Origin of the sequence: Streptococcus equinus, assembly GCF_049393805.1 — a bacterium.
Classification (GTDB): Bacteria; Bacillota; Bacilli; order Lactobacillales; family Streptococcaceae; genus Streptococcus; species Streptococcus equinus.
Genome location: NZ_CP185763.1, coordinates 346029 through 807401 on the forward strand (window position 1 = coordinate 346029; position 461373 = coordinate 807401).

452 protein-coding genes, 1 tRNA gene, 5 pseudogenes and 2 riboswitches (2 of these 460 running past the window's edge) are annotated in these 461373 nt (G+C 37.3%); of the genes and pseudogenes, 120 read left to right on the top strand and 338 right to left on the bottom strand.

Annotation, left to right across the window (positions count from 1 at the left end; genetic code table 11):
* From sufB to ACN0NP_RS01670, 4 genes are all read right to left on the bottom strand, one after another.
* Window positions 1–818 carry the 5' portion of a Fe-S cluster assembly protein SufB gene (gene sufB / locus ACN0NP_RS01655; protein WP_423217433.1) on the bottom strand. Its footprint begins 568 nt before the window's first position, so 818 of the gene's 1386 nt are visible here — the first part of the coding sequence; it begins with the start codon at window positions 816–818; the stop codon falls past the left edge of the window.
* A gap of 82 nt (window positions 819–900) precedes the next feature.
* Complete coding sequence (locus tag ACN0NP_RS01660; RefSeq protein WP_004232579.1) at window positions 901–1344, bottom strand: flavodoxin; 444 nt, start codon at window positions 1342–1344, stop codon at window positions 901–903.
* A gap of 41 nt (window positions 1345–1385) precedes the next feature.
* Window positions 1386–2405 carry an adenosine deaminase gene (add, locus tag ACN0NP_RS01665; RefSeq protein WP_027968547.1) on the bottom strand — a complete coding sequence of 340 codons (1020 nt, stop codon included), beginning with the start codon at window positions 2403–2405 and terminating at the stop codon, window positions 1386–1388.
* Between the two features lie 127 nt (window positions 2406–2532).
* On the bottom strand, window positions 2533–3684 hold the full coding sequence (locus ACN0NP_RS01670) for an iron-containing alcohol dehydrogenase (protein WP_423217434.1): 1152 nt from the start codon (window positions 3682–3684) through the stop codon (window positions 2533–2535).
* A gap of 164 nt (window positions 3685–3848) precedes the next feature.
* Here ACN0NP_RS01670 and ACN0NP_RS01675 point away from each other — a divergent pair, with 164 nt between their 5' ends.
* Together ACN0NP_RS01675 and ACN0NP_RS01680 are read left to right on the top strand one after the other, a co-directional pair.
* A complete protein-coding gene (locus tag ACN0NP_RS01675) occupies window positions 3849–4784 on the top strand; it encodes a DHH family phosphoesterase (RefSeq protein WP_024343792.1) in 936 nt (311 codons plus the stop codon).
* Window positions 4785–4947: 163 nt separating this feature from the next.
* Complete coding sequence (locus ACN0NP_RS01680) at window positions 4948–5193, top strand: type B 50S ribosomal protein L31 (protein ID WP_021142736.1); 246 nt, start codon at window positions 4948–4950, stop codon at window positions 5191–5193.
* A gap of 101 nt (window positions 5194–5294) precedes the next feature.
* Here ACN0NP_RS01680 and ACN0NP_RS01685 read toward each other — a convergent pair whose 3' ends face one another.
* Together ACN0NP_RS01685 and ACN0NP_RS01690 are read right to left on the bottom strand one after the other, a co-directional pair.
* Window positions 5295–6452: a tyrosine-type recombinase/integrase gene (locus tag ACN0NP_RS01685; protein ID WP_423214856.1), complete on the bottom strand. Its 1158-nt coding sequence runs from the start codon at window positions 6450–6452 to the stop codon at window positions 5295–5297.
* A gap of 53 nt (window positions 6453–6505) precedes the next feature.
* Entirely contained in the window at window positions 6506–7099 is a 594-nt protein-coding gene (locus ACN0NP_RS01690; RefSeq protein ID WP_423217435.1) for a helix-turn-helix domain-containing protein, read from the bottom strand.
* 131 nt (window positions 7100–7230) lie between these two features.
* Here ACN0NP_RS01690 and ACN0NP_RS01695 point away from each other — a divergent pair, with 131 nt between their 5' ends.
* The 5 genes from ACN0NP_RS01695 to ACN0NP_RS01715 all read left to right on the top strand — a co-directional run bounded on the left by ACN0NP_RS01695 (window position 7231) and on the right by ACN0NP_RS01715 (window position 11475).
* Window positions 7231–7509, top strand: a complete 279-nt coding sequence (locus ACN0NP_RS01695) for a hypothetical protein (protein ID WP_009853864.1) — start codon at window positions 7231–7233, stop codon at window positions 7507–7509.
* Between the two features lie 351 nt (window positions 7510–7860).
* Window positions 7861–8712, top strand: a complete 852-nt coding sequence (locus ACN0NP_RS01700) for a replication initiation protein (protein ID WP_423217436.1) — start codon at window positions 7861–7863, stop codon at window positions 8710–8712.
* Window positions 8713–8770: 58 nt separating this feature from the next.
* Window positions 8771–9187 carry a hypothetical protein gene (locus tag ACN0NP_RS01705; protein ID WP_423214859.1) on the top strand — a complete coding sequence of 139 codons (417 nt, stop codon included), beginning with the start codon at window positions 8771–8773 and terminating at the stop codon, window positions 9185–9187.
* 316 nt (window positions 9188–9503) lie between these two features.
* The gene (mobV, locus tag ACN0NP_RS01710; protein WP_423217437.1) at window positions 9504–10760 is read left to right on the top strand and encodes a MobV family relaxase; all 1257 of its coding nucleotides are present in this window, start codon (window positions 9504–9506) and stop codon (window positions 10758–10760) included.
* Window positions 10761–10932: 172 nt separating this feature from the next.
* Entirely contained in the window at window positions 10933–11475 is a 543-nt protein-coding gene (locus tag ACN0NP_RS01715) for a hypothetical protein (RefSeq protein WP_423217438.1), read from the top strand.
* 253 nt (window positions 11476–11728) lie between these two features.
* Here ACN0NP_RS01715 and ACN0NP_RS01720 read toward each other — a convergent pair whose 3' ends face one another.
* Window positions 11729–12766: a hypothetical protein gene (locus tag ACN0NP_RS01720; protein ID WP_423217439.1), complete on the bottom strand. Its 1038-nt coding sequence runs from the start codon at window positions 12764–12766 to the stop codon at window positions 11729–11731.
* Window positions 12767–12797: 31 nt separating this feature from the next.
* Here ACN0NP_RS01720 and ACN0NP_RS01725 point away from each other — a divergent pair, with 31 nt between their 5' ends.
* A complete protein-coding gene (locus ACN0NP_RS01725) occupies window positions 12798–13952 on the top strand; it encodes a DNA cytosine methyltransferase (protein ID WP_423217440.1) in 1155 nt (384 codons plus the stop codon).
* Between the two features lie 371 nt (window positions 13953–14323).
* Here the strand turns inward: ACN0NP_RS01725 and ACN0NP_RS01730 are convergent, their stop codons facing one another.
* The 8 genes from ACN0NP_RS01730 to ACN0NP_RS01765 all read right to left on the bottom strand — a co-directional run bounded on the left by ACN0NP_RS01730 (window position 14324) and on the right by ACN0NP_RS01765 (window position 22456).
* A complete protein-coding gene (locus tag ACN0NP_RS01730) occupies window positions 14324–15049 on the bottom strand; it encodes a glucosaminidase domain-containing protein (protein WP_021142737.1) in 726 nt (241 codons plus the stop codon).
* Between the two features lie 129 nt (window positions 15050–15178).
* Entirely contained in the window at window positions 15179–16690 is a 1512-nt protein-coding gene (locus tag ACN0NP_RS01735) for a zinc ABC transporter substrate-binding protein AdcA (RefSeq protein ID WP_423217441.1), read from the bottom strand.
* Window positions 16691–16819: 129 nt separating this feature from the next.
* Window positions 16820–18217 carry a C69 family dipeptidase gene (locus tag ACN0NP_RS01740; protein ID WP_423217442.1) on the bottom strand — a complete coding sequence of 466 codons (1398 nt, stop codon included), beginning with the start codon at window positions 18215–18217 and terminating at the stop codon, window positions 16820–16822.
* An 18-nt stretch (window positions 18218–18235) separates the two neighbouring features.
* Complete coding sequence (gene whiA / locus ACN0NP_RS01745) at window positions 18236–19147, bottom strand: DNA-binding protein WhiA (protein WP_024343788.1); 912 nt, start codon at window positions 19145–19147, stop codon at window positions 18236–18238.
* Entirely contained in the window at window positions 19144–20121 is a 978-nt protein-coding gene (locus ACN0NP_RS01750; RefSeq protein WP_039691725.1) for a YvcK family protein, read from the bottom strand. The genes whiA and ACN0NP_RS01750 overlap by 4 nt, the downstream gene beginning before the upstream one ends.
* Complete coding sequence (gene rapZ, locus ACN0NP_RS01755) at window positions 20118–21008, bottom strand: RNase adapter RapZ (RefSeq protein WP_021142742.1); 891 nt, start codon at window positions 21006–21008, stop codon at window positions 20118–20120. Before rapZ ends, ACN0NP_RS01750 begins: the two co-directional genes overlap by 4 nt.
* Window positions 21001–21771 (bottom strand): DUF1003 domain-containing protein, encoded by a 771-nt coding sequence (locus tag ACN0NP_RS01760; RefSeq protein WP_423217443.1) that lies wholly within the window; start codon window positions 21769–21771, stop codon window positions 21001–21003. Before ACN0NP_RS01760 ends, rapZ begins: the two co-directional genes overlap by 8 nt.
* Before the next feature lie 73 nt (window positions 21772–21844).
* The gene (locus ACN0NP_RS01765) at window positions 21845–22456 is read right to left on the bottom strand and encodes a TetR/AcrR family transcriptional regulator (protein ID WP_074479487.1); all 612 of its coding nucleotides are present in this window, start codon (window positions 22454–22456) and stop codon (window positions 21845–21847) included.
* A gap of 291 nt (window positions 22457–22747) precedes the next feature.
* On the opposite strand from ACN0NP_RS01765, the pseudogene ACN0NP_RS01770 reads away from it, so the two are divergent.
* Window positions 22748–27128, top strand: a pseudogene (locus ACN0NP_RS01770) (acyl-CoA dehydratase activase-related protein).
* Window positions 27129–27192: 64 nt separating this feature from the next.
* Here ACN0NP_RS01770 and ACN0NP_RS01775 read toward each other — a convergent pair.
* Window positions 27193–27573, bottom strand: a complete 381-nt coding sequence (locus ACN0NP_RS01775; RefSeq protein WP_004232636.1) for a RidA family protein — start codon at window positions 27571–27573, stop codon at window positions 27193–27195.
* A gap of 156 nt (window positions 27574–27729) precedes the next feature.
* Window positions 27730–27773, top strand: a riboswitch (PreQ1 riboswitch).
* 104 nt (window positions 27774–27877) lie between these two features.
* Here ACN0NP_RS01775 and ACN0NP_RS01780 point away from each other — a divergent pair.
* Window positions 27878–28861, top strand: a complete 984-nt coding sequence (locus tag ACN0NP_RS01780; protein ID WP_423217444.1) for a nucleoside hydrolase — start codon at window positions 27878–27880, stop codon at window positions 28859–28861.
* Window positions 28862–28864: 3 nt separating this feature from the next.
* Window positions 28865–29428: a LytS/YhcK type 5TM receptor domain-containing protein gene (locus ACN0NP_RS01785; RefSeq protein WP_024343785.1), complete on the top strand. Its 564-nt coding sequence runs from the start codon at window positions 28865–28867 to the stop codon at window positions 29426–29428.
* Window positions 29429–29464: 36 nt separating this feature from the next.
* On the opposite strand, the gene ACN0NP_RS01790 is transcribed toward ACN0NP_RS01785, so the two are convergent.
* The 6 genes from ACN0NP_RS01790 to ACN0NP_RS01815 all read right to left on the bottom strand — a co-directional run bounded on the left by ACN0NP_RS01790 (window position 29465) and on the right by ACN0NP_RS01815 (window position 35865).
* Complete coding sequence (locus tag ACN0NP_RS01790) at window positions 29465–29749, bottom strand: hypothetical protein (RefSeq protein WP_033153048.1); 285 nt, start codon at window positions 29747–29749, stop codon at window positions 29465–29467.
* Between the two features lie 143 nt (window positions 29750–29892).
* On the bottom strand, window positions 29893–31239 hold the full coding sequence (gene asnS / locus ACN0NP_RS01795) for an asparagine--tRNA ligase (RefSeq protein ID WP_004232648.1): 1347 nt from the start codon (window positions 31237–31239) through the stop codon (window positions 29893–29895).
* Window positions 31240–31257: 18 nt separating this feature from the next.
* A complete protein-coding gene (locus tag ACN0NP_RS01800; RefSeq protein WP_423217445.1) occupies window positions 31258–31701 on the bottom strand; it encodes a protease inhibitor I42 family protein in 444 nt (147 codons plus the stop codon).
* Window position 31702: 1 nt separating this feature from the next.
* Window positions 31703–32884 carry a pyridoxal phosphate-dependent aminotransferase gene (locus ACN0NP_RS01805; protein WP_021142752.1) on the bottom strand — a complete coding sequence of 394 codons (1182 nt, stop codon included), beginning with the start codon at window positions 32882–32884 and terminating at the stop codon, window positions 31703–31705.
* A complete protein-coding gene (locus ACN0NP_RS01810; RefSeq protein ID WP_021142753.1) occupies window positions 32881–33351 on the bottom strand; it encodes a DUF5590 domain-containing protein in 471 nt (156 codons plus the stop codon). Before ACN0NP_RS01810 ends, ACN0NP_RS01805 begins: the two co-directional genes overlap by 4 nt.
* 30 nt (window positions 33352–33381) lie before the next feature.
* On the bottom strand, window positions 33382–35865 hold the full coding sequence (locus ACN0NP_RS01815; RefSeq protein WP_423217446.1) for a bifunctional DnaQ family exonuclease/ATP-dependent helicase: 2484 nt from the start codon (window positions 35863–35865) through the stop codon (window positions 33382–33384).
* 125 nt (window positions 35866–35990) lie between these two features.
* Between ACN0NP_RS01815 and ACN0NP_RS01820 the strand changes: the two genes are divergently transcribed.
* Window positions 35991–36632 (top strand): MBL fold metallo-hydrolase, encoded by a 642-nt coding sequence (locus ACN0NP_RS01820; RefSeq protein ID WP_074566591.1) that lies wholly within the window; start codon window positions 35991–35993, stop codon window positions 36630–36632.
* Window positions 36629–37345, top strand: coding sequence for an alpha/beta hydrolase (locus tag ACN0NP_RS01825; protein ID WP_423217447.1), 717 nt, complete (start codon window positions 36629–36631; stop codon window positions 37343–37345). The genes ACN0NP_RS01820 and ACN0NP_RS01825 overlap by 4 nt, the downstream gene beginning before the upstream one ends.
* Window positions 37346–37380: 35 nt before the next feature.
* On the opposite strand, the gene ftsX is transcribed toward ACN0NP_RS01825, so the two are convergent.
* The 7 genes from ftsX to ACN0NP_RS01860 all read right to left on the bottom strand — a co-directional run bounded on the left by ftsX (window position 37381) and on the right by ACN0NP_RS01860 (window position 45471).
* Window positions 37381–38310 carry a permease-like cell division protein FtsX gene (gene ftsX, locus ACN0NP_RS01830; RefSeq protein WP_074629375.1) on the bottom strand — a complete coding sequence of 310 codons (930 nt, stop codon included), beginning with the start codon at window positions 38308–38310 and terminating at the stop codon, window positions 37381–37383.
* Window positions 38303–38995: a cell division ATP-binding protein FtsE gene (gene ftsE, locus ACN0NP_RS01835; protein ID WP_004232666.1), complete on the bottom strand. Its 693-nt coding sequence runs from the start codon at window positions 38993–38995 to the stop codon at window positions 38303–38305. The genes ftsX and ftsE overlap by 8 nt, the downstream gene beginning before the upstream one ends.
* Window positions 38996–39042: 47 nt before the next feature.
* A protein-coding gene (gene prfB / locus ACN0NP_RS01840) for a peptide chain release factor 2 (RefSeq protein WP_099046262.1) occupies window positions 39043–40138 on the bottom strand; the annotation gives its coding sequence in 2 pieces (ribosomal slippage) (window positions 39043–40065 and window positions 40067–40138; 1095 coding nt in all).
* 344 nt (window positions 40139–40482) lie between these two features.
* Window positions 40483–41130, bottom strand: a complete 648-nt coding sequence (locus ACN0NP_RS01845; protein WP_423214871.1) for an HAD family hydrolase — start codon at window positions 41128–41130, stop codon at window positions 40483–40485.
* A 97-nt stretch (window positions 41131–41227) separates the two neighbouring features.
* Window positions 41228–43909: a cation-translocating P-type ATPase gene (locus ACN0NP_RS01850; RefSeq protein WP_423217448.1), complete on the bottom strand. Its 2682-nt coding sequence runs from the start codon at window positions 43907–43909 to the stop codon at window positions 41228–41230.
* A 225-nt stretch (window positions 43910–44134) separates the two neighbouring features.
* Entirely contained in the window at window positions 44135–44521 is a 387-nt protein-coding gene (locus tag ACN0NP_RS01855; protein ID WP_004232675.1) for a DUF1934 domain-containing protein, read from the bottom strand.
* Between the two features lie 71 nt (window positions 44522–44592).
* Window positions 44593–45471, bottom strand: coding sequence for a TSUP family transporter (locus tag ACN0NP_RS01860; protein WP_423217449.1), 879 nt, complete (start codon window positions 45469–45471; stop codon window positions 44593–44595).
* A gap of 96 nt (window positions 45472–45567) precedes the next feature.
* On the opposite strand from ACN0NP_RS01860, the gene ACN0NP_RS01865 reads away from it, so the two are divergent.
* From ACN0NP_RS01865 to ACN0NP_RS01880, 4 genes are all read left to right on the top strand, one after another.
* Window positions 45568–46869, top strand: coding sequence for an HD domain-containing protein (locus tag ACN0NP_RS01865; protein ID WP_423217450.1), 1302 nt, complete (start codon window positions 45568–45570; stop codon window positions 46867–46869).
* Between the two features lie 166 nt (window positions 46870–47035).
* Window positions 47036–47845 carry a sugar-phosphatase gene (yidA, locus tag ACN0NP_RS01870; protein ID WP_024343775.1) on the top strand — a complete coding sequence of 270 codons (810 nt, stop codon included), beginning with the start codon at window positions 47036–47038 and terminating at the stop codon, window positions 47843–47845.
* Window positions 47845–49059, top strand: coding sequence for an aminoacyltransferase (locus ACN0NP_RS01875; protein ID WP_033153064.1), 1215 nt, complete (start codon window positions 47845–47847; stop codon window positions 49057–49059). The genes yidA and ACN0NP_RS01875 overlap by 1 nt, the downstream gene beginning before the upstream one ends.
* Window positions 49059–50294, top strand: coding sequence for an aminoacyltransferase (locus ACN0NP_RS01880; RefSeq protein WP_423217451.1), 1236 nt, complete (start codon window positions 49059–49061; stop codon window positions 50292–50294). Before ACN0NP_RS01875 ends, ACN0NP_RS01880 begins: the two co-directional genes overlap by 1 nt.
* Before the next feature lie 93 nt (window positions 50295–50387).
* Here the strand turns inward: ACN0NP_RS01880 and tpiA are convergent, their stop codons facing one another.
* The 4 genes from tpiA to ppc all read right to left on the bottom strand — a co-directional run bounded on the left by tpiA (window position 50388) and on the right by ppc (window position 57059).
* Window positions 50388–51146, bottom strand: coding sequence for a triose-phosphate isomerase (gene tpiA, locus ACN0NP_RS01885; RefSeq protein WP_009854602.1), 759 nt, complete (start codon window positions 51144–51146; stop codon window positions 50388–50390).
* 191 nt (window positions 51147–51337) lie between these two features.
* The gene (gene tuf, locus ACN0NP_RS01890; protein WP_021142772.1) at window positions 51338–52534 is read right to left on the bottom strand and encodes an elongation factor Tu; all 1197 of its coding nucleotides are present in this window, start codon (window positions 52532–52534) and stop codon (window positions 51338–51340) included.
* A 229-nt stretch (window positions 52535–52763) separates the two neighbouring features.
* Window positions 52764–54047, bottom strand: a complete 1284-nt coding sequence (ftsW, locus tag ACN0NP_RS01895; protein WP_024343772.1) for a cell division peptidoglycan polymerase FtsW — start codon at window positions 54045–54047, stop codon at window positions 52764–52766.
* 189 nt (window positions 54048–54236) lie between these two features.
* Window positions 54237–57059 carry a phosphoenolpyruvate carboxylase gene (gene ppc / locus ACN0NP_RS01900; RefSeq protein ID WP_074566605.1) on the bottom strand — a complete coding sequence of 941 codons (2823 nt, stop codon included), beginning with the start codon at window positions 57057–57059 and terminating at the stop codon, window positions 54237–54239.
* A 297-nt stretch (window positions 57060–57356) separates the two neighbouring features.
* Here ppc and pepF point away from each other — a divergent pair, with 297 nt between their 5' ends.
* The 6 genes from pepF to ACN0NP_RS01930 all read left to right on the top strand — a co-directional run bounded on the left by pepF (window position 57357) and on the right by ACN0NP_RS01930 (window position 62897).
* Window positions 57357–59156: an oligoendopeptidase F gene (pepF, locus tag ACN0NP_RS01905; RefSeq protein WP_423217452.1), complete on the top strand. Its 1800-nt coding sequence runs from the start codon at window positions 57357–57359 to the stop codon at window positions 59154–59156.
* Complete coding sequence (locus ACN0NP_RS01910) at window positions 59149–59634, top strand: glutathione peroxidase (RefSeq protein WP_423217453.1); 486 nt, start codon at window positions 59149–59151, stop codon at window positions 59632–59634. Before pepF ends, ACN0NP_RS01910 begins: the two co-directional genes overlap by 8 nt.
* Before the next feature lie 132 nt (window positions 59635–59766).
* Window positions 59767–60624: a glycoside hydrolase family 25 protein gene (locus ACN0NP_RS01915; RefSeq protein WP_021142780.1), complete on the top strand. Its 858-nt coding sequence runs from the start codon at window positions 59767–59769 to the stop codon at window positions 60622–60624.
* A 171-nt stretch (window positions 60625–60795) separates the two neighbouring features.
* Window positions 60796–61689, top strand: a complete 894-nt coding sequence (locus ACN0NP_RS01920; RefSeq protein WP_423217454.1) for an N-acetylmuramoyl-L-alanine amidase — start codon at window positions 60796–60798, stop codon at window positions 61687–61689.
* A gap of 78 nt (window positions 61690–61767) precedes the next feature.
* Window positions 61768–62253 carry an aminoacyl-tRNA deacylase gene (locus tag ACN0NP_RS01925; RefSeq protein ID WP_004232705.1) on the top strand — a complete coding sequence of 162 codons (486 nt, stop codon included), beginning with the start codon at window positions 61768–61770 and terminating at the stop codon, window positions 62251–62253.
* A 20-nt stretch (window positions 62254–62273) separates the two neighbouring features.
* A complete protein-coding gene (locus ACN0NP_RS01930) occupies window positions 62274–62897 on the top strand; it encodes a histidine phosphatase family protein (RefSeq protein ID WP_021142782.1) in 624 nt (207 codons plus the stop codon).
* A gap of 45 nt (window positions 62898–62942) precedes the next feature.
* Here the strand turns inward: ACN0NP_RS01930 and ACN0NP_RS01935 are convergent, their stop codons facing one another.
* A complete protein-coding gene (locus ACN0NP_RS01935; RefSeq protein ID WP_024343766.1) occupies window positions 62943–63845 on the bottom strand; it encodes an HAD family hydrolase in 903 nt (300 codons plus the stop codon).
* A gap of 190 nt (window positions 63846–64035) precedes the next feature.
* Between ACN0NP_RS01935 and lysS the strand changes: the two genes are divergently transcribed.
* Window positions 64036–65526 (top strand): lysine--tRNA ligase, encoded by a 1491-nt coding sequence (gene lysS, locus ACN0NP_RS01940; protein ID WP_021142785.1) that lies wholly within the window; start codon window positions 64036–64038, stop codon window positions 65524–65526.
* A 250-nt stretch (window positions 65527–65776) separates the two neighbouring features.
* Here lysS and ACN0NP_RS01945 read toward each other — a convergent pair whose 3' ends face one another.
* Both ACN0NP_RS01945 and ACN0NP_RS01950 read right to left on the bottom strand, forming a co-directional pair.
* Complete coding sequence (locus ACN0NP_RS01945; RefSeq protein ID WP_423217455.1) at window positions 65777–67696, bottom strand: ATP-dependent nuclease; 1920 nt, start codon at window positions 67694–67696, stop codon at window positions 65777–65779.
* Between the two features lie 300 nt (window positions 67697–67996).
* Window positions 67997–69767, bottom strand: a pseudogene (locus ACN0NP_RS01950) (MFS transporter).
* 139 nt (window positions 69768–69906) lie between these two features.
* Here ACN0NP_RS01950 and ACN0NP_RS01955 point away from each other — a divergent pair.
* Together ACN0NP_RS01955 and ACN0NP_RS01960 are read left to right on the top strand one after the other, a co-directional pair.
* Window positions 69907–70446, top strand: coding sequence for a TetR/AcrR family transcriptional regulator (locus ACN0NP_RS01955; RefSeq protein WP_423217456.1), 540 nt, complete (start codon window positions 69907–69909; stop codon window positions 70444–70446).
* A gap of 142 nt (window positions 70447–70588) precedes the next feature.
* On the top strand, window positions 70589–71782 hold the full coding sequence (locus tag ACN0NP_RS01960; RefSeq protein ID WP_423217457.1) for an MFS transporter: 1194 nt from the start codon (window positions 70589–70591) through the stop codon (window positions 71780–71782).
* A 66-nt stretch (window positions 71783–71848) separates the two neighbouring features.
* Here the strand turns inward: ACN0NP_RS01960 and ACN0NP_RS01965 are convergent, their stop codons facing one another.
* Both ACN0NP_RS01965 and ACN0NP_RS01970 read right to left on the bottom strand, forming a co-directional pair.
* Complete coding sequence (locus tag ACN0NP_RS01965) at window positions 71849–72601, bottom strand: HAD family hydrolase (RefSeq protein WP_423217458.1); 753 nt, start codon at window positions 72599–72601, stop codon at window positions 71849–71851.
* Between the two features lie 118 nt (window positions 72602–72719).
* A complete protein-coding gene (locus ACN0NP_RS01970; RefSeq protein ID WP_004232736.1) occupies window positions 72720–72932 on the bottom strand; it encodes a YdbC family protein in 213 nt (70 codons plus the stop codon).
* A 111-nt stretch (window positions 72933–73043) separates the two neighbouring features.
* Between ACN0NP_RS01970 and ACN0NP_RS01975 the strand changes: the two genes are divergently transcribed.
* The gene (locus ACN0NP_RS01975) at window positions 73044–73373 is read left to right on the top strand and encodes a hypothetical protein (RefSeq protein WP_033153713.1); all 330 of its coding nucleotides are present in this window, start codon (window positions 73044–73046) and stop codon (window positions 73371–73373) included.
* 56 nt (window positions 73374–73429) lie between these two features.
* Here ACN0NP_RS01975 and ACN0NP_RS01980 read toward each other — a convergent pair whose 3' ends face one another.
* Both ACN0NP_RS01980 and ACN0NP_RS01985 read right to left on the bottom strand, forming a co-directional pair.
* On the bottom strand, window positions 73430–74719 hold the full coding sequence (locus ACN0NP_RS01980) for a peptidase U32 family protein (RefSeq protein ID WP_004232739.1): 1290 nt from the start codon (window positions 74717–74719) through the stop codon (window positions 73430–73432).
* A gap of 130 nt (window positions 74720–74849) precedes the next feature.
* Window positions 74850–75776, bottom strand: coding sequence for a peptidase U32 family protein (locus ACN0NP_RS01985; RefSeq protein WP_021142821.1), 927 nt, complete (start codon window positions 75774–75776; stop codon window positions 74850–74852).
* A gap of 272 nt (window positions 75777–76048) precedes the next feature.
* Between ACN0NP_RS01985 and ACN0NP_RS01990 the strand changes: the two genes are divergently transcribed.
* Entirely contained in the window at window positions 76049–76333 is a 285-nt protein-coding gene (locus tag ACN0NP_RS01990) for a DUF3270 domain-containing protein (protein ID WP_021142822.1), read from the top strand.
* Window positions 76334–76396: 63 nt separating this feature from the next.
* Here the strand turns inward: ACN0NP_RS01990 and ACN0NP_RS01995 are convergent, their stop codons facing one another.
* The 7 genes from ACN0NP_RS01995 to ACN0NP_RS02025 form a co-directional block, all read right to left on the bottom strand.
* Entirely contained in the window at window positions 76397–76867 is a 471-nt protein-coding gene (locus tag ACN0NP_RS01995) for a YtxH domain-containing protein (RefSeq protein WP_074668761.1), read from the bottom strand.
* The gene (locus ACN0NP_RS02000; RefSeq protein ID WP_039691679.1) at window positions 76860–77279 is read right to left on the bottom strand and encodes a DUF948 domain-containing protein; all 420 of its coding nucleotides are present in this window, start codon (window positions 77277–77279) and stop codon (window positions 76860–76862) included. The genes ACN0NP_RS01995 and ACN0NP_RS02000 overlap by 8 nt, the downstream gene beginning before the upstream one ends.
* Before the next feature lie 21 nt (window positions 77280–77300).
* A complete protein-coding gene (lgt, locus tag ACN0NP_RS02005) occupies window positions 77301–78083 on the bottom strand; it encodes a prolipoprotein diacylglyceryl transferase (protein WP_074533600.1) in 783 nt (260 codons plus the stop codon).
* Window positions 78076–79011 carry an HPr(Ser) kinase/phosphatase gene (hprK, locus tag ACN0NP_RS02010; RefSeq protein WP_021142826.1) on the bottom strand — a complete coding sequence of 312 codons (936 nt, stop codon included), beginning with the start codon at window positions 79009–79011 and terminating at the stop codon, window positions 78076–78078. Before hprK ends, lgt begins: the two co-directional genes overlap by 8 nt.
* Window positions 79012–79323: 312 nt before the next feature.
* Window positions 79324–79605: a PspC domain-containing protein gene (locus ACN0NP_RS02015; RefSeq protein WP_021142827.1), complete on the bottom strand. Its 282-nt coding sequence runs from the start codon at window positions 79603–79605 to the stop codon at window positions 79324–79326.
* Between the two features lie 96 nt (window positions 79606–79701).
* Window positions 79702–80139: a SprT family protein gene (locus ACN0NP_RS02020; protein WP_423217459.1), complete on the bottom strand. Its 438-nt coding sequence runs from the start codon at window positions 80137–80139 to the stop codon at window positions 79702–79704.
* A complete protein-coding gene (locus tag ACN0NP_RS02025; protein WP_423217460.1) occupies window positions 80126–82258 on the bottom strand; it encodes a Tex family protein in 2133 nt (710 codons plus the stop codon). Before ACN0NP_RS02025 ends, ACN0NP_RS02020 begins: the two co-directional genes overlap by 14 nt.
* A 186-nt stretch (window positions 82259–82444) precedes the next feature.
* Between ACN0NP_RS02025 and ACN0NP_RS02030 the strand changes: the two genes are divergently transcribed.
* From ACN0NP_RS02030 to ACN0NP_RS02040, 3 genes are read left to right on the top strand one after another with little or no spacing between them, the layout of a single operon-like run.
* The gene (locus ACN0NP_RS02030) at window positions 82445–82579 is read left to right on the top strand and encodes an SPJ_0845 family protein (protein WP_004232760.1); all 135 of its coding nucleotides are present in this window, start codon (window positions 82445–82447) and stop codon (window positions 82577–82579) included.
* A gap of 5 nt (window positions 82580–82584) precedes the next feature.
* Complete coding sequence (locus ACN0NP_RS02035; RefSeq protein WP_024343740.1) at window positions 82585–83490, top strand: permease; 906 nt, start codon at window positions 82585–82587, stop codon at window positions 83488–83490.
* A complete protein-coding gene (locus tag ACN0NP_RS02040) occupies window positions 83487–84299 on the top strand; it encodes a TIGR03943 family putative permease subunit (protein WP_423214012.1) in 813 nt (270 codons plus the stop codon). Before ACN0NP_RS02035 ends, ACN0NP_RS02040 begins: the two co-directional genes overlap by 4 nt.
* 33 nt (window positions 84300–84332) lie before the next feature.
* Here ACN0NP_RS02040 and ACN0NP_RS02045 read toward each other — a convergent pair whose 3' ends face one another.
* The 4 genes from ACN0NP_RS02045 to ACN0NP_RS02060 are packed head-to-tail and all read right to left on the bottom strand — an operon-like array spanning window position 84333 to window position 87487.
* Window positions 84333–84500: a cytochrome O ubiquinol oxidase gene (locus ACN0NP_RS02045; protein ID WP_423217461.1), complete on the bottom strand. Its 168-nt coding sequence runs from the start codon at window positions 84498–84500 to the stop codon at window positions 84333–84335.
* 5 nt (window positions 84501–84505) lie between these two features.
* Window positions 84506–85828, bottom strand: coding sequence for a signal recognition particle-docking protein FtsY (gene ftsY / locus ACN0NP_RS02050; protein ID WP_423217462.1), 1323 nt, complete (start codon window positions 85826–85828; stop codon window positions 84506–84508).
* 40 nt (window positions 85829–85868) lie between these two features.
* Window positions 85869–86690 (bottom strand): Cof-type HAD-IIB family hydrolase, encoded by an 822-nt coding sequence (locus tag ACN0NP_RS02055; RefSeq protein ID WP_021142837.1) that lies wholly within the window; start codon window positions 86688–86690, stop codon window positions 85869–85871.
* Window positions 86690–87487 (bottom strand): Cof-type HAD-IIB family hydrolase, encoded by a 798-nt coding sequence (locus ACN0NP_RS02060; RefSeq protein ID WP_074639433.1) that lies wholly within the window; start codon window positions 87485–87487, stop codon window positions 86690–86692. The genes ACN0NP_RS02055 and ACN0NP_RS02060 overlap by 1 nt, the downstream gene beginning before the upstream one ends.
* Window positions 87488–87662: 175 nt before the next feature.
* Between ACN0NP_RS02060 and ACN0NP_RS02065 the strand changes: the two genes are divergently transcribed.
* Complete coding sequence (locus ACN0NP_RS02065; RefSeq protein ID WP_423217463.1) at window positions 87663–88472, top strand: DUF6287 domain-containing protein; 810 nt, start codon at window positions 87663–87665, stop codon at window positions 88470–88472.
* Between the two features lie 40 nt (window positions 88473–88512).
* On the opposite strand, the gene smc is transcribed toward ACN0NP_RS02065, so the two are convergent.
* From smc to yycF, 5 genes are all read right to left on the bottom strand, one after another.
* Window positions 88513–92052 (bottom strand): chromosome segregation protein SMC, encoded by a 3540-nt coding sequence (gene smc, locus ACN0NP_RS02070; protein ID WP_423217464.1) that lies wholly within the window; start codon window positions 92050–92052, stop codon window positions 88513–88515.
* Window positions 92053–92198: 146 nt separating this feature from the next.
* Entirely contained in the window at window positions 92199–92885 is a 687-nt protein-coding gene (rnc, locus tag ACN0NP_RS02075; RefSeq protein WP_021142842.1) for a ribonuclease III, read from the bottom strand.
* A gap of 210 nt (window positions 92886–93095) precedes the next feature.
* Complete coding sequence (locus ACN0NP_RS02080; RefSeq protein WP_021142843.1) at window positions 93096–93905, bottom strand: MBL fold metallo-hydrolase; 810 nt, start codon at window positions 93903–93905, stop codon at window positions 93096–93098.
* On the bottom strand, window positions 93906–95258 hold the full coding sequence (vicK, locus tag ACN0NP_RS02085) for a cell wall metabolism sensor histidine kinase VicK (protein WP_024343735.1): 1353 nt from the start codon (window positions 95256–95258) through the stop codon (window positions 93906–93908). It lies immediately after the preceding gene.
* On the bottom strand, window positions 95251–95961 hold the full coding sequence (gene yycF, locus ACN0NP_RS02090; RefSeq protein ID WP_021142846.1) for a response regulator YycF: 711 nt from the start codon (window positions 95959–95961) through the stop codon (window positions 95251–95253). Before yycF ends, vicK begins: the two co-directional genes overlap by 8 nt.
* 307 nt (window positions 95962–96268) lie before the next feature.
* Between yycF and ACN0NP_RS02095 the strand changes: the two genes are divergently transcribed.
* From ACN0NP_RS02095 to ACN0NP_RS02110, 4 genes are read left to right on the top strand one after another with little or no spacing between them, the layout of a single operon-like run.
* Entirely contained in the window at window positions 96269–97033 is a 765-nt protein-coding gene (locus ACN0NP_RS02095) for an amino acid ABC transporter ATP-binding protein (RefSeq protein WP_024343734.1), read from the top strand.
* A 4-nt stretch (window positions 97034–97037) separates the two neighbouring features.
* On the top strand, window positions 97038–97847 hold the full coding sequence (locus ACN0NP_RS02100) for a transporter substrate-binding domain-containing protein (protein ID WP_423217465.1): 810 nt from the start codon (window positions 97038–97040) through the stop codon (window positions 97845–97847).
* 15 nt (window positions 97848–97862) lie between these two features.
* Window positions 97863–98567: an amino acid ABC transporter permease gene (locus ACN0NP_RS02105; protein WP_039698014.1), complete on the top strand. Its 705-nt coding sequence runs from the start codon at window positions 97863–97865 to the stop codon at window positions 98565–98567.
* A gap of 9 nt (window positions 98568–98576) precedes the next feature.
* Complete coding sequence (locus tag ACN0NP_RS02110; RefSeq protein WP_004232801.1) at window positions 98577–99224, top strand: amino acid ABC transporter permease; 648 nt, start codon at window positions 98577–98579, stop codon at window positions 99222–99224.
* A gap of 31 nt (window positions 99225–99255) precedes the next feature.
* On the opposite strand, the gene ACN0NP_RS02115 is transcribed toward ACN0NP_RS02110, so the two are convergent.
* The 5 genes from ACN0NP_RS02115 to ACN0NP_RS02135 all read right to left on the bottom strand — a co-directional run bounded on the left by ACN0NP_RS02115 (window position 99256) and on the right by ACN0NP_RS02135 (window position 103687).
* Entirely contained in the window at window positions 99256–99864 is a 609-nt protein-coding gene (locus tag ACN0NP_RS02115; protein ID WP_021142851.1) for a TVP38/TMEM64 family protein, read from the bottom strand.
* Window positions 99865–100081: 217 nt separating this feature from the next.
* Window positions 100082–100378: a hypothetical protein gene (locus ACN0NP_RS02120; RefSeq protein WP_074668750.1), complete on the bottom strand. Its 297-nt coding sequence runs from the start codon at window positions 100376–100378 to the stop codon at window positions 100082–100084.
* A gap of 181 nt (window positions 100379–100559) precedes the next feature.
* Window positions 100560–102050, bottom strand: coding sequence for a sensor histidine kinase (locus tag ACN0NP_RS02125; RefSeq protein ID WP_423217466.1), 1491 nt, complete (start codon window positions 102048–102050; stop codon window positions 100560–100562).
* On the bottom strand, window positions 102022–102717 hold the full coding sequence (locus ACN0NP_RS02130) for a response regulator transcription factor (RefSeq protein WP_074479895.1): 696 nt from the start codon (window positions 102715–102717) through the stop codon (window positions 102022–102024). The genes ACN0NP_RS02125 and ACN0NP_RS02130 overlap by 29 nt, the downstream gene beginning before the upstream one ends.
* Window positions 102718–102805: 88 nt before the next feature.
* Entirely contained in the window at window positions 102806–103687 is an 882-nt protein-coding gene (locus ACN0NP_RS02135; RefSeq protein ID WP_423217467.1) for a DUF3114 domain-containing protein, read from the bottom strand.
* 81 nt (window positions 103688–103768) lie between these two features.
* Here ACN0NP_RS02135 and ACN0NP_RS02140 point away from each other — a divergent pair, with 81 nt between their 5' ends.
* Window positions 103769–104287, top strand: a complete 519-nt coding sequence (locus ACN0NP_RS02140; RefSeq protein ID WP_021142857.1) for a TetR/AcrR family transcriptional regulator — start codon at window positions 103769–103771, stop codon at window positions 104285–104287.
* Window positions 104288–104401: 114 nt separating this feature from the next.
* Entirely contained in the window at window positions 104402–106171 is a 1770-nt protein-coding gene (locus ACN0NP_RS02145) for an oleate hydratase (RefSeq protein WP_423217666.1), read from the top strand.
* A 64-nt stretch (window positions 106172–106235) separates the two neighbouring features.
* On the opposite strand, the gene ACN0NP_RS02150 is transcribed toward ACN0NP_RS02145, so the two are convergent.
* The 6 genes from ACN0NP_RS02150 to ccpA all read right to left on the bottom strand — a co-directional run bounded on the left by ACN0NP_RS02150 (window position 106236) and on the right by ccpA (window position 116655).
* Entirely contained in the window at window positions 106236–108134 is a 1899-nt protein-coding gene (locus tag ACN0NP_RS02150; RefSeq protein WP_423217468.1) for a right-handed parallel beta-helix repeat-containing protein, read from the bottom strand.
* 124 nt (window positions 108135–108258) lie between these two features.
* Window positions 108259–110793 carry an RICIN domain-containing protein gene (locus ACN0NP_RS02155; protein ID WP_423217469.1) on the bottom strand — a complete coding sequence of 845 codons (2535 nt, stop codon included), beginning with the start codon at window positions 110791–110793 and terminating at the stop codon, window positions 108259–108261.
* A gap of 143 nt (window positions 110794–110936) precedes the next feature.
* The gene (gene thrS / locus ACN0NP_RS02160) at window positions 110937–112883 is read right to left on the bottom strand and encodes a threonine--tRNA ligase (protein WP_024343725.1); all 1947 of its coding nucleotides are present in this window, start codon (window positions 112881–112883) and stop codon (window positions 110937–110939) included.
* A gap of 350 nt (window positions 112884–113233) precedes the next feature.
* A complete protein-coding gene (locus tag ACN0NP_RS02165; RefSeq protein WP_033153123.1) occupies window positions 113234–114568 on the bottom strand; it encodes a glycosyltransferase family 4 protein in 1335 nt (444 codons plus the stop codon).
* A gap of 1 nt (window position 114569) precedes the next feature.
* Window positions 114570–115568 (bottom strand): glycosyltransferase family 4 protein, encoded by a 999-nt coding sequence (locus ACN0NP_RS02170; RefSeq protein ID WP_045797679.1) that lies wholly within the window; start codon window positions 115566–115568, stop codon window positions 114570–114572.
* An 82-nt stretch (window positions 115569–115650) separates the two neighbouring features.
* A complete protein-coding gene (gene ccpA, locus ACN0NP_RS02175) occupies window positions 115651–116655 on the bottom strand; it encodes a catabolite control protein A (protein ID WP_021142864.1) in 1005 nt (334 codons plus the stop codon).
* A 340-nt stretch (window positions 116656–116995) separates the two neighbouring features.
* Between ccpA and ACN0NP_RS02180 the strand changes: the two genes are divergently transcribed.
* Window positions 116996–118081, top strand: coding sequence for a M24 family metallopeptidase (locus tag ACN0NP_RS02180; protein ID WP_024343723.1), 1086 nt, complete (start codon window positions 116996–116998; stop codon window positions 118079–118081).
* Between the two features lie 34 nt (window positions 118082–118115).
* Here ACN0NP_RS02180 and ACN0NP_RS02185 read toward each other — a convergent pair whose 3' ends face one another.
* Window positions 118116–118442 (bottom strand): DMT family transporter, encoded by a 327-nt coding sequence (locus ACN0NP_RS02185; protein ID WP_243602712.1) that lies wholly within the window; start codon window positions 118440–118442, stop codon window positions 118116–118118.
* Between the two features lie 127 nt (window positions 118443–118569).
* On the opposite strand from ACN0NP_RS02185, the gene ACN0NP_RS02190 reads away from it, so the two are divergent.
* Window positions 118570–119064, top strand: a complete 495-nt coding sequence (locus ACN0NP_RS02190; protein WP_021142868.1) for an NAD(+) diphosphatase — start codon at window positions 118570–118572, stop codon at window positions 119062–119064.
* 16 nt (window positions 119065–119080) lie between these two features.
* Here ACN0NP_RS02190 and ACN0NP_RS02195 read toward each other — a convergent pair whose 3' ends face one another.
* Window positions 119081–119971, bottom strand: coding sequence for a LysR family transcriptional regulator (locus ACN0NP_RS02195; protein ID WP_423217470.1), 891 nt, complete (start codon window positions 119969–119971; stop codon window positions 119081–119083).
* Window positions 119972–120147: 176 nt separating this feature from the next.
* Between ACN0NP_RS02195 and ACN0NP_RS02200 the strand changes: the two genes are divergently transcribed.
* The 5 genes from ACN0NP_RS02200 (at window position 120148) to ACN0NP_RS02220 (ending at window position 123313) form a co-directional block, all read left to right on the top strand.
* Entirely contained in the window at window positions 120148–120876 is a 729-nt protein-coding gene (locus tag ACN0NP_RS02200) for a DUF554 domain-containing protein (RefSeq protein ID WP_004232843.1), read from the top strand.
* A gap of 181 nt (window positions 120877–121057) precedes the next feature.
* Entirely contained in the window at window positions 121058–121492 is a 435-nt protein-coding gene (locus tag ACN0NP_RS02205) for a MarR family winged helix-turn-helix transcriptional regulator (RefSeq protein ID WP_420543442.1), read from the top strand.
* 97 nt (window positions 121493–121589) lie between these two features.
* Window positions 121590–122027 (top strand): MarR family winged helix-turn-helix transcriptional regulator, encoded by a 438-nt coding sequence (locus tag ACN0NP_RS02210; protein WP_142349767.1) that lies wholly within the window; start codon window positions 121590–121592, stop codon window positions 122025–122027.
* A gap of 62 nt (window positions 122028–122089) precedes the next feature.
* Window positions 122090–122545 (top strand): MarR family winged helix-turn-helix transcriptional regulator, encoded by a 456-nt coding sequence (locus ACN0NP_RS02215; RefSeq protein ID WP_423217471.1) that lies wholly within the window; start codon window positions 122090–122092, stop codon window positions 122543–122545.
* Between the two features lie 90 nt (window positions 122546–122635).
* Window positions 122636–123313 carry an NAD(P)H-dependent oxidoreductase gene (locus ACN0NP_RS02220; protein WP_423217472.1) on the top strand — a complete coding sequence of 226 codons (678 nt, stop codon included), beginning with the start codon at window positions 122636–122638 and terminating at the stop codon, window positions 123311–123313.
* Window positions 123314–123363: 50 nt separating this feature from the next.
* Here the strand turns inward: ACN0NP_RS02220 and ACN0NP_RS02225 are convergent, their stop codons facing one another.
* Window positions 123364–124710, bottom strand: coding sequence for a dihydrolipoyl dehydrogenase family protein (locus ACN0NP_RS02225; RefSeq protein WP_423217473.1), 1347 nt, complete (start codon window positions 124708–124710; stop codon window positions 123364–123366).
* An 11-nt stretch (window positions 124711–124721) separates the two neighbouring features.
* Window positions 124722–125168: a ferritin-like domain-containing protein gene (locus ACN0NP_RS02230; protein ID WP_074629334.1), complete on the bottom strand. Its 447-nt coding sequence runs from the start codon at window positions 125166–125168 to the stop codon at window positions 124722–124724.
* 132 nt (window positions 125169–125300) lie between these two features.
* Here ACN0NP_RS02230 and ACN0NP_RS02235 point away from each other — a divergent pair, with 132 nt between their 5' ends.
* Entirely contained in the window at window positions 125301–125741 is a 441-nt protein-coding gene (locus ACN0NP_RS02235) for a MarR family winged helix-turn-helix transcriptional regulator (RefSeq protein WP_423217474.1), read from the top strand.
* A 39-nt stretch (window positions 125742–125780) separates the two neighbouring features.
* On the opposite strand, the gene smpB is transcribed toward ACN0NP_RS02235, so the two are convergent.
* From smpB to rplK, 22 genes are all read right to left on the bottom strand, one after another.
* On the bottom strand, window positions 125781–126248 hold the full coding sequence (smpB, locus tag ACN0NP_RS02240; RefSeq protein WP_027968471.1) for an SsrA-binding protein SmpB: 468 nt from the start codon (window positions 126246–126248) through the stop codon (window positions 125781–125783).
* Window positions 126249–126291: 43 nt separating this feature from the next.
* Entirely contained in the window at window positions 126292–128637 is a 2346-nt protein-coding gene (gene rnr / locus ACN0NP_RS02245; RefSeq protein ID WP_423217475.1) for a ribonuclease R, read from the bottom strand.
* Between the two features lie 233 nt (window positions 128638–128870).
* Complete coding sequence (gene secG / locus ACN0NP_RS02250) at window positions 128871–129107, bottom strand: preprotein translocase subunit SecG (protein WP_004232859.1); 237 nt, start codon at window positions 129105–129107, stop codon at window positions 128871–128873.
* A 117-nt stretch (window positions 129108–129224) separates the two neighbouring features.
* Window positions 129225–129371 (bottom strand): 50S ribosomal protein L33, encoded by a 147-nt coding sequence (gene rpmG, locus ACN0NP_RS02255; protein WP_074450694.1) that lies wholly within the window; start codon window positions 129369–129371, stop codon window positions 129225–129227.
* Complete coding sequence (locus ACN0NP_RS02260; protein WP_033153717.1) at window positions 129368–130489, bottom strand: multidrug efflux MFS transporter; 1122 nt, start codon at window positions 130487–130489, stop codon at window positions 129368–129370. Before ACN0NP_RS02260 ends, rpmG begins: the two co-directional genes overlap by 4 nt.
* A 215-nt stretch (window positions 130490–130704) precedes the next feature.
* Window positions 130705–131292, bottom strand: coding sequence for a dephospho-CoA kinase (gene coaE, locus ACN0NP_RS02265; protein WP_049805833.1), 588 nt, complete (start codon window positions 131290–131292; stop codon window positions 130705–130707).
* Window positions 131289–132110 (bottom strand): DNA-formamidopyrimidine glycosylase, encoded by an 822-nt coding sequence (mutM, locus tag ACN0NP_RS02270; RefSeq protein ID WP_423217476.1) that lies wholly within the window; start codon window positions 132108–132110, stop codon window positions 131289–131291. Before mutM ends, coaE begins: the two co-directional genes overlap by 4 nt.
* 374 nt (window positions 132111–132484) lie before the next feature.
* The gene (gene era, locus ACN0NP_RS02275) at window positions 132485–133381 is read right to left on the bottom strand and encodes a GTPase Era (protein ID WP_024343708.1); all 897 of its coding nucleotides are present in this window, start codon (window positions 133379–133381) and stop codon (window positions 132485–132487) included.
* A gap of 56 nt (window positions 133382–133437) precedes the next feature.
* The gene (locus tag ACN0NP_RS02280; RefSeq protein ID WP_004232870.1) at window positions 133438–133848 is read right to left on the bottom strand and encodes a diacylglycerol kinase family protein; all 411 of its coding nucleotides are present in this window, start codon (window positions 133846–133848) and stop codon (window positions 133438–133440) included.
* Window positions 133829–134326 carry an rRNA maturation RNase YbeY gene (gene ybeY, locus ACN0NP_RS02285; protein ID WP_021142888.1) on the bottom strand — a complete coding sequence of 166 codons (498 nt, stop codon included), beginning with the start codon at window positions 134324–134326 and terminating at the stop codon, window positions 133829–133831. The genes ACN0NP_RS02280 and ybeY overlap by 20 nt, the downstream gene beginning before the upstream one ends.
* A 159-nt stretch (window positions 134327–134485) precedes the next feature.
* Window positions 134486–136714 (bottom strand): starch-binding protein, encoded by a 2229-nt coding sequence (locus tag ACN0NP_RS02290; protein WP_243602718.1) that lies wholly within the window; start codon window positions 136712–136714, stop codon window positions 134486–134488.
* A gap of 293 nt (window positions 136715–137007) precedes the next feature.
* A complete protein-coding gene (locus ACN0NP_RS02295; RefSeq protein ID WP_423217477.1) occupies window positions 137008–137538 on the bottom strand; it encodes a GNAT family N-acetyltransferase in 531 nt (176 codons plus the stop codon).
* Between the two features lie 57 nt (window positions 137539–137595).
* Window positions 137596–137811: a hypothetical protein gene (locus tag ACN0NP_RS02300; protein WP_423217478.1), complete on the bottom strand. Its 216-nt coding sequence runs from the start codon at window positions 137809–137811 to the stop codon at window positions 137596–137598.
* Between the two features lie 171 nt (window positions 137812–137982).
* A complete protein-coding gene (locus ACN0NP_RS02305; protein ID WP_423217479.1) occupies window positions 137983–138201 on the bottom strand; it encodes a hypothetical protein in 219 nt (72 codons plus the stop codon).
* A gap of 166 nt (window positions 138202–138367) precedes the next feature.
* Entirely contained in the window at window positions 138368–139435 is a 1068-nt protein-coding gene (locus ACN0NP_RS02310; RefSeq protein WP_423217480.1) for a PhoH family protein, read from the bottom strand.
* 105 nt (window positions 139436–139540) lie between these two features.
* The gene (locus ACN0NP_RS02315; RefSeq protein ID WP_024343704.1) at window positions 139541–139756 is read right to left on the bottom strand and encodes a YozE family protein; all 216 of its coding nucleotides are present in this window, start codon (window positions 139754–139756) and stop codon (window positions 139541–139543) included.
* The gene (msrA, locus tag ACN0NP_RS02320) at window positions 139753–140262 is read right to left on the bottom strand and encodes a peptide-methionine (S)-S-oxide reductase MsrA (RefSeq protein WP_027968463.1); all 510 of its coding nucleotides are present in this window, start codon (window positions 140260–140262) and stop codon (window positions 139753–139755) included. The genes ACN0NP_RS02315 and msrA overlap by 4 nt, the downstream gene beginning before the upstream one ends.
* Window positions 140263–140421: 159 nt before the next feature.
* Window positions 140422–141288 (bottom strand): CvfB family protein, encoded by an 867-nt coding sequence (locus tag ACN0NP_RS02325; RefSeq protein ID WP_074450698.1) that lies wholly within the window; start codon window positions 141286–141288, stop codon window positions 140422–140424.
* Between the two features lie 53 nt (window positions 141289–141341).
* Complete coding sequence (gene frr, locus ACN0NP_RS02330; protein ID WP_004232884.1) at window positions 141342–141899, bottom strand: ribosome recycling factor; 558 nt, start codon at window positions 141897–141899, stop codon at window positions 141342–141344.
* Between the two features lie 52 nt (window positions 141900–141951).
* Window positions 141952–142689, bottom strand: coding sequence for a UMP kinase (gene pyrH, locus ACN0NP_RS02335; protein ID WP_004232885.1), 738 nt, complete (start codon window positions 142687–142689; stop codon window positions 141952–141954).
* 203 nt (window positions 142690–142892) lie between these two features.
* Window positions 142893–143582 carry a 50S ribosomal protein L1 gene (rplA, locus tag ACN0NP_RS02340; RefSeq protein ID WP_004232886.1) on the bottom strand — a complete coding sequence of 230 codons (690 nt, stop codon included), beginning with the start codon at window positions 143580–143582 and terminating at the stop codon, window positions 142893–142895.
* Between the two features lie 155 nt (window positions 143583–143737).
* A complete protein-coding gene (gene rplK, locus ACN0NP_RS02345; protein ID WP_004232887.1) occupies window positions 143738–144163 on the bottom strand; it encodes a 50S ribosomal protein L11 in 426 nt (141 codons plus the stop codon).
* A gap of 278 nt (window positions 144164–144441) precedes the next feature.
* Between rplK and ACN0NP_RS02350 the strand changes: the two genes are divergently transcribed.
* Window positions 144442–144795 carry a DUF3397 domain-containing protein gene (locus ACN0NP_RS02350; RefSeq protein ID WP_027968461.1) on the top strand — a complete coding sequence of 118 codons (354 nt, stop codon included), beginning with the start codon at window positions 144442–144444 and terminating at the stop codon, window positions 144793–144795.
* Between the two features lie 33 nt (window positions 144796–144828).
* Here the strand turns inward: ACN0NP_RS02350 and ACN0NP_RS02355 are convergent, their stop codons facing one another.
* The gene (locus tag ACN0NP_RS02355) at window positions 144829–147231 is read right to left on the bottom strand and encodes a DNA translocase FtsK (RefSeq protein WP_423217481.1); all 2403 of its coding nucleotides are present in this window, start codon (window positions 147229–147231) and stop codon (window positions 144829–144831) included.
* A 102-nt stretch (window positions 147232–147333) separates the two neighbouring features.
* On the opposite strand from ACN0NP_RS02355, the gene ACN0NP_RS02360 reads away from it, so the two are divergent.
* Both ACN0NP_RS02360 and ACN0NP_RS02365 read left to right on the top strand, forming a co-directional pair.
* The gene (locus ACN0NP_RS02360; protein WP_423217482.1) at window positions 147334–148137 is read left to right on the top strand and encodes a peptidylprolyl isomerase; all 804 of its coding nucleotides are present in this window, start codon (window positions 147334–147336) and stop codon (window positions 148135–148137) included.
* A gap of 123 nt (window positions 148138–148260) precedes the next feature.
* Entirely contained in the window at window positions 148261–148914 is a 654-nt protein-coding gene (locus ACN0NP_RS02365) for a metal-dependent transcriptional regulator (protein ID WP_027968458.1), read from the top strand.
* Window positions 148915–148951: 37 nt separating this feature from the next.
* Here the strand turns inward: ACN0NP_RS02365 and ACN0NP_RS02370 are convergent, their stop codons facing one another.
* The 15 genes from ACN0NP_RS02370 to ACN0NP_RS02440 form a co-directional block, all read right to left on the bottom strand.
* Entirely contained in the window at window positions 148952–149644 is a 693-nt protein-coding gene (locus ACN0NP_RS02370; RefSeq protein ID WP_423217483.1) for a 5'-methylthioadenosine/adenosylhomocysteine nucleosidase, read from the bottom strand.
* Window positions 149645–149707: 63 nt separating this feature from the next.
* On the bottom strand, window positions 149708–150034 hold the full coding sequence (gene macP / locus ACN0NP_RS02375) for a cell wall synthase accessory phosphoprotein MacP (RefSeq protein WP_423217484.1): 327 nt from the start codon (window positions 150032–150034) through the stop codon (window positions 149708–149710).
* A gap of 1 nt (window position 150035) precedes the next feature.
* Window positions 150036–150584 carry an NUDIX domain-containing protein gene (locus ACN0NP_RS02380; protein ID WP_074566781.1) on the bottom strand — a complete coding sequence of 183 codons (549 nt, stop codon included), beginning with the start codon at window positions 150582–150584 and terminating at the stop codon, window positions 150036–150038.
* Between the two features lie 183 nt (window positions 150585–150767).
* Window positions 150768–152153, bottom strand: coding sequence for a bifunctional UDP-N-acetylglucosamine diphosphorylase/glucosamine-1-phosphate N-acetyltransferase GlmU (gene glmU, locus ACN0NP_RS02385; RefSeq protein ID WP_074566782.1), 1386 nt, complete (start codon window positions 152151–152153; stop codon window positions 150768–150770).
* A 128-nt stretch (window positions 152154–152281) separates the two neighbouring features.
* Window positions 152282–153244: a Gfo/Idh/MocA family protein gene (locus ACN0NP_RS02390; RefSeq protein WP_423217485.1), complete on the bottom strand. Its 963-nt coding sequence runs from the start codon at window positions 153242–153244 to the stop codon at window positions 152282–152284.
* 82 nt (window positions 153245–153326) lie between these two features.
* The gene (locus ACN0NP_RS02395) at window positions 153327–153770 is read right to left on the bottom strand and encodes an ASCH domain-containing protein (RefSeq protein WP_423217486.1); all 444 of its coding nucleotides are present in this window, start codon (window positions 153768–153770) and stop codon (window positions 153327–153329) included.
* A 101-nt stretch (window positions 153771–153871) separates the two neighbouring features.
* Window positions 153872–154570 (bottom strand): 3-oxoacyl-ACP reductase, encoded by a 699-nt coding sequence (locus tag ACN0NP_RS02400; protein WP_074639460.1) that lies wholly within the window; start codon window positions 154568–154570, stop codon window positions 153872–153874.
* The gene (locus ACN0NP_RS02405) at window positions 154563–154799 is read right to left on the bottom strand and encodes a DUF2829 domain-containing protein (RefSeq protein ID WP_004232906.1); all 237 of its coding nucleotides are present in this window, start codon (window positions 154797–154799) and stop codon (window positions 154563–154565) included. Before ACN0NP_RS02405 ends, ACN0NP_RS02400 begins: the two co-directional genes overlap by 8 nt.
* A 71-nt stretch (window positions 154800–154870) precedes the next feature.
* Window positions 154871–155704, bottom strand: a complete 834-nt coding sequence (locus ACN0NP_RS02410; protein WP_423217487.1) for a hypothetical protein — start codon at window positions 155702–155704, stop codon at window positions 154871–154873.
* A complete protein-coding gene (locus ACN0NP_RS02415) occupies window positions 155688–156026 on the bottom strand; it encodes a PadR family transcriptional regulator (protein WP_074566787.1) in 339 nt (112 codons plus the stop codon). The genes ACN0NP_RS02410 and ACN0NP_RS02415 overlap by 17 nt, the downstream gene beginning before the upstream one ends.
* A 590-nt stretch (window positions 156027–156616) precedes the next feature.
* Window positions 156617–157849, bottom strand: a complete 1233-nt coding sequence (locus tag ACN0NP_RS02420) for an aminoacyltransferase (RefSeq protein WP_423217488.1) — start codon at window positions 157847–157849, stop codon at window positions 156617–156619.
* Between the two features lie 202 nt (window positions 157850–158051).
* Window positions 158052–160052, bottom strand: a complete 2001-nt coding sequence (metG, locus tag ACN0NP_RS02425) for a methionine--tRNA ligase (protein WP_024343690.1) — start codon at window positions 160050–160052, stop codon at window positions 158052–158054.
* A gap of 150 nt (window positions 160053–160202) precedes the next feature.
* Window positions 160203–161864 carry a hypothetical protein gene (locus ACN0NP_RS02430; RefSeq protein WP_423217489.1) on the bottom strand — a complete coding sequence of 554 codons (1662 nt, stop codon included), beginning with the start codon at window positions 161862–161864 and terminating at the stop codon, window positions 160203–160205.
* Between the two features lie 79 nt (window positions 161865–161943).
* The gene (locus ACN0NP_RS02435; protein ID WP_423217490.1) at window positions 161944–162582 is read right to left on the bottom strand and encodes an SdpI family protein; all 639 of its coding nucleotides are present in this window, start codon (window positions 162580–162582) and stop codon (window positions 161944–161946) included.
* Window positions 162569–162850 carry an autorepressor SdpR family transcription factor gene (locus ACN0NP_RS02440; protein ID WP_423217491.1) on the bottom strand — a complete coding sequence of 94 codons (282 nt, stop codon included), beginning with the start codon at window positions 162848–162850 and terminating at the stop codon, window positions 162569–162571. Before ACN0NP_RS02440 ends, ACN0NP_RS02435 begins: the two co-directional genes overlap by 14 nt.
* 181 nt (window positions 162851–163031) lie before the next feature.
* Between ACN0NP_RS02440 and ACN0NP_RS02445 the strand changes: the two genes are divergently transcribed.
* Window positions 163032–163859 (top strand): exodeoxyribonuclease III, encoded by an 828-nt coding sequence (locus ACN0NP_RS02445; protein WP_423217492.1) that lies wholly within the window; start codon window positions 163032–163034, stop codon window positions 163857–163859.
* A 40-nt stretch (window positions 163860–163899) separates the two neighbouring features.
* On the opposite strand, the gene ACN0NP_RS02450 is transcribed toward ACN0NP_RS02445, so the two are convergent.
* From ACN0NP_RS02450 to serC, 3 genes are all read right to left on the bottom strand, one after another.
* On the bottom strand, window positions 163900–164256 hold the full coding sequence (locus ACN0NP_RS02450) for an arsenate reductase family protein (RefSeq protein ID WP_021142922.1): 357 nt from the start codon (window positions 164254–164256) through the stop codon (window positions 163900–163902).
* Between the two features lie 87 nt (window positions 164257–164343).
* On the bottom strand, window positions 164344–165522 hold the full coding sequence (locus ACN0NP_RS02455) for a 3-phosphoglycerate dehydrogenase family protein (RefSeq protein WP_423217493.1): 1179 nt from the start codon (window positions 165520–165522) through the stop codon (window positions 164344–164346).
* Between the two features lie 95 nt (window positions 165523–165617).
* Window positions 165618–166709, bottom strand: a complete 1092-nt coding sequence (gene serC, locus ACN0NP_RS02460; protein ID WP_024343683.1) for a 3-phosphoserine/phosphohydroxythreonine transaminase — start codon at window positions 166707–166709, stop codon at window positions 165618–165620.
* A gap of 135 nt (window positions 166710–166844) precedes the next feature.
* On the opposite strand from serC, the gene ACN0NP_RS02465 reads away from it, so the two are divergent.
* On the top strand, window positions 166845–167474 hold the full coding sequence (locus ACN0NP_RS02465; protein ID WP_423217494.1) for a copper homeostasis protein CutC: 630 nt from the start codon (window positions 166845–166847) through the stop codon (window positions 167472–167474).
* 113 nt (window positions 167475–167587) lie between these two features.
* Here ACN0NP_RS02465 and ACN0NP_RS02470 read toward each other — a convergent pair whose 3' ends face one another.
* From ACN0NP_RS02470 to ACN0NP_RS02550, 17 genes are all read right to left on the bottom strand, one after another.
* Window positions 167588–167929: a P-II family nitrogen regulator gene (locus tag ACN0NP_RS02470; RefSeq protein WP_024343682.1), complete on the bottom strand. Its 342-nt coding sequence runs from the start codon at window positions 167927–167929 to the stop codon at window positions 167588–167590.
* A 31-nt stretch (window positions 167930–167960) separates the two neighbouring features.
* Window positions 167961–169196 (bottom strand): ammonium transporter, encoded by a 1236-nt coding sequence (locus tag ACN0NP_RS02475; protein WP_021142928.1) that lies wholly within the window; start codon window positions 169194–169196, stop codon window positions 167961–167963.
* 321 nt (window positions 169197–169517) lie between these two features.
* Window positions 169518–170381, bottom strand: a complete 864-nt coding sequence (rsmI, locus tag ACN0NP_RS02480; protein ID WP_423217667.1) for a 16S rRNA (cytidine(1402)-2'-O)-methyltransferase — start codon at window positions 170379–170381, stop codon at window positions 169518–169520.
* Window positions 170382–170393: 12 nt separating this feature from the next.
* Entirely contained in the window at window positions 170394–170714 is a 321-nt protein-coding gene (yabA, locus tag ACN0NP_RS02485) for a DNA replication initiation control protein YabA (protein WP_004232930.1), read from the bottom strand.
* On the bottom strand, window positions 170707–171507 hold the full coding sequence (locus ACN0NP_RS02490; RefSeq protein WP_423217495.1) for a PSP1 domain-containing protein: 801 nt from the start codon (window positions 171505–171507) through the stop codon (window positions 170707–170709). Before ACN0NP_RS02490 ends, yabA begins: the two co-directional genes overlap by 8 nt.
* Window positions 171504–172379 carry a DNA polymerase III subunit delta' gene (locus ACN0NP_RS02495; RefSeq protein WP_423217496.1) on the bottom strand — a complete coding sequence of 292 codons (876 nt, stop codon included), beginning with the start codon at window positions 172377–172379 and terminating at the stop codon, window positions 171504–171506. Before ACN0NP_RS02495 ends, ACN0NP_RS02490 begins: the two co-directional genes overlap by 4 nt.
* A 13-nt stretch (window positions 172380–172392) precedes the next feature.
* Window positions 172393–173025 carry a dTMP kinase gene (tmk, locus tag ACN0NP_RS02500; protein ID WP_039697976.1) on the bottom strand — a complete coding sequence of 211 codons (633 nt, stop codon included), beginning with the start codon at window positions 173023–173025 and terminating at the stop codon, window positions 172393–172395.
* 89 nt (window positions 173026–173114) lie between these two features.
* Window positions 173115–173774: a CBS domain-containing protein gene (locus tag ACN0NP_RS02505; protein ID WP_423217497.1), complete on the bottom strand. Its 660-nt coding sequence runs from the start codon at window positions 173772–173774 to the stop codon at window positions 173115–173117.
* Between the two features lie 107 nt (window positions 173775–173881).
* Window positions 173882–174592, bottom strand: coding sequence for an ABC transporter ATP-binding protein (locus ACN0NP_RS02510; RefSeq protein WP_024343676.1), 711 nt, complete (start codon window positions 174590–174592; stop codon window positions 173882–173884).
* Complete coding sequence (locus ACN0NP_RS02515) at window positions 174592–175356, bottom strand: ABC transporter ATP-binding protein (RefSeq protein ID WP_021142936.1); 765 nt, start codon at window positions 175354–175356, stop codon at window positions 174592–174594. Before ACN0NP_RS02515 ends, ACN0NP_RS02510 begins: the two co-directional genes overlap by 1 nt.
* Window positions 175356–176309: a branched-chain amino acid ABC transporter permease gene (locus ACN0NP_RS02520; protein ID WP_021142937.1), complete on the bottom strand. Its 954-nt coding sequence runs from the start codon at window positions 176307–176309 to the stop codon at window positions 175356–175358. Before ACN0NP_RS02520 ends, ACN0NP_RS02515 begins: the two co-directional genes overlap by 1 nt.
* A 3-nt stretch (window positions 176310–176312) precedes the next feature.
* The gene (locus ACN0NP_RS02525) at window positions 176313–177197 is read right to left on the bottom strand and encodes a branched-chain amino acid ABC transporter permease (protein WP_021142938.1); all 885 of its coding nucleotides are present in this window, start codon (window positions 177195–177197) and stop codon (window positions 176313–176315) included.
* Window positions 177198–177253: 56 nt separating this feature from the next.
* The gene (locus ACN0NP_RS02530) at window positions 177254–178432 is read right to left on the bottom strand and encodes an ABC transporter substrate-binding protein (RefSeq protein WP_423217498.1); all 1179 of its coding nucleotides are present in this window, start codon (window positions 178430–178432) and stop codon (window positions 177254–177256) included.
* Between the two features lie 96 nt (window positions 178433–178528).
* On the bottom strand, window positions 178529–178780 hold the full coding sequence (locus ACN0NP_RS02535; RefSeq protein WP_021142941.1) for a DUF2129 domain-containing protein: 252 nt from the start codon (window positions 178778–178780) through the stop codon (window positions 178529–178531).
* Window positions 178773–179210 (bottom strand): YlbF family regulator, encoded by a 438-nt coding sequence (locus ACN0NP_RS02540; RefSeq protein WP_004232950.1) that lies wholly within the window; start codon window positions 179208–179210, stop codon window positions 178773–178775. Before ACN0NP_RS02540 ends, ACN0NP_RS02535 begins: the two co-directional genes overlap by 8 nt.
* 105 nt (window positions 179211–179315) lie before the next feature.
* Complete coding sequence (locus ACN0NP_RS02545; protein ID WP_021142943.1) at window positions 179316–179906, bottom strand: ATP-dependent Clp protease proteolytic subunit; 591 nt, start codon at window positions 179904–179906, stop codon at window positions 179316–179318.
* 76 nt (window positions 179907–179982) lie between these two features.
* Entirely contained in the window at window positions 179983–180876 is an 894-nt protein-coding gene (locus ACN0NP_RS02550) for a DMT family transporter (protein ID WP_423217499.1), read from the bottom strand.
* 113 nt (window positions 180877–180989) lie between these two features.
* Here ACN0NP_RS02550 and ACN0NP_RS02555 point away from each other — a divergent pair, with 113 nt between their 5' ends.
* Window positions 180990–181859: a LysR family transcriptional regulator gene (locus ACN0NP_RS02555; RefSeq protein WP_074628405.1), complete on the top strand. Its 870-nt coding sequence runs from the start codon at window positions 180990–180992 to the stop codon at window positions 181857–181859.
* Between the two features lie 63 nt (window positions 181860–181922).
* Here the strand turns inward: ACN0NP_RS02555 and upp are convergent, their stop codons facing one another.
* The 4 genes from upp to ACN0NP_RS02575 form a co-directional block, all read right to left on the bottom strand.
* Window positions 181923–182552, bottom strand: coding sequence for a uracil phosphoribosyltransferase (gene upp / locus ACN0NP_RS02560; RefSeq protein WP_021142946.1), 630 nt, complete (start codon window positions 182550–182552; stop codon window positions 181923–181925).
* 160 nt (window positions 182553–182712) lie between these two features.
* Window positions 182713–183879: a MalY/PatB family protein gene (locus tag ACN0NP_RS02565; RefSeq protein WP_423217500.1), complete on the bottom strand. Its 1167-nt coding sequence runs from the start codon at window positions 183877–183879 to the stop codon at window positions 182713–182715.
* Window position 183880: 1 nt separating this feature from the next.
* Window positions 183881–184975, bottom strand: coding sequence for a cystathionine gamma-synthase (locus tag ACN0NP_RS02570; protein ID WP_423217501.1), 1095 nt, complete (start codon window positions 184973–184975; stop codon window positions 183881–183883).
* Between the two features lie 361 nt (window positions 184976–185336).
* A complete protein-coding gene (locus ACN0NP_RS02575) occupies window positions 185337–186971 on the bottom strand; it encodes a putative polysaccharide biosynthesis protein (RefSeq protein ID WP_074629301.1) in 1635 nt (544 codons plus the stop codon).
* A 95-nt stretch (window positions 186972–187066) separates the two neighbouring features.
* Here ACN0NP_RS02575 and ACN0NP_RS02580 point away from each other — a divergent pair, with 95 nt between their 5' ends.
* The 5 genes from ACN0NP_RS02580 to ACN0NP_RS02600 all read left to right on the top strand — a co-directional run bounded on the left by ACN0NP_RS02580 (window position 187067) and on the right by ACN0NP_RS02600 (window position 192479).
* The gene (locus ACN0NP_RS02580) at window positions 187067–188518 is read left to right on the top strand and encodes a UDP-N-acetylmuramoyl-L-alanyl-D-glutamate--L-lysine ligase (RefSeq protein WP_423217502.1); all 1452 of its coding nucleotides are present in this window, start codon (window positions 187067–187069) and stop codon (window positions 188516–188518) included.
* Between the two features lie 174 nt (window positions 188519–188692).
* Complete coding sequence (locus ACN0NP_RS02585) at window positions 188693–189475, top strand: ABC transporter ATP-binding protein (protein ID WP_423217503.1); 783 nt, start codon at window positions 188693–188695, stop codon at window positions 189473–189475.
* A 24-nt stretch (window positions 189476–189499) separates the two neighbouring features.
* On the top strand, window positions 189500–190432 hold the full coding sequence (locus ACN0NP_RS02590; protein WP_039697966.1) for an ABC transporter substrate-binding protein: 933 nt from the start codon (window positions 189500–189502) through the stop codon (window positions 190430–190432).
* Window positions 190433–190461: 29 nt separating this feature from the next.
* Window positions 190462–191481 carry a FecCD family ABC transporter permease gene (locus ACN0NP_RS02595; RefSeq protein ID WP_021142958.1) on the top strand — a complete coding sequence of 340 codons (1020 nt, stop codon included), beginning with the start codon at window positions 190462–190464 and terminating at the stop codon, window positions 191479–191481.
* Window positions 191478–192479, top strand: coding sequence for a FecCD family ABC transporter permease (locus tag ACN0NP_RS02600; RefSeq protein ID WP_423217504.1), 1002 nt, complete (start codon window positions 191478–191480; stop codon window positions 192477–192479). The genes ACN0NP_RS02595 and ACN0NP_RS02600 overlap by 4 nt, the downstream gene beginning before the upstream one ends.
* Before the next feature lie 177 nt (window positions 192480–192656).
* Here ACN0NP_RS02600 and ACN0NP_RS02605 read toward each other — a convergent pair whose 3' ends face one another.
* Complete coding sequence (locus ACN0NP_RS02605; RefSeq protein WP_423217505.1) at window positions 192657–193313, bottom strand: DUF1803 domain-containing protein; 657 nt, start codon at window positions 193311–193313, stop codon at window positions 192657–192659.
* Window positions 193306–193821, bottom strand: coding sequence for a YiiX/YebB-like N1pC/P60 family cysteine hydrolase (locus ACN0NP_RS02610; RefSeq protein WP_423217506.1), 516 nt, complete (start codon window positions 193819–193821; stop codon window positions 193306–193308). Before ACN0NP_RS02610 ends, ACN0NP_RS02605 begins: the two co-directional genes overlap by 8 nt.
* A 100-nt stretch (window positions 193822–193921) precedes the next feature.
* Between ACN0NP_RS02610 and yaaA the strand changes: the two genes are divergently transcribed.
* Window positions 193922–194653 carry a peroxide stress protein YaaA gene (gene yaaA / locus ACN0NP_RS02615; RefSeq protein WP_423217507.1) on the top strand — a complete coding sequence of 244 codons (732 nt, stop codon included), beginning with the start codon at window positions 193922–193924 and terminating at the stop codon, window positions 194651–194653.
* Between the two features lie 38 nt (window positions 194654–194691).
* On the opposite strand, the gene ACN0NP_RS02620 is transcribed toward yaaA, so the two are convergent.
* The 7 genes from ACN0NP_RS02620 to ACN0NP_RS02650 all read right to left on the bottom strand — a co-directional run bounded on the left by ACN0NP_RS02620 (window position 194692) and on the right by ACN0NP_RS02650 (window position 202973).
* Window positions 194692–195639 (bottom strand): DUF6287 domain-containing protein, encoded by a 948-nt coding sequence (locus ACN0NP_RS02620; protein ID WP_423217508.1) that lies wholly within the window; start codon window positions 195637–195639, stop codon window positions 194692–194694.
* An 18-nt stretch (window positions 195640–195657) separates the two neighbouring features.
* Window positions 195658–196836 (bottom strand): DUF6287 domain-containing protein, encoded by a 1179-nt coding sequence (locus ACN0NP_RS02625; RefSeq protein ID WP_423217509.1) that lies wholly within the window; start codon window positions 196834–196836, stop codon window positions 195658–195660.
* A gap of 89 nt (window positions 196837–196925) precedes the next feature.
* Window positions 196926–197858 (bottom strand): manganese-dependent inorganic pyrophosphatase, encoded by a 933-nt coding sequence (locus ACN0NP_RS02630; protein WP_033153184.1) that lies wholly within the window; start codon window positions 197856–197858, stop codon window positions 196926–196928.
* 153 nt (window positions 197859–198011) lie between these two features.
* Window positions 198012–198629 (bottom strand): hypothetical protein, encoded by a 618-nt coding sequence (locus ACN0NP_RS02635; protein ID WP_033153185.1) that lies wholly within the window; start codon window positions 198627–198629, stop codon window positions 198012–198014.
* A 60-nt stretch (window positions 198630–198689) separates the two neighbouring features.
* Window positions 198690–199478, bottom strand: a complete 789-nt coding sequence (gene pflA / locus ACN0NP_RS02640; protein ID WP_423217510.1) for a pyruvate formate-lyase-activating protein — start codon at window positions 199476–199478, stop codon at window positions 198690–198692.
* A 74-nt stretch (window positions 199479–199552) separates the two neighbouring features.
* Complete coding sequence (locus ACN0NP_RS02645; protein ID WP_021142968.1) at window positions 199553–200884, bottom strand: hemolysin family protein; 1332 nt, start codon at window positions 200882–200884, stop codon at window positions 199553–199555.
* Window positions 200885–201056: 172 nt separating this feature from the next.
* Window positions 201057–202973 (bottom strand): glycoside-pentoside-hexuronide (GPH):cation symporter, encoded by a 1917-nt coding sequence (locus tag ACN0NP_RS02650; protein WP_423217511.1) that lies wholly within the window; start codon window positions 202971–202973, stop codon window positions 201057–201059.
* 191 nt (window positions 202974–203164) lie between these two features.
* Here ACN0NP_RS02650 and ACN0NP_RS02655 point away from each other — a divergent pair, with 191 nt between their 5' ends.
* Complete coding sequence (locus ACN0NP_RS02655; RefSeq protein ID WP_039691547.1) at window positions 203165–203947, top strand: ABC transporter ATP-binding protein; 783 nt, start codon at window positions 203165–203167, stop codon at window positions 203945–203947.
* A 42-nt stretch (window positions 203948–203989) separates the two neighbouring features.
* Here the strand turns inward: ACN0NP_RS02655 and ACN0NP_RS02660 are convergent, their stop codons facing one another.
* The 6 genes from ACN0NP_RS02660 to ACN0NP_RS02685 all read right to left on the bottom strand — a co-directional run bounded on the left by ACN0NP_RS02660 (window position 203990) and on the right by ACN0NP_RS02685 (window position 209960).
* Window positions 203990–204538, bottom strand: coding sequence for a tRNA (mnm(5)s(2)U34)-methyltransferase (locus ACN0NP_RS02660; protein WP_004232983.1), 549 nt, complete (start codon window positions 204536–204538; stop codon window positions 203990–203992).
* Window positions 204535–205470: a TIGR01212 family radical SAM protein gene (locus tag ACN0NP_RS02665; protein ID WP_423217512.1), complete on the bottom strand. Its 936-nt coding sequence runs from the start codon at window positions 205468–205470 to the stop codon at window positions 204535–204537. The genes ACN0NP_RS02660 and ACN0NP_RS02665 overlap by 4 nt, the downstream gene beginning before the upstream one ends.
* 82 nt (window positions 205471–205552) lie before the next feature.
* Window positions 205553–206209 carry a phosphatase PAP2 family protein gene (locus ACN0NP_RS02670; RefSeq protein ID WP_423217513.1) on the bottom strand — a complete coding sequence of 219 codons (657 nt, stop codon included), beginning with the start codon at window positions 206207–206209 and terminating at the stop codon, window positions 205553–205555.
* A gap of 128 nt (window positions 206210–206337) precedes the next feature.
* The gene (locus tag ACN0NP_RS02675) at window positions 206338–206895 is read right to left on the bottom strand and encodes an ECF transporter S component (protein ID WP_423217668.1); all 558 of its coding nucleotides are present in this window, start codon (window positions 206893–206895) and stop codon (window positions 206338–206340) included.
* A gap of 87 nt (window positions 206896–206982) precedes the next feature.
* A riboswitch (FMN riboswitch) is annotated at window positions 206983–207157 on the bottom strand.
* 117 nt (window positions 207158–207274) lie between these two features.
* Window positions 207275–207820: a tRNA (cytidine(34)-2'-O)-methyltransferase gene (locus ACN0NP_RS02680; RefSeq protein ID WP_021142977.1), complete on the bottom strand. Its 546-nt coding sequence runs from the start codon at window positions 207818–207820 to the stop codon at window positions 207275–207277.
* Between the two features lie 292 nt (window positions 207821–208112).
* Entirely contained in the window at window positions 208113–209960 is a 1848-nt protein-coding gene (locus ACN0NP_RS02685; RefSeq protein WP_024343646.1) for an APC family permease, read from the bottom strand.
* A gap of 203 nt (window positions 209961–210163) precedes the next feature.
* Between ACN0NP_RS02685 and trkA the strand changes: the two genes are divergently transcribed.
* Both trkA and ACN0NP_RS02695 read left to right on the top strand, forming a co-directional pair.
* Window positions 210164–211513, top strand: coding sequence for a Trk system potassium transporter TrkA (gene trkA, locus ACN0NP_RS02690; protein ID WP_021142979.1), 1350 nt, complete (start codon window positions 210164–210166; stop codon window positions 211511–211513).
* A gap of 3 nt (window positions 211514–211516) precedes the next feature.
* Window positions 211517–212956: a TrkH family potassium uptake protein gene (locus tag ACN0NP_RS02695; RefSeq protein WP_021142980.1), complete on the top strand. Its 1440-nt coding sequence runs from the start codon at window positions 211517–211519 to the stop codon at window positions 212954–212956.
* Between the two features lie 20 nt (window positions 212957–212976).
* On the opposite strand, the gene yidD is transcribed toward ACN0NP_RS02695, so the two are convergent.
* The 18 genes and pseudogenes from yidD to ACN0NP_RS02785 all read right to left on the bottom strand — a co-directional run bounded on the left by yidD (window position 212977) and on the right by ACN0NP_RS02785 (window position 225998).
* The gene (yidD, locus tag ACN0NP_RS02700) at window positions 212977–213237 is read right to left on the bottom strand and encodes a membrane protein insertion efficiency factor YidD (protein WP_024343645.1); all 261 of its coding nucleotides are present in this window, start codon (window positions 213235–213237) and stop codon (window positions 212977–212979) included.
* Window positions 213237–213962, bottom strand: a complete 726-nt coding sequence (locus tag ACN0NP_RS02705; RefSeq protein ID WP_045798527.1) for a pseudouridine synthase — start codon at window positions 213960–213962, stop codon at window positions 213237–213239. The genes yidD and ACN0NP_RS02705 overlap by 1 nt, the downstream gene beginning before the upstream one ends.
* A 30-nt stretch (window positions 213963–213992) precedes the next feature.
* Window positions 213993–214589 (bottom strand): SMC-Scp complex subunit ScpB, encoded by a 597-nt coding sequence (gene scpB, locus ACN0NP_RS02710; protein ID WP_074629288.1) that lies wholly within the window; start codon window positions 214587–214589, stop codon window positions 213993–213995.
* A gap of 48 nt (window positions 214590–214637) precedes the next feature.
* Window positions 214638–215342 carry a segregation/condensation protein A gene (locus ACN0NP_RS02715; protein ID WP_021142985.1) on the bottom strand — a complete coding sequence of 235 codons (705 nt, stop codon included), beginning with the start codon at window positions 215340–215342 and terminating at the stop codon, window positions 214638–214640.
* Entirely contained in the window at window positions 215342–216082 is a 741-nt protein-coding gene (xerD, locus tag ACN0NP_RS02720) for a site-specific tyrosine recombinase XerD (protein ID WP_274657125.1), read from the bottom strand. The genes ACN0NP_RS02715 and xerD overlap by 1 nt, the downstream gene beginning before the upstream one ends.
* Complete coding sequence (cbpB, locus tag ACN0NP_RS02725) at window positions 216075–216542, bottom strand: cyclic-di-AMP-binding protein CbpB (RefSeq protein ID WP_021142987.1); 468 nt, start codon at window positions 216540–216542, stop codon at window positions 216075–216077. Before cbpB ends, xerD begins: the two co-directional genes overlap by 8 nt.
* Complete coding sequence (locus ACN0NP_RS02730; protein WP_033153195.1) at window positions 216539–217060, bottom strand: metallophosphoesterase; 522 nt, start codon at window positions 217058–217060, stop codon at window positions 216539–216541. The genes cbpB and ACN0NP_RS02730 overlap by 4 nt, the downstream gene beginning before the upstream one ends.
* Window positions 217042–218058 (bottom strand): nucleoside-triphosphate diphosphatase, encoded by a 1017-nt coding sequence (locus tag ACN0NP_RS02735; protein WP_045798525.1) that lies wholly within the window; start codon window positions 218056–218058, stop codon window positions 217042–217044. The genes ACN0NP_RS02730 and ACN0NP_RS02735 overlap by 19 nt, the downstream gene beginning before the upstream one ends.
* A gap of 17 nt (window positions 218059–218075) precedes the next feature.
* Window positions 218076–218885 carry a glutamate racemase gene (racE, locus tag ACN0NP_RS02740; RefSeq protein ID WP_027968415.1) on the bottom strand — a complete coding sequence of 270 codons (810 nt, stop codon included), beginning with the start codon at window positions 218883–218885 and terminating at the stop codon, window positions 218076–218078.
* Window positions 218886–219074: 189 nt separating this feature from the next.
* A complete protein-coding gene (locus ACN0NP_RS02745) occupies window positions 219075–219317 on the bottom strand; it encodes a YneF family protein (protein WP_006532899.1) in 243 nt (80 codons plus the stop codon).
* Between the two features lie 114 nt (window positions 219318–219431).
* On the bottom strand, window positions 219432–219728 hold the full coding sequence (locus tag ACN0NP_RS02750) for a DUF4176 domain-containing protein (protein WP_074450743.1): 297 nt from the start codon (window positions 219726–219728) through the stop codon (window positions 219432–219434).
* Between the two features lie 16 nt (window positions 219729–219744).
* The gene (locus ACN0NP_RS02755; RefSeq protein ID WP_074626262.1) at window positions 219745–220380 is read right to left on the bottom strand and encodes a hypothetical protein; all 636 of its coding nucleotides are present in this window, start codon (window positions 220378–220380) and stop codon (window positions 219745–219747) included.
* A 3-nt stretch (window positions 220381–220383) separates the two neighbouring features.
* Entirely contained in the window at window positions 220384–221028 is a 645-nt protein-coding gene (locus tag ACN0NP_RS02760; RefSeq protein WP_423217514.1) for a DUF443 family protein, read from the bottom strand.
* A gap of 14 nt (window positions 221029–221042) precedes the next feature.
* Window positions 221043–222293: pseudogene (locus ACN0NP_RS02765) on the bottom strand (T7SS effector LXG polymorphic toxin); the annotation flags it as partial.
* 276 nt (window positions 222294–222569) lie between these two features.
* Complete coding sequence (locus tag ACN0NP_RS02770; protein ID WP_423217515.1) at window positions 222570–223814, bottom strand: diaminopimelate decarboxylase; 1245 nt, start codon at window positions 223812–223814, stop codon at window positions 222570–222572.
* 117 nt (window positions 223815–223931) lie between these two features.
* Window positions 223932–224624: a Bax inhibitor-1/YccA family protein gene (locus ACN0NP_RS02775; protein ID WP_423217516.1), complete on the bottom strand. Its 693-nt coding sequence runs from the start codon at window positions 224622–224624 to the stop codon at window positions 223932–223934.
* A 28-nt stretch (window positions 224625–224652) separates the two neighbouring features.
* The gene (locus ACN0NP_RS02780) at window positions 224653–225156 is read right to left on the bottom strand and encodes an HD domain-containing protein (RefSeq protein WP_021142994.1); all 504 of its coding nucleotides are present in this window, start codon (window positions 225154–225156) and stop codon (window positions 224653–224655) included.
* A gap of 101 nt (window positions 225157–225257) precedes the next feature.
* Window positions 225258–225998, bottom strand: coding sequence for a TrmH family RNA methyltransferase (locus tag ACN0NP_RS02785; RefSeq protein ID WP_024343635.1), 741 nt, complete (start codon window positions 225996–225998; stop codon window positions 225258–225260).
* A gap of 42 nt (window positions 225999–226040) precedes the next feature.
* On the opposite strand from ACN0NP_RS02785, the gene ACN0NP_RS02790 reads away from it, so the two are divergent.
* Window positions 226041–226319, top strand: a complete 279-nt coding sequence (locus ACN0NP_RS02790; RefSeq protein WP_004233026.1) for an acylphosphatase — start codon at window positions 226041–226043, stop codon at window positions 226317–226319.
* Window positions 226320–226399: 80 nt separating this feature from the next.
* Window positions 226400–227317 (top strand): membrane protein insertase YidC, encoded by a 918-nt coding sequence (gene yidC / locus ACN0NP_RS02795; RefSeq protein ID WP_021142996.1) that lies wholly within the window; start codon window positions 226400–226402, stop codon window positions 227315–227317.
* A gap of 91 nt (window positions 227318–227408) precedes the next feature.
* On the opposite strand, the gene greA is transcribed toward yidC, so the two are convergent.
* The 15 genes from greA to ACN0NP_RS02870 form a co-directional block, all read right to left on the bottom strand.
* Window positions 227409–227891 carry a transcription elongation factor GreA gene (greA, locus tag ACN0NP_RS02800; protein WP_024343634.1) on the bottom strand — a complete coding sequence of 161 codons (483 nt, stop codon included), beginning with the start codon at window positions 227889–227891 and terminating at the stop codon, window positions 227409–227411.
* 83 nt (window positions 227892–227974) lie between these two features.
* Window positions 227975–229669 (bottom strand): endolytic transglycosylase MltG, encoded by a 1695-nt coding sequence (gene mltG, locus ACN0NP_RS02805; RefSeq protein WP_027968411.1) that lies wholly within the window; start codon window positions 229667–229669, stop codon window positions 227975–227977.
* Window positions 229670–229775: 106 nt separating this feature from the next.
* Window positions 229776–230267 carry a GNAT family N-acetyltransferase gene (locus tag ACN0NP_RS02810; RefSeq protein ID WP_423217517.1) on the bottom strand — a complete coding sequence of 164 codons (492 nt, stop codon included), beginning with the start codon at window positions 230265–230267 and terminating at the stop codon, window positions 229776–229778.
* 53 nt (window positions 230268–230320) lie between these two features.
* Entirely contained in the window at window positions 230321–231652 is a 1332-nt protein-coding gene (gene murC, locus ACN0NP_RS02815) for a UDP-N-acetylmuramate--L-alanine ligase (protein WP_423217518.1), read from the bottom strand.
* Window positions 231653–231687: 35 nt separating this feature from the next.
* On the bottom strand, window positions 231688–232269 hold the full coding sequence (locus ACN0NP_RS02820) for a hypothetical protein (protein WP_423217519.1): 582 nt from the start codon (window positions 232267–232269) through the stop codon (window positions 231688–231690).
* A gap of 243 nt (window positions 232270–232512) precedes the next feature.
* On the bottom strand, window positions 232513–235611 hold the full coding sequence (locus ACN0NP_RS02825) for a DEAD/DEAH box helicase (RefSeq protein ID WP_423217520.1): 3099 nt from the start codon (window positions 235609–235611) through the stop codon (window positions 232513–232515).
* Window positions 235612–235740: 129 nt separating this feature from the next.
* On the bottom strand, window positions 235741–237051 hold the full coding sequence (gene der, locus ACN0NP_RS02830) for a ribosome biogenesis GTPase Der (protein WP_021143005.1): 1311 nt from the start codon (window positions 237049–237051) through the stop codon (window positions 235741–235743).
* A gap of 134 nt (window positions 237052–237185) precedes the next feature.
* Window positions 237186–238088, bottom strand: a complete 903-nt coding sequence (gene dnaI, locus ACN0NP_RS02835) for a primosomal protein DnaI (RefSeq protein WP_024343628.1) — start codon at window positions 238086–238088, stop codon at window positions 237186–237188.
* Between the two features lie 10 nt (window positions 238089–238098).
* Complete coding sequence (locus tag ACN0NP_RS02840) at window positions 238099–239250, bottom strand: helicase loader (protein WP_423217521.1); 1152 nt, start codon at window positions 239248–239250, stop codon at window positions 238099–238101.
* Window positions 239237–239731: a transcriptional regulator NrdR gene (gene nrdR, locus ACN0NP_RS02845; protein ID WP_004233042.1), complete on the bottom strand. Its 495-nt coding sequence runs from the start codon at window positions 239729–239731 to the stop codon at window positions 239237–239239. Before nrdR ends, ACN0NP_RS02840 begins: the two co-directional genes overlap by 14 nt.
* Window positions 239732–239889: 158 nt before the next feature.
* Window positions 239890–241272: an ATP-binding protein gene (locus ACN0NP_RS02850; RefSeq protein WP_423217522.1), complete on the bottom strand. Its 1383-nt coding sequence runs from the start codon at window positions 241270–241272 to the stop codon at window positions 239890–239892.
* Between the two features lie 104 nt (window positions 241273–241376).
* Window positions 241377–242069 (bottom strand): response regulator transcription factor, encoded by a 693-nt coding sequence (locus tag ACN0NP_RS02855; RefSeq protein WP_021143010.1) that lies wholly within the window; start codon window positions 242067–242069, stop codon window positions 241377–241379.
* Window positions 242070–242308: 239 nt separating this feature from the next.
* Entirely contained in the window at window positions 242309–242842 is a 534-nt protein-coding gene (locus ACN0NP_RS02860) for a YceD family protein (protein ID WP_033153209.1), read from the bottom strand.
* Between the two features lie 148 nt (window positions 242843–242990).
* On the bottom strand, window positions 242991–243890 hold the full coding sequence (htpX, locus tag ACN0NP_RS02865) for a zinc metalloprotease HtpX (RefSeq protein WP_024343624.1): 900 nt from the start codon (window positions 243888–243890) through the stop codon (window positions 242991–242993).
* 116 nt (window positions 243891–244006) lie between these two features.
* On the bottom strand, window positions 244007–244558 hold the full coding sequence (locus ACN0NP_RS02870; protein ID WP_021143013.1) for a LemA family protein: 552 nt from the start codon (window positions 244556–244558) through the stop codon (window positions 244007–244009).
* Between the two features lie 294 nt (window positions 244559–244852).
* Between ACN0NP_RS02870 and rsmG the strand changes: the two genes are divergently transcribed.
* The 3 genes from rsmG (at window position 244853) to ktrA (ending at window position 247687) form a co-directional block, all read left to right on the top strand.
* On the top strand, window positions 244853–245566 hold the full coding sequence (gene rsmG, locus ACN0NP_RS02875) for a 16S rRNA (guanine(527)-N(7))-methyltransferase RsmG (protein ID WP_039691523.1): 714 nt from the start codon (window positions 244853–244855) through the stop codon (window positions 245564–245566).
* Between the two features lie 65 nt (window positions 245567–245631).
* A complete protein-coding gene (locus tag ACN0NP_RS02880; RefSeq protein ID WP_074480237.1) occupies window positions 245632–247005 on the top strand; it encodes a TrkH family potassium uptake protein in 1374 nt (457 codons plus the stop codon).
* 10 nt (window positions 247006–247015) lie between these two features.
* Complete coding sequence (ktrA, locus tag ACN0NP_RS02885; RefSeq protein WP_024343620.1) at window positions 247016–247687, top strand: potassium uptake transporter gating subunit KtrA; 672 nt, start codon at window positions 247016–247018, stop codon at window positions 247685–247687.
* A gap of 28 nt (window positions 247688–247715) precedes the next feature.
* On the opposite strand, the gene ACN0NP_RS02890 is transcribed toward ktrA, so the two are convergent.
* From ACN0NP_RS02890 to sstT, 4 genes are all read right to left on the bottom strand, one after another.
* The gene (locus tag ACN0NP_RS02890) at window positions 247716–248546 is read right to left on the bottom strand and encodes an energy-coupling factor transporter transmembrane component T family protein (RefSeq protein WP_039697934.1); all 831 of its coding nucleotides are present in this window, start codon (window positions 248544–248546) and stop codon (window positions 247716–247718) included.
* Window positions 248539–250215 (bottom strand): ABC transporter ATP-binding protein, encoded by a 1677-nt coding sequence (locus ACN0NP_RS02895; RefSeq protein WP_423217523.1) that lies wholly within the window; start codon window positions 250213–250215, stop codon window positions 248539–248541. Before ACN0NP_RS02895 ends, ACN0NP_RS02890 begins: the two co-directional genes overlap by 8 nt.
* Before the next feature lie 121 nt (window positions 250216–250336).
* Window positions 250337–250885 carry an ECF-type riboflavin transporter substrate-binding protein gene (locus ACN0NP_RS02900; protein ID WP_423217524.1) on the bottom strand — a complete coding sequence of 183 codons (549 nt, stop codon included), beginning with the start codon at window positions 250883–250885 and terminating at the stop codon, window positions 250337–250339.
* A 199-nt stretch (window positions 250886–251084) separates the two neighbouring features.
* The gene (gene sstT / locus ACN0NP_RS02905) at window positions 251085–252308 is read right to left on the bottom strand and encodes a serine/threonine transporter SstT (RefSeq protein WP_134775584.1); all 1224 of its coding nucleotides are present in this window, start codon (window positions 252306–252308) and stop codon (window positions 251085–251087) included.
* 319 nt (window positions 252309–252627) lie between these two features.
* Here sstT and brnQ point away from each other — a divergent pair, with 319 nt between their 5' ends.
* The gene (brnQ, locus tag ACN0NP_RS02910; protein WP_074566840.1) at window positions 252628–254001 is read left to right on the top strand and encodes a branched-chain amino acid transport system II carrier protein; all 1374 of its coding nucleotides are present in this window, start codon (window positions 252628–252630) and stop codon (window positions 253999–254001) included.
* 47 nt (window positions 254002–254048) lie between these two features.
* Here the strand turns inward: brnQ and ACN0NP_RS02915 are convergent, their stop codons facing one another.
* Window positions 254049–254678, bottom strand: a complete 630-nt coding sequence (locus ACN0NP_RS02915; RefSeq protein WP_423217525.1) for an NAD(P)-dependent oxidoreductase — start codon at window positions 254676–254678, stop codon at window positions 254049–254051.
* Between the two features lie 176 nt (window positions 254679–254854).
* On the opposite strand from ACN0NP_RS02915, the gene ACN0NP_RS02920 reads away from it, so the two are divergent.
* The gene (locus ACN0NP_RS02920) at window positions 254855–255301 is read left to right on the top strand and encodes an Rrf2 family transcriptional regulator (protein ID WP_094140132.1); all 447 of its coding nucleotides are present in this window, start codon (window positions 254855–254857) and stop codon (window positions 255299–255301) included.
* A 37-nt stretch (window positions 255302–255338) separates the two neighbouring features.
* On the opposite strand, the gene ACN0NP_RS02925 is transcribed toward ACN0NP_RS02920, so the two are convergent.
* The 29 genes from ACN0NP_RS02925 to ACN0NP_RS03065 form a co-directional block, all read right to left on the bottom strand.
* Window positions 255339–256031: a methionine ABC transporter permease gene (locus ACN0NP_RS02925; protein WP_004233068.1), complete on the bottom strand. Its 693-nt coding sequence runs from the start codon at window positions 256029–256031 to the stop codon at window positions 255339–255341.
* Complete coding sequence (locus ACN0NP_RS02930) at window positions 256032–257096, bottom strand: methionine ABC transporter ATP-binding protein (protein ID WP_021143024.1); 1065 nt, start codon at window positions 257094–257096, stop codon at window positions 256032–256034.
* 185 nt (window positions 257097–257281) lie between these two features.
* On the bottom strand, window positions 257282–258166 hold the full coding sequence (locus ACN0NP_RS02935; RefSeq protein ID WP_243602771.1) for a MetQ/NlpA family ABC transporter substrate-binding protein: 885 nt from the start codon (window positions 258164–258166) through the stop codon (window positions 257282–257284).
* A 109-nt stretch (window positions 258167–258275) separates the two neighbouring features.
* Window positions 258276–259115, bottom strand: a complete 840-nt coding sequence (locus ACN0NP_RS02940; RefSeq protein WP_074533529.1) for an amino acid ABC transporter substrate-binding protein — start codon at window positions 259113–259115, stop codon at window positions 258276–258278.
* Between the two features lie 105 nt (window positions 259116–259220).
* Entirely contained in the window at window positions 259221–260366 is a 1146-nt protein-coding gene (locus ACN0NP_RS02945) for an amidohydrolase (protein ID WP_287968718.1), read from the bottom strand.
* Window positions 260363–261160 (bottom strand): transporter substrate-binding domain-containing protein, encoded by a 798-nt coding sequence (locus tag ACN0NP_RS02950; RefSeq protein ID WP_287181020.1) that lies wholly within the window; start codon window positions 261158–261160, stop codon window positions 260363–260365. The genes ACN0NP_RS02945 and ACN0NP_RS02950 overlap by 4 nt, the downstream gene beginning before the upstream one ends.
* A 24-nt stretch (window positions 261161–261184) precedes the next feature.
* On the bottom strand, window positions 261185–261871 hold the full coding sequence (locus ACN0NP_RS02955; protein ID WP_303189537.1) for a gamma-glutamyl-gamma-aminobutyrate hydrolase family protein: 687 nt from the start codon (window positions 261869–261871) through the stop codon (window positions 261185–261187).
* A 152-nt stretch (window positions 261872–262023) separates the two neighbouring features.
* Entirely contained in the window at window positions 262024–262740 is a 717-nt protein-coding gene (locus tag ACN0NP_RS02960) for a YebC/PmpR family DNA-binding transcriptional regulator (protein WP_024343611.1), read from the bottom strand.
* A 185-nt stretch (window positions 262741–262925) separates the two neighbouring features.
* Window positions 262926–264650 carry a DUF262 domain-containing protein gene (locus ACN0NP_RS02965; protein ID WP_423217526.1) on the bottom strand — a complete coding sequence of 575 codons (1725 nt, stop codon included), beginning with the start codon at window positions 264648–264650 and terminating at the stop codon, window positions 262926–262928.
* A 145-nt stretch (window positions 264651–264795) separates the two neighbouring features.
* Entirely contained in the window at window positions 264796–265890 is a 1095-nt protein-coding gene (locus ACN0NP_RS02970; RefSeq protein WP_423217527.1) for a nucleotidyltransferase, read from the bottom strand.
* Between the two features lie 27 nt (window positions 265891–265917).
* A complete protein-coding gene (locus ACN0NP_RS02975; RefSeq protein ID WP_423217528.1) occupies window positions 265918–266655 on the bottom strand; it encodes a class I SAM-dependent DNA methyltransferase in 738 nt (245 codons plus the stop codon).
* A gap of 55 nt (window positions 266656–266710) precedes the next feature.
* Entirely contained in the window at window positions 266711–267064 is a 354-nt protein-coding gene (rsfS, locus tag ACN0NP_RS02980) for a ribosome silencing factor (RefSeq protein ID WP_013852201.1), read from the bottom strand.
* Window positions 267061–267579: a cysteine hydrolase family protein gene (locus ACN0NP_RS02985; protein WP_423217529.1), complete on the bottom strand. Its 519-nt coding sequence runs from the start codon at window positions 267577–267579 to the stop codon at window positions 267061–267063. The genes rsfS and ACN0NP_RS02985 overlap by 4 nt, the downstream gene beginning before the upstream one ends.
* The gene (gene yqeK, locus ACN0NP_RS02990; RefSeq protein WP_039696357.1) at window positions 267576–268175 is read right to left on the bottom strand and encodes a bis(5'-nucleosyl)-tetraphosphatase (symmetrical) YqeK; all 600 of its coding nucleotides are present in this window, start codon (window positions 268173–268175) and stop codon (window positions 267576–267578) included. Before yqeK ends, ACN0NP_RS02985 begins: the two co-directional genes overlap by 4 nt.
* Window positions 268165–268803, bottom strand: coding sequence for a nicotinate-nucleotide adenylyltransferase (locus ACN0NP_RS02995; protein WP_006532948.1), 639 nt, complete (start codon window positions 268801–268803; stop codon window positions 268165–268167). Before ACN0NP_RS02995 ends, yqeK begins: the two co-directional genes overlap by 11 nt.
* Before the next feature lie 66 nt (window positions 268804–268869).
* On the bottom strand, window positions 268870–269184 hold the full coding sequence (yhbY, locus tag ACN0NP_RS03000; protein WP_039696356.1) for a ribosome assembly RNA-binding protein YhbY: 315 nt from the start codon (window positions 269182–269184) through the stop codon (window positions 268870–268872).
* A 114-nt stretch (window positions 269185–269298) separates the two neighbouring features.
* Window positions 269299–270417 carry a ribosome biogenesis GTPase YqeH gene (yqeH, locus tag ACN0NP_RS03005; protein ID WP_423217530.1) on the bottom strand — a complete coding sequence of 373 codons (1119 nt, stop codon included), beginning with the start codon at window positions 270415–270417 and terminating at the stop codon, window positions 269299–269301.
* Entirely contained in the window at window positions 270417–270944 is a 528-nt protein-coding gene (locus ACN0NP_RS03010; protein ID WP_033153249.1) for a YqeG family HAD IIIA-type phosphatase, read from the bottom strand. Before ACN0NP_RS03010 ends, yqeH begins: the two co-directional genes overlap by 1 nt.
* A gap of 105 nt (window positions 270945–271049) precedes the next feature.
* A complete protein-coding gene (locus tag ACN0NP_RS03015; protein WP_423217531.1) occupies window positions 271050–271670 on the bottom strand; it encodes a DUF4230 domain-containing protein in 621 nt (206 codons plus the stop codon).
* Between the two features lie 262 nt (window positions 271671–271932).
* A complete protein-coding gene (locus tag ACN0NP_RS03020) occupies window positions 271933–273321 on the bottom strand; it encodes a DHA2 family efflux MFS transporter permease subunit (RefSeq protein ID WP_423217532.1) in 1389 nt (462 codons plus the stop codon).
* Window positions 273322–273330: 9 nt separating this feature from the next.
* A complete protein-coding gene (locus ACN0NP_RS03025; protein WP_024343600.1) occupies window positions 273331–273747 on the bottom strand; it encodes a MarR family winged helix-turn-helix transcriptional regulator in 417 nt (138 codons plus the stop codon).
* A 138-nt stretch (window positions 273748–273885) separates the two neighbouring features.
* Complete coding sequence (locus tag ACN0NP_RS03030; RefSeq protein ID WP_423217533.1) at window positions 273886–274794, bottom strand: DMT family transporter; 909 nt, start codon at window positions 274792–274794, stop codon at window positions 273886–273888.
* A 171-nt stretch (window positions 274795–274965) separates the two neighbouring features.
* Window positions 274966–275877, bottom strand: a complete 912-nt coding sequence (locus ACN0NP_RS03035) for a DMT family transporter (RefSeq protein ID WP_045798495.1) — start codon at window positions 275875–275877, stop codon at window positions 274966–274968.
* A gap of 173 nt (window positions 275878–276050) precedes the next feature.
* Window positions 276051–277493 (bottom strand): Asp-tRNA(Asn)/Glu-tRNA(Gln) amidotransferase subunit GatB, encoded by a 1443-nt coding sequence (gene gatB, locus ACN0NP_RS03040; protein ID WP_021143052.1) that lies wholly within the window; start codon window positions 277491–277493, stop codon window positions 276051–276053.
* A complete protein-coding gene (gene gatA, locus ACN0NP_RS03045) occupies window positions 277493–278959 on the bottom strand; it encodes an Asp-tRNA(Asn)/Glu-tRNA(Gln) amidotransferase subunit GatA (RefSeq protein ID WP_024343597.1) in 1467 nt (488 codons plus the stop codon). Before gatA ends, gatB begins: the two co-directional genes overlap by 1 nt.
* Window positions 278959–279261, bottom strand: coding sequence for an Asp-tRNA(Asn)/Glu-tRNA(Gln) amidotransferase subunit GatC (gene gatC / locus ACN0NP_RS03050; RefSeq protein ID WP_004233135.1), 303 nt, complete (start codon window positions 279259–279261; stop codon window positions 278959–278961). Before gatC ends, gatA begins: the two co-directional genes overlap by 1 nt.
* Before the next feature lie 285 nt (window positions 279262–279546).
* Window positions 279547–280332, bottom strand: coding sequence for a GTP-sensing pleiotropic transcriptional regulator CodY (gene codY / locus ACN0NP_RS03055; protein WP_021143055.1), 786 nt, complete (start codon window positions 280330–280332; stop codon window positions 279547–279549).
* Between the two features lie 204 nt (window positions 280333–280536).
* Window positions 280537–281751, bottom strand: coding sequence for a pyridoxal phosphate-dependent aminotransferase (locus ACN0NP_RS03060; RefSeq protein WP_045798493.1), 1215 nt, complete (start codon window positions 281749–281751; stop codon window positions 280537–280539).
* 36 nt (window positions 281752–281787) lie between these two features.
* Window positions 281788–283530 carry a glycerophosphoryl diester phosphodiesterase membrane domain-containing protein gene (locus ACN0NP_RS03065; RefSeq protein WP_423217534.1) on the bottom strand — a complete coding sequence of 581 codons (1743 nt, stop codon included), beginning with the start codon at window positions 283528–283530 and terminating at the stop codon, window positions 281788–281790.
* Between the two features lie 329 nt (window positions 283531–283859).
* On the opposite strand from ACN0NP_RS03065, the gene ACN0NP_RS03070 reads away from it, so the two are divergent.
* Window positions 283860–284312: a universal stress protein gene (locus tag ACN0NP_RS03070; RefSeq protein ID WP_021143058.1), complete on the top strand. Its 453-nt coding sequence runs from the start codon at window positions 283860–283862 to the stop codon at window positions 284310–284312.
* Window positions 284313–284394: 82 nt separating this feature from the next.
* On the opposite strand, the gene ACN0NP_RS03075 is transcribed toward ACN0NP_RS03070, so the two are convergent.
* Window positions 284395–285798 carry a Cof-type HAD-IIB family hydrolase gene (locus ACN0NP_RS03075; RefSeq protein WP_423217535.1) on the bottom strand — a complete coding sequence of 468 codons (1404 nt, stop codon included), beginning with the start codon at window positions 285796–285798 and terminating at the stop codon, window positions 284395–284397.
* Window positions 285799–285868: 70 nt separating this feature from the next.
* Between ACN0NP_RS03075 and ACN0NP_RS03080 the strand changes: the two genes are divergently transcribed.
* A complete protein-coding gene (locus ACN0NP_RS03080; protein WP_423217536.1) occupies window positions 285869–286831 on the top strand; it encodes an asparaginase in 963 nt (320 codons plus the stop codon).
* 65 nt (window positions 286832–286896) lie between these two features.
* Here ACN0NP_RS03080 and ACN0NP_RS03085 read toward each other — a convergent pair whose 3' ends face one another.
* The 13 genes from ACN0NP_RS03085 to ACN0NP_RS03145 form a co-directional block, all read right to left on the bottom strand.
* Entirely contained in the window at window positions 286897–287400 is a 504-nt protein-coding gene (locus ACN0NP_RS03085) for a DUF2975 domain-containing protein (protein ID WP_024343593.1), read from the bottom strand.
* Between the two features lie 202 nt (window positions 287401–287602).
* Window positions 287603–287812, bottom strand: coding sequence for a helix-turn-helix domain-containing protein (locus tag ACN0NP_RS03090; protein WP_021143062.1), 210 nt, complete (start codon window positions 287810–287812; stop codon window positions 287603–287605).
* An 11-nt stretch (window positions 287813–287823) separates the two neighbouring features.
* The gene (locus ACN0NP_RS03095) at window positions 287824–288039 is read right to left on the bottom strand and encodes a hypothetical protein (RefSeq protein WP_004233156.1); all 216 of its coding nucleotides are present in this window, start codon (window positions 288037–288039) and stop codon (window positions 287824–287826) included.
* A 16-nt stretch (window positions 288040–288055) separates the two neighbouring features.
* Entirely contained in the window at window positions 288056–288559 is a 504-nt protein-coding gene (locus ACN0NP_RS03100) for a DUF2975 domain-containing protein (RefSeq protein ID WP_423217537.1), read from the bottom strand.
* A 53-nt stretch (window positions 288560–288612) separates the two neighbouring features.
* On the bottom strand, window positions 288613–289080 hold the full coding sequence (locus ACN0NP_RS03105) for a hypothetical protein (protein WP_423214982.1): 468 nt from the start codon (window positions 289078–289080) through the stop codon (window positions 288613–288615).
* A 490-nt stretch (window positions 289081–289570) separates the two neighbouring features.
* The gene (gene recG / locus ACN0NP_RS03110; protein ID WP_423217538.1) at window positions 289571–291586 is read right to left on the bottom strand and encodes an ATP-dependent DNA helicase RecG; all 2016 of its coding nucleotides are present in this window, start codon (window positions 291584–291586) and stop codon (window positions 289571–289573) included.
* Window positions 291587–291676: 90 nt separating this feature from the next.
* Window positions 291677–292783, bottom strand: coding sequence for an alanine racemase (gene alr / locus ACN0NP_RS03115; protein ID WP_021143068.1), 1107 nt, complete (start codon window positions 292781–292783; stop codon window positions 291677–291679).
* 73 nt (window positions 292784–292856) lie between these two features.
* Window positions 292857–293210, bottom strand: a complete 354-nt coding sequence (gene acpS, locus ACN0NP_RS03120; protein WP_021143069.1) for a holo-ACP synthase — start codon at window positions 293208–293210, stop codon at window positions 292857–292859.
* Window positions 293211–293328: 118 nt separating this feature from the next.
* A complete protein-coding gene (locus ACN0NP_RS03125; RefSeq protein ID WP_423217539.1) occupies window positions 293329–294384 on the bottom strand; it encodes a 3-deoxy-7-phosphoheptulonate synthase in 1056 nt (351 codons plus the stop codon).
* Between the two features lie 2 nt (window positions 294385–294386).
* Complete coding sequence (locus ACN0NP_RS03130) at window positions 294387–295418, bottom strand: 3-deoxy-7-phosphoheptulonate synthase (protein ID WP_021143072.1); 1032 nt, start codon at window positions 295416–295418, stop codon at window positions 294387–294389.
* A 91-nt stretch (window positions 295419–295509) separates the two neighbouring features.
* Window positions 295510–298032 carry a preprotein translocase subunit SecA gene (gene secA / locus ACN0NP_RS03135; RefSeq protein WP_024343586.1) on the bottom strand — a complete coding sequence of 841 codons (2523 nt, stop codon included), beginning with the start codon at window positions 298030–298032 and terminating at the stop codon, window positions 295510–295512.
* Window positions 298033–298329: 297 nt separating this feature from the next.
* Window positions 298330–299211 carry a fructokinase ScrK gene (gene scrK / locus ACN0NP_RS03140; protein ID WP_126438092.1) on the bottom strand — a complete coding sequence of 294 codons (882 nt, stop codon included), beginning with the start codon at window positions 299209–299211 and terminating at the stop codon, window positions 298330–298332.
* Window positions 299212–299365: 154 nt separating this feature from the next.
* On the bottom strand, window positions 299366–301324 hold the full coding sequence (locus ACN0NP_RS03145; protein WP_134775608.1) for a sucrose-specific PTS transporter subunit IIBC: 1959 nt from the start codon (window positions 301322–301324) through the stop codon (window positions 299366–299368).
* A 197-nt stretch (window positions 301325–301521) separates the two neighbouring features.
* On the opposite strand from ACN0NP_RS03145, the gene ACN0NP_RS03150 reads away from it, so the two are divergent.
* Together ACN0NP_RS03150 and ACN0NP_RS03155 are read left to right on the top strand one after the other, a co-directional pair.
* Window positions 301522–302961: a sucrose-6-phosphate hydrolase gene (locus ACN0NP_RS03150; protein ID WP_423217540.1), complete on the top strand. Its 1440-nt coding sequence runs from the start codon at window positions 301522–301524 to the stop codon at window positions 302959–302961.
* A gap of 1 nt (window position 302962) precedes the next feature.
* A complete protein-coding gene (locus ACN0NP_RS03155; RefSeq protein WP_021143077.1) occupies window positions 302963–303925 on the top strand; it encodes a LacI family DNA-binding transcriptional regulator in 963 nt (320 codons plus the stop codon).
* Window positions 303926–304011: 86 nt separating this feature from the next.
* On the opposite strand, the gene nusB is transcribed toward ACN0NP_RS03155, so the two are convergent.
* The 3 genes from nusB to efp form a co-directional block, all read right to left on the bottom strand.
* Window positions 304012–304440 carry a transcription antitermination factor NusB gene (gene nusB, locus ACN0NP_RS03160; protein ID WP_021143078.1) on the bottom strand — a complete coding sequence of 143 codons (429 nt, stop codon included), beginning with the start codon at window positions 304438–304440 and terminating at the stop codon, window positions 304012–304014.
* Window positions 304433–304822 (bottom strand): Asp23/Gls24 family envelope stress response protein, encoded by a 390-nt coding sequence (locus tag ACN0NP_RS03165; RefSeq protein WP_021143079.1) that lies wholly within the window; start codon window positions 304820–304822, stop codon window positions 304433–304435. Before ACN0NP_RS03165 ends, nusB begins: the two co-directional genes overlap by 8 nt.
* A 78-nt stretch (window positions 304823–304900) precedes the next feature.
* Window positions 304901–305461: an elongation factor P gene (gene efp / locus ACN0NP_RS03170; protein ID WP_021143080.1), complete on the bottom strand. Its 561-nt coding sequence runs from the start codon at window positions 305459–305461 to the stop codon at window positions 304901–304903.
* Window positions 305462–305782: 321 nt separating this feature from the next.
* Between efp and ACN0NP_RS03175 the strand changes: the two genes are divergently transcribed.
* Window positions 305783–305959, top strand: coding sequence for a hypothetical protein (locus ACN0NP_RS03175; RefSeq protein WP_423217541.1), 177 nt, complete (start codon window positions 305783–305785; stop codon window positions 305957–305959).
* A gap of 38 nt (window positions 305960–305997) precedes the next feature.
* Here ACN0NP_RS03175 and ACN0NP_RS03180 read toward each other — a convergent pair whose 3' ends face one another.
* The 4 genes from ACN0NP_RS03180 to uvrA all read right to left on the bottom strand — a co-directional run bounded on the left by ACN0NP_RS03180 (window position 305998) and on the right by uvrA (window position 311873).
* Window positions 305998–306462 (bottom strand): deoxycytidylate deaminase, encoded by a 465-nt coding sequence (locus ACN0NP_RS03180; protein WP_021143082.1) that lies wholly within the window; start codon window positions 306460–306462, stop codon window positions 305998–306000.
* 30 nt (window positions 306463–306492) lie between these two features.
* Window positions 306493–307554 (bottom strand): M24 family metallopeptidase, encoded by a 1062-nt coding sequence (locus ACN0NP_RS03185; protein WP_423217542.1) that lies wholly within the window; start codon window positions 307552–307554, stop codon window positions 306493–306495.
* Window positions 307555–307687: 133 nt separating this feature from the next.
* On the bottom strand, window positions 307688–308944 hold the full coding sequence (locus ACN0NP_RS03190; protein WP_423217543.1) for an MATE family efflux transporter: 1257 nt from the start codon (window positions 308942–308944) through the stop codon (window positions 307688–307690).
* Window positions 308945–309047: 103 nt separating this feature from the next.
* Window positions 309048–311873, bottom strand: coding sequence for an excinuclease ABC subunit UvrA (gene uvrA, locus ACN0NP_RS03195; RefSeq protein ID WP_243602798.1), 2826 nt, complete (start codon window positions 311871–311873; stop codon window positions 309048–309050).
* A 286-nt stretch (window positions 311874–312159) separates the two neighbouring features.
* On the opposite strand from uvrA, the gene ACN0NP_RS03200 reads away from it, so the two are divergent.
* Entirely contained in the window at window positions 312160–313104 is a 945-nt protein-coding gene (locus ACN0NP_RS03200) for a magnesium transporter CorA family protein (protein ID WP_423217544.1), read from the top strand.
* 323 nt (window positions 313105–313427) lie between these two features.
* Window positions 313428–314084, top strand: coding sequence for a DUF1129 domain-containing protein (locus ACN0NP_RS03205; protein ID WP_039697890.1), 657 nt, complete (start codon window positions 313428–313430; stop codon window positions 314082–314084).
* Between the two features lie 39 nt (window positions 314085–314123).
* Here the strand turns inward: ACN0NP_RS03205 and ACN0NP_RS03210 are convergent, their stop codons facing one another.
* The 6 genes from ACN0NP_RS03210 to rpsF form a co-directional block, all read right to left on the bottom strand.
* Entirely contained in the window at window positions 314124–314558 is a 435-nt protein-coding gene (locus tag ACN0NP_RS03210; RefSeq protein ID WP_423217545.1) for a hypothetical protein, read from the bottom strand.
* Window positions 314542–314766, bottom strand: coding sequence for a helix-turn-helix domain-containing protein (locus tag ACN0NP_RS03215; RefSeq protein WP_027968381.1), 225 nt, complete (start codon window positions 314764–314766; stop codon window positions 314542–314544). Before ACN0NP_RS03215 ends, ACN0NP_RS03210 begins: the two co-directional genes overlap by 17 nt.
* 1 nt (window position 314767) lies before the next feature.
* Window positions 314768–315292: a DUF2975 domain-containing protein gene (locus tag ACN0NP_RS03220; RefSeq protein ID WP_423217546.1), complete on the bottom strand. Its 525-nt coding sequence runs from the start codon at window positions 315290–315292 to the stop codon at window positions 314768–314770.
* A 147-nt stretch (window positions 315293–315439) separates the two neighbouring features.
* On the bottom strand, window positions 315440–315679 hold the full coding sequence (gene rpsR / locus ACN0NP_RS03225; protein ID WP_000068664.1) for a 30S ribosomal protein S18: 240 nt from the start codon (window positions 315677–315679) through the stop codon (window positions 315440–315442).
* A 59-nt stretch (window positions 315680–315738) separates the two neighbouring features.
* Window positions 315739–316245, bottom strand: coding sequence for a single-stranded DNA-binding protein (locus tag ACN0NP_RS03230; RefSeq protein ID WP_024343575.1), 507 nt, complete (start codon window positions 316243–316245; stop codon window positions 315739–315741).
* Window positions 316246–316256: 11 nt separating this feature from the next.
* On the bottom strand, window positions 316257–316547 hold the full coding sequence (gene rpsF, locus ACN0NP_RS03235) for a 30S ribosomal protein S6 (RefSeq protein ID WP_004233201.1): 291 nt from the start codon (window positions 316545–316547) through the stop codon (window positions 316257–316259).
* A gap of 472 nt (window positions 316548–317019) precedes the next feature.
* On the opposite strand from rpsF, the gene ACN0NP_RS03240 reads away from it, so the two are divergent.
* The 15 genes and pseudogenes from ACN0NP_RS03240 (at window position 317020) to ACN0NP_RS03310 (ending at window position 331012) form a co-directional block, all read left to right on the top strand.
* The gene (locus ACN0NP_RS03240) at window positions 317020–317334 is read left to right on the top strand and encodes a YdcP family protein (protein WP_000420682.1); all 315 of its coding nucleotides are present in this window, start codon (window positions 317020–317022) and stop codon (window positions 317332–317334) included.
* A gap of 15 nt (window positions 317335–317349) precedes the next feature.
* The gene (locus ACN0NP_RS03245; protein ID WP_000985015.1) at window positions 317350–317736 is read left to right on the top strand and encodes a YdcP family protein; all 387 of its coding nucleotides are present in this window, start codon (window positions 317350–317352) and stop codon (window positions 317734–317736) included.
* Between the two features lie 28 nt (window positions 317737–317764).
* Complete coding sequence (locus ACN0NP_RS03250; protein WP_000813488.1) at window positions 317765–319150, top strand: FtsK/SpoIIIE domain-containing protein; 1386 nt, start codon at window positions 317765–317767, stop codon at window positions 319148–319150.
* Between the two features lie 2 nt (window positions 319151–319152).
* Window positions 319153–319305, top strand: coding sequence for a hypothetical protein (locus ACN0NP_RS03255; protein WP_000879507.1), 153 nt, complete (start codon window positions 319153–319155; stop codon window positions 319303–319305).
* 22 nt (window positions 319306–319327) lie between these two features.
* Entirely contained in the window at window positions 319328–320533 is a 1206-nt protein-coding gene (mobT, locus tag ACN0NP_RS03260) for a MobT family relaxase (protein WP_000398284.1), read from the top strand.
* Between the two features lie 42 nt (window positions 320534–320575).
* Entirely contained in the window at window positions 320576–320797 is a 222-nt protein-coding gene (locus tag ACN0NP_RS03265) for a hypothetical protein (protein WP_001009056.1), read from the top strand.
* 116 nt (window positions 320798–320913) lie between these two features.
* Window positions 320914–321411 (top strand): antirestriction protein ArdA, encoded by a 498-nt coding sequence (locus tag ACN0NP_RS03270; protein ID WP_000342539.1) that lies wholly within the window; start codon window positions 320914–320916, stop codon window positions 321409–321411.
* An 88-nt stretch (window positions 321412–321499) separates the two neighbouring features.
* Window positions 321500–321892 (top strand): conjugal transfer protein, encoded by a 393-nt coding sequence (locus tag ACN0NP_RS03275; protein ID WP_000723888.1) that lies wholly within the window; start codon window positions 321500–321502, stop codon window positions 321890–321892.
* On the top strand, window positions 321876–324323 hold the full coding sequence (locus tag ACN0NP_RS03280; RefSeq protein ID WP_000331160.1) for an ATP-binding protein: 2448 nt from the start codon (window positions 321876–321878) through the stop codon (window positions 324321–324323). Before ACN0NP_RS03275 ends, ACN0NP_RS03280 begins: the two co-directional genes overlap by 17 nt.
* 2 nt (window positions 324324–324325) lie before the next feature.
* Entirely contained in the window at window positions 324326–326503 is a 2178-nt protein-coding gene (locus ACN0NP_RS03285) for a CD3337/EF1877 family mobilome membrane protein (protein ID WP_423217547.1), read from the top strand.
* Window positions 326500–327501 carry a lysozyme family protein gene (locus tag ACN0NP_RS03290; RefSeq protein WP_002324551.1) on the top strand — a complete coding sequence of 334 codons (1002 nt, stop codon included), beginning with the start codon at window positions 326500–326502 and terminating at the stop codon, window positions 327499–327501. The genes ACN0NP_RS03285 and ACN0NP_RS03290 overlap by 4 nt, the downstream gene beginning before the upstream one ends.
* Window positions 327498–328430 carry a conjugal transfer protein gene (locus tag ACN0NP_RS03295; protein ID WP_423217548.1) on the top strand — a complete coding sequence of 311 codons (933 nt, stop codon included), beginning with the start codon at window positions 327498–327500 and terminating at the stop codon, window positions 328428–328430. Before ACN0NP_RS03290 ends, ACN0NP_RS03295 begins: the two co-directional genes overlap by 4 nt.
* Before the next feature lie 313 nt (window positions 328431–328743).
* A pseudogene (locus tag ACN0NP_RS03300) lies at window positions 328744–328791 on the top strand (hypothetical protein); the annotation flags it as partial.
* 15 nt (window positions 328792–328806) lie between these two features.
* Window positions 328807–330726: a tetracycline resistance ribosomal protection protein Tet(M) gene (gene tet(M), locus ACN0NP_RS03305; RefSeq protein WP_157339351.1), complete on the top strand. Its 1920-nt coding sequence runs from the start codon at window positions 328807–328809 to the stop codon at window positions 330724–330726.
* A gap of 118 nt (window positions 330727–330844) precedes the next feature.
* Complete coding sequence (locus tag ACN0NP_RS03310) at window positions 330845–331012, top strand: cysteine-rich KTR domain-containing protein (RefSeq protein WP_000336323.1); 168 nt, start codon at window positions 330845–330847, stop codon at window positions 331010–331012.
* Window positions 331013–331071: 59 nt separating this feature from the next.
* Here ACN0NP_RS03310 and ACN0NP_RS03315 read toward each other — a convergent pair whose 3' ends face one another.
* On the bottom strand, window positions 331072–331425 hold the full coding sequence (locus ACN0NP_RS03315; protein ID WP_001227347.1) for a helix-turn-helix transcriptional regulator: 354 nt from the start codon (window positions 331423–331425) through the stop codon (window positions 331072–331074).
* A 504-nt stretch (window positions 331426–331929) separates the two neighbouring features.
* Between ACN0NP_RS03315 and ACN0NP_RS03320 the strand changes: the two genes are divergently transcribed.
* Both ACN0NP_RS03320 and ACN0NP_RS03325 read left to right on the top strand, forming a co-directional pair.
* Window positions 331930–332352 carry a sigma-70 family RNA polymerase sigma factor gene (locus ACN0NP_RS03320; RefSeq protein ID WP_000804885.1) on the top strand — a complete coding sequence of 141 codons (423 nt, stop codon included), beginning with the start codon at window positions 331930–331932 and terminating at the stop codon, window positions 332350–332352.
* Complete coding sequence (locus ACN0NP_RS03325; protein WP_000857133.1) at window positions 332349–332579, top strand: helix-turn-helix domain-containing protein; 231 nt, start codon at window positions 332349–332351, stop codon at window positions 332577–332579. Before ACN0NP_RS03320 ends, ACN0NP_RS03325 begins: the two co-directional genes overlap by 4 nt.
* Window positions 332580–332804: 225 nt before the next feature.
* On the opposite strand, the gene ACN0NP_RS03330 is transcribed toward ACN0NP_RS03325, so the two are convergent.
* Window positions 332805–333056: a hypothetical protein gene (locus tag ACN0NP_RS03330; protein WP_001845478.1), complete on the bottom strand. Its 252-nt coding sequence runs from the start codon at window positions 333054–333056 to the stop codon at window positions 332805–332807.
* Between ACN0NP_RS03330 and ACN0NP_RS03335 the strand changes: the two genes are divergently transcribed.
* Both ACN0NP_RS03335 and ACN0NP_RS03340 read left to right on the top strand, forming a co-directional pair.
* On the top strand, window positions 333040–333243 hold the full coding sequence (locus ACN0NP_RS03335) for an excisionase (RefSeq protein ID WP_000814511.1): 204 nt from the start codon (window positions 333040–333042) through the stop codon (window positions 333241–333243). The two genes, ACN0NP_RS03330 and ACN0NP_RS03335, sit on opposite strands and share 17 nt — an antisense overlap.
* An 81-nt stretch (window positions 333244–333324) precedes the next feature.
* Entirely contained in the window at window positions 333325–334542 is a 1218-nt protein-coding gene (locus tag ACN0NP_RS03340; protein WP_001291561.1) for a tyrosine-type recombinase/integrase, read from the top strand.
* Window positions 334543–334793: 251 nt separating this feature from the next.
* On the opposite strand, the gene ACN0NP_RS03345 is transcribed toward ACN0NP_RS03340, so the two are convergent.
* The 7 genes from ACN0NP_RS03345 to ACN0NP_RS03375 form a co-directional block, all read right to left on the bottom strand.
* Window positions 334794–334958, bottom strand: a complete 165-nt coding sequence (locus tag ACN0NP_RS03345; protein WP_021143095.1) for a hypothetical protein — start codon at window positions 334956–334958, stop codon at window positions 334794–334796.
* A gap of 174 nt (window positions 334959–335132) precedes the next feature.
* Window positions 335133–336071 carry a class C sortase gene (locus ACN0NP_RS03350; protein ID WP_074450785.1) on the bottom strand — a complete coding sequence of 313 codons (939 nt, stop codon included), beginning with the start codon at window positions 336069–336071 and terminating at the stop codon, window positions 335133–335135.
* Window positions 336072–336167: 96 nt separating this feature from the next.
* A complete protein-coding gene (locus ACN0NP_RS03355) occupies window positions 336168–336611 on the bottom strand; it encodes a SpaA isopeptide-forming pilin-related protein (protein ID WP_423217549.1) in 444 nt (147 codons plus the stop codon).
* Window positions 336559–337566: an isopeptide-forming domain-containing fimbrial protein gene (locus ACN0NP_RS03360; RefSeq protein ID WP_423217550.1), complete on the bottom strand. Its 1008-nt coding sequence runs from the start codon at window positions 337564–337566 to the stop codon at window positions 336559–336561. Before ACN0NP_RS03360 ends, ACN0NP_RS03355 begins: the two co-directional genes overlap by 53 nt.
* 71 nt (window positions 337567–337637) lie before the next feature.
* Entirely contained in the window at window positions 337638–342563 is a 4926-nt protein-coding gene (locus tag ACN0NP_RS03365) for an InlB B-repeat-containing protein (protein ID WP_423217551.1), read from the bottom strand.
* A gap of 55 nt (window positions 342564–342618) precedes the next feature.
* On the bottom strand, window positions 342619–343203 hold the full coding sequence (gene lepB, locus ACN0NP_RS03370; RefSeq protein WP_074567314.1) for a signal peptidase I: 585 nt from the start codon (window positions 343201–343203) through the stop codon (window positions 342619–342621).
* Complete coding sequence (locus ACN0NP_RS03375) at window positions 343190–343459, bottom strand: hypothetical protein (RefSeq protein ID WP_021143101.1); 270 nt, start codon at window positions 343457–343459, stop codon at window positions 343190–343192. Before ACN0NP_RS03375 ends, lepB (ACN0NP_RS03370) begins: the two co-directional genes overlap by 14 nt.
* A gap of 1169 nt (window positions 343460–344628) precedes the next feature.
* Between ACN0NP_RS03375 and mutY the strand changes: the two genes are divergently transcribed.
* Window positions 344629–345774, top strand: a complete 1146-nt coding sequence (gene mutY, locus ACN0NP_RS03380; RefSeq protein ID WP_423217552.1) for an A/G-specific adenine glycosylase — start codon at window positions 344629–344631, stop codon at window positions 345772–345774.
* Window positions 345775–345821: 47 nt separating this feature from the next.
* Here the strand turns inward: mutY and ACN0NP_RS03385 are convergent, their stop codons facing one another.
* The 4 genes from ACN0NP_RS03385 to ACN0NP_RS03400 are packed head-to-tail and all read right to left on the bottom strand — an operon-like array spanning window position 345822 to window position 350827.
* The gene (locus ACN0NP_RS03385; protein ID WP_423217553.1) at window positions 345822–346418 is read right to left on the bottom strand and encodes a response regulator transcription factor; all 597 of its coding nucleotides are present in this window, start codon (window positions 346416–346418) and stop codon (window positions 345822–345824) included.
* A complete protein-coding gene (locus ACN0NP_RS03390) occupies window positions 346399–348003 on the bottom strand; it encodes a sensor histidine kinase (RefSeq protein WP_423217554.1) in 1605 nt (534 codons plus the stop codon). Before ACN0NP_RS03390 ends, ACN0NP_RS03385 begins: the two co-directional genes overlap by 20 nt.
* Window positions 348004–348055: 52 nt before the next feature.
* Complete coding sequence (locus ACN0NP_RS03395; protein ID WP_423217669.1) at window positions 348056–350077, bottom strand: FtsX-like permease family protein; 2022 nt, start codon at window positions 350075–350077, stop codon at window positions 348056–348058.
* A gap of 15 nt (window positions 350078–350092) precedes the next feature.
* On the bottom strand, window positions 350093–350827 hold the full coding sequence (locus ACN0NP_RS03400; RefSeq protein ID WP_423217555.1) for an ABC transporter ATP-binding protein: 735 nt from the start codon (window positions 350825–350827) through the stop codon (window positions 350093–350095).
* 576 nt (window positions 350828–351403) lie between these two features.
* Here ACN0NP_RS03400 and ACN0NP_RS03405 point away from each other — a divergent pair.
* Both ACN0NP_RS03405 and ACN0NP_RS03410 read left to right on the top strand, forming a co-directional pair.
* Window positions 351404–352003: an NADPH-dependent FMN reductase gene (locus ACN0NP_RS03405; RefSeq protein WP_423217556.1), complete on the top strand. Its 600-nt coding sequence runs from the start codon at window positions 351404–351406 to the stop codon at window positions 352001–352003.
* A gap of 11 nt (window positions 352004–352014) precedes the next feature.
* Complete coding sequence (locus ACN0NP_RS03410) at window positions 352015–354429, top strand: flavocytochrome c (RefSeq protein ID WP_423217557.1); 2415 nt, start codon at window positions 352015–352017, stop codon at window positions 354427–354429.
* 347 nt (window positions 354430–354776) lie between these two features.
* Here the strand turns inward: ACN0NP_RS03410 and ACN0NP_RS03415 are convergent, their stop codons facing one another.
* From ACN0NP_RS03415 to trxA, 8 genes are all read right to left on the bottom strand, one after another.
* Window positions 354777–355205, bottom strand: coding sequence for a YjdF family protein (locus ACN0NP_RS03415; protein WP_423217558.1), 429 nt, complete (start codon window positions 355203–355205; stop codon window positions 354777–354779).
* 147 nt (window positions 355206–355352) lie between these two features.
* The gene (locus ACN0NP_RS03420; RefSeq protein ID WP_423217559.1) at window positions 355353–355733 is read right to left on the bottom strand and encodes a hypothetical protein; all 381 of its coding nucleotides are present in this window, start codon (window positions 355731–355733) and stop codon (window positions 355353–355355) included.
* 69 nt (window positions 355734–355802) lie between these two features.
* Window positions 355803–356438, bottom strand: coding sequence for a DUF421 domain-containing protein (locus ACN0NP_RS03425; protein ID WP_423217560.1), 636 nt, complete (start codon window positions 356436–356438; stop codon window positions 355803–355805).
* A 3-nt stretch (window positions 356439–356441) separates the two neighbouring features.
* Window positions 356442–356891, bottom strand: a complete 450-nt coding sequence (locus ACN0NP_RS03430) for a DUF3290 domain-containing protein (RefSeq protein ID WP_074567311.1) — start codon at window positions 356889–356891, stop codon at window positions 356442–356444.
* Between the two features lie 112 nt (window positions 356892–357003).
* A complete protein-coding gene (locus ACN0NP_RS03435) occupies window positions 357004–357411 on the bottom strand; it encodes a hypothetical protein (RefSeq protein WP_423217561.1) in 408 nt (135 codons plus the stop codon).
* A 12-nt stretch (window positions 357412–357423) separates the two neighbouring features.
* Entirely contained in the window at window positions 357424–357834 is a 411-nt protein-coding gene (locus tag ACN0NP_RS03440) for a hypothetical protein (RefSeq protein WP_074450793.1), read from the bottom strand.
* Window positions 357835–358300: 466 nt separating this feature from the next.
* Window positions 358301–359344, bottom strand: coding sequence for an alcohol dehydrogenase catalytic domain-containing protein (locus ACN0NP_RS03445; RefSeq protein ID WP_278487676.1), 1044 nt, complete (start codon window positions 359342–359344; stop codon window positions 358301–358303).
* Between the two features lie 286 nt (window positions 359345–359630).
* Window positions 359631–359945, bottom strand: coding sequence for a thioredoxin (gene trxA / locus ACN0NP_RS03450; RefSeq protein ID WP_021143117.1), 315 nt, complete (start codon window positions 359943–359945; stop codon window positions 359631–359633).
* Window positions 359946–360186: 241 nt separating this feature from the next.
* Between trxA and ACN0NP_RS03455 the strand changes: the two genes are divergently transcribed.
* Window positions 360187–360684 carry a phosphatase PAP2 family protein gene (locus ACN0NP_RS03455; RefSeq protein WP_045798465.1) on the top strand — a complete coding sequence of 166 codons (498 nt, stop codon included), beginning with the start codon at window positions 360187–360189 and terminating at the stop codon, window positions 360682–360684.
* A 69-nt stretch (window positions 360685–360753) separates the two neighbouring features.
* On the opposite strand, the gene nadC is transcribed toward ACN0NP_RS03455, so the two are convergent.
* Window positions 360754–361614, bottom strand: a complete 861-nt coding sequence (nadC, locus tag ACN0NP_RS03460) for a carboxylating nicotinate-nucleotide diphosphorylase (protein ID WP_045798591.1) — start codon at window positions 361612–361614, stop codon at window positions 360754–360756.
* 28 nt (window positions 361615–361642) lie between these two features.
* Window positions 361643–362947 carry an L-aspartate oxidase gene (locus ACN0NP_RS03465; RefSeq protein ID WP_423217562.1) on the bottom strand — a complete coding sequence of 435 codons (1305 nt, stop codon included), beginning with the start codon at window positions 362945–362947 and terminating at the stop codon, window positions 361643–361645.
* A gap of 253 nt (window positions 362948–363200) precedes the next feature.
* On the opposite strand from ACN0NP_RS03465, the gene nadA reads away from it, so the two are divergent.
* Window positions 363201–364121 carry a quinolinate synthase NadA gene (nadA, locus tag ACN0NP_RS03470; protein WP_027968363.1) on the top strand — a complete coding sequence of 307 codons (921 nt, stop codon included), beginning with the start codon at window positions 363201–363203 and terminating at the stop codon, window positions 364119–364121.
* 74 nt (window positions 364122–364195) lie between these two features.
* On the opposite strand, the gene ACN0NP_RS03475 is transcribed toward nadA, so the two are convergent.
* The 4 genes from ACN0NP_RS03475 to ACN0NP_RS03490 form a co-directional block, all read right to left on the bottom strand.
* The gene (locus tag ACN0NP_RS03475) at window positions 364196–364495 is read right to left on the bottom strand and encodes a bacteriocin immunity protein (RefSeq protein ID WP_231997654.1); all 300 of its coding nucleotides are present in this window, start codon (window positions 364493–364495) and stop codon (window positions 364196–364198) included.
* Between the two features lie 256 nt (window positions 364496–364751).
* Window positions 364752–367088, bottom strand: coding sequence for an endonuclease MutS2 (locus ACN0NP_RS03480; protein WP_024343554.1), 2337 nt, complete (start codon window positions 367086–367088; stop codon window positions 364752–364754).
* A gap of 108 nt (window positions 367089–367196) precedes the next feature.
* Window positions 367197–367745: a CvpA family protein gene (locus tag ACN0NP_RS03485; protein ID WP_423214999.1), complete on the bottom strand. Its 549-nt coding sequence runs from the start codon at window positions 367743–367745 to the stop codon at window positions 367197–367199.
* Between the two features lie 5 nt (window positions 367746–367750).
* The gene (locus tag ACN0NP_RS03490; RefSeq protein WP_004233227.1) at window positions 367751–368059 is read right to left on the bottom strand and encodes a hypothetical protein; all 309 of its coding nucleotides are present in this window, start codon (window positions 368057–368059) and stop codon (window positions 367751–367753) included.
* 120 nt (window positions 368060–368179) lie between these two features.
* Here ACN0NP_RS03490 and rnhC point away from each other — a divergent pair, with 120 nt between their 5' ends.
* The 4 genes and pseudogenes from rnhC to ACN0NP_RS03510 all read left to right on the top strand — a co-directional run bounded on the left by rnhC (window position 368180) and on the right by ACN0NP_RS03510 (window position 372998).
* Window positions 368180–369079 (top strand): ribonuclease HIII, encoded by a 900-nt coding sequence (gene rnhC / locus ACN0NP_RS03495; RefSeq protein ID WP_423217563.1) that lies wholly within the window; start codon window positions 368180–368182, stop codon window positions 369077–369079.
* A gap of 15 nt (window positions 369080–369094) precedes the next feature.
* Window positions 369095–369688, top strand: a complete 594-nt coding sequence (gene lepB / locus ACN0NP_RS03500) for a signal peptidase I (protein WP_033153332.1) — start codon at window positions 369095–369097, stop codon at window positions 369686–369688.
* 111 nt (window positions 369689–369799) lie between these two features.
* Window positions 369800–372004, top strand: a pseudogene (locus tag ACN0NP_RS03505) (ATP-dependent RecD-like DNA helicase); the annotation flags it as partial.
* Between the two features lie 499 nt (window positions 372005–372503).
* The gene (locus ACN0NP_RS03510; protein ID WP_027968357.1) at window positions 372504–372998 is read left to right on the top strand and encodes a hypothetical protein; all 495 of its coding nucleotides are present in this window, start codon (window positions 372504–372506) and stop codon (window positions 372996–372998) included.
* A 49-nt stretch (window positions 372999–373047) separates the two neighbouring features.
* On the opposite strand, the gene dinB is transcribed toward ACN0NP_RS03510, so the two are convergent.
* Window positions 373048–374145 carry a DNA polymerase IV gene (dinB, locus tag ACN0NP_RS03515; protein ID WP_423217670.1) on the bottom strand — a complete coding sequence of 366 codons (1098 nt, stop codon included), beginning with the start codon at window positions 374143–374145 and terminating at the stop codon, window positions 373048–373050.
* Between the two features lie 222 nt (window positions 374146–374367).
* Here dinB and pflB point away from each other — a divergent pair, with 222 nt between their 5' ends.
* Together pflB and ACN0NP_RS03525 are read left to right on the top strand one after the other, a co-directional pair.
* A complete protein-coding gene (pflB, locus tag ACN0NP_RS03520; RefSeq protein WP_021143135.1) occupies window positions 374368–376692 on the top strand; it encodes a formate C-acetyltransferase in 2325 nt (774 codons plus the stop codon).
* 60 nt (window positions 376693–376752) lie between these two features.
* Window positions 376753–377190, top strand: a complete 438-nt coding sequence (locus ACN0NP_RS03525; RefSeq protein ID WP_423217564.1) for a GNAT family N-acetyltransferase — start codon at window positions 376753–376755, stop codon at window positions 377188–377190.
* Window positions 377191–377278: 88 nt separating this feature from the next.
* On the opposite strand, the gene ACN0NP_RS03530 is transcribed toward ACN0NP_RS03525, so the two are convergent.
* The 4 genes from ACN0NP_RS03530 to gla all read right to left on the bottom strand — a co-directional run bounded on the left by ACN0NP_RS03530 (window position 377279) and on the right by gla (window position 380670).
* Window positions 377279–377893, bottom strand: coding sequence for a DUF1269 domain-containing protein (locus tag ACN0NP_RS03530; protein ID WP_021143137.1), 615 nt, complete (start codon window positions 377891–377893; stop codon window positions 377279–377281).
* A gap of 96 nt (window positions 377894–377989) precedes the next feature.
* Window positions 377990–378910, bottom strand: coding sequence for a serine hydrolase domain-containing protein (locus ACN0NP_RS03535; protein WP_423217565.1), 921 nt, complete (start codon window positions 378908–378910; stop codon window positions 377990–377992).
* A complete protein-coding gene (locus tag ACN0NP_RS03540; RefSeq protein WP_074630116.1) occupies window positions 378907–379653 on the bottom strand; it encodes a CppA N-terminal domain-containing protein in 747 nt (248 codons plus the stop codon). Before ACN0NP_RS03540 ends, ACN0NP_RS03535 begins: the two co-directional genes overlap by 4 nt.
* Before the next feature lie 171 nt (window positions 379654–379824).
* Window positions 379825–380670 carry an aquaglyceroporin Gla gene (gla, locus tag ACN0NP_RS03545; RefSeq protein WP_024343545.1) on the bottom strand — a complete coding sequence of 282 codons (846 nt, stop codon included), beginning with the start codon at window positions 380668–380670 and terminating at the stop codon, window positions 379825–379827.
* 119 nt (window positions 380671–380789) lie between these two features.
* Here gla and ACN0NP_RS03550 point away from each other — a divergent pair, with 119 nt between their 5' ends.
* Window positions 380790–383072, top strand: a complete 2283-nt coding sequence (locus ACN0NP_RS03550) for a Xaa-Pro dipeptidyl-peptidase (protein ID WP_423217566.1) — start codon at window positions 380790–380792, stop codon at window positions 383070–383072.
* Between the two features lie 36 nt (window positions 383073–383108).
* On the opposite strand, the gene ACN0NP_RS03555 is transcribed toward ACN0NP_RS03550, so the two are convergent.
* Genes ACN0NP_RS03555 through ACN0NP_RS03585 form a run of 7 tightly spaced genes read right to left on the bottom strand, consistent with a single transcriptional unit; the run spans window position 383109 to window position 389435 of the window.
* On the bottom strand, window positions 383109–384761 hold the full coding sequence (locus ACN0NP_RS03555; RefSeq protein ID WP_423217567.1) for an ATP-binding protein: 1653 nt from the start codon (window positions 384759–384761) through the stop codon (window positions 383109–383111).
* Complete coding sequence (locus ACN0NP_RS03560) at window positions 384754–385431, bottom strand: response regulator transcription factor (RefSeq protein WP_423217568.1); 678 nt, start codon at window positions 385429–385431, stop codon at window positions 384754–384756. Before ACN0NP_RS03560 ends, ACN0NP_RS03555 begins: the two co-directional genes overlap by 8 nt.
* Window positions 385428–386081, bottom strand: a complete 654-nt coding sequence (gene phoU / locus ACN0NP_RS03565) for a phosphate signaling complex protein PhoU (RefSeq protein ID WP_423217569.1) — start codon at window positions 386079–386081, stop codon at window positions 385428–385430. Before phoU ends, ACN0NP_RS03560 begins: the two co-directional genes overlap by 4 nt.
* Window positions 386078–386827, bottom strand: coding sequence for a phosphate ABC transporter ATP-binding protein PstB (pstB, locus tag ACN0NP_RS03570; RefSeq protein ID WP_033153357.1), 750 nt, complete (start codon window positions 386825–386827; stop codon window positions 386078–386080). The genes phoU and pstB overlap by 4 nt, the downstream gene beginning before the upstream one ends.
* Window positions 386820–387698: a phosphate ABC transporter permease PstA gene (gene pstA / locus ACN0NP_RS03575; protein WP_423217570.1), complete on the bottom strand. Its 879-nt coding sequence runs from the start codon at window positions 387696–387698 to the stop codon at window positions 386820–386822. Before pstA ends, pstB begins: the two co-directional genes overlap by 8 nt.
* 1 nt (window position 387699) lies before the next feature.
* Window positions 387700–388545 (bottom strand): phosphate ABC transporter permease subunit PstC, encoded by an 846-nt coding sequence (gene pstC, locus ACN0NP_RS03580; RefSeq protein WP_074567297.1) that lies wholly within the window; start codon window positions 388543–388545, stop codon window positions 387700–387702.
* An 8-nt stretch (window positions 388546–388553) separates the two neighbouring features.
* Window positions 388554–389435 carry a substrate-binding domain-containing protein gene (locus ACN0NP_RS03585; RefSeq protein WP_243602827.1) on the bottom strand — a complete coding sequence of 294 codons (882 nt, stop codon included), beginning with the start codon at window positions 389433–389435 and terminating at the stop codon, window positions 388554–388556.
* Between the two features lie 236 nt (window positions 389436–389671).
* Between ACN0NP_RS03585 and ACN0NP_RS03590 the strand changes: the two genes are divergently transcribed.
* Window positions 389672–389971, top strand: coding sequence for a YbaB/EbfC family nucleoid-associated protein (locus ACN0NP_RS03590; protein ID WP_024343543.1), 300 nt, complete (start codon window positions 389672–389674; stop codon window positions 389969–389971).
* Window positions 389972–390012: 41 nt separating this feature from the next.
* Here ACN0NP_RS03590 and ACN0NP_RS03595 read toward each other — a convergent pair whose 3' ends face one another.
* The 3 genes from ACN0NP_RS03595 to ACN0NP_RS03605 all read right to left on the bottom strand — a co-directional run bounded on the left by ACN0NP_RS03595 (window position 390013) and on the right by ACN0NP_RS03605 (window position 392048).
* Window positions 390013–390735 (bottom strand): MerR family transcriptional regulator, encoded by a 723-nt coding sequence (locus tag ACN0NP_RS03595; protein WP_423217571.1) that lies wholly within the window; start codon window positions 390733–390735, stop codon window positions 390013–390015.
* Between the two features lie 102 nt (window positions 390736–390837).
* Window positions 390838–391425 carry a 3'-5' exonuclease gene (locus ACN0NP_RS03600; RefSeq protein WP_021143148.1) on the bottom strand — a complete coding sequence of 196 codons (588 nt, stop codon included), beginning with the start codon at window positions 391423–391425 and terminating at the stop codon, window positions 390838–390840.
* Between the two features lie 74 nt (window positions 391426–391499).
* A complete protein-coding gene (locus ACN0NP_RS03605; protein ID WP_004233265.1) occupies window positions 391500–392048 on the bottom strand; it encodes a DUF536 domain-containing protein in 549 nt (182 codons plus the stop codon).
* Between the two features lie 196 nt (window positions 392049–392244).
* On the opposite strand from ACN0NP_RS03605, the gene ACN0NP_RS03610 reads away from it, so the two are divergent.
* On the top strand, window positions 392245–393417 hold the full coding sequence (locus ACN0NP_RS03610; RefSeq protein ID WP_423217572.1) for an NAD(P)/FAD-dependent oxidoreductase: 1173 nt from the start codon (window positions 392245–392247) through the stop codon (window positions 393415–393417).
* Window positions 393418–393548: 131 nt separating this feature from the next.
* Window positions 393549–393818, top strand: a complete 270-nt coding sequence (rpsN, locus tag ACN0NP_RS03615; protein WP_024343539.1) for a 30S ribosomal protein S14 — start codon at window positions 393549–393551, stop codon at window positions 393816–393818.
* Between the two features lie 53 nt (window positions 393819–393871).
* On the opposite strand, the gene ACN0NP_RS03620 is transcribed toward rpsN, so the two are convergent.
* On the bottom strand, window positions 393872–394354 hold the full coding sequence (locus tag ACN0NP_RS03620) for a GNAT family N-acetyltransferase (RefSeq protein ID WP_423217573.1): 483 nt from the start codon (window positions 394352–394354) through the stop codon (window positions 393872–393874).
* 102 nt (window positions 394355–394456) lie between these two features.
* Between ACN0NP_RS03620 and ACN0NP_RS03625 the strand changes: the two genes are divergently transcribed.
* Window positions 394457–394858, top strand: a complete 402-nt coding sequence (locus ACN0NP_RS03625; protein WP_423217574.1) for a MarR family winged helix-turn-helix transcriptional regulator — start codon at window positions 394457–394459, stop codon at window positions 394856–394858.
* A gap of 61 nt (window positions 394859–394919) precedes the next feature.
* On the opposite strand, the gene tsaD is transcribed toward ACN0NP_RS03625, so the two are convergent.
* From tsaD to tsaB, 3 genes are read right to left on the bottom strand one after another with little or no spacing between them, the layout of a single operon-like run.
* A complete protein-coding gene (tsaD, locus tag ACN0NP_RS03630) occupies window positions 394920–395930 on the bottom strand; it encodes a tRNA (adenosine(37)-N6)-threonylcarbamoyltransferase complex transferase subunit TsaD (RefSeq protein ID WP_004233268.1) in 1011 nt (336 codons plus the stop codon).
* Between the two features lie 14 nt (window positions 395931–395944).
* On the bottom strand, window positions 395945–396361 hold the full coding sequence (gene rimI, locus ACN0NP_RS03635; protein WP_423217575.1) for a ribosomal protein S18-alanine N-acetyltransferase: 417 nt from the start codon (window positions 396359–396361) through the stop codon (window positions 395945–395947).
* Window position 396362: 1 nt separating this feature from the next.
* Window positions 396363–397052: a tRNA (adenosine(37)-N6)-threonylcarbamoyltransferase complex dimerization subunit type 1 TsaB gene (tsaB, locus tag ACN0NP_RS03640; protein WP_423217671.1), complete on the bottom strand. Its 690-nt coding sequence runs from the start codon at window positions 397050–397052 to the stop codon at window positions 396363–396365.
* Window positions 397053–397236: 184 nt separating this feature from the next.
* On the opposite strand from tsaB, the gene ACN0NP_RS03645 reads away from it, so the two are divergent.
* Together ACN0NP_RS03645 and rnjA are read left to right on the top strand one after the other, a co-directional pair.
* On the top strand, window positions 397237–397467 hold the full coding sequence (locus ACN0NP_RS03645) for a DNA-dependent RNA polymerase subunit epsilon (RefSeq protein ID WP_004233272.1): 231 nt from the start codon (window positions 397237–397239) through the stop codon (window positions 397465–397467).
* Between the two features lies 1 nt (window position 397468).
* Window positions 397469–399151 (top strand): ribonuclease J1, encoded by a 1683-nt coding sequence (gene rnjA / locus ACN0NP_RS03650; protein ID WP_004233273.1) that lies wholly within the window; start codon window positions 397469–397471, stop codon window positions 399149–399151.
* Between the two features lie 122 nt (window positions 399152–399273).
* Here the strand turns inward: rnjA and ACN0NP_RS03655 are convergent, their stop codons facing one another.
* The 17 genes from ACN0NP_RS03655 to rsgA all read right to left on the bottom strand — a co-directional run bounded on the left by ACN0NP_RS03655 (window position 399274) and on the right by rsgA (window position 420113).
* Window positions 399274–399936 carry a CHAP domain-containing protein gene (locus ACN0NP_RS03655; RefSeq protein ID WP_423217576.1) on the bottom strand — a complete coding sequence of 221 codons (663 nt, stop codon included), beginning with the start codon at window positions 399934–399936 and terminating at the stop codon, window positions 399274–399276.
* 132 nt (window positions 399937–400068) lie between these two features.
* The gene (locus ACN0NP_RS03660) at window positions 400069–401508 is read right to left on the bottom strand and encodes a glutamate synthase subunit beta (protein WP_024343532.1); all 1440 of its coding nucleotides are present in this window, start codon (window positions 401506–401508) and stop codon (window positions 400069–400071) included.
* A 1-nt stretch (window position 401509) separates the two neighbouring features.
* A complete protein-coding gene (gene gltB / locus ACN0NP_RS03665; RefSeq protein WP_423217577.1) occupies window positions 401510–406027 on the bottom strand; it encodes a glutamate synthase large subunit in 4518 nt (1505 codons plus the stop codon).
* A 176-nt stretch (window positions 406028–406203) separates the two neighbouring features.
* Window positions 406204–407550: a type I glutamate--ammonia ligase gene (gene glnA, locus ACN0NP_RS03670; RefSeq protein WP_027968347.1), complete on the bottom strand. Its 1347-nt coding sequence runs from the start codon at window positions 407548–407550 to the stop codon at window positions 406204–406206.
* Between the two features lie 48 nt (window positions 407551–407598).
* Window positions 407599–407970, bottom strand: coding sequence for a MerR family transcriptional regulator (locus ACN0NP_RS03675; RefSeq protein ID WP_021143161.1), 372 nt, complete (start codon window positions 407968–407970; stop codon window positions 407599–407601).
* A 95-nt stretch (window positions 407971–408065) separates the two neighbouring features.
* Window positions 408066–408596, bottom strand: a complete 531-nt coding sequence (locus ACN0NP_RS03680; RefSeq protein WP_074450812.1) for an FUSC family protein — start codon at window positions 408594–408596, stop codon at window positions 408066–408068.
* A 138-nt stretch (window positions 408597–408734) separates the two neighbouring features.
* On the bottom strand, window positions 408735–409931 hold the full coding sequence (locus ACN0NP_RS03685; RefSeq protein WP_033153373.1) for a phosphoglycerate kinase: 1197 nt from the start codon (window positions 409929–409931) through the stop codon (window positions 408735–408737).
* Window positions 409932–410108: 177 nt separating this feature from the next.
* Window positions 410109–411122, bottom strand: a complete 1014-nt coding sequence (gene gap, locus ACN0NP_RS03690; RefSeq protein WP_021143165.1) for a type I glyceraldehyde-3-phosphate dehydrogenase — start codon at window positions 411120–411122, stop codon at window positions 410109–410111.
* Between the two features lie 208 nt (window positions 411123–411330).
* Window positions 411331–413409 (bottom strand): elongation factor G, encoded by a 2079-nt coding sequence (fusA, locus tag ACN0NP_RS03695; protein WP_021143166.1) that lies wholly within the window; start codon window positions 413407–413409, stop codon window positions 411331–411333.
* A gap of 198 nt (window positions 413410–413607) precedes the next feature.
* Window positions 413608–414078: a 30S ribosomal protein S7 gene (rpsG, locus tag ACN0NP_RS03700; protein WP_004233289.1), complete on the bottom strand. Its 471-nt coding sequence runs from the start codon at window positions 414076–414078 to the stop codon at window positions 413608–413610.
* A 21-nt stretch (window positions 414079–414099) separates the two neighbouring features.
* On the bottom strand, window positions 414100–414513 hold the full coding sequence (gene rpsL, locus ACN0NP_RS03705) for a 30S ribosomal protein S12 (protein WP_003066537.1): 414 nt from the start codon (window positions 414511–414513) through the stop codon (window positions 414100–414102).
* 254 nt (window positions 414514–414767) lie between these two features.
* Window positions 414768–415583: a pur operon repressor gene (gene purR, locus ACN0NP_RS03710; RefSeq protein ID WP_021143167.1), complete on the bottom strand. Its 816-nt coding sequence runs from the start codon at window positions 415581–415583 to the stop codon at window positions 414768–414770.
* A gap of 155 nt (window positions 415584–415738) precedes the next feature.
* Window positions 415739–416680 (bottom strand): 3'-5' exoribonuclease YhaM family protein, encoded by a 942-nt coding sequence (locus ACN0NP_RS03715; RefSeq protein ID WP_024343528.1) that lies wholly within the window; start codon window positions 416678–416680, stop codon window positions 415739–415741.
* Complete coding sequence (rmuC, locus tag ACN0NP_RS03720; protein WP_371851905.1) at window positions 416670–417884, bottom strand: DNA recombination protein RmuC; 1215 nt, start codon at window positions 417882–417884, stop codon at window positions 416670–416672. Before rmuC ends, ACN0NP_RS03715 begins: the two co-directional genes overlap by 11 nt.
* 62 nt (window positions 417885–417946) lie before the next feature.
* On the bottom strand, window positions 417947–418579 hold the full coding sequence (locus ACN0NP_RS03725; protein ID WP_024343527.1) for a thiamine diphosphokinase: 633 nt from the start codon (window positions 418577–418579) through the stop codon (window positions 417947–417949).
* A complete protein-coding gene (rpe, locus tag ACN0NP_RS03730) occupies window positions 418572–419234 on the bottom strand; it encodes a ribulose-phosphate 3-epimerase (RefSeq protein ID WP_423217578.1) in 663 nt (220 codons plus the stop codon). The genes ACN0NP_RS03725 and rpe overlap by 8 nt, the downstream gene beginning before the upstream one ends.
* Window positions 419235–419240: 6 nt before the next feature.
* Window positions 419241–420113 carry a ribosome small subunit-dependent GTPase A gene (gene rsgA, locus ACN0NP_RS03735; RefSeq protein WP_006531894.1) on the bottom strand — a complete coding sequence of 291 codons (873 nt, stop codon included), beginning with the start codon at window positions 420111–420113 and terminating at the stop codon, window positions 419241–419243.
* Window positions 420114–420300: 187 nt separating this feature from the next.
* Between rsgA and ACN0NP_RS03740 the strand changes: the two genes are divergently transcribed.
* Window positions 420301–420389 (top strand) — tRNA-Ser (locus ACN0NP_RS03740).
* A 41-nt stretch (window positions 420390–420430) separates the two neighbouring features.
* On the opposite strand, the gene ACN0NP_RS03745 is transcribed toward ACN0NP_RS03740, so the two are convergent.
* The 7 genes from ACN0NP_RS03745 to ACN0NP_RS03775 form a co-directional block, all read right to left on the bottom strand.
* A complete protein-coding gene (locus ACN0NP_RS03745; protein ID WP_423217579.1) occupies window positions 420431–421165 on the bottom strand; it encodes a LytR/AlgR family response regulator transcription factor in 735 nt (244 codons plus the stop codon).
* A gap of 660 nt (window positions 421166–421825) precedes the next feature.
* The gene (locus ACN0NP_RS03750; protein ID WP_423217580.1) at window positions 421826–423208 is read right to left on the bottom strand and encodes a sensor histidine kinase; all 1383 of its coding nucleotides are present in this window, start codon (window positions 423206–423208) and stop codon (window positions 421826–421828) included.
* Complete coding sequence (locus ACN0NP_RS03755; protein ID WP_423217581.1) at window positions 423205–424194, bottom strand: sensor histidine kinase; 990 nt, start codon at window positions 424192–424194, stop codon at window positions 423205–423207. The genes ACN0NP_RS03750 and ACN0NP_RS03755 overlap by 4 nt, the downstream gene beginning before the upstream one ends.
* A gap of 540 nt (window positions 424195–424734) precedes the next feature.
* Window positions 424735–425028, bottom strand: coding sequence for a bacteriocin immunity protein (locus ACN0NP_RS03760; RefSeq protein WP_411049593.1), 294 nt, complete (start codon window positions 425026–425028; stop codon window positions 424735–424737).
* Between the two features lie 27 nt (window positions 425029–425055).
* Window positions 425056–425361 (bottom strand): bacteriocin immunity protein, encoded by a 306-nt coding sequence (locus ACN0NP_RS03765; RefSeq protein ID WP_074626912.1) that lies wholly within the window; start codon window positions 425359–425361, stop codon window positions 425056–425058.
* 12 nt (window positions 425362–425373) lie between these two features.
* Window positions 425374–425523: a bacteriocin gene (locus tag ACN0NP_RS03770; RefSeq protein ID WP_423217582.1), complete on the bottom strand. Its 150-nt coding sequence runs from the start codon at window positions 425521–425523 to the stop codon at window positions 425374–425376.
* Between the two features lie 240 nt (window positions 425524–425763).
* The gene (locus ACN0NP_RS03775) at window positions 425764–427083 is read right to left on the bottom strand and encodes a sensor histidine kinase (protein WP_423217583.1); all 1320 of its coding nucleotides are present in this window, start codon (window positions 427081–427083) and stop codon (window positions 425764–425766) included.
* Window positions 427084–427396: 313 nt separating this feature from the next.
* Between ACN0NP_RS03775 and ACN0NP_RS03780 the strand changes: the two genes are divergently transcribed.
* Window positions 427397–427540, top strand: coding sequence for a hypothetical protein (locus ACN0NP_RS03780; RefSeq protein WP_423217584.1), 144 nt, complete (start codon window positions 427397–427399; stop codon window positions 427538–427540).
* Between the two features lie 19 nt (window positions 427541–427559).
* Here ACN0NP_RS03780 and ACN0NP_RS03785 read toward each other — a convergent pair whose 3' ends face one another.
* From ACN0NP_RS03785 to ACN0NP_RS03805, 5 genes are all read right to left on the bottom strand, one after another.
* Complete coding sequence (locus ACN0NP_RS03785; protein WP_423217585.1) at window positions 427560–428882, bottom strand: sensor histidine kinase; 1323 nt, start codon at window positions 428880–428882, stop codon at window positions 427560–427562.
* 4 nt (window positions 428883–428886) lie between these two features.
* The gene (locus ACN0NP_RS03790; protein WP_423217586.1) at window positions 428887–429618 is read right to left on the bottom strand and encodes a response regulator transcription factor; all 732 of its coding nucleotides are present in this window, start codon (window positions 429616–429618) and stop codon (window positions 428887–428889) included.
* Between the two features lie 353 nt (window positions 429619–429971).
* Window positions 429972–430586, bottom strand: coding sequence for a thioredoxin fold domain-containing protein (locus ACN0NP_RS03795; protein WP_423217587.1), 615 nt, complete (start codon window positions 430584–430586; stop codon window positions 429972–429974).
* A gap of 189 nt (window positions 430587–430775) precedes the next feature.
* A complete protein-coding gene (locus tag ACN0NP_RS03800) occupies window positions 430776–431087 on the bottom strand; it encodes a hypothetical protein (RefSeq protein ID WP_061408660.1) in 312 nt (103 codons plus the stop codon).
* Between the two features lie 65 nt (window positions 431088–431152).
* Entirely contained in the window at window positions 431153–431386 is a 234-nt protein-coding gene (locus ACN0NP_RS03805) for a ComC/BlpC family leader-containing pheromone/bacteriocin (protein ID WP_061408663.1), read from the bottom strand.
* Window positions 431387–431621: 235 nt separating this feature from the next.
* Here ACN0NP_RS03805 and ACN0NP_RS03810 point away from each other — a divergent pair, with 235 nt between their 5' ends.
* Window positions 431622–433769 (top strand): peptide cleavage/export ABC transporter, encoded by a 2148-nt coding sequence (locus ACN0NP_RS03810; protein WP_423217588.1) that lies wholly within the window; start codon window positions 431622–431624, stop codon window positions 433767–433769.
* Between the two features lie 9 nt (window positions 433770–433778).
* Window positions 433779–435158, top strand: a complete 1380-nt coding sequence (locus ACN0NP_RS03815) for a bacteriocin secretion accessory protein (RefSeq protein WP_423217589.1) — start codon at window positions 433779–433781, stop codon at window positions 435156–435158.
* 474 nt (window positions 435159–435632) lie between these two features.
* On the opposite strand, the gene ACN0NP_RS03820 is transcribed toward ACN0NP_RS03815, so the two are convergent.
* The 7 genes from ACN0NP_RS03820 to ACN0NP_RS03850 all read right to left on the bottom strand — a co-directional run bounded on the left by ACN0NP_RS03820 (window position 435633) and on the right by ACN0NP_RS03850 (window position 440382).
* The gene (locus tag ACN0NP_RS03820) at window positions 435633–436307 is read right to left on the bottom strand and encodes a lysostaphin resistance A-like protein (protein WP_423217590.1); all 675 of its coding nucleotides are present in this window, start codon (window positions 436305–436307) and stop codon (window positions 435633–435635) included.
* A 32-nt stretch (window positions 436308–436339) separates the two neighbouring features.
* Complete coding sequence (locus ACN0NP_RS03825; protein ID WP_423217591.1) at window positions 436340–437032, bottom strand: CPBP family intramembrane glutamic endopeptidase; 693 nt, start codon at window positions 437030–437032, stop codon at window positions 436340–436342.
* The gene (locus ACN0NP_RS03830) at window positions 437026–437208 is read right to left on the bottom strand and encodes a bacteriocin (protein WP_423217592.1); all 183 of its coding nucleotides are present in this window, start codon (window positions 437206–437208) and stop codon (window positions 437026–437028) included. Before ACN0NP_RS03830 ends, ACN0NP_RS03825 begins: the two co-directional genes overlap by 7 nt.
* Before the next feature lie 359 nt (window positions 437209–437567).
* Window positions 437568–438440, bottom strand: coding sequence for a 16S rRNA (adenine(1518)-N(6)/adenine(1519)-N(6))-dimethyltransferase RsmA (gene rsmA, locus ACN0NP_RS03835; protein ID WP_021143191.1), 873 nt, complete (start codon window positions 438438–438440; stop codon window positions 437568–437570).
* An 88-nt stretch (window positions 438441–438528) separates the two neighbouring features.
* Entirely contained in the window at window positions 438529–439053 is a 525-nt protein-coding gene (locus ACN0NP_RS03840; RefSeq protein ID WP_423217593.1) for a DUF1697 domain-containing protein, read from the bottom strand.
* Window positions 439050–439619, bottom strand: a complete 570-nt coding sequence (gene rnmV / locus ACN0NP_RS03845; protein WP_205396819.1) for a ribonuclease M5 — start codon at window positions 439617–439619, stop codon at window positions 439050–439052. Before rnmV ends, ACN0NP_RS03840 begins: the two co-directional genes overlap by 4 nt.
* A complete protein-coding gene (locus ACN0NP_RS03850) occupies window positions 439612–440382 on the bottom strand; it encodes a TatD family hydrolase (protein ID WP_423217594.1) in 771 nt (256 codons plus the stop codon). The genes rnmV and ACN0NP_RS03850 overlap by 8 nt, the downstream gene beginning before the upstream one ends.
* Window positions 440383–440558: 176 nt before the next feature.
* Between ACN0NP_RS03850 and ACN0NP_RS03855 the strand changes: the two genes are divergently transcribed.
* Together ACN0NP_RS03855 and ACN0NP_RS03860 are read left to right on the top strand one after the other, a co-directional pair.
* On the top strand, window positions 440559–442112 hold the full coding sequence (locus ACN0NP_RS03855; RefSeq protein WP_234791868.1) for an ATP-binding cassette domain-containing protein: 1554 nt from the start codon (window positions 440559–440561) through the stop codon (window positions 442110–442112).
* A 139-nt stretch (window positions 442113–442251) separates the two neighbouring features.
* Complete coding sequence (locus ACN0NP_RS03860) at window positions 442252–443457, top strand: L-lactate MFS transporter (protein ID WP_423217595.1); 1206 nt, start codon at window positions 442252–442254, stop codon at window positions 443455–443457.
* 123 nt (window positions 443458–443580) lie between these two features.
* Here the strand turns inward: ACN0NP_RS03860 and ACN0NP_RS03865 are convergent, their stop codons facing one another.
* Window positions 443581–444852, bottom strand: coding sequence for a 2-hydroxycarboxylate transporter family protein (locus ACN0NP_RS03865; RefSeq protein WP_423217596.1), 1272 nt, complete (start codon window positions 444850–444852; stop codon window positions 443581–443583).
* 21 nt (window positions 444853–444873) lie between these two features.
* A complete protein-coding gene (locus ACN0NP_RS03870; RefSeq protein ID WP_004233312.1) occupies window positions 444874–446496 on the bottom strand; it encodes a malolactic enzyme in 1623 nt (540 codons plus the stop codon).
* 158 nt (window positions 446497–446654) lie between these two features.
* Between ACN0NP_RS03870 and ACN0NP_RS03875 the strand changes: the two genes are divergently transcribed.
* Window positions 446655–447536, top strand: a complete 882-nt coding sequence (locus ACN0NP_RS03875; protein ID WP_134775657.1) for a LysR family transcriptional regulator — start codon at window positions 446655–446657, stop codon at window positions 447534–447536.
* 43 nt (window positions 447537–447579) lie between these two features.
* Here ACN0NP_RS03875 and dltD read toward each other — a convergent pair whose 3' ends face one another.
* From dltD to ACN0NP_RS03935, 12 genes are all read right to left on the bottom strand, one after another.
* Window positions 447580–448845, bottom strand: a complete 1266-nt coding sequence (gene dltD, locus ACN0NP_RS03880) for a D-alanyl-lipoteichoic acid biosynthesis protein DltD (RefSeq protein ID WP_074629835.1) — start codon at window positions 448843–448845, stop codon at window positions 447580–447582.
* Window positions 448838–449077 (bottom strand): D-alanine--poly(phosphoribitol) ligase subunit DltC, encoded by a 240-nt coding sequence (gene dltC, locus ACN0NP_RS03885; RefSeq protein ID WP_021143198.1) that lies wholly within the window; start codon window positions 449075–449077, stop codon window positions 448838–448840. The genes dltD and dltC overlap by 8 nt, the downstream gene beginning before the upstream one ends.
* A gap of 30 nt (window positions 449078–449107) precedes the next feature.
* The gene (gene dltB, locus ACN0NP_RS03890) at window positions 449108–450370 is read right to left on the bottom strand and encodes a D-alanyl-lipoteichoic acid biosynthesis protein DltB (RefSeq protein WP_423217597.1); all 1263 of its coding nucleotides are present in this window, start codon (window positions 450368–450370) and stop codon (window positions 449108–449110) included.
* Entirely contained in the window at window positions 450367–451902 is a 1536-nt protein-coding gene (gene dltA, locus ACN0NP_RS03895) for a D-alanine--poly(phosphoribitol) ligase subunit DltA (protein ID WP_423217598.1), read from the bottom strand. Before dltA ends, dltB begins: the two co-directional genes overlap by 4 nt.
* 15 nt (window positions 451903–451917) lie before the next feature.
* The gene (locus ACN0NP_RS03900; RefSeq protein WP_021143201.1) at window positions 451918–452040 is read right to left on the bottom strand and encodes a teichoic acid D-Ala incorporation-associated protein DltX; all 123 of its coding nucleotides are present in this window, start codon (window positions 452038–452040) and stop codon (window positions 451918–451920) included.
* Between the two features lie 263 nt (window positions 452041–452303).
* Window positions 452304–453098, bottom strand: a complete 795-nt coding sequence (locus ACN0NP_RS03905) for an AraC family transcriptional regulator (protein WP_243602855.1) — start codon at window positions 453096–453098, stop codon at window positions 452304–452306.
* A gap of 105 nt (window positions 453099–453203) precedes the next feature.
* Window positions 453204–453785 (bottom strand): beta-glucanase, encoded by a 582-nt coding sequence (gene bglS, locus ACN0NP_RS03910; protein ID WP_423217599.1) that lies wholly within the window; start codon window positions 453783–453785, stop codon window positions 453204–453206.
* 78 nt (window positions 453786–453863) lie between these two features.
* Window positions 453864–454124, bottom strand: coding sequence for an LPXTG cell wall anchor domain-containing protein (locus ACN0NP_RS03915; protein WP_423217600.1), 261 nt, complete (start codon window positions 454122–454124; stop codon window positions 453864–453866).
* A 93-nt stretch (window positions 454125–454217) separates the two neighbouring features.
* Window positions 454218–455162, bottom strand: a complete 945-nt coding sequence (locus ACN0NP_RS03920) for a family 16 glycosylhydrolase (protein ID WP_423217601.1) — start codon at window positions 455160–455162, stop codon at window positions 454218–454220.
* Between the two features lie 23 nt (window positions 455163–455185).
* Window positions 455186–456031, bottom strand: a complete 846-nt coding sequence (locus ACN0NP_RS03925; RefSeq protein WP_021143207.1) for a carbohydrate ABC transporter permease — start codon at window positions 456029–456031, stop codon at window positions 455186–455188.
* On the bottom strand, window positions 456031–456975 hold the full coding sequence (locus tag ACN0NP_RS03930) for a carbohydrate ABC transporter permease (protein WP_423217602.1): 945 nt from the start codon (window positions 456973–456975) through the stop codon (window positions 456031–456033). Before ACN0NP_RS03930 ends, ACN0NP_RS03925 begins: the two co-directional genes overlap by 1 nt.
* Window positions 456976–457131: 156 nt before the next feature.
* The gene (locus ACN0NP_RS03935; protein ID WP_024344375.1) at window positions 457132–458499 is read right to left on the bottom strand and encodes an ABC transporter substrate-binding protein; all 1368 of its coding nucleotides are present in this window, start codon (window positions 458497–458499) and stop codon (window positions 457132–457134) included.
* A 378-nt stretch (window positions 458500–458877) separates the two neighbouring features.
* On the opposite strand from ACN0NP_RS03935, the gene ACN0NP_RS03940 reads away from it, so the two are divergent.
* Window positions 458878–461373 carry the 5' portion of a GH36-type glycosyl hydrolase domain-containing protein gene (locus ACN0NP_RS03940; protein ID WP_423217603.1) on the top strand. The gene runs 204 nt beyond the window's last position, so only the first 2496 of its 2700 coding nucleotides appear in the window; its start codon is at window positions 458878–458880; its stop codon lies off the right edge, out of view.

Sequence of the window (461373 nt, forward strand, 5' to 3'; positions counted from 1 at the left end):
CTACCACGTTCTGTTACAAGATTGTAGACATTATCTGACCAGTTCTGCATAGTTGTATAACGAAAACTTGCATCACGTTTAACAACAATTTCAACAGTGGCAGCATGCAAACTATTTGTCGAATAATTTGGCGCTGTACAACCTTCGATGTATTGAATTGAAGCACCTTCATCAACAATAATCAAACTGCGTTCAAACTGTCCAGCATTTTCACCGTTAATTCGGAAATATGTCTGAACGGGAATATCACATTGAACACCCTTTGGAACATAGATAAAGGTTCCACCTGACCAAACCGCACCATTTAGCGCAGCAAATTTGTGCTCGCTATTTGAAACAATTTTTCCAAAATACTTCTTAAATAGTTCAGGATATTCTTGAAGAGCTGTATCGGTATCTGTGAAAATAATGCCTTGCTTTTGAAATTCTTCTTTCATATTATGGTAGACAACTTCAGATTCGTATTGTGCCACGGCACCTGATAGATAGTCTCGCTCTGCTTGCGGGATACCAAGTCTCTCAAAAGTTTCCTTGATTTTATCAGGGACATCATCCCAATCATTAACTTTTTTATCAGCTAATTTTTGAAAATAAATCACATCATCAAAGTCAATTCCAGATAAATCTGGTCCAAAATCAGGCATGGGAAGTTTATAAAACAATTCCAAACTTTTTAGCCGATACTCAAGCATCCATTCTGGCTCATGCTTGTAAGCAGATATGTTTCGAACGATTTCTTCTGTCAGCCCTTTTCCGGTTGAATAAGTTGGCGTCACATCATCGTGAAAGCCATAATCGTATTCTCTATTTTTTGCCATACGGCACCTCACTTATATTTAATTCTTTATGAAGGAGAAGAGAAAAAAAGAGATTGGAGCGCACTCCAACCTCAGGTTACTATTAGTTTACTTTTTCAGAAATAGTTTCTGCGAAAGCTTCTAGATTTGCAATGTCTTCTTCTTCAGCTGACAAATCAACTTTGACTGAATCAGCACCTTTTGTAGCGCCTGTCAATGCAAATTGAGCTTCAAATTCATCAACTGCTTTACAGAAGTAATCATAGAAAGTGTCACCAGAACCGACAACACCAAAAATTTTATCTGACAAATCAACATCTGCCAAATCTTCGTAGAAATCAACGATTTCGTCTGGTAATTCACCGTCTCCGTAAGTGTATGATGCAACGATTGCAACATCAGCATCTTCAAAATCAGCTGCGTCAACAGTTGTACATTCGTCTACTTCAACAGTGTGTCCGAGTTCTTCAAATTTATTTCCGACGATGTCAGCAATTTCTTCAGTATTTCCTGTCATGCTGGCATAGACAATTTTAACTAAAGCCATAGTTTCCTCCAAACATAAATTACCATTATTGTAGCATATTTTTACAAAAATGTTTTATATAAATCGTCAATTTTCGATAATAAATCAGCTTTTTGACCTTCACTTGTGAAAGATGCATGAATGGCATTTTTATTAAAGGTTAGAAAATCAGCTGCATCTACTCCAAAATGTTTAACAAATAGTCCGTATTCTTTTGTCAGATTTGTATCAGAAACTGTTCGATTGTCTGTATTAATTGTAATTTTAGCACCAGCATTTTTCAAAGCAAGAAACGGAAATTCATCGATTGATTTTGCTGCTTTTGTCTGCAAATTACTTGTCAAACAAAGCTCAGCCGTTACATTATTCTCAACAAATTGTTTGATTAATTCCGGTTGATTATAAATAGCTGTGCTATGCCCCAAACGTTTGATATCAAGGGCAATTGAGTCTGCAATGTAGTGAGCGCAGCCACATTCTCCAGCGTGGAAAGTCATCGGAAGACCAAGTTCTTGAGTGTAGCGAATGAGTTTTTCCAATTCTGCTGGTGGAAAATCAAGTTCATTTCCTGCAAAATCAAAACCAACCAACCCTTTTTTGGCTAACGGTACAACATGGTCAAAGATATCTCGAGTAACACTTGCAGGTGATTGTTTCATCCCACAGACAAGCACTTTAGCAACAATGCCAAAATCATTTTCTGCTTGCTCAAGACCAGACAAAACAGCTTCGACGGTCTCTGAAGCTTTTAGACCTTCGTCCATTGAAAACTCAGGCGCAAAACGAATTTCAGTGTAAATCACATTTTCCTGCGCAGCTTGTCTAGCCACATCGTAAGCCGCTAAGTGTAAAGCCTTCTTTGTCTGTAAAAGCGGACGAATAAAATCAAATGCCTTAAGGTAATCCATCAAAGATTCTGCCTCAGCAGGTGCCACGACAAGCTTTTTCAGTTCATCATCAGATTCAGGAACAGCAATGTCTGCCATATCTGCTAATTGACGAATTGTCTCCAATGAAATTGAACCATCCAAGTGACAATGTAATTCTGTCTTTGCCAAGTCTTTTAACGTTGTTGTATCCAAGTTAGCCTCCTCTAATTAAATTTTTTAGGTACTATCTTAACACATTCTTTTTGTTTTGCAAAGAAATTTTTCTCAAAAAAATAAGTCACTGAAAATTTTCAGTGACTTACGTTAAACTCTTGCTCCATTAAAACAATTGTTTGTAAAGTTCGATTGTTTCTTCAAGTGTTGGCATAAATGGATTACCTGGTGCACAGGCATCAAGTAAAGCGTTTTTAGAAAGAAATTCGAAGTCGAATTCTTCTTCCTTAATACCAAGCTCAGTCAATTTCTTAGGAATACCAACTGTTGCTGACAATTTTTCAATTTCTGCAATAGCGTAAACAGCACATTCTTGGTCACTTTTATCTTCTGTATGAAGTCCTAGTCCTTTAGCCACATCTCGGAAAGCTGCTGGAACGTGTTTGGTATTTTCACGTTCGACGATTGGCAAAATCATAGCACAGCAGACACCGTGTGGCAAATGGTAAACCGCACCGAGTTGGTGAGCCATCGCATGCACATAACCTAGTCCTGCATTATTAAACGCCATACCACCTAAGAAAATAGCATTAACCATAGCTTCACGCGCTTCCAAATCTTCACCATTTTCAACAGCTCGTGGCAAAAATTCTTTGATTAGCTCAATTGCTCCAATTGAAAGTTTTTTCGTTGCACCGTAAGCACCTGGTGTCACTAAAGCTTCGATTGCGTGAGTCAAAGCATCCATACCAGTTGCCGCTGTTAATGATTTTGGCATTGAAACCATAAGTTCTGGGTCATTAACTGACATCAAGGCTAAGCTATTTTTATCAACCATAACCATTTTAACTTTGCGTTCTTCATCTGTGATGACGTAGTTGATTGTAATTTCAGCTGATGTTCCTGCAGTCGTGTTAATGGCTACAACAGGAAGACCTTTTTTAGATGATTTGTTGACACCTTCGTAGTCTTGTGGACGACCACCATTTGTTGCCAAAATTGAAATACAACTAGCAGCATCTTGTGGTGAACCACCTCCAAGTGAGATGATAAAGTCACAAGCATTTTCTTTCAAAGCAGCTAGACCTTCTTCGACATTTTTAACTGTTGGATTTGGATCAACATCGCTATAAACAACATAATCAATATTTTCTGCATCAAGTGGTGCAGTTACTTTAGGTAAAATATCACTTCCAGCAATAAAATGGTCTGTTACCAAAAGAGCCTTTTTGTAGCCTAATTCTTTAATATGACTTCCGATTTCTTTAACCACTCCGCGACCAATAAGGTTTTGAGATGGAACATAAAATACTGACATGAGCATAGCCTCCTTATGATTTTTTGTTTTTTAGAAAACGTTTACATTTTAATTTTAGCATTTTTAAAATAAAAATAAAGTAATAAACTTATTTTACAAACTTTCTACAGTTTTTCTTTTTCATGCTATAATAAAATAAATCTCAACTTGTAAAGGAACAAACTATGAATACATTTGAAGAAATTTTAGAAAAGATAAAAGCTTACGATACCATTATCATTCACCGTCACCAACGTCCTGATCCAGATGCTCTAGGTAGCCAAGCCGGTTTGCGTGAACTCATCAAGCATAATTTCCCAACTAAAAAAGTTTTAGCAACTGGTTTTGATGAGCCAACTCTTGCATGGATTACAACAATGGATGAGGTCTCTGACAGCGACTATGATGGGGCTTTGGTCATTGTCACTGACACAGCAAACACTCCGCGCATCGACGATGAGCGCTACACAAAGGGCGATTGCCTCATTAAGATTGACCACCACCCTAACGAAGATGTTTATGGTGACCTCTTGTACGTCAATACGAACGCCTCAAGTGCCAGCGAAATCATCTCTGACTTTGCTTTCTCTACTGGCTTAGCCCTTTCTAGCGAAGCTGCCCGCTTGCTCTACTCAGGTATTGTCGGAGATACTGGGCGTTTCCTTTACCCAGCCACAAGCAGTAAAACCTTCATGATTGCAAGTAAACTTCGCGAATACGACTTCGATTTTTCTAGTCTTGCTCGCCAAATGGATTCTATTTCATTTAAAATTGCTAAACTTCAAGGCTTTGTTTACGATAATTTAGAAGTTGATGACAATGGGGCTGCGCGTGTTATCTTGACGCAAGAAACAATGAAAAAATACAATGTCACAGAAGCTGAAACATCTGCTATCGTTGGTGCCCCAGGTCGTATTGATTGTGTCCAATCATGGGCAATCTTTGTCGAACAAGCAAACGGGAACTATCGTGTCCGCTTGCGCAGTAAAACAAAAGTCATCAACGAAATTGCCAAACGTCATGACGGCGGAGGCCACCCTCTTGCCAGCGGAGCCAATTCTTACAGCTTAGAAGAAAACGAACAAATCTACCAAGAAATCAAAGATTTGCTAGCTGAGTAAAAACACGATTGAACCTTACCAGACTAGACTTTATAACAATTACATTTCAATTCAATTATTTTGCACAAAAGTCTTGTCAAAAATTGGTTTATTTGATAAACTAAAGAAGTTAAAATAACTATGGTGCGGAAAAGCGCCATGGCAGAAAGGAAATCTTTTAACAATGAAACAAAATATCCACCCAGAATACCGTCCAGTAGTATTCATGGACACAACTACTGGTTACAAATTCCTTAGCGGTTCTACAAAAGCTTCTGACGAAACTGTAGAATTTGAAGGCGCTACTTACCCACTTGTACGTGTGGAAATCTCATCAGATTCTCACCCATTCTACACTGGTCGCCAAAAATTCACTCAAGCAGATGGTCGTGTGGATCGCTTCAACAAAAAATACGGTTTCACAAAATAATAAACCGCATTTGTCAATTATCGTTGATTTCAAGCCTTTTTCGAGAATTCGGAATTGGCTTTTTTTATTTTTAGTACCGTTTTTGGTACCGTTTTGGAAAATTAGTCAGCCGAATTTTTGAGGTATTCAGCAAACTTTTTGATTGTTCTTTCTCCTCCAGCTTCGGTTACATGACTATAGGTATCTAGTGTCATTTGACTACTTGCATGCCCTAACCGTCTAGCAGCATTTACTGGATCTACACCAATCTCAATCATCAATGTTGCATGAGTATGTCTAAAACCATGTGGCGATATTTTCTTTAGATTATGTTTATCAATAATACGTTTTAGGTTATAATTTATATAATCTTGATACAATGGTTGTATTTTTCCGTCTCTATCAACAAACGTAAATATGTAATCATTATCAATTAATGGGGTAACTGAAAGTTGCCCTTTTTCTTTTTTACTACGTACTTTCCACTCTCTCAAGATAGAAATAGTCTCATCATCTAAAGGGATTTGTCGTACAGAGAACCTATTTTTCGTCTTTTTCTCAACAGCTTTTCCTCTAATTCGCCCTAAATTTTTGTTGACAGATAGTATTTGTTTATCAAAATCAATATCAGACCATCTCAAAGAATAAAGCTCACCCTTCCTTAAACCGCTATAAGCTAGCAATCTAAATAAAGCATAATCTTTGTAGGACTCTTCTGCTTTTACAATAGCTAAAAACTCATGTAACTCGTCAACGTTAAAGAAATTATCTGATTGTTTATGTTCCCGTTTTGGTAAAGTTATATCTCTCATAGGATTCTCAGTAATCAACTTCATCTTAACAGCAAAATTGAAAACTTGATTAGCATAAGACTTTACTTGCTTAATATTTCTAAACGTTTTTCCCTTTTCTGTAATAAACTCCTGGCATTGCCAAGGAGTTATTTTTGAAATTTTAAAATTTCCTAGCGTTGGTAAGATGTGTAACCGGAACATATCATCAGTACGGACGCTTGTCGTCCTCTCTACAGTATCTTGATATGTTTTGAACCATTCTTCAAAAACTTCCTCAAAAGTCCTCTCAGAAGCTTTTAAAAGCTCTGTGAGCTCTCCTGTTAGTTTTTTATGATAAATTATTGCTTCATGTTCTTTGGCTTCTCTACGCGTCTTAAAACCACTTTTAAAATAATCATGACGTTTCCCGTCAATAACTCGGTAAATTCTAACTTTGTAAAGATAGCCTGTTTTAGACTTTTTAGCCTTGTACTTAATAATAGACATGTAATTTCTCCGTTTCTAAGGTTTCGGAGCTTATAAAACAATGAAATTACATATTAGTCTTTCTTTGCTTTCTGCACGGCTTTATACTCTTCGGACTTTTCCCACTCTTCCCAAACATAATGATAAGGTGAGTTTTTATCACCACTCTTATTTAGCAGATATGGAAATATTGTTTCTGACTGTTCTTTTAAAAAGTGCTTATAGGCTTTCACAATAATTGGGTGATAGCCCTTTTCTTTTATCAAAAAATCAATATGACTTTCTAAAATTCCTGTTCCACTAATATCAGCAAGTAAACCGGCAACATCATCTTTAAAAGGGGTCAAATCATCAATTTTTTTACTTGTAACAGAACCGTCTTTTAAAAACTTAATAAATGATTTAACAAAACTATCCTCACTAGGATTTTTTAAGACTGGGTTATCATCCAAGCCAAGTAAATAAGGAACAGATACACCAAAGTAGTCAGCAAGTATTTGGGCATTTTTCTTTTTAGGTGTTGAATAACCATTTTCATAGTTTGAAATAGTTGATAATCCGATACCCGTCTCTGCAGATAATTTCTTCATTGTCTTTCCAAATTGTTTTCGTAATTCATTCACTCTATTATCCAATAAAACACCTCCGCTTGGGCTATATTTTATCATATATACACCATTTTTACAAAAAAATTGTAAAAGCAATTGATTTTACAAATATTTTGTAATATAATAACCGTGAATTACAAAATATTTGTAATTTGGTTCGGAGCTTATAAAACAATGAAAGGAAAAACAAGATGTCTGAAGAATTCATTTTACAATTACCTAAGCGAAAAGAAAAAGAGCTACTGGCTCGCTACGATAACATGCTACAAACCGCCATTGAAAAAGCCCTTGAAGACAAGGAACTTTATAAACCATTGGTTCGTATGTCTGGTTTAAGTCGTTGGCTAGATGTTTCAACGACTACTATTGCAAAATGGCAAAAAGAAGGTATGCCTTATATGGTTATTGACGGAGTAACTTTATACGACAAACGTAAAGTTGCTCAATGGTTACAACAATTTGAAAGATAAAATTATGATAATCGATAATATTTTGCAAAGTCATCTCCTAAAATCACAGATTTTTTGAGCTCTAAATTTCATGAAAACAGTTATGAAAATATTATGAAAATGGAATTTTGAAGTCAAATTTTTGAAGGGTCCGAAAATTTTATAACAGGGCGCCCTCTAACAGCCCGCTATGTGCACATCTGATGTGCATCCACTACACCCGTTTTTTGGCAAGTTTGGCTGGAGAAAAATGAAAATGGTTCGACGAAGTCGGCTCGGGGTTGCTCCCCCGAGAATGTCATTTTACGTAAGCCTTTGCGCAGACAAAAAAATCGGCGCCGATAGGCGACCGTCAAAGAAAGGAGTTCTTTTTTGGATATAAAAGTCAGCTTGGATAATATTACAATGACAGCTTATGTTAAAACAAATAGGCTTCATTTGCTAAAAAAATTGGTTGAAAACCACGTTGCAATCATTGTGACTACTGCTATGACTGATTTATTTAATGCTTCTACCAAGGCTGAAGGCCATGTTATCCTCAAAATAGATTATGACAAAAGAAAAGGACAGGCCTTTCACGCTCGTCCATTTCGCTTGGAGTTCAACCCTAATAAACTCCGTCCAATTGATAAAAAAATCATTGAGACCATTATACCATGCCTTGAGGATATTTCAATATCACGTGCCGACTTAGCATTTGATTTATTTGAGGTAGATTGTAGCGAATTTATTTTAGAGAAAAAAGGCAGACCAACTGCAACAAAAGAATTTAGATCTAATCTAGGAAAACTTGAAACAAAGTATCTTGGTGCTTCTCGCTCAGAAAAACAAATTAGGCTATATAATAAAAAAATTGAGCAACTAGAAAATGGAACCCCCGCAGAAAAAGAATTTGCAAAACATTTTTCCCACTGGTGGCGTTTAGAATTTCAACTTCGCAATCGTTCTGTTGAAGAAATATTTGACATTATTAATACGATTATTTTTAAACCCTTTGATTTTACTGATTTACCAGTTGAAACACAGATTTATCTTGTGGCTTATACTCGTGATAAAAATGTATGGAAAAAACTACATAGGAATACCAGAACCAAATACAAAAAAATTCTTGAAAGTTATAAAACGTCCGAAATAGACTATTTAGAACTCTTGAAAGAATTACTTAAACATGAACGTCCGAGACTTGAAAAAGAATTAGCTTATTTTGGTGGTCGAGCACCCTAAAATACTTTCAACCAAAAGGTTGAAAATACATTAATACCAATACTTTGAGAGGTTAAAAATGAGAATAAAAGACTATGCAGAGAGTCAAGGAGTAACTACTCAATCCGTATATAAGAAGATACGGTCGCCTAAATATAAAAACAGATTAAATGGTCATTTATACAGAGACAACCAAAAGGTTGAAAACCTTGATTTAATAGGCATTAAGATACTAGAAGATTATGCTTTTGAAAATGATGTCATAAAATTAGAGCATGAATTAAATAAACTCAAGAAAACAAATAAAGAAGAAAAACAAGACATGCAAATTAGGATAGATAAGTTAGCTAATAAATTAACTTCATCACTTGAAAATCGTAATAACCTTATTCAAGAAAGATACGATTTACTAGATTACATTAGGAGTTTAGAACGACAGAGGATTATCTTACTTATTGTTATCATTACGATAGTACTTAGCTTCACTCTTTTTTAAAGGAAATTGTCGGACAATGCGAATCCGTCCGACCTTTGGCACTGACTAAGTGCCTTACTCGCTTCGGCGAGTATAGTCGGAACTTCTCTTGTGGCTCGAGAGTTGTTCCGATGTCGCTACTATTTTTGGAGCGACCAGCCGTCTGCAAGACCCTTCGGAGAACGCACTTTTACGAAGTAAAGCGTAGTGCGTTACACTTTACATGGAAGTAGTGCCGATCTCTTAAGAGGAAACTAATTGTATGGTTGCTTATTCGTGGTGGCAATTTCCGCCACCACCTCGGCGACCTTTTGAGCCGAGAAAGGAGCTTTGAAATATGAGTTATATTGTAGCTAGAATGGAAAAATACAAATCTAGTCAATTAAGTGGTATTTATAATCATAATGAACGTGTTTTTAAAAATCACTCTAACAAAGATATAGATCCAAGTCGTTCTCACCTTAACTATGAACTAACCAATCGCAATAAAAATCAAACTTACCATAAACAAATAAAGGAGCATATTAATGAAAATCGCATATCTAGTCGTGGAATTCGCAAAGATGCTGTACTATGTAACGAATGGGTTATTACATCAGATAAAACATTTTTTGAGTCGCTAGACCAAGAACAAACTAAAGAATTCTTTGAGAGTGCTAAAAACTACTTTGCTGAAAAATATGGAGAAGCTAACATTGCCTATGCTAGTGTACATCTTGATGAAAGTACACCACACATGCATTTGGGAATTGTGCCAATGAAAGATGGTAAATTAAGCTCCAAAGCACTTTTTGGGAACCGAGAAAAATTAAGGGAAATTCAAGATGAACTACCCAAATACCTTAATAAACAGGGGTACCATTTACAACGAGGTGAGGCAGATAGTAAGAAAAAGCATCTAAAAACGGAAGAATTTAAAGAAAAACAAAAAATACTAAAAATGGCTGACAAAGCCATTGATAAGAAAAACAGCGAAATTGGCAATGCTAAAAGTCAATTAAATAAGCTACAAAATGATATCGATAATAAAAAACAAGCTCTTTCAGAACTTGAAAACAAAGAATGGGAAACTGTCGGAACCATTGAAAAATACGAAAAAGAAATCAAGGAACTTTCAGATTTAAAAATAGACTTAACTGAACTTGATAACTTTAACATTGATAATCTACAAAAAAATAATCTAATCAAACGAACATTTGACGGTAGGTTGAAAATGGAAAAAGTGACATTTGAAAAACTTTATCATACTGCAAAGAAAAATATGTTAGACAACTCTAAATTAAAACATAAATTAACTAAACTTCAGTCAGAGAACAATCAATTATCAAGAAGTTTATTGTCTTATCGTAATACAAGTGATGAGAATTTAATATTAAAACAGGAAAATAGGCAGTTAAAAAACAAAATTGAAAATCTAGATAATCAAATAACCTTATTAAACAAAAAGATGACTATTTGGAGAGAGAAAGCAAAAGAATTTATGCCAAAGCCCGTTTTTCAAAACACACTTTCACTTGTCAATAGCTTAAGTCCAATAGGATTAGCCAAAACAGTTATTAGACAAGTTAAAAATCTTGTCGATAAAAATAGTTAGTATCACTTTTATGCCGTGAAAGCTACTTGATAGCAAGCTATGCGATTTAGACTAAATTTGACGAGTTGTCAGACTGAAGAGCTGACAACCGACAAATTAGATAAAAATAGCATAGGTTACTTGCTGACAAGTAGATCATGGAATAAATTTTAAAAATCAAGGAGCAAATAAAATGACAAATAAAAAAGCTTTTTATTACTTTCATCACGACTTATCAAAAAAGGATAAAGGTGGCATTGATCCAATATACACTGGAAAAAATCTCTTATTTTTATTATGGTGGACTTTTATTCACACAGATTATGATAATTATGTTGATATTGAACCAGGTGTTCAGGATGATATCAATAAGTCTGTTAGGGAAACAAAAGAATTTAAAGTTTTTTATGAAAGTGAATTACAGCTTCGTTGCATAAAACAGGAACTAAAAAATTATAATATCCATTTTGCTTACGCTACTGATAAAGAATTAGAAAGATATAATGCACAATTTGGATACGAAACATCTGAAGAGCATAAAGGAAAAATGCTAATTGGAATTGCACCTACGGATGAAGAAAACTATGTCCGAGGTTATTTGAAATTCATTGAAGATCTTTCAGATGATGATACTCGTTTTGGAATATATCGCAGACTCATTAAATCTGAAAAGACCATGCTTCCAATTGAGCGAATTAATTATATAAAAAAATTGACTAAAAAGAATTTAAAATGATATATTGGTAATGAGCTAAGACTGAGTTTGTGTCGGTGACGACTCATTCAAAGAGTGCTCCTTGTGAGTACTAGGTAGAGGTGCTGCCTCCTGCCCTTGCTCAGGTAAATCCCCGATTGGGTTCTTAGCTCCTTAAAAAGGCTCCTTTTTCAAGGGGCCTTTTTTATCATATAACCAAAAAATATTTATAAACTCTTACATTCTAAACTTTATGACGCGGTAATTGACGCGCCATAAAACTTGTGATAGAATACTATTGTAAGTCAAATATGGATGTAACATTCAATTGTGATAGCTCATTTTTGAACTCTTTACCTATCCAATTATCAACAACTAATTGATAATCTGATAGGAAATCCTCTTTGGGTAATATTCCCCAACATTCATATGCTACTTTTTTAAATTCATCATTAGCATTTTCTAAAATATTTTGAATTGAATTAATATGATTGAGAAAGTTTTGGAGCGTTTGTGGAATTTTAACTCCATTTTTATTTATTTTTCCACCTGCCGAAAATACATCTCGAAGACTTTTTGAGTAGATATAGTATTTATCTATCAGATAATTTGTACACCTTGTATAATCATTTCTTTTTCTAAGAACATCTGTAGGAAATAATACAAGTAATTCTGTTATTAATTCTTTTTTTCTATCATTGGATAAATCTGAGAAATTAGTTACCTTAACTGATTCAACCTCCGAAGAAGTATACCATTTTACACCGTCAGCTTTTTCTCTCAAAATTCTTTGAGCGAAGGTAGCTTTTGACTCATTTGACATTTTTCTAAATTCATCATATTCCAATAAAGAATTAAAAACACTATCCTGCGAATCCATATTAATAATAAATCTAGGGCTGTGGGTTACCGAAATGCTACTTGTTACTTCCCAATACTTTTTATATTTGATTTCATATTGAAATACGAATTGTTTAGTTGATGGATCTTTTTTTCGACTTGCAAACATCAAATAAATATCGGAGTAATTATCTTCAGAAATACTTTCAAAAATGGAGTTCCCTGGAATTGCCCATAGTCCCCTTTGAGAGCTTTTTAATTCAAGTCCAAATTTTATTCCGTTTATAACAATGTCTACATCTGGAAAATGATGTCCGCTTATTAGATTGATAGTTACACCGCTAAATTTCTTTTCAATATCGGGAATAATAAACTCGATTAATTTTTCAAATCCATTATCATTCCCTTTGCTTTTGAAATAAATTTCTTTCCAAGTATTAGATTCAATATAATTCTTTATTGAATTTAACACTTCTTCAATTGTTACATTCATAATACTCACCTCGTTTTGAAAGGAATAGAATATGTCAAAAACTTATTACCATAATAATTTAAAAACAATCAATGCTAACAATGTTTCGACAATAAGCAAAAAAAAATTAAACGTACTTAGCCTATTCTCAGGAGCTGGAGGGATGGATTTAGGTTTCCGAGGAAACTTTGATTATTTAGGAACACATTACGAAGAAAACCCATTCTCTCTAGTGTTTTCAAATGATATTTTCAAGCAAGCTGCAGATGTTTATGAGGATAATTTTCATCACAAAGTTGAACGAAGAAGTATTTCAGAGCTTGAGTTAAAAGATATAGATGAGGACATTGAAAAAAATACCAAACAGCCAATTTCTGACATAAATATCGATGTTGTTCTGGGTGGCTTCCCTTGCCAAACCTTTAGTTATGCAGGTAAACGTGGAGGATTAAGTGACCCAAGAGGACAGTTATACTTACAAATGATTCGTGTCATCAAGCATTATAAACCAAAGATGTTTGTTGCAGAGAATGTTGATGGAATTCGTAATTCTCGAAAAAACATAGAAGGAGAAAATGTTAATCGTTCAGCCCTTGACACAATACTAGAGGATTTTGACAAGGCCGGCTACAACGTACAATATAATGTATTAAATTCTGCAGATTACGGTGTTCCTCAAACAAGAAGGAGGGTAATCATAATGGGAATTAGAAAAGACCTAGGAGATATAAATAATCAGTACTACCCTGCTAAATTATTTGATGAAACTGGTGAAACTACTGGAAACAAATGGAGAACTGCCAAAGAAGGGATTGATGATCTTTGGAACAAAATAAATACTCCAACAATCTATAACCATACTTCACGTGATATTTCAAAAGCAAAATTTTACCCAGGGAAAAAAACTCAAGGTAATAACAAAATTGATGCTAATCGACCTTCCCCAACTATTCGAGCAGAGCACCATGGAAATATAGAAGCTCACTATCGTTCTTTAGAAGGTTTTGAACCCGATGATATGAGAGGTTGGAGACGATTAAGTGTCAGAGAATGTGCTAGGCTACAATCTTTTCCAGATGACTTTATTTTTACTACTAGTGCATCAGCAGCCTATAAAGCAATTGGAAATGCTGTTCCTCCTGTAATGGCATGGAATATTGCAAGAAGTGTATACTATTCACTCCAACAGCTAGAAAAAGTTAAGTAAGTTTATCAACATTATAACATAAAAAGGAATTTCAAATTTTGAGATTCCTTTTTAATATAGTATTTTTATAAAATAAAAAACGCTCAACATAATTGAGTGAAATTTCATTGTTTTATAAGCTCCGAAACTTAATATTTTTGGTACCTTTTTGGTACCGTACACGTTTATAAATACTTAATATATATATAAATTTTTAAAATTAAAATCCGTTAAAGCCTTATTTTAAAAGGTATTTGCTAATATCATATATAATGTTTGGAAAATACGGTTTCACAAAATAATAAACCGCATTTTACTACAGAAAAAACCAACTCTATTAAGAGCTGGTTTTTTTGTTATATAAAAGACGTTAACTTGAAAGCTAACGTCTTTTAACTAATATATGCTATCCACGCTTCATCTTCTGCTAAGATGTCTTTGCTTGTATACGAACCGCGGTACTTATTCCAAACATGATTCGGGTCAGTTGTCTGTTCACTATTTGTCTGATTCTCTTCTTCAACAACGACAGGGTCATCATATGTTGTTAAACCGTACTGCTCAATTAGTGCATTTAATTTATCAGCATATGCTGTATCTGTTGCATATCGACCTGTGAGTGCTGCTGTTGCATCCTGATAAGATGTGGTATTTGATTTCCAGGTATCTGCATAAAGGTCCCAACTTAACAAATTAGCATAATCATTAAGCGAATCTGACAAGCTATTATAGGAACGAAAATCTTGGTCAACCTCGTAAGTGTAGCCACTACCATCATCTTCCCATGTCTGCATGGTCACTGAATTGCCATTGTAAGCTCCCTTAATACCAAAAAAATTATAATAAGGTTGCTGACTAAGTGCGGATTGACCACTATTTGATTCTAAAACAGCTTGTGCAATCATCACTGAAGCATAAAGATTTCGTTCTTGACCAATTTGTCGAGCTGTTTCACCAATACTTGCGATAAAATCTGCCGTTGCAGTTGGCGAAACCTCACCAGACTCAGCAATCACTGCGTGAGCAGCGTGACGAAATGTGAGATTAATCCCAAGAGTAATGCAAGTAACTAAGGTCGAACAAGCTAAAAAGAATTTCGTAACTTGTTTTTCTTTCACGTGGCCTCCTAAAATGTAAGTGCTATCTTGTTTCAATTATAACAAAGATTTCAAGGACTGACAACGTACAAAAACTCATCTCCATACAATCAAAAAAGGTCTGAATCAGATGATTCAAACCTTTTTATCTTAATGAGCAACAAGGTCTTGAGCAATTTCTTGACCTGATTTGCTTGCTGGGAAGTAAGTTGGCCAGTTATCCATTTCCTTTAGAATAGCTTTTTGGCTAGTGCTTCCCCAGAATAAGTGGAAATGCTCTGCTTTTGTTGATGAAATGTTGTGATCACTAAATTGAATGTACTTAAAGTCACCAGCATTATCATCTTTTGCTTCAAATAAGTAACGAACACCACGATTTCCTTTTTCGTATTTCAAAATTTTGTAACCTACATATTTGTAAGTGTACTTGTGTTCTTCACCGTTTTGAACGAATGTAACAGTGTTTTTCTTACCGTCAATAATGATTTTTTCAACATCAGTCTTGTAACCAGTTGTGTAATAATCTTTGACTTCTTGGGCTGTTTGTTCACCTTTTGAGGCATCTGCCTTGTATTCCCAAACCTCATCAAGCGTACCATCAAGCAGATATGGGTAAACAGATTGCCATGTTCCTGACCAATCTGTTAGTTTACGGTCAGTGACGTCTTTATCTTTAAAATAACCGTGTTGAACAGTTTTGGTATCATCTGTTTCAGCCTTGATTTCTTTACCTTTAACGTCTGTTGTCAATCGCAAAGCTTTTAAGTTATCTTTCATCACAGTGAAGTAATCTTCACCTGCTTTGATTTCTTTTGTCGTCAAACTTTCAAGCGGATTTAGCACAGCAGTTTTAACTCCAGCTTCGTCTGCTAAAGTTGCTGCAACTTTGCTTGAAGCATTTTCTTCAAAGTAAATGTATTTGATGTCGTATTTTTTGACATATTTTGTAAGGCTTGCTAGACGTTTGGCTGAAGGTTCAGATTCAGCTGATACACCAGTAATTGGAATTTGGTTCAAACCGTAATCAAGTGCTAAGTATCCAAAAGCAGCGTGCTGAGTAACAAAACTTTTTTGCTTAGCATTTGATAAAGCATCTGAATACTTTTTATCTAAATCATTAAGCTTTTCAATGTAAGCTGCACTGTTAGTTTTAAAAGTTGCAGCTTTATCAGGATATTTTGCCACAAAAGCATCACGGATATTTTCAACCAATGTGACAGCACGCTTTGGTGATAACCAGACGTGTGGGTCATACTCATGGCTATGCCCTTCATGACCTTCTTCCCCTTCTTCAGCAGTGCCAGCCATCAAAAGCATATCACCAGTAGATTTGACAACAGTCAAATCATCAGAATTAATTGATTTTTGAACTTTTTTAACCCATGTTTCCATGCTATCATCCATATAAACAAACATGTCAGCATCAGAAATCGTTGCGACATTTTTTGTAGATGGTTCAAAATCATGCGGCTCAGTTCCTGCTTTAATCAGCATCGACACATCGGCTGAATCTCCTGTGACAGCTTTGGTGAACTCATAGACAGGATAAAAAGTTGTCACAACTTTAATCTTGTCATCTGCTGCAACTTGCTTGATATGGCTAACTTGCCATGCAAACAAAAGCGCAAGTAAATTTATGAACAAAAGAAATTTCTTCTTCATGATGGCTCCTTTTCTTAACTAGTTAAGTTAATAGTTTACCAGTAAAGTATATCTGAACTTTTAGTTTTTTGCAAGCATTTTTTGCTTAAAAAATAAAAATCCCTTGAAAAACTTCAAGGGATTGAACGATTAATCGCTTACTGAGAAACGGTTTGTCATGAGATTGCTTGCATCAAAGAGAACTTTATTCAAAAGTTTTTGAGTTTCTTCTTGGATGTAATCACTCATAGCTTGGTTTTCAGCATCGAAATCGACGCTTTCACCATTTGCTAAAGCACAATCAACACGTTTGATGCGTGCATGTCCTGCTGCCATTGTTTTTTCAACATAGGCTTCAATATCACCTTCGTGTTGGTGGAAATGTGGATCAGCAATAGCAGCAATCAAGCGGTTTGCCCAGTAGAACGAATCTGTTGAAACATTTTCGCCAGTATTTGCAAAATATTCTGGTGTTGTAGAAATTTGAGTAAAGAATGGCACCATTGTTCCAAAAGGCATTGAGCCATATGCCAACCATTGGATACCTGTTGTATCGTGTGGTTGGTCTGGACGCAATTGAAGAATAGCTGTTTGGCTTGTGCGGTTGATACCGATTGTACGGAAGGTACGTTGGCTAACAGCATCACCTTCTGGTCCATATGGATCAAATTCAGTGTCTTGATAATGATTGCTCAAGACATATTTCACATCTTCGACAGTAATTTTGCGATATGGTTTTTGTGCCCATGGGATAAAGAAACTGCGTGGATCTTGTTTGATTTCTGGATTCAAGAAACGTTGCATTGCCCAAGCACGTGGAGTGTTGTAATGACGGTCTTTATCACGTTGACTACCAAAGGCATAACGAGGATTGAAATGTTCATTTGAATAAGTCAAATCCAAGTTATTATCATCGATAAAGTCACGCAAATCATTTGAACACATGTAGTCATCTGGGTTGTTAAATTCAAAGTGGTCAATTCCAAGTTGGTTAGGATTTGTCACGTAGCAATCATCTGGCACACGGCGAGCAATCCAGTGGTGACCACCGATTGTTTCCAACCACCAAATTTCATCAACGTCTGAAATAGCAACACCATTTGATTCATAAGTACCGTATTCTTCGAGAATCGCACCAAGACGTTTTACACCTTCACGCGCTGTACGGACATATGGAAGCACCAATGTCAACATATCTTCTTCACCGATACCAGATTCAACGAGCGGATCAGCACCCAAAACACGCGCATTTGTTGTGATTGTTTCTGTTTCACTCATCGCAACATTAGCTTCGTTGATACCTGCTTCACCCCAAATACCATCTTTACGCAAAGCATCAGGCACTGAAGTGTAGCGCATTGGATTATCTGGCAAATCGATTTCAAATGAAGATAAAACTGATTTATAATGACGTGGTTGATCTTCTGGATTAACCACGATAAATTGTTTCGGTGTAAAATCACCACTTTGTGAATCTTCTGTACGGGCAATCATTGTTGAACCGTCATAAGACGCTTTTTTGCCGACGAGAATTGTAGTACATGACATAGCAAATATTCCTTCTTTCTATAATTCATTTGCGATTTTATTGATTTTGCGAAGTCGGTGGTTAACGCCACTCTTCGTTAGGGTGCCCTCCAAGTGGTCAGCAATCTGCTGGATTGAGTAGTCTGGGTTCTCAACACGGATTTTTGCAACTTGCTGAAGCTCGATTGGAAGTGTTTCAAGACCAACAGTATCCATAATTTTGATGATGTTGTTGATTGTCTTCATGCTGGCTGTTACTGTCTTTGCGATATTAGCAGTCTCAGCATTATTAGCACGATTGACATCATTACGTGTCTCGCGCATAATCTTGACTTCCTCAAAAATCTCTTTACATTCCATGGCACCGATGACAATCAAGAAATCCATGATATCCTCAGCTTTTTGAAGATAGGTCACTGCACCATTTTTATGCTCAATAACCTTGGCATCAAGGATAAATTTTCGCATCAAGTTAGCCAAATCTTCGGCGTGGTCTTGATAAACAGAAAAAATCTCTAGTTGATATTTCCCTGATTCAGGGTCACGAATAGTTCCCGTTGCAAGAAAGGCTCCGCGCAAATAAGCACGTCCCTTGTCGTCATCATCTAAAATCGTTGGGGTAATCCCCATCTCAATACCAAAGAACGAGTCTGCCAACTGCAAGTCTGTCAAAATTTCTCTGACATTTTCAGCAACAAAAACGTTATAAACACGATTCTTACGGAGATTTGTCTTTTGGTGATATTTGATTTCAGGCTGAACATGATAAATGGTTTCAATCAACTCGTAAATATGACGAGCAACTTTGGCATTTTCGGTTGTGATAGACAAGGTCAAGCCTGAAGAAGTTAATCCCAAGCTTCCTGACATTTTGATAATCGCTGACAACTCGCTCTTATCAAATCGCGATAAATTCAACAATTCTTCTTTAACTTTTACTGTAAAACTCATCGCGTCTTAATCCTCACAAGGTCCATTAATTCTTGAACGACATAGTCGCCATTGTGAAAAGCTCCGCCATTTTCCAAACGAAGAAAATCTGATGAAATCACGCGCTTAACTTGCTTACGAAGCCCCGCAAAATCATGCTCAACTTGAACCAAATATTCGTCAAATTTATTGTGATCCATGTAATCTTGCGGCACTTTTTCGATGTTGACAAGAACGGTATCAATCACGTTTTCACCAAGATGTCGATTAAGCACTTCAACGTGATTAGCATCTGTGAAGTGTTCAGTTTCGCCGTACTGTGTCATGATGTTACAAACATAAGCAACCTCAGCATCCGTTTCAATCAAGGCTTGCTTGATTTCTGGAATCACTAGGTTTGGCAAAATAGATGTAAATAATGACCCAGGTCCAAGCACAATCATGTCACTATTCATAATAGCATTGACAACTTTACGACTGGCGGTTGGCTCTTCATTGTTATAAGTATTAGTAACGTAGACATGGTCAATCATGCCTTTGTAATCAGCAATATGACTTTCTCCTGCCACCTCATGACCATCTTTAAAAACAGCATGCAGTGTTAGCGGATTTTCACTGGCTGGATAAATCTTTCCTGTTACGTGGAAAAACTTTGTCAAAATCTGCATGGCATTGTAGGTAGAGCCTTCCATTTCAGCAATTCCTGAAATGATTAGATTTCCAAGTGGATGCCCTGCAAGTAGCCCATCGCCTTCAGCAAAACGATACTGAAAAACTTTTTCGTAAAACTTAGGCATGTCACTCATGGCTACTAAAACATTTCGAAGGTCTCCTGGCGGCGTCATCTGCGTTACCGAACGCAACGCCCCAGAGCTTCCGCCATCATCAGCAACCGTTACAATGGCTGTAATATCGACTTCTTCATGCCTTAAACTATTTAAAATAACAGGAATTCCTGTTCCTCCACCGATAACGGTAATTCTAGGTTTTCTCATGAACGGTTCACAGTCTCCTTGCGACGATTTTTATCACGGTGAGTTTCATTAACCACCCAATCCGCTTTAAGGTCTTCAGCCAAGCGGTGAGCAAAAGCTACGCTTCGGTGCTGACCACCTGTACAACCAACAGCAATCGTTAAAACAGATTTTCCTTCTTTTTTATAGCCAGGCAAAATTGGTTTAATCAATCCTGTCAAATGTTGGTAGAAATCTTCTGATTCTTCATGGTTCATAACATAGTCGTACACATCTTTTTCAAGACCTGTTTGATTACGAAGCTCAGGTTTGTAATATGGATTTGGCAAGAAACGCACATCAAACACCAAGTCAGCATCAAGTGGCAAACCATATTTAAAACCAAAACTCATAACCTCAATACGGAAAGATACTTGATTTTCATCACTTGAGAATTGTTCAGAAATAGTTTTACGCAATTGGCGTGGTGTCAATTCTGTCGTATCAACAACATTCTGACTCAAGTTTTTCAAAGGTGCCAAGAGTTCACGTTCTAACTTGATACCATCCAAAATACGACCATCAGCAGCTAATGGATGACTACGACGTGTTTCTTTGTAACGTGCCACCAATTCGCCATCTGTTGCATCCAAGAATAAAATCTTGAAATCAATTTTCGGATTTGAATCAATTTTATCAAGGACTGAATTAATTTCATTGAAAAAGAGACGACTGCGCATGTCAACAACAAGAGCAACACGATTATTGTCACTTGTTTTCTCAACTAATTCAATAAATTTTGGCACTAACGTTGGCGGCATATTATCAATAGTAAAATAGCCTAAATCTTCAAAGGATTGAATAGCGACTGTTTTACCAGCACCACTCATTCCTGTCACAATAACCAAATTAATTTCTTTATCAGACATTTTCTTCGCTCCCTCTCATTTTTTCAATTTGACCCATCAAACGAGCCTGCTCTTCTTGCATACTGACCAGCTGTTTTGTTAGAGAAGCAAGCATTTCCGTTTGTAATTTTTGAATTTCCAATAAATCTGATTGATCTTGCTGAACCAAGTGATCGAGCTTGGTGTGCAGTAATCGAATTCCTTCTTCTGAGACCTTATTAACATTGTAATCATTCTTTGCTTGCAAGCGATCATAATCCGATGCACGATTTTGACTCATCATAATCAGTGGCGCTTGAATCGCTGCTAGCGTTGATAAAGCAAGGTTCAATAAAATAAATGGGTACTTATCAAAAGCAATGCCAAAAGGTTTTATGACATTTAAAGCCATCCAAGCTCCCATAAAACAAATAAAGGTAATAATGAACGTCCATGAACCACCAAAACGTGCGACATCATCAGCGATTCGTTGTCCAAATGTAATCTTTCGATCCAATTGATCTTGAACATCCAGTGCCGTGTATCCTTGATGCTTAGCCGCATCACACACTGCCTCACGAACACAATCATTTTTTCGATTAGCCTTATCAATAATCTCTTCTAGAAAAAGAAGGCGAAAGTAAGTCAGATTCTTGTTGCTGATAAAAGCATCCTTTCCCAAATCAGGGTACTGTCGCTTAACAATCTCTTGTAATCTGATATCCAATGAATACAAGAAAGATCCCTCTTCAATGGGATAATAGCAATTATCAATACAATCTTGAAACAGCTTTTTTTGACTCATACAATCCTTCTTTCTGTCTGTTACATTATATCAAAAATAAAACAAAAAAGCTGATTTCTCAGCCCTTTTTCCACTAATCTTCTCGATCAATAATAACTCCCATAACAGTCAAATGACCATTACTAATCAACGTCAAAACTAAACGTGCTAGTTCTTTTGCAGGCATCGAAAAATCTGATTTTATCCACCAGAATAAGGTTCCTGAAAAGATACTTGTCAAATAAGCCACAATAAATTCTGTTGGAACTTGTTCACCAGATTCTGTGACATTTAATTTTTCTAATAAATGGTCATATTTTTCGTGCATCAAACGCCCGAAATTTTCTTGCATGACTTCTTGAGAAATACTCCTTAAGACAATTTTCGCGATTGCCGAATTTCTCTCCAAACCATGATAAAATTCTGTCAAAAGTTTTTCAGCTCTTTTAACCTTGACTCTCTCACCAGTTGCAATCTGAGCTGCATCAATCATGTCGGACATTTGCTGCAAAACTTGTTTTTGAATACCTTGTTGAAGGTCATCTTTATCAGCATAGTGAGCATAAAAGGTGGCACGATTAATCATAGCCTCATCAGCAATATCTTGTACAGTGATTTTCTCATAAGGCTTCTCACTAAGCAATTTAGCAAATGCATCAAAAATTAATTTTTCAGTTCTCAAATAGCGAATATCAGTAAATTTCACAGCGACACCTCCCGAGATAAACAACAGATTGTCGGGAATGTGTTGCTTAAACAACACAACGCCCAAAATTAGCGATTGCAATTGACAATGAGTGTTTTATAATACTATTATAACAAACACTCTGTTGAATAAGCAACAACTTGTTGTGGCATTAACACTGTGTTAGATATCGTAAGAAAGGATTGAAATAGTGTTAAAGAACAGCCGACGTAACTATATTATTCGTTGCTAGATAATATCATTTTTTAGGAATAATATTATCTATCACTTTCTAACACTTTTGGTATTTTTATGTATAAAGCAGGTATAGATGTCGGATCGACAACCGTCAAAGTTGTCATTTTCGACGAGAATTATCAGTTGTTATTTTCACGCTATGAACGTCACTTCTCAGACGTCAAAACAGCTACCATAAAAGTTTTAAACGAAGCTATCTCAGAAATTGGTGACCACAAGGTCAGTATTGCCATAACTGGTTCTGGGGGAATGGGCTTAGCAGACGTTGCTAAAATTCCATTTGTCCAAGAAGTTATCGCAGCCACTACTACCGTTGAAAAATTCATCCCACAAACTGATGTCGTCATTGAACTTGGTGGTGAAGATGCCAAGATGACTTTCTTTGGTGACACACTTGAACAACGTATGAACGGGACATGTGCCGGTGGTACAGGTGCCTTCATCGACCAAATGGCTGGGCTTTTGAAAACCGATGCCAACGGCGTCAACGAATTAGCCAAAGGCTATGAAACCATCTATCCAATTGCCAGCCGTTGTGGTGTTTTTGCCAAAACTGATGTTCAACCTTTGATTAACGAAGGTGCTAGAAAAGAAGATATTGCTGCTTCTATTTTCCAAGCCGTTGTCAACCAAACGATTGCGGGGTTAGCTTCTGGACGTAAAATCACTGGAAATATTGCCTTTCTTGGTGGACCGCTCTTCTTCATGAGTGAACTACGTCAACGTTTCATTGAAACACTTGATATCAAACCAGAAAATGTGATTTTCCCTGAAAATCCTCAACTCTTTGTGGCAATGGGAGCTGCTCTTGATGAAAATCAAGTTCAGATTACTTTGTCTGAAATCATTCAAAATCTGGAAACTAACACATCAACATCTCTTGTTCCTAAAAACACACTCGATGTTCTTTTCAAAGACCAAGCAGAACTTGATGCTTGGCGTGCTCGTCACAATGAAGCAAGTGTTGAATACAAAGACATTGCTTTTGCTTCAGGTCCACTTTTTCTCGGAATCGACGCTGGTTCAACAACTTCAAAAGTCGTTCTAACTGACCCTGATGGCGCTATTTTATTCCAACATTATGGCAATAACCAAGGACAACCTCTTGAAAATGTCATTTCAATCTTAAAAGAACTTTACCACCAACTCCCTCAAAATGCCTTTATCGCCCGTTCTTGCGTGACAGGTTACGGTGAAAATCTGATAAAAGCTGCGCTGCACGTTGATTACGGTGAAGTTGAAACCGTTGCTCACTTTAAAGCTGCCAACTACTTCAACCCAGGTGTTGATTTTATCCTTGATATTGGTGGTCAAGATATGAAAGCCATGAGTGTCCGCGATGGTGCTTTATCAAGTATCCAGCTAAACGAAGCTTGTTCTTCAGGCTGTGGCTCATTTATTGAAACATTTGCTAAATCCCTTAAATATGATGTCAAAGATTTTGCCAAAGTCGCACTTCTTGCCAAACACCCCGTTGACCTTGGTTCACGATGCACTGTTTTCATGAACTCAAAAGTTAAACAAGTTCAAAAAGAAGGTGCAACTGTTGCTGATATCTCTGCAGGCTTATCATATTCTGTCATCAAAAATGCACTTTACAAAGTTATCAAACTTAAACGTCCTGAAGATTTAGGTGAAAAAATCGTCGTTCAAGGTGGTACATTCTACAACGAAGCTGTACTTCGTGCCTTTGAACTCGTTAGTGAACGCGAAGTCGTTCGTCCAAGTATCGCTGGGCTAATGGGAGCATATGGATGTGCTATCATCGCGCAAGAAAAATATAATGACGAAATTACTGCAACTGAACCCACAGTAGAACTTGCCACTTCAGTAAAAGGAGGATTGCATGCCTGAGACATTACTTGAAAAAAATCGCACACACTCTAGTTTGATGGGGCTTGAAGAACTCGATCAATTTACCACTCAAAAAGAATTCACACGTTGTGGGATGTGTGAAAATAACTGTGCGTTAACCGTAACAATCTTTAACGACGGTTCAAAATTCGTCACTGGTAACCGTTGTGAACGCGGTGCTGAAAAAGTCACTAAAATTAAATTTGACCGTTCAAATAAAAAAGAAAATCTCGTTGATTACAAATATAAAAAGCTCTTTAAATTCAAAGCTCTTTCAAAACGAGATGCTGTACATGGTGTCATCGGTGTTCCTCGTGTGCTTAACATGTATGAAAATTACCCTCTCTGGCACACTATTTTAACCGACCTTAGTTTTCGTGTTCAAATTTCTCCAAAATCTGACAAACGCTTATTTGAAAAAGGAATTGAAACAATTCCTAGTGATACTGTCTGCTATCCTGCAAAAATGGTTCACGGTCACATTCAAAGCTTAATCGACCGTAAAGTTGATGCCATTTTCTATCCAAGTGTCATTTACGAACAAATTGAAAACAGCAAAGCACCTAATCACTACAACTGTCCAATCGTTCAAAGCTATCCAGAAGTTATCGAAAAAAATATGGACCCAATCCGCAACGGTGAAGTCAAGTATTTCCATCCATTTGTCAACCTTGCTGACCACGAATCTGTTGTGAAATCACTTGCTAAAAGCTTTAGTAGCTACGATGACATTACTGTTGATGATATTAAAAAAGCTGTCGAACACGGCTATCAAGTCATTGCTGATTTCAAAAAAGATTTACAAGATAAAGCTGATGAACTTCTTAGCCGCTTAGCGCTAAATAACGAAAAAGCTATTGTTCTTTCTGGTCGTCCATATCACCTTGACCCAGAAATCAACCACGGTATCGCAAACATCATCACGCAAGAAGGATTCCACGTGTTAACTGAAGATATGGTTTCAGGTCTTGAAGAAGTTGCTGGACTTCGTGTCGTTAACCAATGGGTTTATCACTCTCGACTCTATGCAGCTGCCAAAGTCGTCTCTAAAAACCCAAATCTTGAACTTGTCCAACTAAACAGCTTTGGTTGCGGACTTGATGCCGTAACAACTGACCAAGTTGAAGAAATCATGCGAGCTCACAACAAGCTCTACACTGTTCTAAAAATTGATGAAGGAAGCAACCTAGGTGCTATCCGTATTCGACTTCGCTCCCTCAAAGCTGCTGTTGAAGAACGTGATAAGAAAGCTAAAAAAGTAAATCTTGACCACATTTTCAACCAAGCACCACAATTTAATAGCTCTGCTGATGTTGAAGAGGTTAAAGAACCTGTCTTCACTAAAGAAATGAAGAAAAAACACACGCTTCTAATGCCAATGCTTTCTCCAATTCACCAAAACGGACTTATTGAGGAAGCCTTCAAACAAGCTGGCTATAACGTTGTGATTTTGCCTGCTATGGATAGAAAAGCTGTTGACGTTGGCCTAAAATATGTCCACAATGATGCTTGCTACCCAGCTATTATCACTATCGGTCAGCTGATTGAAGCACTTCAAAGTGGAAAATACGACCTCAACAATACCAGTGTCATGATGACACAAACTGGTGGCGGTTGCCGTGCAACTAACTACATTCCGCTATTACGTAAAGCTCTCAAAGATGCTGGTTACCCTCAAATCCCTGTCGTTTCAATTTCAATGGGAAATCAAGGTACAGAAGAAACACCAGGCTGGAACATCACGCTTCCATTTGTCAAACGCCTGCTCATCAGCGTTCTCTACGGCGACCTCTTTGAACGTGTTCTTTACCGCGTTCGTCCTTACGAAGCTGTTCCAGGCTCTGCTAATGCTCTTTATCATAAATGGCTAGAAATTGCCCGTAAAAACGTTAAATCAGGCTCATACTTCGAATTCAACCACAATATGAAACAAATCATTAAAGAATTCGATACACTTGAAACTGTTGATTTTGGACAAAAACCACGCGTTGGTGTCGTCGGAGAAATTCTCGTCAAATACGCTCCAACTGCCAACAACGATATTGTTGCTATCATTGAAAATGAAGGTGGTGAAGCCGTTGTTCCAGACCTCATCGGCTTTATGAATTACTCGCTCTTCAACCAAATTTGGAAAGCTGACGAGCTCAACATGAGTAAAAAAGCAAAAGGTTTTGCAAAACTCGGTATTGATGCCATCAACCTTCTTGAAAAACCAATGAACAAGGCTCTCGAAAAATCTGAACGCTTTGAAGGTATCGAGTCAATCTACGACATTGCAAAAGGTGCATCAAAAGTTATCTCAATCGGTAACCACACTGGTGAAGGTTGGTTCTTGACAGGTGAAATGATTGAACTGCTCAATAACGGTGTTAAAAATATTGTCTGTCTTCAACCATTTGGTTGTCTTCCAAACCACATCGTTGGTAAAGGAATGCTAAAAGAATTGCGCCGTCAATTCAAAGGTGCTAACATCTCACCAATCGATTACGACCCAGGTTCATCAGAAGTTAACCAATTGAATCGTATTCGCTTAATGATGACAACAGCTAAAAAAATGCAAAACACTGTAAATGCAAAATAAAACGAAAAAAGTTCGCTGAGAGAGTAGCGAACTTTTTTCATGGTCAAATAATATAATAGAACATCTAGTCGAGATAAGCGATGACTTCAATTTCCACTTTGACGTCTTTTGGCAAACGAGCAACTTCAACAGCAGAGCGCGCTGGAAAATCAGCCTTAAAGGCTGTCGCGTACACTTCATTAAATGGAACAAAATCATCCATGTCACTTAAGAAGCAAGTTGTTTTGACAACATGATCAAAATCAGTACCAGCTTCTGCTAAAATAGCAGAAATATTCTTAAGGACTTGTTTGGTTTGTTCCTGAATAGTTGTACCGATAACTTCGCCTGTTTCAGGTGACAAGGGGACCTGACCTGAAGCAAAAAGGAAATTACCAACGACTTTTCCTTGAACATAAGGACCAATTGCCGCGGGCGCTTTGTCCGTATGAATTGTTTTCGCCATGAACTTTCACCTTCTCTCAAATAGATTGGAATTATTATATCACAATATTCAGAAAATTCAACCTTCTTAACAAATAAAATTCAATCTTTTTTCAAATGTTTACAAATGTCAAAAATGTTTATATAATAGTAGGCGTGCATAATCAAAAGTACTACTTTTGGACTGGTTCGAAAACTCCCAGAATAAAAAACTAGCTATCTACAAATAGACATGCCTTTTTAGGGCTTGTTTTTGTGTGGCTTTGTTTTTTATAAAACAAGGCTGCTTTTTATTTTCTATCAAATTTTTTAAGAAAGGAGGAAACATGACAAGACAAAAAATTATTATCGACTGTGATCCAGGAATTGACGATACTTTGGCACTGCTTTATGCCTTGAAACATCCTCAACTTGAAGTGGTTGCCATTACTATTGTTGCTGGAAATTGTCCAACTGACCTCGGAGTAAAAAATACCTTTACTACCCTTGAACTCCTCAATTGTCTTGATGTCCCTGTTTATCAAGGAGCAAGTGCCCCTATAAAACGTGACTACGTTTCTGCTCAAGATACTCACGGAATGGATGGCTTAGGAGAAACCTACTTCCAACTTAAAGGCAATCACCAAGCTCAAGAACAATCTGCAGAAAGCTTTTTAGCAGACTATTTTAAAGAACCACAAAATACATCCATTATCGCTCTTGGTCCTTTAACAAATATTGCTAAAGCACTTGAAATTAACCCTAACCTTGGCAAAAACTGTCACCGCTTTGTGAGCATGGGTGGAAATTTCAAATCACATGGAAATTGTTCTCCAGTAGCCGAGTACAATTATTGGTGTGACCCACATGCAGCTCAAATCACTTTCGAAAAATTAGGCTGTAAACTTGAAATGGTTGGACTTGATGTCACACGTCATATTGTATTGACACCAAATCACTTAGAATATATGAGTCGTATTAACGCTGAAATGACAGCATTCATCACTAAAATTACCCGTTTTTATTTTGATTTTCACTGGGAATACGAACATATCATCGGTTGCGTGATTAATGACCCGCTTGCGCTAGCATATTTTATCAATAGCGAAGTGTGCTCAGGTTTTGATGCCTATACAGATGTTGTTACTGACGGTATTGCACTTGGTCAAACAGTTGTTGACCAATATGATTTTTACCACAAAGCTAAAAACAGCACAATTTTAACACAAGTAAACCCAAGTTTATTCTGGGAAGATTTTCTAACCGTACTTTTAGATGCACAAAAAGATATCATTCAAGATGATCTAAAAAATCTACAGTTAGAAAGTTAAATCATGAAAAACACATCTACTCGTATTATCTCTTTTATGGCAATTGCTATCGCTATTAACTATATCGGTGCAAATATCGCACTTTTCCTACGTTTACCAATCTACCTCGACATGATTGGAACTTTACTCGTTGCAGTTGTCTTTGGACCTTGGCTTGGTGCTGGAGCAGCAATCATCAGTGCTCTTATCAGCTGGATGACTACAGATATTTTTGCCATCTACTTTGCACCTGTTGCTATCGTCGCAGCCTTTATCACAGGTTTTCTCGTTAAAGAATCAACTAAATCAAGAGACTTAATCTGGAAGAGCCTACTTGTTTCACTTCCAGGTACAATCGTCTCATCAAGTATCACAGTTATCCTCTTCCACGGTATTACATCAAGTGGTTCAGGTATTTTGGCGCAAATTCTTCACGGCTTAGGCATTGATTTGACTGCAAGTCTAGTTCTTGTACAAGCAATTACTGACTACGCAGACCGCCTAATCAGCCTTGTCCTAGTGCTAACTATCATCAAATCTCTTAAAACATTTGCACCAAGCATCATGATGAAAAAAGTAAATAATTAATAAATAATCCCAGCTATCAAAATAGCTGGGTATTTTTTAGTTCTTTTTACAGCATGTGATGGAAAGAACTGCCTTGTTCTCTCCTAAATCTGAAAAATGTTTCTGCATCGCACGCATAAAAAGCCTTTTATAAAATTGTTCAACGTTTGATGACATTCGAAATAGTTTTGAAACACTATCTCCCCATGTCTTTAATTCATTCTCAACAAGTCTTACTCTATTTTTTATCGTTTTTAAAAGTGTATTTGATACTTTAGCTAATTCTAAAGTGACCGAAAAAATAGAGTCATAAAAGGCAATCTCCGTGATATAAGTCATCATGTTTACTACCTCCTTTATCATAGTAACAAACAAAACTTAAAGGAAGCAAAAGAAATTCTTACAATTCCTTTACAAAAAATAACGATTTCAAAACAAAAAGCCAAACCACAAATGGTTTGGCTTTTATTATAAATTGATTTCTATTAAGGTTTGATGCGGTGTAGCATACGTGGGAATGGAATTGCTTCACGGATGTGTTTAGTTCCAGCTACGAATGTTACCATACGTTCGATACCGATACCGAATCCTGCGTGTGGTACTGAACCGTATTTACGAAGGTCAAGGTAGAATTCATATTCTGATTTATCCATACCTAGAGCATCCATTTTAGCTACTAATGTGTCGTAGTCATCTTCACGGACTGAACCACCGATGATTTCTCCGTATCCTTCTGGTGCAAGAAGGTCAGCACATAGAACGCGTTCTGGATTACCAGGAACTGGTTTCATGTAGAATGCTTTGAAACTTGCAGGGTAGTTGATAACGAATGTTGGTACACCAAAGTAGTTTGAAATCCATGTTTCGTGTGGTGAACCAAAGTCATCACCGTGTTCTAGGTGTTCGTAATCAGCATCTTCATCATTTTCGTGTTCTTGAAGAAGGTCGATTGCATCATCGTAAGATACACGTTTGAATGGTTCTGCAATGTATTTTTTAAGAAGGTCAACGTCACGTTCCAAGATTTCAAGTGCTTGAGGAGCACGGTCAAGAACACCTTGGATAAGAGCTTTAACGTAAGCTTCTTGAAGATCAAGTGATTCTTCGTGTGAAAGGAATGAATATTCAGCATCCATCATCCAGAACTCTGTCAAGTGACGACGAGTTTTAGATTTTTCAGCACGGAATACAGGACCAAAGTCAAATACACGACCAAGTGCCATAGCACCAGCTTCAAGGTACAATTGACCTGATTGGCTCAAGTAAGCAGGTGTACCGAAGTAGTCAGTTTCAAACAATTCTGTTGAATCTTCAGCAGCATTTCCTGACAAGATTGGGCTATCAAATTTGATGAAACCATTTTTATCAAAGAAATCGTATGTAGCGTAGATAATAGCGTTACGGATTTGCATGATAGCCATTTGTTTACGTGAACGCAACCACAAGTGACGGTGGTCCATCAAGAAATCAGTACCGTGTTCTTTTGGTGTGATTGGGTAATCTTCTGAATGACCAACAATTTTAAGGTCAGTCACATCAAGTTCGTAACCAAATTTTGAACGTGAATCTTCTTTAACGATACCTGTGATAAGGATAGAAGTTTCTTGGCTAAGGTGTTTGATTGTGTTGAATTTTTCAGTTCCTTCTTCTTCACCATATTTTTCGATGAAGTTTGGTTTGAAAGCAACTGCTTGGAAGAACGCTGTCCCGTCACGAAGTTGTAAGAAAGCAATTTTCCCTTTTCCTGATTTGTTAGCGACCCAAGCCCCAATTGTGACTTCTTCGCCAACATGATTTTTAACATCAATAATTGATACGTAATCTTTAGACATAATTCCTCTTTTCAAATATTACTCTGACATTTCTGTCAGTTTAATCTTACTAATTTTAGTTTTTGTGCTACTAATGGTGACACGATAAGTCAATTTTGGCTTACCACTATCCCAATCTCGGCAGTAAATTAAATTGAACTGGCTTTGCCCAGCTTTTTTGACTTTTCCAACAAGTCGACAATAACCACCAGAACCAACATGTACGTTTTTACTAGGATAAGTTTGATAAACAATATCGTCTAAACTGTAATACTGCTCATCGACATTTCTAGCTGACCAGCTGTAACCTGTTGTTGCATTACTTGCTAAGTCAATTTCAAAGTTCATACCATCTGATTTGACAGCGTAATCACCAACTTTGGTTAACTCTGGAGATTCTGGTTTAAAATGGATACCCAGTCCAACGACAATGATTCCTGAAAGAGCTACTAGCGCAATTAGAAATTTTCGTTTTTTGGACATCTTAGCTTTCCATGAAGACTTTCAAACGTCTTACAGCCTCTTTCAACGTATCCAAATCAGTTGCATAACTCAAACGAACATTTTCAGGCGCACCAAATCCTGCACCAGTAACAAGAGCTACTTCTGCTTCTTCAAGAATGGCAGTCGTAAAGGCAGTCACATCAGTGTAACCTTTCATTTCCATTGCTTTTTTCACGTTAGGGAAAAGATAGAAAGCGCCTTGAGGCTTGATAACTTCAAAACCTGGAACTTCACAAAGCAATGGGTAAATCGTATTAAGACGTTCTTCGAAAGCTTGACGCATTTCTTCGATAGAATCTTGTGGGCCAGTAAATGCTTCAATAGCAGCATACTGAGAAACAGCAGTGAGGTTTGAGGTCGTTTGGCTAATAACTTTTGCCATACCAGAAATAATTTCTTCACTACCAACCGCAAAACCAACGCGCCAACCAGTCATGGCATAAGTTTTTGAAGTACCGTTAACAACAACTGTTTGATTTCTAATCGCTTCAGAAATTGATGAAATCGGTGTGAACTCATTACCATTATAAACCAATCGACCATAAATGTCGTCTGCTAGAATTAAAACATTGTGCTCGACTGCCCAATTACCAATCGCTTCTAATTCATCACGGCTATAAATCATACCAGTTGGATTAGATGGTGAATTTAGCAATAGAACTTTTGTTTTATCAGTACGAGCTGCTTCTAACTGTTCAACAGTCGCTTTGAAATGATTTTCTTCAGTCGTTTGAACAGTTACAGGAACACCATCAACCATTTTAACTTGATCGACATAAGACACCCAACATGGTGTTGGAATAATAACTTCATCGCCTGGATTAAGAACAGTCGTAAAGAAAGTATACAGAATAAATTTTGCACCAGTTGCTACAACAATTTGATTACGATTGACTGAGTAACCATAGAAATTTTCCATGTAATTATTGATAGCATCCTTCAATTCTGGGAGACCTGAAGCAACTGTATAAAAGCTAGCTTTACCATTTTGGATTGCTTCGATTGCAGCATCTTGAATATTTTTAGGAGTTACAAAATCTGGTTCTCCTAAAGTCAGTGATAACACATCACGTCCTTGTGCTTTCAAAGCTTTGGCACGCGCACTTGCTGCTAAAGTCACACTTTCTTCCATGTTCAACACGCGATTTGATAAGTTTGTCATATGCCCTCCTTCTTCACGAGCTCACTTGTTTCAAAGTTAACAAGATAATAACCATCAGTAGCAGTGACTTCCCAAATTGGTGTCTTTCCATCAATACCATAAACAACTTTTGAAATACCAGTCGCTCCGTTTGCTGCAGCTACTTGCTCAGCTTCTTTGCGACTGATTCCATCGCTTACAGAATAGACAAATACCTTGCCATTGTCTTCACCCACAGAAACAATCTTCTGATCACCAGAAGCCGTAGTTCCATAAACACTGTAATAAGTCTTAGAACCATTATAAAGGTCAACAGAAGATGTCTGTACCAAATCAGCTGTATCAATGGCTACTTGAGTCGCCACTTTTTCTGCGCTTAGTCTTGGTTTCATTGCTAAAAACAAAACTGTTGCAGCAGAAATCAAGAGAACTAATAAAATCAAGCTAAAACCGAGTAAATACTGTTTTACTGGTGTTAATTTTTTCATTTACTTCTCCCTTTTTGTTTATCCCTTTTATTATAGCAGAAAATTCTTTATTTCAGTGAGACTCTTTGAAAATTTTTGATGAGAAATGAAAAATTCTTCAGATAATGAGTCACTGATTGTTTTTCCGTACGATTTTGTCAAAATTCGCGAATCAAGTAGAAGCACAGCCGAACGTTGATTATCACGTCTCATGGTTCTACCAATGGCTTGTTTGAGTTTTAAAATCGCAAGGGGTAAAGAATAATCATTAAAAGGTGATTTTACTTGCGCTAACAAATGGTTACTGATTTTCTGAACAAATAAATCTTTTGGATTTTCAAACGGTAAACGAGTAATGACTTCAATCATCTTATCTGATTGAACAAAGTCTACTCCTTCCCAGAAAGCACCTGTTCCAAGAAGAATGTGACTCTCACCACGTTCAAAACGACGTTTAACATTATAGGCAGTACCATTTTTCTCCTGAGTCAAATGATGCAAATCCATCTCATCTAAACGTTCAGAAACATCAAACATAGCTTGTTTAGAATTGAAAAGAACCAACATTCGCTCATCTAGTTGCCTAATTTGATAGATGCGCTCAGCAATCACCGAAGCATACTCTTCTTCTGAAATCTCAGTAACATTTGGCATCTCTTCATCAATCCAAATACGTTGTGAGCTGTTCTTATCACGCGCAATGCTCATATAATGATACTGCTCAAATCCAAGCAAATCAGCAAGACTAACTTGAGGACTAATGTGTAGTGTAGCTGAAACCATATACGTTTTTCGAGTTTCTGGTAAAAATTCTTGGAAATTCAAAAGCTCATCACTACTTGCATTCAAGTAGGTTTGACGTTTTTCATTTTCATAACTTGTCTCAAACCAAAAATCAGTAAATGGCTGCGCAAACAAATTCATCAAATCTTCTAAGCACAGATAACGCCAATCAGCATTAACAGCCAAAAGCTCATTAACTGCTTGCTCTAGTTTTCTAGCATCCTCAGTCGTCACATAGACTTCTTGATTTTGATAAAAACGCGTTGCCAAGTGAGTTAATTGGAAAGAAAGACTTTCAATTAAACGTTTTTCAAGCATCGGAAGTGCAGAATCTAAATGCTTTTCAAGTTTTTGAACCAATTGAGTAACATTCACACGACGACGTGAAAATTGTTCTAGGTTCAAAATTAATTTTTGAGCTTCATCAAAAACCAAAATTTTATTTGCCGCAAATGCCTTATCATCCTGAACACGTTCTAAGAAATAAGCATGATTGATAATCAAAAGCTTGCTTTGCTTAGCTCTTTCATAGTTACGGTTCCAAAAATCAACTTCTTTGAACAATGATTTTTCACTCAAATTACCATCGTGTTTAATCTGTTCAAAATAGGCTTCATAGCGCTGCTTTTGTCTGATTTCATCCAAGTCTCCAGTGAGAGTCTCTGTCAACCAGACCAGAAGTTGCATTTTATAGCGATTGACCAGACGATTATCACCTTCATGGCGTAGGCTTTGCGCAAAACTATCTAGTTTAATATAATTTCCAGGACCTTTGATTGACGCACAAGATGTATGGAAAACATCCTGAAGATGCTTAACCTCATTTGCCATAATCTGGTCTTGCAAAATCTTCGTCGGCACTGAGACAATAACTTGTTCATCCTGAGACAATTGTAAAAGTGGCAGCAAATAGCCATAAGTTTTTCCAAGCCCTGCTTGTGCTTCTAAAAATGAAACCTTAGACGACTGAAAATCATCTTTAACCATCTGAGCAAATTGCTTTTGCTTCTCACGCGCATCCAAACCCAAAAGTGCCATATTAAGCTCAAAATCATCTGACATCTTACGTTCACTACCAAGCTCTTTTGGTTGTCGTAAAATCAGACCACCAACTTCTTGGTAATCCTTTTTCGACATGACCTTAGCTTTTTTAAAACCTTCTTCAACCAACATTCCCGTTTCAAACACAAGATTATCAGCCAAAGGCAAAAGCTGCTCTAAAAGCTCTTTTGGCATGCTTGCCATTTTTTCTTTTAATTTTAACAATAGCTGAGCTGTTGCATAAGCATCTGAAATAGCCGTATGCGCATCTGTCAAATCAAGTTGTAAAACATCAGCCAAATGACCTAAAGTGTATTTTTCAAGGGTCGGATAAAAGACCTGTGATAACTCAACAGTATCGACAAGCGGCGTACGCAATTCGTAGCCTTCTAAAAATAATTTTTCTGCTAAAAGATTGGCATCAAATTTTACATTGTGAGCAACGAAAACACAATCTGAAATCATGTTGTAAATCTTTTGGGCAACCTGTGAAAAATCTGGCGCTTTAGCCAACTGTTCGTCAGTTATCCCTGTCAAATTAATGATATGTTCAGTTAGTGGCTCGTGCGGATTAACATCCGTTTGATAAGTCTTCACAATTTTATTATTTTCAATAATGACAATGCCAACCTGAATAATTTCTGCCATTGCGTGGGCGCCCGTAGCCTCCAAATCAACAACAGCATATTTTTGAGAATTAACTTGCATCATAACATTTAAATTATACCATTTTTAGGAGTGACATTCACCTAATCCCAATGATAAATACAGGAAAAGAGAATTTTTGAAAAATGACATCGTATGACTTTTCAAAACTTTTTTGATACACTTTTTTTATGAAAATTTTTAGATTACTAAATCACGTTGCACGTGAAAACACTTATTTATTAGTCAATGACCAAGCAATCATCGTTGTTGACCCTGGTAGCGATACTGATAAAATCAAAGAAAAAATTCAATCACTTGATAAACCAGTCGCTGCCATTTTACTCACACATGCTCATTATGACCATATCATGGGACTTGATGTGATTCGCGATGCCTTTGGTCACCCACCTGTTTATATTTCTGAGAAAGAAGCGTCTTGGCTTTATTCGCCAAAAGACAACTTCTCAGGGCTCGACCGTCACGCCGACATGGACGATATTATTTTAAAACCGGCTGAGTATCATTTCCAATACACTGATGATTACAAGTTATCTGGCTTTCGTTTCCAAGCGCGCATGACACCTGGGCACTCATGGGGAAGCGTGTCTCTAGTCTTTCCAGATGACGAGGTCGTTTTAACAGGTGATGCTCTTTTTCGTGAAACTATTGGACGTACCGATTTACCGACTGGAAATGCTAATCAACTCATTGAAAGCATTAAGTCTGAATTGTTCACCTTACCAAATCACTTTACTGTTTACCCTGGACATGGTCGTGAAACGACTATTGCACATGAAAAGAATTTTAATCCGTATTTTAACACATTATGAAAAAACTTAAAAAATTTCTACTCTACTTTTTAGTTTGTTTGGCAGCACTGCTTGCTTTAGGTCTTGGCTTTATTCGCCACAAAACCTACCAAGCACACAAAAACTCTATGGCAGCTGCTAAATCCGCTAAAATCACAAAAGACTATCTATTCTTTGAAAGTAAAGGGAGCACAAAAGCAAATATTGTTTTCTATCAAGGTGCTCTTGTCGAAGAGAAAGCTTACGCTGGCTTAGCAAAAGACTTATCAAAATCAGGCTATGACGTCTATATTTTGAAAACACCACTAAATTTACCAGTCCTTTCAAGTCAGAAAGCATTGTCTATCATCAAGGCGAAAAAACTAAAAAATGTATATCTTGCTGGGCACTCACTTGGTGGCGTTGTTGCTTGTATGAATGCAAGCTCTGCAAAATCAGATAATATTTCTGGCTTAATTCTACTCGCAAGCTACCCTTCTGAAAAAGTTAATCTTTCTAAACGACACTTGAAGGTCTTATCAATCACAGCTAGCAACGATAAGGTTCTTAAATGGGACCAATATAAATCCGCTAAGAAGAGACTACCAAGCAATACAACTTACCTATCCATTTCTGGTGGAAATCACAGCGAATTTGGAGATTATGGTCACCAATCAAAAGACGGCGATGCAACAATCTCACAAAAAAATCAAGAAAAACAAATTACAGCTGCCGTATCAAACTTTATAAACTAAAAACAACTTCTGAAATCAGAAGTTGTTTTTTTATATTAAATTTTAAGATAACGTCGCATTGAAATCACTGAACCAACTGATCCGATGATAATTCCCACACAGAACATACCTCCAATAAGCATTGGAACAAATGAATCAGCAGGGTACAATGTTAAACCTTGAACTTCAAATTGTGGATTTACTGAAGCATATACAGCTTTGTATGCAAAGTAAACAATAATTGATGGTACGATTGCTCCAAGAAGTCCAACCCAAGCACCTTCAAAGAAGAATGGGCCACGGATGTAAGAGTTTTTAGCACCAACCAAACGCATGATTTCGATATCACGATGACGAGACATGATAGTCATACGAATTGTATTTGAAATCAAGAAGATAGCAATGATTACAAGAAGAACTGTTCCTGCAAATCCCCATGTGCGGATGAATTTAGAAACTTTGAAAAGTTGGTCTGAGTTTGAACCACCATAGTCAACTGACTCAACACCTTCAATTTTTGAAATCTTCTTAGCAATTTTTTTAACTTTTGATGCTGATGTTGCTTCTACGATATAAACATCTTGAAGTGGGTTTGAATCACCATCAAACATTGCCCAGTCATCACCGTAAGTTTCTTTTAGTTTAGCTAATTGGTCATCTTTACTTGAGAAAGTAACAGATTTTACACCAGAAATAGCATTAATGTGGTCATAAACTTGGTGGAATGAATCGTTTTGGACAGTTTCACCAACTTCGTTTGTCTTTGTCTCAGAGTTATCTGCTGAGTTCACATCCAAGTAAACGTTAATTTGGATGTTATTTTCAATACCTTGAGCGACTTTTTCAACGTTCATCAAAACAGCAGCGAAGATACCAACCAAAGTTAGGGTAATTGCAACTGAGCTGACTGAAGCAATGGTCATCCAGATATTACGTTTCAAACTTTTAATGGATTCCCACAAATGGCGGAAAAAATTTCTAATCATTATATCCGTATTCTCCTTCCTCTTCATCACGTACAATTTTTCCTTCTTCGATAGCAATAACGCGGTGACGAAGGTTATCAACGATTTGTTTGTTGTGAGTTGCCATTAGAACTGTTGTTCCTTGAAGGTTAATACGTTCTAACAATTGCATGATTTCCCATGAAATTTCTGGGTCAAGGTTACCAGTTGGTTCATCAGCAATCAAAACTTTTGGATTGTTAACAATTGCACGCGCAATCGCAACACGTTGTTGTTCACCACCAGATAATTGACCTGGGAATGAACGCATTTTGTGTTTTAACCCAACCAATTCAAGTACTTCTGGAACACGTTTTTTGATTTCACGTGGTTTTTCACCAATAACTTGCATTGCATACGCAACATTTTCAAAAACTGTCTTTTTAGGAAGTAGTTTATAATCTTGGAAGACTACACCGATGCTACGACGTAAAATTGGGATCTGACGTTTTTTTAGTTTTGTAAGATCGAACTCACCGACTTTAAGTGATCCAGCAGAAACTTTTTCTTCACGGTAAAGCAACTTAATAAAGCTAGATTTACCAGCACCAGAAGGACCAACAATATAAACAAATTCACCTGGGTCGACAGATACGTTAATATCTCTCAAAGCAGTTGTTGAGCGGCGATACTTTTTCGTTACGCCTTTCATTTCAATTAATGCCATTTGTAATTTCCTTTACAATTTTGTTATCCTAAAATTTTACTTTTTGGTTAATCAATACGCCATTTCAAGAAAGCGTCGATGAAACCATCAATGTCACCGTCCATGACTTTATCCACTTGAGCAACTTCATATCCAGTACGGTGGTCTTTAACCATTGTATATGGAGTGAAGACATAAGAGCGAATTTGGCTACCCCATGTGATTTCTTTTTTATCACCTTTAAGAGCATCAACCTCTTGTGCTTTTTTCTCTTGTTCTAATTGATAAAGTTTAGCTTGCAGCATTTTCATAGCGCGGTCTCGGTTACCATATTGCGTACGGTCTACCGTAGATGCTACGACGATTCCTGTTGGAATGTGAGTCAAACGCACCCCTGTAGAAACCTTGTTGACGTTTTGTCCACCGGCACCACCTGAACGGAAAGTGTCCATTTTAATATCGTCATCACGAATTTCAACTTCAATAGTGTCATCCAATTCTGGCATCACTTCAACAGAAGAGAATGATGTGTGACGACGTTTTGCAGAATCAAATGGTGAGATACGCACCAAACGGTGAACACCCATTTCTGATTTCAAAAGACCATAAGCATTTGGTCCTTCAAAAGAAAGTGTCACTGACTTGATACCTGCTTCATCACCTGCTTGATAATCAAGGGTTTCAACTTTGAAACCTTTAGCATTTCCATAACGTGTATACATACGGAAAAGCATATCAGCCCAATCTTGAGCTTCCGTACCACCAGAACCTGGGTGAATTTCCAAGATGGCGTTGTTACGGTCATAAGGTTCTGACAAGAGAAGAGTCATTTCATAACTTGTCATGATTTTATCAAGTTTTTCGAGAGTTTCTTCCAACTCAGATTGAATAGAATCATCTTCATCTAGCATTTCTAGATAAAGCTCTGTTTCATCTGACAACTCTTGCATTTCATTAAAAGTCTCATAAGTTTGTTTCAAACTATTTAACTCTTGAGAAGTTTTCTGTGCCGCAATGTTGTCGTTCCAAAAGTCTGGCTCAGTCATTTTGTTTTCAAGAAGCGCAATGTCTTCTTCCAAACGATCTAAGTCAAAGAGACCTCCTGAAGCTAGTCAACTTCTCTTGATTTTCTACTATTTTTTGGCGGATTTCAGCCACTTCCATGAGATAACTCCTTTATTAAGATATTTAGTCCGTCAAGAAAGCGAGATGAAAATAGAAATTCGACGCTGTGTCTTGTGACACAAGGAGAATTATCTTTTTCACGACGCTTTTAGGACGAATTCAGTTAACTTAAGATACTAAGTTCCTTAAACAAGCAAAGCAAAAATAGGAATTCGACGAAGGACATCGAAGTTCTAAGAAAAGTTCCTCTTTCACAGCGCTTGCCGAACCTCTAAAACTATCCTTGATTATCAAGTTTACATAGTTCTATTACTGTCTTTCTATTTTACCATAAAGCCCTTAAAATTGCTATTTCCTACCATTGCTAGCAATTGACAAAATTATTAAGATTCTTTGTCAATCACTTGCATAGCTTCTGTCAAATTATCAACCAAAATACTTGCTTTTGATTGATCAACACCAAACTCTTTATCTCGAATGGCAATGACACGAACGCCTGCAGCTACTCCTGCTTGAATACCTTTTTGGCTATCCTCAATTATAACAATGTCATCTTTATCAAACCTTAACTTGGCACATGCGGCATTATAAATGGCAGGATTTGGCTTACCTTCTGTAAAATCATCTCCTGTCAAAATATATGTGAAATATTCGATTAACCCACATTTTGTCAAAGCAGCTTCGACATCACTACGAACAGTATTTGAAGCCAATGCTAAAACAAATCCTTTTGCTTTCAGCTCTGCTAAAACTGTCTTGGCATCAGAGAAAACCAAGCTCTTGTAATCTGGTCGATGAACGCTTTTATAAGCAGTGTATTCATCCTCCAAAGCTTTGGTATCATAATCAGAAATCTTGTCACCTAAAATTTTTTCCCAAAATTGATCGATACGACCACCAACGAAAAATTTAGGTGGTAAATGCTTGATAGAAATTCCCTTGCTCGCCAAAAATGCTTCACGTCGTTTAAAATAAAAACTCTCAGTGTTAAATAAAACACCATCCATATCAAATATAATTGCTTTAATCATGACAGCCTCCTGAAAATATTCTACCATAAAACTTTCAAACATTTTTCAGAAAATAAAAATCAGACTGCTATATGCAGCCTGACTTTCATGATATTTTTTAAATAGCCTTTTCGTCTTGTCCAAGTAGACGTTGAACAGCTTTTACAATTTCTGTAAGAACAACCATCAATAGACTTCCCACAATAACAGCCAACCATTGAGTAACACTCAAGTGTGATACATGGAAGAGTTGGTTAAATCCAGGCACTGCAATAGTCACCATCAAAAGAAGGAAGGCTACTGGAATTGCCCAGTTAAAGGTTCTATTTCTGAATGCACCAACAGTGAAAATTGATTGGTAAACAGATTTTACGTTAAAGGCATGAAGCAATTGGATAAGACCAAGTGTTGCAAATGCCATTGTCAACGCATCTTCGTGCATCATGCGATTTGAAGCATGTTCTGGGAACATCAATGCCCAAGCATAGACACCTAAAACAAGCAATGTTTGGAAGATACCTTGATAGATAATGGCTCCCATAACCCCACCGTCAAAGAAGTTTGATTTACGACCACGAGGTTTGTGAGTCATCACATCTGGTTCAGCAGGTTCAACACCAAGTGCAATCGCTGGTAGTGTATCAGTTACCAAGTTAATCCAAAGAAGGTGAACTGGTTGAAGAACATCCCAACCAAATAAAGTAGCAAAGAAGATTGTAAATACTTCTGCCATGTTGGCTGAAAGAAGATATTGAATTGATTTTTGAATGTTAGAGAAGACTTTACGTCCTTCTTCAACCGCAACAATAATAGTTGCAAAGTTATCATCAGCAAGGACCATGTCTGAAGCACCTTTAGATACTTCAGTACCTGTGATACCCATACCAATACCGATATCAGCTGTTTTAAGTGATGGCGCATCGTTAACACCATCACCAGTCATGGCAACAACCTTACCTTCATTTTGCCAAGCTTTAACGATACGAACTTTATGTTCAGGAGATACACGCGCATAAACTGAGTATTGTTTGAAGACTTTTTGGAATTCTTCGTCAGACAATTCATTTAGTTCAGCACCTGTAAAGACATGGTCTTCACCGTCATCTTCAATGATACCAAGACGTTTGGCAATAGCTTCCGCTGTATCTTGGTGGTCACCAGTAATCATGATTGGACGAATACCAGCTTCTTTAGCAACTGCTACGGCTTTAGCAGCTTCTGGACGTTCAGGGTCAATCATTCCGACAAGACCTGAGAAAATCAAATCAGCTTCAATAATTTCTGATTCAAGATTTGGAACTTCAGAAACATATTTGTAAGCCATCATCAAAACACGAAGTGCTTGTTTGGCAAGGTCTTTATTGACATTAAGAATAGCTTCTTTTTCTTCTGCAGTAATATCGCGAACTTGACCATTTTCTTCAATACGTGTCACACGTTTAAGAAGTTGGTCAGGCGCACCTTTAACAGCGACAAAATATTTACCGTCAGCTTCTTTGTGGATAGTTGACATCAACTTACGATCTGAATCAAATGGCAATTCAGCCACACGTGGTTCTGCTTTCAACACTTCACGAATGTCAAAGCTGTGATCAAGACCAAATTGAACAAGTGCTGTTTCAGTTGGGTCACCAATCAATTTACCATTTGGATCGATTTTTGTATCATTTGCAAAGTTCATAACACGAAGTGTGTTATTGTCAGATGCAATCTCGCTTGCAGAGCTTTGCAATTTTCCGTTTGTGTAAACTTTTTCGACTGTCATTTGGTTCATTGTCAATGTACCAGTTTTATCTGATGCAATGATTTCTGTAGAACCAAGTGTTTCAACAGCTGGTAATTTACGAACGATTGAATTACGTTTAGCAAGTGTTGTTGTTCCCATTGACAAGACAATTGTCACAATGGCTGGAAGTCCTTCTGGGATAGCAGCCACGGCAAGTGCTACGGCAACCATTAAACCATTAAGTGGAGCTTCTCCTCGAACAAAAACACCGATAAGGAAAGTAACAGCAGCGATACCAACAATCAAGTATGTCAATACTTTAGACAATTGGTTCAAACTTTGTTTAAGTGGTGTATCTGTTTCATCAGCGTTGGCAAGCATGTCAGCAATTTTACCAACTTCTGTGTACATACCTGTATTAACAACGACACCAACACCTCGTCCGTAAGTAACGTTTGAGTTTTGGTAAGCCATGTTTACACGGTCACCGATTCCTGCATCAGCAGGTACTTCAACTGACAAATCTTTTTCAACTGGAACTGATTCACCTGTAAGAGCAGCTTCTTCAATTTTCAATGATGCTGCTTCTAAAAGTCGCATATCAGCTGGAACAACATCACCAGCTTCAAGCATGACAATATCACCAGGAACCAATTCACGTGAATCAATTTCCACTACATGACCATCACGACGGACACGAGCGATTTGACTTGACATATCTTTAAGAGCTTCAATCGCCGCTTCTGCTTGACCTTCTTGGTAAACACCAAATGCAGCATTCAAAATAACAACGGCTAAAATAATCAAAGCATCAGTTAAACCGTGCATACCTTCTGTGATGACAGAAAGTGCTGCTGCAACCAACAAGATAATAATCATCAAGTCCTTGAACTGGTCAATAAACTTAGCTAGCAAGCCACGTTTTTCACCTTCATCAAGTTCGTTGTGACCGTATTCGTCCAAGCGTTTATGAGCTTCTGCTGTAGACAAACCTTCACGTGATGAATTTAGAGTTTCCAATGTTTCATCTTTGCTCTGTGTATAAAACAGAGCTTTACTTTGTTCTTTAGACAAAATAGCTTCCTCCTATGGTCTCCTCTATAGAAAAAGAGACCTGTTTTTTAAAACAAGTCTCGCTGTTTAAGACAGGGCCGGAAATTTCTTTCGTAATGACGACCATGTCACGGGATTTACCCGTCTGCTACTCCCTTGAATACAGAGTAATCATATCAATTTTTAAAAAGTTTGTCAACTAAACACATTAGTCACAAAGCCTTATATATCAAGCTTTGTTTATGCTTACAACCATTTGATTTCTAGTTGATAATTGGCAAAAACACTATCTCCTTCAAGCTGTTTTAGTTGATAATGAATTTTTAGATTTTGCTTAGTTTCATCCAATTCATAAACGCTTGTTTTTGTTTGTAAATGTTGTAATCCAACAGGAGTTGGAATAGCAACTACAGCTGGATTTTCACGATGAAAACGCATGATTGATTTTGGATTTGAATAGCGTGTCATAATCAATTCTTGGTCATTACATTTCAACATAACAGTTTCTTTTTCTTCATTAGTGTAAGTAAGATAGATATGACCATTTTTTTCTGTTAATTTGACAGGGTATGATTGCTCAACGAACTCAACTTGTCCATCAACATTAATCTTATTCTTAATATGAAGTTTCATCTAGTATTAGCTTCTTCCTTTCTCTAAAATTATACCAATTCTTCCTTCGTAAAGCCAGAAATTGCGCTGATTTAGCGCTTGATAGCTGATGAGCGAAGCAAGCTTGTTCCAGTAAAAATAGCAATGAAAATAATAAGAACCTTGAATTTATTGATATCAAGTTGACTGAGGAAAAATGCTGCTGTCAGTACTCCAAGAGAACCACCAACAATAATTCCTAGCACACCAGGCCAGTTCACGCGACCTGATTTGATAAAATCTGTCGTACTTGCTGACATGATAACGGCGGCATCAAGCATCATAACTGGAAGTGCTACCGATGGATTGATTCCAAGTAGTGAGAAGAAAATCAACTCTGGAGCGTAATTTCCAAGTCCCATCGTCATCAAAATACCAACCGTAAAGTTGAAAACAACCCCAATCATGAGCCAAATGCCATGAAGTCCGTGAACACTATCACCCACTCCAGCACCTGGATTTGCAATCATGCGGTATCCCATGATAATAGCTGCAACAATCAGCAAAGTTCCTAATACCCTTTGTACTTTTTGTGTCGGCCAATTTTTAGTGATTCGTGTTCCGACAAAAGCGCCTGCAAATGAAGCTGCTGCCATTGTTAGCAAGGTCGGCAATTCTACTTTGACAATCGTAATAAAACAAAGTGCCTCAATCATTACCGGAATGACGTGCGCTGTAGACAGCGTTGCTGGAATTTGTTTATCATCTTTGACTAATTTTGTTGCCTTAAAAAGAGCGGTACTCGTGGCAAAAGTCCCAATTCCCAAGGTATCTAATAGGTCAGTAAAATACCCAATCCAAAGACCTGTCCAGAATTTTTCTTTTAGATTAATTTTATTTTTCTTGGCATGGAGAAAGATATTTCCCCAAACCCAGATAATCAAAAATACCAAAAATAATTGGATTAAACGTAAAATAAGTTCATTTGTCATAGTCTCAATTATAAGCAATTTTTCAAAATTCGTAAATACAAATATGACACGATTTAAATAGTCAGGATTTTTGAGCATTTTTGCTATAATGAAATTATGAATGAAAAAGTATTTCGTGACCCAGTTCACAATTATATAACTGTTAATCATCCGGTCATTTATGACCTTATCAATACTAGAGAATTTCAACGTCTACGCCGTGTTAAGCAGGTTTCGACAACTGTTTATACCTTCCATGGTGCTGAACACAGTCGCTTTTCACACTGCCTTGGTGTTTATGAAATTGCTAGACGTGTCACAGAAATTTTCGATGAGAAATTTCCTGATATTTGGGATTCTAGTGAAAATCTTTTAACCATGGTAGCTGCACTATTGCACGATGTCGGACACGGTGCTTATTCGCACACTTTTGAAAAACTTTTTGATACCGACCACGAAGCTATTACGCAAGAAATCATCACCAACCCTGATACTGAAATCAACGCTATTTTAAAACGTGTGTCGCCTGATTTTCCAGAAAAAGTTGCTAGTGTTATCAACCACACCTATCATAATAAACAAGTCGTACAACTCATCTCGAGTCAAATTGATTGTGACCGCATGGACTATCTTTTGCGAGATTCATATTACAGTGGTGCAAAATATGGACAGTTTGATTTAACACGTATTCTGCGCGTTATTCGTCCGACAAAAGATGGCATTGTGTTTGAGTATAATGGTATGCATGCTGTCGAGGATTATATCGTCAGTCGATTCCAAATGTACATGCAAGTTTACTTTCACCCAGCCAGTCGAGGCATGGAAGTTTTGTTGCAAAATCTCCTAAAACGAGCTAAACACCTCTACCAACTCGACAGTCAATTTTTTGAAAAATGCTCGCCTAATTTAATACCATTTTTAGCAAATGAGGCTAGCTTAGAAGATTATCTTGCTTTAGATGACGGGGTTATGAACACATACTTTCAAGCTTGGATGAAATCTGAGGATAAGATTTTGGCTGATTTAGCTAGCAGATTTATCAATCGTAAAGTTTTAAAATCTATTACTTTTGAAGAAGATTCTCGTAAAGAGCTCAGCCACTTGGTCGACCTAGTCAAATCAGTCGGTTTTGACCCCGAATATTACACAGGAATCCATGTTAATTTTGATTTGCCGTACGACATTTATCGTCCTGAAAAGAAAGAACCTCGCACTGAGATTAACATGATTCAAAAAGATGGCTCTGTTGTTGAACTCTCAACCATTTCACCTATTGTAAAAACTTTAACCGGAACCATTTATGGCGACCGACGCTTCTATTTTCCAAAAGAAATGCTCGAGGACAATGACCTCTTTGCACAAAATAAAAAGCAATTTATGAGTTACATTTCAAACGACCATTTCGTTTTTCATAACTAAAAGAGTAAGGATTAAAATGTTGCTAACCACTTCATTTTGATTCTTATTCTTTTTATTTCAAAATGAAAACGGTACCTAGTAGATTTCCCTATGTTCCCCATGACAAATAAGCCACTTTTTAGTAAGATATATAGGTAGAGATTTTTAGAAGGGGTAAATGAACCTTATGTCTATTAAATTAGTCGCTGTCGATATTGACGGCACACTTTTAACCAACGACCGCAAAGTCACGCCAGAGGTTTTTGAAGCTGTACAAGAAGCTAAAAAACAAGGTGTAAAAGTCATCATCGCAACTGGACGTCCAATTCCTGGTGTTCAGCCACTTCTTAACGAATTAAACCTTAGAGAAGAAGGCGATTATGTCATTACCTTCAATGGTGGACTAGTTCAAGATACATCAAATGGTGAGAACATTATCACTGAAACAATGACCTATGAAGATTATCTTGATATTGAATTTCTTAGCCGTAAATTAGATGTTCACATGCATGCCATCACGAAAAAAGGCATCTACACAGCTAATCGTAACATCGGAAAATACACTGTTCATGAATCAAGCTTGGTTAACATGCCAATTTTTTACCGCACACCTGAAGAAATGGGCGATAAAGAAATCATTAAAATGATGTTCATTGATGAACCTGAAATTCTAGATGCTGCTATCGAGAAAATTCCACAAGAATTCTTTGATCGATACACGATTGTTAAATCAACACCATTTTACCTAGAATTCATGAATAAAAAAGCAAGTAAAGGTAATGCCATCAAGCACCTAGCTGAAAAAATGGGACTTACACCAGACCAAACAATGGCAATCGGTGATGCTGAAAACGACCGTGCCATGCTTGAAGCTGTTGGTAACCCAGTAGTTATGGAAAATGGTACACCTGAACTTAAAGAAATTGCTAAATATATTACAAAATCAAACGAAGAAAGCGGCGTAGCACACGCCCTTAGAGAGTGGGTCTTAAAATAATGTATAGCTATAAAATCGGTATCTCAGCTGAAGAACACGATAATTTTGCAAAAGCAAGCAACCAAACAAACCTTTTACAATCATCAAATTGGGAAAAGGTCAAAGACAATTGGGATAATGAACGCATCGGTTTCTACAAAGATGACCAACTAGTTGCCTCAGCATCTATCCTTATCAAAGCTTTGCCACTTGGTTTCACAATGCTTTACATTCCACGTGGACCAATCATGGACTACAGCGACAAAGAACTCGTTGCTTTTGTGATTAGCTCACTTAAAAAATACGGTAAAACAAAACGCGCCCTTTTCATCAAAATGGACCCAGCTTTGCTACTTAAACAATACAAAATCGGTGAGGAAGTTGACGAAAACAAAGACACACTTCTTGCCATCGACAATTTGAAAGCTGCAGGTTGCGAATGGACTGGACGTACAACTACAATTGCTGAAAGCATCCAACCACGTTTCCAAGCTAATGTCTACACACAAGAAGACATGACATCAACTTTCCCTAAACACACTAAACGTTTGATGAAAGATGCTGTTCACCGTGGTGTCATCACAACTCGTGGTACTATCGATGATGTCAAAGCATTCGCAGATGTCGTAGCTCTTACAGAAACTCGTAAAGGTGTTGCTCTTCGTAATGAAGATTACTTCCGCAAAATGATGGAAATCTACGGTGACGATGCTTACCTTCACCTGGCAAAAGTGAACTTGCCAAAACGTTTGGCTGAATACAAAGAACAGCTCGCTCAAATCGAAAAAGATTTGTCTGAAACAGCTGAACACCAAAAGAAACGTTTGACAAAACTCACTCAACAAAAAAATTCTGTTACTAAATACATCAAAGAATTTGAAGAATTCGTTGAAAAATACCCAGATGAACTTATCATCGCTGGTATCCTATCAGTATCATTCGGTAACGTTATGGAAATGCTTTACGCTGGTATGAACGACGAGTTCAAAAAATTCTACCCTCAATACTCACTTTATCCAAAAGTATTCGAAGATGCATACGCTGACGGAATCATTTGGGCAAACATGGGTGGTGTTGAAGGAACACTTGATGATGGTTTGACAAAATTCAAATCAAACTTCAATCCAACTATTGAAGAATTCATCGGTGAATTTAACATCCCAGTGAATGGTTTACTTTATAAACTATCAAACTGGGCTTACAACGTCCGCAAACAAAGGAGAAACAACCATTAATGTCTCTTGAGATTATTGATAAAAAAGTTTTTGGAACTTTTTGTGATACGGTTGACTACAAGTCATTTATGCAGTCTGTCGAAATGGCAGAATTGCTTGAAAAACGTGGCTATCAAGTCACATATCTTGGCCTTAAAGAAGATGGAGAATTACAAGTCGCGGGTGTCCTTTTCAGTATTCCAATGGCTGGTGGACTTCACATGGAAATCAACTCTGGGCCTGCTTCTCGCAACCAAAATTATTTAAAAAGTTTTTACAAAGAACTTCAAGCCTACGCAAAAGCAAATGGTGCTATCGAACTTTTAGTAAAACCTTTTGATACTTATCAGCATTTTGATACCAATGGCGAACCAACTGATGAAGAGAAGAAAAATCTTATTGAAGATTTTGTATCGCTTGGTTACCAACACGATGGGCTCCTTACTGGCTACCCAGGAGGTGAACCTGATTGGCATTATGTTAAAGATTTGACGGATTTGGATGAAAAATCACTCCTAAAATCATTTAGCAAAAAAGGTCGTCCTTTAGTTAAGAAAGCAAAAACCTTTGGAATCACTCTTCGAAAACTTGACCGTAGTGAATTACCATTATTTAAAGAAATCACATCAGCTACTTCTAACAGAAGAGATTATGTCGATAAATCTTTAGAATACTACCAAGATTTCTATGATTGTTTTGGTGACTCTTGTGAGTTTATGGTTGCAAGCCTGAACTTCCAAGATTACCTAAAACACCTCGAAGCTGATCAAGCAAAGCTTAATCAAAAAATTGATAAGCTCAAAGCCGCTATTGAAAATAACAATGCTTCAGAGAAGAAACAAAATCAATTGCGTGAGTTATCAAGCCAATCCGAAACTTTCGATACTCGTATTGAAGAAGCTAAAGTATTCATCAAAAAATACGGTTCAGAAAATGTCATTTTAGCAGGTAGTCTATTTGTTTACACTAAACAAGAAGCTGTCTACTTGTTCTCAGGTTCTTATACTGAGTTTAACAAATTCTATGCTCCTGCTCTTCTTCAAGAACACGTCATGCTAGAGGCGATTAAGCGCGGTATTACAACCTACAATCTTCTAGGTATCACAGGAGAATTTGATGGATCTGACGGCGTTCTACGCTTTAAACAGAACTATAACGGCTACATTACCCGTAAAATGGGGACTTTCCGCTATTACCCTCATCCACTCAAATACAAACTTATTCATAATCTCAAAAAATTACTTAGACGTTATTAATTAAAAAGCTTTGGAAATTTATTCCAAAGCTTTTTTCATACAAAAAAACTACTTGCCAAAAGCAAGTAGCCTTATAACTTCAATGATTCTTGATTATTTTACAAAGTCAAGAAGAGCAAGGAAGCTTTCTGGTTGAAGTGATGCACCACCAACAAGGGCACCATCAACGTCTGGGCAAGCCATGTAAGCTGCAACGTTTTCAGGTTTAACTGAACCACCGTATTGAACGCGAACTTTGTCAGCTACTGCTTGACCGAAGTCTGCTGCAACTGTGTCACGAACAACTTTACACATTTTTTGTGCGTCGTCTTGGCTAGCTGATTTACCAGTACCGATAGCCCAGATTGGTTCGTATGCAATAACAAGTGAAGAAACTTGTTCTTCTGACAATCCAGCAAGAGCAGCTGAAACTTGTCCACCTACGAATTCAGCAGCTTTACCAGCTTCGTAAGTTTCAAGAGTTTCACCACAGCAGATGATTGGAAGCATACCGTTAGCGAAGATTGCTTTAGCTTTTTTGTTGATATCTTCGTCAGTTTCGTGGAAGTATTCACGACGTTCTGAGTGACCGATTACAACGTAGTCAGTTCCCATTTCAGACAATACTTTAGGGCTGTTTTCACCAGTGAAAGCACCAGCGTTTTCAAAGTAGCAGTTTTCAGCAGCAACTTTAAGGTTTGAACCTTTAGCTGCAGCAAGAACTGTTGAAAGGTCAAGGGCAGGAGCTGCAATACCAGCTTCAACAAGTTCTGATGAAGGCAATTTAGAAGCTACTGCTTCAACGAATGCTTTAGCTTCTTCTGGATTTTTGTTCATTTTCCAGTTACCAGCGATAAATGGTTTACGTGACATTTCACATACCTCTTCTATTTTTATTTACCCCCTTATTTTATCATATTTTCAGCATCTTTTAAAGGTTAGAGGGAATTTTTAGGCACAAACATCGAATAAAATCATAAAAAAAGAACCCCTTACGGGGCCCTTTTTCACAATTACTATCTGACTAATAATTGTTATCTGGGAACTTAATTAATTAACTAAAATTAAGCTTCGATTTCTGAAACGATACCTGAACCAACAGTACGTCCACCTTCACGGATTGAGAATGTAGTACCTTGTTCAACGGCGATTGGGTGAATCAATTCAACGTCGATAGTAACGTTATCACCAGGCATTACCATTTCAGTACCTGCTGGAAGTTCGATTGAACCTGTAACGTCAGTTGTACGGAAGTAGAATTGAGGACGGTAGTTGTTGAAGAATGGAGTGTGACGTCCACCTTCTTCTTTAGTAAGGATGTAAACTTCACCTTTGAATTTAGTGTGTGGGTGGATTGAACCTGGTTTAGCAAGAACTTGACCACGTTCGATTTCATCACGTTGGATACCACGAAGAAGAACACCAACGTTATCCCCTGCGATACCTTCATCAAGTTGTTTACGGAACATTTCAACACCAGTAACAACAGCTTTTTGGATGTCGTCACGGATACCAACGATTTCAACTTCGTCGTTGACTTTAACAGTACCACGGTCGATACGTCCTGATGCTACAGTACCACGACCAGTGATTGAGAATACGTCTTCGACTGGAAGAAGCAATGGTTTGTCAGTATCACGTTTTGGTTCTGGAATGTATTCATCTACAGTGTTCATCAATTCCATGATGATGTCTTCGTAGTGAGTGTCACCTTCAAGGGCTTTAAGAGCTGAACCTTGGATTACAGGGATTTCATCACCTGGGAAATCGTATTCTGAAAGAAGGTCACGGATTTCCATTTCAACCAATTCAAGCAATTCTTCGTCATCAACAAGGTCAACTTTGTTCATGAAGACGATAAGATGTTTAACACCAACTTGACGTGAAAGAAGGATGTGTTCACGTGTTTGTGGCATTGGACCATCTGTAGAAGCTACTACAAGGATAGCACCATCCATTTGGGCAGCACCAGTGATCATGTTTTTAACGTAGTCTGCGTGTCCTGGAGCGTCGATGTGAGCATAGTGACGTTTTTCAGTTTCGTACTCAACGTGTGCAGTGTTGATTGTGATACCGCGTTCGCGTTCTTCAGGAGCAGCATCGATTGAAGCGTAGTCTTTTGGTGTGTTAACTGCGCTTGGAAGACGACGAGCAAGAACTGTTGTAATTGCAGCTGTCAAAGTAGTTTTACCGTGGTCAACGTGTCCAATTGTACCAATGTTAACGTGTGGTTTACTACGATCGTATTTTTCTTTTGCCATTTGGGTAAAAGCCTCCAATAAAATATATTTTATAGATAGACAGTAGGCAATACAGTCTAACTTTACCTTACTATTTTAACAAATTATGCAAGAATTGCAAGTATTTTTATTTATTTTAGATTTTCTTCGCTCTATAATCCTTATTTGCAGGTATTTTTGTAGGTTGGTTAGTCCAGTTTTCTATAGATAATTACAAAAAAATCTCCTATTTCTAGGAGATTTTTCTTCATTAATAAAAACTATCTAAATCAATAACGTTATCTTCTTCGACAATTGCTGCTCGTTTTTTAGCTTCAAGTTCAGCGTCTGCTTCGCGATAGATTTCTTCACGTTTTTCATTTGCATCGATGTTGAGTACAAATCCAACTGCTACCGACAAGACAAGAACACTATTTCCTCCTTGTGATAAGAACGGGAATGTTACACCTGTAGATGGAATCAAACCTGAAATACCACCGATGTTAACAAAAGTCTGCATCAGAATCATTCCACCGATTCCCAGAGCAATCATCGAGTTAAATGGATTTTTAGCTTTAATACCTACGTGCATGATACGTAAGATAAGGAAAAATAGCAAAGCTAAAATTAAGCACGCACCAATCATTCCAAGTTCTTCCATAACCACTGGAAAAACAAAGTCTGTCGTTGCTTCTGGTAAGTAACCAGCTTTTTCAATTGAATTTCCCAAGCCTCGTCCGAACCAGCCACCATTACTCATCGCATAATAAGAATGAGCCAGTTGGTGACCTGAGTCAGACAAATCGTTAAATGGATTAAAGAAAGCACTGAAACGCTTGGCAACGTAACCAAAGACTGGAACTTTCCCCATCTTATCAACCCCAACAATAGCAATTAGTCCAAGAAAGACGGTTGAAAGAGCCGTTACTGTCGTTAAAATAGCTGAGAACCAGCGGTAACCAATCCCGCTAACAGAATACATGATTAAACCTGTCAGAACGATAATAGCCGCATTTCCCAAGTCAGGCTGCGCTGCGACTAACAGAATCATCACAAGCGAGTAGACACGCCAATCTTTCAAATCACTCCACTTGCTTGGCCACCATTTTCGCTTAGTCAAAGCTTGATAATCGTATGTTGAAATCAATTCTTGACGTCTAGCAAATGTAAATGCCAAATACCACACGATAATAATCTTCAAATACTCAGCAGGTTGGAAACTAATCGGTCCAATAACAATCCAACCATGGGCACCATTGACGGTCTTTGTAAAGAAGCGCGCAATCAATAAGAGCACTACTTCTGCCATCATTGTCATTGTCAAAGTACGAGAATTTTTTAAAAAGTTTAGCTTTAATTTATAAATAAAAAGAATAGCAACCAGACTGATAATCCAGAAAACACCCTGATTAAGTACTGATGCAAAAGGGTTGGCACCATACTGAATCAGCGTTGCACTAGTTGTTGAGTAAACAACAATCAAGCCGATTACTGAAAGAATTAAATAAGGCACAAGGATAGAATAATTTAGGAGATGCCTTTTATCAATTTTCATAGAGTCACCTATAATATCTTCGAGTTTATCATATGACATTATACCATCTTTCTGCACTAAAAAAAAGACTGTGATGAAAATCACTACCTCAGACTTAGAACTTCCATCAATTCGGTAACTTTTTCGATTTATCATCAAAAATAAAAAAGAATCTGAGACAATAGTCTCAGATTCCAGTGGTTAAACATATCAGCCAGAGTTACGTAGTCCTGTGGCAATACCGTTAATAGTAGTGTGAATGAGTTTTTCGTAACCTTCATCCAATTCATCGTGACGCAAACGTTTAATCAATTCGATTTGAATGTAGTTCAAAACGTTGAAGTATGGAATACGGTAATCCAAACTTGCACGAAGTGATGGGTTTTCTTCTAAGAGGTTATCGTGTTTTTCAATTGCCAAGATAACATCTTTTGTCAATTGCCATTCATCTAAGATGATATTGAAGACATTACGAACTTCTTCACTTTCAGCTAAACGTGAATATTGGAAAGCAATGTTCATGTTTGATTTAGAAAGTACCATGTCTACATTTGAAAGAAGTGAATGGAAGAATGGCCATTTTTCGTACATGTGTTGAAGTTTTTCGAGGTTACCTTCTTCAGCATCGATGAAATGTTTGAAGGCAGAACCAACACCATACCAACCTGGGAACATGATACGGCTTTGTGACCATGAGAATACCCAAGGAATTGCACGAAGTCCAGAAATTTCTGTAATTGTTTTACGAGCAGCTGGACGTGAACCGATATTTAGACTTGATACTTCTTTGATTGGAGTAGCTTCGAAGAAGTAATCGTAGAAATGCGGATTACCAAATACCAAATCACGATAAACACCGTTTGAATATGTCACGATACCGTCCATTGTTTCACGGAATGTATCAATTTCATCAGGATTAGTAATCATACGAGTCACGATACGGTCGACAGTCGCTGAAACAAGCATTTCAAGGTTGTAGTAGGCAACGTCTTTATTTCCGTATTTGTTTTCGATGATTTCACCTTGTTCAGTCAAACGGATACGGTCTTTAATTGAGCCAAATGGTTGTGATGTGATTGCTTCGTATGATGGACCACCACCACGACCAACAGTACCACCACGACCATGGATAAATGTTACTTTGATGCCACGTTCAGAACCGATGCTAGTCAATTCATTTTGGGCTTTGTAAAGTGTCCATACAGATGATAGATATCCACCGTCTTTGTTACTATCTGAGTAACCAAGCATGATTTCTTGGTAACCTTTGTTAGCTGAAATCCAACGACGAACAATGTCATAATCAAGGAATTCTTCCATGATTGCACGTGAATTTTCAAGGTCTTCGATAGTTTCAAAAAGTGGAACAATTTGAACACGCGCTTTTTGATTGTCAAGCAAACCAACTTCTTTAAGCATGATAGCCAATTCAAACATATCAGAAACACTTTCAGTGTGTGAAATGATGTGTTGTTTGATAACTTCATCACCTAATTTGTCTTTAAGGTAACGAGCTGTTTTGAAGATAGCCAATTCTTTTTGAAGTTGTTCAGATTTTTCAGCATTAGTTGATGACAACGTACGTGGGTCTTCTTGCAATTCTTTAAGAAGAACTTTAACTTTTTCTTCTTCAGAAAGAGAACTGTAGTCGTCAACAATATTTGCTTGTTTCAACAATTCAGCGACACAAGCTTCGTTAACGCTTGAGTCTTGACGCATATCGATTGTTGCAAGGTAGAATCCAAAGACATCTACAGCTTGAAGCAACTCACTAAAGTCACCAGTCAAGAGTGCATCATCACCATTGTCAAGCAATGATTGTTTAATGACAAGCAAATCATCTTTAAATTCTTTAGCTGTTTTATAGCTTGGAATTTCATCTTGAAGTTCAGATGAAACTTTATTGACTTTGTTTTGCAAATATTTAGCAACAACACTTGCATTATTAGTACTTGTGTAAACGTCAGAACCAAGTTTGCTGTTTTCAAGAGCTTTACGTGAAATTGTTGGACCAGCTTTTAATTCAATCAAAGTTTGAATCAATTTTGATTGGATGTAGTTGAAAGCTTTACGATATGGTTCGTTTTCACGGTAGATTGATTTATCGCTAGATAGCTCTGCTAAACGTTCAACTTCTGGACTAATTTTTGTCAAAGTTGTTGAAAGTGAGAATGTGCGGTAAAGTCCTGTTAATTTTTCAATGTAGTAATTAATGATTACTTCACTTTGTACAGTAGCAGATAAACGAAGTGTTTCAGCAGTTACGTATGGGTTACCATCACGGTCACCACCAATCCACATACCCATTGTAATAGGTTTTGGATCAGTCAAATCAATTCCTTTTTCTGCTGCCAAACGTTTGTACTCTGACGTTAACTTAGTAATCGCTTGAATCAAGGATGTATTGTAATACTCCATAACATTGGTAATTTCATTTTTTACCTTAAGTTTTTTCTCACGAATGATGTCCGTTTGCATGATGATTTCAATGTAACGGCGTAAGTCAGTGTACCATTTTTCACGGTTAACAACTCCTGCTTTCACATCACGGTATTTGCGCAAAAGGTCGTGAATCTTATTAGTCAATTCAAGAACCGTTTTACGTTGAACTTGTGTTGGGTGAGCAGTCAAGACAGGTACAACATTTACGTTCTCAAGGATTTCTTTTGAATTTTCACTTTCTGAAACCATATCAACTGTCAAAGAAAGTTTACCAAGATAATCTTGATTTGTATTATTTTGGTAATTGATTTCATAAGCGAAGTCAACGTCTTCTGAAATGTTGATTAGCAGTGGCAAAATTGAAAAATAACGAGACACAACAACCATCTCTTCGTTGGTCAACTGAGCTACTAATTCTTCAAGTTTGACATATTCATCACTTGCTGACAATTCAACAATGTTTTGAATTTTAGCGAATACCTCATCACCAACCATCTGATGGGTTGTTTCATCGAGCAAGCTTTTTAGTACTTTGACTTCCTCGGTAATAATCGACTGGGTATCATTGTTCTCCAGTTTTTGGATTGTCACACTCTTCACTCCTTTTTTGTTCGGATTTTAATCCTTTATTACAAGCGTACTACTTTATCATACCACTTTTTTCCGAAAATGTAACCCAATTTCTATAAATTGATTATTATTTTATATAATTTTCTGACTTTTTAAATAAACTTAAACTCAAATTGCAGAAAACAAAATCTTAAAATCACTGTTATATTAACATTGTTAACGTTTTTATAGTTTTTGAAGATTTCAGGACTTCTTTTTTCGTTTTGCCATTTTTTTCTGCTATACTGATTTATAAAAAGTTATAAAAAGGAGTTTTATATGGAGCTGAAACAACGTTCGGAGTTTCCTGAAAATGAATTATGGGATTTAAGTGCACTCTACCAAGACCGCGAAGATTTCCTTCGTAGCATTGAAAAAACACTTGAAGACATTAATCTTTTCAAAAAGAATTACCAAGATAACTTAAAAACTGTTGATGATTTCACGCGTGCGCTTTATGAAGTCGAACAAATTTATATCGAAATGAGCCATATCGATAACTACGCCTTCATGCCACAAACGACAGATTTTAGCAACGAAGAATTTGCACAAATTGCTAAAGCTGGTGCGGATTTCTTCACCAAAGCAAATGTAGCTCTAAGCTTCTTTGACACTGCTCTTGCAACAGCTGATTCTGACATTCTTGATACCTTAGAAGCTAATCCACATTTTAGCGCAGCTATTCGTCAAGCAAAAATCAAGAAGAGCCACTTCATTTCACCAGAAGTTGAAAAGACTTTGACTAATCTCGGTGAAATCTTTGGAGCTCCGCAAGACATTTATACAAAAATGCGTGCTGGTGACTTTGAAATGGATGATTTTGAAGTTGATGGCAAAGTTTACAAAAATTCATTTGTCACTTACGAAAACTTCTATCAAAATCATGAAAATGCCGATGTTCGTGAAAAAGCCTTTCGCTCTTTCTCGGCTGGTCTTCGCAAACACCAAAATGCCGCTGCTAGCGCTTATCTTGCCCAAGTCAAATCTGAAAAAATCATTGCTGACATGCGTGGCTATGAGTCTGTCTTTGATTACTTACTTGCTGAACAAGAAGTCGACCGCGACATGTTCAACCGCCAAATTGACTTAATCATGACTGAGTTTGCACCGGTTGCACAAAAATATCTCAAACACGTTGCCAAAGTTAACGGGCTTGAAAAAATGACTTTTGCCGACTGGAAATTGGACTTAGATGCCGAGCTAAATCCAGCTGTCACTATCGATGACGCTTATGATTTAGTGATGAAATCTGTCGAACCTCTCGGACAAGAATACGCAAATGAAGTCTCACGTTTTAGAAAGGAACGTTGGGTAGACTTTGCTGCCAATGCTAACAAAGACTCTGGTGGCTATGCTGCTGACCCTTACAAGGTTCACCCTTATATCCTTATGAGCTGGACTGGTCGCATGTCTGATGTTTACACATTGATTCACGAAATTGGACACTCTGGTCAATTTATCTTCTCAGATAACAATCAAAGCTACTTCAACACACACATGTCAACTTACTACGTTGAAGCTCCGTCAACTTTTAATGAGCTCTTATTAAGTGACTATCTGGAAAGACAATTTGACAATCCACGCCAAAAACGTTTTGCACTGGCGCACCGTTTAACAGATACTTACTTCCATAACTTCATCACACATTTGCTCGAGGCTGCCTTCCAACGTCGTGTTTACAACCTCATTGAAGAAGGAAAAACATTTGGAGCTGAACAACTCAACCAAATTATGAAAGATGTTCTAAGCCAATTCTGGGGTGATGCTGTTGAGATTGATGACGATGCTGCTCTGACTTGGATGCGACAAAGTCATTACTACATGGGACTTTATAGCTACACTTACTCAGCTGGTATGGTCATTTCAACTGCAGGTTACCTCAACTTGAAGAATAACCCAAATGGTGCTAGTGACTGGCTTAATTTCTTAAAATCTGGTGGCTCACGTACACCACTTGAAACGGCTAAATTAATTGGAGCTGATATTTCAACAGCTCAACCACTTCGTGACACTATCCAATTCCTAAGTGATACCGTCGACCAAATCATCACCTATACAAAGGAGCTTAACCATGACTAATATTTACGATTTTACTGTTAAAGCACAAGACGGGTCTGACGTTCAACTATCAAAATACCAAGGTAAAGTTCTCTTGGTTGTTAATACTGCAACAGGTTGCGGCTTGACACCTCAGTATGAGGGACTTCAAAATCTCTACGACACTTACAAAGAAAAAGGGTTTGAAATTCTAGATTTTCCATGTAACCAATTCATGAACCAAGCTCCTGGAACAGCTGATGAAATCAACACTTTCTGCACTTTGAATTACCAAACAACTTTCCCTCGTTTTGCTAAAATCAAAGTCAACGGAAAAGATGCTGATCCACTTTATGATTGGTTAAAAGGAGAAGCTAAAGGCCCTCTTGGCAAACGCATTGAATGGAACTTTGCAAAATTCTTAGTTGACCGAAACGGAAATGTCGTTAAACGTTTCTCAGCAAAAGCAGAGCCTGAAACAATCGTTACAGAATTGGAAAAACTTCTTACAAATAACTAATCAAGACAAGGTCAATCTATTAACATTATCCGCCTATCTTGTCCATAGATAGGCGATTAAAAAATATGACAAATTTATTACAAAAACAACATTGTTTTGATTTTTGCATCTTTTTACGCTAAAATATGACTAATGAGAAGACGATTAAAACCAATTGTTGTTGTAGTTTTCTTTGCCCTGTTTGGGCTACTTCTCGTGATTGGTAGAACTCACTATGATAGCTTACGAAAGCAACAACTGGCTTTGGCTAAGGTTTCTATTCCAACGTTGAGTAGCTCAAGCACGACAACTACCACTACATCAACTTCAGAAACTGATGAAGAATTTGTTCTTAATCCGATTATCGATGTTTCAGGATGGCAGCTGCCAAATGAAATTGACTATGACACTTTATCTCAAAATATTTCTGGCGCTATCGTTCGTGTCTATGGAGGGTCACAAATTAGCAAAGATAGCAACGCCGCCTACACGACTGGTATCGATAAATCATTTAAGACACATATCAAAGAATTTCAAAAACGAGATGTCCCTGTAGCTGTTTATAGTTACGCCCTCGGAAAAAGTGTCAAAGAAATGAAGAACGAAGCGAAAACTTTCTATGAAAATGCTTCGCCATACAAACCAACTTTCTATTGGATTGACGTTGAGGAAGCGACTATGTCAGACATGAACAAAGGTGTTCAGGCATTCTTGAGTGAATTAAAACGACTCGGAGCTGACAAAGTTGGTATCTACATTGGTACTTACTTCATGACCGAGCAAGAAATCTCTGTTGACGGATTTGATGCCGTATGGATTCCTGCTTACGGTTCAGACTCTGGTTATTATGATGCTGCTCCACAAACAGATCTTGACTACGATCTTCATCAGTATACATCACAAGGTTATCTTGGCGGATTTGATTCTGCTCTTGATTTAAACCAAATCGCAGTCACAAAAGACCGCAAAAAAACTTACGAAAAACTTTTCGGAAAAATTGATAATAAATAAAAGGCTAGCATTTGCTAGTCTTTTTCGTATTTTAAAGTTTATTTTTCTTTAAGACTAAAACTTTATAGTTAGGTCATGCGAAAAATAAAACAATTATCACGAAGTAAACATCGACAGAACTCTGTTTACCTAAATATTTTTATCTTAATTGTCTCCTTTGTTGCCATTCTTATGATTGTAAGCAAAGTTTTCTTTTCAGGTATTGTCACCCACGCTCTAGACCACGGGCTTGATTTGTCAAATGCAAGTACCTACACAACTTCTCAAACAGCTAATGTCTTAAGCTCGAAAGCAAATATTTACACCAGTAATGGCTCAAGTAAAACCATTTCACAAGGTACCACAATTTCAATTGAAAGCTATTGTTACAATGCTGAGATAAATCAAAAAGAAGCAACTCTTGCCAAATTTAGCATGGATGGAGAGACTTACTACATTGATACCAATGATATTTCTCTTGAAGAGACCAACGACATCAATCGTTACATCGCTGAAACACTGAATTATTCTCACTCTGATATCACTAGTGATATCGAGGAAGCTTTTGAACAAACTAGCTACAAAACAGACGACGGTAAACCTCTTGGAATCATTATCCATGACACTGGCGTTGATAATTCAACCATTGACAGTGAGGTGAATTATATGGTGCAAAACTATGAAGAACAAGGTGTTTTTGTTCATTCTTTTATTGATAGTGACACCATTCTTCGCATCGCTAATGAAAAATATGAAGCTCAAGGAGCAGGTGCTAATGCCAATCCTTATTATATTCAATTTGAACTCACACACGAAGACTCTCAAGATGGCTTTGCAAAACAGCTGGCAAATGCAGCCTATTACACTGCATACATGCTCAAAAAGTATAACCTTCCTGTGACACTCGGTCAAGAAAATGGAGCAGGAAGTATTTGGACACACGAAATGGTAAGCAACTACCTTGGTGGAACTGACCACGTAGACCCAACTGATTATTGGAGTGAAAGTGCAGATGATTATTTCGGCGTTGATTATGACGTTGAAGACTTTGCAGAACTTGTCCAAGCATACTACAATGCTCTTTAAAGGTGCAAACTTGTACCTTTTTTATTTTATAGTAAAATAGTATGTGAATAGACTGAATTAGAAAGATTGAGAGAGAAAATGGCAAAAAAAGCGAAATTGAAAAAAACTTTGGTTGACCAAATTTTAGATAAAGCAAAAATCGAACATGACAGCTTAGCCATTAATGCTTTAAAAGATGAGCTGCCTGAGGGCATTGAAAAATCTGATATTTTCAAGACACTTGCTCTAACTGGTGACAAAACTGGTCCCCTTATCGGAATCGTTCAAATCACTGAACACCTTTCTGAGAAAAAGTTGGCTAAGATTTCTGGCAACAAAAAAGTTAGCATGATTCCACAAAAGAATCTTCAAAAAACAACTGGCTACATCCACGGCGCAAACAACCCAGTTGGTATCCACCAAAAACACAATTTCCCGATTTTCATCGACAACCGTGCTAAAGAAATGGGAACGATGATTGTCTCAGCTGGTGAAGTTGGGCGCTCTATCCGCATCGATAGCCAAGCCTTGGCAGATTTTGTCGGTGCAAGTTTTGCCGATTTAATTGATGATTCACACCAATGAAGGCTTAGATTGGACAAAAAATGAAATTATATTTTGTAAGACATGGTAAAACACAATGGAATCTTGAAGGACGTTTTCAAGGGGCAAATGGTGATTCTCCGCTTTTAGAAGAGTCTGTCCGTGACTTAGAAAAATTAGGTGACTACCTAAAAGATATTGAATTCGACGCTGTATTTTCAAGTGATTTAAAACGTGCCAGCGATACTTGTAAAATCATTATGTCACGAAATAATCACCCTAAAGCAATCAGTTTCCAACCGGCTCTTCGTGAATGGCATCTTGGAAAATTAGAAGGCAGCAAAATTTCAACAATGGCTGATATTTATCCAAAACAATTGGATGCCTTCAAACACAACTTAGCAAAATTTAATAACGATATTTTTGACGCTGAGTCTGTCTACCAAACCACAAAACGTGTTAGAAGTTTTATCCGCTCAATGAAAGGACGCGGCTACCAACATGTACTACTGGTCGGTCACGGCGCAAACTTTACCGCATCAATTCGTAGTTTACTTGGCTATGAACCTGCTGTTTTACGCTCTAACGGTGGATTAGATAACGGAAGTGTCACTGTTCTTGAAACCTTTGATTTTGAACAATTTTCATGCATCAAATGGAATGACACATACTACAAAGAAAAATAAGTTATTTGATACTTTAAAAAAGCTCTCCTTTCGGAGAGCTTTTTGTTATCTTGCGTATTTCATGCGAAGAATTTTTTCTTGTTGTTTGTCCAAACGAAGTAGGATAACAACTTTATCAATACTCATGTTACTTTCTAGCAAACGTTCTGCTGCCATCATCAAACCGTTGTTGATTCCCAATTCAAGGACTGGGTTTTTCTTGTCATTAACATCAAAGATGAATTTATTATCTGGAAGGTCAAAAAGAACTTTAACAGCACCAAATAATTGTTCAAAGTTGTCGATAGCAACATCGTAAACTGGTTTTGTTCCTGGTTTTAGGCTACGACCACGGTGGTTAAACCACATAGAATGCCAACCGCCGTTAAATGCTCCCATAACATCGTTATCGTATGAATCACCAACATAAAGTGTTGTTGAAGGGTTCATATCAAATTGTTCAGCAGCAAGATTGAAGATTTCTTTTTCAGGTTTTTGGAAACCAGTTGCTTGGCTGACAATGACACGTTTAGGGTCAACATAATCGTAAAGACCGAGCTTTTTAACTTTTTTCAATTGGTGTTCAGTTGGACCATTTGTGATGATTCCCATTGGAACACCTTTTTCTTTAAGAAAATCAAGCGTCATGCGCATTTCATCAAGCATTGTGATGTTTTCCAACTCTTCTTCGTAGATTTCTTGGAAATGAACACCAGTAGCTTCATCAATTTCGCGATAACCAAATTCAAGCAAAGTTTCTTTACAACGCCAGAAACGGAAATATTCAGTTGTCCATTCACCAGCCATAACACGTGGGAAACCAACGTCTGAATAATGGCGGAAACGAATGTAAGCTTGATTGATTTTACTCATATCAAAGTCAGGGAAACATTTCTCAACGGCAATGCGATAAGGCGCCTGTTGGTCATAAATCGTATCGTCAACATCAAAAACAATTGAAGTAATCATGAATCTCTTTTCTCTCTAAGTTATTTTTACCGTCACATATTATACTATTTTTTGGCTTTCTTTTCAATTAAAGTCATTTCTGCAACTAGAAAACACTTTCTTCCTCAAAGCCTCCTCACACAAGCAAAAATAAAGTGAATTCTAGCGTTATTTATGTTACAATAGGAAAGAATATATATTGGAGGAAAACATGTCAAACGAACACATCGAAGAATTAAACGACCAACAAATCGTGCGTCGTGAAAAAATGGCCGCTTTGGCTGAACAAGGCATCGATCCTTTCGGAACTCGCTTTGAACGCACAGCTACTTCTGGTCAATTAAAAGAAAAATACTCTGACAAAACCAAAGAAGAATTGCATGAAATTAACGAAACAGCTACTATCGCTGGTCGTCTTATGACTAAGCGTGGTAAAGGTAAAGTTGGTTTTGCTCACATCCAAGACCGCGACGGTCAAATCCAAATCTACGTCCGTAAAGATGCTGTTGGTGACGAAAACTACCAAATTTTCAAAAAAGCTGACCTCGGTGACTTCCTCGGTATCGAAGGTGAAGTTATGCGTACAGACATGGGTGAATTGACAATCAAAGCAACTCACATCACTCACTTGTCTAAAGCACTTCGTCCACTTCCAGAAAAATTCCACGGACTTACTGACGTTGAAACAATCTACCGTAAACGTTACCTTGACTTGATTTCAAACCGTGAAAGCTTCGACCGCTTTGTAACACGTTCAAAAATCATCTCAGAAATCCGTCGTTACCTTGATGGACTTGGCTTCCTAGAAGTTGAAACTCCAGTTCTTCACAACGAAGCTGGTGGTGCTGCTGCTCGTCCATTCGTTACTCACCACAATGCGCAAGATATGGACATGGTTCTTCGTATCGCTTTGGAACTTCACTTGAAACGTCTTATCGTTGGTGGTATGGAAAAAGTTTACGAAATCGGACGTGTCTTCCGTAACGAAGGTATGGATGCAACTCACAACCCTGAGTTCACTATGATCGAGCTTTACCAAGCATACGCTGACTTCAAAGACATCATGGATATCACAGAAGGTATCATCCAAAACGCTTCAGCTGCTGTTAACGGTAACGGACCTATCACTTACCAAGGCACTGAAATTGCTATCGACAAACCATTCAAACGTATTCACATGGTTGACGCTATCAAAGAAGTTACTGGTGTAGACTTCTGGAAAGAAATGACTCTTGAAGAAGCTCAAGAACTTGCTAAAGAGAAAAATGTTCCAGTTGAAAAACACTTCACTTCAGTTGGTCACATTATCAATGCCTTCTTCGAAGAATTCGTTGAAGAAACATTGACTCAACCAACATTCGTATACGGACACCCAGTTGAAGTTTCTCCTCTTGCTAAGAAAAATGCAGAAGACCCACGCTTCACTGACCGTTTCGAACTCTTCATCATGACTAAAGAATACGGTAACGCTTATTCAGAGCTTAACGACCCAATCGACCAATTGGCACGTTTCGAAGCACAAGCTAAAGCCAAAGAACTTGGTGATGACGAAGCAACAGGTGTTGACTACGACTACGTCGAAGCCCTTGAATACGGTATGCCACCAACAGGTGGACTTGGTATCGGTATCGACCGTCTTGTCATGCTCCTTACAGATACAACAACAATCCGCGACGCTTTGTTGTTCCCTACAATGAAATAATTTAGCGGAAAGAATATTGAATAAAAACCACTAGCTAAGCTAGTGGTTTTTTGATGATGATAAAGTCTCTGCTGAAGGAGACCAGTAGAGTTAAAAATAAAGCATAACTAAGATCAATATGTTTTATTTTTATGATTATCCCTTTATACTATATTAGTGCTAACATTAAGGTTTTATAATATCAAAAGTTACTTCTCTAAAACTAATAGTATAGCAAAATTTTAAAAACTTAGATCATTATAAAAATTAACTATTTTATCCCGAAACATTTTTTTAAATTATCAATTAAATCTTCACAGCAATCATTTAGCTCCTCTACAGTTAAATCAGAAATTCTTTTAAATCCTTGTCCCCCTATTCTTTTTCGAAAATCTTTTATCAATTGTTTTGTAAAACCATATTTTCTTACATGTTCAAATTTATCCTTAGGATCTGCAAAATCATCAAGTGGCTTTTGATCTCTATTTCGTAATTGATTATTAATATCTTTTTCTTTTTCTTTTAAAAAATCTATAACACGATTTAAATATTCCTCTTCTCCTATTTTCTGTTTCAAATATTTATACTCGAATGTATAGCATTCTAACATACAATATTCAGTTAAAATAATTTTTGATAAAAGTTCTTTTCTGTCCACATTTTTAGCTTGCTTAGCTAATTCATTAACAACTTTTTTCTTTCGTTCCTCTGACTCTGTTCCATCAGAATCAATTATATATACACTTTTAGCTCTCGAACGTATGCCATCAAGGAAATCAAAACTGACTGCTGCAGATAATTTTGTAACAGACGTCATCGGAATAGTTTTATTACTAAAATTACAAAATACTTTTTCAATTAGATGTTCATATGCCTTCACATCATCATTTCCTTCAACAAAAATTATATAATCTTTTCCCAATAAGTAAGTCACATCATATCCTAACAGAGCTGTAACTTGTGATTTATCTTCAATTTTTGAAAGTTTTGTTACTGGAACTGCATTTGTGGTTTCCTTCCTTCTTTCAACTTTGTATAACGAATCTTTCGTGAAGCTTTTTATGGAAATAGGCGAGTGAGTAGTAATAATTACTTGATTTTTCTCTGTTAAACTTGTAATAAATCCTTCCATTTTCTGTTCTAACTTAGGATATAAATACAATTCTGGTTCCTCTAATAAAAATAAGACGGGCTCATCACCCTCACTTTGCCTTTCAAGAAGTGTTTGTAACAAAACCATCTTATACAAACTCCGTGTTCCAGAACCAACAGATTGAAAATCTATGTGATTTTTAAACCCTCCCATACAAAAACTAGTTTCAATATTTAAATTTTTAAAAAGTTCATTTGAAAAATTCCATTGAACTTCAATTTTTTCATTATAATATTTTTTAAAGTTTTTGTTCAAACTTTCAGTTATATCTTTAGCTTCTTCTTCTACCTTCTTCAATAAATACTTATTTATCTGAGGTATTGTCAATTCTGAAATAACAGTATTCTTTACCTCATCTTCTCCTAACTGACTTCCACTTCTGCTCATTGAAGGTAATAATAAGCTGAATAGTTCATTAGTAGTACTATCACTTTCTCCATTACTTTCTTTTTCAAAACCTCTTTCATCTCTCAAGTATGCATAAGGAGGTAACATAACATTAAATATTTCTGCAACTTCATTTTCTTTTAAATTATTCTCTTTCTTTTGAGATAACTTAAAATTATAAAACTCAATCTTTTTCTCTAAGTTTTTTGAAAATGTTATTCCAAAAAACAAACTTTGACTACTTTTTTTTTCATTAAAGATTTTTTCTAGAAAAATTTTTTTAAAATCAGTAGTATATGCTTTTGAAGTTGTATCCCTCTTACGGCTTCCTTTACAGGATTTTTTTACTTCTTCAAGAAATGAGCAAATTTTTGAATATTCATCCGATTTATAATTTATCAACCTTTGAATAGAATAGTAATCCAACTCTAAACCCAAACCAATAAAAACTTCACTTTCATTTTCTCCGTGTTGATTGAATCTAATATCCGATTTTTGAATTTTTTTCTCACCTAATGCAATTAGTAACGCTTGTAGTATTGAACTTTTACCCGAACTATTTTCTCCAATTAACCCTAATTGATTTTTAATATTTGATATTTTTATATTTTTTATTGACCTAAAATTTTTTATATATAATTTATTAATCAAGTCTATTTACCTCATTTTTTAAACTTATACAAAAACACTTAATCAGATTTACAATTTTCTGTAATATCTTAATTAATTCTTGCATTCAGAAATTATTCTCGTATTATACTTTTTCATAGTTATCATCCCTAGTGACAAGAATTACTGCTCTCAGCTCCTAAATTTTCATAATGATATCTGCTAACCATTCTAATACTTATAATCATCTTTTTCAATACTCTAATTATCTAAAAAATAGATTTTTTTCATTAAAACCCACCTACTTTTTTTGCAGGTGGGTTTGTTATACTCTATTTTCCATCACTTTTTTTCTTTTTTATCAGTGAAGTAAGCGAGTGGGCTTGTGATTAGGACAATCAAAGAACCGATAATAAAGACTTGGTTAAAGGCTTGGCTAAGATTTTTGTTTTTTGAGTCTTTAATTTTTTGGAAGGTATCGTTTAGTTCTTCTTTTTGGGCTAGGAGTTGGATTCCTTGTCCTAGTTGCGCTTGTCCTTGACTTAAAGGTGTTAAAGCTGAGCTGATTTGTTTTGGAAGATTGGCTACGACTTTTTCTGAGCCTGCGACTAATTGGCTATTAGCATCATAGAGTTTTCGATAATCGCTGCCTTTCTTAGGAAGGGGAAGATTATCAGTCTTTTTAGCTACAGCTTTGACCTTCGTCAGCATTTGATTTTGTTTTTTAGAAGAATCAGTGGTCTTGCTTGTAGATTCAAATACTTCTTTGATTTCTTTTTTAGCAACTGCTTTCACTGAATTTGATAACTGATGCTTATCGATTTGGACATAAGCATCATGTCTGATATTATCCTTAGCCGTGTTAATATTGGCATTTAAAATAGTCACAAGCAGTGCCATACTAACTGCCTGACCGATATATCTTGAGGCGTTGACAATACCAGAACCAATTCCTGTTTTAATAACAGGAAGGTATCTTACAGAAGCAGTCATAGACATCGCCATAAACCCTAAACCAAGACCAATAATCACATTACAACAAATGATAATAGCTTCTGAAGTTTCAAATTGAACTAGGCTTAGCATAAAAAGTCCAGCTGCTGTGATAAACATCCCAATACCAATAAGAAGTTTCGCAGAAAGTTTTTGGTACATTTTGGTTGCTAAAGGCATTCCCACAGCAATCGCTAAAGAGGTTGGCACGATAAGATAAGCTGAATGAAGAGCGCTATAGCCACGAACATTTTGAAGGAAGTAATTCAAAATCAATGACGGCACAATAATTGCAAAACCAAAAACCATGTAAATGATGCTTGAAGCTGTAAAAGTCTTTTCTTTAAACAGTGACAATTCAATAATCGGTGATTTTGCTTTTCCCTCTACAAAAATTAACAAGATTAAGCCAACTAAACTAATGGCAAAGCTGGATAAAATGATAGTTGACGTCCAACCATATTCTCTTCCTTCTAGAAGACCAAATGTCAAACCTCCTAAGGCACAAGTCAAAAATACCATACCAAGCCAGTCAATTTCTTTAGCAATACTAAAATCATAAGATTCTTCATTGCCAACTAGAATAAGTACAAAAGAAATCAAGGCAATTGGAATATTAATTCCAAAAATCCAGTTATAACTTGCCCAATTAATGATAAAGCCACCTATGACTGGACCGCTTGCTGCAGCCAAAGCGCTGAATGCACCTATGACTGCTGTTACCTTACTTGTGTTTGCTTTTCCAAAAAGTGCAATCCCCATTGGTAAAACAATCGGTGTCAAAATTGCCCCACCGATTCCTTGGAAAAATCGAAAAGCAATTAAAAAAACTTAGCGAATTCGCCATCATGCAGGCAAATGAAAAGGCTCCAAATATAGCAACACCAATCAGCATGACCAATCTACGACCATACAAATCAGCGAGTTTAGAGGCTGTAATAATAAAAGCAGCCATTGCCAGAACATAAATCGTTGAAACCCAGCTCGTATCTGTCAAACTAGAATTGAGATGCTTCATAATATCCGGTAAAGCGATATTAACAATCGTAGCATCCAAAGCTCCCATAAACATGGCTAAAACCAAGCCAACAAACCCAAATAGTTTTCTTGTCTTTGACATATTCCTATCCTTTCTTCATAAAACCTCGTGAAGCATTGACATGGTCAGTCAACGCTTTAATATTTTACAAAAAAATAATACAATATTAGCAAGCAAAATAACATAACAAATTTTAATAATGTGTCTAATTAATAAAAAAATGACTAATATTCGAAAACCTAACAGTGTTGAAAAACTAAAAAACGCCCTTATTGAATTACTTCTTGAAAAAGATTATTCAGAAATCAGTGTTTCTGATATTACCAAAAAAGCTGGCGTTAGCCGAGGAACCTTTTATCAGCATTTTCTTGATAAAGACGATCTTGCTACTACAATCGGTGAAAAGACATCTCAAAAATTCCGAAATATTTTATCAAAAGGAAATCTCGATAAACAAGATAAGATTCTTGAAAGTCTAGATTACATTAAAACGGATGCCAAGCACTTCAAAGCAATTTATCACGCACCTCATGTGCAGTTCTCTAAAAACGTTCGCATTTTGCTAGAAGATTTGATTACAAGCAATGTCAATCTTAAAAATCGAATCAAACAAAAAACTAAGGTTTCTGATGATTTGGTTATTCAAGCCTTCTGCGCTTCTTTTGAGCGAATCATCTCTGCCTGGATTGAAAATGATTTTCAACAGAGTCCTGAGGAAATCAGCGAAATCATTATAAAATTGGAAAAATTGTTTTTATAAAAGGTCATTTTATGTGGCTTTTTCTCTATCTTACCATTTAAATAGCATTAATCATACTATTAACATTTGAATTGTTTCAATATTTTTTATATTAACAAAATAGCATGAGCAGTTATAATAAAAACTAATGAAAGGACGATTTATGATTTTAAGAAAATATAAGGATTTTGGACATTTATTTTTAGGACGGCTAATTAGCAATTGTGGTGATTCAATTTACACTATTGTTCTATCATGGTATGTCTTAGAAATGACAAATAGTGCTTGGTATGTTGGGTTATTGAATTTTTTGATTTTTATTCCCAATACCTTTTCTTTTGTTTTTGGAAAGAAGATTGACTCTCACCCTAAAAAATTTCTATTAGTACTATTAGAGTGGGCACAACTATTAGCAGTACTAGGTATCATTATGGGAATGTGCCTAAAAGGCATAAATGCTAATCTTAGTTTAGCCATTATTTTTACTTGTGTTTTCATCGCCTCAACTGTCGGGCTAAATACTTACACTGTTCAAGATGCGCTGGTTCCAAAGATTGTCGCTTCAAAAGATTTAGCAAAAGCAGAGATGTATATGTCTATAGCTTACAACGGAACAGAATACGTCTTCACTGCTATTAGTGGATTCTTACTTTCTGTTATCAGTTATATTCCTTTACTTTTTATTGATGTCTTTACTTTCTTGGGATCAATCATTTTGTTTAGAAAGATAAGATTTAAAGAAAAAATTGAAAAAAGTGTTGAAGAAACAGACTTCCTTAGCGGACTTCGCTTTATTTTGAAAAATAAAGTCGTATTTTCAATTACACTTGGAGGGGCTATTCTTAACTTTCTCTTTGGTGGATTCAACGTTTATCAACTCCTAATTGCTAAAGAAGTTGGTAACTCTGCCTTTTACGGTCTTTTAGTATCTGCTTGTGCTGTGGGAACTTTGCTCGGAACAACCTTTGTGACAAATTTTTTACTACAAAAACTAAGTTACGGTAAAGCTTTTTGGCTAGCAACTGTTATTTTTGGAATCGGAATTGGATCCACTGCATTGGCACAAAATCGTTTCGTCATCTTGCTAATTTGGTTTATGTCATGCCTATTTTTAGGAGTGACACATGTTGCTCAAAAGCCAATTTTACAGACTGAGATTCCGAATGAGCACCTTGGAAAAGTATTTAGTGCTTTTTATACAGTAACTATTCCAACATTGGCTATCGGCTCACTTTTCTTTGGTTATATTGCTGATTTCCTATCATGGCATATTTTTGTAGTGATATTTGCTGCGGCTCTACTTTTAGTCGCTTTACTTTATTATTCAAATAAAAAGTTAAGAAATTATAGCATTTGAAACCGTTACTAATCTTTATAACATAAAAAGAGCTTGGAAAAATTCCAAACTCTTTTTTTCATTCTCTCACCCCACCAACTCACTGATATCATCAATTACTTTAGCATTCATGGTGTTAAGCGTTTGGATTTCGTCTTTGGTGTAAGGGAAGGTATTGAGCATGATGCCATCAATACCTGCAGCTTTTGCGATTGCCATGTCACTGGTGAAGTCATTTCCGACCATGACGGTTTCTTTGGGGTCAAGTTGATTTTCCTTCAGGACAAGGTTCATAAAGTCAACTTGTGGTTTCTTCATTTTGTGGTCTGATGAGATGTAAATCTTATCCAAAAATTCTCTGCATCCTGTCATTTCAATCTCTGCTTGGGTAAATGCACGCTGAGCATTTGAAAGTAAAATGACCGTAGCTCCTGCTTCTTTTAATGTTTTCAAAGTGGCTAGCGTATTTTCGTAAGCTTGTAATTTTTTTCGCGACAGCATTCTAAAGGTCTGGGCAATGAGATTCCCCCAAGTTTCCAAATCAAGAATGATACTATCTGTCGCATGCTTGCGCGGTGCTTCAAGCATAAGCTCGATAAAAACCACTACCAAATCAACCTCAACATGTTGCCATGAATAGTGTTTGCGCAGTTTTTCTTCTTGGCGTTTGATTAGCTCATCATAATTAGCTTTCAGCTCATTGGCTGAGTAATCAGCACCATATGCACGATACAGCTCTGCCATTTTTTGCCAAAGCGCTAAGTCAGCCTCATCTGTCTCAATATCCACCAAAGTGCCGTAAAAATCAAAAATATAATTCTTATACTGTAAATTTGTCATTTGACCTCACCTTATGATTACGTTTACAAAGGCTATTATAGTGAAAAATAAAATATTTGACCAGTCTCAGCCGCAAAAAAAGCCGACAGACCATAAAAAATGATTTGTCGACTCTTTTTTATCCGCGAAAAGCATCCAAGATGATTTTGAATTCGTCGTTTGTAAGTGTGATACCCTTACCCATTTTACTGTGGTCTGGACTCCATGAACGAATATCAAATTTTGGTTCAGCACCATTAAAGCTGACACGGTTCAATTCTTTGGTCCAGCCTTTGTCGCTTTCAGATAGGGTAAGCAAGTGTTCAACGATTTCAAATTTAAATTCTGACATAATTAAGTCCTCCTACTTAATCTATTCGTAAAAAAATCCTAAACTTTTGATTATTTATTTTTTTAACTAAAAGGTGTATAATCATTTTATCAATTTTTGGGGTAAATGACTATGAAAAATATTATTAAACAATTTAAAAAGCAGGCGCAAGCTTACATTGACTTTCGTGCTCCACAGACAAATGAAGTCAATCTAAAAGCCAATAAAATCGCAGCTATTATCAAAGAAGCGCAGGAAAAACATCTAGCTTTGCATGCAATTTATCTAGATGAAAGTTTCACTGGAGACCTTGTCAAATATGACGCTAAAGGTAGCAAGCTTATTCTCAAAAATTTTCAGCAAAACATCTCAACCATTATCCCAATTGAAGACATTAAACGTCTGACTTTAGTCCCACCGACTGTCAGAAAATCACAACTTCAAACTCCTAACAAAAAATGAACGACCAAAACAAAACTGTTTTTATGTCGTTCATTTTTTTATTATTACTGCTTTAATTATGCACGAACGGTTTTGCTTGAACCGTCTGTTTTGTAAAGGTTGACTAAACCTTCTTTACAAGCACGAATCATGTCACCGGGCTGAACAGCTTGTGGGACAGTGATTGTCAAAAGTTCCATTGGGTTTGGAGCACGGTCAATTTTATTACCATCTGCGTCGTGCAAGTCTTTGATTGTTGTTTCAAAGTGACGAAGACCTGGTCCATAAAATTCGACTTTGTCTCCTTCGAGGATAACGTTACGTTGACGGATAGTTGCTGTCATTGTTGATTCATCAAAAGCAACAACTTCACCGACAAATTTATATTGTGGGATTTTACGGCGAGCACCGAAAAGTTGCTCGTTTTCTGTTGGTGTTTGGTAGTAGAAACCAGTTGCTAATTCACGTTGGGCAACTTTCCAAAGTTCATCAAGTAATTCGCCTTTAATAGCTTCAAATTTTGCTGGGCTTTCTAGGTAAGCATCAACAGCTGCGCGGTAGCAGTTTGTTACCGTTGAGACGTAGTGAATTGATTTCATACGACCTTCAATCTTGAAGCTGTCGACACCATTATCAATCAAATCAGGCAAGTGTTCAATCATGCACATGTCAACTGATGACATAGAAAATGGTTCTGGAACTTCACCTTCAAGACTCTTACGATTTTCACCGAATGGCATGTCGTAAAGGTCATATTTCCAACGACAAGATTGTGAACATCCACCACGGTTGGCATCACGGTGACTCATGTGGTTAGAAAGGACACAACGTCCTGAGTAACCGATACACATTGCGCCGTGAACGAAGGCTTCGATTTCAAGGGATGTGTGTTTACGGATTTCTGCAATTTCAGCAACTCCAACTTCACGCGCTAAAACGACACGTGACACACCAACTTCTTCCCAGAAAGCGAATGCTTCATAGTTAGTTGTAGAAGCTTGCGTAGAAACGTGAACTTCTAAACCTGGTGCTTCTGTTAAACAAATTGTAATCATGGCTGGGTCTGATACGATAACAGCATCGAGTCCCATATCACGAAGTTTACGGAACCACTCTCCTGCACCGACTTCGTTTCCTTCGTGAGTAACCATGTTTGCTGCGACGTGGACACGAGCGCCACGAGCGTGAGCGTAGTTAATACCTTCTTGCAATTCTTCCATAGTGAAGTTACCTGCACGGCTACGAAGACCGAATTGTTGACCACCTACGAAGACTGCATCTGCTCCATAATCAACAGCGACTTTTAATTTTTCAAGAGTTCCAGCAGGTGCTAAAACCTCTGGACGTTTAAAATTATTTTTTGACATTATATTCTTCCTATTTTCAAGATAGTAAAAATGATTTTCGGTAAAATAGCTTTTACCACATTTCAATAATTCTGCTTAACATGCCCTGAAATAGTAACTCAATCATGATTAAGCAGTGGTTTACGTGAACTTATTTCACTTCTTTTGGATCAAACTCGTAGAATCCAGTTCCAAGTGTACGACCTTTTGGATGCAATTTACGGATTTCTTCGTCAAACAAGAAAGCTTGATCTTGAGTGAATTCACCTTTTTCTAGCAATTCTTTTGTCTTAACAAAGATTTTTGCAATCTCAACAAAATTATGTCCAGGGCAATAGATACCATCTAATTTCCAGTGTGTGTAGTTGTGTTCTACCAACTCAGTAATTTTTGGCATCATATCAAGGTCATCGGTATCAAAAATGTGTGTACCTTGTTTGTCTTCATAGATTGAATAATGTGTGTCTTTATCACTTGGTTCAGCAAGGAAAAGACCACGCTCACGTGTTTTTTCATCATCAATGTGTGTAAAATTGAAGTAATTTTGCAACAATGGACGTTTTGAATGATGAATAACAGTTGCTCCGTAAACAAGCACTTCCGCTGGGTAGCGAAGGTTTTCTGACATTTGGAACAATTCAGCTGATGGGATTTCACGCGCAAGAACTGTTTCACTTGCACCATGGTCACCCCAGAAGTTTACTTGACGGCTTGATGTTACAAAAACTGATGCATCGTAAATCATTTTGAAATTGTAGCCTTCAGCTTTATTGACGTGGAAAAGACCAGCATCACATGCCACAACATAATCCACTTTGATTTCTTTCAAGAAATCTAGATAAGTACGAATGGCATTAATCATGTCTTGGTGCAACAAAGCATTACATGCAACACTCAATTCTTTACCAGCAGCATGAACCAATTCAGCAATTTCACGAAGTTCATCATAAGAGAAATTATGCGGTAAACGCAAACCATAATTTTCTTCACCCACATAAATGCGGTCAACACCTGCATCTAAGAGCTCTTTAACCTGCTCAATAGATTCAGCTGTCGCAGTAATAATTATTTTTTCCATAACGTTTTAATTATACCACTCCTATAACAATTAGTCACTCAGATCTCCTCGGAATCCTTTTGTTATAGCTTTCTAAAGTATTTTATCAATGCCTCAAGAATGAGCAAAACTTTATGAGAGGAGAGGCTCAAAAAGAAATCCTCATTTTGAAACAAAAAAGAGGAACAACTATTTTAAACATATTTTAGAGCAAGAGTCAAGTCCCTTTTTAAAAATAGGTGACAAATATCACAAAATGTGATATGATATCAGTTGAATTAGAGGAGAGGATTATGCCAACACCGTTAAAGCAACACAAAGACCTTGAAGATCAACATCTTCAGGCAGAGGATACCCCTAAATTTTACGAATTTAAAGAAATTAATCATAAGAGCGCTAAGTTCAAAGAATTGATGTTCTTTGCACGTATCGCTTTATTTGCTATTTCTACTGTTGTGGTATCTTTCTTTTTACTTGTCTTGAATCTCGCTCCTATCTGGGCTTTCTTATTTGCCTCTCTTATTAGCCTAGCTATCACTTCAGCGGTTTCAAGTATTATTTGGTCATTACGACACTGATATAAAGCTCCTAAGTTGGAGCTTTTTTAATACAAAAAAATAGCGGTCATTTGACCGCTATTTTTATTCTTTATCTTCAGTTGTTTCTGTTTTTTCATTTTCAGAAGCTGGTGTTTCATCCTTTGGTGTGTAATCGATGATAATGTCATCAACTTCTGCTTTTGTTTCTTCTTTAACGTCATCTGCTTCATCAACTGCTTCAGATACTTTTGAAGTGAATTCTGATACTTTTTCAGAAGCAAAATCTGCAGCAGCTTGACCCTTTTCCTTAACGACTTCAAGAAATTCATCAGTTGTTAATTCCCCTGATTCAAATTTTTCTTTGTAGTCATTGAATGTATCAACAGCCAAATCAGTGTATTCTGTTGCTTTGTCTTTAGCTTTTTGATGATATTCAGAAGGATTTTCTTTGTAAGCTTGGTAAGCTTTAGTTGCTTTTTTTTGCAATTCTTTACCTTTTTCGGTAGATAGGAAGTAGGCTGCTGCGGCACCTGAGGCAACACCAATAATCACATTTCTTAATAGTTTACTCATGATTTTTCTCCTTTTTCAATATTTTTGAGGCAACTTTACCAACAGCGTAAGCTGCGCTAGCTTTACCAACATTTGACGTTGCTTGAGAAGCTTTTTGAGACAAAAGTCTAGCTTGAGCATTCAAGTCTGAAACTGTCTCTGAAAGGTCTGCAACTGCGACAAACAAAGGATCAATCGTTGACACCTTACCATTGACATCTTCAACTAAGACATTTGCCTTAGCAAGAATTTCGTTGGTTTGGTGAAGAGTGACATTAACATCGCTCGTCAAGACTTTAATCGTTTGCTTAGATTCATCAATTGTCTCATTGACAACATCAACTGTTTTATATAGTTTAACACCAATTGGTATAAAAACAACAACTAAAACTGCAAAAGCAATGGCAAAAATTAATAGAGCTACTTCTAACATCTTATCTCCTATCTACTAAAGCTAATTTTGATAATAAGGAACTTCCTTTTGTTTTCGTCTCCAGACAATCATCACAATACCGATAATGACCAAGATTGCTGATAACCACTGCGACACGCGCATGCCAAGAAACATCAAACTATCTGTTCGCATTCCTTCTATCACAAAGCGTCCACATCCATACCAAATCAAGTAAAAGAAAGTAATTTCACCTTGTTTAAAGAAATGTGGGCGGTGTCTTAAGCTCATGATAATGATAAAACCAAGCAAATTCCACATTGACTCATACAAGAAAGTCGGAACACGGTAACTACCATCGATATACATCTGATTTTTAATAAAATCTGGAAGGTAGTTTAAGCTTTTTACAGCCTTACCATAGGCTTCTTGGTTGACGAAATTTCCCCAACGTCCAATAGCTTGCGCAATCATCACTCCAGGAGCTGCAATGTCAAGAAAATCAAGCGGATGAATCGCATGATAATACGAAAAGATAAACAAGACAATGGCACCTGTCAGCAAGCCTCCATAAATGGCTAAACCACCATGCCAAACAGCAAAGATTTCTGTCCATGGCTGACTAGCATAATAGTTAAAATCAAAAATCACATAATAGAGACGCGCACCGATAATGGCAAGCGGAAATGCAATCAAGATAAAATCTAAAATGTCGTCTGGAATTATTTTTCGACGCGGTGCTTCTTTCATCGCAAGGTAAACAGCAAGAAGCATACCTGACACAATGAAAAGAGCGTACCATCGAATCGCAAAAGGACCAAATTGAATCGCAATTGGATTAATCATTTGATTCCTCGTTCTTTGTAATGAGTTGAGTCAAACGATCTTCAAAAGTCTTAGTAGCATCAAATCCCATTTGTTTTGCACGGTAGTTCATGGCTGCTGCTTCGATAACAACAGACATGTTTCGACCAGTTTGGACAGGAATGCGCAAGCGCGGAATTTTAACACCTGATAATTCAAGTTCTTCATTTCCATTTCCAAGACGGTCAAACACTTTACCAGATTCGTAATTTTCAAGGTAAATCGCCAATTGAACTTGTGATGAATCTTTAACAGCACTTGCACCGTAAAGGCTCATAACGTCGATAATTCCGACACCACGAATTTCTAGCAAGTGGCGAAGAATCTCAGCAGGTTCACCCCAAAGTGTTTCTTCATCTTTGGCAAAGACATCAACACGGTCATCGGCTACAAGACGGTGACCACGTTTGACAAGTTCAAGACCAGTTTCACTTTTACCAATACCTGAATCACCTTGAATCAAGACCCCCATGCCATAAATATCCATCAAAACACCGTGAACACTTGTACGTTCAGCCAAGCAAGAATCAAGATACCATGACATTTCACCTGATAAACGACTCGTTGGAACGTGACTTTGCAAGATAGCAATGCCTTTTTCCTTAGCAGCAGCTAGCATTTCTTCAGGAATTGCTAGATTACGAGCAACAATGATTGCTGGTGTTTCAGGCTTAATCATTTCTCGCAAAACATGACGACGATTATGTGACGTCATTTTTGTCAAATATGACCATTCCTTCATTCCCAAAAGTTGCAAACGTTCAGGCGAATAATAATCAAAATATCCAGTCATTTCAAGACCTGGACGTGAAATATCTGCCGTTGTAATTTCTTTTGCTAATAAGTCATCATCACCGTAGATAACATCAAGTTTTACCTTGTCTACCAACATTTTTACAGTAACTGACATGCCCCATACCATGAACTTTTTACAAAAAATGTAAATGAATTGAAAAATGGAAAATAGACTGTTACTATATTTGGCCTATTTTCAAAGTATTTAACAATTCTGTTCAGTCCTTTTCCTCTTTTTTCATTATTATATCATAATAATCCTAAAAAGTAAGCGCTAACGCAAGCTTTTGGAAATTTCACTTCAAGTGTCAAAAAAAGGTTTGAGAATGGAACTCAAACCTTTTATCGTTTCTTAAGACTAGGATAAGTTCCTGTTATACTTATCTAGGCTATTAACTACAAACATTAAAAACTTTTTTGCCAGTGATTACCAGAACCAGCCGTCGTTGTCCTTGTCATCATCATCAACAACTTCAGCATCCTTTCTTCGACGTGGCCCCGTACCATAGTTGTCACGATCGAGATCTTCTTTGTAAGGAAGAAAAATTGCTAAGAGAATGTATAGCACAATACCAAAGCCATAAAAGTACATTAGCAAAGCTGCTAAAACACGTGTCAAAGGCAAGTCCCAGCCAAACTTATCAGCAATTCCGGCACAAACACCGCAAACCAGTTTATTTTTTCGCTGTTTATAAAGAGCTGATTTCATTTTCATCCCTTCCTTCCTTTTCTCACTATAAGTATTATACAAAATATCCTTTAAAATAAAATCAGACTTACGACTGATTTTAAATTGAAAGTAAGATTATTTTATGTCAACATACGATAATTTGCCATGGCATCGTCCACAAACGTATTTTTTAGTGTTAACACGGCGTTTTCGGTGATATTCTTGACCACATTTTTGACAACGATAGCGGTAAAATCGCTCCTTCTTAACAAGGATTGGAGCGTAGCGAAGTCCATCAACTTTTCGCAACAATTCTTTAAAATCAACATCTGAATGCTTGTAGCCTTTACCTTCAAAATAAAGGTGATAATGGCAAAGCTCATGTCGAACAATCTTTCGAAAAATTTCTTCTCCAAAAGCTTCATAAAGTTTCAGATTAAAATCAAGATGACCATCCGCTGGAAAAAAACGTCCACCAGTTGTGCGCAGTCGAGCGTTCCAAGTCGCTGTATGCAAAAATGGTTTGTCAAAATCTTCTAGTGAGACAGTTTTCACATAATCAGTTAAGTTCACGTAAATCTACCAATGAAAGATTAATTTTTCCGCGTTCTTTATCGATTTTTGAAACCCAAACCGTGACAACATCACCAACGGAAACCACTTGGCTTGGGTGTTTGACAAAGGATTTACTCATTTGAGAAATGTGAATCAATCCATCATCGTGAAGACCGATATCAACAAAGGCACCAAAATCGACAACATTTCTGACAGTTCCTTCTAATTTTTGACCAATTTCAAGGTCTGAAATATCTAGAACATCTTGACGTAAAACAGGCGCTTCGAAATCATCACGTAAATCACGTCCTGGTTTCAAGAGGTCAGCAATGATATCTTTTAATGTTTCTTGTCCAATATTGATTTTTTCAGCCATCTCTTTGATTGATACAGCTTGTAATTTCACTTTTGCAGAATCATCTAAATCTGTGATAGCAAGTTCTTTTAACAAATGTTCAACGGCTTTATATGACTCTGGGTGAACACCTGTATTATCAAGAATATTTTTAGCACCTGGAATGCGCAAGAAACCTGCAGCTTGTTCAAAGGCTTTAGCTCCCAAACGTGGCACTTTCTTGATTTCTTCACGAGAAGTGATTCGACCATTTTCATCACGATATTTAACAATATTTTCAGAGATTGTCTTGTTAAGTCCTGAAACGTGTGACAAAAGCGCAGGACTTGCTGTGTTAATATTTACGCCGACTTGGTTAACAACGGTATCAACAACAAAGTCAAGATTTTCAGCAAGTTTTTTCTGACTAACATCGTGCTGATATTGACCGACACCGATTGATTTTGGATCGATTTTAACTAGTTCTGCAAGTGGGTCTTGCAAACGACGTGCAATGGAAATAGCTGAGCGTTTTTCGACAGTCAAATCTGGAAATTCATGACGTGCAAGCTCTGAAGCAGAGTAAACAGAAGCCCCGCTTTCATTAACAATCACGTAAGAAACATCTGGGAAATCTTTCAAAACTTGTGCAACAAAAGCTTCACTCTCACGACTAGCTGTCCCATTTCCGATAGCAATGATTTCAATGCCATAACTGCGAATCAACTCAGCCAAGTCTTTCTTAGACTGCTCAATCTTAGCTTGACTAGCTGGTGGAACTGGATAGATGACTTGTGTTGTCATTAGTTTTCCGGTTTGGTCAACGACAGCAAGCTTTGCACCTGTACGAAAGGCTGGGTCAAATCCGAGAACCATTTTTCCTTTCAACGGAGACACTAAAAGAAGGTTACGAAGATTTTCTGAGAAGAGTTCGATTGCTCCATCTTCAGCACTCTCAGTCAGCTCACTGTGAATGCGACGTTCCATAGCAGGAACAATTTTTTTCTTGATTGTTTTTGAAATAACATCATCGATATAGGCATTTTTATTTTTAAAGCGTGCTGCCATAAATCGAATCATTTTATCAGTATTGTGGTCAAAACCAACTTTCAAGATACCAAGTTTTTCCCCACGGTTAAGGGCAAGGATACGGTAACCTTGGATTTTACCAACTTTTTCTGAAAAATCATAGTAGATTTGGAAGGTCTTTTTGTCATCTGCATCTTCATCTTTAACTGTTGAAGTAATTGAGCTGTATGACCAGATTTCATTGTAAACCCATGACCGAAGACGATTATCTTCTGAGAAGGATTCAATCAAAATATCACACGCGCCAGCAAGTGCTTTTTCTGCTGTCTCAAAGCCTTCTGTCACAAATGCTTGCGCTTCTTTTTCTAGCGAAGCTTTATTTTGTAAAATCAAACGTGCTAGAGGAAATAATCCTGCTTCTCTGGCAATTGTTGCTTTTGTGCGACGCTTTTCTTTATATGGAAGATAAAGTTCCTCAACGTCAGCCAATTTTTCTGCTGTCTCAATAGCTTTTTGAAGCTCAGCTGTTAATTTTCCTTGCTCTTGAATCTTAGCAAGAACAGTCGCTTTACGTTCAGCAAGAGCTGTCATGCTCTTATCTAAATCGATAATAGACTTAATCTGAACCTCATCCAAATTACCAGTCATTTCTTTACGGTAACGAGCGATAAATGGAATGGTATTTCCTTGTGACGTTAAGTCTAAAACCTTAGAGATTTGACTTTCTTTAATTCCTAATTCTTGAGCAATTTTTATTATATTTTCATTTTTCATAGCTTATCCATTATATCAAAAAAATGCCTCAAACAGTGTTTTTAACTAGCATTTTGGAAGATTTTAAGTTAATATTTACTGATTTTTATTAACTGACTTTTTATATTTTTCTAGCAAAATTTTGTAGAATTAGACAAATGATAGTATAATAATGGTTGATTATATATAGAAAAGAGGCTACCAATTATGGCTATCACTCATAAACGTCAAGATAACTTAGAAGCAATGTTTGAAAACTTTGCAAGTTTTCCTAAAATTTCTAGTGACCCTGAAAAAGAAAAGAAAAATGAGGACAACGAAACAAAGAAAGCGACTAATTAGTTTTTATGACCATTTTTAATCAATTACCAGCAAGTGTCTTACAATGGTTTGCTATTTTTATATCAATCATTATCGAGGCACTGCCTTTTGTTTTATTAGGAACTATTTTTTCTGGTATCATCGAAGTATACGTCACGCCTGATTTGGTTCAGCGATACCTTCCTAAAAATAAGATACTACGAATCATTTTCGGAACTTTTATTGGTTTTGTCTTTCCATCTTGTGAGTGCGGGATTGTCCCGATTATCACACGTTTTTTGGAAAAGAAAGTTCCAAGCTACACGGCTATTCCTTTTTTGGCAACCGCACCGATTATTAACCCCATCGTATTATTTGCGACTTATTCGGCTTTTGGAAATAGCTGGCGCTTTTTAGGGTTGAGGTTACTGGGTGCCATTGTTGTTGCGATGACTTTGGGTATTATGCTTGGCTTTGTCGTCGATGATAATATCTTAAAAGAAAATGCAGCACCGTGCCATTTCCATAATTACTCAAATGAGCCTTGGTACCGTAAAATATTTCTTGCGCTAGCGCATGCCATTGATGAGTTATTTGATACGGGACGTTATTTGGTATTTGGGTCTTTGATTGCCTCAGCAATGCAAATTTACTTGCCGACACGTATTCTGACAACAATCGGTGGTAATTCTTTAACAGCCATTCTTATCATGATGCTTCTAGCATTTATCTTATCACTTTGTAGTGAGGCTGATGCCTTTATCGGAGCTTCCCTACTATCATCATTTGGTACAGCGCCTGTTCTTGCCTTTCTTTTGATTGGTCCTATGGTGGACATCAAGAATCTCATGATGATGCTAAAATCATTTAAGACTCGCTTTATCGCACAATTTATCAGCGTTTCTGTTGTTATGATTGTCATTTATTGTATGCTTGTGGGGGTGATTGGATGATTCGATTTTTAATTCTTGTTGGCTATTTTGAATTAACCATGTACCTCCAAATCACTGGAAAATTAAGCCAGTACATCAATACTCACTATGCATACTTGGCTTACATTTCTATGGTTCTGTCATTTATTCTAGCCATTATTCAGCTGGTTATCTGGATGAAAGACATGAAATTGCACAGCCATTTGCATGGTAAATTGGCTAAAATAACAAGTCCAATTATTCTTGCCATTCCGATTGTCATTGGTTTATTAGTGCCGACTGTTTCTCTTGATTCGACGACAGTTTCAGCTAAAGGCTATCATTTCCCGCTAGCTGCAGGCTCTACTGGCACTGTTAGTGATGACGGTACGCGAGTTCAATACCTAAAACCTGATACAAGCCTTTACTTCACTTCTTCTGCTTATGACAAAGAAATGAAGAAAGAAATGAAAAAATACCAAGGTTCAGGTGATTTAACCATTACAACTGACAATTACATGGAAATCATGGAACTCATCTATCTTTTCCCAGATGAATTTTCTGGTCGAAATATCACCTACACTGGTTTTGTCTACAATGAACCTGAGCACGATGGTTATCAATTTCTTTTCCGATTTGGTATCATTCACTGTATCGCTGATTCTGGTGTTTACGGGCTTTTAACCACAGGAAATGAAACAAGCTATAAAGACAATACTTGGATTACAGCTACGGGAACAATTAGCCTCGAGTATGATAAAAATCTAGAACAAACTTTACCTGTTTTACACGTTTCAACATTCAAAGAAACTGATGAGCCTGATAATCCATATGTATATCGTGTATTTTAACTAAAAAAATCCCTCTTTATAGAGGGATTTTTTCTATTTTTTGAAATAAGCAAAAGCTAAACGAGCAATGTTAATAAGTGTCACAAGTGCCCAGACAATCGTGGTTGTCCATTTGCTCTCAGCAAGATAAATCAAAGTTAAGACGAATGTTGCTGAAGTGAGCAAAATTGTCGACAAATGGACTTTTACAAAATCAAGCATAATCCTTAAATAATCCCTTCTAGGAGACCACGGATAAAGTCTTCAGAATCAAATTCACCGATATCATCAATTTTTTCACCAAATCCGATGAATTTAACTGGGATATCAAGTTCTTGGCGAATGGCAAGAACGACACCACCCTTGGCAGTTCCATCAATTTTAGTCAGAATAAGTCCTGTCAACGGAGTGATTTTTGAAAATTCTTTAGCTTGGCTAAGAGCATTTTGACCTGTTGAAGCATCAAGAGCAAGAAGGGTTTCATGCGGTGCATCTGGTACCACGCGCTTGATGATACGACCAATTTTTTCAAGCTCAGCCATCAAATTATCTTTGTTTTGCAAACGTCCTGCAGTATCAATCAAAAGGACATCAACGTTTTCAGCGACAGCTCTTTCCATACCATCAAAAACAACTGAGGCTGGGTCTGCTTTTTCTGGACCAGTCACAACAGGAACACCAACACGACGTCCCCATTCAGCAAGCTGAGCGACCGCACCAGCACGGAAAGTATCTGCTGCAACAAGCATAACTTTCTTGCCTTCATTTTTGTATTTGTAAGCAAGCTTACCAATTGATGTTGTTTTACCGACGCCGTTAACACCGACAAAAAGCATAACTGTCAAATCATCTTGGAAATTGATTTTTTCGTTGAAGACACCGTCTTTTTCATAAATTTCAACCAATTTTTCGATGATGACACGTTTTAAATCGTCAGCTTTTTTGGCATTTTCAAGCTTAGCTTCGTAGCGAAGATCTTCTGTTAGCTGAGTCGCCACATTAACACCAACGTCTGAAAGAATAAGCATTTCTTCAAGTTCTTCAAAGAAATCTTCGTCCACACGACGGAAGTTTGCAAGAAAAGCATTCAAACGTGCACTAAATCCTGTACGTGTCTTTTTAAGACTACGATTGTATTTTTCCTCTTCTGTCTCAACAGGAGCGCTAGCTGGCGCTTCTGGTTCAGATACTTCTTCAACCTCTTTACGTGTTTCAACTGCTTCAAATTCAACTGATTCACCACGGTCAAGAGCTGCTTGGGCGGCTTCTTTTTTAGCATAGTAATCAGCCATAACATCTGAAAACTCATTAGAAGTCGTTTCACTTGATTCATCAGAAGTTGATAGTTCCTGAGTGGCTTCTTTTTCTGCTTCTTCGCCTGCTACCTGCTCAACATCTTCACTAAAAGTTTCTTCAGTTGCTGGCTCTGCTACAGTTGTATCAAGAGTTTCTTCTGCTTCTTTTTTGTCGAGTTCTTGAGTATTATTTTGCTCCTCAACAACTTCTTCAGTATCCTTTTTCTTTCCAAATAAACGATCAAATAATCCCATATTAAGCTACCAAGAGAACGCTAAGTGTCTCTTATCCTTTCTACTTCGCTTGTAAAATGTATTTTTCAACAGCTTCTGCGACACCTGACTCTTCGTTTGTACGACTAGTCACAACGTCTGCTGTCTCTTTTGCAATTGCAACGCCATTTGCCATAGCGACACCTAAACCTGCCCATTTCAACATAGAAAGGTCATTTTCTTCATCACCCATAGCCATGACATTTTTTGATGATAAGCCCAAGTGCTCCACCAACTGATTTAAACCAGCAGCTTTGTGAACACCTTTAGGCATCATTTCTACTATAATATCACGTGATTTAAAAATTTCAAAATGTTGGTGTAACTCTTTTGGCAATTTTAACAATTGTTGGTCCAAAAATTCTGGATTTGTCACGCTGACGACTTTATTATAAATCACATTCTCAGGAATTTCAGCAAAGCTATTTACCGTAACAAAATCAAGAGTTGGATTTGCTTCTGGGTAGTGCGAAACATTGCCACGGCAAGCAAGACTGTATACGATACCGTCACTAAGCACATCAAACGGAAGAGCCAGCGGCTCTAGATGGCTGTACAAAAGTTTTAACTGTGAACGAGTCAACTCACTTTTGTCCAAAATTTCCCCATTTGTCTTTTGAACCAAACCACCATTAAAAGTGATAATGTAGTCCTCATCAGAAATCAAATCTAACTCTTCAAGCAAGCCACTAATAGCTTTTAGTGGACGTCCTGTTGTGATAACAACCTTGACACCTTTGTCACGTGCAGCTCTGAGCGCAAGCTTATTTTCACGTGTAACAATTTTTTTACTGTTAAAGAGCGTCCCATCCAAATCCAAAGCAAGTAATTTGATATCTGCCATTAATCAACTAATCCTTCCATGTAAGCCATAACTGATTCATCATCGCAGTGCCCAATGATTTCACTTGAAATTTCCTTGATTTCTTCTCGAGCATTTTCTGTTGCTACAGCTGTTCCAGCAAATTCAAGCATCTCATAGTCGTTAAGATTGTCACCAAAAGCCACAACTTCAGAAGCAGACAAACCATAAGAGTCGCAAAGTGCCTCAAGACCTGTTCGTTTATTGACATCAGAAAGAATAATATCGATTGATTTAAAACCAGTCGTTACTGCTTTGACATAATTAATACGTTCGTTAAACCAAGCTTCACCTTTTCGCACAGTATCTTCAGAAAAGTTAGCCGTAACTTTCAAAATATTATCAGTAACGTTCGCCAAATTATCGACACGTTGCACATTTTCATAATAATGACTGATAAACTCTAGGTATTCATCACTAGCTTTCGGGTGCAAGTAAGCACCATTTTCACCTGATAAAAGGAAATCATACCCATCCATATATGGACTTTCAATCAAAGTATCGGTAATTTCCAAAAATTGTGGTTTTGACAAACCTGACTCAAAAACAACTTTATCTCCGACTTTAACGAGTGTTCCATTTTCAGCGATAAACGCCATTTTATCGGCATGATGCTGAAACATTTTTTCCAAAGCTAGCATTGAACGACCGCTAGCTGCTACAAAAAGCATATTATTTTCTTTAAATTTTTCAAGGACATTATGGAGACGACCACCGTCAAAATAACCTTTACTTGTTAAAAAGGTTCCATCCATATCTGTCGCAACAAGTTTTACCATTTCTCTCTCCCTTAAATTACATAATTCTATTCTAACAAAAAACACTGTAATTTTCCTGCTAATAATCCATTCTTTTCTCCTTCAAAAAAGTTTTTCATTTTTTTTGAAAAAAATCCAAGTTTTTAAAAAGTTTTTCGAATATATTATTGAGAAGTAAATTTTGAAGAGGTATATCATGAAAAAACACAAGCACTATTTTTGGATTTCTGGCTTACTGGTAGTGAGTTTCTGCGTGGGAGCTTTGGCTGTCCATCAACATTCAAAGCACCAACTAACAACTGCTCACATCACTCAAAGCAGTCATTCCAAACCAGAATCTCGTAACAGCACTTCAGCAGCAACTCGTAAAAAAGAAGGCAAAAAACGCCTTGATTTATTCGAACTTCCAAATGAGAAAAAGATTACTGATACTCTGGTAAAGAGTGGAAAAGAAATTGTCGATTCTCGAAAAGTTAGTAACGAAACCAGTCGTTTTGATTTTGCTGCACTAGCTCAGGGTGATTTTTCAAGTCTTGCTGGAACTTGGCAGGACGCCAATGGTTTCACTTTTGAATTCTCACCGCAAGGTTTGGTGTCACAAGACGGGAAATTAACTCTATCAGCACTTGCCTACGATGATAATGGCGAAGCTGTTTCTCAGGTTTCATCCCTAACTGGAGGGTTTATCCTGTACTACTATTCTGCAGGCAAACAAATTCCTAACTGGCATTTTAACATTACTGATTCTGACCCATCTGATTACGGGCGTGACCGCTTATTTGCTGCGCAGCTCAGCCGATTCGACTACGAGTCAACACAGCAATTCGTAAATGGCGTCTTCTATAAAGTTTCTGATAACTATAGCAAAGTCGCTCAAAATGACAAAAATGAACCTGAACAAGAAGAAGTTGCTGAAGAGACAACAGAGGAGGAAACTGCTGTGACAGATGAAGAAACGTGCAACACACAAGAAAATACTCAAACAGAAACAACAACTAAAGAATAAACTCAAAAAGCCCAACAAAAGTTGGGCTTTTATCTATTGATTATTCTACAAGATTTTCAGCATCTTTCAGCTTAACTGATACGATACGTGAAATTCCTGATTCTTGCATGGTTACCCCGTAAATACTGTCAGCGGCAGCCATTGTTCCCTTACGGTGAGTGACTACGATGAACTGACTTGATTTATCAAAGCGGTTGAGGTAATCACCAAATCGTTTGACATTTGCCTCGTCAAGCGCTGCTTCAACCTCATCAAGAATGACAAACGGAATAGTTTTCACGCGAATGATTGCAAATAGCAGAGCAAGAGCAGAAAGTGCTTTTTCCCCACCTGACATCAGGTTAAGTGATTGAATCTTCTTACCTGGTGGCTGAACAGAAATTTCAATTCCCGCTGTTAATAAGTCACCTTCTGTTAGTGAAAGGTCTGCAGAACCGCCACCGAACATTTGTTTAAAGGTTTCTTTAAATGATTCACGAATAGCATTGAATGTCACTTGGAAACGAGATTTAACTTCATCATCCATCTCATTAATAGTGTCAAGTAGAAGATTCTTAGAGTGAACCAAATCTTCTTTTTGACCATTCAAGAATTTCAAACGTTCATTGACTTCATCATATTGTGAAATAGCATCTAAGTTAATTGGTCCAAGTGCTTTAATACGACGTCGCAATTCTTGCAGGCGCTCACGAGCAGCCTCCATATTTTCAATAGCTTGGCTTGCTTCTTTTGCTTCGTCTAAAGTCATATGATAGTCTTCAGTCAAATCAGTTGAAAAGCCACGCAAACGTTCCGAAACTTGACTCACTTGCGCCTCAATTTGGGCTTGTTTGCGAATCAATTCTTCATTTTTCTGATTTTCTTTAGCAACTTGTTCTTCAAGCTCCTCAAGATTAGCTTCACAATCTTCTAATTCAAATCGAAGACTAACTAAGCGCTCTTCTTCACTAGCTTTTCTTTCAATTGCTTCATCATGTTGTTTTTGTAAAGCTGGTAGATTTTCGACTTGATTATCACTAGCATGAAAGGCAAGTAACTCTTCACATTTTGCTATTTCAGATTTATTTTCTGCTAAGCTGATTTCAAGACGTGTCTTGTTAGCTGATTCAAACTTACGTTCACTCAAGAGCTCACGTTCTTGCAATTTGGCTTGTGACAATTGTTGACGAAGATTATCAACTTTTTGTGTAATTGAGTTTTTGTTAGCTTTGATTTGCTCAATTTCACTAGTCAATTCTTGCTTACGTTCTGCAATTGTTGTTAATTCAGCTTCAAAATGAGCTTTTTGAGCTTCCAAATCATTTGAACTGTGCTCTGTTCCATTTTCCTCAAGTTGTTTGCAAAGCTGATTAACATCATTTAAACGCTCAGCCAATTGTTGATATTCAAGTTCAGCTTTTTGTTCAGCAAAGCGAGCTTCCTCACCTTGAGCTTTCAAAGTAGCTAATTGTTCTTTATTAGCTCGCAAAGTTTCTTGAAGTGATTGAACATGTTTTTCTTGCTTGATTTGGCTTGCTTGAAGCTCATTCAACTCAGCAATTAGATTTTCAAGTTCTGGCTTGATAAACGTTGTGTTATTTTGACGGTTAGCTCCACCAGAGAACGAACCACCTGGACGAATTTCAGTTCCATCCAAAGTCACCAAACGCACTTGATAATGCAGCGCACGCGCAGCTTTATTGGCATTATCGACGGTATCAAAGACAGCTGTCACTCCAAGAAGGTTTTGGAAGATATTTTCCAGACGTTTATCATAGGAAACCAAACCGCTCGCCACACCAAGGAATCCTTGACTTAACGTCAAAATAGAATGGTTCTGCTGTGATAAGTGACGTGCTTTAATCGTCGTCAATGGCAAGAATGTCGCACGACCTTGACGATTTTGTTTCAAGAATGCGATTGAACGTTTTGCGGCGTTTTCATCTTCAACAATCACATGCTGACTTGAGCCGCCAAGTGCAATTTCAAGCGCCGTTTGGTACTTACGATCAAAGCTCAAATGCTCACTCACCGCACCAATAATCCCACCAAGTTGACTAGAGGCTTGCAAAACTGATTTGACACCAGCATAGAAATTGCTGTGATTTTTGAGAATTGACTCAAGACTTGACTTACGTGCTTCTTTTGATTTGATGACATCAAGTTGATCAAACATTTTAGTTTGCTCAGCTTGATAATCCTTTTCAAGTTGGCTAGTCTTAGCAAATAATTCTTGGTAAGCATCAAGTAATTCTTTAACCTTACCACGTGTAGCTTCAAAAGTATCTAAAGCTTGTTTAGCATTTTCTTTCAATTCAGCTAAATTTGCCTTTGTCTGTGCCAATTCTTCAGATTTTGATTCTGATAATTGTTTTTGATTGTCGATATCAGCAATCGTCATAGTCAAATGGTTAGACAAATCTGCTTCTTTTTGCATCAAGCCAACAAATTCTTCACGTAATTTTTCAATGATTTGATCTGGATCTGTTGAAAAACGATCCAATTCAGCTTGTAATTTTTGAATAGTAGCCGTTGTTTGAGTCAACTGGCTATCTAATTGCTCAAGCTGATTTTCTTTTTGTGCCAACTCTTCCCGTAAGCTTGCTTGGCTCTCTTTCAATTCAGCCAATTTTGTGCTAGCTGCTTGTTTTTTCTCTTCTTTTTGACTTGATTCCAAAGCAAGTAAATCCATTTGGCGTTCAAAATCAGAAATAGCTTTGGTAATATCAACCAAACCTGCTTGTTTTTTCGCCATCTCTTCAGATAATTGATGACGTTTTTCTTTTAAAGCTTGATTTTCTTTTTCAAACTTCTGACGTTGTTCATAGTAAGCAGATAGGTTTGACTTGATTTCTGACAAATCTTCCTTTAGCTCACTCAAGCGTGCCATGTCAGTTTGAATGTCTTTAACTAAAATATTTAAGTGAAGCTGTTTACGCTCGTCTTCTAAAACGATAAATTCTTTAGCAACTTGTGCTTGACGTTCTAATGGCTTAACTTGCGCTTCTAACTCATAAATAATGTCATCCAAACGGTCCAAGTTGTCTTGAGTTTGATTTAGCTTAGTTTGCGTTTCTTTTTTACGAGTTTTGTATTTTAAAACACCGGCTGCTTCTTCAAACACCGCACGACGGTCTTCGGGTTTACTATTAAAGATTTCTTCAACACGCCCTTGGGAAATAACTGAGAATGAATCACGCCCCAAACCAGTATCCAAAAACAAATCATGAATATCACGTAAACGAACTTTACGTCCATCAATCAAATATTCACTGTCACCATTTCGGTAAATGTGGCGCTCAACACGAATTGTTTCTTTGGCATCTTTAATGAATCCATCCGAATTATCCAAGTTAACAACAACTTGTGCGTAGTTAAGTGGCTTACGATTTTCAGAACCCGCAAAAATGACGTCTGGCATCTTGCCACCGCGCAAATTTTTTGCAGAAGACTCACCAAGTGCCCAACGGAGACTTTCAGTAATATTTGATTTACCAGAACCGTTAGGACCTACAACAGCTGTCACTCCCTTATCAAATTCAATTGTTGTCTTATCGGCAAAGGACTTAAAGCCCTGCATTTCAATTTCTTTTAAATACATAAAATAAGAGATAAAAAGACAAACAGCCTTCCTGAACTAGCAATCAAGAAATCACTATAATTTCTTAGTTGCCCTCTAGGCTACGCCAAATACGTATCAACCTAGGACAGGTTGGACATTTGCCTTACTAATTCCTTTCAAACGTCTTATTGAAGTAACGCTAAAGCGTTTTTAGCAGCATCTTGCTCAGCCAATTTTTTAGATTTTCCGATTCCTTGACTTTTGGCTTCATCGTTGACATACACAGTCACTTCAAAAACTTTAGCGTGTGCAGGTCCAGATTCATTTGAAACACGGTAGTCAATCGTAACATCCCCATGACCTTGTAGTAACTCTTGAAGTGTTGTTTTATAATCTTTAACACGTTCAAAGTTACCTTTTTCAACTTGCGGAATCATAACTTGATTCAAGAATTTATTGACAGCCTCAACGCCTTGGTCCATCAAAAGTGCTCCAAGAAAGGCTTCAAACAAATCTCCTAAAATTGTGTCACGGTTACGTCCACCAGATTTTTCTTCACCATTACCAAGTTTGATGAATTCATCAAAACCACAGTAACGTGAAAATCCAGCTAATGATTCTTCACGAACAATAACTGAGCGCATCTTAGAAAGGTCACCTTCTGGTTTCTTAGGATACTTTTTAAACAAGTATTGTGAAATCAAAAGTTGAAGAACCGCGTCTCCTAAAAATTCCAAGCGTTCATTGTGTGAAATGTTTAGGAGGCGATGTTCATTAGCATAAGATGTGTGAGTAAAAGCAGTTTCGAGCAAAGTAGTGTCTTTAAATGTGATACCAAAATCTCGCTGAAGTTTTGTATCTAAAGCTTGCATGATAAATCTCCCTTCAAAAAGTGGTCTATTAATTTATATCATCAAAGTATTTCTTGAGATGACTCAAGATAATTTTCTACTATAGACTATATCATTATACCAAAAAATCTGTTAAAAGTGGGACTCAGCCATAAAATCACTTGAATTCTTTCTATTAAAGGTCACTTTTTAGCGTAAAAAACAAGCTTCGAAATATCGAAACTTGTTTTTTTAGATTTCAGTTAATGGCGTTGCTTCATCCGGTGACGTATCAAAGACAGTCATGTCGTGTCCAACCGCAAAATCAGCTTGCATCAAATTATTTTCCATAGTCATGTGAGCTAGTTCTTTGATATTATTTTCCTTACTTAAGTGACCAAGATAGATTTTTTTCGTACGATTACCAATGGTGCGAATCATCGTATCTGCACCATCTTCATTTGATAAATGCCCTCTATCAGATAAGATACGTTGTTTTAAGCTCCATGGATAAGAACCTGCACGCAGAATCTCAACATCGTGATTTGACTCAATCAAATAGCCATCTGCATTTTCAATGACGCCAGCCATTCTATCACTAACATAGCCCGTATCAGTCAAAACAACAAATGATTTGTTATCTTTCATCAAACGGTAAAATTGTGGGTCAACCGCATCGTGGCTAACTCCGAAACTTTCAATATCAATATCACCGAAAGTCAATACTTTACCACGCTCAAAAACATGTTTCTGAGCGGTATCAAGTTTTCCAATCATATTGCGCTCATCAATCATTTGCCAAGTTTTTTCATTGGCATAAACATCAAGATTGTAACGACGAGCAAGCACTCCAACACCCTTAATATGGTCGGAATGTTCGTGTGTAATTAAAATAGCATCCAAATCTTCTGGTTTTCGATCAATATCAGCAAGAAGACTGGTAATTTTCTTACCAGTCAACCCTGCATCAATCAAAAGACGTTTTTGTGGCGTTTCCACATAAAATGAGTTACCAGTAGAACCGGAAGCTAAGACACTATATTTAAAAGCATTCTCAGACATCTAGTCCTCGTCATCCTCCCATTCGTCATAAATATCAGAATCCTTCTCATACGGAAGAACAATTGTAAAGGTTGAGCCTTTTCCATAAGTACTTTGAGCCCAAATAAATCCTTTATGTTGTTTAACAATTTCTTTTGCAATCGCAAGACCAAGTCCTGAACCACCTTGAGCACGACTTCTAGCCTTGTCAACACGATAGAATCGGTCAAAGATTAGTGGCAAATCTTTCTTAGGAATACCAAGACCTTCATCAGAAATTGAAATAATCAACTGTGTCTCAGTCGTCTTCATGCTGACAGTAATTTTACCACCATCTGGCGAATACTTAATTGCATTATTAAGGATATTATCCAGAACTTGCGTCATTTTATCTGGGTCAATTTCTAACCAGATAGACTTGATTGGATAATCTCTGACAATCTCATACTGCTTACCAGCGACTGTATGCTGACTCTTAATTTGGTCAAAACGGTTCAAAATTGATGTCATAAATGCTGTAAAGTTAGTCATTTCAACTTCAAGCTGAACAGTCTGATTATCAATTCGAGACAAATTGAGCAAATCAGAAATCATTCGAATCATACGGTTTGTTTCATCAAGAGAAACTTTAATAAAACTTGGTGCAATATCTTCTTTAAGTGCACCTTCATCCAAAGCTTCCAAATATGATTTCACAGATGTCAACGGTGTACGCAATTCGTGACTAACATTTGATACGAATAAACGACGTTCACGGTCTTCTTTTTCTTGTTCCGTTGTATCATGTAAAACAGCAATCAACCCTGAGATAAAGCCACTATCACGACGATTCAGCGCAAAACGAATTCGCAAAGTGATAAATTCACCTGTCTCATCACGGCGATTTAGAACAATCTCAGGTGTCTTAGAAACCAAATCATGGTAGGTATAATCGCTATCATCCCCAAGAATATCAACAATATTCATTCCAAGAGCTTCTTCGCGTTCAAGATTAAGTTGCTGCTGAGCTGTTTGGTTAATCATGGTGATATTTCCAGAACGGTCAGTAGCCAAGACACCGTCAGTCATATAAGACAAAATACTAGCCAAACGATTTTTTTCCTGCGCAAGATTTTCCTGAGCCAAGCGAAAAACCGTTGACAAGTCATTTAACTGACCAGCAAGTTCAGCCAAATCTCTATCTTTTTCAATAATGATGTCTTCAGTGTATTTACCAGTGATAAGCTCACGAACCTTGCCACTCAAACGACGAATATTAACTGAAGTTCGATAATCTCTTATCGCTAAATGAATAAAATAAACAGCAACAAAAGCGAGCAAAAACAAGATTGCCTGCTCAAACAGATACTGATTCTGTGACATTATATTATTCATAAGACTTCATGTAATATCCAACACCACGACGTGTCAAAATATATTCTGGACGACTTGGTGTGTCTTCGATTTTTTCACGTAAACGACGGATTGTTACGTCAACTGTACGGACATCACCAAAATAGTCATAACCCCAGACAGTTTCCAAAAGGTATTCACGTGTCATTACTTGTCCCATGTGAGTTGCCAAATGGTGCAATAATTCAAACTCACGGTGTGTTAATTCAATGTCTTCACCACGTTTTTGTGCCACAAATGCATCAGGCAAGATTTTCAAGTCACCGATTGTGATTTCTGAGTTTGAAGAAGACGCATTTTCTTCAGCAACTGCAGATTCGATATTTTCAGTGCGGCGAAGGTGTGCTTTGACACGAGCTAACAATTCGCGGTTTGAAAATGGTTTCGTCACATAGTCGTCAGCACCAATTTCAAGACCGATAACTTTATCAAATTCACTATCTTTTGCTGATAGCATAATAATAGGAATATGACTTGTTTTACGAACTTCTTTTGCGACTTCAAGTCCGTCCAATTCTGGCAACATCAAATCCAAAATAATCAAATCAGGATTTTCTTCTTCAAATTTTTCAATAGCTTCACGACCATCGAAAGCCGTAACTGTTTCGTAACCTTCTTTAGTTAAATTAAATTTAATAATATCTGAAATTGGTTTTTCATCATCAACAATAAGAATTTTTTTCATATGTCACCTCTTCAATTTATCAATAGAATAAAAAATTCTCAACCAACAATTCTATGTTATGTTATTTACAAAAATAACCACTACCTTTTATTATATCAAAATTCAATACTAATTGGAAACATTGGCAACTTTTGAAACAATACAGTAATATTTTCAGGAAATATTAGCTTTTAGTTTTCTTGTAGTTATTTAAATTTTCTGAAACATTTGACAGTTAACATGATTATGTGGTAATATAAATAAACACAAATACTTCTATGTTAGAAAACCTAACATAGAAAATCTTATCTTTGAAAAGGAGACAAGTGTGGCACTTATTGAATTTAAAAATGTTGAAAAATACTACGGCGACTATCATGCGCTAAGAAATATTAATCTAGAGATTGAAAAAGGACAGGTAGTTGTTCTCCTTGGCCCTTCTGGCTCTGGTAAATCAACACTTATCCGAACTATGAACGCTCTCGAATCTATCGAAACAGGTAGTTTGAAAGTCAATGGACATGAACTCGCTAACGCTTCTGCCAAAGACTTGGTTCAACTTCGTAAAGAAGTTGGCATGGTTTTCCAACACTTTAACCTTTACCCACATAAAACCGTGTTAGAAAATGTAACCTTAGCACCAATCAAAGTTCTCGGTAAATCTAAAGAGGAAGCCGAGGCAATCGCTGAGAAATACCTAACTTACGTTAATATGTGGGACCGCAAAGACTCTTATCCAGGCATGTTATCTGGTGGTCAAAAACAACGTGTTGCTATCGCTCGTGGTTTGGCTATGCAACCAGAACTTCTCCTATTTGACGAACCAACTTCTGCACTTGACCCAGAAACAATCGGTGATGTTCTTGCTGTCATGCAAAATCTTGCCAAAGAAGGAATGAACATGGTTGTTGTTACACACGAAATGGGATTTGCTCGTGAGGTTGCTGACCGTATTATCTTTATGGCAGAAGGTCAAATCCTTGTTGATACAACAGATGTTCAAGGTTTCTTCGATAACCCAACAGAGCCTCGTGCCAAACAATTCTTGAGCAAAGTTATCAATCACACAAGCGATAACGTTTCTCAAAATTAAGGAGATGCTCATGAAGAAAAAATTCCTTTTAGCCATCATGGCTTTCTTATCACTTCTATTAATTAGCACCAAAACAACCTTAGCAGATACAACATCAGAGCAAATCAAAAAAATCCAAGACTCTGGTGTTCTTAAAGTCGGTGTTAAACAAGATGTTCCAAACTTTGGTTATTATTCAGCTGAAAGCGGAAAATACGAAGGTATGGAAGTTGATTTAGCTAAAAAAATCGCCAAAAAATTGGGTGTCAAAGTTGCTTACACTGCTGTAACTGCCCAAACACGCGAAGCACTAATCGACAATGGTCAAATCGACCTCCTCATTGGTACTTACACCATCACAGACGAACGCAAAGCATCTTATGCCATCTCAAATCCATACTACTATGATGAAGTTGGATTTTTGGTCAGAAAATCAAAAGGCTTCAATAAAATTTCTGATTTAGATGGAAAAACAATTGGTGTTGTACAAGGGTCAACAACCAAAGCTGCTATCCAAGAATACGGAAAAGCACATCACCTGACTTTCAACTTTGTTCAATTAGGGTCTTATCCTGAGCTTGCTGTTTCACTTTACGCCAATCGAATCAGTGCATTTTCAGTTGATAAATCAATCTTAACAGGTTATGTCAGCAAGAAAACAACAATCATTAATGAAGGTTTCAACACTCAAGAGTACGGAATTGCAGCTAAAAAATCAAATCAAGAAGTTATTGATTACGTTAATAGCTTGCTAGATGATTGGAAAGCTGACGGTAGTCTGCAAAAACTTTACGATAAATATAATTTAAAACCTGCAAAGGCTGAAAATAAATAAGAGAGGAGAATTGACATGTTTTTATTAACCGCAGCTGCGAGTCCATTTGCCCTCTCACGTTGGGCAGATTTCTTTGCTAACTTTGGTGAATTCGCAAAAGGCTTCCTCTATACACTGGGAATGTCATTTTGTGCCTTAATCTTAGCTTTTATCCTTGGTGTCATTTTCGGTGCCATGTCATCATCTAAAAATAAACTTCTAAGAGCTATTGCTCGTGTCTATGTTGAAGTTTTTCAAAACACACCACTTTTGGTGCAGTTCGTCTTTGTCTACTACGGGCTTGCCATTATGACAAACGGCGCAATCATGATTTCAACATTCTTTACTGCAGTTCTCTGTGTCGGAATTTATCACGGTGCTTACATTGCCGAAGTTATTCGTTCAGGGATTGAAGCTGTGCCAAAAGGACAAACAGAAGCCGCTCTTTCACAAGGATTTACTTACAGCCAAACGATGAGCTTGATTATTTTGCCACAAGCGGTGCGTACAATCTTGCCACCACTTACTAACCAAGTGGTTAACTTAATCAAAAATACATCTACTGTAGCTATCATCTCAGGAGCAGATATCATGTTCACAGCCAAAGCTTGGGCTTATGAAACAACAAACTATGTGCCTGCTTTCGCTGGTGCAGCACTTCTTTACTTCATCATGTGCTTCCCTCTTGCAACATGGGCACGCCACAAAGAAGAAGAAAATAAAAAATCATATTCACTCTAGGAGGATAAAATGTCAGTACTAACACCTACAAACATTAGCTTCATCCTCCAAGGATTGTGGCTAACACTTTATATTTCATTTATTTCAATTGTACTATCAACAATCATCGGAACTATTCTTGCTGTCATGCGAAACGGTAAAAATCCTGTCCTTCGTTTGATTTCAAGTATTTATATCGAATTTGTCCGCAATGTACCAAACTTGCTTTGGATTTTCATTATCTTTCTTGTCTTTCAAATGAAATCAACACCAGCTGGAATTACAGCATTTACTGTATTTACTTCTGCTGCTCTTGCCGAAATTATTCGTGGTGGTTTAAATGGTGTTGACCACGGTCAGACAGAAGCTGGGCTCTCACAAGGGATGACACATTTTCAAATCTTTATCTACATTGTCTTTCCTCAAGCATTTCGTAAAATGTTGCCAGCTATCATCTCACAATTCGTGACGGTGATTAAAGATACATCACTTCTCTACTCTGTTATCGCGATTCAAGAATTATTCGGAAAAAGTCAAATTTTGATGGGACGCTACTTCGAAGCCAGTCAAGTTTTTACACTATACGCAGTGATTGCAGCTATTTACTTCGTGATTAACTTTACTATTTCAATGATTTCTCGTCGTCTTGCAAAGAAATGGGAAAAAGCTGCAGAATAACAAAAAAGTCCAGCAATAAGCTGGACTTTTTTTATTTGAATAATGTTAATAAAAAGCTAAGTCCTTGATAACCAATAACTGTATAAAGGTACAGTGTCACTGGTTTTGTAATCAAGAAAATCGTGATAAATTTTTTCCAAGTCATTTTTGACAGACCTGAAACCATACATAGAAAGTCATCTGGAAATCCTGGCAAAGCAAAAGCTGCTCCAAGTAATTTTGCAAAATATTTACCATCGTTCTTATCAAGATACCCAATGTATTTATCGTAAGTTTCTTGTGAGACGAAAGCTTTAGCAAAACTTTCTCCGTAGCGTCTTGCAAGACCAAATGCTAAGAGAGACCCAATAAAAATTCCTGTGAAGTTATAAACAAATCCCCAAATTGGACCAAAGGCAAGGTAGCCAATAACACTAGTCATACCACCAGGCACAATCGGATAGATGACTTGAATCATCTGCAAAGCCATAAAAATTAGTGGAGCAAAGAGGCCTAGATTACCTAGATAACTTTGAAATAAGCCGCCAACTTGAAAATAAGTTGGGTGTTGTTTAAAGAAAATAAACAAGCCAACAGAGATGGCAAAGCCAATACCAGTCAAAATTTGAATGTACTTTCTTTGTGTTCCTGCTACAGTCATAGCTATCCCTCCCCTAATAAAATTTTTATGTTATCGTCGCCAGCTGATGATTTTTAAGCCAAATAATTCTAAAGAATAACTAATCAAAGCTAGCGGCAATGCCACTATCAGTAGTGCATATACAATCTTCTTTTTCATGTTAATAAACTAAACAAGATCAACAATAATTTGAACTTCTTTCAATTCCTTCTTTTCTAATTTATACTTGAGTGTGGTCTTATTTTACTTTATAACGTCGATCAATAATGGAGCCTGTTGAAGCATTAATGGTATAAACAAATCGTTTCGATGCCGTTTCAAATCTAATCTTATAAGTAGCTAGCAATCCCTCACGGCTTTTCATAAGGGTTTGTGACACTACTTTTGACTTTGTAACACCTGCATTTTGATAAGCAATTTTTTCAACATCGCTTATCGCAAGTTTATAACCAACTTGATTATAGGCATAGCTGCCAACAAAAACGAGCGTCAGCAGAACTCCAATCCCGATCAGGTATTTCTTAAAACTTTTCATCTTCTCTCCGTTTCAAGATTGTATCCATATTATAACTGAGTTTAAGGAATAAATCTTGGATAAAGTCTCGAAAAGCTGTGGCAAAAATGTGGCAATTTCTGCCTAAATTTAGTGTAACTTATTCTAAGGATTTGCGCTCTTACAAAATTGTAAGACATAAAAAACTTGTAGAAATTATATTCTACAAGTCCTTTTTATTTTGCTGTACTGGCAACATAATCACAAATGTTGTTCTATCTTTTGTGGAGTCAACTTGAATCTTACCATGATGACGGTCTATGATTTCTTTAGTAATGGCAAGACCAATCCCAAAATGTCCACCTTCACCTTTATAAAAACGTTCAAAAAGGTGTGCTTGGTCTTTGGCTGAAATTAGGTTACCGTCATTTGAAAGACGAATTTCAACCTGATTAGTAAGCCTTCTACTAGAAATTGTGATTTCTTTTTTCGCATAGCGAACAGCATTTGACAAAATGTTCGTTATCGCACGCTCAATTAATTTTTCATCAGCTTCAATATCAAGGTAATCTTCCTCAAAATCATGCTTAAAACTAATTCCACGCGCATCAGCTTTCGCTTTTAAGTGCCAACTAACATCATACAACAAATCAATTAAATTAAAACTTTCAAGTTTCAAGGTCTGTTGCGTCGATTCCATTTTTGATAAAGTCAAGATATCATCAACAAGCTCCGCCATTTTACGACTTTCATCCAGTATGACTGCTGCCGCTTCTTTATCATCAGCAGCTACCCCTTCTTGAATAGCTTCCGCATAACCTTGAATAGACATCAAAGGCGTCCGCAATTCATGCGATGAATTTTGGAAAAAGAGTTGCTGACTGCGCTGGTTGGCGTCAATCATATCATTCATACGATCAACTGTTTGACCAACCTCATTAAACTCTCGGTAAGCAAAATTTTCTGGTTGCAAGTCACGCTCGCGATTACCAACACGTAAGATATAAGATTTTAAAGCACCAAAATGCTTATCAAGTTTACGCGATGTCAAAAAGATTGTTATGATAGCAACCAAGCCAACAATCACCATTAGCGAAAGCAATAAGTAGTTGATGTACCGTTCAAAATCCGCAATCGGCGTAACATTGGCAAAGACAAAAACATAATAATTCTGTGACTTTTCGTCGTCATTAGTTTGTTTAATATAGCCTTCTCCAAGCGTTCCTGAGTACTCTTGCATCTTGACCATGTAAGTAGAATCGTAAACTTTTAATTTTTTAAATTGCTGTGAATCAGTATCTAGCTCTTCATCAAACCAATCCGTTTCAGTTTTATCTGAGAAATAATCAACGACTTTTTCAGAGATTTGCTTTTCAGATAAATCATAAGTCGATGCTGAGATGTATTTGATGCTAAAGTCTTCATCGACGATAGCATATGTCGTTTCAAAAATATTTCCATCAAGTATCTTAGAAGAATCATTTCCCACATAACGTGCATCTAAAATATCATACTGACTTTGAACAGCTCTAAAAGCCTCTTCTGCCAAAAATAATTTTAATAACCCATTAAAGATGAGCATAATTATCGCAAACGCAGTAACTAAAATTGTCAGTGGCTGTAAAAATAAGGTCGTTCTAAAGCGGGATTGTCTTCTTCTTTTCTTGAAAAAATGGCCTGTCTTATCAGTCTTTTTTCGTGAGTTTGAATCCATAGCCCCAAACCGTTTCAATAAGGACATGACTGTCAACCCCTCTCAATTTTTTACGCAAGCGCTTAATAGTATCATCCGTCACACGTGTCTCAACTTCGCTGTCATATCCCCAGACTTGGCGCAAAAGTTCATCACGAGAAACAGCCTCCTCACTGTGAGCCATCAACACCTTCAAAAGCTCGAATTCTGTGTTGGTTAACTTGATGTTTTTACCTTGATAAGTCGCAGAACGTTCTTTGTCAGACAAGACTAACTCATCATAGCTTAATGAGTCGGAAGAGTCTTTATTACTATGTTCTTGAGTCATAGGCGTGCGCGCTAAAATCGCTTTGACCCGTAGACTTAATTTTAAAGGTGAGAATGGTTTTGTGAAGTAGTCATCAGCTCCCGCAGAAAAACCTTTGACAAAATCATCATCGCTATCACGCGCCGTCAAAAGAATGATTGGAACGTCTGAACGCTTACGAAGAAGTCCAGCAATATCGATGCCATTTGTTCCTGGCATCATGACATCAAGAATCACAACATCTGCCGCTTCTTCCATAAAACGTAACAAAAGCTGATCTCCCGTTTCAAATACTTCAACTTCTAAATCCTGTTTTCGTAAAAATGAGGCAATTAAGTCGCGGATATTTTTCTCATCATCAGCCACATATACCTTTGCCATTTGACACCTCTCAAGCTAATTTCTTACCTTCATCATACCATAATTTTAATGAAAACAAGCAAGCCCAACTGGACTTGCCACAAAAAACTTACAATTTATTCATAGATTTTAATTCTTTCAAAAATACGCGACGAAGCGCTAGGCTCCTACGGTATGACGACTTTCCATTTTTAGAATAAACACCTTTTCTATTAAAATAGCTGCGCTGCCAATCACTATGCCAAGGTCTTCTCACCCAAAGTGGTGCTACAAAAGCATTTCCTCGATTAGCTAAGATATGCTTTCGAAAAAGCGGGTCATGTTGCTTAATTGCTGCAACATCAAGTTCATAATGCCTCTGATTATTTTGATTGGCGTAGTTAAAACTGGCACCATTAATGATGCCATTATGTGTTTGACCTTGCGGATCAATTTCATTTGCAAAACGGCCATTGCTATCAAGGATAAATTCGGTGTGAAATGCCATGAGGATTTTAAAATTGACAGGTAATTCAAATCCTAAAATAGGACGTCTTGGTGCTTTATTGTGAAGTCTAGCTGACTCTGTCACATCAAAATCAAAATTTTTCCGCCAAAAACGACGTTTTTTCTTGCCTTTGAGAAAAGCTAAAAGCGATGTCCAATCATTTTTGGCTGGATAATATTCTCTCACCCACTGAGCCTGATAGGCTGAAATGACATAACGAAATTGATGGACTTGATGGGCTAAAAGCGTGTCCTCTGCCATACTCTCACCTGGAAAAGCTAGCTGAACAAGTCTTGCTAATTCACTCCAAAAAGGATCATCTGGGGCTAAATCATCTGAAAATTGATTCACCAATTTTCTCGTCTGTGCCACTTCTCCTGTTAATTCTAAAGGCATTTGTGCGATTTTCATGAGCTCAGTAAGCATTTGTCTTGCTTGATGCTGTTTCATTATAGCTCTGCTATTTTCCCAAAAAAGGAAAAACTCTTTGTCTCCGATTTTCATAGGTCAATTATAGCACATTGCAGCGCTAACACCTTTTTTAAAGAGGCTTGTGATAAAATAACTATAGATAGAGGGAAATTTATGAAGACTTTAACGGAACAAGCTTTTGCTCAAGCTTTAAAAGAGATTATGGCAAAAAAATCTTTTGACAAAATTACTGTCACTGAACTCGTCCAACACTTAAAGGTTAATCGTCAGACCTTTTATTATCATTTTAACGATCTGTATGATCTTTTGGAACAAATCTATATTTCTGACGGTGAACGAATGATTGGCGATAATCGAACCAATGATTCATGGGAAAAAGGAATGCTAGCCCTTTTTCATTATATTCAAGATAACAAAGCTTTCGTCTGCAACACTTACTACTCCGTTAACCGCAATTATTTAGAACATTTTCTGTACGACCGTGCTTACGACTTAATTAAACCTGTTCTAGAAGAAAAAGGGCTTGATTTGACAGAAGAAGAAATCGAATTTCGTGTGCATTTCTATAAATATGGTCTGGTTGGTTTTATTTTAGACTGGATTGATTCAGGCTTACAAGAAAATCCTCAAGACTTAGCACACCGTATTTACCAGCTACTTGAAAAACTGTAGCTAAACAATCACTCAAATATGTCAAAATTTTAGACAAGGTGTTTACCTTGTCTATTTTGTTTTTCGCAAAAAAGCGCTTTAATGAAGATAATCACAGAAACGGAGTTGACACGTATGTATTATTCTAATGGTAATTATGAAGCTTTTGCTCGACCTAAAAAGCCTGAAAATGTTGACCAAAAATCAGCTTATATTGTCGGTAGTGGATTAGCAGCTCTTTCGACAGCTGTTTTCCTTGTTCGCGATGGGCAAATGCAAGGTAATCATATCCATATCCTAGAAGAACTAAAACTTCCTGGTGGCAGTATGGATGGGATTAAAAACGACCGTCTAGGCTATATTATTCGTGGTGGACGTGAAATGGAACCTCATTTTGAAGTACTTTGGGATTTATTCCGTTCGATTCCTTCACTCGAAAATCCTGACCACTCAATCTTGGATGAATTTTACTGGCTCAACAAAGAAGACCCTTGTTACGCTAAGACACGTGTTATTCATGACCGCGGCAAAGCTATTCCAGATGATGGCAAGCTAACATTATCAGAAAAAGCCATCAAAGAAATTATCGATTTAATTTTGATGCCTGAAAGCAAACTTGAAAATGTTCAGATTGACCAAGTTTTTGATGATGAATTTTTCAAATCTAATTTCTGGCTTTATTGGTGTACTATGTTTGCCTTCGAACCGTGGTCAAGTGCCATGGAAATGCGCCGTTATCTCATGCGCTTCATCCAACACGTTGGCTGCCTAAAAAATCTTTCTTCTCTTCGTTTTACAAAATACAATCAGTATGAATCATTGATTTTGCCAATTGTGCACTATTTGACAGAACACGGTGTTAATTTTAGTTATGACACTACAGTCACAAATATTTTGGTTAATCGCAAAGTTCAAGACAAAGTTGCCACAAAAATTGAATTTACAAAAGCTGGCAAACAAGAAGAAATCTTTTTAACTCCAGATGATTTAGTCTTTGTAACAAACGGTTCAATCACCGAAAGTACAACATATGGTGATAATGACCACCCTGCTCCTGTCAAACACACATTAGGTGCTAGCTGGGAACTCTGGCAAAAATTAGCTACACAAGATGACAGTTTTGGTCACCCGGAAGTCTTCTGCCAAAATATTCCTGACGCTAACTGGACTATTTCTGCTACTATCACTTTTAAAGACAAACGTATCGCTCCTTATATCGAAGCTGTTAACCATAAAGACCCTTACAGTGGTTCAATCGTAACTAGCGGTCCAACTAGTATAAAAGATTCTAACTGGCTTTTAGGTTATTCAATCAGTCGTCAACCGCATTTCAAAGCTCAAAAAGACAATGAACTCGTTATTTGGCTTTACCCTCTTTACACAGACCGTAAAGGAAATTACATCGACAAACGACCTGATGAATGTACTGGTAAGGAACTCTGTCAAGAATGGCTCTATCACATGGGCGTTCCAGAAAATGAAATTGCAGAAATCGCAAACGCAGCTTCTACTATTCCTTGCCACATGCCCTATATCACAACTTATTTCATGCCACGTGGCTTAAATGACCGTCCACTAGTCGTGCCAAAACACAGTAAAAACCTCGCCTTTATCGGTAACTATGCCGAAACACCAAGAGATACTGTCTTTACAACCGAATACTCTGTCAGAACTGCCATGGAAGCTGTCTACACTTTACTCGATGTTGACCGTGGAGTTCCTGAAGTCTTTGCGTCAGCTTTTGATATCCGCATGTTGCTCAATGCCCTTTACTACCTAAATGACCAAAAATCATTGATAGAAATGAATATTTCTTGGACAGAGCAAACTCTTTTAAAAGAGGCTCTAAAAAAAATTCATGGAACTTATATCGAAGAACTCCTTAAAGAATACCATTTACTATAAACAACTCAAATTTTAATCATTCAAAATAGCCCCTCAATAGAGGGGCTATTTTAGACTATAATATCTAGTAAATATTAAATGCTGTTTTGCCAGGAATTTTATTTGCCTGACAGTTTGCAATGATTGTATTTTTGGTGCTTTCAACTGATTTACGAATGCTTGATTGGTTACCAGAAGCTGGTGTCGTAACTGAGCGACCGCTTGGTAGTTTATCAGCACTCTTGCCACTAAATCCTTGAACAGATGTCCAACCTTTAATGCTCAATGGTTGAATATAGTAATTATAACCATTATCAAAAGCTACACAGTGATTGAAATACCCTGTAACTGAGCTATTATTGTTATCAAATCCTTTTTTAGCTTCATCAAAAGCAAGACAGTAAGAAAGGCTACGAGTTACACTTGATTTTGAGTTGACAGAACCAAGTTTGAAACCATTTGGATTTCCATCAAATGAACTACCAGTCCAAGCTGAAAGACTAACTGTTCCAGCATCCGTTTGGATGAAATTACCTGAAGGCAAGCTGAATTTTCCTTTAGCATAGTTTGAAGCAAATGAAGCGTCTTTCGCCTTAATCAACTGTACCAAATGAAGATTTCCATCTAGAGCTTTTTTGTGGTCAAAATCATATTTACCTGTAAAGACATCTGGATTACCATTATTCCAAACCGCACAATTTGTGTACGTGATATCTGGTGTCACATCACCAGCTTTATCGAATGAATCCCAACCATCGTCAGAATTGTCCCAAGCATAACAGTATGTAAAGGTATTGCCTGTTCCAGCACCAAGTTTTGGTGCAAATCCGTCAGCATTACCACCGCGAGTGTAAACATCACAATTACGATAGCTGTAAATCGCTTCGATTGTATTTTTGTATGCGCCTGCTGTTATTTGCAAACCAGCGTCGTTATTATAACGAACGATACAGTTTGAAACTTTGTTGTTGCTAGCAGTTTTTCCTTTGATTTGGATACCGTTGTCTGGTGCGTGTTCGACAATCAGATTTTGAACAGTGTAGTTAGAACCTGAAATTCTTACACCAACAGCCGCATCTGATGAAGCTTTACCTACATATTTAGCCATAAAATTTGAAAAATCAAGTTCAGGATAAGAACCGTCAGCATTCTGAACACCGATGATTTGAACATTCGCATTTGCTTTTGAAAGCGCAATTTGTCCATCGCAAGCAATCTTTTGCCCTTTGACATAAACTTTACCACCACCAGCTTTTTCAGCTTTAGAAATCGCTGAAAGAAGGTCTTTGTAAGTTGAGACAGTTGTATTTGCCGCTGCTAATGAAGTGGAGATTGTAGCTTCATCAGCAGTTTCAACTTCTGAAAGATTAACTTCTGTGCTATCACTTGTGCTACTTTGTTCTTGACTTTCAGACGTACTTTCTGTTGTACTTTCATCAGTTGCCTCAGCAGAATTCACTTCTAATTTAAAAATTTCGACATCGCCAACTTTAGCACGTAAGTAAACAAAACCATCATTTTCTGCGTAAGTATAAGAATCTTCACTGACTTCAGATTTTGCCTCTAGACTTGTTAACTCTTGACCCTGCTCATCAAAAATAGCTAAACTTGCTGATTCAGTATCAGAATTACGTTTCATAGTAACTTTGATAACATCATTAGTTGAAACAGGAATTTTGATAGCATTATCATTTTGCTCACTCTGAGACTTCAATAATAGCGCATTAGAGTAGTCATTCCCAGCAACGGTAACCGACTCAGCTAAAGTGCTCAATGGACTATTTTCATTAGCTTCAAATGTTAAGCCATCAATTGTTTTCTCAGATGAAAGCGAAGCTAAATCTGTAAATTTAGAATCACTGAAGTTCCATACAGAATCAGCTTTTACAATCACTGGACCAGGTCCAAAATTGGACAAAAGCGCAGCTAAGGCTAATAATAGACCAAAGCCAGTCGATAACGATTTGTGTTTTAAGTTTCGCATATTTACTCCCCCTTTTTTGCGAGCGCTTACTAAATTTTAACACGTAGTTAGCCGATTTCTCCTCTTTTGCAAATCTGGAAAACATAAAAAGAAGCTCTTTCGAGCTTCTCATTGATTCTTATGTTTAATTGATTGGATAAACTAAAGAGCTATTATGAACACCAGCATATTTAACTACCCAATTTTTAGCATCTTGAGGTGAGCGAGTCGCATAACCATAATTACTACTAGGTCTCCAACTAGTTCCACCAGCAATTTTGGCAGTAGAAATATCCCATGATAAAATACTTCCGTTATCTGTAAATCTACCAATGTTATTCATACCATTGACTACACAACCTTTGTGACTGCCAGCTTCGAAAACATTCTTTTCAGAATAGATATTACATTCAGTGTATGGCGTATATCCCAAATCAAAATCTGACACGTAGTTATTATAACAATGGAAATAGCCATATCTCATCAAACCAGGAGCTCTTGTCAAAGTTTGTCTGAAGTAGTTATTACTAATAGTCATGCATGGGTAGCCTCGATAAGTATTTTTCCCATCTTCTTGAGGATAACCTAAAATCAAGCCATATTTATGACCTCCAAAGAAACAACCATTAACAGAAACAAAATTTGCTTTTAAGCCAACATATAAAAATTTATCCGTGTCATTGTGGTGAATATTAGCGTCTCTATTCATATCATGACCAGGCCATGAACAATGGTCAAGCCAAAAATTATTACCGTCTGAAATATACATTTGAATATCATCATTATTATTAATAGTTACCGAATGTGTAAAGGTAATATTTTTGTAGATATTATTTCCAGATGCTTGAATATTTCTAAAATGAATATTGTTCAAAGTATTTGCTTGATAAGAACCAACAAAGGTTTTATTTGAACCAACGTTTACTTTAGTTAATGTATTTTGTGAGAGATTAGCACCAATAATAATGGTATAAGGTGTTGAACCTGCCGCATAATTTTGAAGGTCCTTCAGAGATTTAACCGTTACAACTTTACCAAATACCCCACCTGTAACACAGGCTTTTTCACGATTTGACATATCTTTAGAATAGCCAGCAAACCCTTCAACTCCATAAGAATTAACACGGAAATTTTGAGCGGCTGAACCGTTATACTGTTCTAGTCTATAGCTATTATTGGATAACGTTAATGCTAAATTAGTATTACTATTATTGACAATCTTATAATTTAGAGCTGTTCCATAAGCATCTTTTTTAGTAGCAACAATTTGCCAGTACTGTGATTTATCCCCACTAGACACTGTTGCTCCAGCAACACCAGCACCTGCGCTTGCTTTACTAGAATATGGTGTCAAACAAAAACCAGTATCACTATTAACAATGCGATAAACACCGTTATTAACGTAAGACAAAATCCATCTATTTGATACACCACTTGACTTAACCGATGTTAAAGCTGCACCATTTTTTCCAGTATCATTGAGATAATTACCATCTTGAGTATTAACAAATTGTAATTGTTGTTCTGGATAGACATTACCAAGCGGTGAATGTTTGCCTGCAGATTGAGAATCTTGGCTATTACTATCTTCATTAATCGCTTCAAAACGGAATTGTTGGCAGGCTAGACCGTTGTAAGTCCATGTATCAATATTTCCTTTATCAGCAGTTGACCAGTCATAAACATCAAGTGCTTGCTTGTTGCCTGAACATTTTGTTTGAAGGCAGAAAACACCTGATTGATCAGTTTTAACTGGTAAGAATTTTTGAGGATCAAGACCATTAGCATCGTAAATTTGAATGTTAGTACCATCTGAAGTACCACCATTTGCTACATCAAGCATACGCCCTGATGCCATACCTGTTTTTAAAGTAATGTAGCCATTACCAACATTTTTGACATACCATTTTTGGCAAGGGTAACCATTACCTGAAAATTGTTGAACATTTGCTCCATTAGCATCTTTACCATCAGCTACTTCAAGATATTTTTGACTATTGATATTTTTAATATAGTACCAACCATCAGCAATTTGACCAGTTGCCACCTTGCTTTCTTCAAGCCATGAGCTATCTTCCTGATTACCAAGCAAATCACTGGTATCAAGGGTCGTTGACGCTTCTGTCGTACTTTCATCAGTTGACTCAAGTTCAATCTTGAAAACGTCAATATCGCTATCTTTTGAATAGAGATAAAGATTATCAGCTCCACCAGAATAAGCATAAGACTCTGTGCTAGCTGTGCTTTTTGCAGCTAGGCTTGTCAATTCTTGACCTTGACTATCAGCAATCGCAAGATTTGCTTGCTCATTATCTGATGCATTTTGTAAAGTCACTTTAATCGTACACTCCCCAGAAACTGGGACTTGTGCAGACTGAGTTTCTTTACTTCCTTGAGCCGGTAAGGTTAAGGCATATGAATAGTCGCTCCCATCGACTGTCACTACCTTTGGTTTAATTTCTAGTGGTTTCTCTTTAGTTGCCAACAGAGTTAAACCATCAATCGTTACCGCATCGGTAATAGTTCCCAAATCCTTAAAACTTGCCTCTTCAAAATTCCATGAAGATCCCGATGTCGTATCGGCGTTGACAATTACTGGTCCAAGACCAGAAAATAGAGCTGCCATCACCAAAATAAATCTAGACAGCGCAGACGACAAGCGTCTTGTAAGTTTTCGCATTTTTTACTCCCCCTTTTTGCAAGCGATTACTTTTATTTTAACACTTATGGATAAAAAGCAACTACTTTTGCAAATCTGGAAAACATAAAAAGAAGCCCCGCAGGACTTCTTTTTTACCGAATTTATTATGCAAATATAAGGGATTATTCAGCGTCTGGACGAGATTTACGGTCAATATCAGCCATGATATTTTCAACAAATTCATCGATAGATTCTGTATGAGTTTGTTTGCTACCGTAACGACGAACGTTAACTGTCTTATCAGCCATTTCTTTATCACCAACGATTAATTGGTAAGGAATTTTCTTAGTTTGGCTTTGACGGATTTTAAGTTGCATTTTTTCGTTACGTTCATCAACGTCAACACGAACACCTTTGTCACGAAGAACTTTAGCTACTTCCCAAGCATAGTCAACGTGAGCTTCGTTAGAAACTGGGATTACAGTTACTTGGTGAGGAGCAAGCCATGTTGGGAATGCACCTTTGTAGTTTTCAATCAAGATAGCTGTGAAGCGTTCCATTGTTGAGATAACACCACGGTGAATCATAACTGGACGGTGTTCTTCACCATCAGCACCAACATATGTAAGACCAAAACGTTCTGGAAGAAGGAAGTCAAGTTGGATAGTTGACAATGTTTCTTCGTTACCAAGAGCTGTCTTAACTTGGATATCAAGTTTTGGACCGTAGAAGGCTGCTTCACCTTCAGCTTCGAAGTAATCAACGCCCATTTCATCCAATGCTGCTTTCAACATTGATTGAGCATTTTCCCACATTTCATCGTCATCGTAGTATTTGTGAGTATCTTTAGGGTCACGCAATGAAAGACGGAAACGGTAGTCAGTCAAGTTGAAATCTTCGTAAACGTCGATAATCAATTGAAGAGCTTTTTGGAATTCGTCTTGGATTTGTTCAGGTGTTACGAACAAGTGACCATCATTAAGAGACATTTCACGAACACGTTGAAGACCTGACAAAGCACCAGATTTTTCGTAACGGTGCATCATACCGATTTCAGCGATACGGATTGGCAATTCACGGTATGAGTGTACGTGGTGTTTGTAAACTTGGATGTGGTGTGGGCAGTTCATTGGACGAAGAACGAATTCTTCACCATCACCCATATCCATTGTTGGGAACATGTCTTCACGGTAGTGATCCCAGTGACCTGAAGTTTTGTAAAGGTCAACTGAAGCCAATGGTGGAGTGTAAACGTGAAGGTATCCTGAAGCGACTTCTTTATCAACGATGTAACGTTCCAAAGTACGACGGATTGTAGCACCATCTGGCAACCAGAATGGAAGACCTTGACCAACTTCTTGAGAAATCATGAACAAATCAAGTTCTTTACCAAGTTTACGGTGGTCACGTTCTTTAGCTTCTTGACGTTGTTTAAGATAAGCTTTAAGGTCTTTTTTATCAAACCAAGCAGTACCATAGACACGTTGCATCATAGCGTTGTCGCTATTTCCACGCCAGTAAGCACCAGCAACGTTCAATAGGTGGAAGACTTGGATACGTCCAGTTGAAGGAACGTGTGGGCCACGGCAAAGGTCTGTAAATTCACCTTGTGTGTAAACAGTAAGACCACCTTCGTCTTCACCGTGTTCTTCAATCAATTCAAGTTTGTAAGGATCGTTTTTGAACAATTCACGCGCTTCTTCGATAGAAATTTCTTTACGAACGCATGGAAGGTTTTCTTTAACGATTTTTTTCATTTCTTCTTCGATACGAGGAAGATCTTCATCAGTGATTTGACCTGATTTGTTATCTGTATCGTAGTAGAAACCATTTTCGATTGCAGGACCTACACCAAGGCAAAGGTCTGGGAAAAGACGTTTAGCAGCTTGGGCAAAAAGGTGAGCTGCAGAGTGACGCAAAATTGAAAGTGCATCTTCGTGATCAGGTGTCACAACTTCGATGCTACCATCTTCTGTAATTTCACGTGTGGTATCAATCAATTCTCCGTTAAATTTACCAGCCAAAGCTTTTTTAGCTAGTGAATTACTGATACTTTGAGCAATTTCAAAAGTTGTTACACCAGATTCAAATTCGCGCACAGCGCCATCTGGAAAAGTAATTTTAACCATACTATTCTCCTTTAAAAGATTTACATTGTTGAGAATTCCTTTTTGGGAACCGGGCAAAAGGAATTTGACGAGTTCACAATGCTTTTTTCTCGAGATAAAAGAAAAACGACGCCCAAAAAGGACGTCGTAACGTGGTTCCACCTTCATTTATCTACGACAAAAAAGAGTCGTAAACCTCAAATCGGCTATATCGTAGCCACCGTTTTATGTTTGCATAAAAAGCAAAGGAAGTAGTATTGAATCAGTCAACCTGCGCCCTTCTCACCAACCGGCACTCGCTCTAAAGGTTAAACCCTGTTCAACTTGTCTTCGATAGCTATTATAACACGAATTTTTTATTTTTCAAGAACTTAGTTAAGGAAATCTCGAATTGAATTAATTAAACGTTTTGGTGCCTTAAAAACTTTGGCAGATGTTTTAACCGTTGCTTTTGCAGCTTCTGCTGGAAGTTTGATAGCAGAGTGAGCAATTTTTACAGATGTTTTTTCGCGTTTTCTACGAACAGTCAATGAGAATTTTTCTTTTTTCTTATTCTTAGCAGAAATCAAAACATCCAAATAAAAGGCATAAACTGATTTTCCAAAATGTTCAGCTGAGATAGCATACATCTTAGCTTGATAGGCTTTTTCATCCATTTTAGGAGTATTTTCAATAGCATCTAAAATAGCATTTGCCAAATCCTCTTCTTGATAGAAAAGTGTTCCAAACATTTTTTGGTCAATAATATCATCCAAGTAAGGATTTCCGTGCGCGATAACTGGTGTTCCACTGGCAAGACTTTCAGTGTATGTGAGACCTTGGGTTTCACTTGTTGAAGCCGAAATAAAGAAATCAGCAGCTTTGTAGTAAATCGCTGTTTGATCGTGTGGCACCATTCCAGTGAAAATAACCTTTTCCTCGATACCAAGTTCAGCAACCATTTTTTTAAGGTCAGAAAGATATGGTCCATCACCAACAACAACCAGTCTAACACGACTATTTTGCGCTAGAACATTTGGAAATTGTTGGATAATCGCTTGTATATTTTTTTCATGAGAAATACGTGACAGACTTAGCAACATTGTCTCGTCCTCGGCAATTCCAAGTTGCTCACGAAGTGCCATAGCATCTTCTTTTGTGATGTCCTTGCGTTCGTATTCTTCAACACGGATTCCTGTTGGAATAACACGTTTTGGAATCTTGATATCATAACCATCAAGCAAGTTTAACACAATACGTGATGGACAAATCACACCGTCCAAATCATTTAAATACCCGCGAACAATATACTTAACCATCCCAGGTTTAATGATTTTTCCTTTAGCAATATAACCAACATAATCCTCATATTGCGTGTGATAAGTGTGAACGACTGGAATCCTTAGCGCAGCTGCAATCATTTTTCCAAGCATACCAACACTGAACTCTGTCTGTGTGTGAATAATATCTAGTTTATATTGTTTAGCAATTTTATATGACGAAATCAATCCACGATAGACAATACGGCGATCTGTAAAAGAAATAAAAGGAACGCTTGGAAGTCTGATAATCGTCGGATCTTCATAGCGCTTAACCGCTTTATCTGTGGTTGTAAAGATATAAACTTCGTGCCCTTCTTTCTCCAATTCTTCCTTAAGGGTGCAAATACTTGTTGCTACCCCGGAAACTTGAGGAAAATAGGTGTCCGTAAATAATCCTATTCTCATTTTACAACTCCATTACTTTGTGATAAACATCAACCAATTCATGAGCAACCTTATCAATACTACGACTCTCAGCAATATGATAACCTGCTTCTTGTTTTTCACTATTTCCTGATAAAACTTTTCGTAAAGCTTTAACGAAACCATCAACGTCAGTTGCTAACTCAGCACAGCTGTCATCAACCCAACCATGGTAAACTGGAATGTCACGCACGACAACATGTTGGTGGCTAGCAAGGGCTTCAAGAACGACGATTCCTTCTGTTTCCTCACGACTTGGGAAAAAGAAGGCGTCAGCACCACTCATGGCCCCTTCAAAAACATCCCCTTTGATATAACCAGCAAAGGTAACATTATCTGGATGTTTGCGTGTCACGATGCTTCGAACTTTATGTGGAATAACCCATTTATTTGTTTCACCAAACCAAATAAAACGCACATCAGGCATTTGTTTAGCAACTTCAACAAATTCATCAATACCTTTTCGCATGAAGTAAAGCCCAGCACAAATAACAACTTTTTCATCTGGTTTAATGCCAAAATGACGTCTAAAAGTTTCCTCTTTAGCAGGATTTGGCACATAACGTGACAAATCAATACCATTTGAAACAGCATAAATAGGTTTGTCAACACCATAACCACTGATTAATGATTTTGAGTATTCTGTCGGCGTAATAATGGCATCTGCATTGTTATAAAAATGACAAAGGTACCATCTAAAAATTGGTGATACTAAATTAGAGCCAATAAATGAATTACGAAAATCTTCCTCTGTTGAATGACCATGCATCAACACTTTTTTACCAGCTTTTTTAGATTTTTTTAGTAATTTCCAGCTCTTAATTCCATAAGTATTGATATGCACTAAATCATAATCATCGTCTGGATTTGTTGTATAATCTTGACCAACCATGGTAAGCGCACGTTCTTGGTGCTTAATGGCACGACCAATTCCTGATTTTCTTAAATAATTTTCGGCTTCCAAATACAGTAAAACTTTCATAAACTCTATTATAGCCTATTTTGTAATATTTTTCACTAAAGCTCAAAAAAATCAGCCCTAAGGCTGATTTCAGATAAATAAATTATTGACGTGATGTACCACGTAATTTAAGACCATGATTAAGAATGATTTCTTTTTCTTCAAGTTCTTCTTTATTCATGATTTTAGTCAACATACGCATGCTGACAGCTCCAAGGTCATAAACCGGTTGACTGATTGAGCTGAGGTTTGGACGTGTGTATGAAGTAATTGGTGAGTCATTACTTGTAATGATTTCAAAGTCTTCAGGAACTTTTTTACCTGCAGCAAACAAGCCGTTCAAAAGACCTGCAGCTAATTCATCTTCAGCTACATAAGCAGCTGTTGCACCTGAGTTCATCACACGTTGAGCAAGCTCATAACCATCTTTGTAGTTATAGTTTGCTTCAAATACAAGTCCTTCTTTGAATGAAAGATTGTTCTTTTCAAGTCCTTCTTTGTAACCAGCAAGACGAACTTTACCATTGATTTCGTCAATAAGTGGTCCTGAAACAAAGGCAATATCTTTATTGTTTTTAGCTAAAATATCAACAACATCTGCTACAGCAGCTTTGTAATCAATATTAACACTTGGAAGTTGATGTTCTAAATCAACTGTCCCTGCTAGAACAACTGGTGTGCGTGAGCGAGAGAACTCTGCACGAATTTTTTCAGTCAAATGGTGACCCATGAAGATAATACCATCAACTTGTTTAGCAAACAAAGTGTTTACGACATTAACTTCTTTATCGTCATCTTCATCACTTGATGCAAGAACGATATTGTATTTGTACATAGCAGCAATGTCATCAATCCCTCTCGCTAAAATTGAGAAATAGCTATTAGCGATATTTGGAATAACAACACCAACAGTTGTCGTTTTCTTACTTGCCAAACCACGAGCAACTGCATTTGGACGATAGTCTAAACGGTCAATAACTTCAAGGACTTTTTTACGAGTGTTTTCCTTTACATTTTTATTACCATTTACAACACGACTAACTGTTGCCATTGAGACGCCAGCTTCACGTGCAACGTCATAAATTGTAATCGTATCATCAGTGTTCATTATTGGACTTCCTTTCTATTTGAAAATTTCGCTTTCAAAGATATTTTACCACCTTTTGGAAACACTTTCAAGGGTAAACTCATTATTTTTGGAAAGTTTTCATATATTGAAAACGTTTAATGTTTTGTTTTTCTCATAAAGGTCTTAGAAAGGCAAAAAATAGTTATTTTCAGAAAATTTCCTGCTATTTTTTAAAGCAATTTATGAAACGTTTTCACATTTTCATCTACTTTTTAGCCTGATTTTGTGAAAATTAAGCATATTTAATTTTTTTAGAGCAAGCTCTTGATTTTTTTGAATTTTTTTGAAAAAATGGGGATAATTAGAAAGAAGGTTTCGCATGTCTAAATTAGATCAAATCCGTTCATACCTTACTCAAGAAAAAGCAAACATTGCTGTTTTCTCTGATCCTGTTACTGTAAACTACTTAACTGGTTTCTTCTGCGATCCACACGAACGTCAAATGTTCCTTTTTGTCTATAGCAATCGTGAACCAGTTCTCTTTGTACCAGCACTTGAAGTTGCTCGTGCTAGTGCAATCCTAAACTTCCCTGTTTTTGGTTATGTTGATTCTGAAAACCCTTGGGAAAAAATCAAAAACGGTCTTCCTTCAGTTGATAGCGCCAAAATTCTTGCTGAATTTGACAATCTAAACGTTACAAAATTCCAAGGATTGCAAACAGTCTTTGACGGACGTTTTGAAGACCTTACTCCTTTCGTTCAAAAAATGCGCCTTATCAAATCTCAAGATGAAATCGATAAAATGATGATTGCTGGTGAGTATGCTGATAAAGCTGTCAAAGTTGGTTTTGACAATATCTCACTTAACAACACTGAAACTGACGTCATTGCCATGATTGAATTTGAAATGAAAAAACAAGGCGTTGAAAAAATGAGTTTCGAAACTATGGTCTTGACTGGAGATAACGCTGCAAATCCACATGGTATTCCTGGTACAAATAAAATCGAAAACAATGCCCTACTTTTGTTTGACCTTGGTACAGATATGCATGGATATGCTAGTGATATGACTCGTACAGTTGCCGTTGGTAAACCTGACCAATTCAAAAAAGATATCTACAACTTGTGCTTAGAAGCTCACATGGCAGCTCTTGATTTCATCAAACCTGGTGTTACTGCTAGCGAAGTTGATGCGGCTGCTCGTAAAGTTATTGAAAAAGCAGGTTACGGTGAATACTTCAACCACCGTCTTGGTCACGGTATTGGTATGACATGTCACGAATTTCCTTCAATCATGGAAGGTAACGACATGGAAATCCAAGAAGGTATGTGCTTCTCAGTTGAACCTGGTATTTACATTCCTGGAAAAGTTGGTGTCCGCATCGAAGATTGTGGTCACGTCACAAAATCAGGCTTCGAAGTCTTCACACACACACCAAAAGAATTGTTGTACTTTGAAGGATAATCACAAAAAAAGACAAGCCTTAATGGCTTGTTTTTTAATGCCCAGCATTTCCTAATAAATTAACCATTAAAACGCCTATAATAATCAAAATCAAGCCGATAACCGTATAGACATTGATTTTTTCGTTGAAAATCATGACAGAAATAATAGCTGTAAAAACTAGTCCGACGGCAGACCAAGTGGCATAAGCTACGCCAAGTGGTATTTTCTTCAACGACAACGACAAGAAAAAGAAGCAAATGCCATAACTAAGCAGTGCTGAAATGCTTTGAATAGGCTTCGTAAAGCCAGCAGATAATTTTAATAAATTAGTTCCTAAAAGCTCGCCAACAATGGCAAATAACAAATATAAATAAGACATTTTTTCTCCCTTCAATATCATTTTATAGAAAAATAATCTAAAAACTAGTCTTGAATTTTTTCAATCATTTGCGAGGTATAGGTTTTATTGGTAAAATGGCTTTTAAGCAATTCAAAAAGAGGTTCTTATGTTTTATAAAACAATGACATATTGTCCCGAATGTGGGCATCCTTTAGAAAAGAAATTCTTAGAGCATGAGGGTGACATTCCCTACTGCTCACAGTGTGAAAGTTTTCGTTTTCCAGTATTTAATACCGCTATTAGCGCAATTTTATTTAACGAAACTCATGATAAAATTCTCTTGATAAAACAATATAATATGCCTCAGCACATTCTGCTTGCAGGTTATGTATCTCAAGGAGAAAATGCGGAGGCAACAGTTGCCCGAGAAATCAATGAAGAATTAGGCTTGACAGTCAAATCGCTAACTTTTAACGCTACTAAATATTACGAACGCAGCAACTCACTGATGATTAATTTCGCGGTAACTGTCACTGGAGATGTCAATCCCAACTACGAGATTGATGACTGGGATTGGTTTTCAATAGCTGAAGCTAAAAGAGCCATTAAAGACGGGTCATTAGCAGAACAATTTTTACTAGAATTTTTAGCTAAAATTTAAAAGGATTGAGAAAAACTCAATCCTTTTTCTTATACTTTTCTTGCATTTCTTGCCAAAATTTTTGAACTGCTGCAGACTGATTCTGCTTCAATTTCATCAAAACCATTTTAGAATCTTTTGTGATATCAAGTGGTATAAAAACAATTTCCTTGTTGTCAAATGGCAAAACCATCTTTTCCATCATCAAGGAAATCCCCAAATCATTTTCAATAAAGTCAATAATCAAATTGATGCGATTGCCCTTGTATGTGACCTCAGGGTCAAAATGATAAGCATGGCAAAGCTCTAAAAAAGGCTGCATCAGCTGTGTTTGCTCACTGAGCTGCAAGATTTTTTCATCAGAAAGTTCTTCAAGGTTAATACTATTTCTATCTGCCAAATGATGTGCACTTGGCAAAACAACTACCCAACGGTCACGATCAATCGTAATAGTTTCAACATTTTGAGGCAATTTACTCGTAAACTGTCTAGCAAAAATGATATCACACTTCTGCTTAAGTAAATTTTCCAATAAGATATCTGCTTCCTCTTCTTCAACCTTCACTTCAAACTGTCTGTGACGTTTTTTAAAACCAGCTATCTCTGAAATAATGGCGTAAAAAGGCATACTCGGAATACCATGTAGAACAAGCTTTGACGCATTATCTTCTTTCATCTGCGATAAATCATTCATCATTTTTTGGTGATTTGCTAGAATCATTTCCGCATATTTTTTAACCACTTGCCCTTCTCTAGTGATGGCAATATGACGTCGATTACGGTGAAATAATGACACGCCAAGCTCTTTTTCTAAAGCCATGATTTGCTTTGAAACATTTCCTTGACTTGTATAAAGACGTTCTGCTGTTTCTGTATAATTAAGCGTCTCACACAATGATATAAAGACTTGTAACTTCTGAAGATTCATCCACATCCTCCTACTTATTCCATTTTAGAATAACTTATCACTAAATGCAAATTGATTTTTAACTTATTCGTGTTACACTAGTTATTAGGAAAAATATATTGTCACCTTAAGTCGCTTGTTTTTACAAGTGAGCTTATTTTTTTGCTTTATTTTAAATCTTAAAAAGGAGGAACTATATGCCAACTGGTGTTATTATCAATTCTTTTGCCATTATTTTCGGAGGAATCCTCGGAGGCATTTTTGGTCATATCTTGTCTGAAGATTTTAAAAATCAGCTAAATCTTATTTTCGGTGTTTGTTCAATGGGGATGGGGATCTCATCTATTGGACTTATGAAATACATGCCTGCAGTTATCTTCGCTATCGTTGTGGGAACTGCTATTGGTCTTGCCATTAATCTCGGTGAATGGATTAATAAAGGGGGCATTTTGATGCAAAAAGCCGTCTCAAAAATCTTGCCACAAAAGCACAGCCAACTCTCAAATGACGAATTTCTGGCTACTTTGCTTACTGTCATCGTTCTTTTCTGTGCCAGCGGAACTGGGATTTACGGTAGTCTTGACTCAGGTATGACTGGAGATTCTACCATTTTAATTTCAAAATCTATCCTTGACTTCTTTACTGCTGCTATTTTTGCATGTAATCTTGGCTTTGTGGTTTCACTTATCGCTATTCCTCAATTCATCATCTTTACAGCTCTCTTTTTACTTGCAGGTGTCATTGTACCGTTAACAACACCTGATATGATTGCTGACTTTAAAGCCTGCGGTGGTTTTCTCATGGTAGCAACAGGTTTTCGAATGATTCGTGTCAAAATGTTTCCAACAGCTGACATGATTCCAGCCATGGTTATTGTTATGCCACTATCATGGTTCTGGGTCAACGTCATCATGCCCTTGCTATAAATAATGAAAATTTTAGAAAATTAGAAAACAAGCTTTCAAAAAAGGCTTGTTTTTTGATTTTTTACACAACAAACGTTTACATGACAGCATTTTAATATTTTGTTACCTGAGCATATTATTTGTTATCTTTTTCTAAGTTTGCTATCATAATTCCTATAATTAAATAATTAAGGAGAATTCGATGCCCAAAACTGTTCAAGAAATCCTTGATTCTCGACTCTTTTTCGCTATCAAAAAACTCAATCGTGCTCTTGATAAACTTTATGAAGAAGCCTTTCAGAAAGTCGGATTATCCCCTTCACAATCAAGTATTCTTATCATTTTAGAAATGGAAAACGGAAAACTCCATAAAGAGCTTGCTAAACTTCTTGGCGTTACAGCACCTACTCTAACAAAAATGATTGAAAAACTTGTACGTAAAGGGCTCGTTGAAATTATTTGCGAAGGTCGCACTAAACACGTCTATCTTACTGATAAAGGACGCAAAATCACTCCTCAAATCCGTCAAGCACACGCAGAAGTTCGACAACTCTTCAATAAAGCTGTCGAATATTATCCTGAAAATCTCGTTGGTGAAATAAATAAAATCACTCAACAACTAAAATATTGTGAGTAAGCTAAGCCGTCTTTCACGGCTTTTTATTATGGTCAATTTGTAAAGCTAGTGTAATTGTGTTAAGCTAAAAATTGCAGACATTTCAAAGGAGGTTACCGTGCCACAAGACATTCAAGAACTATTAAATATGGATTTCTATTTTTCTATCAAAAAACTTAACCGCATTTTAGAAAAAAAGACTGAAGAAACTTATCGCAAAATTGGCTTATCACACAGCTACGCTTTAACTCTTTTTATCTTGAGCCAAGAAGATGGAAAATGTTATAAAGAGCTCGCTGATATTCTCTGTATTACCGCTCCGTCTATGACAAAAATCATTGAAAAGCTGAAACACAGAGACTTAGTTTATCTTGTTCCAAACGGCCGTACAAAACATATCCACTTATCAGAAAAAGGAAAAGACCTTGCAGACGTCATTGCTGAAACATTTTTTAGCACACGACAAGAATTCATCAAACTAGCTGAAATTAATAATCTAAACGACATAAGCACCTTAAATACTCAGATTAACCAAATTACAAAAATGATTAACTAAACAACATTTAAAGCACAATAGTCAAGTTGCCATCTCCATATAACTATGCTAAGATAGTTTTTATGAATACACAACCTGAGGAAATTGTTTTATCAAAAAGCATCCAAGAAAGTTTGGATAGATGCTTATATTTTTCAATCAAAAGACTGGAAAGAACTCTTGATAAATACACTGAAGATGCTTTTCGAAAACTTGGAATGTCACATTCTTACGCCCTGGTTCTTTTTATTTTAAGTCAAGAAAATGGTAAACGTTGCAAAGACCTTGCAGAAATTCTTTGCATAGCACCTCCATCTCTCTCAAAAATTGTTACTAAACTTGCTCAACAAGAATTGGTCACAATTACAAAAGATGGTCGTATAAAACATATTTATATTACCGATAAAGGAAGAGAACTTGTCCCTGAATTTTTACAAATTTTCAATGAGACACGAGAAAAATTTATGGAAATGAACCAAGATTATAATCTCAGTGGCTTTATCAAAGATGTCAATTATTTAAGAGAAAATATCAAGTAAACAAAGATTCGGTTCTTTGTTTTTTTGGTTTCTAAAATTAGCAAAAACAATGTGAAAATGCTATCATAGAAAGAAAACTAGGAGGCTGATATGACTAAAGAAGCTATCAAAAAACAAGTCCTCGATGCCTTTGAACATCGAGTTGCCGTTCGTGTTTATAATGACAGTGATATTTCACATGATGATATGGAATACATTCTTGATACCGCTTGGCTAAGTCCTTCTTCAATTGGGCTAGAAGCTTGGCGCTTTATCGTTCTCGACCGAAAGCACATTGCTAAACTTCGTGACGATTTAAAAGCCGTTGCTTGGGGTGCACAACCTCAACTTGATACAGCCAGTCATTTTGTCCTTCTTATCGCTGAGAAGAATGCTCGTTACGATTCAGAGTCAGTAAAAGACAGTCTTGTTCGTCGTGGCCTTGGTGAAGGCGATGCTCTTAATAGTCGCTTGGCAACCTACGAATCATTTCAAAAAAATGATATGAAAACGGCAGATAATCCTCGTGCATTATTTGACTGGACTGCTAAACAAACTTACATCGCCCTTGGAAATATGATGACAGCAGCTAGCATGATTGGTATCGACTCTTGTCCAATCGAAGGGTTCAATTATGATAAAGTTGATCATATTCTAGCAAAAGCTGGTCTTATCAATCCTGACAAAGAAGGCATTACCAGCATGGTTTCGTTTGGTTATCGACTTCGCGACCCTAAACACCCACGCTCACGCAAACCTCGTGAAAATGTCATTACTTGGGCTGACTAATCCTAAAAAACCTTGAACAGTTCGTTCAAGTTTTTTGTGTTATTTTGCTATTAAATCAATGCCATCATAACAGCGTTAATCAAACCGTTTGTTGTGCCAGGAAAAGCAAAAATCATTTGGCTTAGGTCTAGTGCTGTCATTCTTTGGTTAATCATCAAAGTGATAAGGTTAATCATTTCGCCGGCTTCATTTCCTAGAAGACTAGCTCCGACCAATTCTTTATTTTGGTTAACGATAAGTGTGATGTGCGCTTCGTCTTCCAATTTAGTCTGGAATTTCAATTGTTGTCCAAATGGCACTTCAACTACACGATAATTGTCATTATCACGAGCTTCTTCAACTGTCACACCAACTTGCGCAATACGTGGGAATGTGAAGACAAGATTTGGCACTGCTGGATAGTTGATTGGTTCTTTGTTCAATCCAAGAATGAATGCTGCAATATAATCTGATTCAAAGCTTGCTGTCGGTGTCAAACGAGGAATTGTTTTGTCAACCACATCTCCGCTAGCAAAGATATTTGAAACTGAAGTTTGCATGTATTGATTAACCACGATACCTGAACGGTTAAATTCGATACCTAGTTCTTCCAAGCCAAGATTTTCAACATTTGAAATACGACCAGTTGCATCAAGAACATAATCTGTTTCAACAACCAAACCTTGTGCTGTTGTCACACGGAAGCCATCTGCCACTTGTTCTACTTTTTCAACTGCTTGACTAAAGTGGAAGTTAACCCCTTCTGCCTGCATCTTAGCAACAACTGTCTCAACATAGTTTTCTTGGTAAGCAGCCAAAGCTCTGTCAGCGAATTCGATAATGTGAACTTCTGAACCAAGTTTTGCAGCCATTGTCGCAAATTCCATTGAGATAATACCTGCACCAACAAAAGTAATACGTTTTGGCATGTCATCTAAGTCAAGGAAGTCACGGCTATCATGAAGAAGTTCTTTACCTTCAATATCCAAACGAGATGGACGTTGACCTGTACCGATTACGATATAATCACTTGTAACATTTTCACCGTCAACACTAACAGTGTGAGCATCAACTAATTTTCCGTAACCTTTTAGAAGGTTGATGTTTAATTGAGCAAACATGCCTTCCATAAGCGGTGCATATGTAGGAATTTCTGTCTTTTTAAACGCCATGAGTTTTTGCCAGTTAACTTCTGTGTTACCTGTGATACCAACTTTTTCGTAGCGAGACAAGCCATCAACAAATTCAAATGGACTGTCTAGTAAGAATTTTGCGTTGCAGCCGTAGTTTGTACAAGTTCCTGCTGTCACATCTTTTTCAACAATCGCTACTTTTTTTCCTGCGCGTGCCAAAGTCACTGCAGCGTGCCAGTTAGCATGTCCTGAACCAATAAAAAGAATATCGTAATCGTAAGCCATTTTTTATCTCCTTAAAGTTGTTGTGTTAACCAATTTTGATAGCCAATAAAATCAATCAAATCAAGTTGCTGTTGTGTCCATTGCAAATCATCATCTTCGTCTTTGTAATACCCTTTAAGCAAATCATATGTCACAAAGTCCTCAGACACGGCTTTAATCAATGGGCTCAAATCTTTTAAGCCATTTTTTGAAATCTCTAAATCTTGTCTGAGCCATTCAAGTGCTGTCGTTGGAACTTCAAATGCTTCTTGGCTTTGATAAGAAATGTTACCACCTAAATCCAAAATACGATTAAAGACTTGCTTAGCAAAGTCACGTTCTTCTTCAGCGTGGCTTTGGTATTTGTCAGCTAGTTTTGAAAAACCTTGTGCTGCAAATTGTAGAGCAACTAACTGGTGTTTGTTAGCCTGACTTAAAATACCATTACCAACATTTTGTAAAATATCAATAGTGTTCATATTTTTCTCCTTTCTTTTTCAATCGTGCGCGATTGAATATAGTTTACTACTAAACTTTTGAGTTGTCAATTTTTTACTTTTACTTTTTTCTATGTTATGATAAATGCAATTACTGACAGAGAAAGAGGACTTATGACTGCAGAACATCCAAAACTCACTAATCAACTCTGTTTTGCCATTTACAACGCTAACAGACTATTTAATCAATTTTATAAACAAAAACTAGCTCCATTTGATTTAACCTATACACAATACATCGTTCTTTTGGCACTCTGGGAGACTGATGAGCTTCCTTTACACGAGCTTGGAAAAAAACTTGACCTTGCTAGTAATACGCTGACTCCTCTTTTAAAACGTTTGGAGGAAAAGGGGTATTTGACTCGTATTCGACCAAAAGAAGACCAACGTCAACTGATTGTTGCGCTGACTAAAGCTGGAAAATCCCTACAAGCTGATGTCGAACAAGAACTTCATTCTTGTTTGGGAGATTTCACCCCTGCTTCAACCGATAAAATTCATCAAATGATTTCTGATAATCAAGAATTAATTGATGAGCTCAAAAAATTGCTTTAATCACAAAAAAAGTTTGGATTTCTCCAAACTCTTTTTTTATTATCTTGCATTGAAATTTTTCATTTGACGTTTGATGTCACGGTCTTGTTCACGGCGTTTGATTGTCTCACGTTTGTCATAATCGTGTTTACCTTTTGCCACACCAAGTAAGACCTTAGCAAAGCCATTTTTCAAATAAACTTTTAGTGGAACAAGTGTCATACCAGTCCCTTTTAGTTCATTTGACAATTTTTCAATTTCGCGTTTCTTAAGCAATAGTTTTCGTGTGCGCTCAGGCTCTTGGTTCCAAATGTTTCCTTGCTCAAATGGAGAAATGTGGACATTAATCAACCAAGCTTCTCCGTTTTTGATTTGAGCATAGCCGTCTTTTAATTGGATACGCGCTGCACGAACACTCTTAATTTCAGTTCCTGTTAGAACAATACCTGCTTCGATTGTATCAACAATATTATAGTCATGGCGTGCTTTTTTATTTTGAGCTACGACATTTCCTTCACCTTTTGGCATGTTATGCTACCTCTCTTCTGTCGATATTTGGGTTAGGCATTATTTATTTTTTTGATTTGTGTGATTTTTTCTTAGCAACTTCTTTGTAGAAAGGTTTCTTTCCTGACTTTTTAGAAGAACCTTTTGAGGATTTACGATTTCGTGTTTTATTTGACTTGTGGTCTTTTTTACGGTCTTTGTGACTGTCTGATTTAGAACGACGATTGTCTTTGCCAGAACGGTCTTTACGTGATTTTTTAACTTTTTCAATCACATCGTAATCACTTGGAATGTATTCGAAATCAATATCACCAGTTTCCTTGTCAGCACGTGTCAATTTAATCTTGATTTGTTGACCAACACGGAAGACTTTACCTGATTTTTCACCTTGAAGTGTCAAAGTACGTTCGTTGTAGTTGTAAAACTCAGGAAGAGTTGTGATGTGTACAAGACCTTCGATTGTATTTGGCAATTCGATAAACATACCAAATTTTACGACGCTAGCCACCACACCGTCAAATTCTTGCCCGACATATTCTTCCATGTACTCAGCTTTCTTCATAGCTTCAACAACACGTTCAGCATCGATTGCACGACGTTCAAGTGTTGAAGATGATGTAGCTAATTCAGGAATAGCATTTCTGAAGTGTTCGATTTTCTCATCAGTCACTTGTGTATATTCGCGAATCATGCGGTGTACAAGAAGGTCAGGATAACGACGGATTGGACTTGTAAAGTGAGTATAGTACTCTGCAGCCAAACCATAGTGGCCATGATTGTGCTCAGAATAACGCGCTTGTTGCATTGAACGAAGAAGCATCATATTAAGTACTTCTGCGCCTGGTTTTCCTTCAACTTTTGCCATAAAATCTTGAAGAGCTTGTTGGCTGATTTTATTAGCTGTACCGTTGATTTGCACACCAAAGATGCTTGCGTAATCAAGGAATTTTTGCAATTTTTCAGCTTTAGGGTCTTCGTGAATACGATAGATAAATGGCAATTTGCGTTTAGCAAAGTGTTCTGCGACGGTTTCATTAGCCGCCAACATGAATGACTCAATCATACGCTCTGCAATACCACGTTCACGAATAACGATATCGACTGGCATCCCTTTGTCATTAACGATGATTTTAGCCTCGCTAGTATCAAAATTAAGAGCCCCACGACGCACGCGCATTTTTTCTAGAATATTGTGAAGCGCAGCCATGTGGTGAATTGATTCAACGATTGGTTGGTATTTTTCGATTAACTCTTGGTCACCAGCGATAATGTCATTAACATCGCTATAAGTCATACGGAAAGTTGTCTTGATGACTGATTGACAGATTTGGTGGTTAACCACACGACCATTACGGTCAATTTCCATCAAACATGATTGTGTCAAACGATCAACATTTGGGTTCAATGAACAAATACCATTTGACAAGCGTTCTGGAAGCATTGGTACCACACGGTCAGTCACATAAACAGATGTCCCACGCGCTACTGCCTCACGGTTCAAAGCAGAGCCTTCAGTAACGTAGTATGAAACGTCAGCGATGTGAACACCAAGTTCAAAATTACCATTGTCGAGCAGTTTGATATGAACAGCGTCGTCCAAGTCTTTGGCATCAGCACCATCGATAGTAAATGTGATTTCATTTCGTAAGTCGACACGACCAATCATGTCTTTTTCAGACGGTGCATCTGGCACAGCATTAGCTTCTGCCATAACATCTTCTGGAAATTCTGACTTGATATCCATTGATTCAAGAACTTCAAGAACATCGATACCAACATCACCTTGGTGACCAACAATATCTCGAACGTGACCGACAAAGTAATCGTGACCGCGCGTTGGGTATTTATCAATATCAACTTTGATGATTTCAGTTCCATCAAGAACAACTGGTTCTTTTTTGATGTAAATCTTTTGTTGGATTTTTTGGTTTTTAGACTTGATGTAACCAGCGTATTTTGGCTTTTCATCGTCTAAGATAAATTTACCAACAACTGTTTTCAAACTACGTTCGACAATACCAACGATACGTACTTCGGCTGCAGTACCTTTAAGACGGTTTGCTGGCTTTTTAATAACCGCTTCAACGGTATCTCCGTCAACGGCATGACCAACATCATTACGTCCAACAAACATATCGTCTTCGTCTTCATCAACAGACAAGAAACCAAATCCTGCTTTGTTAGCACGAAATACACCAGTAACAGTGATTTCTTTTTTCTTGTCAACTTTTTTACGAAGTGCTAAATTTCCGTTATCATCAAAGCGGAGTTCCCCGTTACTTTCAAGTTGTGAAATTTCTTTAATGAGCTCTGGAAATTTTTCAGCACCAGTCATCTCAAGACCAGCTGCCAAATCATTAATATTAACTTTTCCATGCTCTTTTAAATAAGCAATAATTTTTTCATTCATAATTGTGATTTATCAGCAGCTTTTTATAAAAAACTGCTTTATTCTATCCTCTCGTTTTCTAGCTTTATGGAAGTTGTGAAAAGTCACTGAATCTCAAATTCCAATCCACTATCGGACAGACTCCTCACTACTTAATAATAAAAAATGAGCTGAATGACCAGCCCATGAATTTTCGTACAAAATTCAAGATGCGCAGCCAACGTAAGCTAGTAAGCAGCTTCGTCAGTTGCTATCTATTTACTTGATAAAATTGCTAGCGCTAAAGCAATTGCTAGCCAAAAGAATACTAGAACTGCTGTAAAACGTTGCATAAACGCTTCGAAGCCACGCGCTTTAGTACGTTCAAATAAAGCTTCTGAACCGCTGTTATCAAATACGTTGCTACTTGGATTTTTCTGTGGTTGCAAAAAGATGGCAATCACGATAATAACAGATAATACCAGCAAAATTGTCAGTAGTACATTGTACATATGTTTCACTAAGAACGCGTCAGAAGGTCTCAAAATGAGAAATTTTTAACTACCAGTCCTTCTGGGTTCTATTTCCTTTCCTACACTATGGTCTTGATTATTCTATCATAATTATCCCTAAGATTCAACATGTAAGGTTACTTTTCGCTCTTTAGGACAATATTTCAAAACCTGTATTTTATCAGGATGAGTTGCTTTATTTTTACTTGTCAAATAATTCTTGCTGCCGCAACTACTGCATTTCAAATTAATCTTTACTCTCACACGATTTCCTTAACTTTTAAATATTTTCTAAAACTGATAAGGCTCCATACAAAGTTTACAAAAACGATAAGACTTGTCACGTAGAACACTGAACGGTATCCCATTCCTGTCGCGATAGCTGAACCAACAAACGGTCCAACGACTTGTCCGATATTCATAAACATTTGATTATAGCTAAAGATACGTGAAATACCTTCTCGTGGGGTAATTTTGGTAAGGAGTGAATTGACACTTGGCATGAGCGCACCAGTACCAAAACCATACAAGAATCGAACGATTCCCAACTCCAGAGAGTTTCGCGCAAGCGCACATAAAACATACATGCTAAAACTATAAAATAGAGCGATTAAAAGTAGTCTATGATTACCTATTCTATCACCAATTTTACCAAGAGTCGAGCTCGATAACATACTTGAAAATCCTAGTGCAGACACAATCAAACCTGATACAAACATCAAATTCTCAGTTTGACCGAGATTTCGAATGTACAACGTCAAGATTGGGGCAATTGATTGTGCTGAGACTTGAATAATCATGCTTGTCACAAACAATCCAATGAGGATTTGTTTATCCTTGATTGAAGAAAATACTTCACGAGTCGACATAGCATTTGCTTTTTCTACTGGTTTAAAATCTTCTTTGATTAAAAAGACGGTTAACAAATTACAAATCAATAGAATAAAACCAACTAGTAGAAATACTTGTCGAATTCCTAGCCATTCAGCCAAGACACCACCTAAAAGTGGACCAATTAGACTTCCTCCAATCATCCCAGTTGCTAGCGTCCCAAGCGCATAACCTGAACGATTTTTAGGAGCTTGACTAGCAATCAAGGCTGTTGAATTGGGAATGTATCCTGAAAATAGCCCATTTAATAGCCTCAGTGCTAAAAGCCAAAAGACATTAGGAACAAAAGCCAAACCACCCATTGTAAACGTCATTACCAAACTCGCTCTAACCATCATCGGTTTTCTACCATAACGGTCTGCTAGCCGCCCCCAAACTGGAGCAATGAGAGCAGAAGCAAGTGCTGATAATGATACCGCTAAACCAGCGTACCACTCAACTTTACTTTTAGGAGCACCTAGTTCTTCAACATACAAAGCCATAAAAGGCATAACAAGTGAAAAGCTTGCCCCAGTAAAAAAGTTACCAAGCCAAGCTACTCGCAAATTTTGTTTCCAATTAACTTCGTTACTTATGATTGTTCACCTTCTTTTCAAAAAAACGTCAATAAGATTATTATATCACATTCAAAAGCTTTTGCTAGAATCCTGATTCGATAAACGTTTTCGAAAAAAATAAGCACCTGTTATTCACAGGTACTTCATTCTTACAATTCTGCAAGTAACTCTGCTACTTTTTTCTTTAGGGTCGCAATATCACCACTATTATCCAAAAGTTTATCAGCAAAAGTTTTTTTAGCTTCTGTCGACATTTGGCTTGCAATACGCTTTTGAGCTTCTTCTCTTGTCAGGTGATTTCGAAGCACCAAACGTTCAAGTTGAGTTTTCTCATCAATGAAAACTAACCAAATGTCATCAAACCAATCCACATAATCACGCTCAATCAAAAGTGGAATATCCATGAAGAAAACCTCTTGAGACTTAGCTAACTCATCTCTTCTGCGAGCCAACTCTTGTCTAATGATTCCATTTTGGATTTGAGATGATTTAGCAAGCATTTCTTTACTTGCAAAAATCATCTGTCCAAGTTTTTGACGATCAAGTTCACCATCTAGTTTTAAAATGCCATCACCAAGCCAATCCAGCAATGCTTGATACAGCTTGCCACCTTTTGCTTGAAGTTCGTGAACGACTTGGTCAGCATCAATCACTTGGTAGCCATGTTTTCTGACTTCATCAACCACTGTTGATTTTCCAGAAGCAATTCCACCTGTTATTCCAATAATTTTTGTCATTGTTTTTGACAAGCAGGACAAAAATGCGTCCCGCGACCTCCTACTTTTATTTTCTCAATTGGTGTGGCACAGCGAGGACAAGGCTCACCAGTTTTTCCGTACACTTGCAGAAAGTCTTGCATACTACCATTTTCACCAAGAGCATTTTGGTAGGTACGAATTGTCGAGCCACCCTTAACAATCCCAAGTTGCAAAATGCGGATAATACTATCACGTAGCAGACTAATTTCTGAGTCTAACAGACTATCACTTGTTCGTTTAGGATGAATCTTGGCAGCCCACAACGCCTCATCCACATAAATATTGCCAAGCCCAACAACCAAGGTCTGGTCCAATAAATAAGGCTTTATGACCTTTTTTGAAGCCTTCAACTGCTTAGCAAATGTTGCTAAGTCAAAATCTGTCTCAGTCGGTTCAGGACCAAGTTTTCTTTGACGAAAATAATCAGCTACTTGTTCTTTGTCAAGCAAATCCATGGTTCCAAATTTACGAACATCTTGATAAACCAAGGTTGACCCATTATCAAGTTTAAAGAAAGTATGAAAATGCTTATTCTCAGGCACTTCATCCTCAAAAAGCAAGTACTTTCCTTCCATCCGCAAGTGGGAAATAATCACTTGTCTATCAAGATTTAACAGCAAATATTTTCCACGTCTACCAATTGATTGGAAAGTTTGTCCAATAATATCCGTCTCAAAAGCTGTCAAGTCTGTCTTAATCATTTTAGGAACACGAACATCAATTGAGACAATCTTTCGTCCCACAATCAAACGCTCAAGCCCACGTCTAACAGTCTCAACCTCAGGCAATTCAGGCATTCTTCTGATACAAAGGACGTTAAAAGGCAAAGTAAAATTAGGAGACTGAAATAAAAATATTCAGCTTCTTTGTAATAATTACAAAACGCAGTGGTTGAGTGAATTCTAATGCGCTGATAAATCAGCTTTTATAACCCTACTCACTTCCATCTATTTTACACAGCCTTTCGTCCGTGTTCAAAGCAACACGAACGTGTCCTTCTCCTTTCTAAATAAGTTTTATAGGAATTTTGACAATGGTGATAAACACCTAGTCGCCATTTATCTTTTTTCAAAGAGTCGTAGGCGGGTTCCAGCCACCACCTGTGGCTTTTCCTTTCTCCTATTTTTAAAAGAGGAGGTGCTTAAACGACACCTCCTGATTAAATGAACTATTAATACTCTTTCTCGTTATAACCAAAGTCAGCGAGGTCAAGTTTTTTATCGCGCCAATTTTTCTTAACTTTAACCCAAGTTTCAAGATAAACCTTGTCACCAAGCATAATTTCGATATCACGGCGAGCCATTTTACCAATTTTCTTAAGCATAGCACCTTTTTTACCGATGATAATACCTTTTTGGCTATCACGTTCAACCATAATTGTCGCACGAATGTGAACTTTATCTGTTTCTGGGTCACGTTTCATTGAATCAACGATAACTGCAACAGAGTGTGGCACTTCTTGTTCGGTCAACTTCAAGATTTTTTCACGAATCATTTCTGATACCAAGAAACGTTCTGGGTGGTCAGTGATTTGGTCTTCTGGGAAATATTGGAAACCTTCTTCCAAATTATCTTTTAAGATATTAAGTAAAGTTTCAACATTGTTTCCTTGAAGAGCTGAGATTGGCACAATTTCTTTGAAATCCATTTGACTACGGAAATCATCAATTTGTTCCAAAAGTTGGTCTGGGTGAACTTTATCGATTTTGTTGATAACCAAAATAACTGGAATTTTGGCAGCTTTCAAACGTTCGATAATCATGTCATCACCTTTACCGCGTTTTTCGTCAGCTGGCACCATGAAAAGCACTGTTTCTACTTCACGAAGTGTGCTGTAAGCAGACTCAACCATGAAATCGCCAAGTGCTGTTTTTGGTTTGTGAATACCTGGTGTGTCGATAAAGACGATTTGTTCGGTATCAGTTGTGTAGATACCCATAATTTTATTACGAGTTGTTTGAGCTTTGTCGCTCATGATAGCAATTTTTTGCCCCATCACGTGGTTCAAGAATGTTGATTTACCAACGTTTGGGCGACCCAAAATCGCTACAAAACCTGATTTAAACATAAGATATAAAGGACGTCAAGCGCCCCTACTCCTTTCAATTTCCTGTAAAAATAATGTTAGTGACTTCCAAAAATCAAAGCAATAATTTTTGGCACAAAAATAATCAATCCTGTCACCACAGCATAAGCAGATACTACTAACACAGCTCCTGCTGCCATGTCTTTTGCATTTTTTGCTAGCATTGAAAAGTGATAATCACTAGCAAGGTCTACCACATTTTCAATCGCAGAATTAATCATTTCCAAAGTAATGACTAAAAAGATGGCTAAAAATAAGAATAACCATTCCATCGCCGATAAACGAAAAACAGCTCCTGCTAAAGTCGCTAAAATAGCTGATACCATGTGTTTTCGCATATTTCGTTCTTCCTTGAATGCTGTAATAATCCCAGTTATAGCAAATTCCATACTCGACATCAAGGTGCGATTTTTCCACTTTTTAGGTGAATTATTGTCTCTTAAGTCCATAGGCAGTCAAAATTTCTTCTTGTAAAGTAAACATTTCTTTTTCTTCTTCAGGTGTATAGTGGTCATAACCATTAATGTGTAAGAAACCATGCACCGCTAAGAAGCCCATTTCACGTTCAAAAGAATGACCGTACTCTTCTGCTTGTTCACGCGCTTTATCAACTGAAATAAAGAGTTCACCGATATAAGCATCAAATTCATCTAGCATTTCAGCCAATTCAGGATTTTCAGCCAAATCTTCTTCTGAGAATGACAAATCTGATTCAGGTTTATATTCTAAACTGATGACGTCAGTTGGACGGTCAGTATCACGATATTCCAAATTCAATTCATGACTGCGTTCATTTGTTACAAAAGTCACAGCCATTTCTTTATTTTCTTTACCAGTCTTTTCAGCAGCAAATTGTAATAAATCCAAAGTTTGGTTTTTGATTTCTTCTGAAACTTGACCAGTTTCATCTATCATTTCAACGTACATATAAATCTTCTTTCAAATCTAATTATATCAAGCATATTATACCATATTACAGATAACAGCGCCATTTTAGCCTCTAAGAAAGTTTTTGAGTACAAAAAGAAGTAGCCTGAGGGAAAAGCTACTTCTTAGGGAAAGGAGTTAGAATTGAGATAAGGACAATTATTTTAGCCCATCTTTATTATAGTTTCCAGATTTTACAAGGTTAAATCCTTCACTATAAGGAAATTGGTTGCTTGTTCCAGGTTGATTAAAGATGATTTTTGCATTTACATCAGCATATTCTTCTGGGAGATCGAGGTAGAAATTGCCAGCATCATCTTTAGTCATTTGTGTTCCTGGCCATACACCTAGAGGATATTGAACAGGATTTCCATAGTAGAGGTAAGCATTCGCACTATCCCAACCACCAGGGTTATCAAAGGTTACACGAGTTTTTCCTGCTGGAACATCAGGCATCAAGCCAGCTTTTGAGTACAAGCCTTCTGCTTTGAAATCAAAGCCTTCATTTTGTGGATATTGTGAGCCTTGATTATTTGTGAAGATAACTTTCACACCTTCTTCAGCATATGAAGCAGGAACTGTGATTGAATAGCGACCTGATGCTTCTTTAGTCATCTTAGTTCCAGGCCATGCGCCAAGAAGTTTATTATCTTTTGCTGAATACATGTAAGCATAAACATCTGACCAGTTATCTGGGTTTTGGAAGTAAATGTTAGTCTCAGCACTTGGGTCTTTCATTGTGAAAGTGTATGTTTTCGTTGTTGATTGACCGTCAGCTCCTGTTGCAGTCAATGTTAGAGTAGTTGATTGACCAGCTTCAAGTCCTTCACCAACAGTGACTTTATCACCGTCTTTATAAGCTACCTCTTGACCATTACCAAGTTTGTAAGTCGCAGAGTCAGCATTTTTAGCTTTCAATGTTACTTCTGTGGCTTTAGAAATGCTATTGTCGCCTTCTTTGTAACCATCAACTGAAACTTGAGCTGCTTGGCTAGCTTGGTCATCATACAAAACAACGGCTGAGCGTGATGGAACGCTACCTGTAATACGACCATTTGAAACATTAAATTGTCGACCAGAAACCTTGTCAGTGTATGTACCATCAGCCAAATTAGTTTCAGAATTAATTTGTTTGTCGCCATCAACAAGGTTCACAATAACCGCACCTTTTGTGCCACGTTCAATCATCGCAACTTGTTCATCACCACCAGGATTACGAAGGTATTCTGATTCTCCAACCATGGCATTATGGAATTTATTAACAGCAGTCACTGTCGCGTCTTTGTAAAGATTACTACCTGCATCACCAATTTGTGATTGACCTGGGAATCGTGTGCCATTACCACCACCGACTGGACGTGAGAAGAACAACGGTGTTCCTTTAGCGCGAGCTGTAATCATAGCCCATCCAAGACGAATATCACTATCATTCATCCAAGTTGATTCTTGGTCATCATTTGCATAATTGTCATGTGATTCTACCCAGGTAACAAGATTTGCTGCATCAACGCCTGAAACTTGATAATTCATCAAATTGCCTGCTGAGATATGACGGTCTTTTAGCGCTGAACGGATTTTTTGACCGTAATTTGAAGCAGTGATACTCATCAACTTACCGTAGCCAGCATCATTTGAAACATCATCCTGCAAAATTTCTCCGTACTGGAACTCAGAACCGTTGTTCAAAATAACATTCCAGAAGTTACTGCCGTATTCACCTGGCAATTCAATGTGTTTTGCAGCATCGTAACGGAAACCATCCGCACCATCAGCTACTGCTTGTTTCAAATAACTCAACAAATATTGTTGGACATATTCATTTTGAGTATTCCAATCATAAAGTGTAAGAAGTGCATTTTGAGTAACATCGTAGCGATTATGCCAATTAGAAATGAGAGTATTTCCGTGTGTCCAGTTAGGGATGTTTTTGATTTCTTGACTGATTTGATTGTAATCTGAAGTTGTGTGGTTTAAGACGGCATCTACAATAATTTTAATGCCATATTGGTCAGCCACACGATTCATTTCTTTAAATTCTTCTTCAGTACCTAATTGATAGTTACCGATTTTATAAATAGTTGGTTGGTATTGATAATACCAATTTTTTAAACTCTTATTTCCGCCTTCGCCAGCTACAACAGTGTTGATTGGGGACGTTTGAACACTTGTGTAACCAGCGTCTTTAATGGCTTGCATATTATCTTTAATGGTATTGAAAGACCAGCACCACGCATGAAGTATAGTACCATCTTTCATTGACACTTGTTCATCTGCATTAACAACTTTGACTTGAACTAAGCCGCCAGCACCAATAGCTGTTAAAATAAGCAATGAACCTAGACTTTTTTTCATCTTCTTTTTCAAATTTACTTTATTCTGAAATGTCATGGATAATCTCCTAAAAAGATAAATTAAAATACGCAACCGTTTTCATTGAACTGTAAAAAATAAGCCAGAACGATGTGCGAAACCTGCCCAATCAATCACATACTGTTCTGCTAATTCTGAAATAACACTGCTATTATGATTAACGTATAAGCTGTCCTCCTAAACACTCTTTTTGTTTTGCAATCGGTTGCATATTCAATAAAAGTATAACATATTTTTATGAAAACGCAAACAAATAATGACAATTTTTTGATAATTTAATCGAGAATGTGGTAAAAATTTTAAAACTAAAATTATTTTTTAATTTGAAAATGTTGAAAAGTCACCCATTTTCCATTAAATTGTTTTGCGTTCGGGATACACTCTACTTCCACCATGCCGATTTTACTCAATACTCGCGCCGAAGCTGGATTTTCAACAGCACAATAGCCATTAACTTCTTTTAGCCCTAAAACTTCAAAACAAAAGTCGACAATTTTTTGACTAACTTCAGTCGCAAAACCTTGTCCCCAAAAACTTTTGTTGATGATATAACCAATTTCTGCACTGATACCATCAGACCAATTCATAATATCAATTGTACCGATGAATTCAGATGTTTCTTTTAAAACAATGCCATATCTGCCAAGAGGATTTCTTAAATAAACATCCTCAATCACTCTTTTAGTTTCTTCAATACTTTGGTTAGCTGGAAAGTCCCATCTAGTATTTTCGGTATCTGACGTATAAGCAAACATAGCCTCGGCATCTGCCATTGTTACTGGACGAAGCAACAAGCGCTTTGTCTTAAGCACTCTATGTTCTTTTAATTGTTCTTCTAACATCTTTTCTTCCTCAAACTCTATTAAAAAAGCGACCTAAAACAGGTCAACTTAGTTATCTTACTTTTCTTTTGGACTCACCATCTCTTCATCAATATGAGTTATCAAATCTTGAAAATCACTAGCCAAATGTTTAGCTTGATCTCCTAGATTTTTTAAAACATCGGCTTCAATTTCAGAATCCAAAGTCTTCAAATCGCCTTCTAGTCTTTCAGCTTGACTGTTGAGCATTTCACTCATCTTAGTCAACTTTTCAAGTGACGCACGATCACACATAAATCTCCTCCTAGTATTTTTTTCAGATAAGACTTGTACTTTTTTGGAAACTTTTTGGAACTTTCAGGTACAATGTCTATATTTATTTTACCTAAAAAAGAGAATTTTACTAGTTTTTTTAGATAATCTGGCATTCCTGTCCAAAAAATCCTAGAATCCTATCAATTTTAACTAAATTTTCTTAGGAGTCATGTAAGACAACAAAGTTTGAAATTCACAAGCTAAGTCTTTGAATTCCTCTCCAAATGTGGCAAAAAACTCTGAGCAATTTTCTTGATTAGATGAAGAATACTGATCAATCAGTTTAAACTTTTGATCCAATTCTTCAGCCTGTTTTGACAATTGACTACTCATTTCTGATAAATTCTCAATCAATTCACGATTATCCATAAAACTTCTCCTTTGATGTGCTTTAACCTATTTCTATCCCTGAAAATATCATGAAAAATTTTAGTATATTTTATTTTACACTAAAAAGCCACCTTAATAGAGAATTCGCAGATATGAAAATCATTTTTTAATCAAAAAAGCCACACCTTGGTGTGACATGAAAATATTATTTTTCTTCTTTGGTGCTAGCTGGTTGACCAATAGTTTCATAGCTTGCAAAGCCTGATTCTGTAGCAGCTTCTGCAATTTTTTCAGTTGAATGGTGACCTTGCTTTCTTTCAGCATCTTTTTCATAAGCATTGATAATTTCAGCAACTACTGGGTGACGAACCACGTCACTTGCTGAGAAATGAACAAAATCAATTTGCTTAATGTGTTTCAATTTTTCAGTAGCATCAATAAGACCTGACTTAACTTTCTTAGGTAGGTCAATCTGGCTTGTATCACCATTGATAATCATTTTAGAGTTGAAACCAAGACGTGTCAAAAACATTTTCATTTGCATGATTGTTGTATTTTGTGCTTCATCCAAAATCACAAAAGCATCATCAAGTGTTCGACCACGCATGTAAGCAAGCGGAGCAATTTCAATAATATCTCGCTCCATCAAGCGTGTTGTTTGCTCTTTTCCTAAAATTTGGTAAAGTGCATCGTAAACTGGACGAAGATATGGATCAACTTTTTCTTTTAAGTCACCTGGCAAGAATCCTAGACTTTCACCCGCTTCGACTGCTGGTCGTGTCAAAATGATACGTTTAACTTGACCACGTTTTAAAGCCGTTACTGCCAAAGTAACCGCAAGGAAGGTTTTACCAGTACCAGCTGGTCCAATACCAAAGACCACATCATGTGATTTGACACTGTCCGCATAAACTTTTTGTCCAAGTGTTTTTACACGAATCGGTTTTCCAGAATTATCTTTAATGATTTCTTCTTCATAAAGGGCAACAAATTTGTCAATAGAGCCATTTTGTGCCATAGAAAGAGCCGTTACCACATCAGATGTATTAACTAACATGCCACGAGAAACCAAAACTAACAAAGCTTGAATCGTTACACGAGCTAACTCGACGCTTTCTTTATCATCTCCCAAAATCTGTACACGCTCTGTGCGGGCATGAATAATCACACCAAGATTTTCTTCAATTAATTTCAAATGGCGCTCATTTGAGCCAAACAGCGCTAGCACATCATCAGGATGATTTAAAGTAATTTCAACAGAATGCTCTTGCAAATAGAGTCCCTCTTTCTTGTGTTTGATAAGCCTATTATAGCTTATTTAAAGCAAAAAATCACGACTTACCGTGATTTCCTTTATGATCTAAAAAATCCATTATGCTTAGTGAGCAAGATAATCTTCCCAAATTTTGTCAAATTCGCTAAGATTAAACGCAAAATCAGCCTCATCTTCTAGATAGCGACTAATCGTTTCAAAATTATCGGTGTGTTTTGGAAATGTTGTATCTTCAAAAACAAGATCTGCTAAAATCGCTACTGGCTCATGACTTTTAGGATTACGCTGCGTCATTAACCATGTATAAAATGATTTTCTCATTGCCAATTCTCCTCTAAAAATGCATGTCTGATAGCACTACTTTTTGCATAGTGCTCAGGATTTTTCTTATAAAAACCTTGATGATACTCCTCAGCTAGATAAAATGGCTGTACTGGTTCGATAGCAGTCACAATTGGGTCTGTAAAGCGTCCTGAAGCTTGCAAGGCAGCTTTTGAAGCTTCCGCAATTTCCTTTTGACGTTCATCACTGTAAAAAATCACAGGACGATAATTGTCACCACGGTCTTCAAATTGACCAAAAGCATCCGTTGGATCTGTCTGAGCCCAGTAAAGTTCAACTAAGTCAGCATAAGAAACTTTTTCCTCATCAAAAATAATCTCTACTGCTTCTGTGTGCCCAGTCTCATGAGCCTTAACTTGCTCATAAGTCGGATTTTCAACATGCCCACCAGTATAACCAGAACGAACTGACAAAATACCATCTAATTCCTCAAATGGTTGCACCATGCACCAAAAACAACCACCCGCAAAAATCGCACGTTCCATTGCTAACCTCCAAAATGATAGTGAGTCTATTATAACAAAAAAATATTTTTTTGTACGAGACAGAAAACTAAAAAACGAGTTATTTCCGACGAACATTTTTGTATGAACTTAAAAGAAAAAGACCGCAGCTAGTTAAAACATAGCTGCAATCTCTTTAGTTTATTTCTCGTTATCAATCAATTCTGTACCGAATTGGTCTTGTTTTACTTTGCGGGCTTTCATCAAACCGCCAAGCGCTTTTTTGAATTGACCTTTAGAAATACCAAAAGTAGCTTTGATATCTGCTGGAGATGATTTATCATTCAATGTCATGAAACCACCATTTGACTGAAGATAAGTCAAAATCATTTGTGAGTCATTTTCAAGCATTTCAAATGAACGAGGTTTCAACGACAAATTGAGCGTGCGGTCAACTTCGCGGAACCCAATCACTCGAGCTGTTACTTCTTCACCAAGACGTGGCTCAGCATAACGTTCACTTGGGTGAATGAATCCAAGCATGTTATTATCTGGGAGATAGACAAATGTTCCTGATAATTTCAAACGATAGACAATGGCACGCAATTTTTCATTTTGCATGTTATTGTAGGCAGGACCAGCCATTTTTTGGAAAATTTCTGGTTGAGCTGGGATAGCCCAAATGCGGTCTTTTTTGTCTACGTCAAGGTGAACATAGAGTTTGTCACCTTTTTTAGGCCAAAGTTCTTTCAAATCAGGCAAAACATCGAGTGACACAACGAATTGTTTGTCAGCAAGACCAGTATCCAAAAAGACTCCTAAGTCGCGACGAACTTCTGTTACAACTCCCCAACCATAACTTGTACGAGTTGTAGCAACCTCTGCAGTTGTCAAACGAGCTTTTTGATGCATATCTGTGTAGGCAAAACCTTTGACCATATCACCAATCTTATGTTCACCTTCAGCTTTATCAAGCATGAAAGTCACACCGTCTTTTTGTACAAAATATGCTTTTGCATTTTCATCAATCACAAGACCTGTGATGACAGTGGCAAGTAAATTATTCATGTATTCTTTCCTTTATAAAAGGGGGTGGAAAGTCCACCCCCAAACCTTATTGATTAGACTTCAAGCAATTCTTTTTCTTTGTTAGCTGTCATTGTATCAATGTGTTTAACAGCTTCGTCAGTTGCTTTTTGAATGTCTTTTTCAAGAACTTTCAATTCGTCTTCAGTGATTTCTTTAGCTTTTTCTTGTTTTTTAGCTTCGTCCATAGCATCACGACGGATGTTACGGATAGCAACTTTAGCATTTTCACCAACTTTTTTAACGTCTTTAGCAAGAGCTTTACGAGTTTCTTCTGTAAGAGCTGGGATAACCAAGCGAATTACTGAACCATCGTTAGCTGGATTAATACCAAGATCTGAAGCGTTGATAGCGTGTTCGATATCTTTCAAAGATGATTTATCAAATGGAGAAATCAAAAGAACACGTGCTTCTGGAACTGTGATAGAAGCCAATTGGTTAAGTGGTGTCATTGCTCCATAGTATTCTACTTGAATGCGGTCCAAAAGTGATGCATTTGCACGACCTGCACGAATTGAAGCAAATTCACGTGCTAATGAACTGTGTGATTGCTCAAAGCGTTCTTTAGCTTTTTCGATAATAGCATTAGCCATAGATTTTATTAATCCTCATTTCTTGTTTTTTGGGAAATAGCAGAGCTGACAATTAGTTGTCGTGGTGTTCAGCTTTATTTGAAACAGTTGTTCCGATTGCTTCACCAAAGACAACACGTTTAATATTACCAGCTTGGTTCATGTTGAAGACAACCAAATCAATATCGTTGTCCATTGAAAGAGTAGATGCAGTTGCGTCCATGATTTTAAGACCACGTTTGATAACTTCACCGTGAGTCAATTCATCAAATTTAACGGCGTTAGCATCTTTCTTAGGATCGGCGTTATAAACACCGTCAACACCATTTTTAGCCATCAAGATAGCTTCGGCGTCAATTTCAGCAGCACGAAGAGCAGCTGTTGTATCAGTTGAGAAGTAAGGTGAGCCGATACCAGCAGCAAAGATAACAATGCGACCTTTTTCAAGGTGACGAAGAGCACGACCACGGATGTATGGTTCTGCAACGTTTTGCATTGGAATTGATGTTTGAACACGAGTGTCAACACCATTTTGTTGAAGGCTATCAGCCATAACAAGAGCGTTCATCACTGTTCCAAGCATACCAGTGTAGTCTGCCTGAACACGATCCATACCAGCTGCAGCAGCTGGTTCACCGCGCCAAAGGTTTCCACCACCGATAACCAAAGCAATTTCGACACCTGAACTATGTACTTCAGCAATTTCTTTTGCGATAGTTTTAACAGTTTTAATGTCGATTCCGACACCTTTTTCACCAGCTAACGCTTCACCAGATAATTTAATTAAAATACGTTTATACTTAGGTTCCACTTCAAGTTACTCCTTCTTTTATCTTTACTATTTTAACATAAAATGCCTGTTTTACCTAGCAAAATCCGCGGAATTTTAAAAGATTACAGCCAAGCACTTTATGACTTTAAAACTGATAAATAATTTCCCTTTTTTCCTATAAAATTAATCACACAGCCCATAAAAAAATCCGTTTCAAAGAAACGGATTCTTTAATGTATCAATTAGAATGAGCTTGGATCTACTTTGATACCTACACCTTGTGTAGTAGTGATTGACAAGTTAGTCATGTAAGTACCTTTAGCAGTAGCTGGTTTAGATTTAACCATAACTTCGTGGATAGCTTTGAAGTTTTCAACCAATTTGTCTGCGTCGAATGATACTTTACCGATGATAGCTTGTACGTTACCTGCTTTGTCAGCACGGTAAGTGATTTTACCACCTTTAGATTCTTCAACTGCTTTAGCAACGTCCATAGTTACTGTACCAGTTTTAGGGTTTGGCATAAGGTTACGAGGTCCAAGGACACGTCCAAGACGTCCAACGATAGCCATCATGTCTGGTGTAGCGATAACTACGTCAAAGTCAAGCCAACCGTCGTTGATTTTAGCAACAAGATCGTCTTCACCAACGAAGTCTGCACCAGCAGCTTTAGCTTCTTCAGCTTTAGCACCACGTGCGAATACAAGAACACGTTGTGTTTTACCAGTACCGTTTGGCAATACCATTGCACCACGGATTTGTTGGTCTGCTTTACGAACGTCAATGTTAAGTTTGTATGCAACTTCTACAGATGCATCAAATTTTGCGAAGTTTGTTTCTTTTGCAAGAGCTACAGCTTCTTCTACGCTGTAAGCTTTAGTGCTGTCGATTTTTTCAAGTGCAGCACGCATTTGTTTGCTTTTTTTAGCCATTTAAAATTCTCCTTGTAATGTGGTCATATCGATTTGATTTAAAATCTCCCACGTCACTCATCAAATTACGATGAAGTCTTGCGGGTCTAGCGTGAATTAATCTCAATGGTACAGTGTGTTTACCTCAATTAATCCACTAATTGGGTTGCTATTGATTAGTCAACAACAGTGAATCCCATAGAACGAGCAGTACCTTCAATCATACGCATTGCAGATTCAACATTTGCAGCGTTTAAGTCTGGCATTTTAGTTTCAGCAATTTCTTGTACTTGTGCACGAGTAACTGTTGCAACTTTAGTTGTGTTAGGTGTACCTGAACCTTTTTCAACACCTGCAGCTTTTTTCAAAAGAATTGAAGCTGGTGGAGTTTTAGTTACAAAATCAAATGATTTATCTTCGTATACTGAGATAACAACTGGGATGATCATACCAGCTTGATCAGCTGTACGAGCGTTGAATTCTTTAGTGAATCCCATGATGTTGATACCTGCTTGACCAAGAGCTGGTCCAACTGGTGGAGCTGGTGTAGCTTTACCAGCAGGAATTTGAAGTTTAACAACTTTTTCGACTTTTTTAGCCATTTATAAAATCCTCCTGTTGTGGTTTTGGCGGTAATTAAGATTTTTACCTCCCACAGATATGCTCAATAGCATACCCATACATTATACATTAATTTAGGGAAAAATCAAGGAATTTGCATCAAATATTTCCTAAAAAAATGCTTTATTTTCAAGTTTTATTTCACTTTTTAAAAGCAAGCACTTTCAACATTTTTGATTTCATAATTTTTGAAAAGTATTTTTTAAGAATAACCTTCTAATTATTTACTTCTTCAAACTTTCAGTATAAAATATAAGACATGATGATGTACAAATTATTTTCCTTTTCTTTTATTTTTCTGACACCGATTTTTGCGTATATTCTGGTTAATTTTTTCAATTTAAAACGCTTTGGCATTCTCTTTACCGACCTTGCTTTTCCACTTTTTGCGTTTGAGATTGCTTTGGTCGTTAATAAATTTTTAGATAGCAGTGTCTTTTTTTACTACTTAATCTGTCTATCTCTTTTGGCACTTAGTTTAACCGCATTTTTCTTAAAGAAAAACCACTCATTTTCTTACCGACGCTTTGGTAAATTTTTCTGGCGTTCTGGTTTTATCGTTACATTTATTTTTTATATTGTTGTAGTCATATTGATTTTTACGATGGCATAGAAAAAACGTTAGTCTTCTGACTAACGTTTTTTATTATGCTTCTGGATTTGGATTGGTCATTAGGACTTTACGTGGTTTTGTTCCTTCGGCTGGTCCGATAACTCCTGCTGCTTCTAGTTCATCCATCAAGCGGGTTGCGCGATTAAAGCCGACTGACAAACGACGTTGGAGCATTGAGGCACTTGCCTTTTGAGTTTCAAGAACCAAAGCTTTAGCATCTTCAAAGAGCGGGTCACCTTCTTGCGAAGCACCGCCTCCACCTGATTTCAAATCAGATTCAGACACTTCACCTGGATCAAAACTATCATCGTAATCTGCGTCAGCTTGATTTTTGATAAAGCCAACAATACGTTCAACATCATCATCTGATATAAATGAACCTTGCAAACGAACAGGGTGATTTTCATCAATTGGTTTAAAGAGCATATCACCACGTCCAAGAAGTTTTTCAGCACCATTTTCATCTAAAATCGTACGACTATCAGTTCCTGATGATACGGCAAAGGCTACACGTGATGGCACATTTGCCTTAATCAAACCGCTGATGACATCTACAGATGGACGTTGTGTAGCAAGAATCATGTGAATACCTGCTGCACGCGCTTTTTGTCCCAAACGAATAATCGCATCTTCCACTTCTTTGCTGGCAACCATCATCAAGTCAGCAAGTTCATCGACGATAACCACAATCAGTGGCAACGGGATTTGTTTTTGCTCTGACTGTGCATTAAATTCTTCAACCTTGGCATTGTATCCTGCGATATTTCGCACACCAAAATGACTGAAGAGTTCGTAACGATTTTCCATCTCATCAACCACTTTTTGAAGAGCACGCGCTGCTTTTCGTGGATTTGTCACTACTGGAATCAAAAGATGTGGAATGTCGTTATAAACTGACAACTCAACCATCTTAGGGTCAATCATCATGAATTTGACTTGGTCTGGACGAGCTTTCATCAAAATACTTGCGATAATTCCGTTAACAGCAACGGATTTACCTGAACCAGTTGAACCTGCTACAAGCAAGTGAGGCATGCGAGCTAGGTCAAAGGTACGGGCAGTTCCGTTAACAGCCTTACCAAGCGGAACTTCAAGAAGTTTATTTGGGTCAGTATCTGCTTGTTCCCAAAGTTCACGGAAAGTGACTGTGGCAATCTCTGAGTTAGGTACCTCGATACCTACCAAAGATTTACCTGGAATCGGTGCTTCAATACGGACATCTTTTGCAGCAAGCGCAAGGGCTAAATCGTCTGCCAAGTTTGAAATACGGTTAACACGCACACCAACTGCGGGTTTAACTTCATATTTTGTGACTGATGGACCAATTTCAGCACGTTCAACTTTAACATCAATACCAAAACTGTTGAAAGTATCTTCTAAAACCTTGATATTCTTACGAACCAGATTTTTTTCTTTTGATTGATTTTTAGGTTTATCTGGTGCAAAAAGGTCGATTGTCGGCAACTTGTAAAGAAGATTTGCTTTGGCTGAGAAATCAACATCTAACGGCTCATTGTCATCTTCTTCATCAAGCATTGCTTGCTCAGCTGGCGTAATCTCAGATTTTTCATCATCAAGTGCTGGTACATCAAGGTCATCAAGTGACTGATTATAAGCAAGAATCTCAGGTTCACTTGCTTCTGGTTCTGCTGGAAGATTTTCAAATAATGAAGCTTCGTTGTCGTCAGGTCCATCAAGAATTTCACCAGTTTCCTCATCAACAGTCAATTGAGCCAAACGTTCTTCTTCCTCTTTTTGAGACTGTTCTTGACGTTTTTGTTCAGCAAGCGCACGTTTTTCCTCACGTTTGACAAAGCGTTTTTGCTTTCTAATTTCATTTTTCGCAGCCCATTCTTGAGATTTTTCTTTAAAGAAATCAACCAAGTCATAGACTTCCCACGGGCTCATCAAAAATAATCCTAAAACGATGAACAATCCACCAATCAAAAATGTCCCAATATTTGAGAAAAGAAAGGCTACCGGTTTATAAAGAAGAGCACCAAGCATCCCTCCGCCAGCAAATGTTGTCACTTTAAACCTGATTAAGTCATTGTAAATCAAGCCAGCTGTGGTCGAGAAAATCTCCTTATCACGGAATTTTGCCAGTGAGAAAAGATAGGCATGCCATTCAAGCAAAAGCCCAATCATCGTCACAACAAAACCACCAATAAGTCCAGTTTGCTTATGAAGCCACTTGAATCCGATAAAATATATAAGAACCGCAAACATCAGCACGTAAGCTAAACTACCTACTACAAATCGGACAATATTATAGACAGTTATCCCAAAAATTCCCAAGCGAGCAATTGCAAAGAAAAAAATAACTGCAGTAATAATCGCCATGATGAAGCGTTCCATTGCTTTTTGTCTTTTTATTTCTGCTTTTGTCGGGCGTCTCGTACGACGTCCTTTTTTTCTACTTTTTGTTTTTGCCATACGAACATTATACCATTTTTTAGACTTTTAAGTCATCAGCTTCGATTTGTGATAAAATGTAGTCATTAACAGTTTTTAAACGTTTTCTTTATAGGAGGAATCATGAAAAAAATTTGGAAATTTGCTCTAGCAGCACTATGTCTAGCAAGTTTATCTGGATGCGAAAGCATGACACGCGCTATCCGCGGAGACGAGTATGTGGATGCCAAAATTCAACAAAGTGCAAACGAATCTTCTTCAAAACAATACGCAAAAGATGTCCAAAAAGCACTAAAATCCGATAGCTCTGTCTTTCCTCAATTATCATCAGAAGTAGCTAATGATGAAGCTGAAGTGATTATGCACACTTCTAAAGGCGACATCACACTCAAGCTTTTTCCGAAATACGCTCCGCTAGCAGTGGAAAATTTCTTAACTCATGCCAAAAAAGGGTATTATGACAATCTTCTTTTCCACCGTGTTATCTCAGATTTCATGATTCAATCAGGTGACCCTAATGGAGACGGTACTGGGGGTGAATCTATCTGGAATGGTAAAAATGCAAAAATCGATTCTGGTAATGGCTTTGCAAATGAAATCTCGCCATATCTTTACAACATCCGCGGAGCACTCTCTATGGCAAATGCTGGCGCTGATACCAACGGTAGTCAATTTTTCATTAATCAAAACCCTACTGACCAATCTTCAAAACTCTCAAACGATAGCTATCCAAAAGCTATTATCGATGCTTATGCCAAAGGTGGAAATCCAAGTTTAGATGGCAATTATACTGTATTTGGTCAAGTTATTAATGGCATGGATGTCGTTGATAACATTGCTAGCGTTGAAACTGACAGCAACGACAAACCATCTACTGATATTACTATCACAAGTATTGAAATCGTCAAAGATTATCAATTCAAATAAATTCTGTAAAGCAAGTTAGAGGTTCCTGACTTGTTTTTTTCAAAAAATCCCTATCTAGCAAGCAATTGGCACCATATTCAAATGATTTTTTTGCTATAATAGAAAGACAGAAAGTGAGAGACTATGACACCTAATAAAGAAGATTATCTAAAATGTATTCACGAACTTGGAGAAACCAGAACCAAAATCACCAATAAGCGAATTGCTGCCTCAATGGAGGTTTCAGCACCAGCCGTTACTGAAATGGTTAAAAAAATGATTGCTGAAGAGCTCATCATCAAAGATAAAGAAGTAGGCTACTACCTCACTCGCAAAGGGTTATCACTCGTCTCAAAGCTCTACCGTAAACACCGCCTTATCGAGGTCTTCTTGGACAGCTATCTTAACTACAGCCCAGATGAAATTCACCAAGAAGCTGAGGTACTTGAACATACCGTTTCAACAACCTTCATCGACCGTCTAGAAGAAAAACTAGGTTTTCCTGAATTTTGCCCGCACGGTGGTACCATTCCTAAAAAAGGCGAACTCTTAATCGAGGTCCATAATGAAACCCTTAGCCAAATCGAAGAATTGGGAAGTTATCACATCAGTCGTACCCATGACGAAGCACGTCTACTTAATTACTTGGCAGAACATGGACTAAAAATCAACGATGTCGTTGAACTTGTTAAAGTTGACGATTTTGCTAAGACGCATACTCTCGCGTATGGTACGAATCAACTTGTCATCCCTGAAAGAATCGCTGAGCAGATTTACGTGCAAAAAATCAATAACTAATAAAAAAAGCCAAAGGTAATTAACCTTTGGTTATTTTTTATGCTAATTTTTCAAGGAAAGCCATCAAGATTTTAGCTGATTTTTTACCAGCTTCAATGATGAATTCATCAAATGTAATATTGGCATCATGAGCTGCTGTGTCAGACATGGCACGAACAACGATAAATGGTTTGTGCAAATTATGAGCTGCTTGCGCGATAGCTGCACCTTCCATCTCAACCGCTTGAACAGCTGGGAAAGCTGACTTAATAGCATCAATCTTATCTTGACCAGCAATAAATGAATCACCCGTAGCAATCAAACCGATTTTACTTGTCATATTTGCTTCACTCAACACTTGTTCAAAAGTCTTAACAAAAGTATCATCTGATTCAAAGTAAAGTGGTTGTCCAGCCATTTGACCGTATTCATAGCCAAATGCTCTGACGTCAACATCGTGGTAAACCAATTTGTCAGCAACAACGACATCACCAACGCTCAAGCCTTCTGCCACAGCACCTGCTGAACCTGTGTTGATAAGGGCATCAACACCAAAATGGTCAGAAAGAATAGCTACAGACATAGCTGACATAACTTTACCAATTCCTGATTGAACAAGGACAACTTGGTGTTTTCCTAGCTGACCTTCATAGTATGTATTTCCCAAAACATCATGTTCAACTTTGTTTTCCAAATGGCTAACAAGAAGTTCTAATTCTTGCTCCATTGCTGCGATAATTCCAATTTTCATAATAACAACCACAGGAAACTAACACCAAAAACGTGTCAGTAAACCTGTTTCTCCTTCTAATTTTTATAGGTTAAAGACTGCGAAAAATAGAGCCATCAACAATAAAATCACAATAAACATTATTAGATTTAGTTTTCGTTGAAATTTACTACGTTTCGCATTTTCAATTCGACGACTTTTATAAACGTGCTGGTTATCGCTTTTACGTTCTTTCAACTTATCCAAGAAACTTCTTGATTCTTCTTGTTCATAAGGCACATAAGTATCTAGCGTATCAAAGCGATCTGTAGAGATAATTTTCGTCTCTTCGTTATCTTCGTAATCATCGTAAAAAATTTCACCACGGTTAGCACGCTCAATGATTTCGTCTGTTAAAAGTGGTTTTCCCATTTTATCCTCCAAAATGCAGAGCATAATATTGAAGAGCTATGATTGTTTTAGCGTCTTCGATTGCTCCAGATTTGACCAAATCCATACATTCTTGGTAGGTTAATTCAAGAATTTCTAAAACTTCATCATCATCTTGTGGACGTGGATTTGGTACTTTTTGCAAATGAGTTGCTTGATAAAGCTTAATCTTCTCATTACAAAAACCAATGGCTGTATAAAACTCATGAATTTGTTTTAAATCGCCAGAATATCCTGTTTCCTCTTCTAATTCACGTGCAGCGGCTTCTTGTTCAGAACCATTTTCGCCGATTTCGAGTTTACCAGCAGGGATTTCATAAGAAACTTTTTCAATAGCCTTACGATATTGTTTAACCAAAATAATTTTATTCTCATCAGTTACAGCTAAAACAGCAACTGCTCCGCGGTGAAAAATCAATTCACGTTTGGCTTGTCCTAGATTATTTGGTAACTCAACATCATCGACAACAACTTTAATCACATGCCCATCAAAAATCTCAGTTCGTTTGAGCGTTTTTTCTTCAAAATCCATACTCAGTAATCTCCCTTAAAATATTTCCACATTAAATTTTACTACAAAGTCCCAAGAATTGCTATTCCAATACGCTTAAACTGCTGAAATATCCGTGAAATCTACTTAATTTTTCTAAAAAATAGAAAAAGAGGATGAGCTTGTCATCCTCTTTTCAAATGCCAAAAAGTTTAGCAAAAATGATTATTTTTTCTTGTTGTTTGGATGGTGTGGTTTGTTTAAAGCATAGCCAGCTTTGTTAACTTGACGACCACGTCCAATAGCAAGCGCATCTTTTTCAACATCTTGATAAATTGTTGAACCAGCTGCTGTGAGGGCATTATCACCCAATGTCACTGGAGAAATAATTGTTGAGTTACTTCCAACAAAGACATTGTTTCCGATAGTTGTGTTAAATTTATGTTGGCCATCGTAGTTAGCAATGATTGTACCAGCTCCGAAGTTAACATCGTGACCAGTCGTTGTATTTCCAATGTAAGTCAAGTGACCTGCTTTTGTACCTTTACCAACAGTTGATGATTTCACTTCAACGAAGTTACCAACGTGAACTTTTTCTTCAAGTGTTGAATCAGGACGTACGTGAGCAAATGGACCGATTGTCACACCATCTTTAACGACAGATTTTTCAATCATTGAATTTGTGATAACAACATTTTCACCGATTGTAGAATCAACAAGGTAAGTACCGTTTGTCAAAACAGAACCAGAACCAACTTTAGTATTTCCTTTAAGGGTTACATTTGCTTCAATCATAACGTCAGGTGCAATTTCAACATCAACATCGATGTAAGTTGCTGCTGGATTTTGGAAAGTAACACCATTAACCATATGTTTTTTGTTGATACGACGACGCATAATGTCTTCTGCTGTCGCAAGAGCTACACGGTCATTAACCCCAAGACTTTCATCGAAATCATGAAGAACATATGCTCCAACTTTTTCACCAGCGTTACGGAAAATTGAAATAACATCAGTCAAGTAGTACTCACCTTGAGCGTTGTTTGTGTTGATGTTTTTAAGAGCTTCAAACAAGCGTTTGTTATCAAAAACGTATGTTCCTGTATTGATTTCTTTGACTTGACGTTCATATTCAGAAGCATCTTTTTGTTCAACAATCTTAAGCACTTCACCATTTTCATTACGGATGATACGTCCATAACCGAATGGATTTTCAGCAGTCGCTGTTAAAATAGTTGCAACATTTTTGTGGCTAACGTGAAATTCAATCAATTCTTTCAAGCTTTCGCCAGTGATAAGTGGTGTATCACCTGCGATAACAAGTGTTTGACCATCAAGACCAGCCAATTCGTCTTCTGCCATCATGACAGCGTGACCAGTACCAAGTTGTTCTGTTTGCATGACAAATTCTGATTTGCCAGCTAAAACTTCACGAACCATTTCTGCTTTATGTCCAATAACAGTAACGTTTTTTTCTGGATTCAAAGCTGATACCGCACGGAAAACATGTTCCAACATTGTAATTCCTGAAACTTTATGAAGAACCTTAGGAAGGTCAGATTTCATACGAGTTCCCTTACCAGCTGCTAAAATAATTGCATAATTTGACATGATTTCATTCCTTAAAAAATAGAGTAGATTTGTAAGTTAACTAAAAATTTTCAATCAACTTACACAAGCTACTCCATTATATCACATTTACCGCCTCAAGGCTTAATTTTATAGCATCTGCACCTTAACTACATGCTCTTAACAGCTTCGTCCAAAACTTCCATGACTAGACGGCTGTGGTCAAGTGCTAATTTTGTTGCTGCCATATCTTTGTGTTCGATAATGGCTTGAAAGGCTACAAACTCATCATGCATACGATGATTTAAGGAATTTTCGTTAATCATTGTCATACTTTGACCGTTTAGGGCTAGAGACAATTCTGGCATACTATTAGTTGGTCCAAGTACAGCAATAGAGCCTTTATTTCCTTGAATAGTTGACTTAATGTCAGCACTACAATCTTTAGCACCAATACAAGCAGCCTTGAAATGTCCATAATCCATAATCAAAATTCCTGAAGTGTCCACATCGCGTTCAACATTTGCCAAGTACTGAACTTTTTCAGGTTTACCAAACAAACCAACCACCAAGTGAATGTTATAAATATTGAGATCACGTAGTGCTCCACCACCTTTTGCTGGGTCAAATGCTGGCGCAATTTCACCGCGTTTAAAGGCATCGTAACGAGATGAATATTGTGAGTAATTGCACTCGACAATCTTGATTTCACCAAGTTTTGAAAGATTAGCTTTGATAGAAGCAAAATTGCCAAGGTATTGGTTAGTAATAGCTTCAAGCAAAATTCGATTTTCTTGCTCAGCTATTTTAGCCAAATCTTCGAATTCAGCCAAAGTAAGTGTAAATGGCTTTTCACAAATGACGTGTTTGCCAGCTAGCAAAGCTTTTTTAGCGTAGTCATAATGCAAGTGATTTGGAAGGGCAACATAAACCGTATCCACATCTGGATTTGCCAAAACGCTATCGTAGTCGCTGCTAGCTTGACTAATCGCATAAAGCTCAGCTAGCTTTTCAGCCTTTTCAATGCTGCGCGGTGTTGATAAAATCGCTGATAATTCGATTCCATTAATTTCTTTTAAAACTGGTAAAACCTCTTCAACGATTTTTCCTGTTCCTAAAATAGCTAATTTCATGGATTTCCTCCTAATTAATGTCTAAGCACAGTTTAGCACATGTTCGTTTTTCAAACTGATACTATAACAAGTAATTGTCATACTAAAGTGTGGGATAGACCACTTCAAATTCTTCAAGAACAATTTGACTATCACTGTTAAATATCAGACCGTATTCATTGTAATAAGGTTTGAAAAAGTTCTCGTGGACATCACGCCAATAAGCTAATGTCCTATCACCTTCGCCTTCTTTGAAAGCGTGCTCTGCTGACACCTGATTAAATGGCACAACAGAAACTTTCTTGATTTGAATGATACAAACTGCTTGGTCTTGACTGTCGAGAACCACATCATAAGACCCAACCTCAGGTAGCGGGTCATTATCAACAGCGTATAAATCATAAGCCGACGCTGTCGCTGTTTTTGTTCCTTCAAGGACTAGCTGCGCTAACAAATCAGCTTCTACTCCAAATTGCCAAGCATCAATATCATCTCCGATTGAAGGATTTATTTTTTTGTATTTATTCCAAAGTTCTTGTGCGTTCATAAGCTTTCTCCTGTTCTTTTCTGTCTTACTTCAATTTACAAGTTCGACAGAGAGCAGCCTATGGTTTTCTCCTCTTCATTTCTGAAGTCTCCTTATCTCTATTATTTCAAACTCCAGCCACCATCGATTTTGATGATTTCACCTTGCATAGATGTGGCTTTTCCTGATGCTAAAAATTCTGTCAAGTCAGCAATTTCTTCAGGCTTGCTCCAACGTCCAATTGGTGTTTCTTGGGCGACCCAGTCAGCCAAGCCTCCTGGTTCAAAATCGCTAGCTGTCATGGCTGTCTTAACCGCACCTGGTGCAATACCAAACACTTGAATCTTGTCTTTAGCATAGTCAAGTGCAAGCTGGCGCGTGAAACCTGCAAGTGCATGCTTACTAGCTGTGTAAGCTGCTCCGCCCCCACCTGCAATAAATGAAGCAATCGAGCACATGTTAATGATGATACCTGATTTTCTCTCTACCATTTTGGCTAAATAGTGGCGTGTGATTTTGACTGTCGCAAAAAAATTTGTCTGAAACACACGCTCGAGTTCATCATCTGACACTTCAAGTAGTGGCTTATAAGCGTCGAGAATTCCAGCGGTGTTACACAAGATGTCCACGTCCTGAACAAAGTCGTAGAGCGCAGCTAAATCCGTCGTCAAATCTAACTGTAGGAAATGAAAGTTTTCATTTTGAATCTCAGGCGCTTGTGATTTATCAACGCCGTATACCGCACAGCCATTTTCTAAAAAAAGTCGTGCTTGCGCAAGTCCGATACCTGAACTCACACCTGTGATGAGTACTTTAGTCATGAACTTCAACCCAGTCAGTAGCTAGGACGTCACACGGAGTTGGTGACCACATTGAAAAACCTTCGCCCTCACCTGATACATTGATGAGGAAGTATGGTGTCACTGGAAGTGCCACACCATTTTGCTCGATGCTGTCAAAAAGCTGAACATAATTTTCTGCTCCGCCCCAGCCAGTACGCACATATTTTTTCTTAGCCTTCAAACCAGGCAAAATCTCTTCAAAAGTCATTTTTTCTCTCCTTGATAATTAATACCACTAGTATACCAAAAAACGAGCCCTAAGGCTCGTTTGCTTCTTAATTAAATATCTTTTTTCATCAATAGGTATGACTGACGATAAAAAGTGATAAGTCCAAGGAAAATAACGAACAATGGTAAAATGGTCACCACAAAGACATTAGTTAATTGAAAAGCATTCGCTGAAAATCTGATAATACCGCATAGAAAAAAGGCAATCAGAGGTGTAATAAATGTCCTTGTGACTTGGTCTCTTCTACAAAACATAATACCCAATCCGCAAAGAAGCGCAGCAAGAGCTAGGCTGATAATCGTAGGTAAAATTATTCTTGGACCTGTCACCCAGGCTTCAAGTTTAATTTTTAGAAAAATGAGGACAATAAACATTAGGATTAGAGCAAGAAGAGCTCCGTATTTTATTACTCTATTTTTCAAAAAAGTAAAGCAATAGACGCTTCTTTTAAAGATGTAAAAAATAAAGCAAACACCAAGTACGCCGAAGAGGATATCACTCAAATAACCAACTAAGTTCAAAGTAACCAGTCCATGCGAGGCAAAATCACTCCAAAAACGGAAATAGCACAAAATACCAACGATTATTCCTAAAGGTTTAGCAAGACTTAATTTAGTGGCTACATTAGATTCTTTAATCAGGTCATCCACCATTTGCTTCGGTTCATCCCCAAAATAATCCACAGCAGAAACGCCATCGGCTTCAGCTGCTTTCAGATCCAAAGCTAGTTGAAGAATAAGCTGGCGAATAGCAATTTCATCTCTAAAGAAACTTGAAACTATCATGTATTCTTGAATTTTTTCAAAAAAGTCTCTATTCTCGGGCTTTAAACTAACAACGATGTCTTCTGTTTGGTGATAGTAATTATTAAGAGTATTTTGCATTCGTTCTATCCTCCTCTAAATTTGAAACCTTATTTACTAATCCATGCCATTCATCCCAAAAATCTGCTAAATACATTTCTCCTTTTACCGTTATTTGAAAATATTTTCGTGGTGGACCATCTGGAGAAGGTTTCATACATGACATAATCATTTCCTTCTTCTCCAATTTTTGCAAAAGTGGATAGACCGTTCCTGCAACAATATTGGTAAAACCAGCCGCTTTCAATCGCTGAACCAATTCATAGCCATAAATATCCTCTTTGGCAATGATTTGAAGAACACAACCGTCTAACACCCCTTTTAGCAACTGTGTTTCGCGCATACCAACCTCCCTCTTTTTTTGACTAGTATGTATTACAAACTAGTTAATTTACTATCATTGTAATACATTTTTACTATTATGTAAAGCAAAATAGTAAAAATAAAAAAATCAACCCAAGATAGGTTGATTCTAGATATTGACAAAGCTACTTTTTACTAGAAATAAGTTACAAAAATTATTATTTCTAGTTAATTTCAGAATTATTTGTGAGTAAAGCGAACACAAAAGCGATACTTCCTGCCGTGGTGAAAATGGCTGAAATATTAATAAAATCAGCCATCCGTAAGTTTTGAGGGGGTGGTACAAAATCCCAATATTCATAGTTCGTTGTCCCCCCCCGCACAGTTGACTAGGTTGGTCGCAATTTTGCGAAGCAAAATGAGAACTGCCAGTCAACCACTGCGACTCTTAGGAATTCCTTGGATTCCTTCAACAGTCCACTGGACTGTCGAACCTGCCGACGGCTCAAACCATACAGTGGATGGTTTGAGGTCTGAGCCTAGAAATAAAAAAGCGAGGAACTTAAAGAAAGTATCAAAAAAAACTTTTTCTCCAGTCTAAACAAATCTAATATAGGTTGATTTCATAGGTTATCGTCCTAAGATTTTCTTTAAAAGCGTGATTGCTTTATGCAGCATTGGTCGTGGATAGTAGCGGAAAGTTCCCATTTTGCGGACAATGTAACCATTGAAGTTTTGTTTGAAACGAAGAACACCATCGCTGCCATCGAAAATTCCTTGAATACCAAGGAAAGTATAGAAATTAATGCCACGTTTCAGTGCTTCCGTCATAACATGTTCTTGAAGGGCAACAGGCGCATAAAATTTATTAAATTCGGTATATGAACCACTGAAAAGATAAACAGCTTCTTGTGGTGTATAAACGAAAAGACTTCCTGCCAAAACCACATCCTCTGAACCATGTTTTTGAATCAATTCTTTAGCTTCTTTAAGGCGAACATCAAAAGTTGCAATTTGCTTATCAAGTTGTGCTTTTTGTTTATTAACCTTGGCTGAGTTGACCCCTTCAGCAATCTTTTGATTCAAAACTGCCAAGTCAGCTGCAATTTTATCATGACCAGCCTGCACATTTTTGAGATAATCTTGAAAATTAATTGTCGCAATCATGAACTCACACTTATCACCAAAACTATCATAAAAAGCTTCATAATAATCTAACGGTTTATCTGTATATTCACGGCGTTCAGATGTTGATGCTGTGATTTCTTTAAAGATGTGAAGTTCATCACGGGTTAATTTGCGCACTTTAATTCCAAATGAATTTGTCTTGTTAACAAGTGGGCGACCTTTTTTACTAAATGATTTACGAAGCGTTTCAGGTGTTAATCCTGACAAATCCTTCACGTAATGCCAGTCAGGCTCACCTCCTGGATAGCCTGTCTGAAGACCGTCATAACTGTATCCCAAATCAGTCAAACAGCTAATCAATTCAGGCTTTTCATCATCGTTTGGCTTTCCATGACTGTCAAAACTTTGGTAGGTGTCATATGGCTTAACAATCAGTTCAAAGGCACCATTTTCCTTAGCATAAACTTTTAATTCCTTATAAAATTCAGAAAGGTAAGCTGTACTTGTCGAAGCTGGTCCAGAATTGATTTCCATGTGAAGTCCACCAGTCATCGGCATACTGTAAAGCACGCCAGCCACCTGAATAGCTCCATCTGCTTCCAATCCTAAAAATGTAATGTCAAAGCCACGTTTTTCGAGTAAATCTGCCATTTCAACAGTTTGCATAAAAGAACGTTCTTTAAATGTCGTATTTAATGTTTCATAATCTTCTCTCGATAAGATTTTCAATGTCATTTTACACGTTTCTCGATTCTAACAAATTCTGTTTCTTGCGCTACTAAAAATATCAAATGAATCTTAATTGAAAATTAATAAATCATTTTCAGAATTTCCACTATCTTTTCAATTTTCTTTACATTTGAGAGCAATATAAATACTCAGCTTTTGCGCTAAAAATGCACAAAAGCTGAGTATTCTGTTTATTAATTTTTAATGATTAACCGATTTGGCTACCGTTTGGTACACTTGGGTCAACTGTAAGAACAGTCAAGTTACCGTCATGTTCAGCTGATAAAATCATACCTTGGCTAAGAAGTCCCATCATTTTACGTGGTTTCAAGTTAGCTACGATTTGTAATTTTTTACCAACAAGTTCTTGTTCGTTTGGATAGAATTTCGCAATTCCTGAAAGGATTTGACGGTCTTCACCATCACCAGCATCAAGACGGAATTTAAGAAGTTTTTCTGAACCTTCAACTTTAGAAACTTCTTTAACTTCAGCGACACGGATTTCTACTTTGTCAAAGTCGTCAAATTTAATAGCTTTCTTTTCGTTTTTAAGTTCAACTTCTGCTGGATCCCATTCTTTTTCTTCAGCAACTACTGCACCTGCACCCATGTTCGCTTTGATGTAGTCAATTTCAGCTTCCATATCAAGACGTGGGAAGATTGGTGTTCCTTTAGCAACAACTTTCACACCTTCTGGGAATCCTGACAAAGCAAGATTTTCAAGGTCAAAGTTAGCTCCAAGACCAAGTTGTTCCATGATAGCATTTGATGTTGTCATCATGAATGGTTGGATAAGGTGGGCAACCACACGAAGGCTAGCTGCCAAGTGAGCCATTACTGCTGCTAATTCATCACGTTTAGCTTCATCTTTAGCAAGTACCCAAGGAGCTGTTTCATCAATGTATTTGTTTGTACGTGAGATGATACTCCATACGGCATCAAGTGCACGTGGGTAATCAACTGCATTCATTTGTTTGTGGTATTCAGTGATTTTTTCAGCGACAAGTGCTGCCAAGTCCGCATCAAATTCAGTCACGTTTTCAACATAAGCTGGCACTTCGCCACCGAAGTATTTATTAATCATGGCAACAGTACGGTTAAGAAGGTTACCAAGGTCATTTGCTAATTCATAGTTAATACGTCCAACGTAATCTTCTGGTGTAAATGTTCCGTCTGAACCTACTGGAAGTGAACGCATGAGGTAGTAACGAAGTGGGTCAAGACCGAAACGTTCGACAAGCATTTCTGGATAAACCACATTACCTTTAGATTTAGACATTTTACCGTCTTTCATGACAAACCAACCGTGGGCAATCAAGCGTTCAGGCAATTTCATGTCAAGCATCATAAGCATAATTGGCCAGTAAATTGAGTGGAAACGAAGGATATCTTTACCAACCATGTGGAAGACAGTTCCGTTCCAGAATTTATCAAAGTTTGCGTGGTCTTCTTGACCATAACCAAGTGCAGTTGCATAGTTAAGAAGGGCATCAATCCATACGTAAACAACGTGTTTAGGATTTGAAGGGACTTTAACACCCCATGTAAATGATGTACGGCTGACAGCCAAATCTTCAAGACCTGGTTCGATGAAGTTTTTAATGATTTCGTTCATACGACCATCAGGTTGGATGAAGTCTGGGTGTGCATGGAAGAATTCAACCAAGCGGTCAGCGTATTTCCCAAGACGTAGGAAGTAAGATTCTTCAGAAACCCATTCAACCTCGTGTCCAGAAGGAGCGATACCTCCGATGACTTTTCCGTTTTCATCACGGAAGACTTCTTCTAATTGGCTTTCTGTAAAGAATTCTTCATCTGAGACTGAGTACCAACCAGAATATTCACCTAGATAGATATCATCTTGTGCCAACAATTTTTCAAAAACTTCAGCAACAACTTTTTCATGATAATCATCAGTTGTACGGATAAATTTATCATATGAGATGTCAAGCATTTTCCAAAGTTTTTTAACATCAGCAGCCATGCCGTCAACGTATGCTTGTGGTGTGATGCCAGCTTCTTCAGCTTTTTGTTGAATTTTTTGACCGTGTTCATCAAGACCAGTCAAATAGAAAACATCATAGTTCATCATACGTTTGTAACGTGCTAAAACGTCACAAGCAATTGTTGTGTAAGCAGAACCGATGTGAAGCTTACCAGATGGGTAGTAAATCGGTGTTGTAATATAAAATGGTTGTTTACTAGTCATTTTCTTTCCTTTCAAATAGGAGCAAATGAAACTCCTTTATTGATAACACCTAATTATAACACAAATTTATGGCTGATTATAGGCTAAATGCTGGGGCATACGAAAAAATCGTATTAAAAAGACTGAGAATACCATCTCAGTCTTCATATATTATTTTTCAGTTGTGATTTCAAATTTTGTTAGGTAATTATCCTTTTGCAGTTCACCTTTGAATTGATCACCGACTGTAAGGAATGGAAGACTGTCTGTTGTGTCAGTCGTTGCCTTAACTTTGTAAATTTCTCCAGATGAAGAAATGTAATAAACTGTTGAACCTGAAATCATCTGACTAGCTAATTTATCAACAACTCCAGTGATTACCTTAACTTTTTCAGCAGATTTGCCAGAATTCGTTGTAACACCAGATAAAGCTGATGTGTCAGAATCTGTGAATTTTGCAATCAAAGTCTCGATATCATTGTCAACGGTAACTTGTTGATAATCTTCAGCATCAACAATCGCATAAGATTTGACCAAACCAGCAGCATCTTTAAGAGAAACAAGATAGTAAGCTTTGCCGTCTAATTTTACAAGTGTCGGAGCTGTTGCTTCATAATGTTTTTCTTGAACTTCACCTTCTGCTGATTCTTGCGCAGCAGTTTCAGTCGCTGATGCCAATTTATAATTTGTCACTTCACGCGTTCTCATGTTAACCAAGATAAATCCAAGGTTTGATGAGTCCGCAGTTGCTGATGTAATACCTGTATAAAGGTAAATATCTGAACCAATTGAAATGTAATTGTAGATATCAGTTGTCTTTTTAACGCCAGTTTGACTGAAAACTGTGTTCCAGAAACCTTTTTGATAAGTGTAATAATCATCAACACGACTAATAACGTTATTAGCTGAGAAGACACGGTCAACCCAATCGGGAATATCCTTGAGGTCATAACGTTTCGTTTCACCTGTCACCGCATTAAGTAAGATAGCACCTGTCGGGTCGCTAGAACTTAACATGAATTTAGGTTTGTAAGTCGTTGCAACATAGTAAGGATTGCCTTGATCATCAACTTCAAATGATGGATCCCCAAAAATTGCAGTTGGATATTTTAGGCGTAGATAGCGGAGCGTATCATTGAAGAAGTACTCAGAATCAGAGTATTTCATTCCTTTATCAAGTTTGACAAGTTCAGCTTTACCAGTCGTTTGGTTAACTTTGACATAGTAACCAATACCTTCTTTGTGGTTAGAGAACCATTTCCAGAAAGATTTGTATTCAAGAGGTGAGACACGGTAGGGCTGCTCACCAATTGTCACTTGACGATAATCATTTGAAATGCCAAATTGAGAAACTTTATCAATAGTTCCAAGATAAGTATCACCAATTTTCTTAGCTGATGAGCGGTCAAGCAAAGCTAAGTGTGAAATATCTGTTTCTGGGAAATCTGATGTGAAATCAGCATCTTTTACTTTAATAACGTTAGCGTAACTTTTTGCTCTGAACAATCGAGAGTTAAAGAAAGACGAAACGCTTAATAATAGAACAATCCCCACAATAACAGCACCGATAAGTGACAAGGTTTTACCATATTTTGGTGTTGGGGTAGAGACGACTTTGCGCACACGTGTCCCAGGCATTTGAACAGTAACCTGCTGAAATTTTCCTGTCAAAGACAACAAAAGCACAGCTCCAAAAGCTAGAGCTAAGCCTTCTAAGACAAATGCCCAAAAACCAGTACTAAGCGGGTTAAGTGGTGGCAAAAACATCCAATAACTAGCTAACATGACAATAAACCAGAGAGCTAGCAAACAATATGAAATTGTCTTTTTCATAAAATAAATCTCCTTTATTTTGTCCTATCATTATAACACAATTAAACAAAATTTTATCAAAAAAATAGCCTCTGAAGAATCAGAGACTATTTTTTCGACTAAGAATAAATGAGTACACTATGGGACCAACAATCATAACCGCAATTACTACTCCCATCACGTAAGGCAAAGCCACTTGAATAAAACTTTCAAGCAAGATAATCAAGCCACCAATCACCCACAATTTTCCTGCCATACGATGAGTTTTATACCAGTTTTTATCATCGGAAAGCGTCCAAGGAATACGAATACCAACTGTAGCATTTCGTTGTATCTTAGGAAGATAATTACCGATCACGATAAAAACAATCGCTAGAAAAGTTGTGACAAGTGTTGGACCACTCTTAATAAAACCAAGTGCGTTAGCATAGATTGATCCTTGAATAATCAAACTCAAAACTGGAATCAACCAAGTATAAAATCTTCTCATTTTTGCTGGAATATTGACTTTTACAGATTCTTTTTCAAATGATGCCAGACAAATAATTTGAAAAAGAAGAAACAATGCTGGAAAAGCAAAAAGCGTAAAAAGCTTGCTGCTATAACCATCTGCTTGACCATCAATTCCAAAATGAGTCGGGATTTTTTCAGGAAGTTGATTCCAGAAAATTGCTCCAATCACCATTGGCAATGCAATCACAAGTGCTGTCATCAAAAATTCTTTATTAATTTTTTTCATTTTTCGAAGACTCCTTTAAATCAGCTAACCAAGCCATAACATCCTCTAAAACCGAGGTAGACAATTCATAATAAATAAAATTCTTTTCTCGTTTTTCAACAACCAATCCAGCTTTTTTCAAAATGCTAAGATGATGCGAAATCGGTGCCCAAGCTACATCAAATTGCTCTGAAATCTCACCAGCCGTCAATGATTTTTTCTTTAATAAATTCAGAATTTCTCTTCGGATTGGATGCGACAAAGCTTTAAATGTTTCAGCAAATGCCATAATGTTCCTCCAAAGTTTAGGTATTTAGATTTTTTTCTAAATAGATTGTACCACTTTTTTCCAAAAATGATATAACCAAAAGCATTAGAATCGCAAGCATTCTCTTTTTTTGCTAAAATAGAAACTAACGATTAAACTTTTAGAAAGAAGAGACTTCTAAAAAGAAGTCTGGTAAGCTATTATGAAACTCATCTCATGGAATATTGATTCGCTCAACGCAGCACTCACAAGTGATTCTGCACGCGCCGTTCTCTCACGCGCTGTTATCGATACACTTGTGGCTGAAGATGCTGATATCATTGCCATTCAAGAAACAAAATTATCAGCCAAAGGACCTACCAAAAAACATTTGCAAATCCTTGAAGACTACTTTCCAGATTACCAAGTATCTTGGCGCTCATCAGTCGAACCAGCCAGAAAAGGCTACGCTGGAACAATGTTCCTTTACAAAAATCATCTGACACCAACCATTTCTTTCCCAGAAATCGGTGCCCCTGACATGATGGATTGCGAAGGACGTATCATCACTCTTGAATTTGATAATTTCTACGTCACGCAAGTTTACACTCCAAATGCTGGAGACGGTCTAAAACGCTTAGCTGAACGACAAATTTGGGATGAAAAATACGCTGATTACTTAGCAGAACTCGACCAAACAAAACCTGTCTTAGCAACTGGTGATTACAACGTTGCTCACAACGAGATTGACCTTGCCAATCCAAATTCAAACCGTCGCTCTGCTGGATTTACCGACGAAGAACGTGCAGGATTTACAAACTTACTAGCAAAAGGCTTCACAGATACTTTCCGTTACCTTCACGGTGACATTCCAAATGTCTATAGCTGGTGGGCACAACGCAGCAAAACAAGTAAAATTAACAACACTGGCTGGCGTATCGACTACTGGCTCACATCAAACCGCATCGCAGATAAAATCACAAAATCAGAAATGATTGACTCAGGCGCACGCCAAGACCACACACCAATCGTTTTAGAAATTGATTTATAAACACATAAAACCACCTAAGTTTAACACTTAGGTGGTTTGTTTATTCTCCCAACAACTCTTCGTATGATTTACGGTGACCGAGTTGAAGAACTTTTCCATCTTTGACCAAAACTGGTCGTTTAATTAGCATTCCATCTGAGGCAAGGATAGTCGCTGCCTCATCAGCTGTCAAAGAATCAACTTTATCTTTCAGGCCAAGTGCTCGGTATGCTTGACCGCTTGTGTTAAAAAAGTTTTTAATTGTAAAATCAGAATTCTCCATCCATGCCTTGATTTCTTCAGCCTTTGGTGTGTCAACTGTCAAATCAATCGCTTCAAATTCCACTTTCATTCCTTGTAGCTCAGCCTTAGCACGACGGCAAGTCGTACATTTTGGATATTCATAAAACGTCAGCATCATATACTCCTTCATAACAACTTAAAATTATCTTATTATACCAAATATCAGAAAAAAGAGCTGAGATTTAATCTCAACTCTTTCTTTTTATTTCTTTGCAATCAAGCGAACACGAACGATATTATCACTATTTTCAAAGTTTTCAACTAAGTGGTCAACCTTAGTTTTATCATTTTCATCAAGGTCAAGAAGCGTATAAGCATAGTCAACTTTTGAACGGTTAATGATGTTATCGATATTAATTCCCAACTCTGAAACAGCTGTTGAAATTTTTGCCACAATATTTGGCACGTTTTTATTAATCAATGTAATACGATATGGCGCAGTCAATGCTTGATGAACATTAGGGAAATTGACAGAATTCGTAATTTCACCTGTTTCCATAAATTGACGAATGGTTTTACCTGCCATAATAGCACAATTCAATTCAGCTTCAGCTGTTGAACCACCAACGTGTGGGAAAACTGTGATTTTATCTTTATTAAGCAGTTCTTCAGTACCGAAATCTGTGATGTAACGTTTCACAACACCAGCTTCAATCGCTTCAAAAAGTGCTGCATTGTCAACCAATTCACCACGCGCAAAGTTGATAACAACAGTGCCTTTTTGCATCAAGGCAAAAGCTTCGCTGTTAAATGTGTGACGTGTTTCATCTGTCAAAGGCACATGAACAGTAATATAATCACAATTAGCAAAGATTTCCTTAACGTCATCCACACGCTTAACATGGTGAGAAATGTTCCAAGCAGTCTCGATAGACACATATGGGTCATATCCTAGGACATTCATACCAAGGCGTTGTGCATAGTTAGCAATGCGACCACCGATAGCACCAAGTCCGATAACTCCAAGTGTTTTTCCAGAAATTTCACTACCAGCAAATTGCTTTTTACCAGCCTCAACTTGTTTTGGAACATCATCACCAGAAAGTGTATTTACCCATGCATTTGCAGCAATGTAATCACGTGCTGACATCAAAATTGAAGCAAGAACTGCTTCTTTAACCGCATTAGCATTAGCACCTGGTGTGTTAAAAACGACAATTCCAGCTGCTGTCGCATCAGCAATCGGAATATTATTTGTCCCAGCACCAGCACGCGCAATCGCTTTTAGATTTTCTGGAAAATCAATCCCATGAAGATTTTGACTACGCAAAATGAAAGCATCTGGATTTTCAGCCAAATCACCATCAATCTGGAACTGATTTCCAAGTTCTTTAAGCCCTACTTGATTAATATTATTAAATGTTTTAACACTGTATACCATAATTTACCCCTATACCAAAAGTCTGGGATAAAATCTCAGACTTAAATGGCTTATATCACTTCAAAAGAAACAACAGATATCTACGTCTGAAAAACTTATTTGTTTTCAGCTTCAAATTTTTTCATAAATTCGATTAAATCAAGAACACCTTGACGTGGAAATGCGTTATAAAGACTTGCACGCATACCACCTACAGAACGGTGACCTTTAATATTTTTGAAACCAAGCGGTGTCGCTTCAGCCACAAACTTCGCATCTAATTCCTTACTTGGCGTTACAAACGGAATATTGGCTACTGAACGTTCAGCTGGATTTTTAACAGGATTTGTATAAAAATCTGATTGGTCAATAAAATCATACAAAAGTCCTGATTTTTCACGGTTAGCTGCTTCCATCTTGTCTACACCACCAAAGGCTTTCACCCATTCGAAAACAAGTTTAGCAATGTAAATACTATAAGCTGGTGGAGTGTTATAAAGTGAACCCGCTTCAGCTTGAATACGATAGTCAAGCATTGCTGAAAGTGTTGGTTCATCATTCAAGAAATCTTCACGAACGATAACAACAGTCACTCCAGCTGGGCCAATATTTTTTTGCGCACCAGCATAAATCAATGCAAAATCTTCAACATTATAGCGGACAGCTAGAATATTTGAAGACATATCAGCAACGATAGGCACACCATTTGTGTCAGGAAGGTCATAAATAGAAGTTCCTTCAATAGTGTTATTAGTTGTGATATGAACATAAGCAGCTTCTGGGTCAATATCTTTTGGATCAAATGTAGGAATATGATCGTATACAGTGTCTTCAGACGAGGCTAGGAGCACGGGTTCAAAAGGAACGGATTTGGACAATTTAACAGCTTCTGCATAAGCTTTTTTACCCCATGATCCACCAACTAGATAATATGCCTTACGTCCCTTAGCTAGGTTTAAAGGAAGCATAGTAAACTGAGTAGATGCTCCTCCTTGAAGGAACATTACTTTATAATTATCGGGAATATTCATCAATTCACGCAATAATTTTTCAGCATCCTTAATAATATCATCAAACTCTTTGGAACGGTGGGACATTTCTAAAACACTCATGCCACTACCTTGGTAGTCAAGCATTTCACGTTGTGCTTGTTCAAGCACTGGTTTTGGTAACACTGCAGGTCCTGCAGAGAAATTGTAAATTGTCATAAAAATACCTCCGTATAATGGTATAAATTATATCACAATTTTCTGAATTTTGTAAAGATTTTTGCGAATTTTTATAAATAATTTTTATAAAAAAATCATGTTATAATAGTAACTACTAATTAATAAGGAGAAAAAATGATTATCAAAGAATTCTGCGCTGAAAATACAACACTTCTCAGCCAACTCGACTCATCTGTTAAACGTGTTGAGCTTTGCGATAATTTGGCAATTGGAGGAACAACACCTTCTTATGGTGTCATTAAAGAAGCTGCGCGCTATTTGCACGAAAAAGACATTTCACTAGCGACAATGATTCGACCTCGTGGCGGGAACTTCGTCTACAACGACAGTGAACTTCGCATCATGGAAGATGACATTATCCGTGCAGTAGAGCTCGAAAGCGATAGCTTGGTTCTCGGATTATTGACTGAAGATAATCACATTGATGAAGATGGTATCGAGCAACTTCTACCAGCGACTCAAGGTCTTCCACTAGTCTTTCACATGGCTTTTGACCAAATTCCAGAGGCAGATCAAAAAGCTGCTATCGACCAACTCGTTGAACTTGGCTTCACACGCATTTTGACACATGGTTCTTCAGAAGCAAATGATATTTTTGAAAATATCGACCACTTAAAAGAACTTGTTGAATATGCTAACGACCGTATTGAAATCATGATTGGTGGCGGTGTTACTGCTGATAATTACCAAGAATTAATTGAAAAAACTGGTGCCAAAGCTGCACACGGAACAAAGATTTGTTAATCGTTCATAACACCTTGTTATCAAGGTGTTTTTTTACACCCAAAAATCCGAATTCTTTCGAACTCGGATTTCCATCACATCACATTTTACGACTAAACTTTTTATTTTATGAGTTAAACGGCATCGCCTCCTCTTTCACCCGTACGAATACGGATGACTTCTTCAACAGGGAAAATAAAAATCTTGCCATCTCCAACTTCTCCTGTACGCACTGATTTGCTAATAACATCAACGATTTCATCAATTGCAGCATCATGTGTTACGATTTCAACTTTTACTTTGGCAAGCAAGGTTGGCACAATTTTTTGACCACGAACATACTCAGCAAAACCACGTTGATTGCCATATCCTAAGACTTGGCTAACCGTCATTCCTTTTGCAAATCCAGCTTTTGCTAGAGCATCTTTCAAATCTTCCAAACGATCTGGTCGAATAATTGCTTCAATTTTTTTCATAATATATCCTCTCTCTAAAAACTATTTTCTATTATGAATCTAAACCCATAAAAGTTGGGTAGGCTGTTTCTTCATGTTCACTATCATCAAGACCAATAGCTTCCGCACGATCTTCAACACGAATAGCAGTAAAGATTGAGATTACCTTGACGATGATAAATGTTGCTACCGCTGACCAAACAATTGTAAAAATAATCGCAGCAATTGTCACCAAGAAAAGATGAGCATCTCCATAAATCAAACCAATATTGTGTTTATCAAGGGCAAGTTCTGGAGTTGTGAAAAGTCCTGTTACCAATCCACCAAAAATACCACCAACACCATGACAACCAAAAGCATCTAAAGCATCATCATAGCCAAACTTACTCTTAAGAACTGAAATAGCAAAATAACAAATCGGACTAACCAAAAGACCAATTAAAAGTGAACTCCAAGTTGAAACAAAACCTGCACCAGGTGTGATAGCAACAAGCCCTGCAACCAAACCAGTTGAAGCACCAACAAGTGAGAATTTACCAGTCAGAAGTTTTTCAACCACTAACCATGAAAACATTGCTGCTGCTGCAGAAATATGAGTTGTTACAAAAGCATGTACGGCTAAGCCGTCAGCAGCTAAAGCAGAACCTGCGTTAAATCCAAACCATCCAAACCAAAGAAGACCTGCACCTAAGAAAACAAAGGGAACATTGTGAGGACGATATTCTAAACGGTAATAATCACGACGTTTACCAAGAAGCAAAGCTAAAACTAAACCAGACACTCCTGACGTAATGTGAACCACATCACCACCAGCAAAGTCGATTGTGCCCCATTTTGCAAGAAGCCCTTCATCCCAAACCATATGAGCAAATGGGAAATAAACCAAGAACAGCCACAAAACAACAAAAATGACTAACGGGGTAAATCTCATACGTCCTGCTGCCGCTCCTGTTAAAATGGCAACAGTGATAATTGGAAACATCATCTGAAAAGCTGCAAATAAAGCATCAGGAATCACTAAGCCGCGTGTACTTGCAGTTTCACTCACACCATTAAAGAAAAGATGCGAAAAATTACCAATAATATCTCCATCGCCACCAAATGATAGAGAATAACCACATACCATCCACAAGACTGAAGCAAGAGCCATCGGAATCGCACACATCATCATCGTATTGATAACATTTTTGCGTCTTCCAAGACCACCGTAGAAGAATGCTAGACCTGGCGTCATCAAGAAAACCAGACCAGCACAGATAATCATAAAAGCAATACTTCCTGCATCCATATCAAAAACTCCTTTTATTTCTAAGGTTTTAAAATCTAAAACCATTTTTATGTTAGATAATATAACACTATTTTTTGCCCTAGTAAAGAGTTTTTGTGCAATTTTTCTGAATTTTTTAATTTTATAACAAGAGATGTCAGCGGGAGAATCGCCCCATAAATCCCACTATTTCAGGGTTTTATCAACACTTTTCGATTTTGTAAAAAGACATGAATTGTCAGTTTTTTGTGAAATTTGCCTCTAACTTTATATGTTATATTTTCTAACATCGAAAGTTAAAAGAATACAAAAAAAGCTGGTAAATACCAGCTTTTTATCAATTTAGATACCGTGATACGCATTATAAACTTCTTGACGGTTAAGGCCATAAGTTTTTGCAATTTTTTTGATGGCTTGGTTTGGTTTTTCACCAGCTTCAACAAGATTTGCTACAAGTTCTGCTGGATTCAAGTCCTCTGCTGCTTCAGATAGCTCAGTTTCATCTTGACCAGATACAATCAACAGACATTCACCTTTTAGTGGATTTCCAGCAATGTAATCTAAGATTTCTGAGATTTGTCCGCGTTGGTACTCTTCATAAAGCTTAGTCAATTCACGAACCAAAACAACTTTTCTATCTCCGTAAACTGAGAGCATATTTTCTAAAGTATCTGCCACACGATATGGTGATTCATAGAAAATTTGTGTCTCAGGATAAGCTTTCTTGCTTTCAAAAAATTCTTTTTGTTGTCCTGATTTGCGTGGTAAAAAGCCATAGAAAATGTGAGGTTGCGGTGCTAACCCACTTGCAATCAAAGCTGTAATACCAGCCGAAGCACCTGGAAGTGCAACAACCATAATATCCTCAGCAATCGCTGCTTTTACCAAGTCATGCCCTGGGTCAGAAATCGATGGCATGCCTGCATCAGATACTTGAGCTAAATTTTTCCCATCTTTCAAAAGCTCGATTAGCTCAGGAATTTTTTCGTAAGCATTGTGCTCGTGAAAGCTGATTTGCTTAACAGAAATCTCAAAATGCTTCAACAAAAGTCCAGTGTTTCGTGTATCTTCAGCACAGATAAAATCTGCATTTTTTAGAGTATCAACTGCACGAAATGTCATATCTTGCAAATTTCCAATCGGAGTTGGCACAAGATAGAGCGTTCCGTAATCAGTTTGACCTTTAAAACTTTTTTGTACTTGTATCATTAAAGTTGACTACTCCCTGTCTAGAACTTCCATACAGAACATACATTCTTCATCATTTTCACGACGTTGTCCGTAATAGTCATTACAGATATGGAAACCATCGTGATAAATGCTTTCAATATATTTTTTACCTTGTTTAGAAGATTTAACAGGAGTTTCTTGTTCGAGTTGAGTAAGACGTGTGCGTAATTTATCATTCTCAAGTCGAAGAGCTGTGTTTTCTTCTAACAAAGACTGTACTTGTTTTTTCATGGCTTCAATTTCAGCCAAGGTAATCATTAAATTTTGTGAAAAGCCATCAAAGGCATCAAATAATTCTTTTTTATCCACGTACTTTGACCTCCTCTAAAGCATAAGTTAAAAGAGTGTGTCGTTCAGGTAATCGAACTTTGACAGTATCAGAAAAGACATCAATACCAGCGACCACTCCTAATCCGTCGACTGTTTCAATTTCTGTTCCCAAATCAGGGAATTTCTCCTTAGAGGTTTTGTAAAATTCATCTTCAAAACTCAAGCAACACATCAATCTACCGCAGATTCCAGCAGTCTTTCCAGTGCTAAGTGACATGCCTTGGTTTTTAACCATTTTGATTGATACTGGTGGAAATTCCCCCAAGAAGCTAGCGCAGCAAAGCGCACGACCACACGGACCTACGCCACCGTAAACTTTAGCTTCTTCACGGCTATTGATTTGGCGCAGTTCGATACGCGTTTTGAAGTGCGATGCTAAATCACGCAAAAGCTGACGAAAATCCACACGATCTTCTGCACAGAAAGTAATCAAGACATAACTTCTCTCCAAAGGAAAGACAATATCAATCACTTTCATTTTAAGATTGTTTGCTTCGATTAGCTCGTTGACTTTATCAAACGAATTCTTCGCTAACTCAAGATTTTCTTGATAAGCCTGCAAATCTTTTTCATTTGCCAAGCGTAAAACCTTATCCATCTCAGCAGGTAATTTTACCTCATCTATATCTTCATTGGTAGTTACTGCTTGAGCTAAGCGACTTCCTTTTTTATTTTTTATGACAAGGCAGTCACCCACTTGGTAGTTTTGATTTGGCAAAACATAGGTAACCTTGCCTGTTCCTTCGTATTTTATACTTAATACTTCTGTCATGAAATCACCATATATTCTAGCACATTTTGAAAGCTCACATTGCTCTTCCACATTTGCTGTGCTTTATAACTTTTCTCTAAATAACTCAGACTTTCTTTTTGATTAAATTGCTTTGCTAAAAACAAAGGCAAGAGTTGGAAAACAAGTTCTTGTTCAGACTTTTCAAGTGCAGCTTGCACGAGGTGCCCTGTTTCCAAGTAAGCCAAGGCTTTGTCTTTAAACAAAATCCCAATAAAACGTTCGCAAGCCTGTAACAAATCAAAAATCTTCTTATCAGCCATCAGCTCTTCTAAGTGAGCAGGTGTTTTAGCCAGTTCTGCAAGAATTTCAGCTTGTGTTTTTAAAATACCAGCTTGTTCAGCTTGTTGAATCAAGAGTTTTTTATTCTTTGGAAAACGAAAAACTTGTGTTCGACTCTTGATAGTTGGAAGGACCTTGCTTTCATCACTAGTTAACAAAATCATGTAAGACGAACTCTGTGGCTCTTCGATAAATTTCAAGAGGCTATTTGCCGCGTTAACATGCATTTTCTCACAATCTTGAATGATGAAAACTTGTGATTTCCCTTCGAAACCTGAGCGAGAGAAATCACGCATCATCTCACGAATCGTGTCTGTCTTGATGACTTGACCAGTTGGTCTGACAATCTTAACATCTGAAAAATCATTCGCGGCAATCAACTGACATTCACGGCATTTTCCACAGGGTCTGCCTTCTTGCAAATTCTCGCAAAAGCGACTTTTAGCAAGATAGAGTGCAAAATCAAAACTGGCAAAATCCCCTGAAAAAAGATAGGCGTGATTCATCCTATCTGATTTTAAAATCTGATTAAAGTCTTTAAAAAGTTGGGGTTGCAAGCACTCTAAATCCATTTTAATTCCTTTACTAGTTTTTAGCCAAACGTTCAAGAATGACTTGTGTTGCATCAGCTACAACTTGCTCTAATTCACGCGAAGCATCAATCGTTACAATACGATTTTCTGTTTGAGCCAAATCCAAGTATCCTTGTCTAACACGCTTGTGCATATCTAATTTTTCTAAATCAAGACGATTAACTTCTCGGTCAGCATTTTTTGCGATTCGAGCCAAACCGACTTCTGATTCAACATCGAAGTAGAGAGTTAAATCTGGTTCTCTACCATCTGTTGAAAAATCATTTAATTTTGCAATACTGTCTTTATCAAGTCCACGTCCAGCACCTTGATAAGCAATTGAGCTATCAATAAAACGGTCAATCAAGACCACCTTACCTGCCTCTAAAGCAGGTAGAACCTTCTCAACATAATGCTGACGACGTGCTGCCATATACAAAAGCAATTCTGTCTTGCTATCCATAGCAACGTGCTTAACATCCAAAATAACATCACGAATGCGTTCAGCGATTTCAACACCACCAGGTTCACGTGTCGTTACAATATCGTAGCCCTTTTCTTCAAGAACTGGAATAACTTTTTCTAAAACAGTTGTTTTTCCAGCGCCATCTGGACCTTCAAATGAAATGATTATACCGTTTTTCATGAAAATTCCTTAATACTTTTTCTCTACTCCTATTTTATCAAAAATCACACAAAAAAGCACTGCTAATATTAGCAATGCTTTGAAATCATTTAGTCAATTTCCTTTGCAGAGGTCAATTCAATGGCGTCAACTTGAATTCCTTGTGATACAAGTTTATCACGCAAATCAGCGACATTAGCCTTGCCATCAATTTGAATTTCAATGACAACTTTTCCAGACTTGCGTGCCGCAACCACCGTGCGCTTGATATTAAGATTGTCAGCAGAAATCGTATCAACAATCTTAGCTAAAGTTCCAACAGTATCATCAGCAGTAATAATGACACGAACACCCTCTTGCCCATAACCAGACACTTCAAGAAATGCTTTGAAAACATCTTTTTCCGTAATAACACCATGAACTCGACCATGCTCAACCACTGGTAAAATACCAACTCGATGTTTCATCATAGCATAAACAGCATCTTCAAGGCTGGCATATGGCGAAACTGTAATCACATCTCGAACCATAATATCACGAATCTTTGTCTTATTTAATAAATAATTCATTTCATAAATAGATAAAGACGTCGCTTTTGACGGACTCGCTTCTGCCATTGTTCTTTCTGTCACAATTCCAACCAGTTGGTCGTTTTCGATAACTGGCATTCGGCATATTCCTTCTTCTCGCATCATATCAGCTGCATGCGCAACCTTTGTATCAGGCGACACATAGACAACTTTTCTTGTCATAAAATCCTTAACTGCCATAATCATTCTCCAGTTTTTTCTTTTTCAATTATTATAACATTAATTAAAAACGTTTACACAAAACAACAAAAGGCGGAATTTACCACCCTTTATTGTGAAGCTGACTTTTATCCACCAAGATAAGCTTTACGCACTTCTTCTGATTCTAGTAGCTCTTTACCTGTTCCTGAAAGGACAACTTTTCCTGTTTCTAAAACATAGCCACGATCAGCAATTGCCAAAGCTTTATTGGCATTTTGCTCAATCAAAAGAACTGTTGTTCCTTGTTTTTGAATATCTTGAATGATATCAAAAATTTCTTGAATAAAGATTGGAGCAAGTCCCATTGACGGTTCATCAAGAAGAAGTAATTTGGGTTGGCTCATCAACGCACGACCCATGGCAAGCATTTGTTGTTCACCACCTGAAAGGGTCGCTGCATCTTGCATCTTACGTTCTTCAAGACGTGGAAAACGATCAAAAACTTTCTTCAAATTCTTTTGATTTTCTTCACGATCATTTCGTAAGAACGCACCAAGTTCTAGGTTTTCAAGAACAGTCAATCCTGGGAAAACGTGACGACCCTCAGGAACCTGAGACAAACCACCCGCGACGATTTTACGAGCTGGTTCTTTTTGAATTTCTTGCCCTAAAAACTCAATTTTACCAGCACTTGGGCGCACCAAACCAGAAATTGTTCGAAGAATTGAGGTTTTACCAGCACCATTTGCACCGATAAGTGTCACCACTTCTCCTTCATTAACTTCAAATGAAACGTCTTTTACAGCCTGGATAACGCCGTAATGAACTGATAAATTATCAACTTTTAACATTGCCATTATCCTTCACCTCCAAGATATGCTTCAATAACACGTTGATTAGTTTTAATTTCATCTGGTGTACCATGAGCGATTAAACGTCCGTATTCAAGAACATAAATACGCTCAGTTACCTCCATAACAAGACTCATGTCGTGCTCGATAAGCATGATTGTAATGTTAAATTCTTCCTTAATTTTTCGGATGAGCTGTGTTAACTCAGCAGTTTCTTGTGGGTTCATCCCAGCAGCTGGTTCATCCAAGAAAAGAATCTTAGGCTGAGTTGCTAACGCACGCACGATTTCCAAACGACGTTGTTGCCCGTAAGGAAGATTTTTAGCAAGTGTTTCAGCATCTCCATCCAAGTCAAAAATGGCTAACAATTCCATAGCTTTTTGTCGAAGCGCATCTTCGCTTTGATAGAATTTTGGCAAACGAAGAAAACTTGATAGAAGATATGGTTTATTTTGATTTGCCATACCAACAAGTACATTTTCTAAGACAGTCATATCCTTAAAGAGGCGAATATTTTGGAAAGTACGTGACAAACCAAGTGAAGCAATTTTGTAAGGCTTCTTGCCGTTAAGAAGTGTACCATCTAGAGTTACTGAACCTTCACTTGGTTCATAAACACCTGTTAAAAGGTTGAAAAGAGTTGTTTTACCTGCACCGTTTGGTCCAATTAATCCAACCAACTCGCCTTCGTTAAGATGCATGGTAACATCACCAACAGCCGTCAACCCACCAAAGTTTTTAGTTAGATTTTTTACATCTAAAAGTGCCATCAGTGCTTACCTCCTTTGCCTTTATTGAAAAATTGAGACAATGTAAATTCTTTTGTCCCCAAAAGTCCACCTGGACGGAAAATCATCACCAAAATCAAAGCAAGTGAATAGATAATCATACGGAGATTTGAAACATTTTGTAAAAACATGTTCAAAATTCCTAAAACAATAGCTGCTAGAATTGTTCCTGTAATTGAACCAAGACCACCTAAAACAGCGATGATTAAGTAATCAATTGACTTCATGATAGTAAAGTCTTTTGGTACAACCGTTCCGATGTAGCCAACGTAAAGTGAACCAGCGATAGCTGAGATAATTGCCCCCATCACAAAAATCATAACTTTCATTTTAGTGACATTGACACCCATAGCTTCTGCTGCAATCTCATCTTCACGCACCGCAATGACTTGACGACCTGTAGATGAACGTAAAAAGTTTAAAATCAAAACAGTAATTGCTGCCACGAAAATGAAGATGACATGCCATGATGTATATGGCAAAATCCCTGTTAAACCAGCAGCACCATTTGTCAATTCACCACCATTAACAATCACGATACGGATAATTTCAGCCATACCAAGAGTTGCAATGGCAAGATAGTCACCTTTTAAGCGAAGCGTTGGAATACCAAAGACAAGTGCCACCAAAATAGCAATCACAACACCAACTAACATTGAAAAATAGAAACCACCGTAAGTTGGATTTTGTTGTGTGATAATGGCTGTTGAATAAGCACCGATTGCCATGAAACCAGCTTGTCCAAGTGTGAATTGACCTGAAAAACCAAGCACCAAGTTAGTTCCAAGCCCCATCAAAATGCTAATACCAATCCCCATTAAAATTTGGAGATAGTAAAGATTTAAAATATTCGTTTTAGCTAACAGTTCTAGAATTCCAAATAAAACTACAATCAGTGCAAGCCAAGAAAGGTTAAGTTTTAGATTCTTTTTCATTTTCTACACCTTCTCTTTCACATTTTTACCAAGGATACCAGCCGGTCTTACCAATAAAATGATAATTAAAACACCGTAAACAATGGCATCTCGATAGCTTGAGAGGTTAAGCGAGATTGATAAAGTTTCCAAAATACCGATAACAAATCCACCAAGTGCAGCACCTGGAATGATACCAATACCACCAAGAACGGCCGCAACAAAAGCTTTAATACCAGGCGTCATCCCCATAAGTGGCTCAATTGAATTGTAGTAAAGTCCAATCAAAACACCAGCGGCACCAGCAAGAGCTGAACCAAGGGCAAAAGTGAAACTGATAGTTGAATTAACATTAATTCCCATCAATTCAGCCGCATCACTATCAACAGACACAGCACGCATGGCTTTACCCATTTTTGTCTTTTTAACAATCAATTGCAAAGCAACCATCAAGACAAGTGAAACAGCTAAAATCAACAGCTGAATATTTGTCACTGTCACAGGTCCAAGCTTATAGCTGACAATATCAATAGCCTGTGGGAATGAGCGCGTATTGGCACCAACCAAGAAAACCATACCGTATTCAAGGAAGAATGAAACACCAATCGCTGTAATCAAGGCTGCAATTCGTGTCGAGTGACGCAACGGACGATAAGCTAAAAATTCAATAACCATTCCGATAAATGCTGTCACAATCATTGTCACAATTAACGCAATCCAAAAATTCATGTGAAGAACGCTAATCGAATAATATCCGATAAATGCACCAAGCATATAAATATCGCCATGTGCAAAGTTAATTAACTTAATAATCCCATAAACCATGGTATATCCAAGAGCAAGTAAGGCATAAATACTTCCAAGGATAATACCATTAACCAGTTGTTGGGGAAGTTGTTCTAAAAACATAAAGCACCAAACTTTCTAGTCACGTGATATAAAAACTAATCAAAAATTAACTAATTCTATTTCTCAATTTCAACAGCATCCGCAGAAGCTTCAACACCATCTTTCATCGCAACCATCAAAGCTGTTTTGATTGGATTGTGTTTTTCATCGATAGTCATCGTACCAGTCACACCGTCGAAATCTTTTAATTTCGCTAGATTATTAGCAATATCAATTGATGTTTTGGCACCTTCAGATGCTTTTGCGACCATATAAACAGAATCATAAGCAAGCGCAGCGAACATATTTGGCTCTGAACCATATTTTGCTTTGTAAGCTTTGATGAAGTCAGTCGCTTTATCTGACAATGCTGTTTTAGTTGAATAACCAGACACATAATAAACACCGTTAGTATTTGCTTTACCTGCCAAGTCACCAAAACTTTCATCGTTAAAGCCATCAGGACCTAAGATTGGAACACTGATTCCCATATCACGCGCTTGTTTTGTGATAATACCAGTTTCTGTATAATACCCCGGCATAACAATAGCGTCATAATCCATGTTTTTAAATTTTGTCAAAGCAGATTGGAAATCCTTGTCGCCTGATGCAAAAGTCGCTGTCGAAACAATCTCACCTTGATATTTTTTCTTAAATTCTTCGGCAATTCCTTTAGCGTAGTCACTTGAATTATCATAGTAAAGAACAACTTTTTTGGCATTCAAGTTGCTAAAAGCATACTGAGCTAGAACTTGTCCTTGGAAACTATCTTGGAAAGTTGTACGGAAGACATACTTCTTAACACCATCGACTTTATCAAGAGTCAAATCATCTTGTGTTCCACTCGGCGTCAACAAAGGCACACCAGTCTTTTGAGCATTTAAACTTGCAGCTGCAACCGCACCTGATGTGGCAGGACCAACCATAGCATTTACTTGACTTTGAATAGCCAAATTTGTAGCTGCTGTCGATGCTTCTGCATTTTCTGACTTATTATCTTTTGTAACGAGATCGATTTTTTTACCATCTACACCGCCAGCTTTATTAATCTCTTGTACAGCAAGTTTAACCCCGTTATTTTCAGCATTACCATAGGCAGCAACTGTACCAGTTAATTCAAGGTTGACACCAAGTTTAATCGTGTCACCAATTTTTGTACCAGTAGCATTCGCTGTCACATCTGGGGACTTGCTACAAGCCATTAAGGCAATTGAGGCTAAAAAAGTTAGCGCTGCTAGCGCAATCTTTTTATGCATAAACTCTCTCCTCATCTTCTAATTTAAAATAAATTCAAAGAATACTGAATTGTCTGAAAATTTATAATATTCTTTGGTTTTCAAATTCATATTATATCAAAAATGTTCCAAATTGCCTACAAAATCTTGATTAATATTATCAAATTCTGATAAAGTAACTGCTTTCACAAATTTTAAAGCTGAAATTTCTTCGACAACAGCTTCTGCCTCTTCTTTATTGACGTACAAAACTTGATAATGTAATTTGCGAGAATGGTAAAGAACATCTCCATATTTGCTGAGCTTTCTAGCATCACGATTATAATATAGATAAACGATAATTCCCTGACGTTCTTGTTTTTTAAACATCCCTCTTTTCCTTTCCTCTACAATGATGGTGTGATTTGTGCGGTGCTAACGGCAAACCAGTATCTACAAAAATAGTCGGTGATATGGCAGATGACACTTTTTGCGATAATTCTGCTAAAATTTCTTGAACTTCTACTTCGCTCTGTCTTAAGCGACTAACTTTTTCATTCATATCAAGAATTCTTTTCTCTTTTATCAGCTGACGACGAAGCTCTCGAACTTCTGGTCTAAAAGCAAGATAATCTTTATTTTCCTCGTAAGATTGCTTCAATTCTTGAAAGTGTGCAATCTTTTCTTGCAAAGCTGAATCAGCTAAAAATTCTTGCTTAATTTCTAAATATGATTTTACAGAATCTAAAGTAAAAAAAGTTTGGGCAACATCATCTATTGCCTCATCAATTTCCAATAATTGTTCATCTATTGCCAACATACTTTGATTATATCATATTTGGTCATAAATGTATCCCTGTCCCGCTTAGGGTAAACATCAAAAAAAGCCCGCAAAATGCGAGCTTTCGACATTAATAAAATGTTATTAGTTCAATTCGTTGTTGACCATGATTTCATCGATGAAGCCATATTCAAGAGTTTCTTGAGCGCTCATCCAGTTATCACGTTCAGCATCTGCGTGAACTTTTTCCAATGTTTGACCTGAATTATCAGCCAAAATTTGTTCCAAGTTTTGACGTGTTTTCAAAAGGTGTTCAGCAGCGATTGCCATATCAGTTTGTTGAGTACCGCCACCAGTACCACCCATTGGTTGGTGAATCATGTATTCAGCATTTGGCAACATGAATCGTTTACCTTTTGTACCTGATGATGCAATGATTGTACCCATTGATGCAGCCATACCCATAACGATTGTTTGAACGTCAGATTTGATGAAGTTCATTGTATCAACGATAGCAAGACCAGCTGAAACTGATCCTCCAGGCGTATTAACATAAAGGTAGATATCTTTTGTATTATCTTGTGCATCAAGGAACAATAGTTGAGCAATAATAGAATTTGCCATATTATCTTCAACTGGTCCAGTCAGCATAATGATACGATCTTTCAAAAGACGTGAGTAAATATCATATGAGCGTTCGCCGCGGCTTGTTTGTTCAATAACTACAGGAATCATATCTTTTCTCCTTTGTTTTAAATCTTAACCTGAGACTATTATAATCAAATGGTCAAAAAAGGTCAAATGAAAAATTTTAATATTCGACTTTTTCCTGTAGCAAAACGACTTGGCTGTTCTTTTTCGGTTGATAGATTGACAAAAGAACACCGACAAAAATCAAAACTGTCCCTAAAAAAGCCAAACCGCTCAGCCATTCTCCAAAGAAAATAAAAGCAAAAATAGCTGTAAAAATCGGTTCTAATGAAAACATCACACTGGTAAACTCAGCACTGACATAAGATTGAACGATTGTCTGCATCACCCATCCATAAGCTGAACAAATCAGAGCTAGTCCCAAAACTGAAAACCAAACCAAACTAGAATGTGGAAGAACAGGTGTCTCAAAGCTAAATGTTCCTATTAAAGCGTACAAGCTAGCAAAACCTAATTGCCAAATTCCTAAACTCATCGCATCAACCTTCTCAACAAAATGCTTAGAAAGGATAATGTATACGGCATATAAAGTTGCAGATATTAAACACATCACAGCTCCAATATTGAATTGTGACAAATCAACTCCTGTTAATAGGTAAAGCCCCGATAAAACAATAAGAATAGCTCCAACTGTTTTTAAATCAGGCATTTTTCGTGTCAAAATAGCACGTAAAGTAGGAACAATCACTACGGTCGTAGAAGCCAAAAAACCAGCTGTTGAAGCTGAGGTATCAATGACACCTACAATAAGAAAATAAAAAACAGCAAATAATATTATTCCTGCAAATGCGCTATAAGCCAGCACTTTCCAAGAAAATGTTTCTTTTAAATAACGATAAAAAATGAATACTAAAGCCAAAAAAGCTAAGCCACAGCGCAGAGCAACTAATTCAATGGCGGGAATTTCAGAAGCACCAAGCGCCATAAACAGATAAGACATTCCCCACGCAAGAGGAACACTCACTGAAAAAAGTTTAGCATGTTTTTGAACCATGATTCTCACCTCTCACTTCCTAATATCTTGTTTTATTATAAGGTCATATTAGTCATAAGTAAAATTAAAGTATATAATAGAAGAATAAGTTTTACTTATTGAAAGGTGTTGTTATGATTTCAAAATATGCTATTTTCTGCTTGGTTATTGAATTGGGGTCATTCACCAAAGCAGCTCAGCAATTAAATTACTCACAAAGTGCTATCAGTCAGACAATCAAAAATCTTGAAAAAGAAATTGGGACTTGTCTGTTAACACGAGGTCATGAAGGCATCCATTTGACCAAAGATGGACAAGCCCTTTACCCTTACTTTCAGCAAATTGTCCAAAGTGAAAAACAACTGACTAAAAAAATCGAGGAACTCCAAGGACTCAATAAAGCTGAAATCCGCATTGGCATTTTTACCTCAGCTAGCCGAAATTTCATTTTGCCCTTCATTAAAGATTTTAAAGCCAAACATCCAACTGTGAATTTCGTTCTTAAGCAAGGAGACTATACCAGCATTCATCAATGGCTTGATACTGGACAAGTTGATTTAGGATTTACGCACATCGATTACGTTGGAAAATTACAATCACAAGTTCTTTACCAAGATTGTCTTTATGCAGTCTTACCAAGTAAGCATCCTTTAGCCAAGCAAGATGAAGTTTCCCTTGCTGACTTAGCCAAAACTGAATTAATTCTACTTGATGAAGGAGAAAATAGTTTAACACGCGCCGCATTTGAAACGGCTAATATCACTCCTACATTCGCCTACGAAATTTACGACGACTACACTATTTTAGAAATGATTCGACAAGATTTAGGAGTCAGTCTTCTTTATGAAAATTTTCTTGATGGTTTGACACTTCAGGATTTGACTATTCGTCACATTGCCGAAAAACCATTTAGAACTATTGTTCTAGCTTGGAAAAACTGGCAGACTCTTCCTCTGGCAGCTCAAGAATTTGCTAAAACTATTTCTAGCAAAATAAAAGACTAACATCACAAAAAAGGTTTGAGTTCAATGAACTCAAACCTTTTTATTAAGCATAACAACCTAATCTTATTTTGTACCGAACAAACGGTCACCAGCGTCACCAAGACCTGGTACAATGTATCCATTTTCGTTAAGTTTTTCATCAAGAGCTGCAGTGTAGATGTCGATATCTGGGTGAGCTTCTTGAAGTGCTTTAACACCTTCTGGAGCAGCAACAAGACAGATGAATTTGATGTTAGCTGCACCACGTTTTTTAAGAGAGTCAACCGCTAGAATTGCAGAACCACCTGTAGCAAGCATTGGGTCTACAACAAAGATTTGACGTTGGTCAATATCTTCTGGCAATTTCACAAGGTATTCAACTGGTTGTAAAGTTTCTTCGTCACGATACATACCGATGTGACCAACTTTTGCAGCTGGAATAAGACTTAAGAAACCATCAACCATACCGATACCAGCACGTAAAATAGGGACAATTGCAAGTTTTTTACCAGTCAATTGTTTTTGAGTTGTTTTTGTAATAGGTGTTTCAATTTCAACATCTTCTAGAGGAAGGTCGCGAGAAACTTCATAACCCATAAGCATTGCGATTTCATTAACCAATTCGCGGAAATCTTTAGTTGAAGTTGTTGTACGACGCAAAATTGACAATTTGTGTTGGATAAGCGGATGTGAGATAACTTGGAATTTTCCCATGATTGTACTCCTTTTTATACTGAATTTTGTTTAACCTTATCAATTATAGCAGAAAATAGCAAAATATGCTCACTTTTTATGACGAATGTCACATTTTTGTCACAAAAAAACAACTTTTCCACCTTAAACAATGAAAAAAGCAGGCAAATGCCTACTTCTCTCATTTTTTGCTAAAAACACTAGCAATACGTCTACTTGCTTCGACAATCGTTTCAAAAGGTGTTGCTGCATTTAAGCGTGCAAAATATTTTCCTTCATTTCCAAAATGCGCCCCATCATTTAAGACGACTTTTGCTTCTTTTTGTAACTTTTCATCCAATTGTGGCTGTTCAATGCCGTAAGCTGAAAAATCAAGCCAAACAAGGTAAGTCCCTTCAGGCTTCATTACCTTTATCTTGGTATTTTCTTCAAGATAATCTGATAGATAGTTGATATTTTTTTCAACTACTTTTTTCAACTCTTCTAGCCAAGCCTTGCCATGAGTAAAGGCAACTTCCGTAGTAATCATGCCAATCGTCGGCACCTCATGCTGGTTATTAGCAAGCTGCACTCGTTGAAATTTTTTCCTAAGTTTTGGATTTTGAATAATGGCAAAGCTATTTTTCGTACCAGCAATGTTAAACGTTTTAGTCGCTGAAGATAAAATGATTGCAAAATCTTTGAATCGATGGTCAACAGTATTGAATGAATGGTGTTTATTGCCAAAAAGAGCCAAATCTTGGTGAATCTCATCAGATACCAAAATCACACCATGTTTTTGGCAAAGTTCGCCAATTTTTTTCAATTCTGCTTCTGACCACACACGACCTCCAGGATTATGCGGGCTGCAAAAAATGTAAAGCTTAACGTGATTATCGACAATATCTTTTTCAAGTTGTTCAAAATCAATTTCAAAATGACCATTTTGGATGCTCAAAGAATTTTCCACCAACTTCCGGTCGTTAAGGCGGACTGTTCGAGCAAATGGATAATAAACTGGTGAGTTGATAAGAACAGCATCACCTTTTTGTGTAAAAGCTTGAATAGCAACTGAAATTGCAGGAACAACACCGTCGATAAATGAAATCTCTTCTTTTTTCACTTCGTAGCCATGCTCACTCTTCTCCCAATCAATCACGGCTTGATATAAAGAGTCTTTAAAGTAATTGTAGCCAAAAATGTGTTCTTGACCATAAGAAACGATAGCATCTTTAATTTCTGGAACTGGTAGGAAATCCATATCTGCCACCCACAGTTGCAATAAATCAGGATTATCTTCCGAGCTCTGCCATTTATAGGTAAATTGTTTCAATCGATTTGGTCTGGTTGTAAAATCGTATTGTCCCATACTAGTCCTCCAAAGCATTTTTTAAATCTTCAATTAGGTCGTCCACATCTTCAATACCAATCGAAAGACGTAGCAAGTCATTTGTCAAACCGTAAGAAAGACGAACATCTTCTGGAATATCAGCATGGGTCTGAGTTCTCGGATAAGTGATTAAACTTTCGACACCACCCAAACTTTCAGCAAAAGTAATGATTTCAAGGCTATTGATAATGTGAGGAATTTTTTCTTCGTCAACTACTTTAAAAGAAATCATGCCACCCTTTCCTGTATAAAGAACTTCTTTAACAGCTGAGGAATTTTTCAAAAACGCAACAATCTCTTGAGCATTCTCAGTTGCTTTTTCCATCCGAAGTTTTAAAGTCTTAAGCCCACGCATCAGCATGTAAGAATCAAACGGCGATAGAGTTGGTCCCGTAGTGTTGAGGTTATAAAAGAGCTTATCATAAATAGCTTTATCACTTGTAATCACGACACCTGCTAAAACATCATTGTGACCAGCTAAATATTTTGTCGCTGAGTGAACAACAATATCAGCCCCAAGCGTAATTGGATTTTGGTAAATTGGACTATAAAAAGTATTATCAACAATCAGCTTTGCACCATTTTTGTGAGCTACTTTGGCAACCTTTGAAATGTCAAATTCAATCATCAATGGATTTGTTGGTGTTTCAAGATAGACAAGGTCTGTTTCCTCTGAAATAGCAGTCAAAAGATCTGTTTCATTATTGACATATGTAAAGTTGAAACGGCCTTCTTTTTCTTTATCGTTAAACCATCTAAAAGAGCCACCATACAAATCACGCGCAGCCACCACCTTTGCTCCTACAGGAAAAATTTCCAACGCTAAAACAATGGCGCTCATTCCAGATGATGTCGCTAGAGCATAATCAGCATTTTCAATAGCTGCTAATGTTTTTTCAAGTGTCGCACGTGTTGGATTTTTTGTTCTTGTGTAATCAAAACCAGTTGATTGTCCAAACTCTGGGTGTTGATAAGTCGTCGAGAAATGAATTGGCGCAGCTAAAGCACCAGTTGCCTCATCAGATTTAATCCCAGCATGCGCTAAAATCGTAGCCAATCTACAGTCACTCTTCATAACAAACTCCTCTCTTCTCACATAACTTAGTTAACGTTCAAAAATTTTTATAGCATTTATTCTAACATTTATTTGTGAGAAAAAAGCTCTTTTTGGCTATTCTATTTCTTGATAGTTAGCTATAAGAAAAAGCTATAGCAAAAAACAATCCATTGAACTGTAATCGCTTCCCTATTTTCAGACTCATGAAAAAACAGTCCACTGGACCTTAATCGCTTCCCTATTTTCAGGCTCATGAAAAAACAGTCCACTGGACCTTAATCGCTTCCCTATTTTCAGGCTCATGAAAAAACAGTCCACTGGACCTTAATCGCTTCCCTATTTTCAGGCTCATGAAAAAACAGTCCACCGGACTGTTTTTTTATTCCATATGTAATTTTTGACGGAGTACTTTTGCTTTGCTGCCGATTAATTTATCTAGTAAATGAGTGGCGAGCGCAAGGAATCCATACACGAGAACGCCTAAGGCTCCCATCAAGACAAGGTATACGACACTACCAAAGCGTGTTGTGGGACTAATAACAAAATGAAGTCCAAATGTCCCTAATGCCACAACAACTCCCATAATAGCTGTTAAAATGGTTACCAAAAGGACACCACGTAACAAGGCTTTACGATTAAAATGTGTCACAGCATGAATCTGATTGAACATCAAGATTATCGGAATCAACAAACCAATAGCTGTTGATAGCAAAGGTCCGTATGCTTTAAAAAGATAGATAAATGGTACTTGTAAAACTACTTTAACAACCAAGCCGTAAGCGAAATAGTTAATAGCTTTGCGATTTTCAAACAAGGCTTGAAGCATCGGCGCAAGTAAACTATAAAGCGCTAAGAAAATAACCTGAACCAAAGCACCGACAAACAACCAAAGTGCTGCATCATTTGGTGCACCGTAGAAGAGCGTGTAAAGTGGCTGAGCTAAAATAATGGCTCCCATCATTGCAGGGAAAAGTACCATGCACAACATTTGTAAGCTATTGATTACTAAATGCGCAGCGGCTTTTTTATCTTTGTTGACAAAGTTTTCTGTTAAAAGCGGAATACCTGCTCCCCCAATCGCTGTCGCAAGGGAAATCAAAATCATTGTAACTTTATTTGGGTTACTTGATAAGTAAGCATAAAGAATTTGCAACTCTTTGAGGCTATGCGATGTGAACAATTTCATTGAATTGATGAAAGACCATTGGTCAACTAATTGGAAAAGTTGAATCGCTGCTCCAGTGATAATAAACGGAATAGCTTCTTTCACAGTTTCAATGATAATAGCTTTGGCATCAATATCGATATCGTCATTTTCTTTAGAGAGAATGGCTTGCAATTTTCCTTCTTTCCAAAGGAAGAAAATGAGCACTGCAATACTTGCAATCATACCGATAAAAGCAGCAAATGTCGATTGAACAACTGCTGAAACATAATCGCCTGAACCGATTTTCATAATCATGAAGGCTGTAAGCAACATCCAAATCACACGGATAACTTGCTCAGCAATCTGGCTCATGGCGTAAGGTTTTAGATTATTAAATCCTTGGAAAAAGCCACGAAGAACACTCATAGATGGGAAAAGGAGAACCGCCCATGCTAGACTCTGCATGACACGAATCAAATCTTCTCCACCGCCACTCCATGTGGCTTGAATTGGCGCACCGACGTACATAATCGCCGCAAAAATAAAACCAAGCACCAAGGTTAATTTTAAAATTTTTCGTAAGAGATAGTAACTAGTCTCTTCTTGCCCAAGCGTGTTATATTTGGAAACTTGCTTTGCAATAGCAACTGGAATCCCTGCTGTTGAAATCAGTAGAAAAACAGCGTAGATATTGTAGCCCATTCCAAAAAGAGCATTGGCTTGCTCGGCATGCGTTCCCATCCAAGCATACCACGGAATAACGTAGAAAGCCCCTAAAAAGCGACTGATGAAGTTTGAAGCTGTCAACCATGCAGCTCCGCGCACCATCTGCTGTTGCTGTGTCATATTTGTTTTGTTTTTAGACATAGTTTTCTTCCTAATTTAAAAATAAGCGTTACATTTTATTATAAACTTTTGCTTGTGACTTGTAAAACAAAGACATAAAGTCTAAAATAGAGTGTATGATTACACTTGAAAAAACCCTCGATATCCTGAAAAAAGATCATAATTTCCGCGAAATTATCTTCCACAATCACTACAGCCTTGATTGGGAAGAAAATCCTAGTTTTTCAAAAATTAGCTTTGATAGTCGCGATGTAGATAGTTCAACACTTTTCTTTGCAAAAGGGGCAACTTTTAAAAAAGAATATCTAGAACAAGCTGTCCAACTTGGTTTACCTTTTTACGTCAGCCAAGTTGACTATGAACTTGATATTCCTGCTATCATCGTAACTGATATCAAAAAAGCGATGAGCTTGATTGCCATGGAATTTTATGGTCATCCAGAAGAAAAATTAAAAATCATTGCTTTCACTGGTACAAAAGGGAAGACAACTGCTGCTTACTTTACTTATAATATCTTGAAGCAAAGCCACAAACCAGCAATGTTTTCAACAATGAATACAACACTTGATGGTAAAACATTCTTCAAGTCAAAATTGACAACACCTGAGAGTCTTGACCTCTTCAAAATGATGGCAACTGCTGTTGATAATGGCATGACTCATCTTATCATGGAAGTTTCAAGTCAAGCTTATCTAGTTGATCGCGTCTACGGATTGACATTTGATGTTGGTGCCTTTCTTAATATCAGCCCAGACCACATTGGACCAATCGAACATCCAACTTTTGAAGATTACTTCTACCACAAACGTCTATTAATGACAAATAGCAAAGCTGTTGTGGTTAACGCTGGCATGGATCATTTCAAAGTCGTTGCTCAACAAGTCGCTGACAAACCACACGATTTTTATGGCTGTGGTTCTGAAAATACAATTGAAAATGGCAGAGCTTTTGATTTCGACGTGACAGGCAAACTTGCTGGTCATTATGATATCCAACTCATCGGCTCATTCAACCAAGAGAATGCGGTAGCTGCTGGACTTGCTTGTCTTCGTTTAGGAACAAGCCTTGAAGACATCAAAAAAGGAATCTCAGAAACTAGCGTGCCAGGTCGTATGGAAGTTGTCACTCAAGCAAATGGAGCCAAAGTCTTTGTCGACTACGCTCACAACGGAGATAGTCTTGAAAAACTACTTTCTGTTGTTGAAGAACATCAAAAAGGGCAACTTTACTTAATTTTGGGTGCTACTGGAAATAAAGGTGAAAGTCGTCGTGCAGATTTTGCGCGTGTTATCAATGCTCATCAAAATCTCAATGTCATCTTAACAGCTGACGACCCAAACTACGAAGACCCACAAGCTATTGCTGAAGAAATCGCAAGTCAAGTAACGCGCTCATTAGACATTCAAGTTGACCGCGAAAAAGCAATTGCCAAAGCTATGCTACTCACGAAAAATGAAAATGATGCAGTAATTATTGCGGGTAAAGGTGCAGACGCTTACCAAATCGTTAACGGTGAACGCACAGCCTATGCAGGCGACCTAAATATTGCTAAAAAATACCTTAACTAGAATGGTTATTGTTGATATTTAGAACGATTCTAATTAATTAAAATTCTATTATATTTTTGTAAAGATATTTTCAAAAAAGGCTTACAAAGGCCTTTTTTCTATGCTAAAATAAAAAGGCAATTCTTCGTTTGAAAGAATTGCTTTTTACTATTTTCCGATGAAAGGAGGTCTTTTATGTCAGAAATCAAAGCTGAAAACATTTCAGTAGCTTATGATGACAAAATGATTATTGAGAACTTATCTACTAAAATCGCTCATCAAAAAATTACGACAATCATTGGCGCTAACGGTTGTGGAAAATCAACACTTCTAAAATCTTTAACACGCATCCAAGCTGTCAAAGAAGGAAAAATCTTAATTGACGGTCAAGCCATCGCTACTTTGCCAACTAAGGAAGTGGCTAAAAAGATTGCTTTACTACCACAGGTCTTAGAAGCTACTGAAGGCATTTCAGTTTATGAACTTGTTTCGTATGGTCGCTTCCCGCATCAACATTATCTAGGAAGGCTAAACGAAGAAGACAAAAAGAAAATTGACTGGGCAATGCAAATGACTAAAGTCTACGAATTTGCCGATAAAAAAGTTGATTCTCTTTCTGGTGGTCAACGTCAACGTGTCTGGATTGCTATGGCTTTAGCACAAGATACAGATACTATCTTTTTAGATGAGCCCACAACTTATCTCGATATGAACCACCAACTGGAAATCTTGGAATTACTTAAAAAACTCAACCAAGATACCAAAAAAACAATTATTATGGTCTTACATGATTTGAACTTGTCAGCTCGATTTTCAGATGAATTGATTGCCATGAAAAATGGGCAAATTAAATACCACGACAATGTTCAAGGCATCATGACAGCAGATATTTTGCGTGACATTTTTAGCATTGATGCCAAAATCGTTCAAGACCCTATCCATAACTGTCCAATTTTGCTGACTTATCAGCTCGTATAGATTTATTAGCAGGAGACGCTTAACATGAAAAAATTTTTCATCACTCTAACAACTTTCCTTGCAACACTTATGTTAGTTGCTTGTCAAAATACATCATCAACATCAAATAAGACTGAACTCTCTAGCATGCCAAAAATCACTGGCTTTTCTTATGAAGGCGACATTCCAAAAAATCCTAAAAAAGTCGTTAACTTTGCTTACTCATACACAGGTTACCTTCTAGAACTTGGTGTTGATGTTTCAAGTTATTCTCTTGATTTAGAAAAAAATAGCCCAGCTTTTGGCGATAAACTAGCAGACGCTGTTCAATTGACTTCTGATGACACAGAAGCCATCGCTGCGCAAGAACCAGATCTTATCATCGCTTTTTCAACAGATGAACACCTCAAAGAGTTAAAAGACATTGCACCTGTTTTGGTTATTGAATTTGGTAAGAGTGATTACCTTGAAATGATGACAAACCTTGGTAAAGTCTTCGGAAAAGAAGATAAAGCTCAAAAATGGCTTGATAACTGGAAAGAAAAAACTGCCAAGGCTAAAGAAGAACTTGGTCAATACATCGATCCGTCAACTACCTTTACCGTTATGGACTTTTACGACAAAGATATTTATCTTTATGGCGATAACTGGGGACGTTCTGGTGAGTTGATTTATGATTCACTTGGCTTTTCTGCACCTCAAAAAGTGCAAGATGATGTCTTTACGGCTGGTTGGTTCGGCGTTTCACAAGAAGTCCTTGGAGATTACGCAGGTGATTACCTTGTCGTAAACGTTAGCGATGATACTAAAAATGCTGCCGCTTCATTAAAAGAAAGTGATGTTTGGAAAAATATCCCAGCCGTTAAAAACAATCATGTCCTTGAAGTCGATGAAAATCTCTTCTACTTCTCAGACCCAATGTCACTTGATAAACAGCTAGATGCTTTTGTCAACACCATCAAAAAAGCAAATAGCTAATTTTTGAGAACTTCTGAAAAGGAAATACAATGAAACAATCGTACCTTCTTCAGAAAAATAAGCCAGCTCAAGCTTGGCTTGTTTTTTTCGGCATTAGTATTTTATTCTTTCTTGGCTGGTATTTTGGGCTTCGATTTGGGGCTGTTTCTTATTCAAATCAAGAATTACTAAGTGTTGTTAAAGCACCATTGACTGACTCTAATTTGCAGGACGTGATTTTCGACCTACGTTTGCCAAGAACGATTGCTGCTATTTTAGTTGGAGCTGCCATGGCTCAAGCTGGTAGTATTATTCAAGGTGTCACGCGCAATCCTATCGCCGACCCTGGTCTTCTTGGAATCAATGCTGGTGCAGGACTTGCTTTAATTGTTGGCTACGCTGTTTTTGGCAGTATGCACTACAGCTTAACCCTTCTTGTCTGTTTAATTGGTGCTGTTATTGCGGCATGCTTGATTTTTGGCATAGCTTATCATCCTAAAAAAGGCTATCAACAGATTCGTATTATTCTGGCGGGTGCCATGATTTCGACTCTCTTTTCATCTTTAGGTCAAGCTGTCACTTTGTATTTTGATTTGTCGAAAGCAGTTATCGGCTGGCAAGCTGGTGGTTTAGCACAAGTCAATTGGAAAATGCTTGGCATTATTTCACCGGTTATTATTATTGGTTTGATTTTAGCACAATTGTTAGCTCATCAGTTGACTATTTTAAGTCTTGATGAAACTGTGGCAAAATCTCTAGGACAGAAAACTTTTCTGATAACGATTAGTTTACTGGGCATTGTGGTTGCTTTGTCAGCTGCAGCTGTGGCGCTAGTTGGTAGCCTAGCTTTTGTGGGCTTGATTATTCCGCATTGCATTAAAATGTGTGTTGGAAAGGACTATCGTGTCCTTCTTCCTTTAACAGCATTTGCTGGTAGCACCTTTATGCTTTGGGTCGACTTGATTTCTCGTATTATTAATCCACCAGCTGAGACTCCGCTGAGTGCAATTATTAGCATCGTTGGTCTCCCATGCTTCTTGTGGTTAATGCGAAAGGGGGAAAATTTATGAGGCAAAAATTTCATTTTACAAAACGCTTCTTTCCTCTCTTACTTCTATTATTAGTCATCTTTCTAGCATCACTAGCCATCGGATACGCCAATTCATCAATCAGCCAAGTGTTCAAAGTCTTTCTTGGAAAATCAAATGCGACCATGTCTTTAATCGTCCTAAAAATCAGGCTTCCTCGCATCTTAGCTTGCATGATTGGCGGAGCTGCCTTAGCAGTATCAGGCGTTTTACTACAAACTCTCACAAAAAATCCGTTAGCTGACTCAGGCATTTTAGGGATAAATGCTGGCGCTGGTTTTGTCATTGCCATAATGATTGGACTGCTAGATATTTCAAATCCAAAAATTCTAGCATTTATGCCATTTTTAGCCATGATAGGTAGTATCATCACAATCTGTACAGTTTACGCTATCTCGCATCAAAAGAATCAGCCTATCTCTCCTTCACGACTAATCATCTCTGGTGTCGGCGTTTCAAGCCTACTCTCTGGCATGATGATTTCCATTATTGATAATCTTGATATTGGAAAAACAGATTATATCGTCTCATGGCTGAGCGGAAAGGTGACTGGTGGTAACTGGCAGACTCTCATGACGCTTACACCTCTATTTCTTCTAGCCTTAGGACTAACTTATTGGCGCAGCTATATTTTAAACATGATGATGTTCAGTGAGGAGACGACAATTGCGCTTGGTGTTAATATCAAAAAAGAACGACTCGTGCTTCTTATTTTGTCGACAGCTCTAGCGTCACTGAGTGTCATTCTAGTTGGAAATATTACTTTCATTGGTCTGCTGTCAGGTCATATCACAAAACAGCTATTTGGCAACGACCACCGCATAACCTTACCAGCTAGCATGATTGTGGGCATGATTTTAATGCTCGTTGCCGATACCGTTGGACGAAGTCTTTTAGTTGGTACTGGTATTCCGACAGGCATTATCATCTCAGTTATCGGTGCCCCATATTTTCTTTATCTCATGATTAAAGCAAATTAAAAAGCTGAGACAAAAGTACTCAGCATCTTGTTTATATAGTTATTATTTACAAGGCGTAGTAGTTGAGTGGGTTCTAATGCGCTGATAAATCAGCTTTTATAACCCTACTCAACTTTGCGGGGGTGAGACAACGAAATCGAATTTCTTCGAAATTACCGATTTCTGTCTCACTCCCTTTTATGCTTTGCTTGCAAAAACTAGTAATTCTTTATCAAAATCCATCTTCAATTCATATTTGCCATTATCATTCTTCTTGATGTAGCCTAGCAAGTCCAAGGCTTCTACAAAAATATCAGGTCGTTTTTGAGCGACTTCGTCTTTATCAGCAAATTTCAATAGAAAAGTTGTCATGTATCTCAAAGCGTAAGCCTGATTAACATCTCCTAGCAAATCGTACAACGGTTGTTGCATTTTAGACATCGGCAAGTTTTCAGAGAGTTTGAAAAAATAATTTGCAAGTGTCAATTCATCACGAGCAATACTTGTCTTTTCAGCGAGCACCAAATCATTAGTCTCATTTTCCAAACGTGTCTCGAAAGTGATTGCCATCAAGTCAGTGTAAACCGGACTCCCATCATCCACAAAAATCTGACTATCTAAGTCAATATTTTCTAGAGATTCAAGCAAGTCAAATCCAATCGTATAGCGCTTATTGTCACGGATAATGTATCCTGCTTGGACATATTCTTCAATCAAACGGTCAATCTTTGAGACGTCTTGAAACTGTGCTTTGATTTGACGCAAAGTCACATCATCAGTTTGATAAAGAAAATTAACCAAATCCTTGAAAAATTCTTGTCGTGTTAATTTATCTGGATTAAAAATTTTAATCATGTAATTCTCCTAAATATTGTAAAAACGCTGAATTGGCTAGCTGACTGGGATTGGTGCCTGGTTGGTTCAAAGGCACAGCAAGACCAAGTTTGTCATAGTAGTCCTGCCAAAACTCAGAAATTTCCTGCTCATCATCGCCAAATTTCATAGGAACAGTTTCAAAAATCGGTAAGATTTCTGCAATATACTCTGAACAATAATAACAATCATTGTCAGGATAAAAACTGTCATTATAAGGTCTACCGAGAAGATTCTTTGCAGCTGCCAGAACTTGGTCTGGATTTATTTTTGGATAACGGTAAACCGAAACAAGCTGCTCATGTGTATCCAAAAATTCTCTCAAACTTTGTCTAACGACGCCTTGATTTCTCGTTGCATGATAAATCATCTGCTCAAAAAAGATACCAACGTGACTATACTGACCCGTCGAGTCCTTTATGGCTTGTGATATTTCTGAGGCATCATACATAAAAAGTAAGTCTCCAGCCTGCAATTCGCATAGTTTCATATGTTAATTGTAACAAAAAACATAAGCGACTGCTAGAAGAAGACAATCTTAAAATGCTAATCAATTGTAGCTAAGTTTTATCGTATGCTATAATGCCAGTATGAAACTATTAATCCCTAACGCCAAAGAATTAAATACCAATCAAGATGCCTTTTCTTATCAGGAACTTTCTCAAAAGCCCCAAGCGATACTTGATATTTTGACGAATTTTTCTGTTAAAGATTTGACAAACTTTTATAAAATCAATTCTAGCAAAGCTGACCAAGAGTGGTTGCGCTGGCACCGCTTATCAGACAAAGAAGCAAAAAGCTACCCTGCTTGGCTCTTATATGATGGGCTGATGTATCGCTATATGAATCGTCAGCAAGTCAGCCAAGCTGAACAAGACTACCTCGATGAGCACCTTCGTATCGCAACAGCATTTTATGGACTTATCAAACCAACTGAGCTAATTGCGCCGCACCGCCTTGATTTTCAAGGAAACCTAAAAATCGGAAAAACTTCTTTGAAGCAATTCTGGCGAGAAGACTACGATAAAGTCGTTCAAGATGATGACCTTATCATTTCGCTACTTTCCTCAGAATTCGAGCAAGTCTTTTCACCAGATATCCGTAAACGCATGATTAAAATCATCTTTATGGAAAATCGAGCTGGTGAACTTAAAATCCATTCAACTATTTCTAAAAAAGGACGTGGTCGCCTCGTTTCACTCATGGCTGAAAAACAAATTGAAACACTTGAGGACATAAAGACATTAACTTTCGATGGATTCTCATTTTCATTAGAGCATTCAGATGACAAGACAATCACCTTTATCCGAGATGGAGAATAAAAAAGCAAACAAGAAAACTTGTTTGCTTTTTGTTTTTGCTATTTTCTATAATAATATGCTTCTGCAGGAAAATCGACAAATTGCTGACCTGCTACTAATCTTGGTTTAGAAATGTCTGAATAATCTCCTTTGGGATTTTTGACACCAGTAGGGTAAACTTCAATAGCAAATCCACCGGGTGCACCGTTAGCTGCACCACATGCTAAGGTAACTGTTCCATAAGAACTTACTCGTGGCGAACTAATATTCATTCCTTCAAGCATTCCTTCATCACTAAATTCAAAAGTTTGCCCTCTACCATTCACCCATGTTCCTGCTAATGATTCGTAATTTCCACTAAGTATCTGATTAACATCTAAATCATCAGAATTTGCTTGTTCAGATACTAATGGTTGCCAATCAAGCACACTAAAATCAAACGTCTCTTTATTTTTTACATCAAAGTAATCCGTTAATTCTACATCTTTACCAATCGGTACAGTAGCACTTTTTATAGTATCAATACCACTATTATCTGCTCTCAATTGATACTGGATATCTTCCATTTCTGTTCCTGTTGACATCCACTTAGCAGTAATAATCGTTCCATCTGTGTAAATATTTGCAGCTTCTCTATAACCACCAGCTGTCGCGACATAACTTTGCGCTAGATAATCCGCTACACCATTATTATTATAATAGAGAGCGGCGAATTCAACTGTTCCCGTAGACTCCCAGTACCGTCCAGAAAATAGTTCATCCTGACCATTCCCATCGATATCATAATAAGCGTAATGCGTCGCTGGAGTATCACTTGTATCATTTCTAAGTTTTTCTAACACAACATCATAAATGCTATTATCACTAGCTTCTTTTTTATCAGATGCCGAAGTAGATGAAGATGAGCCAGTATACCAATTTCCTGATACTTTCTGATTACTATTTTTCTTAGAACATGCACCTAAAACTAATAAAGTAATAACAATTAATAGAATTCTCTTTTTCATTTACAATTTCCTTCCATGTTATTGACGATAATAATAGTAATCATTAGATAAATGATAAACACCATTCTGTGTTGGTACAATTCGTGCTTTAGAAATATCAGACTTATCTCCCGATGGGTTTTCAAACCCAACTTTAAATAACGCCAATAAACCACCAGTGAAACCATTCCCCATTCCTATATAAGGAATGCCATCATTTTCATATCTAAAAGCACCTTGCAAACTTTCTTCACCTGTGTTCCCACTTACTGTACTAGTAACAGATCCATCAGCTCGAATAACAAGAGTATCACCTTTTCCGTTACGCCATGTTCCGGCAAGCGATTCGTAGTTTTCATCCTTTATCTCTTCCAAATTAATATCATTAGCTGATTCTAGCTCAGCATCATAAGCTAATTGTGTTTTAAGAGCACCAGACCAAGCATAACATTTCTGACCATCAATATTAACTTCCCACCAAGTTGAGTTATTATCAACTGATTCTCCACTAACATAATCTAATACTTGAAGAATATCACCCTTTTGTTTTTTAGTAACAACATCAGCTGATAAGCTAGGTTTTAAACGTAAATTCAATACATCTACACTAACAACATAGTTAGCTTTTTCAGGTTTAGCATGAAAATAAACTTGTAATGCTGATTTTACCTCTTCATCTGTTGTTAATACTTTATTACCATCATCATTAGTATAACCATAAAGCACTACCTTGGTTTCATCTTTTACAGAATTAACGTTGCCATTAACACGTTGAAGTTCTTGCTCAGGAATATCTATCGTGATTTTAACACTTGGAACAAGTTCTACTCGACTAGGTTCTTCTCCATTTACAGTCATATTACCTGATGTAACATAAGTTTGTACAGTATTAGAATCCTCATAATCTTCAATTGTGTACTGTCCTTTTAAAGGATTCCCAGCATTGAATGCCATCAATTCTGCGCCAGCTCTACATAAAGTTGCAGTACCATCATTATTCAAGACTATCCCGCATGTCATCAAAGTTGAAGTATTTGATGCAACATAATAATATCGATAATTTAAAAACCAATCAGAGTAATCTTTTTTCTCTCTTGTTACATTCTTAGACTTGATAGCTTCTCTTGAGCCATGGCTTGTTTTTACTTTACTACCATTTGATTGCTGATGACATCCAACTAAAATAAAACAACAAAATAAAAAGATAATTTTTTTCATATCAATATCTTTAATTTTTTATCTCCTCAATATACAAAGCATACAAAAAGGCGACTTGCATCGCCCTTTTGTTATCCTATCACTTTTGATTAAGCGTTGAAGCTTTCTGTCAATTGTGGAACAACTTGTTTTTTACGTGAAACAGCACCTGCAAGGAATGCGTGGTTGTTTTCAAGTTTGAAGTTGAATGCTGCCTCAACTTTATCCATGTTAGCACCAAGTGCCAAGATTTCAGAGTTTGAGTTAAGGATATCAGTAATCATAAGAACAAAATCAGAGTATCCGTTAGCTTGGATAGCAGCTGTCATTGCAGCTTCGATTTCTGCTTGACGTTCAAGAACTTCGTTGATATCAACTGTGTTAACTTGTGCAACACGAACTTGGTTTCCGTTAAGTTCGAATGATTTTGCATCGATGTCAATCAATTCTTCAGCAGATTTTGTTGCCAAGTTTGTACCAGCTTTAAGCAATGCCAAACCGTATTCTTCAAGGTTAACACCTGCGATTTCTGCCAATTCAGCAGCTACAGCTGGGTCAGTTGCGTGAGTTGTTGGTGATTTAAGAAGAAGAGTATCTGAAATCAAACCAGACAATAGCAAACCAGCCATTTCTTTAGGAAGAGCTACACCATTTTCTTTGTAAAGACGGTAAACGATTGATGAAGCTGAACCAACTGGTTCCAAACGCATGTAAAGTGGGTTAGCAGTTTCAAAGTTAGAAACACGGTGGTGGTCAATTACTTCGATAACTTCAACGTCACGAATATCAGAGATTGATTGTTGGAATTCGTTGTGGTCTGTCAAAATAACTTGGTCAGCACCTTCTGCTTTTGCTGATTCAACAACACGTGGTGCTTCGACACCAAAATAGTTCAATGCAAAAGTTGTTTCTTCATTTGGAGTTCCAAGAGCAACAGCTTCAGCATCCATACCAAGTTCACGTTTCAAGTGTGCGTATGCAATTGATGAACCAAGTGCATCAGAGTCTGGATTTTGGTGACCAAAAACTAAAATTTTAGACATGTTTTTTACCTCATAATAATTATTTACTTCTTATTTTAGCAAAATTTAAGATAGATAGCAAAGCTGGCAGCTGGTTTTAAGGTAATATCAAACAAAAAAGCATCTTCACTAGCCAATCGACTTACTCGCCAGTGAAAATGCTTTTGATATTTTTTAATCTTGTTCAGAATGGTTGTCATCAGAGATTGTTTTTTCTACCTCTGATTCATTTGTAGAAACTTCTTTATGCGTAGCTTTTTCATGTTCTAATGCAAGACGCAAAAGACGCTCTTCTTCCTCACGATTTTCCTGATTGCGGATAGCTTCTTGCTGCTTACGATAAGCCATAAATTTTCGGCTGTTATCCACAATGTGCAAACGTTTAATACCTTTTACAAGCAAACGCCAAACAAAAGTAATCAGTGATTCTAACAAGAGCAAAAGCTCAATAACAACTACACCAAGCAAACTCCACGCCATAAATAGCGTCACAAGCAATTGCGAAAATATCTTCTTAAGATTGCCTAAGTCATTATTATGGATGGACAGTGTTTCCAAGAAAAGGTTAAGAATGCCTTGTAAAAGCCCTGACTTAACAGATTTATCGCTTGAAAAATCTACTTCGCCTTGGCTTGGCATCACTAAAACAATATCACCATCTTGAATATAATCAACCTTATCACCCAGTGTAATGTCAAAATCAAATAACTCACGCGCTAATTTCTTGATTTTTCCATCCTGTGTTAAGTACACAAATTTATCATCAAATTTTAAAATTTTGTAACTGTTCATAGTGTCCACCTTGTGATAGAGCTTATCAAAGATTCAAGTCAATGTCAATAGTCACAAGGACTAATGATGAATACGTTTCATGTACTCTGTGTAAGACTCTGTGTGCATAAGCTCTTTAGCATTTTGAACACGTTCTTTCGTCGGTGGTTTAACTCCTTCAAGGCTGTAAGGAATTCCTAATTCATGCCATTTAAATTCGCCCAAAGTGTGGTAAGGAAGAATTTCAAACTTATCAACATTTTCAAGTGTCTCTACAAATTTTCCAAGCTCAATCAAATCCTCATCAAAATCAGTTAAACCAGGAACCAAAACATGACGAATCCAAACTGGAATTTTCTTATCAGACAAATAGCGAGCAAAAGCTAGAATATTTGTGTTTGGTTGACGTGTAACAACAATGTGTTGTTTTGGATTGATTTCTTTCAAATCCAAAAGCACCAAATCTGTAACAGCTAATAACTTGTCAACAATCTCGTGATATTCTGGTGTATCACGGAAAGTAAACCCACAAGTATCTAGCGTACAGTGAATGCCTAACTCCTTAGCTTTGGTAAAGAGAGCAGTCACAAAATCAATTTGTAACATGGCTTCACCACCTGAGACAGTGATACCACCATTTTCACCCCAGAAATGTTTGTAGCGAAGTGCTTCTGCTAAAACATCATCAACTGTTCTTACTCGTGATTTATTGCTTTCTAATGCCCAAGTATCAGGGTTGTGGCAGTATTGGCAACGCATTTTGCAGCCTTGCATAAAAATGACAAAGCGAACGCCTGGACCATCAACAGAACCAAAACTTTCTGTTGAATGAACTATTCCAGTCACTTTTCCGTAATCAATTTCAGCCATTTTCTATCATCCTTTGTAACCGTTTTTCTAATTTTCATTATACCATTTTCCAAAGAAAAAAGACTAAGTCAAACTTAGTCTTCTTCATTATTCTGTTCTATATCAGAAAAAACGACTTTTAGTTTTGTCACACGACCATCTTTGACTTTGTCATTCGTCAAAGCGATGTGCTTATCTTTTGACTCAACTTCAAACGTTTCACGACTATCTTGGCTCGGAATATTTCCGACACCTGTCAAATAAAATCCAGCGATTGTATCAACATCGTCACTGTCCAAATCAAGGTCAAAGTAATCATTGAAATCATTCAAAGTCATCGTACCTAAAACGATGTAAGTGTGTTCACCAATCTCTCGAACAAATTGTTCTGTTTTATCTGTTTCATCATCAATCTCACCGACAATTTCTTCAAGAAGGTCTTCAAGAGTTACAATCCCTGCAACGCCTCCGTATTCGTCTAGCAAAATTGCCATCTGATTTTGAGTATTTCGCAACTGACGCAACAAATCATCCACAAAAATTGTTTCAGGAACAAACAAAGGTTCTTGTAAAATTTTGCGCAAGACAATATTGTCAAAGCCATCACGAAAACCAGCAGCAAGCAGACGTTTTGTGTGAAGAACACCGATGATTTTATCTTTGTCATCATCATAGACTGGAATACGTGAGAAATGATTTTTCAAAATATCTTGAATATTTTCTTGCGTATCATCGTTAATGTCAATCATGAAGGCATCTGTACGAGGAACCATGACCTCACGCGCCATTAATTCATCCAGTGAGAAGACACCTTGTAGCATTTCAATTTCTTCTGCATCAAGCGTTTCTTCACTATTTGACAACATGTATTCAATTTCATCACGCGTCATTTTTTCATCAGCATCATCAAATGTCATCGGCGTAATGCGTGATAAAAAGTTCGTTGAAGCTGAAAGCAACCATACAAATGGACTAACAATTTTTCCAATAAAAATAATAATCGGAGCAGAAATGACGGCAAGATTTTCTTTGAGGTTCATCGCGATACGTTTTGGATAAAGCTCACCAAGAACAATCGAAATATAAGTCAAAAAGACAAGAGAAATGATGCTTCCCGCAGTCTGTGCCCAAGCAAAATTACCAAACCATGAAGCAATAACACTGCCTAATGAAGCTGACAAACTAGCCCCTTGCAATAGACTGATAAATGTAATCCCAACTTGGATGGTTGATAAAAAGTTATTAGGTTTTTCTAAAACAGAAAGAAGTCGAATAAACTTCTTGTCACCTTCTTCTGCTTTTTGTTCAACACGTGAACGATTTAAAGAAACAAGTGCCATCTCAGATGCTGAGAAAAAGGCATTAAGCAAAGTCAAAATTAACAATAATACAAATTGAAAAACTAAATTCTGACTCGGGTCTTCCATATAAATCTTACTCCTCTTCTATAAAAAATAGGCAAAAAACCTACATACAATTCTTAATACAGTGACTTCATTATAGCACATTTTCTAATTAAAGTACTAAACAAATACAATCACTTTCTACTATTAAAAAAGCCCAGTTTAAAACTGAGCTTTGTTTTGAAACAATTTATTCTTAATGCAAAGTAAGCACATTGTCACCTGCTTTAACAGTTTCTCCAGCTTTTGCTTGCATATTAAATGCTTCAAAAGCATGAGTGTTTGTAACGGTAATAATAACAGTATCATCAAGACCAGCTTTTTGAATAACTGGGTCCCAGAATTCAATTAATTTATCACCTTTTTTAACACGTTCTCCTTCGACCACATATGATACAAAGCCTGTACCTTTTAATTTGACAGTACCAAGACCAATGTGAATCAATAGAACAATACCATCTTCAGAAACCAAACCAACAGCGTGACGTGTCGTAAAGACTTGACGAACCATAGCATCAAACGGTGCGTAAACACAACCATCGCTTGGCTTAATGGCAAATCCTTTACCAAGACCTTCACTAGCAAATACTGGATCAGCTACTTGTGACAAGTCAAGAAGTTCACCGGCAATCGGTGCAGAAATAGTCAAGCCACCATCTGTTTCAACTTCATCATCAACATATTCGTGACCCCAAGTGCGTTCAAGTTCTTCGACGATTTCAGCGTGCTTTTCTTCAGTTAATTTAACACGGAAGAAAAAGACAACACTACTTAGAATAATCAAAGCAAATGGTAAAGCAAATACGTGAAGTTTGAATGACATGGCACCTGCTTTTGTGATTGAATCAGCTGTCGCACCTGTTGTCATACCAGCAGCAACCGCTGCAGCACCAATAACAAGGTTTGAAATAGCACCACCAAATTTATCAAGCAAAGGACGAACTGACAATGTCAAAGCTTCGTCACGGTGACCAAGTTTCCATTGACCGTATTCAACACAGTCTGTGATAATCATCAAAACAACTAGGAAGACAAGTGGTTGTGGAATAAAGAACAATTCAGCAGCGACCAAGACAAGAGCAAGTGAAGTTCCAGCTACTGAGAACAAACCAATACCACAAAGCATAACAGCGATACATGCAAAGAATAGATTACGTCGGTTCAATTTTCCAGCTAATTTAGGGAAAAGTGATACTGACAACAAACCAACAACCGTGTTAATTGTACCAAGGATTGAGAATTGGGCAGCATGTCCCAAGATATAAGTGAAATAATACAATTCAGAAGCATTTAAAATGCTGACACCTGTAGTGTACAAGACATATGACAATGAAATTGCCATCAATTGATCGTTTTTAGTCAAAACTTTAAGAACGTCTTTAAAACCAGTCTTTTCAGTATTTTTACGAAGATCTGACTCAATTTCGTGTGTTCCAAATGCAACGGCTAGAACAGTCAAAACACCGAGCAAAGCTACGATGAAAGCAAACCAGAACCAACCACGATTATCACCAGCACCACCATTACGATTTAGTGAGAAGAAAAGTACAATCGGCATGATGACAACACCGACAATGTTACCACCAATAGTTGATCCGATACGAGCAAAGGTTGCTGTTTTTTCACGTTCTTCTGAACTAAATGACAAAGCAGGAACCATTGACCAAAAACCAATATCTTTAAACGAATAGAAAATATCCATTGTAATGTAGATAAATGCAAAGATAATCAAGTAAAGAACTGGATTTGTCTTGTTAAGACCTCCCATGTCTGTAAACAAAATCAACAAAGCAATTGAACTGATTGTACCACCAGCAACTACCCAAGGTTTAAATTTACCCCAACGAGTTTTGGTATTATCAATCATATTTCCGATAAATGGGTCGATAACCAATTCGACAATACGCAAACCTGCAATAATCTGAGTGATGTATAAAACCATGCGATTATTTTGTGCCGCATCACCTGTGTTAAATAAATGTGAGGTAATAAAGGTGATGAAATATGTTGACAAGGTTGCATAGAAAATATCATGACCAAATGCCCCAAAAGCATATGAGATTCGTGATGTTGCAGCCTGTTTCTTTGAAACTGCATTTGATTTAGTATCCATAAAAATCTCCTTCTAAAAGTAACTTGTTTTTCATTACAGTTTTATAGTAAACGTTTTCATAAAATAAGTCAATAAGTTTTAGTAAAGTTTTACTAACTTTTAGTTTAATGATTCAAATCTTTTTAACGGATATTTGTCTGAATTTTCTAAAAATGATATAATAACTATCAAACACATCTCGGAGGTCACTTATGGCTCAAATTACATTGGAAAATGTTACGCTATCACGACAAAATAAAACCCTTCTCAAGGACATTACTTGGAAGGTCAACAAAGGGGAACATTGGGCAATCTTAGGGCTCAACGGGTCTGGTAAAACATCACTTCTAAAACTTATCACAGCAGAATACTGGACAAGTCAAGGCAGTGTTGAGGTGCTGGGAAATAAATTTGGTGGGACTGATATTAGCAACATGCGTACCAAAATCGGTATTGTCGGTTCATTTATCGCAGAACGTCTCTCTCCACACATGCTTGCTGAAAAAATTGTCCTGACTGGAAAATATAAATCAAGCATTTTATACACTGAGTATGGCGAAAAAGAGCTAAACGAGGCAAGACAAATGCTCATCTCAATTGGCGGTGAACATCTTCTTGGTCGTATTTATGCCAGTCTTTCACAAGGTGAAAAGCAACTACTTCTCATTGCTCGCAGCCTTATGGAAGAACCTGAGATTTTAATTCTCGATGAAGCAACCAGCGGTCTTGATTTATTTGCTCGTGAAAAATTACTCCGCCAAATCGAGCAAATCACAACTCTTCCAAAGGCACCAACCATCCTCTACGTCACTCACCACGCAGAAGAAATCACACGTTCTTTTACCCACGTTCTTCTCCTCAAAAAAGGGCAAATCATTGCCGAAGGTCCTAAAAATGAAGTTCTTACTGAAACTATTTTATCTGATTTTTATGACCAAAAAGTCTCAATCGTGCCGCTCGGTGATGACCGCATTTACATCAAACCTGAATTTTAATAACGAAAAACCTCTATGACCTTAATCATAGAGGTTTTATTATTAACGTAATTTTTCAATCATAACCAAGAAAGGTGGTTGGTGAATTTGGTTAAGAGGTTTGTAAAGCATGGTTGCAAACTCTTTTTGGTCAAGAGCTGATACGTAATCAAGCACAGCATCTTTTTCCATGTCTCCACCTTCGTGACCATAATAAATCATGATAGCTAGACGACCACCGATTTCAAGACGTTCTAAGATTTTTTCAATAGCCACTAAAGTGGTATCAGGTTTTGTAATGACTGTCTTATCAGCACTTGGCAAATAGCCAAGGTTGAAAATAGCTGCGCGAATTGGCTCACTGACGTATTTATCAAGATTTTGATGCCCATCTAAAATCAACTGCGCATTTGAAATTGCCTGTTTTTCTAAGCGTTCTTGTGTGCTTTTTAGTGCTTGTTCTTGCACATCAAAAGCGTAAACTTTTTTAGCATGCTGAGCGAGAAAAGCTGTGTCATTGCCATTTCCCATGGTTGCATCAACAGCTACTGCACCATCATCTAGTACCTCAGCCAAAAAATCATGTGATAAGTGTAAGGGACGTTTTATCACGATTCAACCTCCTCTAATTTACATCCTTGATAAGAACCACGACATTCCATTTCTTTGTCAATGGCGTTTAAAACTTCCCATTTCTTGAGGCTCCACATTGGTCCAATCAACATGTCACGTGGAGCATCTCCAGTAATACGGTGAATAACAATATTTTTAGGAATAATTTCCAATTGGTCGCAGATAATATTGACATATTCATCCATACTGAGCAATTTTAAACGGCCTTCATGGTAGTCGCGTTGCATTTTGGTACTTGTCATCAAATGCAACAAATGAAGTTTAATACCGTCAATCTCATTATCCGTTACACAACGTCTAACATTTTCAACCATCATTTCATGAGTTTCACCAGGAAGACCGTTAATCAAGTGAGAAACGATTTCTACTTTTGGGGCTAGCTCGCGAAGACGTTTAACAGTTTTAACGTACAAATCATAGTTATGACCACGGTTGATGATTTCAGAAGTTTCATCATAAGTTGTCTGCAAACCAAGCTCAACCGTCACGTGCATGCGCTCAGACAATTCAGCGATATAAGCAATGGTCTCATCAGGCAAACAGTCTGGTCGTGTCCCAATGTTAATGCCGACTACACCAGGTTCATTAATGGCTTGCTCATAACGTTCACGAATGACATCTACTGTATCATGTGTGTTGGTAAAATTTTGGAAATACACCAAATATTTTTTGACCTCTGGCCATTTACGGTGCATGAAATCTATTTCTTTATAAAATTGATCACGAATTGGCGCATCTGGAGCTACGATAGCATCACCAGAGCCTGATACCGTACAGAAAGTGCAGCCGCCATGTGCTACCGTTCCATCACGGTTTGGACAATCAAAGCCAGCATCAATAGGAACTTTGAAAATCTTTTCTCCAAAAAGCTCGCGATAATAATCATTTAGAGTATTGTAACGTTTTTTCATAGATTATATTATAACACTTTCTACTTCTCAGACAAAATCTAGTCACCTTAAAAAAGACGACCTCTTGGTCGCCTTTTGATGATTAATCTTGTTTTCCTTGGAAACGCCATTCAAAACGTTTTTGGTCATAAATAGGGTAAACTGCAGCAACGATAGCAACTGCTAACAACCAACCGCCCAAAATATCTGTTGGGTAGTGCACACCAAGATAAATACGTGAAATAGCTGTTGTAATGGCAATAACTAAAAGAAGAACTTGTAAACAACGTTTCACAAAAGTTTTGCTAAGATGTTGCTCAATAATAATAATCAAGCTAAGCGCTACAAGCATGCTTGACGCTGAGTGCCAACTTGGAAAAGATGGACCCATTGGCTTCTTAACCAAATACTCTAAAAGTGGTCTTGGGCGAGCATAAAGGTACTTGAAGATAGTTGAGAAAACACCCATCAAAAGCAAATTTCCTGATAAGAAAATAGCTTCCGTTTTCCAGTTTTTCCAGAAATAAAACACCGCAGCAATCACAAATGTATAAACAAAAACTAAAAATTCATGGCCAAAATTCGTTATCAGCTTAAAGAAAGTTGTCAAGTGTTTAGGTAGTTCACCACGCACACTTGTCTGAATCGCTGAATCAATACCTGAAACAGCATCAGGGTAAAATTTTACAACGTAGCCCAACATCATAAAAATCACAAGAATAGTTGAGGCAATTGTAAAATAAGTTTGTTTATGTTTCATGTTAATCCCTTTCAAAAAATTATCCACACCTTATTATACCTTAGTTAAATTTTTTATCCCAGCCATATCCTTCAAAATCTGTGGCAATTCTGTGGCAGCAAAAAAAGCTAGGAAAATTCCTAACTTTTCTATCTATTTTTTAAAATTGGTTTTAAGCAGCTCCACAAAATGAAGAAAGCAACTGAAAAAATAATGCCTTCAATCAAGTTAAATGGGACAACCATTGCAAATAAATAATTTCCCAAACCTAAAATGGTTGAAATGTCAAAATTAGCAAATTTTGCATAAAGCGGCACAGCGTAAACATAGTTCAAAACTAACATTGCAAGCGTCAATCCGACTGTCCCGACAACCGAAGCCAAAACGTAATTTTTTAAACTTGGTTTACGTTTCCAGATAAAAGCAATCGCTAGTAGGAAAACACCTAAGGCTACCACATTCATCGGCATGCCAATTAAAGTCGTTACGCCACCGTTATTTAACATAAGTTTTAATAATGTACGCAAAATCAAAATACCAAGTGCGCTCTGCAAATCAATCATGACAAGCCCAATCAGAACTGGCAAGATTGAAAAATCAAATTGCAAGAAGCTAGCTGATGGAATCAATGGAAATTGCAAATACATCAGCAAAAACGAAAGCGTCGACAAGATAGCAATGTGAGCTATTTTGCGCGTATTAGTCATAGTTTCAGGCATAAAAAAGTTCCTCCAATTTTCTCAAATTGAAAGAAGGCGTTCGAGTATATGAGTTCACTAAAAGTAATCACAACTCTTGGTCTTCTCCCATCCAGACTATACTGTCGGTTCTGGAATCTCACCAGATCAACTGCAAAGCAGCTCGCGGACTTTTAAATTGCTCTCGTTCTCTTACCAAACTAAGCTTTTTTGTAAGAGGACGAGAGGCAACACCGCCGGTCGGGAATCTCACCCTGCCCTGAAGACATTCTTAGAATATCAAAAAAAGTTTAGCACTGCAACGATTTCATCTCAAAAAGCTTGATTTTATGCCAATTCTCCCCTCATTTTGGGCTTTTATACGCCAAAAGCAGTCCCTTGGACTGCTTTATTTTAGTTTATCGTGTTCGTAAGTATGGCTTAGTTCCAAATTTGGGAATGCTTGCTGACGAAGCGCTTCGTAAACAATCATACAAACGGTATTTGATAAGTTTAAACTACGAACGTGTTCATCATTCATCGGAATGCGAAGGGCTTTTTCTGGATTTTCACGCATGAATGCTTCAGGTAGTCCTTTATCCTCACGTCCAAAAAGGAAATAATGGTGTTTACCATCGTTGTAATTTTCATCTGAGTAAACTTTTTCTGCAAACTTACTAATCAAGTGAACTTGACCGTCACATTTTTCCATAAACTCTTCAATGCTATCATAAAACGTCACGTCAAGTTTATCCCAATAATCTAGACCTGCACGCTTCATTTTGCGGTCATCGATTGGAAATCCCATCGGACGAATAATGTGTAACGGTGTATTTGTCGCTGCACAAGTTCTAGCAATATTTCCTGTATTTTGTGGAATTTGTGGTTGAAAAAGAACAACATGATTGACAGCTTTTGTAGCTTCTTCTTGGTAATCGAGTTCTTCGATATTCATAACTCTTCCCTTTCCATTTTTTGACATAAAAATAAACCACACTGCCCGGAGTCAAGCTCAGCAAACAGCGTGGTTGGCGGCGATTCATTAACTTAAATCATAACAGGCTTGATTTAAACTAACGAATTCTTATTGATTATTATAACACTTTAACATGCAAAGTCAACGTATTTGACGTGAATTTGTCAGGTTTTTTAAGGCTTTTTTCAAGTTTTTTTGAAACAATTTCTTTGTAAGCCTTTTCTTTTACAACATTCAAAAAAGCCCTGAAAATCAAGGCTTTAAAAATCTATTATTTTTTCAAATGGTAAGAGTAAGTTGCAATAATAATATCTTCGTTCCAACGTAGACGTGCGCGAAGGCGTAAGCTCATTTGATTGTGAAGAGCATTTTGCCAACTGTGTTTAGGAATGAATTTCGGAATAATAACCGTCATAGTGTGATTATTTTTCTTAGCTTCATGATTCATCTTTTGCACGAACATCATAGTTGGTTTGACGATGTCACGATAGTTTGACTCGACATTCACAAAAGTAACATCTGGGAAATAATGTTTGAACTCTCGCTCAACTTCCAAATCTTTCTCACGTGTTTCTAGTGTTGAAACGTGCATAGCAACAACTGTTTGACCAATGCTCTTAGCGTAATTGATAGCACGAATACTTGCTTGAGTCAAATTACCAACCAAAATCAAAACCGTATTACCATCGTAATGAATATTTTTAACATCATCTGTCAAACGAAGCTGCATGGCAACGTTGTTATAATGATTTTTGATTGAGTGGAAAAGAAACATTAAAACAAGGATAATTGGGAAGAATGGCCAAATTTCACCGATTCTAAAGACTAACAAAATCAAAATAATAAGATAACAAATAATAGCTCCTAAAATGTTAGCAATAGAATGTTTGAGGTAACCTTGTCCAAATTGACGTTTCCAGTGAATAACCATCCCTGTCTGTGATAGCGCAAATGGAATGAACACACCAATCGTATAAAGCGGGATAAGGCGTTCTGTTGACCCATTGAAAATGCAAAGCAAAGCAATGGCACCAACAGCTAATGTGATAATACCATTTGAATAACCTAGTCGTGCTCCTTTTTCCATGAAAAGGTGTGGCATGTATTTATTTTTAGCCATGTTAAAGGACAACATTGGAAAGGCTGAAAAACCTGTATTGGCAGCAACTGCCAAGATTAAAGCTGTTGATAGTTGGAAAATGTAGAAAAGTGTGTTTCCAATTGGTGAATTGCCAAAAATACGTTGTGCGATTTGAGCAAGAACTGTTACGTGTTCAGACGGCAAAATACCTAACCAGTAGTTCAAGAAAGTGATACCCGCAAACATTATTCCCAAAATAAGTGACATAATGGCAAGTGTACCAGCTGCATTCTTTTCTTTAGGTTTCTTGAAAAATGGCACCGCATTTGAAATAGCTTCAACCCCAGTCAATGACGCTGAACCACTTGTAAATGCTCGCAGCAAAAGAATCAATGAAACTCCTGGCACAACTTTACCAACATGTGCAGTCGCTGTGTAAGCTAGGTGCCCTGTCAAAATCTGAAAAGCACCATAAGCAATCAAGAACAGGATACTTACAATGAACAGATAAACTGGAATCATCAAGGACTTAGCTGATTCACGCAAACCACGCAAATTCATAAACATCAAAATCAAAACCAGCACAATTGAAATCTCTAAATTAAAGTGTTTAATTGCTGGAAAAGCTGATGTAATAGCATCCGCACCAGATGATACTGAAACTGCTACCGTCAACATGTAATCAACCAACAAGCTACCACCGGCAATTAATCCCATACTTGGCGATAAATTTTCAGTAGAAACCATGTAGGCACCGCCACCTTTAGGGTAAGCGTGAATAACTTGTTGATAAGAAATTGTCAAACTTGCTAACAGTACCAAAACTAAAAGTCCGATAGGAAGTGACCACCAAATCGCTGCTGCTGAAATAGTTGTCAAAACCAGAATAACTTGCTCTGGACCGTAAGCAATTGAGGAAAGGGCATCGCTGGATAGCATAGCAAGAGCCTGAGATTTAGATAACAAATGATCCTCATTTGCCTCGCCAGCTGATTCCAGGGGATTTCCAATAAAAACATTTCGTAACTTTTCAAGCATTGAAATTTCTCCCTAAAATTAGATAACGACTCATTATAGTTCTCTCATTTGCATTTCGCAAGCATTTTCCTAATTTGTAACCTAATTTTAACAATCAATGTCAGCTTTGATATAATAGGCAAAATCCTTTATTATCAGTTGATACGGCTAGTATTTTTAAGAAAAATAGAGTAATATATATACGTTACATTTTGGAGGTTAAAATGAAAATAATTGTTGTCGGCGGAGGTAAGGTTGGTACCGCACTTTGTCGCTCACTTGTTGAAGAAAAACATGACGTTATCTTAATCGAAGAAAAAGAAGCTGTTTTAAAAAATATTACTAAACGCCATGATATCATGGGGATTGTCGGTAATGGAGCTAATTTCAAAATTCTTGAGCAAGCAGATGTTGCTAATTGTGATATCTTTATTGCACTGACTGACAAAGACGAAGTCAATATGATTTCAGCCGTTCTAGCTAAACAAATGGGAGCTAAAGAAACGGTCGTTCGTGTTCGTAACCCAGAATACTCTAACTCTTATTTTAAGGACAAAAATTTCCTTGGATTTTCTTTGGTTGTCAACCCAGAGTTGCTTACAGCGCGTTATATCGCCAACTCAGTTGATTTTCCAAACGCTCTTTCTGTTGAACACTTTGTCAATGGTCGCGTGATGCTGATGGAATTTATGATTTCTGACGGCAGTAAGCTTTGCCACATGAGTCTTAGCCAATTCCGTAAAAAATTTGGAAATCTTGTTATCTGTGCGATTGAACGCCGTGGCAAACTAATCATTCCAGATGGCGATGCCACTTTGCAAACAGGCGATAAAATCTTTGTCACAGGAAATCGAATCGATATGATTCTCTTCCACAATTCTATGAAACCAAAATACATCAAAAATATGATGATTATTGGTGCTGGACGTATCGCTTACTATCTGCTCAATATTCTTAAAAATACCAAAATTAATCTTAAGATTATTGAAAATAATCCAGAACAAGCAGAAATGTTCAGTCAAGAATTTCCTAATGTCCACGTGGTACAAGGAGATGGTACAGCTAAGAGTGTACTTTTGGAAGAATGTGTTGAAAACTTTGATGCAGTAGCTACTTTGACTGGTGTGGATGAAGAAAACATCATCACATCAATGTTCCTTGAAACGCTTGGTGTTCCCAAAAATATCACTAAAGTTAACCGCACAAGTTTGCTTGAAATTATCGACCCAAGTCAATTCTCAAGTATCATCACACCAAAAAGTATTGCCGTTGATAGCATGATGCACTTCATTCGTGGTCGTGTAAATGCCCAAGACTCAAACCTTGATGCCATGCACCACGTCGCAAATGGTCGTATCGAAACGCTGCAATTTGAAATTCGTGAAAATAACAAAATGGCAGGTAAGAGCTTATCTTCTCTTAAATTTAAAGAAAATATTCTTATCGCTGCCATCATCCGTAACGGTAGAACCATTTATCCAACTGGTGAGGATGTCTTTGAAGTCGGTGATAAGATTGTCGTTGTGACTTTCTTAAAAAACATCACGCGCATCTACGATTTGTTAGCGAGGTAAGTTATGAATAAAAGTATGGTTCGTTACCTCCTTTCAAAACTACTCTTGATTGAAGCATCGTTGATGTTGGTTCCTGTGATTGTCGCTTTTATCTACAAAGAAGATTTTCACGTCATTATCAGTCTCGGAGCAACAATCGGTATTCTTGTTATTTTAGGACTTCTTGGCGCTGCCTTCAAACCTAAAAATTATCATGTCTACACAAAAGAAGGTCTCTTAATTGTTGCACTCTGTTGGATACTCTGGTCATTCTTTGGTGCTTTGCCATTTGTTTTATCTGGACAAATTCCAAGTATCATCGACGCTTTCTTTGAAATGGTATCTGGATTTACTACAACTGGGGCAACGATTCTGCCTGATGTTGCTGTGCTTTCACACTCACTTCTTTTCTGGCGAAGTTTTGCCCACCTTATCGGTGGTATGGGAGTATTGGTCTTTGCGCTAGCCATCATGGAAAACAGTAAAAACAGCCACTTAGAGGTTATGCGAGCTGAAGTTCCTGGACCAGTTTTTGGTAAGGTGGTTTCAAAATTAAAAGAAACTGCTCAGATTCTCTATATTATCTATCTAAGCATGTTTGCCATTCTTATGGTCATCTTGATGCTAGCTGGCATGCCTGCATTTGATAGTGTCATTACAGCAATGGGTTGTGCTGGTACAGGTGGTTTTGGTGTTTATAATGACTCAATTGCTCACTACAACAGCTCGCTCATTACAAACATCGTCTCAATTGCAGTTCTTCTGTTTGGGATTAACTTTAACTTGTACTACTTCTTGCTCCTTCGTAAATTTAAAGCATTCTTTAAAGATGAAGAATTAAGAACTTACATCGGAATTGTCATTGCGGCAACTGCTTTGATTTGGCTAAATGTCAGTGGACTTTATCCAAGTGCTGGAAAAGCATTTGAAAATACATTATTTGAAGTAGCAAACGTCATCACTACAACAGGATTTGGTGTGACAGACTTAACTGTCTGGCCACTATTTTCTCAAGTGATTCTGCTATTTCTCATGTTTATCGGGGGATCAGCAGGTTCAACCGCAGGTGGTATCAAGGTAATGCGTGCGCTTATCCTAGCAAAGATTTCAAAAAATCAAATTCTTTCAACGCTTTACCCAAATCGTATTATGACCATTCATATTAACGAACAACCACTTGATAAAGAAACTCAGCACGGGGTTCTTAAGTATCTAGCAATCTATGTTTTCTTACTTTTAGGATTGACTTTGTTGCTATCACTTGATAATAATAACTTCTTAGTTGCCATCAGTGCAGCTTCTTCTACCTTTAACAACATAGGACCAATGCTTGGAACTGGCGATACCTTTGCCATCTTCAGTCCATTTTCAAAAGTTCTCATGTCATTTGCCATGATTGCTGGACGCTTGGAAATTTATCCAATGTTATTGCTATTCATTCCAAAAACTTGGTCAAAATATTAACATACAAAAAGAGGAAAGCTTTAGCTCTCCTCTTTTTTCTTACGAAAATCTTTATTGCGTCGAAGTGTAAAATAATCAGGCACCGGATCATCACCACCTTCAACCAAAGGATGACAGCGTAAAATCCTTGCTATCCCCATAAGAACACCTTTTATACCGTGCTTTTCAATAGCCTCAATCATGTAATTTGAACACGTTGGATGATAACGACACGACGGTGGCGTCATTGGTGAAATACGTTTTTGATACCATCTTACAAGCGCAATAAGAATTTTCTTCATCATTTTTGTTTGTTCACAGCCAAGTTATGCAATTGGCTGATTTCTTTTTTACTCAGACGACGTGATTCACCTGGACGTAGTCCTGATAAGTCTAATGTTCCGAAGTTTGTACGAGACAATTTGTCAACCAAAAGTCCAACTGACTCAAACATTTTCTTAACTTGGTGATTGCGTCCTTCATGGATAGTTAACTCAACAACTGAACGATTCTTTTCAGGGTCAACTTTGATAATGTTGTAACGTGCAGGTTTTGTCTTCTTGCCGTCAATTACAACACCACGTGTTAATGGACGAAGATTTTCTTTTGTTGCAATTCCTTTAACACGAGCTAGATAGACTTTGTCGATTTCATTACGTGGGTGAATCATTTCATCTGTGAAATCACCGTCGTTTGTCAAAATCAAAAGTCCTGTTGTATCCCAGTCCAAACGTCCTACAGGATAAATACGTTCAGTAACATTTGGCAGTAAGTCAACAACTGTCTTACGTCCTTTATCATCTGACACACTTGAAATCACCCCACGAGGTTTATTAAGAAGGTAATAAACTTTTTCTTCGTTATAAATCGGTGTTCCCTCAACTTCAACAATATCACCAGATTTAACAGTTGTAGCAAGTTCTGTAACTACCTTACCGTTGATAGTGACTAAGCCTTTTTTAATCAACTCTTCTGCTTTTCGGCGACTGGCAATCCCTGCATGGGCAATGTATTTATTAATTCTCATTTTCTTTCCTTTAACTGCTTTTTAGCTATTTTACACCATTTCGTCATTTTTAGCGAGTTCTGTTGCTTCTTCAGAAAAATCAGCTTGATCAAAAAGTGTCATTTCTTCATCAACCAATTCAATATTTGAAACATCAATAAGCTCACTCAAATCATTAATTCCCATGAAATCAAGGAAATAATCTGTCGTAGCATAAAGATTTGGTCGACCAATAACCTCTTTTTTACCAGCTTCACGAATCAATCCCAAAGCCATCAACTTACTGATAGCGCTACTTGAATTAACCCCACGGATATCATCAACTTCAATACGCGTGATAGGTTGTTTGTAAGCAATGATTGATAACACTTCTAAACTCGCACGTGACAAGCTTTGATTGACAGGAGCCTTGGCAAAATCGCGCAACAAATCCGCAAAAATCTCTTTGGTCACAATTTTGTAGCAACCCGCTGTCTCAATCAGACAAAGACTTGATGTTTCATCTGATTCGTATTTTTTAGCTAGCTTTTCTAATTGTTGCTGGAGTGCTGTCGGCGTTAAATTAACCATACTAGCCAAATGTCTTAAGCTCAAGCCTTCCTCACCTGCAACAAAAAGAAGTGCTTCAATCTGAGCTAAATAGTTCATATAAGTTCCTTTCCTAAATGTCATTAGCTAAGCGCTGCAAGTGATTCTCTAGCTAACACTTCGCAAAACAATATCCCCAAAATTCTCTTCTTGTTCAACCTCAACTTCATGTACCTTAATCAATTCCAAAGTTGCTAAGAACATGGTAATCATCTCTGGAAGTGATTGACATTCTTTAAATACACGGTTCAAAACAAGCTTTTTAGACTGAGATAAACGCTCTGTAATGACCGTCATCATATCTTCAATGCGATAATCATCACGTTCAACAACCGTATGACTATTTTTTAGTTCTCTTTGTTTTTCAGCCATGACGTGTGAAAACGATAAGAACAAGTCCATGATTGTTTTATCATGAGCAAGCACCGCATCTTCAAAGATTAATTCTTGTTTTGGTTTTGAATAAAACTTAGCACGCTCATCGTGTTGAGCTGACATTTCTTCACTAATTGCCTTAAATCGACGATATTCTTCGATTTGAGTCAATAATTCTTGTTCAGGGTCATTTTCTTCAGGCTCTGCTTCAACAATCTTTGGCAACAACTTACGACTTTTTATCAACATGAGCTGACTTGCCATAACCATATATTCACCAGCTACTTCAAGTTTCATAGCCTGCAAAGTTGAAATATAAGCCAAATACTGCTCAATGACTTCCACAATCGGAACATCGTAAATATCCATTTGATATTTAGACACCAAGTGTAAAAGCAGATCCAGAGGCCCTTCAAAATCTTTTAATTTAATATCCATTAGTTATAAAATTTCTCTAAAGTCACTGGACTTTTAAGTCCTAAATTGCGACTAACTTCTAATAATGATTTTCCTGCTGCCTTTTGATGCAAGACATATTGATGGCGCATATCCTGCGCAGACAATTTTTCCAAACCTAATGAAGCCAAAAATGCTTTTAGCTGATTGAAAAACCACTGTCTTGAATAAGGTTTACCTTGCTTATCAAAAAGATAAATCTGATTTTCTGAAATCATAGCAGCAATGTACTCTAACAAGTTCTTAGGAATTTCAAGTACTCTGACCAAACCAGCCTTTTGCACACGTAAAACTGCAAATGTCATATCAACATCTGCAACCTTTAACTGTTGAATATCATTTGACGATAGACCAAGTTCAATCATCAAAAGAGCAATTAACTGCCCTGTTGTATAAGGACTTTCTTGATAAAAAACAGAGTAGTCAAGCAAGTCTTCCTCAACAGGTTTTACAGACAATTTCTCTTTATTGCGTAATTTGTAAAAATGATCCAAACGTTCAGTCTCGTACAAATAATATAAAAACTGATTTACCGCTGAAATTTTTCGTTTCTTAGCAGAAGTTTTTAAGACCTCCAGCGATTGTTCATAAAGCGCTAGCTTTTCCTTGCTAACCTTGCCATCAACTGTTTCAACAAATTGCTGCAAATCATAAAAATAAGCGTTTTTGGAATTCTCAGAAAGAGACTTACTATCAATAAATTCTTGGATAAAATCAATCATCTTTTGGAGTAATCGTATAAAAATCAGTGAAATCGTGTAAAAGACTATTAACAGCTTTTAAAATCGATTTTCGAGTAATAATGCCTAAGAAATGACCATCTTTATCTAAAACTGGTAAAAATGGGTAATCAACCAAAAGGTGCATAACATCTGTGAGACTTGAAGTGTCACTAATTGTTGCCAATTTAGTATTGACCATTTTACCGATATCAGTTTGTGCCAATTCCCAATCTGTTAATTGATTCTCAGATTGATAAGACATGATATCAGCGATGCTAATAGTTCCCACGTACTTTTTATCTTTAGTGATAACAGGTACACGTGAGTAACCGTTGTTAACTAGCAACAACATCGCATGATTTGGACTATGCGTATCAATAAAAATCGCTAACTCTTCTGCTGGAATCAAAAAATTATCCAAATGGCTAAGAAGAAAAGCTTCAAATTCTTTTGCTATCATCTATCAAATTCCTTTGAGAGTGCTGGGTAGAGTTTATGAGCTCGCGTATAAAAGTCAACCTTGATACTGTCATCTGTGATAGTCACTTTAGCATAAAGTTTTTCATTTACTTCGCCACGTGGTTGAAGAACACTACCAGGATTAATAAAAACAGTTTTACCATTTCGCCAAGCTGCTGCTCGGTGTAAGTGACCATAAAGACAGATATCTGCATCCTGCTCCTGAGCAAATAAATCTAATCTATCCCATGTAAAATTAATATTATAAAGATGTCCGTGTGTTTGAGCAATGACAACATCATCAAGATAAGTTGTCAATCGATCAGGATACCCACTATCGTAATCACAATTGCCACGCACAACTTTGATACCATCCCAAATCGGATCTGAACTAGGTAACTCAGAATCACCATTGTGAAAAATAGCATCAACGTCACCTTGATAACGTTGCTTGATATCATTAATAATCTCACGATCTCCGTGAGAATCACTCATTACAATTATTGTTCTGCTTTCCATACTGGGAATGCCTCCATTAATTTCTTAACAGCCAACCCGCGATGTGAGATTTCATTTTTTTCATCTGCTGTCAATTCAGCAGCGTGACGACCTGTTTCACCAACTAAAAATAGTGGGTCATAACCAAAACCATTGTCACCTTTTGCTTCCATAGCAATGTAACCTGGCCAGTCAGCTTCGACAACCAAACTTTCTTTATCTGGCGCAGCCACTACAAGAGTTGTGTGGAATTGAGCTGAACGATCTTTCATATCAAATACCATTGCCAACTCATGAAGTAACTTAGCATTGTTTGATTCGTCTGTTGCATCTGGACCTGAAAAACGTGCAGACCAAACACCTGGAAGACCACCGAGAACATCAACTTTCAAGCCAGAATCATCAGCTAAAACCATTTTACCTGTTAATTTTGAAATAGTTTCAGCTTTCAAACGAGCATTTTCTTCAAATGTCATACCAGTTTCTTCAACTTCTGGCAATTCTGGGTGATTATTCAAATTTTCAACTTTAATACCAAGTTGGTCAAACATTTTGCGGAATTCTTTTGTTTTTCCTTCGTTACGTGTAGCAATTAAAATCGTATCACCAAAGGCATTGTCAGATGATTTTCCGAAAAATGCTGTCGCATTAACGCCATCTTCTGGCAAATGTACAAAAAGCAACTGCTCACCTTCAGTAACCACAACTGCGCCTGCACGTTGTTGCACTTCAAGTTTACGGTCAGTCTCTTCGTTAATCATGCCAACAACAAAACGAATTAACTGAAAATCAGACGATTTTTTAACAACCGTAACATTGTAGCCGTTAAAATCATCTTTATGGCAGTCACCATGGCAATTGCCACAGCATTTTTTGGCAACCAATTTTGCAACTTTTTGACTCAATTCAAAAAGCGCATCGTCACTAACATTTCCAAGTCCTGAAATGGCATTGAAGCCACCCCACTCGCCAAGGAACCAATTTTCTTTATCTTTATACTCGTAAATTTTACCAGTCATTTATTACCATCTCATTTCTATTTGCTCAAGTTTTCCAAATCAACATGTTGCACATCAATGTCAGTTTTTAGCCAATTAACAGCAATTTCTTTAAAACTTTGACTGCTTGCTGTGGTGTAAAAATGATGATTTGTCACATCTTCTGTACGATTGTGATTAATTTCAAAGTAATTTAACAACACTGATACATCGCGAATACATTCGGCACCACTATCGATTAATTTGACATCTGGTCCCATCACATTTTGAATGATTGGTCGAAGCAATGGATAGTGCGTACAACCAAGTACCAATGTATCGACTTTACCAACAAGCGGTGCTAAACTTTCGTAAACAACTTTTTTTGCAACACTTGAAGTCATTTCGTTTGATTCAACAATTGGAACGAACTTAGGACAAGCTAGTCCACTAACTTCCATTTTCGGTGACAAAGATTTAATCTTTTCAGGATAAACTTCTGAATTGATTGTCATTGGTGTTCCAATGACACCAATCTTGCCATTACGTGTTGATTTTATGGCAGCACTAGAACCTGGTAGAATTACACCGAGAACTGGAATATCAAGCTTTTCTTTGACTTCTTTCCAGGCAACTGCTGTCGCTGTATTACAAGCAAAGACAATCATCTTAACATTTTTTGTCAACAAGAAATTAACAAGTTCCCAAGTGTATTCTCTGATTTGTTCAGCAGGTCTAGGACCATACGGAGCTCGTGCAGAGTCTCCAATATATACAATTTCTTCGTGTGGCAGCTGACGCATCAATTCACGTACAACTGTTAACCCACCAACTCCAGAATCTAAAAAACCAATCGGTCTATTATCCAAATTTTATATCTTCTTTCTAAACAAGGACTTATAACAAACAAAAACTCAGTTGGTGAGCCAACTGAGTCATTCATTTCTGAGCTCTGTGCTCGAAAAAAATAGTTAAAGACTGACTTTTTTCTAACTTCAAAAAATCTTACCATATAAAAGTCACAAGCCTTTAGCGCTTTTCAAACCAAAGCAAAAAGATTATTTTTTAGCTTTTGCTGCAGCTGCTTTAGATTGTTTGATGATGTTACGGTAAGTTTGTTGAATTTTAGCTTCACTAGGTTTTTGACCCATTTGGCTCATCATTTCACGGATCGCATCAGGCGTCAAACGTGGGTGTTCACCGATTTCCTTTTCAAACTGTTTACGCGCAATAAAAACGCCACCAACAAGGCCACCAAATAAAGCAACCAAAACTAACAAAATCCAAAGAAATGTTGTCATGAATATATATCTCCTAAGTTTTTTACACCATTCATTATAGCAGAAATGGTATGAGTTTACAAATTCTTGAAAGCTTTTTCTTAAGCATAAAAACAATAAAATTGGGAGACCATTTCAATTATTTGTATTTCCTTTTTTAAAATTATTCTCAGACAACCACTTTTTATACAGCTCAGCAAATCTCATTTCTTCATCGTCACTGTAGCCGTTAAAAACAACTCGGTCGATATCTTCCTGATTAAAATAAAAAATTTGTTCAGGATTTAATCCCATTGGATAAATCGCTGATGAATAATCAAATAGAACATCTTCTCCATTTTGCTTAATTGTTACACCACGATTTAAAATCATCAATTTCTGACTACCATCTTTTAAATACACAATACTCCCAATTGGTAATATATTTAACATAAAACTCCCCCATTTATTAAATTTCTTCGATTTTTTCAAAATCAAGATGATTTAAATTGTAATTTACCCCAATTGGCAAAATTCGATACGAAAAAGTAAATATAGCAAATGAAAACAAACCACTTAGAATTAGAAGTGTTATTTCATCATAAAAAAGATAAAATCCCAAGCAAAAGAGCGTAAACATTACAAATATCGGGCCTAAGCCATAAACACGTTGATTATCTGTTTTTAGCACCAATTTCATGCATTTCCTGTTTACTAATTTCTTTTTCACTCTTTTGTCCTCATACTTAAAAACACCTAGGTAAATGAAATATCCAATAGTTAATGATAAAATGAACAACAATACTTTTTGAAAGAGATTATCTACAATTCCAGTTGCCTTCAAATTATTTTCTAAAAAGTTATACAATATTTTTAAAAATGGCTGTACCATCAAAACAACCGCCGTTGTTCCCAATTGTGATTTTTTAAGATTAAACAAATTGTCTTTATCATCACTTTCAAATAAAATTGCTTCAACATTCTGTGCTTTATGTCCCCAAAAATATAATTTTGAACTCATACTCACATTATCTAAAATATATTTTTTTCCATTTGCTCTCACAACATGGTAACTTCCTGAAACTTGTGTTATTTTAAACTCCATTAACTAAATTTCCTTCAACAATCGAACTTTGTATTCAGCTCCTTCGTTAAATGATCCAAATGCTAAAAGTAAAACAATAAATATTATAATTCCTGATCCTATCATAAAGAAATAATTTCCATATTTCAATTCAATCCAAACTGAAACGGCAGCTATAAAATAAAACATTAAGTATAAAAACATTAATTTTGTAATTTTCTTGTATCCATCAAGTCTAATCTTTACTTTTTGTTTTTCCATAAAAATCTGTGGGTAATTTTCACTCACTTTGTTAAATTCCCTTTTGCTCCATAAATTAATCAGCAAAATATCTGCAAGGACAATAAATAATAATATTAATAAATTAATACTAAACCCAAAATCTACCTCCAATAGATAGATAATTTTTTTAAAAATTGAACTAAGAAAAATAATTAAAGAGGTAATAAAAGTTATGCTGATAGTTTCGCTCTTATTTTCTTGATTTAGTGTCCTCAAATTCTGATAAGTTTCTTTAGAAATTTCGTAACAATTCTGTGTAAAAATCCAACTCATGGGCAAAAAAATAAAGCAAAGTAAATTAACAGGATATCTATCGAATAAAAAGAACTTATCTTTATAATTAAAAACTAAATAACGAAAGTTTACTTGACTAAACTTTACTCTCACAATGTACTCCTATATTATTTTAAATCAGCAAGAGAACCTTGAAAACAATTTCCAACATTATCAATTGTATTTCCAAATTGATCAACTTTATTTTTTACATTTTTATTATTTTCATAAAGATACTCAAAACCTACACTAGCAATAGTTCCAACCGCAATTCCAGCAGCTGCAACCCCAACGGCTGCCCAACCAACTGGATTTGAAACTAAAAATGTTGTAAGCGCCGCAGTAGTTACCGAACCAGCCCCCCAACCAATCCCCGTTGAAATAGCATTGTGAGAGATAGCTTGTCCAACCGAGCTACCATCATTTTCAATGTCATCGTACATTCCTAAAACAAATCCTGCCCCCATAAAAGCTTTACCTATATAGTTCCCTGTACTCGCAATTTTCTTACCATGGGAAACCATTGAAACTCCAGCACCATTCAAATTCACTAACACAAACGAGTTATTTTTAGCAGGACCTTTGATACCTTCAGACACCGTAACAATTCCACCAATTCTTTGGTATCCCAATCCAAGTTGCTCTACAGAAGTTGAAAAAATATCGTTACTTAAATCATTAACTATGCTATCTCTGTTATTATTAACAAAGTTAGTCAAATCAATTGAATCACTGTAAGATATATTTTTCATCACAACATTTTCCATCATATACCCACTATACTTGGAATCATACAAATTTTTAGCGAGTTCATTTTTGAGATGGTCTTTCCTAGCTTTGCCGTTAACGACTGATTTAACTTCTTTAACTTCCGTTTTGAAGTCTGTCTTCTTGTAAAAATCTTTAGCTTTTTTGCTTGTATATGAGCTACTGCCTAGGTCTGACAAACTACTGATTTGCGTGTTCTGTTCGTCTAAAACATCGCCTACTTCGCTTGTAAAGACAGTATTATTAAAAATCCCCATGTCCTTGATGGTGTTGGTTAGGACTTTTTTAGCACCTTTGAATTCTGAGACGGCATCGTCTGTTGTCACTTTAGTCAGCGTGACAATGTCTGCGACTTCATCAATTGCCTTGTTAATCGCGTCGGAGCCTGTCTTTAATTGCTCTAGCGGCGAGTCGAACTTGTCTACCATTTGTTGTAAGACATCCGTATCAATAATGGCAGAGTCGCTATTTTCACTCACAATACTCTTAAAAGTGCTGATAAGGTTATCATAACCTTGTGAGATGACATCCAAACTGTTCACATAGTTAGTTAACAAAGGCACTTGGTAATTATTAATTTTATTATCAATCGCATCTTTAACATCACCTTTTAGCGCCTCTGAATTGGCTGCGCTTTTTAGTTTTTTCTTGGCACTTGATAGTTGACTCTTTGTTTAGCTGATAGAGCTTTTGAGGCTATCACGCTGCTCTATGACCTCGCTCATCTTAATCTTCATAAATCTCTCCCAAGTAATCGTTTTTCTAAGTATTATAGCATAAAATAAGTAGACTTTCAGATATTCTCAGATATAAAACTTTAACTAAAAAACACCCGCTTTATGTCAATCTATATTTTGATTGCACAAGCGAGTGCTTTATGATGTTATTTAGTTATCAAAATCAAATCCTTTAATGGTTGCAAAATAATCCTCTGGTGTCTCTGCACGACGAATTAATCTTGCACTGCCATCTTCTTGGTAAAGAATCTCAGCTGAACGAAGACGACCATTGTACTGATAGCCCATTGAAAAACCGTGAGCACCTGTATCATGAATGACAAGCGTATCACCCACACGCGCCTGTGGTAGTTCACGCTGCTTAGCAAATTTATCGTTGTTTTCACAAAGCGAGCCAACAACATCAACCACTTCGAGTTCACCATTAGGATTTGTCATGTTAGTAATGTGATGATAAGCGTCATACATCGCTGGACGCATCAAATTCACTGCTGATGCATCTACTCCAATATAAGTGCGATAAGTTTCTTTACGATGACGAACTTTTGTCACAAGAAGACCATGCGGAGCCAACATAAAGCGACCAAGTTCGGTAAAGATTTTGACATTGCCTAAACCAGCTGGCACCAGAACCTCATCAAAAACACGATGAACACCTTCGCCAATCACGGCAATATCATTTGCTTTTTGCTCAGGACGATAATTCACCCCAACACCACCAGAAAGGTTAATAAAGCTAACTGACACACCCGTTTTTTCTTTGACTTCTACTGCCAATTCAAATAACTGACGAGCAAGTTCAGGATAATAATCATTTGTTACGGTATTTGACGCAAGAAATGAATGGATTCCAAAGTATTTCACACCTTCTGCTTTCAAATCTTTAAATCCTTGAATCAATTGAGCCTTTGTCATCCCAAATTTTGACTCTTCAGGATTATCCATAATATCAGTTCCAAGTGAGAAAACACCACCTGGATTATAACGAAGAGAAACGGTCTCAGGAAGACCCGCAACCTCTTTTAAGAAAGCAATGTGCTCATAAGCATCAAGATTAATCGTCGCACCGATTTTTTTTGCATACTGGAACTCACGCGCAGGCGTATCATTTGATGAAAACATGATATCAGTAAAACCAAGTTTGTGACTCATCAACAGCTCTACTTCTGTCGCACAATCCACACCACAGTTTTCCTCTTGAAGAATCTTCAAAATTGCAGGAGTCGGCGTAGCCTTAACAGCAAAATATTCCTTGAACCCCTTGTTCCAAGAAAATGCCTTATTTAAGGCGCGAGCTTTTCCACGAATACCTTTTTCATCATAAAGATGAAAAGGCGTTGGAAATTCAGTCGTAATTTTTTCGAGCTCTTTGGCTGAAATAAATGGTGTCTTCATAGCTAACTCCTTGAATTTTCAAAATATTAGGATTATTATAACACAAAGATAATATTTCACCAATATGCTTTTGCAAAAAGTACAAAAAACTAGCATAGCAATCGCTACGCTAGTCTTTTAGTCATCACTTCCAAATAAACGAAGTAAATTCAAGAATAAGTTGATAAAGTCAAGGTATAAACTCAAAGCCATTGAGATTGTCCAGCCATCACCAACATTTCCACCTGTATGTTGATAAACATGCTTAATCATCTGGTTATCATAAGCAATCAAACCAGAAAAGATTAAAACAGATATAATGCTAATCACAAAGCTCATCATGCCCGAACCAATAAACATGTTAACAAAACTTGCAATAATAATACCAATCAAAGCAGCTATAGCCGCTTTTGCAAAACCAGACAAGTCTTTTTTAATAACAAACCCAAGCACTGACATGACTCCAAAAACTAGAGCTGATGAAACAAAAGCTTGTAAAACTGTCGTTTGTGTATATGCCACAATGACAAAACTAAGCGTAAAGCCATTCAGAGCTGAGTAAAATAAAAACAAAGGCAAAGCTGATGGCGTGTTTTTACGAGCTGCATTGCTAGCTAAGAAAACTAAAGCAAGCTCTAAGAAAATAGCTCCATAATAAACAAATGGTTGATTAGTAATGATGTTAATCATGTTGTCAGTAAACACATAAAGCATCAAAAATGATACAAAGGCTGACAAGCCAATTCCCATACCAACTAAACCATAGATTTTTGCAAAAAATCGATTAAGACCACTATCGGTCTGCGTATAAATCACATCATTTTGATTCACAAAAAAATCCTCCTACATAACAATTCTATTAACGATGGTTACTTGGTAAAACCTTACGACTATAACGTCTTTTCTTACCAAAACGTTGACGAAGTGGTGTCATAGCTTCTTTAATAGCCCAATATTTATCCACCATCGTCACAATGTAACCTTCTTTATAACGTGGAGGGGCAATCGTTGCTCCCCACATATGTTTTAAAATAATGTCTTCTTCTCGTTTATTCAAGTTTGTTAATTTTCTAGCATTACGAACGGCAATTCTTGGATGAACCCAAGCATGTCCCTTGTTAAACTTGGTTTCACGCCAATCGTAATAGAAAAAATCGTGCAAAAGACCACCACGCGCTGTAGATTTTTCATCCCAGCCCAATTTTTTGGCAATCTTATAACTCGTATAAGCAACGTTAATCGAATGCTCCATACGGGTCGAGTAGTGATGCTGCGTTATATTATCTAACTTTTGAAAACGGGGGTGTTCAATCAAATGACCAACAAGTTCCATAAACTCTTTGTCTTTTTTATATGCTCCCATATACAGATCACCTTCTTTCATTTCACCCTAATTATAGCATAAGAGCTTAAATTAGACTGAAAAATTGAACTGGAAAATATCAAAAAAGAAAGCGCTAAACATTAAATTAAACTGAACAAAACAATTCCTGTCGCAACAGCAACATTAAGGCTCTCAGCCTGCCCTGGCATAATAATGTGGGCAAGCACATCCGCTTGATTTGTCATTTTATCAGAAATGCCATTTCCTTCATTTCCCATAACGAGTGCAAAATTGCCATCATGTTTTACAGTTTTATAATCAACAGAGTCTTTTGAAAGAGTCGTTGCAATGAGCGGCACGCCAAGATTTTGCAAAGACTCACAAGCTTCATAGACATTTGTTCGCCAAACTGGCAAATGGAAATGACTGCCTTGCATAGAGCGAAGTGTTTTTTGATTATAAATATCAGCTGACTTATCTGAAATCAAGACACCATCCAAGCCCGCCGCATCGGCTGTACGAATCATCGTTCCAACATTTCCAGGATCTTGAACATCTTCTAAAACCAAGTAACGTCCAGCTTTTAAATTTGCTAACGGCAAAATCGGCATCGCTACTTCAGCGATAATACCTTGAGGCGTTTTAGAATCTGTTAACTCTTTTAAAACTTCTGGTGTCACAAAAGTCACATTTGACATGTGTTCAACACGGTCAGCAAAGTCTTCGAGAACAAAAATATTCAAAAATTCTGCATTAGCTTTTTCAGCTTCTTCAAAAAGATGCCAGCCTTCAATCAAATATGATTGCTCGCGATACTTTTTTTTCAACAATTTTTTAGTCTTTTTAATGAGATTATTTGATTTTGAGGTTATAATAGTCATAAGAAGATTATAGCACATAACACATAATAGGAGGAAATTGAGATGAAAAAAGTTCGTCTAATTGTCTCAGGCCGTGTTCAAGGCGTCGGTTTTCGGTACTCAACTTACGCACTCGCCCTTGAATTAGGGGATATATACGGTCGTGTTTGGAATAATGATGATGGCACCGTTGAAATCCTCGCCCAATCTGATGACTCTGCTAAATTAGCTAAATTTATCCAAGAAATCCGAAAAGGTCCTTCAAAATGGGCAAAAGTGACCTATGTCGACGTCAACATGGCAAACTTCGAAGATTATAAAGACTTCAGAATGGCCAATTAAAAATAAGACTGTAGACGTATTGAGAAAATACTGAAAAAACAGTAAAATAATAGGGTATTATAATAAAAGGAAAAAATCAATTGAAAAAGAAATTAAATCGCGTCCTCTTGTCAGGACTTAGCTTATCTTTATTGCTCTTACTAAGTGGTTGTGTTAGCCGAGATTCAAGCGGTAACCCAACAGGTACTATCTGGCATGTGCTTGGGGAACCAATGGCAAAACTCATCCAATACTTTGCTAACAACGTTGACCTTGGTTTTGGTCTAGCAATCATCTTGGTAACAATCATTGTTCGTTGTATTATTCTTCCGCTTGGTCTTTACCAATCTTGGAAAGCAAGCTACCAATCAGAAAAGATGGCTTACCTTAAACCAATCTTTGCACCAATCAACGAACGCATGCGAAATGCAAAAACTCAAGAAGAAAAATTAGCTGCTCAAACAGAATTGATGGCAGCACAAAAAGAAAATGGCATTAATATGCTTGGTGGTATGGGATGTCTTCCACTTCTTGTTCAAATGCCATTCTTCTCAGCTATGTACTTCGCAGCTCAATACACAAACGGTGTTGCTGAAAGTACATTCTTAGGTATTGACCTTGGGACTCGTAGCATGCTACTTACAGCTGTTATCGCAATCCTTTACTTCTTCCAATCATGGTTGTCAATGCAAGCTGTTGCTGAAGAACAACGTGCTGCCATGAAAGGCACAATGTATGTCATGCCACTTATGATGGTCTTCTTCGGTATGAGCATGCCAGCTAGTGTTCTTCTTTACTGGCTAGTCGGTGGTTTCTTCTCAATCATTCAACAATTGATTACAATGTTTATCATCAAACCAAAACTTCGTAAACAAATCGCTGAAGAGTTTGAAAAGAACCCTCCAAAAACTTACAAATCATCACAACGTAAAGACGTTACACCAGCTGCAAATACTGCTCAACTTAACAAACCTAAGAAGAGTAACCGCAACGCAGGAAAACAACGTCATCGTAAATAATTAATAAAAAACCTCCAGAAAATTTCTGGAGGTTTTTTATTGGTCCTATTTTAAAAAGTAAACAAAAAAGGCTTAATAGCCTTTTTTATCATTAAGCAGTTTTTTCAACGCTGATGATTTCAACATCGTAGTTTCCAGCAGGTGATTCAATTGTTACGATGTCACCTGTTTTCTTACCAATCAAAGCTTGAGCGATTGGGCTTTCGTTAGAAATACGTCCAGCAAAGATATCAGCACCAGCAGCACCAACGATGTGGTATACATCTTTATCAGTTGTACCAACTTCTTGAACAGTAACAGTTTTACCGATAGCTACTTCATCTTTAGCTACAGCATCGCTATCGATGATTTCAGCGTAACGGATTTTAGTTTCAATGATTTGGATTTGACCTTCAACGAATGCTTGTTCGTCTTTTGCTGCATCGTACTCAGAGTTTTCTGAAAGGTCACCGTATGAACGTGCAATTTTAATACGTTCAACAACTTCTGGACGACGAACTAATTTTAGTTCTTCTAATTCTTGTTCAAGTTGTTCTTTTTCAGCAAGGGTCATTGGATAAGTTTTTTCTGCCATTTTCAATCTCTTTTCTAAAAATTTATTTTTTGGATAATCTACAAATACAAACATGGTGTATTTGACACCATGTTTGTAACAAATTATTCATTTATTTGACTATTAACATATTTTTCAACATTAGCTTGATGGTCGTCAAAGTTTTCAGAGTAGTAAACTTTCCCTGTCTTCACATCAGCAACAAAATAATAATAATCTGTTGAAGCAGGGTTAACAGTTGCCTCGATAGCTGCTAAACTTGGGCTATCTACCGGACCAGGCATCAAACCAGTGTTAGTATAAACATTATACGGTGAATCAATCGATGTGTCAATACTTGCATCAGCTGCTAAGCTTGTCTCTTCACCAAGTTTACCCATCGCATATAAGATAGCAATGTTACTTTGCAAAGGCATGTTGTTATTCATGCGATTGTAGAAGACACTTGCAATATTACGACGGTCATCATCAGTTGAACCTTCTTTTTCAACCAATGAAGCAAGGGTTAAAACATCATTAACTGATTTTCCACTTGCAGCAATCGTATCATAATATTGTGACATGTAAGAATCCATTGTTGAAATCATTTCTTCAACGATATCTTCCATGCTTGTCTCTTTATAGTAGCTGTAAGTTGCTGGGAAGAGATAACCTTCTAAGCGATAGGTTACTTGATCAGCACTTGGCAAGCTTGATAACAATTTAGGATATTTCGCAGCCATTTTTGAAATGAAGGCTTCATCTTGAACAACTTTCAAGAAATCTTCAGAGCTATATGGCGTTGAAGCATTTTTCTTAGCAGAGTTTTTTGTTACTGCTTCAGAGATTTGTTTGATCGTGTAACCTTCTGTTACCAGAATCTTACCTAAAGAAGGTTTCTCAGGTTGAGGTGTTCCACCTTCTTTTAGGAGCTTACAAATCTCATCTAAATCCATGCTGGCTTGTAAATTATAGTATCCACTTTGAAAATTACTATAGTTTTTAAATTTTGTATAGTAATTAAAAACAGTCGCACTCTTAATCACACCAGCTTTTTCAAGGATTTGTCCAATATACTTGTTACCAGAACCTTCTGGAATATCTACAGTAATATACTCTGTTGATGAGCTATCAAGTGGTTTGATAGAACTATCGACATAGCGATAGGCAAAGAAACCCGTTGCTAGCAAAGCAATAATAATCGCCGTAATTAAACACAAAGCAATTTTTCCTGCTAGACTATTTGTCTTCTGACGTTTTTTTCTACGTTTTCCCACTTTATTCTCCAAGTCTGTCTCAGCTGCATCTGAGTGTCCAGATTCATGCTCCAAATGAAGGTCATCTTTTGATTCAGACTCGCCTGAAGTCTTAGGTTTATCAGAAATATCTGGATTTCCATCGGCCCCAACGCCATCAGTTGCTCTCACAAGATAGCTTTCAGATTTTCCTTCTGTCGCATCTGATTTCGTTCCATTAGGGTTAAAGGTCTGATCGATATTTCTCAATACATCCTTAATTTTTTGATTATCAACGGTTGGCTCAATCTGATTGTGAGCTAATGCCTCTTTAGCTTTTTCTTCAAGACGGCGTTTTTCTTCACGAATTCTAGCTTCCTCTCGCTCTCTGCGATCCTCAGCTTCGTACTCAGCCATTAACTGGGCTGTGCGACGTGCGAACTCTTCTGCCTCTTTTTCTTTTTGACGAAGCTCAATCTCATGTTGCTTACGCAAACGATTTGCCTCTTCAAGTTCAGCTAAGATTTGCTCCTTGAAACTTTTTTCTTTCTGAGTTTTTGGCTTATCGTCGTTTAATTCGGTCAAAGCTTATCCTCCTACTCTTAATCAATCGCCATTATATCTTAAAATATAGTGAAAATCAACTCGTAGCAGCCTTTGTTATCTATTCTTAATAATAACTTTTTAAGCACTAACCTATCATCGACGCTTCCCAAACCATGTTATACCAAACCGTCCCGCCATGTTGTGATTCAGACTCACCTTCATCTAAAAATCCGTTCATTTCATAATATGAAATGAGATTTTCTCGGCAAGTAAGACTGATTCCCAATCGCTTATGAGCAATTGTCAAATCTTTCATGGTTGCAAGCAAAGCTGTTCCTACTCCTTGGCCTTGAAAACGCGGAGATACAGAAAGACTTGTAACTGCAATAAAACCACCACTTACGGGATTTTTTTCAACCTGATGAAATAAATCATCTGTCAAATAACGCTGAGGCACAACAGGGCCTTCTATATAGCCAGCAACCGCTCCATCTATCTCAGCAACTAAAAAAGTATCAGGAATGGTTAAAATACGCTCTTTCATCGTCTCTAAACTTGCAGCCATATCTGAAAAATTTTCTTGTTCAATCTCCACAATAGCTTGCAAATCATCAAGACGTGCATTTCTTATCATCATGGGCTATCCCTCTTAAAAGAAAAAGAGCTTGCGCTCTCTTTCTGAAGATATCATTATTGTGTGTTGTTAGCAAGGCTTGCTAGCAGCTCTTCAAATGAACGTTCATACATTTGAATATCACCTGCTCCCATGAAGACGTAAACACCGTTGTCATGGTCAAGAAGTGGTGATACATTATCAAGGCTAATCACTTTAGCTGATTTTTTAATTTTAGCAGCTAAGTCTTCAACTTTAACATCACCATGGTCAACTTCACGTGCTGAACCATAAATTGGTGCAAGGTAAGCAGCATCTGCTTGGTTCAAAGCTTGTGCGAATTCATCCAAAAGCGCAATAGTACGTGTAAATGTGTGTGGTTGGAAGACTGCTACAATTTCTTTGCTTGGGTATTTTTGACGAGCTGCATCAAGTGTTGCAATAATTTCAGTTGGGTGGTGAGCAAAGTCGTCAATGATTGTTGTATTGTTGATTACTTTTTCAGTGAAACGACGTTTAACACCAGCAAATGTCTTCATGTGTTCTGCTACCAATTCCATATCGATACCAGCTACATAAAGGTTAGCAATGACAGCTGTCGCATTCAAAATATTGTGACGCCCAAATGCTGGAAGGTGGAATGTTCCAAGTTCTTCATCACCATGTTTTACTTTGAAAGCAGAGCCATTTGTTGTACGAACAACGTCATACGCGATGAAATCATCTGTATCGTTAAATCCATAGTAGTAAATAGCCGCATCAGAAGTAATTTTACGAAGATATGGATCATCACCGAACAAGAACAAAGCTTTTTGAACTTGTTTTGCATAGTCGTTGAATGCATCAAAGACATCATCAATGCTCTTGAAGTAGTCAGGGTGATCAAAATCAATATTTGTAATGATTGAGTATTCTGGGTGGTATGGCATGAAGTGACGTTGATATTCGTCAGATTCAAATACAAAGTAATTGCTGTTAGCTGAACCACGTCCAGTACCATCACCAATCAAATATGAAGTATCTGTAATATTTTTAAGAACATGTGCCATCAAACCTGTAGTTGATGTTTTTCCGTGCGCACCAGCTACACCAAAACTTGTGAATTGGCGCATGAAATCACCAAGGAATTCATGATAACGTTTGAATTTGAAACCATTTTTTACAGCATAGGCAATTTCAACATTGTTATCTTCACGGAAAGCATTACCGGCAATTAATTCAACATCTGATGTGATATTGTCTTCAGAAAATGGAAGGATTTCAATCCCTGCTTGTTCTAAACCACGTTGTGTGAAATAGTATTTACTAACGTCACTTCCTTGAACCTTGTGTCCCATTTGGTGTAACATCAAGGCAAGAGCACTCATACCAGATCCTTTAATTCCGATAAAATGATAGGTTTTAGACATTTTTTCTCCTCTATATATGAACTGCAACGTGCAGTTTATTTTACATCATCAAAGCGAGTCAAATTCAATTCTTGAGCAACCTTATGATCTCTTTGACTTTGCAATGCTTCCTTATTATAAATTTGACTACGTTTTAGGAAGTCATAATTGTTTTTCGTAGGTTTTTCAGTTGATGAATTATCTGGCTTTTTATAGGTTACGGGAATCTCTGCCAAGATATAATCATCTTGATGCATCTTTTCAGCAAAATGAGTCAAGTCATTTTTGGGTTTCACAGCTCGCTTAGGCAATGGCGTTTTGAGCTGTTGTTGCATAGCTGCTTTAGAAGGTTTTTTCACTTCTTTTGACAGATATGCTTGACGTTTCTTACGAATATCACGTCTAGCTTCTTCACGCGCCAACTCTGCATAAGTTTTACCTTGATTTGCTGAAGCATCATTTTTATCTTTGTCACCAAAATTGTAATCTTTAGTCACATCATCATAGTTTTTATCTCGATAATCCCCATGGATGTTGGTAATCAAATCTTCATTTTCATATAAAGCCATTACTTTAGGTGGATTGCTTATTGGTTCTCCATCTGCAACAAGCGGAAAACGTCTTTGATTTCTAATCACAAAATCACATCCTTTCTTAAAGGGTTCTATTCATCACTCACTAAGAAATATGGGGATTTTACCTTTGACAATCCCAAGTCCTAGCAACTAAATAGCATTGTCATATTGTCTAGGCTTAAACGCCTAAATCTTTTGACTTTGCTCCAACTTTGTAACATTTTTATTATAAACTAAATCAGGCTATTTTTCAAAGTTTTATAAAATAAAAGCCAGTTATCTCAAAAGGAGAAACTAGCCTTTATTTTATTGTTTCAAACCTAAGATTTCTTTGATTTCATCTATTGTCATGCTTGCACGTGTTTCATTACCGTCAAGAACCGTCGTTACAAGGTTTTTCTTACTTTCTTGCATCTCAAGAATCTTCTCTTCAATCGTACCACGAGTAATCAAACGATATACTTCGACGTTTTCTTTTTGACCAATACGGTGTGCACGGCTGATTGCCTGCATTTCGACGGCTGGATTCCACCAAAGGTCAATCAAAATAACTGTATCGGCACCAGTCAGATTGAGTCCGACTCCACCAGCTTTTAGAGAAATCAAGAAAGTATCTTTTGAGCCATTATTAAATGCTCGAGTCATTTCTTGACGCGCATCAGCTGGGGTAGACCCAGTAATCTTGTACGATGTCAAACCAAGGTCTTCGATTTCTTTTTCAGCAATATCGAGCATGCCACGAAATTGTGAAAAGATAAGAGCTCTGTGACCATTTTCTTTGATTTGAGTTAAGAGGTCACGAAGACTATCAAGTTTACCACTTTCACCGTCATAATCCATGAACAAAGCTGGTGTATCACAGATTTGGCGCAATCGAGTGATTCCTGATAAGATTTCAATCTTACGACGATTAATATCCGCATCAGACGCACTAACAATTGTTTCTTGCATTTGACGAAGCTGGGCTAGGTAAATCGCTTTTTGCTTGTGGTCTAGTTCATTTGGATAATTGATTTCAATCAAATCTGGCAATTCTGGTAACACTTCTTCTTTACGACGGCGCATGATAAATGGTTTGATAAATCGTGCCACTTGCTTAGCATCCATTTTCAAGAAATGTTTTTTATCTGGCAATAATCCTGGCAACACAATTTGGAAGATTGACCAGATTTCCAACAATTTATTTTCAATCGGTGTTCCAGAAAGAGCAAAGCAATTTTTTACTTCAAACTGACGCAAATAATGTGCAATCTTAGTCTGTGTATTTTTCATCACTTGCGCTTCATCAAGAATCAAATAATCAAAATTAAGCTTATTATATTCAGCGAAATCTTGGCGGAAAGATGAGTAACTTGTGATGACGACTTGGTGGTCTTCTGCGATAATTTCATCACGTACAGCTTTAAGTCCGTACGATACCGCAACATCAATATCAGGTGCAAAACGCGTAAACTCGTCTTTCCAGTTGTAAATCAGACTTGATGGGGACAAAACCAAAATACGAGTTTCCTGATCCAAGTGTGACGCAAGAAAAGCAATGGTTTGGAGCGTTTTTCCAAGTCCCATATCATCGGCTAAAATACCACCAAAACCATAGTGATTTAGCATTGACATCCAACGAACACCAGTCATTTGATAATCACGAAGTTGGGTTTGTAAAGGTGCCAAAGTAACTTGGAAATCTTCTGGATGTGTCAAATCATGAGCCAACTGTTCAAATTCTTTTGAGAAAGAAATACGGTCATTGCCCTTAAATAAATCAGAGATTTGGAATGCCGAAATAGCATCTAGTTGCAGATGACCATTGTCTAATTGCTTAGCACGTAAATTTTGTAAAGCGCTGCTGACACGTTGTGTCTCTTCATCAAAGACAACTAATTTACCAGCGTTATTAACAAAATACGGCTGATTTCTAAATAAAGCATCAAGCGCATCATCAATATCATTTTCAAAAACAGTTGAAAAATCAAATGAAATATCGAGTAATCCACCAGTCGTATGAATAGAGACCTGAGGTTCTTCAAATTGGCGCATATCATCTAATTCATCAGCCAAAGTCACTTGACCCAAGCGCGATAATTGCCCCAGAGTTCGTGTGAAGAAATCATATAAATCCTTATCTGCTAGCGGTGCATGATAAGACACAAATGCTGCTGAAAAACCGTTAGCCTCAAGCGTTCTAAACACTCTCTCCTCATGCTTGAAATGACTAGCAAATGGTAATTCATCAAGCTCACGTTTACTCTTGACAACAACATCAACATCACCATAATCAAAGGTAACGTGTAAAGCAACTTCGCGATATTCGTTTAATTCTAAATAAAAGGATGGTGTAAAATCACGAATGTCAAAACTTTTCGGTGCTTCAACTTTTCCAAGTTCCTTAAAATCAAGCAAGCTAGCAGCTAATTTTGCTTGGTCATCCAAGTCAAAGAACAAGTGTTTGGCTAAATCTGCTTCGATTGGCAAACTTCGAATCGCCGTTAAAATCTTTTGTTGTTTTAGATTTAAGCTGTAAATAAATCCATTTGTAAATAAATAAGCATTATTAAAGAGTGGTTGATAATCTTTTTCCGTAATAATCAACTCAATTGACTGACGATGAACGACCACTTTAAAAGAAATTAAATCTTCTAAACCATCAAGAGGTTTAAAAATCAACTGCCCATAACTTTGATGATTATGTTCAAATGAAAAATCATAAAGTTCGTTAAAGAGATTAACACCTTCTTCAAACATTCCACTCGTTAAGGATAAATTACGAGCGTGATTCGGCAAAATATAATCAATATCCAAGTGATCGCCATCTGGCAACACGCGCCACAAAAAACGAATCAATTCTTGACTTGCTTCATCAAATTGGATTAGTGATAAAGGTTCAAAATAATTTTTTCCAATCTGATAATAACCTTCATTTCTGACAACCGTTAGGAAAGCTTTGATGTCTCGGACAACATAAGCACGCTCATCTGGCAAACGATTGATTTTTAGTGTCCACCAGTAATCTGATGAATATGGACTCTGGCTCCCATAAGCTGCCAAACGGTATTTTGTTGTGTCATCATCATTAATCACTAAACCATCAAGAAAAACACTACCAAAAGACGTATTCTTTTTGGTTTCTTGCTGATTTTCCTGATGTGAGCTTAGCTCATCTGATAACTCTTTTCCTTCAGTATTATTTTTTAGATAGTATTCTACTGCCGCTAGATGTTCACAGTATTTTTTCTTAGCAAAAAAATCACAATCGCATCGAACTTGTTCATCTTCTAAAGAGTATTGAAGATGATGTTTATCCACTTTTGCCTGAATTAAATCTTCTCTTGTACTGATAATGTCAACCAAACCTTGTTCGTAAAGTTCTATACCTTGATTGCGAATTCGACCTGGAATCATTCTACCCAATCTAAGCCACCACCTTTTTCCTTATCATTTAATTATATCAAATTCAGCCCTCTTTAGCTTAGAAAAATGGTTATTCGATTTTATTTTTTTAAAGGCACCAAAAAAAGCACCCTAATGGGTGCTTTCTTCTTATTTACGTTTGCGGGCAATCAAGTTGATTGGTGTTCCTTCGAAACCGAAAGCAGCACGGATTTGATTTTCCAAGAAACGCATGTATGAGAAGTGCATAAGCTCTTCTTCGTTAACAAAGATAACAAACGTTGGTGGTTTAACGGCAACTTGTGTTCCGTAGAAGATTTTCAAACGTTTACCTTTGTCAGTTGGTGTTGGGTTGATAGCAATAGCATCCATGATAACATCGTTAAGAACAGCTGATGGAATACGTTTATTTTGGCTTTCGCTGATTTTCTTAATCATTTCAGGCAATTTGTTCAAACGTTGTTTTGTAGCAGCTGATACAAAGATGATTGGAGCGTATGACAAGAATTGGAATTGATCACGAATGTCTTCTTCCCATTTTGCAACAGTGTGATTATTTTTCTCGATAGTATCCCATTTATTAACAACAATGATGATACCTTTACCAGCTTCATGAGCAAATCCTGCAATACGTTTATCGTATTCACGGATTCCTTCTTCGGCATTGATAACCATAAGAACGATATCTGAACGGTCGATGGCACGCATTGAACGCATCACTGAGTATTTTTCAGTATTTTCGTAAACTTTACCAGATTTACGCATACCAGCCGTGTCAATCATTGTGTACTCTTGACCTTCGCTGTCAGTAAAGTTTGTATCGATGGCATCACGTGTTGTACCAGCGATTGGGCTTGCGATAACACGTTCTTCACCAAGAATAGCGTTAATCAAGCTTGATTTACCAACGTTTGGACGTCCAATCAAACTAAACTTGATGATATCTGGATTTTCGTCTTCTTCTTCGACTGGAAGATTTTCAACAATAGCATCCAAAACATCCCCTGTACCAATCCCGTGAACCGATGATACTGGATATGGATCACCAAGACCAAGAGAATAGAAATCGTAAATATCACTACGCATTTCAGGGTTATCAACTTTGTTGACAACTAAAATGACTGGTTTGTTTGTACGATACAAAATTTTTGAAACATATTCATCTGCGTCTGTCACACCTTCTTTACCAGAAACAACAAACACGATAACATCTGCTTCTGTCATAGCGATATCAGCTTGATGTTTGATTTGTTCCATAAATGGAGCATCAACATCATCAATACCACCAGTATCAATCAATGAAAACTTACGGTTAAGCCATTCACCTGTTGTATAGATACGGTCACGAGTAACCCCCTCGACATCTTCAACAATTGAAATACGCTCACCTGCGATACGGTTAAATAAAGTCGATTTGCCGACGTTTGGACGTCCGACAATAGCAACTGTAGGTAAAGCCATAATTCTTAATACCTATTCGTTAAAATAGCTAGACTATTTTAAGTGGTTTGTCACCACACGAAAACACCATTAGATGCTTCGCCGATTCCTTTCACATTCTTTTATCTATTTATCACTTTTAATGATTACAATAATTAACGTCGATTTTCACCTTGTAGATGAATTTCTCGAGCCAAATAACGGATACGTTCCATCACACGCTTAGCCTGCCAAGTTTCATCGCCTGAACGTGAGATAGCAAAATGTTCTTCCAAGCCTTTAAAGTCAAGGTTTGACGTAAAGAAGGTCAACAAATTTTCTTGCATACGATATTGCAAAATTACCTGAAGCACATCATCGCGAATCCATGAACTTTGTTGTTCAGCGCCGATATCATCCAAAACCAAGATTTCAGATTGCTTGATTTGGTCAATCTGCTCTTTCACCGTTCCTGTATTGATTGCATTTTTAATATCAACACAGAAAGTTGGAAAATGCAGCAAAGTTGTTGATTTGCCATACTTAGCTGACAAGCGATTTGCCAAATAAGCCATCAAGTACGATTTACCGACACCAAAAGTTCCAAAAACGTAGAGCCCTTTTTGCGGTTTATTCTCAAGATTTTTAATATAATCATTCAAATAATTATAAATCTCAATACGATTAGGGTCCCCAAGGTCGATATCGTCAGTCGAAATATGCTTAAGACTTGTTGGCAAGCCAATCAAAGTCACACGATTTTTGATATCTTGACGTTTTTTAGCCTCAACCAATTCACGAGTTTCCAAATAAATGACATCAGCATAACCTTCGTTCATGCTAAGAGCTGGTTTATAACCTTTTGCCACGTAAGATGCATCTTGATTTTGAAACTTCTCACGTTCAACCATGAACTGATTGAATTTTGGAAGGCTTCGGTTAATTTGCTCTTGAGTCAAGCCATTTGACGTGATAAAATCAGCAATTTCCTTATCCGCTAAAATAGCTTGAGTCAATTTATTAAGATCCGTACGACTTTGGCGAAGCTGTTTAGCCAAGGTTTGTCCGATTTTTTCCATCACTCACTCCTTAATCTTCTAACATGCTACGCTTAAGCTCTTCAAGTTTTGCTTTTTCTTCAGCTGTCGCAACATGTTTGTATTCTTTAGCTGTCCACTCTGGAACATTAGTCTTAGCTACTTTTGGTTTAGCTTTGCGCTCTTTGTTACGCTGTGCAAAACTACGCATTTTTAGAACAGCAGCTTCAGCTGTCGCAACCTTCTGATATGCAAAATCATTTGCCACTTTCATGATGTAAGGCTTATTGATGTTAGCTGATTGCGTCTTATTTAACGTGTATAGCACCATCACATTAATAACTTCATCTAAGAAATTCATGTTAGCCAATTCTTCCAGCAATTTTCGTTCGCTTTCAGTAACCACCGCACGTTTTGGTGCTTTGATTTTTTCAAGAAACTCTCTAGCAGAAGTTTTCTTAGCTTCACGAATGATGACCTGTTCTTTGGCATCAAATTGTTCGTTGGTTTGATTAGAGCCAGTTTTTTTCTGCTCAAGCTGTACAGTCATACGTTTAGGTGAAATTACCCCATTAATCGCTGTACTTTTGGCTAAGTTGTAAGTATCAAACCAATTCATTGTGTATTTATCAGCTAAGCTATAAATCATCACAACGTCATTTTTCTCGTCTTTAAAGCGTAAGCCATCACGTAGCATCAAACGCTCAAAGCTGTCTAAATCAAAATGATTTTTTGAAACCTGCTTAGGCACACTTGGATTTTCATCCACTGAAAAAATATCAGAGAATTTTTTAGACAAGTCACGCGCCCCATCAGGCAAAACAATATCTAGTTCAGCAACCGCAACCTCACCAATTTTTTGCTCTAGCAAACGACGATAAATCGGATTTGCCAGAAAAATTTCGCGAGTCAAGGCAGGTTGAAGTTTCAAAACATAAGCATCACGTGTTTGATATAAAACCAACAAATCGACGGCTGTCAAAATAGCAAAAGCTTCTTCAACTTCTTGCATGTTAAGCTGTAAGTGGTTAAGAATTTCACTAAACTTGTGACGTTTAACCCCATCATCGAAGAAAGCTAAAAGATAATCATACAACAAAACCGCATGATTACCAATCACTGGATGATAAAGCTGAGTCAGACTATCAGAATCCAGCAAAATCTTATTATTTTTTACATAAGAAAATTCATCAATCGGTCTCATTTAGCTTACTTCTTTTCTTCTTGCTGCGAACACGACTAGTAATCTGCTGAAGAAGTTCTTCGATTTCATCAACGTCTTTAAATGATTTATAGACTGAAGCAAAACGAACATAAGTAATTTCGTCAAGTTCAGCTAACTCATCCATAACAAGATTACCAATCACAGTACTTGGAACTTCACTTTCGTATTCACTACGAATTTTTTGCTCAATACGTGCCACAACTTGTTCAATATCATCACTTGATACTGGACGTTTTTGCGCACTTTGAAAAATACCATTTAGAATTTTTTCTCGAGAAAATTGTTCACGCGTTCCATCTTTTTTTATCACTAACAAGGGTAGTTCTTCAACGCGTTCAAAGGTTGTGAATCGCGCATGACAATTTTCGCATTCTCGACGTCGTCTGATAGTATTTCCGTCTTCAGCTTGACGGCTATCAATAACGCTCGATTTATTATAATTACATTTTGGACAACGCATGCAAACACCCCATTCTACCAATTATTCTAATACTTTATTTTACCATAATATCAATCATTATGAAAGTCATACCAGCCTAAGCTGGCTAGCTGTTGTCATCCCTTTTCTAACAAAATATTTCTCATACTTCATTAGAAAAACGAACAGACCGAGAAAGCTCAGTCTGTCTTTTTAATTTTTTCTGTCGTAACAAGTGGAATGATTAAAGTAAACTCAGTTCCCTCATCAACAACACTGCTGACGCTAACTTTGAGTTCATAAGCATCCACAATTTGCTTAAGAATGGCTAAACCAATCCCAAGCCCACCTTGTGTCGAAACACGGTTACGTGACTTATCAGTGCGATAGAATCGTTCAAAGATATGATTAAGGTCATCTTGTGAAATTCCCTCACCTTCATCACGAACTTTTACAATCGCATTATCTCCTAAAACATCCAAAGTCACATGAATATTTCTACTACCTGAAGAATATTTTACGCCATTATCAATCAAGATTAAAATAGCCTGTTCAAAATGATGCTTGTAAATCTCTGCATAAATACAATCTTCAACCGTTGAAACGAGTGAAAAACGGAAATCAGGATACAGAATGCGGAAATTTCCTAAAACAAGGTCAATGGATTGTTTTAAATCTGTAACCTCTCCCTTATGAAGATCAAAACTTCCTTGAACACGAATCATATCTAGCATGTCATTTACCATAATTGACATGCGATCCGCCTCATGATAAGCGGCATCAAGACTCTCGCATAAAACTTCTGGGTCATCTTTTCCCCAGCGCTGCAACAAGCCTAAATGCCCCTTGATGACAGCAATCGGTGTGCGCAATTCATGGCTAACATCACTAACAAAGCGTGTTTGCCGCTTAGCAAATCCCTCAATTTGCTCTAAAACGCTATCAAAAGTTTGTGACAAATCTTCAATTTCATCACCAGATTGAATATCCGAACGTAAATCTAATTCACTTGGACTTTCAGCGAGTTTATCAACAAATGTTTGAAAGTCACGAAGTGGCCTCAACGTCCTATGCGATACCGCAAGAACTAAATAAAAAATCACACAAGCTTCGACAAGTTCACATAGCAAAGCAATCACTACAAAAGTATGACGCGCCATAAAATACGAAGCAATACTTTGGTAGACGGTTACGTAACCAATAACTTTTCGACTATCTTTAGAATAAATTTTTTCACTCTGGTAAAAACCAGTAAAAGCTGGCGAACGGTACATCACCGTTTCACCAACTTTTCCAATTTTCATTGTCGATAGTACTTTATCGGTTGTCAAAACTAATTGTTTATCTTTATTAAAGACAGAAACTTCTTGATTATCAAAAATCAATTCATCAATGCCGCCTTGCCTATCAAGAATATACTTCTTATCGTCATTTTCGATAAGCGAGCCTGAAGCACCATATTGATTCAACAAATCTAATAACTTCTCTTGCGAAAGAGAAGTTTCTTTAGATAAAAATTCACGAACAACTTCTGTGGATTGCTCGGTGTTATAACGATCTTTTGAAAGAAAAATTCGTGTCACACCAAAATAAATAACTAAGTTAAAAGCTGATAAAATCAACAAAACCCACAGAAAAGTTTTTACTGAAATTTTTTTAGATAATGACTTTTTAAAGCACTTTATCATTATTTTTCTCGAATAATATAACCCATTCCACGAACAGTTTGGATATATGATTCTTTACCAGGAATATCAATTTTTCCACGAAGATAACGGATGTAAACATCCACTACGTTTGTTTCGATATCAGTATCATAACGCCAAACACTTGCAAGTAATTCTTCACGTGTCATCACTCGGTTAACGTTTGAAAGAAGAACACTTAACAAATCATATTCGCGTTTTGTTAATGAAATTTCATCGTCTCCACGAACTGCAGAACGATTTTGTGGATTGAGCCGAAGACCAAGCAACCCCTCTTTAGCTTGACCTTCTTTATCATGTTTTGAATTAGCTTCTTGACGACGGAACACTGCACGCACACGCGCTAATAGTTCTTCAATAGCAAATGGTTTTACGATGTAATCATCTGCGCCACGATCAAGACCAGCAACGATATCCATGATTGAATCACGAGCTGTCATCATGATAATTGAAGTTTCTTTTTCCAAACGAAGACGACGTGTAATTTCGAATCCATCCATATCAGGCAACATCAAGTCCAACAGGATCAAATCAAAATCATCATCTAAAGCCGTTTGTAAACCTAAACGTCCATTTGTCTCAACAACTACTGAATACCCTTCGTGTTGTAACTCCAAAGACACGAAGCGTGCAAGATTTTTTTCATCCTCAATAATTAAAATCTTTTTACTCATTGTCACCAACCTTTTATTTAATGTAAAGATTATAAAATCTAATTATTTGCCTAGTACACAACCCTAATTATCGCTTTAATTTTCATTCCAATCATGAGAAAAATCCATCCATCACTCTATCCCTTTTTAATCTCTTTCTCAGAAATGACTCTTCAGCCAAGTATACTATAGTGCCCTAAAAGTATATCAAAGTGTAGGCGATAATTCAAGAAAATTTTATCTATTTAATGTAAATTATATTAATCTTCAAATAGGCCATTTAAAGCTGAAAATGGGTTGTTTTCTTTTTTCTTTTCATTTTGCAATGCTTCGTACTGATCTTCTGTCATGACAGACCAATTTTGCCCTGAAGGCATGTCTTCTGATTGACGTTCTTCATCACTTAATACTTGCATTGGAATTGTCAAAAGAATGTTGTCAACCGCACTTTCTTCCAAATCGATAAAATCATTTTCTAATACTAAAGCAAGATTTTCTTTGACTAAGTCTTCTTTAGCATGAAGGTCCGCAGACTCAACAAAAACTTCCGTTACATCCTCAATTTGATGCACATCGACAGGTTTCATTGAACGGCTAGATGGTAGTGTAATAGTATAATCCAAACGATAGTTTAACAAGTACAATCCGTCATCATATGTCACAAGACCATTAACAAGTACTTCTTTGACGTCTAGAACTTCACTTGAACGTTGCATTAATGTTTCTTTAATATTCAAAGATTCATTAAAAGCAATTCCTTCAGCATTTTTCTTTATTTCTGAAATAGCAATCATTAATAATTTACCTCTTTTAAAATTTCCTTACCATTATACCAACTTTTCTAGTTCTTGTCTTTATGATATTGATGTCAAATCTATTACAAGAAAATTCTTTTTTGATTATCATAAAAAAAGCTCACATCAAATGTGAACTTTTAATTTTTTACATATGGCGAAGTCGGTCAATACGATCTGAAATTGAAGGATGAGTATTAAACAAAGAACTAAATCGCTCACCCTTTTTCAAAGGATCATTAATGTATAGCGCGGCACTCGCTTGATCTACTGGGTGATGCATTGGGGAAGACTGTTCAAGTTTTTGCAAAGCTTTAATCATACCTTCAGGATTGCGTGTCAATTCTACTGAGCTTGCGTCAGCTAAAAATTCACGTTGTCTTGAAATTGCCAACTGAACCAATGTCGCAGCAAGCGGTGCTAGAATAAGAGAAATTAATGATAAAATCAAAATGATAATACCAAGTGCACCTTCATCACGGTCATCAGAACGGCGGCGACTACCACCACCAAACCACATCATACGACTACCAAAACTTGCAATCATTGTAATAGCACTAGCAAGTGCAACAGCAATCGTTGAGATGCGAATATCATAGTTTCGAATGTGGCTAACCTCATGCCCAATAACGCCCTCTAACTCTTCACGGTTCATAAGTTTTAGTAAACCTGTAGTTGCCGCTACTGCTGCGTTTTCTGGGCTTGAACCTGTCGCAAAAGCATTAAGCGAATCGTCTTCAACAATGAAAACTCGTGGCATAGGAATTTGAGCAACCATAGCCATATCCTCAACAATGTGATAGAGTTGTGGCGCTTCTGCTTCACTGACTTCACGAGCATTGTTCATTGACATGACAACATTTGTTGATTGGAAAATCATACTTCCTGCATAAATGCCACCAATAATCAGGGCAATGACAACTCCAAATCCTAGACTGTCCAACCATAGATATCCTACCGCTGCTCCAATAGCAGCTAACAACATAAAGAATACAAATAGCAAAACAACCGTCTTACGTTTATTGCTAGCAATTTGATCATATAACATCATTTTCTATATAAACGAAAGAGTCTCTTCTAGTTAATTGACGACCTAAAGAGACTCCTTATTTTCCTTTCTTTTTAAGATGACTGTCTTAAAAATTTTTCTAAAACTCGAATTGATTAAAAATCAAATGACACTTTTGGTACTTCTTTTTCTTCTTCTGGAGTTTCCAAGAATTGACTTGGTTTAAATCCAAAAAGACCTGCAACAATATTTGTTGGGAATGTTTCTAGTTTCACATTGTAGTTTGCTGTAGTTGTGTTGAACAATTGACGTGAATAAGAAATTTTATTTTCAGTATTTGTCAATTCATCTTGTAATTTAACAAAGCTATTATTTGCTTTAAGTTCAGGATAATTTTCAGCAACTGCAATCAAGCTTGACAATTGTTTTGTAAGAGCATTTGAAGCATGCATTGCTTCCGCTGGTGTTTGAGCTTGTGCAACTTGGCTACGCAATTCAGTGATTTTAGCAAATGTTTTTTCTTCATAAGCTGCGTATCCTTTAACAGTTTCAATCAAGTTTGGGATAAGGTCATTACGACGTTTCAATTGAACATCGATTTGACTCCAAGATTCTTTGGTTTGCATACGACTTTTAACAAGTCCATTGTAAGCAGCAACTACCCAAAGTACTAAAACAGCAACAATTGCAATAATAACGAAAATCATAAATTCCTCCTTGGGTATCTGATACCCTTCCTAAAAAATCCAGCTTTCTAACTCCAATACTCTTGGCAAAAAGCTTCTTGCGAAAACAATCGATATTTTCTTGCTTTCATTATATCAATTTTCAAGTAATTCTAAAAGAAAATACCATAAATAAAGACAAAAACTCCCTTTTATCGAACAGTCAATGAATGTCACTCCTAGTTTTTTTATGGTAAAATAAGATGATATATATTGGATTGAAAGGATCATTAGAGAAAGTGATTTTAACATAATCAGTTTCTTTAACTTAATAATATGACACCTGAAGAATTTTATGACAGACTTGCTAAGCAAGGATTTGACTTATCGGACACTCAAAAAAAACAATTTGAGCGCTATTTTGAACTGTTAGTCGAATGGAATCAAAAAATCAACTTGACTGCCATCACTGATAAAGAAGGCGTCTACCTTAAACATTTCTACGATTCTATCGCACCAGTTCTTCAAGGCAAAATTACAAATCAAGAGCTTCGTCTCTTAGATATCGGAGCTGGAGCTGGTTTTCCAAGTATTCCGATTAAAATCTTGTGCCCTGATATCGATGTAACTATCATTGATTCGCTTAACAAACGTATCAACTTCCTTAACTTGTTGGCGGAAGAACTTGGTCTTGATGGCGTTCATTTTTACCATGGACGTGCTGAAGATTATGGACAAGACAAAGCTTTCCGCGCTAGCTATGACATCGTCACTGCACGCGCCGTTGCCCGCTTACAAGTTCTTACAGAATTGACAATTCCATTCTTAAAAGTCGGCGGACAATTGATTGCTCTTAAAGCTTCTGCTGCTGAAGAAGAATTGGCTGACGCAAAAAATGCCATGTCTGTACTCTTTTCAAAACTTGTTGAAAACTATCATTACGAGTTACCAAACGGTGACAGTCGTCAAATTACAATTCTTGAAAAGAAAAAAGAAACACCAAATAAATACCCACGTAAAGCTGGCATGCCAAATAAAAAACCTCTTTAATGGGCTAATAGTGACAATAAGTGGCTCTAGCAGCCACTTAATTGCTATAAGAAAGGGATGTTCATTTGACTAGATTTTTAAAACGGCTATCTGGTACCCAACGTTTAACCGTTAGCTTTCTAATTGTAATCTTCATAGGAAGTATCTTACTATCACTTCCAATAACGCATTATCAAAATGCACCAGCAACAAACTATCTTGACCACTTATTTACCGTGGTATCAATGGTCTGTGTGACTGGGCTTTCTGTCTTTCCTGTTGCTGAGGTCTACAACGGTCTTGGACAAGTGATTTCTGTTATCTTAATGCAAATCGGTGGTCTTGGACTTGTCACCTTGATTGCGGTTAGTACATATTTACTCAGACGACGCATGAATCTATCGAGCCAAAATATCTTGCAATCAGCTCTAAGTTATGACAACAGCGGTCACTTAAAACGCTATCTATTCAACGTTTATAAAATAACGTTCATCATTGAATCTTTGATTGCGATTTTATTTCTTATTGACTTTATTCCAAGATTTGGCGTGAGTCATGGTATTTTCAATGCTATCTTTTTAGCAGTTTCTGCTTTTTGTAATGCCGGTTTTGATAACCTTGGTGGAGATAGTCTAAAACCATTTGTCTTAAATCCGCTACTCAATCTCCTCTTTATGATTTTGATTGTCTCTGGAGGAATCGGGTTTGCAGTCTGGGTTGATATCAAACGCGCCATTAAGGCATTCCTAGCAGATAGACCTTACCGTCTAAAAACATTCACTCGCAAATTAAGCAACCAAACACGCTTAGTACTTGACACAACAGCGGTGATTTTAATACTAGGAACGGCTATAACTTGGCTTTTGGAAGCTAACAATCCTAAAACAATTGGATTGTACAATCCTTTCCAACAATTTATGGTCAGCTTATTTCAAACAGTCACAATGAGAACAGCTGGTTTTGCAACAATTTCATATCTTGATACACATACAGCAACCAACATTCTCTACATGATTCAGATGATTATCGGTGGAGCTCCTGGTGGTACCGCTGGTGGGGTAAAAGTTACAACAGTTGCAATTACTTTCTTACTCTTTAAATCAGAACTTGCTGGTCAGAGCGAGGTTACCTATCACCACCGCATCATTGCAAATAAAGTTATCAAACAAACGTTAACAGTGCTTATCTTCTTCTTTTCAATTTTAATTGTTGGCTATATCCTTCTTCTTCAATTTGAACCGCACCACGACCCAATTGCGCTGCTTTTTGAAGCCGTATCTGCCATTGCTACCGTCGGTGTTTCCATGGATTTAACGCCTCAATTATCAACTTCAGGAAGACTCGTCATCATGGCATTGATGTTCATTGGACGTGTCGGACCATTGACAGTTCTTCTTAGCCTTCTTCAAAAGAAAGAAAAAGAAATTCAATACGCACAAACAAATATCACAGTAGGTTAGAGGAATTAAAATGAGAAAAAAAATAATTGGTGTTCTTGGACTTGGTATCTTTGGACGAAATGTTGCCAAAGAGCTCAGCAAATTTGACCAAGATGTCATTGCTATCGACATTAACGAAAATCTTGTTCAAAATGTATCCGACGTTGTTAAAAAAGCTGCTGTCGGTGACATCACAGATATTGACTTTTTAAAAGCACTTGGCATCGGTCAATGTGATACTGTCGTTGTCGCAACAGGTAACAATCTAGAATCTTCTGTTCTTGCCGTTATGCACTGTAAAAAACTCGGCGTTAAAAATATTATCGCCAAAGCTAAAACAAAAACTTACGAAGAAGTGCTTTATGGCATCGGTGCAAGCAAAGTTATCATGCCAGAACGCGATTCTGGTAAACGCGTTGCTTCTAACATGCTTCGCCACCACATCGATAACATCGTTCACTTAGAAGAAAAATTAGCTATGGTTGAATTTTCAATTCCAGATTCTTGGGTTGGGAAAAATCTTATCCAACTCGATGTCCGAAATAAATTCGAAATCAACATTATCGGTATCCGCAAGAAAAATCCTTCAGTTATCGATACGCACATTGATCCAAACAAACCTTTCGAAGCTGATATCGAAATCATTGCCATCGCAAGTGATGACACCTTTGAAAAATTCGATTACCTTGGCTATTTGAAATAAAAAAAGGCTCTTTATAAAGAGCCTTTTTTTATTGCCATGGATTGTAAAAACGTCCATGATTCCATTCAAATAGTAAAACTGTGATAAGAACAAGTATAACAGATACAGTGATTGTCAAAATATCTGCCACTGTGAAATTTTTATAAGTGTACCAAGTACGCTTTTTATTTTTCCCAAAACGTCGTAATTCCATCGCCGTTGAGACCGTATCAATTCGCTCTAAAGAACTAAAAATCAACGGAATGATAATCTGAAGATTACCTTTGACACGCTTCATCAACTTTTCTTTTTGGGACAATTCAAGACCACGCGCTTCTTGTGACATTCGAATCATGTAAAATTCTTCCTGAACATCTGGAATATAGCGCAATGTCAAACTTACCGCATAAGCAACCTTGTAAGGCACACCAATTTGATTAAGACTTGAAGCAAATTGACTAGGGTGCGTCGTCATGAGAAATAGCACAGCTAAAGGTACTGTACAAAAATATTTCAAAGCTAGATTAAACAAATAAAATAATTCTTGGCTTGTCAGATAAAAACGACCGTAACCTTGCCACAAAACCGTTTTAGCACCGTAAATGTGCTCACCATAACTTGGTTCAAACACATAAACCATCAAAACATTTAAAAGTGCAAAAAAGCCAATAAACTTGATAACAAACGAAATTTGTTTCCAACGAATATCTGCCATTTTGAACAAGATAAGCGATGACAAACCAACAACAGCAATCAATCGTGTATCATAGGTCGTCATACAAGCCACTGAAACCAAAATAAAGAAGATTAATTTGCTGGCGCCAGATAATTGATACAAGAACCCTCGCCCACTTTGATAACCAATAAAATGATTAGCCACGGCATCCTCCTTGTTGCTTAATGTAGTAATGTGTCAAATCAATTGGATTGATTCCTAATTTCTCCGCCAAATCAAATAGACTTGTCTTTTTCAGATTAGCTCTATCCAAAATATCAACCTGACTAAATAAATCAACCGGTGTGCAGTCTGCGATAATCTCGCCGTCACTAATCACAATACTGCGATCAGAATACTCGAGCATCAGCTGCATATCATGTGTAATCATAATAATCGTGTGGCCTGCTTTGTTTAACTGATTGAGGAAAGTCATGATTTCTGTATAGTGCTTCTTATCTTGCCCTGCTGTTGGCTCATCAAGTAAGATGATTTCAGGATTCATAACTAAAACTGAAGCAATCGTAACACGTTTCTTCTGACCAAAAGAAAGAGCTGAAATTGGCCAATTACGGAATTCGTACAAACCACACACTTTCAAAGTCTCTAAAACACGTTGTTCAATTTCTTGCTCACTGATACCTCGCAAACGAAGACCAAGCGCAACTTCATCAAAAATCATCGTCTGACTAATCATTTGATTTGGATTTTGAAGAACGTAGCCAATCTTCTCAGCACGTTCTTTAATTGAGTCACTCATGATAGAATTCCCTTGGTAGAGAATCTCACCGTCTGGTCTGATGAATTGGCACAAGGCTTTCGCTAGGGTTGATTTTCCTGCACCATTTTTTCCAACAATGGCAATGCGTTCACCCTTATGAACAGCAAAACTAATATCGTTTAAAATCTTCTTGCCGTCATCATATGAAAATTCAAGATGATTAGCCTCTAAAATATTTTCCTTTTGAACAACGTCACTAGATTGACTCAAGCCTTTTATTGTAATATCTGACAAATCTAGTTGATTAATGTCTGATAAATGCTCCGCATTTGTCACATCAACGTTTAAATTTTTTAAAGCTGTGATATAAAGTGGTTCACGGATGCCATTTTCAACTAGCAGCTCACTCTTTAACAACTCATCTGGCTGACCGTCAAATACAATACGACCATCATTGACTAAAACAACTTTATCCACATGACGATAAAGCACATCTTCCAAGCGGTGCTCGATAATAATCGTCGTTGTCTTGCCTTCTTGGTGGATGCGATCAATCAATTCAATCGTTTCTTGTCCTGATTTTGGATCAAGATTAGCGAGTGGCTCATCAAAAAGTAAGATTGGACTTTCGTCAATCAAAACACCTGCCAAACTCACTCGCTGCTTTTGACCACCTGATAAATCCTGCGGACGGTTATTTAAGAATGTCTTCAAATCAAGCTTATCAGCCCAATAATCAACTTTTTCTCGCATTTTCTTCAGAGGAAGGCAGTCATTTTCAAGTGCAAATGCCAAATCTTCAGCTACAGTTAACCCGATAAACTGTCCATCTGGATCCTGCAAAACTGTAGAAACCAAATGTGATTTATCATAAATGGACAAATCAAAAGCATCCTTACCTGCGATGGTAAATTGCCCAGTTTTTTCACCATGATGAATATTTGGAATAATACCGTTGAGACATTGCCCGATAGTTGACTTTCCAGAGCCTGATGGACCGACAATTAAGACTTTTTGTCCTCTCTCAATGGTTAAATTAAGATACTTTAGCGTCGGCTCTGCTTGAGCATCATATTTAAAAGTGAAATCCTTAAATTCAATAAGGGGTTTCATAACGTTTCTCCTAAAAAATGATTAAGAGTAGGACAAACTTGTCATCCTACTCCTTAAAAAACAGCTCGAAAACGAGCTGAAATAATACTAGAATGTAAATTATCGCAGTTAAGATTAACCCTTAATCTTTTGTCAAACTGCCTGATTGTGTGCGTGTTTTTGTATAAACCGCTAAAAGCAAAGAACCACCTATGACAATCGTCAAACTATTAATCACAGCTGACAAAATTCCTTGTGTGAATACCTTGCTAGCTGGTTCACTGTAAACTAAAATATCGCCATATGGTGCAATAACAGCCCATCCAATAATGTTAGCCAAGATTTGAGCACCGTTAAACCAAGCGTAATCTTTTCCAGTCAATTGACCTTTTTCAATATTAATCTTTTTAGATACCAATCCGATAGCTAGTCCAATAAGTCCACTCACAAAAACCCAAGTCCACCATGGTGAACCATATTGAAGTGCATCCTTCAAAGCATGACCGATAAATCCTGAAAAGAAACCAACCGTTGGACCATAAACCACAGCAAACAAAGCTAAAACAGCATACTGCAGTTGCAGATTTGTATTTGGAATAGGGGTTGGAATGTTAACCAATGTCCCAATAATGATAAACAGCGCAGCTCCGATACCTGTTGCTACGACAGTCTTGATAGAATTATTCTTCACAACTTGTTCTCCTTTAATAACTTTCTTATCTATTTTCTAAGTAAAATACTTTAAAATTCTTACCTTTATGCCGTCTTATTTTACCATAAATGAGACATATTTTAAAGATGATTATTCTTTGAACCAGCCATAAAAACGTTTTATGCAAGTCTAAGTTTTAAAGTAATGAAAAATAGCCGAGCACTGCTCAGCTATTTTTTTAATTTTTAACTTTTTTCTTTTTACTCCAAACAGATTTTTCAGCAACCGCTGTAAAGAGAACATCTGTTGAAGAGTTAAGTGCTGTTTCACATGAATCTTGAACAACACCGACGATAAATCCAACGCCGACAACTTGCATTGCTAGGTCATTTGAAATACCAAACAAGCTACATGCCACAGGAACTAAAAGAAGTGACCCTCCAGTAACCCCTGAAGCTCCGCAGGCTGACACAGCTGATAAGACACTTAGCAAGAATGCTGTTGGAAAATCAACATGAATACCAAGTGTATTAACCGCAGCAAGCGTCAAGACGTTGATTGTGATGGCAGCACCACCCATATTGATAGTTGCTCCAAGTGGAATTGATACTTTATAAGTATCTTCATCCAAACCTAAGTCTTCACAAAGTTTCATGTTAACTGGAATGTTAGCAGCTGAACTTCGTGTAAAGAAAGCTGTCAAACCAGAATCTTTCAAGCAACGGAAAACCAATGGGTATGGATTTTTACGCATGAAGATAAACGCAATAAATGGATTAACGACCAAGGCTACAAAAAACATTGTCCCAACAAGAGCTAAAATCAAGAAACCGTAGTTTGCTAAAATCTTAACCCCATTGTCTGAGATTGTTTTAAAGACAAGACCTAAGATACCAAATGGCGCTAAATTAATAATCCAACGAACCACTTGTGAAGTAACTTCTGCCATTGTTTGTAACATGTCTTTAGTTGTTTTATTAGAATTTCTAAAAGCAAGTCCAAAGATAACTGCCCAAGTTAAGACACCGATATAGTTAGCTGAACCCAAAGCATTAATTGGGTTATCAACCATTTTTAATAAAAGACTGTGGAAAACTTGCCCAACTCCTTCAGGAGATGACAATTTTGGTTGCGTGGCAGTATCCAAGGTGAGAGTAATTGGGAAAAGGTAGTTAACCACAACTGCAACTAAGGCAGCTGCTAAGGTCCCAACAAGATAAAGTCCAATAATCGTTGACATATTGGTCTTTTGTCCCTTTTCATTTTGTGACAATGCACTAGCAACCAAAACAAAGACAAGTAATGGCGCTACCGCTTTAAGCCCACCAACAAATAAATCACCTAAAATACCAATTCCTGATAATTTAGGAACTGTCATTCCTAAAATAAATCCAAGAATAACACCAATGATGATTCGTTTGATTAGGCTAGTTCTATTCCAAACACTAATAAATCGTTTCATGGTAGCTCCTCAAAAAAATAATTAACGATTTTAATCATAATATAAAAGAAGCACTTCGTCAAACCAACGAAGGCGTTTTTCGACTTTTGGTAGCGCTTAAAGCACGGAATTTCTCAATTTTTTGAAAATTTTGTGATTTTTTCTAACATCGCTAAGCCCCGCCATATCAGGCTTAAGCAACTTTTTCAAAAAAATTCAGTATTTTTCTTCTATTGACGAGTGTTTTGGAGTTCGATATAATATTTTTCATGGAATTTTGTAAAATGAGAAAAATCGTCTCAGCAAAATATTATATCGTATGTTTATTAGGAGGACATTAATGAAACCCGTAAAAAACATTTATATTATCATAGGTTTCATGCTATTTGCTCTATTCTTTGGAGCTGGTAATCTCATCTATCCAGCATTTTTAGGAATTTACTCTGGAAGTAACTTGGCTCTTGCCATTCTTGGTTTCTGTTTAACTGGTGTTACACTTCCTCTGTTAGGGGTTGTAGCTGTTGCTTATTCAGGAGCTAGTGATATTGAAGATTTCGCACGTCCAGTCTCACGTCAATATGCTTTACTATTTTCAATCGCACTTTACTTGTCAATTGGTCCATTCTTTGCCATCCCAAGAACTGGTGCGACATCATTTTCAATCGGTATTCAACCTATCTTTGGTGACAATATTATTGCAAAAGTCATTTACGGTTTAATTTTCTTTGGAATTTCTTATATCTTGGCTATCAAGCCAAATAAAATCGCTGACCGTATTGGTAAATATTTAACACCATCTCTTTTGATTATCATTGCTATTTTAGTTATCGCATCATTTGTTAAACCTGCTGGTGACATCGGACCAGCTTACAACGCTGCTAGCGATATCAGCAACGCATTCAAAGACGTTCCGTTTGTTGCTGGACTTATTCAAGGTTATGGTACGATGGATGCTCTTGCTTCACTTGCCTTCGCCATTATCGTTATCGATGCCAGCAAATCGCATGGTGCAAAAGAACAATCTGAAATCGCTGCTTTAACATTCAAATCTGGATTAATTGCCACTGCACTTCTTGCTCTTATCTACATCTTCGTTGGTCGTATCGGAGCATCTTCACAAAATCTATTTGATTTCACTAACGGACACTTCATGTTCAAGGGTGACCCAATCGATGGTGGTAATATTCTCGGACAAGCTGCTCACTTCTATCTTGGAAGCATCGGACAAATTATTCTAGCTGCAGCTATTTTCCTTGCATGTCTAACAACATCAACTGGATTAATCACTGCTTGTGCTGAATACTTCCACAAATTACAACCAAAAGTTTCTCACGTTACTTGGGCAACTGTCTTTACTTTGATTGCTCTATTCTTCTACTTCGGTGGTCTAACTGACCTCATCAAATGGTCACTTCCAGTACTTTACTTGTTATACCCACTGACAGTCGTTATTATCCTACTTTCTTTACTAGCGAAATTCTTTGAAAAAGATCGTATCGTTTATCAACTGACAATTGCTTTCACAGCTATCCCAGCACTTTACGATGCCATCTCAACGCTTGCTAAACAAACTGGACTTTTCCACTTGCCAGCAGGTTTTGTAAACTTCTTTAGCAACATCGTTCCACTTGGTCAATTCTCAATGGAATGGATTAGCTTTGCAGTTGTAGGATTTATCGTGGGATTCATCTTACATAAAGTTAAAAAAGCTTAAACAACACTAAAAAAAGTCAAACTCACTAGAGCTTGACTTTTTTTATACTATTTACCAAGTAAACTAATTCGTTCCTGAATGTGTTTCGCATTTTCGATTTCATCAACAAGACCAATGGCGTAATCTGCGTAGCTGATGACACTTTCACCTTTATCATTTGTAGTAAATTCCTCACCAGCAAGAATGTACTCACCTGTACGTTTTCCATCAGCTCGAAAATCTGCCGCCGGGCTGACAAATGTCCATCTCACATCGTTACGCTCACGAATTTCAGCTAGTGATTGGCGTTGCGCATTAGCCAAGGGTTTGAAAACATCAGGAAATTCTGGTGTGTCAACCAATTGTACGGTATGCTCAGGATTAACATAAAGACTCCCTGCACCACCAACAATCATCAAGCGTGCATCTGTTTCTGATAGCAAATCTGCTAAATGTTTTTGTGAATCACTGTGAAGATGAAGTTGATCTTCTGTCCAAGCGCCAAAAGCGTCCACGACCACATCAAAGCCAGCCAAATCTTCTTTAGTTAAGTCAAATAAGTCTTTTTCGATAACTTTTTGAGCTTTTGATTTATTAGAACTACGAACAACTGCTGTGACATCATGTCCACGATTAAGTGCTTCTTCGACGATTAATTGACCCGCTTTACCATTTGCGGCAACTACTGCAATTTTCATAATAATTCCTCCAAAAAATAATCCTCGCGTTGTAACTGTTTTTATTACAACCACATCTATAGTATAGCCTCCTTCGGATGTAATGTCAACAGTTACAACTCAAAAAGCTGTAATTTTTTTTATTACAACAAAAATATGCTATAATGAACTTGATTAAACTGCCACAAGGAGAAACGATGCCTTACTCTACACGATTAGCAACTTCTGTTCATATTCTATTAGCTATTTATCATTTTGAAAATAAAGAAAAAGTAACCTCTAACTTTCTAGCCAACAGCATCCAGACTAATCCTGTTATCGTTCGAAATTTATTAGGAAAATTACAGAAAGCTGAACTAGTAAAGGTAGAAGCTGGTGTTGGTGGAGCACACCTGACAAAAACACCTCAAGAAATAACTTTTTGGGATATTTTCCAAGCAGTCGAGGATAAAAATAAACCTATTTTCAAGGCAAATGACGATACAAATCCAAATTGCCCTGTTGGTCGAGTGGTCAATTCTGTCTTACAACCACGCATCAACAAAATTCAAGAAGACTTTCAATTATCACTCAAAGCTACTACTCTTGCAAGTCTTATTACTGATATGGATGATAAAATATCAAAAAATGAACAAAAAGCCTGAGGCTAATCTCAGGCTTTTAGTAATTTATATAATACTTTTATTTATGGCTCAATTTCTTAGTCAAGAAGTCTCCGATAAATTGGATGACAAAAACCAAAATCAAGATGCATAATGTTGCAACGATTGTGACATCAGTTGCTGAGCGGTTATAACCATAATAAATAGCGATGTAACCAAGACCTCCGGCACCGATTGCACCAGCCATAGCTGTTTCACCGATAAGTGAAATCAGTGTCACAGTTGATACGCGGATAAGCTCAGGCAATCCTTCACTTAGGTAAATCTTGATAATATCCCAAAGAGTCGCTCCAGAAGCCTGTGCTGCTTCAATGACACCCTTGTCCATCTCAGAAAAGACAACTTGAACTTGACGAGCATAGAAGGCAAATGTCGCTGCTGACAAAGGAATCAAAGCAGCTGTTTTACCAAGGTTAGTCCCTACAATCGCGTAAGTGAATCCTTTTAAAATCGCAAGCAAGATGATAAATGGAATGGCACGAACAATTGAAGTAAAGATGTCAAGAACTTTGAAACCAAATCGATTGCTTAGGACACCATTTGGACCAGTTAATACCAAGAACAAGCCCATAACAAGACCTAAAATCCCACCAATCACAAATGACCATCCTGTCATATAAATCGTTGCTGAAAAGGCATCTGACCAAGAATTTGTCCCTTCCCAGCCGATACGGTAAACATCAGGCAAATTTGTAGAAATCCATTCAATCATTTAGGCACCTCGTTTCAATACTGTTAATTCGATTCCAGCAGCAAGAATTGCTTCTTGTGCTCCAGCAAGTGCATCAGCCTCACCAGATAAGACAACAATCATTTCACCAACAGGCGTGTCATCCAAAATTTCGATATTACCGTAAAGAATATTCGCTGTGACTTCGAATTGTTTGTAAATTTGGTTCAAAATTGGTTCATCTGTTGATGTTCCAGCGTATTTCAATTGGACAAGCAAGTCATCTTTTGGAAGATTTTGCACGATTGCTTGTTTTTCGATTTTAACCAAAGCATCTTCAATTCCTGTTGCTGTTTTGATGAATTCTTGCGTTAAAGGTTCTTTTGGATTTGAGAAAATGTCTAAAACAGAACCTTCTTCAATCAAATGACCATTTTGCATAACAGCCACACGATGACAAATATCTTTAACGATTTGCATTTCGTGGGTAATCATAACCACTGTCAAACCAAGTTTTTGGTTTAATTCTTGCAACAAAGCCAAAATTTGCTTAGTTGTTTTAGGGTCAAGGGCTGATGTTGATTCATCAGAAATCAAAATTTCTGGGTCATTGGCAAGAGCACGCGCAATCGCCACACGTTGTTTTTGACCCCCTGACAGTTGTGATGGGTAGTTTTCAGCTCGGTCAGCCAAGCCTACCAATTCCAACAAATCAGCAACTTTCTTGTCTTTTTCTTCTTTACTCAATTTTGAATGGCGAAGAGCAAAGGCAACATTTTGACGTGCTGTTCTTTGTGCCATCAAGTTAAAGTGTTGGAAAATCATTCCAATTTTTTGACGTTTTTGACGAAGGGCAGCACCTTTCAATTGCACTTTTCCATCCGCAAACGTCACATCTTCACCAATCGTGATTTTTCCTGCTGTTGGGGCTTGAAGCAAGTTAATCGTACGTACTAACGTTGATTTACCAGCACCAGAATACCCAACAATACCATAAATATCACCTTTATTAATCGCAATCGAAACGTCCTTTACAGCTTCGATGACGCGTTTTTTCTGGTGAAAAGTAATATCGATATGCTCTAAATTAATAATCGGTTTTGTCATAACTCTTACTCAACTCCTCAATCATTACAATCTAATCTTTTTCCTAACGAACTATTCTCTCTAAGTTAAAAGATTTTTCAAAACTTTCCAACTTAATATTCTACCATATTGTGATAAAATTTAAAGCACTTTCATAATCCCTATAATAGAAAATTGGCGTGCCTTGACACGCCAGATTCTCCTAATTAGTCTTTATCGCTTGATGAAACTTTTGCGCCATCCCAAGCTGGAATATCAACACCATCAGTTGCATCTTGGATAACTTTTCCGACTTCATCAGTTTGGTAAACTGAAATCAAAGTCTTGATTGCTTTAGCTTTTTTAGATTTTTTCCAATCTTTTTGAGCTGCAATAACGTTGACCCATTGGTCTGAGTTATCATCAACAGCTTCTTTGTAAAGAGTTGTGTCATAATCAACATCTGCTGATTGAGCATATGAGTTATTAACAACTGCAGCATCTACTGATGACAATGTTGAAGCGGTTTGAGCTGCATCAACTTCTTTGATGTCCAAATCTTTAGGATTTGATGAAATGTTTTTAATTGTTGCCAATTCATCACCAGAAACATCAAGTTTAATCAAACCAGCTGATTGAAGAAGGTAAAGCGCACGACTTTCGTTTGAAGCATCATTTGGAATTGAAATTGTCGCTTTATCTGGTAGATCTTTGACATCTTTGTACTTAGCGTCATCCCCTGTTGTGCCTGAGAATAGGCGGATTGGACTAAGAAGTGTGTCAGCTGCTTCTACCAAAGTTCCTTTATTTTCTGAATTCCAGTTGTTCAAGAAATATTTGTGTTGGAAAGCATTGACGTCAACTTCACCATTTTGAAGAGCTTCGTTTGGTTGGTTGTAATCAGTGAATTCAACCAACTCGATGTCAACACCCTTGTCTTTAGCCAATTCTTTAACCTTATCCCAAAGTGGTTCAGTTGCATCATCCAAAGTCATGATACCAACTTTTAGTGTTGAATCATCAGAAGTTGATTTTGAACCGCCACATGCTGCCAACAAGACAGTCGATGCAATCGCTACACTAGCTACTCCAAGTAATTTTTTCAATTTCATATCTATGTTCCTCTTTTCATTTAACTCGTGATTTAATTCTATCCTATTTGGTTATAGGTTTCAAATTGTTAAAAACAGGGTTTAGTTATAGTTTTAAACTATAACAGACTTATTTTTCCGATGGAATTTTCAAATCAGTCGCCGCTGGTGTATAATCTCCACCAAGATATTTTTGAGCTAAATCTGACAAAGTGCCATCTTTTTGCAAAGCTTTCAAACGTTTATTGACGTAGGTTTGCAAGTCTTTTTGGTCTTGTCCCAAAATGAAGTAAATGAATGGCTGTTCATCTGATTTTAATTCAATTGTCTTCAAATTATCCAAATTTTGATTCTTGATAATGGTATTAACCGTTGGGGCATCAAAAATCTTGAAATCAAATTTACCTTCGTTCAAGTTTGTCAAAACTTGAGTGATATTTTCATTAGTGTAGTTGAGTTCAACTTGCTTGCTACTGTTTTCAGTATTATATTTTTCCAACTGAGCAGCCGTTGTTGTTCCTTGGACAACCTGCGTAGAATGTCCTGCAATGTCATCATAAGATGTGATATCAGAGTCCTTTGAGACCACTAAAACAGACGGTGTTGAGCCAATCGGATAAGAATAAAGGTATTTAGCTGAACGTTCTTTTGTGTAGCTAATGTTATTTCCGCCAAGCTGATATTTTCCAGAATCAAGGCCTGTGAAAATAGATGACCACTCTGTCTTCTTGAAAGTCACTTTGTACTTGTCTGAATCTTTGAAAACAGCTTTTGCCACCTCGATATCATATCCTGTTAATTTTCCATCATCTTCGTATGAAAATGGAGCTGTCGTTCCAACCGTCGCAAACGTAACCTCTTCCTTACCTGAAGATGATTTTGCAGAATTGCTCGACGAGCAAGCCGCAAGAAGGGCTGTTGAGGCGATAGCCAGTCCTGTTATACCTAGCAATTTCTTTAATGCTGTCATGTCATTTCCTACCTTCTTTAAGAGTTGTTAACATCTTAACATCAGATAGTCTTCTGGACAAATACTTAAATTCTATCACCGCGATAAAGAAATCTTATCACCCAGCTAGTCTTTATCCTTCGCAAAATAATCAAGCAAGTAAATGGCATTTTCAACAAAATATTGCACAGCTGTTTCGAGTGCTTCGTCTTTGACCGTAAAAGTATCTTGGTGAAGCCCTGCCGCATTTTCATCGCCATTACTTCCAATCAAAGCAAAAACACCTGGAATCTTCTCTTGATAAGCCGCAAAGTCCTCACCAATGGTCAGAGGTTCAACTTCTAAAACCTTGGCAAATCGCTCAGAATTTTTAGCAATTAAAGGGGTTAACTCTTCATCATTAAAAGTTAATGTCGGCGTTTTGCCCCATTCAATCGATACTTGAGCCGCAAATTGGTCTGCTGTATTTTCGATAATTTTAGTGAATGACTCACGCAAATGCTGACGTGTCTCCGCAGAAAATGAGCGCATTGTCCCTTCAAAATAACCTGATTCTGGCATGACATTCCACGCGCTGCCCACATCAATGTGTGTCACTGACAAGACTGCAGGCTCAAAAGGCGATACCGTACGGCTGACAATCGCCTGAAGATTATTGACAATAGTTGTAATGGCTAAGACCGTATCTGTCCCAAAATCTGGACGCGCAGCATGCCCGCTCACACCACTAACAGTGACTTTAAACTTATCGACCGCTGCCATGATAGCTTTTGAGCGAAGCCCGATTTCTCCAGGTTTCAAATGAGGATAATTGTGGTAGCCAATAATAGCTGAAACATCCTTAAGACCGCCATTTTCAATCACTTGATAGGCACCAACTGACACTTCTTCTGCTGGCTGAAAAATCAAGCGGACAGTTCCTTTTAGCTGCTCTTCTTTTGCTTTTAAAATCTCAGCAGCGCCTAAAAGACTAGTCTGGTGAAAATCATGCCCACAAGCGTGCATAGCACCATTCTTGCTTGCATAATCAAAAGTATTTCGCTCCACAATTGGAAGAGCATCAATATCTGCTCGCAAAGCTACAACGGGCTTACCTTGACCAATCTCTGCGATAAAACCTGTCGGCAAATCCGTCTCAAGAATCCGAATACCAAGTTTTGAAATATAGTCTTTCAAAAAAGCTGTTGTCTCGAATTCTTTTTCAGAAATTTCTGGGTGTGCGTGAATCTGGTGACGAACTTTTGCTAATTTTTCATAAAAATCTCTTGTCATTTTGCTTCCTCTATCGCTTGCTTATCTGGTAAGTAACTACCACCTAAATATTTTTGACTTAACGTCTCTAAGACACCCTTATCATAAAGTTTTTTCACTGCTTTATCAAATTTTAACTTCAACTTCTTGCTGTCACTTGAGAAAATAATATAATTATTTGGATTGTCATCTGTTTTTAAATCAATAACAGTCAAGTCGAGTTTCTTTTGCTTGATAATCGTCTCAACGGAAATTTTGTCAAAAATTAAATAATCAAATTCGCCGCTGTCCAAATCGAGCAATCGTTTTGTGACGTCTTCGCCAGAATATTCAATTTTTGATGGTGAATCGCTGTGCTTCTTATTCCAATCATCGACAAATTTTGCTGTTGATGTTCCCGTATCATCTTGGGTGACCTTACCAGCAATATCATCAAGTGACTTAATGTCAGAACCATCCTTAGTGACTAGCACCAGCGGATTTTTGGCAATTGGTACAGAATAAAGATATTTGCTTGCACGTTCTTTCGTGTAAGACAGATTATTGGCAGCCACTTGATAAATATCACTATCTAAGCCAACAAAAATAGAATCCCAAGCTGTCTTTTTAAAAGTAAACTCATAACCGTCAATGTATTTACTGGCTTGATTGATAACTTCGATGTCATATCCTGTTAAATTACCTTTTTTATCTTGATAAGAAAAAGGCTTAATATCTCCTGCTGTCGCTACAACAGCTTTATGCTCAGCTGCTTCAACATTAACTGCCAGACCTGTACTCAATAGTAGTGCTAATCCTAATAAACTTTTCTTCATCATACTTCTAATCTCCTATACTCACTAAAGCTGCTCAACTAAATAGCTAAAAATCCTACGACTCTCTGCTTTTTCTAAAAGCAATTCTGGGTGCCATTGAAAGCCTAAAATCGGTGCGCCATCTTTGCTCTCATAGGCTTCGATTGTCCCATCACGCGGGTCACGCGCTGTCGCAATCAAACTAGGCGCCAACTCTTTCACACTTTGCTGGTGGAATGAATTGACCCAAGAACCTGTCGAAAGGAGCTTGCTGACGCGGCTGTCAGGCAAAATTTCCACCTTTTGAGACGTCCCAGAAAATTCCTCTTGCCAGTGATGCTCAACATTTTGATTCAAAGTACCACCCAAAGCGACATTTAGCAGCTGCATGCCACGGCAGACTGCAAAAATCGGTTTATTTTGCTTAAGAGCCTCATTTATCAAAGCAAGCTCGAACTCATCACGCTCCAAACTGTAATTATCACTATCAATGGTTTTACTTTCACCATAAAATTTTGGAGTAACATTTTGACCGCCTGATAAGATTAACTTATCAATCATGCTAATGTAATCTTTAGCCAAATCTGGGCTCCCCACTGGAATGATAATTGGAAGACCGCCAGCTTCTTTGACGCCATCAGACAAACGCCGTGAAACCACATCATAGGGCAAACCAGACCGTGCAGGAAGTTCTTTGATATTTCCCGAAATGCCAACAACAACTTTCTCCATAGGAAGACCTCACTTTCAGTATAATTAAGCTATATTGTAAAACAAATGCGACTTGATTGCCAATAGTTATTTTTTATCAAGGAGATAGGTTGAAACTATAACAAAAAGCACCCAGCCTTTCGGCTGAGCACTTCTCTCACTATAATATCAGATTAGAAATCAGATACGTTGTGGTAAACTTTTTGAACGTCTTCGTCATCTTCAAGAGCGTCAACAAGTTTTTCAAATGTTTCAAGGTCTTCACCTTCAAGAGTTACTTCTGATTGAGGAATCATTTCAAGTTCAGTAACTTTGAATTCTTCGATGCCGTTAGCACGCAAAGCTTCGATACCTTTGTGAAGGTCAGTTGGAGCTGTGTAGACAGTTACTACTCCATCTTCTGCTTCAACATCTTCAACATCAACATCAGCTTCTAGCAATTGTTCAAAAATGCTGTCTGCATCGTCACCATCAAAGACAATAACACCTTTTTTGTCGAACATGTAAGAAACTGAACCAGATGCTCCCATGTTACCACCGTTTTTACCAAATGCAGTACGCAAGTTAGCAGCAGTACGGTTAACGTTACTTGTCAAAGTATCAACGATAATCATTGAACCGTTTGGTCCAAATCCTTCGTAACGACCTTCAACGAAAGTTTCGTCTGTATTACCTTTTGCTTTATCGATAGCGCGGTCGATAACGTGTTTTGGTACTTGCGCTTGTTTTGCACGTTCAAGTACAAATTTCAAAGCTGAGTTTGATTCTGGATCTGGTTCACCTTTTTTAGCAGCAACATAGATTTCAACACCAAATTTAGCGTAAACTTTTGAGTTAGCACCATCTTTGGCAGTTTTTTTGGCAACAATATTGGCCCACTTACGTCCCATGGGTATTCTCCTTTGTAAAGATTATTATTTGTTTTAGCATAATTAATGATTGGCTACAAAATAGCCAAATATCAAACTACTGAACTAGCAAAAGCTAAATTCGTAATCCTTCTTATTATAGCACTTTGACAAGGCTGTGTAAAATGAGGAGACGGGAATAATAGCAAAACTATTTAAACTAACCATTAAGAAACCATCGCATCATAAATTCTATTTCCAATCACTTCAGCTCTTTCCCTTATATTTTCTCCGCTAAAACTAGCACCGTATTTTTCTAAGAATTGTTTTACAGAATAATAATCAGATTCATTATAATTATTGCACTTATCACTTACTGTTTTTGAATCAGCTTCCCTGTTAATTTCTTCTTCCAATATTAATAAATTGCCAATATTATTTTTTGCTATATCGTTGCTGCTTTCAGGTATAATATGTTCTATTGATCCTCCAATTTTATTATACTTACCTGTTTTGTGCAGAATTTCCTCATATTTTCTTATACTATATCTAGAAATAAGATTATTTAAAGTTTCTTTGTGTGTTTTCGGCTTCTTAACATAAGACAATTTTATAAATGCGTCAATAAATGTATCTTTAGGAGGCAACATTTCTCTAAAATCTTCAATAAACTCTTCTAGAGTTGTATTAATCTGTTTTCTGCCATTACCTTTTCTCAATTCTCTAGCATATTTTCCATATTTATTTTCTAGCTTATTGTTTCTTTCTTTGCAAACACCATTATGAATATAATGGAATTCTTCAATGAATTGTATAGACTTCTTCAATTGTTTAAATTTCATATTACCTAGCATATACTGTTCATATAAAGCAAGTAAAAATATTCTAGCCTGTGTTATATTAAATACTTTATTTATATTATTCAAGAAATCCTTAATTTCTTCAAAATCCCCCATAGAAATTGAATGTCCATCAAACATCTCGAACTGTGGTTCAATTAAAAACATATAATTTTTAGAACTATCTCTCAATTTTTTTAAGAAATTAAAATATTCATTTTGGTCTATAGTTGTTAAAAATTTTTTATACAAATCATCCTTTTTACTTTGACTATAATTAGAAATCCAAAAATGTCTGTAAAAAACATCGATACCAATGCTTCCTTTGTTTACGTTATTTTTAATTTGTCCCCACAACTCTTTAGCTTGATCCAGAGGAACTTGTTTATCCTCAACTGAAAAAATTTGATTTTTTATCAAATCTAATGCAAATAGCTTTTGCCCTTTTGAATTAATATTTTCAAAGATTACATTAACGTCTTCCTCTGTGGGAGAACTTATATAAATCATTTCGCTGCTAATTAACTGATCTCTTAAGAGTTTAATAACCTCAATTTTTTCAATAGCTGCCTCACTTGATGCTCTAGATATAACATTAGCAAGCTCTTGCATAAAAAATTCGTAGGCTTTTAATATTCTATACTCTTCACTTCCATCATACAAATCTTCTGATACAATTCCAAATTGTTTCCTACTTTGGATTTTTTCATCAAAATAAGGTGAAGCAGTTAAGTTCTCTAATACTTTATATTCATCACCATTATCATCTTCACCTATAACATACCTCCAAATATTATTGGAGATTTTATCATATTCTTTTGCTAAATCAGATAAAACTGACAAAAAGATAGTAAATGTTGTAAGGCGTTGCTGACCATCAACTATTTGCAAAGGAAATTTATGATGAACCATATCTCCTACCAATATTACTGTACCAAAAAAATAGTTCGATGTTTTTCTTTCTACAAAATTAATATTGTTAACTATGTCATTGAGAAAATCTTTTAGCTGTGACTGCTCCCATGAATATTCCCGCTGATATCTAGGAATTGTATATTTTCTTCCTACTGATAATAAATCTTTAATTGTAATTTTTTCTGCACTAAATTTCATAAAGCATAAAAACCTCCTAAATATTAAATTCATTATATCACAACAATAAAAATAAATTTTTAAAATCTTATACTTTAAACAATAGCTATTAATATATTGTAAAAGTCCACCTTATCTGATGACTTTTATGTCGTATTGTAACCGCTTACTTCTTTGTTATCACTGGAACTTTTCCCCAGTTTTGCTCTTGAATCTGTGGATTTCCAAGCTGATAGACTTGGTCAGCTTGTTGCGTCACCGCATCCCACGGTTTTGCACCGATTCGAGCGACAATATCCACAGACTTTTTCACCGTTTTAAGGTGTTTTTGCCCTTTTTCGGTAAATCCAAGCACATGTACCGCTTCTGGCAATGGTTTTTCCACAGCTCCGACCAAGATGTAAGTCAAAATGCGACGGATTCGAGCCTTCGTGTAGCGCTTCGTGGCAACTTTATCCACTAACTCGTCCACAGTCGCTACGCTCCTAATAGCAGAGCGAATACGGCTAGCTAGTTCTTCATTAACTTGGAAAATCCCCGTCAAATCAGCATTTGTCAGGATTTGATATTTAAGCAAAGGGAGATAATCATCCCAAGTCACCTGAGAGGCGTTGAGGAAAAGATCCGCATTTGGCATGAATTTATCCACAAAATCTTTGTCTTGTCTGTGGATACGCAGATTTGTCGCGGAAGCAAAAGCCACATCGGTGTCTAGTGAGTGATAACCAGCTCCCTGACGCATGATTGGGCTAAGCTTGATTGATTTTCCTGCGCAAGCTTTGGCATACGAAAGCCCTAAAATATGATTTGGCGTATTTCCAGTAAAGTTCACACCAGCAAAAGTCTCCCACATTTTCTGCGTTTTCTGTGGATAAGACAGATTATCTGGCAAACTTTGCAAGTAATCCACCATTTTCTGTTGATTATCCGCATAAATCTGTGAAAAGTGTTGATAATCCAGATTTTCTTCCGTGCCAAAAGCCAAGTTATCCACACCAAGACGTTCTAAAATGTCCACCGCACCTTGAGCAAAGTAGTCAGCTGACTGAACCGCCACCAAAAATGGTAGCTCAACCACCAAATCAGCCCCGCATTTCAGAGCCATTTCCGCGCGCGTCCATTTGTCCACAACCGCAGGCTCACCACGTTGGACAAAATTGCCCGACATAGCAACGATTTTGACACCGTCAGCCTGCGACAACAAATACTCATGCCCATTGTGAAAAGGATTAAACTCAGCAACGATACCAGTGATAGTCATGTTGTGCTCCTTAGAGAAATTTCTCCCCTACTTCTGGCACACAAAGAACCAGCGTTCTGATTTTTTGCGTGGTTTTTTGTCTTCGAAATCAGCGTAGAGTTTGAATGATTTGAAGCCTGCTTGTTCCAAGAGAATGTCGTAAGTCAAGACTTCGTAAGTGCGTTCTTCGTGGACTTCATCGTAGCGTGTGAAGCGTCCGTCTTCGTCTTGCAAAAAGAAAGTCAATTCGTGGACAACTGAGTGCGGTGCGTCATCAGCGTACGTGTCCCAGACCATGGCAAATTCTTCTGCATTTTCGTGGTAAGAATAGCCAGGAAAGACAGTATCAGTTTTGTAAGTTGAGTGCACGTCAAAGATGAAGACACCACCGTCATTTAAGCTATCGTAGACTTGTTTGAAAACATCACCGACTTCGACTTCATCAGCCATGTAGCAAATAGAATCTGAATAGCATGTCACCAAATCGTATTTACCAGCTTGCGACAAATCAAGCATGTTACCTTGTTTGAATTCGATAGCTTCACCTGCTGCTTCTGAGCGTTTTCTCGCGATTTCAAGCATGTCTTCACTCAAATCTAGCCCAGTCACGTCAAAGCCAGCTTTAGCAAAACGTACTGACTGAATCCCAGTTCCACAGGCTAATTCCAAGAGTTTTTTCTTATCTTTTGGAAAATGGCGGAGCGAAAAGTCTGTCCATTTGTCATAAAGGCTGTCGTCCATGATAGCATCATAAACCGCTGCAAATTTCTCGTAGTTTTTGTTCATTTTCGTTTCTCTTCAAGTTTCAAAAACCTTGCCAAATGGCAAGGTAAGATTATCCTTAAGCAAGGTATTCTGACACGTCAACCATAGGTGCTTCGTGCCACAATTTTTCGATGTTGTAGTGTTCGCGTTCGTCTTCTGAGAAGATGTGAACAACAACGTCGTTAAGGTCAAGTAGTACCCAACCAGTACGGCTATCACCTTCAGCGTGACTAGCATCTCCACCTGCTTCTTTTACCTTTTCACGGATATTTTCAGCAATAGCGTCCAGTTGACGTGTGTTCATAGCGCTCACGACTACAAAATAATCAGTCACACTAGTCAATCCGTAAAGGTCCAAAACGACCATATCTTCTGCACGTTTCTCATCAGCTGCTTTCACAACAACAGCTAAAAGTTCTTCTTTAGTCAATATAAATCCTCTTTCAATATTTCTTCTATCGTCTTTACCTTGGCAAATCGATTATGCCAAATAGCTTCGTAATGTTTTTGTAGTTGCTTTGCTGTCAGGAAATCACTATCAAAAGTAGTCGTTCCATTCTTAGGAATAGTCACTTGATACCCTAGTTCAAATGCTACCTTAACAGTCGTATCAATACAGTAATCAGTTGCCATTCCGATAATCACTAAATGATTAAATGCTTGGCTAGCCAGATATTCTTGTAGTGAGGTTTCTTTAAAAGCACTATTATATTGCTTATCAAAGATTTTTTCTCCCGCTTTCGGAGCAACACCGTCGTAGATTTCCCAGCCATGACTACCAAAAACTAATTCTTCGTCATGATGTCGAACATAGATGACTTCAACACCTTTTTCACGACAACTTGTTATTAATTGCTGCCAAATAGACAGGCACTCCTGCATTTGATAAGGTACATTTTCAATCAAATCATTTTGAATATCTACGACTAACAAAGCAGTTTTCATTTATCAGACCTCATATACCCCACATACGCATTATAAGTTTCAATGGTTTGTGGGAAGATTGGAAAGGCTTGGTGTGCAAGGTGCTCAACGGTATGAACCGTTTCATAAGCCACTGCCTTATCAAGCGATTCTTTAGCAATCACACGCGCTTCTTCCACCAATGGGAAACGGCGACCTGGCTCGATGTAATCAGCTACATAGATAATTTTATCAAGCAGTGACATGTCACCTGAACCAACGGTATGTGTTTCAATACTACGCAAGATTTCCTTATCAGTGACACCCAAATCTTCTTGAATCTTATAAATGCCGACCATGCCATGCCAGACATTATTTCCCCATTTTTTGAGTTCTGGATTGAGCTGATGCTTATCAATCAAATCCAAAAATTCTTGATCAGAAAGTTCTTTAGCGTAATCATGAATTAAGCCAGCAAGTCCAGCTTTTTCAGTATCACAACCATAACGCTCAGCTAGTTCAATAGCAGCTTTTTCCACACCAAGAACATGTTTGAAACGCTTCTCGCTCATAACAGCTGATACTTTATCTAAAAGCTCAGCACGTTCAATTCCCGCGGTGTATGTCTCATAGGTCACGGTAAAGTCCTTCTTTCTCAATGTAGTCGATAACAGCTGGTGGCGTCAAGAAGTTTGGACGACAACCAATTTCAAAATGATGACGAACTAAACTTGATGAGATGTCCATCATTGGCACATCTACCCAGATGACAGGATATGATGTTCCAGCCTTATATTTAGGACGTTGAACACCAACGAATTGAACCATTTTAATCAATTCATCAATCTTATACCATTTTGGAAGGTAATCAACCATATCAGCACCGATAATGAAATAATAATCCACATCTGGATTTTTTTCGATTAAAAGTTTCATGGTATCGTAAGTGTAGCTGATACCTTTACGCTCTAATTCGATTGTTTCAATATCCAGACCTTCAACACCCTCAATTGCTAACTCAAGCATTTTCAAGCGGTGTTTTTCATCAATCGTTTCTTTTTTATCAAGATGTGGTGGCTCATATTCGGGCATAAGAAGAACTTTGTCCAAACACAATTGTTGGCGAACTTGATCAGCAACCACGAGATGAGCATTGTGGACAGGGTTAAAATTGCCGCCCAAAATACCAATTTGCTTACGATTTTTATCTTTTTCTTTTTTCTCCAGTTCCACTTTGGTAAATGGAGTAACTAATTCTAATGCCATACGACTACCTCCGAGCTAGGTATTACCTACCAAGCTCATTCAACTACATTGCCCGTTAAAAACAGACTATTTATTCAATTCTTTTACTTTTGGTGAGATTTTACGGTTTTGTTTTTTAGATGATTCTTTGTAAAGAATGATGATACGTCCGATTTTAAGGACAGTATCGCAACCAATCTCATCTTCCAAGATTTCAGCCACTTCATGGATGTCTTCATCAGTATTTTGAAGAAGAGTGACTTTAATTAATTCACGCGCATCCAATGCATTGCGGACGCTTGTTTTAATTTGGTCGTTAAGACCATTTTTACCAATTTGAACAATTGGTTTCATTGAGTGTGCTTGTGATTTCAAAAAAGCACGTTGTTTTGATGTTAACATATCTATAACTCTGAGGGCATTCTCAAAAGCAGATGTCACTAGATAGTCATCTGATTGCTAGCCCAGGCTCAAATCAAGTAAAATTGACTTGAACTTCCTTTCTTTTTATTTTCCTTAAATCAACGCTTTACGAAGAATAACAGCCACACCTTCTGGCGCCCAAGCTGCAATCTTCACAGGTTTATCTTGTGAGGCTTTAATACGAATCCAACCAAGTCCTGAATAAACTACATCCATTTTATCTTTGATGGTAAATTCATGACGGACCAATTTTGGAAACTCAGCCAATTCTTTATCACTTGGTGGTGTCAAAAGACTACCAACGTGTTTGTCGTAAAACGCATCAGCGCCAGCTAATTTAGTACGGTGTAATTTCAAATTATTATCAAAATAAGCTGTGAAACCTTGTTTGTCACCTGAGATAAAATCAAAACGTCCCAAACCAGCTAAGAACAAAGTTTGTTCTGGATTAAGTTGGTAAGTTTTTGGTTTGATTTCTTTTTTCGGGCTGATGTATTTTAGATTCTTATCGCCAAGGTAGTGCGCCATTTGGTGACGGTGAATGATACCTGGTGTGTCAAAAATGTAAGAACCATCATCCAGAGGAATTTCAATCTTATCAAGCGTTGTTCCAGGGAAACGTGATGTTGTGATAATGTCTTTTTCACCTGTGATTTCTTTGATAATCGCATTGATAAGTGTTGATTTACCAACGTTTGTAACACCAACGACGTAGACATCACGACCTTTGCGCAATTTTTCAATCTTTTCAATCAAGTCTTTGATGGCTTGATGGTTTTGGGCACTTGTCAAGATAACATCAACAGGACGAAGTCCTTCTTCATGTGCACGTTCAGTCAACCATTGAGTGACTTTACCAGTTTTGACTGATTTGGGTAAAATGTCTTTTTTATTTCCGACAAGTAGGACGTCGTTACCAGAGACAAAACGTGACAATCCAGGGATAACTGAACCGTTGAAATCAAAGATATCCACAACATTAACCACAAGGGCATCACTGTCACCAACTTCGTGAAGAAGTTTCAAGAATTCATCATCAGTGATATGCACATCAGTGATTTCGTTATAGTGACGTAGTCTAAAACATCTTTGACAATACAATTCACCAGTTTCAAGCCCTTTTTCAAGTGCTGCTTTTGGTGTGTATCCTGCTTGTTCTTTATCTTCAGTTTGAATTTTGGCACCACAGCCAATACATAATAATTCTTCCATTAAATTCCTTTTTGATATTGAATTTTTCCGTATTTTTCTTCAAGTTTGGCCCAAACACGGCGTTCACGCCAGCGATTAATTCTAGTATTCCAAGCATCAGATTTAACCAAAGGTTTTACCAAAACAGACTGAATATCAGCACGGTGAGCCGCACGGATATCTGTCATCAATTGGTCACCAACCATGATAACTTCATCTCGATCAAATCCATAACGCTTGATTGCCATATTAATTCCTCGTGTGAAAGGTTTCATGGCGCGACTGACAAAGTCGACACCAAATCGTGACACGGCACGATCCACACGTGAATGGCTGTTATTTGATACGACAACCACCGAAATATCCGCCATAGTCATTTCATCCAACCACGCGCGAACTTCTGGTGTGCCATCTGGGTTATTCCATGCAATCAAAGTATTATCCAAATCTACTAAAACGGCATGAATCCCATGTCGCAACAAATCATCTGCTCTTAAATCATAAACTGCCTCAACCACGAAGGTCGGCCTATAATCGTCTATACTCAAATTACTCTCCAAAAAAATATATTTTACTATTTATTTTAACATATTTGCCAAAATATGGCGAATTGAAAAAAGCTCTTACTATGAAATAGCAGAGCTCATTTGTAATTAATCATAAACAAATTCAAGTGTGCAATCCGGATATGCTGATTGGAATAAATTATTATAGTAATTTTCAGCAGATTCTTGAATTGTTTCTTTATATTGTTTTAAATATTTTTTCTGTTGTTTATTAGATAATCCTTTAGTAGCTGCCTCCGCAGTATCTACATCTTTTGTAGAGTAGCTAAGAATGCCATTATCTTTACTGTAAAGTGTATATGGCTCTTTAGAATCCAATTCTACTCCTATAACTTCGAATTTTGGTATATGAATTGTGAAACTATTCTCACCATTTTCTTGAATTGAAACAGGTTGCTTAATTCCCAATTTTGCTGAATAGTTTAAAATAATGATTGCCTTTTTTTCAGAATATGGAATTTCCCAACCAAACTTTTTTTGAACATTTGAGATAGTATCCACCTTTTGAATTCCTACATTCAAGAATACAACCTGATTCACCTTTTCAATGTATTTTACCATTGAATATGATTCTGTGGTTTGATTTCCTTTAGAATTACTATTTGAAACTCCAAGGAAGTAAGCTCCAATAAAAACAAGAATAGCAATTGCTATCGCCCATACATAAACGGTGAATTTAAAACCAAATATCTTTTTCAAAATCTTCATCTTATTCTCCTATTTCTTCAAATACCAAATAAGCAACGCCACAACAAGTATTGCTAAATAAGGATTTAGGAATAATAATGCTATAGCGACAATAACAGCCAAAGAAGTTACTAATTTTTTCATATCCTACCTACTTTTACTATTGTAATATAGAATGTAATTTTATCTTAAAATAGTATATATTCAAGTCTTTTGCTTGTCAATCGCTTCTGTACATTTTTTGAAAATCCATCAAAAAAGAGTGACAAAGCACTCTAAAAAATTAATTTTCTTTACCATCAACAACTCTAAATAAGATAATCAATTCAATAACAGCTAAGACAAGCAAAATGATAAAGGCATTTCGTGACCCTCTAGCCGTTGCTTCTGAATAGCTGATACTTGTGTTTGATTGACTGAGCGCAACAACCAAGGATGCAACGGTCGTTCCAACTGCGCCAGCAAATTGTTGCAAAGTATTAAAGATAGCATTGGCATCTGCTCGTTTGTCTGAAGTTACTTGTTTTTGACCATTTGTCATAATATTACCAAAGGCAATTCCGGTACCTGCCATTGATAGAATATAGATAACAGTCAACCAAGCATTCGGTAAATGCAAGGCCAAAATACTAAAGAGACAAAGAGCAAAGGCAAGTAAACTAACCCCAAAAATAATTGGCTTTTTAGCACCTAAACGGTCTAAAATTCTGCCGCTAAATGGTGCAAAGCAGGCACCGATAATTGCTCCTGGAAAGACTAAAAGACCTGCGACAGTTGAACTTGAATGATTTACTAGCTGAATGTAATTCGGGATAATAAAGGACATTCCTAGATTGACAATTTGAAACAGGAAGAAAGCAATGACATGTCCAGCAAATTTACCATTTTTAAGAATAGATAAGTTAACAATTGGCTGTTCTAGATGTGAAGAACGTTTTACCAAGACAAGAAGACCAGCAATTCCAACTACCAATCCTCCTAAAACAGGCACACTAAAGAAATCATATTCAGCCAAATTATTAATTCCTAAAATCAGCCCGACAAATAGGCAAAGAATAGCTATAACGCTAATTAAATCCAAACTTTCACGCGCCACTTTATTTTTTTGTTCAATAGATGTTACCCCTAAAATTAAAGAGATTAACAAAAGCGGGGTAAGCAAGACAAAGATAAAACGCCATCCAAAATGTGATGAAACAAATCCGCCAAATGTTGGACCAATCGCTGGTGCGACCGCTGTAATCAACGTTCCCACTCCCATCATCGTACCGATTTTACTCATTGGAACTTGGTCCAAAATAATATTAAACATCAAAGGAAGCGCAATTCCGACTCCAATCCCTTGAATGACACGCCCGACCAAAAGCAAAGCAAAACTTGGAGCAACGCCATCAATCAAGACACCCAATATAAACAGCAGGTTAGCTGCTAAAAAGACTGATTTTGTCTTAAATGAACGTTTTAAGTAAGCTGACAAAGGCACAACTGACGCAACAACCAAAAGATAAATCGTTGTCATCCATTGAACCGTTGATGTGTTAATATTAAATTCTTTCATCAAAGTCGGGAAAGTGATATTCATGGCAGTCTCAACTACGACACCGCAAAATGACAACATTCCTGCACCGACAATAGCCCTAATAACTTTTGCTGAAATTTTTTCTTCCGACATATTTCCCCCTTATTTTTCTTTGATGTAATAACGCAATATCTTTTCAAAAATAGCGATTTCTTCTTCTGTAAACTGATTTTCTAGCTCAGCATTTTTACTCACAAAATAATCTTGGCAAGCATCAACTAAAGCCAATGCTTTTTCAGTTAAATGTACCGACTTTTTCCTAGCATCTTTTTTGGAAGATTGGCGATAAATTAACCCCTTTTTCTCCATTCGTTGCAAAAGTACTGTCGTTGTTGAACGCTGAATATTAAACTCTTTTTCAATATCTTGTTGAAAATATTCTTCTTTCCAATCATGGCTCAAAAAATCAATAATCGACATTTGTGTTCCCGTTAAGTCATAAGGCTTAGCAAACTTATCAAACTCACGACTCAACTGATTGCTTGCTATTTTGACCATGCGTCCAATATTTTTTTCCATCGCAATCCTCCTTAGTTTTTTGTTAGCCATCTAACAGTTAGCGAGCTAGCAATATATATTATAAAAACATCACTAATCATTGTCAAGATTGAAAACAAAAAAAAACACAGCAAATAACTATCGCCATGTTTTTAAGTATTATCGTAAGCGTCTGCGTAATGCTATTAAATCTCTTAGTGAGATGAGAAGCACAGCAACGATAATCAGTAGCATTCCAAGAAAATCCATTGGATAAAAGACATCATGCATCAGAATAACTGTGAACACAACAGATGAAATCGGCTCAACTGCCGCCATCAAACTTCCTTTGACAGAACCAATAATTGCTGTTCCCATAAAGAATAAACTGTAGTTAAGAATTGTCCCGATACCAATGATACCAAAAAGTCCAATCAAATTTCCTTGATTTAAAACAAGTGGGTATTGCCAAGCTTGCGTTGTAAAAAATGAAATTGTCCCACCCATGAGCATCCCAAGTCCAATGACTGGGAAACTACCATATTCACGGACATATTTTGCTGGCAAAACAACACAAAAAGCTGCTGTGACAGCAGAAAGTAGACCAAAGACAAGTCCTTTAGGAGTAATCGCTAAACCATCTAGACGACCGTGTGTCACAATGATAAAAGTTCCTAGCACAGCAAAGAAAATCGCTAAAAACTCATTGATTTCTGGAATTCGTCTTTCTTTTAATGCGACAAAAAATAAAACAACAATCGGTGACATGTATTGTAAAACCGTCGCTGTCCCTGCATTGGTATAATCAATTGCCACTAAGTAAGAATACTGGTTCATCAAGAACCCAAGTATGGCAAAAAGCAAAATTCCTAAAAGCGCTCCTTTTGAACGCAAGACTTTCACCAAATTCTCTCTATATTTTGTAGCAGCAATGGCTGTCAACACAGTTCCAGATATCAGCAAACGCATGCTAATCAGCTGACTAACATTCATTCCACGAGACATCAAAAATTGCCCGCAGACCCCAGAAAGTCCCCAAGCAATCCCTGCGATGAATACCATGATGCTTCCTTTAAGATTTTTATTCATGTTATTAATCACTTTCTCCAATAATGTGCGAGTACCAGTATAACACATTTACTAAAAAGACGTCATGACTCTGACACCATGTTTTCATAAAATAATCTTTCTAAAAATTCTTTATTACACGAATACTAAAAAAGTTATGACTGCACCTAAGCAACCATAACTTTTAAATCATTATTGATGTAATTGTTTATTCACTACAACCAAATCACGTAGCGAAATCAAAATAACTGCTGCAATGATGAAAATCATTCCAAGAAAATCCATCGGGTAAAAAATTTCATGCATGACCGTTACTGAGAAAAAGACAGAAGATACTGGCTCGATAGCTGCAAGTAGACTTCCCTTGACTGGACCGATAATACAAGTTCCCATCAAGAACAAGCTATACGCAAAAACCGTACCAACGATGATAATCCCAAACAGACCTAGCAAATTTCCAGGATTTAGCACCAGCTTATATTGCCATGGGTTTACCAAAATTGGAAAGGCAACGCCACCCATAAGCATTCCAAGACCAATCACCGTGAAACTTCCAAACTCACGAATCAATTTTGCTGGCAAAATAATATAAAACGAATAGGTTACCGCAGAAAATAATCCCCATGCAAAACCTTTTGGAGTGATTGCTAGCCCATCAAGATGACCGTGTGTTGCAATGACAAAAGTCCCCAAAATCGCTAAGATAATCGCTAAAATTTCGCTTCCTCTTGGTAGCTGTTTTTTTCTCACAGACACATACGCCAACACAAGAATCGGCGCCATGTACTGGATAACCGTTGCTGTACCTGCGTTTGTACTTTCAATCGCTCTTAGATAGGCATATTGATTCATCACAAGACCAATCAAAGAAAAAATAGCAATACCGCCAAGTGTCTTTAAGGACGTTACAGCCTTAATAAAAGTCTCTCGCTGATTTAGCGCTGCAATTGCCGTCATTATCACCCCAGAGATAATCAAGCGCACACAAGATAATAAATCAACATTCATGCCATGAGCCATTAAATATTGCCCAGAAACACCAGAAATTCCCCATGCAGTGCCTGCAATAAGCACCATCAAACTTCCTTTTACATTTTTACTCATTCTTACATTGTTCACCTTACCAATAAAAAATCCAGAACCAAGTATAACACATTTAAAATCGATAAAAAACACTATCACAGCAACTTTTTACAAAGTAATCTTTCTAAAAATTCTATTAATTTTTGACAACAAAAAAATCACCCCGAAGGATGATTTTTAATGACTTATTCTACTTAGTCTTCTTTCAATTTTGCCAACTCTTGTGCCAACAATTTAAGGGCAACTTGTGGGTTAGCTTTACCTTTTGTAGCTTTCATCAAGAATCCAGTAAAGGCTTTGTCAGCGTTACGTTTACCAGACTTGAAGTCAGCAACAGCAGCTTCATTATCTTCAAAGACTTGGTGGATGATTGGGATAAGCACAGCAGGGTCAGAAATTTGAACCAAACCAGCTTCTTCAACGTATTCACGCGCTGAACCACCATTTTTAGCCAAGTGAACAAATACTTTCTTGGCGATTTTTGATGAAATTGTACCATCAGCGATGATAGCAAGCATTTCAACAAGATTTTCTGGTGTCAATGAGATTTCTGAAAGTGTTTTGTTTGAGCTGTTAAGGAATTGAGCTACTTCACCTTGCAACCAGTTAGAAACGTGTTTAGCATCTCCACCAAGAGCAACGGCACTTTCAAAGAAGTCAGATGTTTCTTTTGTTGCTGTCAATTGTGCAGCGTCATAAGCTGTCAAACCAAATTCATTAATGTATTTAGCACGACGTTCTTTTGGAAACTCTGGAAGAGTTTGACGCATTTCTTCAATCCATTCGTCAGACACTTCATAAAGTGGTAGGTCTGGTTCTGGGAAGTAACGGTAATCTGATGCACCTTCTTTAACACGCATCAAGATTGTTTCACCAGTTGATTCATCGTAACGACGAGTTTCTTGTTGAATTTGACCACCTGAACGAAGCACTTGTGCTTGACGTTTTTGCTCGTAGATAAGACCTTTACGAACGTTGTTAAATGAGTTCAAGTTTTTCAATTCAGCTTTTGTACCAAATTCTTCTTGACCGTAAGGACGAAGAGAAATGTTGGCATCCACACGCATAGAACCTTCTTCCATCTTAACGTCAGAAATACCAGTGTATTGGATGACTTCTTTAAGAGCAGTTAGGTAAGCGTAAGCTTCTTCTGGTGAACGCATATCAGCTTCAGATACGATTTCAATAAGTGGCACACCTTGACGGTTAAGGTCAACATATGAGTAACCATCAGTACCGTGAGTGTTTTTACCAGCATCTTCTTCCAAGTGAGCACGTTCGATACGAATTTTCTTAGTTGAACCATCTTCAAGTTCAATTTCAATCCAACCGTTGTATCCAATTGGTTCATCAAATTGTGAAATTTGGTAAGCTTTTGGATTATCAGGATAGAAATAGTTTTTGCGGTCAAAGTGCATGTTTTGGTGAATGTCCATGTTAAGGGCTAGCGCTGCTTTAATACCAGCATCGATAACACCTTTGTTCATAACAGGAAGAACACCTGGGAATGACCAGTCGATAACGTTTGTGTTTGTATTTTGGTCGTTACCAAAATGTGTTGATGTCGGTGAAAAAATCTTTGAATTAGTATTCAACTCAACGTGGACTTCAAGCCCGATGACTGTTTCAAAGTTCATTATTTGTCACCTCCAAAAATAACGGGTTGTTGTTTGTGATAATCAGTTGTTGCTTCAAATGCAGCTGCAGCTTGATAGATTGTTTCTTCACTGTATTTTGGACCAATCAATTGCATACCAACTGGAAGACCTTGAGCAAATCCAGCAGGAATTGAAATACCTGGAAGACCAGCCAAGTTTACAGGAATTGTCAAAATATCAGCCAAATACATAGAAACAGGGTCGTGATTAAGTGTATCTAAGCCAAATGCTACGCTTGGAGCTGTAGGACCTAAGATAAGGTCATAGTCAGCAAAGATTTTTTCAAAATCACGGATAATCAATGTACGAACTTGACCTGCTTTTTTGAAGTAAGCATCGTAGTAACCTGATGACAAGCTAAATGTACCAAGCATGATACGACGTTTAACTTCATCACCAAATCCTTCGCTACGTGTGTTAACGTAGATATCTTCAAGGTTGCTATAGTTTTCTGTACGATAACCATAACGGATACCATCAAAACGTTGCAAGTTTGAAGATGCTTCTGATGATGCAATGATATAGTAAACAGCTACACCATATTTACTGTGTGGAAGACTAACTTCTTCAACAGTTGCACCAAGTTTTTCAAAGTGTTTAGCAGCTTTAAGAATTGTTTCTTTAACTTCTGGGTCGATACCTTCACCAAGATATTCTTTTGGAAGAGCAATCTTCATACCTTTAATATCTTGACCGATTTTACCAGTGAAATCAGGAACTTCACGGTCAGATGAAGTAGCATCTTTAGCATCATGACCAGCAATGACGTTCAACAATTGTGCATTTTCTTTAACTGTTTGGGCAAATGGACCAATTTGGTCAAGTGAGCTACCAAATGCAATCAAACCAAAACGTGAAACACGTCCGTAAGTTGGTTTCAAACCAACAACACCATTGAAGGCTGCAGGTTGGCGAATAGAACCACCAGTATCAGAACCAAGTGACAAACGAACTTGACCAGAAGCTACTGCAGTTGCAGAACCACCAGATGATCCACCAGGAACTTTAGTTTGGTCCCAAGCGTTTTTAGTTTTCTTGAAGTATGATGTTTCAGTAGAACCACCCATGGCAAATTCGTCCATGTTTGTTTTACCGATAACAACCATATCTTTACCGTAAAGTTTTTCAACAGCTGTCGCATCAAAAATTGGTTCGTAGTTATAAAGCATTTTAGATGCTGCAGTTGTCAAAATACCACGAGTTGAAATGTTATCTTTAACTGCCAAAGGAATACCTGACATCACATTATCAGCATCAATTCCTTTTTCATCGATTGCAGCTGCTTGTGCAAGCGCAGCTTCTTCAGAAACAGTGATGAAAGAATCAACAGCTGCTTCACGTTCTTTAATATCTTCAAGTGTTGCTTTTGTCAATTCAACTGCTGAGATTTCTTTATTGACAAGAAGATTGTGCAACTCATCAATTGATTTTGTATTAAATGACATTATGCATCTCCTCCGTCTTCTAAGATAGCAGGCACTTTAATATAGTAATTTTCAGATTGAGGCACGTTTTTAAAGAGCTCATCACGATCATCACCAGCTACTGCAACGTCTTCACGCATAACAGTCTTACGATCTGCCATTGTCGTTGTTACAGGGACTCCCTCTGTATCAACTTCATTCAAGAGTTCTACCATATCTACAATCTTAGACAAAGTTGTCGCAAATTCTGTTGTTTCTTCATCAGAAAATGACAATTTTGACAGATTTGCCACATGACGAACTTCTTCTTCAGAAATTTTCATCTCTATCTCTCCTTGATTAATTTAAATCGTAAACCAAATTTACAATATAGTCCCTAAAATTATACCACATTTTACTTTTCTTTAACACGTAAAAGAAAGTGAGAAAGCTCTTCCATGGAAAATTTCACACTTTTTTAAAAACAAAAAAGAAGCTAGGTCAACCTGCTTCTTTTTCTTAACAATCTTTACACTTAAAACCATCTCATGACTTAAGCGTAAACTGATTTTTTCTACTGTACCATAATCTCAGTAGTTATCCCCTAGCACTAGTGCTTAGGATAATAATTAATTGTATTCTTTAAGTTTGTCGAAGATACCTTCATTGATAACTTTAAGGTAAGTACCTTTCATACCCAATGAACGGCTTTCGATGATACCAGCTGATTCCAATTTACGTAGGGCATTAACGATAACAGAACGTGTAATACCAATACGGTCAGCGATAACAGATGCAGTCAAACGACCTTCTGTACCATCAAGTTCACCCAAAATAGCAGATACTGCTTTCATTTCTGAGTAAGATAGTGTGTTAATCGCCATGTTAACAGCTGTTTGTTTACGAATTGTTTCTTCAAGGTTTTCAGTTTGAAGGTTAAGTAATTGGATACCAACTACTGTAGATGCGATTTCGACAAGGATCAAATCATCTTCTGAAAATTCTTTATCATTACGCCAAATGATAAGAGAACCAAGACGCATACCGCCACCGTAGATTGGAGCGATAGTTGTTAATCCATCAGGGTAAATATCTTTTGATTCAACTGGGAAGATTGTCAAATCATTATCTACAGACAAGTTAGCTTCAGTATCGTAAACACGACTAGCCGCTTTTACGTATTCTTCAGGGAATTGTTTCGCTTGAAAGAATTCTTCAACACGGTCAGTATTTGTTTTATACTTCATTGCATAACCAAGAAGGTTTCCTCCTCCGTTGATAATGCAAGAGTTACAGTCAATGATGTCAGCAAGTTGAGCAGCCATTGTGTTATATGGTAATTCGGTATCAAGGCTATCAACTGAGCGTTGCAAAATTGACGTAATCTTTCTAGTTTTTTCTAATAAATTCGGCATTTTCTACTTCCTTTGCGTTATTTGCGTTACAATTATATCAAAGGAACCCTTATTTTGCAAACAATTATCTGAAAATTTCTTTATCTTCTGATAATTTTGTAAGCGCATACTTTTTAAACTGAATTTAATCAAAAAAAATCATTAGAACGTTCGTATTTAAAGCCTTATCAAAGCAAAATACGATACCGTTCTAACGACTAGGTCTTAACGTTTATATTGACTAAGAACACGTGTTAATTTCTCTTGAACTTCTGCCAATTCTTCAACACGTGGCAAATATACAATTCGGAAGTGGTCAGGTTCAGTCCAGTTAAAGCCTTTACCTGGAACCAACATGACTTTTTCTTGTTTTAACAATTCCAAACAGAACTGTTCATCATCATCAATCTGATACATGTCTCGATCAATTTTAGGGAAGATGTAAAGTCCTGCTTCTGGTTTTACAGCAGATAAACCAGGTACTTCATTAACAGCTTTATAAATGAAGTTACGTTGTTCGTAGATACGTCCTCCAGGAATCAACAGTTCATCAACTGATTGATAACCCCCAAGAGACGTTTGAACAACATTTTGTCCTAATACGTTTGCGCAAAGACGCATGTTAGCTAACATGTTAAGCCCTTCAATATAACCCTTCACATTATGTTTAGGGCCCGATAGAACCATCCAACCAACACGGAAACCACAGATTCGGTGTGATTTTGATAAACCATTCATAGACACACAGAAAACATCTGGCGCTAAGCTTGCAATAGCAGTGTGTTTCTTACCATCCATTACTAATCGGTCATAGATTTCATCCGCAAAGATAATCAAGTCATTTTGACGGGCGATTTCTACAATCTCTTTTAGCAAATCATCTGGATACAAAGCTCCTGTTGGGTTGTTTGGATTGATAATAACAATAGCTTTGGTATTTGAGGTGATTTTTGATTTGATATCATCGATATCTGGATACCAGTTTGCCTTTTCATCACAAAGGTAATGAACTGCATTACCACCTGCAAGACTCACACAAGCTGTCCACAATGGATAGTCAGGCATTGGCACTAAAACTTCATCACCATCATCAAGAAGAGCTTGAAGTGACATTGAGATAAGCTCAGAAACACCATTTCCTAGATAAATATCATCGATATCCACATGTGGAAAACCTTTTAGCTGACAATATTGCATGATAGCTTTACGAGCAGAAAAAATCCCTTTACTATCAGAATAGCCTTCACTGTTACGAGCATGCGCAATCAAATCGCGGATAACCTCGTCTGGAGCTTGAAAACCAAAGGCAGCTGGATTTCCTGTGTTAAGGCGAAGAATTTTTTCGCCGTTGGCAATCATACGATTAGCTTCATCAAGAATCGGCCCACGAATATCGTACGCCACATGTTCTAGCTTTGAAGATTTATCAAATATTTTCATAGATTATACCTCGTTTCAAATATTATAAACTTTCCTTTATAAATTTTCAATCCAAGAAAGATTCATAATTTGCAAAAAATAATCAAGATAACTGACATCCGATGTAAGGTCTTTTTGAGCCTTTCTAACTGAACTTGTGTAGTCCGTAATAACACCATCAGCACTAGTCTTCAGGTACCTTTCAATGTCATCTTTTGAATTGACCGTCCAGACAAAAATTTTCTTACCATTTTGATGAACTTTGTGCGCTAAATATTCGTTATATGAGAAGTCTTCAATCGCATAAAAATCCATTTTAGGACTCAAAGAATCACCAACTTGAAATGAAATAGTGTGCCCGACTGCCATGTCTGGAGCAATCTTTTTCACTTTTTCTGCAGCCTGTAAATCAGATGACATGACCAGAGAAGACTTGTCAATTTTTAGTGATTTCATTTTATCAACGAAAAGTTGGGCATAGTTAGCTGGCTCATTGCCAGTTGTTTTTAACTCAACCAAAAGTTTTATTCCTAATTGATTAGCTTTAGCAACATAGTCATCAAAAGATGCAATTTGTGAATTGTGGCTTCCCTGCTTAGTTTTTAAACCAATGACTTCTTTAGCCTTAGAGTTTGAAATAGTGATATCTTTACCAGTCAGACGTTTGAGGTTATCATCGTGGCTGACAATAAACTGACCGTCTTTTGACAAGACGATATCCAACTCTGAATAATCTGCTCCAGCTCTTGCTGCCGCTTCAAGAGATTCAATAGAATTTTCAACACCTTTTGGTGACATCCCGCGATGACCAACAACAGTCACGTCGTGTGCTTGTTTTCCCGTAGCTTTTAAGGCATTATAGGCAAAACCAAGACCAAAAACGAGTAAACACAACCCTGCTAAAGCTAACATGCTATGTCCGTTTTGAGAATTTGTCACACAGTCATCGTTTTCTATTGTTTTCACCAAATAAGACATAGAAAATAGTTTAAACAGTAATCGGCCTGCAAAAAATATCAGCCAAATAACTGTCAAAAATAGTGCTGTTCCCCAAAAACTTCTAGCACCGCCATCAATTAAGCTAGCAAAAACAACTACCATGCCACTAAGAAGTCCCATACCAAGTAGGATAGCTAAGCCTATAAAAACAATCCCAAAAGCTCTAAAAATCTTCTTGCCACGCGTCAAGCTCAATGATTCTTTCATGCACCAACCAAAATGTTGGCTTTCATTTTTGACCGCAAGCGGAATGGTATAAATAAAACGGAGATTAAGGTAACTAAAGACAAGATAGAAAGCACAAACTGATAATTTAACAAAATCAGGTGCTTTGGATACCCATGTCATAAAGCTTGGAATGTAAAGATTTTCCAAAAAAGACGCTGCCACTAAAAAGCGCAAAAACGGAACCAGTAAAGCTAAATAGCTTAGAAACGCCAAAAAATGCTTACCAGAAATTGTTTTTGAAAACTTTTTACTTTTTTCTTTTAAAGAAGACCTTAAAAATTGCCATTTCAATTCTTTATGACAAATGACTTCAACTAGCATTGACAGTTCAAGATAAGTTAAGAATGCTAACAAGAAAAGATGAACCAAAAGTGCAACTAGTAAAAGCGGATTAGTCAAGAAAGAGTTAACATAATCGATATTTATCGCTGGAACTCGAGAATGAATCACAAGCATCTTAAAAAACAAAGGAAGCATGTAAGCTCCGATGGTTGTGAAAACTAATTGAAACAAACCTGCTCTCAAAAGATAGGATTCTTTATTTTTTCTAAAATCTTTTAAAACTTTCCTCATACCTCTAAGCATTTTTCTCCTCGCTTTTTCTATTATAGCAAAAATATTCAGAAAAATTCCTTAAACGCTTTCATTTTTAAAACAAATAGGTTATAATACTTTTAGGGATATTTCTTTAGATAAATGTAAGCGTTTAACGCTACCTTATCTTATCCCGTCTAGCTTATTAAAATTATTGATATGGGCAGGAAGTTTGGAATGCGAAATGTTGTTACGTTTTAACAACAGACGGATAACTAACCTTAGTTCTCGATAAACCAAGATTTCTTACCAGTCCTATGTTTTCGCTTGATTTTACGCTCTTGCTAGCATAATTAAGGAGGCAGCTTATGTCACATCATTATGAAAAAATCCTAGTTGCTATTGATGGTTCTTACGAATCAGAATTGGCTTTTGAAAAAGGGGTAAACGTTGCACTACGTAACGACGCAGAGTTACTACTTACACACGTCATTGATACACGCGCACTTCAAAGTGTTGCAACTTTTGACACTTATGTTTATGAAAAACTTGAACAAGAAGCAAAAGAAGTGTTGGATGACTATGAAAAACAAGCTCGCGACAAAGGTTTAACTAAAGTCAAACAAGTCATTGAATTTGGTAATCCTAAGACTCTCTTAGCACGTGATATTCCTGACAAAGAAGGAGCTGATTTAATTATGGTTGGGGCTACTGGTCTTAACACATTTGAACGACTTCTCATCGGTTCTTCATCAGAATACATCATGCGCCATGCAAAAGTCGATTTGCTAGTTGTTCGCGATAGCGAAAAAACATTCTAAGTCTTGATTAATATCAATTCTCTTTAATAATAATTTTTAATCAACTATTCTATAACTAAACTACGAAAAAAACCAAGTTGGTCTAATGACTAGCTTGGTTTCTTTTTTTACGATTAAGTGATTTTTGAATTTGGCGATCAAGCTCACGCTTAATAGCAGGTTCTGGAGCGAATTTTTCTTCCCAGTCATCTGGTTTTAAAATTTTATGTGTGACTGGATCAAAATGCGCTTGACCATCAGGGAATAGTTTTCCCATATTAGATTCGTGAACAATTTCAAAGAATGGTTTTGGATCGACTCCCATTAAAACAAATGAACCATAAGTAAGGTATAAAAGATCTGTCAAAGCATCCACTTGACCGACAAGTGGTGTTTCTGGGTGTTCTTTACTTTCAACTTTTTGAACAGCCTTATCAACAGCTTCGTGCAAATTAGAAATTGATTGTTTGAAAGCTTGTGGATTTCCCTTGCTTGTTGCATATAAGAATTCAACAATTTCTTCCACTTTAAAATCAGAACGATGATCTGCTTCTTCAAGTCCATATAACCTTGGTACTTCGCAAGTCTCTCCATCCATTTGATGGTGGAAATCTTTGACCTTGTTAAAGTTGTCATCTTGACTATCAAATCTTTCTCCGACTTTAACATGAATCAAACCATAATGCGCTAATGCTTTTGAAATACCGTTGTTATTATTAGAGTCAGTCGTGTAAGTAGCAGCTTCTTTAACAGCTTCTTCTGCATTCCCCATGGCAACACCGATACCAACTCCAGACAACATCTCCATGTCGTTGTCAGAATCACCAAACGCCATGACCTCATCTAAAGTAAAGCCAAATATATCACCAAGTCGTTCAACACCTTTAATTTTTGATTGCCCTTTTGAAATTAAATCTGCTGAATAAGGGCTACTACGTGTCACCTTGATATAAGGAAAGGCATTTTGAATATCAGCCGTTTCACTCTCAGTTGCTACAAGAACAACTTGATAAACAGGCTGACGCATGATTGCCAATAACGCATTTAAATTTTGCGGTTTAAATCGTCGGATAAAATGCTTAAAACTTCTCTCTACTGCTTTTGCCCAACGCTTTGGCACAATTGTACTCACAATTTGTCCAAAATGACTTGTCCCAATACCAATGATACGTGATCCAACTAAGCCAGACGCGGTACCCAAAGAAATTTCGCGACGATGGTCATTTGCATAACGAATCAAACGATAAACCGTTGAGACCGGCATCTGTTTATGATAAAGCACCTGATCTCGAGTAAAAATGTATTGTCCGTTATAGGTAATGGCAAAGTCTAAACCAAGATTTTCAAGATAGGGTTGGACAAAACCAGGACCACGTCCCGTTGCCACTCCAACAAAAATCCCTTGGCTTTTCAGACTTTTAATGGCTTTTTGCGTTGATAGCTGGACATTTTTACGGTCGTTTAAAAGTGTTCCGTCGATATCAAAAAAAACTGCTTTTATTGACAAAGCATTTCTCGCCTTCCTTCTTTATGTTAAAATAGATTATATCACAATTTTAAAAGGAAGTTTGATTGTCATGAAAAAAATCCTTGTTCTACATACTGGTGGAACTATTTCAATGCAGGCTGACGAAGCTGGTCATGTTCGTCCTGAAAATGATAATCCGATGAATCATGTCGGTGTCAATCTTGATAGCATTCAAGTGACTGCACTTGATTTTTTTAACGTGCCTAGCCCGCACATTACCCCAAAACATATGCTAAAACTTTACCAAAAAATTAAAGAAGAAGCTGATAATTTTGATGGTGTTGTTATCACTCACGGTACTGATACGCTTGAAGAAACAGCTTATTTCCTTGATACAATGGAAGTTCCAAATATTCCAATCGTCCTCACAGGTGCCATGCGTTCCTCAAATGAACTAGGAAGTGACGGGGTTTATAACTACCTCAGTGCTCTTCGTGTTGCAAGCCATGATAAAGCCGTTGGAAAAGGTGTTTTAGTGGTTATGAACGATGAAATTCACGCGGCAAAATACGTAACAAAAACACACACAACTAATGTTTCAACCTTTAAAACACCAATTCATGGACCACTAGGAATCATCATGAAACACGATATTCTATTTTTCAGAACTGCTGAGCCGCGTGTTCGTTTTGATTTACAAGATATTTCTGGTACTGTTCCAATCATCAGAGCATATGCCGGTATGGGGGGCGACGGTATCATCAGTTTCTTAAACCCAAGCAATGTTCAAGGTGTTGTTATCGAAGCGCTCGGTGCTGGAAATATGCCACCACGCGCTGCTGAAGAAATCTATGACCTCATCAAGCAAGGCGTTCCAGTTGTCCTCGTCTCACGCTGCTTTAACGGTATTGCAGAGCCTGTTTATGCATACGACGGCGGTGGTGTTCAACTTGCAAACGCTGGTGTTATGTTTGTCAAAGAACTTAACGCCCAAAAAGCCCGCTTAAAACTCCTTATCGCCTTAAACGCAGGCTTAAAAGGGCAAGAACTAAAAGAATATATCGAAGGATAAAAAATCCACACAAAAAAGCTGAAATCCGAATCTGGACTTCAGCTTTTTTATTTTTTAATATATTCTTAAACTGTAAATTCATTTTCTTCAGCTATAATATTAGCTTCTTTTAAAATCATCGAAAAGACCCAAACAATAAACGCTGCTACTAGATAAGCCCAATTCACAAAAGATAAAACGCCTGAGCCTGAGCAAAGGCTTTGAAACCAACTATCTAAAAATGCAAGAGAAATAAAATTATACACAACATAACGAGCTAGCCTAACATTTTCAGGGGTAAAAATATTGTTATCAATAATATTTTTAAAGAACATTTTTACAAAAATAAGAAGCGCAATCCAAAGAATTGAATTCATAGCAAACAAACTAAGAAATGAGGTTGAATGCAACAATTTTTCTGGAATATTAACATCAAGTACAAGACCATTCCCAGATTGATTAGTCAAATCCATATGAGGATGAGTTAGCGAAAGAATGATTCCAACCATTGTCGATAGCGCAATAAGAGCAATTGCAATACTGATGATTACATTAGCAACTTTCAAAACTTGATAGTTTGTTTTTTTCATGATTCTCTCCTCAAAATACCTTTTTATTATGCCATACGTCGCTTGCGAAGCCATTTACTAATCACAACAGTTAAGGCTAAAACACCACAAACTGAAAAGTCAATTGTCATATTACTTGTATTGCTTTCATTTGTCAAGGTGTTTTGGAAATTAGTTTCATTCTTACAAAAAAGTTGAAATCCAAATCTGGACTTCAGCTTTTTTATTCTTCATCAGGAATATATTCTAAAATATCACCAGGTTGACAACCTAATTCACGGCAAATAGCGTCCAAGGTCGTTAAGCGAACTGCTTTTGCCTTTCCTGTTTTAAGAATTGATAGATTGGCATTGGTAATACCAACACGCTCTGCCAACTCTCCTGATTTCATTTTACGTTTTGCTAGTTCAACATCAAGATTAATTTGAATCATATGACTACCTCCTAGTCATCATTTTTTATTATTGTTTTAGAAAATGGTGTGTGATGTGTTTGAATAAACTCTTCCAACGATTGCTTCTCTACTTTATCATTTTCATCATCAATATTAACATATCCACATGTGACAAACTCACTATTATTTACAATTGTAGAAGCTACTGTGACAAGAGCAAATACTGCAACAAGTACCATAACTGCTTTTTTCAATTTTTTACCCATCTCAAATCTCCTTCAACTAAATCGTAAATTCATTTTCTTCAGCGATAACAACAGCTTTTTCAAGAAGTTTTGCAAACACCCAAATAAGAAGTGCAGCAAAGATAAATGTTAAATTGATGAAACCAGATCCATTAACAGCAAACACTGCTTCAGAACCACCATCAAATGAAGCCAAAAGCAAGAAGAGACTTGCACGTTTAGCTAGTGTGACATTTTCTGTAATAAAAATTTCATCTGCAATTAAGTTCTTCAAAAATTTACGGATTGTTCCTAGAAGTAAGAACATCATAACAGTACTATACAACATTGTCAGTAAAGATACATAATCAAATGTTCCACTCATTAGCGTAAAACTCCAACCGTTGCTAAATTCATGTTGGCCGACAAATGAACTGTTACTTAAAAATAGTGAAAGAATCCCACCTGCTACAAGTGCAACTATTCCAAAAATATTTACGCCGTATAAGAAAGTTACAAAGTTTAAAATGTATTTAAATTTTTTAGTATCGTTTTTCATCATTTTTCTCCTCTGGGTTTTAATTGATAATTGGTAAGATGATAATGATTTTAGGGCTAAGCCATGTGACGTGAGCGTAGGTATTTAACAAGTAGAAAAGCAAGGACAAAGTAACTGCAAATTGAAAAGTCAACAATAACATGAGCTTGGTGCATTGATGTTGATAAAGTATTTTGAAGAAATGAGACAACAAATGTAAAAATGCTAGCTTGTTTCAAGAAAAGGTATGTTTTATCAGCTAAAATATCTTTTACTGTAAAGTTTGCGATAAAGTGTTTTAGTTTTGTTAGCCCGTAAATCATTGCTGAATTTGTCAAAATTGTCAAAGCTGTGACTAACCAAGTATTTGTATCTTTGCCAATCGCCCACTCAATCGCACCGTAATGACCTGCATTTACAGTATCGTAACCATAGATATGTGAAATCAAGTCAGCAAGAATTGTTAATACTAAAACAACATTTGTGACGTTAATAGCAACTTTAGCAACAGTTTTTACAGCAGTTTCGATAGTTTTTGTGTTCATGATAAATCTCCTTATAGCTTGTGTCATACTGGATATTTCGAGCTCAATGATAATCCGTTTTGCAATATAAAATTATTCTTTTTCGAAAATCTTTTATCGTTTTTCGATATATTTAGTATACCACAAGTTTTTCGTTTTGCAACACTTTTTTATCGAAAATCGATATTTTTTTATTTTTTTGCGTTATTTTTAACAAAAATAGACTTTTTCTATGCTTTTCAGACAAAAAAACTCAGCCATATCAGGCTGAGTTAAATTCTTTCCATGGTCTTACGTCTCTTATTGCGGGTAATTCTACTGCCATAGCGAAATATCAAAAAAGAGTACTCCTTCTAGCTTACTTACCGTAAGCTGGTTTCACGTGGATTGTTTTGGCAAAATACTTCTTGTAGGTTACTTTAACTGTCATAAGCTTTACCTCTCATTTATTTAGTAAAGTCATTATAAAAAGGAAAGCTTAAGCTTTCCTTGCAAAAAACTTTCAATAACCTTAATCGAAATTTCCTTTATCTTTGAGATTTTGGCTAATGACTTGCCACTGTGGATTGCTTTTCCAATCTTTTTCTGAAACAATCTGACTTGCAACGCGCCTTGCCTCTTCAAGAATATTATAATCTTCAACGATATCAGCCACTTGGAATTCTGGAATTCCTGATTGGCGTGTTCCGAAGATTTCACCTGAACCACGCATTTTAAGGTCAGCTTCTGCCAAGACAAAACCATCTGTGGTTTCTGTCATGATTTTCATGCGTTCCTTACCTGTCTGAGTCTTAGGATTTGCGACTAAAATAGCATACGATTGTTTTTGCCCACGTCCGACACGCCCGCGCAGCTGATGTAGCTGACTAAGCCCAAAACGATCAGCATCCATGATAATCATGATAGTTGCATTTGGCACATTGACACCAACTTCAATAACTGTCGTTGATACCAGAACCTGACTTTTTTGCGCCTTAAAATCTTGCATGATGGCTTCTTTCTCATCATTTTTCATGCGACCATGCATCAAAGCAACTTCAGCTGTTCCATCAAAATAAGCAGAAAGTTCTTCATGCAAAGCAATAGCATTCTTCAAGTCAAGTGATTCTGATTCTTCAATCAAGGGTGAAATCACATAAGCCTGAGCACCTTTTTGGAGCTCTTTTTTCACCCAATCAAGTACAACCTCCAATTGTTCATGCTTCACCCAACGTGTAATAATTGGTTTTCGACCTGCTGGCAATTCGTCAATGATTGAAACATCCATCTCACCAAAGGTAGTAATGGCGAGCGTACGAGGGATAGGTGTCGCAGTCATCATGAGCACATCAGGATTTTCCCCTTTTTCACGGAAAATACGACGCTGATTAACTCCAAAGCGATGCTGCTCATCCGTAATGACAAGTCCCAGACGATGGTAGCTCACCGCATCTTGGATAAGCGCATGCGTTCCTACAATCATGTCCACAGAACCGTCAGCAATCGCCGTAAGAGCTGCTTTCTTAGCCGCTGCTTTCATTCCCGATGTCAAAATAGCAATGGATAAATCAGGAAAGAGCTGCGTCAGACTCTCAAAATGCTGCTCTGCTAGAATTTCTGTTGGCACCATCAAAGCAGACTGAAAACCAGCCGTATACGCAGCATACATGGCAAGACTAGCAACAACAGTTTTACCCGAACCAACATCCCCTTGCAAAAGACGATTCATGTGCCCGCCAGAGCGCATATCAGACAAAATGTCACTTAGACTTCGTTTCTGACCACCCGTTAGAGTAAATGGCAGAGCTGCAATCTTTTCAGCCACTTTCTTCTCGTCAAAAGCAATCGCAAGACCATTTGCTTCAGATTTGTTATCAGCCTTCAAGACTTGCAGATTCATTTGGAAATAAAAGAGTTCTTCAAACTTGATACGTCGAAGAGCTTGCTTGTATTCGGCTAAATCTTTTGGAAAATGCATGGCAGCTGTTGCTTTCGCTCGACTCAGCAAACGGTATTTCTCCAAAAGCACCTGCGGTAAATTCTCAGGCAACCAGTTTTGAGCACCAATTTCAAAAGCTGACTTAATAGCTTTTACCAGCGCCGTCTGTGAGATGCCTTGCGCTACTCGGTAAACAGGCTGCATATCGTCTTCCACCTGCGCTAAAATCTTCATTCCTGTCACTGCAGATTTTAGGGCATCCCATTTTCCGAAAATCGCCACATCACTGCCAAGCTCTATCTTGTCAGAAAGATAAGGTTGGTTGAAAAATGATACCGCAATAACAGCCTCGCCTTGTCGAATTTTAAAGGACAGACGGTTACGCTTATAACCATAATATTGTACATTAGCTGGTGTGACGACTGTACCAGTGATAACAGCCTTTTCACCATCAACTAAATCTAAAACACTTTTACTCTTAAAATCTTCATATCGAAAAGGATAGTAAAGCAGCAAATCTTCAATCGTATAAATATCTAACTTATGAAACTTCTCTGCTGACTTCGGTCCTATTCCTTTTAATTCCACAATTGATGATTGTAAATTCATAAAACCTCACTTTTCTATTATTATAACAAAAATAGATTCTAAATCGCTGTAAGACTTCTCACAACGATTGTAGAATCTGCTTTTTATCTTTTATTTTGAATAGAAACGTGGAATTCGGTCACTCAATAGACATAGAACTTCATAATTGATTGTGCCACGTTTTTTAGCCAAATCAGTCGCTGAAATGACTTTGTCACCTTCTTGACCAATCAAAGTTACTTTTGTACCGATTGGGAATTTTTCAGGCAAGCGAATCGTAATTTGGTCCATTGACACGCGCCCAACGATTTCACAAAATTGACCATTCACAAGAACTGAGAAGCCTTGCAAATCACGTGTCCAACCATCGGCGTAACCAATTGGCACTGTCGCAATATATTCTTCTTTTTGAGCTGTGTAAGTAGCACCGTAACCAACCGTTGCGCCAGCTGGAATTGTCTTCACGTGAACAAGTGATGATTCCAAGCTAAGAGCTGGTTTAATCGGATAAGGGAGCTCAATATCAGTTCCACTTGGATTCAAGCCGTACATGACAATACCAAGACGAACAATGTTAAAAATAGTTTCACTGTGCCAAATACTTGTTGCTGAGTTACTAGCATGAACAAGTGCTGGTTTATCACTCAAATTGTTAACAATATTTGTGAAGAATTCAAGTTGTTCATTAAATTTAGTATCATCAGCTTCATCAGCAGTCGCAAAGTGAGTAAAGATTCCTTCGACACTTGCGCCAGCTTTTTTCAAATTAGCAATCAAGTTTTCAGCTTCGTCAAGACTACGCACACCGATACGTCCCATACCAGAGTCAACTTTCAAGTGAACCTTAACACCTTTAAGACTAATATCTTGCTCAATCGCCAAATCAAGCCATTCTTGGCTGGCAACTGTAAGCGTGATATCATAATCACGCGCCAAAGCAACTTCATTAGGCATAATAACACCTAAAATCAAGATAGTTTCTTCAATGCCTGCTTCACGAAGTTCAAGAGCTTCATCAACGTTAGAAACACAGAAACCATCCACCAAGTGATGCACAGCTTGTGCGACTTTTTTGGCACCATGTCCGTAAGCATTAGCCTTTACAACTGCAAAAGCTTTTTTTCCTTCTGGAATATTAGCTTTAACCGCCTCAATATTTTGACAAATAGCCCCCAAATCAATTAAGGCTCTTGTTGGTCGGTGTAAACTTGAAATCATTTTTTCTCCTCCAAAGCTAGTAAAAATTTATCGACTCATCCAACTTTTCATTTTTCAAACATTCAACAAACAATTATTTCTCTAAAATAACACTTGCTTGTACAAGGTTACCAGTGTGAGAAAGTGACACAAAGCAATTTCCCTCAAAAGGTGACTTGGTAATCACTGGCGCCCCAAGATCGTTACTGAGAATCTCAATATCCTTAAAACCAACTGCACCAATACCAGTACCCAGTGCTTTTGAAAATGCTTCTTTTGCTGCCCAGCGGCCTGCTAAAAATTCCATCTGACGCTTCTCAGCTTTAAACGCTGAAAAAATCTGAAATTCTTTGTCAGTCAAAATCCGCCTAGCAAATCTTTCATTTTTTTCATAAGCTCGCTTGATTGCATCTATTTCCTGCAAATCAATGCCATGACCAATAATCATACGTCTCCTTTGTGAAAAATGATTTAAACCAATTCAAAATCCTTATTAGCTTAATTCTTAACGATTTCCAAAACTAAGGAGCTGAGAAAATTCCCCAGCCCCATATGTTATTCAATTATTAGAATAGCAATTCTTCATAAGAATCATGACTTAAGGTTGCATGGATTTCACGAATCAATTTTTCAGTTTTATCCCATCCTAGACATGGGTCTGTGATCGATTTTCCAAATACCTCTGGTGTATCTTGGCGACCATCTTCCAAGTAAGATTCAATCATGAATCCACGTACATACTTGTTAATTTTATCACTCCAGTCGCGATTAATCAATGTTTGACGTACAATACGGATTTGTTCAAGATATTTTTTACCAGAATTGTCATGATTTGTATCCACAACGATGAATGGATTTTTAAGTCCCATTTCTTCGTAACGGTCAATTGCTTTCAACAAGTCATCATAATAGTAATTTGGCACATTTTCACCGTGTTCATTATTTGAACCACGAAGAATGGCGTGTGCCAATGGATTACCATCTGTTTCAACCTCTGCACTACGGTAAATAAAGTTTTGTTTATTTTGTGCGGCGTAGATACCGTTAAACATAACGTTTAAATTACCAGATGTTGGGTTTTTCATACCTGCCGGCGCATCAATTCCTGAAGCAACAAAACGATGTTCTTGGTCTTCTACAGAACGAGCACCAACCGCATGATATGATACCAAATCATCTACCAATGGCAGATTATCAGGATAAAGCATCTCATCAGCTGTTGTCAAACCAGTCTCTGTAATGACACGGTAATGCAAATGACGAACAGCAGCAATACCATTAATCAAGTCAGGCAATTTTGATGTGTCTGGCTGATGCATCAATCCTTTATACCCATCACCATTTGTACGAGGTTTTGCTGTATAGACACGCATCACGATAAAAATCTTGTCTTTTACTTCTTCTTGAAGTTTTGCTAGACGATGAGCGTACTCTAACACAGCATCTTCATTATCAGATGAGCAAGGACCGATAACCAAAAGAATACGGTCATCCTCACCCTTGATGATTTTCGCTAATTCAACATCACGTGCTTTTTTCTTAGCAAGAAAATCACCTTCTAATTTTGAAAGTCCTTTAACTTGTGCAATATCGATTCTTGCACTTTTTTGATGTATTCCCATAATTATTTACCTAGAGTTTCGTAGATTTCGTGTACAAGTTTCTCAGTATTATCCCAACCAAGACATGGGTCTGTGATTGATTTACCAAATACCTCAGGTTTATCTTGACGACCATCTTCTAAGTAAGATTCAATCATAAAGCCACGAACGTATTTGTTAATTTTTTCATTCCAATCACGGTTAATCAATGTTTGGCGGACAATACGTACTTGCTCTAAATATTGTTTTCCTGAATTATCATGGTTCGTATCGATAACGATGAATGGATTTTCAAGACCCATTTTTTCATACTGATCAATCGTATCAATAACATTATCATAATAATAATTTGGAATATTTTTCCCATATTCATTAAGCGCACCACGCAAAATAACGTGTGCCAATGGGTTACCAGATGTTTTTACTTCTTCACCATTAAACAAGAATGATTGTTTATTTTGTGCGGCATAAATACCGTTAAACATGACATTCAAGTTTCCAGAAGTAGGGTTCTTCATACCAGTTGGAACACTGATACCTGAAGCAACAAAGCGGTGCTGTTGGTCCTCAACTGAACGCGCACCGACAGCGATGTAAGATACCAAATCATCTACCAAAGGTAAGTTCTCTGGATAAAGCATCTCATCAGCCGTTGTCAAACCAGTCTCTGAAATCACACGATAGTGAAGGTGACGAACAGCCTTGATACCGTTAATCAAGCTTGGTGCCTCAGATGTATTTGGTTGGTGCACCAAACCTTTATAACCATCACCATTCGTACGAGGTTTTGCTGTATAGACACGCATCACCATAAAGACACGATCTTTAACTTCTTCTTGAAGTTTTGCTAGACGATGAGCGTACTCTAACACAGCATCTTCATTATCAGATGAACAAGGACCAATGACTAAAAGGACTCGGTTGTCTTCACCCTTAATGATAGCTTCTAATTCGCGATCACGTGCCTCTTTTTTAGCTAAAACATCACCAGTTAATTTTGATTCCTCTTTGAGAGCATCGAAATTAATCTTCTTACTTGTTGCTGTAAATGACATATATTTCCTCTCCTGAATTAGTTAAGATTTCATCTATTATACCATTTTCAAGAGCTTTTTCAATAAATTGTCAGAATTTTCTGTTGTTTTTTTAAAAATGTCTGCGACCGTGGCAATTTTTGAATTTTTTACCAGATCCACAAGGGCACAAGTCATTACGTTTAACGTTAGAATAATCAATGTCAGATTGTACTTGTACATCTTGAGCAGCGATATTCTTTTCAGCCATTGTCGTAGCACGTTCAGTAGTACGTTCGCGTTCTTGTTGGTGAATTTGTGCTTTCATCATTGTACGAGTCACATCAAATTCAATCGCACCAATCATAGCTTGGAACATACGGAAACCTTCTGACTGGTATTCAACAACTGGGTTGTTTTGTGCATAACCACGCAAACCAACTGATTGACGTAGTTGATCAAGAGCATCAATGTGATCTGTCCACTTGTTATCCACAACCATCAAAATCAATACTTTTTGGAATTCTTTAACAGCATCTTCATTTTGAAGTTTAGCGATTTGAGCATCGTAAACTTTCAATGCACGGTTGTAAAGATCTTCTTTGATTTCTTCGAAGTCTAATCCTTCAAGGTCAGATAGTTTAATAGAATCTTCAGCAACCAAGTTTGATTTAGCAAAGTTCAAGATAGCTTTGATACCTTCTTCGCGGTCTGCGCGGCTGTGGGCATCAACAGCACGATTAATCGTACGTTTAATCATTGCTTTGATTTCAGGAGCCAAATCACGGTCTGCAGTGATAACATCATGACGTTCAGCATAGATGATTTCGCGTTGTTCACGCATAACATCATCATATTGAAGGACTTGTTTACGAGTATCGTAGTTGTTACCTTCAACGCGTTTTTGAGCCGATTCTACTTGACGTGTCAACATTTTAGATTTGATGACTGCTTCTTCTTCATCAAGATTCATGCGATCAAGGAATGCTTTGATACGGTCTGAACCGAAACGACGCATTAAATCATCTTCAAGTGAAAGATAAAATTGTGATTCACCTGGGTCACCTTGACGACCAGCACGACCACGAAGCTGATTATCAATACGACGGCTTTCGTGACGTTCTGTACCGATGACACAAAGTCCACCAAGTTCACGTACACCTTCACCAAGTTTGATATCTGTACCACGACCAGCCATGTTAGTTGCGATTGTAACAGCACCGCGTTGACCAGCGTTCATAATAATTTGCGCTTCTTTAAAGTGGTTTTTCGCATTCAAGACTTCGTGCGGAATACCAGCTTCAACCAATTTCTTAGAAATAAGGTCTGATGTTTCAACGGCAACAGTACCAACCAAAACTGGTTGACCTTTAGCATGACGACGTTTAACATCTTCAACAACCGCTCTAAATTTAGAAGCAAGTGTTGGGTACAACAAATCTGGGTGGTCAATACGTGCTACAGGTTTGTTAGTTGGAATCGGAATGATGCGCATATTGTAAACTTCGCGGAATTCCTCTTCTTCAGTTTTGGCTGTACCAGTCATACCTGCCAATTTTTTGTACATGCGGAACATGTTTTGGTAAGTAATTGATGCACTTGTCTTAGATTCTTCTTGGATACGTACACCTTCTTTAGCTTCGATAGCTTGGTGCAAACCATCAGAGAAACGACGACCTTCCATTGTACGACCAGTAAATTGGTCAACAATCAAGATTTCACCATTTTCACTAACCACATAATCAATATCCAAAATCATAATGTAGTTAGCACGAAGAGCGTTATCGATATAGTGTGTTAATGCAACATTTTCCAAATCATAAAGATTTTCCAAGTGGAAATATTCTTCAGCTTTATCGATACCACTATCAGTTAGACCGATTGTTTTTGTTGGTACATCAATGACATAATCAACACTTTCAAGTGTTTTAACGAATTTATCTGCACGAATGTAAAGTTGACTTGTTTCTGAAGTAACTTGACCAGAGACAATCAAAGGCGTTCTTGCTTCATCAATCAAGACAGAGTCAACTTCATCGACCAAGGCAAAGTTCAATGGACGTTGAACCATATCTTCTTGGCGAACAACCATGTTATCACGAAGGTAGTCAAAACCGATTTCTGAGTTTGTTGAATAAGTGATATCACAATTATAAGCTTCACGTTTTTCGTATGGTGATTTAGCAGAAAGGTTGATACCTACTGAAAGACCTAACCAGCTATAAACTTCACCCATTTCAGTCGCGTCACGTGTTGCAAGGTATTCATTAACAGTGATAACGTGAACACCTTCACCTGCAAGTGCGTTAAGGTAAACTGGCATAGTCGCAGTCAATGTTTTACCTTCACCAGTACGCATTTCTGGCACGTCACCATTGTGCATAACAATACCACCCATGATTTGAACACGGTATGGATAGAGTCCAAGAACACGTTTTGCAGCTTCACGAACAACCGCAAAAGCTTCTGGCAATAACTGATCTAGCGTTTCACCATTTTGATAACGTTGTTTGAATTCTGGTGTTTTTGCTTTTAATTCTTCATCAGACAAAGCAGCCATCGCATCAGCGTATGACTCAACTTTCTTTGCAATTTTTTCTAATTTTCTTAGTTCGCCTTTATCGTTTTCGATAACAGTTCGTAGAATATTTGCCATCCCAATTCCTTTCGATAAACTTATCATCACATTTTATCATAAAAAGCGCTCCTATACAAGAATACGCTATCATGACAACTAAGCCATAGACTAGATAAAACGGTTTGATTTTTTAGTATTTATTAATAACATTCTAAGTATTTTCTGAGCATTCACCTGTTTCGATTATACTCTTTTTTCACCTTAACAACAAGAAAGCACTGTATTTCACAGGAATTATCAGTGTAAAAAAAGATTGAAGAGCAGCCCTGCAGGACTTTTCCTCAATCTCACTTACATCTTGTTAATCAAAATAAATTAACGTTCTGAAACTTTCTTAGCTAAGGCAAAGTTTCCAAGTGTTGCAGAACCATTTTCAGCAACTCCTGGTGTTACGATATATTCAGTAACATCTGGAACTGGTACATAATCATTTAACAAAGCTTTAAATTTATCGCGAACACGTTTTAACATGTGTTCTTGTGCCATAACACCACCACCAAATACGATGACTTCTGGACGGTAAAGAAGTGTTGCTTGAATAGCTGCTTGAGCGATGTAGTAAGCTTGAACATCCCACACGTCTGAGTTAAGTTCAATCAATTCACCACGAATACCTGTACGCGCTTCAAGTGATGGACCAGCTGCCATGCCTTCAAGACATCCTTTGTGGAATGGGCAAACGCCGTTAAAGTTATTAGCAACATCATGTGGATGTGGAGCAACATAAACGTGACCTGCTTCTGTGTGACCAAGACCGCCGATGAATTGACCGTTTTGAATAGCGCCAGCACCGATACCAGTACCGATTGTGTAGTAAACAAGGCTCTTAACACCTTTACGGACAATTGTTTCACCGTAAGCTGAGCTATTAACGTCAGTTGTGAAATAGAATGGGACTTTGAAGTGTTTTGAAATCAAGCCAACCAAATCAACATTAGCCCAATGTGGTTTTGGAGTTGATGTGATATAACCATAAGTTTCTGAATTTTTGTCGATATCAATCGGACCAAAAGAACCAATGGCAATACCAGCCAAATCTTCTTCAAAACGTTTAAAGAAAGCTACTGTTTTATCAATTGTTTCGTAAGGTGTTGTTGTTGGAAATTGAACTTTTTCAACAACTTGGAAATTTTCGTCACCAACAGCACAAACAAATTTTGTTCCACCTGCTTCGACACTACCGTATAATTTAGTCATGTTATCTCCCTTTTAAATGCTATTTTATACACAATATTATACAAAATTTCAAAAGATATATCAAGCATAAAAACGCTTAGATTGCTTTATTTCCAAGGTTTTGACTCCATTTAAAAAGAGGTGCCAAAGCACCTCTTAAAATATACATATATACTTATTTAAGTTCAAGTAACGCAGCACCTTCAGAAACTTTTCCTTGAGCAACTGGAGTTACTTCAGAGTAATCTGCAGTATTTGTAACAATAATCATTGTGGTATCATCAAGACCTGCTTGTGCGATAGCTGAGCTATCAAATGTTCCAAGAACATCACCTTTTTTAACTTTTTGATTAGCAACAACTTTTTGTTCGAAACCTTTACCTGCCATTGATACAGTATCAATACCGATGTGGATAAGGATTTCTGCACCGTTGTCAGATTTCAAACCATAAGCATGACCAGTTTCAAATGCAAGTTGAACAGTACCATCAACTGGTGAGTAAACTGTGTTACCTTCAGGCTTTACAGCGATACCTTTACCCATAGCTCCTGATGAGAAAACTGGGTCATTTACTGATGAAAGTTCTACAACTTGACCAGCAAGTGGGCTTACAACTGTTTCTTCAGAAACACCTGCTTGTGAAAGAGCTGATACTTCTTTAGCAACTTCTTTGCCATCTTTAACAGCGTGTTCGTCTGATTCGACTTGAGCTTTAGCAGCGTCTGCTGCTTCAGCCGCAAAGACACCTGCTGCTTTTGTTTTTCCGTAGAAGTATGTAAGTGCAAATGCAACAGCGAAGCTGATTAATTCACATACAACGTAGAATGGGATTGAAGAAGCGTTGATTGAAAGGAATCCAAGGAAACCTGCTGAACCAAGTGAAACAGCAACTACTTTAACCAAACCTGCAACTGCTGCTGCAACTCCTGAACCAATCAAAGCACAGAAGAATGGGAAACGATATTTCAAGTTAACACCGAACAAAGCTGGTTCTGTAATACCAAGAAGTGCTGATACACCTGCTGAAGATGTAAGACTCTTAGTTTTAGAGCTTTTAGTCAAGAACCAAATTGCAAATGTTGCTGCACCTTGTGCAACGTTAGCCATTGAAGCAACTACGAAGATGAAGTCACCATAACCAACACCTTTTGTCCATGCTGACAACAATTGTGTTTCAATAGCTGGGAATGATTGGTGAAGACCAGTCATAACGATTAGTGAATAAGTACCACCAAAGATACCCATTCCGATAAAGCCTGTTGTGTTATACAACCAAACAATAATATCAGTAATAGCGTTAGAAACGACCATCATTACTGGACCAATGACTGTAAATGTCAAGAATCCTGTAATCATTACTGACAACAATGGTGTGAATGTAAAGTCAACTGATGATGGAAGTTTTTTGTGGAAGAATTTTTCCAATACAGATAGCAACCAAACAGCAGCCAATACTGGGATAACTTGGTAAGCGTAGTTTGTTTGTGCAACATGGTAACCAAAGATATTCCAGAATTCAGAAGCACCACCAAGATCTGGTGTTGTCATGATCATACCAATAGCAGCACCCAAGAATTGGTTAGCGCCGAAACGTTTAGCAGCTGAGATACCTACTAAAATTGGCAAGAACATGAATGGCGCAGCTGACATCAATTGAATCATTGCAGAAATACCATCAATAGCTGGGTACATTTCTTCAATTGATTTAGGACCGAATAATCCTTCAGCTGTCAAGAAGTTACGTAATGCCATCAAAAGACCACCTGCAACAAGCGCAGGAATAATTGGTACAAAGATATCTGATAGCAATTTAATCAACGCCATGATTGGGTTGAATTTTTTACCACTACTTGCAATTTGTTTCAAGTCATCAGTGGAAACTTCTGAAAGCCCAGTTTCTTTGATTAATTCATCATAAACAAAGTTAACATCACCTGCACCGATGATTACTTGATATTGACCATCAATTTTAAAAGTACCTTTTACATCTGGATTGTTATCCAAAGCTGCTTGGTCAACTTTTGTATCATCCTTAAGTACGAGACGAAGACGTGTCGCACAGTGTGCAGCTGCAACAAGATTGTCTTTTCCGACTGCCTTAACGACGTCAGATGCTACCTTACCATAATCCATTACAGTAACTCCTTTATATAAAAAATTTGTGAACTATTTTTGTAAGCGTTTCACTTAACTACATTTACATTTTATCATAAAAACGTTTTATGTCAAGCGTTTATCATATTTTTTTATTTTTGGACGAAAATAATTGATTTTTAGGGCGAAAACGTTTACTATATTACTATAGATAGTATTTACAAAGGAGAAAAAATATGGATTTACCAAAAGAAGTGCGTTACCGTCCTTATGAGGATTGGAGCACCGAAGAATTGGCAAAAATTAACAACAATGTCAAAAAATCTCCTTGGCATGTTAGTTACCACATCGAACCAAAATCAGGGCTTTTAAATGACCCTAACGGTTTTTCATTCTTTAATGGAAAATACACATTGTTCTACCAAAATTGGCCATTTGCTGCTGCTCATGGGCTTAAACAATGGGTTCACACTGAATCTGAAGACTTAGTTCACTTCCATGAAACAAACGTAGAACTTCGTCCAGATACTAAAAACGATAGCCATGGTGCTTACTCTGGTTCAGCCTACGAAATCGACGGCAAACTCTTCCTATTCTATACAGGAAATGTCCGCGATGAAAATTGGGTACGTGACCCGCTTCAAATTGGCGCATGGATGGACAAAGACCGCAACATCACTAAGATTGAGAACGTTCTCATCCACCAACCCAAAGACGTTACAGAACACTTCCGTGACCCACAAATCTTCAACTATAAAGGTCAATTCTACGCAATCGTAGGCGCTCAAAACCTTAACGAATCAGGCTTCGTGAAACTTTACAAAGCTGTTGACAACAACGTCGAAAATTGGGAAGAAGTTGGAAATCTTGACTTTGATAACAGTGGTTCAGAGTACATGATTGAGTGTCCAAACCTTGTTTTTGTTGATGATAAACCAGTTCTTATCTACTGCCCACAAGGACTTGATAAAGCTGAACTTGATTATCGCAACATTTACCCAAATACCTACAAAGTATGTCAATCGTTTGACACAGAAAATGCAAAACTAGTCGGAGCTTCTAACATTCAAAATCTTGATTACGGTTTTGAAGCCTATGCGACTCAAGCATTCAACGCTCCGGACGGTCGTGCGCTTGCTGTTAGCTGGATTGGACTTCCTGACATCGACTATCCAACTGACCAATACGATTACCAAGGTGCTCTTAGTCTTGTTAAAGAACTTTCTATTAAAGATGGTAAACTTTATCAATACCCAGTAGAAGCAATCACTTCTCTTCGTGATTCTTCTGAAACTTTCGCTGACAAAGCACAAACAAACAATACTTATGAGTTAGAGTTAACATTCCCTGCAAATCAAAAATCAGAACTTCTGCTTTTTGCTGATGACAAAGGAAATGGACTCAGCTTGACTGTAGATACTAAAGACGGTAAAATTATCCTTGACCGCAGTAAAGCCGGTGTTCAATACGCTACAAAATTTGGTACTACTCGAGAATGTACAATCGATACGAAAGAAACAACAGCCAATATTTTTGTAGATAATTCGATCATTGAAATCTTTATCAATAAAGGAGAAAAAGTATTTACTAGCCGTATCTTCCCAGAAGCTGGTCAAAATGGAATTACACTTAAATCTGGAGACGTCACTGGTACATACTTTGATTTGAAATACTAATATGGTAGCAAAATTAACTGACGTTGCTGAACTTGCTGGGGTAAGCCCAACAACCGTTTCACGCGTTATCAACAACAAAGGTTATTTGTCAGAGAAGACAAAACAAAAAGTCCAAGAGGCCATGAGAACTTTGGGATATAAACCAAACAACCTCGCCCGTGGACTCCAAGGAAAATCAGCCCAACTTATCGGCTTAATCTTCCCTAATATTAGCAATATCTTTTATTCTGAGTTAATTGAATATCTTGAAATCGAGTTATTCAAACATGGTTATAAAACGATTATCTGCAACAGCGAAAATGACCCAGCCAAAGAACGTGAATACATTGAAATGCTTGAAGCTAACCAAGTTGACGGCATCATTTCATCTAGTCACAACCTTGGCATCGATGATTACGAGCGCGTCAGTGCACCAATTATTGCTTTCGATAGGAACCTAGCTCCAAACGTCCCTATCGTTGCTTCAGACAACTTTGAAGGTGGAAAACTGGCTGCTCGCACGCTTCAAAAAAATGGTTGCGAAAACATCATCATGATTACAGGGCACGATAATACTGACTCACCAACCGAATTACGTGCACTTGGATTTTCATTCCAAATTCCTCACGGAGAAGTCTTTAAAGTTCCTAACAACTTATCCACAATTCGACGTGAAATGGAAATTAAATCAATCATCGCAAGCAATCGTCCAGACGGGATATTTGTTTCAGATGATTTGACAGCCATTTTGACAATGAAAATCGCTAAACAGCTAGATATGAACATCCCTGATGATTTAAAAATCATTGGTTATGATGGCACATCATTCATTGAAAGTTACTTCCCACAGTTGACTACTATCCGTCAACCAATCGATGAAATCGCAAGTCTACTTGTCGATATTCTCCTAAAACGCATCAAAGGTGAAAAGACAAACAAAGACTACATTTTACCTATCTCATTGATTCCTGGGGGAAGCATTTAAAAAGAACAGGCTAAGCCTGTTCTTTTATATTACACTTTTTACTTATCCACACAACAAAAAAGAGATGTGTATAACATCTCTTTTTATTATTCAGTAACAAACTGACTCAATAAACCATTGACGAATTTTGCTGATGTTTCGTCTGAATATTTCTTAGCGATTTCAATGATTTCATTGACCGCAACACGACCTGGTGTTTCTTCGAAATATTTTACTTCGTAAAGACCTAAACGAAGTAAAGCTTTATCAGTCAACGTTAAACGTTCTAGTGACCAGCCTGCTTTTAAGTGAGCTTCAATTTGTTGGTCAAGCTCTGCTTGCATGTCGCAAACACCCTTAACAAGATTAAGAAGAAAGACTGGAACTTGAACATCTTCATCTTCTTCGATTGTCTTATCGTAAGTATATGCAAATTCAGCAGCCGCTAAATATTCTCCACCAAATTCTAGGCTAAAGAGCGCTTGGAATGCACGCTCACGGAGGTCACGTCTTGAATTTGTAAAATTATTAGTCATCCAAGAAATCCTCGTCAAACAATGCTTTCAAATCAGGTTTTGGTGTTTTCTCAGGAACGATTCCTTCAACGTGGATATTTACAGATGAAATAGTCACTTCTGCCATATCGTAAACCGCAGTTTTAACAGCTTGTTGAATTGCGATTGAAACAGCAGGAACGTTGACACCGTATTGAAGATAAACATAGATATCAGCGTTAACTGTTCCGTCTTCTTCAGTGTGAAGATATACACCTTTACCTAAAACTGTTTTGCTGAAGCTGTCTGCCATGGCTTTGTTACGAAGTGAATGAACGCCATCGACTTTCGCTGCAGCGATACCTGTGATAACTTCTAGTACTCGTGGTGAAATAACAATATCACCGATATTTTCAGTTGTCATAAGCATTTCCTTTCTAATTAATTTTAAGGATTAAAAGTAAAGAGAGCGGTGCCCTCTCTACCCGCTCTACTGGCAAGCTTAGGCACGTGATACGTAAGTACCTTCTTGCGTATTGATTACCAATTTTTGACCGATTTCGATGAAGTCTGGTACGTTAACAACAAGACCTGTTTCAAGAGTTGCAGGTTTACCAGAACCAGTAACTGTAGCACCTTTGATTGATGGTTGAGTGTCAGTAACTGTCAATTCAACTGTTGTTGGAACAGTAACACCGATAACTTCAGTTCCGTAGAATTGGATTTTAACTTCTGAGTTTTCAAGGATGTAAAGCAATTCTTGTTCTACGTTAGCAACTGGGATTTCGTATTGTTCGTAGCTTTCAGTATCCATGAAGTATGCTGTGTCATCCATTTTGTAAAGGTATTGTGCAGCACGTGTTTCGATGATAGCTTGTTCGAATTTTTCTTCTGGACGGTAAGTTGTATCAAAAGTTGAACCAGAACGTACGTCACGGAGTTTCATACGCATAACTGTGTTACCTTTACCTGGTTTGTGGTGGCTTGCTTCGAGAACTTTGATGAGTTTTCCATCAGCTGTTACGAAAGTCATACCTGCTCTAAGCTTACTTGCTTCAATCATTTATTCATTACCTCTTATAAATTATTTATCACTTCATTTTACCATAAAATACGCTATGGCTCAAATCTTTTTGGGTTTCAAAAGAATAACCCCCTCCTACTATTTTAGACTTCATTGTTAAAAAAATCCAATTTTGATACAATAAAACTCTAGAAATTTATTAAAAAGGGAGATTTACTGAATATGAAAGTGAAACTTGAGAGTCCAGAGGGAGAGATTAAAGAAGTTAAAGTTGGTTTCAGCTGGACAACGTTATTCTTTTATTGCTTTGTGCCACTTTTTCGTAAAGATTGGAAATAGCTTGGCATTATGCTTGGAGCAATGATTTTAGGGGGAATGCTTTCACTAAGTCTTAATGTTGATACTGGCATCGGCCTTGGCTTAAACATTGCTTTTGCTATTTTATACAACAACTTTTACATCAATGATTTGTTAAAAAAAGGTTGGACGCCAGCTTCCGAAATTGACGAAAAAATTCTAAAAGATAAATTGAACTAAAAAGACTAAAAGAGCACTTCTTTTGAGTGCTCTTTTTATTAGTCATCAAAATCATCCATGCCAAGTCTCACTTCTGGGACATCGTGTTGAACGCATTCGACACCTTTTTGTTTCATCAATTCGATAGCAAATGGATGCATGCGGTAAGCTGTTTTGTAAGTAATCTTCTTAATCCCTGCCTGAAGAAGCGCTTTGGTACAGTTGATACATGGAAAATGTGTCACATAAATCTCTGTTCCTTTGGTTGAAATGCCTTCTTTAGCACACTGGATGAGTGCATTCATCTCAGCATGAACAGTGCGGATACAATGCCCGTCTTCCATTTTATGTCCTGCTTCGCTACAGTTATCAGTTTCAGAAACACCACCATTGTAACCAGTCGCAATGATACGATTATCTTTGACCAAAACGGCGCCAACAAAGGCACGATCACAAGTTGAACGTTTTGAAATCAACTCCGCATTTGCCATAAAATAATCTTCCCAAGAAAGTCTATCAGTCATTGTTGTCCTCCTTTTTTAAATGCTAAACTATTACAAAACAATCAATTCTTTGGGTGCTAAGGTTAAGACTTCACAACCATTTTCAGTGACGACAAGGTCGTCTTCAATACGAACACCGTATTTGTTATCAAGGTAAATTCCTGGTTCATCCGTAATAGTCATGCCAACTTCAACCAACTCATCTGAATTACCAAAGAATGGAATTTCATGAATATCAAGCCCAATGCCATGACCAATTCCGTGTGTGAAGTGCTCACCATAACCAGCTTTTTCAATGACATCACGCGCCAACTTATCGTAATCACGGCGAGTCATTCCAGCCTTAACCGAATCAATAACCGCTTGATTAGCACGCAAGACCACATCATAAATCTCACGCTCCTCATCAGTCGTATCACCAATGTGAATCGTACGCGTCATATCGCTGACGTAGTGATTGTAATAACATCCAAAATCAAGCGTCAAGGTTTCACCAGATTGGATGACTTTCTCACTGGCTACGCCGTGAGGCATGGCAGAGCGGTAACCTGATGCTGCAATAGTCTCAAAAGATACCCCAGATGCACCGTATTCACGCATACGAAAATCAAGAAAATTTGCCACTTGCAATTCTGTTGTTTGACCCGGTTTGATGAAATCAAGCATGTCAGTAAAAGCGCGGTCGGAAATCGAGCAAGCCTTACGAATCGTTGCAATCTCAGAAGCATCCTTAATCATGCGCAATTCTTCCATGAAGTTCGTCATAGGTGCCAAGTCATACCCTGCAAATACACCTTGCAGCATTTGATAATAAGCAAAAGATACTTGGCTGTCAAAACCGATTTTATCCAAATTATCAGATGCAATCACCTTAGCAATCTCAGAAAGAGCATCTCTACTTTCGATGATATCAAATCCTTGAACCGTTTGCTTAGCAATCAAGGTATAACGAGCATCTGTCACAAACAAACGGCGTGTTTTCGAAATAAAAACAGTCGCTGATGTTCCCCAAAATCCTGTCAAATAATAAACATTATTTTGACCAGTCACCAAAAACGCATCTAATCCTTTTTCATCTAACTTTGCATCAAATCTTTTAAGTCTTGCAAGCATGTCCCTCTCCCTCTCACATTTTTAAGATAATTATACCAGAAAATCCTTGATATAATCGCTTTTTTCACGTATTTTCATAAAATATTTAACTGGTAAACCAATTTTATCGCAAAAAAAGAACCATCAGGTTCTTTTAAGTTATTGAATTTGCTTTTTTGATAAATAAAATACTCAAAATGACAAGACTTAAGCCGTAAACAAAGTAAAGGCTTTGGTAAGTTTGAAAACCTAAACCTTGAATCACCAATAAAATAGCAATGCTCATGATATTAACTAGAGCTGTTAAACTGACCACCCATTTTTCAGCATGGCTGCTTTGTAAAAGCATTTTTGAACTTTCGTAAAGTGGTGTGGCTGCCATGACTAGCATAGTAAATGCTGTAAGTGCAAGGATATTTGTATTGATTTGACTTGATAAGAATTCAGCAAAGATATTAGCACAAAGCGTCACTATCACAGCAAATCCGAAACTCATTAGATAACTATTTCGATAAATGGCGCGCATAAATGACTTATCTTCATGCTTTTGACTAGCCTGCGGCAAAAAGACAGAAACCGCACCAGCATACATATAAGCAGGCAAGCGAACTATTGAAAATAGCTGACTAATCACTGCATAGATAGAGAGAATTTCTAACCCCTGTCTTCCCATCAAAGCATCAAATGCCATGATAAAAAGAACACTCTCAAAAATTTCCTGAATGGTTAAAGGAATCCCAAAAAGAATTAACTCTTTTTTACAAGTTGACTGAGATTTCAAAGCCTCAAAAATCACATCATGAACTAAATAAAAATAAGCCAAAACCACTAAAAACAAAGAAGTTATAGCAGAAATCGCTGCGCCCTTCACCCCTAAAATCGGAACTAGATAATAATTCATTACCACATCAAGAAGCGAGCTAACAAGCCCAATCCAAAAAATCGGCTTGGTTTTCTTTTCAACTTTTAAAACATTTGTCAACAAAAATGTTAACAAGGTCAGAAGAATATACGGTGACATAATAACGAGATAAAGTGTTGATAAGTCAAGCAATTCTCCTGAAAATCCATAAAATAAACGTAAAAAAGATTTTCCAAAAACTACACAGAGGACTAAAAAACCAGCACCTATCACCACATCAAGTAAGAAAGAGGACTTAAACAAATCTTTAAAACGCTTTTTGTCATTTTCCGCAAAAGCTTGCGCCCCTTTGATATTAAAGGATAAGCTAAAAGCGCCTAAAATCCCACCAAAGGCAAATAAGAAATTTTGAATCACAGATATTCCAGAAAGTGCCACACTTGAATCATTAACCGCAAAATGCAGTGACAATTGATTAATCAAAAGCTGTGCAATATTGGTTGCAATCAATGGAAAAACATACCGATTAACTTCTTTTGAATAAGACATAAATCCTCCAATAAATCTCGATAGCAGCAAAACAGCGCCGCTCCCCATAAATTGGCTCCATTATAACACAAAAGCCAGGCAAGATAACTTACCTGGGCTTTTTTTACTTCAATTTATCTTTCAAATATTGTCCTGTGAAGGATTCTTTGACTTTGGCGACTTCTTCTGGTGTGCCTGTGGCAACGATTTGTCCGCCACCGACACCGCCTTCTGGTCCAAGGTCGATAATATAGTCAGCCGTCTTAATCACATCAAGGTTGTGTTCAATAACAAGCACGGTATTACCGTCATCCACAAAACGTTGAAGGACTTTAAGTAGACGAGCAATGTCATCTGTGTGAAGACCTGTCGTTGGTTCATCAAGGATATAAAGGCTCTTACCAGTTGAACGTTTGTGAAGTTCACTCGCCAATTTCATACGTTGTGCTTCACCACCAGAAAGGGTTGTTGCAGGTTGTCCAAGTGTGACATAACCAAGTCCAACGTCTTTGATAGTTTGCAATTTGCGTGCGATTTTAGGAATTGGCGCAAAGAATTCAACGGCATCGTTGACTGTCATATCAAGGATTTCAGCGATATTTTTGTCTTTGTAATGAACTTCAAGCGTTTCACTGTTATAACGTGTACCGTGGCAAACTTCACATGGTACGTAAACATCTGGCAAGAAGTGCATTTCAATCTTGATAATACCATCACCAGAACAAGCCTCACAACGTCCACCTTTGACGTTAAATGAGAAGCGCCCTTTCTTGTAACCACGAATTTTAGCTTCATTGGTCTTAGCAAAAAGATCACGAATATCATCAAAGACACCTGTATAAGTTGCAGGATTTGAACGCGGTGTACGACCGATTGGGCTTTGGTCAATGTCAATCAAGCGTTCGATGTTTTCCACACCTTCAAGTGCTTTGTGTTTACCAGGTTTGGCAGAATTTCGGTTTAATTTTTGAGCGACAGCTTTTTTCAAAATACTATTGACCAAGGTTGATTTTCCAGAACCTGAAACACCTGTGACTGCAATGAATTTACCAAGTGGGAAAGTCACGTCGATATTTTGCAGGTTATTTTCTGAAGCTCCTAGTACGCGAAGAAAACGTCCGTTACCTTTACGACGTTCAAGCGGAACTGGAATTTCTTTAGCACCAGACAAATATTGTCCAGTGATTGATTTTTTGTTTTTAGCCACTTCTTCTGGTGTCCCAGAGGCAACGATTTGCCCACCAAATTCACCTGCACCTGGTCCAACATCAATCAACCAGTCAGCTTGACGCATGGTGTCTTCATCGTGTTCAACAACAATCAAGGTATTACCAAGATCACGCATTTTCTTCAAACTATCAATCAAACGGTCATTATCACGTTGGTGAAGTCCGATTGACGGTTCATCAAGAATATAAAGCACACCAGACAAGTTTGAACCAATTTGCGTTGCCAAACGAATACGCTGACTTTCACCACCTGACAAAGTCCCCGCAGAACGTGACAAAGTCAAATAATTCAAGCCGACATTATTTAAGAAAGTCAAGCGATCTTTGATTTCTTTGACAATCGGTGTAGCAATTGTTTTTTCATTTTCAGAGAGTTCTAGGTGATTTAGAAGTTCCAAATGGTCAGCCACTGACAAATCAGAAACTTGTCCAATGTTCATGCCATTTTCACCGCCCACGCGCACACAAAGCGCTTGATTATTCAAACGATAACCGTGACATGTTGGACATGGCAACTCATTCATGTAACCGCGCATGACGTTACGAGTAAAGTCGCTGTTTGTCTCGTGGTAACGACGATTGATATTGTTGACAACACCTTCAAATGGTAGGTCAATGTTGCGTTCACCACCAAAATCATTGACATAATGGAAGTGGAATTCACGCTCACCTGAACCGTAAAGCACAAGATTTTGTTCTTCTTCGCTCAAGTCTTCAAAAGGTGTATCCATATCAACACCAAAAGCTTCCATAGCTTGCTCAAGCATAGCAGGATAATAGTTTGATGAGATTGGATTCCATGGTGCTAGCGCCCCTTCACGAAGAGTCTTACTACGGTCAGGAATCACCAAATCCAAGTCAACTTCTAGTTTATTTCCTAAACCATCACAAGTTGGACATGAACCAAACGGCGCATTAAATGAAAACAAACGCGGTTCTAATTCAGGAACAGTAAAGCCACAGACTGGGCATGAATAGTGTTCTGAGAAAAGCAATTCATTGCCGTCCATAGTGTCAATAATGACATAACCATCAGCCAAACGAAGCGCAGCTTCCACAGAATCAAAGAGACGTGAACGAATGCCGTCTTTATTAATTAAACGGTCAACAACGATTTCGATATTGTGCATTTTACTCTTAGAAAGCTCTGGCACCTCTGAAATATCATAAATCTCACCATCCACGCGCACACGCACATAACCGTCTTTTTGAATGCGGTCAAAAATCGTCTTGTGTTGTCCTTTTTTACGACGAACTACAGGCGCTAAAATCTGCATACGGGTACGTTCTGGCAATTCCAAAACTTGGTCAACAATCTGTTCAACAGATGATGCCGTAATAGCACCGTGCCCATTAATACAGTAAGGCGTCCCCACACGAGCATACAAAAGGCGCAGATAATCATTGATTTCTGTCGTTGTTCCTACAGTAGAGCGCGGGTTTTTACTGGTTGTTTTTTGGTCAATGGAAATCGCTGGGCTAAGCCCCTCAATCGAATCCACATCAGGTTTTTCCATATTTCCAAGAAACATGCGGGCATAAGCTGACAAGCTTTCAACATAGCGACGTTGCCCTTCTGCGTAAATCGTATCAAATGCCAAACTTGATTTTCCTGAACCAGACAAACCAGTCACAACGACCAACTTATCCCGAGGAATTTCAACATTGACATTTTTCAAATTGTGGGCTCGAGCCCCACGAATAATTAATTTATCTTGCATTTTTATGTCACGAACTTAGCTGCTAGTTGCCAAAAACTAAGTTCTATTCCTTTCTTAACATGTACAAAGTTCTACTTATTTTATTATAGCAAATTTTTCTACTTTTCCCTGTCCCCAAAAACTGCTAATTGTAGTATAATAGAGTAGTATGTAAAATTTTGTCGAACTTTCATTTTACTTACTAAAAAAATTGAACAAGAACTAGATACGGCACTATCGCTGGTGAACCTAACTATTCATAGTTTTATAGTTCTTGTATCTCATCGAAAAAGGAGGGGTTGTTTTTATGGAACAAATGTTTCTATCAACAGCGTTAGAGTTTAAAGAAATCAATACATTCGAGCCAGGAGCTTGGATTAATTTGGTCAACCCCTCCCAGGAAGAATCAGTCCAGCTAGCTGAGCAATTTGATATTGATATTACCGACCTTCGTGCACCACTCGACCTTGAAGAAACATCTCGTATCTCTGTCGAAGATGATTATACATTGATTATCGTGGACGTGCCAACTTACGAAGAACGTAATAACAAAAGCTACTATGTGACTATTCCGCTAGGTATTATCGTTACGGAAAATGCCGTTATCACAACGTGTTTACAAGAGTTGACATTGTTTGATAACTTTTTCAACCGTCGCGTTAAAAACTTCTACACATTTATGAAGACACGTTTTGTCTTCCAATTACTTTATCGCAACGCTGAGCTATTCCTAACAGCCCTTCGTTCTATCGACCGTCAAAGCGACCGAATCGAAGCTGAATTGGAAAATGCAACTCGTAACGAACAACTCATCGACATGATGGAGCTTGAAAAATCTATCGTCTACTTGAAAGCCTCATTGAAATTCAACGAACGTATCGTTAAAAAACTTTCGAGTAGCACCAGCTCTTTGAAAAAATATATCGAAGACGAAGATTTGCTTGAAGATACTTTGATTGAAACACAACAAGCGATTGAGATGGCTGGCATTTATGAAAATGTCTTGAATGCCATGACCGAAACAACTGCTTCAATCATCAACAACAACCAGAATACAATCATGAAAACCTTGGCACTCATGACCATGGCACTTGATATTCCAACCGTTGTCTTCTCAGCTTACGGGATGAACTTCCAAAATAACTGGTTGCCATTAAATGGTCTACCACATGCCTTTTGGTACATCGTCTTTATCGCAGCCGCTATGAGCTTATCAGTCGTTATTTACTTCTTCAGGAAGAAATGGTTTTAACAGAGTACGTTTTAAGGTAGCTAAAGCTACTCTTAAAACGACGGGAAGTCTTATATGACTTCCCTAACTCTCTTACTAGTTCGAAAAGTGATTAATATCGAATCACTTTTCTCTCGTCGTAACTTTGCGGAGACAACCTAAACCACTTACTAATTCGAGAGTTAATTGTTTTCGAATTAACTTTCTAAGGTTGTTTCTTCAACGCAGGCAACATAAACTAGAAACTTTTTATATTATTGAAATTTATAGGCATTTACTAGTTAGAAAAAGCAAGTGGGCTTGTTTTCTCTAACTAATAACTGGCTTTTATAGGAGAATATATTATGGATTTGACAAATCTTACTAAAAAGAACCAAGAATTTATCCACATCGCTACTAATCAATTGATTAAAGATGGTAAAACTGATGCAGAAGTCCAAGCGATTTTAGATGAAGTTATGCCAACAATCCTTGAAAATCAGAAAAAAGGTGTAACAGCTCGTACACTTCTTGGCGCACCAACTGTTTGGGCTGCCTCTTTCACTGAAAAAGCATCTGACAAAAAATCAGATCAAGAAAAGAAAAATGATAACCCTTGGTTAATGTGGCTTGATACTTCGCTTCTTTTTGTCGGAGTCGTTGCCATCCTTAACGCTGTAATGGGATTCTTTAATTCTACAACAACAAGTTCTGGACTTATTTCACTTATCGCTCTTGGTTTTGGTGGTGGTGCTGCAATGTACGCTACTTACTACTTCATCTACCGTCACATCGGAAAACAAAAAAGCGAACGTCCTGGTTGGGGCAAAACTATTTTAGTACTTGGTTTAGCAATGCTTGGATGGGTTCTCCTTTACACAGCTACAGCATTCTTACCAGCTGCTCTCAACCCACAATTGCCAGCTATCGTTATGCTTATCATCGGTGTCGCATCACTTGTTGGACGTCACTTCTTAGAGAAAAAATACAACATCCTAAACACAATGACACCACAACAATAAAACATAAAAATACCGCTAAGAAAAACTTAGCGGTATTTTTTATTTTGAGCGCAAAACAACAACTACATCATCAGACCAAGCTGACTCAATTTTGAATTTATCAATGTTTTTCACACTCATTTTATGAACTGAAAAATAAGTTTTCTTATGATAGCGAACATTAAAATCATCACAACTATTTTCATCAATAGTTTTCATCTTGGTATCATTTAAATAAAAGTCAGCTTCTAAAGCTTTAGCTAAATTTTTCTTTGAAAACATGACATAAAGTGTTCCTGAAAATTCATCAGGTAAATTAATTTCTTCGCCAATCTCAACTGGCATAGTTGCTTCTATGTCCATTTTATTTACTTCGCTTTGATAAGTTTTATTTGTCTCAGTTTTAATATCGTAAAACGTTTCTGAAACAGCACTACATCCAGATAATGTCCCAATCAATAAAACAAAAAGCAAAAACTTAATCTTTTTCATCATAATCTCTCCTATATTCTAAAATATCCCCTGGCTGACAATTCAACTCTCTACAAATACTCATAAGCGTGTTAAACCTGACACCTTTAGCCTTACCAGTTTTTAAAATTGATAAATTAGCTTCAGTAATACCTATTTTTTCAGCCAATTCTTTTGATGTCATATTTCTAGACTTGATGATTTTGTCTAAATGAACTTTTATTTCTTCCATATCAAATAATCTCGTCGTATTCTTTTTGTACTTGGTAACCTCGTTTTAAAACCAGAAGCCCAGCAGCATTAATTACTATAAAGGCAAAGTTTACCAAATAATCTTTAACTGACAAATCAAATAACCCACTTGTATTTTCAATACTAAAGAAATTAAAAATAATATTGATAAATAGTTCAATACCTGTGGATAAAAGTAAATATCGAAAAGTTTTGGAAAGAAATTTTATGTTTTCAGGAATAAAATAAATGTCATTTTGGAAATTTATCAACAGCATATCCAAAACAAGCATCATTTTCGAAACGAAATACAGAACAACTCCCGCTGATACAAGAACCATTATCGGAAAAAAGATAGGAACCTGAAGACTATATGTTCCATAATCCAAACTAAAGTTCATTCCGTGACGTTGCCCAGCAAAAAATACACCAAAAATTCCTAGTACAATAAAAATAATTCCTAAAATCGATACATAACGAACAAATTTGAGAACCTTTCTCCCAATTTCTAAAATAATATTCTCCATATGTTACCTAAATTATTGTTTTACAATAATCTCCTTTCAAAAATTATTATAAAACAATAATTTTATCTTGTAAACCATAATAAGAAGTTTTCCACAAACAAAAAAACGACTTCAAATGAAGTCGTTTTTTCTGTTCACCGCAACGAATTAGTCTTCGTTTACGAATGGCATAAGAGCCATAACGCGAGCGCGTTTGATAGCTGTTGTTACTTTACGTTGGTTTTTAGCTGAAGTTCCAGTTACGCGACGTGGAAGAATTTTACCACGTTCTGAAACGAAACGGCTAAGAAGCTCAGTATCTTTGTAATCAACATATTCAATTTTGTTAGCTGCGATGTAATCAACTTTTTTACGGCGTTTGAATCCGCCACGACGTTGTTGAGCCATGTTTTATTCTCCTTTATATTATTGTTGTTTCAAGTTTGTACTTGAGTTGTCCATATCCATTAGAATGGAAGATCGTCATCTGAAATGTCCATTGGGTTTGAATTACCAAATGGGCTTTCGTCACGACCGAAATTAGGTGTTTGTTGTGAAGGTTGTGATGAGAAACCACCGTTTGAAGATCCACCAAATGATGAATTGTTATTGAATCCACCATTGTAAGAACCACCAGATTGTCCTTCACGTGTAGCACGGCTTTCCAAGATTTGGAAGCTATCTGCAACAATCTCAGTTACGTAAACGCGCTGACCTTGTTGATTTTCATAGTTACGAGTCTGAATACGACCAGTAACACCAATCAATGTACCTTTTTTAGCCCAGTTAGCTAAGTTTTCAGCTTGCTGACGCCAAATCACACAGTTAATAAAATCAGCTTCACGTTCACCATTTTGGTTCTTGAAGTTACGGTTTACAGCAAGTGTAAATGTCGCAACTGCTTGATTAGATGGTGTGTAACGGAGTTCTGCATCGCGGGTCATACGACCAACAAGTACTACATTATTAATCATAAGACACCTTCTTACGCGTCGATTTTAACGATCATGTGACGAAGAATGTCACCGTTGATTTTTGAAAGACGGTCGAACTCGTTAAGAGCTACAGCATCTTCTGCTTCAACGTTAACAACGTGGTAAAGTCCTTCACGGAAATCTTGGATTTCGTATGCAAGACGACGTTTTTCCCAGTCTTTTGATTCAACAACAGTTGCACCGTTGTCAGTCAAGATAGAGTCAAAGCGTGCTACCAAAGCGTTTTTAGCTTCTTCTTCAATGTTTGGACGAATAATGTAAAGAATTTCGTATTTAGCCATTGATATTTTTCCTCCTTTTGGTCTAATGACTCGCGAACCTGATCACGAGTAAGTGAGGTATACTCACAATAAACTATTATACTATACCTTAAATCGATGTGCAAGAGATATGCGGTAAAGAAAGTGTTTTTATTATAAAAATAGCATAAAAATCTAGTTATCCGCATAAAAACTGGACTTATCACACTTTATCAAGGTCAAAACCACTCAATTTACTACTAATTTACTACTTATGAATGAGCTTTGATACGACGATTTATCCTTGAAAAGTGAAGATATAAAGATACTTCCAATAAAATTTGAATATTTAATAGGTAGACACTTCAAAAAATGAGGTGTCTATTTTTTTACCCGATTTTGAAAGGAAGTGAACTTATGAAAACAAAAAATCAAGAATCAAAAGGTCGTTCCCCACTCTTTAAGACCATCAAACATTCATTCAGCCAATAAAAAAGAAAGGATAGGTAAAAATATGGAACTTAAATTTGTGATTCCCAACATGGAAAAAACATTCGGCAATTTAGAATTTGCTGGCGAGGATAAAGTCGTTCAGCGAAGAATCAACGGACGGCTAACTGTCTTATCAAGAAGCTATAATCTCTATTCTGATGTTCAAAGAGCAGATGATATTGTGGTGGTGCTTCCTGCTGAAGCTGGCGAAAAACATTTCGGCTTTGAGGAACGTGTGAAGTTAGTCAATCCACGTATTACCGCAGAGGGCTACAAAATCGGCACTCGTGGTTTTACAAATTACCTTTTACATGCTGACGACATGATAAAAGAATAAAGAAAGAGAGGAAAAATGATGAGATTAGCAAATGGCATTGTATTAGATAAAGACACGACTTTTGGAGAATTGAAATTCTCTGCTCTACGTCGTGAAGTGAGAATCCAAAATGAAGACGGGTCGGTTTCAGATGAAATCAAGGAACGTACCTATGACTTAAAATCCAAAGGACAAGGACGCATGATTCAAGTAAGTATTCCTGCCAGCGTGCCTTTGAAAGAGTTTGATTATAACGCACGGGTGGAACTTATCAATCCCATTGCGGACACCGTTGCTACTGCCACCTATCAAGGAGCAGATGTTGACTGGTATATCAAGGCAGACGATATTGTGCTGACAAAGGATTCTAGTTCATTCAAAGCTCAACCACAAGCAAAGAAAGAACCGACACAAGACAAATAGTCGCTAGGTAGAAAGGAGACTTTTTCGCATGAAACAGCGTGGTAAAAGGATTCGCCCATCTGGTAAAGATTTAGTCTTTCATTTTACGATAGCGTCACTCCTGCCTGTTTTCCTGCTGGTTGTCGGACTGTTTCATGTGAAGACAATCCAGCAGATCAACTGGCAGGATTTTAACCTATCACAAGCAGATAAGATTGACATTCCCTATTTAATTATCAGTTTCAGTGTCGCAATTCTTATCTGCTTGCTGGTAGCGTTTGTATTCAAACGGGTTCGCTATGATACGGTTAAACAACTTTACCACCGTCAAAAACTGGCAAAGATGATACTTGAAAACAAGTGGTATGAATCTGAACAGGTCAAAACAGAGGGTTTCTTTAAAGATAGTGCTGGTCGTACAAAGGAAAAGATAACCTACTTCCCTAAAATGTATTATCGACTTAAAAATGGCTTGATACAGATACGGGTGGAAATCACGCTGGGAAAATATCAAGACCAACTCTTACACTTGGAAAAGAAATTAGAGAGTGGCTTGTACTGTGAGCTGACGGATAAAGAGTTAAAGGATTCCTATGTGGAATATACTTTGCTCTATGACACCATAGCCAGTCGTATTTCTATTGATGAAGTAGAAGCTAAAGATGGTAAACTTCGCTTAATGAAAAACGTATGGTGGGAATATGATAAGCTCCCTCATATGTTGATTGCTGGTGGTACAGGTGGCGGTAAAACTTACTTTATACTGACACTGATTGAAGCCTTGCTTCATACAGATTCAAAACTGTATATTCTTGACCCGAAAAATGCTGATCTTGCGGACTTAGGTTCTGTGATGGCAAATGTCTACTATAGAAAAGAAGACTTGCTTTCTTGCATTGAAACATTCTATGAAGAAATGATGAAACGTAGTGAGGAAATGAAGCAGATGAAGAACTATAAGACTGGCAAAAATTATGCTTACTTAGGTCTCCCGGCACACTTCTTAATCTTTGATGAATACGTCGCTTTCATGGAAATGCTGGGAACAAAAGAAAACACCGCAGTTATGAATAAGCTGAAACAGATTGTCATGTTAGGTCGTCAAGCTGGCTTCTTTCTAATACTGGCTTGTCAACGTCCAGACGCAAAATATTTAGGCGACGGAATCCGTGATCAGTTTAATTTCAGAGTGGCTTTAGGTCGTATGTCTGAAATGGGCTATGGCATGATGTTTGGCAGTGACGTACAAAAGGATTTCTTCTTAAAGCGAATCAAAGGTCGTGGCTATGTTGATGTAGGAACAAGTGTCATATCAGAGTTTTATACTCCCCTTGTACCAAAAGGATATGATTTCTTGGAGGAAATTAAAAAGTTATCCAACAGCAGACAGTCCACGCAGGCGACGTGCGAAGCGGAAGTCGCAGGTGTGGACTGATCTTGCTGGCTGGTGTGGCAATAGCCACGCCAGCACTTAACCCCCCGTATCTAACAGGGGGGTACAAATCGACAGGAAACAGTCAAAAAAACATTAGAAAATCCTTTGGTTACAAGGGATTTACAAAATTTCAGCGTATGTCAAATGGGCTTTAAAAGTTGACATACGCCTTTTTGATTGGAGGGATTTTTACTGAATGAACAAACTTGGTTACAGCATTTAAAAGAAAAACGCTTGGCTTATGGACTATCTCAAAACCGTTTAGCTGTTGCGACTGGTATTACAAGGCAGTATCTAAGCGATATTGAAACAGGAAAAGTCAAGCCATCAGAGGATTTACAGCAGTCCCTTTGGGAAGCTCTGGAACGCTTCAATCCCGACGCTCCCCTTGAAATGCTGTTTGATTATGTAAGAATTCGCTTTCCGACAACAGACGTACAGCAGGTGGTCGAAAACATCTTACAACTGAAACTGTCCTATTTTCTTCATGAGGACTATGGTTTCTATTCTTATTCAGAGCATTATGCTTTAGGCGACATATTCGTCCTTTGCTCCCATGAACTGGACAAAGGAGTTCTGGTGGAATTGAAAGGTCGTGGGTGCAGACAATTTGAAAGCTATCTTCTGGCACAACAAAGAAGCTGGTATGAGTTCTTTATGGACGTTTTGGTGGCTGGCGGTGTGATGAAACGCCTTGACCTTGCCATTAACGATAAGACAGGGATTTTAAATATCCCTGTACTCACTGAAAAGTGCCAACAGGAAGAATGTATCTCCGTCTTCCGCAGTTTTAAAAGCTATCGCAGTGGCGAACTGGTACGCAAAGAGGAAAAGGAATGTATGGGAAACACCCTCTATATCGGTTCATTACAAAGTGAAGTTTATTTCTGTATCTATGAAAAGGACTACGAGCAGTACAAGAAAAATGATATTCCCATTGAAGACGCAGAAGTAAAAAACCGTTTTGAGATTCGATTGAAAAATGAGCGTGCCTATTATGCAGTCCGTGATTTACTCGTCTATGACAATCCAGAGCATACCGCCTTTAAAATTATCAATCGGTATATCCGTTTTGTAGATAAAGACGATTCCAAACCTCGTTCTGATTGGAAACTGAATGAAGAATGGGCTTGGTTTATTGGGAACAATCGTGAACGATTAAAACTAACCACAAAACCAGAGCCTTACTCCTTCCAAAGGACGCTGAACTGGCTATCTCATCAAGTTGCCCCGACCTTAAAGGTTGCGATTAAACTTGATGAAATCAACCAGACGCAGGTTGTAAAAGACATTCTCGACCATGCGAAACTGACAGACCGACACAAGCAGATTTTGAAGCAACAGTCAGTAAAAGAACAGGACGTGATAACAACAAAAAAATAACTCAAATACAAATTCATTGAATATAGAGAGGAGAACATTTTTATGAATTTTGGACAAAACCTTTATAACTGGTTTCTATCAAACGCTCAATCACTGGTGCTTTTAGCAATCGTTGTGATTGGCTTGTATCTTGGCTTCAAGCGTGAGTTTAGCAAACTGATTGGCTTTTTAATTATTGCGATTATTGCGGTTGGCTTAGTCTTCAACGCTGCTGGAGTAAAAGACATTTTACTAGAGCTATTCAATCGCATTATTGGTGCTTAAATAAAACCGTTCTTTTGTGGAATATAAGTGGTTTTCTTATGTTCCGCAAAGGAATGGTACACCAAACGAAGTGCGGTAGGGATTTTTGAATCTCTACAAAGAAAGGACGTGAATATATGGACGATATGCAAGTCTATATTGCGAATTTAGGCAAATACAATGAGGGCGAATTGGTCGGTGCGTGGTTTACCTTTCCCATTGACTTTGAGGAAGTCAAAGAGAAAATCGGCTTGAATGATGAATATGAGGAATACGCCATTCATGACTACGAGTTACCCTTTACGGTTGACGAATACACTTCCATTGGCGAACTCAATCGACTATGGGAAATGGTATCGGAATTACCCGAAGAATTACAATCGGAGCTATCTGCTCTGCTCACTCATTTTTCAAGCATTGAAGAACTAAGCGAACATCAAGAGGATATTATCATTCATTCCGATTGTGATGATATGTATGACGTGGCACGCTACTACATTGAAGAAACGGGTGCTTTAGGCGAAGTACCAGCTAGTCTTCAAAACTATATTGATTATCAAGCCTATGGTCGGGATTTAGACCTTTCAGGAACGTTTATCTCAACCAATCATGGGATTTTTGAAATCGTCTATTAAATCTGTCGGTACATTACTACTGGCAGATTTTCTATTTTACGGGGTGGCTCAATCAGCTACCCCTATTTTTTATGAAAGGATTGATTACATGAAGAAAATACGAAGCTATACCAGTATCTGGTCTGTGGAAAAGGTACTGTATTCTATCAATGATTTTAGACTTCCGTTTCCCATAACCTTTACGCAAATGACATGGTTTGTCGTGTCACTCTTTGCAGTGATGATACTTGGCAACTTGCCCCCTCTTTCCATGATAGAGGGAGCATTTCTCAAATACTTTGGGATTCCTGTGGCTTTCACATGGTTTATGTCTACAAAAACTTTTGATGGTAAAAAGCCTTATGGATTTTTGAAGTCTGTCATTGCTTATGCACTGCGACCAAAGCTGACCTATGCAGGAAAAAAAGTAACGCTTGGCAGAAACCAGCCACAAGAAGCCATTACAGCAGTTAGGAGTGAATTTTATGGCATATCCAATTAAATACATTGAAAACAATCTCGTCTGGAATAAAGACGGGGAATGTTATGCTTACTATGAGCTTGTTCCTTACAATTACTCATTTCTAAGTCCAGAACAGAAAATACAAGTGCATGATTCTTTCAGACAGCTTATCGCACAAAATCGTGATGGCAAAATTCATGCTTTACAAATCAGTACAGAATCCAGCATACGTTCTGCACAAGAGCGTTCCAAAAATGAAGTCACTGGCAAGCTCAAAGCGGTTGCCTATGACAAAATCGACCAACAGACAGACGCTTTAATATCCATGATTGGCGAAAATCAAGTGAACTACCGTTTCTTTATCGGCTTTAAGTTGCTTCTCAACGATCAGGAGTTTTCTATGAAAAGTCTTACCGTTGAAGCAAAAAATGCTTTGTCTGATTTTGTCTATGATGTGAACCATAAGCTGATGGGCGATTTTGTTAGTATGAGTAATGATGAAATCCTGCGTTTTCAGAAGATGGAAAAGCTCTTAGAAAATAAAATCTCTCGTCGTTTCAAAATCCGCAGGTTAGATAAGGACGACTTCGGCTATCTGATTGAACACCTTTACGGACAGACAGGCACTGCCTATGAAGAGTATGAGTACCATCTATCAAAGAAAAAGCTGGATAATGAAACGCTGATTAAATACTATGACTTGATTAAGCCTACTCGCTGTTTGGTGGAAGAAAAACAGCGATATTTGAAAATCCAGCAGGAAGATGAAACCGTCTATGTAGCTTACTTTACCATTAACAGCATTGTCGGAGAACTGGACTTCCCGTCCTCTGAAATCTTCTACTACCAGCAACAGCAATTTACATTCCCGATTGATACGTCAATGAATGTGGAAATTGTAGCCAATCGTAAAGCCCTATCTACTGTCCGCAATAAAAAGAAAGAACTGAAAGACTTGGATAACCACGCTTGGCAAAGTGATAATGAAACCAGCTCCAATGTGGCGGAAGCTCTGGAAAGTGTGAATGAGCTGGAAACCAATTTAGACCAAAGCAAGGAATCTATGTACAAGCTGTCTTATGTGGTAAGGGTATCAGCAAATGATCTTGACGAACTCAAACGTCGTTGTAATGAAGTGAAAGATTTTTATGACGATTTAAGCGTAAAACTGGTACGACCATTTGGGGATATGCTCGGCTTACATGAAGAATTTTTACCTGCCAGCAAGCGTTATATGAATGATTATATTCAATACGTGACCTCTGATTTCCTCGCTGGTTTAGGTTTTGGTGCTACTCAAATGCTGGGGGAAAATGAGGGGATTTATGTTGGCTACAGCTTAGATACTGGACGCAATGTCTATCTGAAACCTGCTCTTGCCAGTCAAGGGGTTAAGGGTTCAGTAACCAATGCGTTAGCGTCGGCTTTTGTTGGTTCGCTGGGTGGTGGTAAATCCTTTGCGAATAACCTTATCGTCTATTATGCGGTGCTTTATGGGGCACAAGCAGTGATTGTAGACCCAAAAGCAGAACGTGGCAGATGGAAAGAAACCTTGCCAGAGATTTCCCATGAAATCAATATCGTCACTCTGACTTCTGATGAGAAAAACAAAGGCTTACTTGACCCTTATGTGATTATGAAAAATCCCAAAGATTCTGAATCACTGGCTATTGATATTCTGACATTCCTTACGGGGATTTCCTCTCGTGATGGGGAACGCTTCCCAATCCTTAGAAAAGCCATTCGTGCAGTAACCAATAGTGAAGTACGAGGGTTGATGAAAGTGATTGAGGAATTACGGGTTGAGAATACGCCACTAAGTACCAGTATAGCCGACCATATCGAAAGTTTTACAGACTATGACTTTGCACATTTATTATTCAGTAATGGTTATGTGGAGCAGTCTATCAGCTTAGAAAAACAACTGAACATTATACAGGTTGCGGACTTGGTACTTCCCGACAAGGAAACTTCCTTTGAGGAATATACCACTATGGAGCTTTTATCCGTTGCTATGCTGATTGTCATTAGTACCTTTGCTTTAGACTTTATCCATACAGACCGAAGCATTTTCAAGATTGTAGATTTAGACGAAGCATGGAGCTTTTTACAGGTAGCACAAGGAAAAACACTATCTATGAAGCTGGTTCGGGCTGGTCGTGCTATGAACGCTGGGGTATATTTCGTGACCCAAAATACAGACGACCTCTTAGATGAAAAACTGAAAAATAACCTCGGCTTAAAATTTGCATTTCGTTCCACTGACCTTAACGAGATTAAAAAGACCTTAGCCTTTTTTGGTGTAGACCCAGAGGACGAAAACAATCAGAAGCGATTGCGTGATTTGGAAAACGGGCAATGCCTTATCAGTGATTTATATGGTCGTGTCGGTGTGATACAGTTCCACCCTGTATTTGAAGAACTGCTCCATGCCTTTGATACCAGACCACCTGTGCGAAAAGAGGTGTAAATGTGAAACCATCAATAGTAAACAGAATAAAATCAAACTGGACGCTGAAACGTCTAGGTAAAGTGGCAATGACAGTGGCTTTCACACTTGTGATTGCCATTTTTCTTTTAGCCATGCTGGGAACGGTGGTTCAAGCTGCGGGCTTGGTAGATGATACGGTCAATGTGGCAAATGAATACAGCCGATACCCACTTGAAAACTATCAACTGGATTTTTATGTGGATAATAGCTGGGGCTGGCTTCCGTGGAACTGGTCGGACGGGATTGGAAAACAGGTCATGTATGGACTATATGCCATTACCAATTTTATTTGGACAATCAGTTTGTATGTTTCCAATGCGACAGGTTACTTAGTACAGGAAGCCTATTCCTTAGACTTCATTTCCGCTACAGCAGATTCCATTGGTAAGAATATGCAGACCTTAGCTGGTGTGAGTGCAAACGGATTTTCAACAGAGGGTTTCTATGTTGGATTCCTCTTACTCTTGATTTTGGTTCTTGGGGTTTATGTTGCCTATACGGGACTGATAAAGAGAGAAACCACAAAGGCAATTCATGCCATTATGAATTTTGTGCTGGTGTTTATCCTATCGGCTTCCTTTATTGCCTACGCTCCCGACTACATTAAAAAAATCAATGACTTTTCATCAGACATCAGTAATGCCAGTTTATCACTTGGCACGAAGATTGTCATGCCCCATTCCGATAGTCAAGGCAAGGACAGCGTGGACTTAATCAGAGATAGCCTGTTTTCCATACAGGTTCAGCAACCGTGGCTACTGCTTCAATACAACAGTTCAGACATTGAAAGTATCGGTATTGACCGTGTGGAAAGCCTGCTCTCCACCAGCCCAGATTCCAACAATGGCGAAGACAGAGAAAAAATTGTTGCGGAAGAAATTGAAGACAGAAGCAATACCAATCTAACCATTACAAAGACCATTAACCGTTTAGGTACAGTCTTCTTCCTATTTGTCTTCAATATTGGGATTTCCATATTTGTATTCCTATTAACAGGAATCATGATTTTCTCGCAGGTACTTTTTATCATCTATGCTATGTTTCTGCCTGTGAGCTTTATTTTAAGCATGATTCCATCATTTGATGGTATGTCAAAACGAGCCATAACAAAGCTCTTTAATACCATTTTGACACGAGCTGGAATCACATTGATTATTACGACAGCATTTAGTATTTCAACCATGCTCTATACCTTATCGGCTGGTTATCCGTTCTTTTTGATTGCTTTTCTACAGATTGTGACCTTTGCAGGAATCTACTTCAAGCTGGGCGATTTAATGAGTATGTTTTCTCTACAGAGTAACGATTCTCAAAGTGTGGGAAGTCGTGTGATGAGAAAACCTCGTATGCTTATGCACGCTCACATGCACCGTCTACAGCGGAAACTTGGACGTTCCATGACTACTCTAGGGGCTGGGTCTGCCATTGTTACAGGTAAAAAAGGACAGTCGGGTTCGGGGAGTTCTGCAAGGACACAAGCAGATCACTCCCGACCAGACGGAAAGGAAAAATCAACACTTGGAAAACGTATCGGTCAAACCATCGGTACAGTAGCTGATACCAAAGACAGAATGGTAGACACTGCTAGTGGTTTGAAAGAACAGGTTAAAGATTTGCCGACCAATGCAAGATATGCAGTATATCAAGGAAAATCCAAAGTAAAAGAGAATGTCCGTGATTTAACCAGTAGTATTTCTCAAACCAGAGCAGACAGAGCCAGCGGACGCAAGGAACAGCAGGAACAAAGACGCAAAACCATTGCAGAGCGTCGCTCTGAAATGGAACAGGTCAAACAGAAAAAACAGCCAGCTTCTTCCGTTCATGAAAGACCAGCTACTAAGCAAGAACAATCTCATGATGGACAGACCGCAAAACAATCTTCTATTCAGACTTCACGCATGGAATCTCAACAAGCCAAACAGGAGCGTCCAGCAGTTAAGTCCGATTCTTTAAGTTTAAAAGCGGAACGACAAAACCGTACTACACAAGAAAGAACAGTTCAAAAGCCAGCAACTTCAACTACACCAGCAGACAGAGCTTCACAACGTCCAGTCACAAAAGAGCGTCCGTCTACTGTTCAAAGAGTTCAAAGCCAAAACCTTAGAAATAGACCACCAATAAAATCCGCCACTATCAAGAAAGGCAGTAAGAAACCATGAAACTGAAAGCTTTAGTGATTGGTGGTTCTGGGCTATTCTTGATGGTCTTCTCACTACTTCTGTTTGTTGCCATTTTATTTTCAGATGAACAAGATGGCGGTTTTTCAAACATTCACTATGGCGGTGTGAATGTTTCCGCAGAAGTGCTGGCTCATAAGCCTATGGTAGAAAAATACGCTAGAGAATATGGCATTGAAGAATACGTTAATGTACTGCTTGCTATTATACAGGTGGAATCGGGCGGTACTGCCGAAGATGTTATGCAGTCCTCGGAATCCCTTGGTCTACCACCCAATTCATTGAGTACAGAAGAATCTATCAAGCAAGGTGTGAAGTATTTCAGTGAATTATTAGCCAGTAGAGATAGGCTCGGTGTGGATTTGGAATCGGTTATTCAGTCCTACAATTATGGCGGTGGCTTCTTAGGGTATGTGGCTAATCGTGGAAACAAATATACCTTTGAACTGGCTCAAAGTTTCTCTAAGGAATATTCAGACGGCGAAAAAGTGTCCTATCCCAATCCAATAGCCATACCCATCAATGGGGGCTGGCGATATAACTATGGCAATATGTTTTATGTTCAGCTTGTTACGCAGTATCTTGTCACAACTCAATTTAATGATAATACGGTACAAGCCATCATGGACGAAGCACTGAAATATGAGGGTTGGAAGTATGTCTATGGCGGAGCTTCCCCGACTACTTCATTTGATTGTAGCGGACTGACACAATGGACGTATGGCAAAGCTGGGATTAAATTACCACGAACCGCACAACAACAATATGATGTGACCCAACATATCCCACTATCCGAAGCAAAAGCTGGCGATTTGGTTTTCTTTCATTCTACCTATAACGCTGGCTCTTATATTACTCATATCGGGATTTATTTAGGCGATAATCGAATGTTTCACGCAGGAGACCCTATCGGCTATGCCGACTTAACAAGCTCCTATTGGCAACAGCATTTAGTAGGAGCAGGACGAATCAAACAATGAGAAAGGAAGATTCAATGATGAAATTCAGAAAAAATCAGAATAAAGAAAAACAGATACCAAAGGAAAAGAAACCTCGTATCTACAAAGTCAATCCTCGTAAAAAGGTTGTGATTGGCTTATGGGTGCTTTTAGGGCTTAGTTTCAGCTTTGCAATATTTAAGCACTTTACAGCCGTTGATACCCACACCATTCACGAAACAACCATCATAGAAAAGGAATATGTTGATACTCATAATGTAGAAAATTTTGTAGAGAACTTTGCGAAAGTTTACTATTCATGGGAACTAAACGACCAGTCCATTGATAATCGTATGGAAAACTTAAAAGCCTATCTGACAGAGGAACTTCAAGCTCTCAATATTGATACAGTCCGAAAGGATATTCCTGTATCGTCTTCTGTAAGAGGGGTTCAGATATGGATGGTAAAAGCAGATGGCGAAAACCAGTTTGATGTGACCTATAGTGTAGACCAGTTGATTACAGAGGGGGAAAATATAAAGACCGTCCATTCTGCTTATGAAGTGACAGTCTATGTAGATGGTTCTGGAAATATGGTACTGACTAAAAACCCGACCATTACCAGCATACCTAAGAAATCAGACTATAAACCAAAAGTCATTGAAAGTGATGGTACAGTTGATTCCATTATGACAAATGAAATCATTGAGTTTCTAACGACATTCTTCAAGCTCTATCCTACAGCAACAGCGAGTGAACTTTCTTACTATGTGAATGATGGTATTTTGAAATCTATCGGAAAAGATTATATTTTTCAAGAACTCGTGAATCCTATCTACAATCGTAAAGATAATCAAGTCACGGTATCACTGACAGTAAAGTATCTCGACCAGCAGACCAAAGCAACGCAGGTATCTCAATTTGATTTGGTACTTGAAAAGAACGGGAGTAATTGGAAGATTGTAAAATAACAAATATTGGTACATGATTACAGATACTTTGTAATCATGTACTCTTTTTGATAAAAAATTGGAGATTCCTTTACAAATATGCTCTTATGTGCTATTATTTAAGTGACTATTTAAAAGGAGTTAATAAATATGCGGCAAGGTATTCTTAAATAAACTGTCAATTTGATAGCGGGAACAAATAATTAGATGTCCTTTTTTAGGAGGGCTTAGTTTTTTGTACCCAGTTTAAGAATACCTTTATCATGTGATTCTAAAGTATCCAGAGAATATCTGTATGCTTTGTATACCTATGGTTATGCATAAAAATCCCAGTGATAAAAGTATTTATCACTGGGATTTTTATGCCCTTTTGGGTTTTTGAATGGAGGAAAATCACATGAAAATTATTAATATTGGAGTTTTAGCTCATGTTGATGCAGGAAAAACTACCTTAACAGAAAGCTTATTATATAACAGTGGAGCGATTACAGAATTAGGAAGCGTGGACAAAGGTACAACGAGGACGGATAATACGCTTTTAGAACGTCAGAGAGGAATTACAATTCAGACAGGAATAACCTCTTTTCAGTGGGAAAATACGAAGGTGAACATCATAGACACGCCAGGACATATGGATTTCTTAGCAGAAGTATATCGTTCATTATCAGTTTTAGATGGGGCAATTCTACTGATTTCTGCAAAAGATGGCGTACAAGCACAAACTCGTATATTATTTCATGCACTTAGGAAAATGGGGATTCCCACAATCTTTTTTATCAATAAGATTGACCAAAATGGAATTGATTTATCAACGGTTTATCAGGATATTAAAGAGAAACTTTCTGCCGAAATTGTAATCAAACAGAAGGTAGAACTGTATCCTAATATGTGTGTGACGAACTTTACCGAATCTGAACAATGGGATACGGTAATAGAGGGAAACGATGACCTTTTAGAGAAATATATGTCCGGTAAATCATTAGAAGCATTGGAACTCGAACAAGAGGAAAGCATAAGATTTCAGAATTGTTCCCTGTTCCCTGTTTATCACGGAAGTGCAAAAAACAATATAGGGATTGATAACCTTATAGAAGTGATTACGAATAAATTTTATTCATCAACACATCGAGGTCAGTCTGAACTTTGCGGAAATGTTTTCAAAATTGAATATACAAAAAAAAGACAACGTCTTGCATATATACGCCTTTATAGTGGAGTACTACATTTACGAGATTCGGTTAGAGTATCAGAAAAAGAAAAAATAAAAGTTACAGAAATGTATACTTCAATAAATGGTGAATTATGTAAAATCGATAAGGCTTATTCCGGGGAAATTGTTATTTTGCAAAATGAGTTTTTGAAGCTAAATAGTGTTCTTGGAGATACAAAGCTATTGCCACAGAGAGAGAGAATTGAAAATCCGCTCCCTCTGCTGCAAACAACTGTTGAACCGAGCAAACCTCAACAAAGGGAAATGTTACTTGATGCACTTTTAGAAATCTCCGACTGTGACCCGCTTCTACAATATTATGTGGATTCTACGACACATGAAATCATACTTTCTTTCTTAGGGAAAGTACAAATGGAAGTGACTTGTGCTCTATTGCAAGAAAAGTATCATGTGGAGGTAAAAATAAAAAAGCCTACAGTCATTTATATGGAAAGACCGTTAAAAAAAGCAGAGTATACCATTCACATCGAAGAGCCACCGAATCCCTTCTGGGCTTCCATTGGTCTTTCTGTAGCACCGCTTCCATTAGGGAGCGGAGTACAGTATGAGAGCTCGGTTTCTCTTGGATACTTAAATCAATCGTTTCAAAATGCAGTTATGGAAGGGATACGATATGGCTGTGAACAAGGATTGTATGGTTGGAATGTGACGGACTGTAAAATCTGTTTTAAGTATGGCTTATACTATAGCCCTGTTAGTACCCCAGCAGATTTTCGGATGCTTGCTCCTATTGTATTGGAACAAGTTTTAAAAAAAGCTGGAACAGAATTGTTAGAGCCATATCTTAGTTTTAAAATTTATGCACCACAAGAATATCTTTCACGAGCATATAGCGATGCTCCTAAATATTGTGCGAACATCGTAGACACTCAACTGAAAAATAATGAGGTCATTCTTAGTGGAGAAATTCCTGCTCGGTGTATTCAAGAATATCGTAATGATTTAACTTTCTTTACAAATGGACGTAGCGTTTGTTTAACAGAGTTAAAAGGGTACTATGTTACTACTGGTGAACCTGTTTGCCAGCCCCGTCGTCCAAATAGTCGGATAGATAAAGTACGATATATGTTCAATAAAATAACTTAGTGTATTTTATGTTGTTATATAAATATGGTTTCTTGTTAAATAAGATGAAATATTTTTTAATAAAGATTTGAATTAAAGTGTAAAGGAGGAGATAGTTATTATAAACTACAAGTGGATATTGTGTCCTGTATGTGGAAATAAAACACGATTAAAGATAAGGGAAGATACTGAATTAAAAAAATTCCCCCTCTATTGTCCGAAATGCAGACAAGAAAATTTAATTGAAATAAAGCAGTTCAAAGTAACTGTGATTACAGAGCCAGACGCAAAGACGCAGAGCCGATAAAATGAGATTAATACAATCTCATTTTATCGGCTCTTTCCGTTATGTATGGATTCTTTTAATTAGTCTTCGATGTTTCTTGCTTCGTTGATACCGCTGGCTAAAGATTCCATTAAGGATAGTTCTTTGTCTGTAAAGCTATCCATGTATTTCTCTATCTGTAATCGTCGGGTGCTTTTTACCAAGTTATTAGCAGGTAAGAAAAATTCATCAACGGAAACATGAAGTAACGATACAAGGTCATAAAGAACTTGTATGCTGGGGTGTTGCCCTTTATTTTCAATATTAGTTAAGTACCGTGGGTCAATTTCAATCAATGCTCCCACTTGTTCACGAGTTAAACCTCGTTTCAATCGAGCTTCTTTAATGGCTAAACCAAAGGCTCTAAAATCATATTTATCTTCTTTTTTACGCATAGTAGACCACCTCTATACATTTTATTGTTCCTACTGAATTAAAAACAGGTATAGAAAAACGTGTTATATGGTTTATAGGTTTATATTTAATAAAAAGCACTACTAAACGCCAATAAAAAAAACCGTTATATGGTAGTGCTATTTACGCTGTTAAAATATTGTATATTACTTCCAAATGGCGGTTTGTTGGAGGTCAACGTCGCCATGAAGTACATCATATACAATAAATTTCCTTACATTGGGTTCTTGTCAAAAAAAGTCGTCTATCTGCAATAGATAAGTACGTCCACCAATGTGGTTTTATAAATCATATAGATAGAATAACAGAAGCATGTAAACAGAGAAATAAATCTGTTTATATGCTTTTTTGGCTATTCAGAACTTTTTTACAAAGTTTATTTATCAGTAATGCAACAAATCCCCCTTTCACATTGGGACTAAGAGTGAAAGGAGATAAACGAGCAAGGCTCACTTCCTTTCCTAGACAGAAAGGGGGTGAGAAACATGAAACCATCTTCTTTTCAGACCACAATAGAAAATCAGTTTGACTATATCTGTAAACGTGCTATGGAAGACGAGCGAAAGAATTATATGCTTTATCTTTCAAGGATTGCAAAGCGTGAGGTGTCCTTTTCGGATGTTGGCGATTATCTTGTTAGCCAGTTTGCGACAACAGATAACTATTCAACTGACTTTCAGATTTTTACACTCAATGGGTTATCAGTAGGCGTTGAAAATGATTTGTTGAGTGAAGCATTACGTGAGTTGCCAGACAAGAAACGTGAAATTCTACTGCTGTTTTACTTTATGGACATGAGCGATTCAGAAATTGCAGACCTGTTGAAATTGAACCGTTCTACTGTCTATCGGCATAGAACCAGTGGACTAGCCTTAATTAAAAAGTTTATGGAGGAATTTGAAGAATGAAAACACAATATCCTATGATTCCCTTTCCTCTCATTGTAAAGGCAACAGATGGCGATACCGAAGCGATTAACCAGATTCTACATCATTACAGAGGGTACATAACGAAGCGTTCCCTACGACTTATGAAAGATGAATATGGCAATCAAAGTATGGTCGTTGATGAAGTCTTACGTGGAAGAATGGAAACCAGACTGATTACAAAGATTTTGTCATTTGAAATTAAGTAATATCCTCTCTCCTTTCGTGGAAGCGTGCTAAACCATTCCACGCTTCCCGAACAGGGAGGTTTGTTATTCCACCAAAGCATATTGAGCTTTCAATGTGTTTTGATAGGCTAACGAGCCATTGTTCTTTGAAAACTGAATAAAAGTAATCGAATACGTTTCGATAAGAAAAGAGCCAACGGAACTAACCGCCATGACCTATCTTATAAAGATAGCGAGCGATTCATGTTAGTGATCCGAGAAGCAATCTTTAGCAGGATTGCCTGCAACGACATTCTTATCGTGATAATGATACTCCCATACAGTCAATAGTCCGAGCGTGATAAAACCGTCGCAGGCAATGAGTATGGCTACATGAGAACCATGCAGGGGTGGAACTCCCGTGAGCTTTGCTAAAGCTGTTCGATTGCTGGTAAAACAACTTTTATGAAATCCAAATAAGTGATTTGGAAAGGAGGATTTTATGAAGCAGACTGACATTCCTATTTGGGAACGTTATACCCTAACCATTGAAGAAGCGTCAAAATATTTTCGTATTGGCGAAAACAAGCTACGACGCTTGGCAGAGGAAAATAAAAATGCAAATTGGCTGATTATGAATGGCAATCGTATTCAGATTAAACGAAAACAATTTGAAAAAATTATAGATACATTGGACGCAATCTAGCGTCGCCAAAGGGTCTTGTATATGATAAAATAGTATTAAGTCGTATCAAGGCTCTTTCCATAAAGGAAAGGAGCAAATGCCATGTCAGAAAAAAGACGTGACAATAAAGGTCGAATCTTAAAGACTGGAGAGAGCCAACGAAAAGACGGAAGATACTTATACAAATATATAGATTCATTTGGAGAACCGCAATTTGTTTACTCGTGGAAACTTGTGGCTACAGACCGAGTACCAGCAGGAAAGCGTGATTGTATCTCACTTAGAGAGAAAATCGCAGAGTTACAGAAAGACATTCATGATGGTATTGATGTTGTAGGAAAGAAAATGACACTCTGCCAGCTTTACGCAAAACAGAACGCTCAAAGACCAAAGGTTAGAAAAAACACTGAAACTGGACGCAAATATCTTATGGATATTTTGAAGAAAGACAAGTTAGGTGTAAGAAGTATTGACAGTATTAAGCCATCAGACGCTAAAGAATGGGCTATTAGAATGAGTGAAAATGGTTATGCTTATCAAACCATCAATAACTACAAACGTTCTTTAAAGGCTTCATTCTATATTGCTATACAAGATGATTGTGTTCGGAAGAATCCATTTGACTTTCAACTGAAAGCAGTTCTTGATGATGATACTGTCCCTAAGACCGTACTAACAGAAGAACAGGAAGAAAAACTGTTAGCCTTTGCAAAAGCTGATAAAACCTACAGCAAAAATTATGATGAAATTCTGATACTCTTAAAAACAGGTCTTCGTATTTCAGAGTTTGGTGGTTTGACACTTCCAGATTTAGATTTTGAGAATCGTCTTGTCAATATAGACCATCAGCTATTGAGAGATACTGAAATTGGGTACTACATTGAAACACCAAAGACCAAAAGTGGCGAACGTCAAGTTCCTATGGTTGAAGAAGCCTATCAAGCATTTAAGCGAGTGTTAGCGAATCGAAAGAATGATAAGCGTGTTGAGATTGATGGATATAGTGATTTCCTCTTTCTTAATAGAAAGAACTATCCAAAAGTGGCAAGTGATTACAACGGCATGATGAAAGGTCTTGTTAAGAAATACAATAAGTATAACGAGGATAAATTGCCACACATCACTCCACATAGTTTGCGACATACATTCTGTACCAACTATGCAAATGCAGGAATGAATCCAAAGGCATTACAGTACATTATGGGACATGCTAATATAGCCATGACGCTGAACTATTACGCACATGCAACATTCGATTCTGCAATGGCAGAAATGAAACGCTTGAATAAAGAGAAGCAACAGGAGCGTCTTGTTGCTTAGTAGTACAAATGAATTTACTACTTATTTACCACTTCTGACAGCTAAGACATGAGGAAATATGCAAAGAAACGTGAAGTATCTTCCTACAGTAAAAATACTCGAAAGCACATAGAATAAGGCTTTACGAGCATTTAAGAAAATATAAAAAGATAATTAGAAATTTATACTTTGTTTATATTAAAAAATTTGGCAGATTTCTCATCAGCTTTTTTCAAAACAAAAAAGCAGTTTTAAAGTTCTGCTCTTTTGGCTTAAAATTCACCTTTATTAGAAACTACTAAGTTAGTCTCATAAAGTTCGGTCGCAAAGTCTAATTCTTTTCTAAAAGCATTTGCGTCTTCTCGACTGTCAAAAATCTTTTGTGCTTGAACATACTGCTGACCGCTGCGCCAATACATTTTTCTAACAACCCACATAATGTTACCTCGCTTTTTAGCTAGTATAAGGTAGATTATACCATAAATTGTTAAACAATTCATAAAATTAAGTCTTGTTTTCAATTTTTAATATAATCTTAAAATTCACTTAACAAGATATCTGTGAAAGCGTAACAAAAAAGAGTGAGTCAATCGACTCACCCCTTTTATTTTTTAATCTTTGTTAAAATATTTTTTAAGTTGATTAATCGTATCTTGGTAATTCTTAGATGACGTTTGTGGTCGTTTAAGTCCTTTTTGACTCAAATATTGACCAACTCGGTCACCATGTCGTTTGAGGTATGCGCTACTTGTCACTACAAAGATATAAATAACAATAGCAAGACAAATCGGAATACCGATAAACGGTGCAATATAAAGTGCATTTAGCTGCATGGCATCGGAAGTGGTCTTAGCTTCACCATCAGCATTTGGAATGCGGTGCCCGCGTACCAGTAGACGTTGGGTATTTATCCCGTAAGGTGTACATGTCACCAAAGTCAGATAATCTTGGTTAGGATCAATCGTCAAATCTGAAAAGTCTGTTGGCTCAACCACGCGAATCTGATCAACTTCATAAGTCAATGTTTCATTCAAAACATGGATGGTAAAGGTATCACCTTCACGCAATTTATCCAAATCAGAAAACAGTTTAGCCGAAGGCAAGCCACGGTGTCCTGATACGACACAGTGTGTTCCTTTCCCACCAACGGGAAGCGAACTACCTGCTAAATGTCCGATTGAAGTTTGTAAAACCTTATCTGATGTGCCATGATAAATACTTAATTTAATGTTGATTTTTGGGATACTGATGTAACCCATCGCCCCATCATGATTGAAATTCAACTGTGATTCATAATCTTTTTTCTGCTCATCAGTCATATGCCAGTTCATGCTGGTCAATCTCTTATTATAATCCTCTGCTTGAGTGAGAATCTTATCATACTCTTTCTCAGACATGTTTGAAACGCTTTTAGCATAGGACATAATTCCTTTTGTCTGGTGAAATGAGTTCCAGTAGTCACTCAAAGACGGGTAAGTTACCAAGCCCAGCCCGATGAGAAAGACGAGGGGCATTATCAAAGATTTCCAATGTTGCTTTAACCACGCCACTGCTTTTTCTCCTTTCTGCTGGCAAATTCTTTCTAAAAAGAATCATCTTCGAAAATAGACTCGTGCTACTTTCGAAGATGTTCTAACGATTAATCATTAAAGATTTTTAACACGACGTTTTGCAACCATGTAAACTGATGCTACCAAGATAGCAGCGGCACCAACTACATAAAGCATTCTTGTACCAAATGAACCAGTTGATGGCAATTCAGTACCTTTTTGGTTAAGAACATTAGCTGTAGTTTGGTCTGCGTTAACAACAACTTCTTGACGGCTAGTCAATTTGTTATAACCAGCAGGTGCTTTGATTTCTTCAAGGAAGAAACGAGTTCCATCTTTTAGACCTGAAATGTGAGTCATACCAGCTGGGATAACTTCTACACAAGTTGAAGGGTCATCAGTTGAAACAGCGATACGATACATAGTATCTGTAAGTTTCACAAATTTGACTGGAGTTGTACTTGTTTCAGAATCATAAACTTTGAATTCAGCTCCTGACAAAGTCAGTTGTACCATTTGTTTTGTTAATTGTGAATCCATATGTTTTAACAATTTCAGGGTCTGTATTGATATTACCAGAACCACCATCATAATTGTAAGTGATTTTTGCACTGTTGGTTGCTTCACCAGTACGGTTAGTAACACCTGCTGCACCAGGCAATACAGTGGCAGAGTAAGTAATTGTTACTTCTGATGGAGTATCATAAAGTGATGCACCAGTTGATGTGTTAACCCAAGGAAGAACGACTGTCAATTTACCAGTAGTTGAATCTACGTTAACTGATTGTGGAGTAATTGTTTGTTCAATCTGAGTATCACGACCTTTTACTTTAACAACAACACTATTTGCATTGATAGCCAAGTTTGTTGGAGTATCGACGATAGTGTAGTCAGTGATTTGTTTACCTTCACCATCTTTTACTACATAGTTTGTTGCAGTATATTTAATTGTATAGTTAACAGTATCACCAATTGCTGCTGAGTCTTCATTAGCTTCCTTAGTAGCTTGGCTTGGGCTTGGAGTATTTTTATCAACAACATAAGCATTTGGATTAGTACTGTCTACTGTAATTGCTGCACCAAGTGAAGAGTCAACAAAGTAATAACCGAATGGCAACCCTGTGAATGCCACTGTGTTACTAGTTGCATCTACTGGGCTTCCTACTTGAGTACCAAATCCTTCAGCCCAAGTTTTAAATGCAGCGCTTCCCACTACTGATTCAGTGGTAGTTGATTTTGCTGTAACGTTACCAGCTGAATCAACATCAAAGTAAGTAGCAACATCTGCTGCTGTTTTACCGCTTGGTAAAGTATAAGCGATAGCTCCATTGTCACCTACTGTTGCATCAAAAAGTTTGTAAAGTGTATATCTTTGTCCAACTTCGGCGTTTTGAATCGTAATTGATCCAGTATCATCTGCTAATGCATATCCACCTGTAAAGACAAGTGCAACTGCTGCGACGAGGAATGCAATCACATTTCTAATCTTTTTCATAGTTAACCTTCTTTCTTTTTTATCCTAAAAAATGTAAACGACTAAATATTATTTTTTCCTATAATCACCACCTAACCACTTTTATTAATAGCTTTTTTCCATCTATTAAAGATGGTAGCTAGGGTAGCAATAATCATTAAAATAATACCTGTACCAACGATTTTCTTCGTACCAATACCACCACTGCTTGGTAATTCACTACCAGCTTGGTTAACAACTTGAAGACGGTAGTTGTAATTTCCAATACCATTCACAATTCGCTTATTATCATCAGCAGAAACAGTGTGACCATCTTCATCACAAAGTTCCATAGTATAAGTAGAATTATCAAATTCATCACGATCTTCAAGAACATTGAAGCAAACATATTTATTAATAACTCTATAACCATCTGGAGCAGAATTTTGAGTGAGGCGATAACGTCCCGGAGTTAATCCGCCAATGTTAAATCCACCCGTAGATGTCACATCAAAACTATTAAACTCACTACTAATATCTTCCCATACACCGGCGCCACGTTTTTCAAGTTTAAAGTTTCCACCTGAAAGAGCAGGTTCCCAACCACTTCCAGTCACTTGTAAATTAATTGTTGGAGTAACAATCAAGTGACCATGTGTAATGGAAATATTGTAGTTAACGGGGTTGGTATTAGCCATCAATGTGTAAGTAAAGTAGTTATAACTTGTACCTGGATATGTTTGACTACCAGTGAAGTTGTAAGCTAGAACACCTTCTCCCAAAACAAATCCTTCGGTATCAGTCATTGGACTTACTGTTACAGTGTGAGCCGTTAATGGAGTACCGTCATAAGTCTTAGTTGCTTCAGCAGATGTCAAAACAACATCACGTTTATGAATAGTAAGAGCTCCATTTGATACTTGGAAGTGAACATCAAAGTTAGGATCGGTATTAGTAAAGTGATTAGCTAGATCTAATATGTATGTTCCAGCATTTTTTTCAGTAAGACTTGAGTCTGAGCCATTAAATTGAATCTTATCTTCTGTGTAAAGACTTGTACTAATACGTGTAATGTGATATCCAACTGTTGAATATGTACCGTCATAGACTTTTGCGATACTATCACCGTCAATCATGACAGATACATAAAGCGGAGTAACCGTTAGCGTACCAGGTACGTAAACAATATTGTAATAATCAGTTCGATCATCACCATCATCGTTAGTGATTGTGATGTCTGATGGTGTTGTGCTACTTGTTCCGACGTTAGTTTGAGAACCAGAATAAGTGATTGAACCAATCTTATCACCACTTTGTAGTGAGAGTCTGTAAGAATCATTTATATCTGACAAACCATTGCTCTTAAGAGCTGTACCATCATAAGCTTTTTCCTTATCACGCGCTACGATATTGAGGTTTTTCTTATAGTAGAAATTAACATCAATATTTTCACCACCTCGGAAGGTGTAGAATTCATTCACGCTAGTAGGATTATTACTATCTGTTACATCTTTTCCTGAGTGATAAGTATATCCTGGGATATTTAGATGATGGTCGATAGTATCACAAGTACCACCTTCACTAAACGTTTCTTCAACTGGTGCAACACCAGGAATTGGATTACCATCCATATCAAGATAATGGAAAGTAATGTTACCATCTGTTTTCTTACTGTAGTAGAATGTAATAACGTTGTTTGCTGAGCTTGAAGTCAAGGTCAACGTCAAAACGTCATCTAGTGGGTAGTACTCACTACCAACATCGGCTGCAATTTCCTTAACACGAACCGTATCACCATTAACTGTCTTAGTGACTTCTTGTTTAAGGACTTCATTTGTACCTTGCAACAAGTAACGAACAGTATAATTAACGCTAGATTGTTTCCTACTATAGTAGAATGTAATAACATTATTTTCATAATCTAGGGTAATAGATTTTTCATTATTACCTGGACGATAACCAGTGATTGCCAAGGCTTTTTCAGTAACAGTATCACCAAGTTGAAGCGCTGGGCTTGTTACCACCTTATCAGGTGATAACTTACTGTTATTATTGTCAGCATCAACATACTGAACAGTGTAAGTCAATGGATTTAATTTCCAATGAGCAGTCAATACAGTATCTGATGTGATTGGCTTAGTCCAGTCAAATCGTTTACCGTTCTGGTCGAACCAACCATCAAACGTGTAGTGTTCTCGAGTAGGATCAGCTGGCGCTTGCGCACAAACATATTTTTCAACAGATTGTGTCGCAGGAGTAGCTCCCTCACCACCATTCAAATTAAATGACACATTATAACGTGGAGGATTCCACTTAGCATACAAAATTACGTTGTGATTTGGCATTGTGGTAAAGTTATACGGTGTTGTTAACATCGAATCCTCATACCAGCCACCCCAAGTATAATCACTATCGACACCACTTGGTCGACTTGGAACGAAATTATAAGTTGATGATGAAATATCTGCTTCGTATGGAATGTTAGAAATCGTATTTACTTCATCATTTCCATAGAAGTAATTGATTTTGAAACTATCACGATCATAGTAGAAACGATAAATTCTTTGGCTTGTATTACTACCATAATATTGAACACCATTTGCTACAAAGTTTTGGTCAGTGCGATAAGTATAACCAAAGATTTCTTTTGCAGTAAATGTACCAGAGTTAAAAATGAATGACTGACTATACTTATCAGACTTCACATAAGATCCATCAGGTTGTTGCAACCAATATTCAGCTGTGTAGTTATTACCACGGTTAGTCCAAGTGGCTTTGAATGTTCTCGTCGTTCCTGAATTTGGCAAAAGTTCAGGAGTAACTTCTTGACGTTTAGTCTTGTATTCATTTTCCCAAGAGTCAAAGAAACGTTCTGTTGAAACCTGACCAAGATAGTTAAGTGAATATACTTCTCTTGGATTTGATGTTGAACTTGGCCATACGCTTGAAACATCTTGTCCTAAAACAATATTTGTTAATCGATATTCAGTACCTTGATAAGTTTGACCACCTATGTCAATACGACCTAGTGAATATCCCCAACTACTAAGATTCAAATCAAAAACAAAGGTATAACGAATCAAGCTGTAGTAAACATTCAAAACAGATGAACCATCAGCTGCCACGACAATTGATGACGTGCTATTTGGACCACCAGAGGCATTTTCACGTTGATAACCTTTTGGAACACTAGCAAGATTTGGTGCACTTGATGCATTTATTGTCGTATCAACGGTAGCTCTTCGTGTAATTGAACTATCGTAAACGTAGTGGGTCGTGTGAGTCGTGTTATCATAAACTTCTTTGAAGTAAGCTATTGTATAACCAACTGTATCAGCTTTCCACTTAGCATACAATGTTTTATTACCATCTAGTGTAACGTTACCAGTAATCTTACTACCTGTTAGTTGTGGGTTATCATACCAACCATCAAAAGAGTAACCCTTTTTCTGTGGTACTACACTCGTTAAAGGAACTGATTCTCCATATTTACCAACTGTTGGTTCAACATAATAACCACCGTTTGTATTATATGAAAGTTCGAAATCTTTACGTGTGTAATAAACGTACAAATCTTGCCCTTGAGCTTGAGTAAGTGTTACCGAGTTTGTTCGTTCAAAATCAGCGTAATCGTAAGTCAAGACTTGCGGTCTGATTGTTGATCCAATAACACCATGAGCTTGAGTTGATTCAATTTCAGTGTAACCATTACCAGTTAAATCTTTCAACATGTAGTGGATGTTGTAAGTTGCATCCGCAGACACATATTGAACTCTAATCGTAAATTTCTTATCGACAGTTCCATCCGCTGCATCCTTAGCAGCTAAATCATTAGCATCAGCTAATTCAACAATTGATTGGCTTGGATAATAAATTTCACCATCAGTTACTGTAGCATCATTTTCTGGTTTAACAGAAGGCGGTGATGTTACACGATAAGGTGTATCTTTGGCTTCAACGTGGTGAATATCATTACCAAAGACAGTATCTGTATCTGAAGTATTGTTATGGTAATAATATTGAATTGTGACGTTGTAAATTGTAATTTCAGAATACTCAGCAACAACGTCCATATCACCAGTAATTGTAGTGTCTTCTGTAACCGTTGAATTATCGGCTGCATTCACCCATCTACTGAAACGATAACCTTCACGGTAAACTGGCGTTGGGAAGACTGTAATTGTTCCTCCATCGACAATTTGTGCAGTTGTCATTTCATGTTCAACACCTGCATTATCAGTGTACTTGAACGTCACATTGTGAACCGTTGTTGATCTTGGACCGCCAACTTTATTAAGATTGGCTTTTGACTCAGAAGGATTGCTTGATGTTACCAAAGCATAAGCTGAAAATTGACTATTATCAAAAGAAACTGATGTGATTTTATGATCGATTTCTTTGACATCTTTTTGTGAAATATTTTCTTGCGAACCATCATCAGGGAAATGCAAAACATCAAAGTTATCTTTTGCATCCATAGCTTCTCTTGGTGTGATTGTCACCTTAACGTCAGCTTTAGGTTCTACTTTTTCACCTTTTGATTCAAAAGTAATGTCATAGAAAAGGACATTATCAATCGTCTTTCCTGTTAAAGAATTTTGGACTTTTTCATAATTTGATTGATAAGCTTCATCATCGGTTTTGATTTCTTTAACAGTCAAGCTTGTATCTTTAGGCAATTGCGCATCCGCATTAACATCTGCTGTAATCGTATAATCTTGATTAGTAGCTGTTAATGTTGTTGCCTGTGTGATTAAGCCATCCTCAGTAGATTCTGTCTGAGAAGTATCTGCTTCTTGTGAGCTTTCAGTTGCAGAACTTAGATTGCTATCAGAATCTCCCATAGCTGGAAGGCTTGGTGGCGATTGACTACTTTGTTCTACTTCAACGCCAGGTTCTTCTCTAGCTCTTTCGATATCTAATGTGATAGCTGGCAAGATTAGAAGGTATGTCGTTACCAGAGCTACCATTACTGCAAGAAAAATCGCAAGCTTTTTATGTTTTTTAATTAAATTACTTTTTCTAAAAAAATTTCCCATCGGCTTTCACTCTCCTCCCATCCTAAAACACAGTGAATAAGCTTCGATAATACTTTTAATTTAGAATTCCAATATCTGATAAAGGCCAGATTCTGAAAATTAGTTTACCAACTAATTGTTCATCCGAAACCGCACCGACAGAAGTATTTCGCGAGTCAATAGAGACTTTACGGTTATCTCCTAAAACAAAGATACGATTTTCTGGAACTTGGTAAGGAAACTTGATGTTTGTCTCACCATAAGCCTTGTTCTCGATATAAGGTTCATTTATTTTCTTGTCATTGACGTAAACTGTACCATCTTTTGTGATGTTAACCCAGTCACCAGATTCGGCAATGACACGTTTAACTAAGATATTGTTGTTGTAATAAAATGCAACGATGTCTCCCGTCTTAAAGCGATTACTCTTAACAGCTAATACGATATCCCCGCTTTCTAGCGTTCCCTTCATGGATTTTCCATAAATTCTGAGGGTTGGAAGATAAAGCATGGCTACCAAAATCGCAAAGGCTGCAACAACGATTAACATAAAAACCGTACTTCTAATCTTTTCAGAAAATAGTTTACGGTATTTTGCTTTCTTATAGAGCTCCTCAATTTCACTCGTTGTTGGGAGAGTGATATTTTCATTCTTTTTCATGTTTCGCTTCTCCATTCATTAATTTGACATTTTTAAGATATAAATCCGCTGCTTTTTGACTTTCTTCAAAAACCTTTGTCAAACTAAGAGAAGCTTCTGCGATAGATCCAGCGTTAGCTAGGCGAATTTCTTGGTTCTCCAATTTTTCATTAGCCTTTGCCAACTCATCTCGTAATCTATCAATCTCTTTGCTTTGCGCTAACATAATCTCATAAAGTTCAATTCGTTTTAATTTTCGAAACCTTCCTTTTCCCACATAAATCGCCTCGTTTCTTTTCATTATAAAGCGTTTTCTCTTAATTGTATTGTAATACTTTTAAAAGCTTTTTTAATTATTTTCTGTAGATTTTCTAAGAATTCTTCGGAGTTTTTGCACATTTTAATCATTTTTGTCATTTTATACCAAAAAAGAGACGAGATTTTCATCTCGTCTCTAAAAATTTTTTCGTATGTTATCCAACATACCATTCTCATAAGGAGTTAGGCTGTTAGATTATTATCTCCATTTTTATAGCGATTTAAATTCATTTTCAGCATTGTACATATACCTCCATGATATTTTTATCCACTACAATTTACATTGGTATCACTCCTTTAGCTATTTTCTGCGACTAGCTAAAGTATCACCATTTTTATATCTTGCTACATTCATAAGATACCTCCATTTAACTGAAAATACTCACTGAGCAATGATAATAATCATCCGATTGTTTGTTTTTTTCTCATGTAGCGATTTACTCGTCGCCACATGCGCTTTGAGTCTCCGTTTTTGTAACGACTTACATTGATTGCTTTCATATCTATTACAACTTTCATTAAAAGCTTTTGAACATGGAAGCAATATGATTAGAAGCCCATTCGATTACTACTGTTACTAGCAACAAAATCAACCGGTAATATTTTTTGCACTAGCTATTTCTAATCGTTCACTTCCAATTATAATTTTCATCTAAAATGTGACATCACTCCTTTATTGACTTAAATCCAACTAGTTGTTAGTCTCCATTTTTGTAACGACCTACATTTATCATCAACATAAGACGTTCCTCCGATGTGTTAAATTTTCAATGTTACAATATTATGAGATTTTTGAGGTATAAATCTTTATGGCCAAACAAAGTACCTAATCACCATTTTTATAGCGACCTAAGTTTAATGTCAACATAAGCGCCACCTCCATTACGTAAAGTTAACTGTGCCTACTTAACTCCAACTAGAGACTTTATCACCATTTTTATACCGGGCGACATGTGGTTTCATCATAAGAACTGTTACCTCCTTACTTCGTTTCTTTTGTCATCCTTCTTTACACTTTTATTATAATGTAACCGCTTACCTTTTGTCAAGAGATATGATCTTTTTTATCAAATTTTTTTCTAAGAACTTTTATTACCTTTAAAAATCAATCTTTGCTACAATGGAAACATGACTAATTTGAAAGACTACGGTATCGACATGTGGGATGCTGAAAAGATTGCTTCTTTTCGACGCACCCTGCTTAATTGGTACGATAATGAAAAACGTGATTTGCCTTGGCGCAGGACAAAAAATCCTTACCACATTTGGATATCTGAAATTATGCTGCAGCAAACTCAAGTAGTTACTGTTATTCCTTACTATGAGCGCTTTTTAGACTGGTTTCCAACCATCGAGTCACTGGCTAATGCTCCTGAAGAAAAAATACTCAAAGCTTGGGAAGGGCTTGGCTACTACTCTCGCGTGCGCAACATGCAAAAAGCTGCACAAGAAATCATGGAAAATTTTTGCGGGGTATTTCCTGACAATCACAAGGACATTCTTTCGCTGAAAGGTATCGGCCCTTATACGGCTGGCGCGATTGCTAGTATCGCTTTTGGGCTTCCTGAACCTGCTGTTGATGGCAATGTCATGCGTGTTATGGCTAGACTTTTCGAGGTCAATTACGATATTGGTGACCCTAAAAATCGAAAAATTTTCCAAGCTATTATGGAAGTGCTCATTGACCCAGAGCGTCCTGGTGATTTTAACCAAGCACTGATGGACCTTGGAACGGATATCGAATCAGCTAAGAACCCTCGTCCAGATGAATCACCGATTCGATTTTTCAGCGCAGCTTATCTACACGGAACTTACGACAAATATCCTATAAAACTTCCTAAGAAAAAACCAAAACCGATACAAATTCAAGCCTTTGTCATTCGTAACAGTGACGGTGATTTCTTAATGGAAAAAAATCTTGATGGACGATTACTTGGAGGTTTCTGGTCATTTCCAATCATGGAAACTGATGTTATCGGACAGCAACTTGATTTATTTGAAAAAAATAATGCTGCACTTCAGACCATTTCACAAAAGGCAAGATTTGAAGACGATTATCAGCTCAAGCCAAATTGGACAAGTAAGACATTTCCAGCTGTCAAACACACCTTCAGCCACCAAAAATGGACCATTGAGCTCATCGAAGGAAACGTAACAACAACTGGCTTCACGACCACCAAAGAACTCCGCTGGATTCCACAAGACCAACTCTCACAATACCCCATGGCTACACCACAAAAGAAGATGCTTAAGGTTTATTTGGAGGGGAAATAAGACAAAAGCAAGGATTCCACGATATGGAATCCCTGCTTTTTGTTTACTTAATCTGGTGAAAAATACCCTAACTGTTCAGCTTTATGAATAGCTTCTTGTCGGTTAGAAACCGCTAATTTTGAAAAAATACTTCCAAGGTGGTTAGATATTGTTCGCTTGCTAAGATAGATTTTGCTACAAATCTCATCAATTGTCTGTCCGTTTCTCACCAAGTCTAATATTTCAACTTCGCGTGGAGTTAAAATATCCAAAATTTCTTCATTAGAAAAAATCTTATCACCTTGATTAACCCTCACCAATTTTTTAATGAGATCATCAGGGTCAATACTCTTATCTAAGAAACCAGATGTCCCCATAACTTTAGCTCGGTGCTCATAAATCTTTTTACTATATCCAGTTAAAATCACAACTTTAGCATTAGGATGACTATCAATTAATTCCTTAGCCAAAGCAAGTCCATCATCCTGATAAATACTTGTCAAATTAATATCGACTAATAAAATATTATAGCAATCAACCGCTATTTCATCTACTGATTGGAAGCCTTCCAAAATGTCAACACGTTCAACTTCATCTGACAATTCTAAAACCATCTTTATACTCTGACTAAAAAGTTTATGATCATCAATTAATAAAATTTTCATAACAAATCTCCTTGTCAATTGGAAGAGAGACTTTTACAGAAAATAGTTGCCCCTTCTTCTCAATCTCCAAATTTCCCCCTAAAATAATTAAACGCTTATTTAAATTTTTCAAGCCATATCCATCAGACTTTGTGCTATCCTGACACAAATTTTTCGTGCAAAGTGTAATCCTATCGTTCACAATATCCAATGATAAATTAATATCATCTGTAGAAGAATACTTCACAGCATTAGTTACTAACTCTTCAACAAAACGGTAGACAATTTTATCATATGGTGTAAGCAATGAAAAAGTTGGTGGAAAATTGAGGTGAATTTCTTTACTGCTACTGTAACGTTTCAAGATTCGATTTACTAAGGAACGATAGTCATCAGATAGCGAAAAATTATCTGAAATCATCGGCTGATAATAATCCATGCGTTCTCGAAGTGTCCTAATTAAATCCTCAGTAATCATATTAATCTGATTCCCAAATTTACTATTTTGGCTGTATTTATTGAAATTTTTTATCGCCATAACGCTTTGTAAAATTTCATTATGCAAGAACTCAGAAAATTGATGTTCTTTTGTCTCTTCAGTCAATAAATTTTCTACAATTAAGTGTTTCTTTAAAAATAAAATTTCAAAATACTCTTTTAGCGATAATACATCTGATGCTTTAAATAACCGAATTCCCTCTTCGATAAACAGACCAAAAGTAAACATGAGTAGATTTAAGAATAAATAACTAATTTTCAAATCCAGTTGCAGTACAACGAATATAAACATCATGAAAACTGTAATTAAAACAAATGTACTGAAGAATGCTTTTATATAGGTCATCTTTATTTTTTCTATTTTTCGCTGAAAAGTTTTAAAAATAGCCTTTAAATGTAAGAAAAAAAGTATTAATGCAATATCAATATACCAAAACAAATTTAACCAATCAGTACCTATGGTATTAGAATAAATTACCACATAGGATAATGGTAAAACAACTGCTAAAATCTTTAAATTTCTACGTTGATATTTAAAAAGACTTTTCAACTCTTTACCATAAATGATAAGTAATAACAATGGTGTTAACGTTATAAAAAATGATGTAAAAAGCGATAAAAAAATAAATGTTGATTGCTTAATAAAGAAAAATACTGTGGTAACAGCCATTAATATTGACATCGCAAAAAACAATTCTTCACCAATTTTTTCACCAAGAAGGATAATTGATATCGAACTATATACTAGCAAAAATAAATTTATCGGATGTAAGATATTAAAAAAATGAAACAGTGTGCTTGATGCTGTTTGATTAATGATTGATTCCCAACTAATCAAAAACATCAAAAGTATTAAACACAATTTCAGCCCACTACTCTTAAACTTGACAGCATTGCAAATGTAACTAGAAGCAACTAGCACTATAACAATGGCTAATGAAATTCTTGATATAAAACCTATGGAATAATTTATTGGAATTTTATAATAGATATAAATCAATAAAGCTAAATGGTTTAACAATGTAAACCACCACATCACCAAAGAATTTTCTGAAACCTTTTTGACTATATTTTTCATAAATCGTAACCCTTTAAATATTTTTTTCATTATAGCATAAAACCAGAATGATGAAAAAATCATTCCGGTTTCAGCTAATGCATCACGATGATATTTTGGTTAATCTCCAACAAATCTGATAGGTAAAAATGAGATAAATCCCTAATAATGCCGCCGTTAACAAAAGATATCTCATATCTAAAATAATAACGGTATTAGCGAAATTTTCAAAATAGCCAAGTAAACTACGACTCAATGCTACACTTAATGGAATTGCCAAAATAAATGGTATTCCAAAATAGGATAATATTTGTTGTAACAGAATCATTTTGTTGTCTTTTTCTCGATTTCCTAATAAATACAGTATTTTATAATCATTGACACTGTCTAAAGTACTTGTTGAGGTCTGCAATGACAAAATACTGAACGAAATTATCATAAATACAACACCGACGAAAATTAAAACAAAAACAATGACTCCCATAAATCCAAGATAAAGTTCAGCTAATCGAACTTTAGTCTGATAGGTAAAATCGTTGATTTCTTCACCATTAAGCGTAAAATAATGCCCTTCAATCCACTGTTCTAAAAATGTTTCAATCTTTCTCTTATCAGTATTTTTCTTATAGTTGGCAACATAAGTAGTTGAATCTACTGTTAAAGTTTTGGTTACCTTATCTGGAACAATAATTGTACCTGAATCATTAGTTCCAACCGAAGATAAGAAATAAACAGTCTTAAATGCTTTTTGTGAAGCTAATTTAAGGGGTGCTTGATTAATCATCAAAGTCTTTCCTGATGCTAAAAACGACTTAATTTTCTTAATAGTACCATCATAATTAGCATTAACAATATAACCATCATCTGGTAAACTAATTGCTTTCTTACCTTGTAATGCTAACAACCGGTTATAGTCTGACAAACTCAAAATAGGAACTTTAGTTTTAGGTAAATCTTTATCGTGTTCCCATAATTGGCTTGTATCAATGATATCTTTATAAGTCAGATTACTTTTATATGTAGTGTACTCCAATTCTTCCTTTACAACTGAAAAATCAAAGCCATCTGCTTTCAACCTATCTTTCACCGTTTCGTTTGGATAATGATACGACTCTCCACGGTACAAATTGATAGAAAGGTCGTAAGGAGAATAATCCTTAATCAACTTGTTCATAGTAGAATACGAACTACCACTAAAGACTAATAACGTCAAAGCTAGTGTCAGACACATTGACAATACTGCCAAAGTAACCGCATTGTAGTCAGCCTGTTTAGAAAATTGACGAATTTTAAATGTGTTATACTTTTTAAAATAAATTGATGGCAATAAAGCAACCAGCTTTAGAACAAACTGACTCAGTGAATTATAAAATAGAATAACCGTTATCACAAAAATTGTAATCAACAAAATTCCACTTTTCTTCAAGATACTCAAGTGATGATAGTCTGCAAAAAAGAGACAACCCATTACAATAATTAGCGTTGTAATAATGAAAAGCGCGACTTGAAGAGTTTGATTTCCATGAACTAAAAATGGCGATCTAGCATTAGTTTCTTGGATTAAACTAATAATTCTCTTTTTCCTAAATGTCATCATATCCATCAAAAAAATAACAACACAAATCACAAAATAGGAAATGAGCAATAGCATAATTGACGGTACATCTACAAAGAACATACTACCGAAGTAATTGCCCATAAAAAAATCCGATGCGACATATGCTAATGCAACAAGAACGATCAACCCAACAATCAAACCAACCAATAAAGCAACAAAATTGACAATTAAAGTTTCACAAAAAAGCGTTACGACAATCTGACGCTTTTTCATTCCAAGCGTAGCATATAATCCCAACTCTTTTTTTCGGCGTCCTAAGACAAAATTTGTTGAATAAATAACTAAAAATCCAACGGCTACTAAAACAACATATGATAACAATCCCATATATTGCGTCATAATAGTTGTCAACATCTGCTTTGCACCAGATAAACTTTGCATAACTGGGTGCTGTGGCAAGGCATTAAAGGCATAAAGCAAACTATAAATAAGTGTTAAACTAAGAAAATAGATCGTGTAAGTCTGAAGATTTCTAATAACATTACGAACAATCAATTTTGGATACATATTAACTCTCACTTTCTAGCGTGTTTTACTATAAATAACTTCGAGATACTCATCATTTGACATTCCATTTCGAGTTACATCTTCAATAATTTGGCCGTCTTTTAACAATAGCATCCTCGATGAATATTTTGCTGCAGCTGAATCATGTGTAACCAATAAAATGGTTATTCCAAAACTTTTATTAATTTCTTGTAGAAGCAACATCAAATTTTCTGAGTTAGCTGAATCTAAAGCTCCCGTAGGTTCATCAGCAATCAATAAGCTTGACTGATCAACCAGCGCCCTTGCTGTTGCTACACGCTGCCTCTGCCCTCCAGAAAGTTGATTAGGAAATTTATTTTTTAATGTCTGAATAGATAATTTCTCTAAAATAGTATCGATATCCTCTTTATGAGAATTTACCCTTTCTCCTTTTATCTGTAGTGGTAATATGATATTCTCATAAACTGTTAAAGTTTCAACTAAGTTATAAGATTGGAAAATATAAGAAATATTGTGAGAGCGATAGTCAGCTAATTGATCATCTTTAGCGTTAACAATATCAAAGCCATCAAAAGTGATATCTCCTGAAGTTGTTTTATCAATTGTCGAAATACAATTTAATAAAGTGGTTTTTCCACTTCCACTAGAACCCATTATCGCTACAAACTCACCCTGTTCGACTGTAAAATTAATATCAGACAAAGCTTGAACGAAACTCTCCCCTTTTCCAAAGTGTTTATTAACATGACTTACTATCAAGTGTGACATAACAAATTCCTCCCAGTCTTTATACAAATACATTATAAAAAGACTTTTCCCGAAACACATGAGTATTTCGCGCATATTTGCCATTAGTAATTAGCAATATATAAATTTTAAGTCATCACAGAAACTAAAAAATCACGCTGCTTGTAGCAACGTGATTGCAAATTATTTTCGATTCTTATAAGTTTTCATAATATAAACAATCGATATTAATAGAATTCCTAATAGAATAACAGGAGCATAAAACTCAAGTGTTCCAATAATTCCCTCCATTTTATCCCCCTTAAACATACATTCTATCCACAGCGTACATTAGGCGATGTACATTCTTCTGTCATTAAAATTCTCCTTGAAAATATCATTTTCTAGAATCATTGTCAATAAAATAATGCAAAACTCGCTCAAAAAGCTGATATCTTGGAGACTTTGAAGAAATTAAACTAAAACTTTAATTTCTTCAAAACGATACTATGTTACTATTTTTAGGTATTTTTCCACTTCCCTGACCAAAAACGTTTTCAATTATTCTAAAAAAAGAGTATGATGAAAGTAACAATTTGTAAAAAAGGAGTAGATTATATGAAATTAGTTGCTATTGTCGGAACGAATTCTGAGCGTTCTACCAACCGTAAGTTGTTAAAATTTATGGCAAAGCATTTTTCAGATAAGGCTAACATTGAACTTCTTGAAATCAAAGATTTGCCAGCTTTCAACGAACCTGAAGACAAGCTAGCTCCTGCTAGTGTCGCAGAATTTTCTGAGAAAATTGCTAGCGCAGATGGTGTTATCATTGCAACGCCTGAGTATGACCATACTATCCCAGCGCCTTTATCTTCTGCTCTCGAATGGATTGCCTACACTAGTCGCGCTCTTGTCAATAAACCAACTATGATTGTAGGTGCTTCTCTTGGTGCTCTTGGAACTTCACGCGCACAAGCACACCTCCGCCAAATCTTAGACGCTCCTGAGTTGAAAGCACGTATCATGCCTGGAATCGAGTTTCTTCTCGGTCACTCCAAACAAGTTTTAGACGATGAAAATAATCTTAATAATCCTGAAAAGGTAGCTGAGCTTGAGGAGAATTTTAAAGAATTTCAAGCTTTCGTTGAGATTACCAATCAAGTTGTCAGCAAAGCTGATACTGACCGTAAAAAAGCTTTCGCTTGGGAAGTCAACTAGGAGGTGCATTTATGAAATTAGTTGCTATCGTCGGAACCAATGCTAAAAAATCATATAATCGACTTTTACTACAATATATGGCAAGACATTTTGCTAAACAATCAGATATTGAGCTTTTAGAAATCACTGATGTCCCAATGTTTAACGAAACAGATGACCAAACAGAATCTGCTGTTATCCAAAATTTCAACACCAAAATCACTGAAGCTGACGGTGTGATTATTGCTACACCTGAACATAATCACACTATCCCATCAAGCTTAAACAGTCTGATTGAGTGGCTATCATTTAACATTCATCCATTGACTGGTAAGCCTGTCATGATTGTTGGAGCTTCTTATGGTATCCAAGGGTCTTCACGCGCACAGCTCCATCTTCGCCAAATTCTAGATGCTCCTGGTGTTAATGCTGTTGTCATGCCAGGTAGTGAATTTTTACTTGCTCTTGCTCATCAAGCTTTTGATGAAAATGGCGACCTCAAAGACCAAGGCACAATTGATTTCTTAGAATCTTGCTTCTTCCGCTTTGTTCGCTTTGCAACTATTGCTAATCAGCTCAACGAACCTGAAGACGTACGCTTTGAACCAGGTACTTACCAAGTCACAACTGTCGGACACAACGGTGACCTTCCAATGTCAGTAACCCTTTCAGAAGAACGCATCGAAGCCATCGATATTGATTCATCTGGTGAAACAGGAGGAATTGCTGATGTGGTCTTCACCCGCATTCCAAATGAAATCATCGAAGGTCAAACCCTTAATGTCGATGCCATTTCTGGTGCTTCAGTTACTTCAAAAGGGGTCCTAAATGGGGTCGCGCGTGCGGTGCGCCAAGCTGGTGCTAATCCTGACGCCCTTCGTTCACGTCCAAAAGCTCCTTCAGCTCTTGATAAAGAAGACAAAACTTACGACACAGAACTTGTCATTGTCGGTGGGGGCGGTGCTGGTTTGACAGCAGCTGCTCGTGCTCTTCAAGCTGGTAAAAAAGTCATCCTCGTTGAAAAATTCCCAGCAGTCGGCGGAAACACTGTCCGCGCTGGTGGTCCAATGAATGCCCCTGACCCTGCTTGGCAAAATACATTTGCTGCTAACCCAGGTGAAGCCCACAATCTGCAAGAATTGCATGATATTGATGAGGCAACTATCGACCCAGAATTCTTACCAGATTTCCGTGCCCTCAAATCTGAAATCGAAGAATACCTCAAAGACCCAACTTATCTTTTTGACTCAAAACTTCTCTACCGTATCCAAACTTATCTTGGCGGTAAACGTAAAGACCTCAAAGGTCATGAAATCCACGGCAATTATGAACTTATTCGTGTTCTAACAGAACATGCTCTTGAATCTGTTCGCTGGTTGGAAAATATCGGTGTCGAATTTCTACGTGACGAGGTAACTATGCCAGTTGGTGCTATTTGGCGTCGTGGTCATAAACCAAAAGTTCCAATGGGCGTTGCCTACATCGCTGTTTTGAAAGATTTCGTTTTGAAAAACGGAGGAGTCATTCTAACAGATACCCAAGTTAAAGAACTTATTGTTACAGACGGTGTTGTTACAGGTGTTAAAGGTAGCGGACGTAACGGTCAAACTATTACAGTCAATGGTAAAGCAGTCATTTTGACAACAGGTGGTTTTGCTGCCAATACTAAAATGCTTCAACAATACAACACTTATTGGTCAGAAATTGATGATGACATTGCGACATCAAATACACCTGCTGCTACTGGTGACGGTATCCTACTTGGTCAATCTGTTGGTGCAGACCTTGTCGGTATGGGATTCAGCCAAATGATGCCAGTTTCTGACCCAGTGACAGGTGCTCTTTTCACAGGTTTGCAAGTTCCGCCAGCAAACTTCATCATGGTCAATACCAAAGGTAAACGCTTCGTCGATGAATATGGTAGCCGTGACCAATTATCTCAAGCAGCTATTGATAACGGTGGTCTCTTCTATCTCATCGCAGATGAAAACATCAAAGAAACAGCCTACAACACTAGCCAAGAAAAAATTGATGCCCAAGTTGAAGCAGGTACCCTCTTTAAGGCTGATACCTTGGAAGAATTGGCTGAGCAAATCAACATTGACCCAGCTACTTTGGTAGAAACAATTACCAATTACAATTCATACGTTGATGCTGGTCATGACCCTGAATTTGACAAAGGTGCCTTCGACCTCAAAGTCGAAAAAGCACCATTCTACGCAACACCACGTAAACCAGCCACACACCACACGATGGGTGGTCTAAAAATCGATACTCACGCCCATGTCATCAACGAAGATGGCAAAATTATCAAAGGTCTCTTTGCTGCTGGTGAAGTTGCAGGTGGACTCCACGCAGGTAACCGACTCGGTGGTAACTCACTAACAGACATCTTCACATTTGGACGTATCGCAACTGATACCGCAATCAAAGAATATCTTGATTAAGATTGAAACATGCTTCTTTGACAATAAAAGTTACTTCATGCTATAACGTAGTCAACAACAAGTAAGATTTGTGTAAATCTAACATAAGAAAAACACCCTGCTTGCCAAAGCTAGGGTGTTTTTTTATCATCACCAACAACACACAACGTCTTAGAAAAATATCCTAACCCGGATGCTTTTTATACAAAAAAATTCCAGCTGCTAGGCTGGAATTCTTTAGGAGATTACAGGTAGCTCAACTACCCATACTATGAAAAAGAAAGTTTATTTAGGATTGTTTATAGTATAGAGCTGCTTGCTTAACTAAATCTAAATTTTTTCTTACAGAAAGCTTAAACTTTTTCTTTTTAATGTCCCCGCTTTTTCTGATGACGCTTTTCTTGCCTAAGCAAGTATTTTCGTTCCTTTTCTAGCTCACGCTTCACCTTTTGCTTAGACTTTTGAGCTTTCTTGACTTGCTCACGCATTTCCTGCATAGCAAGCTGAGCTTTCGTTGACACCACAGGCTTACACTTTGCCTTATTGATATCACGTTGCACTCGTTTTGGATTTCGTTTTTTCTGTGAAATAGCTGGCGCTGAAAACTCAGAGCTTACTTCGACCTTATCATACCTGCACAGCCATTTTCCCAAAGAAACATCAATAAAGTTTAGAATATCATCATCCTTTGGTTCTTTGCCAAACACGTAACGAAAAGCCTTGTAACGTTTCTTCGAATCCGTAAATTCAATCAAAGCCGACCAAAATGCCCCATCAAAATATACTGTCATTTTCATAACAGCCCCTCCTTAAAAAAATTGACAATGGACGACCTCGGAAGGGGAAGGTTACTGATACATGTTGTACTCACAGACTACCAACTGTGACGTGTTTTTATGCCAACTTTAGTATAACAAATTTTAAAGAAGTTAACAGATTTTAACTTAAACCGCAAAAAATCCTGCTAGGTCAGCTGTTAGGACATTAGCCACCGCAAATTGATATTTCCCTTTAAAATGCGCCAAATGTGTCATGGTTCTGATATTGTATTTCTTGGCAAATTTCTTATAAGCAACGTAATCAATGTCTTTGGTATCAAGGCAATAGACCACTTGCTCAACTTGACTGAGCTTTTCTAAGGCATTTTGAGTATCAACATTATCAAGACGACCAGTTAATAAATAGAAATCTTCTTTAGCTGCCATTTTGGCTTTAACCTCATCAAGCGTTACAAAATAAATATTATCTGGCGCTTCAGCCTTAGCATCCCCACAATGAAAGAAAAACGCAAGAATCACAAGCCCAAAAATCATTACATATCGCATCTCTTTTCCTCCTACCTATTTATTCGAAAAAAGGAAAAGAAAATCACCAAAATTGGTGATTTTTTAATACTATTTTTCTGAATAAGGAACGAGATACAATTTTCCATTCATGTATTCGGCTAAAAAGATGTCTCTTGGATTATCGATGTTTTGCTCCTTGAGTTTTTCTAGCAGCCAATCTTCGTCTTGATTGATTAACTCTAAAACATCATAGTTGATATTGCCATTACTGATGAGAGGAAATCTTGGATTTTCTGAATTCTTGTCCAAGACCGTTAACTTACCATTTGGCTCCATGATGGCACTCTTAACATCTCTGGTTGAGTTTAATCCTTCCATGCGAAGATGGAGCATAAGCTGATCTGCCGTGATTCCAAGTTTGGCACAATTTTCCACATTGACCTTACCATTTTTTATCAAAAGCATCGGATTTCCAACAACAAGCGATTTAACAAATTTATTATTAATCAAAAGCTTGACGACGATGACAACCAAAGACCAAATCAGCAAAATAATAATAAACGTCAAAATGGAAATTGAGCTGTTATAAATCACACCACCGATGATACCACCAAGAACGAAGTTTTGAATTTGGTTAAGCGGAGTGTTAGCTGAAAATTCATATTTTCCGAGAATATTAATCTGTAAAATGGTCGCTAAAATTCCTAGAAAAAATTTAATGCTTATCAACACATACATATTCATCGGCTATTTTCCTCCATTAACGTAGACATTGTGGTCAATCACGTGCGTACGCTCAAGTGTGTAAGAATTATTGTCATCGTTAAGGTGTACCATGTAGTCTTCCTTATTGTAGCGGACAATAATTCCATCTTTTAAAGTCGTTGAATTAACCAAGACATCGTCAGTTTTTAAGTCATTATCTGTAGCCACACTTTTTACAAATTTCACAAGTGCCTGCGATTGTGAAAAATCGTGGTTATTTTGCATATAATCCTCAACCTGAACACCAAGTAAAATCAGCATCAGCACTACAATACCAATACTAATATCACGAAGTCGCGTCTTAAGCCGATTATGCATGTAAAGAAGACTCGTCAACATAACAATAACAAGTAAAATAATCAGAATAACAGACCTAATCACAAGATTAGAAGACTGGTGCTGAATAATGTAATCTAAAGTGTAAAAATCCATGGCAAGCTCTCCTACAAACACTTTTTCGTCGCATCGTTTTCTTTTTATTATACTATTTCTAGCACCAAAAAACTCCCGAAAAATTTCGGGAGAAAAAATCTATTTTCTTTTACTAAAGATTATCATAGTATTTTTTGAAAGCATCAAAATAATACTTAACTTCTTCAGATTTGTCTACTTGACCACCCCACTCCAATTTTTTATCTCCTAAAATCCAAAATAGACCATCTCCTCTTTCACCTGAAGTCAGCATCCCCAATCCATCAATTTTAGGAATACCTATGCTAATATCACCATCTCCTCCCATACGAAACATCTGGCGTGGACCACTATTAGCAATACCTACATCTACTCCCTTTAGTTTGGGAAAGTCTACAGATAATTGAAAATCAAGACTTGTCGGATCCAAATCATCATAAGTGATTTTATGGATAATATAATCCTGACCAAAATAACTATCAAGCATTGCAATTAAGACTTGATAACCCTTGCTCGTTCTAATTTTTTCTCGTATCTTCATCCTTATCACTTTCTAAAGATTATCGTAGTATTTTTTGAAAGCATCAAAATAATACTTAACTTCTTCCAGATTATCTACACGACTCCCCCAACGTAACTTAGTATTTCCTAAAGTTTTTGCTAAGCCATCTCCTCTTTTACCAGAGGTTAATAGACTTATACCATTTTGTCTAGGAACCGCTATGCCAATAACACCGGTACCACCTATACGAAACATTTGCCGTGGACCGCTATTTCCAACACCAATATCTACTCCCTTTAGTTTGGGAAAGTCTACAGATAATTGAAAGTCGAAACTTGTTGGATCCAAATCATCATAAGTGATTTTACGAATAATATAATCTTGACCGAAGTAGCTATCAAGCATTGCAATTAAGACTTGATAACCTTTGCTCGTTCTAATTTTTTCTCGTATCTCTAACATCTTATTTCACCATTTTAAACCTTCCATATCTCCCTTTTCATAGATAGTTTTCTTAATGTTAAAAGAAAAACGACTAGATGATGCTCCATCAATAACGGCTACTCTTAATTTCGATTCTCTCACAAAAATAGCAAATAAAAATAACCCTGCTATTAGTAAAAAAGTACATACATATAGCAGAGTTCTATTTATTTTTAACACTATAAAAATCCCACTCCCCTAAAGTACTTCTATTCTATCAAATACAAATTCTTCATACAATATATTTTTATTTCATATATCAAATTATTAAATTTTTTAATGTAATTTCCTACAACAATAGATTGCTCTCTTTCCTACTATAACCACCTATTATCAATAAACTTAAAAAATTTGCAAAATAATTGTACTCAAATACTTAGTTTTTTCAGCACCAAAAAACTCCCGAAAAATTTCGGGAGGTTGTGTTAACAGCTTAAAGGTTAGATTAGTCCATGACAATCATTGATTTGATAGCTTTGCGGTCTTGCATGTCTTTGTAGGCTTGGTTGATGTCGTCCAAGCGATAAGTGTTTGTAAAGACGCGACCTGGGTTGATGTCACCGTCAAGGACTGCTTTAAGAAGGAGTTGTTTGTCGTAGGTAGTGACAGAAGCTGAACCGCCTCCGACAGTAATGTTTTGTGCAAATGTTGAACCTAGCGGACGATTATTGTAATGAGGAACACCAACAAATCCAACACGTCCGCCATTGTGGATAACACCGAGAGCTTGCTCGATAGCGGCTTCTGTACCGACACATTCAAGAGCAGCGTCAGCTCCTCCGCCGAGAATTTGACGAACCTTAGCAATGCCTTCTTCACCGCGTTCAGCAACGACAGCGGTAGCTCCTGAAGCAAGCGCCATTTGTTGACGGTCTTCGTGTCGGCTCATCAAGACAATCTGAGAAGCTCCGCGCATTTTCGCCGCAATAACGGCACATTGTCCAACCGCTCCATCACCGATAACAACGACTTTGTCACCGCGTTTGACGTCAGCAACACGCGCAGCATGGTAACCTGTTGGCATAACATCAGCCAAAGCAAGAAGTGATTTCATCATACCTTCTGAATAATCAGATGGTTGTCCAGGGATTTTAATCAAAGCCCAGTTAGCATAGTGGAAGCGAACATATTCTGCTTGGAAACCAGAAGACCAGTTTGTGTAGCCAGGGTGATTATCACACGTTCCGTCAAAACCAGCACGGCAAGCATCACATTCCCCACAACCGTGAGTAAATGGCACGATGACAAAATCACCAGGTTGTACGGTCGTAATAGCAGAACCAACTTCTTCGACGATACCAAGAGCTTCGTGACCTGAGTTTTCAGAATGTGCAGCTTTTTCATCACCATTAGCATAAGACCAAAGGTCAGAGCCGCAGACACATGCTCGAACAACCTTGATGATAACATCATCGTCAGCTTGTAAAGTTGGCTTAGCCACTTCTTCAACAGTCATCAGACCAGCTTTTTCAAAAATAGCAGATTTCATAAATAAGATACCGAGCCCGTATACGACAAAGTAAAAATAGGAAATCGACCGATGATGCTTGCATCTAGGAAGATTTATCTTTTTTACACAGTCGGTAGGGCGGGTTCAATTATCATCAAACATGATGAACTGAACCTCTCCTTTCTACTTTTTTAGTAAATGATAAGATAATAAATGTTAGAGTTCCATCTCTTAACACACTCATTATATTCCTTGAAGTCTACTCCAAGTCAAGGACAAAATTACTTTATCAAAAAAAGTCAGGGTTACCCCTGACCTTAATTGATTAGCTCAATTCAGCAACGATTGCTTTGATTTGGTCTTTAGTGTGAACACCAGCAACTTGTTTCACAACTTCACCATCTTTTTTGAAAAGCAATGTTGGAATTGACATGATACCAAATTTTTGAGCTGTTTCTGGATTTTCGTCAACATCGATTTTAACGATTTTAAGTTCGTCTTCATCGATTTCTTCTGACAATTGTTCCAAGATTGGAGCTTGCATCATACATGGACCGCACCAAGTTGCCCAAAAGTCAACAAGGACAAGTCCTTCATTAGTTTCAGCTTCAAATGTAGCATCAGTAATATTGTGTGCCATAATATAATTACCTTGAACTCCCAGATGGGCTGACTTATTTTTCAATAAAAAACGGATACGAATCAGCCAAGCATCCCAAAGTTCTTTTTCCTTTTCTATTAGTTTATGAGCCTATTTTACGGGAAATTTACCATTTTGACAACTAATTGCTACGGAATTTTCTTTTTTTGGAAAAATTCTCATTTTCCCCCTATTCTAGCTCATGTGCTATAATAAAATTATCATTACTCAGAGGAATCCTATGAAAAATTACGCTGATTTTTATGCCAAAATAACTGACCCAATCCGAAAAAATCCAGGCGCTGTCCACAGTTTGAAACTTATCAACAGACTATTAACAGCAGTCATGTATCTGGTCTATCCGCTACTGCTTGTTTACCTTTTTTTCAAACAGCAAAGCCAACTTATCCCAGCTATCTTTATCCCCGGAGTGTCGTTTATTCTTGTATCCTTGATGCGAAAAATGATTAACGCACCACGTCCTTACGAGGCTTGGCAGATTAATCCACTCATCAAAAAAGACACCAAAGGTCAATCCATGCCAAGTCGCCACGTCTTTTCAGCAACGATTATCAGCATGGCTGTTTTGCGACTAAATCCGATTTTAGGAATTCTTTTTCTTGTTTTATCGCTAGTTATCGCTATTTGCCGTGTCATTGGTGGAGTTCACTACCCGCATGATGTTGCGGCTGGTTATCTTATTGGTATTATCTGTGGATTATTACTTTTTCTTTTTTAGTTATCAACATCAAATCCCCAACTCAATCGAGCTGGGGATTTTTTATCATTTCTTCAAAAGATTTTCCACTTAGTTTTCAACAGGATGCAAATTTTTAAGCGATAAATCCAGAATCTTCGCTGAATGCGTAATCGCTCCGCTTGACACATATTGAACTGCCAAATCTGTGTAAGAAGCAAGATTTTCTCGAGTGACATTTCCTGAAATTTCGATTTCAGCTCTGCCATCAATCAAAGCTACCGCTTCTTTCATAACATCGTGTTCCATATTATCAAGCATAATGATATCAGCTCCAGCTTCGACCGCTTCTTTAACCATATCAAGTGTTTCCACTTCGATTTCGATTTTACGGACAGATGGGGCGTAGGCTTTAGCAGCAAGAACTGCCTCTTTAACACCACCAGCAGCGCCGATGTGATTATCTTTTAGCAAAACACCGTCTGATAAGTTGTAACGGTGGTTTTTACCGCCACCAACTTTAACAGCATATTTTTCAAAAATACGGTTATTTGGCGTTGTTTTACGTGAATCAAGCAACGTAATCGGGCTATCTTTTAAAAGTTCTGCCATTTCATGCGTATAAGTCGCAATCCCGCTCATGCGTTGAAGATAGTTAAGTGCAGTGCGTTCGCCTGATAGTAAGACACGAATATCACCACAAACAGTTCCCAATTTTTGACCTGCTTTTACAGCTTCACCGTCTTTGACCAAAACATCGAACTTCGTTTGTGGGTCAAGCAAGTAAAACACGCGCTCAAAAACTGGTAAACCACAGATAATCCCGTCTTCTTTACAAATCAAATCTACTTGACCAGCCACATTTTCAGGCATCACACTGTTTGTTGATACATCTTCATTATTAATATCTTCTGAAAGAGCACTTAAAATAAGTGGATCAACATTTAATTTTAGGGTAATTGGATCTAACATCATTATCCTTTCTCATCTCACAAAACTGCTAACCAATGACAGTTTCTAATTGATTTTGTTCTGTTAATTTTTCGACAACTAATTTCTTGTAATCATCTTCTAAGATATCTTCATCTTGGTATTCAAGCAAATCAATCTCAGCCAAGCTGTCTGGAAGTGTTGAAACACTATCATAATTTGCTACCAAATCTTTGGCTGCGCGTTTAGCAAAAACAAGACTTTCAAGAAGTGAATTACTTGCTAGACGGTTTTGACCATGAACACCATTACAAGCTGTTTCACCAACTGCATAAAGAGCATCCATAGTTGTCTTACTATGGTGATTAACCTTGATACCACCCATGAAATAATGCTGTGCTGGCACAACAGGAATGCATTCTGTGAATGGGTCATAACCAGCTTCACGACAGTGTGCCAAGATATTTGGAAAATGTTCTTCCAATTCTTTTTTAGGAATCGTGCGTAAATCTTCCCAGACGTGGTCTGTTCCATCTTTTTCCATTTGTTTTAAAATGGCTTGCGCAACGACATCACGCGGCTGTAATTCATCAACAAAACGGTTCATATGTTTGTCGTAAAGAAGGGCACCTTCACCACGAACAGACTCAGAAATCAAAAATGAACGTTCTTTTGGATTTTCTTGGTAGAGTGTTGTTGGGTGAATTTGCACGTAAGACATGTCCTTAAGTTCGATACCGTGTTTTAGTGAAATTGCTAGCGCATCACCAGTCAAATGTTTGAAGTTTGTACTGTTTTTATACAAACCACCAACACCACCACTTGCAAGAACTGTCACATCAGCTGTAATCTTTTTAAGTTCACCATTTGAAAGACGAACAATACCACCATAACAACGATTATCTTCCTCTAAGATATCAAGCAGACAAGTATCTTCCATTAAAGTAACATTTGGCAATTTTTTGACGGCTGCTAAAAGTCGGCTTGTAATTTCTTTACCAGTTGTATCTTGATAGAAAAGAATACGTTTATCAGAGTGCGCACCTTCTCGTGTAAAGGCAAGATTACCATTTTCATCACGTTGGAAATCAACACCATAGCCGATTAAATCTTTGATGACATCAGGTGAAGATTTAATCATCAAATCAACAGAAACTTTATCATTTTTGTAGTGACCAGCTCGCAAGGTATCTTCAAGGAATGAGTCGTAGTCAGACTCATCTTTCAACATGCAAATACCACCTTGTGCCAAGAAAGAATCACTGTGTTCTAATTTATCTTTAGAAATAATGGTAATTTGAAGTTCTTGTGGCAAGTTTAAAGCAGTGTAAAGTCCTGAACAGCCACTACCGACAATAAGTACATTTGTTTTCATAGAAACCTTCTTTTTAATTGTTTAACAACAATCATTTTCTGGGCAAAATAGCGTCACTTCAATGGGTACCCTAGCTATTTCACACTTTTTCTGAAATATATTTTCATCATACGATTCAGAACATATTTTACCACCAATCAAGACACCTGACAAGACACCTGGATGAATTTTATTTACAGGTGTCTTGACACCTTAAAAAAGAGATACTATAATATGTAACTAAGACAGTCCTAGGAGGATTTCATAAAATATAATGAATACACGAGAGATGCAAGACGAAATTTTACGTCTCAAAAAAGAAAAAGGGGTTTGTATTTTAGCACACGCCTACCAAAGTCAAGATATTTGGGAAGTTGCTGATTTTATCGGCGACTCATTTGCTTTGAGTAAATACGCTGCCAAAGCCCCACAAGATACAATCATGATGTGCGGAGTTCGTTTCATGGCAGAAACGGTAAAAGTTCTCTCACCTGAAAAAACTGCTCTTCTTGCCAACCCAATGGCTGGTTGCCCAATGGCTGCGCAAATTGATAAAAAAATCGTTACTTGGCTAAAAGAAGCTCACCCAGATTACACAACTGTCGCTTACATTAATACTACCTCTGAAGTGAAAACTTTGGTCGATGTCTGTGTAACATCATCTTCAGCTGTCAAAATTATCAACAACATTGATAATGACAAGATTCTTTTCGTTCCAGACCGTAATCTTGGTCAATGGGTTGCTGAACAATGTCCTGACAAGCAATTTGAATTTTTCAAAGGCGGTTGTCCGACACACATGCGCATGCGCAAACGTGACGTTCTAAAAGCGCGTGAAGCTCACCCAAATGCTAAAGTACTTGTTCACCCAGAATGTCTAGCTGAAGTTACTGAGTTAGCTGATTTTGCTGGAAGTACTACAGAAATCATGGCTTACGCTAAAAACAGTACAGACGAAGAATTTATCATCGGTACTGAAAGCAGCATTGTCGAACACTTACAATTTGAATGTCCTGATAAACGCTTCTATCTACTTTCAACTGAATGTGTTTGTCACAACATGAAAATGACGACATTAGCTGATATTTACAACTGTTTACTCGGACGAGCAGGCGAAGAAATCATTCTTGACGAAGACACTATCAAAGGTGCTCGTCATGCGATTGACCAAATGATCCTGCTTGGTCAAAAATAAATTATTTGCATTTTCTACACACAAAAAAGCCCGCAATATGCGAGCTTTTTATTGTATTTTAGCTAAATGATATTTTACCAGTGAAATAGATTTGATAGCCAAAAAGCTATTGATATTTGTCCTCTGTGCTTTGCAGGAGCATCCAAAAATGATTTTGAAAAATCAATGATTGCCTTAGGTGCTTTATAATGATGAGTCACCAAGTACCAAGAAATGGATTTGCTTAATCTTGCTGCCACAAAACTAGCTGGCTCGCCCTGATTCAGACGAGTTTTAGAATCCGATAGCATCTGTAAACACTCTGGCGTTTTCTTAACCTCATCATCTGCCATCGTTTGTTCTAATAATAGAATAAATTCATCTTCTTTCATCATTCTCCGCAATCCCCTCTAAACAAAATTCTGTTAAAAATGCCATACTAGAAAATTAATTTTAGTCACAAGTTTCTCCCAAAACAAGCTAAAATACCATTTCAGTATACCAAAAAATCTTGCTTGTGAACGTCAATGTCGTAAACGGTTAAAATTCAGTCGCGAACCGCCATTTTTTATAGGAAGAAGTTGAAAATCGTGGTTGCTCACAACTAAAAATCACTCAAAAAAGCCTAGGACAGACCTAGACTTTTTACATTTAACCAAGATTTGCGATGGTACAGCCACTGCCACCTGCATTTTGTGGGGCGTAGCCGAATGATTTGACGTGCTTGTTGCGACGAAGGTATTTTGTGACCCCTTCACGGATAACACCTGTTCCGATACCGTGAATAATATCAACTTGAGCCATGTTGTTAAGCAAGGCTTGGTCGATAAATTCGTCCAATTCTTGCATGGCTTCTTCATAACGTTTACCACGAAGGTCAAGTCGGGCACGTGGTCCAGCAGATTTCTTGCTTTTCTTAACCACATGGACTTGTTTTTTCTTAGGTTTTTGCGCTTCTTCTTGAACTTTGACAAGGCTAAATTCGTCTTCTTTAAGCGTCATCTTAATGAGACCAACTTGCGCTTCCCATTTACCGTTTTTCGTTTGGTTGATCAAGGTTCCGCGTTGACCATAAGCTGTGACGATAATATCATCACCCACGCGCGGTGCGCGCAATTTCTTAGCTTTCTTAAGAACTTTATTTTTCGACAAATCAACTTCAGGTGCCAATTTTTTCAACTGACTTTTAGCTTCAATGACTTCATGTGGTTTAAGGCTTGCTTTGTGGTGAAGATTTTTAAGGATTTCTTCACTTTCAGCCATGGCTTTATCCACAATTTCTTGTGCCTTAGCAGAAGCTTTTTCAAGTTCTTTGTCTTTTGCATGTGAGAATTCATTGTAAAGTTTCTTGACTGCACGATTGAATTTAAGGTTATCTTGTTCAACTTCTTTGATATGGTCAAGACGTTTGCGACTTTCGTGCGTTTGTTCTTCCAAACGTTCGATGATGCGGTTAACGTCCGTATCAGAATCCGTCAAACGCTCTGCTTCGTTAACAATCACTTCTGCAAGACCTAAACGACGAGCGATTTCAAAGGCATTTGAGCGTCCTGGCACACCTTGCATGAAATGATAAGTCGGGCTCAAAGTCTCTGTGTCAAATTCCATGCTGGCATTTTCAACAAACTCTGTCTCGATACCGTAAGCTTTTAGCTCAGGATAGTGAGTTGTTGCCATGGTTTTCACTTGTGTCAAACGCAAATGCTCCAAGATTGAAATGGCAAGGCTAGCTCCTTCTTGCGGGTCAGTACCTGCCCCCAATTCATCCACAAGTACCAAACTATCTTTATCAGCTGCTGCCAAGATATCCACAATATTTGTCATGTGGCTTGAGAATGTTGACAAGCTTTGCTCGATAGATTGCTCATCACCGATATCAGCGAAAATCTCATTGAAAACAGCGACTTTACTACCTTTGTCAGCTAGGATTGGAAGTCCTGATTGTGCCATAAGCTGCGCTAATCCCAAAGTTTTCAACATAACCGTCTTACCACCAGTATTTGGACCAGTGATGACAATGACGGTCAATTCATCAAGGAAATGAAGGTCATTTGCGATAGGATTTGTCAACAGCGGGTGACGAGCTTGTAAGAGCTGAACGGTCTTATCTGTGGATAATTGTGGAACGACTGCTTTGTTTTCTTGCATGAAAAGGAATTTTGCACGTACAAAATCCAAGTGTCCTAGAACCCAAGCATTGTTGCGAATAATATTAGTATGTGGACGAAGCATATTTGACAACTCACGCAAAATACGTGCCATTTCATGACGTTCATCTGCGCGCAATTGCGTGATTTCTTCGTTTAATTGGACAACGGCGCGTGGTTCAATATAAACAGTGCTTCCTGATGCTGAAATATCATGCACAACACCTGAAATACGATTGCGGTAGCTATTTTTCACAGGTAGAACTGCACGACCATTACGGCTTGCAATCAAAGTCTCTGTCAAATGGTCAGCTTGCTTTTTCAAAATATCTTGCAAAACTTGACGCACACGGCTTTCGTCATGATTGATTTGACGTCGAATACGGTCAAGTTCATGACTTGCAAAATTTTCAATAAAACCGCCATCGTTGATAGCTTGAAGACTACCTTGCAGACTTGGTAGAAGTTCGATTTTTTCAAAAAGATTATTGAGCGCATGCAGCTCGACATTTTCTAAATCATTGTAAAAATGTTTAACTTCTGCAGAAACTTGCAAGATTTTTTTGATGTCGATAATCTCTGAAACGTTAACATCAGCATCCAATTCTAAGCGACGCATACTTTCAGAAATATCACGCAAACTGCCAAGACCAAATCCGTGTTGCTCAATGAAAATCTGCTCCATATCAGACATTTCATCAAATGAACGTGAGATACGATCTGGTTCAGTCATTGGAGAAAGTTTACGTAATTCCTCCTGCCCCTGCTCAGTTTGTAAATAGCCAGCAAAAAGTTGCTTGACCTTATCAAATTCTAACTGTTCTAAAATTCTGTTATTCATATCACTATTATACCAAAACTCATCTCATCAAGCGCCATTTGGCACTTGTGTTTTCCTTTAAATATAAACTGAATAAGTCTGAGATAAACTACCCCAGACTCTTTTACATTATCCTAAAATTGCTGTCACCCATAGTGACTTAATGATTCCCGCTAATGGCTGAAAATCATTAATAATTAGACGTGCTAACCAACTACTTGATAGCAAATTCTGCACCATTGACATAGGAACAGTTGCAAGTAATGTCAACAAGAGATTACATGAAATCAGTGTTACTAAAATCGCCAAAACGCCACTGACACAATTAACCTTGACATTATCAAAATGATGAAGTGGCAATAAATGCACAACAATCCCTAGTAAACGAAAAAGCGCATAGACAACCACATAAATAGCTGTAAAAGCTACCCCTGCATAAAAAACTTTATCTAAATCAAAAATATTAACGTCGGTGAAAAAATTTACCACGGCTCCTTGACTCGGATTTGAATAAGGAATCCACAAAGTCAAATTTTCCGACAACGCTTGGTAAAAACGACTAGCTACAACTAATGACACAATACTCGCTACAAGATAATAAGCTTGCAAAATAATGCCACGTGAATAGCCAATATAAAAATGCCAAGCTAAAATCAGCAAAATAAGAACTGATAACATATATATTATTCCTCTTCAGAATCAGCCTTGCTGGCTTTCTCCTTAATATCGTCAATTGTCTCAGAACGGAGCGCCATCAATTCTTTTTCCATTTTTTCAACTTCAATCTCACGACTAAGCTGAGTAGAAAGGGAATTGATAGCCATTAAAATAGCCACAGTTTCGTTGTCAGCTTGTGGTAATTTTTCTTTGATTGTATTGTATTTTTCTTTGGCTACACGCTCAACTTCTTCCATAAAGAGGTTATCTTTATCTGTTGTTAATGTGAGCGACTTCTCTCCAAAGACGAATTTATAACGATTTTTGCTTTCCATATAGTCACCTCTTTGACATTATACCTTAAAATGGGCATTTCGTAAAATGTAAGCGTGAAAATAGCAGTTTTCAACGGCTATTTTGCCACTTTGTCTACCTTTTTATGTTACAATTAAAGCATGAATACAATTGTTATAAAACTAGGGAAAAATGACTTGCAAAACTTAGTCAAAACACTTGCTAGTAAGCAAATCACAAACAACAACCCTTACGTCACTTTCGCCGCAAAAATCAATGGCGTCACAGTTCTTGCCTACACCTCTGGTAAGGTTGTCTTTCAAGGCAGTTCTGCTGAAAAGGTTGCTAGCCAATTTGGTTATAAAGCTTCTGAGCCAGCCGAGAAAAGCAGCCAAGCTGGGCAAAACATGCCACTTATTGGTTCAGACGAAGTTGGAAACGGGTCTTATTTTGGTGGTTTAGCTGTTGTTGCTAGTTTTGTAACACCTGATGACCATGCTCTGCTTAAAAAACTCGGTGTTGATGATTCCAAAAATCTAAACGATAGCAAGATTCGACAAATCGCTCCAATCTTAGAAAAAAACATTAAGCACAAAGCTCTGCTATTGTCCCCGAAAAAGTATAATCAAGTCGTCGGGAAAGGCAAAATGCATAATGCCGTCTCCGTTAAAGTGGCTCTCCACAATCAAGCTATCTTTTTACTTCTACAAGATGGTGTGAAGCCTGAAAAAATCGTTATCGATGCTTTTACAAGCCGTCAAAATTATGAAAAATACCTCAAAAATGAAGCCAATCATTTTGACAATCCGCTCACGCTTGAAGAAAAAGCTGAAGGCAAATACCTTGCTGTCGCAGTCAGCTCAATCATCGCTCGCAATCTCTTCTTGGAAAACTTGGATAAACTCAGTCAAGAAGTCCAATATAAATTACCAAGTGGTGCCGGTAGCCAGTCCGATAAAGTTGCTAGCCAAATTCTAGCAGCATATGGTATGCCTGGTCTAGAGCACACCGCGAAACTTCACTTTGCAAACACTCAAAAAGCACAAAAATTATTAAAATAAAGTTGAGGAAGATTTATGAAACATTTTATCAAAGAATGGGGACCCTTCATCCTCTTTGTCCTACTACTTGCTGTCCTTCGTATTTTTGTCATCGAACCTGTCAGAGTTGATGGACATTCTATGGACCCGACACTTGCTGACGGTGAACGCTTAATCGTTTTAAAAACGTCATCGATTGACCGATTTGATATTGTAGTCGCAAAAGAAAAAGAAGGCAAAAAGACAAAAGAAATCGTAAAACGTGTTATCGGACTTCCAGGTGATACCATCACTTACAAAGACGATGTTCTTTATGTCAATGGCAAGAAAACAAGTGAACCTTACTTAGTCAAATACAAAAAAGCTTTTGACAATGGTGACTTGGAAGATATTTACTCTTACAACACTTTATTCCAACAGTTAGCTGATAATTCAGATGCCTTTACGACTGATAAAGATGGTAACACTGAATTTACAGTCAAAGTTCCAAAAGGTCGCTATTTCTTGCTAGGTGATGACCGTATCGTCTCAAAAGATAGCCGCGAAGTTGGTACCTTTAAAAAATCAGCTCTCGTTGGTGAAGTCAAATTCCGCTTCTGGCCACTTTCAAAAATTGGAGGCGTCAACTAAAAATCATTGAAGGCTTAGCTCACTTGAGTTAAGTCTTTTTATGCGGTGTTTGTCTATCAGATTTCCGAATGTTATAATAAAGCCACTATAGTAATCAAGTAAGGACAAGTTATGGAATACTTCTTTTCTGGCATTGTTGAGCGTATTATTTTTGAAAATGCCAGTAACTTTTTTAAAATCGTACTACTCGAAATCGAAGATACTGACTCTGATTTCGATGATTTTGAAATCATTGTCACTGGGACAATGGCTGAAATCATTGAAGGAGAAAATTATACTTTCTGGGGTGAATTGACCCAGCATCCAAAATACGGTGAGCAGCTTAAACTCACGCGCTACGAGCGTTCAAAGCCAAGCTCATCTGGATTGATTAAATATTTTTCAAGCGAGCACTTTAAAGGGATTGGTAAAAAAACTGCTGAAAAAATCGTGCAGCTCTACGGCGAAGACACCATCGATAAAATCCTAGAAGACCCAAGTAAACTCGACAGTATTTCAGGACTTTCTAAGGAAAATCGTGATAATTTTGTTGCCAAATTAAAACTCAATTATGGTACGGAGCAAATCCTTGCCAAACTTGCTGAGTATGGGTTGACTAACCGTGTGGCTTTTGAGATTTTTAACCAGTACAAGGAAGAAAGCCTTGATATTATCCAAGAAAATCCTTATCAACTCGTTGAAGACATCCAAGGGATTGGTTTTAAAATAGCTGACCAACTGGCTGAGCAGTTAGGCATCGAAGCAGATTCTCCACAACGTTTTCGTGCGGCACTTGTCCACACATTATTCGAACTTTCTGTGGAAAATGGCGATACTTATGTCGAGGCGCGTGATTTATTAGAAAATGCCATCACTATTCTTGAAGAAGCACGACAAATCGAACTTGACCCCGCAGCTGTTGCTAAAGAGTTATCAACACTTATTGCTGAAGACAAGGTGCAGAATATCGGTACTAAGATTTTTGACAACACGCTCTTTTATGCTGAAGCAGGTATCAAAAAACATTTGACGCGTATCCTTGATACCCCACTGTCTAAGCAATTTTCAGCCGAAGAGCTGGAAGAAGAAATCGCTGAAGTCGAAGAAAATTTTGGGATTTCTTACGACCAAGTGCAAAAAGATGCCATCAAAAATGCCCTGCAAAGCAAAGTCTTTATTCTAACTGGTGGACCGGGAACAGGAAAAACGACCGTTATCAACGGTTTAATCGAGACCTATGCTGCTCTTCACCGCATTGACCTTGAGAAAAAAGATATCCCAATCATTCTAGCAGCACCGACTGGTCGTGCAGCCCGTCGTATGAACGAATTGACTGGCTTACCAAGTGCCACGATTCACCGCCATCTTGGTTTAAATGGCGATAATGACTACCAAGCTATGGATGATTATCTTGATTGTGACTTGATTATCATCGATGAGTTTTCAATGGTCGATACATGGCTTGCTAACCAACTGTTTAGCTCTATTTCATCAAATACTCAAGTTATCATCGTCGGAGATAGCGACCAATTGCCTTCGGTAGGACCTGGACAAGTTTTGGCAGATTTATTGAAAATCAAAGAATTACCGCAGTTAGCACTGACAAAAATCTTTAGACAGTCCGAAGATTCAACTATCGTTACTTTAGCCAATCAAATGAGACAAGGCATCTTGCCAGCTGATTTCACACAAAAAAAAGCTGACCGCTCTTATTTTGAAGCTAGCGCCCAATACATTCCTGAGATGATTCCAAAAATTGTCAGCGCAGCTATTAAAAGTGGTATCAGCCCACAAGAAATTCAAATTCTTGCCCCCATGTACCGCGGAGCAGCTGGGATTAATCGCCTTAATACGATTATCCAAGATTTGTTAAACCCACTCGGTGACCAATTGTCATTTGCCTTTGGTGAGATGAATTTCCGTAAGGGGGACAAAGTTCTCCACCTCATCAACGACGCCGAACTCAATGTCTTTAACGGTGATATTGGCTATATTACTGACCTTATTCCTGCCAAATACACCGAGTCTAAGCAAGACGAGCTGTTTATGTCTTTTGATGGTACTGAAGTGAGCTATCCTCGTAACGAATGGCATAAAATCACACTGGCTTACGCCATGTCTATCCACAAATCTCAAGGTAGCGAATTTCAGGTTGTTATTCTGCCAATCACACGTCAGAGTCACCGACTCTTGCAGCGTAACCTTATCTATACTGCTATTACACGCTCAAAAAGTAAGTTAGTCATGCTGGGAGAAATTGCTGCCTTTGACTACGCGATTAAAAACGAAGGTGCTAAACGCAACACTTACCTCGTCGAACGTTTCACAGGAGACGAAGAACTCCCTGAAATAGATTCTTCTGAGAGCATCACTGATTCTGAAATTCAAGAACAAGAAACAGTTAAAAGCGCTCCTTCAAACTCCGAAGAAGAAAATTCATCTAAAAAAGCTGAACAACTCAGCTTGGATATTGAGGAAGAACTTGAAACTGAAGAGCCAAAAATTTATCGCCTAACAGAAGAAAATATGGCATTTATCGATCCGATGATTGGTATCACCCAAGAAGATATCGAACAATTTTTTAAACGTTCATAACTCAAAATAGGATTTTAAACCATTGAAATCCTATTTTTTTATCACTTAAAAAGTAAAATGGAATCCTGCAAATTTTGCTTTCACAGCTAAAATATTTAGAAGTATAAAACGATTTAGCCCTTGAAACTAAAGGTTTCCACAAGCTTACATCTTTTGATATAAAAGTGTTTACATAAAAAAATATTATGATATAATAGCCGTACTATCATATTAGTTAACCATTATTTTTAGGAGGTTTAAAATGGTTTCATATGAAAAAATTCGTCAATCTTTGCGTTCTTGGACGCTTTTCATCGCTTGGGTAAATGTTCTCGGCGCTGTTGCTAAAGTAGTTTCTATTATTAGTCACTTTATTTTAGTCAACAACCTTGATCAATTAAAAGCACAATTAGATGCTGAAAGCTATCAAGCTATCGAAATCTCAGCACATTTTGGAAATGTTATTCTTTATGTTGCTGCGCTTATCGTAAATATTCTTGTAGCTGTTTTAGCATTTAAAAACTTAGCAAAAATCAAAGACGATGCACCAAGTTTATCACCTTACCGCATTGCCTTGATTTATACTGTTGTTTACAACCTTGTATCTTTTGCTTTTGCAATTTACCTTGGTGCGACACTTTCACCATTTAGTATTGTTCTACCACTTGTCTTCTTAGCACTTTATGGCTATGTATACAATAAGGCTGCACAACTTTTAGACAAAGACGATGCTGATGATTCTGAAAGTGATAAATAACTAGGTCTTTTAGAAACAATACCGTCTCAGCACTTACTAAGACGGTATTTTAATTTTTGAAAAGATTTAAAGGACGAATATTATCTTCTAATCCCGTGATAGTAACCCCCAGAAGACGCACACCAACTTTGGATTCTTCCAAGCTGTCAAAAATCTCATAAGCAGCTTGTTCAATGATATTAAAATCATTAGTGGCATCATCTAACGTTTTACGCTTGGTCAATGTTGAAAAGTCAGCATAACGAACTTTCAAAACAACTATTCGACCAATTTTATTATTACGTGCCAGGCTATCAACAACACGACGTGCATTTTTAGAAATCTCTGATTTAATATCCGCGTCATCGTATAATAGCTTGCCATATGTTCGCTCACTTCCAATTGATTTTCGAATACGATTGGGTTTGACAGGAGAATTAGAAATACCACGCGCTTTGCGATACAAATCATAGCCAAAACGCCCAAACTGATCAATCAAGGTCATCTCAGGAATTTCTAACAAATCTGCTCCTGTATAAACACCAAGTTGGTGTAGTTTTTCAACAGATTTCTTACCCACGCCATGAAATTTTTCAATCGGTAATTCTTTCAAGAAATCTTCGGCATCTTCTGGCATTACCAATGTCAAACCTTTCGGTTTATCAAAATCTGAAGCTAATTTTGCTAAGAATTTGTTATAAGAGACACCTGCTGAACAAGTCAGGTGAACTTCTTGCCAAATATCATATTGAATCATTTTAGCGATTTTAATAGCAGATTTAATGCCTAATTTATTCTCAGTGACATCCAAGTAAGCTTCATCAATGGACATGGGTTCAACCAAGTCTGTGTAACGCTTGAAAATCTCACGAATTTGCATTCCAATCTCTCGGTATTTTTGGTAATTACCAGAAATGAAAATAGCTTGTGGGCATCGCTCATAAGCTTCCATCGATGACATGGCAGAATGCACGCCAAATTTTCTCGCCTCATAGTTACAAGTTGACACGACACCGCGTCCACCAGTCTTACGTGGGTCAGAACCGATAATAACAGGCTTTCCTTTGAGTTCTGGATTATCCCTTTCTTCCACTGACGCAAAAAAGGCATCCATATCAATATGAATAATTTTTCGAGAAGTATCATTAATTAATGGAAAAATAAGCATCATCCAGTCCTTTCTGATTCTATTATAACAATTTTCATTACTTTCAAGCAAAATTTACAAATTTCTAGTACAGTTGACCAACTTTCTGAAACTGTTCTAGAAAAGATTCTAGTTTTTTCCAATTTTTTCGCTTGGGAAAACGCTTCCTTTATGATAGACTTATAATTGTAAATGTAACAGATGACTTGTTACAGCTACTAGAATTTAAGGAGAAATCTCATTATGGCGACTGTTAAAACAAATGCAGATGTTTTTGAAAAAGCCTGGGAAGGCTTTAAAGGTACTGACTGGAAAGAAAAAGCCAGCGTTTCTCGTTTCGTACAAGCTAACTACACACCTTATGATGGTGATGAAAGCTTCTTAGCTCCAGCTACTGAACGCTCTCTTAAAATCAAAAAAATCATTGAAGATACAAAAGCTAAATACGAAGCAACTCGTTTCCCAATGGACACTCGTCCAACATCAATCGCAGATATTCCTGCCGGCTATATTTCAAAAGACGATGAATTAATCTACGGTATTCAAAATGATGAGTTGTTCAAATTGAATTTCATGCCAAAAGGTGGTATCCGTATGGCAGAAACAGCACTTAAAGAACATGGTTATGAACCAGATCCTGCTGTTCATGAAATTTTCACAAAATACACTACTACAGTAAATGACGGAATTTTCCGCGCTTATACATCTAATATCCGCCGTGCGCGTCACGCACACACTGTAACTGGTCTTCCAGATGCTTACTCTCGTGGACGTATCATCGGTGTTTACGCACGTCTAGCTCTTTATGGTGCTGACTACTTGATGCAAGAAAAAGTTAACGACTGGAACGCTATCACTGAAATCGACGAAGAATCAATCCGTCTTCGTGAAGAAGTAAACATGCAATACCAAGCTCTTGGTGAAGTTGTTAAACTTGGTGACCTTTACGGACTTGATGTTCGTAAACCAGCCATGAACGTTAAAGAAGCTATCCAATGGGTTAACATTGCTTTCATGGCAGTTTGTCGTGTTATCAATGGTGCCGCTACTTCTCTAGGACGTGTTCCAATTGTTCTCGACATCTTTGCAGAACGTGACCTTGCTCGTGGTACATTTACAGAATCAGAAATTCAAGAATTCGTTGATGACTTTGTCTTGAAACTTCGTACTGTTAAATTCGCACGTACAAAAGCTTACGATGAACTTTACTCAGGTGACCCAACATTCATCACAACTTCTATGGCTGGTATGGGTGCTGACGGACGTCACCGTGTAACTAAAATGGACTACCGTTTCTTGCACACACTCGATAACATCGGTAACGCTCCAGAACCAAACTTGACAGTTCTTTGGACTGATAAATTGCCATACTCATTCCGTCGTTATTGCATGAAGATGTCACACAAACACTCTTCAATCCAATATGAAGGTGTGACAACAATGGCTAAAGATGGTTACGGTGAAATGTCATGTATCTCATGCTGTGTATCACCACTTGACCCAGAAAACGAAGAACAACGTCACAACATCCAATACTTCGGTGCTCGTGTAAACGTCCTTAAAGCTCTTCTTACTGGTTTGAACGGTGGTTACGATGATGTTCACAAAGACTACAAAGTATTTGATATTGAACCAGTCCGTGACGAAATCCTTGATTTCGAAACAGTTAAAGCTAACTTCGAAAAATCACTTGATTGGTTGACTTCAACTTACGTAGATGCCCTTAACATCATTCACTACATGACTGATAAATACAACTACGAAGCTGTTCAAATGGCATTCTTGCCAACTCACCAACGTGCTAACATGGGATTTGGTATCTGTGGATTTGCAAACACTGTTGATACATTGTCAGCAATCAAATACGCTACTGTAAAACCAATCCGCGACGAAGATGGCTACATCTACGATTACGAAACAACTGGTGACTTCCCTCGTTGGGGTGAAGATGACCCACGTTCTAACGAACTTGCTGAATGGTTGGTTGAAGCATACACTACTCGTCTTCGTAGCCACAAACTTTACAAGAACGCTGAAGCTACTGTATCACTTCTTACAATCACTTCAAACGTTGCTTACTCTAAACAAACTGGTAACTCTCCAGTTCACAAAGGGGTTTACCTCAACGAAGATGGTACTGTAAACCTTTCTAAACTTGAATTCTTCTCACCAGGTGCTAACCCATCTAACAAAGCTCGTGGCGGTTGGTTGCAAAACTTGAACTCTCTTGCTAGCCTTGACTTCTCATATGCTGCAGATGGTATCTCACTTACAACTCAAGTTTCTCCACGTGCTCTTGGTAAGACATTCGATGAACAAGTTGATAACTTGGTAACTATCCTTGATGGTTACTTCGAAAACGGTGGACAACACGTTAACTTGAACGTCATGGACCTTAAAGATGTTTATGATAAAATTATGAATGGTGAAGACGTTATCGTTCGTATCTCAGGTTACTGTGTCAACACTAAATACCTTACAAAAGAACAAAAGACAGAATTGACTCAACGTGTCTTCCACGAAGTTCTTTCAATGGATGACGCTGCTGAAACCGTTGCTGCCAAATAATAAATATCTAAAAAGACTTTGTCAGTTGACAGAGTCTTTTTTTGTCCTTAAAATAGAGCTATGAAAATCAAACAAACACGAAATACACTCTCAGATACATATCTTGATGCCATGAAAATTCGTCAAGAAGTTTTTGTTAAAGGGCAGGGCGTCCCATTATCGCTTGAAATCGACGAAAACGAAGCTTACTGCCTTCATTTTGTCCTTTACCATAATAATGAACAAGCTGTCGCAACTTGCCGCATCTTGCCTAATCATGACCTTAGCCAAGTAACTTTGCAACGCATGGCTGTTCTTAAAGACTATCAAGGGCAACACTTAGGACAATACTTGCTAGAGGATGTTATTAACTTTTGTAAAGCTCAAGAGTTTAAACGTATCATCCTTCACGCACAGCTATCCGCCAAAGGTTTTTACGATAAACTTGGTTTTACATGCTTTGGCGATGAATTTGAAGAAGCTGGCATTCAGCATATCAGCATGGAAAAAATTCTCTAAAATTTTAAATATTAAAAGCTCTCTTATACAAGAGAGCTTCTTTTTATAACACTGTGGAGAGTTTAAATAGATTGACTGCTTTTTCTATTTATTCTTTTCCTCTTAGGCGATGGAATTTTTCTTTGATTGCTTCTGCGATATCATTACCTTGTTCTTTAAAGTGATTGATACGACGTTCGTTCATATCTTCTTGAAACTTATCAAACAATTCATCTTGAACCTGATCTGCAAGCTCAACTTCACGAGCAAGTGCTACAGCATCCCAACGCATAATATTAGTCTTATAAGGAGCAAAGACATGGTTTAGTACGCTTTCGTCTTCTTCATGAACTAGAGCAATCACCGCCACATCACCGTCAAGCAACTTAGTTGTGACTTCTTCAATCAAACTATCATCATTTGCATCGTTCATACTACCGCTGGCAGCACCAGCAAGACTTCCGATACCATATCCGATGATAACTCCGATTGGTCCGCTCAAGATACCAAGTAAACCACCAACGATACCACCAATTGTGGCATATTCGTGACTAGAATCATCAAAATCAACGGAATCTTTGATAGTAATTTTTCCATTTTCGTTTTTAACCAAAGCAATTTGAGCAATCTGTGTTTTTTGATCTTGCTTAAAAGCTTTTAATTCTGAAAATGCTTGGTACGCTTCACTTTCAACATTGAAAACAACCGTAAGTACATCTGCCATAAGCCTAGCCTCCTTTTCTCTGACTAACTTCATTATAGCACTTTCATGCAAAAAAAGCCGAGAAAAAAGTTAAGCGTTTTCATATTTTTATTAATCTTACAAGTTTTCCTGAATCCAATCAGAAATTTTCTTTCGCTCCTCAATCCAAAGAGGACGATCATCATAAGCATAGGTGCGATTCGTCAAGAAAATAGCTGCCTTTTGTTCTTTGCGGTTTATCGCAACATAAGTTCCAGTATAACCAGTGTGATCAAGCCAATCGCCTTCTTTATTCCAAGCAAGTGAACGCTCTTTATTAGCACGGCTATAATTTTGCCAAAGATCACGCGCAAAGTCATCAGTCAGATAATGCTGGCACATTTTTTCCAAATCACTTACAGTTGAAAATAACCCTGCCGAGCCAGAATGGCAACCAAGAACTTTCGCCTTTGGATCATGGACAACACCATCTGAAATTCCTGCAACGGTCGGCACAGCGTTTTTTACAGGTCCAAAACTGGTGTCTGACATAGCAAAAGGATTAAAGACCTCTTCTTGAAAAATAGCTTTCAAAGATTTGCCGAAGATTTTTTCCAGCATAAAGCCTAGCAGCAAGAAATTAATATCAGTATAAAGAAAATCTTTTTTGTCTTCTACCGTGATATGATTGATTGCATCTTTTAGCTGCTCAGCATTAAGAGAATCACGATTTGGAATAAAAGGATTAATACCACTGCTATGCGTTAAGAGCTGACGAAGCGTAAGCTTATTCTCATGAAACTCAGGATAGTAGTGCTTCAAAGGCATATCAATATCCAACTTACCCTCACGAACAAGCGAAATGACTACAGTGCCCACTCCAACAACCTTAGATACCGACGCCAAATCATAAATCATCCCAGGCTGGACAGGATTATCACCATCAATTGTTCCAACATAGGATTCTGACCATTTACCGTCTTTAAAAAGAGCTATAGAAGCTCCATGATAAATATTACGATCAATCTGATCATTCACAACATCAAGTAAATCGATCATTTGATGAACCAAATTTCAACTTGACTAGGATCTGAAAGAACAAGAACACTCTCTTTTTTATCCAAATAAATGGATTGCTCTTTAGATTCCAAATAATCTGCCAAAGCTCTCAAGTCATATTCTTTAGGAACTTTAAATTCAAGAATTTCCAAATCCCAAGTTTTAAGTGGGTCAATCGTCAAATCTGAACCGTTACCTTCTTTGAACTTAAGATTTAATGGCAAGTTACCACCAAAGATATCTTTATAGAAAGCTTGTGAGCTTGCTTTATCAGCAACATTTAGCGTCAATCCTTCAAAACGGAAGGCTGAAACTTCTTCTAATTTATCATTTTCAGGAAAAGGTCGATTGTCAATTTCTTCAAGAGTTTGAATGTCATCTTCTGAGTGTAAAAGGAAAAGGTCACCTTCTGGAGAAACTGTCTCAAAAGCATAACCACGGTCACCTTTAAATAGACGTTCTACGTCAACACCGTTACCTAAAATTGCTTCGATTTCATCAGCTTTAGGAATTTTAACAACAATTTTATTAATTTTTTTATCGCCTTTAACAGCACGAGTCCATGGTGCTGGTGATTCTTCAATAACAAAACGTGCATTTCGTTGTTTTGTTGAAAAAACGGCGATTGCATTTTCTTCGTGAACTAATTTAAAACCTAATCGTTGGTAGAAATCAACGTTTTGATCTCGATTATTGATTCGTAAAACAGGGTGCCTAAACGTGACTCCGTTAAATAAAGTCATAAAAATCTCCTCACAGTGTTATGTATTTATAGATTATACGAGTAAGTTCTTATAAAAAATAAGGACCGGGTCTTTTCTATTTTAGAAAAAATTAGTCAGTTTGACAAGAAATTATGCTTTTCACGACAAAACAAAAAAGAACCCGAAGGTTCTTTTTTCTGTTTTATTATCTTATAGATACAATAGTTTGAACAAGGCAATTGCAGCAATACCAGCAAGGATTGGAGCTACAACTGGTACCCATGAATACCACCATTTAGAATCGCCTTTGTGTTCACCAAGAACTGATTTTGGAAGCAATGCATGGACGATACGTGGACCAAGGTCACGTGCAGGGTTAAGTGCTGGACCTGTAGGACCACCAAGTGATGCAACAAGTGTCATAACTAGGAATCCTAGACCAAGGTGAGCTACTTCAAGTGATCCAGTTGTGTAAGGTGCAACTGTAGTTGCTGCTGTATTAGCATCGTAACCTGCAGCTGTCAATTGTGATACCAATTGTGCACCGAAGTAGTTTTTAGTAAGAGCCATAGCACCCAAGAAAAGAACAAATGATCCAAGGAATTCGTTCAAGAAACCGTTAATCATTGATACTTTGTGGCTAGCTTTAGTTCCGTCATCAGCAGCTGAAATTGTTGAGAATGAACCAAGGATAGCATTTGGGTTTTCAGTTTTAAGGTAGTAAGGTTGGTGAACCAAAACTACAAGTAATTGACCTGCCATAGCACCCAAGAATTGAGCGATAAGGTATTGTGGAACGTGTGCCCATGGGAAAAGTCCTGATACAGCAAGACCAATTGTGAATGCTGGGTTGATGTGGTTACCAGAAACGTTACCAAACATAAGAGCTGGCATCATAACGGCGCAACCATAACCGATAGCGATGATAACCCAACCAGAGTTGTGTCCTTTTGTACCTTTAAGATCGACGTTGGCAACAGCACCATTCCCAAGAATGAGCATCATAGCTGTTCCAATAAATTCTGTGATATATTTCACAGTCCATGTAACATCCATGTTTTTTTATTTCCTCCAAAAAAATATAGTTTAGACAACTAACATTTTATCAAGTATAATAGACAATGTAAAGGTTATCTGTGAAATTAAAACGTTTACTTTTAGAAGGAGAAATTTTCATGAAATATAATCAATTCTCTTACATACCAAGGCCTGCAGAGGTTTGCAAACAAGAAATGCAAGCTCTTGGATTTGATATTAGCAAGCAAGCATCTGATAAGTTGCTGCTAGAGCACTTCTGCCGTAAGATTTTCTTTAATTATAAAGATACGGACTATCCACTTGGCAACCTTATTGCTGATTTTGAAACTGATTTACTAACATTCTTGCAATCTGATTGTCCTTTAACGGCAGATATTTTTTATACTGTTGCTCTTCAATTGCTTGGATTCACACCTCATGTTGATTTTACAGATACGACCGACTTTTTAGAAAAAATTGCATTTCCAATCAATTACCAAAAAGGTCACATCATCGAGGCACTTTACCAGCTTCTTCTTAGTCGTCAAAAAAATGGTATGACTTTGCTTGATGACTTGATTAGTAAAGGACTTATCCCAGTTGATAATGATTATCATTTTTTCAATGGTAAATCTTTAGCAACCTTTAATACAAATGATTTAATTCGTGAAGTTGTTTATGTACAAGCTCCGCTTGATACTGACAATGATGGTCAGTTAGATTTGGTTAAAGTTAATATCATTCGTCCTAAAACTAGCCACAAAGTACCAACAATGATGACTGCTAGCCCTTATCACGAAGGGACAAATATCGTTGCTAACGATAAAAAACTTTACAAAATGGAAGGCGACTTAGCTATCAAGCAAGCAGGTAAAATCGACGTTGAAACTCGAGATTTCAAATCACTTGCAACACCTGAATTAGAACTTCCAGTAGGTGAAACTGAAGAAAGTTTCAGCTTTATCGACCCATACACATTAAACGATTACTTCCTAGCTCGTGGATTTGCAAATATTTACGTTTCAGGAGTAGGAACTGCTGGTTCAAATGGCTTTATGACAAGTGGTGACTACGCTCAAGTTGAAAGCTTTAAAGCTGTTATCGACTGGTTAAATGGCAGAGCTGTTGCCTTTTCTAGCCATCGCCGTGACCAAAAAGTTCTTGCTGATTGGGCAAGTGGGCTAGTCTGCACAACTGGTAAATCTTATCTCGGTACTATGTCGACAGCCCTTGCGACAACAGGTGTCGAAGGACTCAAAGTTATCATCGCTGAATCAGCTATTTCATCTTGGTACGACTACTACCGCGAAAACGGACTAGTCTGCAGCCCTGGCGGCTATCCTGGTGAGGACCTTGATGTTCTTACCGAATTGACTTACTCACGAAACTTACTAGCTGGCGATTATCTCCACAATAATGACCATTACCAAAAATTACTCGATGAACAATCAGCTAACTTAGATCGAGAAACTGGTGATTACAACCAATTTTGGCATGACCGCAACTACCTTCCTCATGCTGATAAGGTAACAGCGACATGCGTTTACACACACGGTCTTCAAGATTGGAATGTTAAACCTCGCCACGTCTTCAAGATTTTCAATGCACTGCCTCAAAATGTCGAAAAACATGTTTTCCTTCACAACGGTGAACATGTCTACATGCATAACTGGCAATCAATCGATTTCCGCGAAAGTATGAATACACTACTTTCTGAAAAAATGCTCGGACAAGATAGCCAATATGACTTACCAACACTTATTTGGCAAGATAATAGTCAAGAACAAACTTGGTCAAGTCAATTGACAAAATTTGGCAGCGGTGACAAAGAAACATTATCTCTTGGCACTAACCAACAAATCATTGATAACCACTATGGCAAAGATGACTTCGAACGTTACAGTAAAAACTTCCATACTTTCAAGACAGATTTATTTGCTGGAAAGGCAAACAGTATCTGCGTTGATATTCCACTCCACAAAGACTATCACATCAACGGACAAATAACCCTACATTTAACACTGAAATCAAGTGAAGATAAAGGGCTCTTATCTGCACAAGTGCTTGATTACGGTCAGAAAAAACGTTTCAAAGATGTGCCAACCAACCGAAACCTTCATGCTATCGACAACGGGCGCAACTTCTCACGCGAAGCACTTAAAGAATTGCCATTTGTCAAAACACAAGAACGTGTCATCACAAAAGGTGTTCTTAATCTGCAAAATCGAAGCGATTTGCTGACTGTCGAAGATATCAAACCAAATGAGTGGATGACTCTTGATTTTACCCTTCAACCAAGCATCTACAAACTCAAAAAAGGTGATAGCTTGCGAGTCCTTCTCTACACAACAGACTTCGAGCACACTATCCGTGATAACGGAAATTACATTTTGACAGTTGATTTAGAAAAATCAAGTCTTGAAATGCCAGTAGAAAAATAACTATCAAAAAAGATTGAACCAAAGGTTCAATCTTTTTTATTTATGAAACGTTAGTAACATCTGTGTCCCAATATTTTCCTGACTTTGGACTTGAATAGTAGCGTTATGAAGTTTCAAAGCATGTTTGACAATTGACAAGCCAAGACCTGTTCCGCCAACTTTTTTAGAGCGGCTTTTATCAACACGATAAAATCTTTCAAAAATCCGGTTCTGCTCTTCTTTTGGAATACCAAGACCAGTATCCTTAATAGCTAAGAAAACATCTTTTTTGTTCGATGTGATTGTTACTTCAACGCTTCCCTTATCACGATTATAAGTAATAGCATTATCACAAATATTGTACAAAATCGAATGAATCAAAGCAGGATTTCCAAACATCATGGTTGACTGACCTATTAATTGTAGACGAATCTGTCTCTGACTAGCTTTAGTAGATAAACTATCAAGAACATTTTTAGCAATTGCGTAAACATCCAATGTTTCCATAGGTACTTGATCTATCTCATCCAGATGTGACAATTTGATAATATCTTCTACTAGCTGAACCATACGCTTAGACTCTTTGTAAATTTTACCAGCAAAATGAGGAGTATCCTCGCTTGAAACCATTCCACTTGCAAGCATCTCTGAATATCCTGAGATTACATGTAAAGGTGTTTTTAATTCATGTGAGACATTAGCTGTAAATTCATGACGCAACTGTTCATTTTGCAGTTGTTCTGTCACATCAAACAAAAGAATAACTAATCCTGTCACCTTGCCTTCAAATAAAATCGGGCGAATCAGAACTTTATAGCTTTCCTTATCAAAATGGATAATTCCCTCTTGCTTTTGACCAGCTAGACCTGATTTTAACCATTTATTAAACGATAAATCCCTCGTGAGTTGTAAGATGTTTTTTCCAAGACACGTTTGATCTGTCTGAAAAAGTTGTTGCGCAGCATCATTGATACTAATTACCTGACACTTAGCATCCAATAAAATAATACCTTCTTTAATTTTTGAAATAATGGTATCAAATTCTTCTTTTTTCTGGTTTAACAATGCTTCTTGTTTACTCAATGCCTTTTGGTGATGATCAATCCGTCTTAGCAAAGGAGAAATTTCATCATAAGCTTCATTTTTCAGTGGCTGATCCAAATCTAAATCATTTAAAGGCGCCACAATACGTTTAGCAGTATATCGCGCGACCCAAATGGATAATGTAATAGCTAATATGATAATTAGCGCAAATGGCTGAAACATTCGAATGTATAGTAACAACAAGCTGTGCTGTGTCACTGATAATCGGATAACCGTTCCATTATCTAGACGCTGCGCTAGATATAGAGACTTAGTTGTTAAGGTTGATGAATAGCGCGTGCTTTCTCCTTTTCCATCAGTCAAGGCTTCCTTAAATTCTTTCCGATTGGCATGGTTATCCATTTTCTTAGCATCATACTGATTATCATAGAGGACATTTCCTTCGTGGTCAATCCAAGTCATTCGAACTCCGGATACCTTAAGGTAATCAAAGTACCTCTTTCCCTCAAGGTTTACCCCTTGAGCAACCAAAGAAGTCTCCGCACGAAGTTGCTCTTTTTGTACCTGAGCAAAGTAGCTATAAAGAACCCCCATAATTAACATAACTGCCAAAAAGAGAATTCCCAAAGTTACCATAAGTGTCGAACGAAAAATTTTCTTAACCATTATCATCCTCCAGACGATATCCTACACCACGAATGGTTTGAATATAGTGACCTGCATCGCCAAGCTTTGTTCGAAGCGTCCCAATATGAACATCCACCGTTCTAGTTTCACCTAAAAAATCATCGTTCCAAACTTGTTTGAGCAAATCTTGTCTGGTAAAGACACGATTTGGATTTTTCATCATAAGAACAAGAAGTTCAAATTCTTTTAGGGTTAAATGAATCACTTGATTATCTTTTTTTACAACATAATTTTGAACATCTAGTGATAAATTTCCAAGTTTCAACATCTTAGGAACATGTCCTTTTTGGCTTCGACGCAAAACTGCCTTAATTCGAGAAATCATCTCCATCATACCAAATGGCTTCACAAGGTAATCATCAGCTCCCATATCTAAACCTTTTACCTTGTCATATTCTGTTCCTTTAGCTGTTGCCATAATGACTGGGATGCCTGCAGTCGCAGGTGTTTGTTCTAACTTTTCTAAAATGGCTAAACCATCACTTCCAGGCAACATAATATCTAATAAAATCAAATCTGGTTGTTGGAGAGATATAGCTTGCCAAAAATCATCTCCATCAGGAAATCCCTGAGTTTCAAAGCCAGCTGTTTTTAAAGTATAAAGCATCAATTCACGAATATCATCATCGTCTTCAACACAGTAAATCATATGTCATCTCCATCTAGTTGCCCCGTAATGGAAAAAATTACCCATTTAGCAATATTAACCGTATGGTCTCCAATACGTTCAATGTACTTGGCTACCATCAAGACATCAATAGCATGCTCACCATCAACATCCTTACCTGAGAAATATGTCATCAGATTTACCTTTATTGTATCAAAATCTTGGTTAACTGTACTGTCAGAACAGATAACCTGATTTGCCATCTTCTCATTCTCATATAGAAAGGCATCAATACTGGTTGTCACCATGCCTACAACGTGATTAGCCATTTTTTTCAAATGTTCTAATTCTGGCCCTGGTTGAATATGTCCTTGGTTCACAATCTCACCAATTTCTGCAGCTTGAGCGCCAATACGTTTCATATCATAAACCATCTTAAGAGCTGCTGAAACATATCTCAAATCTTTAGCTACGGGCTGTTGACGTAAGAGTAATTTTAAACACTGCTCTTCGATGTCACGCTCAGATTGTTCAATTTTTTGATAAGTTTTAATCACATTGTTAACCAAATATGAATCATCTTTCTTCAAAAATTGAACAGATTTTGAAATGGCATCCTCACACAAAGCTCCCATCAGAATGACATTTTTCGTTAGCTCTTCCAGTTGATTTTCAAATGTTGAACGAATCATCCAAATCTCCCCGTAATATAATTTTCTGTTCTTTCATCTTGTGGCAGTGAAAAGAGCTGACTCGTTTGATTACACTCAATCAACTCCCCCATTAAAAAGAAAGCTGTTTGGTCTGAGACCCTAACTGCTTGTTGCATATTATGTGTTACCATAACAATGCTGTATTTATCTTTTAAAGTAACTGCCAAATCTTCAATCTTTGATGTTGATATAGGATCAAGTGCGCTAGTCGGCTCATCCATCAGCAAGACCTCTGGTTCAATAGCCAAAGCACGCGCAATACAAAGACGCTGTTGCTGTCCACCTGATAAGCCCATAGCTGATTTGTTCAAACGATCTTTGACCTCATCCCAAATAGCTGCCTGTTTTAAAGAGCGTTCAACAATTTCATCCAATTGAGCTTTCGCATGAATGCCATGTGTCCTTGGACCAAAAGCGATATTGTCATAAATACTCATTGGAAATGGATTAGGTTTTTGAAACACCATTCCGACTTTCTTACGCAGACTATTGATATCAACATCTTGGTAAATATCCTTACCGTCTAGAATGACTTTTCCAGTAATGCGGCAATCTTTAACCAAATCATTCATACGGTTCAAACTTTTTAGCAAGGTTGATTTTCCACATCCTGATGGTCCAATGAAGGCAGTAATACCATTTGCTGGAATTTCCAAATTAATCGATTTTAAGGCATGAAAATCACCATAATACAAATCTAAATTATCAACAATTAACTTACTCATCACCCATCTCACTTCCTAAACGTCTAGCCACAAAACCAGATAAAATATTAATACCAATAACCAATCCTAAAAGAACTACCGCTGTTGCATAAGTCTGATTAAGATATAACCCCTCACCAGATATTGCATACATGTGAACTGCTAAAGTTCGAGATGAACTAAAGATACTTCTTGCCACTTCTGCCACAGTCCCAGCTGTAAAAATCAAAGCTGCTGACTCTCCAATAATACGACCAATCGCTAAAATAATCCCTGAGAAAATACCTGGTATTGCACTTGGTAAAACTATCTTAAAAATTGTCCGTAATTTTCCAGCCCCTAAAGCAAATGCTCCTTCTCGATAACCATCTGGAACAGATAGCAAAGCTTCTTCTGTTGTACGCATAATCAAAGGAAGAATCATAATACTTAAAGTAATCGCACCAGATAGCAAAGATAATCCAAAGTGCACATACTTAACAAAGAAAAGCGCTCCGAATAAACCATAAATAATTGAAGGAATCCCTGACAAAGTTTCAGTAGCAACTCTAATAATTGCAACTAATGGATTGTTTCTTCTAGCGTATTCCGTCAGGTAAATAGAAGCACTGATTCCAACAGGAACAGCAATCAAAAGTGTCAATAAAGTTATCAGCAAGGTATTAATCAAAGCCGGTAACAAGGAAACATTTTTTGTCGTATAAGTTAAGGCAAATAGCCCTTTACTAAGATGAGGTGCTCCTTTGATTAGAATATAAATGACAATAAAAGCAATGACTAAAAAACTCAGAAATGCCGCTAAATACACCATGTAAAATAAAATCATTGAAAGAGGATCTTTTTTACGAGAATCAATCCTTTGTTTGATATTTCTCTGATTGATATTTTTCATACTAATCCTCTTTCCGTAATAATGAGAAAATAATATTAACAATCAAAACAAACAAAAATAGAATAACCGACGTTCCAATTAGAGCTTGCCTATGAAGTCCTGATGAATAACCCATTTCCATAACAATGTTTGTTGTTAAAGTTCGAACACCTGAGGTCAACGAACTTGGTAAAATCGCCTGATTACCTGCTACCATAATAACAGCCATAGTTTCTCCAACAGCGCGACCGAGTCCGAGAATAACAGATGCCAAGATACCACGTTTGGCAGCAGGAAGTACAACAAAAAATATACTTCTTTCATGAGAAGCACCTAAAGCTAACCCACCTTCATAGTAATGATTGGGCACTGCCCGAATAGCTGACTCCGACACACTGACAATTGTTGGCAAAATCATTATTCCCAAAAGAATCGATGCCGTTAGTACTCCCATACCATAGCCGCCAATATAATTACGAACAAACGGAACAAGAACAACCAAACCAAAGAATCCATAAACAACCGACGGAATCCCAGCCATTAAATTAATAGCTGACTTCAAAGGTTTATAAAGTATAGGCGGACAAAACTTTGCCATAAAAACTGCCGTAAAAATACCAATCGGAACCCCAATAACTAAAGCACCTAAAGTCACATAAAGTGACCCAACAATCATCGGTAGAATGCCGAATTCATTACTTGACGGGCGCCAAACTTCTCCCAGAAGAAAATTTTTAATGCCAATTTCTTTAATCGCTGGCAATCCATTTGCCATCAAGAAAATGCAAATCAATAAAACTGAAACGATTGAAATACAGGCTGCTAAAAAGAAGACCCCCTGCATCATTTTCTCTTTTTTGTGATTCATGACTTCCTCTAATCTCTCAAATCTTTCCAGTCTGTTATTTTTCCAGAGAAGATATCTTTTACTTGTTGGCTAGTCAAGTTCTTTACTTTATTTGCTTTATTAACAACAAGTGCAATGCCATCCATTGCAATAACAGTTGATGAAACACCTTTTGATTTTTCACTTTTCTCTAATTCACGAGAAGCCATACCAATATCTGACGTACCATCAATAGTATCAGTAATACCAGTTGATGAATCACTTTGTTGAATATCAACTTTGACATCAGGATTAACCTTGCCATAAGCCTCTTTCAACTTCTCCATCACTGGGGTTACCGAACTTGAACCAGAAACCACCACTTTTCCAGTTGACACACTTGTTTGATAGGACTCTTGCTGCTCAAGAGGAATGTAGCCACTATCCTTAACAATCTTTTGACCATCACTACTTAAGATATAAGCAATAAAATCTTTTGCTGGCTTACTGATTTCTGATTTTGTCACAATATTAAATGGACGAGAAATTTTATAAGAACCATCCTTAATCGCCTCAACACTAGCCTTTTGACCATCAATATCCAAAACTTTGACATTATCATTAAGAGCTCCTAATGAAGCGTAGCCAATTGCTGACTTATCACCAGAGACAGTTGTTAGAGTTACTGAAGTTGAGTTTGTTACGATAGCATTTGATGTGGTCATATCAACCGCATCACCTTTACTGTTTTCACCCTTTAGACCAAAAAGTTCAACAAAAGCACCACGTGTACCTGAACCTTCTTCACGAGATACAACATTAATCTGTCCCATTCCTGAATCGGTTTTCGCTGATTTTTCACAAGCAGATAACACTGCACCTGCTCCCAAACCAAGAAGTGCTAAACCGGCTAACATTTTCCATTTTTTCATGACGTTCTCCTTTAACATCTTTATAGTCGTCATTATATGCCGTTAATATCAAATCCGTTACCTGTTTTTTGTAAAGTTTTTGTAAAATCCTTTCTTACCCAAAAGCAATAAAGACATGCTCAACTCCAAACTTTAAGTTCTGTAGGAAAGATGCTATAATATTAATATCTTTTTCAAGATAAATTTCCAAATTAATAAAGGATTAAACCCTTGCTCTGAAAGGAATCTCGTTAATTATGATGAACATGCAAAACATGATGCGTCAAGCTCAAAAACTTCAAAAACAAATGGAGAAAAAACAAGCTGAGCTTGCTAGCACAACTTTCACTGGAAAATCAGCTCAAGAACTTGTCGTTGCTGAATTCACAGGTGACAAAAAATTGGTAAATATCTCATTCAAAGATGCTATCGTTGACCCAGATGATATCGAAACACTTCAAGATATGACAACTCAAGCTATCAACGATGCTCTTGCTCAAGTTGATGCTGCAACACAAAAAACTCTTGGCGCATTTGCAGGAAAATTGCCATTCTAATTTTAAAACAAAAAGCTCGAACCAATTGGTTCGAGCTTTTTTTACACTTCTTTTGCTGTTTCAATACAATATGATTTTTCATGACAATGTGGACAAGTTAATTTTCGTGTTTTTGGCGTATGGGGCGCAAAGAAAAATGTTTTAAAATTTGGTTGGAACACATGATGACAATTTGGACAGATATAAGCAACATTTTGAGCATAATTCTTCGTAAACCAAACAGCGAAGGGAGCTAAAATTACTTCAGCAATCACATAAATCCAAATATTCCAAGCCACTATTGCCCAGACTAAACTACCAACTTGAACAAGAAATAAGGGCAAAAAGATGAAAAACATCTTCCAATGAACTTTTTTCAATGATTTTTGATTTTTCATGGTAAGAGAAATGTCTGATAAAAATTCTAGTGACTGACTTGACTCAGTTTTAACCCTGTCAAGAAGATTTACAGCTGTGTCAAGTTTAGCTTTTTTCTCTGCAAGCTGCTGCCTAATAGCTTTGATATGCTCGACCAAAAGCAATTCTAAAACCTGCTTTGCATTTTCTTCAGCATACAAGCGTTTAATCTGCTCTATTGAAAAGTCAAGCTCACGCAAAAAACAAATCAAGCGCAACTTCTCCAAATCAGATTCACTATATATACGACGACCACCTTCTGATAACTGAGATGGCACTAAAATGCCCCGTTTATCATAGTACTGAACTGTGCGAACAGAAACACCAGCTAGCTTAGCCAAATCACCAGTTGTATAAGTCTGAGACATTTCCTTCACCTCCTTTCTGCCCTCATTATAGGACATGACCCAAGGTCATAAGCAAGAGGTTACCTTAGATGATTTTTTCTTTTTTTGAAAAATAGCAGAGCCTTAGCCGAAAAAGCCACCCAAAGCAGCAAATGGATTATCACCATGCTCTTCTTCTTGCTGATTTAAGTAAGATTTATTCTCATCAAATTCCATAAATTTTTCATAAACAAGAGCTGTCATACGAGCATCTTCTAGTGAATTATGACCGTGACCAGAAATCCCCAAAAAGTCTGCTACGCTTGTTAACTTAAGATTAGCAATACCATTTAAGTCTGAGCTACGACGTTCAAAAGCTTCATCATAAAGATCAACCTTGTAAAGCTCTGTCAAGTCCAGATTATTTTCGGCTAGTAAAGGTAAATCTGATTTCAAAGCATTGTAACCAACCAAAGCAGTCTCACCAACAAAAGCTTTAAAATCTGCTAACACCTTGTCAAGCTTTGGAGCAGTGGCTATTTTTTCTGATGTAATACCTGTCAAACCATTAATAAAAGATTGTAAAGGCACATCAGTGTAAACATAAGTGTCAAAGTTGTCAACCTCTTCACCATCTTTAAATTTTACTGCTGACACTTGGATAATATGACTAACTTCAGCAACTGTGTTGAATTCCAAGTCAAAAGCAATGTACTCAGATAGCTTTTCCATAATTCCTCCTTAATCACATAACTAGTTTGCTTTTACAAAATAAGCTGGAACTTTCGTCCCAGCCACCGACTTCCTTATTTTTTACCAAAAAGGCGTGAGAACAAACCTTTTTTCTTAGTTTCTTCTACTTCTTCTTGCTCTTGAGTTTCTTCTTCAGTTTTTGTTTGAATTTCTTCAAATTCAGCTTTAGCTTCGTTTAGTTCAAGTTGAAGACGTTTGCTATCTTCCATTGCGGCAAGTGTCAACTGTTGTTGTTGATCCAACTGTTTATCTTTCTCACCAATTTGAACATCTTTAACACGAAGTTGTTCATCTTTTGAAGCCAATTGTTTATCTTTAGCTTTTAGTTGTTCATACAAACGAGTAATTTCTGTATTTTTCTCGTCAACTAAAATCTCTAAGAGCTCACGTTGTTTTGTTTCTTCATCAATTGGTTCATCTTCAAAGATTGTTTTTTTGTAGATTTCTTCTAGCTTGATAAGTCCGCTACGATTAACAACCGTAACCCCTTTTTCATTTTTATCAACATCTTCTTCTGGGAGATTCTTAACACGATTGTTAACCGCTTGACGGCTAACTCCTAGAATCTCAGCAATTTCACTAACTGTTTTCTCGATTGCCATAATATCCTCTTTACATTGAAATACTTATGACAAGAATAACACATGAGCCCTTGATTGTCAATTTAAAGTCGGTTTCTTGACTGCTTCAAGCCTGAAATGATAGGCTTTTTTTAAAATCGTGTCAACTTTCTGTCATTTTTTGTAAACTTGGTCATTTCATTACGGGACTTGAATATTTTATGCTACAATGTTTAGTATGAAACAATACGATACTATTATCATCGGCGGTGGTCCTGCCGGAATGATGGCAGCTATTTCTAGTAGCTACTATGGAAATAAAACTCTACTCATCGAAAAAAATAAAAGACTCGGAAAAAAATTAGCCGGAACCGGAGGTGGACGTTGCAACGTCACAAATAACGGTACCATTGATGACCTCATGGAAGGCATTCCTGGAAATGGTCGCTTTTTATACAGTGTCTTTTCTCAATTTGACAATCATGACATCATTAATTTCTTTGAAGAAAATGGCGTTGCTCTAAAAGTTGAAGACCATGGTCGTGTCTTTCCTAAAACTGATAAATCAAGAACAATCATCGATGCCCTTGCTCACAAAATCCAAAAACTTGGTGGCACTGTTCTGACAAATACTGAAGTCGTTTCTGTGAAAAAAATCGACAATCTTTTCCACATCAAATCAGCCACAGAGGAATTTACCTCTGAAAAACTCATCATAACAACAGGTGGCAAAGCCTATCCTTCCACAGGTTCAACAGGTTTTGGGTATGAAATTGCTCGCCACTTCAAATTAAAACTGACCGAGCTTGAGGCTGCAGAAAGTCCGTTATTAACAGATTTTCCACACAAGGAACTTCAGGGAATCTCTCTTGACGACGTGAGTCTATCTTATGGAAAACACCACATCACACATGATTTGCTCTTTACCCATTTTGGTTTGTCTGGGCCTGCTGCGCTTCGTATGTCTAGTTTTATCAAGGGCGGTGAAACCATCACACTTGATTTTATCCCCAAAATATCCACAGATGATGTGACTATTTTCTTAAAAGAGCACCGCGAAAAATCACTCAAAAATGCTCTCAAGGGACTTGTCCCAGAACGACTAGCTAGCTTTTTAGCTCAGCCATTCCCCGAAAAAGTCAAACAGCTGACTCCACAAGAAGAAAAAGAGCTTGTGGATAACCTCAAAGCAATGCCAATTAAAGTCACTGGCAAAATGTCACTAGCAAAATCTTTTGTCACAAAAGGCGGCGTTGACTTGAAAGAAATCAACCCTAAAACCCTTGAAAGTAAACAAGTTCCTGGGCTCCACTTTGCTGGTGAAGTGCTGGATATTAACGCCCACACAGGTGGCTTCAACATTACTGTAGCACTCTGCACAGGCTGGGTTGCTGGAAGTTTACACTATTAATTCACAAAAGAAATCCAAAAATGGGTTTCTTTTTTTAAAAAATATTTAACTAGTTAAGGTTTTCGCTTGATAATCTCCGCTAAAATGTTATGATAAATATTGTTAACCAGTTAACTAAAAAGGAGGTTGTCATGGCAAAAAAATCTAAAATCGCTAGATACAACAAACAATTAAAACTCATCGAACAATATGCTGACTTGCGTCGAGAACTTAAGGCTAAAGGTGACTATGAAGCCCTTCGCAAACTACCACGCGATTCAAATCCAAATCGTCTGAAAAATCGTGACCGCATTGATGGACGCCCACATGCTTATATGCGAAAATTTGGTATGAGCCGAATCAATTTCCGCAATCTTGCGCACGAAGGAAAAATCCCAGGCGTCACAAAAGCCAGCTGGTAATCAATTTAGAAAGAAAAAGTTTTAATCAAAAAAGCAGACTTTGTCTGCTTTTTTTAGTTGACAGAATATGTATAATAACGATTATCCACAGTTAAACGTGGAAAATCATTGGGTAATTCTGCCGAAGTTATTTCCTTAAAACCTGATTTTTGATAAAAATATTGTGCTGCTTTAAAATCTGATGTTGTCCCAAGAAAAATTGCCTTTTTACCTTTTTCACGACAATAAATAATAAATTCTTCTAATAATTTTCGTCCCAAACCCAATTTTCGGTATGATTTGGCAACGAACATTTTCTTTAAGGCAACATTTTCATCCATAAGAGCAACTAATCCAAGACATCCCACTACCTGTCCATTACTACTATCAACTGCTACCCAAAACTGACCACCCTTATCTTGATACGAACTTTCAATATTCAACAAATCTGGTTGATCAGATAAAGTGATCGGAAGTAAAAATTCTTTTTGTTGAATATCTAAAATCAACTCTTTTACTGATTGATTAAATCTTGACTCAAATATTTTTATCTCCATAGCATCTCCTTTTTATTGTATCTGCAATAATATTTCTCATATTATATCACACTTTATTGTAAATGCAATAATTTTTTGATAGAATTTATCTGAGGAGATAAAATGTTTGAAATAATTCGTACTATCGGTGCCATTACTCGCACCATTCAAATAGATTCTAATAACCACTTTAAAGAACTAGGCTTAAATAACAACCTTTATATCTATATCATTCGTACTTGTGAAGAACCTGGAATGTTTTTAGGCGAACTTGCAGATAATGTTCAAATTGACCGTACAACAGCTTTTAGAACCATAAAAAAACTCGTTAAACTCGGCTATTTTGAATTGCAAAATGATTCTAATAACCAAAAAATTAAACGAGTTTTCCCAACACAAAAAGCTTTAGATGTCTATCCACAACTTCACGAATATGAGCAAAAGCAATCTGATTTTCTTTTATCAAACTTATCCACAGAAGAAATTGCTCAACTAAAAGAACTTATGGCAAAATTAAAATACTAAAATTGTTGATAATAAAAAACTCCTGACAGCACCGTTCAGGAGTTTTCTTGTATTTTAATCCTTAATCCAAAGTATCAAAAGCCAAGCTTGGCTTTGCATTTAAATCAAGCCCTGCAAAGTGACCTTTATCGTATTCGATAGCTGCGGCAAGTGAAACCATTCCAGCATTGTCACCACATAGACGAAGTGGTGGAATAACGACCTCTGCTTCTGTGATTTCATCAGCTAAGCGTTCACGCAAGCCTTGGTTTGCAGCAACACCACCAGCAACAACTAATGTTTTTACTGGAAATTTTTCCAAAGCTTTTTTAGTTTTAGCCATCAAAACATCCAAAACAGCTGCTTGGAATGAAGCTGACAAGTCTTCGTTTGACAATGTTTCACCTTTTTGAGCGGCATTGTGATGCAAATTGATAAAGGCAGATTTCAAACCTGAGAATGAAAATTCTAGATTATCTTCTTTAATCATAGCACGTGGAAAATCGTAAATATCTTTTCCTTTGTGGGCTAACTGGTCAATTTCACGTCCTGCAGGATATGTAAGTCCCATAACACGACCAACTTTATCATAAGCTTCACCAACGGCATCGTCACGTGTTTCACCGACAATTTTATAGTTACCAGGTTCAGACACATAAACAAGTTCTGTGTGACCACCAGAAACTAGAAGTGCCATCAATGGGTATTGAAGTTCTTGCACCTCACGCGCAGCCATCAAATGCCCTGACATGTGGTTAACTGGAATAAGTGGCAAATTATTAGCCCAAGCAAACGCCTTCGCAGCTGCCATTCCGACCAAAATTGCACCAACTAAACCAGGTCCGTAAGTCACAGCAACAGCATCAAGGTCACTGACCTCAATCTCTGCAGCAGCTAAGGCATCCTTAAAACAAGTTGTAATAACTTCCACATGGTGACGACTCGCAACTTCTGGTACAACACCACCAAAACGTTTATGACTTTCGATTTGGCTTGCAATAACGTTACTTAAAATCTCACTTTCATTTTTTAAGACCGCGATACTTGTCTCGTCACAAGAACTCTCCACGGCCAAAATATATCTATCTTTCATCTGATTTTTTCCTCTTATTTACCTTCGCGCTTCATAATAATCGCATCTTCTACAGGTTCATGATAATATTGCTTGCGCTTGCCGATAATGTCAAAGCCAAACTTCTTATATAAAGCTTGAGCTGGAGCGTTCGATGCTCTAACCTCTAAAAAGATCGGATAGTCCATCTGGTCTAGATTGGATAGCAATTGACTTCCAAGACCGTGTCCTTGATAAGCTTTTTTAATAGCAATATTTGTGATTTCTAATTCACCTGCCAGCTGCTGAATCGCTAAAAATCCAGCGATTTCACCATTCTTTTCTATAAAAAAGTAATCAACATTTTCCTGTTGCATGTCCGATAAAATCTGCTTTTCAGACCAGGGAGAAACGGGATAGACATCCGACAAAATCTCATAAACAGCAGTGACATTTTTTTGTAAATCTTTCATATTAAATGCGGTTAATGTAATGAGCACTTGGGTCTTCTTTGTGTGTCTTAAGCCAGTTTTCTTCTGCTTCTACACGTTTTAGGTAACTTGGAACAAAACTATCCACATCGACTGGTTGTAATTCTTGTCCACGTTTACCGATGGCATAAGCTGACGGCAAAACTGTCAGTGTTTTGGCAGTTGGCATCGCTTCTTCGATTTGTTGACAGAAATTAGCCACTTCACCGACAAACATGACCTCTTTTTCATCTTTAACAGTTTCTAAAACATCCGCAAAATTCATGTGTTGGTCTTCTTTGATAGCTTGACCATTCTTGTAAAATCCAGCATAGACATTGTTACGACGAGCATCGATAAGTGGGACAACTACTCCCTCAAAGTCAGCTGCCGCAGCAAGAGCATACAGACTAGAAATACCAACTAAATCAATATTTAATGTATAAGCTAACGTTTTAGCTGTTGCAACTGCCACACGAAGTCCAGTATATGAACCTGGTCCTTGAGCCACAGCAATTCTATCCAAATCAGCTGGTTTTAAGTCCACAGCTTTCATCAAAAAATCAATCGCAGGCATCAAATTAATGCTGTGATTTTTCTTAATATTGACCGTAACATCGGCTAGTAAATTTTCACCATCCAAGATGGCAACAGACAAAGCCTTACTTGAAGTATCAAAGGCTAAAACTTTCATCATTTAAATTCCCTCACTTGATTATACTTCTTATTTTATGATATAATTTTAATAATTGCAACGAATCAAGGTTAAATCAATTACTCGGAAAAAATTTAATAATAACTGGTCAAGTAGCTACAAGCTAGTTGATGTGTTTTGTGTATTTTGATTAGCCACAGGTACATTAAGAAAGGAAAAAACTATGATTTATAAAGTTTTTTATCAAGAAACAAAAGAACGTAACCCACGCCGCGAACAAACTAAAGCACTTTACTTAGAAATCGATGCGGCTAACGAACTTGAAGGACGTATCAAAACACGTAAACTCGTTGAAGAAAAAACACCTTACAACGTAGAATACATCGAACTTCTTTCAGACAAACACCTAGCTTACGAAAAAGAATCAGGTGCCTTTAAATTAACGGAGTTATAACATGTCTCAAATCAATTTAAAACCCGAAGAAGTTGGGGTTTATGCGATTGGTGGTCTTGGAGAAATAGGGAAAAATACTTACGGTATCGAATATCAAGATGAAATTATCATCGTCGATGCTGGTATCAAATTCCCAGAAGATGATTTGCTCGGTATTGACTATGTCATTCCAGACTATTCATACATTGTTGACAATATCGATCGTATCAAAGGGCTTGTGATTACTCACGGGCACGAAGACCACATCGGGGGAATTCCATTCCTTTTAAAGCAAGCTAACATTCCTGTTTACGCTGGACCTTTAGCGCTTGCTCTTATCAAAGGAAAATTGGAAGAACACGGACTCTTGCGTGATGCTAAACTCTACGAAATCAATGCTAATACAGAATTGACTTTCAAAAATCTTAGCGTTACATTCTTCCGTACTACCCACTCAATTCCAGAACCTCTAGGTATCGTCGTTCACACACCTCAAGGTAAAATTGTCTGCACGGGGGATTTCAAGTTTGACTGGACACCAGTTGGTGAACCTGCTGATATCCACCGCATGGCTGCCCTTGGGGAAGACGGTGTCCTATGTCTGCTATCTGATTCTACTAACGCAGAAATTCCAACTTTTACAAACTCAGAAAAAGTTGTTGGACAATCTATCATGAAGATTATTGAAGGCATTCATGGTCGTATTATCTTCGCATCATTTGCCTCAAATATCTTCCGTCTCCAACAAGCTGCCGAAGCAGCTGTCAAAACAGGACGTAAAATCGTCGTCTTTGGTCGTTCAATGGAAAAAGCCATTGTTAACGGTATTGAGCTTGGTTACATCAAAGTTCCAAAAGGAACATTCATTGAACCGAGCGAAATCAAAGATTACCATGCTAGCGAAATCTTAATCATGTGTACTGGTAGCCAAGGTGAATCAATGGCTGCGCTAGCACGTATTGCTAACGGTACACACCGCCAAGTTTCACTCCAACCTGGTGATACTGTTATCTTCTCATCTAGCCCAATTCCTGGTAACACAACAAGTGTTAACAAACTTATCAACACTATCCAAGAAGCTGGTGTAGAAGTTATCCACGGTAAAGTTAACAACATTCACACATCTGGTCACGGTGGACAACAAGAACAAAAATTGATGCTCCGCTTGATGAAACCAAAATACTTCATGCCTGTTCACGGTGAATACCGTATGCTTAAGATTCACGCAGGTTTAGGTATGGATACTGGTATTCCAAAAGAAAATATCTTTATCATGGAAAACGGTGATGTACTAGCTCTTACAGCTAACTCAGCTCGTCGCGCTGGACACTTCAACGCTCAAGATATCTACGTTGATGGTAATGGTATCGGTGATATTGGTGCTGCCGTACTTCGTGATCGTCGTGATCTTTCTGAAGACGGTGTCGTACTTGCTGTTGCTACAGTTGACTTTGATAGTCAAATGATTCTTGCTGGACCAGACATTCTTAGTCGTGGTTTCATCTACATGCGTGAATCAGGTGACCTTATCCGTGAAAGCCAACGTGTTCTTTTCAACGCTATTCGTATCGCATTGAAAAACAAAGACGCAAGTATCCAATCTGTTAACGGAGCAATTGTTAACGCACTACGTCCATTCTTATATGAAAAAACAGAACGTGAACCAATCATTATCCCAATGATTCTCACACCTGATGATAAATAAATTAAAAAAGCGAGTTGATATCAACTCGCTTTTTTAATTTATCCACACTTTATCCACAAGTTGTTAACAACTTATCCACAACTGTTCAAAAAGACCTAGATATTCTAGGCCTTTTCCATTTATCATAAATTTTTTGGATAGATATAACTAACTTCTCCAGCTGTTTTACTATTTGTCGGATCAAACCACCCACGGTAGTTATCTATCCACTGTTTATTTCCATAATTTGATTCCAGCACTTGAATTTGGCCAGAAGTATTGACGGCAGTCACGTAGGCAACATGCCCATAGCTGTTGGGATCTGTCCAGCAAACAATCGCTCCCACTTCTGCTTGACTGCTGACAACAAATCCCTGACTAGCTGCGTTAGCTGCCCAATCACCAGCATTTCCCCACCAATTGCTTGCCCAAGTTGCTAGCTGCTTAACACCCCAAGTACATTGACCAACAGGGTATGTATTGTCTGTTTGGGCTGAATTTGATACCAATTGGTTAGCCCCGCTAGATTCACTGTTGACGCTTGATGTTAACAAGTTCGTCACAAATGGATCAATCGGCGTTTTATCAGGAATCTGCAAAACCTGACCAGGAAAAATAGTGTCATAAATTGACATGCCATTCAATGCTGCTAAGTCGTAAACACTCAAGCCGTACATCTGCGCTACACTATAAAATGAATCGCCATTTTGAATTGTATAAGTGTCTGCTTTTGCATCTGCTTGAGAAAGTAATACTGCGCCTGCTAATGCAGCTGTCGCTAGTGTTAATGTTTTTTTGTAGTTCATAAAAATCCCCCTTTACGCTTACCAGTATAGCAGTCAAATATTACAAAAAATATAAAGATATGTAAACGCTGTATTTCATTACCTACTATCTTTGAAACATAAAAAAACTGCCCTCAAGCAGTTTTTTAAAATTTATTGAGCAACCATGATACGAAGACCTTGGTCGATTTTTTCTGCGGCTTTACGTCCTTCACGAATTCCCCAAATCACAAGACTTGGACCACGACGCGCATCACCTGCAACAAAGACTCGATCATTATTGGTTGAATAATCATCATAAACACTTTGAACGCCAAATTGGTCAAAGAGTGATTTTTCAGCACCAGTGAATCCCATCGCCAATAAAACAAGGTCAGCTTTAATGATTTCTTCAGTGCCTTCAATTGGTTTGAAACCAGGCCCAACTTTGATTGTCTTCGCTGCGATGACTTGACCACGATCTGCACCAATCAATTCTGTTGTTGATGTCGCATAAGTCGTCAACTCAGTATCTTGAACAAAGTTTGCTTCTTCTTGTCCGTAACCAATACGTTTAATCATTGGATATTGCGGCCAAGGATTTGTTGGAAGACGTTTTTCTGGTGGTTCTGGAGTAATTTCAAGTTGTTTAACACTTGCTGCTCCGAGACGAATAGCTGTACCGATACAGTCGTTACCAGTATCACCGCCACCGATAACAAGAACGTGTTTTCCTTCAAGCGTTGGACCAAGTTTTTTATTATCAGAAGCAAGAACATTCTTAGTAGTTTCTGTTAGGAAATCAACCGCAAAACGGACACCAGTCAAATGACGACCCGGAACATTCAAATCACGTGGAACACTTGCACCTGTTGCAAGAACAACACGATCAAATTTTTTCAACAAATCATCAGCAGTCACATCACGTCCAACTTCTGTATTTGCCACAAAATTGATGCCAAGTTTTTCCATAAGATCAATACGGCGTTGAACAACTTCTTTATCCAACTTCATATTTGGAATACCGTACATCAAAAGGCCTCCAAAACGGTCACTGCGTTCATAAACGGTCACGCTATGACCAAGTTTATTGAGGCGCCATGCAGCTGACAAACCTGCAGGACCTGAACCGATAACAGCTACTTTAAAGCCGGTACGAGCAGCTGGTTTTCCTGCTTCTTCAACCCAACCTTTTTCAAATGCAGTGTCAATGATGAAACGTTCGTTATCATGAATAGTCACTCCAGAGCCATTGAGGCCTTCTGTACAGCCTTTTTCACATGGAGCTGGACAAACACGTCCAGTCATCTCTGGAAACGGATTAGTGCGTGATAAACGCTCAAATGCACGCTTATAATCTCCTTTGTAAAGAAGATCATTCCATTCAGGAATCAAATTATCATTTGGGCAACCTGAAACTGCACGACCACCGCCATAAAACTGTCCAGAATGGCAGAACGGAATTCCACAAGACATACAACGTGCAGCTTGTTTTTGACGTTCTTCTTCTGTCAGTGGCACTTGCAGTTCTTCAAAGTCCAAGATGCGTTCAGCAACAGGACGAAACGGATTATCTTTTCGATCATATTTCAAAAAACCAAATGGATTAGCCATTTTATTTACCTCCTGTTACTTTTGCGAGAAGTTCTTCTTTTTCGGCAGCTGTTTCCGCACCACCTGTAGCAATTTCAAAGGTACGCAACTCAAGTTCATCACCTTCAAGACCTGTATCTGAGAGCGCGTATTCAATGTTATTGATTTCGTGGAATTCAGTTGGGTAAACTTTAATGAATTTATCAACTTCTTGTGCCCAGTTATCAAGCAAACGTTTTGCTTTAGCACTACCAGTGTATTCATAATGTTTTTGAATCATATCTACCAAGATATCATCGCCACGAGTTTCACCCACTTTATAGAGGTCAACCATTTGATGATTTACTTTTTCAGCAAAATCGCCATCAACATCATAAACATAAGCAACACCACCACTCATACCAGCAGCAAAGTTACGTCCTGTTGTACCAAGGATAACAGCAACACCACCAGTCATATACTCACAACCGTGGGCTCCAACACCTTCGACAACAACTTTCGCACCTGAGTTACGAACACAGAAACGTTCACCAGCACGTCCAGCGAAGTAAGCTTCACCTTTAACCGCACCAAAGAGAGCAACATTACCAACAATTGGTGAATTTTCAATATCATAAGCTGCATCATGTGGTGGTTTCACAATCAAGCGACCACCTGACATCGATTTAGCAATATAGTCATTAGCTTCACCAACCAAAGTCAATTCCATACCTTGTGTAATAAAGCTTGCAAATGATTGTCCAGCAATTCCTGTGTATTCGTATTTAATCAAACCAGGTTCAACTGAGTAGTTACCATAACGTTCAGCCATCCAACCTGCCATACGAGCACCAACTGCACGTTGAACGTTGTTAATTGATTCTTTAACTGTTACAGTTGTTCCACTATCAACAGCAGCTTTGGCAAATCCATCCAATTCTTTCCATTGACGCGCATCTGCAAATGGGTCTTCTGTCTTACGTTCGATAGGGTAAGCTGTTCCAAGCATACGAGAGAAATCAAGTGATTTAGCTTTACCTTTTGGAATGAATTTAGCTTTCAAGATTTCTGAATGACCGACCATTTCATCGACAGAACGGAATCCAAGCTCAGCCATGTATTCACGCAATTCTTCTGCCATAAACATCATCATGTTGATGACATGTTCAGGTTTACCAGCAAAATGTTTACGAAGTTCAGGATTTTGAGTAGCTACACCAACTGGACAAGTATTAAGTGAGCAAACACGCATCATAACACATCCAATTGAAACCAAGGTAAGACTCGCAAATGAATATTCTTCAGCTCCAAGGAGTGTTGCAATAGCCACATCACGTCCTGTCATTAATTTACCATCTGTTTCAAGCGTCATGCGTTGACGGAGGCGGTTAAGCGACAATGTTTGGTGTGCTTCAGCCAAGCCCATTTCCCAAGGAAGACCGGCATCACGGACAGAGTTACGTGGAGAAGCTCCAGTACCACCGTCATAACCAGAAATGACAACTTTGTCCGCACCAGCTTTAACACAACCTGTAGCGATTGTACCAACACCAGTACTTGAAACCAATTTAACATTGATTTTAGCGTATGGATTAATTGCTTTAAGGTCATAAATCAATTGTGCCAAATCTTCAATTGAGTAAATATCATGGTGAGGTGGTGGTGAAATCAAACGAACACCAGGCGTTGCACCACGAATTTCAGCAACCCAAGGGAAGACTTTTTGACCAGGCAATTGACCACCTTCACCAGGTTTTGCACCTTGTGCTAACTTGATTTGGATTTCTTCAGCAGACATAAGATATTCAGCATTGACACCGAAACGTCCTGAAGCGACTTGTTTAATCTTAGAATTCAAATTACGACCATCTGGCTGAACTTTGAAACGATTACGATTTTCGCCACCTTCACCAGAGTTTGATTTAGCTCCGATTGAGTTCATAGCTTCTGCGATTGTTTCGTGCGCTTCTTTTGAAAGTGAACCAAAACTCATGGCACCCACTTTGAAACGTTTAACGATACTTTGAGCAGGTTCAACTTCTGAAAGGGCAACTTTTGGTCGATTTGAATTAAATTCCCAAATTGAACGAAGAGTTGTTGGTGTTGCCAAAGCCTCTTTATCTAATTCAGCAGTGTATTCTTTAAAGAGCTTGTAATCACCTTTTCGAACAGCCTGTTGGAAATTATAAATAGTATGCGGATTGAAGAGGTGGTATTCACCATCTGCTTTAAACTGATAGATACCGCCACTTTGCAAATAGTCACCTTTACGAGGACCAAAAGCATCTTCCATACGTTGAAGATATTCTTTTTCGATTTGGTCGAGTGACAAGCCACCAATACGTGTCACAGTACCTGTAAAGTACTTGTTAACAACTTCATCAGAAAGTCCTACTGCTTCAAACAGTTGAGCACCTTTATAACCGAGAATTGTAGAAATCCCCATACGACTCATGACTTTGACAATACCTTTCTCAGCTGCTTTACGGTATTTTTCAAATGCAAGTTCATCTTTACCGTATTCTTTTAATGTCGCATAAGCACCATAAGGATGAACAGCCGCTGCACCATAACCTACTAAAGTGGCAAAATGATGAACTTCAATAGCTTCCGCAGTATCAACCACAATTGAAAATTGACTAGCTTTACCTTTTCCAACCATGTAGTTATTCAAACCAGAAACTGCTAACAACATTGGAATAGTTGTTTGATTTTCTTTAACATTTCGGTCTGAAAGAATGATAATCTTGCTACCTTTATCAACAGCTTTCTCAGCAGATTTGAACAGATTTTCCAAAGCACGTTGCAAACGATTTTGTGATGGTTTTACCAAATCATAGACAGTAGACAAAGTCGTTGCACGATAGCGATCATCTGTCAAATTAGAGATTTTTGCAAAATCTTGTGTTGAGAGGACAGGACTATCGATTTTCACTTTAACACAATTGTCTGCACCATCTTCCTTGAAATTACCATCCCCACCAAGATAAACACTTGTTGATACGACGATTTGTTCACGAATGGCATCAATCGGTGGATTTGTAACTTGCGCAAATTGTTGTTTAAAGAAAGTGAAAAGAGACTGACTCTTATTAGAAAGCACAGCTAACGGGCTATCGAATCCCATTGAAATAACTGGTTCTTCGCCTCTTTCAGACATTGGGAGAATAACCGTACGAATGACTTCTTCGTTGTATCCGTACGCTTTCCACATTGTTTCAATGTCATTTGCTTCTTGATTTAGCTCAGCTGCTTCAAAATCATTAAGATGTGCAATGTTTTCTTCAACCCATTCTTTATATGGATGTTGTGCAGCATAATAAGCTTTGACTTCTTCATTACGCATCAATTTACCAGAAGTAGTATCAATCAACATCATATTACCAGGGCCAAGCACACCTTTTTCGATAACACGACTTGGCTCAAGATCAACTACACCAGATTCACTTGAACAAATCAAGAAATTGTCCTTAGTAAGTGAGTAACGGCTAGGACGCAAACCATTACGGTCCAAGCGTGCTCCGACCATATCACCATCTGTAAAGACAAGCGCAGCTGGACCATCCCACGGAGCAACAAAACTTGACGCATACTCGTAAAATGCCTTAAGATCATCTGAAAGCCCAGATTCATCACCCCAAGCTTCAGGCACCATCATCAAAAGACTTTGTGGAATATCACGACCATTACGATAAAGATACTCTAGACAGTTTTCCAACTTAGCAGAATCAGAATTTTCTTCATTGTAAACTTCAATCTGGTGGCTGTGCATCCAATTTTCAGCACCACGAAGCGTATTAATTTCACCGTTGTGCGCTAAAAAGCGGAAAGGCTGCGCACGATCCCAAGATGGGAAAGTATTTGTTGAAAAGCGTGAGTGTGTCAAAGCGATGTGGGATTTAAAATGCTCATCTTGCAAGTCAGGATAGAATAGCCCTACTTGAAAAGCATGAAGCATCCCTTTGTACACAATTGTCTTACTTGAAAGTGAGCAAATGAAAAATTCATCTGCTGAGAAACTCTTTTCAAGCTGACGACGTAAACGGAATAATTTGTCTTCAAAATCACGACCAGCTTTAGTATCAGCAGGCTTTTTAACAAAAACTTGAACAAAACTTGGCATGATTTCCTGCGCTGCAGGACCACAATTATCATAATTAAATGGCACATCACGCGTCATCAAAACATGAAAACCAGCCGACTTAATTTCTGCTTTAACAGCCTCTAAAAGACTATCTTTAGCCTCAGTTTCCTGAGGTAAAAATAGCTGTGCGACTGCATAATCACCTTTTTTAGGTAATTCATAACCTGCTTCTTTTGCCTTTTCTTGGAAAAATTCATCAGGCAAAGCGAGCAGCATTCCAGCACCGTCACCAGTATCAGGCTCTGCTCCTGTACCACCACGGTGATTCATACGTGTCAACATCGTCAAAGCATAATCAATCAACGTATGACTTGCTTTTCCATCAAGTTGTGCAACAAACCCCATACCACAGGCATCTGACTCAAAAGATGGATCCCAAAGCGTTGTCTGCTGCGCCCTCAAAGCACTTTCATTCATAGCTCTTACTCCTATCATTAATACAAACAGCCCAAAATAGTCTAACTATTCTGAATATTTACCTTATATTATACCACATTCCTGCTGTTTAGAATAGTTCTTATTAAAACTTTCTAAATTGAGAATGTGGTTTTTGGTAAAAAAAAGACAGCTAGAAGCTGTCTTTTTACTACTTCTTAATAAAGATCTAGATAGTTGTCAATTTCCCATTGTGAAACGAAGGCCGCATAGCTTGACCATTCAATTTTCTTAGCTTCAACAAAGTTTGTGAAGATGTGGTTTCCAAGAGCAGCTTTAACCACTTCATCTTCTTGCAAAGCTTTAACAGCGTTGTGCAATGTTGATGGAAGGTCACGGATTCCTGCTTCTTTACGTTCTTCTTGAGTCATGATGTAGATGTTTGATTCAACTGGAGCTGGAGCTTCAATTTTGTTTTCAATACCATCAAGACCTGCTTCAAGAAGTACAGCAAGAGCAAGATATGGGTTAGCAGTTGGGTCAACAGAACGAAGTTCCAAACGAGTACCCATACCACGTGATGCAGGAACGCGGATAAGTGGTGAACGGTTACGTCCAGCCCATGCGATGTAAACAGGTGCTTCATAACCAGGAACCAAACGTTTGTATGAGTTTACAGTTGGGTTCATGATTGCAGTGTAGTTATAAGCATGTTTCATCAAACCGCCAAGGAAGTAGTAAGCTGATTCTGACAATTGCATACCTTTTGGATCTTCAGTATCGAAGAATACGTTGTTTCCTTCATAGTCAAATAGTGACATGTTACAGTGCATACCTGAACCGTTGATACCGAATTTAGGTTTAGCCATGAATGTAGCATATAGACCATGTTTACGAGCAATTGTTTTAACAACAAGTTTGAAAATCTGAATGTTATCACAAGCTTTCAAAACATCAGCATATTTAAAGTCAATTTCGTGTTGACCAATCGCAACTTCGTGGTGACTTGCTTCAACTTCAAATCCCATTTCAGTCAAAACATTAACGATTTCGCGACGAGTGTTGTCAGCAAGGTCAGTTGGTGCAAGGTCAAAGTAACCACCACGGTCGTTTACTTCAAGAGTTGGTTCACCTTTTTCATCCAATTTGAACAAGAAGAATTCTGGTTCTGGACCAAGGTTAAATGATTTAAATCCAACTTTTTCCATGTGGCGAAGAGCACGTTTCAAGTTACCACGTGGGTCACCTGCAAATGGTTCACCTTCAGCAGTATAGATGTCACAAATCAAACCTGCTACTGCACCATTTTCACCACCCCATGGGAAGACAGTCCAAGTATCAAGATCTGGATGCAAATACATGTCAGATTCATTGATACGTACAAAACCTTCGATTGATGATCCATCGAACATTGCTTTGTTTGACAATACTTTATCAAGTTGTTCATCAGTTGCTGGAATTTCTACGTTTTTCAATGTTCCTGCGATATCTGAGAACATCAAACGTAAAAATGTAACATTTTTTTCTTTGACTTCGCGACGGATGTCAGCTGCTGTAATAGTCATGAATTTAGGTCTCCTTTTAAAACCGAAATAAACGAACGACGCTTATTTTTAGATGCGCCAATTGCTAATGTACTGTGATGGGGCCGAAAAGCGGCCTTGGTTTCGGAGTTCATCTTGTAAGATTCGACGAACATCAGCATCAGTTAAAGATTTTTGTTTTTTAAGAGCCTTATCTTGTCTATCAGCATACTCTCGCTTGATAGCAGCAATATTTAGCCCTTCATCAAGGAAATCTTTAATTTCAAGCAATCGATCCATATCATTTAGCGAAAACATACGGCGATTACCCGATGTACGTTCTGGGGTTATTAATCCCTGATCTTCGTAATAACGAATCTGACGTGCAGTTAAATCGGTCAATTTCATTACTGTTCCAATAGGAAAAACCGCCATGGAACGTCTGAGTTCTTTTTCTTTCATGATGACCTCCTTCCGAGTATTATTATAGTCTGAAAATTCTAAACTGTCAACCCCATATGTCAGAAAATATGACATTAATCACTATTTTTTTATGACTATTTTTTCAGCACCTTGCGAAGTAAATCCACATCTGAATTAACAAGAATCGCCACAAAGACACCGCAAAAAGTTTCGAACACCCTAGCAAAAACATATAAAATGGTATCACCTGCTGGAATTGACAAAGTGATAATCAAAAGCGCAGCCGTTGCTCCAATAATTCCAGACTTATTATTGATAGAAACATTGATCATAATACCAAGCATAGTAAAAATTGGAACAAAAACCAAAGTCACCCAGAATTGATTATGAAAAAACTGATTAATCAAGAAAAACAACAAAGATAGAAATCCACCTACACTATTTCCGATAATTCGTGAAAATCCAAAATGAACACTTCTATCAAAGCTCTCACGTAAACTAAAAACAGCTGTCAGCGTTCCAATCTGCAGCCCTTCCCAACCAAATAAATGAAATATTAACAAGACCAAAAAGACTGACAGACCAGTCTTAAGTGTTCGCATACCAAGCTTGAATTTACTTGGATCAAATTTATAATTCGATAAAAGATTTTTTAAGTACCTCATGACCCACACCCAAGTTTATTTTCTTTATTTTATCACATTTAAACTTTATCATGCTACACTTGTATACGCTTTACTAAAGTTTTTAAGCAACAAAAAAGAGCCTAAAAATAGGCTCTTTTATCCTCTTAAAAACGAGAATTATTTGTCTGTCAATGCAGCAAGACCTGGAAGAACTTTACCTTCAAGAAGTTCCATAGAAGCTCCACCACCAGTAGAGATCCATGAGAATTTGTCAGCGCGACCAAGGTTGATAGCTGCAGCAGCTGAGTCACCACCACCGATGATTGATTTAACGCCTGGTTGTTTAACGATAGCGTCCATTACACCGATTGTACCAGCTTGGAAATCAGGGTTTTCGAACACACCCATAGGTCCGTTCCAAACAACTGTTTTAGCACCAGTCAATTCTTCATCGAATTTAGCGATAGATTTAGGACCGATATCAAGACCAAGGAATCCAGCGTCTACAGCTGCACCTTCAGTATCTTTAACTTCAGTATAGTCAGCAAAAGCGTTAGCTTCTTTTGAGTCAACTGGCAAGATCAATTTACCATTAGCTTTAGCCAAAAGTTCTTTAGCAACATCAAGTTTGTCTTCTTCAACAAGTGAGTTACCGATTTCGATACCTTGTGCTTTAAGGAATGTGTAAGTCATACCACCACCGATAAGAACTTTATCAGCTTTTTTCAACAAGTTTTCGATAACACCGATTTTATCTGAAACTTTTGAACCACCAAGGATTGCGATAAATGGACGAACTGGGTTTTCAACAGCTTCTTGGATGTATGCAATTTCGTTTTCAAGAAGGAAACCTGCAACAGCTTTTTCAACGTTTGCAGAGATACCTACGTTAGATGCGTGTGAACGGTGTGCAGTACCGAATGCATCGTTAACGAAGATTCCGTCACCAAGTGAAGCCCAGTATTTACCAAGTTCTGGATCGTTTTTAGATTCTTTTTTACCGTCAACGTCTTCGAAACGAGTGTTTTCAACAAGAAGAACTTCACCATCTTTAAGGTTGTTGATAGCTTCTTCAAGTTCAGCACCACGAGTAACACCTGGGAAGACAACATCTTGACCAAGTTTTGCAGCCAAATCAGCAGCTACTGGAGCAAGAGATTTACCTTCTTTATCAGCTTCTTCTTTAACACGTCCAAGGTGAGAGAAAAGAATTGCACGACCACCTTGTTCGATGATGTACTTGATTGTTGGAAGAGCCGCAGAAATACGGTTGTCATTAGTGATAACGCCATCTTTCAAAGGTACGTTAAAGTCAACACGGACAAGGACTTTTTTACCTTTCAAATCAACGTCTTTAACAGTCAATTTAGCCATTGATAGGACTCCTTATATTTTTTTATACATGCTAATTATATCACAAAACCTCTAAAAGAGATAGTTAAATCAATAGAATTTGTCCCTATCACCCTTTTTAAAGGCCTAAAAATCAGGATTTTTGACAAACAAAAAAAGAGAGGAATAAATCCTCTCTTTCACTGATCAACTCAATGATTATTTAGCAATTTTTGCGAAGTATTCAAGAGTACGAACAAGTTGTGAAGTGTATGACATTTCGTTGTCGTACCATGAAACAGTTTTAACCAATTGAGTACCGTCAGCAGCTTCAGTTACTTCAGTTTGAGTTGCGTCAAACAATGAACCGAATGAGATACCTACGATATCGCTTGAAACTACTTGGTCAGTGTTGTAACCGAATGATTCAGTTGCAGCAGCTTGCATAGCAGCGTTAACTTCTTCAACAGTTACTTTTTTGTCAAGAACTGATACAAGTTCAGTAAGTGATCCAGTTGGAACTGGTACACGTTGTGCATGACCTTGAAGTTTACCGTTCAATTCAGGGATAACAAGACCGATAGCTTTAGCAGCACCAGTTGAGTTAGGAACGATGTTTTCAGCAGCAGCACGTGCGCGACGGAAGTCACCTTTACGGTGTGGTCCATCAAGAGTCATTTGGTCACCAGTGTAACCGTGAACTGTAGTCATTGTACCAACTTTAAGACCGAAGTTTTTGTTCAAAGCGTCAGCCATTGGTGCAAGACAGTTAGTTGTACATGAACCAGCTGAGATAACTGTTTCAGTACCATCTAGGATTTCGTGGTTAGTGTTAAATACGATTGTTTTAACATCTGATCCACCAGGAGCAGTGATAACAACTTTTTTAGCTCCACCTTCGTGCAAGTGTTTTTCAGCAGCAGCTTTAGTTGCAAAGAAACCAGTTGCTTCAAGAACGATTTCTACACCGTCGTTAGCCCAGTCGATTTGTTCTGGGTCACGTTCAGCAGAAACTTTAACGAATTGACCGTTAACTTCAAAACCACCATCTTTAACAACAACATCACCGTTGAAACGACCTTGAGTTGTATCGTATTTCAACAAGTGAGCAAGCATAGCTGGGTCAGTAAGGTCGTTAATACGAGCTACTTCAACACCTTCAACGTTTTGGATACGACGGAATGCAAGACGACCGATACGACCGAAACCGTTAATACCAACTTTAACTACCATTAGTGATTTCCTCCTTATGAAAATCAAAAAAAAATTTTTTATTTTAAAAGGTTTCCCTTTTAGACAATTGTGAAAAGATTAACTTACGTAGGCACAAATCAACCTTTCAACGCTTTTTATTATATAACTATTTCGCTAAAATTGCAAATATTATTACCGTTTTCATTGCAAAAAAGGACGCTCTATTGAGCATCCTTTTTATTAATTATTATTCACCAGAATTTTTCTTGATGATTTCTTCTTGAACTGATTTAGGAACGTCTTCGTAGTGGTCAAATACCATCATGAATGTACCACGTCCTTGAGTTGCAGAACGAAGAACTGTTGCGTAACCGAACATTTCAGCAAGTGGAACGAAGGCACGAACGATTTGGCTGTTACCGTGAGCTTCCATACCATCAACACGTCCACGACGAGCTGTAACGTGACCCATAACGTCACCAAGGTTTTCTTCTGGAGCTGTGATTGTAACAAGCATCATTGGTTCAAGGATAACTGGTTGTGCAGTCTTAGCAGCTTCTTTAAGTGCAAGAGATGCAGCGATCTTGAAGGCTGTTTCAGATGAGTCGACATCGTGGTATGAACCATCGTAAAGTTTAGCTTTAACGTCAACCATTGGGTAACCAGCAAGAACACCGTTAGCCATAGATTCTTGAAGTCCTTTTTCTACTGCAGGGATGAATTCACGAGGAACGACACCACCAACGATAGCATTTTCGAATTCGAATCCTTTACCTTCTTCATTTGGAGTAAATTCAATCCAAACATCACCGAATTGACCTTTACCACCAGATTGGCGTTTGAAGAATCCACGTGCTTGTGTAGCTTTACGGAATGTTTCACGGTATGATACTTGTGGAGCACCTACGTTTGCTTCAACTTTGAATTCACGTTTCATACGGTCAACAAGGACGTCAAGGTGAAGTTCACCCATACCAGAGATAACTGTTTCACCAGTTTCAACGTTAGTTTCAACACGGAATGTTGGATCTTCTTCAGCAAGTTTTTGAAGAGCGATACCCATTTTATCTTGGTCAGCTTTAGATTTAGGCTCAACCATCAATTGGATAACTGGTTCTGGAACTTCGATTGATTCAAGGATTACTTTAGCTTTTTCATCTGTCAATGAGTCACCAGTTGTAGTATCTTTCAAACCAACAGCAGCGGCGATATCACCAGCGTAAACTGTTTCGATTTCGTTACGGTGGTTAGCGTGCATTTGAAGGATACGTCCGATACGTTCACGTTTACCTTTAGAAGTGTTAAGAACGTAAGAACCGCTGTTCAATACACCTGAGTAAACACGGAAGAATGTCAAACGACCTACGAATGGGTCAGTCATGATCTTGAACGCAAGGGCTGCAAATGGTTCGTCATCTGAAGCTGGACGTTCTTCTTCTTCATCTGTATCTGGGTTAACACCTTTGATTGCAGGGATATCAAGTGGGCTTGGAAGGTAGTCGATAACCGCATCAAGCATCATTTGAACACCTTTGTTTTTGAAGGCAGAACCACAAAGAACTGGGAAGAATTCAACGTTGATAGTTGCTTTACGGATAGCAGCTTTCAATTCAGCTTCAGTGATTTCTTCACCTTCGAGGTATTTCATCATCAATTCTTCATCAGTTTCCGCAACTGCTTCGATCAATTTTTCACGGTATTCGTTAGCTTGATCTACGTATTCAGCTGGGATGTCTTCTTCAAGAATATCTGTACCAAGGTCGTTAGTGTAGATTTCAGCTTTCATGCGAACCAAGTCAATGATACCGCTGAAGCTATCTTCAGAACCGATTGGCAATTGAATTGGGTGAGCGTTAGCTTGAAGACGATCGTGAAGTGTGCTTACTGAGTAAAGGAAGTCAGCACCGATTTTGTCCATTTTGTTTGAGAATACGATACGAGGAACACCGTATTCAGTAGCTTGACGCCAAACTGTTTCAGTTTGAGGTTCTACACCTGATTGTGAGTCAAGAACTGTTACCGCACCGTCAAGAACACGAAGAGAACGTTGTACTTCGATTGTGAAGTCCACGTGCCCTGGTGTGTCGATGATGTTTACACGGTAGTCTTTCCATTGCGCTGTTGTAGCGGCAGAAGTGATTGTGATACCACGTTCTTGCTCTTGTTCCATCCAGTCCATTTGTGAAGCACCTTCGTGTGTTTCACCGATTTTATGGATTTTACCAGTATAGTAAAGAATACGCTCAGTTGTTGTTGTTTTACCAGCATCGACGTGAGCCATGATACCGATGTTACGAGTTTTTTCAAGTGAAAATTCGCGAGCCATTTTTTTCTCCTATTTTATATTTAGTTTACTACTTTATTATAACATACTTTTAGAACGGATAGGCAGGACCTACCCGTTCTAAAGATGTTTTATTAAATTTGATACTGTTTTGCCAAAAAAGTTTGACTAAACACTGCCCGAATACCAGTAGTAAAACAAGTTAAATGTATTCGAAGCTTCGTATCATTATTTTGCTGATTACCAGCGGAAGTGTGCGAATGCACGGTTTGCTTCTGCCATACGGTGTGTATCTTCGCGTTTTTTAACTGAAGCACCAGTGTTGTTAGCAGCATCAAGAATTTCTTTTGCAAGACGATCTTTCATAGTGTGTTCACCACGATCACGTGATGCGTTTACCAACCAACGAAGTCCAAGAGTTGTACGACGTTCTGGACGAACTTCAACTGGGACTTGGTAGTTAGAACCACCGACACGACGTGCACGTACTTCAAGAACAGGCATGATGTTTTCCATAGCTGTTTCGAATACTTCAAGTGCATCGTTTCCAGTAGCTTCTTTAATTTGTTCAAATGCATCATATACGATTGATGCAGCTGTACCACGTTTACCATCAAGCATAACACGGTTGATAAGACGTGTTACAAGTTGTGAATTGTATAATGGATCTGGCAATACTTCGCGTTTTGGCGCTCTATTTTTACGACTCATTCTTTCTTATCTCCCTTCTTATTATCCTTTAGGACGTTTAGCACCGTATTTAGAACGGCTTTGTTTACGGTCAGCAACACCTGCAGTATCAAGTGCACCACGAACGATGTGGTAACGTACCCCTGGAAGGTCTTTTACACGTCCACCACGGATAAGAACAACACTGTGTTCTTGAAGGTTGTGTCCGATACCTGGGATGTATGCAGTAACTTCGATAAGGTTGCTCAAACGTACACGAGCGAATTTACGAAGGGCTGAGTTAGGTTTTTTAGGTGTCATTGTTCCAACACGTGTTGCAACACCACGTTTTTGTGGTGAAGATACGTTAGTTTGAACTTTTTTGTGGCTGTTGTAACCAACGTTAAGAGCTGGTGATTTAGATTTTTCAACTTTAGATTTACGTGGTTTACGTACCAACTGGTTGATTGTAGGCATCTACTTTTCTCCTGTAAGATTTTTATTTTGGTTGATAAGGCGCTTGGTGACAGTCCTTATCTAAAATGTGTACTTTGCAACATTTGTCAGCACGTCTCTGTACACTCTGGAGAGACCAAAAGTAAAAAGTACCGTTTTTAATAATACCACATAACAAGCAATTCGTCAAATGATTTTGCTTATTTTTAACATTTTTAAGAAATAAATTACCAAGAACTTTTTGCAACAAAAAAAGAGGCTCTCGCCTCTGAAAATTATTTGTCAAAAATGTTACCAAGTTCAACTTTAACATGATTGTTTTTAACGTCAATCTCTGAAACTTTCAACAATGATTTGTAGTTCATGCGGTCACGTTTTTCTTGTGCATTTTCAGCAAAGACTGCAACACCCACAAGGGTACTATCAAATTCAGTCAAAAGGCTAACCATACCAGAAATTGTACCCCCACCTTTAAGGAAGTCATCGACAATCAAGACACGGCTATTTGGTTTCAAGCTACGTTTAGACAAGAACATTTTTTCAATGCGGTCACTTGATCCACTTGCGTAATTGACTGAAACAGTTGAACCTTCAGTAATTTTAAGGTCTCGACGAACGATAACAAAAGGTACGTTCAAAATGTTCGCTACAGCATTTGCAAGCGGAACACCTTTTGTCGCAACTGTCATAACAGCATCAATCTTGTGTCCTTTAAAAGCATTCGCAATAATACGTCCCACGCTTTGTAAAATGCGAGGGGTACTAAGCAAATCTGATAAATAAATATAACCACCTGGAAGGATACGGTTGCTTTCTGACATGCTGTCTCGCAAACCTTCGATAACCGATCTTGCTTCTTCTTCAGAAATTCCTGGTGTAAAAATGACACCTCCACTTGCCCCTGTTACTGTTTCAATTTCGCCGATGCCTGATTCTTCAAAAGCTTTTTTGATAATGGCGATATCTTCTGAAATAGAAGATTTTGCTGCCTCATATTTTTCGGCAAAAGTATTCAAACTTGTCAATTGATAAGGGTTGTTAATCAAATAGTTGGAGATGACAACCATGCGTTCACTACGTCGTAATTTCATAATTTCTCCATCTTTTAAGTATCTGTTTTTGTCATTATAACATAAGAAAGCGAAAAAAACGAACATTTTTATAAAAAAATGTTCATTTTATATATTTTTCCTTAATGTAAAGGCATTCTAGAAAGCAAAACATTAAAATATACAGTTTTTTTGTCTTATTTCAATTTTGGTTTGTAGAATGAGCGATTGTCCATAGCAAAAATACGATTTGTCATTTCACCTTCGTCGACTCGGCTTAGAGCTGTTGTCATCATCATCATTTCAGCATCAATATTATCAATCATATGAATAATTTCAGCTTCCATAACACGAGGGCGAACAGGGCTTCCGTATTCAAGCAATCCGTGGTGACTTAAGACAACGTGACGAAGAATAATCACATCTTCTTTGGTATCGTCAATATTTAGTTCAGTAAGAACTTTCGTGATTTCCTCATCAATCAAGGCAATGTGTCCAATCAGGTTACCACGAACGGTATATTCTGTATTATCTGGACCCGTTAACTCAATGACTTTAGCCAAATCGTGTAGCATAATTCCCGCATAAAGTAAGCTTTTATTAAGTTGAGGATAAACATCACCAATTGAATCAGCTAAACGCACCATTGTTGCTGTGTGATAAGCCAAACCAGACTCAAAGGCATGGTGATTTGTTTTGGCAGCTGGATATGTAAAGAACTCTTTATCATATTTACGATAAAGTGCTCGAACAACACGTTGCCAAACAGCATTTTCAATTCTGAACATCATTTGTTCAAGATATTCTTTAACATCTAAAACATCCACAGGTGATTTTTCTTTAAAATCACGTGGATTATTCGGCTCACCTTCTCGCGTGTTACGCAAAGAAATTTGGTTCACTTGAGGCGTACCATTATAAACCTCACGACGCCCTTTCATATAAACGACTTTCCCAGCAGTAAATTCTTCGACATTGTATGGCTGTGCATCCCAAAGATTACCAGAAATTTCACCACTATCATCTTGGAAAGTAAATGCAATATAATCTTTTCCAGCTCTTGTCTTACGAAGCTCTGCAGATTTTATCAAGTAGAACCCTTCAAAAAGTTCATCCTTTTTCATTTGATTAATTTTCATGATTGTCCTCTTCTTCTAATGGCGGGAGGTTAAGTAAGCTCGTTGTCGCTTGATCCTGATAAGACTCAACTGTATTTAAAGCACGGATAATAGCATTTGTACGAGTTGAAATCAAACTGTCTAGGGTATTATTAGCGGTATTGATTTGTTTTTGCGCTTTTGCAAGCATGCTACCAAATTTCCCAAATTCCACTTTAACGTTGCCCAAAATTTTGCTAATATCATTAGCATTTTTCTGAATATTAAGAGTTTTAAAACCAACAGCAAGTGAATTTAACAAAGCTGATAAGGTCGATGGACCAGCAACAACAATATTTTCATCACGTCGCAAACTGTCAAAGAAACTTGCATTGCGAACCACTTCTGAATACAAACCTTCTGTTGGCAAGAACATAATTCCGAAATTCGTTGTCTCAGGCGGGTTAAGGTATTTCTTATTAATATCTTTAGCGAAACGTTTGATGCTGTTTAAAAGTGATTTGCGATAAAGTTCAATCTGCTCTTTATCACCACTTTCATAAGCATCTTCCAAACGATAATAATCTTCCAAAGGGAATTTCGAATCGATTGGCAAGTAGACATGTCCGTCATCTTCAACACCTGGCAATTTAATCGCGTATTCGACACGCTCGCTCGAACCAGAAACCGTTGGAACTTCGCGGTCATATTGACTTGGCGTCATGATGTCTTCAATGATTTGACCAAGTTGCAATTCGCCAAGAATACCACGAGTTTTGGTATTTGAAAGAACCTTGTTTAAAGTTCCCACGTCTTGAGCAACAGTTTTCATTTCACCCAAGCCTTGGTTTACAGATTCTAACTGTTTTGAGACTGTTTCAAAAGAAGCCTGCAAGCGATTCTGTAGAGTCTGTTCAAGTTTTTCTTCAACAGTCTGACGCATTTCTTCGAGGCGTTTTTCATTAGATGCTTGCATCTCTTTGACCGAATTTGTCAAATTACGATTAATAATCTCTAGACGTTGGTCAGAACGATCACGATTATCACTCAAGCTCTTATGAAGAACATCACGAATGTCATTCAATTGTGTATATAAATCATTTTGCAGACGATTCAGTTGGCTATTTAAAGCCAAAACTTGATCTTTTTGTGCTAAATCAAGTTGATACGATATTTGATCAGAGAGATTATCTGCATTGTCATCTAATTTTTGTGACATCTCATCAGTCAGTTTGGCAACTTTCATCAAAAGATAAGCGATTAAAACAAGACTAACAATTGCCACTAATAAAGTTATTACTAACATTTTTACCTATCCTTACTTTGAATAACGATGAGATAACCTGAGTCTAAGGTAACTGTGATAGGCTGCTGGTCAAGAAATTCATTGCTTGAATAAATTTTTTTCTTGAAAAAATTACTTGCATCTAAATTGTATTTTGCACCTGAAATAGCTAAATCAGCATCGCCATCAGCCATAAACGAAACATAAGTCATTCCATCTTCTGGCATAACATGACAAGTTCCAGCAGGATAAAATTGAACACTATTTTGCTTATCTCGTAAAATTATTTGTCGCATAAATGGTGCTATGTCAACATCTCCTGGTAAAAATAGATTTGACATCATGTGGTCAATTCGTCCACCAAACGCTCCAAAAATCGTGACTTGAGCCTTTGGATATTGCTCAAATACTTTTTTTAAAGCAAGTTCAGTATCAGTATCATCCTTTTCAGGACATGCTTGAACAAAAGCTTTCGCTGTTTTTTTAATCAACTGCAATTCATCCTGACTGACAGAATCAAAATCACCAACAGCTAAATCAAGCGGAAGCTGATTTTCTATCAAAAATAAACTGCCTCTATCGACACCAACATAAACATCAAAACCAGTGGAGAAATCTGCTAACTGACCACCAGCAAACACAGCTACTTTAATCATCTAAGGCCACACGTAATGTTTCTACTTGTGCGGCTAAATCGCTTGCTTTAAAGAGATATGATCCTGCAACAAAGACGTTAGCTCCGGCTTGATAACAAGCTTTAATAGTCTTGTTATCTACACCACCGTCAACTTCAATATCAAAATCGTAACCTTTTTCGTCACGAATTTTAGCGACTTTTTGAACCTTTTCAAGCATTTCAGGAATGAAAGCTTGACCACCAAATCCTGGGTTAACTGTCATGATAAGCACTTGGTCAACCAAGCTCAAAACAGGTTCAATAGCTGAAACAGGTGTTCCTGGGTTGATAACAACACCAGCTTTCATGCCAGCTTTTTTAATTTTTTGAAGGGCACCATGAATGTGAAGGGTTGATTCTGCATGAATTGTCATGATATCAGCACCAGCTTGTGCAAAAGCATCAACAAAGCGTTCGGGATTGACAACCATCAAGTGGCAATCAAAAACAAGTTTGCTGTGTTTACGCATGCTAGCCACAACATCTGCACCAAAAGTAATGTTAGGTACAAATTGGCCATCCATAATATCGATGTGCACATATTCAGCACTTGTTTCTTCAATACGTTTTAATTCTGAAGCAAAGTTAGCATAATCAGCAGCTAAAATTGATGGAGCGATTTTATTGTTTGACATAAGTACCTACTTTCTTTTTACAACTTTCTTATATGTTTCGCGACGATTCTCAATTTCACTGAGAAATTGAAGATAGTTATCATAACGTGACTGCCAAAGTTCTCCAGACTCAACGGCGTCTTTGACCGCACACGATGGTTCATGAGTATGCGTACATGAACGGAATTTACACAAACGACTTAAACGACGGAGCTCTGGAAAAGCTTTGTTCAGGTCTTCTGCATTAGTTATTTCGTAATCCAGTGATGAAAATCCTGGCGTGTCAGCGATTTTACCACCGTTGACATTATAAAAACTAACAGCTCGTGTCGTGTGTCGACCACGCCCAAGACTATCTGAAATTTCACCTGTTTCTAGTTTCAAATCAGGAGCAATCTTGTTTAGTAATGTTGATTTTCCAACACCTGTCTGTCCCATAAAGACAGTTACTTTGTCCGTCAAGAGCGGAAGCAATTCGTCTAAAGATGTGCAAAATTGATAGCCAATTTCTTGGTATTGTTTTTGAATCGCTGCAATCTCATCAGGACTTGTCAATAAATCCATTTTTGAAATATAAACAATTGGTTCAATCGCCTTATGCTCTAATAAAACCAAGAAACGGTCTAACAAATTGGCATTAAAATCAGGCTCCTTAGCTGACATGATGACCACCGCTTGGTCGATATTGACAATTGGTGGGCGAACAAGACTGTTTTTTCTGTCATGAATTGCTAAAATATAACCTTCTGAATGGTCTTCTGCTGAAAAATCAACGAAATCACCGACGTAAGGTGTTTGACCTTTTTTTCTAAAATTTCCACGCGCACGTGTTTGATAAACAACTCCATCAGATTCTACATAATAGAAACCTGCTAGAGACTTGATAATTCTACCTTGCAAATGTATTTCCTTTTTTTGATTGATAGTCCCATTATAGCAAAAAATGGGCGTTTATTCAGTAATCAAGCCAAAAGATTTCACTTGATTGGCTTTTTTACTTCAAAGGAGTATAATGGCATTGTCTTTTAGAAATGGTGACATAGCTAATATTTTTGATTAAGCACACTTCACGTCACTATTAGAGTTTGGAAAGGTGGCCCAGCTTGGTACGGCACCAGACTCGAAATCTGGCAAGTGGAATCCTTTCACACGCGGGTTCAAATCCCGTCCTTTCCTTTTTAAAACACAAAACGCCAACTAACAAGCTGGTGTTTTTTCTATTTCAGATTTTCCATTTTTGACCTTAAGTCTTTGATATATTTTCTAGAAACATAACAGGCTTTATCATCGTCAAAATAAACCAAACCTTCTTTTTTATCTAACCTAACAATATTATTTAGGTTAATCAGATATGATTTATGACATCTAAATAATTTCTGATTAGCTTGCATCACTTCTTTGATTGAACCATAAAAATGACGTTGTCCAGTTTTTGTAATCAACTTCAGGCGATGACTTTCCGCGGTTTCAAAATAAAGGATATCTTCCAAGGGAATGCGGATTTTCGTTTTGTTATTTTCAAAAACAAATATTTCCTTAGGAATGTTAAAACCTTGGTCCTCAAAGACCTTTTGCAAGCATTTTTTTAAGTTATCTTTTATCGCATCATCTTTATCTGTTTTATCAATAAAATCAAGTGCACTAACTTGCGCTCGATAAGTTAATAACATGAATTCAGAGTGAGTCGTCACAAAAACAATTGTCGCTGTGCGTGATTTTTTCCTTATCGCCTTAGCCACTTCAATTCCTTTGGTATTATCTCCATGAATATCAATATCCAGGAAAAAAATTTGAGGAAAAGACTCCTCAACTAGGTTAGTTAAACAATCAGGTTCACTAAATAAATCAAAATGACGAGTTTCCCACTGATTTGTCTCGAGTAAATCTCCAATCATTTTTTCAATACGGAACTGCTGATTTACATTATCTTCTAATACATAGATATCAATCATTGTTTTCTCCCTTAAACAATAACATCATTGATCATCTATTATTGTAACATATAAAAAATCCCTATCGACCGACAGGGACTAAAAAACTATTAGTTGCAAACAAAAACGTCTTATCTTCTAAAATCAATACTCATGACTCGATGTGTAGAAAGGGTTGGTGTGCGGTCGATGAAGGATACTAGTGCTCCGCTCGTCTTGCTCTCTACAATTTCATCAAACTATTTCCTTTTAATATCAAGTAGTTCTTTTTTTATGGATGGATTTTTCTCCCAGAAAAACACTAATACTAGCGCATAAATCACCTTTATCTTCCCCAGAAATGATTTTAAAAGTATTGTAAGTATTCTCTGAAAAACAGATGTCAAAAGTTAAACTAATACTTGACAATAATGTCAGCTATTATTTTCCCCTAATCTCCAATAACAACTAACCTGAAATAGCAGATTGATTGATCAATAAAACTCTTAAGATTTCTAAACTCATTTGCCACTAACCCAAAAAGCAAAAGTGAACAAAAATCTAATTCGTCAATGCTCCAACTAAGAAGTTATCCTCTGATAACCATATCTATCATACCCTTTTTTCGTGCCAATTTAACACCCAATTCCTAAAAGGACAAAAAACATTCCTAAGAGGACAAAAATTAGCTTTTTAGGGAAATTACGCCTCGTAAATTCTCACTACTTGTGTGAATGTGTAATCTAAGCTGCGGGTTTCGATGGACAGATTTTCGTAGTCATCTTGGAAATCCATCAGTGTTGCTAGGCCAAGGCCACGATTTTCTCCCTTGGTTGAATAGCCACGCTCAAAAATCTTAGTTAAATCCACCGATTTTTCCTTAGTTGAATTTTCAATCATGAAAACAAAGTCACCATCTTGGTAAAAGTTAGCAGCTGAGATTTTTGGCTCTGCAGATTCCAAAGCTCCTTCTATGGCATTATCAAACAGAATTGACAAAATTCGGATGTAGGAAATCAATGGAATGCTAGGATTTCCCATTTTTTCAGCAACTTCCAAGCTAATCGCAATCCCTTGATTTTCAGCTTGCAAGAATTTGGCTGACATGAGACTTTTGACGCCGCTGTCTGTGATGTTAGCCAAACGAGTCAAGTCAAATTTATTATTTTTGACCAGTTTCGTCGAATCGGCCGTGATTTCGTCGTAAATTTTCTTGATGTCATCCAGATTGCCTTGGTCAATTCCAACCTTCAAACTCATTAAGACATTAGCGTAGTCATGACGAAAACTGCGAACTTCTTGATATAAACTTTCCACGTGCTTGCTATAATTTTCAAGTGCTGCAAGCTCCATCTCCTGATTACGCAACAGTTCTTCTTTTTGCTCCTGACCATGGCGGAAGTTGAGGTAAAAGAGGAAAATAAAAAGAAGAATGAAATAGAGGAAGATAACTGCTCTATAAATATTTCTATTCGTTGACATATCCTCAAAAGGAGCTATAGCCGCAAAGCATTCCATTCCTGGACAAAACATTAGCATTAAAACATTTACAATTCCCAGCATTTTCGGACTAACATAATACTTAATAGTCTTGCTGACATTTGAAATGTCTATATTTAACCATTTCGAAAGCAAGTGATAAAAAATTGGTGGAACAAAAATAGCTATAGTTGTAATGAGCCAAACTAGCCAAGAATGTACTTGAGCTGCCATCGGAGTTATTTTTATTGAAAAAAGTCCCATTATTGTATAGCCAAACACTCCTTGTATAATCATATAAAGATTATTAGGATATAAGGCATAAAAAATATGATATCTGATTTCTAATTTTGGATTATGTCTATATGATATCAGCATAAAACCTAAAATAATGACAATATCTTTTATAACTAATAATCCTATCTTTAAAGTATTACCAGCTAAAACACCAAAAGCAATCGCCCCAATTTGAACAAACATTATTATTGCACACCACTCAAGGAGGGTTATCTTAGTTTTAGTTATTTGTTGAAAAAGAAAACCTATTATGATATATCCAAAAAAATTCAAAAGAACTGTAATAATAAATCTAATAATCTCAATCATCTACTCTCTCCCTCGTATATTCTCACTACTTGTGTGAATGTGCAATCTGAACTGTGGGTTTCAACCGACAGATTTTCGTAGTCATCTTGGAAATCCATTAGTGTGGCTAGACCAAGTCCACGATTGTCTCCTTTGGTTGAGTAGCCACGCTCAAAAATCTTAGTTAAATCTACCGATTTTTCCTTGGTTGAATTTTCAATCATGAAAACAAAGTCACCATCTTGGTAAAAGTTAGCGACTGAGATTTTTGGCTCCGCAGATTCCAAAGCTCCTTCTATGGCATTGTCAAACAAAATTGACAAAAATCGAATATAGGAAATCAATGGAATCTTTGGAGTTCCCATTTCTTCAGCAACTTCCAAGCTAATCGCAATCCCTTGATTTTCAGCTTGCAAAAACTTAGCTGACATGAGACTTTTGACGCCGCTGTCTGTGATGTTAGCCAAACGAGTCAAGTCAAATTTATTATTCTTGACCAGTTTCGTTGAATCGGCTGTGATTTCGTCGTAAATTTTCTTGATGTCATCCAGATTTCCTTGGTCAATTCCAACCTTCAAACTCATTAAGACATTAGCGTAGTCATGACGAAAACTGCGAACTTCTTGATATAAACTTTCCACGTGCTTGCTATAATTTTCAAGTGCTGCAAGCTCCATCTCCTGATTGCGAAGCAATTCATTTTTCTGCTCTTGCCCATGACGGAAATTGAGGTAAAAGAGGAAGATAAAGAGAAGAATAAAATAAATAAATGAACCACATTCATGAATTCTTTTAGCCACAACACTATTAAAAGGCGCTACTAATGGTAAAAGATCAAAACCAAAATAATAAAACAACATTAAACAATTAATTACTGTTATAGTTTTAGCCTTTAAGTAATTTTTCAAGGTCTTTCTGACATTTGAAATATCAATATTCAACCATTTGGATAACAAATAATAAAGTATCGGTGGAACAAGTAATACTGAAAGCATCACTACTGACATTGACTGAAATGGTGATATTTTAATGTCTAAAAACTCATACAAAAAATAGCCGTAGATTCTTTGAAGAACGGTAAAAACAATAATCGGATATAAAGCATAAAAAAGATGATACCTAACGTTTAATTTTGGCTTATGCCGATAAGATAAATACATTAAACTAAAAAGTAATGCTATATCTTTTCCAAAAACCATTAACATCTTCGAAAAATGAAGAGTTAATACATTGAAGGTACTTAAACATAGATGAAACACTACTCCATACATCACCCATTCGATCACACTCAATTTATTTTTGGTGATTTCTTGAAATAGAATTCCAAATATTATTAGACTCAACAAGTTTGCTAAAAAGGCTAGACACTCAGCTAAAATGCTCACTTACTTCTCCCTATTCTCATTTATTATTTACTATCTAAAGATTTTAATCTTAAAAATTGTGACTTTTTTAATTGTATCATGTTGGAAGAATATTGGATATACTTATTTTTATAAAAAATAAAAAGGCTGTGAAGCCTTTTTGTTTGTAGTATTCGATGTTAACTAGAAGATTCTAATCTCCATTAATTTTCTAAGTTCTTTTAATTTTTCAGATTGTTCAGGAGTGAAGTGAACATTGCTGTGTAAAACGGTATCTGTTAATTCTAAACTCATGCGATTCATAAGAAAAGGAAATGATGTTCCGTTTGTTTTAAATTCATTAAGATAATGTGTCAATGTTTTTTTCACACTTGTAGCAGAATCATTTGTTTGTAAATCAAGAAGCAACTCCTCAATAATTCGGATAGCTTCCTCTCTTCTTTCTTTTCCACCTGAAAACCATTTTAATTTTGCCATCTAAAATTCTCCTTTTCCCACTCAATTTCAATGAAAAATAACCCCAGTTGCAGCTAATCCACGCGCAAGATTTCCTTCAAACAATCCATGACTAGAGATTTTTTTGTAAAAGTCGTTGACACTTGAAGACATTTTTTCTTTTTTAGAAACATTTGCAATGCCAATCTGGCGTAAATCAGAAGCAAGACTCACAACAGCTTTGTCAAAATCTTTGCCATTTTCGACTGTATTTTTAAACTTCAGTAAAACTTGACGCTCTTCTTCTTTGATATCAACAGATAAAACAAGGTTATAAACGTCATTTAACAAATCTTCCTTGACTAATTTTCCCATAACAATTTCCTCCTATGGCATTAAAGCATTTACTAGACTTCGGCCAAAATTTCGCCCAGTTGAATAGACATGTTCAAAAATGACAGGATAAGCGATGATTAATAAAGCAAATCCGATGACTGTAATGGTAATTTTGTATTTTGAAAATAACGTCTTAAGCATATCTCATTCTTTCTAGTTTTAATGTAGGGCCAAAAATCCACTTGTTACCAAGCTAGATGTTCTGATTTTCTTTTTCATTTTTCAGCTATATTATACCCTTTTTTCATCACTAAAACGGAGCAAGTCGCAAACAGTCGTTTTTTCGTCGTAAACGGTAAAAATCGACATTTCAGAAATTTACTCATCATAAAACAAAAAGACCGAATCCCGTAAGATTCAGTCTTCTCATTATTACAATCTCTAGTTTAGCGTATTTTTAATACGTATCGTCTGACAGAAATGATGAGCTACACTATCCGTTTCAACCGTGAGATTTGGATATTTTCGCATCATCTGATGAATCGTTGTAAGACCAATACCTCGACCATGTCCTTTACTTGAATAATCTTTTTGATAAATCAAATCAACAGGAACTCGCTCCTCTTTAGTCGTATTATCTACAATTAACACATAGTCATCATCTTGGTAAAAACATGCAATGGTTATCGCAGGATGCTCTGCTTCCAATGCCGCTTCGATGGCATTATCACACAAAATAGCCAATAAACGAATGTAATCTAACAGTGGAATATCAGGCGCCCCGATTTTTTCCTTTACTTCCAAATCAACTTCAATATGATTGGCCTCAGCTTCTAAAAATTTAGCTGACAAAAGACTTTTTATGGCATCATCCTTGATATTCGCCAGACGCCCAATATTAAACTTGCTACTTTGAATAAAACCAGACGAGTCCTCCAGAACGGATTCATAGATTTTCTGAATCATTCCGATATCCTTTCGATCAATTCCCTCTTTTAAGCTGACCAAAATATTAGCATAATCATGACGAAAGGCACGTAACTCTTCATACAAACCTTCAACCTTCTTACTGTAAGCTGATAAATATCTTAATTCTTGCTCACGGGCGCTAGCAATCTCTTTTTCAAGTCTATTTTGATAAGAACGGTTCATGTAAAATAGCATTAAGATAAAGAAGATGAAGTAAATAACTACTAGCCATTGTCGATAGATTAAATTATTAACACCGCCATAGACTTCCATACCTGTTAAAAATTCTATCAGGACATAATAAAACATCATTGTTATATCTGTGAAAACAAGCTTTTTTCGTAGGTTCTTTATCTCACTCAATTCAATAAAAGTTTGAAAATTAATTTTTGATAGTTTCAATAAAGTAAAATAGAGAAAAACAGCTGAAGCTTCAACAACAATATAGATGAGTTTATTATCCAAAGCCGTATATTCTAAACCAAAAATAGGAAGTATGAAGAATCCCACTAACCTCTTAAAAACACTTTCTGTAACCCACGGAAAACTAGCGTAAAAAATATGCAATGATAAAGGAAGCTCCTTGTCCCTCTCATAGGACAAATAAGCCAAAATACAAAATCTCAAAATAATCGTATAAAACCAGGTAAAATCAATAATTAGAAATGATAATGAAATTACTATGATTTCCCATAGCTTTAACTTAGCTCCTCTAACATTTGCATAGATTATCATAATAACAGGGTAATAGAATGCTTCCAAAATATAATCAATTAAATATGCATTTATCATCCCATCACCTCATTTTGCTCAAAATCATTTCAAATTGATGTTCTACACGAAATCCTTGCGTGGTATTCTTCTCAAGAATAAATATACCTACCATAAATCTCTCCCTACTTAAACCATTCTCTTGATTATCTAAAAATCAACAATCTCTATTATAAAAGAAATTGTATTAAAAAACACCTTAATCATAAACTGGTATTTTTCAATATACACAAAAAATCGACATTTTAGGAATGTTTTTTAACCTCTTAGGACATCAAGAAGCTATTAAAGCATTTTTCTGATAAAATAATCTTCGACTGGAGGTAAAACAGTTATGACAGAATGGAAAATGTCAGAATCAGTCAAAGAATTGACTGATTCTGATTTGGAGAAGACAGTTGGAGGAGATAGTATTCCTCTACTTACTGGTGTTGTTGATTGGTTTAAAGTTTTTAATAAAACTAAAAATCACATGTAATCCAAAAAGCATTCGACTTTTAGTCGAATGCTTTTTTAATACGAATAGTTTGGCTAAAATGGTAATTTTTACTATTTGTTTGAACAGAAAGATTGGAATATTTTCGCATCATCTGATGAATCGTTGTCAGACCAATACCTCGTCCATGTCCTTTACTTGAATAATCTTTTTGATAAATCAAATTAACTGGGACACTTTCTTCCTTAGTCGTATTATCTACAATTAGCACATAGTCATCATCTTGATAAAAACAAGCAATCGTAATAGCTGGATTTTCTGCTTCAAGCGCTGCTTCGATGGCATTATCACACAAAATAGCCAACAAGCGAATGTAATCTAGTAGTGGAATATCCGGTACTCCAATCTTGTCTTTAACCTCTAAATTAACCTCAATATGATTGGCTTCTGCTTCTAAAAATTTAGCAGATAAGAGACTTTTTATAGCATCGTCTTTGATATTGGCTAGACGACTAATATTAAATTTACTATTTTGAATAAAATCCGCCGACTCCTCTAGAACAGAATCGTAGATTTTTCGGACTATCCCCATATCATCTTGATCAATTCCCTCTTTTAAGCTGACCAAGATATTCGCATAATCATGACGAAAGGCGCGTAACTCCTCATATAGCCCCTCAACTTTCTTACTATAAGCTGATAAATATCTTAATTCTTGCTCACGAGCACTAGCAATCTCTTTTTCAAGTCTATTTTGGTAAGAATGATTCATATAAAATAACATTAAGATAAAGAAAGCAAAGTAAATGACTACTAGCCATTGTCGATAGATCAATGTTGAAAAATTTCCCAGAAATTCTACTGCAGTTAAAGTTTCAATCACCACATAGTAAAAAATCATCGTCACATCTGTAAAAAACATCTTTTTACGCAATGATTTAATTTCACTAATCTCAACAAAAGTTTGAAAATTGATTTTTGATATTTTGATAATTAAAAGATAAACCAATAATACAGAAAATTGTACAATAACATACAATAGATTATTTTTACTTACGTCAATATAATCTAACCCAAAGATTGGAAGAATACAAAAACCAATAGTTCTAATAATAATGCTATCAATAACCCACGGGAAACTACCATTAAACATATGCAAAGATAGCGGCAAATCTTTTCTACTAAAATAAGATATTAAAAATAATATTAGGATTCTCCCTATAATGGTAGGAAACGGTGTAATATCAATAACAAAAAATGACAATGATATTGTTATAATTTCCCGTAAGTTTAGTTTTTCTCCTCTTACATTCGCAAAAATTGTCATGATAACAGGATAATAAGTAAGTTGTGAAGCATAAAAAATTAAAATTGCTTTTACCATCCCATCACCTCATTTCTGTCATCAGTTTTTTGACTTTGTCTCTTGAGACTTGGCAGTAAGAGCCGTTTTCGAAATAAGCTGTTCGGGTGCTTTTATCAAATTCAGTGACATTATTAACATTAATCACAAAAGAGCGGTGACATTTGAACAGACGTTCATCTGATTTGGCAACCTCCGCAATCGTTCCGTAAAATTCAGTTTGACCTGTTTTTGTGTGTAAAATCACTCGGTGGACGGTTGGCGATGTTTCAAAATATAAAATATCATCATAAGATACACGAATTCTCGCTTTGGCAGTTTCAAAAAGGTAAGAATTCTCACCTAAATTTCCTTTTTGATGCTTAAGAGCTTCCTTCAAGCATAACTCTAAACGTTGTTCAAAAGCTGCATCATTTAAATTTTTATCAATGAAATCAATCGCACCAACCAATGAATGATAAGTTAAAAGCATAAATTCAAAATGTGTCGTTACAAAAACAATAATAGCTGTCGAATCCTTTTCACGGATGGCTCTTGCCACGTCAATTCCTTGCTTTTCATCCCCTTTAATTTCTAAATCAAGAAAAAAAATCTGATGACTATCTTCTTTAGATACTCTTGCAATAATATCCTTAGATACCGCAAAAGCTTCCAAGTGCTGATAAGCCCAATTATTTTTTCTCATAATTGCCTCTATCTGTCGCTCAATACGAAATTGTTGCGTGATATTATCCTCAAGGATAAAAATATCTAACATAAATCTCTCCCTAAATAATTTTCTTTACCTAAAAAACAGTAACGCACTCATTATAGAAAAATTTTATAAAAATGACAAGAATATCACAATTAGGATCCAAGTACAAAAAATTCAAACTCTATCAGATTTATTTTTAGCGTCGAAAAAAAGATAGCAAAGTAACTAAAAAAACACTACCGAAAACCTATGATACATCTGACGATGATTTCTATCAATAAAATACAACGCACCATAAACTAGCAACTTTCAAAATCACTACAAATAATTTTGTACCATTATTTCTATGCAATTTGTTTTAATTCTAAAGTTTCACAAAACAGGCAGTTTCTTGATTTAGTTAAAAATTTTTAAGATTATTTTCCTTTCATTACTGTTGGAATTTTCCCATTAAAGAGATAATCATAAAGTTCTTGCCCAGAAATACCGCCACCAATCCATGCACTTACAATTTGACCATTTTGCAAACGAATAATGGTAGGTGTTCCTGGAATGCCAACTGTTTTAAACAAGAAATTCGCGGCAGCTTCATCGAAATCCTGACTGTCTGTATCATAATATTCCAGACGATTATTCAAAAGAATATTAAAATCCTTTAACTCTGAAGAAAATTGACGGCAATAATAACAAGTTGGACGTCCAATATAAATCACGTGCTCTTTGCCATCTTCTTTAAACATAGAGTATACATCCGTGATTGAAACTTGATTAAAATCCGAGATGTTTTCTTCATACTGTGGAATAGTAACTTCAGACTCTTCTGCCTCATCTGATACTTCTAAATTAGTTGCACTCGATTGTGCCTCTTGAACATCATTTGACTGCTCAACTGAATTTCCTACAGAATGATTAGCAACTTCTGTCACTGCAGTTGTAGGCACAAGCTCATCATCAGCAAAGACAGAAACAGTTGCCATTGATAAAATACTTGCAGATAGTAAGATTGTTGATTTTAAAATACTCTTTTTCATAAAGTCTCCTTTTAAAAGAAAAGCTGATAGATATAACTGGTTGAAACCAAAACATACAAAGCTCGACTCTCAACCAGTATTTTATGCTTTCCAATTTAATAAAATACATTAGCACCATTTAATCAAATAATTAAAGCAGCTCTAATTAATAGTGCTGCTTTAACCTATAGTTTTAGATATAAATGATAATTATAGAGAATCTTCCTCAATAATTTGATAATGTTTATAAAATTGCTTTTTTGATACAACACGATGGTTAGTAATATCTAAAAAATCCCCGATATATCCCACAGGGTAAGAGGCGTAACCAGGGTAACTAAACAAACTGATTTTTAAATTAAACTTCATAGACGGATTTATTCCACTCATAGAAATTACTAATTTATCATCATTCCATCTCAAATAGTTTTGTTTAAAAGCTTGCTGAACCCATACTGGTTGAACATTCGTCTTACTTATTTCCCATACGTCAGACAGTCGACCATTATATAATGCTTTCATAATTACATACCATATTTCTTTTTCTAAAAAATTCTAGATTCTCTTTAAAATAATATCATTCCTCATTAATTACAAGCATTAGGTGTTCCACCTGTTCCTCCAGGAGCACAATAATGTACAGGACCACGACGTGGATACTTTCCATTTAATTGAGCTACCACTTGATCAGGGTTAACAGGATGTGCAGCATTACCTATAGCACCCAATACATCTCCAATCCATTCCATACCCCCGCCTTCAACTGCAGCAAGCTGAATCTCTGTCATTACATCAAATTGTTCAAAAGTTTTTGTATTCATTTGAATACCTCCCAAAAATAATTTTGCCGTTGCAACTGACAATTCTTAGTTTAGCATAAAATTTTGCTTATAAACGTAAATGTCGTAAACGGTTGTTTTTTCATCGTAAACGGTAATTTTTCAAAAAATTTTTTACCATTCGCGACTGAATTTTAACCGTTTACGACATTTGTGTTCACGATAACTCATTTTGTGGCATAATATCTTTTGACTCTGTTTTAGAAGGAATGGTTTTATGTGGAGATATAAATACGTTAGTCAGATTGATATGAGAGATTGTGGAGTGGCTGCTCTTGCTTCGGTCGCTAAACACTATGGCTCGCACTTTTCGCTTGCTCACTTGAGAGAATTGGCTAAGACTAGTAAAGAAGGCACAACTGCTCTTGGAATCGTCGAAGCGGCAAAGAAAATTGGTTTTGAAACACGCGCCATTCAGGCAAATATGGAACTTTTTGAAATGCCAGATATTCCTTATCCCTGTATCGTCCATGTCAATAAGCAAGGCAAGTTACAACATTACTATGTCGTCTACAAAGCCAAAAAAGATTCTTTAATCATCGGTGACCCCGACCCAAGCGTCGGTGTGATAAAAATGGCTAAAGCTGATTTTGCCAAGGAATGGACTGGTGTTGCCATCTTTCTAGCGCCAGCTCCTACATATAAACCGCACAAAGATAAGAAAAATGGTTTGAGTAGTTTTTTGCCGATTATCTTCAAGCAAAAAGCCCTCTTAACATACATCGTTCTTGCTAGCTTACTAGTAACGATTATCAATATTGTTGGTTCTTACTACCTGCAAGGCATTTTAGATGAGTACATTCCAAACCAGCTGCAATCTACACTCAACATTGTTTCCATTGGTCTGGTTGTCACTTATATCATGCAACAAATCATGAACTTTTCACAACAATACTTACTGGTTGTTCTTAGTCAACGCTTGACTATCGATGTGATTTTATCTTATATCCGTCATATTTTTGAACTGCCCATGTCGTTTTTTGCGACAAGACGAACTGGGGAGGTTATTTCACGATTTACCGACGCCAATTCTATTATCGACGCGCTTGCTTCAACTATTCTTTCTATCTTTTTAGATGTCAGTATTTTAATTATCGTTGGAAGTGTTTTGATTCTGCAGAATGCTAAATTATTCTTTCTCACTCTAGTTGCTCTTCCAATCTATGCCATTATCATCTTTGCTTTTATGAAGCCGTTTGAGCGTATGAACCATGACGTCATGCAAGCAAATTCCATGGTCAGCTCTGCTATTATTGAAGATATCAACGGAATTGAAACCATCAAGTCACTCACTAGTGAAGAAACTCGCTATCGCAATATCGATAGTGAATTTGTTGGTTATTTGGACAAAAGTTTCACTCTTAGTAAATATGAAGCAATCCAAACGTCATTAAAACAGGGAGCACAGCTGATTTTAAACGTCGCTATTCTTTGGTACGGTTCACATCTAGTTATGACAGGGAAAATTTCTGTTGGGCAGTTGATTACCTACAACACTCTCTTATCTTACTTCACAAATCCGATGGAAAATATTATTAATTTACAGACTAAGTTGCAGTCAGCTAAAGTTGCCAATAATCGACTTAACGAAGTCTATCTCGTCTCTTCTGAATTTGACAATAAAGAAGCCTTTAACAACAAAGACTTTCTCAAAGGTGACCTTGTCTTTGATGATGTTTCTTATAAATACGGCTTTGGACGTGATACACTAAGCCATATTAATCTCTCTATTACAGAAGGTGAAAAAGTTAGCCTAGTCGGCGTTAGCGGCTCAGGTAAAACCACCCTTGCAAAAATGATGGTTAATTTTTACAGTCCAAACCAAGGAAACATCACCCTAGGTGGTTATGATTATAAAACCATTGATAAAAAAATCCTTCGACAACATATCAACTATTTGCCTCAGCAATCTTATGTCTTCTCAGGAAGCATTTTAGAAAATCTAACCTTGGGAGCTTCTGACAATATCACACAGGAAGATATTATCAAAGCTTGTGAAATTGCAGAAATTCGATCAGACATCGAAGCGATGCCGATGGCTTATCACACTGAACTTTCAGACGGAGCTGGTTTATCAGGTGGTCAGAAGCAACGTCTTGCTATTGCACGCGCTCTACTCACCAAAGCTCCTGTTTTGATTTTAGATGAAGCAACAAGTGGACTTGATGTGCTAACTGAAAAACGAGTTATCCACAATTTACTATCTCTGTCCGACAAAACTATTATCTTCGTAGCCCATCGTTTGAGCATCGCAGAACAATCAGACCGTGTATTGGTGCTTGATAAGGGGAAAATCGTTGAAGAAGGACATCACAAGCAACTTATGAAAAATCAAGGCTTTTATGCTCAGCTATTTCAACATTAAGGAGGAATCATGAATCCTAAATTATTTCAATCGGCTGAATTTTATCACAGACGTTATCATAATTTCGCAACACTTCTGGTTCTTCCAATGACAACTTTCTTGATTTTTTTAATATTGTTCTCTTTAATAGGAAGAAAAGAAATCACCGTGACCTCTGTTGGCAGTCTTCGTCCTACAAAAATCATCGACGTCGTACAGTCAACAAGTAACAACACCGTAATTGATAATCAACTTTTAGAAAATAAAGTGGTCAAAAAAGGAGATTTGCTCGTTAAATACTCCGACAAAATGGAAGACAATCAATTAAAAGCTATCCAGACTCAAATCGAGCGTGATGAGCGTAAACAAAATGATTTGAATACCTTGAAAGAAAGTCTTAACCAAGGAAAAAATCTTTTCACAGGTGAGGATGAATTTGGTTGCGCTGCAACTATTGATGGTTTTCTTAGCCAAAGTAAAACCATCACAGCCCAGGTTGCCCAAGCTAACGACTCTGTTGCCAAACAAGAAGCTGGTGTTAGCCGAGCAAATGCTGCAGTGAACAAACAAATCGGTGAACTTCAAACGCAAGCCAGCCAATATCAAGAAGTTAAAGATGCCATTCAGAGCAATCAGACAGGTATTTCTGGTGCCAATCCTTACACAACAACTCTCAATAGCTACTTAAGTCAAAGTCAAGCTCTTACTGGTAATGATGCCAGCAGCAAAGAAAATCTTAAAAATCAGTTTTTAGCAGACCTTCAAGGGCAAATTGATAACATTAATTCATCTATTTCAAGTTTACAGACTCAAGCAGCTTCAAACTTTTCAACAGGAAGTTATGATACTAGCGCCAGCAGCCAAATTGAGAGTCTTCGTCAGCAAGAATTAACCCAAACTGAAACACAATTAGCTCAGGTAACACAAGAAAAAGAAAGCCTACAATCTCAACTTGACCAAACAAGCCTTTCAAAATCTGATACTATCTTAAAAGCTAAGGAAGATGGAATTTTACATGTTTCTAGTGAATTTGAAGGGAAGACTCTTCTTCCACAAGGAAGTCAAATTGCAGAAATCTACCCTGATATTAGTAAAACTCAACAAATTGCTATTCGATATTACGTTGACTCCACTCATGTAAGCCAACTCAAAAAAGGACAGACTGTGCGTCTGACTCTTGAAAAGATTAGCAACCAGACCATTAATATCGAAGGAAAAATCAATAAAATCGCAAACTCTGCTACCCAGACTAAAGACGGGAATTTCTTTGAAATCACTGCAAGAGCAGACGTCGATAAAAAAGATAGTACTCATTTAAAATATGGTTTACAAGGCAAGACCATCAGTGTTATCGGCAAAAAAACATTCTTTAACTACTACAAAGATAAACTCTTAAAAGATTTTCAATAAGAAAAGCCAGCTAAATTAGCTGGTTTTTTATAAAATATTCTTAGTTATTTTCCTTTAAATTTAGTAAACTTCAAAATTAGCAGAATAACATATCTTGCCCCATATAGCTGTAACTACAATAATAGATAGAATCCAACCGTATTTTTCCAAAAATATTTTCACTGTTACAACCGAAGCGTACGCATCAATAAAAAAAGTAAGCTTTATAGCCTACTTTCTCTTTGTATCATCTTATAGATGATGAATTTTCAAAGATAGGTTTCTCCCATGTATCGCAAGTAGCTAAGATTTCCCTTTCATTGCAACGACTTTCTTAGCAACACTGCGATTAAAGTCCTTTTGTCATTAAATCTCCTGGAAATGACGTGTCATGTGACTGACATATTTTATTGTATCAGAAATTTTGCCAAATAAACGTAAATGTCGTAAACGGTCGTTTTTTCGTCGTAAACGGTAATTTTTTCATGATTTTTACTACCTTTCAAAGAAAATAAATGTAATCAGATGCCAGCTAAGATAAATATTCCACGCCATGTGAACAAGAATTGATGGATAGATTGACCGTGTTTTTCTAAAAAGAATCGCTAAAATTAAACCAAGAAAAGCATAGTTTTTAAATACCTCTAAACTCAAACCATAAGAAGATAGATGAGCTACTGAGAACATTACAGCAGATAGTAAGCAATCTAAGTAAAACTTTGATTTCTCAAAAAAGCTAGTCATCAAAACACCACGATAAACTAACTCTTCTAGGATTGGTCCGATAATAAAGGGTTGTAATGCGACCAAAAACGCCAATGGGGAATCACGGAAAAATAATAAATCATTTTTTATATCTCCACCAACAAATAAAAGATTACTGAAGTAAGCGTATATCACCCCAAAAGCAAGCAAAGTTACTAAATAATCTAAAGGTTTTAGTGGTCTTATTTGAAATATTTCTGGTCTTCTTCGTCTTAGGTATATCACCAGTACAATAATAAATAGGATGGTAAAAATATTAAGAAGAGGGTAATGATATTCCGTTAATGGTAAATCAAATCGCTCTAAAATAGTAAACATTACAAACTTTAATCCAAATAGATGATAATAGATAAAAAATATTGCCAACAGTTTTGGAGCAAATAAGTTCTTTACTTTTTCTATCATAAATACTCCTTTTTAGAAATCAAATTTTATATTTAATTTAGTAAAACCAAAATAATTCTTGGAAGATAATTTACCAAAGCATGCAGTAATATTGGATAATAAATTGATTTTGTCCACCTAAAAGTCACACCTAAAGAAAGTCTCGCAGGAATATATTGAACAAAATCTAACCACGACCACGCTGACCAGATAACATGGATAGACGCAAAACAAACAGTAGATACTAAAATATCTAGGTAGTAACGTGAATTATTAAAATAAGTTGTCATCAAAATACCGCGATAAAATAGTTCTTCATTTATAAGAGTAATCACGCCTCCCCACAAAAGCTTCACAAGTAGACTACTCTCTGATGCACCTAACCTGCTATTATTCAGTAATTGCTGGTTCATTGGCAATGGCAAATAATAAGCAAGAACAACAGAAAGAACAATGTTTTCCAAAGACAATAAAATAATTATCCCAATATAATGACGCTTGAAACTTAGTTTAAAAAAACTTTTCCCTTCTCGTTTATTCAGATATACAACCATTAACAAAAACACAAAAGTGAAATAAGCACATAAAAAAATGATTTTTTGAAAATCGTTGGTAGCATATGTGATAAATACTTTTTTTAATAATCTAGGAAAAAAGTAAAAAAAGATGACATAAAAAATAAGAGGAAAAGCCAGGAAAAAAACTCGTTTTCCTCTATCATCATCTAAAAAAAGATGATTCAACAAACAATCATTCCTCCATTAACGCCACTTGTGATTGAACACCAATCAACTTTCGTCCACCAAGGTTGATCAGGTTTTAATTTACCGCCTCCTCCAGCAAACACCTGATTTCCACCTTCAACACGCACAAGGGCTTCAGTTGTCATTGTGTCAAATTGTTGAAACGCTTTTGTATTCATGTAAATATCTCCCAAGTTATTTTTGTCATCGCGATTGACAAGATTCATTTTATCAGAATTTTCGCAAAATAACCGCCAATGTCGTAAACGGTCGTTTTTTCGTCGTAAACGGTAAGTTTTTTGAATTTTTTACCATTCGCGACTGAATTTTGACCGTTTATGACTTTCGCGTTTATAAACAAGATTTTATGGCATAATAGAAATGTTAATTATTAACAAGGGAGTTTAGGAGAAAATGTATTTCACATTGATTTATCACTTTATGACACTGCAACAATGGCACGATATTGCTTCAACGGTAATGAATTTCATTAATCATATTTAAACTAAAAAACCAGCTCTATGAGCTGGTTTTTGATTTATAATCCGACTTCTTTTAAAGCGTCAGCTAATTTTGCAAAGTCTGCAATTGAAAGAGCTTCGCCTCGAATAGATGGCTTGATTTCTGCAATTTCAAGTGCTTTTTCAAGTTTGGCTTTTGTTTCCTCTGCTTTTCCGAAGTGACTTGTCAAATTGTTCCAAAGTGTTTTACGACGGTGAACAAAACTGATTTTCGCAACGCGGAAGAAGAAGTCTTCGTCTTTGACTTTAACAAGTGGTTCTTCACGGCGAGTCATTTTCAAAATAGCTGAGTCAACATTTGGTGCTGGCACAAATACCGTACGTGGCACGATGAAAGCAACTTTTGCTGTCATGTAGTATTGCACCGCAATTGAAAGTGAACCGTAAGCTTTGGTATTTGGTTCTGCTGAGATACGGTCCGCCACTTCTTTTTGCATCATCACGACAAATTCTGCAAATGGAATTTTTGATTCAATCAAGTGCATCAAGATTGGTGTTGTGATGTAGTAAGGAAGGTTTGCTACGACCTTGATTGGAAGGTCTGGGTTAGCAAATTCTTTGATACGGCTTTGAAGGTCTGATTTCAAGATATCTTCATTGATGACTTTGACATTGTCAAAATCGCGAAGCGTATCAGCCAAAATCGGAATCAAACGGTCGTCAATTTCAAACGCCATAACTTCAGCAGCATTTTCAGCCAAAAATTCTGTCAAAGCACCGATACCAGGACCAATTTCGATAACGTTGACATTCTTATCAATCTCAGCAGTATCCACAATTTTTTGTAGAATGTTAGTATCTGTCAAAAAGTTCTGTCCAAATGATTTTTTAAAGGTAAATCCATGACGCTCAAGGACAGCACGCGTCACACTATAATCAGCAATTCTCATAATTTATTTAACTACCTTATCCACAAGTTATCCCCAGAATAAGGTTTTGTCATTCCTTTCGTTTCTGTCAATGCAAGTTACTATTGTATCACATCTGGCTTAAACGTGAAACACTTCTGAGCTTTCGCATGGTAGCTGTGATGTGTAATTGTTTTTCTAAATAATTGGTATTCAGTCGTTTTTTCTTGGCTTCTCTTGGTAAATAGAGATAGAGGCATTCACTTCCTGCTCGCAAGATCTCATCACCAAAGTCAGTTTCTAACAGGTCAGCTAACTTATCCTGCGAAAACTGGTCATTTGTAAAAACAAGGTGAACACATGAAGCGTCATAGCTTTCATCAAAGGGATTTTCAATAATTGCCGTTGTAAGCTGCGGTTGCTCTTTAAGAACAACAGATAAATCAGCTCCGATTTTTTCCTTAATCGTATCATGAATCAAGGTGCAAATAGCATCATCAGCTAAATCCGTCTCAAAAACAATATTGCCACTTTGAATATAAGTCTTGACGTTTTCAAGCCCTGCTTCTGTCAAAATCTCAACAAGATAAGTCATTTTAGGAATCCGATTTTGACCAACTGGTGTGACACCTCGCAAGAGTGCGACTTTTTTCATCCTTCGTATGTCTCCATTGCTTCTTCGACTTCAGCCAGAGTGATGCCAAAGAGTTCTAAGCGTTTAAGGAGTTGTTTGCCGTTGCTGTAGCCAATACGGAGTTCTTCTCCGAGGTATTCACGGCGTTTGCGGCTATCGCCACCCATTAACAGCCCCATGCGCATCAAATCAGCTTTTGTGATGTCAAATTGGTTGTCATCATCAAAGTTCCCTAAAACACCTTTAAGAGCCTTTTGTAAATCTTCAAAGCTGGCATGTTCGACACCAAGTGAACGGCCTTTACTTTTTGATTTTGGAACGGCTTCACCACGATTTAAAAAGGCATGTTTGACGTTTGGAATAGCATTCATGATGATTTTACGAATGCGTTCGCCATTGTAATCAGGGTCAGTAAAGACGATAACACCACGAAGATTATTTAATTTTTCGATGCGTTCAAGGTCGTCATCGTTGATAGCTGAACCGCGTGTTTCGTAAGTGTCCACGTCGTAAAAGCGACGTAAATTTGCAGTATCGTCTTTCCCTTCAACGACTAAGACTTCTTGGATTTTAATTTTTTCAGTCACAGTTAAATAACCTCTTTGCATTGTCTGATGTTGCTTTTGCCACTTCTTCGCTTGTTAATCCACGAAGTTCAGCAATTTTATCTACAACATAGCGAGTATAAGCGGTGCGGTTTTCACGACCACGTTTTGGAACTGGGGCAAGATAAGGCGCATCCGTTTCAACTAGAATCTTATCAAGCGGTAATTTTTGCGCAGCTTCTTGAACATCAAGAGCTTTTTTAAAGGTCACAACACCTGAAAATGAAATCATCATGCCAAGCTCGATAAAACGCTCTGCCATTTCCAAAGAGCCTGAAAATGAATGGATAATACCACCGCGTGCCCCTACACCGACTTCTTTAATCACTTTGTAAGTATCTTCCATAGCGTCGCGTGTGTGGACAATAAATGGTAAATTATGCTCTTTTGATAGTTGAATTTGACGTTTAAAGACCTCAATTTGAACTTCTTTTGGATCTTCCATCCAATAATAGTCTAATCCAATCTCACCAAGACCAATCACCTTTGGATGTGATAAGTTGGCAACAATCATATCTTCAACATCTTGATTATAAGAGCCAGCTTCAGTTGGGTGCCAACCGATTGTAGCATAAATTTCTGGGTATTCTTCTGCTAATTCAATAGCTCGTTTAATGGTTGGTGCATCAAAGCCGACGACATTGTGTCGAGTAACGCCCATTTCTTTAGCGAGGGCTAATTCTTCTGCTTCACGACCAGCAAAATCATCAGCGTTAAGATGCGTGTGTGTATCGAAAATTTCCATGCTTTTATTATAACACACACCACAAAAGACACCAAAGCAAGTGCCAGGAAAATCAGGGAAAGTTAGATATAATATTCAACAAAAATATTCTTATGCAATCGTTTGCTTTGTGACGATAATTCTTTATAATAAAGGTATATTCAACAAAAGAGGAAATCTTGGTTATGCTATCTTACTTGTGGAAATTAAAAAAAGAAAATCTCATTTTACTTATTGTTATTGTGTTTTGGGTTGCAACTAATGTTATGAGTTCACTGTCTTTAACATGGATGCTTGATGCCTTAATAAAAAGCAATTGGAACCAATTTATTTTTTGGTCTTGCATTGATGTTCTTTGTTGGGCTGGCTACAGCCTCCTACAAATTTGGAAAGATAGTCTGAAAGAAAAACTCTGCCAAAAAGAAGTGAATTTCATACGAGATGATTTACTAAATTCCTTAATTGTTAACACTTATTCTGGCAATAACCATCACACCAAATCTGAATACAACTCATGGTTGATTAATGATATGAATCTTTTAAAAGATAATGGATTCAAACAATTTTATGATGCTATTGAAAGTATTGTAACAGTCGCTTTAAATGCTTTTGCCATTATCTATTTCCACTGGTTATTACTCATCGTCAGTATTATAATGACAACCTTCGTTTATTTTATTCCTAAAGTTTTTGAGGGAAAAATCGCTCTAAGAACCGAAGAAGTATCCAATACCTCTAATCAAGCATTAAATAGAACAAGTGACTACCTAGAGGGCTTTGAAATCTTCTATCACAATAATCAAACCGACTTTTTTAAAAATCGTATTTTAACTGATTTTAGTAAACTTATCAAATCTAAAGTCACGCTAACTAGAGAATCAAGTAGCGCTAATTCCCTTTCCATGATGTCAAGTATTATCGCACAAGTTATAATCTTCATTGCAACAGGTTATTTAGTTATCAAGGGTGAAATCACTACGGGGGTTATCTTTTCAATTGCTAATCTAACTAGCTGCCTATTTAATTACACTAGAGGAGCTGCATACAATATCGTCACATATAAAGCAACTACTAAACTAATTGATAAATACCCTAAAACAATTTCAACCAAAAGAACTATTAGTCTAACAGATTTTAACCAAAACATCACTTGTCATCGGTTAAGTCTCCGTTTCGATAATGGAAAACAAATTACCTTTCCCGACTTTACAATTTCAAAAGGCGAAAAAGTTGCCCTTATTGGCAGCTCAGGTGCAGGGAAGTCAACACTCATTCGTATTTTAACTGGAGAATTAACAGATTATGACGGTGACATTTATTTAGATAGCCATAACTATCAAGAAATATCACTAGAAAGTTTACAAAATATTTTTGCTTTAATTCCGCAGAAAGCTCATCTTTTTAAAGATACATTACGTACTAACCTCACGCTTGGTCGTTCTGTGGATAAGAATTTTTTTAAAGAGGTTTTAACTTTTGCACATGTGGATAAGTTTATCGGCAAAGGCTTAGATACTACTTTCCAAGATGATTTATCTGGAGGTCAAGCTGCCAGAATTGCTATTGCTAGAGAATTACTCGGTAATAAGCCAATTGTCATTATGGACGAAGCGGTATCTAATCTTGATAAGCTAACTGCTATTGATATTGAAAGAAAGCTACTACAAACAAACGAACTCACTGTCATCATGATTACTCACCACTTATACGATGAAAATAGAGCTTTATTTGACCAAATTATAAAACTCTGAACGTTCTTAATTACCTCCTTTTTATCATTCGCTTTTGTGCAACGAAAATACTGTTTTACTTATAATCAAAAATAATATACAATAATATCCTAACATTATTTAAAATATTGTGTCTTAACATTCGCAAAAAGGAGAAGTAATGTCTACCAACAATCGTTATGTCATCGCAAGTTGTGGTGTTATCTTGCATTTAATGCTAGGCTCTACCTACGCTTGGAGTGTTTATCGTAATCCTATTATTGCTGAGACTGGCTGGAATCAATCAGCGATTGCCTTTGCTTTTTCGCTTGCCATTTTCTGTTTGGGCATGTCGGCTGCATTTATGGGGCAAGTTGTGGAAAAATTTGGACCTCGTGTTACTGGTACCATTTCTGCTATCTTATATGCTTCTGGAAACATCCTGACAGGCTTTGCTATTGCCCAGCATAGTATCTTTCTGCTTTATCTTGGTTATGGTGTCCTTGGCGGTATCGGGCTGGGTACGGGCTATGTCACACCCGTATCAATGATTATCAAGTGGTTTCCTGATAAACGAGGGCTGGCAACTGGGCTAGCTATCATGGGATTTGGCTTTGCCTCTCTTTTAACCAGTCCAATTGCGCATTTTTTAATCACCAAATATGATGTTATCAACACCTTTTACCTGTTAGGGGGAGCTTATTTTCTGGTCATGCTTATCGTCTCACAGTTTCTCAAATTTCCATCCTACAGTGAACAGGATACTGACGACAGTCATAAGCAATTAAGTCAAGGTATTGGAGCTAAAAAAGCCTTAAAAACGGTTGAATTTTACCTGCTCTGGCTAATTCTCTTCATCAACATTTCTTGTGGGCTTGCCTTAATCTCTGTTGTCTCACCTATGGCACAAGATGTAGCTGGCATGACTGCCAACCAAGCTGCCATTATCGTTGGGCTTATGGGAATTTTCAATGGCTTTGGAAGATTGCTCTGGGCTAGCTTGTCAGACTATATCGGTCGTCCGATGACCTTCCTTATTTTATTTGTTGTTAATATACTCATGACTGTATCGCTCATGTTCCTTCACGCGCCAGCATTGTTCACCATTGCCATGGCTGTGCTCATGACTTGTTACGGAGCTGGCTTCTCACTCATTCCACCATATCTTAGCGATATTTTCGGTGCTAAAGAGCTAGCAACCATGCACGGCTATATTTTAACAGCTTGGGGAATGGCTGCGCTAGCAGGTCCAATGCTGCTTGCTGTTACATACTCAGCAACCAAATCATACACAAGTACTCTTATTGTCTTTATCCTACTCTATCTACTTGCACTAGCTATTACACTTTGGCTAAAATCACAAAAAGAAAATAAATATTTATCATAAAAATAACCCCCTAGCCTGTGGTGAGCAAGCTAGGGGGTTCTGTGTAATAATATTGTCTATTTTTTCAGAGTAAACACAAATTTTAAAGGGTATTCAATACATTTTAAGGAGTAAAGTGTTGAATTAATGTAAAAATTGGATTAGGATTCCTCCAAGGATGAGGACGATTGCACCGCCAAGTCGGTTTGCCATTTGGGCAAAGGCAATCATTTCCATGCGATCTGCCGCAGAAAGCACAGCAATGTTACCAGTACCACCCATTGAATTGTTAATCATACCAGCTCCGATAGCTGTCTCAACTGGATACATGCCAAGCACTTGACCTAAAATCCAGCTAGCAAGTCCCATTGATACCACTGATGTTAGGCTGATAAGGACAAATTGCCATGTCATGGCTTGTGCAAGTGATGACAAATCAATCATAGCAAGTCCGATACCTGCAAGAACGGCATGTGTCAAATTCACCATAACAACACGGTTAAACATGACAACTGCTTCTTCTAACTCTTTAGGCACGATATCAAGAGCTTTTAGAATAAAGACAATGATAATCATAAAGGCATAGCTATGCACTTTTGGTACAAGGACATTTAAAATGACACCAACAAGGAAAAGGGCAAAAGCAAGCATCATTCCGACACCAACCTTAGTTGGGTCAAGTGGTGCAGTTGATTTTTTCAAATCATCTTTATCCACAGGGATAAGCACACCGTGTCCGTTGAATTTTGTTTTAGCAAAGCCACGCGCAATCACGATAGCTCCAATAATGGCAAAAATGTTACCAAGTGTTGTAGCTGGGGCTAATTGTGACAAGACGTTTGAGGCATCTGTGTGAAGTCCTGCTGCGTAGATTTTTGATAAAGGAACAATCCCTGCTCCCATACCACCTGCCATTTGTGCAAAGGAGATATACATGACAGAGTGACCAAAGCCCTGACCAAGAAGGGCACCTACAGCACCTGTTGCAAAGAATCCGACAACCATAGATAAAAGAGCAACAGGAATGAATTTAGCAGAAGCTTTCACCAAAAGTTTGCGGTTCATTCCCAAAATAGAACCACAGATTAAAGCAGCAATGTAAAAATCTAAGAATCCCCAGTCACTCATAAAGCTTGATGTTGCTTCAACAACAGATTTTGGTACAAGACCTGTTGCAGCAAGCACTGCTGCTACGAGTAGGGTAAATACTGAGCCACCACCAAGGTAAGTATTCCAAAACGGCAATCTCTCACCAAGGAAATAAAAGAGGTGACCTAAAACAACTAACATAAAGGTAATTCCCACCATGTTCAGTGGCAATTTTCCCATAGCAATAACAACAGCTAAAATGATAACCAGAGCCGTATAAAGCGGTAGAGAAAGACCTGCAATTTTAATATCTTTTAATTTTTTCATACGAATGGTTATCCTCCTAAATTAATATTTTGGATACCATTTAAGGTCGCGAACAGCTTTAGCCATATCTTTTTCTTCAGCTTGAGCCAAACCTTGTTCTTGAGCTTTTTTAGCAACTGCTTCTGCAACTTTGATAGAAACTTCAGCAACGTATTGGAATGGTGGAAGAACAGGTGCACCTGGTTGACCTGGATCTACAAGACCGCTAAGTGAGTGAGCAGCCGCACCAATCATTTCATCTGTAAGAAGTGAAGCTTCAGATGCCAACATACCAAGACCAAGACCTGGGTAGATCAAAGCGTTATTTGCTTGACCAATTTGGTAATCAACACCTTTGTAGCTTACTGTACCTGAAGGTACACCAGTCGCAACAAATGCTTTACCGTCTGACCATTCAATAACTTGCTCTGCTGTAGCTTCTAATTTCTTAGTTGGGTTAGAGATTGGGAAGATAACTGGGCGTTCAGTGTTTTCACACATTGCTTCAACCACTTCTTTAGTGAAGGCACCAGCATCAGTTGATGTACCAACCAAGATTGTTGGTTTAACTGTTTTAATAACGTTAAGAAGGCTAGTCATGTCACCGCAGTCAGCGAAGTCTTCACGTTTTTTAGCAAATGGTTTTTGAGCAGGTGTCAAATCTTCCATGTCATCGAAAAGAAGACCTTGTTTGTCAATCATGAAGAAGTGTTTGTAAGCTTCTTCTGGAGTCAAACCTTCTGAAACCATTTCAGCGTGAACGCGGTCAGCAATACCAGCACCAGCAGAACCACCACCGTAGCATAGGTAAACTTGGTCAGTTAGTTTTTCACCAGTGATGTCCATAGCACCGAAGATACCACCAAGAACAACGATACCAGTACCTTGGATGTCATCGTTAAATGTTGGAATTTCTTTTTTGTATTTGTTAAGAATGTTAGCAGCATTTGAACGACCGAAATCTTCCCAGTGAAGGTACAATTTAGGGAACATGTTTTCTGCTGTTTGAACAAATTTGTCGATAAATTCGTAGTATTGGTCACCAGTGACACGTTCGTGGCGGTTACCAAGATACATTGGATTTTCCAAAAGTTCTTTACGGTTTGTACCAGCATCAATAACAAGTGGCATAACTGAAGCAGGGTCGATACCAGCTGCAGCTGTGTAGATCATCAATTTACCAACAGAGATATCCACACCTTGGACACCCCAGTCACCAATACCAAGGATACCTTCAGCATCTGTTACAACGATCAAACGGATGTCACGGTCACCAGCAGCATTGCGCAAAGTTTCTTCAATGTTTTCTGGGTGGTTAATATCAAGGTATGCAGCGTATTGTGGGTCAACGTACAATTCACTGTATTCTTCGATTGTTTCAGCGATAACTGGATCGTACACAATTGGGTTAAATTCAACGATGTGTTGGTTGAATAGGTAGTAGAAAAGTGTACGGTTAGTGTTGAAGATTTCCATCAAGAAATGACGTTTTTCAAGATTTGATGGTTTACGCAAGAAGTGTTGGTAAGCTTGTTCAGCTTGTTCTTCGATTGTTTGAACGTAAGGTGGCAAAATACCTAGCAAGCCAAGTTCTTTACGTTCTTCCATAGTAAAGGCAGTCCCTTTATTTAAAAACGGGTTATTTAAAATTTCATGTCCACGCATGACTTTTCCTCCTAATAGGCTATTTAAATATGTAGAAAGATCTTATGCGGGTCATTATAAACTGTCAAACTTCTTATAGTCAAACGCGTTAGTTTTAATAAAAAATATTTATAAGTAGATTGAAAAAGATTATGGTAAAATAAGGCAAGGAGGTAAGCATGAATTTACGTGATTTAGAATATTTTTACCAGCTTGGAAAATTAAAATCTTATACTGGTGCTGCACAATATTTCAAAGTCAGTCAACCAACGATTTCTTACGCTATCAAGCGCTTGGAAAAAGAATTAGGTTGTGATTTAATCATCAAAGACCCATCACACCGCACGGCTGAATTAACCTTGCAAGGAGATATTTTTCAAAGTCACGTTGAAGATGTCTTACTGCAAATCAAAACAGCTGTTAATGAGGTGCACCAGTCACTCAATCCTATGATGACCGTTGGTTTTCCACCGATTATCTGCAATTACATTTTGACAGAATTGTTGCAGCAAAATGAAGATTTAGCACCATTTTCACAAGTTAAAGCCATTCGTGGTGGTTCAAATAGTCTCATGATGAAATTACTTGATGGGCAAATCGATTTTAGTTTGTTGGGCTCACTTGCGCCAATCAAAAACGATTTACTGGTTATCAAACAACTTTTCAAAAAAGAATTCTACGTGGTACTTTCTAAGAATCACCCACTAGCAGACCGAAAAGAGCTTGCATTTCAGGATATTCTCTCTGAAAACTTTATTCTACTCGATGAGCACAATATGCATTTGACAGCATTCAATCAGCTCAACCACCGCTACCACGACCAAGCAAACATCCTTTTTAAAATCGATGATGTCTCAGTCATCAAGCAAATGGTAGCAGAAAATATGGGAATTTCACTGCTATCTGACATCGCTCTTAGCAGTGATTCTGACCAACTGGTCAAGATTCCTCTTGCCAAAGAAGATAGCATTTCATTTTATGTCAGCTACGCTCACTCAAAATACGCTGGCTTATCAGAGGAAATCAAACAACTTATTACTTTAATCGAAAAAGTTTCATAAAAATAAACCTCAACCCAAAAGGGTTGAGGTTTTCGTTTCATTTTTAATAAAATGAACTAGGATTTTTAGTGTATTTAGCCCATTTTTTGCTTAGAAATCGGTTGTTAATCTGATAAGTTGGTCTTGTATTTCCTTTATCCAAGAAAGGTTTCACAGCTTTATCCATAGCAACCCAACCATTCCAACCCATGTGGATAGTGTCTTGCATGAAGTAAGCTTTGTCACCGTCTTTTGAAAAATCAGCAATATGGTTAAATCCTTGACTTTTCAGCTGGTATTTAATCTTTTCAACTGATTTTTGATACATATCTTGATTAAGACCTGTGTAGTCAGACCACTTGCTATTAACTGGTGGAATAATAAAAAGTACGTCCGTATTATTTTGGGCAAATTGATTTAGCACGAGCTGCAAATCGTTGTATTCTGGTGATTTTAGATAGTTAAATCTCGTCTGAGAATTTTTTAAACGCTTAGATTGTGGCTTGATACGCAAATTGTAAAAGGTATTATCAATGCCAAAACTGTTGCCACTACTTGCTTTTTTTCCATCTGCAGTCGCTATTTTTTCAAGTTGTGGATAAGTCAAATTTTCTGGTAACAACTTAGCTTGTGGTTTGACGGTTCCATCATAGTTATCCACAATTGATAACTGGCTGAACAGGACGTCTTCTTTTTGGAAAAGCATGTCTTTGTAGCTGAGTTTTTTTAGCTCTGCTTTGGTTAAGGATTTACCTGCTGCAACTTTTTCCATCAAATCTTGATAAGATGACTCAGGATAAAGTTTCAAAAATCGTTTAGCAGCGTAGCGGTCACAAGCTGAACCTGTTTGATGTTGTAAAAAATCAATCGCTTGTCCGCTGCTGAAAAATTCTTGAAAAGCTGCTGCATTTGCACCTTTAGCCGTAAACCATTGCGGTGAAATAAAATATACGACTTGCTTATTTTTCAACTCTTTATTAATCTGTTGAATGCCAAAATAGTGCGTTAAAGAAGCCGAACCTCTTTGTCCAAGCAAATACGGCGTGTAATTTCTATGATAGGCTTCAGCGAGCACTGACGGGTGCATTTTATCAAGGCGCAACCATTCACTAGAGCCGAAAAAAGGAACAAAACGATGTTTTGAATCACTCAAAGCACGTACTTTCTTGTACTTACTCTTAAAACCAGTTTTGGTTAAAGAAACAGCATCTTTTTTCTCCGCTTTTAAAGAATGTGAATGTGTTGACGATGGTACGCAAGCTAACAGCATCACAACCATCAACACCGCGCAGATAACTGGTCCTAGGATTTGCCATAGGCGTTTAAGCATTACGAAGCTCCTCTACTCCAGCAATAATTTTATTAGCTGTATTCCAATCGTCGCGACCAAATTCTGAAACTGGAATATTGATGTCAAAATGACTTTCCAGCTCAACGATTAGCTCAACAGTTCCCATGCTATCAAGGACTCCTGCGTCAAACAAATCTTCATCCATCATGTCAGACACATCTTCCATAAAAAGATCATCAATAATTGCTAGCACTTCTGATTTAATATCCATTTTTTAACTCCTTTTTAGTAATAAAATATCTTATTTCACAGGTGGTTTTGGAAACCACAATTGATCCAAGAACCCTGAAAATAGTAAGAATGACAACATCACAACATTAAATGTGATGAAAATTCCAAGACCTTGTGTCCACTTATTATCTGGAAGAGGAGACAAACCTTGTTTTTTACGGTCACGATTGATTTTTTTCTTCTTACGGACCCAAGCGTCATTAATCACAAGACCAACTCCGTGGAACAAGCCGTAAGCAATGTAATACCAAGTCAAACCGTGCCAGAATCCCATGATTAGCATGTTGATAATATAAGCAACACTTGAGGTTACGTTACGATTTTTAAAGACTTTGTGTTTAACCAACACTTTAACTAAACGCATAAAGACAAAATCACGGAACCAGAAAGAAAGGCTCATGTGCCAACGATTCCAAAATTCTTTCAAATCACGAGATTTAAAGGGTTGATTAAAGTTGACTGGGCTTTTAATTCCCATAAGATTTGAAATGGCAAGAGCAAACATGCTGTAGCCTGCAAAATCAAAGAACAAATCAAGTCCATAAGTGTACATAACACCAAGCGTCGCAATATTGAAGATACCACCCATTTGCAAAGCCATTTCTTTCAACGGTATCAACAACAAAGTGCCAAAGATATATGCCAAAATAAACTTGTAAAGAAAACCTAACATCAAATAATGCACGCTTTCTTCAAGCATATCTAAGAGCTCATCTCTTTCAGGAATGTTCTCATAGTCCTCATTGAAACGATTGAAACGGTCAATCGGTCCACTTGAAAAGGTCGGCATAAAAAGCATAAATCGCAAAAATTGCCATGGGCTAAATTCTTTCAGGACACCGTCACGTACTTCCATGATCGTCCCAACCGCACGGAATGTTAAATAGGAAATTCCTAAAAATCCGAAAAGTGATTGATGATTATCAATAGTCATTAAAGGTGTGACTTTTGTCCAAACTAAAGGCAAAATAGCCAAAAAGACACTGATATAAAAGACCCAGTTGTTATCGTATTTTTTACGATAAAGCTGGTAAGCAAAAACCAAAACAACTTGCCAAACAACATAAGCTAGCAAGGAAATAATCTGATTCAAATCTTTTCCCGTAAGCATCAAAATGATAAACGCAAGACTTACTAGAGCTTCATAAATTGGAAAACGACGTTTGAAAAATAGTCCGATAAAAATAGGTAAAACTGCCAAAATCAGATAAAAGAAATACTGTGGATTACCATACGCTTCCAAATGTGGCAATTGATGAAAAATAGTAATCATCGATTATTTACCTCATTCATCAAGCCTTTAATGTCAATTTTCCCATTTGGTGTTAGAGGCAAGCTTTCACGGTAAATAAATTTTGAAGGCATCATGTAGTCCATCATGATATCTTTCAAGTCTTCTTTGATGGCTTTTGTGATATCTAGCTGGCGTTCGAATTGTTCAGCAACGCCTTCTTTTAGCACAACGTAGGCTAAAAGATTTTGAACCTTGTGGTCTTTATTGTAACGAGGAACAGCAACAGCTGACTTGATGTAATCTGATTTGTTAAGATTTTGTGAAACTTCCTCAAGCTCAATACGGTATCCGTTGAACTTAATTTGGAAATCCATGCGTCCGCCATAAAGTAGCAAGCCTTGGTCAGTCATCACACCCAAATCTCCCGTGTGGTAAGCTGGTAAACCTTCAAATTCAAAGAAGGCTGCTTTGGTGCGTTCAGGATTATTGAGATAACCTTTAGATACTGCTGGACCAGACACAATGATTTCACCTTGCGTACCATTTGGCACAGCTTTGCCATTTTCATCGATAACAAAAGTCGGTGAATCAGCTTTTGTGTAGCCAATCGGCAGACGTTTACAAGTCTCTAACATCTCATCTGTAATCGCAACGGCAGAAAGTGCAACTGTCGCTTCTGTTGGACCATAAGCATTAACAATGCGTGCTTTTGGAAAGCGACTGCGCAATTTTTGAGCCGTCTTAACAGTCAACTCTTCCCCATCAAAGTAAAAATGCGTCAAATTTGGCAATGTTTCTTGGTTGAAATCATTTGACAACATAGCCATATCTACAAATGATGGTGTCGACGTCCACACACCAATCGGCAATTGATTGATTGTTTCAAACAGACGTTTAAAGTCAGTTGTTAAATCTTTTGGCAAAGCATAAAGTGTCCCACCAAATGCAAGAGTCGGTGCCCAGTACATCACTGACAAGTCAAATGAATACGGCGGTTGCGCTAGCATTTGTGGACGTTGTGGAACTGAGAATTCTTTGTCAGAAATCATCCAATTCGTAAAACTTAGCAAATTATCATGAGAAATTTGCACACCTTTTGGCTTGCCTGTTGTTCCAGACGTGAAGATGATGTAGTAATTATCGTCACCTTTAACTGAGTGTGTCAACTCGTAGTCTGATTTTTGTGCAAAGATATCTTTTAACTGCTCCAACTTAATCACTGGAACTGAAACTTCTATTGGAAAATCATCAACAGCAATAATCAAACTTGGCTTTGCAACTTCTAAAATTGCTTCGATGCGCTCAAGAGCTGAGTGTTGGTCAACTGGAATATAAGCATGACCAGATTTTGTCAAAGCCACAAATGTTGCTAACATTTCATATTCTTGTCCACCAAAAACAAGAACTGGGGACTTTTCTTCCAACTTCAACAAATCAATATAAGCTGCTAGTGAATCTGAATTTTCCTTTAAATCACGGTAAGTATGAACATCTCCCAAAATGTTATAAACAGGAAAATCACCCTGTGTTTGAGCAAAATGCTCAATGCTTTCAATCATATCGCGTAACATGAATCGTTTACCTTTCTAGAACTCGTTATAGATGAAATTACCTTGACCACGCCCAAGATAACCAAAAAAATAAATCAAAATCATAAAAATCAAGAAATAAAACAAGGTTTTTAATATAAATCGACCAGTTTCTTTCATGCAATCTCCCCACTAAATTAATACTGTTAATAGCCGATGCTCTTTTGTATTATTACATTCAATTTAAAAAGAGCCATGTTACTTATTATAGGTAAGCGCTTAGTAAAATGTCCGTGCAAATTGTTGAAAAACTAAGGCAAAACTGTGGCAATTTTCTATACTTCTAGTTTATAACGAATCGAAAAAAATGTCCTTACAGAGCTGTAAGATAAGCAAAAAAATCTGAGACTACTGCCTCAGATGTTCATTTTATTGACTAAAATTTACATTGCCTTAGTATCTGGTGTATTTTTGTCGCTTTCAGGCCAAATTTTCTCGTTCCACTTCACATTGTGGTGAGTGTCACGATATTTTTTAGGTGTCATTCCGACAACTTCTTTAAACTGTTGAATAAAATGACTTTGAGATGAAAATGATAAATGGTTTGCAATCTCAATCATCGAATAATCACTGAACTTCAACAAATCTTTCGCAACTTCTGCCTTTTTATTTTTGACATAGTTGCTGACGGAAATGCCGACTTCTTTTTTGAACAGACGTGATAAATAACTTGCTGAAATACCAAATTCATTTGCGAGTTGCTCGACTGTGATACGTTCTTTAATGTGACAATAAATGTAGTCTTTACAATCTGACACATGTTTTGAAATGACATCTTTTTGAATCTCACGTCGCATGCGCTCAGTGTAGTCGATGACCATTTCGTCGTGCAAATTTTGCACCTCTTGAACAGTATGAAGGTCATCTAATTTTTGAATGTAAAAATCACTGAGTCTAAATGCCTGCTCCAATTCCATGCCATTTTGTCCACACATGCGGGTAATCATGGCTGTCGTAATCACAAAATGGTATTTTAGATTTGTAACAGGATTGCGTGATAAAGTTCCAACACCATCTTCAGAGACAAAGCGCTCTTGTTCACAATTTTTACGAACAGCCTCAACATCACCTGTTGCGACTGCTTGGTAAAATAAGTACTCTTCTGTCATGGGACGATGTTCTACGTCATCCATATTATCGCTTATCGCTAAAAGTCTCCACTCATCCTTGAAATTCATTTCAATCTCCTTTTGTAAACGATTACTGTCTATTTACCATTTTACCACATAAAAATGTGTTTGATAAAAAATCTCCATGATTAGTGGAGATTTTTTAATGTACAATCATTTATCATAACGAATCCAGTCGTAATGCCCATATAACGGTGTTTTTCCATCATATGGATCTAGCCAATCATCGACACCGATTCCTGGCCAAACATTCATCATGATTTTTCCTGGTGTTACTGGGAGATTTTCAGTCACCGTATGAACAGCTTTGCCATCAACATACCATGTGATGTGGTCTTCTTGCCATTCAAAACCATAAGTGTGCCAGTCTTCTGACGCATCAAAACCTAGGTCATAAAGATATTCATGATTGCCAACGCCATCAGTAAAATAATTGAATTGAACTTTTGTCGTATCTTTGCCAAGAAATTCAATATCGATTTCATCCCATTTTGTACCATCTGTCGGTCCAGTATAGGTAAAAAATGAAGTGACAACGCCAGTATTTTTAATGGCTTTCATCCGCACTTGATAGCGTCCATAATGGAAATACTCTCTCGTACGCCACTCACCACCAGTATAGCCATCTTGGTCTTTATCAATTTTCAAGGTTAGACCATCATCAGTAAAACTAACATTATCAGGTTGCCAAGTGCAATCAAACATATCACCATTGGCACCCGTCCTTAGCTCCATATAACTTGGATCATATGCTCTAAAAGAAGTCTTAAATTGCTTTTGTTGGTTGATTTTCATACGTATTACTTTAACTTTCTAAAAATGATTATTGTTCTTTTTAAAAGGCGAGATTAAGAAGCTAAGAAATGCTACTAAAACTCCAGCAACTGTCAATAATTGACTTGGGCGTTCACCAGTTTTTGGTAAAACAATGAAAGAACTTTTAACAGGAGTTGATGTTGGAAGCGATGGTGCTGAGACACTAGCAACAGATACAGGAGAAGAAGTTACTACTTCTTGAGCAGTACTTTCAATTGTTGTTTGAGGAGAAGTTCCAACAATTTCTTCTCCTTTCACCTGATTAGAATTGTAAGTAACCCAATCATAATAGGCTACGAGTGGCGTTTGCCCATCAAATGCTTCTAACCAATCATCAACACCAATTCCTGGCTAAGCATTCATCATGATTTTTCCTGGTGTCACTGGAAGATTTTCAGTTGCTGTATAAACCGCAACACCATCAACATACCATGTGATGTGGTCAGCTTGCCAATCAAATCCATAAACGTGATAGGCTTTTGATGCATCAAAACCTAATTCATAAAGATACTCATGCCCACCAACACCATTTGTATAGTAATTAAACTGAACTTTTGTCGTATCTTTGCCAAGAAATTCAATATCGATTTCATCCCAAGGGTTGTTGTCACTTGGTCCAGTATAAGTGAAGAATGATGACACTACACCTGGATTACTAATTGGCTGCATACGCACAGAATACATGCCGTAACCAAAGAATTCACGTGTGCGCCATTCAGCACCATTATAACGATAAGCACGAGTGTTATTTTGGTCAATTGTCAGTGTTAACGTACCGCCGTTGACAACTGTATTATCTGGTACCCAACGACAATCAAACGGATCACCGTTGAACCAATCTGAACGCTCCATTGTTTCATCATCATAGTTATCAAAATCAACACGATAGTCATCAGTATGAAGAACTTGCTCAGGTTTAGTTGGTTCATCGCTATCTGAACCATTATCTCCCGTCGCTGCTAGCTGAATGACACTTAAATTTTGTGTATCATTTGTAGCCGTCAATTGATTAGAAATTTGATTTTGATTTGAAGCAACCGTTGTTTGATCTACTTCAGATTGATTATCAGAAAGAACAGATTGGACTTCTGATGTTTGATTAAGTATTTGAGACTGATTAGTCGTTTCGCTTACGTTTTCTTCTGTAGTAGTATTTTGATTATTTGTCACAAGTGGTGCATTTTCTGTTGGTATCGCATTGTTGACATCATCTGCTGATACGACCACAGCTCCAACCTGTAAACTACATAAGGCAGTTGCGTAGCAAATGTACTTTACGACATCTTTCTTGGTCATGAAATCTCCTTTTTCTCGTAAAATTATTCCTTAACACCACCGAGTGTAACACCGGCAATAATGTATTTTGAAAGGAAAAGGTAAACGATAATGATTGGCACGATTGCTACCAAAATCATGGTGTAAATTTTACCCATATCAAAGTTCATGTAATCTGCGCCACGCAATGTTGCAATCAAAATTGGCACAGTCATCTTGCTCTTAGTTTGGATAACCAAGGCTGGAATGAAGTAATTATTCCAAGAACCAACAAAGGTAAAGATTGCTTGAACCGCGATGGCTGGTTTCATGATTGGAAGAACAATTGTATTAAATGTTCTAAATTCATTTGAGCCGTCAATACGCGCAGCTTCTACCAATGATAGTGGCAAAGATGATTCCAAGTAACTATACATGAAATAGAAGACTGCAGGTGAAGCTACTGATGGAATAATCAATGGAAGCCAGCTGTCGTACATGCCCATATTAGTGATTAAGCGCAAGAACCCCATTGAAGTGACTTGTGTAGGCATAACCAAAATCGCCAAAATAAATGTAAAGGCAACTTTTTTCAACTTAAAGTCATAAACATATAAACCATAAGCAGTTAACGCAGAAAAATAAGTACAGATAGCAGCTGTCAAACCTGAAATAATCAAGCTGTTTAAAATTCCATGAAACATTGGGAAGCTACCATCATTTGCCACCTTGCTCAGATTATCAAATAATGAACCACCAGGTAGTGCTGAGAAACCTTTTTGCAACTCTGCATGCGAGTGAGTCGCATTGATAATCAGGATATAAAAGAAGAACAGGCACATAAATGATAAGGTAATTAATACAAAATGTGCCACAATAACACGTAATCTATTTTTCGCTTGTGTTGACATTATTTCGCCTTTCTACCTTTGTGTTTCAATTGATGTTTAGTCATTTTAATTTCATTGTTAGTCATACGATAAACAAACCAGCAAAGAATCGCACTAACCACAAAGAGATAAACTGATAGTGCACCTGCCATACCGTAGTTCTTGCTCTTCAAGTGATTATTCAAGAACATAATCAAAGTTGTTGAAGTACGGTCTGGAGAACCTTGACCATTTGTCAAAATTTGTGGAACATCGAACATTTGCAAACCACCAATAATTGACGTAATCAAAGTATAAGCTAAAATAGGTCGAATCATTGGTAAAGTGATATAGAAGAAACGTTGGCGACTGTTACAACCATCGATTTCAGCTGCTTCAAAAATATCAGGACTAATTCCCATGATAGCAGCCATCAACATGATTGTTGTATTACCAAACCACATCAAGAAGTTCATCACACCAACCAATGAACGTGTTCCAAAAGTTGAGCCCATGAAATCAATCGGCTCTTTAATCCAACCAAATGATTCTAGGATTGAATTAATTGGACCATTTGTTGAAAAGAGTGTGAAGAATAACATGGCAAAGGCTGACGCCATGATTAGGTTTGGCAAATAAATAACAACCTTGAAAAATTGTCGACCACGAATTTTCAGTCTAGCATCCACAAACCAGTTAGCAAGCACCAAGGCAATTACAATCTGTGGAATAAATCCGATTAGCCACAAAATCATGGTGTTTGCTGCATATTTCAGCATATCTGAATGCAATAAGCTGATATAATTTTCTAGACCGACGAAATTTGGTCCGATTTCTCTCATCCCTGAACGATAATATTCAAAGAAACTATAACGAATAGTGTCCACCAATGGGATAAAAGAGAAAATAAAGAATATCAAGAAGAATGGCAGGATAAAAATATATCCCCATTTTCCATAATCTATACGCTTACGTCTTTTTTTCATCTCTATCACTCCTCTAAAATACAGGGAGCAAGCTAGAAAATTTTTCACTTGGAAAAGATTTTCTAACTCACCCCCGCAAGGTCTACCTAAATTCCCAAAAACTTTATGAAATAACGTAACAATCTAAAACGGTTGTGAGCCAAATGTTAAATCAGTTTAGTCTGGCCATTTAACATCTGTAATTTCTGGATAACGTTCTTTAATGGCTGTTTCAAAGTTTGTTTTGGCTTTGTTGAAGCTTACTTTTCCTTGAAGGTAGTCATTAAATGAGTTTTGAATCAACTCAACACAACCTTGGTCATAAGATGACAATGGTGCAATTTTAATTTTTTCTGCAACTGGTGCGTAGTATGAATAAGCATTTTCACCACCAAGGAAATCAGACTTGAAGCTATCATCGTTAGCAGCTGCTTCCATACCAGATTTAGTATTTGTAAAGTCTTGGTATTCTTTAGAAATCTTCAAGAGGTTATCTTTGTCAGCTGTCAAAGCTTTAATGATGGCTTTAACGTGTTTAGGATTGTCTGTACCCTCAGCACCATGAATGTATGAACCTCCCCAGTTGTATTCTTGTGGTGGATTTGTAACAGCCCAATCGCCGTCTGCACCATCCCAATTTGATTTCAAAGTAAAGTCAATACCCCAAGCTGGGAACAAGAATGAGAAGACTTTAGATTGTGAACCCATTGCTTTGTTCCAATCGTCAGTCCATTGACCTTTAACTGTTTTATTGAAGTAACCAGCATCAAGCCATTCTTTAGAATCTTTAACCCAATTCATAATTTGTGGGTCAACACGAACTGTTGTTGAACCATCTTCAACCCATGGTTTAGAAATGCTATTACCATACAAGCGGAATGTATCAGCGTATGATGCAAATGTGTAGTAGCCTTTATCAAGAAGTTCTTGCGCTGTTGCTTTCATTGTATCCCAGTCTTTAACTTTTTCACCAACTGCCGTTGGATCATCTGTACCAAAGACTGCTTTTGCAATATCACGGCGATAGATTAGAACACCTGGACAAGTTTGCCATGTTGAACCACGTTGAACACCAGATTCATCTGAAGCTGTTTGCTTAGTGAAGTCATATTGGTCTGCCAAATCTTTCTTAGGATTAATACCCAAGTCTTTCAAAGGCATTGCAACATTTGCTTCTTTAGAAGTGTATTTTGAAACGTAGTCAGTTTCTGATAGGAAAATATCAACTTTGTCATCAGCAGATGCTGAGTCTTGTTTTTCAAGAGCTTCATCCAATTTTTGTTGGTAAACACCATCTTGGTTTGGATTGATAATCCAGTGAATTTCACTACCATCTTTTAGTTTAGTAACACTTCCGTCTTTAGAAGTTTCTTTAACTTCTGGATAAACGGCTTCAACACGTTGGCGGAATTCATCATTCCAAGAATAAACATTGATGACTTTTCCTTCCTCACCTGAAGCTGATGAACTTGATTTAGAAGAGCATCCAACCATTGTCCCTGCTGCAAGAGCAATCGCTATAAAAGCGCTTACTTTTTTGTTCATAATCCTTCTCCTTTTTTGAGGTTTCCCCTCTTGTTTTTGTAACTGCATTATACCCCGATTACGAGGAGGGTTATATTATAATATTTTAAAAAATATCATTTTTATGACCTTGATTGAAAAAGTTTTTATAGAAAATAATTATTTTTTAATCTTTTTAACACGTAAACCCTTACATAGAAGTGCGCCATTTCGTTGTTATATCAACATTTACAGCCATTTCTCTAACTTTATTCTTCCTATTATACTAATAAAAGTACTTGTGTAAGAAATTTGATATCAAGCAAGTTAATATCATAAATATGATATTTTTCTCTTCTTTTTTATTTTCTCTAAATTCAATTTCGTCTAGAATATGGGCAGAAGATAAAGGAGATAACTATGAAGCCATTAACATTTACTAACAACAAAGGGGATTTCAAACTTTCCCAAGCAGAAAATATCAGTTCTTTGTACTTTCCACTTGCTTCAGAAATTGGACTAAAAAGCGCAGTCACTCCAAATCTAGGAGGCGATGCCAAAATCAATCAAGATACTTTCTTATTAGAACCTGTCAGCGTGGACAATCTCCATAATAATCGCTCAACGCGTAATTTTTGGGTCCGTGACAATAATGGAAATGTCTTTTCTGCAACTGGTGCATCAGCACAGCAAGAAGCCCTCAGATTTTCCGATAAGGAAGAAAAAAACTCTGTTGAGGCTGGCTTTATGTGGCACAAAATTGAACGCACAGCAGCAAACATGCCGTTAAAATCAACAATCACATCCTTTGTGCCACGAGATGAAAATGTCGAAATCATGCTCGTTACATTAGAAAACTTGTCAGACACTGACCAAAAATTAACTGCTTACGGTGCTGTTCCAATTTTCGGACGTAGTGCTGACAATATCCGTGACCACCGAAACGTCACATCTATGTTGCACCGAATCAAAACTACAGACGAAGGTGTCTTAGTTTGCCCGACAATGTCATTTGACGAACGCGGTCACCAACTCAATCACCAAATTTATTATGTTCTTGGATTTGATGACAAAGAAAAAACACCAAAAACATTCTACCCTACTGTAGAAACATTTATCGGAGAAGGCGGAACATTTACTCACCCAGCTGCTGTTTATAAAGACATAGAAGGTGTGACTGCAGATACGCACATCGATGGTCGCGAAGCCATGGGAGCTTTCAAATTTGAAACCTTCACCCTAGCTGCTAGTCAAAGCAAGACATTTATCCTATTAATGGGAATCAATGACAAAGAAAAAGCGATTCAAACTGTTGCTGAAAAATACAAAAGCCTTGCTACCGTTGAAAAAGCACTGCAAGAAACAAAAGATTACTGGCAAGAAAAAGTTGGTGTTGATTTTAAAACTGGAGACAGCGACTTTGATGGCTACATGAAATGGGTTTGCTTCCAACCATTCTTACGTCGATTATTTGGTTGCTCATTCTTGCCACATCACGATTATGGACGTGGCGGACGTGGTTGGCGCGACCTTTGGCAGGACTGCCTTTCACTCCTACTTATGGAACCAAAAACTGTTGGCGATATGATTATCAACAACTACAAGGGAGTTCGTCTTGATGGCACAAATGCCACAATCATCGGTGATGGTGACGGCAATTTCATTGCTGACCGTAATGGCATTACTCGTGTTTGGATGGACCACGCGCTTTGGCCATTAATGACCACAAAACTCTACATCGACCAAACAGGTGACGTCGATATTTTGACCAAAGAAGTCTCATACTTCAAAGACCCTCACGTCAAACGTGGCACTGAAATCGACCAAGATTGGAATGATAACTATGGCAATGAACAACGCACTTCTGACAACAGCGTCTACACTGGTAGCATCCTCGAACACTTGCTTATCCAACATTTGACTGGATTTTACGAAGTTGGTGACCACAATATCTACCGCCTACGCGGAGCTGATTGGAACGATGCGCTCGATATGGCTAATGACCACGGAGAAAGTGTTGCCTTTACTGCTGCTTATTCTGGAAATCTGATGGACCTTGCAAGCCTCATTCGTCTACTAGAAAGTCAAACTGGCACAGATTCTGTTGAAATCCTCGAAGAAATCGGTCTTTTGCTCAAAAATGACTCAGACATTTTCGATAATATTAAACGTAAACACCAAATCCTCGAAGCCTACACTAACCAATGCCGCCACAACGTTACTGGACGTAAAATCAGAATTTCACTTTCTGAGTTGGCACTAAATCTCATTCAAAAAGCTGCTTGGCTTCGCCAACATCTGCAAAAACAAGAATGGCTTGATTTTGATGAACACGAAGGCTGCTACAACAGCTACTACGACAATAGTGGTAAACCAACTGATGGCTACTACAACGACCGTATGCACATGATGTTGACTGGACAAGTCTTTCCTATCATGAATTTTGTTGCTACGGATGAACAAATCCGCAAAATCACAGCTAGTGCTGACCACTACCTCTACCGCCAAGAAATCGGTGGCTATCGTCTAAATACCGACTTCAAAGAAATCAAAACCGACCTTGGTCGCATGTTTGGATTTGCTTATGGTGAAAAAGAAAACGGGGCAGTCTTTTCTCACATGACAGTCATGTACGCCAATGCCCTTTATCGTCGTGGCTTTGCAAAAGAAGGCTGGAAAGCTCTTAAAACTCTAGCAGACACAGCTCTCAACTTTGAAACAAGTCGAATCTATCCAGGTATTCCTGAATACTTCCGTGCTGACGGTCGTGGTGTTTACCACTACCTAACTGGAGCTGCTAGCTGGTACATGCTGACAATGGTGACAGAAGCTTTCGGTGTTCACGGAAAAGCTGGTGACCTTGTCCTTTATCCAAAACTTCTTGCAGAACAATTCGATGACAAAGGGCGCGCAAGC

Bases quoted from the DNA above. Each gene is read 5' to 3' on its own strand.
- ACN0NP_RS01660 (WP_004232579.1), bottom strand. From the start codon at position 1,344: ATGGCTTTAGTTAAAATTGTCTATGCCAGCATGACAGGAAATACTGAA.
- ACN0NP_RS01670 (WP_423217434.1), bottom strand. From the start codon at position 3,684: ATGTCAGTATTTTATGTTCCATCTCAAAACCTTATTGGTCGCGGAGTG.
- ACN0NP_RS01675 (WP_024343792.1), top strand. From the start codon at position 3,849: ATGAATACATTTGAAGAAATTTTAGAAAAGATAAAAGCTTACGATACC.
- ACN0NP_RS01680 (WP_021142736.1), top strand. From the start codon at position 4,948: ATGAAACAAAATATCCACCCAGAATACCGTCCAGTAGTATTCATGGAC.
- ACN0NP_RS01685 (WP_423214856.1), bottom strand. From the start codon at position 6,452: ATGTCTATTATTAAGTACAAGGCTAAAAAGTCTAAAACAGGCTATCTT.
- ACN0NP_RS01690 (WP_423217435.1), bottom strand. From the start codon at position 7,099: ATGATAAAATATAGCCCAAGCGGAGGTGTTTTATTGGATAATAGAGTG.
- ACN0NP_RS01695 (WP_009853864.1), top strand. From the start codon at position 7,231: ATGTCTGAAGAATTCATTTTACAATTACCTAAGCGAAAAGAAAAAGAG.
- ACN0NP_RS01705 (WP_423214859.1), top strand. From the start codon at position 8,771: ATGAGAATAAAAGACTATGCAGAGAGTCAAGGAGTAACTACTCAATCC.
- mobV (WP_423217437.1), top strand. From the start codon at position 9,504: ATGAGTTATATTGTAGCTAGAATGGAAAAATACAAATCTAGTCAATTA.
- ACN0NP_RS01715 (WP_423217438.1), top strand. From the start codon at position 10,933: ATGACAAATAAAAAAGCTTTTTATTACTTTCATCACGACTTATCAAAA.
- ACN0NP_RS01720 (WP_423217439.1), bottom strand. From the start codon at position 12,766: ATGAATGTAACAATTGAAGAAGTGTTAAATTCAATAAAGAATTATATT.
- ACN0NP_RS01725 (WP_423217440.1), top strand. From the start codon at position 12,798: ATGTCAAAAACTTATTACCATAATAATTTAAAAACAATCAATGCTAAC.
- ACN0NP_RS01735 (WP_423217441.1), bottom strand. From the start codon at position 16,690: ATGAAGAAGAAATTTCTTTTGTTCATAAATTTACTTGCGCTTTTGTTT.
- ACN0NP_RS01740 (WP_423217442.1), bottom strand. From the start codon at position 18,217: ATGTCATGTACTACAATTCTCGTCGGCAAAAAAGCGTCTTATGACGGT.
- whiA (WP_024343788.1), bottom strand. From the start codon at position 19,147: ATGAGTTTTACAGTAAAAGTTAAAGAAGAATTGTTGAATTTATCGCGA.
- ACN0NP_RS01750 (WP_039691725.1), bottom strand. From the start codon at position 20,121: ATGAGAAAACCTAGAATTACCGTTATCGGTGGAGGAACAGGAATTCCT.
- rapZ (WP_021142742.1), bottom strand. From the start codon at position 21,008: ATGTCTGATAAAGAAATTAATTTGGTTATTGTGACAGGAATGAGTGGT.
- ACN0NP_RS01760 (WP_423217443.1), bottom strand. From the start codon at position 21,771: ATGAGTCAAAAAAAGCTGTTTCAAGATTGTATTGATAATTGCTATTAT.
- ACN0NP_RS01775 (WP_004232636.1), bottom strand. From the start codon at position 27,573: ATGGCGAAAACAATTCATACGGACAAAGCGCCCGCGGCAATTGGTCCT.
- ACN0NP_RS01780 (WP_423217444.1), top strand. From the start codon at position 27,878: ATGACAAGACAAAAAATTATTATCGACTGTGATCCAGGAATTGACGAT.
- ACN0NP_RS01785 (WP_024343785.1), top strand. From the start codon at position 28,865: ATGAAAAACACATCTACTCGTATTATCTCTTTTATGGCAATTGCTATC.
- ACN0NP_RS01790 (WP_033153048.1), bottom strand. From the start codon at position 29,749: ATGATGACTTATATCACGGAGATTGCCTTTTATGACTCTATTTTTTCG.
- asnS (WP_004232648.1), bottom strand. From the start codon at position 31,239: ATGTCTAAAGATTACGTATCAATTATTGATGTTAAAAATCATGTTGGC.
- ACN0NP_RS01800 (WP_423217445.1), bottom strand. From the start codon at position 31,701: ATGTCCAAAAAACGAAAATTTCTAATTGCGCTAGTAGCTCTTTCAGGA.
- ACN0NP_RS01805 (WP_021142752.1), bottom strand. From the start codon at position 32,884: ATGACAAACTTATCAAATCGCGTGTTGAACATGGAAGAAAGTGTGACT.
- ACN0NP_RS01810 (WP_021142753.1), bottom strand. From the start codon at position 33,351: ATGAAAAAATTAACACCAGTAAAACAGTATTTACTCGGTTTTAGCTTG.
- ACN0NP_RS01815 (WP_423217446.1), bottom strand. From the start codon at position 35,865: ATGATGCAAGTTAATTCTCAAAAATATGCTGTTGTTGATTTGGAGGCT.
- ACN0NP_RS01820 (WP_074566591.1), top strand. From the start codon at position 35,991: ATGAAAATTTTTAGATTACTAAATCACGTTGCACGTGAAAACACTTAT.
- ACN0NP_RS01825 (WP_423217447.1), top strand. From the start codon at position 36,629: ATGAAAAAACTTAAAAAATTTCTACTCTACTTTTTAGTTTGTTTGGCA.
- ftsX (WP_074629375.1), bottom strand. From the start codon at position 38,310: ATGATTAGAAATTTTTTCCGCCATTTGTGGGAATCCATTAAAAGTTTG.
- ftsE (WP_004232666.1), bottom strand. From the start codon at position 38,995: ATGGCATTAATTGAAATGAAAGGCGTAACGAAAAAGTATCGCCGCTCA.
- ACN0NP_RS01845 (WP_423214871.1), bottom strand. From the start codon at position 41,130: ATGATTAAAGCAATTATATTTGATATGGATGGTGTTTTATTTAACACT.
- ACN0NP_RS01855 (WP_004232675.1), bottom strand. From the start codon at position 44,521: ATGAAACTTCATATTAAGAATAAGATTAATGTTGATGGACAAGTTGAG.
- ACN0NP_RS01860 (WP_423217449.1), bottom strand. From the start codon at position 45,471: ATGACAAATGAACTTATTTTACGTTTAATCCAATTATTTTTGGTATTT.
- ACN0NP_RS01865 (WP_423217450.1), top strand. From the start codon at position 45,568: ATGAATGAAAAAGTATTTCGTGACCCAGTTCACAATTATATAACTGTT.
- yidA (WP_024343775.1), top strand. From the start codon at position 47,036: ATGTCTATTAAATTAGTCGCTGTCGATATTGACGGCACACTTTTAACC.
- ACN0NP_RS01875 (WP_033153064.1), top strand. From the start codon at position 47,845: ATGTATAGCTATAAAATCGGTATCTCAGCTGAAGAACACGATAATTTT.
- ACN0NP_RS01880 (WP_423217451.1), top strand. From the start codon at position 49,059: ATGTCTCTTGAGATTATTGATAAAAAAGTTTTTGGAACTTTTTGTGAT.
- tpiA (WP_009854602.1), bottom strand. From the start codon at position 51,146: ATGTCACGTAAACCATTTATCGCTGGTAACTGGAAAATGAACAAAAAT.
- tuf (WP_021142772.1), bottom strand. From the start codon at position 52,534: ATGGCAAAAGAAAAATACGATCGTAGTAAACCACACGTTAACATTGGT.
- ftsW (WP_024343772.1), bottom strand. From the start codon at position 54,047: ATGAAAATTGATAAAAGGCATCTCCTAAATTATTCTATCCTTGTGCCT.
- pepF (WP_423217452.1), top strand. From the start codon at position 57,357: ATGGAGCTGAAACAACGTTCGGAGTTTCCTGAAAATGAATTATGGGAT.
- ACN0NP_RS01910 (WP_423217453.1), top strand. From the start codon at position 59,149: ATGACTAATATTTACGATTTTACTGTTAAAGCACAAGACGGGTCTGAC.
- ACN0NP_RS01915 (WP_021142780.1), top strand. From the start codon at position 59,767: ATGAGAAGACGATTAAAACCAATTGTTGTTGTAGTTTTCTTTGCCCTG.
- ACN0NP_RS01920 (WP_423217454.1), top strand. From the start codon at position 60,796: ATGATTGTAAGCAAAGTTTTCTTTTCAGGTATTGTCACCCACGCTCTA.
- ACN0NP_RS01925 (WP_004232705.1), top strand. From the start codon at position 61,768: ATGGCAAAAAAAGCGAAATTGAAAAAAACTTTGGTTGACCAAATTTTA.
- ACN0NP_RS01930 (WP_021142782.1), top strand. From the start codon at position 62,274: ATGAAATTATATTTTGTAAGACATGGTAAAACACAATGGAATCTTGAA.
- ACN0NP_RS01935 (WP_024343766.1), bottom strand. From the start codon at position 63,845: ATGATTACTTCAATTGTTTTTGATGTTGACGATACGATTTATGACCAA.
- lysS (WP_021142785.1), top strand. From the start codon at position 64,036: ATGTCAAACGAACACATCGAAGAATTAAACGACCAACAAATCGTGCGT.
- ACN0NP_RS01955 (WP_423217456.1), top strand. From the start codon at position 69,907: ATGACTAATATTCGAAAACCTAACAGTGTTGAAAAACTAAAAAACGCC.
- ACN0NP_RS01960 (WP_423217457.1), top strand. From the start codon at position 70,589: ATGATTTTAAGAAAATATAAGGATTTTGGACATTTATTTTTAGGACGG.
- ACN0NP_RS01965 (WP_423217458.1), bottom strand. From the start codon at position 72,601: ATGACAAATTTACAGTATAAGAATTATATTTTTGATTTTTACGGCACT.
- ACN0NP_RS01970 (WP_004232736.1), bottom strand. From the start codon at position 72,932: ATGTCAGAATTTAAATTTGAAATCGTTGAACACTTGCTTACCCTATCT.
- ACN0NP_RS01975 (WP_033153713.1), top strand. From the start codon at position 73,044: ATGAAAAATATTATTAAACAATTTAAAAAGCAGGCGCAAGCTTACATT.
- ACN0NP_RS01980 (WP_004232739.1), bottom strand. From the start codon at position 74,719: ATGTCAAAAAATAATTTTAAACGTCCAGAGGTTTTAGCACCTGCTGGA.
- ACN0NP_RS01985 (WP_021142821.1), bottom strand. From the start codon at position 75,776: ATGGAAAAAATAATTATTACTGCGACAGCTGAATCTATTGAGCAGGTT.
- ACN0NP_RS01990 (WP_021142822.1), top strand. From the start codon at position 76,049: ATGCCAACACCGTTAAAGCAACACAAAGACCTTGAAGATCAACATCTT.
- ACN0NP_RS01995 (WP_074668761.1), bottom strand. From the start codon at position 76,867: ATGAGTAAACTATTAAGAAATGTGATTATTGGTGTTGCCTCAGGTGCC.
- ACN0NP_RS02000 (WP_039691679.1), bottom strand. From the start codon at position 77,279: ATGTTAGAAGTAGCTCTATTAATTTTTGCCATTGCTTTTGCAGTTTTA.
- lgt (WP_074533600.1), bottom strand. From the start codon at position 78,083: ATGATTAATCCAATTGCGATTCAATTTGGTCCTTTTGCGATTCGATGG.
- hprK (WP_021142826.1), bottom strand. From the start codon at position 79,011: ATGTCAGTTACTGTAAAAATGTTGGTAGACAAGGTAAAACTTGATGTT.
- ACN0NP_RS02015 (WP_021142827.1), bottom strand. From the start codon at position 79,605: ATGAAATCAGCTCTTTATAAACAGCGAAAAAATAAACTGGTTTGCGGT.
- ACN0NP_RS02025 (WP_423217460.1), bottom strand. From the start codon at position 82,258: ATGAAAAATGAAAATATAATAAAAATTGCTCAAGAATTAGGAATTAAA.
- ACN0NP_RS02030 (WP_004232760.1), top strand. From the start codon at position 82,445: ATGGCTATCACTCATAAACGTCAAGATAACTTAGAAGCAATGTTTGAA.
- ACN0NP_RS02035 (WP_024343740.1), top strand. From the start codon at position 82,585: ATGACCATTTTTAATCAATTACCAGCAAGTGTCTTACAATGGTTTGCT.
- ACN0NP_RS02040 (WP_423214012.1), top strand. From the start codon at position 83,487: ATGATTCGATTTTTAATTCTTGTTGGCTATTTTGAATTAACCATGTAC.
- ACN0NP_RS02045 (WP_423217461.1), bottom strand. From the start codon at position 84,500: ATGCTTGATTTTGTAAAAGTCCATTTGTCGACAATTTTGCTCACTTCA.
- ftsY (WP_423217462.1), bottom strand. From the start codon at position 85,828: ATGGGATTATTTGATCGTTTATTTGGAAAGAAAAAGGATACTGAAGAA.
- ACN0NP_RS02055 (WP_021142837.1), bottom strand. From the start codon at position 86,690: ATGGCAGATATCAAATTACTTGCTTTGGATTTGGATGGGACGCTCTTT.
- ACN0NP_RS02060 (WP_074639433.1), bottom strand. From the start codon at position 87,487: ATGGTAAAACTTGTTGCGACAGATATGGATGGAACCTTTTTAACAAGT.
- ACN0NP_RS02065 (WP_423217463.1), top strand. From the start codon at position 87,663: ATGAAAAAACACAAGCACTATTTTTGGATTTCTGGCTTACTGGTAGTG.
- smc (WP_423217464.1), bottom strand. From the start codon at position 92,052: ATGTATTTAAAAGAAATTGAAATGCAGGGCTTTAAGTCCTTTGCCGAT.
- rnc (WP_021142842.1), bottom strand. From the start codon at position 92,885: ATGCAAGCTTTAGATACAAAACTTCAGCGAGATTTTGGTATCACATTT.
- ACN0NP_RS02080 (WP_021142843.1), bottom strand. From the start codon at position 93,905: ATGTCTGAGAATGCTTTTAAATATAGTGTCTTAGCTTCCGGTTCTACT.
- vicK (WP_024343735.1), bottom strand. From the start codon at position 95,258: ATGAATAATATAATGTCACAGAATCAGTATCTGTTTGAGCAGGCAATC.
- yycF (WP_021142846.1), bottom strand. From the start codon at position 95,961: ATGAAAAAAATTCTTATTGTTGATGATGAAAAACCAATTTCAGATATT.
- ACN0NP_RS02100 (WP_423217465.1), top strand. From the start codon at position 97,038: ATGCTCATGAAGAAAAAATTCCTTTTAGCCATCATGGCTTTCTTATCA.
- ACN0NP_RS02105 (WP_039698014.1), top strand. From the start codon at position 97,863: ATGTTTTTATTAACCGCAGCTGCGAGTCCATTTGCCCTCTCACGTTGG.
- ACN0NP_RS02110 (WP_004232801.1), top strand. From the start codon at position 98,577: ATGTCAGTACTAACACCTACAAACATTAGCTTCATCCTCCAAGGATTG.
- ACN0NP_RS02115 (WP_021142851.1), bottom strand. From the start codon at position 99,864: ATGACTGTAGCAGGAACACAAAGAAAGTACATTCAAATTTTGACTGGT.
- ACN0NP_RS02120 (WP_074668750.1), bottom strand. From the start codon at position 100,378: ATGAAAAGTTTTAAGAAATACCTGATCGGGATTGGAGTTCTGCTGACG.
- ACN0NP_RS02125 (WP_423217466.1), bottom strand. From the start codon at position 102,050: ATGGATTCAAACTCACGAAAAAAGACTGATAAGACAGGCCATTTTTTC.
- ACN0NP_RS02130 (WP_074479895.1), bottom strand. From the start codon at position 102,717: ATGGCAAAGGTATATGTGGCTGATGATGAGAAAAATATCCGCGACTTA.
- ACN0NP_RS02135 (WP_423217467.1), bottom strand. From the start codon at position 103,687: ATGAAAATCGGAGACAAAGAGTTTTTCCTTTTTTGGGAAAATAGCAGA.
- ACN0NP_RS02140 (WP_021142857.1), top strand. From the start codon at position 103,769: ATGAAGACTTTAACGGAACAAGCTTTTGCTCAAGCTTTAAAAGAGATT.
- ACN0NP_RS02145 (WP_423217666.1), top strand. From the start codon at position 104,402: ATGTATTATTCTAATGGTAATTATGAAGCTTTTGCTCGACCTAAAAAG.
- ACN0NP_RS02150 (WP_423217468.1), bottom strand. From the start codon at position 108,134: ATGCGAAACTTAAAACACAAATCGTTATCGACTGGCTTTGGTCTATTA.
- ACN0NP_RS02155 (WP_423217469.1), bottom strand. From the start codon at position 110,793: ATGCGAAAACTTACAAGACGCTTGTCGTCTGCGCTGTCTAGATTTATT.
- thrS (WP_024343725.1), bottom strand. From the start codon at position 112,883: ATGGTTAAAATTACTTTTCCAGATGGCGCTGTGCGCGAATTTGAATCT.
- ACN0NP_RS02165 (WP_033153123.1), bottom strand. From the start codon at position 114,568: ATGAGAATAGGATTATTTACGGACACCTATTTTCCTCAAGTTTCCGGG.
- ACN0NP_RS02170 (WP_045797679.1), bottom strand. From the start codon at position 115,568: ATGAAAGTTTTACTGTATTTGGAAGCCGAAAATTATTTAAGAAAATCA.
- ccpA (WP_021142864.1), bottom strand. From the start codon at position 116,655: ATGAACACTGATGATACGATTACAATTTATGACGTTGCACGTGAAGCT.
- ACN0NP_RS02180 (WP_024343723.1), top strand. From the start codon at position 116,996: ATGTCTAAATTAGATCAAATCCGTTCATACCTTACTCAAGAAAAAGCA.
- ACN0NP_RS02185 (WP_243602712.1), bottom strand. From the start codon at position 118,442: ATGTCTTATTTATATTTGTTATTTGCCATTGTTGGCGAGCTTTTAGGA.
- ACN0NP_RS02190 (WP_021142868.1), top strand. From the start codon at position 118,570: ATGTTTTATAAAACAATGACATATTGTCCCGAATGTGGGCATCCTTTA.
- ACN0NP_RS02195 (WP_423217470.1), bottom strand. From the start codon at position 119,971: ATGAATCTTCAGAAGTTACAAGTCTTTATATCATTGTGTGAGACGCTT.
- ACN0NP_RS02200 (WP_004232843.1), top strand. From the start codon at position 120,148: ATGCCAACTGGTGTTATTATCAATTCTTTTGCCATTATTTTCGGAGGA.
- ACN0NP_RS02205 (WP_420543442.1), top strand. From the start codon at position 121,058: ATGCCCAAAACTGTTCAAGAAATCCTTGATTCTCGACTCTTTTTCGCT.
- ACN0NP_RS02215 (WP_423217471.1), top strand. From the start codon at position 122,090: ATGAATACACAACCTGAGGAAATTGTTTTATCAAAAAGCATCCAAGAA.
- ACN0NP_RS02220 (WP_423217472.1), top strand. From the start codon at position 122,636: ATGACTAAAGAAGCTATCAAAAAACAAGTCCTCGATGCCTTTGAACAT.
- ACN0NP_RS02225 (WP_423217473.1), bottom strand. From the start codon at position 124,710: ATGGCTTACGATTACGATATTCTTTTTATTGGTTCAGGACATGCTAAC.
- ACN0NP_RS02230 (WP_074629334.1), bottom strand. From the start codon at position 125,168: ATGAACACTATTGATATTTTACAAAATGTTGGTAATGGTATTTTAAGT.
- ACN0NP_RS02235 (WP_423217474.1), top strand. From the start codon at position 125,301: ATGACTGCAGAACATCCAAAACTCACTAATCAACTCTGTTTTGCCATT.
- smpB (WP_027968471.1), bottom strand. From the start codon at position 126,248: ATGCCAAAAGGTGAAGGAAATGTCGTAGCTCAAAATAAAAAAGCACGC.
- rnr (WP_423217475.1), bottom strand. From the start codon at position 128,637: ATGAATGAAAAAATTATTGCTTATTTAAAAGAGCATGGAAAAGTTAAT.
- secG (WP_004232859.1), bottom strand. From the start codon at position 129,107: ATGTACAATGTACTACTGACAATTTTGCTGGTATTATCTGTTATTATC.
- ACN0NP_RS02260 (WP_033153717.1), bottom strand. From the start codon at position 130,489: ATGCCTTTTATGGCTTTGTATGTTGAAGAACTAGGTGCTCCTAAAAGT.
- coaE (WP_049805833.1), bottom strand. From the start codon at position 131,292: ATGACAAAAATTATTGGAATAACAGGTGGAATTGCTTCTGGAAAATCA.
- mutM (WP_423217476.1), bottom strand. From the start codon at position 132,110: ATGCCTGAATTGCCTGAGGTTGAGACTGTTAGACGTGGGCTTGAGCGT.
- era (WP_024343708.1), bottom strand. From the start codon at position 133,381: ATGTTTAAATCAGGTTTTGTAGCGATTTTGGGTCGCCCAAACGTTGGT.
- ACN0NP_RS02280 (WP_004232870.1), bottom strand. From the start codon at position 133,848: ATGGACTTAAGAGACAATAATTCACCTAAAAAGTGGAAAAATCGCACC.
- ybeY (WP_021142888.1), bottom strand. From the start codon at position 134,326: ATGTACGTTGAAATGATAGATGAAACTGGTCAAGTTTCAGAAGAAATC.
- ACN0NP_RS02290 (WP_243602718.1), bottom strand. From the start codon at position 136,714: ATGACATTTCAGAATAAAGTAAATTTGAAAAAGAAGATGAAAAAAAGT.
- ACN0NP_RS02295 (WP_423217477.1), bottom strand. From the start codon at position 137,538: ATGTTAGAAGAACAATTAAAAGAACATAGAGTGCTTAAGACAAAGCGC.
- ACN0NP_RS02300 (WP_423217478.1), bottom strand. From the start codon at position 137,811: ATGTGTGATCGTGCGTCACTTGAAAAGTTGACTAAGATGAGTGAAATG.
- ACN0NP_RS02305 (WP_423217479.1), bottom strand. From the start codon at position 138,201: ATGGATAATCGTGAATTGATTGAGAATTTATCAGAAATGAGTAGTCAA.
- ACN0NP_RS02315 (WP_024343704.1), bottom strand. From the start codon at position 139,756: ATGAGAAAATCATTTTATACATGGTTAATGACGCAGCGTAATCCTAAA.
- msrA (WP_027968463.1), bottom strand. From the start codon at position 140,262: ATGGAACGTGCGATTTTTGCGGGTGGTTGTTTTTGGTGCATGGTGCAA.
- ACN0NP_RS02325 (WP_074450698.1), bottom strand. From the start codon at position 141,288: ATGAATAATTTACTTGCCACTGTCATCACAGGTCTTGTGATTGATGAA.
- frr (WP_004232884.1), bottom strand. From the start codon at position 141,899: ATGGCTAATGCTATTATCGAAAAAGCTAAAGAACGCTTTGAGCAATCA.
- rplA (WP_004232886.1), bottom strand. From the start codon at position 143,582: ATGGCTAAAAAAAGCAAACAAATGCGTGCTGCACTTGAAAAAATCGAC.
- rplK (WP_004232887.1), bottom strand. From the start codon at position 144,163: ATGGCTAAAAAAGTCGAAAAAGTTGTTAAACTTCAAATTCCTGCTGGT.
- ACN0NP_RS02350 (WP_027968461.1), top strand. From the start codon at position 144,442: ATGATGATGTACAAATTATTTTCCTTTTCTTTTATTTTTCTGACACCG.
- ACN0NP_RS02355 (WP_423217481.1), bottom strand. From the start codon at position 147,231: ATGGCAAAAACAAAAAGTAGAAAAAAAGGACGTCGTACGAGACGCCCG.
- ACN0NP_RS02360 (WP_423217482.1), top strand. From the start codon at position 147,334: ATGAAAAAAATTTGGAAATTTGCTCTAGCAGCACTATGTCTAGCAAGT.
- ACN0NP_RS02365 (WP_027968458.1), top strand. From the start codon at position 148,261: ATGACACCTAATAAAGAAGATTATCTAAAATGTATTCACGAACTTGGA.
- ACN0NP_RS02370 (WP_423217483.1), bottom strand. From the start codon at position 149,644: ATGAAAATTGGAATTATCGCAGCAATGGAGCAAGAATTAGAACTTCTT.
- macP (WP_423217484.1), bottom strand. From the start codon at position 150,034: ATGGGAAAACCACTTTTAACAGACGAAATCATTGAGCGTGCTAACCGT.
- ACN0NP_RS02380 (WP_074566781.1), bottom strand. From the start codon at position 150,584: ATGGATTTTGAAGAAAAAACGCTCAAACGAACTGAGATTTTTGATGGG.
- glmU (WP_074566782.1), bottom strand. From the start codon at position 152,153: ATGTCAAATTATGCAATTATTTTAGCAGCTGGTAAGGGAACTCGTATG.
- ACN0NP_RS02390 (WP_423217485.1), bottom strand. From the start codon at position 153,244: ATGAAATTAGCTATTTTAGGAACAGGAAAAATCGTTGAAGAGGTTTTA.
- ACN0NP_RS02395 (WP_423217486.1), bottom strand. From the start codon at position 153,770: ATGAACGCACAAGAACTTTGGAATAAATACAAAAAAATAAATCCTTCA.
- ACN0NP_RS02400 (WP_074639460.1), bottom strand. From the start codon at position 154,570: ATGACTAAAGTACTCATCACAGGTGTGAGTTCAGGTATCGGACTTGCG.
- ACN0NP_RS02405 (WP_004232906.1), bottom strand. From the start codon at position 154,799: ATGACTTTTGAAGAGATTTTGCCTGGTTTGAAGGCTAAGAAAAAATAT.
- ACN0NP_RS02410 (WP_423217487.1), bottom strand. From the start codon at position 155,704: ATGCAAAATACTCTTAATAATTACTATCACCAAACAGAAGACATCGTT.
- ACN0NP_RS02415 (WP_074566787.1), bottom strand. From the start codon at position 156,026: ATGCGCGAAACACAGTTGCTAAAAGGGGTGTTAGACGGTTGTGTTCTT.
- ACN0NP_RS02420 (WP_423217488.1), bottom strand. From the start codon at position 157,849: ATGACATTGAAAATCTTATCGAGAGAAGATTATGAAACATTAAATACG.
- metG (WP_024343690.1), bottom strand. From the start codon at position 160,052: ATGACTAGTAAACAACCATTTTATATTACAACACCGATTTACTACCCA.
- ACN0NP_RS02430 (WP_423217489.1), bottom strand. From the start codon at position 161,864: ATGAAAAAGACAATTTCATATTGTTTGCTAGCTCTCTGGTTTATTGTC.
- ACN0NP_RS02435 (WP_423217490.1), bottom strand. From the start codon at position 162,582: ATGAAAAAAATTAATAAAGAATTTTTGATGACAGCACTTGTGATTGCA.
- ACN0NP_RS02440 (WP_423217491.1), bottom strand. From the start codon at position 162,850: ATGGCATTTGCTGAAACATTTAAAGCTTTGTCGCATCCAATCCGAAGA.
- ACN0NP_RS02445 (WP_423217492.1), top strand. From the start codon at position 163,032: ATGAAACTCATCTCATGGAATATTGATTCGCTCAACGCAGCACTCACA.
- ACN0NP_RS02450 (WP_021142922.1), bottom strand. From the start codon at position 164,256: ATGCTGACGTTTTATGAATATCCAAAATGTACGACTTGCCGTCGTGCT.
- ACN0NP_RS02455 (WP_423217493.1), bottom strand. From the start codon at position 165,522: ATGGTATACAGTGTTAAAACATTTAATAATATTAATCAAGTAGGGCTT.
- serC (WP_024343683.1), bottom strand. From the start codon at position 166,709: ATGACAATTTACAATTTCTCTGCAGGACCTGCAGTGTTACCAAAACCA.
- ACN0NP_RS02465 (WP_423217494.1), top strand. From the start codon at position 166,845: ATGATTATCAAAGAATTCTGCGCTGAAAATACAACACTTCTCAGCCAA.
- ACN0NP_RS02470 (WP_024343682.1), bottom strand. From the start codon at position 167,929: ATGAAAAAAATTGAAGCAATTATTCGACCAGATCGTTTGGAAGATTTG.
- ACN0NP_RS02475 (WP_021142928.1), bottom strand. From the start codon at position 169,196: ATGGATGCAGGAAGTATTGCTTTTATGATTATCTGTGCTGGTCTGGTT.
- ACN0NP_RS02490 (WP_423217495.1), bottom strand. From the start codon at position 171,507: ATGACAGAAGTATTAAGTATAAAATACGAAGGAACAGGCAAGGTTACC.
- ACN0NP_RS02495 (WP_423217496.1), bottom strand. From the start codon at position 172,379: ATGGATTTAGAGTGCTTGCAACCCCAACTTTTTAAAGACTTTAATCAG.
- tmk (WP_039697976.1), bottom strand. From the start codon at position 173,025: ATGAAAAACGGTATAATCATTTCATTTGAAGGTCCAGATGGCGCTGGA.
- ACN0NP_RS02505 (WP_423217497.1), bottom strand. From the start codon at position 173,774: ATGGCAGTTAAGGATTTTATGACAAGAAAAGTTGTCTATGTGTCGCCT.
- ACN0NP_RS02510 (WP_024343676.1), bottom strand. From the start codon at position 174,592: ATGGCAATGTTAAAAGTTGATAATTTATCAGTTCATTACGGCGTTATC.
- ACN0NP_RS02515 (WP_021142936.1), bottom strand. From the start codon at position 175,356: ATGGCACTTTTAGATGTAAAAAATCTAACTAAAAACTTTGGTGGGTTG.
- ACN0NP_RS02520 (WP_021142937.1), bottom strand. From the start codon at position 176,309: ATGAAAAAGAATCTAAAACTTAACCTTTCTTGGCTTGCACTGATTGTA.
- ACN0NP_RS02525 (WP_021142938.1), bottom strand. From the start codon at position 177,197: ATGTTTTTAGAACAACTTCCCCAACAACTGGTTAATGGTATTATCCTT.
- ACN0NP_RS02530 (WP_423217498.1), bottom strand. From the start codon at position 178,432: ATGCATAAAAAGATTGCGCTAGCAGCGCTAACTTTTTTAGCCTCAATT.
- ACN0NP_RS02535 (WP_021142941.1), bottom strand. From the start codon at position 178,780: ATGTTTAAAAAACAAGAACGTCAGGGAATTATCGTTTATCTATATTAT.
- ACN0NP_RS02540 (WP_004232950.1), bottom strand. From the start codon at position 179,210: ATGTTGGCAATAGATGAACAATTATTGGAAATTGATGAGGCAATAGAT.
- ACN0NP_RS02545 (WP_021142943.1), bottom strand. From the start codon at position 179,906: ATGATTCCTGTAGTTATTGAACAAACAAGCCGCGGCGAACGCTCATAT.
- ACN0NP_RS02550 (WP_423217499.1), bottom strand. From the start codon at position 180,876: ATGGTTCAAAAACATGCTAAACTTTTTTCAGTGAGTGTTCCTCTTGCG.
- ACN0NP_RS02555 (WP_074628405.1), top strand. From the start codon at position 180,990: ATGATTTCAAAATATGCTATTTTCTGCTTGGTTATTGAATTGGGGTCA.
- upp (WP_021142946.1), bottom strand. From the start codon at position 182,552: ATGGGAAAATTCCAAGTTATCTCACATCCGCTTATCCAACACAAATTG.
- ACN0NP_RS02565 (WP_423217500.1), bottom strand. From the start codon at position 183,879: ATGGGACAATACGATTTTACAACCAGACCAAATCGATTGAAACAATTT.
- ACN0NP_RS02570 (WP_423217501.1), bottom strand. From the start codon at position 184,975: ATGAAGAGTGACTGTAGATTGGCTACGATTTTAGCGCATGCTGGGATT.
- ACN0NP_RS02575 (WP_074629301.1), bottom strand. From the start codon at position 186,971: ATGTCTAAAAACAAAACAAATATGACACAGCAACAGCAGATGGTGCGC.
- ACN0NP_RS02580 (WP_423217502.1), top strand. From the start codon at position 187,067: ATGATTACACTTGAAAAAACCCTCGATATCCTGAAAAAAGATCATAAT.
- ACN0NP_RS02585 (WP_423217503.1), top strand. From the start codon at position 188,693: ATGTCAGAAATCAAAGCTGAAAACATTTCAGTAGCTTATGATGACAAA.
- ACN0NP_RS02590 (WP_039697966.1), top strand. From the start codon at position 189,500: ATGAAAAAATTTTTCATCACTCTAACAACTTTCCTTGCAACACTTATG.
- ACN0NP_RS02595 (WP_021142958.1), top strand. From the start codon at position 190,462: ATGAAACAATCGTACCTTCTTCAGAAAAATAAGCCAGCTCAAGCTTGG.
- ACN0NP_RS02600 (WP_423217504.1), top strand. From the start codon at position 191,478: ATGAGGCAAAAATTTCATTTTACAAAACGCTTCTTTCCTCTCTTACTT.
- ACN0NP_RS02605 (WP_423217505.1), bottom strand. From the start codon at position 193,313: ATGATTAAAATTTTTAATCCAGATAAATTAACACGACAAGAATTTTTC.
- ACN0NP_RS02610 (WP_423217506.1), bottom strand. From the start codon at position 193,821: ATGAAACTATGCGAATTGCAGGCTGGAGACTTACTTTTTATGTATGAT.
- yaaA (WP_423217507.1), top strand. From the start codon at position 193,922: ATGAAACTATTAATCCCTAACGCCAAAGAATTAAATACCAATCAAGAT.
- ACN0NP_RS02620 (WP_423217508.1), bottom strand. From the start codon at position 195,639: ATGAAAAAGAGAATTCTATTAATTGTTATTACTTTATTAGTTTTAGGT.
- ACN0NP_RS02625 (WP_423217509.1), bottom strand. From the start codon at position 196,836: ATGAAAAAAATTATCTTTTTATTTTGTTGTTTTATTTTAGTTGGATGT.
- ACN0NP_RS02630 (WP_033153184.1), bottom strand. From the start codon at position 197,858: ATGTCTAAAATTTTAGTTTTTGGTCACCAAAATCCAGACTCTGATGCA.
- ACN0NP_RS02635 (WP_033153185.1), bottom strand. From the start codon at position 198,629: ATGAACAGTTACAAAATTTTAAAATTTGATGATAAATTTGTGTACTTA.
- pflA (WP_423217510.1), bottom strand. From the start codon at position 199,478: ATGGCTGAAATTGATTACGGAAAAGTGACTGGAATAGTTCATTCAACA.
- ACN0NP_RS02645 (WP_021142968.1), bottom strand. From the start codon at position 200,884: ATGGAAGACCCGAGTCAGAATTTAGTTTTTCAATTTGTATTATTGTTA.
- ACN0NP_RS02650 (WP_423217511.1), bottom strand. From the start codon at position 202,973: ATGGATACTAAATCAAATGCAGTTTCAAAGAAACAGGCTGCAACATCA.
- ACN0NP_RS02655 (WP_039691547.1), top strand. From the start codon at position 203,165: ATGGCTCAAATTACATTGGAAAATGTTACGCTATCACGACAAAATAAA.
- ACN0NP_RS02665 (WP_423217512.1), bottom strand. From the start codon at position 205,470: ATGAAAAAACGTTACAATACTCTAAATGATTATTATCGCGAGCTTTTT.
- ACN0NP_RS02670 (WP_423217513.1), bottom strand. From the start codon at position 206,209: ATGAAACATAAACAAACTTATTTTACAATTGCCTCAACTATTCTTGTG.
- ACN0NP_RS02675 (WP_423217668.1), bottom strand. From the start codon at position 206,895: ATGACTAATACGCGCAAAATAGCTCACATTGCTATCTTGTCGACGCTT.
- ACN0NP_RS02680 (WP_021142977.1), bottom strand. From the start codon at position 207,820: ATGAATATCGAAGAACTCGATTACCAAGAAGAAGCTACAAAAGCTGTC.
- ACN0NP_RS02685 (WP_024343646.1), bottom strand. From the start codon at position 209,960: ATGCTTGAAAAGTTACGAAATGTTTTTATTGGAAATCCCCTGGAATCA.
- trkA (WP_021142979.1), top strand. From the start codon at position 210,164: ATGAAAATAATTGTTGTCGGCGGAGGTAAGGTTGGTACCGCACTTTGT.
- ACN0NP_RS02695 (WP_021142980.1), top strand. From the start codon at position 211,517: ATGAATAAAAGTATGGTTCGTTACCTCCTTTCAAAACTACTCTTGATT.
- yidD (WP_024343645.1), bottom strand. From the start codon at position 213,237: ATGAAGAAAATTCTTATTGCGCTTGTAAGATGGTATCAAAAACGTATT.
- ACN0NP_RS02705 (WP_045798527.1), bottom strand. From the start codon at position 213,962: ATGAGAATTAATAAATACATTGCCCATGCAGGGATTGCCAGTCGCCGA.
- scpB (WP_074629288.1), bottom strand. From the start codon at position 214,589: ATGAACTATTTAGCTCAGATTGAAGCACTTCTTTTTGTTGCAGGTGAG.
- ACN0NP_RS02715 (WP_021142985.1), bottom strand. From the start codon at position 215,342: ATGGATATTAAATTAAAAGATTTTGAAGGGCCTCTGGATCTGCTTTTA.
- xerD (WP_274657125.1), bottom strand. From the start codon at position 216,082: ATGATTGATTTTATCCAAGAATTTATTGATAGTAAGTCTCTTTCTGAG.
- cbpB (WP_021142987.1), bottom strand. From the start codon at position 216,542: ATGATAGCAAAAGAATTTGAAGCTTTTCTTCTTAGCCATTTGGATAAT.
- ACN0NP_RS02730 (WP_033153195.1), bottom strand. From the start codon at position 217,060: ATGGAAAGCAGAACAATAATTGTAATGAGTGATTCTCACGGAGATCGT.
- ACN0NP_RS02735 (WP_045798525.1), bottom strand. From the start codon at position 218,058: ATGACTGGTAAAATTTACGAGTATAAAGATAAAGAAAATTGGTTCCTT.
- ACN0NP_RS02745 (WP_006532899.1), bottom strand. From the start codon at position 219,317: ATGACAACATTTCTTTGGATTTTGTTAGTTTTGGTTGCTTTATTTGGT.
- ACN0NP_RS02750 (WP_074450743.1), bottom strand. From the start codon at position 219,728: ATGTTAAATATATTACCAATTGGGAGTATTGTGTATTTAAAAGATGGT.
- ACN0NP_RS02755 (WP_074626262.1), bottom strand. From the start codon at position 220,380: ATGGAGTTTAAAATAACACAAGTTTCAGGAAGTTACCATGTTGTGAGA.
- ACN0NP_RS02770 (WP_423217515.1), bottom strand. From the start codon at position 223,814: ATGAAGACACCATTTATTTCAGCCAAAGAGCTCGAAAAAATTACGACT.
- ACN0NP_RS02780 (WP_021142994.1), bottom strand. From the start codon at position 225,156: ATGGGAGCATATAAAAAAGACAAAGAGTTTATGGAACTTGTTGGTCAT.
- ACN0NP_RS02785 (WP_024343635.1), bottom strand. From the start codon at position 225,998: ATGACTATTATAACCTCAAAATCAAATAATCTCATTAAAAAGACTAAA.
- ACN0NP_RS02790 (WP_004233026.1), top strand. From the start codon at position 226,041: ATGAAAAAAGTTCGTCTAATTGTCTCAGGCCGTGTTCAAGGCGTCGGT.
- greA (WP_024343634.1), bottom strand. From the start codon at position 227,891: ATGGCAGAAAAAACTTATCCAATGACCCTTGCTGAAAAAGAACAACTT.
- ACN0NP_RS02810 (WP_423217517.1), bottom strand. From the start codon at position 230,267: ATGATGATAAGAAATGCACGTCTTGATGATTTGCAAGCTATTGTGGAG.
- murC (WP_423217518.1), bottom strand. From the start codon at position 231,652: ATGTCTAAAACCTATCATTTTATCGGAATTAAAGGATCTGGTATGAGT.
- der (WP_021143005.1), bottom strand. From the start codon at position 237,051: ATGGCTTTACCTACAGTTGCTATTGTCGGACGTCCAAACGTCGGCAAA.
- dnaI (WP_024343628.1), bottom strand. From the start codon at position 238,088: ATGGAAAAAATCGGACAAACCTTGGCTAAACAGCTTCGCCAAAGTCGT.
- ACN0NP_RS02840 (WP_423217521.1), bottom strand. From the start codon at position 239,250: ATGAGACCGATTGATGAATTTTCTTATGTAAAAAATAATAAGATTTTG.
- nrdR (WP_004233042.1), bottom strand. From the start codon at position 239,731: ATGCGTTGTCCAAAATGTAATTATAATAAATCGAGCGTTATTGATAGC.
- ACN0NP_RS02855 (WP_021143010.1), bottom strand. From the start codon at position 242,069: ATGAGTAAAAAGATTTTAATTATTGAGGATGAAAAAAATCTTGCACGC.
- ACN0NP_RS02860 (WP_033153209.1), bottom strand. From the start codon at position 242,842: ATGATTGCTATTTCAGAAATAAAGAAAAATGCTGAAGGAATTGCTTTT.
- htpX (WP_024343624.1), bottom strand. From the start codon at position 243,890: ATGTTATATGATCAAATTGCTAGCAATAAACGTAAGACGGTTGTTTTG.
- ACN0NP_RS02870 (WP_021143013.1), bottom strand. From the start codon at position 244,558: ATGATTTTCGTTATTATTGCAATTGTTGCTGTTTTAGTACTTTGGGTA.
- rsmG (WP_039691523.1), top strand. From the start codon at position 244,853: ATGACACCTGAAGAATTTTATGACAGACTTGCTAAGCAAGGATTTGAC.
- ktrA (WP_024343620.1), top strand. From the start codon at position 247,016: ATGAGAAAAAAAATAATTGGTGTTCTTGGACTTGGTATCTTTGGACGA.
- ACN0NP_RS02895 (WP_423217523.1), bottom strand. From the start codon at position 250,215: ATGAAACCCCTTATTGAATTTAAGGATTTCACTTTTAAATATGATGCT.
- sstT (WP_134775584.1), bottom strand. From the start codon at position 252,308: ATGAAACGATTTATTAGTGTTTGGAATAGAACTAGCCTAATCAAACGA.
- brnQ (WP_074566840.1), top strand. From the start codon at position 252,628: ATGAAACCCGTAAAAAACATTTATATTATCATAGGTTTCATGCTATTT.
- ACN0NP_RS02915 (WP_423217525.1), bottom strand. From the start codon at position 254,678: ATGAAAATTGCAGTAGTTGCCGCAAATGGTAAAGCGGGTCAATTAATC.
- ACN0NP_RS02920 (WP_094140132.1), top strand. From the start codon at position 254,855: ATGCCTTACTCTACACGATTAGCAACTTCTGTTCATATTCTATTAGCT.
- ACN0NP_RS02925 (WP_004233068.1), bottom strand. From the start codon at position 256,031: ATGATTGAATGGATTTCTACAAATTTGCCTGATGTTTACCGTATCGGC.
- ACN0NP_RS02930 (WP_021143024.1), bottom strand. From the start codon at position 257,096: ATGACAAAACCGATTATTAATTTAGAGCATATCGATATTACTTTTCAC.
- ACN0NP_RS02935 (WP_243602771.1), bottom strand. From the start codon at position 258,166: ATGAAATTGAAAAAATTACTTGGAGTAGCTAGTGTAGCGATTGCATCG.
- ACN0NP_RS02940 (WP_074533529.1), bottom strand. From the start codon at position 259,115: ATGACAGCATTAAAGAAATTGCTAGGTATAACAGGACTGGCTATCGCC.
- ACN0NP_RS02945 (WP_287968718.1), bottom strand. From the start codon at position 260,366: ATGACAAGAGATTTTTATGAAAAATTAGCAAAAGTTCGTCACCAGATT.
- ACN0NP_RS02950 (WP_287181020.1), bottom strand. From the start codon at position 261,160: ATGAAGAAAAGTTTATTAGGATTAGCACTACTATTGAGTACAGGTCTG.
- ACN0NP_RS02955 (WP_303189537.1), bottom strand. From the start codon at position 261,871: ATGGAGAAAGTTGTTGTTGGCATTTCGGGAAATATCAAAGAACTTCCT.
- ACN0NP_RS02960 (WP_024343611.1), bottom strand. From the start codon at position 262,740: ATGGGACGTAAGTGGGCCAATATTGTTGCCAAAAAAACTGCCAAAGAT.
- ACN0NP_RS02965 (WP_423217526.1), bottom strand. From the start codon at position 264,650: ATGAAATTTAGTGCAGAAAAAATTACAATTAAAGATTTATTATCAGTA.
- ACN0NP_RS02970 (WP_423217527.1), bottom strand. From the start codon at position 265,890: ATGACTATCACTGGTATCGTTGCTGAGTTTAATCCTTTTCACAATGGG.
- ACN0NP_RS02975 (WP_423217528.1), bottom strand. From the start codon at position 266,655: ATGAACAAAAACTACGAGAAATTTGCAGCGGTTTATGATGCTATCATG.
- ACN0NP_RS02985 (WP_423217529.1), bottom strand. From the start codon at position 267,579: ATGAAAACTGCTTTGTTAGTCGTAGATATTCAAAATGATTTGATTGAA.
- ACN0NP_RS02995 (WP_006532948.1), bottom strand. From the start codon at position 268,803: ATGGCATTAGAATTAGTTACTCCATTTACCAAAGTGGAACTGGAGAAA.
- yhbY (WP_039696356.1), bottom strand. From the start codon at position 269,184: ATGTTAACATCAAAACAACGTGCTTTTTTGAAATCACAAGCACACTCA.
- yqeH (WP_423217530.1), bottom strand. From the start codon at position 270,417: ATGGAAGAATTATTATGTATTGGCTGTGGTGCCAAAATTCAAACTGAA.
- ACN0NP_RS03015 (WP_423217531.1), bottom strand. From the start codon at position 271,670: ATGAAGATTTTGAAAAAGATATTTGGTTTTAAATTCACCGTTTATGTA.
- ACN0NP_RS03020 (WP_423217532.1), bottom strand. From the start codon at position 273,321: ATGTCGGAAGAAAAAATTTCAGCAAAAGTTATTAGGGCTATTGTCGGT.
- ACN0NP_RS03025 (WP_024343600.1), bottom strand. From the start codon at position 273,747: ATGGAAAAAAATATTGGACGCATGGTCAAAATAGCAAGCAATCAGTTG.
- ACN0NP_RS03030 (WP_423217533.1), bottom strand. From the start codon at position 274,794: ATGAATAAAAATCTTAAAGGAAGCATCATGGTATTCATCGCAGGGATT.
- ACN0NP_RS03035 (WP_045798495.1), bottom strand. From the start codon at position 275,877: ATGAGTAAAAATGTAAAAGGAAGTTTGATGGTGCTTATTGCAGGCACT.
- gatB (WP_021143052.1), bottom strand. From the start codon at position 277,493: ATGAACTTTGAAACAGTCATCGGGCTTGAAGTCCACGTTGAGTTGAAT.
- gatA (WP_024343597.1), bottom strand. From the start codon at position 278,959: ATGTCATTTAATACAAAATCAATTGATGAGTTGCACAATCTTCTTGTC.
- gatC (WP_004233135.1), bottom strand. From the start codon at position 279,261: ATGAAAATTTCTGAAGAAGAAGTTCGTCATGTGGCAAATCTGTCAAAA.
- codY (WP_021143055.1), bottom strand. From the start codon at position 280,332: ATGCCGAATTTATTAGAAAAAACTAGAAAGATTACGTCAATTTTGCAA.
- ACN0NP_RS03060 (WP_045798493.1), bottom strand. From the start codon at position 281,751: ATGAAAATATTTGATAAATCTTCAAAGCTAGAACATGTGGCGTACGAT.
- ACN0NP_RS03065 (WP_423217534.1), bottom strand. From the start codon at position 283,530: ATGAGGAAAGTTTTAAAAGATTTTAGAAAAAATAAAGAATCCTATCTT.
- ACN0NP_RS03070 (WP_021143058.1), top strand. From the start codon at position 283,860: ATGTCACATCATTATGAAAAAATCCTAGTTGCTATTGATGGTTCTTAC.
- ACN0NP_RS03080 (WP_423217536.1), top strand. From the start codon at position 285,869: ATGAAAAAAATCCTTGTTCTACATACTGGTGGAACTATTTCAATGCAG.
- ACN0NP_RS03085 (WP_024343593.1), bottom strand. From the start codon at position 287,400: ATGAAAAAAACAAACTATCAAGTTTTGAAAGTTGCTAATGTAATCATC.
- ACN0NP_RS03090 (WP_021143062.1), bottom strand. From the start codon at position 287,812: ATGATTCAAATTAATCTTGATGTTGAACTAGCAAAACGTAAAATGAAA.
- ACN0NP_RS03095 (WP_004233156.1), bottom strand. From the start codon at position 288,039: ATGGGTAAAAAATTGAAAAAAGCAGTTATGGTACTTGTTGCAGTATTT.
- ACN0NP_RS03100 (WP_423217537.1), bottom strand. From the start codon at position 288,559: ATGATGAAAAACGATACTAAAAAATTTAAATACATTTTAAACTTTGTA.
- ACN0NP_RS03105 (WP_423214982.1), bottom strand. From the start codon at position 289,080: ATGAACACAAAAACTATCGAAACTGCTGTAAAAACTGTTGCTAAAGTT.
- recG (WP_423217538.1), bottom strand. From the start codon at position 291,586: ATGAATTTACAATCATCAATTGTGGAATTAAAAGGAATAGGACCGAAG.
- alr (WP_021143068.1), bottom strand. From the start codon at position 292,783: ATGATTTCAAGTTTACACCGACCAACAAGAGCCTTAATTGATTTGGGG.
- acpS (WP_021143069.1), bottom strand. From the start codon at position 293,210: ATGATTATTGGTCATGGCATTGATTTGCAGGAAATAGATGCAATCAAG.
- ACN0NP_RS03125 (WP_423217539.1), bottom strand. From the start codon at position 294,384: ATGGGAATACATCAAAAAAGTGCAAGAATCGATATTGCACAAGTTAAA.
- ACN0NP_RS03130 (WP_021143072.1), bottom strand. From the start codon at position 295,418: ATGTCATTTACAGCAACAAGTAAGAAGATTAATTTCGATGCTCTCAAA.
- secA (WP_024343586.1), bottom strand. From the start codon at position 298,032: ATGGCAAATATTCTACGAACTGTTATCGAAAACGATAAAGGCGAACTA.
- scrK (WP_126438092.1), bottom strand. From the start codon at position 299,211: ATGACTAAATTATACGGTAGTGTCGAAGCAGGTGGAACAAAATTTGTT.
- ACN0NP_RS03145 (WP_134775608.1), bottom strand. From the start codon at position 301,324: ATGGATTATGGTAAGGTAGCATCTGACGTCGTTAAGGCAGTCGGAAAA.
- ACN0NP_RS03150 (WP_423217540.1), top strand. From the start codon at position 301,522: ATGGATTTACCAAAAGAAGTGCGTTACCGTCCTTATGAGGATTGGAGC.
- ACN0NP_RS03155 (WP_021143077.1), top strand. From the start codon at position 302,963: ATGGTAGCAAAATTAACTGACGTTGCTGAACTTGCTGGGGTAAGCCCA.
- nusB (WP_021143078.1), bottom strand. From the start codon at position 304,440: ATGACTAATAATTTTACAAATTCAAGACGTGACCTCCGTGAGCGTGCA.
- ACN0NP_RS03165 (WP_021143079.1), bottom strand. From the start codon at position 304,822: ATGACAACTGAAAATATCGGTGATATTGTTATTTCACCACGAGTACTA.
- efp (WP_021143080.1), bottom strand. From the start codon at position 305,461: ATGATTGAAGCAAGTAAGCTTAGAGCAGGTATGACTTTCGTAACAGCT.
- ACN0NP_RS03175 (WP_423217541.1), top strand. From the start codon at position 305,783: ATGATTTTAGGGGGAATGCTTTCACTAAGTCTTAATGTTGATACTGGC.
- ACN0NP_RS03180 (WP_021143082.1), bottom strand. From the start codon at position 306,462: ATGACTGATAGACTTTCTTGGGAAGATTATTTTATGGCAAATGCGGAG.
- ACN0NP_RS03185 (WP_423217542.1), bottom strand. From the start codon at position 307,554: ATGCTTGCAAGACTTAAAAGATTTGATGCAAAGTTAGATGAAAAAGGA.
- ACN0NP_RS03190 (WP_423217543.1), bottom strand. From the start codon at position 308,944: ATGTCTTATTCAAAAGAAGTTAATCGGTATGTTTTTCCATTGATTGCA.
- uvrA (WP_243602798.1), bottom strand. From the start codon at position 311,873: ATGCAAGATAAATTAATTATTCGTGGGGCTCGAGCCCACAATTTGAAA.
- ACN0NP_RS03200 (WP_423217544.1), top strand. From the start codon at position 312,160: ATGGAACAAATGTTTCTATCAACAGCGTTAGAGTTTAAAGAAATCAAT.
- ACN0NP_RS03205 (WP_039697890.1), top strand. From the start codon at position 313,428: ATGGATTTGACAAATCTTACTAAAAAGAACCAAGAATTTATCCACATC.
- ACN0NP_RS03210 (WP_423217545.1), bottom strand. From the start codon at position 314,558: ATGATGAAAAAGATTAAGTTTTTGCTTTTTGTTTTATTGATTGGGACA.
- ACN0NP_RS03215 (WP_027968381.1), bottom strand. From the start codon at position 314,766: ATGGAAGAAATAAAAGTTCATTTAGACAAAATCATCAAGTCTAGAAAT.
- ACN0NP_RS03220 (WP_423217546.1), bottom strand. From the start codon at position 315,292: ATGGAGAATATTATTTTAGAAATTGGGAGAAAGGTTCTCAAATTTGTT.
- rpsR (WP_000068664.1), bottom strand. From the start codon at position 315,679: ATGGCTCAACAACGTCGTGGCGGATTCAAACGCCGTAAAAAAGTTGAT.
- ACN0NP_RS03230 (WP_024343575.1), bottom strand. From the start codon at position 316,245: ATGATTAATAATGTAGTACTTGTTGGTCGTATGACCCGCGATGCAGAA.
- rpsF (WP_004233201.1), bottom strand. From the start codon at position 316,547: ATGGCTAAATACGAAATTCTTTACATTATTCGTCCAAACATTGAAGAA.
- ACN0NP_RS03240 (WP_000420682.1), top strand. From the start codon at position 317,020: ATGGAACTTAAATTTGTGATTCCCAACATGGAAAAAACATTCGGCAAT.
- ACN0NP_RS03245 (WP_000985015.1), top strand. From the start codon at position 317,350: ATGATGAGATTAGCAAATGGCATTGTATTAGATAAAGACACGACTTTT.
- ACN0NP_RS03250 (WP_000813488.1), top strand. From the start codon at position 317,765: ATGAAACAGCGTGGTAAAAGGATTCGCCCATCTGGTAAAGATTTAGTC.
- ACN0NP_RS03265 (WP_001009056.1), top strand. From the start codon at position 320,576: ATGAATTTTGGACAAAACCTTTATAACTGGTTTCTATCAAACGCTCAA.
- ACN0NP_RS03270 (WP_000342539.1), top strand. From the start codon at position 320,914: ATGGACGATATGCAAGTCTATATTGCGAATTTAGGCAAATACAATGAG.
- ACN0NP_RS03275 (WP_000723888.1), top strand. From the start codon at position 321,500: ATGAAGAAAATACGAAGCTATACCAGTATCTGGTCTGTGGAAAAGGTA.
- ACN0NP_RS03280 (WP_000331160.1), top strand. From the start codon at position 321,876: ATGGCATATCCAATTAAATACATTGAAAACAATCTCGTCTGGAATAAA.
- ACN0NP_RS03290 (WP_002324551.1), top strand. From the start codon at position 326,500: ATGAAACTGAAAGCTTTAGTGATTGGTGGTTCTGGGCTATTCTTGATG.
- ACN0NP_RS03295 (WP_423217548.1), top strand. From the start codon at position 327,498: ATGAGAAAGGAAGATTCAATGATGAAATTCAGAAAAAATCAGAATAAA.
- ACN0NP_RS03315 (WP_001227347.1), bottom strand. From the start codon at position 331,425: ATGCGTAAAAAAGAAGATAAATATGATTTTAGAGCCTTTGGTTTAGCC.
- ACN0NP_RS03320 (WP_000804885.1), top strand. From the start codon at position 331,930: ATGAAACCATCTTCTTTTCAGACCACAATAGAAAATCAGTTTGACTAT.
- ACN0NP_RS03325 (WP_000857133.1), top strand. From the start codon at position 332,349: ATGAAAACACAATATCCTATGATTCCCTTTCCTCTCATTGTAAAGGCA.
- ACN0NP_RS03335 (WP_000814511.1), top strand. From the start codon at position 333,040: ATGAAGCAGACTGACATTCCTATTTGGGAACGTTATACCCTAACCATT.
- ACN0NP_RS03330 (WP_001845478.1), bottom strand. From the start codon at position 333,056: ATGTCAGTCTGCTTCATAAAATCCTCCTTTCCAAATCACTTATTTGGA.
- ACN0NP_RS03340 (WP_001291561.1), top strand. From the start codon at position 333,325: ATGTCAGAAAAAAGACGTGACAATAAAGGTCGAATCTTAAAGACTGGA.
- ACN0NP_RS03345 (WP_021143095.1), bottom strand. From the start codon at position 334,958: ATGTGGGTTGTTAGAAAAATGTATTGGCGCAGCGGTCAGCAGTATGTT.
- ACN0NP_RS03355 (WP_423217549.1), bottom strand. From the start codon at position 336,611: ATGGATTCACAATTAACAAAACAAATGGTACAACTGACTTTGTCAGGA.
- ACN0NP_RS03360 (WP_423217550.1), bottom strand. From the start codon at position 337,566: ATGAAAAAGATTAGAAATGTGATTGCATTCCTCGTCGCAGCAGTTGCA.
- ACN0NP_RS03365 (WP_423217551.1), bottom strand. From the start codon at position 342,563: ATGGGAAATTTTTTTAGAAAAAGTAATTTAATTAAAAAACATAAAAAG.
- lepB (WP_074567314.1), bottom strand. From the start codon at position 343,203: ATGAAAAAGAATGAAAATATCACTCTCCCAACAACGAGTGAAATTGAG.
- mutY (WP_423217552.1), top strand. From the start codon at position 344,629: ATGACTAATTTGAAAGACTACGGTATCGACATGTGGGATGCTGAAAAG.
- ACN0NP_RS03385 (WP_423217553.1), bottom strand. From the start codon at position 346,418: ATGAAAATTTTATTAATTGATGATCATAAACTTTTTAGTCAGAGTATA.
- ACN0NP_RS03390 (WP_423217554.1), bottom strand. From the start codon at position 348,003: ATGAAAAAAATATTTAAAGGGTTACGATTTATGAAAAATATAGTCAAA.
- ACN0NP_RS03395 (WP_423217669.1), bottom strand. From the start codon at position 350,077: ATGTATCCAAAATTGATTGTTCGTAATGTTATTAGAAATCTTCAGACT.
- ACN0NP_RS03400 (WP_423217555.1), bottom strand. From the start codon at position 350,827: ATGTCACACTTGATAGTAAGTCATGTTAATAAACACTTTGGAAAAGGG.
- ACN0NP_RS03405 (WP_423217556.1), top strand. From the start codon at position 351,404: ATGAAATTAGTTGCTATTGTCGGAACGAATTCTGAGCGTTCTACCAAC.
- ACN0NP_RS03410 (WP_423217557.1), top strand. From the start codon at position 352,015: ATGAAATTAGTTGCTATCGTCGGAACCAATGCTAAAAAATCATATAAT.
- ACN0NP_RS03415 (WP_423217558.1), bottom strand. From the start codon at position 355,205: ATGAAAATGACAGTATATTTTGATGGGGCATTTTGGTCGGCTTTGATT.
- ACN0NP_RS03420 (WP_423217559.1), bottom strand. From the start codon at position 355,733: ATGCGATATGTAATGATTTTTGGGCTTGTGATTCTTGCGTTTTTCTTT.
- ACN0NP_RS03425 (WP_423217560.1), bottom strand. From the start codon at position 356,438: ATGAATATGTATGTGTTGATAAGCATTAAATTTTTTCTAGGAATTTTA.
- ACN0NP_RS03430 (WP_074567311.1), bottom strand. From the start codon at position 356,891: ATGGATTTTTACACTTTAGATTACATTATTCAGCACCAGTCTTCTAAT.
- ACN0NP_RS03435 (WP_423217561.1), bottom strand. From the start codon at position 357,411: ATGAAGATACGAGAAAAAATTAGAACGAGCAAGGGTTATCAAGTCTTA.
- ACN0NP_RS03440 (WP_074450793.1), bottom strand. From the start codon at position 357,834: ATGTTAGAGATACGAGAAAAAATTAGAACGAGCAAAGGTTATCAAGTC.
- ACN0NP_RS03445 (WP_278487676.1), bottom strand. From the start codon at position 359,344: ATGAAATCTGCTATTTTTGAAAAAGCTGGTCTGATGACTGTTGAAGAA.
- trxA (WP_021143117.1), bottom strand. From the start codon at position 359,945: ATGGCACACAATATTACTGATGCTACATTTGAAGCTGAAACTAATGAA.
- ACN0NP_RS03455 (WP_045798465.1), top strand. From the start codon at position 360,187: ATGAAAAATTACGCTGATTTTTATGCCAAAATAACTGACCCAATCCGA.
- nadC (WP_045798591.1), bottom strand. From the start codon at position 361,614: ATGTTAGATCCAATTACCCTAAAATTAAATGTTGATCCACTTATTTTA.
- ACN0NP_RS03465 (WP_423217562.1), bottom strand. From the start codon at position 362,947: ATGAAAACAAATGTACTTATTGTCGGTAGTGGCTGTTCAGGACTTTAC.
- nadA (WP_027968363.1), top strand. From the start codon at position 363,201: ATGAATACACGAGAGATGCAAGACGAAATTTTACGTCTCAAAAAAGAA.
- ACN0NP_RS03475 (WP_231997654.1), bottom strand. From the start codon at position 364,495: ATGATGAAAGAAGATGAATTTATTCTATTATTAGAACAAACGATGGCA.
- ACN0NP_RS03480 (WP_024343554.1), bottom strand. From the start codon at position 367,088: ATGAATAACAGAATTTTAGAACAGTTAGAATTTGATAAGGTCAAGCAA.
- ACN0NP_RS03485 (WP_423214999.1), bottom strand. From the start codon at position 367,745: ATGTTATCAGTTCTTATTTTGCTGATTTTAGCTTGGCATTTTTATATT.
- ACN0NP_RS03490 (WP_004233227.1), bottom strand. From the start codon at position 368,059: ATGGAAAGCAAAAATCGTTATAAATTCGTCTTTGGAGAGAAGTCGCTC.
- rnhC (WP_423217563.1), top strand. From the start codon at position 368,180: ATGAATACAATTGTTATAAAACTAGGGAAAAATGACTTGCAAAACTTA.
- lepB (WP_033153332.1), top strand. From the start codon at position 369,095: ATGAAACATTTTATCAAAGAATGGGGACCCTTCATCCTCTTTGTCCTA.
- ACN0NP_RS03510 (WP_027968357.1), top strand. From the start codon at position 372,504: ATGGTTTCATATGAAAAAATTCGTCAATCTTTGCGTTCTTGGACGCTT.
- dinB (WP_423217670.1), bottom strand. From the start codon at position 374,145: ATGCTTATTTTTCCATTAATTAATGATACTTCTCGAAAAATTATTCAT.
- pflB (WP_021143135.1), top strand. From the start codon at position 374,368: ATGGCGACTGTTAAAACAAATGCAGATGTTTTTGAAAAAGCCTGGGAA.
- ACN0NP_RS03525 (WP_423217564.1), top strand. From the start codon at position 376,753: ATGAAAATCAAACAAACACGAAATACACTCTCAGATACATATCTTGAT.
- ACN0NP_RS03530 (WP_021143137.1), bottom strand. From the start codon at position 377,893: ATGGCAGATGTACTTACGGTTGTTTTCAATGTTGAAAGTGAAGCGTAC.
- ACN0NP_RS03535 (WP_423217565.1), bottom strand. From the start codon at position 378,910: ATGATCGATTTACTTGATGTTGTGAATGATCAGATTGATCGTAATATT.
- ACN0NP_RS03540 (WP_074630116.1), bottom strand. From the start codon at position 379,653: ATGACTTTATTTAACGGAGTCACGTTTAGGCACCCTGTTTTACGAATC.
- gla (WP_024343545.1), bottom strand. From the start codon at position 380,670: ATGGATGTTACATGGACTGTGAAATATATCACAGAATTTATTGGAACA.
- ACN0NP_RS03550 (WP_423217566.1), top strand. From the start codon at position 380,790: ATGAAATATAATCAATTCTCTTACATACCAAGGCCTGCAGAGGTTTGC.
- ACN0NP_RS03555 (WP_423217567.1), bottom strand. From the start codon at position 384,761: ATGGTTAAGAAAATTTTTCGTTCGACACTTATGGTAACTTTGGGAATT.
- ACN0NP_RS03560 (WP_423217568.1), bottom strand. From the start codon at position 385,431: ATGATTTACTGTGTTGAAGACGATGATGATATTCGTGAATTGATGCTT.
- phoU (WP_423217569.1), bottom strand. From the start codon at position 386,081: ATGATTCGTTCAACATTTGAAAATCAACTGGAAGAGCTAACGAAAAAT.
- pstB (WP_033153357.1), bottom strand. From the start codon at position 386,827: ATGAGTAAGTTAATTGTTGATAATTTAGATTTGTATTATGGTGATTTT.
- pstA (WP_423217570.1), bottom strand. From the start codon at position 387,698: ATGAAAAATATCAATCAGAGAAATATCAAACAAAGGATTGATTCTCGT.
- pstC (WP_074567297.1), bottom strand. From the start codon at position 388,545: ATGAATCACAAAAAAGAGAAAATGATGCAGGGGGTCTTCTTTTTAGCA.
- ACN0NP_RS03585 (WP_243602827.1), bottom strand. From the start codon at position 389,435: ATGAAAAAATGGAAAATGTTAGCCGGTTTAGCACTTCTTGGTTTGGGA.
- ACN0NP_RS03590 (WP_024343543.1), top strand. From the start codon at position 389,672: ATGATGAACATGCAAAACATGATGCGTCAAGCTCAAAAACTTCAAAAA.
- ACN0NP_RS03595 (WP_423217571.1), bottom strand. From the start codon at position 390,735: ATGTCTCAGACTTATACAACTGGTGATTTGGCTAAGCTAGCTGGTGTT.
- ACN0NP_RS03600 (WP_021143148.1), bottom strand. From the start codon at position 391,425: ATGGAAAAGCTATCTGAGTACATTGCTTTTGACTTGGAATTCAACACA.
- ACN0NP_RS03605 (WP_004233265.1), bottom strand. From the start codon at position 392,048: ATGGCAATCGAGAAAACAGTTAGTGAAATTGCTGAGATTCTAGGAGTT.
- ACN0NP_RS03610 (WP_423217572.1), top strand. From the start codon at position 392,245: ATGAAACAATACGATACTATTATCATCGGCGGTGGTCCTGCCGGAATG.
- rpsN (WP_024343539.1), top strand. From the start codon at position 393,549: ATGGCAAAAAAATCTAAAATCGCTAGATACAACAAACAATTAAAACTC.
- ACN0NP_RS03620 (WP_423217573.1), bottom strand. From the start codon at position 394,354: ATGGAGATAAAAATATTTGAGTCAAGATTTAATCAATCAGTAAAAGAG.
- ACN0NP_RS03625 (WP_423217574.1), top strand. From the start codon at position 394,457: ATGTTTGAAATAATTCGTACTATCGGTGCCATTACTCGCACCATTCAA.
- tsaD (WP_004233268.1), bottom strand. From the start codon at position 395,930: ATGAAAGATAGATATATTTTGGCCGTGGAGAGTTCTTGTGACGAGACA.
- rimI (WP_423217575.1), bottom strand. From the start codon at position 396,361: ATGAAAGATTTACAAAAAAATGTCACTGCTGTTTATGAGATTTTGTCG.
- tsaB (WP_423217671.1), bottom strand. From the start codon at position 397,052: ATGAAAGTTTTAGCCTTTGATACTTCAAGTAAGGCTTTGTCTGTTGCC.
- ACN0NP_RS03645 (WP_004233272.1), top strand. From the start codon at position 397,237: ATGATTTATAAAGTTTTTTATCAAGAAACAAAAGAACGTAACCCACGC.
- rnjA (WP_004233273.1), top strand. From the start codon at position 397,469: ATGTCTCAAATCAATTTAAAACCCGAAGAAGTTGGGGTTTATGCGATT.
- ACN0NP_RS03655 (WP_423217576.1), bottom strand. From the start codon at position 399,936: ATGAACTACAAAAAAACATTAACACTAGCGACAGCTGCATTAGCAGGC.
- ACN0NP_RS03660 (WP_024343532.1), bottom strand. From the start codon at position 401,508: ATGGCTAATCCATTTGGTTTTTTGAAATATGATCGAAAAGATAATCCG.
- gltB (WP_423217577.1), bottom strand. From the start codon at position 406,027: ATGAATGAAAGTGCTTTGAGGGCGCAGCAGACAACGCTTTGGGATCCA.
- glnA (WP_027968347.1), bottom strand. From the start codon at position 407,550: ATGACTATTACAGCAGCTGACATCCGTCGCGAAGTCAAAGAAAAAAAT.
- ACN0NP_RS03675 (WP_021143161.1), bottom strand. From the start codon at position 407,970: ATGAAAGAAAAAGAACTCAGACGTTCCATGGCGGTTTTTCCTATTGGA.
- ACN0NP_RS03680 (WP_074450812.1), bottom strand. From the start codon at position 408,596: ATGAGGTACTTAAAAAATCTTTTATCGAATTATAAATTTGATCCAAGT.
- ACN0NP_RS03685 (WP_033153373.1), bottom strand. From the start codon at position 409,931: ATGGCTAAATTGACTGTTAAAGACGTTGATTTGAAAGGTAAAAAAGTC.
- gap (WP_021143165.1), bottom strand. From the start codon at position 411,122: ATGGTAGTTAAAGTTGGTATTAACGGTTTCGGTCGTATCGGTCGTCTT.
- fusA (WP_021143166.1), bottom strand. From the start codon at position 413,409: ATGGCTCGCGAATTTTCACTTGAAAAAACTCGTAACATCGGTATCATG.
- rpsG (WP_004233289.1), bottom strand. From the start codon at position 414,078: ATGAGTCGTAAAAATAGAGCGCCAAAACGCGAAGTATTGCCAGATCCA.
- rpsL (WP_003066537.1), bottom strand. From the start codon at position 414,513: ATGCCTACAATCAACCAGTTGGTACGTAAACCACGTAAATCTAAAGTT.
- purR (WP_021143167.1), bottom strand. From the start codon at position 415,583: ATGAAATTACGACGTAGTGAACGCATGGTTGTCATCTCCAACTATTTG.
- ACN0NP_RS03715 (WP_024343528.1), bottom strand. From the start codon at position 416,680: ATGAAAATTAATCAAATGAAAAAGGATGAACTTTTTGAAGGGTTCTAC.
- rmuC (WP_371851905.1), bottom strand. From the start codon at position 417,884: ATGAAAGTTGCCAAACTGACTGATGAGATGTCACAAAAATTAGATGAC.
- ACN0NP_RS03725 (WP_024343527.1), bottom strand. From the start codon at position 418,579: ATGATTAAAGTAGCTGTGTTTGCTGGTGGTCAGTTAGCAGATTTCTCC.
- rpe (WP_423217578.1), bottom strand. From the start codon at position 419,234: ATGTCAAACAATAAAATCGCTCCATCAATTTTAGCTGCTGATTATGCT.
- ACN0NP_RS03745 (WP_423217579.1), bottom strand. From the start codon at position 421,165: ATGATTGATATCTATGTATTAGAAGATAATGTAAATCAGCAGTTCCGT.
- ACN0NP_RS03750 (WP_423217580.1), bottom strand. From the start codon at position 423,208: ATGATTGAGATTATTAGATTTATTATTACAGTTCTTTTGAATTTTTTT.
- ACN0NP_RS03755 (WP_423217581.1), bottom strand. From the start codon at position 424,194: ATGTCAGTAGTGATGCTTTCAGTATTACTTGTTCCACCGATACTTTAT.
- ACN0NP_RS03760 (WP_411049593.1), bottom strand. From the start codon at position 425,028: ATGGCAAAATTAAAATGGTTTTCAGGTGGAAAAGAAAGAAGAGAGGAA.
- ACN0NP_RS03765 (WP_074626912.1), bottom strand. From the start codon at position 425,361: ATGGGAAAATTAGTCAAGGAAGATTTGTTAAATGACGTTTATAACCTT.
- ACN0NP_RS03770 (WP_423217582.1), bottom strand. From the start codon at position 425,523: ATGCTTAAGACGTTATTTTCAAAATACAAAATTACCATTACAGTCATC.
- ACN0NP_RS03775 (WP_423217583.1), bottom strand. From the start codon at position 427,083: ATGATAAATGCATATTTAATTGATTATATTTTGGAAGCATTCTATTAC.
- ACN0NP_RS03780 (WP_423217584.1), top strand. From the start codon at position 427,397: ATGACAGAATGGAAAATGTCAGAATCAGTCAAAGAATTGACTGATTCT.
- ACN0NP_RS03785 (WP_423217585.1), bottom strand. From the start codon at position 428,882: ATGGTAAAAGCAATTTTAATTTTTTATGCTTCACAACTTACTTATTAT.
- ACN0NP_RS03790 (WP_423217586.1), bottom strand. From the start codon at position 429,618: ATGTTAGATATTTTTATCCTTGAGGATAATATCACGCAACAATTTCGT.
- ACN0NP_RS03795 (WP_423217587.1), bottom strand. From the start codon at position 430,586: ATGAAAAAGAGTATTTTAAAATCAACAATCTTACTATCTGCAAGTATT.
- ACN0NP_RS03800 (WP_061408660.1), bottom strand. From the start codon at position 431,087: ATGAAAGCATTATATAATGGTCGACTGTCTGACGTATGGGAAATAAGT.
- ACN0NP_RS03805 (WP_061408663.1), bottom strand. From the start codon at position 431,386: ATGAATACAAAAACTTTTGAACAATTTGATGTAATGACAGAGATTCAG.
- ACN0NP_RS03810 (WP_423217588.1), top strand. From the start codon at position 431,622: ATGTGGAGATATAAATACGTTAGTCAGATTGATATGAGAGATTGTGGA.
- ACN0NP_RS03815 (WP_423217589.1), top strand. From the start codon at position 433,779: ATGAATCCTAAATTATTTCAATCGGCTGAATTTTATCACAGACGTTAT.
- ACN0NP_RS03820 (WP_423217590.1), bottom strand. From the start codon at position 436,307: ATGATAGAAAAAGTAAAGAACTTATTTGCTCCAAAACTGTTGGCAATA.
- ACN0NP_RS03830 (WP_423217592.1), bottom strand. From the start codon at position 437,208: ATGAATACAAAAGCGTTTCAACAATTTGACACAATGACAACTGAAGCC.
- rsmA (WP_021143191.1), bottom strand. From the start codon at position 438,440: ATGAGAATTGCTGATTATAGTGTGACGCGTGCTGTCCTTGAGCGTCAT.
- ACN0NP_RS03840 (WP_423217593.1), bottom strand. From the start codon at position 439,053: ATGAAAAAAGTCGCACTCTTGCGAGGTGTCACACCAGTTGGTCAAAAT.
- ACN0NP_RS03850 (WP_423217594.1), bottom strand. From the start codon at position 440,382: ATGGAAATTTTCGATACACACACGCATCTTAACGCTGATGATTTTGCT.
- ACN0NP_RS03860 (WP_423217595.1), top strand. From the start codon at position 442,252: ATGTCTACCAACAATCGTTATGTCATCGCAAGTTGTGGTGTTATCTTG.
- ACN0NP_RS03865 (WP_423217596.1), bottom strand. From the start codon at position 444,852: ATGAAAAAATTAAAAGATATTAAAATTGCAGGTCTTTCTCTACCGCTT.
- ACN0NP_RS03870 (WP_004233312.1), bottom strand. From the start codon at position 446,496: ATGCGTGGACATGAAATTTTAAATAACCCGTTTTTAAATAAAGGGACT.
- ACN0NP_RS03875 (WP_134775657.1), top strand. From the start codon at position 446,655: ATGAATTTACGTGATTTAGAATATTTTTACCAGCTTGGAAAATTAAAA.
- dltD (WP_074629835.1), bottom strand. From the start codon at position 448,845: ATGCTTAAACGCCTATGGCAAATCCTAGGACCAGTTATCTGCGCGGTG.
- dltC (WP_021143198.1), bottom strand. From the start codon at position 449,077: ATGGATATTAAATCAGAAGTGCTAGCAATTATTGATGATCTTTTTATG.
- dltB (WP_423217597.1), bottom strand. From the start codon at position 450,370: ATGATTACTATTTTTCATCAATTGCCACATTTGGAAGCGTATGGTAAT.
- dltA (WP_423217598.1), bottom strand. From the start codon at position 451,902: ATGTTACGCGATATGATTGAAAGCATTGAGCATTTTGCTCAAACACAG.
- ACN0NP_RS03900 (WP_021143201.1), bottom strand. From the start codon at position 452,040: ATGAAAGAAACTGGTCGATTTATATTAAAAACCTTGTTTTATTTCTTG.
- ACN0NP_RS03905 (WP_243602855.1), bottom strand. From the start codon at position 453,098: ATGAATTTCAAGGATGAGTGGAGACTTTTAGCGATAAGCGATAATATG.
- bglS (WP_423217599.1), bottom strand. From the start codon at position 453,785: ATGGAGCTAAGGACGGGTGCCAATGGTGATATGTTTGATTGCACTTGG.
- ACN0NP_RS03920 (WP_423217601.1), bottom strand. From the start codon at position 455,162: ATGACCAAGAAAGATGTCGTAAAGTACATTTGCTACGCAACTGCCTTA.
- ACN0NP_RS03925 (WP_021143207.1), bottom strand. From the start codon at position 456,031: ATGTCAACACAAGCGAAAAATAGATTACGTGTTATTGTGGCACATTTT.
- ACN0NP_RS03930 (WP_423217602.1), bottom strand. From the start codon at position 456,975: ATGAAAAAAAGACGTAAGCGTATAGATTATGGAAAATGGGGATATATT.
- ACN0NP_RS03935 (WP_024344375.1), bottom strand. From the start codon at position 458,499: ATGAACAAAAAAGTAAGCGCTTTTATAGCGATTGCTCTTGCAGCAGGG.